The following is a 461373-nucleotide window of genomic DNA, read 5'->3' on the forward strand; positions in this document are numbered from 1 at the left end:
GAATTTAAAAAAAAGTGTCAGTCAAACAAAAAAAACATTTATCGGCAATATAAATCCAAAGGCCCTGATATCAATATTGTCCTCTTAGGAAGGCCCTACACTATTTTGGACAATAATATGAACAACAATATCCCAAAGCTTTTTGAAAATCTGGGAGTTAAAACCTTTTTTCAGGATATGCTTGATTTTGAAACTCATGATTTTTCAAACATAGACCCTTTGTTAACAGAAATTCACTGGAATTATGTTGCACAAATTCTCAAGGCTGCATATATGACGGCAAATACTGAGCATCTTTATCCTGTCTATATCAGTTCATTCAAGTGTGCCCCTGATTCTTTCGGTATCCAGTATTTCAAAAAAATCATGGAAACCCACAACAAGCCCTATCTTGTATTGGAGCTTGACGAACATGACTCAAGTGTTGGTTATGAGACAAGAGTTGAAGCAGCCGTCAATGCATTTAAAAACCACAACAATTTAACATCAAAAGCAAAAGAAAACCAAAAACAAGACCTGTCCCATCTGCATCCGAAATTTTTATCAAAAATAAACAACAAAACAATTATTTATCCCAATTGGGATTCTTATTCAGGCAGCCTGATTGTATCCATATTAAAAAACGAAGGACTTCAGGCGCTTTTAATGGAAGAGACTCCTGAAACCTTAAAAAAAAGCATGCTGACCAATACCGGTCAATGTCTTCCTTTAAATGCTTTGGCAGCGGGATTTATTCATACGGTTGAAAAAAACAATCTTGATCCGTCAAATTGTGTATTATGGTTAAATCCTTCGGAAATTGCCTGCAACATCAAAATGTACCCCTATCACATTCAAACAATTCTTAAAAAAAACGGTAATGGATTTGAAAATTCTGAAATTTATAAAGGCCAGCTATCGTTATTTGATATCTCTTTAAAAGCAGCTACAAATGCATATTTTGCCTATATGTTTGGCGGGTTGCTAAGGAGTGTTGGTTGTAAAATCAGACCCTATGAAATTCATCAGGGCCAAACAGACCAGGCGCTTGACAATGCCTTGAAAATATTGTGCAATGCCTTTGAAAGGGGCGAACCCAAGGAGGCGGTATTAAAAAATGCAATAGGGCCGTTTTCAGATATTGAAACAAAAACAAAATATAGGCCCAAAGTAGGTATTTTCGGTGATCTTTATGTGAGGGATAATGATACAATCAATCAAGATTTGGTTCGTTTTATTGAAGACAATGGGGGCGAAGTCATTACCACACCCTATTACAAATATATCAAAATCATTGCCAATTCTTATTTTAAAAAATGGTTTAAAGAAGGAAAATATTTAAGCCTTTTTTCAAACAAATCCCTTTTTATAGCCATGCAGGCAATGGAAAAAAAATATTATAAATATTTTGAACCGATTTTGAGTAAATCTGCGTTTGAGGTAAAAGGATCTTATGAGAATATCCTTTCCGAATACGGTATTCTCCAGGAACATACCGGTGAATCCATGGATAATATTTTAAAAATTCATCACATCATCAACGAACACCCTGACTTAAAACTGCTGGTTCAAACTAATCCTGCATTTTGTTGTGCAGGACTCATTACAGAGGCAATGGCTCAAAAACTTGAAGCAAAAATCAACATACCCATTGTAAGTATCACCTATGATATTTCAGGGGGCAAAAAAAACAAGGTGATACTCCCGTTTCTCAAAGATTCAGAAAAAAAGCATTCGTATGAAAATCTTCAAAAGTCCAAACATCGGCTTTCATAATTTGGTTTCTGCCCTTTAGGGTATTGTGAACAAACCGATAAAAATACCAGGTCTGCCCGTGGCAGTTATTCCCATAATCTGAAAGTATCTGTCTGACGCTCACCAGGAAGATAGGGTTTGATTTCAGGATATTTTTTTAAAATCGAGTTTTGAAAATTCATTCGTTTAACATTAAACCGGTTGTGTGAATCAACTGCCCTGCGGTATCTCAAATAATACTGATCATAATTTTTAAGATGTTGTGAGCTTTTATACTCTGTAATATTATAAAAGTTGATGTGGGTATATTTCAATAAGTCTACAAAATTATCCAGATATTTTTGAAGACTTTTATAGTGCTGGATAACGGTTCTGTTGGTATAAAATTTTTGAATATTAAACACCCATTCAAATTCTTTTCTGTTAAAAAAACTTTCATAATCAGATACATATGCCGCAAGTCGGTTTATGTCATCTTGATTTTCAATCATGATAAGTCTAAGTTGATCAATAAATTCAATTGTAGTTCGAATTTCATTTATCCTGGATTCAACCTTACTGAGATTTTCCAGTTCTCCCAAGGCATTATCAAGTGTTATGGTACTTGTTTTTAATTCTTCGCAAAGATGGAGCATTTGCTGTGTAACAGGAGGCAGATGTGAATATTTGTTTTTTTCCATATAATTTGAATAAAGAAAAAATTCAGCGCCTGCTACTGCTGAAAACGTCAATAAAAAAACCATAAAAAGAATAACACCGGATTTTTTACGGGATTTAAAAATAAAATAAGGGGTCGTGACAGGGGCAAACAAAACAATGAGCGACCACCATTTGGGTTGATTTTTATGATAACACTCATAGAGCATTAATGAGGAAATAATTGCCACATATGAAAAATAGATATAATACAATTTTTTATCTGCCTTTATAGGTTTTTATATTATGGTCTTTACCATTACTTGATATGAAGATCGCGCCGTCCTCATCAGTTCTGAAAATATCTATTTCTTGTTTTTCATATCGTTTTAAAACCATGGAATGAGGAAAACCATATTTATTTTTCCGACCGCAGGATATTATTACACTCTTGGGGTGTACTTTATCAAGGAAAATTTTACTGCTTGATGTGGAACTTCCATGATGGGGTGACAACAGGATATCTGAATGGAGATCAAGCTCATTGTTCATGCTTAACCTTTTTTCCCTTTGCAATAAAATATCGCCTGGAAACAGCATTGAAAAATTGTTGTATGCTATTTTGAAAACAAGAGAATTATTATTAAAATCATCTGAAAACCTCTCTTGAAATGACCCATAAAAAATCAACCGGGCAGTACCGAAATCCAAATATTTACCCTGTGTTAAAGGATTAAATATTCTTATATTGCGTTCTTTGCAAGTGTTGATCAAGTCTGTATATTTTTTTGAATTTCTTTTGTCTGAGTTTTTAATCAAGGTACCTACCTGAAAGTTCTGCAAGATAAAGACAAGCCCATTTAAATGGTCGGAATCAGGATGAGTTAAAATAACTGAATCTATTGAACGGATTCTTTTATGCCATAAAAAAGGCGCAATAATAAATCTTCCCGTATCAAATGAGGATATGTCGGAAAATCCGCCACCATCCACTAAAATATTTTTACCATTCAATGTTTGAATAAGGGCACTGTTGCCCTGCCCCACATCAATGATTGTAATGGTTAAATTTTCAGGGACTGCTTTTTTCAAGCTGACATTTGAAGCATTAGCCATCAACAATACAATACTTAAGGCAAACAGCACGGCCGGTGATTTTCTATGCCCTTTTAACAGGAAAAACACTGAAATAATACCCAGGTAGATTGCCGCAATTTCACTCCATTGAAAGGTGATTGTTCTTGACCATGAAAAAGGAATGCACACAAGCCATTCACACACTGTAATGGAAAAAGAAACAAGAATGCTGCACACATTAATAATAAAAACCGCAAGAGAGGGAAAACAAACAAAGCAGGCAAGAGAGATGAGTCCGAGGGGCAATACAACAAATCCTATAACCGGGATAAATATAAGATTTGATATAAGCGAAATACTTGAAACCATATTAAAATAATGGGCTGTCAAAGGCAATGTCCCCAAACCGGCAAAAAAACTCACACATGCCATTAACCCCATCTTGGCAAATAAATTTTTTTTTAAAACAAATGATTGTTTTTTAAACAATATATTGTTTTTTAACAGGGAAACACCACAGATAATAAATGTAACGGCAACAAACGATAATTGAAATGATATTGAAAAAAGGGCCGAAGAATCCATCAATAAGATGAGAATTCCTGCGACTGAAAGGCTTGAAAGAATATCTTTTTCTTTTTCACAAACAAATGAAAGCAACAAAACACTTATCATTAAGAATGCTCTTTGAGTGGATGGAGAAAATCCTGAAAAAATCGCGTACCCTATTAACGGAACAAGGGTTAATATGCCTGCAAGTTTTCTGGATCTTCCTGAAATTAAAAGAGCGGGCATGACAGATAAACATTTATAAAAACAATAAAAAAACAGAGTGCCGACAATAGACAAATGAAGCCCAGAAATGGCTAAAAGATGACTTATGCCGGCTTTTGAAAACAGGTCCCGAACTTCCGGACAAAGAACTTCTTTTTTTCCAGTAACCAGCGAAGCCAATATTTTTCCGGAGTCAGAATGCTTTGTATGATTTAATATAAAATAATAATAATTGATCCTGAGTTTTTCTATTTTCCGGATCAATTGTGAGAAAAAACCGACTTGATCCGGGCGTGTAAGGATTTTAATTTTTTCCTGGTAAGTATAGGCAGTACCATATATTGCCTTTAGTTTTAAAAATTTCTCATAATCAAACGCGCCTGGATTCATAAAATTTCGAACAGATTTAATGGAGGATTTAAACAGAAGAATATCGCCATACCCCGGAATTTTTTCATTCTGACCTTTTTTATCCAGACCTTTTTCAGCATATCCGTATATGTTCAGATTAATCTTGCCTGTGACTTTTTGCTTTATGTTATTTTTCGTCTCTATTGTCCGGCAAAGAAGGGTGACCGTATATTTTTTTTCATAATGTTTTGCAAAAGAAACAACCCGACCGGTAATAATGATTTTTTTTGAATCCAGATAATTGCAGATATGATTAGAGGGCAGATCAGGGATTAATTTGATATGAATCAAAAGATACCCGGACCAGAAAATCAACCCAAGAATGAAAAAGAAAACCAGTTTTTTATTAAAATAAAAGGCTGGAAAAATCATGACAGAGAAAGAACAAACAGCCCAGACAGCAATGACTTTATGATCAGGAAAAGTGTTTCCGGAGAAAATCCCTGCCATCAGTGAAAGAAAGACAAAAAAAACAGCTGGTTTTAAAAAATTTAAAGGTTTAAAAAATGTTTTCCCATCATTTTATCTTGATTTTTTAAATTTTTACTTGATTCGTTTTATATCCGCACCCAGCAATGAAAATTTTGTTTCAATATTTTCATATCCTCTATCTATATGATAGACCCTTGAAATCATCGTTGTTCCTTCCGCAATAAGCCCGGCAATAACAAGAGAAGCGCTGGCCCTTAAATCCGACGCCATAACGGGAGCGGCTTGGAGATTTTCAACTCCCTTGACCATGGCAATGTTACCGTTTGATATGGAAATCTTTGCCCCCATTCGAAGCAATTCATTGGCATGAACAAACCTGTTCTCAAAAATGGATTCATGAATCATACTTCTTCCGTCTGCAACAGTCATCAAAGCCATGAACTGCGCCTGCATATCGGTTGGAAATCCTGGATATGGCAAGGTTTTAATATCAACACTTTTTATGGGTTTATTCCCAATGACCCGGATGCTGTCTGAAAAGATTTCAATGCTTGTACCTGTTGCTTTTAATTTGTTGATGATCCCGCCAATGTGATCTGGATTACACCCTTTAATAAGAACATCACCGCCTGTTGCTGCTGCTGCAACCATAAAAGTACCGGTTTCAATTCTGTCTGGAATGATGCTGATATCTGCAGAAGAAAGATTTTTCACCCCTTCTATGGTAATTATAGGCGTACCAGCTCCGTTTATTTTTGCCCCCATCAGATTCAAGGCATCGGCAAGGGCTACAATCTCCGGTTCACGGGCCGCATTTCTCAGTTCTGTGGTCCCTTTTGCCAGGGTTGCCGCCATCATTAAATTTTCAGTACCCGTTACAGTAGGCATATCAAAATATATCTCATTACCGATCAGTCGGTTTGCTTTTGCTTCAATATAGCCGTGATCAATACTGATGACGGCACCCAGAGCTTCAAGCCCTGACAGATGCATATCCACAGGCCGGGCACCAATGGCACAGCCTCCGGGCAGCGATACCTTTGCATGACCGAATCTTGCCACCAAGGGCCCTAATACAAGAATGGAAGCCCTCATTTTTCGAACCAGATCATACTCGGCTTCAATTTTATTAATTAAAGACCCATCCACTTCAAGGCAATTGTTTGATGCCTTGCATGATGCACCCAAATCCTCCAAAAGTTGTCGGATACTGGTAATATCCATCAGATTGGGAACATTGGAAAAACAGGTTTTGCCATTCACCAGAATGCTTGAAGCAATCAAAGGAAGAGCTGCATTTTTAGCCCCGCTGATATTCACTTCGCCATGAAGCTGTCTGCCGCCGATAATTTGAATTTTATCCATAAAATACTTAACTTTATAATGATTTAAATAAGGGTTTCAGATGAAATCTATCTACGCTGTTTGATCGAAAAACTCAAGAAATATTTGTTCTCAAAGTATTACTATTAAAAAAGTATTACTATTAAAAGTAAAAAGGGTTTGTACCTGATTTGACCAAAATTATTTACTATTTTCCTGGTATCTGGGACGAGGATTGAACTTGTACAGAGATTATCTTCGAGAGATTTCAAATCCTTATGAGTATTATTTAACATTGTTCTTTTTTTCAAATCCTTAGATACCAGTCATTTTCATATTCTATTTTTGGTTTTGTTTGGAACCGTCTGTAAATATTTGACCTTGACGGGCACAATTTAGGCACAACATGGGTACAAACTTAACCAATCTTCCAATTCATTTTTAGCATGAATATTTAAACTTTTTAGTTTGAAAACTCAAGGTATATTTATTTCGGACACTATCTATACCGCTTGATTGATAGCCAGACAATTATCTTTGCTTTTGCAAAAAATTATCCAAAGCGTCAAGCAAGATTCCAGTCACAGTCATTTTATTGTCGTTGGCATGCCTTTCAGCTTGTTCTATAAGCTGACAAGGCAATTCAATGGTTAAACTTTGGGTAGGATCAAGGATGAAAAAATCAATTTGAAACCGTCTTGAAAACCAGTGAAAATTCAGATCCCCCGGAATGAAAACAATCTTTTTTTTCTGTGCAGAAGTCGCATTCAAGGATATTTCCCGGGCAGACATCTGAAACTTTTGGGATAAATCGGCACCTGAAAGAGGACACATGAATGCTGAAATCATACCGTCTGGAAAATATTTTCATCCGCAAAAGGTCTGCCCCCCTGCCTCCGGCATTAAAATCAAAAGGTGCTTTTGAAGAATAGTTTGCAGTTTCCTGGGTTGAAAAAAAACCTTCAAAAATTTTTTTCCGGTGTTCTTGAGTAATGCCCACTCCAAAATCCTTGACCACCAACACGACATCTTCCCCCTGTTTTTGCACTATGACATCAACCTTTCCATGATCAGGGGTATTTTCAACAGCATTTCTAACCAATCCATCAATGACTTTTTGTAACAGGTCTTTTGGCATGTGAACGGCCGGGACCGAATCCACAATGCAGTTGAGTTCCAGCTGGCGGTGAGGAAAGAGGGGTTTCAGGTGATTGATCCTTTCTTGGGTATATGCATCCAGATAGATGTATTCCGGTTCTGTTTCCCTGGTATCAAAGATATCTTTAATACGGTGTCTGACCCTTTCAATCAGGGGAGTATTCCCTATTTCATCTTCAATAACCGTTTCAAGCAGGTCTGTACATTGGTCAACAATAAATGAAAGAAAATTGTAGGTTTCAAATTTTTTCTCCTGTATGATGTCATCCACCTCGCTTTGAAGCTTCCGGATACGGTCCATGTTTCTCTGTGCCCTGGCCATGGTCGGTTCCCACGTGTTTTCAGGAAGGGCGGCCAGTTTTTTTTTCAGAATACTCAGTGTACCGCTGAAGATGGAAATGGGTGTTTTCAACTCATGGGAAAGATGATTGATGGCCTTGTCTTTTGCCCGGTCCAGGCTGGACAATTCCCGGTATGCTTTTTTGAGTTCTTCTGAAAAACGGGCGTTTTCAATGGAAAGGGCCACCGTACCGGCAATTGTTTCCAGTAATTCCACATCCGTATGTTCAAATATGCCCACGGTCTTATTATAAGCGGCCAATACACCGATTCTCCGATCATTGCTTTTGATGGGCACGATCACATAATTTTTAAAATCATGCCCAAACTTCATATCCCGACTGGGATAAATATGCAGGTCCCTGGAGGTATCATTGACTATCAGCGGCTCACCCGTCTTGATGACATTGCCGGATGCCAGGTCATGGATGGAGAAACGGATTTCCTTTATTCGCTTCAGGGTCGCGGTATCATCATAAGCCGCACCCTGGAAGAAGAATTCCTGTTTTTCTTCGTCCAATAAAATGACAAGCGCTCCCTTTGTATCTAAAAGCCGCTTGATTTCACTGCTGATATAATCCAAAAGACCCTCAAGATCAGTGTATTCCGGAAGGGCCATGCTGATTTTCAGCATGGCCTCATTGTTCTTGGCAAACCGCTTCTCATTTGCAATATCCCGGAGGATGAGCAGTTCGCCGGATAATCCCATTTCAGATTTTGAAAACACTTCCCCCCGTGTGACCACGTCAATGAGACGTCCATCTTTTGTAAGGCGTTTGGTTTCATACCGTGGTACAATCCGCTGATCAAAAAGTTCTTTGATTTTTTCTGATGTTTCCTCTTGAAGGTGTGTGGGTACAAAAGGCATTTTTTCACCTTCCATTTCTTCAAGGGTCCAGCCAAAGACATCTGTGAATGCAGGGTTTAGATATGAAACACGCCCTTTTAAAGAGAATACCGCCATGGGGTAAGGGACAAAATCCAGCAGTTTTCGGTATCTTCTGGAGGATTCCTTCAGGGAGATTTCATTCTGTCTGAGTTGAGCAATTTCAAATTCTAAAGCCTCAACCTTTTGAGCAAGTTCTTCATAGCTGATTTTTTCAGCCATTTTATTTCTCCAATTGTTTAAAAACAAAAATGTCCGTATCAGGATCACAGGATTTTTTGAAAATTAAATACGGCCAATATCTGCACATGATCGCTGTAATCCCTTAATCCAAGGCGTTGACCTCTTTTGTTATTGGTGGTGGACACTCAGAAACCGCCCAGTTAAAACTTGTATTCATAATTTCCAGATTAACAGAATTTGATCTCTGATACAACATCTTGTGGTTAGTCAAATTTTGGAGAAAACCCACAATACAAATAGTATTATGAGCAACTTTTAGCGGTTACCCGTTGGATAATTATTTTTGAGTGAAATAAACGAAATTTATTTAAGCATTTTTTGAATCGTTTTTTTTAATAGCGGAAGATGATTTTGGCAAATATCATATATGATTTCATGATCAACTTTTTCATAATGATGGGAAACGATATCACGCAATCTCATGATATTTTCCCAATTGATCTCATCGTAATTTTTTAAAAAAGAGTTGTCTGCTTTTTCAATTTTTTTTAGCAGCTCACCAACGACCTGCAACCGCATGGCAATGGAATCAAGAATAGTAACCCCGTTATCATCAAGAACAAAATCATCCGGTTTGCGGATATCTTCGAATCGGTTAAGGATCAACTCTATTGATTTAAAAATCAGAAACAGATTTTCAGAAATAATTTTATCAGGCATAAATAATTTCCTGTTCAATGCGTTTCAAAAAGCGGCTTTCTCCCATATTGCGCTTTCTGACTATCTCAATTTTCCGGCCAAATTTTTTTTCCATATATGAATTTAGACCGGCGACCCATTCAAAACGAGGTTCTGCAAATTCAACCAAAAAATCAATATCACTGTCAGGGGTTTGTTTGTTCTTGGCATAAGAACCGAATAGACCAATAGTAAGAACCCCAAAATTTTCTTGTAAAAAAGATTTTTCAGCTCTAATTATATTGATAATTTCATTTTTGGAAATAGACTTGCTCATTTGAATCCTTCTGATAACAAATATATTCTCACTATATTTGAGTGAGCCTGTACTGTCAAATTCAAACTCTCATTTTCAATCAATATTTTTAAATGGTATCCAACCAACATAATTACTGATAGAAAAGGGATCGGTTTTATACCAATCCCCCATAATTTTATCTGTAAAGATTATCAATCCAATGAATAGCTTCTGTATCACTGACTTTTCCAAGATACCGCTGAGTGGTTGATAGATTTGCATGGTGTAGAATTATTTTCGACACGATTTCAATGGGTACCCCAGATCTGCTTGCATAAGTAGCGGCATGTCGTCTAAGGTCGTGGGGGTTCAAATTCACATTTATCATTTTTCCTGCATTTTGAACTATTTCACGGGCCCGGGTGTATCCAAATGGAAACACGTTGTGATTATCTCTATAAAGTTGAAGAATGACCTGAGTAAGGAAAATTTGAGTTTTTTCGTTGATTGTTTTTTACCGTCAGTAACCTTGGTCAAAAAACTCATAACATCTTCGGATGTGATTTCTGATATTTCATATTTTCCATATTCATCTTTGAAACGTGTCAGGAAATAGAGATAATTTCGAATAGTGTTTTTTTTGAATTCACTCTTTGATAGTCAAGAAAAGTGTCGATTGCATTTGATGTTTTCATGATGCTCTCCTTTGATAAAAAATTGGATTTCGCCTGGGAAGATGCCTCTATCGAATATTTTACAGAGCATGAGCTATTTTTTCAACTGACAGACCATAGCAAGGGCAGGGATATTCAATTTGGATTAAAATACTGTGTTGGATGTGCTGCCAAAAAGCCCGGAGTGACAGGGATAGTCTGGTTTTTTTTTAAATTCTGAAGAGTTTGGATTATTGCCAATAGTCCTGGGTTTGAGATCTTTAAAATACCAATATAAATCAAAACATTTTTTCATTCATAATTTTAGGAATGATAATGCAAGTTATCTTGAGTTTTAAGTTTGTCTAAAAATGACTACTGAAAGATAAAGTAATAGACGCATTTTATAATTTTTCTATCCAACAATCATCCGTCAACTTTTTAGAAATTCGTGATTTTATATAATCCTTTATTGAGGTTGGCTTCTTTAATGATTGCTTGAATGAAATTTATATATCTATTATAAACTTTAAATCGTAAACATTGTTTCAGAAATGCCTTGTTTACAATGGATTCTTCTGATACCGACAAGATAACAATGTTTATTAATAACATGATTATAGCTCTTTGAGGAAAATTTATGTCGAAAAGCACAACAGCCGCAGAAATGGTAGATAAAATTGATCTGACAAAGTTACTGCCAAATTTTAAATCGGTGCTAAATGGATTCCCGCAAAGCGCAGAGGATTTAAGCGCATGGTTTATTTTGATACTTTTGGGTGTTTTTATTTCATTCTTAATTCCATCTATATGGAAATCATTTAAAACATTCAGGCAAATTAAATGGTTAAAAAATCTTTTAAAAGAACATACTTCAGAAACGATAGCAGAAAGTAGACAAGATTTTATAGATAAGGCCCAAAAAGTAAAACATGACGTTGGACACTTATGGTTAGAATTCAATGAGACTCTAATTGAGGGTGATCGAAATAATAAGATCCGTCTTTATAATACATATGATGCAGCATATTTTTTTAATTCAGCAACATTGGCACCAGGGATTACTGGTAGTCGGCTTATTGCTGCTGTTCCTGGTTTTCTAACCGCAATTGGTGTTGTTGGGACTTTTGTTGGACTTCAACTTGGTCTTGCTCAACTTAATATCGCGAATGATGTTTCTATAGAAGAAATGAAAGCAGGTGTGGCCGGAGTTATAAATGGAGCAAAGCTCGCTTTTATAACTTCGGTTTGGGGTGTAATACTCAGTGTTCTGTTCAATATCATTGAAAAAATTATCGAGCGGGCAACTAAAACAAAGATTACCCAGGTACAGAACCTTATTGATAAATTATTTAATCGGATTAGTCCGGAAGAGCAGCTTCAACGCATTGCAAATGACGGTAAACAATCTCGCGAGAGCCTTCAAGGTCTTGCGGAAAAGATCGGATTAAAAATGCAGGAATCTTTAATTCAAGCGACCGAGGGAATCCAATCAGGATTGGAAACAAGTTTGGAGAAGATCATGGCTCCGGCTATCAATAAGTTGGTGGATGAGACATCAGATGGTAATCAGAAAGCCTTGGAAAATCTACTGGACAAATTCATGGAGAAATTTGGTACTGAAGGAGGGCAGCAAAGACAGGCAATGGATGACGCCTCTGATAAAATGAATGCATCTTTAGCTTCTTTCGGAACATCCATGCAGGCCTTTCTTGATAAAATGGAAGTTTCTCAAAATAACGTTGCCCAAAAAGAAGAAGAGTTGGTTGAAAATATTTCATCTCAGGTAAATTGGTTGGTTGAGAATACAAGTTCTCAGAATAAAGTTCTTACAGAATTTATTGAAAATACATTTGGTGAACTTTCAGATAAACTAAATAATAGAGATGACGTTGCTGCTAATAGAGAAAGAATACGGGGTGAAGAATTCATAAATCAGACAAATGAAATGAAAAAAGGTACGTCGGATTTATTAGAGCGAATTGATCAGGGTTTAAAAACTCAATTTAAGGAAACAAGGGAACTACTAAATCAAGGACAATCTCTCCAAAGTTCAATAACGGAATCAGTCTCAGCAAATGCCAAAGCCACTAAACATATGAAGGAAACATCCTCAGAATTAAACTCAACGGTCAGCAAGTTAAAAACTTTTGGTGGGTATATTCATCAAACGGGGATGAAACTATCAGAAACAATCACAGCAGCGGTAGCAAGCACTGAGACGCTTGCAAAAGAAAACCAGGCCAGTACATCAGAGATAAAGAAAATATTCGAACGAATCCTGGTAAGCTCCAATGAATTCAATACTCTTATTCAGAAAATGAAAAACTTAGTAGATACTGCGGATACTATGTTTGAAAAGATGGATGATCAACAACACTCTTATCTCGCTCAGTTGAAACAAAATGTGGAAGAGTTAGCTGTGAAAATGAGTAATTTGCTTAAAGACTACGCAAGTCAAGCAAATGGTCAGACAGCACAACATCTTAGGGTTTGGGCTGAAGGGACTACACAATATACTACCAGTATGAATAATGCAGCTCAAGCTCTTGCATCTGTTGTAGATGATATAGAAGTAAAGTTGGGACGTTAATATGCTTAGACGATTTGTTCAAAGCCAGGCTACTGTTGATGAAGAAAATCCATACTGGCTATCCTTTTCTGATTTGATGTCGGCTCTTCTCGTGGTTTTTATCCTAGCGGCGGTTGCTTTGATTATAGAGTTGACCCAAACTCAAAAGATTATTCAACGGGATATTGAAGAATTAAGGAATGCTGAACAAGCCAGAAAACAGATATTATATGAAATTAAAGATGAGCTTGCGTCTAAAAACATAAAAGTTGAAGTTGCTGATAATGACACCGTGTTGAGAATTCCTGAAAATACGCTGACATTTGATTCCGGTCATGATGAAATCCCTGAGGCTGAAGAGGTACAAAGGGCTGTCACCGCAATTGGGCTGGCATTACATCTGGCCATTAATAAACCTTTTAGTGACACGAATAATAAAATGCGGTTCGAATATCTCGATACAGTATTTATAGAAGGGCATACAGACAGTGTGCCTTTCAAAAGGATAAAAGGGGGAAATTGGAGGCTATCAACAGATAGAGCTATTTCCTTATGGAAATTTTGGGAAAAGCACCTTGCTCTTACTCCAAGCTTCAATGAAATGGAGAATGCATACAAACAAAAATTGTTTTCGGTCAGTGGTTATGCTGCCTCCCGGCGGGTGCAAACTATTGAAAAAACACCTGAACAACGGCGGCGTAACCGTAGAATTGATTTGCGATTTACAGTTAAGCGACCATCTATTGCTGAATTAGAGGATATTGCTGATCGATGAAGCCTGCTATATTGTCAGTTCAAGGATTGAAATTTATAATACCAGATGATCCTTTTGGGCATTATCTTGCTAAGATAAAAAGGCTTGAAAACCAGTTGTCTTCTCTGGCTAAAAAGGCTGGTACTGAAAATAAAAAGTTTAATGCCGCCTTGAATTCTTTAGTAGAGAGCGTGCGCAGGAATAGAGATTTAGAAACCGAACTGGATTCTCCTATTAAAGTCAGGGCGCTGGCAGTATCTTTGACCACCAGTTGTGCAGAACACATTAGTTTAACACAAAGAATTCTAAATAAAATTGATCAGTTAAGGCCCAAGCCGAGTACGCTGCTTCTCCAGAGTATGTATCACTTCTATTTGAAACGTTATGACAAATTGCATGATCCGAGAGCTGTTGCAAAATGGTTGTTAAAATCACTGCCAAAACGAAATCTTAAAAAGTCATTTCATGATACATTGTTGAGCCCAGATGGGCCTAAATGGCTCGCAAAAGAGTCTATTCGTACCAACCGGGAATTTCAAAATATTGTGTCATATTTAGGATTGGACCGGTATGCCTCAGGTAGATTTATGACAATTGCTAAAAACATCTATTATGTAGAACAATTGAAACTGATCCCATTAAATCAACACCATAATTTATTGTTGGAAGTTCAAAAGAGTTCAGTATATGAATCTACTTACGATGAATCATACCTCGTTGGCCATAAGGTCTTGGAAATCTTAATAAGCAGAGCTGCCAATACGAAAATTGATGACAGTTGGCTTAATGTGATTATGTCTATTGCCGGTGATCCCAGAGTCCCCAAGGACCATCCTTTGTTTCAAAAATGGTGGAGCCTGTTAGATCAGCGCCTTTATAATATAGTAATAGGTTGGCTCTCTAAATTAGACCTTCGTTTGTTTTTGGAGGCACTTGAAAATTATTCTAACCTTCCAGGCAAAGAAGAGTTGCACAGAATGTTTCCATCCCGGAAGAAATTTTTAGAAGGGTTGGATGATAAAAAGTTGATTGCACATACTCGCCTATATCTTTCAAAAAGTGCAGAACGATATCTAAAGAGTAACTATAAGCCCGAACATTTGCCAGCATACTCAATGGTGAATGATGGGACCAGATCCTTAATACATGTACAGTTTGTTAACAATCAAGCACATATGGTAGAGGGGAGTCACAGTTGTTTCTTATGGTTATATAGAAAATTACATTCTTCAGCCGTTGTATATGACTATGGAGCCAATTTTGTGTTTTATAGCGAGCTGACATCTGGATTGAATCAAAAAATGATTGAGAAAAATTGTGAGGCTGTTGCTCAGATCAAACACACGCCTGTCAATTTCAGGTGGCAGAAAAATGCGATTGAAGCTTTAAGGGGACTTGGCGTATATATTTCACCCCAAGATGTCTTATCACTTGAGGATTATAGGTCGTTTAAACGAAAATTTGGGGTAATATAATATGGATGTGATAAAATGGTTCGATAAACTCCGGACGTCTTCTGAGAATGAAAAATACTCTGTTCAACCTGATTTCGAGGGTTTGAATTTCACAACAACATCAACTATCTCTGTGGCAATTACAAAAGGTCAGGCAGGGGGATGGATTACTCATCAACATATTGCCTTAACAATGTTAGCGGAAGAAGGGAACGCCGAAGTTATCCCCAACGGGTTTATAGTCCCAACAGAAGTGGCGGTTAATTTTGATAAAAGTTCATGTGATTCATTAGGTTTACCTCCAAGATGGGATGGAAAAATTGATGCAGAGATTAAAGGTAATACCGGCAATAGTAGTTTTGGTGTGGGCCTTTCTGTTGAAACACCTGATAGTCGGTTTACAAGGATCTATAAAGTAATAGGTCCTGTCCTTAAATTTTCAGAAGACAGGCAATATTTGTTGTCACCCGCCCAGCAGATCATATTCGGTGCTCATCAAACTCATGGTGAAACTGAAAAAAATGAATACGACAATTTAAAACTGTTATTTGCGTTACAAAAGGGTCAAGAACTTGGAGCGCAACTAAATCTCAAACATTTTAACAAGCTGAATATCAAAGCCCCGGAATCGATTACGATTGAAGTCGAACTGGATGAAAACGGGAATTTAATACTCACCCCCTATATGGGTCAGGAAGCGAGTTCCGAGAGAGTCAACAAAGTTTTAGGTCAGCTCCAGGCTGATAATTCAACTGCATTAAGGGTGGATGATGAAATCATTTTGTTTGATGATCAGAAACTGAAAGCGGTACATGAGATCCTTGAAAATAGAACGATTCCGAAAAGCAAAGTCCAAGAGTTTTTAAAAACTCCAACTGCTTTTATTGATGCAAGTCTGGTGGATCTTGATCTTGGTTTCTCAGCAAGGGTTAAAGGGGCGACAGTTTTTAAACATGCCTATTTTGGTGAGACTGACGGTTCCGGTATTGATTGGTTTGGACGGTCCTCCTCTGCTGGTGAAATCGTATCTTTTAATAAATTGGAAAGCCAGGTTGAAGATAAAGAGACGCTTGAACAATTAAAGGCGTTAGTTGAGGACGCTCAAAAAACAGGAGCTCATGAGATAGATTTCCAAGGGAAAATCTATGATATCTCCACTCCTGATGCAGTCCTTAAAACGCTTGAAAGAATTGATCAGAAAATTAATAAAAGTGGAGATTCCCTATATACATCTCTCTTCGATGAATATGATGAGGACCAAGAAAATCCAGATGATATAGAACCATCTGTCACAGTCGTAGATATCGATCTGAATGATGAAAATTTGGATCGATCATCACCAACAGTAGACAAAGCCATTGATGAAATCCTTTTTCCGGTTGAAAAATTGAAGTGGGATAATTATGCACGGACGCCATATCCTCATCAAATGATCGGAATTCAATGGATTGTTGGATTATCAAGAAACAGCGATGGAGGGGTACTGGCTGATGACATGGGCCTGGGTAAAACATTCATGGCTTTATCTGCAATTGATCAGATTTATAAGCTGAATTTTGAATCAAACTTAACAAAGAAACCTGCTCTCATTGTTGCACCTCTAAGTCTCTTAGAGGTCTGGAAAGATGAAGTAGATAAAACTTTCAGCTCTTCACCATTTAAATCAATCATCATTCTCCAGGCCAGTGCAGATTTAAAACAATATCGGTCTGGTGGCATTGAAATTCGTAATCAAACATCGTGCGATGGTGGTCAAGAAGGTATCAAATACTCTTTGAAGATTGGAAAACATTTTGATACTGAGCGTCTCGATATGCCCGAAAGGTTAGTTATTACCACATACCAAACGTTGCGAGATTATCAGTTTTCTCTGTGCCAGATTGACTGGGGAATGGTGGTATTTGATGAAGCACAAAACATAAAAAATCCTAATGCGCTCCAAACACGTGCCTCTAAGGGGTTGAAGGCCGATTTTAAATTGATTGCAACAGGAACACCAGTGGAAAATAGTCTGGCAGACTTTTGGTGTCTAATGGATACAGCTTGCCCTGGCCATCTCAACAACTATCAGTTTTTTAGAGAACATTACGTGACACCAATTGTCAGAGCCGCAGGGGATGAGATTGAAGAAGTCAGAGGCAGAGTCGGCCGAGAACTCAGGATCAAAGTCGGCTCACTGATGTTGCGTCGCCTAAAGGAGGATAATCTTGAAGGGCTTCCTGAAAAGAAAATTTTTGTGGGTATTGAAGATCAAGAGTGGCTGTTTCTAAATTCACTTAAAAAGATTATGACTGGGGACCAGCTTAGCGCATATAACGCAACATTAGATTCTCGGGTTAACGCAGAACGAAACGAAGTTCTTGGTGCATTGCAAAGATTAAGGGATATATCACTCCACCCACGATTGGCTGACAAAGGACAATTAGAGAGTCCAAACAAAAAAAAACAGTTACGTTCACTGTTTGATGAATCGGCCAAAATGCGAAGCCTTGTTGAAATCCTTGAACAAATTAAAAAACGAAAAGAAAAATGTATTATCTTTACGGTAAACAAAAGGCTTCAACAGTTTTTAAGCCAGGCTTTGGGAGCTTGGTTTGGTTTTGGACCTCTTTCAATTATTAACGGTGATGCTAAAGCTGTCGCCAAAAGGGCGTCAGTGCCAACCCGGAAAAGTATGATATTAGATTTTGAGGCTGTTGAAGGTTTTAATATAATTATCATGTCCCCAGTTGCTGCCGGAGTTGGCTTGACTGTTGTCGGCGCAAATAATGTTGTCCATTTTGAACGCCACTGGAATCCTGCTAAAGAAGCTCAAGCGACAGACAGGGTGTATCGAATCGGTCAGGAGAAAGACGTAAATATATATGTACCAGTCTTGCACCATCCAGAGTTTGAGTCTTTTGATGTAAATCTTCATCGTTTGTTAAGCAAGAAAACATCTCTCAAAGATGCAGTTGTCACTCCGGAACAGGTCATTCCTAACCCTTCAGGATTTGATATGAAGTCTTTTACCCCAAATCACCAAATTACATCAGATGATCTGCATAAGATTTCATGGGAACAATTTGAAGCCCTTTGTTGTCTAATTATTGCAAAAGATTCAAACCCCTATGACAAGTGGCTGACAAAATCTGGCGCAGACTATGGGGCAGACGCTGTGGTTGTCGGTGATCCAAATTATCTGATTCAGTGTAAACATAAAAATACAAAAAATGCTATTTACGATGGATACAAAGCTGTGCTGGAGGTTCAGGCCGCAAGAATAAAATATGAAAATGCCCTTGGAAGATCATTCTCACAGCTGTTATTCATGACGAACGCATTAAAGCTTTCAGGCAGAACTCGAAAAACAGCGCAAGAATATAATGTGGAGATTATGGGTCAAAAAGAATTAAAGTCGTTGCTGGAAACCCATCCCATATCCATAAGGGATGTCTATGCTTTTATGAATAAAAAAAGACTGGCTCTCTGAATTCAATTTTGCTTTGTCAAACTATACAGGTTCGAATTTCTTCCTCATTAGTGCAATGTTTTTGGAGACTCCTTTTTGAGTAAAAAATTCGAAGCTTTTGAATTAAGTATAATTATCCTATCCTTAACTTTTACCGGGCCTTTCCTTGTTAAGAATACCAGACCTATTTGTGACTTTTCAGAATGTGGAATCTTTTAATTTTTTTCAGTAATCGTATGGAGAATTCAATGGGAACGACTTGTATTCATAGGGTTGTATTTTTCTGGATAAAGTCTGCCACAAGATATAGTAGTTAAATAGAAACTGTTTCGGGAAAATATTTCCTGCATAGATCTGATTTTCCAACGAACCTGTCAGTTATAACAACTTGCATAATACCGTTCTTACCAAATATTCAACAATTTAAATGACACTATGACTCTGTTGCTGAATATTTCAAAGTTCCTCTGCATTTAGGGAATGTTGAGCATCCCCAAAACTGTGTTCCGGCATTTGGCCCTTTTTTTGCTGTTCTTAAAATCATCACATTCCCACACTTCGGACAAGTCACTGCATCCTGTTTTTCTTCAACAATCTGCTTAACATGCCTTACATGCTCACGATGCGTTTTATATGATCGTTCAAATCTTCCAAATTCAATTATCCTGATTGCTTCTTTAATTTCAGCTTTGGATAATAAGATTTTGTTCTTTGACTTTATAAAATTGATATAGCCCCTGGGATAATTTACATTTGCAGGCATGGCAGTTTTAAATTTACAGTCTCCTACAAAAACAATGACGGAAAAAATTTTCTCCGGTTCAATATTCAGCATATTTTGAAGTGTCTTGACGTGTTTATAATTCTGGTGCAGCGGATTTTGAAATTTGGTATTATATTTAAATATTTTTTGGGTCCACATCTTCTGGCGCTCACTTCCAAAAATCCACCCCTTCATATTTTTTGTTTCTACAACAAAAATACCGTATTTTGAGACGATGATATGATCAATCTGAGTTGTTCCATCCTCTGTGGGCAACGTCACGTTCTTGATCAAGTGATATTTTTTCTTATCTAAAAAAAGAGTTGAAGCTACATTAATTATAACTTCGCCAATGAATCCTTTAAAAAAAGGTGTTTTGAAAAAAAAATTGCAATTGCAATGAGAATCAAGTACCAGAATTTAAATAAAATAGTTATTAAGAATATAGGTGTCAGATCCATTCGGTCCTCGCTTAGGTTAACATTTTATTTCAGGCTTCTTATTCAATTCAAACATCGTCATGCTCTACATCTCCATCCCCATAGTCCCATGTCATATCTGAACAAATGACATTGAACCATTCTTTAAATACCTTATATGTCCTTTTTAGTGGCCAATCATCCGGATCAACCATCCAGGACTCAAGTTGCTCTTCAAAAACATGCTTGAATATTTTTTTTAGATATGTTTCATAGTCAAATTCACCGTATTTATCTGGGATTAGAATTGTAGTTGCATGAGGTTTGTCATAATCGACACCATCCTTAAAACTATTCGCCCAATCTATATATGGTTGTTTGGGAATGATTGTGATAGCGGTTCTGTTGATGGTTTGCATTTTTATATATCTCCCCGTTCTTTCTGGCTTTCTTCTGGATGAGACATGCTTAATGGAATATTCAGAAAGCCTGCAAGCGTTATCATATCAGCCTTATAATTGACATAACCTTCAAAAATATATTCGTTCCAAAAATATTTGTTTTTTCCGTATCTCATAAAGGATTCATATGCTTTGGTTTTATCTGTTTTGCTTGTCGCTTTTAGATTCCGATCAAAGAAGACTTTTCTGTCAATCTTCTTTGCTGAAAGAACCTGGTTGCCTTGTATTACGGCAAATAAATATTATCTGCTTGTTCAAGAGCATTTGTCAATTTTGACAAATCAGGTAATCTCGAATCTCAGACGGGCACAAATCCAGGCACAGTGATTAATATCAAAAACAAAAAGGGCTCAACCAAAATTGGCTAAACCCTTGATATTTCTGGTACCTGGGACGAGAATTGAACTCGTACAGAGATAATCTCCGAGGGATTTTAAGTCCCTTGCGTCTACCAGTTCCGCCACCCAGGCGTAATTCTTGATTTTTTTATACCATTTTTTTAAATTTTGCAAGCTTAAAACCATAAGATTGTCACTTTAAGCTATTTCTGATAAAAAGAGGTCTATGAAATCAATCAATACTGAAAAAATAATATTGGCATCCGGATCTCCGAGAAGAAAAGAGCTTCTTGAGCAGGTTGGAATAAATATTGAAATCTCTGTGTCAACCATTGATGAAGAAACGGTTTCAATCAAAAAACCTGAAGATTATGTAAAAGAACTCTCCTTTTTAAAAGCAGAAGACACTTCCCTTTTATATCCTGAATCCTGGGTCCTGGGAGCGGATACCATTGTTGTCGTTGACAATCAGATTCTTGGCAAACCTCAATCCAAACCAGATGCCATTGATATGCTCACCAAATTAAATAATCGTGAACACAGTGTTTATACAGGGTTTTGTCTGATTCATCAGAAAAAAAGATCCATCATTAAAAAATGTGTTGAAACAAAAGTATATTTTAAACATTTAAGTGATCAGGAAATTCAATGGTACGTCAATACAGGCGAACCGTTTGACAAGGCCGGTGCTTATGGGATACAGGCAATTGGCGCAATTCTTGTCAAGCAGATTAAAGGCTCCTATTCCAATGTTGTAGGGTTGCCTGTTTGCGAGGTCGTTGAAACATTGATGCATCTTAATATCATTCAATTTTAAGGACTTAAATCATCATGTCACCCATAAAAGATAATATAAAAAAAACCAACCAACAAATTGCTGACACCGCAATGTCCTGTGGCCGACAGCCGGATACCATTCAATTGATTGCCGTCAGCAAAAGAAAACCTGTTGAAAGCATAATGGAAGCAATCAAAGCCGGGGTAACACATCTGGGAGAAAATTATATTCAAGAAGCAATTGAAAAAATTGATGTTATTGGAAAAGACAATGCCTGCTGGCATTTTATCGGGCATCTCCAATCCAATAAAGCTAAATTTGCAGTAAATTATTTTGAGTATATTCATACGGTTGACACATTGAAACTGGCAAATCAAATCAATAAACAGGCAAAAAAAATCAACAAAATACAAAAAATTCTTTTGCAGGTCAATATTGGTGAAGAAGAAACGAAATCCGGAACCGGCATAGAAGAGGCAGTCGAACTGGCAAATCAGATCAGTGCGCTTGAAAATGTATCATTACAGGGATTGATGGGCATGCCGCCATACTTCTCAGACCCGGAACAGGCCAGGATCTATTTTAAAAAAATGGCAGCCATAAAAAAAGAGATCATGGCACATCAATTTAAAAACGTGGCCATGAACCATTTGTCCATGGGAATGAGCAATGATTTTAAAGTGGCCATTGAAGAAGGATCTACAATGGTAAGAGTCGGAACCTCCATATTCGGGAAAAGAGATTGAAACTATTGCTTCATACCTGCTGCGCCCCCTGCTCTATCTATCCTGTAAAAGTTTTACGGCAGATGGATATGGATGTAATGGGTTTTTTTTATAGGCATAATATCCATCCCTTTCAAGAGTGCCAAAAAAGGGAAGAAACCCTGAAACACTATTCCGATAGCATTGGATTGAGGGTTATTTATCAACAGGATTATAAGATGGAAGAATTTCTTCAATCCGTTGTTTTCAGGGAAAAAGACCGGTGCAGGTACTGCTACCATGACAGACTCAAAGCAACGGCGCGTGTTGCCAGAAAAGGAAAGTTTGACGCCTTTTCCACAACCCTTTTGTACAGCAAATTCCAGAACCATGAGCGCATTATAAAAACCGGAGAGTCCATTGCCAGGCAATATGATGTAAAATTTTTCTACCAGGATTTCAGAGAGGGCTGGAAATTCGGGATTGAAGAATCCAAACGGCTTGGCATGTACCGTCAGCAGTATTGTGGCTGCATATACAGCGAAAAGGACCGGTATTTTAAACAATAATCGGTCAACCAGGCTACTTGGGTTGAGGGCGTTTAATCTGCTTGAGCATCTTCACGAACCGTTTGTCGCTGCTGTCAAGCCTTGCTGCAAGAACACTGAACAGATGCTTTGCCACATCTGGATATTTTTCAATAACCTCAAACAATTTGTCTCCCGGAAACCTTTTAACCGTTGATCGCCCTTTGGATATAATGGATGCTGATCTGGGTTCGCCGGTAATTGCCGACATTTCCCCGAAATATTCGCCCGGCTGTACAATTTCAGCAATTTTCTTTCCGCCTTTAACAACATACAACCCGCCTTGAACAAGCTTAAAAAAATCAATATCAATATTATCTTCACGGATAATAACGTCCTTATCCTCATACCGTTCAACATCAGGATTAATAAGATAGGCCGGCAGCGCTTCCTTGGTAATGGTCGTCTTTTTCAGCACTTCTTCAAGAGATGTTTCAGAACTTCTGATTTTCTGAAGACCCGCATCTCTAAGGGTTACCATTCCTTCCTGAACGGCAACCTTTCTGAGCTGATCTTCGGGCACTTCAGCACTAATGGCTTTGCCTACTTCATCTGTGACCTCCATTAATTCATAAAGCCCCAGCCTGCCCTTGTATCCGGTCCCATTGCAATGGCCGCAACCTTTAGGGCCGTATATGTTCAAATTTTTAATTTCATTTTCTGAAAATCCATACAATTCAAGGTCTTGGGGATTATGACCTGTAACAATCTGTTTGCAGTGAGGACAAAGCCGCCGGGCAAGGCGCTGGGATAAAACCAGAGTAACGGCAGATGCCACCATATAAGAAGGTATGCCGATATCAATGAGACGGCCTATGGTTGAGGGACAGTCATTGGTATGAAGAGTGGCAAACACAAGATGCCCTGTCATAGCAGCTTTAATCGCTATTTCAGCCGTATCCATATCCCTGATTTCACCTACCATGATGATATCAGGATCCTGTCGCAGAAATGCTTTAAGAGCCGCAGCAAAGGTCATACCGACCTCCTCTTTCACCGCCACCTGGTTGATTCCTTTAAAGTTAAACTCAACAGGATCTTCAGCCGTCAATATTTTGATATCCTCTTTATTCAACCGGTTCAGTATGGAATAAAGGGTGGTTGTTTTTCCACTTCCTGTTGGACCTGTTACAAGCAATAGTCCATAAGGCCGTGAAATACATTTTTTCAACGTATCAAAAGTAGAGGCTTCAAAACCCATTTTGGTCAGATCAATATTCAGGGCGCTTTGATCAAGGATACGCATGACAATGCTTTCACCAAAAAGAGTCGGCAAAGTAGACACCCTGAAATCAATGGATTTTTTTTTCCCGAGTCTCAATTTTATTCTTCCGTCCTGGGGAACTCGTCTTTCTGCAATGTCAAGTTCAGCCAGAATTTTAATTCTCGAAATAACTGCATTTTTTATACTCAGGGGCAGATTCATGGCTTTATACATGGAGCCGTCCAGCCGGTATCTAACCTGAAATGATTTTTCAAAGGGTTCAATATGAATATCACTGACACCATCATTAATGGCCTTGGTAAGGATACCATTTACCAGTTTGATAATCGGTGCATCAGATGCCATGAACTGTTCCTGGTCATCCTCCATGTCAGTATATCCGACTTCCATTTCTTCTGCCGCCTCAGAGACCAGGGAGCCAAAATCATCAACAGAAGTAACTGGTTCGTCATCTTCAGAATCATCTTCAAACTGAAGAAAACTTTTATATTCTTCATCACTGATTTTATAAAAATCACGATAAGCCTGAATCACATCGTTTTCAGTTGACACAAAAACCTGAATCGTTTTTCCAAGTTTTTTCTGAAGTTCCTCAACAACAGAGGTATCTGTCGGCTCAACCATGGTAATGGATAATTCTTCACCTTTTAATGCAAGGGGAAAGACCATTGTGGATTTAGCCACTTCATAGGGCAGGATTTCCAGAACCTTTGAATCAGGTTTGATGTCGGAAAATCTAATGATATTGTAATTGTAGATTCTACCCAGGACATTGATGATGGTATCGGGATCAATATATCCTTTGTTTAAAAGAATGCTGCTAAGTCGTTCATTGGTTTTCTTGTGTACAGCTAATGCCTCATCCAGTTGCATACTGGTAATTTGACCTTCTTTTGAAAGAATCTCTCCAATCTTTGTTTTTCCCGCACCGGATTGATCTTTTATGGTTGATTGAAGGCTGGATGATTTGGCCATAATAAATCCTTAAATTACTTGTAATTCTTATAAATTCTAATAGAACCTGCTAAAACTAAAAGCCCGCCTAATATATAAAAACTTGATCTGACCAGAAAAAGCTTTTGTTTAAAAAATTCAATAGTTTCTATCTGCAGCATGACTTGAGGAATACGGTAAAAAACACCCAATCCCACTGCAACCAGAAGGATACCATAATAAAATTTAAAATTTTTTTTGTCCATCATAAATGACTACCTTTCAACTTCTTCCAACCGGTTATTAAACGATCTTTCTATTTCTTCAAACAATTCCATCTGGGTTTCAAGATCTTCAAAAAGCTTTTCATTCAAATTTTCAAGTTCTGACAGTTCTTTGGCCAAACTCTGAATTTTTCGGCCATCCTGATTTTGCGACGCTTCCAGCAGGCATTCATTAATCTTGCTGATCAAAAGTTCATTTTTTTCAATATCATTTTCCAATTTTTCAATTTTCCGTTTTACAGGTTTGAGTTCTTTCGATTTTTGAGTAATGATTTCCGATTTTTTCCGGCGAAGGTCTTTTTTCGACAAAACCAAAGGCTTTATTTTTTTTTCAACAACACAATCTTCATCCTCCCACCCCTCTTTATCTAAAAACTCCTGATAAGTCCCCTCAAACAGTTCAACAGCATTGTTTTTGAACACAACAAGCCTGTTTGCAAGAGAATGTAGAAACATTTCATTATGCGTCACAATAACCACAGCACCTTCAAAATTGTCGAGTGCGGCAATAAAAGAATCACAAGACTCTATATCCAGATGATTGCTGGGTTCATCCAGCAACAACAAATTCAAAGGTTTCATCAGCAATTTACCTAACATAACCCTTGATTTTTCTCCACCTGACAACACGGATATTTTTTTTAAAGCCGAATCTTTTTCAAACATCATGCCCCCACAGACAGTCCTGACCGCCTGTCTGTCAGCATCAGGTGAAGAATAAGCCAGTTCTTCTTCAATGGTAAAATCATCATTCAACGATTGAACATTTGTTTGTTCAAAATAGTCCAGCTGTACGCCCGGATTAATTTTAATACTGCCGGAGACAGCATTGAGATTTTTACTTATCAGCTTTAAGAGGGTTGTTTTTCCTTTACCATTTTTACCGATAACAGCAATACGGTCATCCGGATAAACGGTCAAGGAAAGATTGTTGATCAACAGATGATCTTTTTGCCACCCAAAAGACAAATCTTCTATCATCAATACCTGCTTACCTGAAAAAGGCAGATAATTAAAAGAAAATTCAAGATCTTTGAGTTTTTGGAGTTTTTCTTTTGTTTTAGATTTTTCCAGCGTTTTTATACGGGATTGTACCATGTTTGCCAGGCGGGCTTTTGCTCGGAACCGTGAGATAAACTGTTCCATCTCTTTATTTCGTTTTTCTTCATTTTGTCTTGTTTTTTCATAGACTTCTTCATCCTGGGCAACCTGCAAATAATATTTAGATGTATCTCCCTTGATTTTTTTGATTTTTTGCCTGTGAATCCCTGCAATATGCGTTACAACATTATCCATAAACCCACGGTCATGCGTAACCAGCAAAACTTCTCTGGGCCAGGAAATCAGAAATTGTGAGATCCATCGAATTGATGTGATATCAAGGTAGTTTGTCGGTTCATCAAGGATCAAAAGATCCGGCTCGGAAACCAATACTTTGGCAAGATTGAGCCTGACCTGGAAACCGCCTGAAAAGGCGGCGGGATCTTTTATAAAATCATCTTGGGAAAACCCAAGTCCGGCCAGAATTTTTTCAGCCTTCCAGGAATGATCTTTTTCATGTTCTAAAAGTCCCAGCATGGCTTCATCAATCACACGGGATCTGGAAAATAAAATTTTTTGAGATAAAAAACCTATTCTATACCCCGAAGGACAGGATATGCTTCCCTCATCAGGATGTTCACTGCCTGATATCATGTTTAAAAGTGTGGTTTTACCATGGCCGTTTCTGCCGACAAGCCCGACCCTTTCACCAGGATTAATCTGAAAACCTGTTTTATCCAACAGGATGTGATCTCCAAAACCTTTTGATATTGAATCTATATTCAGCATAATTTAGTCTGTATTTTGATGTTTTCCTTTTATTTTTATGAACAGAGTACCATATCATTGTGCCAATAAATTATAAACCATAAGAATGACTTTGAGACTGGTTTTTCAATATACAGGCGTCAAAGACTATCGTACGTCAGGATCAAAAGCCTGACCTCACTTCTATGCCTCCGTTCAAAGCTATAACCGGATGATCAATCAATATCCAGCCAATATGGAGACCATTTACATCTTTCTTTATAAGGAAATTTAATAAGTTCGGTTGCCAGAATGGAAAAATCTTTATCTCGAATGGTATAATACACCACCTGTTCCCTGTCCATAATAATTTTGAGACCGACTGCAGCATAAAGGGTCAAGTGTTTATCTCCGACAAAACATTCAATTGCACCTGTAATGATTTTCAGGTCAGATTCATTTTGAATATCAAAAAGATCTATCATGGTTATTTTGAAAGGCTTCCCATTGAAATGATCTGTTGCGTTCGTTCTGGTCAACTCGCAGGTCATAAAATTCTTAAAACTCATTTCAAACTGATTAAATTCATATTCATCTGCTATCAGCGGACTGGATAAAAAAGCAGACATAATAAATACACACAACAATGGTATGATAATTTTCACAAATCTAAACATTCTTTTTAATAATTTTTTCAATGGTTTTTTGCAGATCTCTTAAGATAACAGGTTTGAGATGAACAGATCTGAAACCTGAAAATTTTGATAAAAATTCATTGTTTACAGTTAAATTTTTATAACCTGTGTCAATAAGGATAGGAACCTTATGATTAATTTTTAATATTTGTTTAACAAATTTATCAGATGGCATCTCTTTAACAGTATATTGGGCTATAATCATTTTGAATTTATCGGGTTGTAATTTAAAAAAATCCAGGGCTTGCTTTCCTGTTTTAAAAATTATGGTTTGATATCCCATTTTTATAACAACATTCTGAATAAGATGAGTTCTTTTTTCATTGGAATCAACAATTAAAATATAATTATTCCCTTCAAGAGTATTTTGATCAAAGTCCTTTGACTCATCTTTTTTCCATTTTGTTCCATTCATTGGGTGGAGTGATGTCACATCTATTTCATAGGCCTTTGCCAGGATAAATTCATCCATACGGTCATCGGAAATTTTTGTAATAAATTTTTTATTTTTTCCAATATATTGTCGCAGCCATTTACGGTAATTGTAATCACTGCCTGTCAGGATTAAAATTTTCGGTCCTGCAATAGAGTTGACCTGAATAGAGTGATAGATCAAGGGGTCATATGAAAACGGAGCTTGGGTTTCTTTATAATTTTCTTCAATAAATTCAACTATAAAATCTTTGGCAAAACAATCTTTGACAAAAACAGGGGTGCCTAAAAAAACAAATAACAAACAAATAATAAAAGTTTTTTTCATTTACAATTCCCATGCTTACACAATCATTTCCTTTAAAGGCTATCGACAAATTCAAAAAAGATCTTTATCCTTTAAAGCAAAATCATTATAACTCCAAGCATTATAAAAAAAATAATGCCTATTATGATCAAGATTAATGAACTGCTATGATCATTTTTCCTTCTACCCCGAAAAAAATCTAATAATAAGCCGGAAAAACTTATAAAAGCAATCAATACAATCAAATCTATAAGATAATGCAAATATTGAATATCCCAATCCGTTCTTATGTCCAGCTTATAAAATCTATCAAACATGGTTTCAAATTCAGGTTGAGCAAGATGAAAAACCAATAATATCAAAACCAACAATATCCCTGCAAGGATATTAAGACAAATTAAAACTATTGCCCATGCATCAACTTTTTTTCGTCTGTCCAAAATATTCCTTATTTTTTATTTCATTTTTCTTACTATTATATTATTATCTCGCCATGGATTCTATAGTTCTATCAAAAAAAGAGTTTAATGATTTAAGAAACCTTGTGTATTCAACTTCAGGGATTAACCTTCACGAAGGCAAACTTGAACTCTTAAAATCTAAAATTGCCAAAAGAATGCGGCTGACAAAAAAATCTTTAAAGGATTATCTCAGATACTTAAATACAGATGAAAAAGAAGTGATTGAATTCATTGATACTGTTACAACAAACCATTCTTTTTTCTTCAGGGAAAATAAAAGCATTGAATATATTATAAATCAATTCAACAACCATCCACAAAAAGACAAAAAAGAATTTAAAATATGGTGCGCTGCCTGTTCAACAGGAGATGAACCCTATTCAGTTGCAGTTCAACTCAAAAATCTGGGACTTTCTTTTTCAATTATGGCGACAGATATTTCCCATACAGTTCTTGATACTGCAGCAAGGGGTATCTATAAAACAGAGAAGCTGAAAAAAGTTCCTTTACCTATTCTTCACCGTTTTTTTCAAAAAGGAACCGGAAAATATACAGGGTATATAAAAGTAAAAAAAGACATTACCCGGCATATCATGTTTAAAAAATTTAATTTAATCAAGGATCCTGCGCCACAAATGAATTTTGATGCTGTGCTATGCAGAAATGTGATGATTTATTTTGATGCACAAACCAGTGAAAAAGTAATCAACAAACTTTATCAGACTATTGTTCCAAAGGGTTTTTTTGCCATAGGAAATGCGGAAAGCCTTATGAACCTAACTCATAATTATAAATCCATAAAAAAAATTCCCAGCCTTTATATAAAATAAACTCAATCATATATCTGCTATCTATTACGCACTTTGGTTAAAAAATCCATCAGTTTGATATGCATCAACCTGATCCCCTAATTTCCCCTTACAATATTTTTTTTAAATTATTACGAATTGAATTAATTCACATTTTGATCAAGATTAATTATTTTGTGAGGAATAAAAAAAAATACAATAAAAAAAGGACTTAAGATTTAATCCTAAGTCCTTTTTTTATTATGGAGGCGGCTTCCGGATTTGAACCGGAGAATAACGGCTTTGCAGGCCGTTGCCTTACCCCTTGGCCAAGCCGCCTTATTTTATAAATTGTGTATGGAGCGGGAAACGGGATTTGAACCCGCGACTTCGACCTTGGCAAGGTCGCACTCTACCACTGAGTTATTCCCGCTCAGCAAACAGGAAAGATTTATATACCTGAATGATGAATTTGTCAATATTAATTTTGCAATTATCAAATTAAAACAAAAGAAATCTTCTATCTTTAATAAAGTAATCAAGTCCTGATCACACCCCAAAAATCAATGCACAGCAAATAAAAAACATACTGATTCCATGAAAATTAATTCCAATGTGATTATATGGTCTCAATTATCCATTCTTTTTATTCCAATCTGCCATGAACGCGTCAATTCCTTTGTCCGTCATATGATGGGCTGCAAGCTTCTTTAATACTCCATACGGAATGGTCGCAATATCGGCCCCCAGAAGAGCTGAATCCAGCACATGAAGTGGATTTCTTACACTTGCCACAATAATCTGGGTATCAAAGTCATAATTGGTAAAGATTTGAGCTATTTCCTCAACCAGCCCCATTCCTTCCTGGGCAAGATCATCCAGCCTGCCCACAAACGGGCTGACAAATGTTGCACCGGCTTTGGCAGCCATCAATGCCTGCAGTGCTGAAAAAACCAAAGTGACGTTTGTTTTTATGCCTTCATCCGAAAGGGTCTTTACAGCTTTTAACCCTTCAATTGTCATTGGAACTTTAACAGCAATATTATCAGCTATTTTTGCCAGATCTCTGGCTTCTTCTACCATGCCGTCATACTCAAGACTGATAACTTCCGCACTGACCGGACCTTTTACGATCCCGCAGATATCGGCAATAATCTGTTTAAACTCTCCGTCTTCTTTAGCAATTAAAGAAGGGTTGGTGGTTACACCGTCTACCATGCCCATATCATTGGCATCTTTGATCTGCTCAATATTGGCAGTATCAATAAAAAACTTCACTTTAAGCCTCCTAATCCAGAAGAATAACCTTCTGGGTTTCTTGTTGTTCTATTTTTTTTAACAATTCATCTGATCGACAATTCAAAACCGGATGTATTGCGTTAGCTCCTATATCACAAATGGGTATCAATACAAAACACCTTTCGTGCATTCTTGGATGGGGAATTTCAAGAAGTTCGGTTTTGAGAATCAAATCATCATAATAAATAATATCCAGATCAATGATTCTGGGACCAAACCTGAAGGGTTTCCCATCTTTATCCAGATCTTTTTCCAAAACTTTTAAAGCAGCCAGCAGATCTTCAGGATTTAATACTGTTTGTATTTTTAAGGCGGCATTTACAAACCAGTCCTGGTCTGTAAAATTTTGGGGTTCTGTTCTGTAAAAAGACGACACACCAAGCACATCAATATGAGGATGGCTGTGTAAATGTCTTATGGCTGTTTCAAGATTTTTTTTCTTATGGCCCTTATTGGAACCAATACTTAAATAAGCGGTATGCTGCTTCATTTTCATTTATACTCAAATTGAACCGTTGTTGAATGCTCACTTCTCATGCCATCATCACCAATCGCCTGAACCCTGAAATAATATTTAAATCCTTTTTGTATTCCAGTGGCAAATTCCATAAAAGGCATGAAGACAGTCCCGGCCGGCTTAAACTCAAAAGGACACCCCTCACAGGCTTCAAATGTTTTTTTGGCCATAAAAACTTCAAAGCTGTCCGGTTTTACAAAAGCTGTTTCAGCATCAATTTTATGGTTCCAGGAAAGAGTGATCTCATTGTCAACAACCTTGTATTTCAAATCAAAAGGGGCTGCAATTTTTTGCCCTTTTATTTCAGGAGGCAATGGAGGGCCTTTTTTTCCACATCCTGAAAAAGCCAGGAGAGCAATACCGGACAATACCATTAAAGCAAAAAAAATGATTCTCTTGTTTTCCATTATATCCCAAGCTCTACTGCTGCTTTACCGACAGCCTTTTTAACATTATCAAAACCGGTTCCCCCGTACGAGATTCTTCTTGAAATCATCTTGTCTATGGCGATAAATCCATAAACATCTTCATCTATCAACTCACTTAACACTTTAAGCTCTTCAATGGTCAGATCATTGAGTTCTTTTGCCTGATCCAGTGCATAAGCCACGGCTTTACCGGCTACGGCATGGGCATCCCGAAAAGGCATTCCTTTTGAAACCAGGTAATCGGCAAGGTCGGTTGCATTTAAAAATCCCGTGCAGCAGGCATCATACATTCTATCTTTATGGATCTCAATATTTTCAAACATCCGGGTATACACATCCGTACAGATCTTGAGCGTATCCACGGTGTCAAACAGCGGTTCTTTGTCTTCCTGCATATCTTTATTATAAGCCATGGGCAATGATTTCATGAGAGTAAGAATGGCAACAAGGTTGCCCACAACCCTTCCGGTTTTACCCCGCACAAGTTCTGCAACATCAGGATTCTTTTTCTGGGGCATGATGCTGGAGCCGGTTGTAAAAGCATCTGAAATGGTAATAAATGAAAACTCGGAAGAAGACCAGAGAATCAACTCTTCGGAAAGCCTTGAAAAATGTATCATACAAATGGATGCATGAGAGATAAACTCAATGACAAAATCCCGGTCAGACACGGAATCAATACTGTTGTCGGAAACTTTTGAAAAGAAAAGCAGCTCTTTGGTGAATTCCCGGTTCAACGGATAGGTTGTACCGGCAAGAGCGGCTGAACCCAGGGGCATGACATCAATTCTTTTAAAGCAATCTTCAAACCTTTCAATGTCCCGCTTGATCATTTCATAATATGCCATCAAATGATGAGAAAACAATACAGGCTGAGCCCTTTGAAGATGGGTATATCCTGGCATGATCACATCCAGGTGATTTTGAGCCATTCTGACCAGGGCTTTTTGAAACCCAACCAGAAGATCAATAATGATTCTGGTCTCTTTTTTCAAATAAATCCTGACATCCAGCGCAACCTGATCATTACGGCTTCGTCCGGTATGAAGCTTTCTTGCCACATCTCCGCTGATTTTGCCCAGAGCATCTTCAATATGCATATGAATATCTTCAAGCCCGGCTGAAAATTGAATTTCATTGTTCTCAATTTTCTCTTTTACTCGTCCAAGCCCCTTAACAAGAATATCAGCCTCATCCCGGGTAATAATGGACTCTTTGGCCATCATTTTCAAATGGGCAATACTTCCTTCAATGTCACTTTCATACAGCCGTTTATCCACATCAATGGAGGCATTGATTTTTTCAACCAGTTCATCCGTACTCTGGGAAAATCTTCCTCCCCAGAGTTTTTCACTCCCGCCGCTCTCACTCATTATACTTTAAATTCCCTTGTATTTAATTGCCCAGTATCAAATTTTCCAGAATGGCTTTGTGCATATGTCTTTTATTTTCAGCCTGATCCCAGAACACACTGTTTTTATCTTCAAGAACATCTTCTGAAATTTCTTCACCACGGTGAGCCGGCAGGCAATGCATTACCATCACATCATCCTTTGCACCAAACAGCAATTCCTTGTTGACCTGAAATCCTTCAAAATCAATAATCCGTTTGGCTAATTGAGCTTCATCTCCCATGCTGGCCCAGACATCCGTATACACGACGTCAGCATCTTTTACGGCTTCCTTGGGATCATTTGTATACACAACATTGTTGTCCCCTTTTGCCGAGACTGCCTCAATGATTTGAGGATTGATGCCATACTCATCAGGGCAGGCTACCCTCAAATCAAAGCCAAGAATACTTGCTGCATTGATCCAGGAATTGGCAACATTATTCCCATCCCCCACCCATGCTATTTTTACATCCTTGTATCCGCCCTTATGTTCAACAACTGTCATAATATCGCTCAGAATCTGACAGGGATGAAACGCATCTGTGAGTGCATTTATCACCGGTATGGTTGCGTTTTGTGCAAATTCTTCCACCAGGGACTGGTCAAAAGTTCTAATGGCAAGACAGTCAATATATCGCGACAAAACCCGTGCCGTATCTTTGGGCGGCTCGCTTCTGGCAATTTGGGTATCCTGGGCGCTCATATAGATGGGATGACCGCCAAGCTGAACCATTGCAGTTTCAAAAGCCAGCCTTGTGCGGGTGGATTTTTTGTCAAAGATTAATCCCAGGGTCTTTCCTGTCAACACGTTGTCAAAGATACCTTTTGCATATCTTTGCTTTAATTGGATCGCTCGCTTGAAAAGACGGTCAAAGTCATCTTTTTCAAGGTCCAAAAGTGATAATAAATCTTTTTTCAAAACAATATATCTCCTACATTAGAAAAGGCTGTCCAATGCCGATATCAGCCTGTCAATCTCTTTATTTTCAATAATCAAGGGTGGTACAAATCTGAGAATCCTATCCTGAATTCCATTAATTATAAAGCCTTTTTTCATTAATTGATCCACAAAATACGCTGCATCTTTATCAATTTCCAATCCCAGCAAAAGGCCTTCACCCCTGACATGCAAAACCCTTGCATGTTTTTCTTTGAGTTTCTCAAGTTTGTCCTTAAAATATTGACCTTTTTGACAAACCATATCCAAAAAAGATTCCTGGCTGATGATATTCAACACTTCCAGGGCTGCTGCCGTGGCAAGAGGCGTACCCCCAAAGGTTGTGGCATGACTGCCAAAATCAAACCCTGTTGCCGCCTCCCCGGTCGCAAGCATGGCACCTATGGGAAGACCGTTTCCAAGAGCTTTTGCAAGGGTCATAATGTCCGGCGTGATGCCATACAGTTGGTGGGCAAAAAGCTTGCCGCACCTTCCCATGCCGCATTGGATCTCATCAAAAATCAATAATATTCCTTTTTTGTCACACAGATCCCTGACAGCCTTTAAATACAGGGCATCGGCAGGGACAACTCCGCCTTCTCCCTGAACCGGTTCCAGCATAACCGCGCAAACAGTATCATCAATTTTATTTTTCAAGGCATCAATATCATTAAAGGGAACATAGGAGAATCCTTCAAGCAGGGGATAAAATCCATCTTTGATTTTATCCTGGCCCGTGGCAGACAAGGTGGCCATGGTCCGTCCATGAAAAGATTGTTCCATCGTGATAATCTTAAACCGGTTCTTTTCCCCTTTTTTTTGAAAATATCTTCTGGCAAGTTTGATGGCAGCTTCGTTGGCCTCTGCACCTGAATTTGCAAAAAACACTCTGTCTGCAAAGCTTTTTTCACACAATTTTGCCGCAAGATCTGCCTGGGGCATGGTATAAAAAAGATTGGACACATGAACCAGGGTGGAAGCTTGCTTGGCAATAGCCTCCGTGATTTTCGGATGACAATGCCCCAGGCTGCAAACCGCAATCCCGGCTAAAAAATCCGTATATTTTTTTCCATCCTCATCCCAGAGAGTGGCTCCCTCACCTTTAACAAAAGCTTTGCCTTGTCTCAGATAGGTTTTAAATACAAAATCATCTGTTTTTTTTATTGAATCCACGTTTAAACCTCTCAGCCTTACAGATTTATTTGAAAGTCATCAAAAATTAAAACCGCGACTTTCATGTTTTGGTTTCTGCCCTTTAGGTATTGTGGGCAAACCCGAATGACCAGATTGCAGTATGAAACAGTCAGGGCTGCCTGTTGCAGTTAATTCAAAAACACCTGGGTGCCGATACCGGAATCGGTAAACAGCTCAAGCAATACAGCATGGGGCAGTTTCCCATTGATAATATGGGCTTTTTTCACACTGTTTCTTAATGCATCCAAAGCACATTCAACTTTGGGAATCATGCCGCCTTTAATCCCGTCTGTTTCAATCATCTCTTTAATGTTTGCCGCATCCACGGAAGATACCAGTTTTTTATCCTTATCCAGTACGCCATCAACATCCGTCAACAGTATCAAGCGCTCTGCCTTCAGGGCTGATGCGATCTTTGAAGCAACAACATCGGCATTTATATTGTAGGTTTCACCATTTTTGCCAACCCCCACAGGGGCAATGACGGGAATAAAACCTTTGTCGGTCAGTGTATGAATAATATCAGGATTAATGCCGGACACATCGCCAACCATACCTGGATCTATGATTTCAGGCGGTTTATTTTCATCTTCCTGGTGATAGATGGTCATCTTTTTTGCAGTAATAAGCATGCCGTCCTTTCCGGTCAATCCTACGGCTTTACCACCCTGGCGGTTAATCCTTGCAACAATATCCTTGTTAACTTTTCCGCCTAAAACCATCTCGACCACATCCATGGTTTCATCATCCGTATATCTCATGCCCCGAATAAATCTTGAGGTAATCCCCATGGAATCCAAGACTTTGTTGATCTGGGGTCCGCCCCCGTGAACCACAACCGGATTTACCCCAATGTATTTTAATAAGGTGATGTCGTTGGCAAAATCTTTTTTCAGATTTTCATCCTTCATGGCATGTCCGCCGTATTTCACCACAATGGTTTTTCCAGAAAATCGTTTTATATATGGCAACGCTTCAATGAGTATGTCTGCAACATTGTTATTCATAGGATATACCTTGTCAAATCTTCATTTTCAACAATATCCGTCAATTGCTTTTTCACAAAAGAGGCATCAATGACAATATTTTTTTCTTCAATATCCGGTGCTGCAAAAAGGATATCTTCCAAAAGTTTTTCCATGATGGTATGAAGCCTTCGGGCACCTATATTTTCGGTTGATGAATTCACCTCCTCTGCAATCGAAGCAATTTTTTCAATAGCATCATTGGTAAACTCAATCTCTATGCCTTCTGTTCTCAACAAGGCAATATATTGAAGTATCAATGCATTTTTCGGCTCAGTTAAAATCCTTGTAAATTCATGGGCACCCAAAGAGGTAAGTTCAACTCTTATGGGAAACCTTCCCTGAAGTTCAGGGATCAGGTCTGACGGTTTTGACACATGGAATGCGCCGGAAGCAATAAACAGAATATGATCTGTTTTAACAGTTCCGTACTTTGTGGGCACTGAACTTCCCTCAACAATGGGCAGCAAATCTCTTTGAACCCCTTCTTTAGAAACTTCAGGCCCCTGACTTTTTTCTTTACCGGCAATCTTATCGATTTCATCAATAAAAATAATCCCGGACTGCTCAACCATGTTGACGGCTTCTGTTTTAACCTGATCCATATCAACAAGATGAGCTGCCTCTTCCTGGGTCAAAAGCTTGATGGCATCTTTAATTTTGACCTTGCGGCGCTTGGTATTCTTGGGCATCAGGTTTCCCAGCATATCTTTGACATTAATGCCCATCTCCTCGATTCCGGTATTGGAAAAAATTTCAACCATTGGAGAAGATTTGTCAGCCACCTCAAGATCAACCTGTCTTGAATCCAGCTTCCCGGATCTCAACATTTTTCTTAGCTTTTCCCGGGTAGATGCCGTGGGTTTAGGATCTTCTTCACCCTGATCGGTTGCAATAATATCCAGATCATTTGATATGCTTGCACCAGTTTGTGAGGACGGAGGCAGCAAAATATCCAGAATTCTTTCTTCGGCTATCCCGGCTGCTTTTTCCTGTACTGCTTCCTGCTGCCTGGCTCTTAAATTATTTACCGTCAGCTCAACAATATCCCGGATCATGGATTCAACATCCCTGCCCACATATCCCACCTCGGTAAATTTTGAGGCTTCCACCTTATAAAAAGGCGAATTGGCTAAATTGGCCAGTCTGCGGGCAATCTCTGTTTTTCCCACGCCTGTGGGACCGATCAATATAATATTTTTGGGAGCAATCTCTTCTTGAAGATCTTTGTCCAGCTGTCGCCTTCTCCATCTGTTTCTAAGGGCAATTGCAACGGATTTTTTGGCATCTTTCTGACCAATAATATATTTATCCAGCTCAGTAACAATCTGTCTTGGTTTTAAATCTTTCATTTGTTTTTATTTTCTCTAATTAAAGTTCTTCCACAGTGATATGATGATTTGTATAAATACACAAATCTGCTGCTATTTTCATGGCTTTTTCTACAATTTTCCTTGGTGCAAGATCGGTATTTTCAAGCAGGGCAACTGCGGCAGACTGTGCAGCCGTACTTCCGGAACCAATACTGATAACCCCGTCATCGGGTTCAATCACGTCCCCGTTGCCGGACAAAAGATAGGTGTTCTCCGTATCTGCTGCAATCATCATGGCTTCAAGACGTCTTAAATACTTATCAGTTCTCCAGTCCCGTGCAAGCTCAACACAGGCCCGTGTCAAGCTGCCATTATACCGTTCCAGCTTTTTTTCAAGCTTTTCAGACAAGGTCAAAGCGTCTGCTGTGGCCCCGGCAAAACCGGTAATAATTTTGTCATTATAAATTCTTCTGACCTTTCGGGCCTTGTGCTTTGTAACGATGTTACCCAATGTCACCTGGCCGTCTCCTGCTACAACAACACAATTTTTATGCCGTAAAGCAAGAATTGTTGTACCGTGAAATACCTCTTTATTCATTTTAATCACCCTATATTTTCAACAATGTATTTTCAGCGCCATATTTTTAACTTCTGGGATGGGCCTTATCATAGACCTGCATTAATCTGTCCATGCTCACATGAGTATAAATCTGGGTTGTTGAAAGGCTTGCATGCCCCAAAATCTCCTGAATTCCCCTTAAATCAGCACCACAATCCAGCATGTGAGTTGCAAAGGAATGCCGCAATGTATGTGGAGAAACAGGAACATTCAACTGGCACTGTTTTACAACTTTATCCAGAATACGATGGATGGACCGAGAACTTAACCGTGTAAAATTTTTATTCACAAAAACCGGAATGAACTTCTCCTTTAATAACACTCTGTACTCTTTTATAGCAGCCAAAGCCCTTTTACCCACCGGCACGACCCTTTCTTTGGAACCTTTCCCAAAGACTCTAATCATTTGACGTTTAAAGTCAATATTCTCAATATTCAGGCCTTCCATTTCCGAAACCCGCATGCCTGTAGAATAAAATGTTTCAAACATGGCAAAATTTCGTTTATCCAACCAGGTCTCTTTTTTCATGGAATCCAGAAGATAGAACACATCATCAATGCTTAAAAACCTGGGGATGGGTTTTTCAAGCTTTGGAAAGGGTATCATATCTGCAGGATTAACCAGGATCAGACCTGATGTGACCAGATAATCAAAAAAAGCTTTCAGCGACGATAATTTTCTTGCAATGGTCCGCTTGGTTTTTCCTGATTTTACAAGATGGGCAAGATAATTTCTGATGGCGGTTTTATCAAGGGTGGTAACTTGCCGCAAAAAAGATTCCTGCCGGTTGACTTCATCAGTCCCCTGGTCAGGATTATGGTTAGGAATCTGATCAAAATTTTGATCAAAAGGCTTATTGTCTGTAACAAATTGAATAAATCCTGAAATATCAGAGCGATATGCACGGCAAGTATGGACAGAATAACCTTTTTCAGCCAGGAGCGTATCAACGAACCTGTCAAGAATCATGTTTCAATCCTGCATATTCCATTACAAGTTTCATATCCTCCCATACCTGGCGTTTGAATTCAGAATGCTTTAAAAGCAGTGAAGGATGAAATGTCGGCATAACCTTAATGCCATCAATCTCATGAAATTTCCCCCGAAATTGTTCTATGGGATGTTTCGTGTTCAACAGGAACTGCCCGGCCTTTGTGCCAAGTGTAATGATAACTTTGGGAGAAATGATCTTTATCTTTTGATGCACAAATTTTATATTCTCTGCATTGCATATGAACACTGAACCAGGAGACAAGTTCATGGCATTAAGGATTTTAACAAACAACTCACCACTTTGGCCTTTAAAAAAATATCTTTCACTGTCTATGATAAAAACAGATGCATTTTCAGGGCCTTCAAACAACAAAAGTTGTTTGACCTGTTCCCGTACACCGGATTTATTTCCCCAGTTGCAGATCAGGTTTTCAGATTCTTTTGAAATTCCCAGAACTGTATTGCCCATCTGTTTTTGACAAGAAAGGTATTGAGAAAAATCATTTATCACCCGGACAAAATCCATCTTGATTGAACCAGGATCATTTTGAATATCTGTATCCATTATTAAAATCCATACCACTTTTATAATATGATTGATCAAGCATCATATCTTCTAAAACGATTTATATGAAATGTCAATTGCGTGATTCAAGCTGTCTTAATAGACTGTTGAAAAAATATTTATAACACAAAAATTTGACCATATTGACCTTGAATCAAAAACAATCATAAAAAAAACATATCATTGATAAAACCTTTGATTAAAAAGTTGCATAATATAGAGTTTTATGGTTTATCACTGTCATGAAAAAAAGATTTTATTCTTCGAAAAGGCCCTATAAAAATTCGACCGAACGACCTGAGACAAAACATATGAAACCAGGATCTGAAAAGTCCTTAAGACATGTGTTTAAAAAAATCGGGATACCGGAAGAAAGCAGATTCATACCAGACCCGTTTCAGGTTCAAGCCATTGCCGCCATAAAAAAATCCGATTGCCTGGTCACAGCCCCCACGGGCGCAGGAAAAACCTGGATTGCCGAGCAGGTGGCGCAAACTGTTTTGCAAAAAAAAGGCAAGGTCTGGTATGCCACTCCTTTAAAGGCATTGACCAATTCCATCCATGCACGGTTTTCAATGCTTTTTGGCAAAGAAAATGTCGGGATTCTCACGGGTGATATAAAAGAAAACCCTGATGCCCCCATTGTTATCGGCACAACGGAAATATTAAGAAATCAGCTTTATGATGCCATGCATACTGGTGAAGATTTAACCTGCGATCTGATTATCCTGGATGAAGCCCATTTTCTTGGAGATGAACAACGAGGTGTTGTCTGGGAAGAAATCATGATCTATCTGCCGGTTCGAATTCCTTTACTGCTGCTTTCGGCAACCATTGGCAATCCGTTTCAAATTGCACAATGGCTGGAATCCATCAGGGGTAAAAAATGTCATGTCATCAAAAACAATGACAGGCCTGTTCCTCTTTTTCCTCTTTTTTTGCACCCTTCCGGGACCCTTTTTCCATTGATGACATCCCCGGTTCCTGGGCAAAAACAAAAACTTCATAAAAAAGTATTTAAATTTAACAGCACTAAAAACAAGCCCGTTATGGCATATGGCAGAAATCTGCCCCCGTTTGGAGATATCCTGAACATTCTGGATAGATATCATTTGTTGCCGGCCATATTTTTTTTAAAATCAAGGGCTGAATGTGATCAGGCCATAAAACTTTGTGATTCAACATTATTAGACAAAGATCCGAAACGCAAAGCTGCATTGCTTGACAAGATCAATGAACTTGTATCCGGCAATGCTCACCTGGCAAACCACAATCACCGGCAATACCTTGAACAAACCGCCACGGCAGCCCACCACAGCGGTCATCTTCCCGCATGGAAGGTGGTGGTTGAAACCCTTATGGCAGAAGGACTGCTGGACGCCATGTTTGCAACCTCCACTGTGGCGGCCGGTGTCAATTTCCCGGCACGGTCTGTTGTGGTTCTTAATTCCGACCGGTTTAACGGGGTTGAATTCATGCCGTTAAACCCCAGCGAATTCCAGCAAATGTCCGGCAGGGCCGGAAGGCGCGGAATGGATAATATCGGGTTTTGTATTGTATTGCCCGGCAAATTCATGGACTTAAATTATGTCGCAAAATTACTCAGTTCTCCCTCTACAGACATAGAAAGCCAGATCACCATCAATTTTTCCATGGTGTTAAACCTGTTGCTATCCCATACACCGGATCAGATAAAAATGCTGCTTGAAAAATCCTTTGCCTCTCATTCAATCCTATCTGGGAAAAAAAGAGGAAAAAAAGCAAGAAAAAAATTTGGTACGGGTCTTGAACTTCTCTGGCTTGATTTTTTGGATCACATGGACTTTCTGGCCGACGAAAAATTTGTCACAGACAACGGAACCCTCACCGAGGATGGTCTTTGGGCATCAAAACTAAGGATTGATGCACCGCTTATGGTGGCCCAGAGTATCAGGGAAAATCTTTTACCCCAGAATGATCCTGCTTTATTGGCATCCATCATCGGCTCCTTTGTCAATGAAAAAGAATTCAGCGATGATCCGTTATACAACCAGGCCCTGCCCAAACGCCTGAAAGAAGCCTTTCTGGATATAAGACAAGAATTAAAACCCTTTGCCCTTAAATTGCTGAAAAAAGGGTTTGACGCCCCCAACCTTTTTATTCAGCCCAGCCTGATGCTCTATCTTTGGGCACATGACAAACCATGGGAAGAATTGATAACCCAGTCTGATTTTGCAGAAGGCGATTTTGCACGATTGGTTTTAAGAACCAGTGAAAACTTAAGACAGATATCCAAACTGAAAGAAACTTTTCCTCAGATTGCCAAAACGGCAAGAGAAGCGACAGACCTTATATTAAAAGAACCAGTGGTGACATTTTACAGTTAAATTTAAAACAGTTAAGCTGAAAACAAAAAATTATACGGAGTTAAAATAGATGGCGGAAGACACAAAAAAAGTAATTTATTCAATGATCAATGTAAGCAAATTTCATGGTCAAAAACAGGTACTCAAGGATATTTCCCTGTCCTATTTTTACGGGGCTAAAATCGGTGTCCTTGGATTAAACGGTTCGGGTAAAAGTTCATTATTAAAAATTCTGGCAGGGGTTGATACGCAATTTTCCGGCGAGACCATTTTGTCCAAAGGATTCAAGGTCGGCTATCTGGAACAAGAACCCCTGGTTGACAGCGAAAAAACCGTCAGAGAGATTGTTGAACAAGGCGTTAAAGAGACTGTTGACCTGTTAAATGAATATGAAAAAATTTCAGAAGAATTTGCCAATCCCATGCCTGATGATGAAATGGACAAGCTTCTTGAAAAACAGGGCAAAATCCAGGAAAAGCTGGATCATATGGATGCATGGGACCTGGATTCCAAACTGAAAATGGCCATGGATGCTTTGCGGTGTCCTCCCGAAGATACGCCGGTCAATGTAATTTCAGGTGGTGAAAAAAGGCGGGTAGCCCTTTGCAGGCTGTTATTGCAGAAACCCGACATACTCTTGCTGGATGAGCCAACCAACCATCTGGATGCCGAGTCGGTTGCATGGCTTGAAGAACATTTAAACCGTTATGAAGGAACCGTTATTGCCGTCACCCATGACCGGTATTTTTTAGATAACGTGGCCGGATGGATTCTTGAACTGGACCGTGGAGAAGGAATCCCCTGGAAAGGCAACTACTCTTCATGGCTGGATCAAAAACAAAAACGACTGGCCACTGAACAAAAATCAGAATCCAAACGCCAACAGACCCTTCAACGGGAGCTTGAGTGGATCAATATGTCACCCAAGGGCAAACGCTCCAAATCAAAGGCCAGGATAAATGCCTATGAAGACCTTTTGAAAAAAGACACCAAAGAGCAGGAACACGATTTGGAAATATTTATTCCACCCGGACCACGGCTTGGAGAAAAAGTCATTGTTGCAAAAGATGTTTCCAAAGCTTTTAAAAACAAACTGCTGGTGGAAAACATGAATTTTATCATACCTCCTGGAGGCATTGTTGGTGTTGTAGGGCCCAATGGGGCCGGTAAAACAACGCTCTTTAACATGATCACAAAAAAAGAGACACCTGACACAGGAACAATTGAGCTGGGTCAGAGTGTAAAATTAGCATATGTAGATCAGGAAAGAGACACCCTTGATCCTGAACGAACAATCTTTGAGGTGATTTCGGATGGAAATGAAAAAATGTTTATTGGCGGCAGGGAAATCAACGCAAGGGCTTATGTGTCAAAATTTAATTTTTCCGGATCAGACCAGCAAAAAAAAGTAAAAAATATCTCAGGAGGAGAAAGAAACCGTGTCCACCTGGCCACCATGCTGAAACTGGAAGCCAACCTTTTATTATTGGATGAGCCTACCAACGACCTGGATGTCAACACGCTTCGGGCATTGGAAGAAGCTTTGGAAAGCTTTGCCGGATGTGCCGTTGTTATAAGCCATGACAGATGGTTTTTAGACAGGGTTGCCACACATATTCTGGCTTTTGAAGGCGACAGCCAGACACTGTTTTTTGAAGGGTCTTATTCTGATTATGAAAAAGACAGAAAAAAACGGCTGGGCATAAAAGCGGATCAGCCAACCAGGATAAAATACCGGCAACTGACCCGATAATTGATTTCGTTTGAACGGCAGGCAACAATCTCTTTGATCTTATTCATTTAGATTGGTATGTTGTTGAGGTACGCGACTTTCAAACGTAAGATCTTACAAACCTGTTAAAAGAAGAAATGCAAAAAAGGGATATTGCTATGAAAACCATTATGTTTTTTATACTCTCTTTGCTGTTACTGGAATGTTCACCTGCCTGGGCAACGGCAGAAGATGCCCAGGCATTTTTCAAGACCAAACTGGATAACGTGCTTTTAGTACTCAAAGAGAGTAATCTGGATGACCAGGCAAAAAAAGAGAGGGTGATGCAGATCATAATACCTGTTTTTGACCTGGAGCTTATGGCCAAGCTCTCCGTGGGCAAAAAATACTGGAGCGGTTTTTCCAACACCCAGAAACAACGCTTTACCGATGCATTCCGCAAACGGCTCCAGGCCTCCTACCTGGGCAGCATCATGAAATTCACCACTGAAGAAATTTTGTACCAGACGCCCTTGAACGAACGAAAAAAGATCTACCTTCCCCTGAAACTGATTTCCGGGGACACCCGCTATGAGATGCTTTACAAACTGTATGAGTCACAAAATACCTGGAAAATTTATGATGTGGAAATAGAGGGTGTCAGTATCATCAGGTCATACCGAGCCCAGATCAATGAGATATTGGGCAAAGCCGACTTTGAAGAACTGGTGCAACGATTTGAAAAACCGTCACTCTGACAGGATGCCGTAATTTTACCGGCAATGTGTTGTTTATGAAGCTTTTGCATTTTCTTTTTATTGGATTTTATGACCGGTTTGTACTTAAAAAACCAGGCATGGTCATCCTTTTGTTGTTGATGGTGATCGGGACGCTGGGGTATCAGGCAAGACATTTCCGGCTTGATGCATCAGCAGAATCCCTGTTGCTGGAAAATGACAAGGACCTGCAGTATGCAAGAAAAATTTTTGCCCGTTACGATTTACAAGATTTTCTTTTAATCTCATTTACCCCAAAAGAAAACCTGTTTTCAGATGCCTCCCTGACCACATTGTCCCGGCTGAAGGATGATCTCATGGCATTGCCAAGGGTTACGTCGGTGGTTTCCATCCTGGATGCCCCTTTGCTGGAAAGCTCTGGTGCAACCCTCAAGGAGATGGCCCAAAACATCATGACCCTTCAATCTGCTGAAGTTGACCGCAGACTGGCAAAGCAGGAACTTTCCAAAAGCCCCCTGTATCAAAATCTCCTGGTAAGCAATGATTCACGGCACACTGCAATTCAAATCAATTTTCAAAAGAATATAGAATACCTTGACCTGCTGGATCAACGCAACAAGATAAATAAAGAACTGATAAATGAAAAGGCAACCCCTGCCCTGCAAGCAGAACAAAAAGAAATCACCAGGAAAATTCATGATCAGCAGGAACGTATAAGAAAAGCAGAACACGAAGATATCGCGGCGGTGCGGAATGTTATGAAAAAATACCAGTCCGCAGGCAAATTATTCCTGGGAGGAGTAGACATGATTGCGGACGATCTTCTCACCTTTATCCGCAATGATCTGAAAATATTCGGCACCGGCGTGTTCCTGCTTCTGGTACTTACCCTGGCCCTTATTTTCCGGCAGATTCGCTGGATCATCCTGCCGCTGACGTGCTGCGCAGGTGCCGTAATTTCCATGATGGGAATTCTGGGGATGTTCCAATGGGAAGTGACCGTGGTCTCCTCCAACTTTATCTCCCTGCAGTTGATCATAACTCTTGCCATGGTCATCCATCTGATTGTGAGCTACCGGGAACTGCTGCAGCAAAACCCGGAAGCCGGACAACAGGAACTTGTGCTGGCCACACTCCGGACAAAAGCAAAACCCTGCCTTTATGCAGCCCTGACAACCATTGCGGGATTCGGTTCCCTGCTGTTGTGTGACATCCTTCCTGTGATCACCTTTGGATGGATGATGAGCGCCGGTATTCTGGTCTCCCTTTTGATCACCTTTCTGTTCTTTCCGGTCGGTATGATGTTAATGAAAAAAAAGTCTCTTTCCAAAAATAATGAAGGCTTTGACCATTTCGCAACCCAATGGCTGGCAAAATTTACCCACAGGCACGGTAATGCCATCCTGGCTGTTACGGCAATCACCTTTATCCTGTCATTTGCGGGGATTGCACGGCTGGAGGTGGAGAACAGCTTTATCGACTATTTTAAGAAAAATACTGAAATTTATCAGGGCATGAAAATAATAGACCGGAACCTGGGGGGAACAACCCCCATGGATATTGTGATTCAATTGGAACCACCCCATACCCCGGTGCAGGTTGCACAACAAGAAAACACCTTAACAGACGCCCATAACGATAATTCTGATTTTGAAATATTTGACGAGACTGACGAGGCCGGGGATGAGGAAAAATACTGGTTTACCTCAGACAGGATGACTAAAGTTTTGTCCATCCATGACTACCTGGAAAACCTGCCGGAGATCGGCAAAGTACTTTCCCTTGGAACGCTTTTACAGATTGCCCAGCAGTTTAACAACGGCAATCCCCTGGACAATTTTCAACTGGCCCTTGTGTACAGTGAAATTTCTGATGAAATGAAAGCCAGGATACTCACCCCCTATGTTTATATTCCCAATAATGAGGTCCGTTTTTCACTGCGCGTCATGGATTCTTCAAAAACGCTGAAACGGGATGCCCTGATCAAGCAAATCAGATCCGACCTGATACATCAGCTGAAAATCCCGGCAGATCAATTCCGTATCACCGGGATGATGGTGCTGTACAACAACATGCTGCAAAGCCTTTTCCATTCCCAGATCCTGACCCTGGGCATGGTTGTGGCAGCCCTTTTCACCATGTTCATGATCTTGTTTCGTTCATGGAAAGTTTCCCTGATAGCTTTGTTTCCCAATCTTTTTGCATCCGGGTCAGTACTGGGTATAATGGGATGGTTTGCCATTCCCCTGGACATTATGACCATCACAATTGCCGCCATCAGCATAGGTATTGCCGTGGATGACACCATCCATTATATCCATCGGTTCAAGCACGAATTAGAAATAGACCATAACTATACACAAGCCATGTACAGAAGCCATGCAGGCATTGGACATGCACTCTACTATACTTCCTTGACCGTTATTATTGGATTTTCCGTCCTTACCCTGTCCAATTTCCTGCCAACAATCTATTTTGGCCTGTTCACCAGCCTTGCCATGCTGATTGCCCTGATCGCCTGCCTTACCTTACTGCCCTATTTGTTGATCCGTTTTAAACCTTTTGGGTAGGCGATAAAAAACTCTGTACATTACGTCACCAATGCATTGAATCGGCTTTTTTCCAGTGAATATTTCTTTACACTGATTCTAAATATTGATATTGAGTGGTTAAAAAAAACATTACTTGTTTCAATTTTTCACTTATTTCAGACCGGATACGTCACAAAAAGGAGAGAATCAAAATGAACACTCATGATCTTATTAAAAAATCTTATAATGGTGAATCATTATCTCAAAAGGAATTAGTACATCTGTTGAGTGTTCCGTCTGATTCTGCCGAATCTTATTCAATCATGGCAGCAGCAAACCGTATCTCAAAAGAATTATCCAATGGTCATGCGGAAATTCATGCACAATTTGCCCTCAACCTTGCTCCATGTCCATGCAATTGTATGTTTTGTTCTTTTGCAAATGCAAACAACATATTTACTGAAGAAACCACCCTCCTCCCGGAAGAAGCAATAGCATATGCCAAACAATTTGAGCAAAATGGTGCCAATGCTATTTTTGTAATGACAACAGCAAAATATGCGTTTGATCAGTTTATTGAGATGTCTCAGGAGATCCGGCGAAATTTGAATTCCGGCACAACACTCATCGCAAATGTCGGAGATCAGACACTGAAAAATGCAAAAAAAATAAAAGACGCAGGGTATACCGGCGTATACCATGCTCTTCGCCTTCGCGAAGGTTCAGACACGGGTCTTTCTCCTCAAAAAAGAAAAGACAGTATCTGCAACTTTAATGAAGCCGGCCTTGTTGTCGGCACCTGTGTCGAACCGGTCGGCCCGGAACATACCAATGAAGAGCTGGCACAAATGATTGAATTTACGGCATCATTCAATCCAGCTTACAGCGGTGCAGCCAGAAGAATTACAATTCCAGGCACACAAATGGCTCAACTGGGAATGATCACCGAGCTTCGTATGGCACAAATTGTTGCGGTAACACGCCTTGGAATGCCGCGAACCGTTATGGGAAACTGCACACACGAACCCTGCACTCTGGGTTCCGCTGCCGGAGCAAATCTGTTCTGGGCTGAACTTGGTGCCAACCCCCGTGATATAAAAGCACGAACAGAAGAAGGCAGAGGTGATACCATTGAGCAATGTGCATCTCTTTTTATGGAAAGCAACTGGGATGTTTTGAAAGGACCGTCAAAATACTATAATGGATCTTTATCATAGCATTTAACAAATCAGGTTTGAGATATCGGCTAAGGCTGCTATCCATACATTTAAGGTATCACAACATCCAGATGAATTACTTAATTAGACCAGAGATGATACAATAATTAGTATAATTTTGAAAATAATAAATTTGGCTTAAACAACACTATTTTTTTGATTGTTTAAATATGGTATTATTGTATTTATAATTATCTCCCGAAAAATTTCTAAGACTGATTTTAATTTAATCTTTTTTCAACCTTCAATCCGGAGATGTTCCAGCATAAAGACAACAAAAGTTATACCATTTTAATTTTGAAAGCTGAACATAAGGAGGAGACCGTTATGATTAAACGGATTATAAGAATCACTTCTTTGACCATGCTTATTTTTCTTGCCCAGGGATGTACAAAACTGCCTGAAAATAAAATTGACCTTTATCAAAGATCAATGGTTATTCAAAATAAAAATGCGGAAGAATCCATTCTTGCCAAGGCAGTTCTTAAACAATCCAATGATCCTGATGTGAACCACATTAAAGTTCTTCATCTCAGGGGAACGCCTTATGAAATGGGATTTCAGCATGGACGGCTGTTAAGGCAGGATGTCCGGGCCTGTATAAACCATATTATGAAAATCGCTGCTTTGTATGCATCAACCGACATCATGGATGAAATATATGATCTTATGGAACCATATATCCCTGTTGCCGAAAAAGAGGAAATGCGGGGACTTGCCCATGGGGCCAATCTCCCATTGCGGCTTGTACACTGGATGCATGCCATACCTGCCGTGTCTGAATACAAGTATAAAAAAAGATTCTTAAAAAAATTTAAAAGCACCAGTTGCAGCAATATCATGGCATTCGGCAACGCCAGTAAAAATGGTGAAATGTTTCAGATGAGGGTCCTTGACTGGAACAGGAGACTGGGTGCCCAAAACTGGCCAGTCATACTCGTTCATAAACCTGATGTCGGCAATGCCTCGGTAACATTCTCGTTTGCAGGATTTATAGGGTGTGTATCAGGGATGAACGAAAAGCAAATGGCTTTCGGCGAAATGGGATATGGAAATCCGGAAGGTGAAACCCTTGAGGGCATACCCTTTGTTTTTCTTTTCAGAAAACTGATGCGGGAGGCAAACTCCCTTGAAGATGCTGTAAAAATCATAAAAAATGCCAAAAGAACCTGTTCATATGTTTATCTTATAAGTGACGCAAAAAAAACAAAAAACCAGGTGAGCGGCCTGATATTAATAACGGACCGGCAACGGGTTATCACATTTAAGGAAAATACAATTCTTAAAGATGAAAGGGATGGTGATATCTATCCTGCACTGGATGATGTATTGTATGCAGGTGCAAAGTCCAAAGAATTGTACCAGACCCTTAAAGAAAATTATGGCAGTATTTCAACCACCATATTAATGGAAATCTCAAAAAAAGTATCGCTAAAGGGAAATATTCAAAACGTTATTTTTAAACCTCAAACACTTGAAACATGGTCCAGCTATGCTGCAAATGACAAAATGGACAAACAGGGAAAAGCATGCAATCAAAAATGGTTTTATTTTGATTTTAAATCGCATTTGGAATCTTACCGATGATGTATCATTGCTTCATACGGCAGATTTAATTTTTTTCTGAAAAAATCAAGGGATTTGTGTTTTACATAATCAATGTACAAGATTGCTGAATAGTGGCCTGCAAGCAAATAAATACTTTCAGGGTTTCCAATTTTTTTTCTCAGCTCTTTTCCCTTTTTATATGGAACAGCAGTGTCAAAAACAGCAAGAATCATCAGGCTTTTTTTTGCATCTATATATCGGGCATAATTTAACGGATCACAGGTTATAGTCTGCTTGAGTTCATTGTGGAATTCATCCAGGGTAACATGATTTTCATCCATATACCGTGATCTTTTTTTTCTAATTCCCTTTTCTTTTGAATAACTCAATATATAGGGAAGATCCCCGCCTGCCAGGGCAAAAACACTTGCTTTGATACGCTGATCAATTGCGGTTACAAGAGCGGCCTTGATACCGCCCATGCTTATGCCGAAAACACCGGTATTATTTTCATCAAGATCATTTCTTGTTTTGATCCAGTCCAGAACCTGCATGTGATCAATAATAATCTGGCGCAGAACGGGATCTATGTTATTAAGAACTTTTAATTTTTTATAAGAATTATTTCTGTGTACTATCACGGCAGCATATCCGTTTTTCACAAAAAACCTGGCAAAGCTTTTAACAATGGTATTGGGCCCGCCAAGAATGGGCAAAACCATAATAACCGGTCTTTTTATATTGCCAGGTATGCCGTAATACTCTATTTTTATCTCTCCTGCACCTTTAACACTATTCAGAGAAGAAAAAAGTTTTATCTCTTGTACAAAAAACCCTTTTTTATTTTTTTTAATATTTATTACAGGATTTTTTGAATGGGAGGTGTATTGATATTTTTCTTTGATCGCTTCGGGAAGGAGTAGCGGGCCGTTATAATTTTCATCCATGGGATAATGGGCACAGGATAAGGCAAAAAAGAACAGCGCAAAAAAACATATGACAAGCTTCATAATTAAAAATCAAACCCGAATTTTATCATGCATTGTGTTTCAGAACCTGAAACTGCAAACTCAAGGATTGTTTTTGAATTCGTATATTGCGAAATACTTTTTGTAAATTGAACTGTGAATTCATTGTTAATTGGTTTAAAAGCGGCACTGGCTCTTGTGTCATAATAAAAAGAGCTTACTTCCAATTCACAGTCAGACGGGTCTAAATTTGCATTGTTGAAAAGATGAGCATCAAAACGCAGGCCAAATATTTTTTTTTGATCATCTTTCAGATTTGAACGATGCCGTAAATAGCTTTTTTCATCGGCGTATTTAATATATTCAATTTTGGAAAAATTGCTTATTTTTGTTTCAAGCCTATTGATTTTTTTGCCTGTCCTGGTTTGACGAAAAAGATCTTCAATGGCTTGCAACGTAATTTTTTCAACCTTTTTCCGACGCAGATAACCCTCATGTTCCAATTCATCATCGCCTGGTTCAAACCCCATTTCTCCGGTTTGAAAATATGAATCATGGATTGATGAAAATTCTGTATCCTTTGACATAAGTTCTTTGTCGCCAAGCAGTTTTGCCGTCAGATAATCAAAACAAAAACCTGCTGTTACAGGTTCAGCCAACAGTGGGGGACAAATAAAAAAACAGAATAAAAAAATCAGAAGTATGGTGGTTGTAAGCTTGCTTTTTTTACAAAACTTTCTTCCCATGATAAACCTCCCTACCTAAGCGCATGGGCCAAAGTTTTTAATCAAGTTCTTTTTAATATGGCAAGAACATCAGCAAGAGACATTCTTGCGTATAGGCAGAAAATTTTATACGGATACTTACACAACAAATCAGAATATAATTCATTAATTAAACTATAATAATAATATAAAAATAATTCAACTAAAACTTGATTGTCTTGAAAAAGAATAGTACAAAGAAAGTTTTTAAGCATCCCAGATTCAAACATGAACTGCATTCAAATCAATTATATTCAAATCATTCGTGTACAAATAAGGGATGCCTGTTTTTAAAAAAGCCTTTAATATCGTCCTAAAATTCTTAGGTTTTCAGATTTCTCCCGGAGCATTTCCATTGCGGGTGCAAGTTCCGGTGTTTCAATATCCGCTTCAAGATCTGCGTAAAACATATATTCCCAAGGTTTTCCCAGCATTGGCCGAGATTCGAGTTTCACAAGATTGATCTGGTATTCTGAAAATACTTTCATAACTTCATATAAAGCACCAGGTTGATTGCCGGTGGAAAAAATAATGGATGTCTTGTTCACTTTTTTATGCCCTTTGATCTCTTTGGCAATTATGGCAAATCTTGTGTAATTTCTTGGATTATCTTCAATGGATTCTTCAAGAATATTCATATCAAAAATTTTTGCGGCCATGGTTGATCCGATTGCTGCGGTATACTTATCGTCGGAATCCTTGACATACCTCACTGCACTGGAAGTGGCTTTGACCGGAACCTGCTCGATTTCAGGATATTGATCCAGGTAGTTTTTGCATTGCGAAAATGCAGGTGGCGGCGCAAGAATCTTTTTGATTTCATTTTTTGACACATTTTTATGAGCTATCAATGCATGTTTCACTCTTATGGTGATCTCGCCGATTATTTTCAGATCATATTCCTGGAGAAGATCGAAATTCTCATGGATGGAGCCGGAAAGCGAATTTTCTAAAGGAACAACACCGTACTGGCAATGCCCGGTTTGAACCGCCTGGAAAATATCCTTAAATGTTTTCATTGGAACAGGCCGAATTTCTTCGCCGAAATAGCCAAGACTTGCCTTATGGCTGTAAGCCCCGTATTCTCCTATAAAGGCGGCTGTTTTTGAATCTTTAGCTTCCATATTGTTGATGATTTCCGATTTTTTCAAATAATCAAAATCAAGCTGTTTGCCCACAACCGGTGCAATCACATAAAGATCCCGTGTCAACTGGCCGAACTGTTCCGGGTAAAGACTCTGTGGACCGTCTGACAGCGCCTGGTCCGGATTGTTGTGAACCTCAATCATTAGGGCATCCGCCCCCGCCGCAACAGCAGCCCTTGCCATGGGACTTACTTTTTCCCTCATGCCCGTTGCATGGCTTGGATCAATAATAATGGGCAGATGAGTCAATTTTTTCAAAACCGGAATGGCCGACAGATCCAGTGTGTTTCTTGTATAAGGCTCAAAGGTTCTGATACCCCGTTCACAAAGGATCACATTGTTGTTTCCTCCCGCCATAATATATTCTGCAGACATCAGCCACTCCTGGATTGTAGCGGCCAGCCCCCGTTTCAACACAACCGGTTTGTCCATGCGGCCCACACATTTTAACAGTTCAAAATTCTGCATATTACGGGCACCGATCTGAACCACATCAACATATTTCATCATCAAATCCGCCTGGGACACAGATGTAATTTCAGTGACCACGCCAAGTCCTGTCTGTTCCCTGACATCTGCGAGAATTTTGAGTCCTTCTTCTTCCAGCCCCTGGAAGGAATATGGCGAAGATCTGGGTTTATATGCCCCGCCCCTGAACAGCACCGCACCATATTTTTTCACCTCTTTTGCAATGGTCATGGCCTGTTCATGGCTTTCCACAGCACACGGTCCTGCCACAATGACAATCCTGTCCCCCCCCACCACAACATTTCCGATTTTTACCTTGGTATCTTCTGATTTAAACTCCCGGCTGGCAAGCTTGTGTGCGGTTGTGACGCGAACGGCATCGGCAATTCCTTCCATCTGTTTAAATTCATCCAGGCTTGTTGCGGGTTTTCCGATGATGCCGATGACATTTCTGCCGGCATCCATAATTTCACGGGTAATACACTTCTCATCGGACAGCATGTTTTTAATTCTATCCTTCTGATGTTCAGTAATATTGCTTTCCAGTACAAGAATCATTTTGTTTCTCCTTTGTCAAAAAATCATTTCAATCAGGCTTAAAATAAAAAAGGCCCCGGGAAAAATATTCCCAGAGCCTTAAAAATCAAAATAAAGCCCCGGGTGGCTTGATGTCCACCCGGGGCTTTATTTAAATAAAAAATAAAACGTCACACCGGATGAACGCTCCTAAAAAAGAAACGTCCAAAATTAAATATATTTATGTGTGTCATTTTATTCATTTTTTCTCCAATGTATTGGAACAATATCTACAGATCATTTCAATTCTTGTCAACAATAAAAAAAATTTTCTCTTAACAATTATGCCATTTTGAAAAACTCGGCATCAATGATATACTAATTTGCTTATTTAAATATAAAGTGTCCCGGTTAAAACGAGAGGGTCAAGGTCAAAGATCCTATGATCTGTCCCTGTTCCTGGTTGTCAAACTGTTTGGTTCGGAAAAGATGCCGGTAGGTCAGTTTGACCATATCAACGTTGAATGAAAATCCAACGGAAAGATCTGCCACCAGCCATTTTTTATCAACGCTCGGGCTGTCTTCCCAAGTGTTGCCGTCCAGAAAAATATCACGAAAGACGGCCTTAACCTGGGAACCGGCAAAAATATGCGCGCCAAAGGTTGTCTTTCCAGGGCCCGAATGTCTATTAAAAGGAGCGCCCACCCCTGCTCCGGCGCGGATGATATCTGATCCGAAATCTTTTGGAAGATTATACCCGAAGCGAATTTCACCTCCCGTGTTGGCCGATGTTCTCACATTGCCCAGGGTCATTCCGGCATGAGAAATCAGGTCATAATCCAAGGTCTTTGACAACTCCATGCTGTGCAGACGCCATTTTCGCTGCCACGACAACCTGACTGCCGGTTCATTATGAAGCTGGTTATCCCATCCCTTTGCTGTGGGAATACCCCTCCAATCATGGACCGTATTCTGAACAAATTCCCCTTTGGCAGCAGGACCTACAACACCCAGGGCAATTTCAAGCGTATCAAGGATGGTTGCGGTTTTACTGTGCAAGGCCAGCCCACAGTAAAGAAAGCCTGCATACGGTCGGTCCATTTTAGATGGTGAAGTTGTCTGGATATCAGAAGGCGTATAAATCTGATGTCCAAGCAAAATGCCTACATTGTGGGCACTTCCCCCATCACCTGAGAAAGGAATGGCTTTGATGATCGGTATGGACCATCTTGGCAGGCGAACATCATCCCTGTATCGGTTAAGATCCTTGGAAAGCCATGTGATCTGCGTGGCATTGGTGTAATACTTATCCGTGTCTCCGAAAAGATCATTTTCATAGAAGAGTTTAACTGTTTGAAGCTGAGAGGGATCTTTGGCCCAGGCAGAGGTTGAAAAAAAGAACCAATAAAAAATAATGCCGATACACCCATATTGTCTGACTATATTTAACAAACTCAAAACACACCTCTATTGTATTAAAATAAACAGTCTTAATATATTTTAATGCATTAAAAAAGAGGGTTGTCAAAAAAAACTTACCGTCACAAATCAATTATTGCGTAACGAATTTTAAAGGTTTACTATATGAGCTTCAATATTTTTAACAAAGTGAATCACTAAAGATAAAACAACAGACACGAAACCGAAAACAATGGCATGAACTTGTAAATAAAGAAAACAAAAACTTGATCCGGTCCGGCAACCGCATTATACAGTCTCCCAGCATTAAACGCACCCTTTGTTTTATTGAGCTCCACCGCTCTGATTGCCGACAGCTGGAAAGGCGTTTTAAGGAAACATCCATGAGATTAACAAAAAAAGCTGCCCGTCATGAAATCCACACAATCCTCTGCACTTCAGGTAAGGAGACCTTTTTATGGCACGATTTTTAAAAAACCGCGAAGAAAGCAAAGGGCAAAGCCCAGGAGCCCTGATTTTCATCGGGGAAAAAAAAACAACATCTGTACAGGCACGAGTGATAGATTACGATTCCACTATCCTGACTGAACAGGAATTGTCTCATATTAAAGACGGGTCACATTTCAAACAAACAAACACCGTGACCTGGCTCAATATTAACGGGCTGCATGACATTGAAAAAATCAAGGAGGTGGGGCAAAATTTTGACCTTCACCCACTTGTAATGGAGGATATTCTAAACACGGGCCAGCGACCCAAAGTAGAAGATTTTAATGCCTATATTTTCATTGTGTTAAAAATGATCCGATTTGATACGGAAACCGAAATGATCTTCAACGAGCAATTGAGTATTGTTCTGGGCGATAACTTTCTGGTGACGTTTCAGGAACAACCCGGGGATGTTTTTGAACCGGTCCGGAAAAGAATCAGACGGCAAAAATCACGCATTCGCGGCTCCGGCACTGATTACCTTGCCTATTCTCTCCTGGATACGGTTGTGGACAATTACATTCACATTATTGAGGTGATTGGAGAAAAAATTGAAGACCTTGAGGAAGTGATACTTGAAGGCAATGACACCACGGTTATGGAAAAAATCAATGCTTTTAAGCGGGAAATAAATTATTTGAGAAAATCCATCCGACCGGCAAGAGAGGCCATTCTTCATCTGTCCCGGCTTGACAGCGATCTGTTCCAAGAATCCACAATTCCTTTTTTAAAAGATCTCCAGGACCTTATCAACCAAGCCACGGAAGCAATTGACACCTATCGGGATCTGTTGACCGACCAGTTGAACATATACAATTCCGTTATGGCAAACAAAATGAACGACATCATGAAGATTTTAACCATCTTTGCCGCCATTTTCATTCCCCTTACGTTCATAGCCGGCATCTATGGTACAAATTTTGAATATTTGCCTGAACTGCACTATAAATACAGCTATGCCGTTTTCTGGACGGCCCTGATTGTCATTGCCGGGGCACTGCTCGTTTTTTTCAAACGAAAACGCTGGCTGTAGACAATCAGGGCAAGCATCTAAGCCCCTTTCATGCTTTTAGAATAGAACTTTTCAATGTATTGTTTGACCATTCGGCGAGCCGAAAACCCGGCCGCACTGCTTTTAATGGTTTCCTTCATCAAACGTATCCATTCGTTAGGAATGCCGTTTTCAGACAGGTTGTAATAACGTGGTATAATGTCTTGTTCAAGGATGTTGTAAATTTTATCAGCATCGCTACCGTCAGGATTGCTCAAATTATCGTCATGTTCTATGCCCCAACCGTTTTTACCGTTAAACCCTTCGCCCCACCAACCATCCAGTATGCTTAAATGCGGCACACCATTTAAAGCGGCCTTCATGCCGCTTGTCCCGCAAGCCTCAAAGGGCGGCAATGGATTGTTAAGCCATATATCAACGCCATGCACCAGGTACTGGGCCAATTGCTCCCCATAATCCTCCACAAAGGCAATTCTGCCTCCAAGCTGAGGATCACGGGCCAGATTTATCAGGTTCTGCAAAAGCCTTTTACCAGGATCATCCGCAGGATGGGCTTTGCCGGCAAAGATAATCTGTATGGGACGCCAGCGGTCTTTTAAAAGTTTTTTAAGACGATCCAGATCCTGAAATATCAATAACGCCCTTTTATATGTTGCAAATCTGCGGGCAAAGCCGATGGTAAGAGCCCACGGGTCCAGAAAAGCACCGCCGGTCAGCATAATGGAGGCACTGGCATCCCCGTTGCCCCAGCGCTGACGTGTGCGCTCCCGGATGGCATCAATCAGTTTTACCTTGAGCCAATGGTGAGTTTGCAACAATTCAATATCCGGAATTTTGTCAATACCCTGCCAGATGGTCGGATCATCATGCCTGTCAAGCCAATCAGTCCCGATATGCTTATCCAGCAGAAGTTTCATTTTCGGTTCGATCCATGTGGGTGTGTGGACACCGTTGGTGACATATTCTATGGGAACCTTATCTTCCGCAACGTCAGGCCACAGGCTGTGCCACATCTTTTGGGAAACCTCGGCATGACGTTTGCTCACTGCATTTCGAGAACCGGACAACCTCAACGCAAATGCAGTCATATTAAATCCTGCCTCTGGTTTTTCCGGATGAACGCCCAACTGGAAAAATGTGTCACGATCCAGCCCCAGATCCGGCCAATAGGAATGAAAATACTTTTCAATCATTTGAAAGGGAAAAATATCATGTCCGGCCGGAACAGGGGTATGTGTTGTGAAAATAGTGGTCGTAATATTTTCCTTGGCAGCAGTTTTAAAATCCTTGCCAGAGGCTACCTTTGTCCTGATCCGTTCTAAAAGAGCAAAGGCGGCATGGCCCTCGTTCAGGTGCAAAAGATAATGATCAATGCCTAAAGCCTTGAGTACTTCCGCACCACCTATCCCCAGAACTATTTCCTGGCGAAGTCGCTGTTCAAGGTCTCCGGTATAGAGCCGGGCGGAAATGCTCCTGTTCCATGGATCGTTGATCTCGATATCCGTGTCCATGAGATACAGGGGAACCCTTCCAACGGCAACCTTCCACACTGCAACATGAATAGGGGGATCGGTCAGAGGCACCTTGACAACAAGCTGTTGTCCATCTTTGTTCATTACTTTGGAAATAGGAGCGGCTTCCCTGTTGATTGGCTCGACAAGATTTTCCTGCCACCCGTCATCCCGGATCTGCTGCCGAAAATAACCCTCCGGGTACATAAACCCAACTGCCACAAGCGGGACGCACAAGTCGCTGCATTCTTTTATGAAATCTCCCGCCAGAAAACCCAGTCCCCCGGCATACAGGGGCAGCGAACGGTGAAGGCCGTATTCTGCGGAAAAATAAGCCACAGCATACTTTTTATCCAGCAAAGCAGAATCCAGCAGATGACACTCTTTGGCCTGCATATAATCATAAAATTCAGCCATCACCTCATCATACATACGAAGATAATCGGGGTTTGCGCAGGCTTTTTCCAGACCCTCGCTGGGAAATTCCCTGAGCATCTTGTCAGGGTTGTGCCCGCTTTCTTTCCAGGCCTTGCGGTCAAGTGTTTTAAAAAGCATTCGTGCGCCCGGATTCCAACTCCACCAGAGATTTTCCGCCAGATCCTCCAAGCCTTCCAGACGTTTTGGCAAATGAGGGAACAACGGTGGCACAGCACTTGTTTTTTCCATATTTTTTTCATCTCCTATAAAATAAAATTGATATCCAAGTATGTGAAAAACTGTAAATTTTTACGGGAGGAGCGGTTGCTCTTATGTTATACATATCCGAAAACAGTATAAATCTTTTTTAACTCCTTTTTAACTCCTTCCGCAATTTGCAGACTGAACAATTCTGCCAATTAAAACGCCTTATAAAATAAAATCAGTTGCCAGAAATTTACTTTTATGATCCCTGACAATGTCGGTGATGATCTGTTTGTTCAAACCGGTTTTCTTGGCGGCAACCAGTGTCCGGATGGAAAAAACCCTCAAGGCATCTGATACGGAAAGGGTTCCTTCAGCCGAGTCTTTTCGACCAGTAAAAGGAAACGTATCCGGTCCCCGCTGGCACTGACTGTTGATATTCACCCGGCAGACCTGATTTACCAGAGGGTCAATCAATCGGGCAATCTGATCCGGATCACTTCCGAAAATGCTTACCTGCTGACCATAACTTGAATTAATCATATACTCAACCGGCTCACTGATACTGTCAAAAGACAGAACCGGGATCACGGGTCCGAATTGTTCCTCATGGTACACTCGCATTTGATGATGAACCGGATACAAGACAGCCGGGAAAAAGAAACTGCCCAAAGTTGTTGCCCCGTCGGCATTGACAACTTTCGCCCCTTTTATTATTGCATCCGATACCAGTTCCTGCAAATAATCCGTCTTGCCCTTTTCCGCGACCGGTGTCACAAAAACCCCTTCCTGCCAGGGCATGCCAAAAGGCAGAGCGTTAATGGCTTTGGCAAAACGTTCAAGAAACGCATCCGCAATGGATGCTTCCACGAACAGAATTTTAAGCGCCGTACACCTCTGCCCGTTAAACGAAAGACAGCCGAGAACACATTCCCTTACGGCCAGGTCAAGGTCAGCACCTTTAAGCACAATGGCCGGATTTTTGGCCTCAAGTCCAAGCACACAGCGAAGACGATTGGGGTTTGGGTGCTGTTTTTTCAATGCGTTTGCCGTCTTGCTCGTACCAATCAGGCCCAGCACATTAATTTTACCTGTGGCCATGAGCGGGGGAATCATTTTTTTCCCTTCACCATAGATGATATTAATAACGCCTTTAGGAAAAACATCGCAAAAAGCCGCCAACAGAGGTGCGTAAAGAAGTGCGCCATGCTTGGGAGGCTTCAGAATCACGGTGTTTCCCATAACAAGAGCGGGAATCAATGTAGTGAACGTCTCATTGAGCGGATAATTGAACGGTCCCATGCAGAGAACAACACCCATGGGAGCTCGCCGGATCTGACCTATTATGTCCTCTTCAATGGTGAAGCTCGAAGAAATCCGGTCCAGGTCTTTGAGTGCTTCAAGTGTATCATTAATATATTTAATTGTCCGGTCGAATTCCTTTTCAGAGTCCTGAAGAGATTTCCCGACCTCCCACATAAGGAATCTCACTACCCGGTCCTTTACCTCAATCATTCTAAAAATGAATCTCTCCATATGATCAATCCGTTCTGCCACGGACAGTGTGGGCCACATGCCCCGGCCATGGTCATAGGCATCCACGGCTGCGTCAAGGGCCTGGAATGCTTCTGTTTCCGTCAAAAGCGGATATTCACCAATAAAAAAAGGGGCCTGACCCGTATCGTCCGCCAACCATACCGGAGAGAACACCTCCTGGCGAGGACCGTCCCATGAGTGAATCTCACCATTCAAGAGATAGCCGGTCTGAATACAGGGAATATCCTTTAAAAGGATTTCCGGTATATCTGCGAACCGGGGAAATATTTTTTGAATTTTTTCATTTAACATCATTATCAACTTTTTTATCATCCTATTTTTTTTTGTGATTTTACAGACAAAAATTGTTTTGATCTTGCTCTCATTCTCAAATTAAGCATCTCAACGATAACAGAAAAAAGCCATGGCAAAATAAATATGTCCTTTGGGAAAATGAGTTCAAAATTTTTCAATAAACAGGGTCGCACCAATCATGATAAGAAAAGACAAAGCAAGAATTTTAATAGTTGGATGTGTTCTTTAAGCGATAGTGATTTTCTGTTCAAGGTACACATCCTGAATTGCATTAAGAAGTTCCACACCTTCTCCCATAGGCTTTTGAAAAGCTTTCCTGCCTGAAATAAGACCCATTCCGCCTGCACGTTTGTTTATCACAGCAGTCTTGACAGCCTCTTTTACATCATCAACGCCGCTGGCTCCGCCTGAATTGATCAAACCGATCCTTCCCATGTAGCAGTTGGCAACCTGATACCGGGTCAAATCAATAGGGTGATCGGTCGTCAATTCCGTATAAACCCGCTCATCTGTCTTGCCAAAATCCAATGCCGTAAAACCACCGTTGCATTCCGGCAATTTCTGTTTGATGATATCCGCAGCTATGGTTACGCCAAGATGATTTGCCTGGCCACTGAGATCGGCTGACAGGTGATAATCCGTACCATCCTTTTTAAATGCATCGTTTCTCAGGTAGCACCAGAGAATCGTAAACATTCCCAATTCATGGGCTCTCTCAAATGCCTGTGACACATCAAGTATCTGCCTCCCGGATTTCTGTGATCCATAATAAATCGTTGCTCCCACAGCGCAGGCACCCATATTGAAAGCCTGTTCAACCGAAGCAAACATCTTCTGGTCATGCGCGTTTGGATATGAAAGCAATTCGTTATGGTTGATTTTTACGATAAAAGGAATCTTATGGGCATATTTCCTGGACACAGCACCCAGCACCCCCAGCGTGGAGGCAACGGCATTGCACTGCCCTTCAACAGCCAGCTGAACAATATTTTGAGGATCAAAATATATCGGATTCGGTGCAAAAGATGCGCCTGCCGAGTGTTCGATTCCCTGATCAACCGGCAGAATGGACAGATATCCAGTGCCACCCAGCCGACCATGATTGAATACGGATTGAAGGTTCCTTAGAACATTACTATTCCTGTCTGTTGAGGTCATGACCCTGTCCACAAAATCAGGCCCCGGCAGATGCAGACTGTCTTTTTTTATGCAGGTACAATTGTGATCCATCAAAAAACCGGCATCTTCACCAAGCAGAGTTATAATTTTTTCCAGCATTTTATTTCCTTTATTTTTTAATTGTGTTTTCCCTGATCGACAATCAATATAATTGCCTTACGCACTTTTTCAGGGTATCCAGGATAATAATTTTTTATCGGTTTTAGTTCATAATCCAATTCATATGCCAGGGCAATGCCGGTTATTGTCTTTTTTTCAATTTCAGTACAATGGCTGTTCTTGTGGGAAGATACAGGCTCAACAGATTTCTTTTGCCAAATCTGTCGGAATCAAAAAGTGTAAAATGATGCTGGTCTTTTTTCAACCTGCCTTTTCCACCGAACCGTATATCATCTGAATTGAAAACCAGTTTATACTCGCCCGGTGGCGCATCAAACATATAATCTGAAAAAGAGAGGGACGGATGAAAATTAAACACAAAGACCATATTATTTCTTTCAAAGGCAATCACCTTGTCATCCTCATGAACGCATAAAAGCCTAACGTCTGAACAAGAAAACAGATCATTTGTTTTCACAAGTTTAATCATCTGCTGGTCAAATTCAGACAATGAGTAAAAATACAGATCAGGATCATATTTCAAAGACCATTGCCGCCGGGCATAATGATGGGAAAAATTATTTCTCTCACACGGAAAATCCACCCACTCAGGATGTCCGAATTCATTGCCCATGAAATTCAGGTAGCCTGAACCTGCAGTGGCAATGGTAATCAGACGGATCATCTTGTGCAAGGCCACTCCCCTGAAGGTTTCAATACTGTCATTATTCTTTTGCATGGACGTATAGATATGGCCGCCCATCAGGCGCATCATAAGGGTTTTATCCCCAACCAGTGCCTGGTCATGAGATTCGGCATAACTGATTGTCTTTTCTTCTTTTCTCTTGGTTGTCAACTCATGCCAGAGAGTAGCAAGATGCCAGTGTTCATCTTTGACCTCTTTTAACAATTTAATCCAGAAATCCGCAATACCCATGGCATAACGGTAATCAAACCCTGTTCCACCTTTTGACAGGGGCGCGGCAAGCCCTGGATACCCGCTGACATCTTCGGCAATGGTAATAAACTCCGGTTGGATATCATGAACAAGACTGTTGGCAAGCGTCAAATAAGAAAGGGCATCCACATCCACATCATCCCCATAGTAATCCGCATAACTTGTAAATGCCCGTCCCAAGCCATGATCTTCAAAAATCATGCTGGTAATCCCGTCAAAACGGAACCCGTCAATTTTATATTCTTCGATCCATAATTTTAAGTTGGATAAAAGAAACTTTAACACCTCAGGCTTACCATAATCAAAACACATGGAATCCCATTGCCGGTGATACCCTTTTGGGCCATTGTGAAAAAACTGGTAACAGGTCCCGTCAAATTTTGCAATACCTTCCACTTCATTATTAACGGCATGGGAATGAATGATGTCCATCAATACCCTTACGCCGCTTTTGTGGGCGGCATCAATCAGGCTCTTGAGTTCTTCAGGAGTGCCGAATCGGGATGAGGCCGCAAAAAAGCTGGAAACATGATATCCGAACGAGGCATAATAAGGATGCTCCTGGATAGCCATTACTTGAATCGCATTATACCCGGCATCAATGATTTTAGGCAAAATATGATGTTCAAACTCGGCATATGTGCCGATCCTGCCGTCTTCCAATGCCATCCCCACATGAGTTTCATAGATCAGCAAAGGTTCATCAGGCGGTAGAAACCGGTTGATTTTCCATTGATAGTGGGTTTCCGGGTGCCAGACCTGGGCGGTAAAAATCAAGGTGCGGGCATCCTGAACCACCCGGGTGGCAGCCGTGGGGATTCTTTCCCCCTCCCCTCCCGGCCAGACCACTTTGAGCTTAAAAAGATCTTTGTGGGAAAAAGTTTGTTTGGAAAATCGTCTTTCAAAAAGATGATTTTCTTTTCTTTCAAGCGCAAAGTCTTTACTTGTTTGCCAGGATGTTTTTTCACAAACTATATATATTTCAGTTGCATTGGGTGCCCATTCCCTGAATACCCAAGAATCATTTTCATTTTCAAAATGCAACCCGAACATCTCATGATAATTTGCAAAATAACTTAAAGATCCGTTGTTTTCTTTTTTTAACTTCTCTTCCAGCGCTTTGATGCGTAGTCGCCGGGACGATATGGTTGCTGCATAGGGAACAAGACCCGGATCATTGAAATTTTCCGTATCAGACGATAAATGGCCGTTTAAGCATTTTTTCATATAATTTTATATACTCTTCCGCACATCTGCTGTGATTAAATTCAAGGACGCTCTCAATCATAATCCGGTTAATTTGAACTTCCTTTATATCCGGGTCGAGAAAATGAAATTCCATGGCCTTGTCAACTGCCCATTTTAAACCGGCTGCATCATGAACATTGAATAAAAAACCGTTCCCGGTATTGTTTTCATGATCCAGTTGGCGGATCGTATCATGCAATCCACCTGTATCGTGAACAATAGGCAATGTCCCGTAAATTCCGCCAACCATCTGGGGAAGGCCGCAGGGTTCAAATGAAGACGGCATAAACAAAAAATCACTGGCCGCAAATGCCTGGTGAGAAAGCCCCTCATTAAATCCGCAAACGGCAATCCTGTGGTTAAGGCCGTGAAACCGGACAATATCATAAAAATGTTTCTGAAATTCTCCACTTGCCACAAAAACAATCTGAAGATTCGCCTCCCAGTATTGAGACACAATATCATAGATAGTATCGGCCAGAAGCCGGCACCCTTTCTGAACAGGATCAAGCCTTGACGGCCAGAAAAACAGTACTGCATTTTCATCCGGCTCAAGATCAACTATATTCTGAAGATATTGTTTGTTTTTGATTTTCAGTTTCCTATGATTTTTGGGCCCATAGTTATACCTGATCATCTCATCCACAGCAGGATTAAATTCCGGCTCAGGAGCATTCAAAATTCCCGTGGCACACCCTGCATGATATTTGTTGGTCAATTCTTTTTTCAAACAATCTTCCACAAAAGAATGGCGATTTTCAACAATTTCAGCTAAAAATGTCGGACTTACCGTATTCACATAATGAGCTGCGAAAACGCCCGACGTTAAAAAATCCACCCGGTTCCATTCCCGGCTTTCTTCATAATTATGGGGTGGATTTTTCAAAAACAGCCAATTCCAGAAAGATGCCGCATCTATTCCTCTGTCCTCAATTTCCGCCATAGTGGATGTCAGGGTATGAATATTATGAATCGTAAACAGACAGGGAATTCCTATCTGTCTGGCCATGGCGGGAATCAAGCCTGTCATCCAGTCATTGCAATGAATGATATCCGGTTTAACCCTTGGAATGATATTGTTGATAACTTCCCTTTGAAATGCCAGGGAAACCTTAAGGTCTTTATCAGAATAACCGGAATAGACATTATCCAGATAATAAAATGCCCGGTCTGCAGCCAGATGAATTCGTTCCTCATCCAGGCGTTTCCTGATTTTTTCAAGCTTGCTGCCCTGGTTGCTTATGGTATATCCATTAAAAATAGAACGATAATCCGGCAAAGCCACATGAACATCACAGTGGAAATCAAACAATGCACTGATCAATGCAGCAGACACATCAGCAAGGCCGCCTGCCTTGGCAGAATAGTGTGAATTCGCACCCATATCCTCGGGAAGATATGTCACTTCCGGTGTCACAATCAAAATTCGTGGTTTTTGTGCCATTTTCATTTTCCTGGATTGTGTAATGTAGTAGAACAAATTTCATTCACATCAATCCCTTTTTCCTTAATTGAACAAAATCAATTTTTAATCATCTCCATTAACCCAGGTGATAAGACCGGGTGTATTGCTCAACACCTCATCACCTTTGGGAATCACTCTGGATGTATATCCGAATCGTCCTGAATCCGAACAGGTAATCGTGCAGGCATAAATATGCCTGCCTTCGGCAATGGTTTCCTGCAGCCACATGGTTTCCGCACGAGCTCCCTCAAACTCATCCAAGGCCCTTACCTTGCCGTGATACACCTGAACTACAACTTCTTCAGGAGTCAGTTCGCCAAGAAAAACCTCCAGAGTAATCCTGAAGGTGTCACCCACCGTAAAATCCACCTCTTTGGTCAGTTCGGGGCTGGACAATCTGATATCACCCCATAAGGACACCAGCCGGAACTGAGCCAGTGCAAGTTCTTTGGCTTTCTCGGCCGAATCCTGCGTTAATTGTTTAAAATTAATTGATGCCGGAATATAAAATCTTGAGCAATAATCTCTGACCATCCGGTCACTTGAAAAATCTTTAATGGCCATTTTCATGGCTTCTTTCATCATCTTGATCCATTTTAAAGGCGGATTACCTCTTTTCCTGTCATAAAACTTAGGAATTACATCATTTTCAAGGATATTGAACAAAGCCTGGCTTTCAACCTCATCCTGGTATTCATGGTCATCATAGATATCACCGTTTCCAATAGCCCATCCCCGGTCATCCCTGAACCCTTCACACCACCATCCGTCAAGGATGGAAATATTTAATCCGCCATTGGCCGAAGCCTTCATGCCTGATGTCCCGCAAGCCTCATTGGGTCTTCTGGGCGTATTGAGCCACACATCACATCCCTGGACCATATATCGTGCAATATTAATGTCATAATTTTCAAGAAACACAACCCTGTGTCTGACATTATGGGATCTGGCAAATTCAACAATCCGTTTGATAATAGCTTTGCCCTGGTCATCATTGGGATGTGCTTTACCGGCAAACACAAACTGAACGGGTTTATCCTCGTCCGTAATGAGCCTTGTCAGCCGCTGGGCATCTTTTAATAACAGGCTGGCCCGTTTATACGTTGCAAACCGCCGGGCAAAACAAATGGTCAGCACCCGGTGGTCCAGTACTCCGGCCACTTCATCCAGTTCATGCCTGGGAGCATTTTGCCTTTCATACTGTGTCAACAAAGACTGGCGGCATCTTCTGATCAAACTGGACCTGTCCAGTTCATGAACATGCCATAAATCAGCATCTTCAATCATATCTATTCTGGAAATCAGGTTTGGATTGGACTGTCTGCTTGACCAATCCGAGGATAAATACCGTTCAAACAAGGAATTTTTATGCTGGGAAAGATAAGAACTGATATGCACCCCGTTGGTGATATGGGAAATGGGAATTTCTTCCACATGCCTTCTTGGCCATAAACTCTGCCACATACCCCTGGCAACCCGGCCGTGAAGACGGCTGACACCATTAATATAGCCTGCAAAATGAGCCCCGAAAATAAACATGGAAAATTTATCCGTATTTTTTCTTGTATGGGGTTGTCCCCAAGACAGCAATTCATCATCTGAAACGGAAAACTTTCGTGCATAGGGCTGGATATAGGGAAAAACCATCTCTTTGACAAACACATCATGCCCGGCAGCCACAGGGGTATGGGTCGTAAACACACAGCTTCGCTTGCAGATTTGAAATGCAACCTGAAAATCCACGTTATACTTGTCCATCACAATGGAAATTCGTTCCAGCCCGGCAAAAGAACAATGCCCTTCATTCATGTGACAGACGTTGGGGAAAATATCCATGGCCCGCAACACTTTAATACCGCCAATACCCAATAATATCTCCTGTGCAATTCTTATTTCACTATGGCTGGCATAAAGCCGGGATGTGATGTCCCTGATATTTTTTGAATTTTCCGGCAAATTTGTATCCAGCAAAAACAATCTGATTTTACCGACTTTTAATTGCCAGACACAGGCGTTGATAATTCCGTCAGGTCCTGGAATATCTATTTTTATTTCAAATCCTGAATGATCCTTTAATTTTTGGACCGGCAGATCAAACACGTCATTGATGGGATAAGTCTCCTGCTGCCAACCGTTATGGTCTATAAACTGCCTGAAATAACCTTCCCGGAACAAAAGGCCGATACCGATCAGCGGAATTCCCAGGGTGGACGAGGCTTTTAAATGATCGCCTGCCAGAATCCCTAATCCGCCGGCAAAAAAAGGGAGAGATTCATGAAGGCCAAATTCCATGGAGAAATAAGCAATAGTGTCTTTTGGAGTCAAATCAAATTCTTTGATTTGCGATACACGGGAAAACATTTTTTCAAATTTAGTCTTTACCCGTCCAAGATGCCCTAAGAAACTCTCATCTTTTGATAAATCATCGAATCTGCGCTGGGTTATACAGGAAAGAAACGCCACAGGGTTTTTCCCTATTTTTTCCCATTGAACGGGGTTTATTCTCCTGAACAGCTCTATGGCTTCATGGTTCCAGCACCACCACAGGTTCCTGGCCAGATAATCCAGAAATGACAATGGTTCCGGAATTGCGGGATATACTTTGTAAATCTGCATCTTTTCCATATTATTATAAACAACCTCCTGTAACAAATCAGTGTAATAATTTGTGCATGACCCTGGCAACCTCGCTTGTTCCCCAGGCCTGGGCATCACACCCCCTTGGTGTGTGAGGAAAATCTCCGTCAAGGATTTCAGGAATATATCCTGCAGAACCTTTTCTCATCAAATCAATCACGCTGCCCAGCCATGCCAGACAGGTGGAAAAACTGTTTTTACCAAATACAATTGACCAGGCTTCACAAAACACCGGAAACTGCCAGGTCCAGGCTGTTCCGTTATGATAGGCAGGCTTTCTTTGCGTATCTTCGTCCCCTTTGTATTGCCCTGCATAAGGAAAATGGGGATCATTGATCAGCTTGCCGCCATAAAAAACAGGGATTGGGATCTCAACCCTTCTGTTGGCAAGACTCCTGATGGCTCCCGGGACAAGCAGCTCCTGGCAGGCTTCAACACATCTTTGTGCAATATGTTTGTCCTGGATCACATCAAAGGTCACCAAAAAAAGCTGATTGGGCCTTAAGGCATCATCAGCCAATGCATTTTTCGCCCCCACAGGGCCATTGCAATGAAGACAATCTGAAAAATAGCCTGAAGCCTTGTTATAAAAAAGATCCTGAACAGCCTTTTTAACTGTTCCGGCCTTTTTGAGCCAGTCTGTTTTATTGGAACCATCAATGGAGGCAAGCAGGACAAGTGCATTATACCATAACGCCTGAATTTCAATTGGATAACCTTGCCTGGGAGACCCGGCAGGAAAATTGGTATCCATCCATGTAAAATGAGAGGGACTGTACAAAAGCCGGGTATCAGGATCAGCGACCACACCGGTTTGAGTCCCTTTTAACAAGGAATGGGCAATGGACAAAAGCACATCCTTAACCGTCCGGTTGTCCAGCTTTTGGGTTAAAAAATCATGGCTGTTTTCTTTTTCAATCAAATCTCTGCAACAGGCAAAAAACCATAAAGGAGCATCCGAGGTCTCTATATTTGCGGCATTATCACCGCAAATCATATTGGGAAGAGTTCCCTTGTTTTCAAACCTGCCAAACAAACGCAATATGGCTTTTGCATCAGAAAACCGTCCAAGTTCAATCAGGCTTCGACAAAAAATCAGGCTGTCTCTTCCCCAGTCGAGAAACCATGGGTATCCTGCGATCACGCTCTTGTCCGTGCCGCGATCCACGACAAACGCATCAAGACTTTTGTATACAGCCTCGGAAAACAGCATACCCTTTACAAATTTTTTGGATTCAGAATCTGTTATAATTTTATTAAAGCCTATTTCCAGATTTGGCTTTTCACCATTTGGCTTCTCACTTACGGCGGCATTGAGTTGAACCTGTTCTCCCCCAAGGCAGGACAAGGTAAAATATCCAGGACTGAAAAGATCCGATTCAGCATCAAGTCCTCTTTGGGCTTCCAGTGAGTGGTGGATCATATAATGCCATTCCGGCTCATGGACAAACTCACCTTTGGAAACGGCAAGCCTCAATATTTTCCCGTTGGCAAGAAAAAAATTAAACCCATTTTCAAGTGGAGAAACAGCTTTTGGCCATTCTATTTCCGGCCCCTTAAAAGCTTTGACGGTTTCATGAAAACTTCTGTCTTCAATATCCGGGCGGATAATCAAAGTCACTTTTTTATCATCATCAAGAAAAAAAGGATTGTTTTCAGGGGACGCAACCCTCACGATGGACAAGCAAACATGATTTTCTTCCGGATCAATGGCAAGATAGAGCTGTAAAGCATAATATTTACCTTCGGATGTGGGTACATGGAACCGCCATTTTCCGCCATGGTCATAAGAAAAGGTGAACTCTTCAAGACAATCGGGTGCAAGTTCCCTTGAATATCCCTGAAACACCCCCCAGATCCGGCACCTTGATAACACCATCCACCGGTTTTCCGGCCTGGTTGCGTCAATATTTGCCCCAAGAAGGGCATCATATCGGCTGTCAAGTCTTCCCCACCAGGCAGCCGCCCGCATCATGCCCCCTTTTTTGGTGGCGGCCAATAATTTTAAAAAGGGCGTTTTTACAATCTCCTTTCTTGTAAAAGAGGAGCGCATATACAAAGCGTCACATCGGGCAAGATATAACAATGAAGTGTTTTCAATCCGGGTTCCGGCAGGTTCAAATACACGCAGGCGCAGGATATATTTTTTGTGTTTGCGCTTTGTTTTTTTTGGAAAAAAAAGTGCGAAAAAACTTTTCCCATCATACGTTGGAATGCCTTCCTCATATCCCAGGGAGGTTTTGACTGATGTTTTTTCATCAAGAATTTCCGCCCGGAATCCGACCCTGCATTTGACCAACAAAAAAAATCCCGGCGGGATCATCAACTGCCGGTTCAAATCCTTTTCCCAATCAAATACAATCACCCGGCTCTCTTGTGAATCCTGGTTAAAAGAACGTATAAATTCAACCGGATCATTGGCAAATGACACAGCCTCATGTTCAATATGACTTTTGTTTACATTTTTGTAACCATGGAATATGGTATGAATCGCCAGCACTTTTGTCTTGAGTTTTTGCAGATAAACCCGTTCAGGGGCACGGCTTTTTATTCCACTGTACTGCTCAAGAATCTTCATATCATCCGAATCCGGTGTCAGGGCCAGCACCTCTCCGGGTGCAAGTTTCATCACACAAGAATTTTCGTCGATTTTTTCTATTTTAATTTGAGTGCCTGAAATCAGGTCATACAAGAGTGTTGTGTTCATATCGGCATCTTTTCTTAACCAGGATGCCTCATTTGAATTTTCACAATCAAGATTCACCAAAACAAGAAGTTTTTTATTCTTTTTTTCATTATACCTCAGCAACACCAGGCACTCGGATTGATTTTGCTGAATCAACTCAAGCCGTGTCTGGGCAAAACAGGTGGGATGATGTTTTAATATCAGGTTCAGCCTTGAAATATGATCGACCTGATTTGTTTGATTACCCCAGTTGAGACTGCCGGATTCATGAACATCAATTTTCTGGGTGGCAAACCATTCCACACCATTGGCAAATCCGAATCCCCCACAAACTGAGAAAAGCGCACAAAGAGAGGTTCTCATTTTTGCATATCTGATGGAAACAGATGCCAGGCGATTGTTGTCATGGGTTTCTGCAAAATGAATCATGTGGCCACAGGTGTTTGATATTTCATAGGCCCTTGGCAGATAATCCGAAATTTCCTGTCTGGTATGATTTTGAAACAGTTCGGAATAGGCAAAATTAAAATTTGCCTTGCCCAATATTTCACAAGTTGTCTTGATGGGGCCACCAAGTCCTTCCAGAAAAAAAAGGATTTCAGGATATTCACCCCTTACTTTTGCAACAATATATTCCCAGGCCTCCACAGGAATCATGTAACCGGCATCGCACCGGAACCCGTCAACTCCCCGGTGGCACCACAGCAGAAAAACATCTGCCATATATTTCCAAAGGTCACGGTTTGAATAATCCAGTTTTGTCAAATCCGACCAGACAACCCCCCAGGCACCAGGTGCCTCAATCTTTCCGTCTTTTCCCCTGACCAGCCATTCCGGATTGGTTTCATGGATGGAAGCAGCCCATCCGGTATGATTAATGGCAATATCCATGAACAAATATCCGTTATGCAAATGAACCGTATCAACCAGCTCCATGAATTGCTCCAGGGGGGTTGCAGAAGGATCAAATTCGGCCAGTGCTGGATCAACATCTGTAAAATTCAAGGCTGCATAAGGACTGCCGAACCGTCCCATCCGGGCATAGGTGGTGGGAGTGGGATGGATGGGCAGCAAGTGGAGAACCCGGCACCCGAGACGCGAAAAGATAAATTCAACTTGTTTTTTCAGATCCCTGAATTTGCCTGATTCAGGGATTACAGTATACCCGTTTGCATCCAGTGTATTAATGATGGGCGACATATCTTTTTCTTCTGCCACACCTGATTTGGATCTGCCAAACTGTCTGACAAAGGCATTGTAAATAATATTGGCACAGCAGGTACCGGCCGGCTCAACATTAAAAATACAATTATCACCCGGCGGCCACACAGGCCTGGTGCTGTTCTCCGGGGTAAAAAAACATTTTGCCTGAAAAAATCCGGTCTGGTGCAACGGAAGAACAATTTTATACATCAAACCGTTTTCCTGTTTCATTTGAATATCAACCCAGGCTTCATCAAGCTTTATTTCATCTCTTTCCACCCGGCTGATAATCTCTTTTCTTGCAACAACAGCCGAACCCAGATTGGTTCTCACCCATGCTTTGCCTTTAACCTCGGCTGACAGAGTCAAAGTAAACGTAACACAATCCCCGCAATACATAACCCTGGACTCTCCGGGAAAAGGAGACTGAGTGAGGTACAATTGTGTTTCCATCCCTGTCTTTTCCATTGTTATCTTTTCCATCCGCCAATCAGGTGAAGATGAAGATGAAATATTTCCTGGCCGCCCCCTTTTTCAACATTAAATAGCAATTTATACCCTGATTCATTGATGCCCTGATCTTTTGCCATGTCTTTGGCAATCATGAAAAGACCGGAAATAATTAGTTCGTCAGCCTTTTGCAGGTCATTAATGCTTCTGATATGCTTTTTAGGAACTATGAGCAGATGAACCGGGGCTGCGGGATTGATATCTTTGAAAACAACAAAATCATCATCTTCATATAAAAATTCACTGGGAACTTCCCGGTTGATAATTTTACAAAAAAGGCAGTCTCTTGACATTAAACACTCCTCTGACAATTATAATTTATAAATTTCTTCTATCAATTTTTCTTCTTTAATCAATTTTTTATGGCACGTTGCCTTTTCCTCAAAAAAAATATCCAAAAAAAACGATATAAGGCTATGCACCGTTTGGAGAATAAAATGAATTGTGCCGCCTTGGAATACATAAAAGATTTCTCCTTTATGATTATCATGCATGAGTAAAAAAAATCAGACCAATTCCATGACCTCAAAAGTATTGGTCCATAATTCTGCGATCAGCAGTTTATTGCGCAACAAGTCCCCACGGTCCAGGAGTATTTTTACACACTCAGATGACTGAAGGGCTGCCACAAAAAGTGCGCAATAGGCCATATTGCCGGTTCTTAATTCAACCCCTTTTGATTGTTCCCGGCTTTTTTTGCCATATATCAACTCATATCCCATATCTTCCGGAAAAATAGTTGTTATCTGGCCTGCTACCCCGGCAATAGCACCGGACACAATTGGAACAGATGCTTTTTTTGCCGCATCCTGCAACTTGAATCTGGTATCAATGGAATCCAGGCAGTCCATTACCACATCCGACTCTTTTATTGTTTCATACAGGTTGGATTCATCCACATATTCCACCCTATGAGTTACAATCACCTCGGAATTAACAGCGTTTACACGGGCTTTGGCTGCCTCGGCTTTGGGAATCCCTATCAAATGCTCTTCACTTAATAATTGACGGTTCAAATTGCTGACTTCAAACGAATCCCCGTCAATCAGTGTCAGATGCCCCACCCCCACTCTTGCAAGCATCTCGCAGACACCACCGCCAAGACCGCCTAAACCGATCACAACGACTTTTGAGTTACCCAGCTTTGTTTGTTCCTCACGGGTGAGGGTATTAAAATTTCTATCGTACCGTCCTTTAATGTTTGAACTTACCTTGTTTGAACTTACCATGGTCTATCCGCCTCCAACCGGAGGAAAAAGCCCAACCCGGTCATTATGTTTCAATTGGTAGTTAAGATCCTGCCGTTTTCCGTTAATAAAAATTAATTTCACAAAATCCAAAGGAATACCAAGGTCGAAAATTAACTTTTCCACACTTGTATTTTCAAAAATTTCAAAGCATTCACTGTTTTCAGGAAGATATTTGGACAAGGTAACAAACAAATTGAGGTGTATTTTTATCATTATAAGTATTTACACTTCTACCTTCTACTGTTATTAAGATGTAACATTTTATGACATAAGTTAAGTATTTTGTACATAAATTATAATAATAAATAAAAGAATCATGAAATTGGAAAAAAAAGAAATACTTACCATACAAAAACTGGCCCAAAACCTGGCAACATTTGCCATTGACAGAACAGATCTCAAAGAACTTTTAGCGGCCATACCTGAAAACAGCCGTTCAAACCTGACTGCAATAGAATATGAACTTCAGCTTTTAAAAATCCTGAGTGTGGGCTGGGCCATTTCCTTTTTTATGCCGGGCAACGATAAAAACAAAGGCCCTTTAACAGAACTGTTCTGGGGATATATCAGGGAAATATCCGGTAATATCTCAACCCTTACACAAACAACAACCAGCCAAAGCATTGATTATTTTGAAATCTTAAAAACTCGGCTGAATACCTATCTGAAAATGATGCAGGACAACCCTGAGGAAGCCCAGAATCCTGTCAATATAATGGGGCCTGCCTTTGCCAACGCCTGTAAATGTGACAATGATCCCATTGCCATTTTAACCGGCACTAAAATGTTTACCCTGACCCTGGGTGCAGTAAAAGAGTATTTAAACGCTGTAAAAATTGATGATATAAAATTGAACTGATGATCTTTTTAAAAATTATTTGGTACTTTTCAGTACCTTTAAAAGTGCGGAATTTGATAAAAGTGCGGAATTTGAAAATACCGTATAACATTTAACTAAAGAAAGGATATATAAAATGAGTTTCAATATCTTAAAAAACAAAACCTTAAAAACCAAATTGTTTTTTCCAAATATCCTTTATATATTTTTGGCAGGCACAATTTTATTCTTTTTTTTCAATTCCAACTCCTTGATTCAAAATCTGTCAAAAGAGCAAAAAATATCAAACCAGCTATCAGATGATATTCTCAATACGGCTTTGGATATAAAAGGTTATATAAATAAAGACATCAATTTTGATGATCTTGAAAAAGAATACAAAACCCTTTTAGGTGAAATCACAAATTCAAAAGTTGCTGAAAATTTCCAGAAAATATGGGAAAATGTAGTAACTTTCCAAAGCCTTAGAAAAACCAACCTTGAAATAGAAAAAGAGGTATTTAATCTGGCTGACAACTCCATTAAACGTTCCAATGAATTTATCGATGTCACAAGCCGTAAGCTTGCAGATAAAAATCAGCGTTCTCAGATAACAACGCTTGAAAGGCTTGTTCTCAAAGGCGCAAACACCAACACTTCGTCAAATTATCAACTCGAAGTTTTGTTTGGTCGATTAAAAGAAGATTTAAATGTCAAAGGAAGCATCCTGCAGTTTTTGGAAACATTAATAAAAAATATTGGTAATGATGTAAAAAACCTTGAAGGAACCCCTTTTGAACAGTCCGTCCGGATGGCTCAAAAAGCCGACTTCAAAATCAAAGAACTTATCTTGGCATATATCAGTAATGTAGAAAAAACCAAGCAGATTCAAACTGTTATTTTTGATGAGATTGATAAAAACATTGATGAAATAAACCAATTGGCAATGTCCTCCAATGAAAAATTTTTCAGCCAGGTAAAAACCTATTTTCGTTACATACTTATTATCATGCTGGTCACATCATTTTTAGGAATTTTTATCAGTTTTGTTACAGCCCGGTCCCTTTCCGAATGGCTTAACAGAATTGCCATCGGACTCAGTAATGTTTCAGAACAGGTTGCCTCATCTTCAAAAGAAGTTTCCACGCTCAGCCAGTTTTTAGCTGAAGCTTCTTCCGAGCAGGCGGCATCAATTGAAGAAACATCCTCGTCAATGGAAATAATGTCTTCCATGACAAAGCAAAATGCTGAAAATTCAAGCCATGCAAATGGTCTTATGAAAGATGCCAAAAAAGTGGTAACCGAAGCCAATGAATCAATGGGAAAGCTGACCGTGTCAATGGATGATATTTCAAAGGCCAGTGAAGAAACTTCTAAAATCATAAAAACCATTGATGAAATCGCTTTCCAGACCAATCTTCTGGCGCTCAATGCTGCTGTTGAAGCAGCCAGGGCAGGTGAAGCAGGCGCAGGATTTGCCGTTGTTGCCGATGAAGTAAGAAACCTTGCCATGCGAGCTGCGGATGCTGCAAAAAACACTGCCCTTTTGATTGAAAGTACTGTAAATAAAATCAATGACGGATCTGATCTTGTTTCAACAACCAATAAAGCATTCAGCAAAGTCGCCCAAAGTACGGTAAAGGTAGGAGAGCTTGTTGCAGAGATATCCGAAGCATCTCAAGAACAATCCGAAGGAATCGGACAGATAAATATCGCCATTGCTGAAATGGACAAAGTGGTACAGCAAAATTCTGAAAATTCTGAAAATTCTGCTGCTGCATCCGAAGAAACAGAAATTCAGGTTGCCAAGATGCGGTCTATAGTAAATGAACTGACTTCACTTATTTCAGGGGGGAATGGCGATGAAACCAATCGGGTGCCATCCACAGACAGTCGTTTATATAGATCGACAAATAAAAGCAAAAACACATTTATAGCACCTGAAAAAAAGATGGCCATCCCCCAAAAAAATGAAATCAGACCGAATCAGGTGATCCCATTTGATGAAAATGAGGAGGATAATTTTCAAGACTTTTAGTAACAGGGTTTTCACACCGGCACTTGTCCTGAAAACAATGATATGTGTCAATGTGATCATGTTTATAATCAGTCTGATTTATAGCGGGAAAAACATAGATCTGACCCTTAATCCGTTTTATGTTTTAACCCCGTCAATGGACGTATTAAATTTTTTAGGGGCTTCCGGCAGGCTTCCCATTGTTAAATTTGAGGCATGGTGGTCTTTGATTACGGCCAACTGGCTTCACGGCGGACTTCTCCATATTCTGTTCAACATGCTGGCACTCAAAACAGTAGCGCCCCTGGTAATGTATGAATATGGTGTGTGTCGAATGTTTACCATTTATACCCTAACAGGAATTGCAGGTTTTTTATTGTCCTATATCGGCAATGTTTACCTGACCATAGGAGCCTCATCCGGTCTTTGCGGACTTATTGGAGCTGCACTTTATTTTGGGAAATCACGGGGCGGACAATGGGGACAACTTGTGTACAAACAGACCTCTGGCTGGGTACTCAGTCTTGTTCTCATCGGTTTTCTAATGCCCAATATTAACAACTGGGGCCATGCCGGAGGATTGATCAGTGGTGTCTTTTTGGGCTGGGTGCTGGGATACAACGATAAAAGAAAAGAAAATCTGTTGGATAAGTCTCTTGCTGTTTTGTTTGTGTGTATCACGACATGGCTTTTGGCAAGATCCGTCATAAGAGGCTTTATTCTCATTTTTACCTGATAACTCAAAATCCAATCCCCCCCCCGAAACTAATCTGCCTAATACCTGTAATCAAGCATTTAATTTTTCAGGTTAAACTTTAATCAAATTCGAATTCCTCAACCCTGTCAAGACATTAAATTTCAAACTGATTCCTTAAAATCAGACATATTCTGCAAAAAATATTCATGTTGTATAATTTTTAATTAATGCATTGTGAAGCAGATAAAATTAGTATAAGAGTATATGATGAAAATTCTTCCAAAACGGATGAATCAAATGCACACAATGCATATTAACATACTGAAATAACAACAGTAATATTAACACAAAGCAGCTTTTTTTTTCATACCAGTGGGTATTTTTTTAGATGATTAATTTGTATGATCTATAATTTTTTATAAAAAAACTGTTAGACTTCAGCACATAACATCTAAAGCAGGAAAGGAGACTCAAGATGCATTTTCAGTATAAAAATCAAACCTTAAAAACCAAGCTTTTTTTCCCCAACATCCTTTACCTCATATTGATAGGCACAATTTTATTCTTTTTTTTCAATTCCAATTCCTTGATTCAAGATCTGTCAAAAGAGCAGAAAATATCAAACCGCCTGTCAAACGATATCCTAAATACCGCCTTGAATATAAAAGGGTATATAAATAAAGAAATCAATTTTAACGATCTAGAAAAAGAATACAATGCTCTTTTGGGTGAGATTAAAATTTCAACCCTTACTGAAAATTTCCAAAAAATCTGGGAGAATGTAGAAACTTTCCAGGTTTTAAGAGAAATCAATTTTAAAATCGAAGAAGAGGTTTATAGGCTGGCTGATACCTCCATTAAAAATTCCAATGCGTATATTGATACCACAAGCAAGAAGCTTGCAGATATAACAACCCGTTCTCAGATAACGACACTTGAGAGGCTTGTCATAAGAGGCGCAAACATTAATACGTCTTCAAATTATCAAATCAAGGTGCTTTTTAACCGGTTAAAAGAAAATTTAAACGTCAAGGAAAAAATTCTGTCATTTCTGGAAACTTTGATAAAAAATGTTTCCCAAGATGCTAAAAACCTTGCAGGAACTCCTTTTGAGAATATGGCTATTACGGCTAAAAACGCCAATCTCAAAACAAAAGAGCTTGTTCTGGAATACATTAATAATGTTGAAAAGACATACCAGATTCAAACAGCTATTTTTAATGAGATTGACAAGAATATTGATGAAATAAACAAACTTTCTATGTCCTCCAATGAAAAATTTTTCAGCCAGGTAAAAACTTATTTTAACTACATCCTTATTATCTTACTTGTTACAACATTTTTAGGAATATTTATCAGTGTATTTACAGCCCGTTCTCTTTCCGAATGGCTGAACAAAATAGCCGTTGGACTTGGTCATGTTTCAGAGCAGGTTGCCTCATCTTCAAACCAAGTGTCTATACTCAACCAGCTATTGGCAGAAGCGTCTTCCGAGCAGGCGGCATCAATTGAAGAGACCTCCTCATCCATGGAAATAATGTCTTCCATGACAAAGAAAAATGCTGAAAATTCAAGTCATGCAAACGGTCTTATGAAAGATACCAATGAAGTGGTAACCGAAGCCAATGAATCAATGGTAAAGCTGACCGTGTCAATGGATGATATTTCAAAGGCCAGTGAAGAAACTTCTAAAATCATAAAAACCATTGATGAAATCGCTTTCCAGACCAATCTTCTGGCGCTCAATGCTGCTGTTGAAGCAGCCAGGGCAGGTGAAGCAGGCGCAGGATTTGCCGTTGTTGCAGATGAAGTAAGAAACCTTGCCATGCGAGCTGCAGATGCTGCGAAAAACACTGCCCTGTTGATTGAAAGTACTGTAAATAAAATCAATGACGGATCGGATCTTGTTTCAATAACCAATGAAGCATTCAGCAAAGTTGCCCAAAATACTGTAAAGGTAGGAGAGCTTGTTGCAGAGATATCCGAAGCCTCTAAAGAGCAATCCGAAGGAATAGAACAGGCAAATATCGCCATTGCTGAAATGGACAAAGTGGTACAGCAAAATTCTGAAAATTCTGAAAATTCTGCTGCTGCATCTGAAGAAACAGAAACTCAGATATCCAAAATGAGGTCTATAGTAAATGAACTGGTCTTTCTGGTTTCAGGAAGGAATAGTAATGAAAACAACCGAGTTAATACGCATAGTCATCATATTCAAGCAATGGGCAAAAACAAAAAAACGGAACTCATAACTGAAAATAATCTTATTCTTCCCTCAAAAAATAAAATCATTCAAATCAAATGATCCCGTTTTATGAGGATAAGAATCTCGGACTCTCTGGGCTGGGCCGATTTGAACCGGATTAGGCAGTCTTTAAGATCGCTTTTGTGATGCCCTTATATTAACAACCTTTACATACGAAGGCCCATACAGAGTGTCAATACCTGATAAATTGATCAGCAGTATCTTTTTTGTTCTGAATACCGGAATATAATATTTTACACAAGTTTTACACTGATTCCTTGAAATCAGCTGTGTTCTGCATTATATGAGCCAATATGAAAAATCAGATAAAAAAAAAAATCAATAAAACAGCAGTTGTGGGAATGGCCGGGGTATTTCCCCAGGCACTGGATACCCGGCAGTTTCTTGACAATATCGTCCATAAAAAAAATTCAATTATCCGTGTGCCGGATCATCGATGGATAGGGTCTGTCAACGAGTTTATCTCCAACCGGACACTTGTGGACAAAGCAGTATCTGATAAAGCAGGCCTGATTGAAGATTTTCAATTTGATCCACATGGCTTTTTGATAGAAAAAGATCTGTTATCCCAACTTGACCCCTTGCACCAACTGGTATTGCATGCAGGACGAGAGGCTTTTTCACACTGTTTTCATACAAAAGAAGACAAAAAAAGAACCGGTGTTATTCTGGCTGCTATTGCACTTCCCACAGATGCATCTTCCATGGTTTCCCGGCAGATCCTGTGCAACAAAGAGGTAAAAAAGCCAGGGCCAAATGATTTTTCAAATGCAGCTGTGGTCTCTTTTCCTGCCGCAGTTCTGGCAAGGGCCATGGGATTTGAAGGCGGAAGCTTTACCCTTGATGCTGCATGCGCATCATCTTTATACTCTATTAAACTTGCCTGTGAACACCTTCATTTAAAAAAAGCGGACATCATGGTGGCCGGGGGAGTTTCCAGGCCTGATTCCCTGTACACCCAGATCGGATTTTCACAGCTTCAGGCATTGTCCCCCTCAGGCAGGTGTTCGCCCTTTGACAAAGCTGCTGACGGTCTTGTTGTAGGAGAAGGAACAGGCATTGTGGTTTTAAAACGTCTGGAAGATGCCATTGAATGCAAGGATAAGATTTATGCGGTCATCACAGGTGCCGGGGTATCCAATGATATTGAAGGAACCCTTGTGGGCCCGGCCTCGGAAGGCCAGGTTCGCGCAATGATCCAGGCATATGAACAGGCATCCTGGTCGCCTGACGACATCCAGTACATGGAATGCCATGGTTCCGGCACCCCTGTGGGGGATCAGGTGGAGCTTACCAGCATTCACTCATTGCTCAAGGCATTTGACTGCCCTGACAAACATCTTTCAATAGGATCAGTCAAATCAATGACCGGCCATCTGTTGACCGCAGCAGGCGCAACCGGATTTATCAAAACCGTTCTTTCTATGAACGAGGGGATCTTACCGCCCTCATTAAATTATTCCGGTCCTTCATCCAACAGCATTTTAAACAACAGCCATATCAAGGTTCAAACCAATGTTGAACAATGGCTTCCCAATCCCGGCAATTCAACAAGAAAAGCCGGGATCAGCGCTTTTGGTTTCGGCGGAATCAATGCCCATCTGCTGGTTGAAGAATTTATTGCTCCCTCAACCCATTCCTCAGCCCATTACGGCTCAACCCATTACAGCGCATCCAATATCAAACAAACAAAAACCTTAAAAACGATTCCCTGTGCCATCGTCGGCATGGAAACCATTGCGCGCGAATGCTCTTCCCTGTCCGAATTCAAGGATCTTATCCTGGACAGAACATGTATAAAGCCCGGACTTCCAGGGTCAAGGTGGAGAAGAACAGGGTACGGGGCACTTAAGGAAATTAAGGAAAAACCGGGATTTTATATTGATCATCTGTCAACCAGGGTGGGAGAATTCCATATCCCCCCCAATCAAATGACAGATATCCTTCCTCAGCACATTTTTCTTCTTAAAGCCGTCAAAGGAGCCCTGGAAGATGCAAAAATAACTCCAAGGCCATTGCCTGACGATGCTCCAAGACACCATATGGGTTGTGCCATTGGAATTGAATTTGATTATGGCGCCACGGATTTTCATCTTCGATGGAAAATCAATCATCTTCAGGAAGCATTGAAAGACAAAATTTCTCCTCCATTGACATTTAACCGCACACTGGGAGCCCTTGGCGGAATTGTGGCATCCCGCGTGGCAAGAGAATTCAAGCTGGGAGGTCCGTGTTTCACCCTGTCTGCCGGAGCAGCTTCCGGCATCAAGGCTATTGAAACTGCGGTTCATTCCCTGAGCGCATGGGAGACAGAACTGTTTATCTGTGGTTGTGTGGACCTTGCAGGAGATATCCGGCAATTTGCCCTCAATGCCGGGGCAAAAGAGCATTCTGAGGCTATCCTGCCGTCTGAAGGGGCTGCAGCAATTGTTTTAAAGCGACTTGACCAGGCAATTGAAGACGGTGACAGGATTTATGGAATTATAACAGGTGTGGCAGGAGCCGGCAGTGATGTCATCCCGGGCGAAAAATGCCCTGATCCGAATATTTCAGAAACCCTGTATGCCCGATCCCTTGAAACTGCACTCAAAGATGCAAAAACAAATTTTCAAGACATCGACCTGTATGAAGCATGTGCCTCCGGTATAAAAGACAATGACACAACCGAAACCCGTGTGCTAAACCGTCTTTGTTTAAAAGACACAGACCAACCCCATTGTCATGTCACTGCAACATCACCCGTCATAGGCAATACCCGGGGGGCATCCGCCTTATTCTCCGTTATCAAAACAGCATTGTGCCTCAATCACAGGATAATGCCTTCGAATAAAGCAATGCAGGCCTGTTTTGAACAACTTGAAAAAAACCGGTTTTGCTTCACAGACACGCCAATCAAATGGAACAAGCAGGACAAAAAGACACCTTTAAAGGCCTGTGCAGCATCCATGACACTGGACGGGGCCTGCGCCCATGTGATCCTTGAAGAACACATGCCAAAGAATAAAAGCTTGCAAGATATTTCTTTTTTAGATGAATCCGAAGATGAATCTGACAAGGTGACTGATAACAATATGAAACCCAAAAAAGAACTGATCCTGAAAACCAATCCAAAGCACATTTCAGAAGAAACCATTTTAAAAATCAACCAACACCTTGGGACAAATGAAAAAAAGATCACTGATAATGAAAACAAGGTTAGTGATATGAAACAGCAACAGCTCAGAACAGATGAGGCCATTTTTGATCAAACTCACCTTGATCAAACGCATTTTGACCCGATGCAACTTGATCCGGCCCTGATTGCCGACAGCACTCTTGCCACGTCCCGTGCCCATGAAAAATTCCTTGAATTTTCAAAAGAAAACATGGTGGTTCTTGAAAAACAATTTGAAACTATGACCCGACTTGCCGGCAGCGTGATACACGAGACAAAAACTCTTTTACCGCTGGAAAGGCCGGACCCAGCACCTGAAAGTTCCGAATCTGATAAGGTTTTTGAATCACCATCACCGGCAGGTGCGCCTTCCCCCTTTCTGGACAGAGATCAATGCCTTGAGTATGCCGTGGGAAAAGCCGGAAATGTGCTTGGAAAAAAATTTGAAATCATAGACACTTATCCTGTCAGGGTAAGACTGCCTGCCGAACCATTAATGCTGGTGGACAGGATCATGGATATCCAGGGAGAAATGCTTTCTTTAACATCGGGTAAAATAATTACCCAGCATGATGTAAAAGAAAACGCCTGGTATCTGGATGGCGGTAAAGCCCCTGTATCCATTTCCATTGAAGCAGGCCAGGCAGACCTGTTTTTATGCGCATGGATGGGCATTGACCATGTGGTAAAAGGCACCCGGAAATACAGGCTTTTAGATGCCAAAGTCACTTTTCACCGGACATTGCCGGAACCCGGAGAAACCATTGAGTATCACATTGAAATCGACCGTTTTTTAAAGCAAGGGGATGTATACCTGTTCTTTTTCCATTATAAGGGCTATGTTAACGACCAATTGCTCATTTCCATGAAAGACGGGTGTGCCGGATTTTTTACAGAACAAGAGGTTGAAAATTCAGGCGGTATTATTCTTAAGTCCGAAGAGTTGAAACAGATAAAATCCCATTCAAAATTTTCTTCCCTGGTTCCGGTTGAAAAAGAAAGTTTTTCCGATGAAAGAATAGAGGCTTTAAGATCCGGCAACCTTGGGGATGCATTTGGAAAAAATTTTGCCCTCAAATCTCTTGGTAAAAACTTAAAACTTCCCGGCAAACGGATGCATCTTATTGACAGGGTTCTTGAATTTGATCCTTGTGGCGGGCGGTTCGGGCTTGGCTCCATAATTGCCCAGGCCGATATCCACCCGGACAACTGGTTTTTAACCTGTCATTTTATTGATGACAGGGTCATGCCGGGCACCCTTATGTATGAATGCTGCGCCCATGCCTTGAGGATCTTTACCCAGAGAATGGGCTGGATAAGCGACCGGGATGATGTGTTTTATGATGTTATCCCAGACAATGAAAGTGATTTAAAATGCCGGGGCCCTGTGACACCGGACACCAAAAAAGCCAGGTATGAAATAGAAATAAAACAGATGGGATATGCCCCGGAACCTTATGTAATAGCTGATGCTCATATGTTTTCCGATGATTTGAGAATAGTGCTGTACAAAAACATGGGACTTAAGCTTGCCGGTCTGACAAAAAGTGAGTTAAAATCTTTTTGGAGGTAATAACGACCATAGCAGATCAGCCTGCCACAACAAAAAATGAAAGACTTTTAATTTCAACAGGTTAGAAATTATTTCATATAAACCAATAGGGTCATCCGTTAAACATTTGGATAACAGCTAAAATGGCTCATCATGTAAATAAAAAAATCTATGGCAATTTAATTGACAGGATCAATCGACTTCCGCAGGGAGCCAATCCTTCTCAATTGTTATATCAAATATTAGAAATTCTTTTCACAAAAGAAGAGGCTCAATTAATATCCTTATTGCCAATAAAACCCTTCTCAGTTCAAAAAGCCTCCCAAATCTGGAAAATGAATCTTTGTAAGACACAAATAAAATTAGATAAATTGTGTGACAAAGCCCTTCTTATTGATATCGAACAAAACGGCAAATCCGTTTATGTTTTACCCCCGCCAATGGCTGGTTTTTTTGAATTTTCAATGATGCGGATTCGAAAAGACATTGATCAGAAACTATTAAGCGAGCTGTTTTATCAATATTTGAATGTTGAAAAAGATTTTGTAAAAAATCTTTTTACTCAGGGAGAAACACAGCTGGGGCGTGTTTTTGTTCATGAACCGGCTTTGTCTTCTGAGGTATCATTACAAGTGCTGGATTATGAGCGTGCGTCAAAAGTCATAAAAAATGCAACTCACAGAGCTGTCAGTATGTGCTATTGCCGACATAAAATGCACCATATTGGAAAAGCATGCAATAACCCGATAGATATTTGCATGACTTTTAATATTTCCGCTGCATCTTTAATAAAGCACAAAAATGCACGCAGTGTTGATGTTGAAGAATGTATGGATCTGTTACAACAAGCTTATGATCACAAGCTTGTTCAATTCGGCGATAATGTAAGAGAGCAGGTGAATTTTATTTGCAATTGCTGCGGATGCTGCTGTGAGGCATTGCTTGCTGCCAAACGATTTGCCATATTCAACCCTGTTCACACAACAAATTTTATCCCTGAAATTGATGATCAAAGCTGTAATGGATGCAAAAAATGCGTAAATATCTGTCCGGTTGAAGCATTGCATTTGATTCCAAAAGATATTAGTGGAAACAAACAAAAAAATATTGCAACATTAAATGCGAATCTGTGTCTCGGATGCGGCATTTGTATCCGGTCATGCCCAAACAACGCCTTGAAATTGAGACACAGAGAGACAAAGATTCTAACCCCTTTGGATTCAATGCATAGAGTTGTAGTGATGGCAATTGAACGAGGCACATTACAAGATTTTATTTTTGACAACCGTGTGTTATTCAGCCACAGGGCAATGGCTGCTGTTTTAGGTGTTTTTTTTAAACTTCCTTTAATCAAAAGAATCCTGGCCAACCGGCAACTAAAATCCAGATACCTTGAAAAGTTAACAAAACGTATAAAATATTAATCAGTTTGGATTTAACAAACCCTTACTTAAAACTACCTTTGCCAAATTCAAAACGAATTCTCAACCCATAATCTGAGACGATTTGTGATTTTATCACAGACATCAAACACAATAGTTGCAAGCATCTGGTTTAGTATTTGGTTTTTTTTGATTCTTTATAGAAAATATTGTATGTTACCCTGATCAATTAAAATAACATTTATTTAGGCTAACAATGAAGTATTCAAAAGTATATATCAGTTCAATAGAATATGAACTCGCCCCGAATATCATCACATCCATTGATATTGAGGAACAGCTGAAACCTTTTTATGACGCTATGGGATTTAACGTTGGGCAGCTTGAGGCTCTCACAGGAATAAAAGAGAGAAGATTATGGGATAAAGAGCAAACCCTTGCACAAGCAAGTTCCAAAGCAGGACAAAAAACAATAGATGAATCCGGTATCAGCCCTGAAGATATTGAAGCGCTCGTTTTCTGCGGGGTCTGCAAAGACGGGTTTGAACCTGCAACATCCTGTGCAATAGCAGACAAATTGAAAATCAGCAAAAATGCGCAGATTTATGATGTATCAAATGCATGCTTAGGAGTTATTACAGGTATTGTTCAGGTTGCAAATCAAATAGAACTGGGACAGATTAAAGCCGGTTTAATAGTATCGGCTGAAACTTCAAGGCAAATAATAGAATCCACAATAAAAGAAATAAACAAAAAAAAAGATCTGCAATTTTACAAAGAAACCGTTGCAACCATGACCGGCGGATCAGGTGCTGTTGCTGTTCTGCTTACAGACGGATCTTTTGATAACGCAGGCTTGCGGCAACATGCGATTAAAGGCGGAATTGTCAAAAATGCCATTGAGCATCATAATCTTTGTTATTGGGGATTTTCTCAAAAAGATATGCCGACTGACGCTAAGATTATCATGAGAACTATTGGAGATGCCGTCCTTGATCATGGTCTGAAATTGGCTGTTGAAACTTTTAAAGCGTTTAATGATAAATTAAAAATTTCTCCACATGATATTGATAAGGTTATTGGTCATCAGATCACGTCTTATCATCATCAGGCATTTTATAAGGCACTTAATATTGATAGAACAAAAGACTTTGCAACCTATCCGTATCTTGGAAATATTGGCACTGTATCGCTTCCCATCACCGCTGCCATTGCAGACGAGAGAGGTTTTTTAAAAGAAGGCGATTTTGTAGCTTTTATTGGAATCGGCAGCGGTATTAACTGTTTCATATTAGGTGTTGAATGGTAAAAAAACAAATTAACAATACACTGACCTCCACCAAAGGCTTTGAAGATCTTTACCCCTTTGATTCCAATTTTATTAACATCAACGGGCATGATCTTCATTATATTGACAAGGGAAAAGGAAAGCCCGTACTGATGGTTCACGGCAATCCCACATGGTCGTTTTACTACCGGCACCTGATCAAAACCCTTTCAAAAAACTTTAGAACCATTGCACCTGATCATATCGGATGCGGATTTTCAGATAAACCTGGTAGCAAAACATATGACTACACCCTTGAATCAAGGGTAAAAGATCTTGATGCTCTGGTCAACCAATTGAACATCAATGAAAAAATCAGCCTGGTTGTTCATGACTGGGGCGGCATGATCGGCCTTGCCTGGGCCATTGATCATCCGGATAAAATTGATAAGATTGTTATTACCAACACGTCGGGATTTTTCCTGCCAAAAGAAAAACAATTTCCTTTCCTGTTATGGCTGATCAAATATATCAGAGCTTTTGCCGTTCCAGCCGTACTCGGGCTTAATGCGTTTGCAAAAGGGGCCCTGTATCTTGGCAGTGAAACAAGATTATCAGAAAAGGTTAAAAAAGGACTTGTTGAACCGTATAATTCCTGGAAAAACCGGATAGCCACCTTGAAATTTGTCCAGGACATCCCTATAACCCAAAAAGACAAAAGCTACGCCATTGTGAATCATGTGGATCAGAACCTTAAACATCTGGATGAATCCAGCCTGATGTTTTTATGGGGAGCAAAGGATTTTGTTTTTGACCTGACTTTTTTCAATGAATTCAAAACAAGGTTTCCAAAAGCGGCTTCCCATGTTTTTCATGATGCAGGTCATTACCTGTTTGAAGACAAGCCTGAAGAAACAAGTCACCTGATCAAGGCTTTTTTAAACCAATAAGCCAAACAAATAAGATAGTTATTTGTTTTGACATTTAACTGAGGCCCGGGGTAAAAAGCAAATATGCTAGGATTTAAAAAAAAGAGACAAGACCAAGACAAGCCTGAAGCTGACAGCCAAGAAACTTCAATTCAAACGCTGCCAAAAAAAAAGAACAAAGCCGGATCAAAAAAAAAGATGGTTATTATCCTGTTTTTTCTTGTTGCGCTTGGCGCTGCTTCATATACCGCATATGATCTTTATCTTGCACCCAAAGACCCCAAAGTCTATCAAAAGATCGAATTAAAGCACCTTGATCTTCCCGAAGAAATGGTCAGGTTCAGTTTTGATTATCTTCCTGATCTCTATGTCGCCATGGTATCCTTTAATAAAGAGATGGATTTATTTGATCAAAAGATTACAAAAATCAATGACATTGCCCAAAAATATCCTGAACAAAAAAAGATTGCAGACAAAGAAAAAAAAAACTGGGAAAAAGCAAAAAACACACTTCAAAAAGCCTTTATAAAAATTGAAAAACCCGTTAAAGAAACCTATGTACTGTTTTGTGTAAATAAAGAACAGGGTCTGGCCCAAATTAAAGAAAAAGACAGAGAATTAATAGAACTTGCCCGGAATGCGTTAACACCTGCAAAGGAACTGACCAAGAGCATAAAACCGGAAGAAACAGTTCCTCAGGGATTTATTAAAGCAAACATTTACAAACTAAAAAAGAAATTCTTATGACATCCTATTCAAACATTTCACTTGGTCTAAAACAAACCTGTGAAAAATATCCCTACAAACGAGCAATTGTTTATCCTTCAGGCAGAGACAGGAACGGCAGGGTTTTATACAGCCAGATGACGTTTTCCCAGCTTGACAGGCAATCGGACAAACTTGCCTTCGGCCTTGAAGAAATCGGCATTACCAGGGGAACCAGAACCATTTTAATGGTGCCGCCGGGTATGGAATTTTTTATAATCGTATTTGCCATGTTCAAAGTGGGGGCAATACCCGTTGTCGTTGATCCAGGAATGGGGATCGGCCGAATGCTTCAATGCCTTCAGCAGGGGAGACCCAAAGCCTTTATCGGCATAGAAAAAGCCCATTTGTTACGAAAACTGAAACCCGGTTTCTTTACATCTGTAAAACACTGGGTTACGGTGGGCAAACGATGGTTCTGGGGTGGATATACCCTTGACCAGCTCATGGCGCAGACCGATGATCCTTACCCCATAGCACAAACAACCCGTGATGAAGCCGCTGCCATTGTTTTTACAACAGGATCAACCGGCCCTGCCAAAGGTGTTGTCTATACCCATGGAAACTTTGAGGCCCAGATAAAACAGATACGGGAACACTTTCAGATTGAACCCGATGAAATCGATCTGCCGACGTTTCCGTTGTTTGCTCTTTTTGATCCGGTACTTGGCATGACAGCTGTTATTCCTGATATGGATCCTACCAAACCGGCTCTTGTTGACCCTGCAAAAATCATAGAAGCCGTTGAAAACCAAGGGATCACAAATATGTTTGCCTCCCCTGCTCTCTTGAACAGGGTGGGCAAATTCGGCAAGGAAAACCATATCAAACTGCCGTCTTTAAGGCGTGTGGTATCTGCAGGCGCTCCGGTGACGCCCGCCAACATAGAACAATTTTCCACCCTGCTGTTTGACCATGCGCAAATCCATACTCCCTATGGCGCAACCGAATCCGTACCAATCATATCCATCGGGTCCAATGAAATCCTTTCTGAAACCAAAAAACTTTCCGAACAGGGATTTGGCATGTGCATTGGCAGGCCCATTTGCGACACCCGGGTTGAAATAATTAAAATCAGTGACAATCCCATCACCCAATTCCATGATAATCTTAAGATGCCTGAAAACCAGGTTGGAGAAATAACGGTAACAGCAGACCTTGTAACGGAAAACTATTTTAATAATCATGAAGCAGACCTGCTGGCCAAGATCCCTGATCCGAACGGCAAGATATGGCACCGAATGGGGGATCTTGGATGGAAGGATTCAAAAGGAAGAATATGGTTTTGCGGAAGAAAAAACCACAGAGTTGTCACCAGAGATGAAACTCTGTTCACTATCCCTGTGGAAGCCATTTTCAACAACCATGAAAACGTGTTCAGAAGCGCACTTGCAGGTGCGGGTCCGAAACACATGCAGATACCGGTTATTTTTATAGAGCCCTGTACAAAACCAGAAGATAAAAACGCCTTTATCAATGAACTGCTGGAAATTGCAAAATCAAATCCTTTAACACAAATGATTGAGCATATTTTTATTGAAAAAGCCTTTCCTGTGGATATCCGGCACAACTCAAAGATATTCAGGGAGAAACTTGCCGTTAAAGCAACTAAAAAACTGAATTTATGACAGCACGCTAACCTTTGCCGGAGCGTATTCAAGATTTGATTAATAATGGCTGATTAATCCGGCAGCAGATCATAAAAATACGTCATGGCATCGGACCGGGTAATGATTCCGATCAGTTCACCCTTTTTCATAACAGGCAGACGTCCGATATCATATTTGATCATCAATTTAGCAGCTTCCATGGCGCTTTTGTCATAAGGTATGCTCACAATTTTCCTGCTCATAAAAGCTTTTATGGGCGATTGCATGTGATTTGATTTTCTGACTCTCTTAAAATCCCGCCGGGAGATAATGCCGACCATATGATTATCATTGTCCACAACAGGCATGCCCGTGCATCCCTTGTCGCGTAAAATCATGGCCACTTCTTCTACGGTTTTATCCTGGTGTACGGTCACAACCGGATAGGACATGATATCCACCAGCATGACAGTGGAATGCTGGTTCCCGGAAATAAGTTCAACAAGTATATCTTCAATTGCATCCGGGTTTGCAGCTTTCAAAAGAGCTGATCCAGCGCCCGGATGTCCGCCACCGCCGATGCTTCTCATTAACAGGCCAATATTAATTTCATCTATATTGCTTCTTCCGATAACCATGCAACGGTTTCGTTCAACGTCTTTAAAAATTCCAAATGCGGCATCCACATTGACAATTTCCCTGTACATCTGAAGCACCATGGCAAGATTCTGGATTCGGCCATCTACCTCCACCTTGGAAATACTTATGGAAAACCTGGACACCTCTTTTCTCTGAGCTTTCTGTATCATATGGAAGAGGATGTCTTTTTGCCTTTTCCCGTACGCCTGCCGTAAAAACGTGGCCAAGATATTCAAATCTGCTTTTCGGTCCAGAAGAAACCCGGCAGCATATGCATCTTCAGGCAAGGTTGACGGAAATGTCAAATTACCTGTATCTTCATACAGACCCATCAAAAAAAGCGTGGACTGAATAGGTGTAATAAGCTTTCTTTTTTTTTTAATTTCTTCCACCAGCATTGTAACAGTGGCTCCTGTTTCCCGGATATTCATCTCATTTGCTTTAATATCACCTTCAGAATGATGGTCCCATATGATAATTTCAAGATCCTTCCTGTCTTTCAATGAATTCATACCTTCCAGGCGACTCCATGAGTGAGTGTCTACAACAATCATGGTTTTTACATGCTCTAACTTGATATCCTTAGGCGAGTAGAAGGTAAACAAATCCTTATGAATTGATAGAAAACCTTTTAAATTTGCATTAATGGAAGTGGGCAAAACCGGTTTTGCATCGGGATACAGCAGGGATGCTGCCACCAGAGATGCCAATGCGTCAAAATCAGATCCTTTATGGGTAGTAATGATAACCATCCTATATTCCTCTTTTTTATTAATATCTTTTTGAGTATAATCATAGTGACTATTTATTCAATGATTTATTGAAATCCCAAGAGCTGAAATCTGTTTTTTAAAAAAATCATAATGGGACCCTCTCCAAAAGACGGTTTTACAATGAGGGCATTGAAAGAACGTATTAAAATATTGTTTTGTTTTGGGTTCAAGAAGATGCATCACATCCTTTTTTTCTATGGTTACAAGCTTAATATTACACGCGGTACATCGTGAAAAAAAAGAAATCCTATTTTCCAGTCCAAAAAAACGAATGGTTTCAGCCATCTGGTCATAGGGTAAATTTGCCCTGATCCGCCTTGCAAAAATGATTTTACTTCTTTTTAAAAGATCGGTATCACGGGTCAGAACAATTCGATTTTCCTTTTCGGCAATATCGGCAATTTCTTCATCAGAATAGAATGAAGAATAAATTACATCAAATCCCAGCAGGATCAAAAGTCGTCCCAGTTTGATCACATTCACATCTGCAACAAACCGGATACGCTTAAGCGGTTGAGGTCTCAGGAACGACGGCAGCCCGACATTAAACGGGGGGGATACAGCCTGCACATCCAGTATGCCCTGGGAAACAGGGATAAATGAGAAATCAATCTCTTGTTTGTTAAAACAGATATGCCCGACTTCAGTATGAGGAACGCCAAGCGATTCGATAATATCCTTTACACTGGCTTTCCGGTTTAAGGCATAGTTAAATTGCCTGCCGGGTTTGTCGTTTACCCGGAAAAAATCCAATTGTTTTTGAAAGTGTATACAAATGTTCATTTGCCGTTCCAGATTTTGTTAAACAAAAGGATGAACAGCTAATAGTGAGGCGGCTTTTCATCGGCAGGCGCATCACTTCCCGGCGAGAACGCTGAAAGCGCACCGATCTGCTTTGCCAGGGTATCACAGATAGCACCGAGCCTGGTGATTTCTCGTTGCTGTTCATAAAGTTCATCATTTAAATTTTTAATGGTATTTTCCTGAAAAGCAATTTTAGTTTCAATTTCCACCAGACGGTCTTCATTTATTTCCATGTTTTTCCTCCAGCCTAATGGCTCAAGATGATTACCCCTAAATCAAGGTCTTGTTCGATACTATACCCAAAACAAATGGTAGAGTACAATAAAAATCCCAAAATGAATTTTTTAAAAGGCTGTGGCAGATAAAGGTGCCACAAAAAAAGTAAAAGAGACCTTATTTCAAAATGAAGTTTGATCTGTTTTTTTAAAATGGCTTAACATTTTCAATTATGTTATATGAAAAATCATTGTTCCTTGAATTTATGAATTATCTTAAATTAATAAAAAAAAGTTGGTAGCGTGGAAAAGAATAGTTACAGTCTTGATAACAATATATTAACAATCAGAACAGAGTATGGTGATTATGGGTTTAAAATAGAAGATGGTTTGGAATTGGCCAATGCAGAACGTATTGCAGATCTTATGGTCAGTGAACTTGAAAAAATTGAAAAAAAATTCCAGGGCATTCGAGAAAACTCAAACCCATATGCGAAATTATTACTGGCAAACTTAAATATTTCGGACAAATATATTCAGCTTGAGAACGAACATATTCAGCTTGAGCATAAATATAATCGCCTTTTCAATAGAAATGAAAAGATGAAAGCTTTTTACCACGATCGGTATCAATCAGGTGATGCTGGCAGTCAAAAATTTAAAACTGATAAGACAATTCATTGCTCAAGCTCATTTGATGATTTAAAAAACAATGACGATATTTTATCGGAACAGATTCAAACAAATCAGGAAGACACAACTTCTTTGACCGAAACACAACCGGATGACAATGACAACTCTTCTTCTTTTAAGGAAGAAGACTTTTCCGAAAAACAACCCCCGGTTATTACGGCCCTGGAAAAAACAGATCGGGATTTGACAGATCATGATTTGTCTGAAGAAAGCCGAAAGAATTCTTTTATTTCATCACCATCAATGGATATTCAGACAACGACAGAGCCATTGGAAGACTTGCAGACAGAGCCATTGGAAGAGATAGAAATAGAACTCTCGGAAGACACAGAAACAGAACTCTTGGAAGACATGCAAAAACAATCACCTGCCGTGCAACAGATAGCCATGCAAAATCCAGAAACACAAACAGACACACAAAATTTAAATTCCGACTCAAATAATATAGCTGAGCCTGCACAGACTCAAGCCCCGTCATTGGCAAAGGATTTGGTTTTACCAGTGCCCCCAACAATTTCAGCATCCCCATCCGCCCAATTCAGGATTAACAAACCTGAAGAAAAACAAAACAGTTGCATTGAATCCTGCAACACAGATAGCGATGAATTCCAGTTGCCTGCCCTGGATTTTTTAAAACGCGGAAATGGAAAAATAGAAATTGACCATGAGGCCATCAGAAGAGATGCTGAACTGCTTGAGCAAAAACTTGGTTATTTCGGTATCACAGGAGAAGTCATGGAGGTTTCTCCAGGGCCGGTTATTACGACCTTTGAATACAGGCCTGCTCCGGGAATCAAAATCAGCAAGATCGTTAACCTGGCAGATGATCTGGCTCTTGCATTAAGTGCCTTCAGTATCCGTATTGTTGCTCCGATCCCTGGTAAGGATGTTATTGGAATTGAAATTCCCAATCTTAAGAAGAGCCTTGTTCCTTTTATTGATATTGTCAGATCCGATGATTTCATAAACAGCACATCCAAACTCCCCATCTGCCTTGGCAAAGATATTATCGGCAACCCTGTTGTTGTGGAGCTTGATAAAATGCCGCATCTGTTGATAGCAGGTGCCACTGGAACCGGCAAAAGCGTTGGGTTGAATGCCATGATAGCCAGTATCCTGTACAAATCACCTCCTGACAAAGTAAATTTTATCATGATTGATCCAAAACGCATTGAATTGTCATTGTTCAATGATATTCCCCATCTTCTCACACCGGTTATTACCGACATGAAAAAAGCAAATATTGCGCTTCAGTGGGTGGTAAGAGAAATGGAACGCAGGTATGAGATCCTGGCTAAATTACAGGTGAGAAACATTGAGCAGTATAATCACAAAGTAAAACAAATGGCTTGTCCTGAACGGGATAAAGATGAAGCATTTGAAGAATTTTCATATATTGTTATCATCATAGATGAGCTGGCCGATCTGATGATGACTGCGGCCAAGGATATTGAATTGTCTTTGACCCGTATTGCCCAGATGGCAAGAGCTGCGGGCATTCATCTGGTTCTTGCCACTCAGCGGCCTTCCGTTGATGTGTTGACTGGCATAATTAAAGCTAATTTTCCCACCAGGATATCGTTTCAAGTCTCGTCTAAAACCGACTCCAGGACAATCATTGATTCCAACGGAGCTGAAACACTCTTGGGCAGCGGGGATATGCTTTTTGTCCCACCCGGAACCGCACGGCTTGCCAGGGTACACGGCACCTATCTTTCAGAAGATGAACTTGTCACAATAACCGAGTTTCTAAAAGCCCAGAAAAAGCCTAATTATATTTTTGACGTGATAACGGAAAATGATACCGAACCCGCCATGGATATTGTTGGTGAGGATGAGTATGATGAAAAATACCAAGCTGCTCTGGAATTTGTTCTTGTCAGCAGACAAGCTTCAATTTCAGGTGTTCAACGTGCCCTCAGGGTTGGGTATAACAGGGCGGCAAGAATTATTGATCTTATGGAAAAAAGAGGGATTGTGGGACCTTCTGATGGCGTAAAACCCCGCCAGGTTTTGATAAATCGCATGGATTAAAGAATTGCATGAATTAAACTTCTCACAATATCCCAACCTGAATAAACGTGATTATGAACAAAAAAATCTGGTATTCTATTATAGTGTTGATAGTCTCATCTTGCACTCCCCAACTGCCCACTCTGATATATATGAAGGGATCGGAAACATTCATAGTTGATTATGACGGAAACGGCACATATGATGACGAATGGCTCAGTTTAGACCAGGCAAATCGTATGAGCTGCAATGAAGTCGTACGTCATTATATTGATCCAGGCCATTACAGATGGGCAAAATCAAATGAAATGGCATTGTTATATTCGGTATTGGGCATGCCTGGAAATTCGAAAGCCACAAGGCAGATGAGCAGCTTAGCCGGCATAAGCATAGGGCTGGGCTTTTTATACACGGTCAAACACAAAGCCACCCAGGCTGAAAAAGACTCCCCGCACATTTTCTCTGTGGAAACCCTGGGTTGGCATGGAGGATTGGCAACCCCAATGCCGACAGTGGTACACGAACCCAGATACTTTCCGGCGTTGATTAAGACTGAGCCGAAATAAGCTGAGTGAATTTTTCAAGACTTTCATACAAAATTTTTATTCCATTTTCAAAAAAAAGACGGATGCCGACAACAGCACAAAAGCGATCAACCCGATATTATGAGAGATTGCCCCGATGACAGGAGTTAACAGTCCTATTTAAACTTCAATCTCTTTTTAGATATGGACAGATCACATAAACAGCAAAGTTTTTTTTCCTACCCGTCAGAAATGACATAGTGTATAAGGACAGATTACAAACCTTTAGCTTGTACGAGTGTCAACATGACAACCTTTATCAGTATCAGTTTAATATTTTTCCTTGCCGGATGGGTTCAAGGTGTTTCAGGGTTCGGCTCCGCCCTTGTCGCAATTCCTCTGTTATCACTGCTTATCGACATCAAAACGGCGATACCGCTATGTTCACTGTTAAGCCTTATCATCACAACCTATATGAGTGTGCAGTTATGGAAATATTTTGATCGAAAAAAAATTCTACCTCTCTGCGCCGGAGCAATACCCGGTATCATATCAGGTGCAACCATTTTAAAGACCGTCCCTTCCGAAATGATCCAGAACCTTATGGGCAGTCTTTTAATCGCATATGCATTGTACAACCTGTTCTTTACCGTCAAACCCGGAAAGATTCATTATAGCTGGGGCTATGTTTCAGGATTTTTATCCGGTTCAATCGGAGCGGCATTCAGTGCGGGGGGACCGCCGGCAATCATCTACACCACCCTGAATAACTGGAGCAAAAACGAAATCAAGGCAACCCTTACAGGATTTTTTTGTTTTAACTCCTATATGGTTGTTTCAGCCCATATAATAACCGGATTAACCACGGCCACCGTGGGTAAATACTTTCTGTTTTCAGTACCCTTTGTTTTGTTGGGAACTTTTTTCGGCTCATACTGTTACCGATTTTTCAAAAAAGATATCTATTTGAGAGTTGTTTTCCTGTGTCTTGTTGTCATGGGAATAATTTTGATTCTATAAAAAAACAAAAAGGGTCTCGAAAACTTTCGAGACCCTTGTAATTTGCTTGGTAGCGGGGAAAGGATTTGAACCAATGACCTTCGGGTTATGAGCCCGACGAGCTACCAGACTGCTCCACCCCGCATCAACGAAAAGCAATATACATAATTGCATTGTTCATGTCAAGGCTTTAATTTTTTTCTAAAAATTATAATTTTCAATTTGGCATCACCTGCTTTAATTCATCAACAGAAGCCGTTGCGGTTCCAACCTTTGCAACAACAATCCCGGCAGCAGCATTGGCAAGCATGGCGCTTGACCTAAAGGTTGCACCCACTGCAAGCCCAAGTCCCAGAAGAGAAATAACCGTATCACCTGCACCGGAAACATCAAACACCTGCCGGGCTTTGGATTCAATGACATAAGGTTCCTTGTCTTTTTCAAACAATACCATGCCGTCCTTGCCGCAAGTAATGAGGAGCCTTTCCAGCTTGACCTGGTCCATTATTTTCCAACCGGCGGCAAAAAGATCCCTGTCTGATTTGATATCCATGTTGGCGGCAAGGCTTGCCTCTTTTTTGTTGGGCGTGAGTATGGAAACATGCTCATACTTTGAAAAATCAAGAGCCTTGGGATCTGCCAAAGTAAGGACATTATATTTTTTTGCCAGCTCAACAGTGTGCCGGACCAGTTCTTTTGTAACCAGGCCTTTGTTGTAATCTGAAATGATAATCAGATTAACCCCGGAAATTTTACGCTCAATAATGCTTACAAGCTTTTCAAGGGTGTTGCCATTGATATCTTTTTTTATCTCCTTGTCAATGCGCAGAACCTGCTGATTGGATGCAATCACCCTTGTTTTTCGGGTAGTCGGCCTTTCCGGCTCACTGATGATACCGTCAGTTTCAATCCCCAGTTCTTCAAGCTTCTCAAATATCATTTGACCGGCCTTGCCCGTTCCTGCCGTGCCAATGGGCAACACCTGCGCCCCCATGGAAACCAGGTTATTGATGACATTTCCCGCCCCCCCGAGGGCATGGCTTTCTTTTTCCACGCACACCACCGGAACCGGAGCTTCCGGTGAAATCCGGTCCACACTGCCCCACAGGTATTCGTCAATCATCAGATCCCCTATCACAAGGGCTTTTACGGTTTTAAAAGTATCAATATCTATAATCATATATCCACAATCACACATTCAGCAACGAACTGATCATGTTTTTCAGCTCCAGATAGTTTCTTGTCACTGGAATTTCAGGATAATCCGTGATCACTGAATCAGGCGGGCTAAAGAAAAATCCATGATCTGCCTGGGTAATCATCCCGATATCATTATAAGAATCACCAAAGGCAATCACTTCATAGTTAAGTTCTTTTAAGGCTTTAACCGCCCGCTTTTTCTGATCATCAATGCGAATATTATAATCAGTGACATTGCCCATTTTATCAATGCTCAGGTTGTGACATAAAAGAGTGGGGAAATTCAACTTTGCCATCAAAGGCTTTGCAAATTCCTCAAAAGTATCTGATAAAATGATAATCTGTGCTTGTTCCCTGATCCAGGTTAACATTTCCAAGGCGCCCTCAAGTGGCTCCAAGGTGGCAATCACCTCACTTATATCCTGAATCTTTAAATTATGCTCTTTTAATATAGTAAGCCGCTTGGTCATCAACACATCATAATCACTGATATCCCTGGTGGTCAGTTTAAGTTCTTCAATCCCGGTTTTTTGTGCAACATTAATCCATATTTCAGGCAAAAACACACCTTCCAAATCTGCAACCAATATTTTCATTTTTATTTTTACTCCTGAACAGTTTCTTCTATCCTGATAACAACAGGACTGCCAACAACTGAATCTATTTTTGAAATTTTTATCAAAGCATCTTGCACACTTGCCTCTTTGGCAATATGGGTGATCATTACAATCGGCACGTTCCCGTTAGTTTTCCGGCCTTTTTGATGAACCGATTTAATGCTGATATTGTTTTCTCCTAAAATTCCGGAAATTTTAGCCAGCACCCCGGGATGATCCTGGGCTTCAAACCTAAGATAGTATCTTGTATAAAGCTCGTCCATGGGAAGAATGGGAATCGGCTTGATATTATCTTCAGGATATCCCAAAATGGGAACCCGCCTTTTGGTTCCTGAAATAATATTTCTTGCAATATCTGCAACATCACTTAACACGGCACTGGCCGTGGGCATCATGCCTGCACCATGACCATACAGCATGGCTTGGCCTGTGGCATCTGCGTCAATGACAATGGCATTCATAGAAGAATCAACATGGGAAAGAGGGTTTGAGTCAGGGATCATGGTGGGATGCACACGGGCTTCCACATGATTTTCATGAATTTTGCCAATGGCCAGAAGTTTTATGGTGTACCCAAACTCCTTTGCAAACTCAATATCCTTTGGTGTAATAGTGCGGATACCTTCCACATGTATGTCTTTCAAATTAATCTCCATGCCGTGGGCAAGGGAATTTAAAATGGCAAGTTTATGGGCAGTATCAAACCCATCAATATCCAATGAAGGCTCAGCCTCAGCATATCCCAATTGCTGGGCATCTTTTAGCGCATCTTCAAACTCCGACCCATCCTTGGAAATTTTTGTAAGAATATAATTGCAGGTTCCGTTTAAAATCGCTGACATTGCTTTGATATCATTGGCAACAAGAGATTCCCGCAAAGACTTGATGATGGGCATACACCCGCCACAACTGGCTTCAAAGGCCAGATCGACCAAATTCTTCCGGGCTGTCTTGACAAGATCATTCCCATAACTTGCCAGCAGGGCTTTATTGGCAGTGACCACATGTTTTTTATTTTCAAGAGCCTTTAAAATAAATTCTTTGGCAATGGTCTCCCCTCCGATGGTTTCCACAATAATATCTATTTCAGGATCATCAATTATCACGGTTGCATCGGAAACCAGAGCAGTTGTTCCAAGTTCAACCCCCCTGTCTGTTGTGATATCAATATCAGCAATAGTTTTAAGATTTAAAACAGCACCGATTCTGGATTCCAGCAATTGTTTTTTCTGCTTTAACAACTTTGCAACACCAGCGCCAACAACACCATATCCTAAAATTCCAATATTGATTGTTTTCATTCGCTTCAGATTCTCCGATATTAACTTAAGTTTAAAAACAAATTAGATACAATATTCAACCGGCGTTGTCAAAAAGCTTTTGACTTTTCAGCCTATTATGTTTATCATTGCAGGGTTTTAGAAGGTTTAATCAATGTAATCAAAAAGGGTAACAGTATATGAGCGACTCCTTAACTTACGCAGATTCAGGTGTTGATATAGATAAGGCAAACAAACTGGTTGACCGGATTAAAGATATTGCAAAAACCACCCCAAGAGCAGGAGTTATGGGTGAAATAGGCGGGTTTGGGGGCCTTTTTTCCCTGAATCTTTCCAATATTTCCAACCCGGTTCTGGTCAGTTCAACCGACGGTGTCGGAACCAAGCTTAAAATAGCTTTCATGATGGACAAACATGATACCATTGGTATTGATCTTGTGGCCATGTGTGTTAACGACATCATTGTCCAGGGGGCCAAGCCCTTGTTTTTCCTTGACTATCTGGCCATGGGAGTTCTTAACAATGATGTGGCTGAAAAAATTATTTCAGGGATTGCAAAAGGATGCACTCAAGCCGGATGCGCACTCATCGGCGGTGAAACCGCAGAAATGCCGGGCATGTATCAGAATGGGGAATATGACCTTTCCGGGTTTTCCGTGGGAATCGTAGACAATGATAAGATCATAGACGGTTCATATATCAGAAACAACCACAAACTCATCGGGCTTGCATCAAACGGTGTTCACAGCAATGGTTTCTCCCTTGTCAGAAAAGTTTTTTTTGACAAATGCAAATACAGTGTCGACACAAAATCAGAAGAACTGGGCACCACCCTTGGAGAAGAGCTGTTAAAGCCCACATTCATTTATGTCCCGACAATTATCAGCCTGATAAGAGATCTGCCCATTCACGGACTGGTTCACATTACCGGCGGAGGCATTGATGAAAATATCATCCGGGTGATCCCGGAATCCTGTAAAGCCATTATTCACAAAGATGCCTGGGAAGTTCCGCCGGTCTTCAAGCTCCTTCAAAAAGAAGGCGGGGTTCCTGATGCTGAAATGCAACGGACATTTAACAACGGCATCGGCATGGTTATGGTAGTACCTGAAGCATCTGCCCAGGAAGTCATGGACAGACTCTCGGCAATGGACAAAAACGCCTATCTTATCGGTGAAATAGAAACCAGGGAAAATAATGAACCTCAAACCCAATGGGTCTGATCGTTTCAGCTTATCATGATAGTTCTCGGGATTGAATCCTCCTGTGATGAAACCGCAGCGGCAATTGTTCAGGATGGCACAAAAATTTTATCGTCTATTGTTGCCTCCCAGATTGAAGTTCACCACAAGTATGGCGGCGTTGTACCGGAACTTGCATCCCGCATGCACATCGAAGCCATTACCCCGGTTGTGGACGAGGCTGTACAAAAAGCAGCCATTAACATCGAAGATATTGACGGGGTTGCCGCAACAAGAGGGCCGGGACTCATCGGGGCTCTTCTGGTGGGATTTTGTTTTGCCAAATCATTTGCCTGGGCAAGACAACTTCCCTTTGCCGGTGTCAACCACCTGGAAGCTCACATCTATTCTTTGTTTCTGATGGACAACAAGCCAAAATTCCCCTTTATAGCCCTGGTGGTATCCGGGGGACACACCAATATCTATCATGTCACTTCATATGACAATTTTGAGCTTTTGGGGCAAACAAGGGATGACGCAGCAGGTGAAGCCTTTGACAAAGTGGCAAAAATGCTGGGAATAGGCTATCCCGGCGGCCCGATAATTGAAACTCTTGCAAAGACAAAAAATCCTGACGCCATCATGTTTCCCAGAACATTGCTTGAAAAAGGCAGTTTTGATTTCAGTTTCAGCGGCATCAAATCGTCTGTGGCCAGATATATCCATGACAAAAACATCACAACAAAAGATGAAAAAGCACAGGTTGCAGCATCGTTTCAGGAAGCCGTCATTGATGTTCTGTCTCAAAAACTGATCAATGCAGCCCAGCATAAAAAATGCCTGCGCATTGGTATTGCAGGAGGCGTGTCAGCCAACCAGACCTTTGTTAACAAATTATCCAAAAGAGCAAAAAGTAAAAACATCAAAGTTTTTTCCCCGCCGGTTGAACTGTGCGGAGACAATGCAGCCATGATTGCAGCAAGAGGGTATACCATGATTCAGCAAGGATCTTTATGTACCCTTGACCACGACGTATTCTCAAGAACAAAAACAGATTAGCGTTTGGATTATTCCCTTTCGGACAAATATTTTTTCTTTGTCCTTAATATTCTTTCTATTGATATTTTACCCATCAAACAAAGCTTCTCATTTTCATTGAGAAGCCTTACTATTTCATGATAAGCAACATCAATATCAGGGCCTTTATGACAGATCAGGGCCATATCAATTCCTGCTTTCAAAATTTGCCGGACACAGGTTTTCATATCATAGGCAATCGCTTTCATGTCCAGATCATCGGTCATCACCAGCCCCTCATATCCCATTTGACCGCGTAAAAGGTCATGGACAATCCAAGGGGACAGGCTTGCCTGCCACCTTGGATCAAGCTGCGGGTATTGAATATGGGACAGCATGATCCCGCAGACGCCTTCATTCGTTGCATCTGCAAACGGAACCAGGTCGGATTGTTTAAGGGTTTCAAGATCAATATCCAATACAGGAAGATGAAAATGGGAATCCTTAACCGTTCTGCCAATACCAGGAAAATGCTTGGCCACAGCCATGATGCCATTTTCCTGAAGAATATGGATCACGGCCATGCCAAGTTGTGATACGTTTTTTGCATCCCCTTTAAACACCCGGTTTTTCATGATACTGTCAATGCCTTCGGGTGCAATATCCAGAACCGGAGCAAAATTCATGTTGATCCCGGCATGCTTTAACTCATCGGCTGTGACAGCGGCAAAGTCCTCGGCATCACGGATGGATTCAATAAAGGGATTCCCTTTAAATTCCGTGAAAGGCGCTTTCAGCCTTGCAACCACCCCGCCTTCCTGGTCAACCGCCATAAACAGCGGCGGAACCCCGCAGGCTTTTGCATATTCCCGGCATTCACCGCAAAGAGCTGCGACCTGATCAGGGGACTCTATATTTCTTTTAAACAAGATGATACCACCGGCTTTGATATCCCGGATAATACACTTTAAATCCTCGTTGAATTCAATACCGTCAAACCCCAGCATCAAGCGCTGTCCGGCCATTTTATTTTGATCTTTAATCTTTGTATCCTTTTAACCGATATCCTGAATTTTTTTCAATGCATCCTGAATCAAAACAGTCACCTCTTCGGACAATTTGCCTGCCTTTTCAATTTTTTCTGCAACCTCGTCAAGTCCCGCCTCTTTTGCTCTCCCTGCCCAGGTAAAGAATGTGTCTTTGTGACTGTTATTGTGATCAATCCAGTGACCAAACAATTTTTCAAGCTTTTGTTCAAACGTCAATTCATGGGAATGGCCTGTGTCATGGCCATGGGAGTGTCCGTGATCATGACTGTGTGGATGTCCGTGATCATGGCTATGCGTATGCTCATGCTTATGATCATGATTGTGATCATGTGAATGATCGTGGCTGTGATTGTGATCGTGTGAATGATCATGTGAATGGCTGTGTGAATTATCTTTATCGTGTGTCATAATATTACTCCAGTTAAATATTTTTCCAGACTCACAGGTTCAGGTGTATATTGATACACCGGCCGCCAATGGCTGAAAGCATTTATTTCAATCCCATTATAAATAATGGATACCGGCCTGTCCGCCGAAACAACCACAACAATGATACGGCTGTGAGCAGCAGAGAATCTCAAGGCCGAGTTATATCGCGCACCTCTTGCCATGTTTTCCCAGTTGATGGTTTTTCCATCCAGCAAACACCCGAACCCATGGATACACAGATCTGATGTAATATGAACTGCACCATCAATCTTTAAAAAAGAACAGGCAAGTTTCATATTTTTAGGTTCCAGGAGACTTATGGACGGTTCCAGCACATGGCCGGACAAATGCACGGGCGTTTCATTCAGATCAATCACCAGTGTGCAGCCATGCCGACCTTTCCCGGCGCTATGGACAAGATGTGAGATCAATTGGAACAAAAGCGTGCTATTTTCCGTAATAAAATTTGAATCCAGCAAAAGTTCCTCCAACTCAACCATCTTTGCCTCCCTGGTGGTTGAATGAAAACTGCCGTCAAAAAAAGATGCTATTTTTTCATTGCCCAGTTTTAAAAATCCGTAATCCCCCATAAAATCAGCGGTTATGGCATAATCTGGAATATCACTGTCAGTAATGCCGATAATGGTGCAGCCGTCTGAGACCAGCTTTCTGTCTGAATTTTCAACAGCAACCAGAAGTTTCCTGATATGTTTCACATTGCTGATCACAGGGCGTTCATGCTTTTGTATCTTGGTAATATAAGATACCTCATTAATACTTTGCGGATCAGTAAAAAAAAGTGTTCCCCTTGCCCATGAGCCTTCTTCCCTGGTTTTGGAAATATTTAAAATATCATTTAAAATAGGGGGAATCAAAATTTTACTGTCAAATCCAAGATGTTTATCTCTTTCATCAACAATATAATCTGCAACAGCCTGCAACGAATAATTTTTCAGCACATAATCAGATGAATTTATGGCAGTCGTTCTTGAATTATAATCATGGGCCAACAGGCAAACCGCCTGTTCCAGCCATCGTTCCGTGGGATGAATGGAACACATGTCAGGATGATGATCAGTCAGCCACATCTGATAAAAAAAATCATTGGAGCTTCCGCCATAAGAAATCAACCCGGACAATTCCAGATCATTTTCAGGTATTATATATCCCTGTGGCTGATTTGAAATTTTTTTCTTGATTTGCCGCCGCCATTCATCACCATTGTCGAAATAGATCTCTTTGAGCTTTGGTTCATGGCCCCTTAAAACATTCTGAGGGTCAAAAATCCAAACCGGATCATTTTCATGAGCGGCAAAAATCAAAGCCACCTTGCTTGGATTTGAATATTTGGAAAGACCTTCTTCAACCCCTTTGAGAATATTTGTAATACACAATTTATGATAAAATGCCTGATTCATTTATAATTGACCCGGGGTTATTAATTAAAATACCATGGACATGATTGATACTCCGGTTATGCATCTATTTGCAAGAGTTTTTTATTGTAAAATACTGCCGGGCTTGCTATTGAAACAAAGAAACCTAATGGAGGCACAAAAAAATATGAAAAATTTTCTTTTTTCTTTGATTACATTGGTCCTGGCGGTATCGGCATTCGCGCAAACCTCTCTTGCTCAAACCGGATATGTCTCTGATATGCTGCTGTTAACTTTCAGGCAAGGCCCCGGCAATTCATACGCCGTGATAAAAACAATACAAAGCAATACCCCCGTATCTATTATAGAAGAGAAAAACGGTTTCTACAAAGTAACACTTCAATCCAATGAAACAGGGTGGGTGGATAAAAGATTCATTGTTTTCAAACAACCCAAAAGCATTGTTCTTGAACAGTTAAAACAGGAAAACAGCAGCCTTCAAAATAAAATCTCACAATTAAAGTCCTCTCCCCAGGCACTTGAAGAAACCATCAAACAACTTGAGGCATCATTAAAAACTGCCTTGGATGAAAAAACAAAGATAAGCCATTCATTTGCCGAAAACCAGAAAAAATACAATACCCTGATCAAACAATCTGGAAATATTCAGAAACTGATTAACGAAAACAAAAGCCTTCAAAAAAAGAATGTCACCCTCACAAGGGATCTTGAGACACTGAAGAAAAACCATAAAGACCGTTTTAAAACCAGCATGATCAAATGGTTTCTTGCAGGTGTAGGAGTTCTGCTGCTGGGATGGATTATCGGGAAAAACATTTCTTCACAAAAACGACGATCCGGTTCTTCCCTGCTGGGTTAATCAAAACATATACTGATTCATTACTGAGCTTTCAACCATAAGATTCTGAGCTTTTCAGCCATCACAGAGATCTTCTTGCATGGCTGATGTTATTTTTAAATCCATGGCGATTGTTGCTTGATCTATTCCTTGTTTAAGAATATTCTGGAATATGAAAATTTTTCACAAATAAAAAATCTTTAGGAGCAAACAAATGACCGATCCGAGTTTAAAACAAACCCTTATTCTGGACCAGGAGACGTTTATCGTCCATAATCTCAATTTACTTGAACAAATGGGATTGGCAACGATCAAGACCCTTCCGTTTGCTGCAAGAGTCCTGATAGAAAACCTGGCCCGAAATATGGACGCCAACATCATTCAATGGTCAGACGTGGTCAATGCTGCAAAATTCTATGAATCTCCTGCGCAAACGTCTGAACTGATTGCATTTTATCCGGCAAGGGTATTGATGCAGGATTTTACCGGAGTTCCGGCAGTGGTGGATTTTGCCGCCATGAGGGACGCTGTGGATGCAGCCGGAGCCGATCCAAAAAAAATCAATCCCCTGGTTCCTGTGGACCTGGTCATTGACCACTCCATCCAGGTGGATCATTTTAAAGAAAAAAATTCATTCTTCTTGAACGCTCAAAAAGAATATGAACGAAATAAAGAACGATACCAGCTTTTAAAATGGGCACAGAAAAGCTTTGACAATTTCAGGGTTGTGCCGCCTGAATCCGGGATCTGCCACCAGGTAAACCTTGAATACCTTGCCCCGGTCGTTTCAACCAAGCAGACCAAAGACGGTGTCCTGGCTTTTCCTGACACTCTTGTGGGAACAGATTCGCACACCACCATGATCAATGCATTAGGAGTTCTTGGCTGGGGTGTGGGAGGCATTGAAGCCGAAGCCGTGATGCTTGGCCAGCCCTATTATATGAACCTTCCCCAGATTATCGGCGTCAATTTCATCGGCAAACCCCAAACCCGGATCACATCAACAGATATTGCCCTGTATGTCACTAACCGGCTTCGGGAAGAAAATGTAGTGGAAAAAATTGTTGAATATACAGGAGAAGGATTAAAATACCTGACCCTTACCGACCGTGCAACCATTTCCAACATGGCACCGGAATATGGCGCTACAGCAGGTTTTTTCCCGGTTGACGAACACACATTGAATTATCTGAAAAAAACAAACCGCAGGAAAACCGCCTCCCTTGTGGAAGGTTATTGCAAGGCCTGCGGATTTTTCAACAATCATGACAATGAGATTACATTTTCCAAAAAAATTGACGTTGATCTTTCCTTGATTGAAACATCCATTGCAGGCCCGTCAAGGCCCCAGGATAGGATCTCCCTTGCCGGAGTCAAAGAAAAAACCACCAAAATATTTGACCTTGGAAACAGGCAACACATTCAGATCAACCCGGAAAACAAGCCTCATGCCCTGACCAACGGCAGCATCGTGATCGCGGCCATCACCTCCTGCACCAACACATCCAACCCCTATACCATGATAGGCGCAGGGCTTGCCGCCAAAAAGGCCGTGGAAAAAGGCCTGTCAATTCCCTGGCATGTTAAAACCTCCCTGTCCCCCGGTTCCAGGGTGGTGCTGGATTATCTGAAAAGCTCCGGGCTGATGGAGTATTTCCAGGATCTTGGCTTTAACAACACCGGTTTCGGGTGTATGACCTGTATTGGAAACAGCGGCCCTCTTGATCCTTTTATCGAAGAATCCATTAAAACAAACAACCTGGATGTCATGTCCGTTCTTTCCGGCAACCGGAATTTTGAAGCCAGGATTCACCAGGAGGTAAAGGGCAATTTTTTAATGTCCCCCATACTTGTGGTCATATATGCCATTGCCGGAAAAATAGATATTGATTTTGAATCAGAACCCCTTGGGGTTTCACAGGACGGGAATCCTGTATTCATGAAAGATATCTGGCCCAAAGCCGATGAAATAAACCATTTTGTCGAAACCTATGTTCATGAAAAATTCTTCAAAGACCAGTATTCTCAAATCTTTAAAGGAGACAAACTCTGGCAGGAACTCAAGGTGGATGAAAGCACCACTTTCAAATTTGATGAAACGTCCAGTTATATCCGCAACCCGCCCTTTTTTAAAAATTTTTCCCTGAACCTGCCGGATCTTGAGGATATCAAAAATGCCAGAGCCCTTCTTGTGTTAGGCGATTCTGTGACCACGGATCATATTTCGCCTGCAGGTGCCATTCCCGTGGATTACCCGGCAGGGAAATATCTGATTGACAACAATATAAAACCCTGGGATTTTAATTCCTACGGTTCCCGCCGGGGCAATCATGAAGTCATGATGCGGGGAACTTTTGCCAATATCAGGATAAAAAACAAACTGGTCTCGGATGCGGGCGGTCTTACCCTTAAATTCCCTGAAAATGAACAATGCTATGTATTTGACGCCTCCCGAAAATACCGGGATGAACAAACAGATCTGCTTGTTTTCGGCGGAAAAGAGTACGGAACAGGATCTTCACGGGACTGGGCAGCCAAAGGCACCACTCTTTTAGGCGTAAAAGCGGTCATTGCCGAATCCTTTGAACGAATCCACAGGTCCAACCTTGTGGGCATGGGCGTTCTACCCCTGATTTTCAAAGAGGGACAGTCCTTTGAAACACTGGGACTTAGCGGGGATGAAGTCTTTGAAATACGCAATGCAAACCAGATCAAACCCAATGATCTTTTAACTGTGAATGCCACAAAAAACGGCAAAAACAAAACATTCCAGGTTGTTGTCAAACTCAACACGGATATTGAGATCGACTATATTAAAAACGGAGGCATCCTTCACTATGTATTGCGCCAAATGATCAAAGCATAGCCTTTTATTATGCCTAAATGCCTGTTACATTTTTTTTGTAACAGGCCCGGGCGCTGCATTATCATCTTTTTTATCACCATAGCCACGCACGAATAAATATTTTTCAATAAATAAAATTCATTCATTTACCTTTCACCTTTATGCCTTAATTTATGATATAATATGAAGTTATATTTTTTTTGAAGATATTTTATTAAATTGTAATTTAAGGATTTTTAAAAAGCCATGGAAATTAATCATTACGAGTTTAAATATGGCGAATTTGGAGACACCACGGGAGTTCAAATCAACTTACGCGGTTTTGATGTTCTTCGCTTCAATAATATTAGCAAAGGCACAGCCTTTACCATAGAGGAAAGGTCCAGGCTTAAACTCAGCGGTTTTCTGCCTCCAAGGGTAAAAACACTTGAAGATCAGATCAGATCAAGCCTTAAAATTGTTGATGAAAAGAAAAGTGACATTGAAAAATTCATTTATATCAGAAGTCTTTATGACAGAAATGTTGTACTGGCCCATGCCGTAATTGCAGACAATGTTACCAAATTTTTACCCATTATCTACACCCCCACAGTGGGGCTTGCCTGTCAGCAGTACTCTTCAATATACCGGGGAGCAAATGGTGTGCATTTTTATCCGGGAAATATTGATTATGCGGAATATGTTTTGCGCAACTATACGGACCAGGATATCAGGATTGCAGTGGTAACGGACAACCAGGGAATTTTAGGTATTGGAGACCAGGGGGCCGGGGGTATCCCCATCTGCCTTGGGAAACTGATGCTCTACACTCAGGGTGCCGGCATCGCTCCCTGGCACGGCCTTCCCGTATCCCTTGACGTTGGAACCGACAATGAAGACCTGTTAAATGATCCCAACTACCTGGGCTGGCGTCACAAACGCCTCAAGGGAGAAGAATATGATGCGTTTATCAAAAAATTTGTAACTGCGTTTAAAAAGAACTTTCCCCATGCACTGTGCCAGTGGGAGGACTTTTCAAAACAGACGGCGTTTACGGTCCGGGATACATATCTGAACCACCTGATCTCCTTTAATGATGACATTCAGGGAACCGGTTCCATTGCTCTTGCCGGAATTATTGCAGCCATGAAAGTAAAAAAAGAAAAAATGACGGATCAGGTGTATCTGGTAAATGGTGCCGGTGCAGGCGGCATTGGTATTGCCGAACAGATCCAGGTGGAGCTTATTGCCCAGGGCATGGATGAAGCAGATGCCATTGCCCGGATTTTCACAATGGATTCAAGAGGGGTGGTCACCGCTGACAGGGATCTTGAGCCTTACAAGAAAAAATTTGCAAAAGATTCAAAAACACTTGCCTGGCTGACATCATCTGAAGACAATACACTTTTGAATGCAGTCAAGCATGAAAAAGTAACCGTATTGATCGGAACATCAGGACAACCCGGCCTGTTTACACAACAAATTGTTCAAGCAGTCGGTAAGAATACGGACAGACCCGTTATTCTGCCATTGAGCAATCCCACGAGCAAGGCCGAGGCCCTGCCCAAAGATGTCTACGAATGGACCAACGGTAAAGCGCTTATGGCAACGGGTTCTCCTTTTGATCCTGTTGATCACGACGGCAAAGAGTATAGAATCGGACAAATGAACAATTCATTTGTTTTCCCGGGTGTAGGGCTGGGGGTTGTGGCATCCGGTGCCACCGAAGTATTGCCGGTCTTTTTTTCAGCGGCAGCCCATGCGATTGCCGAGTTTGTCAGCGAACAAGACATTAACGACGGTATTTTGTGTCCTCCACTGGATCAGTTAAAAGAGGTCTCTTTGGAAGTTGCAAAACGAGTCGGCGCAGAAGCCATCAAGGCAGGCGTTACCAAAAAAGATTGTTTTTTCTCAAAATTCAAACACAAAAATGATCCGGAACGGCTGAACACCCTTGTGGATAAAATGCGCTGGAATCCCCAGTATTTTGACCAGATTTAATTTAAATTGACACCCTGCCCCTGCCCTGATCGGATCGGATCGGATCAAATAATAACCAGCCGGTCAGGGCAAATTCATGAATAAAAAAGAGAGTGCTAACCCAGAAGGGTTGCAACCCGTTGGGCATTTACATTTGCTGCCTGATTTTGTGCAAAGGATGAGGTCTTTTTGAGCAGATCCAACTGCTTCATGTTCATCACCTCTTCTGCAATATCCACATCCCTGATCTGGGACTCCGAACTTCTTGCAGAAATTTCCTGGGTTTTCAGATTGGAAATTTCACTCTCAACCTGATTCTGACTTGAACCCAAAGCCGACCGATAAGAGCTGACAGAATCAAGGGCCGAGTCAACAGCCTCCTGAGCCGATTCCGCTCCCTCAAGAGAAGAGAGATCAAGATCTGAAAGTTCGGCCAATCCCGGAGCATCTGAAAAAAGCGATTTACCGTTAAAAGTGGTACCCTGATAAAGATCATTTAATGACTCAAGCGATTTTGTCACATCCTCCTGGATGGCCATTCTGCTTTCAGGAGTCTGGGCATCGGACGCTGCCTGTACCACTTTTTCACCGATTCCCTGAATAATTTGTGTAGCCTGACCAAGAGCAGCCTCTTTGATCTGAATCATGGATATATTATCCGAAGCATTGCGGCTCAGTTGCCCTATACTATTTGCGGCACTGTTGAGGTTATTAGCCATTACCAGACCGGAAGCGTCATCTGAAGCCCGGTTAATACTTTTGCCGGATGAAATCTTTTCCAGGGATTGGTCAAAAGCATTGGAAGCCGATCGAAAGGTATTTCCGGCAGACTGACTTAAGGTATTATTATTGATGGTCAGAGACATTGCACCTCCGTTTATATTATGTTTTATCCCACGCTGTTAATGCTGAAAACTTGTCATAACATAACCCGGCTCCACCACCCATGTCAATATTGATAATTACTATTGGCTAATCCATAGATATCACCTCAAAATCAATCACATCAAAGCTGCCTGCTTCATCTGCTACTGACAATTGATAGGTGCCGGGCAGCGGCATGGGCAAAACACCGGCGCTGCCGGGGTTGATAACAGCCACCAACTTTTTGTTTAAAAACCAGTAATATTTTCCCTGGCCACCCAACGCTGTTATGGGGATGGACGGAGGGGTAGCCTGACCCGGCGGGCGGGTTAAAATGCTGTTATTGAACACTGAGGTGATCTGTACGGGGTTGCCGGGGAAGCTTGCAAGATCAGGGCATTTTTGTGATGGCGGCGCAATCAGTTTGTTCCTTCGCCATGAAGGAGGCAACCAGGGTTCAGCACCTTGCGGCCACACCCCGATGCGAATTTTTTTGATTCCCCCGCATGACGGCTGTGCCCTGTTGCCGTTTTCATCAATCCAGAATGTTTTTAAAAGAGGGTCAAACCCCCTGGTTGCAGAATTTAAGGTTAAGGGTATCTGGTTGTCCAATATCCATGCATCATGCTGAACAAAGCAATTTGTTATTGTCCGGGTTTTCGCCGACCCCAACGGCCAGCAGATTTTTATCGGTTGAACACTTGACGGCGGTTTTTTGATAAAATCAGTGAGCGGCAGGCTTTCAAAAATCCTGCGAAGCAGAGGAATGGCTGTCACGGCACCATATTGTCCCGGACAAGGAGAGCCGTCCGGTCTTCCCACCCAGACACCGGCCACATAATCTCCCATGATGCCAAGGGCCCAGGCATCCCTGAACCCGTAACTTGTGCCGGTTTTCCAGGCCATGGGAATATGTCCTGACAACCGGTTGATGCCTTCAAATCCGGGCATGGGTTGCGCCAGGATTTTACTGATAATCCAGGCCGCACCCGGTGACATCAGGTATCGTTCCTGATCCGCATCTTGATCCGCATCTTGTTTTAACAGTTTTGGTTTTCCCGTAATGCCGTCCCTGGCAAGGCCGGTATACAGCGTCACCAATGATTCCAAGTTGGTGCCCGCCCCTCCCAGTATGATACTCAGGTTGGGTTTGCCGGACAGTTTTATCCGGGCACCGGCATTGATCAGGCGGTCGTAAAATTTTTGGGGGCCATACGCCTCCAGCACCTGGACAGCCGGAACATTTAATGACAATCTCAATGCCCTGGCCACGGTGACAGGCCCTGAAAACCCTTTGGAAAAATTGCCGGGTTCGTATTCTTTTTGAAACCGAGGGGTATCCAGCAGCAGGGAGTGGGAATGGATCAGGCCTTCATCCATGGCAAGGCCGTACAAAAACGGTTTCAAAGTTGAGCCCGGCGACCGTATGGCACGGACCATATCCACATGGCCCTTTCGCTTTGTGCTAAAAAAATCAGCCGACCCCACATAAGCCTGCACTTCAAGAGTTTTATAATTTACGACCAGGGCGGCTGCCGATTGTTCGTCTGAAAGTCCTGCAACATAGTCCCTGACAATATCTTCGGTTTGGATTTGAAGATCATAGTCCAGTGTGGTCGTTTTTTTTGATGACGGGTTGTCGGTGCCAAAATACAATCGTCGTGATGCCAGGGGGGCGGTCATGGGAGGGACAAAGCGCAGCGCAGCCACGGGTTCTTTTTTGGCCGCCCTTACCTGTTCGTTGGTCCACACCTTAAAAAACGCCATTCGATCCAGCACTTTATCCCTGGCTTTTCGCGCCCGTTCCGGATGCCGGTCAGGCCTGTAAAAACTGGGTGCCTGGGGTAATACAGCCAGAAGAGCGGCTTCTGCACAAGACAATTCCATGGCCTGTTTTCCAAGCCAGGAAAAGCATGCGGTCTGCACCCCTTCAATGTTGGAGCCAAACGGTGCCAAATTCAAATAAAGCGTCATTATCTGGTCTTTGGTCAGGTGAATTTCCAGCTGAAATGCCCGAAGCATTTGTAAAATTTTCCCGGCCAGGGTTCTTTGATTGGGATGCAGCAGTCTTGCCACCTGCATGGTCAAAGTAGAACCACCGGACACAATTTTACCGGCAGCTATATTTTGAAAACAGGCCCGGATAAAAGCGAATGGGTTTACACCTGGATGGCTGTAAAACCACCGGTCTTCATAGGTCAACAACGCCTGAAGGTACAAAGGGGATACGTCTGTCAGGTCTGTCGGATACCGCCATACCCCGTTTTTATCTGCAAATGCGCGAAGGGGTGTGCCGTCTTTTGCCGTAATCAAGGTTGAACAGGTCTTTGTTTTTAAATTCAGCGGATAGATCCTGTCCAGTCCAGACAGACAAACAATAACGACCGCACTTGCTAAGCAAACGGAGACAACGCAGTATTTAACGTGTCGGCTTTTCACTATCAGGTTTTTTCATATCTTTTTTAAACTGTTTTGTGACCTGTAATGTTGACATTAAATTCCCAGGTCATCGTATAAGTTGGAAGGACTTCTATATTCATCCAGATCCTTATCTTTCATAGCAGCAACAGAAACATCATTGAGTTTTTTCTCTGGTATCTTAACAGGAAAAGGAAGACCGTTTTGAAAGGTTATCTGTTTATAAAAAACACTAATTGCTTGAGATGGGGTTAAGCCCAAAGACGCCAATATGTTTTCAGCATTACTTTTCAATTCAGCATCCATTCGAACTGATATGGTCGTAGTTTTAGCCATTATATCCTCGCTATTATTTATTGTCTATTTGTTATACTTTGAGAACACAATGAATAGACAAATTAATAAAAAAATTTTAAGCGCCCAGCACGCATCCGGATCATGATGCCCCGACCCTTCCGCTGCTGCGCCTGCTCCAGGGTACGGGCCATCCTGACCGGATGCTTTGACCGCCCTGTCCTGTTTCTACTGCCGGACTTGGGGAAGACAGAGCCGAAAACCCAGGTCACCGTTGCGGTAATCAGCAGAATCCCCGAAACGGTTCGCCGCACGAACGCTCCCGCGGTCGTTGCACCAGCCACCGCCACGGCACACGCGGGAAACTCCACCGGAAGTCACCGCAGGATTATTGCGTCCGTGTTTTGAATAAGCCTTTTTATCATACACATCTTCGCACCATTCCCATACATTGCCGCTCATGTCAAAAATGCCAAGGCCATTGGAAGCTTTCGTACCCACTTTATGAGTTTTGTATCCGCTGTTGGCATCATACCATGCCACAGCATCTGCATCATTTCCACCGGCATAGGTCTGATCCTTTCCTCCGCTTCTGGCAGCATATTCCCACTGGGCTTCCGTGGGCAGCTTGAATGTATTGCCGGACTGTTGATTAAGCTTTGTAATAAACTTTTTGCTATCATCATACATAATCTTTAAGCCTTGCCATAAAATTGTATGTGCCCGGATCAAGATCCAATGGAGAAATACCTTTAAACCTGTTATCTACAAAGATATCCGCTCCTTCAGGATCGGATATAATGCTCAATTTCCCTTTGCTGCCGCCAATAACATCAGGTGTGGTAATTGTGGTGGTGCCCTGAGCAACAAAAATAAATTCCCCGCCCATGTCTCCGGTTCCTTTGATCGGATTACACAGAGGCGATTGATCGGAATTGTTGGTAATAATCGGGGCAATGTCCGTGTAGATCTCCCGGGTGGAAATATAGGGTTTTGTATTCTTTTCAAGTTTTTTGATCAATTGATACGCAAATACTGAATGCCCGGCGCTCCCGGAATCCGAAACCGGGGTTTTATTGCCCGAGGTCATGCCCCACCGGCTCTTTTCATTATATAAATTAAGATAATATTTATCATCTATCACAGTGGGCATGGCCCTGGCCCGGCCAAACAGGGTGCCGGAATAACATGAATCCGAAATCAACAGCACATGCTTTGATTTCATGCTTTTCATTACTTTTTGCACCAGGGTATTATCCAGGTATGTGACAGGATTTCCGCCTTTGGCATCCACCGGTATCCACCAGCCGTCATTCAACGTCCTGTCAATATCACCATGACCCGCATAATAAATAAGGACACTGTCTTCGGGTTCTGCCGTATGGGTGATTTTCCTTAAAGCAGTATAAATGGCTTCTTTGGTGGCTTTTTTATCCAGCAGCAGATCTGTTTTCCTGTTTATTTTAAACCCATACCGATTTTCCAGAACGTCTGCCATTGCCTTTGCATCGTTTAAAGGGGTTTTCAGATCATTAATTTCAGGATCCTCATAATTTTGGATACCGATGATCAGGGCCCGATAAACACCTATTTTTCCGCTCTTATGATTCAGGCTTGATGTGTTTCTGATAACAGACCGGTTGTCCTGACCGAAGCAGATGCCCTGGAAAGGGAATATGAATACGATAATTATTATGGAGAGTATGGAATAAAAACATTTCATCTTGTTTATCTTCATCCTTTTTTTAAAAGACATGCCCTGTTTTGCCGCCTTCATGCCGTTGCCCCTGACTATGATTTGTTTAGACGGACATGGGGCAATTATAGTCTCTTTTTATATCTAACAGGATGGGGTGTTTCAAGTAATATTTGACTTTTATAAAATCACGGCACAAATCTCGTTTAAGATGGTTCAGACATTGATGCTACTCTTGACCTCATATATCAAAACAACGTATAAATAAACTATGAATCAGGTAGTCATCGGCAAAAAGGCCCGAAAACAACTTAAAAAGCTCCCTTTACACATTGTGGCTAAACTTCAAAGATGGGCGGAAGACATTGAAGAATTTGGAATTAAAGAAATCAGGAAAATATCTGGTTATCATGATGAACCTTTGCATGGTGACAGGAAAAACCAGCGGTCAATCCGGTTGTCCAAAGCATACAGGGCTTTGTACATTGAATATAAAAACAGTATTATCATTGAAATAATAGAGGTAAACAAACATGAATACTGAAAAATACGGCACCAAAGAAATGGAAAGAGATTTCGGTCCGATTACTTTCGGACGCGCTCTTTGGTCCTATAGGAAATGTGAAGAGATTTCACAAAAAGATTTTGCATTGATAATAGGGATATCCACACAAGCTCTTTGTGATATCGAAAAAGGACGCCGCATTCCCTCTCCAAAAAGAGCCGCCAAAATTGCGAATCAGATAGGAGAACCGGAAAAATTGTGGATCAGGCTTGCGTTTCAGGACATGTTAAGAAAAGAACAGCTTGATTATACAGTTTCGGTTGCATAATTAATGCGGATTGCTCGTATTGTATTTTTTTATATAAAAATCTTAAAAAATTCATACAGAAACTTTCAATCTTTGCTGTGAGCAAACCAGGGTGAATTCTCCAAGCCTTCACCAGATTATAACCTTCAATTCCATACACGCAGTCGGTAATCAGGTCAGTTTACAAGTTTTCTCACATTCCGGCATTTTGGAAAATATTGCAGGGTACTGACAGCGTCGTAAATTTTGTTTTGAATCTCCCGGATAAGGAGAGTGCCTGGTTCTCGCATCATGGGACATATCACGGCCTGCTCACCTGCATCAGGGCCGGGCCACTGCCAATCCCCCGGATATACGGTTTATACATATCCTCTGCCAGGGGCGGCGGCACAAGATAATCACCAGGACTGACAATGCGTACCGGATAGAAAATCCTCAAATCATCCTGGGCAGGAATATTCAATGCCGCCACAAACCGGTCATCCCGGTACTCCGTATGACGGGTATCAAATGCATTATGCCACTGAACAACGGTTTTTGTATCGACCTGTATCTCATCAATGACCATGCTGCCGGCAAGGTTGGGATCTTCAAGTTCAAGACAGGCCGGAAGCAGATCAACAATCAAACCGTTTGGCATTCTTTTATCCGCCGTAAAGGCAAGCTCAACAAGCAACCTGTCTCCGGATTTAAATTGCCCGGATTTTACGGGCATTTCAATGGGTATGCCGGCGGGTGTCAGATATCTTCGAGAAATTTTTACACCATATGCCTCGGGTCTGGGTTTCTGGGCAGGATATCCGGCCAGGGTAACAGACAGATAAAGATCCGTCCCTGCCGTGTTAAGTACCTTGAATCCATCAGCGGATTGCCCGTCAACACTGACAAATTGTTTTTGACGATCATGCACAAGATCAACAATTTTATCACCAGCACTTATTCTTGCCTGCCAGAGTTCTGTGCTGTTTTTCACGGCAATGCTGCCGGCCAGTACAAGGGCATTTCGTTCCTGTGTACTGAGCCATTGACGGTCATAAAGTTCATCCTGGAGTCCGAAAAGAAAATGAGAAGCTTTTTCAAAAGAAGGATAAAAACTGGACACAAGATAACAGGCTGCGGCAAGATCCCTTATATCACTGCCGTAATCACCATAATATATATGATTTTCGCGCGGGTGTTCGCGGCTGTTGTTCAATGCTTTTTCCAAAGCACTTGCCCCAAGGGCATCATCCCCGCTCAGATAAAGGGCAAGTCCGGCATGAACAAACCCAAGTGTTCCTGTTAAATCATTTTTTGCCGCATTATATAAAGCCCTTGCATCCCCAAGAGAGATGCCCTGAACACGGGCCAGGACAAAGGCTGCATACACACGGGTTGCCGCCCTGTAATGCCGTTTGTCCGTATAGTTCATCGGCCTTATGGTTGAGGGTCGTTTCACATACTTCTTGAGCCGGTCCAATGCTTTGGCAAGGGCTGTGGGCGGCACTTTATATCCGGCCTGTTGTGCATGAAGTAAAAAATCAGTCACATATGCGGTCAGCCAATAGCTTTCAGGACTTTTTGCAGACCAGAGGCCAAATCCGCCAGTGGTTTTTTGTTTCTCCATTAACCGTTGAATCCCCAGGACAACCTTTTTGTTTGTTTGCTCAGAAGTCTGTCCGGTCAATCCCAACTCGGCAATATCAAACGCATTTAAAATAACATGAGGATAAATCCCGCTGGTGATCTGTTCAAGGCAGCCGTATGGATAGGCATTGAGCTGCTGAATGTGATCGGAAAGATTGATGGGTGGAAAAGCGCTGATTACAGCCTGAACGCCAATTGTTTCTTTGATCAGGCTGTTCATTTGGGAAGGCTTGATGTCAAATGTTTCACCCGGCTTTAAATGGGATCTGAACACTTTGGTGGTCGCGGGATATGCCGGTCGTGTATCAATAAACCAGGTTCGATTAAGAGTTTGTTTTTTTCCATCCACAACCAAACCGTTGATAAAAAGATTTATCTTTGAACGGCCCAGCTGCTGTTCTGAAAAAACCGGGAAAACAAAGGCGTTTTTTTGATTTGGATCAAGACTCACTTTGTGTGATGTTTGTCCAAGGGCTTTGACAGGGCCTTGCACATCAAGATTCATATCAAGTTGCTGGCGTGTCAGGGTAAGATTGTGAACATCGATCACCACCTGGCTTTTATCCCCCATGGATAAAAATCTGGGCATGGTAATCTGGGTGACCAGGGCCGACGCAACCGTCACCTCCTGTTCCAGTGATCCGTAATCCTGACCTGTATACGCTGTGGCCATCACCCGGATACTGCCGTTGAACTCGGGTATGAAAAGACTAAAGTGCGCCCTGCCCTTTTCATCCACCTTAACGGCATTCCTGGAAATGGATACGATCTGCACATCTGTGGCGGGTTTGTCACCGCCCCGGGTGAGCGCTGCCACATCACCGCCAAACCGTTGTGTTGCCCATGCACCCTTGTTGGCTTCTATCAATTTCTGGTAAACATCATGAATCTGCGCGCCATATTTGCGCTTCTGAAAAAAATAATCATGAGGAGAAGGGGTTTTAAACCCGGTAAGGTTTAAAATGCCAATGTCCACTGCGGCAAGTGTAACATACGCATTTTCGGGTATAGACCCGTTGGCACGACTTACATCAACAAAGACATCCATGGTTTGACTGGGTTCTATTTTTTTGGGGACATCCATTTTAAGGGACAGCTTTCGGCCGGTTCGATCCAATGGCAGATGAATCAGGCCGACAGACCGTTTGGGAAGCGTGCCGGTCCTGCTTTGCCCTTTTCGCACAATCAGGGCGGAGATGTACAGATCATGACGGTTCCAGGACGGATCAATTTTGATGTCAAACGCTTTGCCTTCAGCCGGTACTTTTATGGGCAGGGTCAGCAGATTGGTATCTGATTCAACAAACAGATACCCGGAACCTGCCTCAGGTGCTTTGACCATTACCTTTGCCGTGTCACCCGGACCATAATGGGGTTTATCAAGGGTCAAATCCACCCTGTCGGGCCGATTGCCCCCACCGGATGACGGCATGCCATCAGGTTGCCACCCTGCCCAAAAACTCAAACTGGAAACAAGACCTGTAGACGGGTCTTTAATTTCAAGCCGGTATCCGCCCCACTTAACAGGTACGCTTACTTTGGCAGCACCGTTTTCAGGAACATCCACATTAAACTTGTCCACAGTATAAAACTGACGGGTATAATGCCACTGCCAGTTGTCATGACTGTATTCCCAATAATATTCCCTGTTTTCTTTGATCACAACAGCCTTCAAACCCTTAGACTTGATTCTTTCTCCCTGCTTATTGACCACGATGATTTCAAACTGTGCCGTACTGTCGCTTTTTATTTGACCGTCTCTGGACAAGACCCTGATACCCACAAGCTCATCAGAAGGCCATATCTGCCAGGATTTGTTCCTGACCACAGGCCTTCCGCCGGAGTCATACACGCTTGCATTGGCTGTCAGCCATAATGGAGAGGCTGTATCTTCCCATTCATTTTCAATTGTAAGTTTGCCCATTCCATTTTTATCCAGAACAATGCTGTCTGTTTGATAGGAGTGTTTGAAATTATGCGTTGCATCGCCAAACTCATACCCGGGCCATTTTTCTTTAAACAATTTTCGGGCAGGCCTGATATGGATCATGGCATCGGCTCTGACACCGGCTGCGGGCGCACCATATAAAAAATCGCCTTTCAACTCAATCACGGGGGTGTCTGATATGCCAAGGATATCTGTCTGGTTTTTGGGATTTATAACCTGCAGTTTCATTCGTTCAGGAAGAAAATCAGCCACAATAAAGCTGTATTCTTTGAGGCTGACAGCCGCCATTTTAAAGGTGATTCGCCATTTGCCAGTAACGGCATCAGCAGGCAGATGATATTCATAATGGTAATGATTGAGATGACTTGCGTTCCATTGGAATTCGTAAACCACCCGCCCGTCCGGTTGAATCACGTTTGCCGTGACGGCCTTCGCTGGTGTCATTTTCCCATCCTGATTTCTTAACAGGGCGTCAATGACAAGGGTTTCACCAGGCCGGTAAAGATCTCTGGGGCCATAAACAAACAAATCAATGGGCCTGAAAGGCTCGATGGCGGTTCTGAATTCGCTCAGATCAAGGGCGGGCATATCCATTGGAAGAAAACTGACACTTTTCCCTGACCGGGCAAGAATATAATTCAGATGTTCGGTTGCCCCATTGATGCTGGCAATCCCATTTTTATCGGTATCAACAGTAAACCGCTTTTTGCCTTTTTTATCATACCCCTCTACGGTTACATTCTTTAATGGTTTTGCAGTCTCAAGGCTCTGGACATGAAACTGCAAACGATTTTTGTATTTTTTAACATAAAGACCAAGATCACTGATGGTAAACCAGGTGCTGCTGAAGCTGTAATTATAATGGCCTGCTCCTTTTAAAACGGCAAAGTAAATACCGGGAACACCAAGTTCTTTGATATGAGTAATGGGCAGGTTGACCTGGGTTCTCAAATCCTTGTTGACCTTTAAATCCCATCGGCCCGAATAGACAAGATCTGCATAGGTATGCAATCTTTTATTGTTGTAATAGGCCATTGTATCATTATTTGCAAACCGCTGGCTGAATTCATCCAGAAAACCCGGCTTTACCCTGAAAAAATCAATGTCCGCCTTATCAATATTTAATGCATTCACCGGCAGGCCGCGGTTCAGTTTTGATGCCAGGATAAATCCTTTGCTCCCGAAACTGATCATAGGTTGAACCTCTCGGGTTTTTATCGAGTATTTTTGTGCTGTTTCCAGTGTTTGCCCGGCAACTGATTTCAACCCTTTGTGGATTTTTATGACGTAATCTGTATCTGGTTCGATATTACTGAAATAAACCACATGGAGATCTTTGGATAAAACCCATGATCCTTCCACTGCATGGTCGTCTTTTGCAAACAAGGAAAAATAAGACTCCAAATTCTGTCTGGGGTCAAGGAGATCGGAAAAGGTGACAGCCAGGGCATTGACCCCGTCAACCGTCTGCTGCCCTGCAAATCTGGCAACAAATTTATTATCCGCATGGACAATAACGGTAAAAAAAAGAGCAATCAAACAAACCAAGAGCCATTTTAAATTTTTCATTAAGCCACCTGTTCCGTTAAATTTTTATTATAAAAGTTTGATATTATAAGTCAAAAATAAAATTTCCAATATTATCAAATTAAGCGGTTACCCCTTGGTCCATCATTCTATTAATGGCAATTTTATGAGCTTTTCCAAATTCCATGATCTCTTCAGGCTTAAACTCCCCTTTTTCATAAGTGTCCAGAAAAGCCGGGGTGGAGAGCATGTAAAGAATATAGGACAAATGGCCCGAATATCCGTTAAAGTCAAGTTGTTGTAATTGCTTTATGGATTGATCCGCCGCTTCCATGACCCGGCGGTTCACCATGGGTGGATTTCGCAAGGTGCAGACATGAGTGGAATAGATCCTGCGGCAGGAAAACGGCCTGACATCATAAATCATGCAGGCATTGTTCTTCATTAAAAACGGACATGGAGCCACGACATTGTTTTCCCTTTTTTTGATCTCCTGCTGAAAAAGCTTTGTCAAAGTTTTCTGCCGGGACCTTGCAAACCCCTGCATGGCCTTTCTGATGACCAGACCTTCAAGGGTGGTAATCTCTATTTTTCCGGCTTCTTTGCAACAAAATCCGCACCCCTTTTCGCAGGCCGTATCATCTTTATACTCACGGGTTTTTGCCTCAAATGTCTGGTATATATCGTTTAACGCTTGTGTTTTTTCTTTCATCTTATGTGTATGTTCACCTTTATGATTTTATTATTTAATGGATGTTCAATCTTTGAATTTAGCAAAAAAACGCCCTATAATCCACTGTTTCTTCATTGATTTACAAAGCCCGTATTTATTTTCCTTACTTGATTTCCAAATGTTTTTTTTAAGCGCCCGGCACATATCCGGACCATCAAGAAAGTATCCACTTGTTCTATACCAGATCAGGTATAGTATAAACATTGTTGACACATAAAGGTTTGGTTGCTAAATTAAGTATAAACAATGTTTCAACAAAGGATAATCTTATGGAAATGATAATAAAAAAATGGGGCAACAGTCTCGCTGCCAGAATACCCAAGGCTATTGCTGATATGATTGGTTTACATCTAAATCAAAAAATCAATATAAAAGCTGAAAACGGCAAAATCATTATCACTCCGATTACAGAAAAAAAAGAATATACAATGGACGAACTCCTCAGCCAATGCACCGCGAAAAATCTCGAGCTTACTGATGAAGACAAGGCCTGGCTGAATGACGAACCAGTTGGAAGAGAATGGTAATGACAAAAAGATTCATCCCGAAACGTGGTGATATTGTATGGACAGATTTTAATCCTGCTGCTGGTCATGAACAGATGAGGAAAAGACCGGCTATTGTTCTTTCACCTTCAGGATTTAACAAAAAAATTTTATTAGCCTTAGTCGCCCCCATAACAAGCCGAGTTAGAGGGCATGGATTTGAGGTTTCTTTAGCGGGTAAGAAAATAAGTGGTGTTGTACTTTGCCATCAAGTTAAAACCATTGATTTTGTTGAAAGAGGACTTCAATTCGCGGAAAAAGCACCAGCAAATGTGATAAGTGAGGTTTTAGCTAAAGTGAAAGCCATTGTAAGCGAATAACATCTTTATTTTCTTTTAAAATCAAACTGATTTAACAAGCCGGATTTTATTAGGAACCAGAAACATTCATATTATTTATCCTAATACTTTGCAGTTACTGTATGGGATTCATATCCTTTCATCCGGACACAGATCCTTTGAATTGCTGCCCATTTTATAACACCCCTTGGGCACCCAGACAAATATCCGTTATAATCAAAAAAAAGGTTGAAAAAAACAATATTTTCAAAATGTGTCCGTCTAATATTTTTTAATGGTGACAAACAAAAAAAGTTGTAAAATCCAGACTAAATTGCAACTCTTGATTCTGTTTCATTTTATACTAAAAAAAAAGGAAGAAATCAGATGACAAAAAACATTTTCAGATAATACAAATTACAGGTCAACAAAAACACATTTAAACTGTTTCTGAAATAATGCAGAAACAATAAAACAATATACAAGGAGTAATGATTATGCGTTGTTATGTTCAAAATAAAATTAGATTAGGGCTTGCTGTTCTTATGGCGGCAGCAATTACATGGGCAAATGTTTCCATATCGGAAGCCATCAGTATTCGCAGCAATAACAGCTCTAACGACGATCTTTCGGTTGGGTTCGAACCGATCAAATCAGCATTCAAAGTTGGTGAACCCATTAAATTCAAAATCACCGTGAATAAAAAAGCATACCTCTATCTATTCAGTATTAACAAAGAAAACAACAAGGGAGTAATCATCCTGCCCAACAAGCTTCAAGAGTACAACATTTACAGACCCGGGAAAGAATATATTGTGCCGGAAAAAGAAATATCTTTTGTCGGTGACAGGCCGGGTACTGAAGAAATCATCATGCTGGCCAGCACCAAAAAACTGAATTTAAAAAAGGACTCTTATAAATCGGTTGGAAGTTTTTTTACCACCACGGCGGATACCATGAGTAAAGATATCAAAGCGCTGCATATCCGCAAACCCGCTAAAAAAAAGGAACAAGTGGTCCGGGAACTGACGTTGGTAATCAAAGACAACGGATGGTCGTCCGCCGGGAGGCAGATCCCACCGCCAATGATTGATGATAATCCGGTCTGTGTTTTTATTTCCAGTGACAGAACCCATTATACAATCGGCGATACAATGAAAATCACCTACGGCGCAGACAACAAAGGATTTGTATATCTGTACAGCATTGAGCCGGACAAAAAAACTGTCTTTCTGAAAAGAACAAAAGTGACCGGAAAGAACTTTTATCAGGAAAAAGGCAAGGTTACACACCCTCAAGGCCGTCATCAGCTTGTGGCTGTTTTCAGCGCCAATGGCGACTTGAATAAAGATCAAATCCCGGGTAACCATACGGTCAATAAAACCAAAGGATTCGCATTGATGGACAAAACCCGGCCGCCAATGGCTGTTTACCATGTAAACGTCCGGGAATAGGAGGAAATATGAAACAAATCCTGTATACTCTTATCGGAACCCTGTTAATTCTGCCGGTCTGGTTTTCACCAGCTTTGGCTGAAAATCGGGCACTTCTCATCGGTGTGGGCCAATATGCTGTTTCAGATGCCAATTTACCCGGCATTGAAAAAGATCTGAAAAATATGTACGAGGTTGCACAGGCAATGGGGTTTTCAAAAAATCAGATCCGTATTCTTGCAGATGAAGATGCCACATTACAGGGTATTAAAGGGGCAATTGAAGACTGGTTGATTAAAGGTCTGAAATCCAATGACAAAGGCCTTTTTTATATGAGCAGCCATGGTTCTTCAATCAAGGATGAGAATGGCGATGAAAAAGATAACCAGGATGAAGTGCTGCTGCCACATGATACCCAGGTTCAAAACAATACATTAGTCAATACGCTCGTTGACGATCAGTTAGGCAGATTGCTGGATAAAATACAATCCAATAATCTATATGTAATGATTGACGCCTGCCATAGCGGTACTGCAACCAAAGCCATATCACTTTTCAATGGGCAGAAAGAAAAATTTTTTTACTACCCCGGCATGCCCGTCCATTCCAAGGGCAGTTATAGTATTGAGGCCGCAGATCAGGGGAACTATGCTGCATTGAATGCTGCCCAGGACAACGAATCCGCCCTGGCGACTTCCAAGGGCAGTCTTTTTACCCTGGGCGTTCTTTCTGCTGTAAATTCCGCCCGGAATAATAATCGCTCCTTGAACCTGAGACAACTAAAGGAGGATGTGTCCGAATTCATTCAAAACAATACAAGTCCGGACAAGGTTCACCAACCCAACCTGGTTGGAAATGAATCGCTTATGGGGAAAAATATTTTAGTCAATCATGAATCTCAAAGGGTCTCCAGTCTGTGGCGAAAGTTGGAATACCTGATAAATAATGCGGATTACCCAGTACAACTTTCCGTCAACTCAACCCAAAACAAAATTGGAGACTGTCTCGTCTTTAAGTGTGATGTAAAACATGGCGGATACCTCAACATCATTGAAGTTGGCGAAAAAGATACCCAGCCCACTGTGCTTTTCCCCAACAAGTATCATCCGGATAATAAAATTTTCAGTGATACAACCGTCACTATTCCATCCAGAGAATTCGGTGGTTTCAAGCTTACAGCCCAACAGACAGGCAAAAGTCTTTTGGTGGCAATTCTCACAGAAGAAGAAATCAATGCACATAAGGAAGGAGATGGTGGAAAAGAATTTTTTAAAAAAATGTCGAAACGCACTCTGGAGAAAGCATCCTATGCTGTTGAAAAAAGCAGCGGCCTGGGTGCAGGATCTGTTGTTACACAGGTTTTTAATTAATTGAGAATTAATAATTGAGAATTATGGATAAAGATATGGAGAATATATAATGAAAACTAAATGTTTATTTTTGTTGTCAGTGCTTGCGGTGTTGATTGCATTCAGTGGCTGCAAAGAGTATGTTCATGTCGGCCGGAACTGGGATGCCCTGCACAAAATAAAAGCACCTGAAGACTCCTTTCAAGTAAAGGTGACAGGCACTGAAAAAGCCGGTCTGGGTGACAGTCTGAACTTCAATATAACATCTGCCCAATCCGGGCGGCTGTGGGTGGTGCAAGTTGATCCTGCCGACACTCTAAACGTATTGTTCCCCAATGATGCACAAAAAGAAAACGCCATCACAGCCGATACACCATTAACCATACCTCCCAAAGGTGCTGATTGGGAGATTGCTGCGGGTGAACCTGTCGGTGAGAGTCTTGTGGCCTTTATTGTTACAACGGGTGATACGGATTTAAGTGATGTATTGAACCGGGATAAAAGTATGTCCAAGGCCATCCGTATTGTTGCCGCCTCACCCTCCTGGGGAATGACCAGACGAATAATTGATATTCAAAAATAATTTTCACATCAAAGGAGTCAAATTATGATCAAAATACCCAGCAGGGAATACAAAATTGTCTTTTTATTATTGTTCCTGGCATGGCTGATGATACCATTTGCTGCCATTGCCAAGGACACCCCCCCCCATGGTATGTTTGCATTATACGAACAAAACAGACAGCAAGGTATTCCAAATTACATTACTGAAGATTTTATGCTCTTAAGCCATGGAATGGTTATCAATGAAACCGTTACCATGCTGGAAGAGACCTTATTACTGCCGGAATTTAAAAATTTAATTGATGAACTGACCACAAAAATTATCGGCAATAAAGAAAAAATTTCCTCTGTGGACAAGGCAAATCTTGACTATCTCGCCGTTTTAACCTGCCTTATCACCGGAGCGGAACAACCGGATAAAAAGGCTGTAGTGAATCAGAAAGCAGTTATTGCAGAATTAAAAAAAGTCCGTGCTGCCAAAGGAATTGACACCTCAACCTTGATGCAGCAGCAGATCGACTACAGCCAGTTTATCGTGCGCGGCAAGTACACCCGCAACAAAAAACTCGGGCAGTATTTTCAGGCCATGCGCTATGCCGGTACGGTATTGTTTCCAATTCTTGAAAGCAAAGCCACCGGCATTTCCACCAAACAGGCAGACACACTCTCCCAGCAGGCAATGGCGCTTGCCGCCCACGTTCATGGCAGCAAAAAACTTGCCGACCGTTATGAGTACATCCAGAAACTATTGGCTTCAATTTTTGGTCCGGCTGATGACCTGATCCTTACCGATTATGTCAAGATATTAAAAAAGCTTCCCCATGCCCAGATATCCCAACTACGCCAGGCTCTTTTCAACCTGGCGGAAAAAAATAACCGGAAACCCGCCATTATATCCGGTGCAGTGGATATTAAAAAGCTGGAAAAAGGACAAACCCCAAGTGATGTCATGACCGGATTTCGATTTATGCCCCTGCGCTTTACACCGGACAGTGCTGCCATGCAGCAGCTGGTTTTTAACAATGTAACGCGTTACCAGGGCAAAAAAACTCCCTTTTCCCGTTCCCTGATTGACGGCAACTGGGTCAAGGGGTTTCCCATGGGAATTGAGTTGATGGCTATTTTAGGCTCCAAAGATGCACAAACACGCCTGAATAAAAACGACGAATGCAATTACATGGGGTATGCTGCTGCAAAAAAGAAAGCCGGTATCCTCCTGCGGACATCATCCGGCCTGAATTCAAATCATATGCAACTCATGCGTTACTGGCTAAACACAACAGATATTCCAGAAGAAGCCATTAACCTTTCCAGGCGGCTGAACACTTGTCTTGGATTCTGGACCTATACCCGATATATCAGCACACTCTATGCCAAACAATCCTACACTACCGTGGCCAAGTCATTCAGCGCTTCGCCCCCCCGGAACCAGGCCTGGCTCTCTGGGGCACCGGAACTCTATGCGCATCTGCAACTTCAAGCCGTAATGCTGAATCAAATGCTTCCTGCCGAGGTGAATCATCCCATGAAAGAACGGCTGAAAGATTATATAGATGTGTTGGAAACCTGCCGTTCCATTGCCTTTAAAGAGTTGGGAAAGAGTGAATTAAATGCCGATGAGATCCGTTTTCTCAACCAGCTGGATACCCGTTTGGCTTACGTTGTGGTCAACCAGGATGCCCCCATTGTTACCGATGTTCACACCGAGCCCAACAGCGGCATGGTATTACAAGAGGGCCTGGGATATCCCAAAATCATTATGTATCCGCTGGAAAAGGTTCAAGCACGGGGCGCCCTGTTCAATTATTATGAATTTAAACACCCCATCAATGACAGGTTGACCGATGACAAATGGCAAAAAATGCTGGCAGATCCCAAGGCCATGGAAAAACTGGCGCTGTCACCCGGCAGCAGCTGAAAAACCGGCAGCAGCTAAAAAAAAGGAGGAACCATGCATAAATATTTTTTCTATTGTATAGCAGCAGCCATTATTTTTTCTATTGATATTTTTGGAGGGACGGTCTTTGCCCATGATTGTGAAAAAGCAAATATCCTTTACCATCAGGCAATGTCAACGGCCCAGGGCAAGGAACGCCTTGATCTGCTCAACAATTCCCTGGCAGCCTTCCCCACCTTTGCCGGATTTTATGAGTCCGGCCGTACCCTGGTTGCTATGGGTCGCCTTACCCGGGCGGAAAAAGCATATAATGAGGCAAAGACCCTGGCCGGGGATGATATATCCCAGGCCAAAGTCTATGTCAGTTTGGGAACGGTTTATGAAAAACTGGACCGCCTGGAAGATGCCTATACCTGCTATAAACTGTCCAAGGGCTATCATCAATTCCCAAAAGTGGTAAAAAAAATAATGGCCATGGATGAGGTTCGAAGCAAAGAGGGGGTTCTTTCCAAATCAATTGTTAACCGGCTCACAACGGTTTCCAAAGCCTATGGAGTTGAGCCTGCCATTGATCTTTATGTTCACTTTGAATTAAACAGTGACCAACTCAAGGAAAAAGGCCTTGTCCAGGTAAAAGAACTGGGCAAAGCCATGCGGAATCCGGTTTTTTTAAAACATCATTTTGTCATTATCGGACACACGGACAGCCAGGGAGATCAAGAGGATAATTTAAGATTGTCAAAAAGAAGAGCAAAAACAGTCAAATCCTGGCTGAAAAAAAATTACGGTTTGCCTGACCATCGCATCACAACCAAAGGCCGGGGAGAAGAAGAGCTTTTGTATGTGCAAAATAGTGAACAGGCACATGCTTTGAACCGGCGGGTGGAAGTGCGGTTGAGAATTGAGAATTGAGAATTGAGAATTGAGAATTGTGGAGGGAGGAGGGTTAGAGAGGTGTTGATATGTTTAAAATAATAATTTTTGTTTTGGTTTTTTGGAGTTCTGTTTTACTATACCTTACCCCGCCGCCGGTCATTGCGGCCAGCCATGCCCTTCTGATTGGCATCCGGGACTATGCCGAGGCAAAAGATCTGGAAGGGCCGGTAAACGATGTTGCCGCCTTAGAAGAGTTGTTGACCCGGACGTATGGTTTTTCAAATGAAAACATCGTAACCCTGACCGACCGGCAAGCTACCCGGGCCAACATTCTTTTTGAACTGAGTGATTTTTCAAACAAGACCGACAGGGGTGATTTTATTTTTATTTACTTCAGCGGTCATGGTACAAGCCCCTGGAATTCATCAGAAAAAAAATGGGGAGATGATCCTTTTACAGGCGGGCTTCTGCCATATGACTATAGCAATACCGGCACATTGAAACAGTGTCTGGACCGGCTGATTATCGGCAATCGGGATATCAGGCCCATATTAACGCAACTGGATAAAGACCGTCAGATATTTGCGGTGTTTGATGCCTGTTATTCCCAGTACAGTGTTCGGGCCATTGCAAGTCTTGACAATCAGCCGCCCATGAAAATCTCCAAACATGAAGCTATGCGACCCACAAAAGATTTTGCCGATGACCTGATGGGTAATGCAGAAGATGAACCAACAAAATTTGAGCTGTCTGCCGCATCTGCCTATCCCTACAGAAATACCCTGTACATCTCTGCATCCGGCAAAAATGAAAAAGCCATAGATATCCCATTGGGTGCGATTAATGCCAAAGTATCTGAAACGGTTGATGGAAAACCCCATGGCGCACTGACCAACAGACTGCTGCAAGGGCTGCAAAGCGGGTGTGCGGATACTGATAATAATAATGCCGTATCCTATGGAGAATTATACGCATATTTAAAACATCATGTATTTGAAGAGTTTTCACACACTCCCCAGATCTCTTCCCCGGAACAAGACAACCTTATGTTGAATGCTGCTGTTTTTGCCGATAAAAGAAGGACACCCATTGACAAATCCTGCCGGCAATATCAACCCAGCTCAAGTTTAAAAATAAAACTGCCCTCCCGCTCCGGCAGCATTTGTAAAAAACTGTCTTCCTTTGAAAATATTGAAGTCGTATCCCGGAATTTTGATATCCGGGTCGGCCGGGCAGAAAACGGGTATGTCCTGTTTCTGCCCAACGGGCAGCCGATCCTGCGCCAGCCTGTCACCGATAATGAGCAATTGGTAAAACTCATCGCAAGGCGTGGGCTTTTAAAGGATCTGGTAAACCATCAATATTCCACAAGTGATTTTAATATTTTTGCCGACCTTATCACCCCGTCCGGCGTACTGCCAGAGGGCACGGATATAGGGTTCCGTTTTCGAACCGAGGCTGACTGCTATCTTTTCATGGTGAATATTGATTCCGCAGGTGAAATAACAGTGCTGTACCCATATAAAACCCAGGAACTGGGCCGGATCAACGCCGGTAAAGAGCTTTTACTCAATGACTTCGGAGAAATCAGCGGGCCTGATTTCGGTTTGGAAATTATCAAAACTTTTGCCTTTAAAAAGTTGCCTGCCACCCTTTCTAAAATAATGGGCCAATCTTTTTACCCGAATGACCCTGTTTTTGATGAAATGATGCAGATGATCCGGCAGGCCAGGCAAGGGGCAACGGCTGTTATCCATGCCCAGACTTGTGGTTTGGATGATTTGGTTTCTAATTAATTGAGAATTGTGAATGGATAATTGAGAATGGGTGGAATGCGGGAGAATGCTGTTTTAGAAAAGAGTTTCGATTTTGCGGTAAGAATTGTAAATTTAAATAAGCATCTTGTTTCAAGAAAAAAAGAGTTTGTATTGTCAAAGCAGGTTTTACGAAGTGGTACGGCTATTGGTGCTATGGTTCGGGAAGCACAACATGCGGAAAGCAATGCGGATTTTATCCACAAATTATCCATTGCACTCAAAGAAGCCAATGAAACCGATTATTGGCTTTTATTGCTGAATAGAACTCAATATATCCAAGCAGATCAATTCATATCACTTAAAAACGACATGGAAGAATTATTAAAACTATTGATATCCATTATCAAATCAGCAAAAAAAAGGGGCAATGGTTAATTGAGAATGGATAATTGAGAATGGATAATTGAGAATTAAGGACGAAAATCCATCTTTAGTTTTTTGATGGAGAATGGAAGAATTATTAAAACTTTTGATATCCGATACTGTATCAGCAAAAAAAGACAGGAAATAAAATAAATGAAAATAAACACACCCGAATCACCCATACACAACCCCCAATTTTCCATTATAAAATGGATATCTTCCACAATTATCCATTATCAATTCTCCATTCTAAATTATAAATTGGTAAACTTCCTTAATTCTCAATTATCCATTATCAATTCTCAATTATTAATTGTATTGCTGATTTCGCTGCTAATATCAGCACCCAAAGCCTTTGCCAACGCCCCCACATCCAAGCCCATGCTCAGGCTGAACACAAACATGCACGCAGCAATGGTGAAAAGAATCAGCAGCGACGCTGCCGGTCGGGTTTTCCTGACCTGCAGTGACGATAAAACCGCCAGGCTCTGGAACGCCGATGACGGCAGACTGATAAAAACCTTTCGAGTACCCGTGGGAAAAGGACATGAAGGAAAACTGTTTGCCTGCGCCCTTTCTTCCGACGGCAGGACCGCTGCTGTCGGGGGGTGGACACGAGGCAGCGATCAGAATTCAGGGAATCATAACATCTACCTTTTCAACACTGCAACCGGAGAGATGATCCAGCGGATTGCCGGTATGGAAAATGTGATTTTAGACCTTGAATTTTACTCCAACACAATTTTTGCCGCCGCCCTTGGCAGGGATCAGGGCATACGGATCTTTAAACGATCAGGTCCTGAATTCACCCTGTACAAACAAGACACCGACTATGGATCAAATTCTTACAACCTGGCGTTTGACAACAAGGGCAGGCTTGCATCCGTATGTTTTGACGGATATATCCGCCTATATGACACCGCCTTTAACCGGATTGAAAAAGTAAAAACAACTGGCGGGAAGCAGCCGTATTCCATTGCCTTTTCCTTGGACAATGAAAAACTTGCCGTGGGATACAATGACTCTGGAACTGTGGAAGTGTTCAGCGCAAAAAACCTTGAACTTCTTTACCGCCCGGACAACAAGGATGCCGATACCAGGGATCAAAGGCTTGAGTCAGTCACCTTTGGCCAAGGCGGGTATCTTTACGGGGGCGGGGCTTATCAAAAATTCATTGACGGTGCCTGGTGGCAGTGCATCCGCAGATGGTCCAAGGACGGCAAAGGGGCTTTTATTGATTTTAAGGCGGCAGGTAACACGGTCATAGACATCAAACCCCTTGCCGACGGGTCCATTCTGGTGGCAGGCACTCAGCCGGATATGGGCAGGTATAAACCTGCGGGAGAAAAGATTTTTTATAACCGGGGAGAAGTGTCGGATTTTAGAAATAGAGACAGGGTTGAATATTTCACCATCAGCCATGATGCCGGTGAAATATCCTTCAAACCCTTGGGTGGAAAAGCCCTTACCTTCAGCATCAAAACCAGGGAACTCAAACCGTCTGATCAACGCTTTGAACACTACCGGGATCAATACAAAACCATAACTATAACAGACTGGGAAAATTCATATTCCCCCAGAATCAACGGCAAAAAAACAGATTTTCTTGATCAATACGAAATTTGCCGCAGTGTGGATATCGGGGATGACAACACCATCCTGGTGGGTGCGCAATGGTCGGTTTCTGCCCTGGATGCCGCCGGGAATCAAAAATGGCGGGCACAGGTTCCGGGTGAGGCATGGAGCGTCAACATTGCAGGAAACGGCAAAACAGCCGTGGCAGCCCATGACGGCGGACAAATCCGCTGGTATCGCATGAGCGACGGGGCAGTGCTGCTGTCTTTGTTTGTTCATGCCGACGGCAAACGCTGGATTCTTTCCACCCCGGACGGGTATTATGATGCGTCGCCCGGGGCTGATACTCTCATGGGCTGGCATATCAATAACGGCAAGGACAATGCCCCGGGCTTTTATCCGGTTTCAAAGTTTGCATCAAAGCTTTACCGGCCCGATGTGGTTGAAAATGTCATCACCTACAACGATTTTGACAAGGCACTGGCCCATGCCGATAAAAACAGGAAAAACAAACCCGTAAATCTGGATATCCGTCAGATGCTTCCCCCTGTGGTTTCAATCATGTCGCCGCAAAACAACCATGAGATCTCATCCAACACCGTGCAGGTCCGGTACAGGGTGCAAACCCCGTCCGGAGAAGCAGTCACCCATGTCAAGGTGTTGATCGACGGCAGGCCCACAGGTCAAAGAGGCATCCAGCGGAAAAAAACAAAAGGCACTGCGGAAATAACCATCACAATTCCTTCAAAGGACTGCACCCTGTCCATTATTGCGGAAAACAGGTTCTGCGCCAGTGACCCTGCAACAGTGAAGCTGCACTGGAAAGGCCAAGACGCGTTTGTCATCAAACCCAAACTCTATGTACTGGCCATGGGGGTCAGCCGATATCAGGAAAAAAACCTTGTCTTGAGATACGCAGCAAAGGATGCAAGGGATTTTACCCGGGCACTGGAGGCATTGCAAAAGCAAAAAGAGTCTTTGTACCGTGATGTCGTGGTCAAGCTGCTTGCAGATGCGGATGCCACCAAAGACAATATCCTGGACGGCCTGGACTGGATTTTAAAAGAAACAACCGATAAAGACATTGCCATGGTTTTCCTGGCCGGTCACGGGGTCAATGATGACTACGGCACCTATTATTATCTGCCCCAGAATGCAAATACGCAAAAACTCAAACGTACAGGGGTTGCCGGCAGCGAAATCCAAAGCACGGTTTCCAACATTGCCGGCAAGGCCCTGTTTTTCATGGATACCTGTTTCAGCGGCAATGTGCTGGGACGCAGAGGAGGTGCCATGGATACCACCGCCATTGTCAACGAGCTGTCCCATACGGAAAACGGGGTCATCGTGTTTGCTTCCTCCTCGGGCAGACAATACAGCCTTGAAGACAGCGGATGGGGCAATGGGGCTTTTACCAAGGCCCTGGTGGAAGGATTATCCGGCAAAGCAGCTTACAGAGGCAAAAAAATCACGGTAAACATGCTGGATCTGTATATCTCGGAACGGGTCAAAGAACTGACCAACGGCAGGCAAACCCCTACTACTGCTAAGCCTGATACTGTTCCTGATTTTCCGATTGCATTTAAGGGCAATTGAGAATTGTGAATGGATAATTGAGAATTGAGGAGGACGAAGCTCCATTTTGGTTTTTTTTAATGGAGAATGGAAGAATTATTAAAATTATTGATATCCGGTATTGAATCAGCAAAAAAAGACAGGAGATAAAATAAATGAGAATGAACACACCTGAATCACCCATACACAACCCCCAATTCTCCATTATAAAATGGATATCTTCCACAATTTTCCATTATCAATTCTCAATTATAAATTATAAAATGTCCAACTTCCTTAATTCTCAATTATCCATTATCAATTCTCAATTATTAATTGTATTGCTGATTTCGCTGCTAATAGCAGCACCCAAAGCCTTTGCCAACGCCCCCACATCCAAGCCCATGCTCAGGCTGAACACGAACATGCACTCAGCAATAGTGAGAAGAATCAGCAGCGACGCTGCCGGTCGGGTTATCCTGACCTGCAGTGACGATAAAACCGCCAGGCTCTGGAACGCCGATGACGGCAGACTGATAAAAACCTTTAGGGTACCCGTGGGAAAAGGACATGAAGGAAAACTGTTTGCCTGCGCCCTTTCTTCAGACGGCAGGACCGCTGCTGTCGGAGGGTGGACACGAGGCAGCGATCAGAATTCAGGGAATCATAACATCTACCTTTTCAACACTGCAACCGGAGAGATGATCCAGCGGATTGCCGGTATGGAAAATGTGATTAACGACCTTGAGTTTTACTCCAACACAATTTTTGCCGCCGCCCTTGGCAGGGATCAGGGCATACGGATCTTTAAACGATCAGGCCCTGAATTCACCCTGTACAAACAAGACACCGACTATGGATCAGATTCTTACAACCTGGCGTTTGACAACAAGGGCAGGCTTGCATCCGTATGTTTTGACGGATATATCCGCCTATATGACACCGCCTTTAACCGGATTAAAAAAGTAAAAACAAGTGGCGGGAAGCAGCCATATTCCATTGCCTTTTCCTTGGACAATGAAAAACTTGCCGTGGGATACAATGACTCTGGAACTGTGGAAGTGTTCAGCGCAAAAAACCTTGAACTTCTTTACCGCCCGGATAACAAGGATGCCGATACCTGGGATAAAAGGCTTTTTTCTCTCACTTTTGGCCAGGGCAGGTATCTTTACGGAGGCGGGTCTTATAAGAAAATTATTGACGGTGTCTGGTGGAATTGCATCCGCAGATGGTCCAAAGACGGCAAAGGGGCTTTTATCGATTTTAAGGCGGCAGGTAACTTGGTCATTGACATCAAACCCCTTGCCGACAAGTCCATCCTGGTAGCAGGTACTCAACCGGATATGGGCAGGTATAAACCTGCGGGAGAAAAGATTTTTTATAACCGGGGAGAAGTGTCGAATTTTAGAAATAGAGACCGGTTTGAATATTTCACCATCAGCCATGATGCCGGTGAAATCTCATTCAAACCCTTGGTTGGAAAAGCCCTTACCTTCAGCATCAAAACCAGGGAACTCAAACCGTCTGATCAACGCTTTGAACACTACCGGGATCAATACAAAACCATAACTATAACAGACTGGAAAGATTCATATTCCCCAAAAATCAACGGCAAAAAAACAAATTTTCTTGATCAATATGAAATGAGCCGCAGTGTGGATATCGGGGATGACAACACCATCCTGGTGGGTGCGAGCTTTTTTGTTTATGCCCTGGATGCCGCCGGGAATCAAAAATGGCGGGCACAGGTTCCGGGTGAGGCATGGAACGTCAACATTGCAGGAAACGGCAAAACAGCCGTGGCAGCCCATGACGGCGGACAAATCCGCTGGTATCGCATGAGCGACGGGGCAGTGCTGCTGTCTTTGTTTGTTCATACCGACGGCAAGCGCTGGATTCTTTCCACCCCGGACGGGTATTATGATGCGTCGCCCGGGGCCGATACTCTCATGGGCTGGCATATCAATAACGGCAAGGACAATGCCCCGGGCTTTTACCCGGTTTCAAAGTTTGCATCAAAGTTTTACCGGCCCGACGTGGTTGAAAACATCATCACCTACAACGACCTTGACAAGGCACTGGCCCATGCCGATAAAAACAGGAAAAACAAACCCGTAAATCTGGATATCCGTCAGATGCTTCCCCCTGTGGTTTCAATCATGTCGCCGCAAAACAACCATGAGATCTCATCCAACACCGTGCAGGTCCGGTACAGGGTGCAAACCCCGTCCGGAGAAGCAGTCACCCATGTCAAGGTGTTGATCGACGGCAGGCCCACGGGTCAAAGAGACATCCAGCGGAAAAAAACAAAAGGCACTGCGGAAATAACCATCACAATTCCTTCAAAGGACTGCACCCTGTCCATTATTGCGGAAAACAGGTTCTGCGCCAGTGACCCTGCAACAGTGAAGCTACGCTGGAAAGGCCAAGACGAATTTGTCATCAAACCCAAACTCTATGTGCTGGCCATGGGAACCTCTCAATATGACGATAAAGATCTGTGCCTGGGCTATCCATCCAAGGACGCCCGGGATATTGCCGCTGTCTTTAAAAACCAGAAAGGCGGTATCTACCGGGATGTGGTGAGTAAAGTTTTTTCCAATCCCACCCGGGACGATGTCATGGACGGCCTGGACTGGATAGAAAAAGAGACTACTGATCTGGATGTGGCGGCTGTGTTCCTGGCAGGCCACGGGTTAAACGACAGGAACGGCAATTATTATTATCTGCCGGCCAATGCCAACCTGGATCGCCTCAAACGTACCGGGGTTTCTTACTCTGCCATAAAAGATACAATCAAGGGGCTTCCGGGCAAAGTGCTTTTCTTTATCGACACCTGTCATTCCGGTAATGTAATGGGAACTAAAGCAAGCGGGGCTAAACAGCGGGGAACACCCGCCGATATTAACCAGATAGCCAATGACCTTTCCACTGCCGAAAACGGTATTGTGGTATTTACTTCATCTTCTGGAAAACAGTATTCCCTGGAAAATGACGCCTGGCAAAACGGTGCTTTTACCAAAGCCCTGGTGGAAGGTCTTTCCGGAAAAGCCGACTATCACAAGGATAAAAAAATCAGTATAAGCGAACTTACACTCTATGTGGCCGAACGGGTAAAAGAACTGACCGGGGGACGACAAACCCCCACTACTTCCAAACCTGATACTATTTCTGATTTTCCTATAGCAGTTAGGGATAATTGAGAATTGAGAATTGAGAATTGAGAATTTAGAATTTAGAATTTAGAATTTAGAATTTAGGACGAAGATCTATTTTGATTTTTTAATGGAGAATGGAAAAGTTATTACCACTATTGATATTCGATACTATATCAGCAAAAAAAGACAGGAAATAAAATAAATGGAAACAAACTCGCCCGAATCACCCATCCCAACCCCCAAATTTTCCATTATAAAATGTCCAACTTCCTTAATTATCAATTCTCCATTATCAATTATCAATTATTTTTAAATCCAAGGTCATTCAAAACCTGAAGGCCGCTATTCAGCTCAGCATCGCTGTTGTAAAGCATGACCACCTGAAACCGTCCCGGGCCAGATCGGAACCAGTCCAGATTAATGGACGATGCCCTGGCCTGGATGGTATCATAAAATCCTTTAGCCCGGTAAGGCTGGTTAAAGGCGATGATTTCCAATTTCTGTTCCGGATAACCAGGTGTAATTTTTATGGGTTTTCCCGCTGGAACGTTTTTTTTCAATATTTTTTCAAGGTGATGGTGGATATAGCCGCTGTACCATTGGGCCCCTTCTGGGATATCATCCACGGAAGGATTTTTTCCAATGGCTCCGGGACCATGGTTGTAACCTGCCAGTGCCAGGTGGATATTATCATCATACCGGTTCATTAGCAGGCGCAGATACTTTGCACCTGCAGCAATATTTTTGCATGGGTCCATAAGGTCTGTCAGTGATGTAATGCCCATATCCTTTGCCGTACCGGGCCATTGAATCTGCATAATTCCATAACAGCTTTTTTTTGACATGGCTTTGGGATTAAAAAAAGACTCGCCTCTTGCCACTGCAAGAACAAGGGAGAAAGGCAGATCATTCTCTTGAGCCGCTTTTTTAAAACAATCTTCATACTGGTAGATTCTATCCGGTTTTTTACTGCTGTCCCCGGCCAGATAATTTTTCCAGGCTTGATTATAATCCCTTTGATCAATTTCCAGACGGGCAAATGCTTTGGGCGCATGGAAAAATAAAAAAAACATGACAAAAAGAACCAGTACGCTACTTGCCTTCATAGTTCAACACTCCTTATTTTTGAATTCTTTCCAGCAGCACACCTCCGGCATCATCAATAACCATATCACCATTTTTATGATTTTCCATGATCCCTGCGATCTGCTTTCCAACAGATTCCGGAAGTGTTACACCCCATTTTACGGTATGATCGCCAAAGGCAGCGACATTTCTGGAAAACGCCATACTAAATAAGGACGGCACAGTGGAAGGCATCATTTCATAATATTTTGTGGGTATGGGAGTGAGTTTAAACACGGGGGTTCCCTTGACATACAATACTTTCCAGGCTTTTTTACCGGCAATACCGTAAAAAGTGACTTTTTTTTGCCGAACCAGACGAGTCAGTGTCTCATCGTTTTTAAAGTGGAGAGAAAATCCAACTTCTTTTGTGTCGCTTTCCACGTCAGAAACTTCATTGTCGGACGGTTTTTCATCAGACTGACTTAAACTTTGCTTTATCTTATCCAGTTCCGCCTTTATTTTATCAAGGTTTTGTTTCTCTTTGTCTGCATCCTGTTGAATCATGGATAACGCTCTTTGATTTTCCCGGATTTCCAGTTTTAGACTGTTTAAACGTGCTTCACTCTTCTTCAACTCCTGTTTTGAATCATCTATGCGCTGGATGATTTGTTTTTGTTTTGTAAGGTCTTTATGTATTGTAACAGCAATAGATGCAATGGCTTGAGTTTTTTGTTTCAAGTCCATAATCTCATTCTTCAGTGCTTTTATCTGATTGGTGAGGGTTTCAGTGCTGACAAGATCGGGCCTGGGATCAGATTTTTGAACCGGGAGAGTTTGAACCAGGGAAAAAATCACCAGAAGGCAGAAACCAAGAATCGCCATGAAACGCATGACGTCAGCCTGCAAAGCATCTGCCTCGTCTGTAGCAGGAGTGTTTAATGAAAGCAGGTATCCTTTTTTACCCTGAAGGAAAGTCATAATCCTCCGCTTTTTTCATACTGTTTTTCGTTTTTTTTGAACCGGACACTCCACCAGACTCGCCGCCTGACACGGCACCGGAAACGGCATCGGAAACGCCATGGGAAAGTATGGAGAGATGATGTTCAATTCTCTCCAGTGTTCCAAGAACGGTTTCAGATTCCACATCTGCTGCTGCATTATAAAAGCTCCGAAGCTCATAGCCCAAAACAAAAGCTTTGCCAACCCGCATGAGATATCCGCCCACCCCACCAAAAATTGTGGTGGAAAGGGCTAAAAGTATACCTCCGTTAACCAGGCGTTCCAATATGGTGAACGCTCCCTGGCTTGCTGCTGTTGCTGCATTCAGGTTTCCCAGCCCGTTCATCAGGGCACCGCGCATACCAATTGCGGTCCATATGACGCCCACCCCGAAAAAAATATTGATCCAGATATCCACGAGATGCTCTTTTTGACTGACTTGAACCAGGGGAGTGGTATTGTTTTTAAGAATCTTTTTCAACTCAAGTAAATCCTTCAGATAAAGAAGAAAAAAAAGGAGAAAAGGAATCATAGAAAGACGCAGGTTATTAAAAGCCCAGTTCAAAAATTTTTGAATATCCGGGAAAAAAGCCACTGAAATAACCACCATACCCTGCATATTCAGCAAATAAATTATGCACAAAGATAGCAGCACCGTTGCCGTAATCCCCAATATCATCCCCTGTATGAATTTTTGATTTTTTCTCATTTCAGATCACATACCTTCAGGATCACATGCCTTACATGTTGAATCAAGGAGAAAAACCATGGTTTCAAACTGTTCATGGGCTTTGTAATAAGTGTCTTTATCTCCTGCAACTTTCAACAGCCCTTTCTCTTTCATGGAAAGTTCCTTTTCCATGTCTTGAATTAATGACTCTTTGTCAGGACAGATGGAGCAGACATTATAATCTGCAGGTAATGCGGCAAACAGAGTGTTAAAATATTGATTATAATATTTTTTTGCCTGTATCTTGGTCAGCAATCCCTCATTGTTGCACCACATAAGAAAATCGCTGAATTTCTCTTTATTGGAGATGTCAGGATCACCCGCACCAATGGTTAACAGATTTTCAAAATAATTTTCAAACTTGTATGTGCAATTTTCAAACCCCAGATCTATTTTCGTCATGGCAATGGCCTGTTCAAGATTGTTCGTTTTCGGCAGGATGCACGAATGGCTGGTAACAGGTTTGGGGTCAGCGGTTTGGCATCCTGTCACCATCATGGCCGACAAAGATAGAGCCAAAAAAATAAACAGGGCTGTACAAATTGTTCCGGTATTGGTTCTTGTATTCCAGGTATTGATTTTTGTACTCATGATATTGTTATCTCCTTGCTGTATTGCATTTATATCAGGTTGCTTTTACTGTTTAGGATTAATACTCCAATGGACTTTTAAAATTTTCAGGAGAGGCAGGGTTTGATGAATCCGGCAGATGGCCTTTTGTATCAATTTCCTCACCAAAGAGTATGGCCTTTACACCGGATACCATGCCTACCATTTCCGGGGTCAATGCACCAAAGGTCTGATTGAGTTCCGTCATCAAGCGGGCTCGCCCGATCTCATCTTGTATTAAAGCAATCAGATTCACTACTTCTTCGGTATCCATATAGATCTCTGAGGCGACTACAGCCAGAGAACCGCCACCTCCAGGCCTTGAAGCCATGGAAACCAGTTCCAGATACTGTTTGAATTTTTCACTGAACCTAAGTCTTCCGGACGTTCTTCTTTTTTCCGTAAGATTTCTTTTCTTTGCATCATCACCATGGATCATCTCCTGAAGCTGTCTTGGAGACATTTTCCGGCCAAGTTCTATCTGTATTCTTTTTTTAAGACTGTTCCGAGTGCCGGCAACAGATTGTTCCATGGCCGGCAGCTGCTCTGAAATTTTATCAAGCATTTCCAGATAAGTTTCTCCCAACTGCCGGGTAAGCTCGGAACATCCCTCATCTGCTTCGGAACCCTCGCATTTGCTGCTATTGAACAATTCCATCTGGGTTTCAAGATCTCTGATAACATCCTGAAGGTTCAATTCCATTGATTTTGCCGCTGCACCAGTCTGTTTAAGGTTTTCAACCACATTGGTGGGAAAAAGCCTTAAAGCCGGTTCATTGGTAGCATATGCTGCTGACTGAAAAATCAGTACCAGTAACAGCAGTAAAAGGCTGTAGCACAAAACATTTGAAATTCTTTTTTCCTGATCATTGTTTTTCCTGGTATAATCGTGATATGGACAATTGATTGAATTAAAATCCTTGATTTTTTCTTTCATTTCATTTTCCTTTAAAATTTTTGAGTTGTGTTAAAAGATGTCACACATGTTTCTATCCGGTATTCAAAAAATTCATACGGACAAATCAGAAAGAGGGATCTCTTTTTTTTACTTTGATATATGCAATCCCCTTTTCAATACGGATTACAACTTCTTCTTCAACCTTAAAAAAAGATTTGGTCTTAAAGTACGCAGACTCCATGACCACTCCATTGAGTTCTCCCACCTCCATTCCTTTTGATTGAAGAATGGATTGAAGATTTTGAATCCTAGCAGGCGTATGCCATTTCACCTCACTGTTTTCCAGCAGCAAAGCCTTAATTTCACTGTCCAGAAGAATAGTAAAATTAAGAATATCAGGATTTCCAATTTTCCTTGAATGGTTATAGAACAAGCCCCCTCCCACGATGATCATCAAAAGAATTGATGCTGCAAGGGAATACAGCGGTTTCATACGCCCCATGTGTGTTTTTTTTATTTTGCTATTCTCAAGTTCAAGGTCTGTAAGAGTATTGTCCAGCAGGTCACTGCACTTTTGACACCGGTTAAGGTGATAAATAATCTTATCTCGATCTGCGTCATATATACGGCCGTCAATAAAAGCCGCCATCTCTTCGTCCGTAATATCACAGTCAGCAGGTGGTGATAAATTTTCCTTGTATGAAGCAAATATTTTTTTTATCCATTTATTCATTTTGACCTCTTTCTTCTTTGATCATAATATGTTTGATCATCATATATCTGATCTTATAATAACTGCCACGCACTGATCGGATATTTAACCCTGGTTTGCCCACAACAAAGCATGAAACTTAAAAATATAGTTTAAAAAAGTTTCATATAAAAACATATACGGACAGATCAAAATTTTCTAATGCCTTTTGAATGTAACGCTTGTTTATATTTTAATAAAAGTTCTTTACGCTTTGTTCTCATTTTAGCCTCTGTGATACCAAGTGTCCGTGCGATACTTTTTAAGGTCATATTGCTGCCATACACTTTATCAATGATGAAACGTTCATTTTCCGTCAGGGTTGACGTAATTTTCGATATAACGGCAAGGGCTGTCGTTCTTTGTTCCAATTCCAGTTGTTCAATTATCTGATCCAATGGATTCAAATTCATAAGATTGTTATTTTTTACAGGGTTATTATTCTTTTTGAAATTTTCATAATATTTTTCAAGCATAACAAATTGAGGATTCTCCCTGCACCTAACTTTGCCAAAGGGTTCAATTTTATGCAAATATTCTTCATAAGTACCTGAAAACAGATTATCCGCCTTGAGAAAATCAAAAGCATCATCATATGTAAATTTTTGCCAACACACATATCTGTACACGGCTTCAGCCCATTTTCCCATTTTTGACACAGCTGCAGGAAAACGTCTTTTGCCATATTTTTTTCGTTTAAAATCAATAACCAGGTTGTTGCAAATCACATTAATGTATGTTGCTGGACTGCTTTTGTTGCAAAACGACCTCAATCGTTTATAATCATTGTCTTTTAACGCATCCATAATATAGTTAAAACATTCATGGCTTTCATTTTCATCTGAAAAATTATACCGGCATTTTTTCTCAATATTTTCAATATTTTTTTTTGATAGTAACTCAGTTGCTGGCTCACTCATAATGGATTTATCCAAATTGTAGGTTCTGAAATTTTGATTACTATATTTTATTGCTGTAAAATTGATCCAATACAATTACAGTAAGTAGATTTAATTATCAAATAAAAAAAGGATATGATTTTTTCTAATGTGTCCGTATAAATTATTATAATATGTCCTTAACTATACTATGGCTGCATTTAAAATGTATCTGTATCACCTGACATTGCAACAGAGGATCATTATTATTATTAACAGGAGAAACAAGACATGAGAACACACCATCAAGCTGAATATCGGGTCATAGCATTAATGACATTCATCATGCTGTCCGGTATCGGATGTACATCCCTTACTACAGGAAACAACAGTATGGACAGAATGCAATCTTCCATACCGCTTTTCACCTGGGTGGACCGGGAACTTGCCCCATATATTGCTCAAAAAATGGGAAAACATCCCAAATTTAAAGGTGAACCTTTTTTTATTGTGGCCATGAAAGGGGATAATATAAAATCTGAAATTGATGATCTTACCCTTCAGATCCGCACCAGGGTTCTGGAGGTACTCAAATCATCTCCGGGTGTGGAAATTGTCTGGCGGCCTTCCGCCAAACCATGGGAACACCACAGAACCCTCCGTGATGTCAACTGCAGTGATATGAGAAAGATTTCTTATTACATTGGCCTTGATATCGGAATGACACCAGTAAATCAGCAGCTCACAGTAAAAGTGGGTGCCCTGAACCCAGGAGAGGAAAAATGGGAGGAAAACTTCTTTGTCTCCTGGAAAGGTAAACCATCTGAAAAAGAACTTGATGCCATGAAACGCAAAAAAACGGATCAATACCTGACAGGACTGCGGCCACAGCCATTCAGGGAGGATCAGCCAGATCTATTTGCCTCCTATCTTGCCCGCAATCTTTCCTGCCTCTTAAAAGAACGCACAATTGATCAGGTTGTCATTTATCCGGAATCAGGAACAAACCATGACATTGCTTTTTTTTCCACTGCCATACCCCTGGTATATAACTATCTTGACAAGTTTAATGAAATCAGAATCACTCAAGACCCGGAATATGCCAATATCATAATAAAAACCCAAGTGCATCAGATCAGCGATACTCTTTATCAATTCTGGGTCTCTGCAAAAGATAAAGAGGGTATTGATACCATGAGGGGGACAAGCACGGAAGCCTATGTATCAATACCTCAAGACTATCGGACAAGACAATCTTCCGGGCAATCTTCCAGTATTGATGAAAGAGAGATTGAAGCGGATATTTCAGAGCCTGCCCAGGATATTTTGCCCGGAAATGAGAGAGACCTGAATGAAAGAGATCTGATGCAAAAACCTCTTATTGAATCCTTTAAAATATTGACCCCTTTGGCTTCAGCCCTGTGCAGCACAAATACGCCCTGGCTTTCCGGGGAAAAAGAATTGACACAAGGGGATGCAATCTCCTCAAACGCTTGTGTGGCTCTGGAACTGATAACGGCCAAAGGGGGGAATATTTATTTTATCAATCAGGATTCCCAAGAAGATTTGACCCTGCTTTTTCCCAATCAATGTGAAGATTTTAAAGAATTTGACAACTACATTTCCCCTGGCAACTCTTTTCGCTTTCCACCCTTTTCCGATCAAGGGGTACAGGCACTTGATCTGTTGGGGATACCGGGTGAGGAGCGGGTATATGTAGTCATTATAAATGAGTCCGGTAAAAACAATCCTCAAATAATCAAATCATTTGAAAGCAGGATCAGGCTTTTAAAGGGGATCTGTGACGAGGATGACTCCAGGTTTTCCAGCAAAGGAGACTACACAAAAGTATCATTGGAAAAATACTTTAAGACAATGCAACAAAAGTATCAGGGACAATTTGACTGGCAGGTAAAAACAATCCGGCATGTTCCATAATAAAATTTATTTGATTTGATGAAAAAAAACAGTCACGGGCATACCTGGTTTTTCATTCAGGTTTGCCCACGACAAAGCATGAAAGTCACACGTTGGTTTTCAAAGACTTTCATATAACGGCCATGGCAGATCACTCTACCACAACAAATAATGAAAGACATTTAATTTAGCAATTTAAAAGTTCTTTCATATAAAAAAAGGAAAAATAATATGAATAGAATATCAGGTATGATCATAGGCAGTATGTTGGCGATCGTATGTATTGTGATTTTTGTTTTCTTTTTTCCAGGCATTGATACCCCCCCAAAAAAAGATATGGTTTCTCCAGGGATAGAAGACTCAGACAAGCTTGTGCAGCAATCAGGCCGACAGGAAATCAGGGCGACTGAAGCGATGGACAGCGATATTGATGGAGCTATCGGCAGTCATGACGTTGATGATTCAGTTGAAAATGATGCAGTTGCAAATATTGAAATACCCATTGACACAAAAGCCAGCATCCCGTTACTTGAATCATCTGTGCAAGATTCCGGGACATCAATTCTTTCCGGTGAAAAAGAAGAACCATTGCAAGTCATGGATGAAGTTTTACAAACCCATGAACAACACATATTTTGGGGACCTTTTCAAACCCGGACATCTGCAACAGGATTTGCCGAACAGATGGAGGAATTGACAGGCATTTCAATGGCGGTGATTGATAAAGGAGGTTATGATTTCCAGATTGCATTTCTTTACAAAAATGAGGAAGAAAAACAGAAAAATATTAAATTAATAGAAGAAAAAAGTCATTTGAGAATCAGGAAATCAGAATAGTCGGGAAACGGGAATTTTTGGTGTCTTCAACTGCTCCTTTTTTTCAGCGCCCGACCGGCATCCGGACCATGATGCCCCGACCCTTCCGCTGCTGCGCCTGCTCCAGGGTACGGGCCATCCTGGCCGGATGCCTTGACCGCTCTGACTGTTTCTACTGCCGGACTTGGGGAAGACAGAGCCGAAAACCCAGGCCACTGAGGCGGCTATCAGCAGAATCCCCGTCACGGTACGCCGCACGCACGCCCCCGGGGCTGCCGAGCCAGCCACCGCCACGGCACACGCGGGAAGACCCACCGGAAATCACCACAGGATTATTACGGCCATGCTTTGAATAGGCATTTTCATCATACACATCTTCGCACCACTCCCAGACATTGCCCAGCATGTCATAAAGGCCGAAATCATTTGGTAAAAAACTACCCACAGGAGCTGCTGCTGCAAACCCGTCATTGCAATTGTGATTCAGCCAGGTAAAATTTGAAAATTGCTTTTTTGAGGTCACATCATGGACATTAGCGTACCTGCATGCCTGGTCAGGACCATCCCCCCAGAACCGTATGGTGGTGGTCCCGCCCCTGGCTGCATACTCCCATTGGGCTTCGGTGGGCAAAACAAAGCTTTGTCCTGCTTCCCGGCCCAACCACTTTGCAAAAGCTTTAGCATAATCCCAGGATATCATCACTAAAGGCTGGTCGCTGCTGTTCAGATTAACACCTTCATACTCTTTGCTGTCATGACCTGATTTAAACCGCCGGTATTGCCCATTGGTCACCTCATATTTTCCCATCCAGAAACCGTCCACACAGACCTCATGGCGGGGAACCTCATCATTATACCATTTTCCATAATTTTCCTTGCCCACTTCTTTTATCAAATACTGCTTTTCCTCTTGGGTCTGCCCCATATTGAAACACCCGCCCGGCACCCAGACAAACTCCATACCGGTGACAGGATCTGTCCAAGTGTCACCGGGACCGGGTTCCGAAGATACCACCCGTTCTTTTTCAAGCTCAACATACAAATCCACCCCTTCTCCTTCGGCAATCCGCACGGTTTGGGTCTTAGGAGCATACCCTGTTTTTGACACCCGTACAGTATATTGCCCTGCCGCAAGTTCCATGCCCTGGACATACCCGGATTTGATGTTAAGGATTTTGATGATGCTGCCGTCGGGCCGGGTGGTGACATAGAGTCTTCCTTTGGTTTCTTTCTTTTCAAAATAAAAGGTCACCATTGCTTTCCGACTGCTGTTCACCCTCACTGTTTTGTCAATGGCATCATATCCTGCAAGCCTTGCTTTGACCCTGTAATCGCCCGGCTCAATACTGTCCATATCCAGCGGGGATCTGCCTTTGAATTTGCCACCAACAAAAATGTCCGCTCCTTCAGGATCGGATATAATGCTCAGTTTGCCTTTGCTGCCAACAATAACATCAGGTGTGGTAATCGTGGTGGTTCCCTGAGCAACAAAAATAAATTCCCCGCCCATGTCTCCGGTTCCCTTGATCGGATTACACAAAGGCGATTGATCTGAATTATTGGCTATGATCGGTGCAATGTCCGTGTAGATCTCCCGGGTGGAAATATAGGGTCTTGTATTTTTTTCCAGTTTTTTGATCAATTGATATGCAAATACGGAATGCCCCCGGCTGCCGGAATCCGAAACCGGGGTTTTATTGCCCGAAGTCATGCCCCACCGGCTTTGTTCATTGTACAGGTTAAGGTAATATTTATCATCTATCACGGTGGGCATGGCCCTGGCCCGGCCAAAAAGAGTGCCGGAATAACATGAATCCGAGATTAACAGAACATGCTTTGATTTTATGTTCTTCATTACTTTTTGAACCATGGTATTATCCAGGTATGTGAAGGGATCTCCGCCTTTGGCATCCACAGGTATCCACCAGCCGTCATTCAACGTCCTGTCAATATCCCCGTGACCGGCATAATAAATAAGGATACTGTCTTCCGGCTTTGCTGTATGGGTAATTTTCCTTAAGGCATTATAAATGGCTTTTTTGGTGGCTTTTTTATCCAGCAGCAGATCTGTTTTCCTGTTTATTTTAAACCCATATCGGTTTTCCAGAATCTCTGCCATTGCCTTTGCATCGTTTAACGGGGTTTTTAAATCATCAATTTTGGGATCATCATAATTTTGGATACCGATAATCAGCGCCCGATAAATACCTAATTTTCCACTTTTATGATTCAGGCTTGAGGTATGTCTGATAATAGACCGGTTGTCCTGACCAAAGCAGATGCTCTGGCAGGCAAGTATGAGTGCGATAATAACCATGGAGAATATGGACTGAAAAAATTTCATCTTGTTTGTCTTCATCCTTATTTTTTTAAAGATATGACCTGTTTTTTACGCCTTCAGGCCTTTGCCCCTGACTATATTCTTTTTAGACGGACATGGAGCAATTATTGTCCCTTTTTATATCTGAACGTATGGAAATTTTTCAAGGAATATTTAAGTTTTATAAAATCAGGAGCGAGAAAAATACACAATCTTGATTGGCCGCACAATAAATTTATCCTTGTTTTTCACCTTTTTTATTTTGAGAAAATTGATGCTTCAAATATCTAAAAAAACCTTCACAGCCCATGAAAAGCAGATTGAGTTGATCAAACGATGAAATGACCGCATTTGTCCGACAAAGTGATTTTGGCGGTCATACCGGAATTGAACTTAAGATAATCATTTTCAACACCATCACTGAAAATGACCCCGTTACCCGGCATTTTTGAAAGCAATATCATGGGTTCCTGCCGGGTAATTTCTCCAAACACAAGATCTGTGGACGTAGTTTTGCTTGGAAAGGGTTCTCTGACTGAAAAATACAGGTGATCAGTGTCCCAGTCACATTTGAGATCTGAATCGAAAGACAGGCTGCTTTGAGCAACTGCACTTTTGATTCCTGCGGCACTGGTGATTCCCGCAGCACCGGTGAGAATACTTTTAAGCCATCCGCTGGAACCAAGACCGGTGGAAACGATTATGCCGCTGGATGAGTGATCCTCTGTTCTGTTGTTGATCGAAATTGTGTACCTGGCGGATACATGGGTTTGTGCGCCGATAAAAAAATCATTGACGGCACATAGTGATTGCCCGTCACTGAGTGAGGCTTTGGCCATGGTGATTGTGGATATCGGTCTTTTTCCTGCAAAAACTTCTAAAACAATCTGTTCCAGATCAGATACCTGAAACGGCAGGAGTACACCGTCCCATCTTTCAGGATCTGGATTCACACCAATTACATACTGATTATCAAGATACTTCATTGTATTGGCCACCAATCCATCCTGTCCGAGAACAACGATCAAATCTTTGTTTCCGAAAATAAAATCTGGAACGAATCTGCGATGCAGAACCTGGACTCTCCCAAATCTGGTTAATATTTGCCTGGCTCTGGACACAGACGATTTATAAATTTTATCCTCAACAAGATAATCGGAAAAATCTGCGCCGAGATGCTCAATATAAAACTGTGCCTGGCCAAGGGTGTTATACCTAAGAATCAAATCGTCCAGCCTGGTTTCCCTGACGATCAAAACAATTTTGTTTTCATATTCTCTGTCCATGGTTTCTGCTCCAGTTCAAGGTTTATCCGATACTAGTTTGATCCGGTACAAGGCCTGTTTGCAATCTGGGCCCTGACCGGATGATTCGCTTACTTAACCGTTTTGTGCCGTTCTGGGGGTGATCAGCTCTGACAGAAGTTCCGGAGCAATATTCAAATTGCCAATCTTTTCTGCATTCTTTGCCAGATTTTGAAACGCAGATGCGATCAATTGAGCCGGGTCCATTCTGATATTCGCAAGAGCCTGAATCATTTCAGGATCCATTTGTCGACATACTTTCATGACAGCGTCCAGTCCGTAAGCCTGTGCATCAGCTTCCTTTTTTCTGTTTTTTACGCAAAGACATACCAGTTCTTGATTTTTTTCTTCAAGGGTAATTTTACTCTTGATATCATCTTGTTTCATCAACAGCCTTTTTTCTTGAACTGCCCGGTCAGCATCGATCTTTGCTTCTCTGATCCGGCATTTTTTATTTTCAACGGCAATTTCGGTATTCAACTCATTCTCCCTGATTGCTCTTTCCTGCTCTACTGAAGCATTTCTGCGATGATATATGGCCTCATCTGCTGCAAGAAGCAGTTTTTCTCTGGCATCTGCTTCCAATGCTTTTGACGTTTCCGGATTGGGCCGGATAGATAAAATGGATACAGAAAGGATTTCAACCCCAAGCTGCCTGATAATATCAGATTGAACAAGTCCCTTATTAACAGAATCCACAAGCTCTTCAGATGCCTGAAGTGCCTTTTTCAGAGGCAAAAGCTGTATGAGAGAACGTGTTAATACCTGAATTTGATTGATGATTTTTTTTGATAATTTTTCCGGGTCTTCACTCATATAGCTTTTGGTGTCAGGGGTCAGGCTGAAGTTGAGCAATTGAGCCAGTTTCCTGGGTTCACTGATCCTGTAGGTGACATCACCCTGAATACAAAGATCCTGAAAGTCTGAGGTGACTTCGTTGAAAATAAAAGACAGATCCATACTTGCCATAGGGATAGAAACCAGGGAAGATACCGGTGCAAAATAAAAAAACGAAATACCTGTCCCTTCTCTGATGATTTTCCCTTTTTTGTATTGTAGAAAATACGTGTTGGGCTGGGCTTTGATATATTTGATGCCAAACATAAGAACCTCCTTTTAAATTTCAAAGTTAAATCCCTGGTCTTTTAATGTGTCATATTTTTTTTTATTGAACCGGTATAATCTGGCCGCCCTGTGTGAAACATCCTTTTCAATCTCATCAAGCTCTTTGAGGATTCCCATTTTCAGGATTTTTTTTCTAAAATTTCGCTTGTCAAGTTTTCGATCCAGTATTTTTTCGTACAAGTGCTGCAATTGCCTTAAAGTAAATTTTTTGGGCAATAATTCAAAGCCGATTGGTTGATATCTGATTTTTCCCTGTAACCTTTCATAGGCGGTATTTAAAATTTTCTCATGATCAAATGCAAGCCTGGGGATATCGCTGATTTCAAACCAGGCGGCATTTCTTGCATCTGTATCAGCATGGATCTGGTGTTCAACAAGGTTAACCAGTGCGAAATAGGCCACTGTTATCACATGTTCACGGGGATCACGATCAGGATCTGAAAATGTATACAATTGCTCAAGAAAAATATCGTGCAGTCCTGTTTCCTCGGCAAGTTCTCGGCGAGCAGTATTTTCAACAGACTCTCCAACCGTAACAAATCCTCCGGGAAGTGCCCATTCCCCGGCAAATGGATACAGATCCCTTTGAATCAGCAAAACTTTAAGATCTTCATTGTCCAGACCAAAAACCACACAATCTGCTGTAAGAGCCGGTCTTGCATATTTATAGACAAATGTCATTCAACCCCCCCTCAATATAAGTGTTATTCATACACTATGAATAGTGTATGAATAACACTATGTCAAGAGGGAAAATTTATTTTTTCAATTTAGATTTGCTTATGGTAGCTGAATTTTGTTGCAGGATCATCATAATTTTGGATACCGAGAATTTTTGCATAATCTTTCCCGGTATGCTGAAAAACAGGCCTTTTAAAATGTATACCCCATGGAAAAGTGAAGACAGCCGCTGCTCTCACCAGGCAGGGGATTGATTTTCCATCCGTATACAAGCCCTACCGGCCCAATGGGTGTCATGTACCGAAGCCCCACTCCGGCAGATAAACGAAAATCATCTGAATCAACGCTGTCAAAAGTTTTTTGCACCCGCCCCACATCATAAAACAGTGTCACTTCAAACTTCAATCCCAGGTCATACCTTGCCTCAATACTTCCCAGGAAGGCTTCGCGCCCACCCACGGCAGTGCCGGTGTTGTCAAAGAGCAGCAAATTTTCATCAAACCCCCTTACCGTAGTGGTGCCGCCCAGGAAAAAAAGTTGGTCTTCAGGCACGGTCTTATTTTCCCCATAAGTCTGGATATATCCGTACCAGCCCCTGACGGCAAGGGTCAGAGGCTCAAACACTGTATAATAATAACGGGCATCCAGGCGGTATTTAATATAATCATCCAGGTTGTTTTCAATCCCCTTTGAGATATCCATGTACACGGCTGAAAAAACTCCTTTCCGGGGGCGAACATAAGAGTCAGTGGTACGGTAGGTCATTGAGGGGCTTATCTCAAAGATATGCCTGGAATCATATTCCCGGTTGTCTGTTTCAGTTTCAGACACAGAAGGTGATTGTGTCGGGTATTGTTCACGAAAATCATACTGAAATCCAACATTGGCCGTCAGTTTTTTCTCAAGAAACTGCCTGTAAAAAATCTGGGAAAGGCTATAGCTTTGTATGCCAAAATCAGTATTAAATTCTTCGCGCTTCTGAGCAGCAATCTTTGTGGTGGAAGATATCCTGGAAGAAAAAAGCCGTGGTTCTGTCAGTGAAACATTGACTTCATGGCCGATCTGGCTTAATTCAGCATCTGTTTCAACCGCAAGATTTCTGCCCAGAAAATTATGATCCCCTATAGTGGTATTGACATAAAAATGCCGTTGCGTGTCATAGCCTGTTGCAAATTCAACAAACTTGGGGACTTTCTCTTCCACCGCTATAGCAAGATTCACTTGATCCAGTTTTTCTTTCAGGCCAAGTGTATTGAACTTCACTGAGTTCAAGGCGTTCATGTCCAGCATGTTCTGCCTGCTCTCAAAAAGTTTTTTCAAAGAAAGCGGGTCTCCTTGTGATAAGGTCATCTCTTTGTTGAGAATTTCTTTTTTTGTTCTGAAATTGCCTGTATAAAAAATCTGCCCAATGGTTACAAAAGGTCCTTCATCCACATCATAAGAAAGATCAGCCAAAGAAAGATCCTCATTAAAAACCACAGTTGCCTTGACCCGGATATGGGGATACCCCATCTCGGAAATTCTTTTTTTCAAAACATTTTCATCGTTTTCAATCATATAGTTGCGATACACCTTGCGCGGCTTGAGCGAGAGCAACTGCATTGCCGCTTCAGGCTTGAGAATTGAAAGCCCCTGAAAACGAACTGTTCCGACTCTTGTCCTCGGACCTTCGTCAATAACAAGCTCTATTGCCAAAGATTTTATTTTTTTATCTTTCTGAGACAAATGATCATTGATTTTCAATGTTTTCTGGATCCGGGCACGGGTATATCCTTGTCTTAGATACAACACACGGATGGCATTAATATCCGCCTCTAAGACTTCAGGGGCATAGCCGCCATCCGTCAAAAACCCGGAAGGCTTGGTAAGAATCTGTTGTTTAATACTTTTTTCATCAACCCCATGGTTTCCTTTTATGCTGATGCTTGAAACAATGTATTGGTCGCCCTCATCCGTTTGAAAGGTCACATCCCGGAATATTTTTTTGTCTTTTTTTCTTTCAGTGATTTTTGTTTTTATTCCAGCATCAGGAAAACCGCTTTGCGAATATTTTTTTTTAATATTGCGAATACTTTTTTTTACGGCAAAATTATTCTTATTCCCGTCTTTGAAAAGGGTCATCTCTTGTTTAAGGGTATGATCCCAAAATTGACGGTTTCCATCAAACCTGATTTTATAAACCGGGCCTTCGTTTATATCAAACTTAAGATCCACGGTCTTTGACTGATCATTTTTTTGAATCCTGCCTGACACCGTCACATCGGCAAACCCCTTTTCACGATAGAACCGGATCAAATTTTTCACATCAGCATTAAACTCTTTTTCAATAAAACGGGTCGCACTGCCCAGCAAAACAGATGATTGCCATGTTTTTGTCCTCAACTTCAACCGGATACCGGAAAAACTGTGATTGCCATGAACCATGACCCTTTCAACCCTGTAAAAATCCCCCTTTTCAATATATACGGATACAATATAATGACCATCTTGAAGATCTTTTTTAGCGATCACCTTCACCTTTGGATCAATAAACCCATGGTTTTTAAACAATACGACAACTCTGGAGCTTTGTTGATCCAGAACCTCTTGTGAAAATTCATCACCAGGAGAAATTGTCATGACCTGAAGCACTTCTTTTTTAAAAACCGGAAAGGCACCTTTAACAAGAATATCTTTGACCCGAACATCTATTTTGGAGACAGTCCCGGGCAAATCCAAGCTTTCTTTTGTCTGAGCCAAGCTGTTTTGCGTCATACACACCATAAGCATCAATACAAAACTTATTTTTAAAGCAAGGCTATCTAAATTCAATGCGATATTTGAGTTCAGCCCCAAAATCACCTCCATTATCCTGAAATCCGCTCATCAAAAGATTTTCCAGAAATTTATAGTCCATGATTACCCGCTGAACGGTTTCACCGTCTCGGACATCCATTCCGTATTTAAGCATCATGCGGCGGGAAAGTTCCTTGCCCACAACAATATTGATGCCACGGCTTCCTTCAACATCATCCGGCTTGATTTCCAGATAATCCATTCCCGAAGCTTCCTTGATATTTTGCTGAAGTGTCTGTGCAACAAATCCTGCCAGAATATCTTCGGGTGAAAAGCTGGAGTCGCTTTCGCCCTGCCGCAATTCACGGGTTGTTTTGCCGAAAGCCAGCAGGGAAATGATGTCTGCATGCTGTTCTTCAGGAATTGAGCTGAACTTAAAATCAAGATTGTCCGGCGTGCCTGAAACCGTCAAAAAGACAGTCCAGTGACGTATCTCCATCTCCCCCTGGATATCAATGACAGGCTCTGTTTTGTAAGGATTGATAAAATCAACAACCCCTTTTTTAACTTCAAATTCTTTTTCTTTAAATTTAAGAATACCAGACTCAACCCGTACCTGACCGCCGACAAGAGGATGGGCTGCTGTGCCTGAAACTGTCAAATCGGAATACATGCTCAACAGTGCCAGATTATTATCAACCAAAAACGGTTCGCGCTGGGATATATCAATGTCCAGGCCAATGTTGTCCAAAAAAGCGACAGCTTGTTTTTCCGGGACAGGTTTCACCGTTCTTGTCTTTTTAACAGCGTCCACAAGATCAAGCTCAATATTTTTATAATACCGGCCCTCAAGCAGCACAATTTCTCCTTTAAGATCTGACTTGTCCGTATTTCCGGCCAAAGAAAGGCTGGTGTTCATGGTAATGTCCATCAGATCCGGAAAATCCAGGGACAAATTGTGGCTGTTAAATTTCAGATTGTATGTGTCAGGCTTTAAATTGCTCAAACCAACATTTCCTGCAATATCAAATGTCCCTTCATCCAGTTTTCCGCTGATCCTGTTTGTTTCAATCAAATCCGGCGTGATGCTGATAACACCGTCAATGTTCTGTAATTTTTGTTCCATACCGGATAATGACAAGCCCAGCCTCTCCAGTTTCACATCGGCATTAAAGACGGGTTCGGCAACTGTTCCCTTGAGTGAAGCAGACAATATAATATTTCCCGACACATTGCTTATTTCTTCAAAAAAAGGACGGATCACTTGAAAAGGCAACATCCCCTTGAGTTCAAGATCAATATCCGATTTAAGGGAACCTGCTCCCTCTATTTTGACTTCCCCTTGTTCCAAAAAGGTGATCCTTGTTTCAGGAAGAGTGAACCTGCCGTTTTCAAGTACCAGGTTCACACCGGGGATATGAGCAATTTGATTTTCTTTGAAACCCACGGTTAAATTTGTAAGATCTGCTGTGACCTGAACTCCCTGAAGATCATCAAGACTGCCACTTGACCGAATGAAACACTCCCTTACCGAGCCTGAAAATTCCGGTTGCCCTGCTGCATGCAAATAAGGAGACAGGTCAAAAAGTTCCGCCATATCAATAGATGCTGAAAACGTATGATCATCAAAATCATATTCACCTTTAAGCCGTGTCAAAGGAAAGTCTTGTGCAAACAACCCAAGCTCAAGCCGGTTGTCTGCGAAAACCGCCCTGCCCTGACTCTTGAATACGGCTGTTGGCGTCACCCGGATATCCAGATCTTTGATATTGATTTCTTGTCCTTCCAGAACTGTTTTCAGAACAAAACCGTCAATTTTCCGACCGTTCAAGTCAAGTTTTTCGCCCTCCATGTTTATGTTTCCAGACAGCGCGTCAAGAGTGCCGTTGACACTCCCGTTCACCGACAGCCGCCCTTCTGTTCCGTCCATAAAATCACCCAGAAACATGGATTCTCCTGCAAGAGAAACCAAAAATCGGGGCTTGTCCACCAGGGAAAAATCTTTTAAATCACTCTTCAACAGGTCAATCCAGCCGTTTGCACCTATTTTGGAGCCCTGATTTTCCAAAGACAATTGATCAATAAAAACCCGTCCATGACTATCCATGGAAGCAGTCACGTCTAAATTTCCCAAAAAAATATCGCCAAACCCCAGATTGTCTGATGTCAGTTCCAGTTTAACTTCAGGGGAAGTGTAAGCTCCTGTCACTTGACCTGAAAGATTGACACTCCCGGTCCCTTTCATCTGAATCAATCCCGGTGTTAAACCAAGATCAGACAGCATAAGATCCAATTTTCCAGCGATATTTCCCGACCCTGGTTCAAACTCACCTTCCCCGGAAAGATATATTCCTTTTGTAACCGCATTAAAAGAACGGACAAGCAGCTTTTGATTTTCAATTCCCACCCCGGCCTTAAATTCAGCGTCAATTGGTGAATCAAGTCCGTTTATGCTGAATTGTTTCAGGTTCAAGTCAAGAACAATATTTGCAGTTAGTTTTTCAGGATCAACTCCCCTGCCCGTCAAGTTTATATGGGAAACTATCTCGCCGGAGCATCCGGGTTCATACTGGAAAAGTTTTGATACGTCTTCAAGCTCAGCTTGCACATCAAAAAAAAAGTCCGACACAGGGGTGTGAAACAAATCCTTGATTGATCCTTGCCCCCCCATCTTGATGCCACCGGCAACCAGGTCAAAGGATAAAATATCCAGAGAGCCGTCATTAAAAACCGCATGGGTGTTAAACTCTTTCAGATCAACAGAGTCTGCCACACCCGGAAATGATCCGCCGTCTGCTCCGGCGTTTAAAACAGCTTTTTTCGCTTTTAAATCAAAGTTTTTTATCAAAAGTTTGAAACCTGAAACTGAACCGGACATTTTTTCATCATTAATGCAGAACAGACCTTGGCCATCAGTTAAAACAAAGGTATCAACTTTAATATTAAAAGGAAACAAACCAGGTGATTTTTCAGGTTTTTCCGGTTTTGCATGCAAAGGTTGAACAGCAGTAACAATTGTGAGTGAACCGTTATGATCTGTCTGAATATTCACACCTGGAGATTCAAGCAGAATCGAAGACAAGCAAATCTCTTCTTTAAAAAGTCTTAACCATTCAATATTAATGGCCAGCCGTTCACACCGAACCAATTGTTTTTTATCCGGCCCTTTCAGCTCAAAGCCCACAATCTCGACAATCCCGGAAAAAGGAGACAAATGTACTCGTTTCCAGGACATTTCTCCCCTGATCTCTGCATTGATCATATGCATAATCTTTGCCTGTCCTGAATCTGTTTCCAGGTAAAAGAGCCCGCCAAAAATCAAAATAAAACCGAACATAAAAATTATGCCGGACAAAACAACAAAATTTTTCTTTAATTGTAACAAATAATGACCTCACAGAAACTTAGGAAGATTTTTTTTTAAAGACTCACTCTTTTATTTTGGCATCAGTTATCTTCAATGATCTCTTTGTTGCCGGACGGCAGGCCGCTTAAAATATGAAGATCTCTCTGGGGAAAAGGTATCACCACATGATGCTCTTTGAAAAGCCCGTCGATTTCAAATCTCAGGTTGCTTTCAGCATCAATAAATTTATCTATATCCGACCAGAATCGTAATCGAAAATCAAGGGAACTGTCTCCGAAATTGATGAATTGAACCTTGGGTGGATGCGGATAATTATAGACCTCTGAAACCGATCCGGCAGCCTGCAGCAATAATTTTTTCACCAGGTTGGTATCCGATCCGTATGCCACTCCTACCATCAGATCCCGTCTTATATAAGGGTCTTTATGGCTCCAATTGGTAACAAGGGCACTTATGAATTCGGAATTAGGAATAATAAGTGAAGAATTTGTATATGTCTGAACCAGGGTTGATCTGACATTAATTTTTTGTACCTCCCCCCATATACCGCCCACCTCAACCACATCGCCAACCTGTATGGGGCGTTCAAACAGCAGTATCAGGCCGCTGATAAAATTATTGAAAATATTCTGCAGGCCGAATCCAAGCCCGATACTCAAAGCACCGAACACAACAGCCAGGGATGTGGTGTTCAGCCCGAAAACACTTAAACTGACAAGAATGCCTATGGACCAGATCACATACACTGAAATGGTAATCACAGACTCTGTTGCCCCTGTTGACAAACCGCTGTCTTTTAACACATAAGCGGTCATTATTTTTTTCCAGGAAAGAGTCAAAAGGTAGGTCAAAAGAATGACCACAAAGGCAAAGGCAAAACCGGCCATGCTCAATTCTATCTTCCCAATGGTATACTTTTGGTAAAACAAAGCCCAAAGCCGCACAAAAAAAACATTGCTGACACTCCAGGAGAACATCAGCCCGGCCAGGGCAACCACAATGATAAGAAAATAGAGCCCGTTGGAAAAAATCCAATAAAAAGGATATGAGATACCGTAAGAACTTCTGGATACCGGTTCAAATTTATCCTTGAATTTGCGATCAATATCTTTCATGGAATATACAAGCAGGGTACAGATGCAGATAATCATAATAGAAATACCCCAGGATTTATACCACCAGGATGCAAAATACCCGTATCCTGAAATATCGGCAAAAAGACCTGCAAGTGCAATTATCCTTGACCATCCTACCAACAGCTTGAGCCCCATGCCATTGGTCCGGCCCTCCATTTTTTTATATGCATTCCAGAATAAAAATACTCCGGCAACCATCATTGCTTCGGAAAAAATCCGGATGGATGACAAAATAACGGGATCAGGAGATAAAAATCTATAAACAAACAGATAAATAAAACAATATAATCTGATGCCCCAGACAAAAGCATTTCGCCATCCATACAGGGCGTTAAAAAGCAAGTGTGCCTTTTCTTTAACAATCAGGCGGATGGAATCAGATGCAAGACGGGTTATCAGGATAACAGTTAAAAATGTTTTGATAAATTTAATACAATCGGGAAAAACCAAATACACCTGGGTTTTTGACAATATAACCGCCAACAGTATCCATAAAACAAGAAACAGGGAATTTTCAAGAACAAGCAGGGGATACCCCGTCCGTTTGCTGATAATATTCTTATATCCGTCTTTTTGCCTCAAGAAGATAAGTCCCTTAAAGACAAAGAAACAAAACACCAGAAAACCGCAAATCATCATCACTCCACCAATGGTGATATGTTCCTTTAATTGGGATAATTTCAGTGACACCCGTTCCCTGGAAAACAATTGACCGGCTTTTGCAACTGAATTGACAATTTCTTTTATAAAATTTTTGGACAAAAAAGTTTTTACTTCGATTTCATTTCTTTGAAACAAAAGCATTCCTTTTTTATCTTTGATCTCCTTTTTCAATATTATCCGGATCTCTTCAAAAGATTTGAGCAATTCGCTGCTGTTCTTCATTTCAAGAATCCGCAGGTCAGCAATATCTACAATCAGTTTTTCTTGTTTTTGCAGAATAGTCCTGTAGGATTTGAGCGCTTTTATTCCAGGTTCCCGGATAATGTCTTTGTCCGTAAAAGAACCGAACTCTGCAATTCTCTGGTCCATTAGATTTGTTTTTTCTTTTACTGCGGAAAGATCCTGTTTGGCTTTTGCCTCTTTTTCCACCAGCCGTTGAATTTTGAGTTTAATCAAGGAGATGGATATATCCAGCTGTTCAACTCCTTTTTCAATGACGGCAATACCGATCTCGGGAACCAGCAAAAAATTTCTCATAGAATTGATCTGAGTCCTGTAAATTTGATGCTGGCTTGATTCTTCCTTTATAAGACGTTGTTCTTCAGCCAGCTCCTTTTCCAGGTCACCCAGATTTTTTTTTGCGGCTTCAACCGCCTGTTCAAACTGGATCAGAGAATCTTTATCTTCGGAAGGTGCCTGAATGACTGGTTCGGCCCACGATAATGCCGAAAGGCATACAGCCAGGATCATAAATAACAGAACACGATTTGTTTTTTTGATTGACACAGAATTTGTCTCCTTGTGAAATGACTTGTATATAAGCAGCATAAAAAGATCCAGCGTAATTGTTCCTTTTTATAAGGATATTATTAACACTAGTCAAGACACAACTTCTTACAAATAAATGTATGCACAAAGGTCATGCTATTGTCCAAAATGATCAACAGCAAAATGAATTTTATCTTCAACCGAGTTTAATTCGCGATAGTGTTGTTCGACCGCCTTTAACCGAGGCAGCAATCCGGATTGATTAGCGATTTGGATATTAAGACCGGGGCGTGCGTTGAGTTCCAGAATCATGGGACCTTTTTCTTTGTCCAATACAATATCCACACCCTGATAAGCCAGTCCGGTAAGGTCATAACACTGAGACGCAATGGTTAATAATTTTTTCCAATAAGGAATTTCAATTCCGGTTACGGAGTTCCCCGTGTCAGGATGTTCGATGATTATTTCATTTTTACATACGGCCGAAAGCGTAATGCCGGTTGCGATGTCGATTCCGGCACCAATTGCCCCCTGGTGAAGATTGGCTTTTCCATCCGACATCCGGGTTGGCAAGCGTATCATCGACATCACAGGAACACCGAAAAGCACGATGATACGGATGTCGGGAACCCCGAAAAAACTGATGGGTTCAAACACCGGATCCGATTCTACACGATACTCGATAATGGCATTATCGGATTGCCCTCCAAGACTGTATAACCCGCTTAATATATAGGAAATATGATATTTGAGTTCATCCTCCCGCATTAAAACGCCGCTTGCCTTTTTGTACATATTCCTGGTATGTCCGGCTATGACCAAAACGCCATCTCCGCCGCTTCCACAAGCAGGTTTGATTACAAAGTCCGGGTAACAACTTACAATATCATGGATATCTTGAATCTGCCGCTCGATTTCTATTACGGAATAAAGATCAGGAACCGGAATGCCTGCTTCAATGGCAAGCTGTTTGGTTTTCAGTTTATTATCTACAATCGGGTATTTACTCCTGATATTGTATTTTAACGTATAGTTTGCATTCCGGTTGTTGATACCCAAAATTCCCTGCTGTAAAAGTCGTTTAAAATATTTAAGCATTATTGCTCCTTTTTGATAAACGCCTTGAAACGGTATAGTTCAGTCAATCTGAAACCTGAATACCGGCCCAGCAACAGGGTCGCAGCAAATAAAATGAAGAGCAGTTCCGGAAAAAAAAACATGATATGTTCTATGGTGTTATTTTTAACAACAAAATAAATCATGGTAGAAACAAAAAGGGTTCCAAAACCTTGTTTTAAGGCTTCACCGTGACCTCTTTCATCCCAAATGATGGACATCCTTTCTATTGTCATTGACAAAATAACGATGGGAAAAAGGGAAATAGACAGCCCCAGTGACAGTCCCATGTTATACGTCAGGATATTTAATCCTGCAATGATAACGATGACGGAAATAAGGACGGCAGACAATCGTGGAACAACCAGCAGTTTTAAATTTTCAAGGTAAAAACGAATGCTCAGGCCGATAGCGACAACAACAGAAAACAAGAATGCGCCCCACAGCAACTGCGTTTCTCTAAATGACAGTGCAATAAGAACCGGCATGAAAGTACCGAATGTTTTGATGCCGACAACATTTCTGAAAATCACCACTAATAACGCTCCTAAAGGAATAAGGAGTATCACGCGATAAATCCCCTGGTTTTGAACCGGCAGATTCAATAAGGAAAATTTAAAAAACCGGGGAGAAATATGCTTGCTTTGCATTGTGGCACTTTGGACGGCTTCGATCTCATTTTTCTGAGCATCTATTTGAATCTGAGAATCTGTCCCGCCTCTGATTTTATACAATGGCTCAGATCCTCTCCACCAGGAGATATAACCGACCGGAAGATTGCTTTCGGAACTGTCGGGGACATAGCTTCGCCATTTTTTCTGGTAATAAACCTCCAACCAGGTCACCATGTCAATTTGCATGGTTTCTTCCTTTAAATCAAAACCATGAACCAATTGGGCCGGAAACCCTGCAAGTGACAGCAATTGCACAATGAGTTCGATTTTGCCGGTTGTTGAAGCCGCATTCTCCCCTAGCAGCAAAGCGACATCTTCATCGGCATCTGGTTGGTTCAACCGTTTAAACAAATTCCCGATGATGGTATCCAAATCCGCAGAATGTTTATAAATTTCATTCCAGAGCCGCTTTGCGGCACTTAAATACGGATCTTGAAGAGAAGGGACCGAGATCTTTGCCGGTATTAATTGTCTGTGACTGCTTTGTCCTTTCCCTCCTGTTTTCTGGATAAAAACGCGGTAATAGAGGTGCTGCCTTCCCTTTGCATTCCGAATCGACCAGATTGCTTTTCGGTTTCCGTTCTTTTTTTCCGTCACTAAACCGTATTTACCGGAAACGAAATACTCTGAATTGATAATAAAATTATCGGACTCAACAGGTAGAAATAAAGAGGCTTTTAACGGTCTGTCATCAGCATCAAAAGACAGCCTGATTTCAATATTCCATAAATTTGATGTCTTGTCAGGTTTAAGGGGAAAATTCAAGAAATGATATTTATACATAAATATTCCCGTTCCAATAAATACCATTAAAGTCGAAATTACGATTAATTGAATTTTTTTCATCTGGATTGTTTTTCCATCTTTTTAAGATTATTAATTCAGTTGTGCCGGTTTTTACAAAGCGGTTTACTGGAAAACGTGACGGAAGGATCAATTACAAAATCATTTTCCAGGTCGGTCCTGCCGATCAGAACCTGATAATTGAAATTACTCCTATCGTTCAGGCTCACTTCAATCTCCTTATGAACGTTCCCTAAGCAGATTTCAATACTCACGACCAGTCGTTCTTCCAGACCTCCGCCCCTGCGTTTGATTTTAACTGAACGGAGTACTTTTTTCTCAAGAATTATTTTTTTGGTTTCCCCCTTTTTTGTATTCGTCTTCAGTTCAAAATTAACCCATGTTTCATGACCGCGTTCAAACTTTCTCAGATTGAAAGCATTTATTGAAGAGCTTTTCGCACCGGTGTCCATTTTTGCACGAATTTTTAAAGCTCCAGGATATATTAAGATCATCTCAAGCCAGCCGATAATCTGTTTGCTTTCAACGCATACAGGGTTCATCGATAAAAAAATTGAAAAACAAACAAGTATCAGAAAGCATTTTTTCATTAGCATTTTCCTCAACATATAATCAGTTAAAACTTGCTCCTACAGCTACAAGCAAAATTATATCCTTATACATTTTTCCACCCGATTTTGCAAAAAAATAGATTTTAGCGGATGGACGTTTCGCTGTCAGCCTCTCAACTTAAAATCACCATGGCATCATCAGGCCTTGTTCTTTAGCCTTTTTTGAAATTTCGATCAGCTTGGATCTTTCTTTCAGTGCTTTTTTATTTGCCGCTCCGGATAAAGATCGGAACATTCTAATATTTGCATGCGTTGACCCTGCCTGCGTTTTTAATTGACATTGATCCGTCAAAATAATATTAATTTTAAATAGAATTTTTATCATAAACTTATACACTTTTTGTCTAAATCAAAAACTCATACAACAGCCTCTTCCGAATCCGCCAAATAAACTCTGAGTCCTGTACGGGGCATATAAAAAAAGGAGGAATTTATGAAAGCAGCGATCAAAACAATACTGCCTGCTATGTTTTTTACGATTTTTTTCGTCTTGGGGACGCAGAGCTTTGCCGGTGACATAAAAGACAGCGAATCCGCGTCCCATTCCGATGCCGCAGCCGACTATGATATCGTCGACACTTACGCTTATCCCGGTTTCAAAATCATCCAGTTCAATCTTGCCGTCCTGTCACACTATTCTTATATGCTGATCAGCGAAAAACATGCCCTGGTGGTGGATCCCGGAAGGGATATCTTTAAATACCTGGAAATCACACAAAAAGAAAATTCAAAAATCAAGGGCATCCTGCTGACCCACAGCCATGCCGATTTTGTGGCCGGTCATATGGAACTTGCAAAAATAGCAGGATGCCCGGTTTTTATCAGTACCCGTGCCGATGCCGGCTATCCTCACACCCCGTTGAAAGAAGGCTCAACCTTCACTGTGGGCAATGCTGTACTGGAGGTTCTTGAGACACCGGGGCATACTCTGGACTCCACAACATCTATTGTGTACAGCACCCGTGACGGCAAAAAAGCCGAGGCCGTTTTTACCGGGGATACACTTTTTGTTGGAAGCATCGGCAGGCCCGATCTCATGGGGGGAACAATTTCCGCTGCAACGCTGGCATCCATGGCGTTTGACACCTGGCAGCAGAAATTATCAAAAATCGACGACCATGTCGCCATCTACCCTGCTCACGGTGCCGGGTCCTTGTGCGGCGCACATTTAAGCGATGATCCGTTCTCCACAATCGGCCGCGAAAGACAGACCAATCATTATTTGAAATATTCCTCGCGCAGTGAGTTTATCGCCGCAGTGCTTGAGGGCCTGCCTGAAGCACCTCAATATTTTAAACACAACGCGGCCTTGAATAAAAAGGGGCCGGAACTGATCAACTGGCAACCCCCGGCCGGAACCATCACCCCTGACATAAAACTGACAAAACCTGCCAATACCTGTGTCGTCGATATCAGGGATGCCGATCTTTATGCGAAAGGCCATATCCCTAACTCCATCAATATTGCACTTCGCGGGCGGTTTGAAACCTGGGTCGGCATCATGGTGCCCTGGGACAGCCCTCTTGTGCTGACAGGAAGCCGAGAAGAGCTGGATGAAGCATCCTACCGGCTGAACCGAGTGGGGTATAAGGCCCGTGCGATGCTGTTTGATGCATGGGTTTCAGCCTCACTGCCGTTAAAAACAGTTGATCTGATGGAACCGGCTGCTCTTTATGACGCTATGAAAGCCGGTAATGCACCGATAATCGTGGATGTCCGCCTGCCGACCGAATGGATGGGACTGCGAATCGGCCAGGTGATCAACATGCCGCTGAACCATCTGGCCCAATTGTCATCCAAACTGGACCCTTCCGAACCTGTCGTTGCGGTCTGCAACTCAGCATACCGGTCCAGCCTGGCACTGGGAATCCTTGAGCGGGAAGGGTTTGCAAAAGTCACCAGCCTCAAGGGCGGCAGCCAGGCCTGGATCGACGCCGGATACCCTGTGTTCAGTTATGAGACCGGGAAAAACCCGGCAGTAACCGAAGCAATCGTCAAAAAAGAAATCAAGCTTCCCGGAAGGATTTCGCCGGATGAGTTAAAAAGCCTGATCATGGATCTCCCCGGAACCTTTGACCTGGTGGACATCCGCCCGGCATCTTTTTTCAGTGATTTTCACCTGCCGCAATCGGTTAATGCAGATCTTGCAGATCTTCTGTCAAACCCTGCCTATCTTGTGGGCACAGGCCCACTGATCATTGTGGACAGGGACGGAACCCTTTCCATGATGGCGGCAGGCATGCTTTTCCAGAAAACCAAACGCGAAATAAAAGCATTGCGGGGAGGCCTTGAAGCCTATTGGAGCGAATCCTATTTTCACGAAATGGGTCTGGAAAAACCCGTGTTCCCGGAACAAAAGACTGCTCCTGCGGCCTTGCCCCCTGTTATGACTCCTACCCCCCAGCCGGCTGCGCCGGTAATGCAAACGCCCGAGAAACCCAAAAAGAAAAGTGCGGGGTGCTGATAATGAAAACACCTGAAAAAAAACCAATGAATCCATACATGGCAGGTGCCTGCCTGGGACTTGTCCTGTTGGGATCTTTCCTGATCCTCGGCGCAGGACTGGGAGCCTCGTCGGGCATTGCCAGGATAGCAGCAGCCGTCGAAGCCCTTCTGCTGCCTGTACATACTGAAAATTCCGCTTATTTTGGTGCCTGGGGAAAATCCCCGCTGAACTATTACCTGGTCTATATGTTTGCCGGTACGATCATCGGCGGACTGATATCTTCGGCAGGATCAGGAAGAATGGCTTTTCAACTGGAAAAAGGAAAACTTTGCCCTTCCTGGAAAAGAATTTCTTTTGCACTGGCCGGTGGAGTGCTGGTCGGATATGCCGGACGCCTTGCCCAGGGATGCACCTCGGGCCAGGCCCTGACAGGCGGGGCCATGCTGTTGACCGGCAGCTTTATTTTTCTGATCTGTCTGTTTGCCAGCGGTTATGCGGCAGCTTATTTTGTGAGGAGGCAATGGGATGATTGAGACCTTTTTCAGCCTGGGACAGCTTGACGCAGGCAAAGCGCTTTTCATGTCCGTGGTGATTGGTATCCTGTTTGGAATCGCCTTGGAGCAGGCCGGTTTTGGAAGTTCGCGGCGGCTTTCAGGCGTATTTTATTTTAAAGACATGGCCGTCATCAAGGTTATGTTTACAGCAATGATAACTGCCATCATCGGAATCGTATTAAGCTTTCGATTCGGCCTTGTTTCAGAACAGGCCGTTTACTTGAATCCCACCCTGTACACAGCCCAGGTGATGGGCGGCATTATTTTCGGCATCGGCTTTGTCATTGGCGGATGGTGCCCGGGCACGGCTGCGGTTGGTGCGGCTTCAGGAAAAGGGGATGCCTTTGTTTTTCTGGGGGGAACCCTTGTCGGCAGCATCCTGTTCAATGAAACCTATGGTCTGGTTAAGGGACTCCATGCTGCTGAAAAACAACACATTTCATTTGTTTACGATGCACTGGGCATGCCCCGGGAGTGGTTTGTCCTTATTTTTGTTTTCGCGGGAATCCTGGTCTTCTGGTGTATGGAACTGATTGAAAAGAAAACGGTTCAAAAAAGCGAATATTTAAACTCTGATTTTTTAAAACGGTTCTCTTTCATCCTTTTAATTGCAGGATTCTTTGTTTTTCTGGTGTCACAAGATCCGTCTTCTGCACTCAAAAATGATACGGGACTGTCCCGTGATATTTCAGATGTATTGCCCAGTTCGGAACAAAAACTTTTGTCTGATATTGACAAGGCACTGGACCACATGGAACCTGAAGAGCTTGCCAGAAGAATTACATCCGGTCAGAAAAACATTATTCTGGTTGATGTAAGGTCTGAACCGGAATTTTCACACTTTCATATCAAAACCGCCCGTCGTATTCCGTTAGAAGATCTGACAGAACAGCTTGCTCCCTATAAAAACCTGGGCATGATTGTATTGTATTCCAATGGAATGACCCATCCTGCCCAGGCCAGGGACGCATTATTCAGAATGGGATTCCAAAATGCCTATATCCTGACCGACGGTCTGGACGGATTTATCAACAGATGCCTGAAACCGGTGTCATTGAGATCGGAACCGGTCCCGGAATCAATTGCCGCGGAAATCAACCAGTGGCGGCGTTTTTTCCTGGCCACACTTCCCCCGTCATCCATGAATAATTCTGCATCCGCCATAACCGAAGGCCGGACGACGCATCCCGGCATCATTGATACCCAATGGCTTTCCAGCCGCTTGGACGACCCCGGTATCCGTATCATTGATCTGCGCAGCCAGCCTGAATACAACAGCGGCCATATACCGGGTTCGTTTGCCTTGAATATTGAAAGTATGAGGGGAAACATCCAGGGGGTTCCTTCCTGCCTGCTGCCCTCCCCCCTGCTGGCCGGGCACCTGTCGCTGATGGGAATCCGCCCTGAAACCACCGTGGTTCTGGTCTACGGAGAAAAGGTTCAGGATGCAACCCTTGTGGGAATGGCGCTGGAACGGGTCGGACATGCCGATTATTCACTGCTCTCGGGAGGTTTCCCGCAATGGAAAACGTCAGGACTTTCAACGGACACCCGTCTTCCTGAAACAGCGGCTTCTGTTTACCCGGATACAAACCAAGACCGGTTTTCAGTGAATTACAAAACCGTTCTTTCCCATGTTGAAAACAATACGGCTTTGATACTTGATGTCAGGCCGGAAGCCTATTATTCCGGCGAAAAATCAGATGAAGCCCGGCCGGGACATATCCCAGGAGCCGTCAACCGCCCCTTTGACATGGATACGCAAAAAGCCGGTGACACCGTTGAATTCAAGCCGGTACAGGAGCTGAAAACCGCGTATGAAAAGATAATTCCATCAAAACATGCCCTTGTGATCGTCCATTGCAGAACCGGCCATCAGGCCAGCCAGACTTTTTTTGTGTTGAAGCACCTTCTCGGATATGATCGAATCCTGTGGTATGACGCCGGGTGGACGGAATGGGCTGCCAGAGTGGAATTGCCCGTGAAAACAGGAAAAACTCCGTGATAACAAATCTAATATGTGTGGTGCTGGGGCTTGTGCTCCTTGTCTGGAGTGCAGACTGGTTTGTGGAGGGAAGTGCGGTTTCGGCAAAGCATATGGGTATGCCGCCGCTGCTGATCGGAATGTTCATCGTTGGGTTCGGGGCGAAGAATACTTCTCGCTCAGCCGTTAACCGATAACTCTCAAAAAAAACAGGAGGGGAGATGTGTTAAAAAAATTCTTACCAAAAGAAAATCGGTTTTTTACACTGTTTAATCAGCATACGGATATTGTTTTAGAAGGCATCCAACTGTTCGAATCAATGCTGGACAAATATTCACAAAAAGACTCCATGGCAATACGTCTCAAGGAAATTGAGAATAATGCGGATAATATAGCACACCAAGTTTTTGAACTGTTAAATACGGTTTTTATAACCCCTTTTGACCGGGAGGATATTCAGATGCTTACCCAGCATCTGGACGACATTATGGATATGGTTGAAAAAGCGGGCATCCGGATGGTAATCTACAATATCCTGTCTCCCCCTGCAACAGTCAGAAAACAGACGGATATTTTAAAAAAGGCCTTTCTTGAACTTGCAACAGCCATCAAACTTCTGGCTAATTTAAAACACAAAGAGCGCATCCGCAATATTTGTATCCATGTCAACAGCATTGAAAACGAAGGGGATGCAGAACTTCGGATGGGACTGAAGGCATTGTTCAATACTCCGGGTATTGATCCGCTTGAGCTGATAAAGAAAAAAGAAATTTTTGAACTGCTGGAAGCTGCTATTGACAGATGCGAAGACCTTGCCAATGTTCTTGAAACCATATTAATCAAATATGCATGAGGAATCCATAATGGAAATCTTATTTTTTTCAGGAATCATTATTTTGGTAGCCTTGATATTTGATTTTTTAAATGGAATGAATGATGCGGCCAATTCCATTGCCACCATAGTTTCAACCCGGGTTTTATCACCCCGTACAGCCGTTGCCTGGGCTGCGTTCTTCAATTTAATTGCTGCTTTTGGATTTGGCGTCGGGGTTGCCAAAACAATCGGAAAAGGAGTGGTCAATCCGGAAATCATCTCTCTGTGGTTTGTCCTGACGGTGCTGATTGGAGCTGTTTCATGGACTCATATCTGCACAATAATGGGGCTTCCAATCAGTGTTTCTCATGCCCTTATCGGTGGTATCATCGGTGCCGGTCTCGTAAAGGGCGGAGTGAATGTCCTGATTATTCCGGGAATCACCAAAATCTGTATCTTTATTTTTCTTTCTCCCTTGATAGGAATGGGTCTGGGAATTTTTTTTTCCATCACAACAGCCTGGATTTTTAAAAACTGGCGTCCCGGAGATGTTGACCGTTTTTTTCGTGTAGGTCAACTTGTATCATCTGCTATGTTCAGCCTGGGGCACGGCGCAAATGATGCCCAGAAAACCATGGGCATTATTGTCATGGTTCTGGTTTCCGCAGGATGGCAGTCTGATTTTTCAGTGCCTGTCTGGGTTATCCTGTCATGTCACATAACTATTGCAATGGGCACCCTGATCGGTGGATGGAAAGTTGTCAAAACCATGGGAATGCGGGTGACCAAATTAAAGCCAATGGACGGCTTCTGTGCCGAAACAGCAGCAGCCGCATCCATTATCGGCAATTCCTTTGCCGGGATTCCTGTTTCAACAACCCATACCATTACCGGCGGAATCATCGGTGTCGGCACCGTTCACCGTCTTTCTGCCGTCCGATGGGGGGTGGCAAAAAATATCATCATAGCATGGATATTGACCATTCCCGGGTCAGCTGCGGTTTCAGGCGGTGTGTATCTATTGTTGAACCTTTTCGGGAAGGTATAAACAATATACACCACAAAATCAAAAGGACTTTTTTGCATTTTTCAGTATAGTTCCATAAATGAGTATTGGTCTGATGGATTTTCAATCCAGAATCGCAACTGAAGATTGACACTGCTGTCGGCAAACGCCGTAACAATAACCACAGAAAAAATATCAGGCAGTATTTTTGAATTTTTAGCAGCATTTTGGCATCTATAGATTATTTTGTTATGGGTTAATTTCTAAATAGCTTCATCTGTTATACTGTACCGAGCGTTCATGAAGTTTTTTAAGTTTGTTTTGCACAGCCTCAAACAAAGTATTTTTCGGAAAATTAAAGTTCTCATCAGGTTCACCTGCAACGATCCCGGTCAAAACTTCTATGCCCTGCTCAATAGTTGATACCTGGTAAATATGAAACATACTACGATCAATGGCATCCACGACATCCTTCCTGAGCATGAGATTTTTCACATTGGATGAGGGAATCATCACGCCCTGAACTCCTGTCAGTCCTTTTTGGGTGCAAACATCAAAAAAACCTTCAATTTTTTCATTTACTCCACCAATTGCCTGAATTTCACCTTTCTGGTTAACAGAACCGGTAACGGCAATTCCCTGACGGATAGGATAACCAGAAAGACTGGACAAAACAGCATATAGTTCAGTAGAAGAAGCGCTATCGCCGTCAATGCCACTATAGTTTTGCTCAAAGGAGACACTGATGGAAACACTCAAAGGATAATTCTGGGCAAACATCCTGCCCAAATAACCGGCAATAATCATCATCCCTTTATCATGAGTTTGCCCGGAGAGTTGGGCTTCATGTTCCACATTTACAATACCCGGCTTACCCATATAAGATTCCACAGTGATTCTAGACGGCCTTCCAAAAGCTATTTCTCCAATCTGATATACAGCCAAAGCATTAACCTGGCCTATCACAGCACCGGTGACATCCAGAAGGATAGATTGTTCATCATACCTTTCCTGTACCTTTTCCTCATAAAGGTTATGTCGAAAACGGTGTTCGTTTAACGCTCTTACCACATGACTGGCGGTCACTTCTGTTGTATTTTCCTTTCTTGCCCAGTAATTCGCCTCTTTTAAAACCCTTAACACCTGACCAAAGCGTAGAGACAGTTTTTTTTTTATCCTCCACAATACGGTTGCCGTACTCCACCACGGCAGTCACACCACAAGGAGTAAACGGCAACAATTTTTCTTTTTTACAGACACTTGAAATAAATTTTGCATAATTGATCAAATTCTCTTGATTCACTTCGACTTCATGGTCGAAATCTGCTCGAACCCCGAAAATTTTATTGAATTTCGGATCAGATCCCTGGAGTGTCCTAAAGGTTTCATAGCTTCCCAATAGAATAACTTTAAGATCTACAGAAATTGGTTTTGGCTTTAAAGGAGTAATTGGTTGGCCGCTGCTCATCGGCACCGGCTGATAGCCTTTCTCAGTTTGTACGATACTGATGTTGAGTTTACCGGCCATAACTTCAACCTGGGTAAAAAGTTGCCGGCTCTTTTCTTCATATTCTTTTTTAATCTTATCTTGTTCTTCTTGAAAAGAGCAGAACAAACCCCATAATGGTTTTAAAACCCCTTGCTCTGAAAATATCCAGGCAATTTTGAAGCAGCATGGCACCTATACCTTTGTCCTGCCAGGGATCTCCGATAAGAACAGAAAACTCTCCGTTTTTTCCATCAGGATCTCCAATCACCCTGGCAACGCCAAGGAGTCTTTCATTTCCATCTTTTTCCAGGATAGCTACCAGTGCAATCTCACGGTCATAATCAATCTGTGTAAAACGAGCCAGCATCTCCGGTTTTGGTTCTTTGATCGGTGTAAAAAACCGATAATAAATACTGGTTAGTGAGAGTATGTTGAAAAATTCCCTATCTTCCGACCGAAGATCAAGCTGGACTCCGCCAGCTTCTGTTTTATGGGTGATATCGGGTGATAAAATTTTCATAACAAGCGGATATCCTATATCCCCGGCTATTTCAACCGCCTCAGTTTCACTTTCTGCTTTCCTGGCGGACAAAACAGGCAATCCATAGGCAGCCAGGACTTCTTTACAATCCAGGTCTGACATGAATTCATTGTGCAAGGACCGGCGAATAAAATGTCGGGCCTTTTCCCGGTCAAATTCAAGGTGGTGAGCCAGTCTTGGAGGAATCTCCGTCAATGCAGCCAGGTTCTTTGCATATTTACGGAGATACAAAAATGCCTGCACTGCTCTTTCAGGGGTTTCATAGGTTGGAACACCTGACTTATTAAGAAATTCCACCGCCCCGGCAATACGCTCGCCTCCCATCCAACAGGTCACTACTGGAAATTTTCGATTTTTCATAGTTGTCACAACGATCTTTGCAATGGCCATTGGATCTGATAACGCCTGAGGTGCCAGAATCAATAATAAGCCATGAATTCCTTTGGATTCGAAACAGATATCCAGAACCTTGCAAAATCTTTCCGGAGTTGCGTCTCCCAGTATGTCTATGGGGTTGGACTTGCTCCAGAACGCCGGCAGCACACTGTTTAACTTTTCAATTGTCTCTTCTTGCAGAATGGCTGGTGTTTGTCCATAATCTGCAAGGATATCAGTGGCCATCACACCGGGGCCACCGCCGTTTGTGATTATGGCAAGTCCCGGACCAGCAGGTCTGGGCTGCTTGGCAAGCAGCTCGGCACAATCGAATAAGTCCTGGATAGTTTTTACCCGCACAATCCCTGCCCGTTTGAAAGCAGCTTCATAGACCGAATCTTCTCCTGCCAAAGCACCGGTGTGAGATGCTGCAGCTTTTGCCCCGGCATCGCTTTTACCAGCCTTTAATACAATGATCGGTTTAATCCTGGAAACAGCTCGGGCTGCGCTCATGAATTTTCGAATATTGGTCAAATTTTCAATATATAAAAGAATGCTTCTGGTTGACGGATCATTGCCAAGATAATCAATCAAATCCCCGAAATCAACATCCAGCATTGAGCCGATACTGATAAAATGACTGAACCCGAAATTTTCTCTAAAAGCAAAATCCAGAACAGCTGTACAAATGGCACCGCTTTGGGAAATAAATGCAAGGTTCCCGCTGAGCGGCATTTCTGAAGCAAAGCTAGCATTCATTTTAACCTTTGGGCATATAACGCCCAGACAATTTGGCCCTACAATCCTCAACCCGCCTTCATATGCAGTCTTTTGAATATCCTGTTCAATCTGTTTCCCTTTTTCACCAGTCTCTTTGCCCCCGGCTGAAATGATGATGGCGCTGCCGATTTTCTGCTTCACGCACGACCGGACAATATCCGGAACGGTTTGAATCGGTGTGGCGATGACAGCCAGATCAACTTCCGCTTCAATGTCCTCTATGTACCTGGAACATGGTTTCCCGTGTAAAAATTCATATTTGGGATTCACAGGTAAGATATTACTTGAAAATCCTCCGGCCATCAAATTGGTCATAACCGCGTTTCCAATAGTCTCTGGTATTTCACTAGCCCCGATAACAGCTATATTATCGGGTTTAAAAACACGGCTTAAATTATACTGCCCCATAGGTTCTCCTTTGTATAGCCTTTGTCTGGGCAACGTTCTTCAATTTAGTTGAAGTTTGATTTTCCCTTGACAATCCGGACAAACTCGTTAAACCTTATTACATTGCTTATATGCATATTGGAATTTGAAATATAGCCCAAACTGCTGCTTAATTAGGAATTGACATGCATCAAACAGTTAAAAAAATCATCCACTCAATGGATACGACAAAAGACCGGGAAACCGCTCATTTTAAAGCGGATGAAATTTATCAAATGGGACCCGAAGCCTTAAATGTACTTGTTGCTATCGGCAAGGCAATAAACGCTAACGAAACAGAGATTACAACCAGAAAAAGGTTGATCCGAGCGATCATTTTTTCTTTGTCAAAATTTGCAAAGAAAAGACTGTTCCGCAAGCCCAGGCTTCTTAATAATGCTGATGCCGTTAATCTGCTCTGTGATTTTTCCGAGCAGGGATTCAACTCCGCTAGAACCGCACTTCACAACATTGGATTTTTTGATACAAATATTATCAAAAACAGACTGATGTCTCTTCCTCTGGTTGCAGCCAGAGAGCATGATCGTGAAATAACCTTAAATGAAGCCATCGAAGAGATTAAAACTGCTGATCTGACCGCATATGTTAAAAAAATCAAGCACCAGAGTTATCTTATCGGAACAATCGACAAACATTGCCATGAAATTTGCAAAACCGGAAAAAACACCTTTGCCTACAGGATCCGGCGGATGGAATAAAACTTGAAAATGCTATGAAAGTAAAAGCCACTTGTTAAATGAAGCCCTTCGGGCGGACCCAAAAGGGCAAAGTCGCTTTACATACAATGCAAACTGTATGCCAATATACCCGATAAAGCGGGTTCACTTAACAATTAAGTTGAAGTGGACATCAACTGTAGATTTTTTTTAGCTGTGTCGCAGCCGCTTAACTTAAGTTTTAGCCTTGTTCACGGTAGCTGGGCTTAAAACACCTGACTGTTTTACAAAAATATTCAATATTATGATTGACTTTATTACAACAAACTGATTAAATATCTATGACTTTATGACAAAAATATAAATGAGAATGCGATGTTCAATCGGGATATTTTAAATAATTTATCAAGCTGGAAAGACAAAAAGGATCGAAAACCACTGGTCTTGAGAGGTGCACGGCAAGTGGGAAAAACGACAGCTATCAACCTTTTTTCAGAACAATTTAATCAATATCTGTATCTAAATCTTGAAATTAAAACCGAGCGGGATATCTTTGAGCAGAACCGTTCCATTGAAGAGTTGGTTCAGGCAATATTCTTTTATAAAAATCAGCAAAACCGTAAAGGCAGTGTTTTAATATTCATAGATGAAATTCAGAACTGCCCATCTGCTGTTTCCTATCTCAGATATTTTTATGAATCTTTTCCAGATCTGTACGTTATCGCAGCCGGATCTCTTTTAGAAACACTTATTGATACTCATATCAGTTTCCCGGTTGGCAGAGTAGAATATCTTGTGATGAGGCCATTAAGCTTTAAAGAGTTTCTAAATGCATTATCAGAAACGGCCAGCCTGGACATTCTTAATAAAACAATCCCTGTACCTGATTTCGCACATGACAAATTGATGAAATTATTCAATACATACGCAATAATCGGGGGCATGCCGGAAATCGTTCAAAAATATTCCGACCACAAAGACATCATTGCACTCAACAGCATATTTGACAGTTTAATCGTCTCTTACCTTGATGACGTCGAAAAATACGCCCGAAACAGCACAATGGCAAACGTTATTCGCCATGCTATTTCAAATGCATTCTATGAAGCAGGCAACAGGATTAAATTCCAGGGTTTTGGCAATTCCAACTACAAATCAAGAGAAATGAGTGAAGCATTAAAAGTTTTGGAAAAAGCGATGTTAATTTACCTTGTGTACCCCTCTTCCTCTGTTTCACCCCCTTTGCAGCCAAATACAAAAAAATCGCCAAGAATCCAAGTTCTTGACACCGGAATGCTAAACTTTTTTGGTGGATTTCAAAAAGATTTGTTTGGAGCCAATGGCATTGATACTGTCTATCAGGGTAAGATAGCAGAACATATTGTCGGGCAGGAACTTCTCGCTGCTGAAACATCACCTTTATTCAAACTGCAATTCTGGAACCGGGAAAAAAAGCAATCCAATGCCGAAGTCGATTTCCTGATTCAATATAAAAATCTGCTGATACCCATTGAGGTAAAATCTGCTGTAACCGGACGACTCAGGTCCCTTCATCAGTTCATAGACCGGGCACCTCACAAATATGCTGTAAGGATTTATTCCGGGAAATTGGAAACAAATCGAATTTCGACGTTGAACGGAAACGATTGCACGCTGCTAAACATTCCGTTTTATTTAACCGGATCCATTAACGATTACATCGACTGGATGATATCCAATGACAAGGCGATTCAACAATCCAAATGAAGCGGATAATACCGCTTATTTGGAGACGATATGCTTGAACCATAAATTCAACTATCATTATTCTCTCCCGAGGGAAGTCTGTCGGTTTTAACCCCTTGTTCCGTTGCGTTTTTCAAGGCTTGCTCCAGTTTTGCTTTTTCCCTGAACGCCTTTTCTCCGGCACTTGCTGCTTTTTTTCTTATTTTGATGGATTCATTTATTTTTTTGACGATCTCTTCGGTATTATCATGGGATGTCAAATCAATTGATTCCATTATGCCGGCGGCTTCCCGGGCCAGGTCCAAGGCTCTTTTTTCAGCTGCTTGCGCTCTTTTTTCAGCATGCATCAGCTGATCATAAAGATCAGCAAGCTCTTTTACCTTGCCTTCTTCCGGCTCAGCATCAAGCTGCATGGTTTTTGCAGCCATGGCCATGGCCGCAACCTTTATATCCGGCAAAATCGTTTCAAACAGATCTCCGGTGAAGCATACCGGCTGTTTTTGCTTCATGATGAAAGGAATAAAAACCAGGTGAGCATCCTTTGATTTTTCCTTGATTATCGTTGAGGTAACACCTGTGACAATAACCGGAAGAGCATTAATCCTGATTTCATCCAGCCTTTTGGATAAAGCATCCTGGTTTTCCGGAGAGTCTGAAGAATAATTCACGGCCAGCAGACGGATGCTGGCTGATTCCCATTTTTCGTTTCGAGTCACAAGATAGGCCAGAAGGAGTAGCAGGTTACTGGTATCATCCCCTCTCCACCAGACATCAATACGGATCTCATCTTCCTGGTCAGGATACTCTAAAAGTTCTTTTATTTGCCGGCCATCGAAGAAAACCACATTACAGCCGTCTCTGAGAGCCTTTTGAACCTGTTGTTTATAATCGGGAAAATACATATTCCGGAAATTTTTTTCGCTTTTTTCGTTCTTTTCGTTCCAGTTGATCAAAATGGTGTTGGCTTTGACAGGCCCGATACCATAGGACTGGATCAGGATATCAAGGCCGGTTTCAACATCCGGTGCTGAGACAAAAAGTCCAAAGGCCCTGGAGTCAACATTCAGCAAATCCTGTTGCAATTGAAGAGTCAATTCGTCTTTTACCTTGAAGGATATGATGCCTTGGCTGACAACCATATTTACGGCAGTGGTCAGGCCGCTGCCTCCTTCGACAAGAGAGGCAAACCAAAGCAGGGGCAAGCGATGGTCGCTGCTGCCGGACAAAACCAGAATAAAGGGCCGCCACTCTCTTGGATGCTCTATGTCTTCCTGGGTGGCCAGCAGGTTTTTTCGTATCTGCTGAAGGTGATAGGACCGTTGACTGTCTGCCCACCGGGACGGACCGGAAGTTCTTTTCAAATATTGATAGATGGCAAAAAGAATGGCCACTGCCGCAACCCCTGTTTTCCAGTCAATGGCCAGCATGACTCCCAGGCATATCAAAAATCCTGCCAGGCTCAGATTTCTATGATACCATCGGAAACGGGGACGAAAAGACGGACTTTGGGTGGCAGCCTCAAAATAGGTGGCATAGTTGAGCAGACCGTATGAAATCAAAAAAAACATGGAAACAACTTTTGCAATCAGATCAAGCTGTCCCATTGCAATGGTTCCAAGGGCAATGCACAAGGACAGCAAAACGCCTCGTCTGGGGTTGTCAAAAGCCCCTGCACCCAGGGCAAAGGGATTTAAAAAAGCAAAAATTTTATCCCTGGCAAGTGACTGAAGAATTCTGGGGGCACCCAAAAAGGATGCCATTGCAGACGAAAGCGTGGCTGATATGACACCTGCATCAATAAAAATTCCCCATTGGGCAGTATCTTTCATGATATTGTAATTTGATGCCAATGTCGCAAGGGGGCTGGATGCTGAATAAACAACTGCAACCGCCAGATAAATCAGAACAGACAAGGCAACCGCCAGAAATGTTCCAAGGGGCAGGCTTTTTCCTGGATCTTTAAGATCTCCTGACATGCTGACCCCCTGGGTAAAGCCGGTTACTGCCGGAAAAAAAATTGCAAACAAAATCCAGAACCCTGTGTTATCAGTTTCATTTATCCGGCTTGCCCATAAAAGGTTTGTGTCCCATTTTTGAAACCCGCCGATAAAAAATGAAATCAGTGCCAATACCAGGATAGCCATTACTGCGTATTGAAATTTCGTGGCCCAGTCCGCCCCTGTCCAGGCCAGGACAAACAGCAGCAACAGTGCGGTTGCGGCAATCATCTGGGGTAAAAACGCAATGTCGGCAAAAATCCCCATACCGGAAATGGCTTCACCAAATCCGATACAATAAAAAGCAATGGATACTGACTGCGCCAAAAACAGTACTATGCCTATGGCCCCGCCGAATTCAAGGCCCAGAGTTCGGGAAATCAGGTAATAATCACCGCCTCCCTTGACCTTCAGGTTAGTGGCAATGGCAGCCAGGGAAAAACTTGTGAGTACGGAAATGGAATTTGCAAGACACATGATGATCAAAGTCTTTGCAAGACCGGCTTCGCCAAGGACATATCCCATCCTCCTAAAGAGGATGATGCCGAGAATGGTCAGAATGCTGGGGGTGAAAACACCTGCAAATGTACCCAAAGACCCGTTTTTTTTAGGAGAAATACTGACGGACATTGCAACCTCCTGAACAAAAGACATAAAACAAAAACAACTCTGTGTAATAAAATTTTATCTATACGCTACCTTATATCAGTTTTCAAACAGAAAACCGGATGCAAAAAAATTAAAACACAGCGATGTTGCCCTTAAGATCAACACTCAGACACTCAAATTTTATATTCAGGTTTTGGAAAATAAACAGAAAAGCAAGTGCCTTCACCCTTCCGGCTTTGTACTTCAATGGTGCCGTGGTGAGCTTCAACAATGCTTTTTACAATGGCAAGCCCCAGGCCTGTTCCGTTTATATACCTTGTTTCTTTATTCTTTACACGAAAAAAACGGTCAAAAATATTCCCCAGATCCTGTTCCGGTATCCCAAGGCCGGTATCTGATACCTTGATTACCACACCGTCACTGTTCTCATCCGCCCATACCGTAATTTTTCCGCCATTGGGACTATACCGGATCGCATTGGATATGAGATTGGAAACCACCTCTTCGATATTGGTCCGGTTTCCCAGCATATGAATTTGGTTTTTGGTTTCTTTCACTGTCAATTGTGTGGATTCGGCATCTACAGTATCCTGATAGCCCGCAACCTGATCCTTTATCAATTCAACCAGGTCCAGTTCCTCTCTTTCCTGGTTGATCAGCCCTGATTCAATCTTGGAAAGATCCAGAAGTTCTGACGAAAGTTTTGTTAATGATTTGATTCGTTCCGAACTTCGTTGCAGTATCTCTTTTTGCTTGTCAGTCAAATCTCCTGCCAGCCCGTCCAGAATCACCTTTAACTGCATTAAAATTGAATTGAGAGGGCTTTTGATTTCATGGGCCACCATGGAAACAAAATTGGATTTTAGCTGATTCACCTTTTTTAACGCCGTGATATCGTGGAGAAGTGTAACAGAGCCCAGATTCCGATTAAGGCGGTCCCGGAACGGAATACATCTGGCACCAATAATGATATCATCTTTTCCTGTTGAAAACGGCATGGAGATCTCATCGGTAATTTCTGCAAATGTACCTTCCGGCTGGTTAATGGCCTGGTCTATCATTTCCAGCAACCTGGGGTCAGTTATAAATTCCGATACATTGTGACCTATAACTTTGGTCCTTCTGCAGCCGATTGCTTTTAAGAATGCCGGATTTGCCAAAGCAATCCGTTTCTGGTTATCCGTTGTCAACACCCCATCGCTCAAGGTGTTGATCATCACCCGCATCCTGGATTTTTCAGTTGCGATATCCTGAAGTGTCCTCAAAAATTCAATGGCCTTACTGATAACAGCCCGCAATTCATCGGGTGAAAATGGTTTTGATAAAAAATCAAAAGCTCCTTTTTTCATTGTCTCAATTGAATGTTCAAGTGTTGCATAACCGGTCACTACAATCACAACCGTATCAGGATGACGGGATTTGACGTCTGTTAAAACTTCCAGACCGGAGATCCCGGGCATCATCAGGTCCAGCAAAATGATATCAAAATGCTTTTTTTCAATCATTTCAAGACCTTGAACACCATCATCCGCAACTTCAACATCACATCCTTCTTCCGTCAGTAATCTTTGACAGGCTTTTTGAATACGCACTTCATCGTCCACGACCAACACCCGTGGCTGAAAAAAAATATCTTTTACGCTCTTTTTTATGGAATTTATAGCTGAATTATTCATTTGTCTTTATATTTGTCTTCATTTCTTAAGTTATAAATATTAATCGGTTTGGGGATTACACAAAGACGGACCTTTGGTTTCCGAAGGTACGCACATGGGAAATTCAATGATAAATATTGTGCCTTTTGAGCCTGTTTTTTTAACAGAAATTTTCCCCCCATGCTCCTCAATGATGCCGTAAACAATACTCAAACCAAGCCCCGTACTTTTTCCCACTTCTTTTGTCGTAAAAAAGGGGTCAAAAATTTTTGATAAATTTTCATGGGGTATCCCTTCTCCTGTATCTTTAATTTCCAGGAAAACCTTTTTAACTGCTTTCTCCTTATAAGATGTCAACGTGATGATACCAAGTCCGTCCATGGAATCAGCCGCATTGATCACAAGATTAATCAACACCTGGTTCAGCTTATTTGTATCTGCATGAATGAGCAGCATTTCATCTGACAGATCTTTTTTAATGATGATATTTCTGAACTTTTTCTGATCCCGGATCAATGTCAGGCTCTGGTTGACAATATCATTGAGGTGAACAATATTTTTTTGAGATCCAGCACGTCGACTATAAACCAGAAGGCTTTTAACGATGGACTTGCACCTGTTGGCATCTTCAAGAATATACCCCAGATCTTCACGCATACTATCATCAAGATCTCCCCGCTCCAATAAAAGGCTTGCATAAAACAACACACCGGTCAACGGATTATTGATTTCATGAGCAACACCTGCAGCCAATTGACCCAAAGATGCCATTTTTTCAGATTGAGACAACTGCTTCTGGGCCATTTTTAATTCTTTTTCAACCTTGATCTTATCTTTTAAATCATTATAAATAGCCATTGTGGCTGATTCATTGCCTTTTTCGTCATAAATAATCGCGGCTGACATCTCGACTTTAATTTCTTCGCCATGGGAATTAACAATGGTTGTCCGCGGAATCAGAAGTTTTCCTTTTCCTCCGATTTTTTCATCCCTGAGCATTCTCATGATCTCTTTGGCTTTGCCCGGAGGATATAATTGTTCGGTATGCTTGATCTTGCCTTCCTCACCGTTATAGTCACCAAACAACTCTTTTGCCACAGAATTCATCAAATTGATATTACCCTTACGGTCTGCGGCAACAATTGCGCTTGCAGACGAATAAATCACCCTGCTGATAAACTCTTTTGCCCCATGCAGCTGATTTTCAAGGGATTTTGTCTGGGTAATGTCCCGCATGTTGGCCGTCACATATGCCACATCTCCATTTTCATCAAAAATAGGTGAAAACACTCTTTCTTCCCATCTGTACTGATGCCTTAAAACAAAACTGTGACTCTTTTTGTCTTTTATAACCTTGGAGATGGTGCATTGGTCAGAGTTGCAGGGCGTATCCTTGTATAAAAAAGTATTAAAACACTTTTTACCAAAAATTTCCTCAAAAGACAGATTAAAAGTTTCATAAAACTTTTTATTGGCACCCAGCAGAGTTTTATCAGGTGAAATAATAACGCTGGGATATGACAGGGAATCAAATACCCTGATCCGCCAATACATTTCATCTGCTGACATTTCCGGATCTTTTTTCATAGCCTCTGCCTTTCACAAACCATTCAAGCTTTAAACCTTCAATTCTCGCTTATTTATCACTACACCAAATTCTATCCGAATTCGATTCATATTGTCATGGATTTTCAAACACATCCGTTAATGCCTGTTTTGCAGCCTCACCCTTACCTTGGGCCAGAATAATACCAATACTTGACCCTGTGCAGGCTGCCTGAAGAACAGGTATTGATTTTTTTGAAAGGCAATTCAATGCCCTGCTGATAATACTGTGCCTGTCACCGAAATGAGGGCCATGGAAACTGAGCAGTTCAGCCGGACAGGTTTGACCCTCAGTGAACCCCGGCGATTTTCCCGTTAATAAAAACAGGCATATATTTTCAGGGGATATCAGATGGGCGCATGTATGAAAAAACTTATCTTCACTATTTTCGCTGTCATCAATGGATTGAAGCTCTCGCCCAAACCCGGCCAGCTGATCAAAAGAAAACCGGTAAGCGTTCAGCGTCAGGTCAGTCTCCAATGTTATCCCATAAGTCTTTATTTTTTCCTCTACATAGGTTGCACGGGTTTCAGGATATTTTTTCTTCAAAAATTTTGTGAGTTCATCGTTTTCTTCCTGTTCAAACGGCACATGGGATTTGGGCAGATCGAAATTGGATGACAGCAGCTCTATAAATGCATCGCAATTTTGTTGATCAACCACAAATGTCAACATTGCTTTGGACGAAACCATGTGCCAAAAGGATATTTTTTGCTGTCCCAGAAGCGACAAAAGCCCTCCCAGCAGACGGAACCGATAGTGGTGAGGGTATATGGACAGGGTACAGATATCTCTTTTACAGGCCCAGTTGCCATCCTGATTCAGCACATTCTTTAAATGTCTTGACGCAATCGCCCCTGAAATAAAAGATCTGTCACCCAAAGTGTTCAAAGCCATAAACACAAGGTTAATGCTCTTTGATTGCAGAGCCTGATAGAGCAGCATACCGGATGTATAATGCCTGTCAAACTCTTCCTGGGTTACCTGAAGATAATTTTTATTCAGGCGAATGCCGTTAATTTTTATTTGGTTCATCATCCCAAAATCCTAGCAAATAACACGGGCAGACCAGCGATTTTCCTTTGGTTTGCACACAACAAAATATGAAAGTTTTTATGTGATTTTTTTAAGACTTTCATATAAAGTATCCCGACAAGTCAGAATCAAAATGGCGGGGAAAAGAAACTCTCCCCGCCATAATAATCTTTCAATTCAACAAAAATTATTGCAAAATTCAACTCACGACTCGCAATGTTCCTTTACGATTTCCATTAACTTATCCAAATCAATTGGTTTTGGAACATAATCATCGGCTAAAGTTGTTTTGCCATCATGATGTGTATAACTGGTTGTTTTAACGGAATCAGCGACAGCAGTTAAGAGAACAACAGAAATTTTTTTCAGATCAGGATTGTTTTTAATCTCTTCACAGACTTCCCATCCGTTCTTTCTGGGCATCATTACATCAAGGATGACAAGATCAGGTTTCTCTTCATTTATTTTTTCCATAGCTTCTTCACCGTCATAAGCCTTGGCCACCCTGTATTCCAGAGCTTCTAATTTCATAGAAACCGCTTCCACCAAATCGGGATCATCGTCTACGACTAAAACAAATTGTTTTTCACTCATTGTTATTGCTCCTTTTTGTTGTCATAAGGATTTTATATTCCTATAGCACAGGTCGAGGGAATAATCCTGCTTTTTCTACAATTTGGGGAACCTTTTCTTCCCATTCAATAGCCATAATATGAAATCCGTGTACGCCTTTGACTTCTTTTAATCTTTGAATGGATTCTACGGCTATTCTTATGCCTTCTTCGGGCTGCTCTTCCTTGGAGACACCTTCCATTCGCTTGATAACCTCATCAGGCACATCCATGCCCGGCACTTTGTTTTTCATATATTTGGCCATACCGGCTGATTTCATGGGTGTGATCCCGGCCAAAAGATGCACCTGTTCATCCAGTCCCCTGTCACACATCATTTCCATATATTTTTCAAACTTATCCAGATTAAAAATACACTGGGTCTGGATAAAATCAGCACCTGCCCTTACTTTTTTGTCCAGCCTCATAACCCTGAGTTCAAAGGGATCGGCAAATGGATTGGCAGCAGCTCCAATAAACATTTTCGGAGGAGTTTTAATATCTGCTCCACCCTGGAATTTGCCTTCATCCCTCATTTTTTTAACCGTTTGAACCAATTGAACCGAATCCAGATCAAATACGCCATTTGCCATGGGATGATCACCGAATTTCGCATGATCGCCGGACAGGCACATCATGGTGTTAATTCCAAGAGAATAAGCCCCTATAATATCGCTTTGCATGGCCAGACGATTTCTGTCTCTTGTGACCATCTGCAAAATGGGGTCCAGTCCCATCTGCTTGATAATAACGCCTGCCGCCCAACTGGACATTCGCACCATGGCGGTCTGGTTGTCTGTTACATTGACGGCATCAACATGATCTTTTATAAGATTTGCCTTTTCTCTTACTATTTCAGGAATTGCGCCCCTGGGAGGACCGACCTCAGATGTCACTGCAAGGTTTCCAGATGCCAATACTTTTTCCAGTTTGCTTTCAGTCTTCATAATGACAAATCCTCTCTGATTATTTTTCTGGGTCCGCCGCCGCCTGCAGGTCTCCAATCTTTAGCTTCCATAATTTCTTCATACCGTTTTTCCATTCCAAGTGCCTTTAATCTTTCCCAGATCAAACACCAGGCACAGTCAACATCGGGAGAAATTTCACACATGCTGTTGGAGGTTCCGCCGCATGGACCGTTGAGCAGATGTTTGGAACATCTTGAAACAGGACAGATGCCACCTGTGATGCCCAGCAGACAATCACCGCATCCCTGGCACCTTTCCGCCCAGATTCCCTGGGATTCGGATGCGCCCATAAATTTTGTATTTACCGCAGGAAACACGGGTTTATCCTTATACCGTTCGGCAATGGTCTGCACGCCACACCCGCAGGCCATGGACAAAACAGCATCGGCTCTGTCAATTTCAGATACAAGTTCTTCGACATATTCAGGATCACATTGTCTTTCCAGTGTTATTTCCTTGATATCAATCGTCTTGCCCTGCTTTAAACAATTCAGGTGAAGGGCTGATGCTAAAAGACCGACTTCTTTTCTTCCACCGGCTGCACAGACAGTCACACATTCATTACAACCAACCAGAAGAATCCGGTCATAGGGTGAAATATATTCTATAATTTCTTTTAATGGTTTTTGCTCTGCTGTTATCATATTCTTATCTCCGAAGATTTAATCATCAAATAGCTGCCTTCTGATGGTTATCTGTGTTGATATATTTAACGGGACTGGGTCCCAGTTGTTTTATTTTTTCAGTAAATTCGCTTGCGGTACGGGCAAAAAGTTCACCCATTCCAGCCGACATCCTGATCATTTCCACCCGTTCTTTTTCCCAGCCAAGTTCTTCCAGGATTTTTTGTACATGTGCGACCCTGTATCCTGCACGGGTATTTCCATTTTTAAAATGGCAGTCCCCTTCAAGGCATCCGGCAACATAAACACCGTCCGCTCCTTTTTCAAGGGCTTTCATGATATGGATGGCATCCACTTTTCCCGTGCATGGCACACGGATGATTTTTACGTTTGGCGGATAGGATATCCTTTTGCTGCCTGCCATATCAGCAGCAGTATAGGCGCAATAATGACAACAAAATGCGACAATTTCCGGTTCAAAGTTTTCCATTAGTTCACCTCCCCAAACAAACCGTCTAATTTGGCCAAAATCTGATCGTCTTCATAAGCAAGCAACTGAATGGCCTTTGCCGGGCAGTCTGCAGCGCAAATTCCACATCCCTGGCATTTGGCCGGATCAATCTGCGAATAACCGTCCTCGTTGATAAACGGAATACCGAACGGACAGGCACGAACACAAACCAGACAGGCAGCACATTTGGCTCCGTCTACTTTGGCTATTGCCGCCCCCAGATTGATTTCTTTTTTAGCCAGCAGGGTTTGTGCCCGTCCTGCTGCGGCATAAGCCTGGGTAATACTCTCCCTGATTGTTTTTGGAGAGTGAGTTGTTCCGGCTATAAAATTTCCCCTCACAGACATATCAACCGGACGAAGCTTCACATGATCCTCAAGAAAATAGTTGTCTTCTGTTCTTGACAGATGGAACATCATACCCAGATCTTCCGTGGTTTCATCATCGGCAATCATCCCGGTGCTAAGGGCAAGATAATCCGCATCAATTTGAATCTTTCTGCCAAGGATCGTATCATCCACAAGAACGGACACCTGATCGTTTTCCAACAATACTTCCGGTTTGTTGTCTAAAGAGAACCGGATGAATTTTACATCCAGATTTCTGGCTTGCCTGTAATAATCTTCCTGAAAACCATAGGTACGAATATCTCTGTATAAAACATAAATTTCCGCGTAAGGATTAATGGCTTTAATTCGCAAAGCATTTTTCATGGCCGTCTGGCAGCAAACTCTTGAACAATTTGGGTTGCCGGGTTCTCTTGATCCCACACATTGAATCATCACCACCTGGTTCATGGCTTTAATTCTTTCAGGATCATCTTCAATCAAGGCATCCAGTTCAAGCTGAGTGGCAATATTGTCATGGGTTCCAAGGCCATACTCATCCGGCCTGTTTGGCAGGGCACCTGTGGCAAAAATGGTCACCCCGTGATTGAGCTGCATATAGTTCATTCTTGCACCAGTCTGGATACCGGTTGTAAACCGCCCCGGCACACCTGAATGATCTACGACAATGGTCCGTGTCATAACCTGGATATTTTTATTGGCTGACACATCTTTTATCAATTGATCAATAAACGGAGCTACTTCGTCCCCTTCGATTGTCCGTCTGATGGATTTTGCCACGCCTCCCAGATTAGGGTTGCGTTCCAGAAGATAGACCCTAATGCCCTGACCTGCCAGTTGAAGTGCTGCCGTCATTCCGGTAACACCGCCACCCACAACCAATGCATTCTGGTTCATGGGCAAAGTCTGATCCATCAAAGGCCTGCTTTTGCAAACACCGCTGACACCGATCTGCAGCAGCTTGAACGCCTTGTCCAGAGCCTGCTCCGGCTGTCCCATATGGGTCCAGGTATTCTGATCCCTTAAATTGACTATTTCCACCAGATATTTGTTTAATCCCGCACGGCGCATCAGATCCTGAAACTTGGTTTCATGAGTCCTGGGAGAACAACCTCCGATCACCACCCGGTTTAAATTATTGTTTTTAATTGATTCTTCAATCAGGGCCATGGACTCTTTGCTGCACCCATACCCTACGGCCTGTGAAACAGCCACATTGGGAAGGGTTCCGGCAAATTGAACCATTTTGTCAACATCCACCACGCCACCGATTTCCAGTCCGCAGTCACACACAAAGACCCCTATTTTGGGTTCCTCTTCTGAAACATCTCTTTCCGGTATAAAATCAATATCTGTTTCAGGCAGATCCATGACAGCAGGCAGGTCGGATGCCGCCATGCTTGCAGCAGCACTTGCCTGAACTATTGTTTCGGGAATATCTTTGGGACTCTCGGCCACACCGCAAACATATACACCTGGTCTGGATGTCATAACCGGGTTAAAATTATTTGTCTTTGCAAAATTATGGACGTTTAAGTCAATCCCCAGGCGGGATGCAAGATCAATGTTTGTTTCACAAACCCTGAACCCGGTTGAAAGCACAACCATGTCAAAATCTTCTGTTATGCGGCGAGCTTCTTCTTCCAGGGTATAGGTGATGGAAAGATCTTGAGTTTCGCTGTCTTCATAAATGGAATGAGGCCGGCAGCGGATCATCCGGATGCCATAATCATTTTTGGCCCGGTTAAAATAAAGTTCATAATCTTTGCCATAGGTCCGCATATCCATATAGAAAATAGTAGTTTCAATACTTTCGGCAAATCTTTCTTTTGTTACAATGGCTTCTTTTAAGGCATACATGCAGCAAACCCCGGAACAATAAGGCACATCAGCCTTATTAATTCCTCTTGATCCGACACATTGTATCCATGCCACTTTTTTAGGCCGTTTTTTATCTGAAACCCTTACAAGATCGCCCTGGAAAGGCCCGGAAGCCGACATGATCCGTTCATACTCCAGACCGGTTACAACATTATCAAACCGGCCCCCGCCGAAATTATCCAGCACAGAGGGATCAAACAATTCAGCCCCGACGCTTAACACGACCGATGCCACGTCAATGGTAGTTGTCTTTTGGGTATCATCCGGAAGAATGGCATCTGCCTTGCATACCTTCTGCAAAGCCGCCACATCGGTTATTTTTTCAATATCAATGGAAAAAGCATAAGGGGTTGCCTGAGGATATCGCATACAGGTAGGCGCACGCGGATCAAGTCCGGGGGTAAATCGAACCGCATCGGGATAATGTTTGTGGCACTCTCCGCATGCCGTACATTTATCCATATCAATATATCTTGGCTCGGTAACAAGCGTGGCCTTAAAATCACCAGCCTCACCAGTCAACTCTTCAAGCCGGGTCATGGGTTGTAAATCCAGATGGATCTGTCTTGTATTTTCGGACAAATGGGGAGATACCGTACATAAATCACAATTATTGGTTGGAAACGTTCGGTCCAACTGGGTCATCAACCCGCCAATTGAATATGATTTATCAATGAGTACGACATTTCGGCGGGATTCAGCCAAATCCAATGCCGCACGGATGCCTCCGACACCACCACCGATAACAAGCACACTCTTATCATGTTGAATATTTTTAAGCTTTTGCATGGGTAACCTGTTTTTATTTATGGTATCCATCATCTGTAATGGGTTCACACAGATAATTAAAGATGGATGAGTTTATGTTAAAGCCCTGCACAGTCCAGTATTGCCGGCAAACGGTCTTCCCAGCCAGAGGCGGAAATCTTTACCCCCTGAACCTGGCTTTGAAGTTCCTTGATCATTTCTCCTGCAATATTGATACATTCTGTTTCCCGGTCCTTTGATTTGCGTATCCGGGTAATCGTTGCCTCAGACAATTTTGAAGCAGGATCATTAATTGAAATGTAGCGGGCCATACCAACATTTTTCAACATGTAAACCGTGGCAATCACCGGTACATTCAATGATTTGAATTTATTTAAAATTTGAACATAGCCGTCAATATCAAAAACAGGGGGGACCATTATATACTGGGCACCTGCCTCTACCTTTTCCCCGGCACTTTGAAATTCTATTTCAAGATGGTCATCGTTTCGGATCGGTTGGACCTGGCATCCTGTGAAGAATTCAGGTTTTCCTTTTAATTCAAAACCGGCAAGGTCCGTTCCTCTTTGAAGAGTATTGAGCATGATCAGCAATTCCAGCTCATTAAGATCATCAACCGGCTTGGCATTCTGATGATCACCATGGCTTATTGCCTCACCTTGTACAACCAGAAGGTTGTTTACCCCAAGGATATGAGCTGCAAGCATATCTCCCTGAAGGGCCATCCTGTTGCGATCCCTGCCATAGATGTGAATCATGGGCTCCATCCCCTGCTGCCGGATAATCGCACCACCGGCAAGGGCGCTCATGTGCATGACGCCGTTATCCATGCCTGGAATTACCACGGCATCTATTCTGGATTTAAGGTGTCTCACATTGGTTACAAGATCTGATATATCAACTCCTTTGGGGGTATTTATTTCGGCAAGTACAACAAAATCCCCTTGGGAAAGTTTATTTTGAAGAGTCATTTATTCATCCTTTTTATTTTCAAAAAGCTTTGGGTTTAACTCTCATCAACAATTCACATAACTTAAACAAACAAAATTGTTAAATAGCAGAAACCATGCCAAGCTCAGAGTGAACGCAATTTGTCTTTAAATACAATGATTAATATGAATCTAAATCAAGAAAATTCATTATAGTGAACAAATATTTAGAACATTTTCAAAAAAACTATTAGAAAATCCTCAATATTTTGAAATTATTCTAAACTTTTTTTACTTTGAAGATAATGAAATACACTTTTTATGGATGCATTTTCAGGAATGATAAATTCTTAAGTTTACTTTTAACACAAATTTACGCTAATATTATTATATTTGTGAGACTATTTAAGTTATTCATTAAAACTTAATAACTGCCAAGGGCAGACTTGATCTTTCACCTTGGTTTGCCCACAACAAAGATTGAAAGTAAATTTTTGAAGACTTTCATATAAAAAAAACAAAGGCTTTTTTTTAATGCAGTTTATCCTGGCCGCAGTCGTTTCAGCCATACTTTTTGGTTCCTCCACACCCATTGGCAAACTATTGCTCAAGACCCTCACCCCTTTTCAACTGGCAGGTCTTTTGTATGTTGGCGCTGCCATAGGAGTCTTGCCCTTTTCTGTGTTTGCAGGCAATCGTGTCAGTATCAAAGCTCTTGATAAAAAAAACACCTGCAGGCTTGCAGGTGCTATCGGATTTGGTGGGATTATAGGCCCTGTGCTGCTGTTGATGGGACTTCAAAAAGGATCTGGGGCTTCCGTGTCAATGTGGCTGAACCTGGAACTGATTGCCACGGCTGTCATGGGATACCTGGTGTTCCGGGATCACCTGGGACGATTCGGATGGATAGGGGTTGGCGGCACCTTGTTTGCATCTGTTTTATTGTCCTGGCACGAAGGCCCCATTGGTTTGATGGCCCTGCTGTTCGTTACAGGTGCCTGCATTTGCTGGGCTCTTGACAACCATTTGACCGCATTAATAGATACAATCACCCCTTCCCAAAGCACGTTCTGGAAAGGAGTAACAGCAGGAAGCCTGAACCTGGCCATTGCCTTTATAGCAGAGCCTTACTCAAAAAACATCCCGGTCATCCTCTTTGCCCTCATGGTCGGGATTTTTGCCTATGGATTCAGTATCAGCCTTTATATCACGGCAGCACAGAATCTGGGGGCTACCCGAAGCCAGATGATTTTTGCAGGTGCCCCGTTTTTCGGAGTGGCATTGTCTGCCCTGATTTTACATGAACGCATCTTTCCTCTCCAGATGGCGGCAGCCCTGGTTCTAATAATTTCCCTGTTCACACTTTTCCTGGACCGGCATACCCACATCCATGTCCATGGCCCCTTGAAACACAAACATTTGCACCATCATGATGATGACCATCACACCCACACTCATTCAAGCAAAAAAGAAAAAATTGCCCACCTCCACTGGCATCGCCACGAACCGGTTTTACACTCACACCCTCACTGGCCGGATATCCATCACAGGCATAAATCCGGTCATACTGATAAAACATAAGTAAAATCAGCAATGTCCGCCCCAGAAACCAGGTGCCTCATTTCTTGAACGGGTCCAGGTTGCATCAGGATAGGAATCCGGAGAATGGACATCTGATTTGTTAATCAATTCCTGACGTTCTTTTTCTCCTTCAAGAACACGATCGATATCGGTTTCCACATGCAATGCATTGATCATGGCCTGTTGTTTTTTCAAGGTCTGATCAACAAGATTTTTGCACTCTCCTTCAGTACAGATACCGGTACGGTCTCTTTCCAAAATATGTATCATCTTTTTCATGGGGACACCTCCTTATTTAATGGTGATTTAGGTTTTACTCCAATCAATAAAAAAGACTTGCTCAATATGGAAATCACAATCCCATATTGTCAGAGTGCCTGCCAACACAACAAGAATGGCAACATTCAATATATGAGCTTACAAATGGGCTTAGAAATGGTACTTCAAAAAATTGAGTTTGGTATATGGAACAGGATTTAAGAAAAGGTAATCAAAAGAATGGTAATCAAAACAAATCTTACGGCTGTCAAACACAAAACACAGAGCCGGACTTACAACTTTTCTTGCCAGGCACTCTTTAGATAATATAGTGAAAAGACTTGAAAAAGTCAATGATTGTGTCTGCTTTAAAATTAAAACGACTTCTTTCTTGTTCAACAGTTCAAAACAGTTTAAAATACATTTTTTTAAACAGTCACTCGGTAGTTCAGGCAGTATTTTAAAAATAACTGCCACGGGCAGACTTGGTCTTTCACCTTGGTTTGCCCACAACAAAGATTGAAAGTCTTTGTTTGGATTTTTGAAGGCTTTCATATAAACGGCCATGGCAGATTAAGCTGCCACAACAAAAAATGAAAGAGATTTGGTTTTAATAAGTTAGAAGTTCTTTCATATAAAAAAAAGAGGTAACTTGTGAAAAAAACAATCATTATGCTGATCATCCTGTGGATGACCGGGATATGTCCGGCAGATGAGGCATCAATCATCTCAACCGATTTTTCTTTAAGGGACACTCCAAAATATGGTCAGGGATTTACCCATTTTGACTATGTTAATCCCAATGCCCCCAAAGGCGGATCAGTAACCCTTTCCACCACAGGCACCTTTGACAGTTTCAACCGTTACGCTCAAAGGGGAGATGCCGCTGCAGGCAGTGAACAGCTGTATGACACCCTGATGACGCCTTCTGATGATGAAATTGATGTACTCTACCCCTTGATTGCAGAAAAAATAGAATATTCAAAAGACTATACATGGATTATTTTTACCATCAATAAAAACGCCCGGTTTCAGGATAAAAAACCCATTACCTCAGCAGATGTAGTGTTTACCTTTAACACTTTCATGACCCAGGGAGTGCCGCAGTTTAAAAGCTATTATAAAAATGTCTCCCATGTTGAGGCCTTAGATACACACAGGGTAAAATTCACCCTTAAAAAAAGCCGGCTGGAATTGCTGCACTCTCTTGCAGGGCTTGCCATACTGCCAAAACATTACTGGGAGACAAGAGATTTTTCAGCCCCCACCACCGATGTGCCGCTGGGCAGTTCCGGGTTTACCATTGATACCTATAAAATGGGGCAGTATGTGGTGATCAAGCGGTTAAAAGACTACTGGGCAAAGGATTTGCCGGTCAACAAGGGACGACATAATTTTGATTTGATCCGGTACGACTATTACAAGGACGAAATTGTCACCCTGGAAGCCTTTAAAGCAGGAGAGTTTGATTTCAGGATGGAAAATGTGGCCAAGCAATGGGCCACCATGTATAAAGGGGATTATTTTGATCAGCACCACATCATAAAAGAAGAAATTGCCCATGATATTCCCCAGGCCATGCAGGCGCTGATCTTTAATACCCAAAAAGAGGTGTTCAAAGATGTGAGGGTTCGAGAAGCCCTGACCTATGCCATGGATTTTGAATGGATGAACCAGCATCTTTTTTACAACCAGTATACCCGAACCCGAAGTTTTTTCCAGAATACCGAGTATCAAGCAAAGGGGCTGCCGTCCAAGGATGAGATCGCCTGCCTTGAACCTGTGAAAGACAAAATTCCGCCACGGGTTTATACCAGTGAATATCAACCGCCTGTAACCGACGGCAGCGGCAATATCAGGTCTCAGTTGAGGACGGCTCTTGGCATCCTGAAAAAAGCGGGCTGGCAAATCTCCAACCGGAAAATGACCCATCAAAAAACCGGACAACTCATGGAGTTCGAGTTGCTGCTTTACAGCCCCACCATGGAACGCATTGCCATACCGTTCCAGGACAACCTGAAAAAACTGGGCATCACCCTGAATATCCGGCGGGTGGATACCACCCAGTTTATCAACCGGATGCGGGCACGGGATTTTGACATGATTACAGGCCAGTATGCGGCCAACCCGTTTCCATCTTCCAATTTGAAAATCGTCTGGCATTCAAACTTTTTTGATTCCACATACAATACCGCAGGGGTTCAAGATCCTGCCATTGATTTTCTCACTGAAAAAATAGACCAGAACCAGACCGACAAAACCGCCCTGCTCCATTACGGCCGGGCACTTGACAGGGTTCTGCAATATAATTTTTTTGTCATCCCGGAATGGCATTTGAGCAAATTCCGGGTGGCCTATTGGAATAAATTTTCAAGACCGGCTGTGCGGCCCAGATATGCCATCGGGTTCATTGACACCTGGTGGATTGACAAGGCCAAGCAGGCGGCACTGCCCAACCGAAACATCACCCAATAACTGCCACGGGCAGACCTGGTCTTTCGCTCAGATTTGCCCGCAACAAAGATTGAAAGTCACTGTTTAAATTTTTGAAGACTTTCATATAAGAAGGATACCCGGCAAAAGACTATCCCGGTAATAAACCATCATGATTTCATACATTATTCGCAGACTGCTGTTGGTCGTTCCCACTCTGATTGCCATTGTTACCATCAATTTTTTCATCATCCAGGTGGCACCAGGCGGCCCTGTGGATCAATTGATTGCCAAGCTTCAGGGCATGGATTCCGGCGTTATGGAGCAGGTCACGGGCAGCAAAACCGAACTTACACAAACCAACATGAAAGAAAAAAGCACCTACCGGGGAGCCCAGGGCCTGGACCCGGAAGTGATTGCCGAGATTGAACGCAGGTTCGGATTTGATAAGCCCATACATGTCAGGTACTTTAAAATGCTCAAGGATTTTATCTGCTTTGATTTCGGTGACAGCCTTTTCAGGGGCAGATCCGTGATAGAGCTGATTGTGGAAAGGATTCCCGTGTCCGTGTCTCTCGGGCTCTGGAGTACTCTCATTATCCACCTGGTCTGCATCCCCTTAGGAATTAAAAAAGCCTTAAAACACTCTTCGCGCTTTGATGTCTGGACCAGCACGGTGATCATCATAGGCAATGCCATCCCTGTATTTTTATTTGCCATTCTTTTGATCATACTGTTTGCCGGCGGCACCTATTTCAACTGGTTTCCTCTGCGGGGACTGGTTTCCGTGAATTTTGACCAGCTGTCCCTGGTGGGCAAAATCCTGGATTATTTCTGGCACATGGCTCTTCCTACCCTTGCCCTGGTTATCGGAGGGTTTGCCACACTCACCTTTTTGACCAAAAACTCTTTTTTAGATGAAATAAGCAAGCAGTATGTGGTAACTGCACGGGCCAAGGGACTGACAGAAAACCGGATTTTATACGGCCATGTGTTCAGAAACGCCATGATTCTGGTAATCGCCAGTTTTCCGTCCGCCTTTATAGGCCTTTTTTTTACCGGCTCCATGCTCATTGAGGTGATCTTTTCTCTGGACGGCATGGGCCTTTTAGGCTTCCAGGCAACGCTCCAGAGAGATTTTCCACTGATGTTTTCCACGCTGTACATTTTTACGCTCATGGGTCTGATATTGTCCATTATCTCTGATATAACCTATACCATTGTTGACCCCAGAATTGATTTTGAGAAAAGAGGATGAGGATAAAAAAAAATGATACGGACAAAAAAGAAATGAAGATGACAAAAATCAACCAGGAAAGATGGAACCGGTTCCGGGCCAACCGACGCGGATACATCTCTTTATATCTTTTTTCTATTTTATTTGTTGTGACGCTTTTTTCAGAACTGATCGCCAATGACAAACCCCTTTTAATCTATTATGATTCCGGACTTTACTGTCCCCTTGTCAAAGAGTATGCAGAAACCGAGTTCGGCGGGGAATTTGAAGCCCCGGCAGACTATAAAGACCCTTTTGTCATAGACCTGATCAATAAAAAAGGATGGATGATCAACCCTGTCATCCCGTTTTCCTATAACACCATCAACTACAACCTGGACGGCCCTGCCCCGTCGCCGCCATCCCGGACCAACTGGCTGGGCACGGATGACCGTGGACGGGATGTGGTGGCCCGCCTGGTTTACGGGTTCAGGATTTCCGTATTGTTCGGCCTTACCCTGACAATCTGTTCATCCGTGATCGGGATCATGGCAGGTGCCGTGCAGGGTTACTACGGGGGAAGAATTGATATTTTCGGCCAGCGGTTTATCGAAATATGGTCCAGCCTGCCCACCCTTTTTTTGCTCATCATCCTGTCCAGTGTGGTTCAGCCCAATTTCTGGTGGCTGTTGGGCATCACCCTGATGTTCGGGTGGATGTCTCTTGTGGGGGTGGTGAGGGCGGAATTTTTACGAGGAAGAAATTTCGAATATGTGACTGCGGCAAAAGCTCTTGGCTTAAGTGATATGAAAATCATTATCCGGCATGTACTTCCCAATGCCATGGTGGCTTCCATCACCTTTATGCCCTTTATCCTGGGCGGTTCCATCACCACCCTGACATCCCTGGATTTCCTGGGGTTCGGCCTGCCCGTGGGTTCCCCTTCCTTAGGAGAACTGCTGGCCCAGGGAAAAGCCAATATGCAGGCACCCTGGCTTGGGTTGTCCGCCTTTATTATACTGTCCCTTATGTTCAGCCTGCTGGTCTTTATCGGCGAAGGCGTCAGGGATGCCTTTGACCCAAGAAAGGTGTATTAGCATATGAACAAATCCCTGCTGACCATAAAAAACCTGAGCGTATCCTTTAAACTGGGCGACAGAATCACCCGGGTGGTTGAAAATGCCGACCTTGAGCTAAAAAAAGGGGAAACCTTGGCCCTGGTGGGTGAAAGCGGGTCCGGCAAGACCGTTACAGCCATGTCCATCTTAAGACTGCTGCCGGAATCAGCCATATACCCGACCGGCACTATTGAACTTGACGGTCAAGATTGCCTTGCCATACCCGATGAAGAGATCAGGCACATCCGGGGCAACAGGGTCGGGGTCATCTTCCAGCAGCCCATGACCTCCCTTAACCCCCTTCACCGGATCGGAAAACAGGTCAAAGAATCCATTTTTCTTCACCAGCCTGCCATCTCAGCCCGAAAAGCGAATGAACGAGCCCTGTTCTGGCTGAAAAAAGTGGGGCTGAAAAATCCCGCCAACAAGCTTGTATCATTTCCCCACCAGCTGTCCGGCGGTGAACGGCAGCGGGTCATGATTGCCATGGCCTTGATCAACGAACCCGATATCCTTATCGCCGACGAACCCACCACAGCCCTGGATGTAACAATCCAGGCCCAGATCCTCGACCTTATCAGGGATCTGCAACAGGAAATGGGAATGGCCATACTCTTTATCACCCATGATCTGACCATTGTCAAAAAAATCGCCGACCGGGTGGCTGTCATGAAGAAGGGCATAATTGTGGAAACCGATCATCCTGATAAGATCTTCACCTGCCCTGCCCACCCCTACACACGGCATTTGATCAATTCAGAGCCGACAGGCGGGCCTGACCCGGCAGACGAAGACGATGCCACCCTGGTTGAAGTGGAACACTTAAAGGTCTGGTTCCCCATTCAAAAAGGCATCCTTCGAAGAACCGTGGATCATGTCAAGGCTGTGGATGATATCTGCTTTACCATTAAAAAAGGACACACATTAGGCATTGTAGGCGAGAGCGGGTCCGGCAAATCCACCACAGGGTTTGCCCTTTTAAAACTCAATACCTGCAAAGGAAAAATCCTGCTCGGGGAAAACTCTCTCAATGATATGAGTAAAAACCAGATCAGACAATTGAGAAAAAGAATGCAGATCATTTTCCAGGACCCGTTCGGCAGCCTTAACCCGAGAATGTCAGTGGCCCGGATCATCGGGGAAGGCCTTTCAATCCATCGCCCTGGTATTACCAGAAAACAAGAAGAAAACGAGATTATCCGGGTCATGAAAAAGGTAGGCCTTGATCCCTCAAGCCGGGACCGGTATCCCAATGAATTTTCCGGGGGCCAGCACCAGAGAATCGCCATTGCACGGGCCTTGATCCTGAAGCCCGAGTTCATGGTGTTAGATGAGCCCACATCCTCCCTTGATCGTTCCGTCCAGTTCCAGGTACTGAAACTGCTCAAGCAACTGCAAAAAGAGTTTCACCTGACCTATGTTTTCATCAGCCATGACCTCAAGGTTGTCAAATCTCTGTGCCATGACATTGTGGTAATGAAAGACGGCAAAATTGTAGAAACCGGCAGTTCAAAAAAAATATTTTCTTATCCGGAACAAGAGTACACCAGACTGCTTATTGCCACGGCATTTCATTAAAAAACTGATTTAATTTTTACGGTATGAAATAAATATTATGTTAATATTACTCATTTTTTAAAAAAACTAGGGGTTTTTACCTATTGCTTTTTTCATCATCCTTTTATACAAACAAACGGCATAAAAAAATTGCCTGATTACAGACATTTCAAAGATCCGTCATAGTAATCGACAGGGCGAAGCTATGCAAAATCCCCAATTTAAAGATCCAGCGGACTTTTTGATTCCTTGAGTGTCCTTGATTTTACGGTATGGGTATAGATCATTGTTGTCCGGACATCGCTGTGTCCCAGAAGTTCCTGAATGGTCCGGATATCATAGTTTGCCTGAAGCAGATGACTTGCAAAACTATGGCGAAAAGTGTGAGCAGTTGCACGTTTGGTAAGCTGCACTCTATTCACAGCCGATTTGATTGCCTTTTGGACATGACGATTATGCAGATGTGAGCGCCGATATTCATTTGTTTCCGGTACATAAGTCAGTTCTTTAGCCGGAAAAAACCATTGCCAGTTAAATTCCTTACCGGCATTTTTATATTTTCTTTCTATGGCATCAAACATAAATACTCCGGAATAATCCTCTTTCAGGTCATGCCGATGCAGTTTTTTTACCACATCAACCTGATATGTCAGATCAGACAAAATGGTTTCCGGTAAAGGCAGAGTACGATCTTTTTTCCCTTTCCCATCGTGAATGGTTAAAATACCGGTATCAAAATTAAAATTATTCATTCTTATGTTCATACATTCGGACAACCTTAGCCCGCAACCGTATAGCAGTTTTACAATAAGATCATAAGGGTATCTGAGTTTTCCTATGATAAGATCAATCTCCTGCCGGGACAAAACAACAGGAATATATGGCTTTCTTTTGGCCCTGACTACGCCATCAATTCTCCCGAATTCTTTTTTAAGGATATTTCTGAAAAAAAACAAAAGCGCATTAAAAGCCTGGTTCTGTGATGATGCAGAAATGTGCTGTTCAACAGCCAAAAATGTTAAAAAGGCTTTAACATCGTCTGTTGACAATTCTTCAAGCGATTTTGATTGAACAAAATTTTGAAACTTGCTAACCCAAATGCTGTAAGCTTTAAAAGTTTTTGGTGAATAATGTCTCACTTTGATTTCATCACTCAACCCGGTATAAACATATTTCCAATTATTATCAAAAACCACTTCATTCTTATTGTATGAAACAGTCTGTTCGCGAATACTCAGATCTTCTTTTTCAAATCTGTTTTCGGAAGATGGTTTTTCAGGCCATTTTGGATGGATACCAAACATTTTATAAAATATAAGTATAGCGTCGTAGGCCTGTTTTTGCTGTTGTTTGGATTGTCTTTTTTCCCGCAATTTGTTTATGAAATGGATTAAACTTTCGGTATTTTTTGGCCTATGGTCATATTTGCTGCAAAAATCAATATAATACCGCAACCATTTTCTGAAGAAATTATGATTTTCAGCTGGAATCCTATTGGTTATTAATTGTGCATCAAATTGCTTTAATAGTTGTTGAGATATTTTTTTCATCATGGTATCCGTATGTTAATATCACCCCGCGATGAATGATATGCGGTTAGAAACCATAAAATAGAATCCAACAATTGTCAATTAAATCTTTTGGGGATGATGGATATGCGGACAACCGCTCAACTACTTGTTATTTTTATTAATTTCAGCCAAATAGGAGGACCTAAATGACTAACACTCTTAACGGAAGTATAGTCACTAAATTAAAGTCTTTAATAGAAATACAAAAAGAACTAATAAAGAACATTGAAAACTTATCTTTCGATGAACGTTCACGCCTAAAGACTATAGAAGAACAAATAAAAATTATTCAGACCGAGATAACAAAGGTTCTATCTGAGTAATAAGTTTCTCTTCAACATCTTTAGGGAGTTCAACCAGATTATTTTCTAACGCAAATAAAGCCCAATCTGCTCCTACAGATACTTTGGAATGAGTATCATTTGTATTTGCTGGCGGTAGACATCTCAATACTTCTGTCCAATTTCCTTCATCCATTGCTTTATGTAATTCTGTATTAGTACCCCATACTTCTTTTGTTATTTTTATCAATTCAACAGGACGTTCCATAATTTTTTCTCCTTCCATAACCACAAGTTGGAGCGGACAAAGCCGCTCAACTTGGGTGTTCCAGGCGGCTGCGCCGCCTGGAACGCGGTGCTGACTTCGTCCAGCCCCTGGCCCCGGCGCCTTGCGCCGGAACCAGGGGCTGGACCGGTCACCGCACGCCGATCAATCAAACTGCGTTTGCTTGATCGGCGCACGGCGCCGGTCAGCACCGCGTTCATGACCGGACACACGGGGGCGGGCTGGCAATTCACCCGATAATATGGTACGGCTGAAGCTTTGCTTCGCCGCCGGATATCGGAGATATAACGGACAGAGCGAAGCAAAGCTTCAGCCGTAGTCAAAGGAAAAATTCCCACCCCACTACCCCGGGCCGTTGAACATACCACTACACTGGATTAGCCAGTGAGTTAACATTAAAAAAAAATCGAGTAGAAATTTTCCATTCAGACTCGTTAGAAAAACATGACAAAAAATCAAAAACTATGATTGAATCCATTAGGCTATTTATAAAATCTTAAGGAATCTAATGTTTATATCAAAAATAGAAATTAAAAATTTTAGAAATTTTGAAAATTCGGAAATTGATTTTAATGAGGGAACAAATGTTATCATTGGGCACAATAATGCGGGCAAATCAAATTTACTTAAAGCCCTTTCTCTTATTTTTAATCCTGAAAGCGGTCGAAAACTTAAAGTTGATGATTTTTACAAGAAGATAAATACAGACTCATATTTTGAACAAGATGCAAATGGTGACCTAAAGATAAAGAGCCCTCCTAAAATAGTAATATCCGCGTTTATCTCTCAATCAATAAATGATAACAGCACCAATGAAATACAGCCGGATGACAATAATACGATTTATGAATGGCGTATTCAAACATCTCCTTATTACATCGCAAGATTAACGTATGAATTTTTTCTTCCAGAGGGTGATGAAACAAAAGAGTATATTGATAGTATTACCAAATTGATTGACAAGGGGATAAAAACAAAAGATTCGTACTGGAATTTGATTCATCGAAAATTTATCCATAAATATATTTCAAGAATTTATGGTGGTATAGCCAAGCTAAAAAATAGAGCAGATAGTGACCAATTAAGAAAATTTGATTTTCAATTTCTTGATGCAATTAGAGACGTTGAAAAAGAGTTGTTTACTGGTAAGAACACTCTTTTAAAAGATGTCTTAAAATATTTTCTTGACCATAAAATAACTATAGATACCAATTTGTCCGAAGAGCAAAAACAGGAAAACAAAGAATCAAAACATGAAGAGTTTGCCACCAAGTCGTCAGAAGTGATAATGCAATTGAAACAACGGATAAATACAGACCCAATACTTGAATACTCAAAAGATGTAGGAGCCTCAATTGGAGGTGAGCCTGATTTTGAAGGAAGTATTGATGAGGTTGAATTGTTTTCGACTTTACGGCTGATTGTAGAAAAGGAAACAGGGATAAAATTACCCGCCACACACAACGGCTTAGGGTATAATAATCTTTTATTCATATCTGTATTATTAGCTAAAATGCAAATGAGTAGATCCGATTATGTCAGCCAAGATGACAAAAAAGTTTTTCCAATGTTGATTATAGAAGAACCAGAAGCACATTTGCATCCATCAATGCAGTTTAAGTTTCTTAAATTTTTAAAAGAGAATTTAAAAACCAAAAACGAGGTCAGACAAATATTCATCACAACTCATTCCACTCATATAACGTCAGCAGTTGAATTAGATGAAATTATTTGTCTGAATGTAGATGATGAAAATAATTTACAAATAGCTTACCCTGGAAAAGTTTTTGATTCAGACAAAGCTGAAGATAAAAAGTCGAAAGCATACGTAAAACGATTTTTAGATGCAACAAAATCAGATATGTTATTTGCAAAAACCGTCCTCCTTGTTGAAGGTGTTGCAGAGCAATTACTAATTCATTGCTTGGCAGATTATGAAAATAAAAGCTTAGAAGATAACCATGTTGCTGTTGTAAATGTGAACGGTCGATACTTCAACCATTTCCTGAAACTGTTTGATTTTGATAGCAACGATACATTTAAAAAACATGCTATTCAGCGGAAAGTCAGTTGTATAACAGATGCTGATCCTGTTCAGAAAGATACTTCAGGGAAGAAACCAAAGTTTAAAAAATGTTTTCCCTTCGAACTGAATATTGATACTGCGAAATTTGAATACAAAAAAATATCCGAAATACTAAGTTCATTACAGGCTAAATATGCTGGAAATTCATATATAAAAATTTCAAGCAGAGTTGATGGAAAAGGGAAAACATTTGAATATGAACTCGCTTACAATAATGCGTCTACAGATTTACTAATAACAGATGAGATAGCTAACATCCAAGAATTAAAAGATTTAATAAACGCCATTAAAGCTAATAAACCGTTCTCTGACATTTTAAGCATACTTAAAAATCAAAACATTCAGGAGAGTATTGAACTGTCTAATTGGACTGAAGAGGAAAAAAAATCAGCCATTATTGCAGCCAGATATTTACAATCAATCGAAAACAGTTCTTGGGCAGGAAAAGGCGAGCATGCCTTAAACTTAGACATGAAATTACGGGATAATTTAAAAAACGGAAATCCTGTTAATTTTAGTGTCCCTGAATATATTAAAGAAGCAATAAATCATGTATGCTCATAGGTCTCTATAAAAATGATTGAAATAAATTCGAGTACTCTAATTTCAACAGAAACGCCTTTTAAGATTTTCGCCGGACCAGGTGCAGGAAAAACTTATTGGCTGATCAACCATATCGAAAATGTATTGCACAACTCTAAACGATTAACCACAACTACTAAAATCGCTTCTATCACATACACAAATATCGCCGTTGAAGAAATTCAAAGCAGACTTGGTGACAGTGATGATAGAGTATATGTATCTACGATTCACAACTTTCTTTATAAATTTATTGTAAAACCCTACGGTTTTTTACTTAAAGATAATTCTGGCGCAAATCTTATCAATTTACGAAACCTTGACGGTCACGATGAACACATACCCAATTCCAGATTCGTCTATGATTGGAAAACTCAAAACAAGTTAAATTACATTAAAGACGACAAAAAAATATATGAATGCCTACAGGATTTAGATTGGCATCTTAATGCAGACTCAAGCATTGATCTGGGACCGAGACATACTTGGAAAAGAAAAATTGGTAGGTACTGGATTAAAAAAGAGTTATTTGTGGACTATAAAAAAAGGTACTGGAGAATTGGGACAATACATCATGAAGATGTTTTATATTTTGCATATAAAATCATATCTGAAAATCCAGAAGTCCTAGAGTACGTGAACCTCATGTTCCCTTACATGTTCATTGATGAATTTCAAGATACAAATCCAATTCAAACAGAGATCGTAAAACTCATTTCAAAAAATAATACTATTGTTGGGGTGATTGGAGATGCAGAGCAATCTATTTACAAATTTCAGGGTGCCACTCGTCAAGATTTTGTTGATTTTAAGATATCAGGGATAAACAATTACCAGATTAAGGGAAACAGAAGAAGCACAAATAAAATTATCAATGTATTAGACAACATTAGGTACGATAGAGTCAAACAAACTCCCATAAGAAATATAGAAGGCAATATGCCAACGATTTATGTTGGCGACAAAATGAAAGTTATTGAATATTTAACAAAATCATACCCTGAAATATCAATTCTAACAAGGAATAATGAAACAGTTGGCCAGATTAAAAATGATAATAATAAAAATATTGGAAATCTGTGGGATTCTTCACGAGGTTTAGATAGTAACTACGAAAGGCAGAAACTTTTATATAATTCGATTTATGCAGCAGAATTATGCTTGCTGGGGTATTACAAAGATGCTGTGAGGTTAACATCAAAGATATTCTACAAATACAAGGATGGAACTAAAATACAGAAAGTTAAGAAGCGCGAGTTGGCAATAGTTTTGATTGATTTACTTGTGTCCCAAAAACAAAATAATAGTTCAAAAACACTTTTTGATTTCTACAATTCATTATTTGAATATTTCTTGACTAATTATCAAATTAAAATTGGTTCAAAAATCACAAGAGGAAAATATAAGGAATTTTCCGAAAACAACATTTATGCTGATTTGGTTCAGGCTTTGCGAATTAAAGATGATACAAGTCGGATTAAAACTATACATAAAGCAAAGGGCGCTGAATATGAGAATGTATTAGTTGTAATGGAAAATAGCATAGAATTACAATATGTTCTCAACCCTGAAAAACATCAAAATGAAGATGATAGCAGAATTTATTATGTTGCTTTTAGTAGGGCAAAAGATAATTTATTTATTACTGTCCCAAAAGAATTTACAAAGACGGATAAAGAAAAATTCGAAATGATAGGGTTCCATATCAAGAATGAACTGTAATCGAATTACTTTTGAATATTTTACCGTTTTTCAAACAAATCAAATGCTGCGGACAAGCCGCAGATTTTGGCGAACCGCGCGGTCAGAACAAAAGTTATGTGCAATTGGAAGGTGCCTGAAGTAAAAAGATAAGAAAAACTCCGTTCAGTAACGAACAGTGGCATAACTTTATTTCTATGGCAACACCTAAAATCTATAAAAAATGAATTTTAAGCGCACTGATCCATAAAAACAGATATTTTTAAAAAAACAAGTAATATCCAGATCGTATTCCGGCTATGTGCGAAGCTCTTGAAAACTAAAAATAACACCTCCGTTTTTTATAAGCTCATTCATAAAAATGACGCCGGGTAGTTTTTCCATTGCCTGCCGTACTTTTTGCATTGAAGGATGGATGTAAATTTCGGTGCTTCTCGTTGTTGAATGTCCCATTAAGCTTTTAATCACAAGCATATCCACTTCTTGATCATTGAGATGGGAGGCAAAGGAATGGCGCAGAGTATGACAAGACACATTGAACCGGGTTTGCAGGCCTGATTTTAAAACGATCTTTTTGAAGTTGTCCTCCATGGTACGAATGGCCAGACGGTTTCCTTTTTTTGAGATAAACAGGGCATTTCGATACTCATTTTTATAAAAAAAGGTTCTTACGGCGAGATATTCCGACAGGATCTGGAACAATTCATCGCTCAAGTGAAGCGTGCGGATTCTTTTTCCTTTTCCAGTCACGGTGATTTCTTTGGTTTTTAAATCAATATTGGTGAGGTCCAGGCCGAAGACTTCTCCGATCCTGAGACCGCATAAATACATCAGGGCATATATGGCATAATCCCGGACACCAAGGCATGTACTTCGGTCGATGGTATCTAAAAATTGTTTGATCTGTTTGGCGGTCAAAGCATCCGGACGGTTTCGATATCCCTGTCGGACTTTTAGAATATTCTTAAAAGGCAAATCTTCAGATTCATCCACCTCCTGGAGTCTTAAATAATGAGAATAACTTCGCAGGGTAAACAATTTTCGGTTCAGAGACCCGCCGCAGTTTTTACGCTTAACCTTTAAATATTGCTGGAAGTCCATCACCACAGGACCGGTGATTGTTTCATGCTGGTGTTCATCCATGAAAGCTTTAAAAAGCTTAAGGTCACAACGATTACTTTTAATAGTCTGTTCACTGATGTCATACACGGTTGATCGATAATTCATATACGATTCAATATGGCTAAAAAAATTAGTTGTGTTTACTCCCATGACATCCTCCCATTAATAACCAGCTGATTTAAGGCTTCCTGTTTAAAACTGTCATCCACCTTGATGTAAATTGCGGTTTCAGCCGTATTGGAATGTCCCATCATCGCCTGGATGGCATGAAGCGGTACCCTGGCGTGATACATTTCAGTGGCAAAGGAGTGCCTGAGTACATGGGGAGTAATTCTTTCTGTGATACCGGCTTTTTTGCAATACTGCCTCAATTTTCTTTGAACCCGATCGGTTGAGATGGCCGTACCACTTTCAACCGGGAACATGGGATCTTTTTTAAATTTTAATGTCTTTGGGTGGGACAGATATGCCAAAAGATTGTCATATAATTTATCCACCACAAATAAAGCCCGCTGTTTTTTGTTTTTCCCTTTTACCCGCAAAAGCCCGATTTTAGGACCATGCCCGGGTTCAAAAGATCCAATGACAAGCCGGGTAAGCTCACTGACCCTTAAACCAAGCGCCCACAAAAAAGATAGGATAAGGTGATTTCGATTCTCCATCCAGGTGGACCGGTCGATACTGTTTAATAATTTAAAAACAATGGCTTTTGATACCGGCATAACTGTGCTGGGGCCGTTTTTCTTTAACTTGGGCAATGCTTGGGCCGGACTTTTTGCCATGATATCCAGTTTAACCAACATGGTATAAAATGTTTTTAAGGCGGATCGATGATGTTCCATCCGGCTGTAACTGAAACCTTCTTGTTTTAAATGTGCTATCCACTGACAAATGTGCGTCCCCTGGGCCTGGGTGACAGGGATGTTGTTCTGCTCTTTTAAATACCGGGCAAACTTGCCCATACAGGAAGCATAATTTTCAACGGTTTGATTGGCGTATCCACAGACATCAGACAACTGTGTTCTGTATTCATCCAACAGAGCAATCATGGACTCACCTCCGCGTTTAACCCCATATAAGGGTGGACCTGCATATATACCGCATATTGATCCGGATTAAGGTGAGTATATTTCCGGGTGCTGTTGCTTCGCACATGCCCCAGGACATGCCTGGTTATTTCTGGATCGGACACCTTGTTCAAATGGGTCGCAGCCGTATGACGAAAAAGATGGGCATGAAAATACTTATCAATATCAAGCGAATCTGCCGCCTTTTGGAAGATATCACGCAAGGTTCGTGGAGAAAGCCGTTTGTTCCTTTTAGATAAAAACAAGGGCCCTTGTTCTTCATTAAGAAAAGAAAAATACTGGTCCAGAATATGGCATAAAACCTTCGGCATGATCAGCGGTCTTTGTTTTCCCCCCTTTTCTGTGATTTGCAAAAGCCCGGTTTCAATGTCCACGTCTTCTATGTTCAGACAAAGAACAGAGGATAGTCTCAGACCAAGGAGCCCAAGCATCATAATCATGACAAGGTTTCTGTACCCTGCAGTATCGGATGCCAGGCGATAAAAAAAAGTCAAAAGGGTATTGAACTCTTCGATGGTCAAAAAATGCGGGATTGTCTTTTCAATCTTGGGATAGGGAAAGTCTGAGGCAATATTGATTTTTATCCATCCGTTCATTTTTAAAAAATGGTAAAATTGCCTCAAGCTCCAGATGCGGGCTTTTCTGACATGAATTGAAGGACTCTGATATTGGGTAATAAATTCTTTTAAATGCTTGTACGAGATAGCCTGGAGTGAGTCTACCGGCACTTTGTCAAGGAACCGGGCAAACTCATTTAGTCTTACCCTTAATGATTGAATGGATCTGGTTGCAAAATTTGACACTTTACAATAATCGAGAAAATGGTCTATCTTGATTTCCAGCATAGAGGATCTCCTTTCTTTTTGGGAGAAAAGTTAAAAATATCTGTTTGGGAGGTTCTCTATGCTTCTACTACAATTTTTACACCTTACAAATTCCTTTTTTTTTCTAACCGCGGGGTTTGGGGGTTATATTCCAAAAAACAGTTAATGAAAAATGTCAAAGAAAAATAAAAAGCGATTATTAATAGCGGGTTTAGTTGTATTAATCATGGCATCGATTCTACCACTATTACCCAGTAGCATATTGGGCATATTCCCATCATGGCTGATTAATAATTGTATGTTCGTTGCACTCAGCTTGATCCTCGTTGACCTGCTTTTTCTGATTCAAGGGATAGATGACTTATTTAACAAAAAGAAATGACTTTATTAAAAAAAAATCAATGACATGAACAAGCAAAAAGATCGGCATATAACCCATTCACTGGACGGGACCGCGAGCAGCTCAGCCGCTTTTTTCAAGCGCCTTGGCGCGGCCCGTCAGTTCAACCGTTAGATTGCCGCTAATTGAAGCAAGGAGTCAATTTTGAAAATCAAGGAAGTAAAAATAGAAAATTGGCGGTCGATTCAATCGGGCAATTTATCTTTTCAAGACTTAATGATATTTATAGGCCAGAACAATCATGGCAAATCTAACATACTTAGCGCACTACTTTTTTTCTTCGGAGAAATTAAACCTCAAGAATTAGATTTCTATAATGAATCAGAAGAGCTACATGTCGAAATAGTTTTTTCTAATTTAGATGAAAATGACAAATCAACTTTCAATAAATATCTGACGTCTGATAATGAAATTAAAGTTCGAAAAACAGCATATTTTTCAGGAAATTTTGATTATAAAGGTTATGTTCAAAATCCCACTACTGAATGGCTTCAAGAAAACAACGCTAGTGCCTACACCACAAGGGCTGTTGCTGAAGCTCTACCCCTAGCAGAATTTTTACCTGAATCAGGTAGAATCACAAATGCAAATATTGTTTTCGCCCAAACTCAATATATCTCAAGAAACTCAGATTCTATTGAGTTTAGCTATGAATTAGAAAGTACAAATTTTTTGGGTTTGAAAAACGTTGCTAAAGGTATTTTTGGGCAAATATTCCATATCCCAGCAGTACGAAATGCTACCGACGATTATATAACGAAAGACTCAAGTCCCTTTGGTTCACTTTATTCAAAATTGATAGAACAAATGTCTTCTTCGAATCCAGATTGGATTTCTGCGAAAGAAAACATTTCAGGCCTATTTGGCTTGCTTAACAAAACTGATGAGAATGGCAACCACAATGCGCAAAGACCTCAAGAACTTACTAGGTTTGAAGCTAAGCTTAGTTCACACCTCTCTTCTTGGGGTGCTGAAATCGATGTAGAAATTGTAGCCCCAAATATTGATGATGTTTTTAAAGCAAACACAAAAGTTTGGATAAATGATGGGGTTAAAACTGATATAAATCGAAAAGGCCATGGGCTACAAAGGGCATTAATATTCGCTTTAATCAAAACTATCGCTGAAACACTTCGAGAAGAACATTTAGCCGCACAGGAATCAGAACAAGGTACAAGTTCCAGGAGAGCATCAAATTCAATGTTTTTCATTTTAGAAGAACCTGAATTGTATCTACATCCACAAGCTCAGAGGGCTTTATTTGAAACCCTAACTACTTTAGCTGATAGTGGAGCTCAAGTTTCATTTAGCACCCATTCAAGCGCACTTGTAGATTTAGAGAGGTATAAGTCAATCTGTATCGTAAGAAAAGATTCTCCAACTACTGGAACGACAGTATGTCAGTGCACAGATGACATTTTTTCTGGTGACAGTAAAAAAGATTTTAACTTAAGTTATTGGGTTAACCCTGATCGAAGCGAACTGTTTTTTGCTCAAAAGGTTATCCTAGTCGAAGGTGCAACTGAAAAAACCGTAATCCCATTTCTTGCTCAAAAAATTGAATGTTTTAAACATGAATATTCTGTAATTGATTGTGGCTCAAAAAATAACATTCCCGCATATTGTGGCCTTTTGAACAAGTTCAGTATTCCTTATGTAGCTGTATATGACGTTGATCACCAAAACGGTAAATCACAACAAGCTATCGAATCTGCAGATATTGCAACTAATGCTATAACGGCTGCCATTGACTCTGATTTTGGTACTACTATCGCTTTGGTAAATGATATTGAAGAAGAACTACAAATGCCACAGGGAACTGGTAGTAAACCCTATGTCGCTCTTGAAGAAATCAACAAAGAATCGTTTGAAATTACAGGTCAAATGAAAAGTAAGATTGAAAAAATGTTTGAATAAAAATCTATCGGGATAGGACCCCCCATCACTGAGGAGCCCTCCCACACCACCGGACATACGGATCGCGTATCCGGCGGTTCGGCTGATCAGGCAGATTAGTTCCCGGGCAGAAATAATCCAAGAGAAAGGAAATATTTGTTTGGCAGAGCCATGACAACCCATTTAACCCTGCTCATGCGCCAGTGTTTCTTGCGGGAATTTCCGCAAGTGACGGCATATTGAAACGGTATGCCTCGTTTAAGCAGGTTCCGGATTTTCGTTCCGGGATTTTTCCACTGTTTCCATACAACACATCTCAAGCGGCGGATAATCCAGCCGTTCAAGGACTTGAATATGTGTCTTGCTTCGGTGAGACAGTAATAATTCCACCATCCCCTGATGTACATATTCAATTTATCAATGATCTGGGGAAGACTTAGACCACAGTTCCGGTTTGTTAATTCTCGAACCCTTTCTTTGAAGCGCTCGATTGTTTTCCGGTGTATGCGGATCTTGGTCTTGCCGCACATACTGATAAATGTGTAGCCGAGAAATTTGTCCAGCCATGGTCGGCTGACCTTGCTTTTCTCTTCATTGACCTTGAGCCTGAGCTTTACGGTTATAAACCGTGTAACACTTTTCATAACACGTTCGGCCGCTTTCTTGCTCTTGAGATATATGACAAAGTCATCAGCGTATCTGACAAATTTATGCCCTCTTTTCTCCAACTCTTTATCCAGTTCATCCAAAACGATATTTGAAATCACTGGTGAAAGAGGGCCGCCTTGAGGAGTTCCTTCAGCGGCAGATACAACCACCCCGTCGATCATGACACCGGCTGTTAAGTAACTTCGGATAAGCTTGAGAACCCGCTTATCCTTTATTCTTTCAGCCAGACGGCTCATGAGGCGGTCATGGTTCACTCTGTCGAAAAATTTGGAAAGATCCATATTAACAGAGTGTGTATATCCTGAGAGCAGATAAACTTTGCCTTGGAGTATGGCATCATGCTGGGATCTTCCAGGTCTGAATCCATGACTGGACTCAGAAAAATGCGGGTCCCATATTTGCTGCAATATCTCGCTGACGGCTTGCTGGATCAAACGATCCAAAACTGTTGGAATGCCGAGCAGTCTTACTCCGCCATCGGGTTTAGGAATTTCTTTCCTTTTCACCGGTAATGGCTTGTAGTTTCCCTGCAGCAACTTTCCCTTAACTTTGGGCCAGTGGCGTCTGAGGTAACCCGGTAGTTGATCAACGGTCATGTTGTCGATTCCAGGTGCCCCTTTGTTGCTACGGACCCTTTTTAATGCTCTGAACATGTTTCCCCTTTCAAGGATAAACTCCATGAGTCGGGAACTTTCTGTCGGACTTTCGGTGATCTGTAACGCTGTGAACATTTCCATCTGCTGTGGCAATATGTCCATAAGTATACACCTCCTATTTGTCTCTATCATTTACCCGTACCATTCGGTCCGGGCACCGTTCGGGCCTTCACCGGGGTGAGTCCTCCGTGGAATTCACGGCTCGTTTTCCTGCGGCTACTATGCCCTCTGCTGACTTCTTCCATGCGGTCGGAGCAGGTTACCCTGCCCTCAGCCAATTTCTGCCGCACGCGGCATCCCAGGGCAGCATGGAAGATCTCCCGGGGTAAAACACACGTCTTTCAATACGTGGGTGCCGAGTATACGGACATTGCCTATAATGGATAGAGGACTTTACCTTGTGTTGCAGGCTCGTCCCGCAAATGCACGCCTAACTCGATTTCTGTACGTCACCCCGTACTTTTGTGCCACTCCGCCTCGGCGAAGCCACTGCCTTCCGGAGTACCGTCACCGGGACCCCGTTGTGATAACACTATGCCCTTCGCCTCCATCTGGCTGGGCTTGGGACTTGCCTTGACTTCCATAAAGGAAGATGCAGGCTCACCCTTAAGACGTGTGCCGTGCCCGGCACACAACAAATCATTCCACTGGATTTCGCAAACAGCGCGAAACCAGTGAATTCAACGTTCCAGGCGGCTGCGCCGCCTGGAACGCGGTGCTGACTTCGTCCAGCCCCTGGCCCCGGCGCCTTGCGCCGGAACCAGGGGCTGGACCGGTCACCGCACGCCGATCAATCAAACTGCGTTTGCTTGATCGGCGCACGGTGCCGGTCAGCACCGCGTTAATTTTTTAAAATTTATATCAAAAATATGAAACGAATTCTTCTACTGAAGCCACCTTCTCCAACATTAGTTAATGGAAAAATATCAAAACTACCTCTTGAATTAATGTCTTTGGCAAGTGCTTTGAGTTCCAAGCCATTTTATAATCTATTGGTAGAGAAATACGGAAGCATAGATAAAAAAGCAAGTGAATATCAAATTGTGATTGAAGATTTGTCGTCCTTAAAATCACTTAGTCAAAAGAATATTAGTAGTTTGGAGTGCTTTGATCTTGTAGGAATTACGTCAACCACCTCACAAATAAACCAGGCTGTGAATATCTGTTCGATTCTGAAAGAAAAAAATCCGAATGCAAAATTTGTAATTGGCGGACCGCACGCTTCTCTGGCAAAAGAACAATTACTGGTGTACAATCTATTTGATGTAATTAATGTTGGAGAAGGTATTGAAAGTTTCCCACTAATTGCGAGTGACATTCTAAATGATGCTCCTTTTTATCGTGCTGAGAATATCATTTATGATGGGCATAGAAACTATAAGGACACTTCGAAATCATTAGTTTCCATAAATAATTATCCTCTCTCTTCGAATTCCATAACATTGCTTGATTTGAGTCTCTATGACACATCAGGATTTATAGCGCATGACGGTATAATCAAAACCCCTATTGCGTTAATTCAGACAAGCATAGGGTGCAATCATAACTGTTCCTTTTGTTCAATACCCCAAATATATAACTATAGAAAATTTGTTTGTCTTGAACGAATATGCGAAGAATTTATTCAATATTTTAAAAATGGGATAAGGTTATTTCATATAGTCGATGATACATTTAGCGATCCTTTTGGAAGACCATTAGAATTATCAACGCTCTTAAATAATACATTCAGGCAAGGGATGATAGAGTGGGTTTTTAATATTAGAGCAGACGATTTGGTAAACAGATATCTTGATAATCTTAGTGGAAATAATTTTAAAAATTTAGTTTGGTACTTCAATCAACTTTCTAAAAGTGGATGTCGAGGTATCAGTATTGGAGTTGAAACTGGGGATTCATCACTTTTAAAAAGGATAAATAAAAGAACAAGTCTATCTTGTGTCTCTTTATTGACTGATGCAGCAAAAGAAGCCGGATTGGGAGTTAAATGGTATTTGATGGTAGGTCTTCCTGGTCAAAATTGGAATTCCATATTTAAAACAGCAGATTTTATAACTAAAAACGTACCAACCGGGATGGCTGTTAGCTTTTTCATCCCTCATATTGGGACAGAATTCTTTAGCGATAAAAGAATTAAGTTTGAGTCAAACAATTTTAATGATTTTCTTTCATGTCCTGAGCCCAAAGATAGATACCAGAAAACATTGAAATCAATTATTAGCACTGATGTGATGAACAATGAAGAAATTACAAAAGCAAGAAATTTTTTAATTGATACTTTTTTAGAAAACAAAGGCAAAAAACAAGGAGTTGAAAAATGTGGCCTATGATTAATAACATTGGTGGAGTCGTTGTTTTAATTATTGTCGTTTTGGCATCAGTAAGGACCATTTTTGATGTGGCAGATGGATTCGGTTTTCTACCAACAAGGTTGAAGAATCTACTGAAAGTAAAAAGAATTAGAGAAGTTAATGAAATACTTCAAGAAGTTGGCTTGCTTTCAAAATATGATCAGATTTCTTCTTTTTCAGATAGATTGTTTCACGGAGAGCGACATTTAATAAACAATGAAGAAGCATATAAGGCTATAGATTTTTTTATTATCGAGTCGATCGAGAAAGGCGACTATCAGATCGATAGCAATACAGTTCAAAGAGTTGAATACTTTATAAATTTAAGGAAAACTTATTACAATAATGAAGAAAACCTAATTAAAATAGCGAAAGCATTTGCTTCGTATATTTATTATGAATCAAAAAAAGAGAATATTTATTACGATTACATAGCAACACCCTCTACTTCTGCCCTTGTTCTAAATTTTGTAGTATCTAAAATTTTAGGAAAACCTCTATTAGTTTTTGACATCAATACTGGCACAAAAAATAACAATCTTGATTGGTTTTTAGTTGGGCAAAACACATCAACTAATTTAAGCAACACCAAAGCTATCATTGTTGACGAATCTTTTGTAAACGGTGGCGAACTGAGTGATGTCTATGATTTTTTGACGAAACATAGTATAAAATCAGGGCATCTATTTGCAATATTCCGCAGATCTGAGGGGAATACTAAAAATTATCCCAACTTGTATAAAAATGTAAAATATCATGTGATGAGAGAACTTGGAAACGATGAATTGGCTAATGCGGGGAAAAAACCATGGTGATTCTAAAAAAACAATTCTATCTCCAATTTTTCAGGTGAGTCCAATGTACGAAAAAATTATAAAATTTATTAAGCCTTTTTATAAAAAAAACACTTTATCTCATGATTATTCCCATGCCATAAGTGTTTATGAGAATGTTAAACGAATATGTAAAAAAGAATCTCTTGAGGGTGAAGTAGCAAAAATTTCGGCCCTGTTTCATGACATAATCCAGTTAAAAGATAAGTCTGGAGAGGATGTTGTAGCATCTGCGGCTATCGCTAAAGATTTCTTGATCAGACAAGGAGTCGATAAAGAAACATATGACCAGGTGCATACTTCAATTATTGAATCATCGTGGGACTTTTTCGATAAATCTAAAAAATTATCATCTATGCAATCTTACCTGTTAAGGGATGCTGATTTTCTAGAATCAATTGGTACCCATGGGTTAGTAAGAGTTTTTTCATATTCAGGTGAAAATAGAATTGTTTTCGGGTTTCCCCCTTTTATTGAGAAAGAAAACACGGCGTATAATCATATCAATAATAAATTACTTAAAATGAAAGATTATTTTCATTTTAAGACTGCCCTTGCGGAGGCTGAACGTAGACATAAATACATGCGACAATTTTTAGACCAATATAGTAAAGAAACCAAATGGTAACATTTTTCCATTCAAACAAGCCAAATGAACCGGATAAACCGGTTATTTGGAAACGAACCGCGCGGTCAGAACAAAAGTTATGTGCAATTGGAAGGTGCCTGAAGTAAAAAGATAAGAAAAACTCCGTTCAGTAACGAACAGTGGCATAACTTTATTTCTATGGCAACACCTAAAATCTATAAAAAATGAATTTTAAGCGCACTGATCCATAAAAACAGATATTTTTAAAAAAACAAGTAATATCCAGATCGTATTCCGGCTATGTGCGAAGCTCTTGAAAACTAAAAATAACACCTCCGTTTTTTATAAGCTCATTCATAAAAATGACGCCGGGTAGTTTTTCCATTGCCTGCCGTACTTTTTGCATTGAAGGATGGATGTAAATTTCGGTGCTTCTCGTTGTTGAATGTCCCATTAAGCTTTTAATCACAAGCATATCCACTTCTTGATCATTGAGATGGGAGGCAAAGGAATGGCGCAGAGTATGACAAGACACATTGAACCGGGTTTGCAGGCCTGATTTTAAAACGATCTTTTTGAAGTTGTCCTCCATGGTACGAATGGCCAGACGGTTTCCTTTTTTTGAGATAAACAGGGCATTTCGATACTCATTTTTATAAAAAAAGGTTCTTACGGCGAGATATTCCGACAGGATCTGGAACAATTCATCGCTCAAGTGAAGCGTGCGGATTCTTTTTCCTTTTCCAGTCACGGTGATTTCTTTGGTTTTTAAATCAATATTGGTGAGGTCCAGGCCGAAGACTTCTCCGATCCTGAGACCGCATAAATACATCAGGGCATATATGGCATAATCCCGGACACCAAGGCATGTACTTCGGTCGATGGTATCTAAAAATTGTTTGATCTGTTTGGCGGTCAAAGCATCCGGACGGTTTCGATATCCCTGTCGGACTTTTAGAATATTCTTAAAAGGCAAATCTTCAGATTCATCCACCTCCTGGAGTCTTAAATAATGAGAATAACTTCGCAGGGTAAACAATTTTCGGTTCAGAGACCCGCCGCAGTTTTTACGCTTAACCTTTAAATATTGCTGGAAGTCCATCACCACAGGACCGGTGATTGTTTCATGCTGGTGTTCATCCATGAAAGCTTTAAAAAGCTTAAGGTCACAACGATTACTTTTAATAGTCTGTTCACTGATGTCATACACGGTTGATCGATAATTCATATACGATTCAATATGGCTAAAAAAATTAGTTGTGTTTACTCCCATGACATCCTCCCATTAATAACCAGCTGATTTAAGGCTTCCTGTTTAAAACTGTCATCCACCTTGATGTAAATTGCGGTTTCAGCCGTATTGGAATGTCCCATCATCGCCTGGATGGCATGAAGCGGTACCCTGGCGTGATACATTTCAGTGGCAAAGGAGTGCCTGAGTACATGGGGAGTAATTCTTTCTGTGATACCGGCTTTTTTGCAATACTGCCTCAATTTTCTTTGAACCCGATCGGTTGAGATGGCCGTACCACTTTCAACCGGGAACATGGGATCTTTTTTAAATTTTAATGTCTTTGGGTGGGACAGATATGCCAAAAGATTGTCATATAATTTATCCACCACAAATAAAGCCCGCTGTTTTTTGTTTTTCCCTTTTACCCGCAAAAGCCCGATTTTAGGACCATGCCCGGGTTCAAAAGATCCAATGACAAGCCGGGTAAGCTCACTGACCCTTAAACCAAGCGCCCACAAAAAAGATAGGATAAGGTGATTTCGATTCTCCATCCAGGTGGACCGGTCGATACTGTTTAATAATTTAAAAACAATGGCTTTTGATACCGGCATAACTGTGCTGGGGCCGTTTTTCTTTAACTTGGGCAATGCTTGGGCCGGACTTTTTGCCATGATATCCAGTTTAACCAACATGGTATAAAATGTTTTTAAGGCGGATCGATGATGTTCCATCCGGCTGTAACTGAAACCTTCTTGTTTTAAATGTGCTATCCACTGACAAATGTGCGTCCCCTGGGCCTGGGTGACAGGGATGTTGTTCTGCTCTTTTAAATACCGGGCAAACTTGCCCATACAGGAAGCATAATTTTCAACGGTTTGATTGGCGTATCCACAGACATCAGACAACTGTGTTCTGTATTCATCCAACAGAGCAATCATGGACTCACCTCCGCGTTTAACCCCATATAAGGGTGGACCTGCATATATACCGCATATTGATCCGGATTAAGGTGAGTATATTTCCGGGTGCTGTTGCTTCGCACATGCCCCAGGACATGCCTGGTTATTTCTGGATCGGACACCTTGTTCAAATGGGTCGCAGCCGTATGACGAAAAAGATGGGCATGAAAATACTTATCAATATCAAGCGAATCTGCCGCCTTTTGGAAGATATCACGCAAGGTTCGTGGAGAAAGCCGTTTGTTCCTTTTAGATAAAAACAAGGGCCCTTGTTCTTCATTAAGAAAAGAAAAATACTGGTCCAGAATATGGCATAAAACCTTCGGCATGATCAGCGGTCTTTGTTTTCCCCCCTTTTCTGTGATTTGCAAAAGCCCGGTTTCAATGTCCACGTCTTCTATGTTCAGACAAAGAACAGAGGATAGTCTCAGACCAAGGAGCCCAAGCATCATAATCATGACAAGGTTTCTGTACCCTGCAGTATCGGATGCCAGGCGATAAAAAAAAGTCAAAAGGGTATTGAACTCTTCGATGGTCAAAAAATGCGGGATTGTCTTTTCAATCTTGGGATAGGGAAAGTCTGAGGCAATATTGATTTTTATCCATCCGTTCATTTTTAAAAAATGGTAAAATTGCCTCAAGCTCCAGATGCGGGCTTTTCTGACATGAATTGAAGGACTCTGATATTGGGTAATAAATTCTTTTAAATGCTTGTACGAGATAGCCTGGAGTGAGTCTACCGGCACTTTGTCAAGGAACCGGGCAAACTCATTTAGTCTTACCCTTAATGATTGAATGGATCTGGTTGCAAAATTTGACACTTTACAATAATCGAGAAAATGGTCTATCTTGATTTCCAGCATAGAGGATCTCCTTTCTTTTTGGGAGAAAAGTTAAAAATATCTGTTTGGGAGGTTCTCTATGCTTCTACTACAATTTTTACACCTTACAAATTCCTTTTTTTTTCTAACCGCGGGGTTTGGGGGTTAAAAAGGATAGTTATGAGTCAAACTGAAGTGTTAGCAATATGGGGAGCAGTTACCGGGACAATTGGTACCGTTGCTGGTTTGCTTGGGCTTTGGCTAAGATTTAGACAGCACGGTTTAGATAAGACCAAACTCCTCTGCGAGTCGTCTTTTGGTTTTAACTCGCCAAATCAACCTTTGCACAAGTTGACTATCCGATCCATTGGTAGAAGGCCTGTTACAATTGACAATATCAGATACTTCATTACACCAAGAGATTGGAAGCAAAGACTTACCAAGCCTTGGCAGCATAAAAATGGGCGTTGGCTTTGGCATCAAGAACCGAAGCAAAAAGCAAAGCTTGGCGAAGGTGAAAAAACGGAAATTAGTATTTCACTTCCAGATGGAATAGCCATCACAGAAATATATAAAGTTGAAGTAATAGATCAGGCGGGCAAAGCGTGGCCTGTTAACTGGCAGGGCAGCTCAAGGCTACAAAAGCTGGCAACTCAGGATACATTGGACGAGCTTACCAAAGAAAATGACAAGCGACTAGTTAGTGCTACAGGCTACCGCTTAGGTGAAAAGTTTTTCTTGGAGACCAAATTCAATACAAAACCAGGTCGCACAGGCATTCCTTGCGGGAGAGGCTTTTGGTTTCTTGATGCACAGAAGTACCAAGAGAAGCTAAAGAGCATAAAAGATGTTCAGTTTGATAAGTTCTTAACTGGTGAAATTGAAGAGCTAACGTAGCAATTTAACGAATAATTGTTGCACTGGACCCGCAAGCAGTGTGGGCCAGTGAACGCCACGTTCAATACTTGGATTAATATAATAAAATGAAAAAAAAAGAACTCCAAGAATATCTTAATCATTATATTCATTCTGATGAACCAGCACATTTTCATCCTCATGAAACTGAAAACATTTTAGTGTCTGATATACCAGACGATATTGAAATTGAAATTTGTGAACTTGATGCAAAAGGCATTCGTCACATCGAGCTTGAGGGTACGTTCAAAAAACAAAACGGTAAATTGCATCTCAATATGACGCATGACTGGTATCGCAAGTGGTGGACCGCTCCATTAGGTATGGCACACCATATGGACCTTATAAAACGCCTCGTTGAGTTTAGACAAAAAGAAGAAAAAAATATCGAAGATATTGAATTCGATGATGAAGGTGATTGGTGTCATTTATATTATTCGATTGTCATTCCTAAAGAAATCAAAACTCTATATCAAGCATATGATTTCGGTGTCGATTTTTCAATTTGGAAAGATAGGATACTTCATAGTGTCCAGAATAGAATTGGGTCGATTGTAAATGAAATTGCGAATGAATACTCATCGTTTAAATCGCTCGAATTTCCAGAGCTAATCGAACGGGTGGGGAATGAAACGAATCCCAATATTAAGGGTAGGTTGCTTGAAGAACTGATGTGCAAATTTTTCAGCTTTGTCAAAGGATTTGAAGTTATCGAAAGATTGAAAACAGAGACTGAGGAAATTGATCTGGTGATTTTGAACAAATCAACAACCCCTATATGGCAAAAAGAATCATCGCTTATTTTGGTCGAATGTAAAAACTGGTCAGGGAAATGCGGTAAAAATGAGCTGGTTGTTTTTAGAGAAAAAATTTCCAATCGTAAGGGGCGAGCAAAAATTGGTTTTTTTATTTCTTGGAATGGGTTTGCTGAAACTCGATGATCCAGTTTTTAAAAATTGACATAGAATTGCAATGTCAGTTATTATCTCCATATTAACGACAAGCCTTATATTTGAGAGATGGTGATGGTTCATGTCTCCCCCATGGCCTTAGATTCATATGTTTGGTTGAATCGTTTGATTTGACAAAATGCTCTTTTAAAAATACCGAGATTTTTTTAAAGTAAGATTCTGGGTTGTCGCTATATATAATTTCTTCAACAAAGGATAAGATGCTGTCAATCTTGATGATTTCACATAGGCTGCCAACAGTCTTTGCGGGCAGTTTGTTGTTTATTGAGGCCATCTGGTCAGGATGAAGCAGGAGACAGTGATCAACCAGCAGGCTCAAGGTCAAACTTCTGTAAGACCCATCTTCACCCGGTTGTTTGGTCAGTTTTCCCCATCCTTCATTCGCCTTATGGTCTTGAATAAAAACCTCTACTAACCATCGGAGAGTATAGACTTCTGTTATATCAATATTTTGCCATGTTAAATCCGTAGCAACAAGATATCGATATTCCTTTTCTCCTTTATATTTCAACGCAATAACAAATCTTCTTTTGTCGTGGGCACAGACATACATTCTGGCACAGCTAATATACACTTTAACCTCCTTACCACCGCGTACACATAATGTTTGTTCAACCGGCTGACAATGTTCAAAATATTCTTTCACTGATTTTTTTTTATTTTTGATCAAGATGTTTTGATTGTTTCTTAATTGGCTGACTATTTGAGATGTCCCTGTAATTTCTGATGCCTTGTCCATAAAAATGGCATTGCCATATAGGGCATCAGCAACAACTGCTTCTATCTTTATAGCCGGATGTTTTTTTACAAATGTCTCCAGCAGTTCATTGGCAATCATCGTAATGGTAGGGTATGCTTCGGATCTTGCAGGTTCTTTGGGACGTTCTGATTTTGGGACTCCAGCTTTTTTTAGCCTTTTATCCTCTTTGGACCACTTACTTATCTCAGGATCAGGAATATGAAAAGCGTAGCCTATTGGAACCGTTATTTTGGGGGTTATCAAAGTCAAAAACACCAGACCTTGGCCCATGCAAAATCCACCTGTCGATTTGTCTTTTATTTTATGGACACCAAAGATTTTAGTCGTACATTTGCTGCGTTTTTTGTCTGAATCATCAATACTTATAACCCCTTTCGTAATGCCATAAGTTTGAAAAACAATACTGAGGCTGAAATGGAATAGATGTTCCCAAGCAATTTTAGAATTCCGAAACATCCAGGAAAGAGCATTCTTTTTATACTGTCCCACACTAATACGAGAGAAGGCCGACCAATTAATGCTGTTTGTCAAAATTATTCCGGTAATGCAGAAGCCCAGCCAAAGCTTTTGAGTTCTACTTAACGACATTCCAGGAGAATGTTGGATTAATGCAGCATTTAATAAATCGGTATAATTCTCAACAAATGGCAACATCTTTTTTATTAACATTTCCGCCTCATCATACATAATCAGTGAAGCGGTTGCATATATCAAATCATCTCTTGTGTTTAAATGATTTTTATTTTATTTTGTCCATTGAGGCTGGCCATCCGATGGGTGAGATACTTCCTGTAAGGTTGTATTATAACATCGACTTGACCAGCCTTTTCATTTTTAATCTGGATTTACCATTCCAAATAAAAAAACTGGATCATCGAGTGAAACATTTACAAAAGAAGATCTAAGAAGTTCTCAAGGTGATATTTTAATTATTCCAGTTGCAGGGGAAGATGTTGTTAATGCGCTTTCAAATTCAATAGACGAACATCTCGAAAAGTGGTGGTTGAATGCTACTTCAACATAAATCATTGATAAGTACTTTGAAACGAAGGATCAAAACCTTTTGGAAAACATCAATCATTTTAAAATATGAAAAAGAGAAAGCTTTTTAATACCAGTGAGTATAAAACAGTTTCGGAACTCAGAGAGGCTCTTGAAGGAACTGATTATTATATACATCCTGAAATGCAAATCAAAAATGTGATTGAATTAGAAATAAACGAAAAAATATCTAAAAAAGATAGACGTGCATTTAACAATGCTACCTTCGATTTTGTTGTGTATAATAATAACTCTATTCCAGAATTTGTCATAGAATTCGATGGCCCCTGTCATTCAGAGCCTAAAAAACGACAAGCCGACTATAGAAAAAATATATGGTGCTCTCTCGCAGATTTGCCAATACTTCGAATAGATGATTCTTTTATCGCTAAATATGAAAAAACTACCTTTTTAAAGTTTATTGTAGACCGTTTCGTTTCTTGGCGTACTAAAAGTGAAACTATTATTAGAGAAATAGAAGAGCGAGTATCATTTGCAGAGTCAATATCTGATGTCGATTACGGTGATCCATGGAATGATCCATCAGTAGTTTTCGATCTAACGCATCGTTTTCCAGCATCAGTTGAAATCGCCACAAGGCTATTTGAAAATCATAAAATAGTTTCAAATTATCTTGATGATAAAACATATCATTCAGCAACTAATAATTATCCCTGGGTCGAGTTCCGACGGGATAGGATGGGCGGAGGGCCTATTGGTGATTATGCCAGAAGGGTTGAACGGACTTACAAACTTGAAAGAATTTATAAGAAATCTAATGGGAAAATTGGGGTCGAGAAAATTCATGAATTGACTACTGTAGTTGATTACAAATGGGGGGCACCTACATGTGGTCGCTATGACATTAACCGCAACTTAGAAATCCCAACTGTAATTTTCCAGGGTATTCCAGGGACCAGTGTGTCTGAGCTATCAGACCACTTTTGTGACTATCTCGCGCTTGATAAGTTAGAAAAGGTGACAAAAAAGTGTCTGGCAACGATTAAAGATTAATCCAACTTTCCAAATGAACCGGGCGAGCCGGTTATTTGGGGTGTTCCAGGCGGCTGCGCCGCCTGGAACGCGGTGCTGACTTCGTCCAGCCCCTGGCCCCGGCGCCTTGCGCCGGAACCAGGGGCTGGACCGGTCACCGCACGCCGATCAATCAAACTGCGTTTGCTTGATCGGCGCACGGTGCCGGTCAGCACCGCGTTAAATTGTTAGAATTTTCTTGACAAATTTCAATTCAGCTCATAAATTACACCCAGTAAGTCCAATTTATTAGACATATTGGGTGAAATATTATGAAGAATTTAATTCAACTTCCAGCAGAATTTGATTACAATTTATTGCTTCATGTTTTAAGAGATTATAAAAAGCCAAGAGATAAAATAAGAGGTCTGATCAAGAATAAGGATATCTTAAGGGTCAAAAAAGGCCTCTATGTGTTGGGCAAGGATTATAAGAAGCCTTACAATAAGTATATCCTGGCGAATCAGATCTATGGGCCTTCCTATATCACAGGTCAAACCGCTTTGGCATTCTGGAACATGATACCGGAACGTGTTGAACTCATTATCAGCATGACAACTAAAAGAAAAAAGCTGTTTGAAACACCGGTTGGTAGATTTTCTTATTTATATTGCCACAAAAAAGTTTTCAACATTGGGATTAATCTTGAACATGCTGGTGATCAAAAGAAAATTCTAATTGCCTCCCCTGAGAAGGCGTTGAGCGATATCATTGCAACCCAGACTCATATTTCATCGGAAAAGGAAATGAAGGAATTTCTTGAATTAATGAGATTGGATTATGATGATATCAAAAAATTTGATTCATCTTTATTAGAAGAAATCAAGGCCAGATATAAAAGGCAAAGTATGAAACTGCTGCTCAATTGCTTAAAGGAATATTATGTTTGATGAAAAAATTGAACAAATGTTAGGCAGGTATGAATTACTTACGGTTCATGATCACGAGAATGCTCTCAAAGAGATCATACAAGAAATCGTGTTGCTTGGTTTATGGCGGTCAAAATTTTATGAAAAGGCTGTTTTTTATGGTGGAAGCGCATTACGAATTCTGCATAAGCTGGACCGTTTCTCTGAGGATCTGGATTTTTCACTAATTCAGCCTGAAAATACTTTTGATATTAAAAAATACTTTGGTGCAGTAAAATCAGAATTGGAATTATGGGGTTTTGAGGTTTCCACAGAAGAAAAGACCAAGAAGAATGAAAGCTCTATTGACTCAGCTTTCATTAAAGCAAATACATTGATGCATTTATTAAAAATTGATTCAAATCTAAAGACCCACAAAAATGCTGTGATGAAGATAAAATTGGAAATTGATCAGGAACCAGCTATCGGATTTACAAGTGATCTTAAATATCATCTCCACCCCATTCCGTTTACCATTAAAACCATGACATTGCCGAGTTTGTTTGCAGGCAAAATGCATGCCTTGTTATGCCGTACTGTAAGGACCAACATTAAAGGCCGAGACTGGTATGATTTAATCTGGTTTGTGAAGAATAATATTCCATGTGAGTTATATTATCTTAAGAATAAAATGGTACAAACAGGCCATTTTGATTTGTCAGAGGTGTTAGATAAAGAAAAAATTGTTGAATTGTTATCTGAAAAAATTAAGGCGATTGATTTTTCTCTGGCAAAAAAAGATGTTGAACCATTTTTGAAAAATTCAAGGCAAAAGGATGAATTGAATCTTTGGTCTGATGCATTTTTTAACGATTATTTGATTCAGGAAATTGGTGTCCAGACAAGTCATTAATTAAAAGTCGACTATATTTTCAACAAAAAAATACTGCGAATGAACCGCAGATTTTGGTGTTCCAGGCGGCTGCGCCGCCTGGAACGCGGTGCTGACTTCGTCCAGCCCCTGGCCCCGGCGCCTTGCGCCGGAACCAGGGGCTGGACCGGTCACCGCACGCCGATCAATCAAACTGCGTTTGCTTGATCGGCGCACGGTGCCGGTCAGCACCGCGTTACATAAGGACATAATGGATGGAATATATTGGGGTTGGAAATATCTTTTCACCATTCTTTGGAGATCTTAAGAAAACTATTTTATTTTTCGATAAAATTGCTGCCGTAGGTTTGGAAATGCTAATTATTTACAATCAATTCTCTGAGCATAGAGATGAGGAGTTATTAGCAACAATAAATTATTTGATGGAACAGAACCAGATAATAGATCCAATGCCGTTGGGTCAAAATAATCACCCTCCCGCTGAAAGCGAACTGGAAGAGTATGAACTTGCAAGTAAATTGTCAGGCTATATTCAAGATACTCACGTCGATGTATCAAGTTATCATGACTTTACTTTAATGGATAGGGCTCATTTAGAATCTTGCAATGAGTATTTGCAATCACGCGTGAGTGCTTCTCGTCTGAATAAGAGCAGAAACGTTATTGCTACAGCAATTAAGCCACTCGACTTGCCAGATAATATACAATTTGATCCTGAAAGCAATCAAGACCTTACAATTAAAATTGTAATACACGATTTTCCGCTAATTTCCGACAAAATACCATTTAAGGAAATAATATCCTTTAAAAAAGAGACAGATACTAGAGCGAGATATTTAAATTTAAGAAAATGGATAAGAAACATCTCAAACAAAGATTTAACGGAAAAAGAAATCACTCAGGAAATAGAGTTTATTATTAATGATTATGTAGATTACATGAATTTTCTAAAATTAAAATTTAAAAGAGGAACGTTCGAAACAATTTTAGTAAGCTCGGCACAGGCAATAGAAAATTTAGCAAAATTCAAGCTAAAAGATTTTACACAAAGCTTATTCTCACTATCTAAACAAAGAATCGCATTGATAGAAGCTGAAAAAAAAGCACCTGGTAGAGAGCTTTCATTCTTAGTAAAAGCAAAAAAAAGGCTTATTTGATTTATAAAGATAGGAATCGCCCTCTATTTATGAGTTACCCCTTATTTTGATTAGAAACGAGGGCAGGTCAGCCGCTGACACCTAATCAGAGAAACCTTTCGTCTAATTATTGAAAATATAGGAGGTAGGTATGAAGAAAATAGCATTAATCATTATGCTTTTAGTAACAACACCTTACTGCTCTTTCGCACAAGATCTCAAACTTTCTGAAGCTGACTTACGAAAATTGGCCATAAGCTTATCAGAATTGGATCAAAAAATTAACGAAATATACCAAGCTCGACAATACATTTTAACACCTCAAAACAGCTCTTCAGTTTCTGTAACAGAGGTAGAAATAAAGGATGAAAAAACGACTATTTGGAATGGCATCACTCCAGGTGCAAAGGGGATTATTACAGGAGAAAAAGGAGAGAAATATCCCGTAGTTGGTTATAATTCCAACCACTATGCCATTCTCTTAGAACAACCTTCTGGTGAGAAACGATTGGGGTGGATTGAGACAGATTCTGTAAATCCGGTAATTAAAAACGAATCAAAGGAATATCTTTTTGTGAAAGCAGGTATTCCGACACCAGCTAATTTAGCAAGTATTGAAGATCCAGAATTGTCAGAATTATTAATTCAAGCTCGAGCTGAAACAAATCTGAGTCTTAGGTCAAGCATAATTAAAACGATTTCAGACAGATTGCATCAGCAGTTAATTGATTCTGTTCAAAAAATTAAGCAAGAGTATAGCCAAAACAATTTTGCGGAAGCTACTGGTTTTGTAGTTCAACTGGGCTTATCACCTTCGATATCTGTTACTTTTACGTTTAAATAAATTTTACATCCGGTGTTGGGATGATCCAGGCAGGTGGGACCGGCAGGTGCAGGTGCTGCAGGTGGTCAGGTGGGGTCGGACCGCGGTGCGCCACGAAGCGCAATTTAGTCTAACTGGTGAAAGTCCAGTCTCAAAAGTGCTGACCCAGTACATTGAGTATCGAGCGAGTCTTGGGCGGGTGTCAGGTGACTGCACTCGTTAAGCGTAGACAGAGAGTCTGTAGACCGGAAGCCGAAAGGTTGAAGTGATTGAGTCCCGTTAAGACCCTAATTTAAGAGGGCTGATGATTTCGTGGTGTCAGGTAAAATGGGGTCGGACCAAGGATGTTTTTGTAACTATTTGTTTTCAAGAGATAAAATCTTTCGAAACCCTTAAAAATTGCTCTTAGCGGCCCCATTTTGACCCCGAAATGGGGCTTCTAAGAGAGAATATCAACAATATCATCAAATCTAACAACAAAAATGCTACGGACTTCGCCGCAGATTTTTTGTTCATTAATGATGGCAAGCCATCAGGATTAAAATCATGGGAAAAAGCAACCGATTAAAGTGACTGTGGAAAGCCGGATGCTTCCCTGGCCAAAAAACTTCTTGTCAGAATCGTTTTAGCCTGCCGACTTAAAACCAAAGAAACGGGCGAGAATATCCAGGAATTTGTCAATCATAGATTTAGACTTTGTATCCTGTGATTGCCTTGCGGAAGAATTGAGCTCCACTCCAGTGGCATCATTTTGCTCATAATGATTTGCTTTATGGACTCTATCCAAAATTCGGCCAGAAGCGATGGCTTTCTGGGACATACCTTGGGCCCACACTATCCTGTTTTTCTGAATAAAATAATGGGAACGACATAAATAACTCCAATTCCCAATGGAAGGTGATAAGGACACGCTTTCACCGTCGAATGTCAACTTCCAGTCAGTTGGTGTAAATGGCGTAACAACCTCTTGGCCACAACCACAGGCACATTTATGAGATGCGGTGGCGTATTCCATGGAAATATAGAGAACTCCTTCCTGAAGTTTTTCAGGAATATACTCTTTGAATTGCACGTTGAACTGTTTAATCCGCATAATATTTTTCGTCCGTTTCTAAAAGGGCACAATTGGTGGAATATGTTAAGTGATGCTCTCCTTCCAAATCTTGATAAAACTCGCTGAGCTGCTTCCACTTAATAACGGCTAAACTCGCGTTAAGAGCGTTGAGTTCAACAATTTGGATATTGCTTGCATACTCTTGGCCATCAATATCATCGCCCATCGAAACACGACAGGGAATGTGGTCATTTTTATTTTTGCTGCCGGTTGTTACCCGGCAAGTTCCCAAAAGCATTTGATCCACAAGCTGTACATCCATCCCTACGTCAATAACGACGGTATCAGTTGTTAAAAGAATGTCCATAATGCTCTTCTTGCAGCTGCCACCATCGACACAAAGAAATACATAATCAAAACCCTCCAATTCAGAGACAGTTTCTTTTGTGATCATATGGGAACGAGGGATGATGCCTTCACGCATACGAGAATATACTTGGAAAAAATAGCTCACCTTTCGATTTTTTTGCCGCAAATCATCAAGAGATGCAGCACCTGGAGCCCTAAAGGCATTGTGAGACTGAAAATCATCCGCATCGAAAAGATGTATTTCTCTAACAGGTGTTTTTGCCACATAGTCAAGGACATATGCACCAGTTCCACCGAGCCCAACGATGGCAATGCGCTGAGAGCCCAGCTTTTCTGAAACGGCCTGGATCCCCGCCCGGCTTGAGGCTGTGTCTATGTACTTAAAGACAGACTCATCGGGTGTTGCCTGGATAGGTTTGAATGTTCGTGGATCAACACTAGGATCTATAGCCTTAGCCGGATGGGAAATAATTTTTATATATTGCGTTATTTTTTCATAGTGATCTGCATAACCGGAGCTGGGTTTATTTGAAAAGGAATGTTCAGCAGAAATGCCATCAGCCAAAATTTTTTTAGCGCTATTATGCCGAATCTGTTGGATCTGTGTACCGTTATGAGTGCACGGATATTCGCCTTTAAAATAAATAACATGGGTTTTCGGCTTTACTGTAAGATCTCCTGACAGAGACAGCTCTGAAATGAGAGTGCCTACTTTCACCTCTCGATTCTCGTTAACGTAAGGGACCGAGTGGACCAATATATGCCCACTCCGAATCTCAATCTCGTAACCTTGGTCTCGCAACCGTTTAAGGTCTTTATTATGATTTATCAGTTTTTGTGACATTGATGATCATCCTATTTTTAAGCATGACAGACTGGCCCTCGACAAGGCTTCCTTGCGGATTCTGGTTCGGTCCATTTTTGTAAACCACCGTGAAAATTGTTTCAGGGGCTGGTTCTGCATCGGGGAAGGCGAGTTTAACGATCTCAAGAAAGGACAATGACCGCTTATTAACAACACGGGGTCGCCCATTTACGATGATTGTCAATTCGATTTGAGTTGTATAAAAACGCTCAACACCGGGCTCATCGAGACGAACGTGTTCTGTGTCGTCAATAATCTGATCCTGACCCTGGCCGTGAACATCAAGCCATACGTCAAAAACGTTGGAGTTTACTCCAGCGAATCGTTTGAGCATACGCCCGGTTATTTCTGGTGCACCCCACTCAAATCGTCTTCCATCAACGGTGAGACGATATGACTCTCCGCTTCTGAACGTCTTGAACCGTTCAAGGCCAGGCTGTGTCAGATCTACGCTTTCCTCAAGACGTATTTCTTCAAACTGCCCGTTTTTCAACCTTTGAAAAATCAAGTATTCATCCAGCGGATGCTTGCCGGTGGTGGTTAGAAGTTGAGTTCCAGTTACAATTGGATCGGTAAAAGGGAATTTTTTCCCATCGATTTTTACTTGGTAACTCTCTTTAACTTTATTCATGATTATCTCCTCAATTTTGTACTGCAGGGTTGCAAGTACGTTTATATTCTTATAGATTTATGCTCCAGGGACGGACAGCGCGGACAACGAAAATAAATAAATGTCTGAAGCTTACACTGGTGGAGCATTTATAATATAGAAGGACACATTTGATGCTTAGTAACACCAAAAAATATTTGACACCTTTGGAGATTGGAGAGTCGATAGAAAGGCTATCTGATGCGGATTGGATGCGGCTTAAAAAATTTGCGGCATGGTTTTCCAGAAAATGTGGGTTGCCTGAAGAAGACATCCTCCAAAAATCATTTGAAAAAGCATTAGATGGATCACGAAAGTGTCCTATAGATGTGAAAATCATGAGTTTTTTATGGCAGACGATGAGAAGCATTGCTTCAAGCAATGCCAAGTCGTACATGCGGAACCCGACAGTCAGCCTGCAAAATCTTAAATACGAAAACGGAAGTGATCATCAAGCGGATCTGAAGGATGACGTGAAGCCAGAAACGGAGGCTGCTATAGTTGCAAGAATGGACCTGGCTAAGGTTAAAGAAATTATTCCCCAGTTATTCGAGTCTGACCCTGAACCAGTACAGCTTCTTGTGATGGGAATTTTGGACGAAATGGATACGGATGAGCTCAAAGAATTCTCAGGCCTGAATGGTAAGAAATATTACTCAGCACGACGACTGTTCAGAAGGCGTGTCGAAAAAAAATTCCCAGGAGGGTATGGTAATGAGTAATCACAACAAAAAGCCAAATGACATGTTTGAAATAATATTAGAAGATATCCGTGAAGCTACGGATGAAGAGATCCTAAACGAGGCAATTGAAGATGGTATTGATGTAAAATCAGAAGTTCAAAAAATGAAATCCTTTTTTGAAAAATGCAGATACAACATCGCAAAAAAAATGGTTAATGAAAAAGACTCTCCTGAAAACAAGCCATCTCGCCCGGTTAGCATAGAAGACGCTCGCAAAAAAATTGAGACCGCCGTTAAAAACAATCCAGAAAAACTTGGAGAATTCACCCTGGCAGCTCGCTCTGGCAAAGACATCCCGGATGAGGATATTTTGGGACTCTATGACGATCTTTGCGACTTGGATGTTTTTGATGAAGACGAATCTTCGGATAAAAAATAATGCCTGAAACGTGTGCTGAGCAAATTATTTTACAAAGAGGTATTGCAACGCCTGAAGATATTAACCTTGAAGCCATTGCATCAACACTTGGAGCAAAGGTCAAAAGACGTTTTCTTGCCGGGTGCGAAGCACGGATCATTGGGAGTGGTAATCGCGCTGTAATTACAGTTAACCGAAGTAACAGTGAAGAGAGGCAACGATTTTCTATTGGCCACGAGCTTGGACATTGGCAGCGTCACAGAGGTCAAAATTTTCAATGTTCAAAGGACGATATTGGAAATTTTAAAAATTCGTCTAAAAAAAAAGAACGGGAGGCTGATCAGTTTTCTGCTGATCTTCTTATGCCCTGGTTTTTGTTCAAGCCTATTGCAGGAGAGTTTGAAAATGCAGATTTTAATACTGTCCTTGAATTAAAGAAACGCTTCAAGACAAGTGAGAGTGCCACTGCATTAAGACTGATTGAGAGTGGCATTTTCCCAGCAATTTTAATTTGCCATGACCAGAATAAGCGTCAATGGTTCAAACGATCAAACGATATACCTCGAAATTGGTTTCCCCAAGACAATTTGTCTCCTGACAGTGTTGCCTTTGATATAGTTTATGGAATGGCCGAAAGTGACACCAGTCAAATGCAAGTCAAGGCGGCTGCCTGGTTTGATCGCAGGGATGCTGAGCGATACGAGATCTTAGAACACTCCATCTCATACGGTGAAGGGACATCGCTTACGCTACTTGAATTTTTTGAGGCTGATATGCTTGAGGAATACGAAACAACGGAAGCACCAAGAGGGTTAGATGCCTTTAAATGGAAACGTTGACTCCTCTCGGGTGATCGGAGAAGGGGTATCGGGTGGAGGGTCAAACCTTGCTCATTGCCCTTAAAAATCAACAATCAATCTGCACCGGATTTCACCTGTGCAGATTGTCGTTCATGGCGGCTTCACCACCATGAATATGGCGCTGCCTTCGTCCAGCCCCTGATCTAGCGCCTTGCGCCAAGAACCAGGAACTGAACCGATCACCGCATTAGCCCCCTGTGTCAGGATAGATGTCGCCTCAATTAAAAATTAAATTTGGGGCATTGAGGTGATAAATATGGGATATTCTATTCAATTAAAAGAAGCTGTGTTAAAAAAGGTGTTACAGGGAAACAAACCCCACCATGAAATTGCAAAAGAATTAGGTGTTGGCCGGTCTACAATCGGTAAATGGTTAAGAGAATACAAACAAAACGGAAGCATAAAATTGAAATCAAAAGAAAAACGCCCCAAAGACTGGACAGCCGAAGAACGTATTTCAGCAATAATTAAAACAGGTTCCATGACTGCTGACGAACGCACTGCCTGGTGCCGCAAAAATGGTATTTTTATCCATAATTTGGACCAGTGGAAAAAAGATGCCATATCAGCAATAATCCCGAAGGCGAATAAAGAACAAATTGAAGAGTACAAAAATCTTAAAAAAGAAATCGCTGCTCTAAAAAAAGACCTGTCCCGTAAAGACAAAGCTCTGGCAGAAACAGCAGCCTTGCTGGTTCTTAAAAAAAAAGCCCAGGAAATCTGGGGGGAGTCAGAGGACGATTGATCAGTCAAGAAGACAAAAAAACTGTGTTGAAATTGATTTCAGAGGCCTGTAAATCAGGGGCACGAAAAAGCAAGGCAGCCCAATTATTGGGACTGACCATTCGAACCCTTCAGCGGTGGAGCAAAAATGGCCTATTGGACAGCCGAAAAGGCTCCCGAGCCGACCCTGGTAACAAATTGTCTGATGATGAAAAGACCCGGATAGTCAATGTATTAGAGTCGCCTGAATTTGCTGAGTCCAATCCAAATCAGATCGTACCAAGACTTGCTGACCAGGGAATTTATCTGGGTTCTGAATCAACCATGTACAGAATTCTTAGGGACTTAAAAATGAATAAACACCGTCAATCCAGTCTTCCCGCAAAAAGGCACAGTCCTGATCCATTGATTGCAAATGCCCCGAACCAGTTGTGGAGCTGGGACATAACGTATTTGCCGTCAACAGTAAGGGGCAGGTTCTTTTACCTATATATGGTGATGGATTTATACAGCCGAAAAGCCGTGGCATGTCAAGTTTATGAATATGAATCCGGTGATTTGGCAGCTGAACTGATAACGGATGCCTGCAATCAAGAAAAAATTTCAGAAGAACAAGTCACCTTGCATTCTGATAATGGATCTCCCATGAAATCTGCCACCATGCTGGCAAAGCTTCAGGATTTGGGAGTTATTCCCTCATTCAGCAGGCCCAGTATCAGCAATGATAATCCATACTCAGAGTCATTGTTCAGGACATTAAAATATCGACCGGAATATCCGGACAAACCATTTGAAAATCTATTTGATGCCAGAGAATGGGCAAATCGTTTTATTCATTGGTATAATAAGGAGCATCTGCATAGCGGCATTAATTATGTCACTCCGGAAGATCGACACAACGGCAGGGATATACAAATCCTTAAAAATCGTCATCATGTGTATCAGAAGGCTAAAACGAAACATCCTGAAAGATGGTCAAAAAAAACAAGGAACTGGAAACCCGTTACAGAGGTTGTTTTAAAAAGATTTAAGAAGGTAAAACAATCCACTGATACGGCAAAGAGGGCTGCATAGATGTCAGAAATGGGTATAGCATTAGCAAAAATCCCTCATGGGCGAGAATGGATCCTCAAATTATCCGTCGGAGGTCATGAGGGGATTTTGCGGGAATATTAACAAAGTGTTTTAGAAAAAGGCGACATCTTGCTTGACATCCACCGTTAGTAAAAACAACCTTTTCAATTAATCAATTAAATGACTTTCTAAAATCATAAAAAATAGGTGAAGAATGTGGAAGCTTTAATCAGTGATATATTAGAAGTAATAAAAGACTACAGAGAAGATGATCCCTTTTTCCCAACAATCGATGAAAATCATATTAATAGGTGGATTTGCCAATTTGATGAAGACGATCAAAAATTTCTTTTAACTGAATTGTTGCATATTTTACCCAAAAGCTACTTGTCAAAAAGCAAAACACTCCGAATTTTAGCTAATAATTTTGAAGTGCTGCGCAAAGATTTCGGTTATCAGTCAGTCCAAGATTTTTTGAATGAAACTGAATTTTTAGATTGTCAAGAAGAGGAAAAAAGTCAAAAAATATTGTTAGATTTTGTTGATGACATATTACAAGAAAAGTATGATTATGCGATTGAGGATTGTGGTTCAAAAAAAATAAAAAATTGGCTTTATATTGATGACGTTTTAGCTTCTGGCGGAACTTTTAGAATTGATATTGAAAATGAAATTGAGAACTATGGCGTTGAAAAATTTTTGGATTCAAATATTAGAATTATCGGTTTGTTTTTCATTTTACATAGTTGGGGGTTAAGTAACAGTAAATTTGTTCTGAGTAAAAAATTTGGAAATGAAATAAAAAAACAATTAAAGTATTATAGAGTGGCGGAGATTGATAATAATCCACACGTAAACTATTACCATCCAAATCCAAAATTTAACCATATTTATCCAATCGAAAGTGATCAGGGAAAAGAATTCCTAAAATTTATTGAGGAAGCTTTCGAAAGAAGTTATGAAATGAGGAATGAAAAATTGGCTTTTCGAAATCCTGATTTTCCAAAAATTGAAAAGTTTTATTCCAGCAAGGAAGATAGAATTCGATATGAAAATATTATTTTAGACAAAGGTATTCAGATTATAAATTCAATTGATAATTTATGTGCTCAGAGTTTAAGACCTCTGGGAATGGCACCGCCGTCATTTAAAACACTGGGCACCGGTAGCCATTTTTTTACTTGGAGAAACATTTCAAATACTTGCCCTTTAGTTTATTGGTGGGGGGCTAATAATTGGCATCCTTTATTTCCTGTCCAAAACAGAGGGCTAAAATAGAATTATGTCATTGAGTATTCGAAAATATAAAAAAAATGAGTGCATAACATTTAAAAGCACAAAAAGAAAACATGGTGGTTTGTCCAACATGGCTCCCGGATTCCCTTTGTTCATAAAAGGGGTTAAAATTAAGACTTCAGAAGCACTCTACCAAGCACTCCGGTTTCCGGATTATCCTCATATTCAGAAAAAGATCATTAGCTATTCGAGCCCCATTTCTGCAAAAAAATATGGAAGAACACAAATAGAGAGAACAAGAAGTGATTGGGATTTTCATAGGTTTAAAATTATGAAATTTTGTATTGAACTAAAACTATATCAGAATATGAATACGTTTTCAGAAGCTTTATACGATACGAATGGTTTACCAATTGTAGAGTACACTGATAAAGATAAAGTTTGGGGTGCTATACAAGAAGGTCCTTTTTATATAGGAACAAATGCCTTAGGCCGTTTACTAATGGAATTAAGAGAAAAACTCAAAGCTAATACATTTAAGCTAACAATTCCAAAGATTCCAAATTTTAAATTTCTGGGAGAACAAATTCATTTTGATCAATTTAACGTTATTCATGAGGATCGTTTATTGTAATTTAAAACATCTATTTTCCGGTTAGAATTATTCTTCCATATTCTTATCGGACCAAGTCAATATACTGAAAATATTAGATAAAGAACTAAAAAAACTTTAAGAATTGGCTTGGGATAACGTTTTTGACCCAAAAAACAGCACCTTAAGAATTTAAATACGGGGTCCCAACAATGCTCTTGCTACGGGTCGCAAACAGCCGCGACCGCAGAAGAGCAACGTTCCAGGCGGCTGCGCCGCCTGGAACGCGGTGCTGACTTCGTCCAGCCCCTGGCCCCGGCGCCTTGCGCCGGAACCAGGGGCTGGACCGGTCACCGCACACCGCACAATCAAACTTCGTTTGCTTGTACGGCGCACGGCGCCGGTCAGCACCGCGTTATGTGTAATAGAATAAATTCATTGCTCAAAATGCATAATTGGCATCGGTATTCGAGAAGTGAAACGGAAATAAAAAATACAGAAATTAAAGGCATTAAAAAACATTTAAAACCACAAAAACAATATAAAAACAAAATAACTCACATATCGGGATAGGACCCCCCATCACTGAGGAGCCCTCCCACACCACCGGACATACGGATCGCGTATCCGGCGGTTCGGCTGATCAGGCAGATTAGTTCCCGGGCAGAAATAATCCAAGAGAAAGGAAATATTTGTTTGGCAGAGCCATGACAACCCATTTAACCCTGCTCATGCGCCAGTGTTTCTTGCGGGAATTTCCGCAAGTGACGGCATATTGAAACGGTATGCCTCGTTTAAGCAGGTTCCGGATTTTCGTTCCGGGATTTTTCCACTGTTTCCATACAACACATCTCAAGCGGCGGATAATCCAGCCGTTCAAGGACTTGAATATGTGTCTTGCTTCGGTGAGACAGTAATAATTCCACCATCCCCTGATGTACATATTCAATTTATCAATGATCTGGGGAAGACTTAGACCACAGTTCCGGTTTGTTAATTCTCGAACCCTTTCTTTGAAGCGCTCGATTGTTTTCCGGTGTATGCGGATCTTGGTCTTGCCGCACATACTGATAAATGTGTAGCCGAGAAATTTGTCCAGCCATGGTCGGCTGACCTTGCTTTTCTCTTCATTGACCTTGAGCCTGAGCTTTACGGTTATAAACCGTGTAACACTTTTCATAACACGTTCGGCCGCTTTCTTGCTCTTGAGATATATGACAAAGTCATCAGCGTATCTGACAAATTTATGCCCTCTTTTCTCCAACTCTTTATCCAGTTCATCCAAAACGATATTTGAAATCACTGGTGAAAGAGGGCCGCCTTGAGGAGTTCCTTCAGCGGCAGATACAACCACCCCGTCGATCATGACACCGGCTGTTAAGTAACTTCGGATAAGCTTGAGAACCCGCTTATCCTTTATTCTTTCAGCCAGACGGCTCATGAGGCGGTCATGGTTCACTCTGTCGAAAAATTTGGAAAGATCCATATTAACAGAGTGTGTATATCCTGAGAGCAGATAAACTTTGCCTTGGAGTATGGCATCATGCTGGGATCTTCCAGGTCTGAATCCATGACTGGACTCAGAAAAATGCGGGTCCCATATTTGCTGCAATATCTCGCTGACGGCTTGCTGGATCAAACGATCCAAAACTGTTGGAATGCCGAGCAGTCTTACTCCGCCATCGGGTTTAGGAATTTCTTTCCTTTTCACCGGTAATGGCTTGTAGTTTCCCTGCAGCAACTTTCCCTTAACTTTGGGCCAGTGGCGTCTGAGGTAACCCGGTAGTTGATCAACGGTCATGTTGTCGATTCCAGGTGCCCCTTTGTTGCTACGGACCCTTTTTAATGCTCTGAACATGTTTCCCCTTTCAAGGATAAACTCCATGAGTCGGGAACTTTCTGTCGGACTTTCGGTGATCTGTAACGCTGTGAACATTTCCATCTGCTGTGGCAATATGTCCATAAGTATACACCTCCTATTTGTCTCTATCATTTACCCGTACCATTCGGTCCGGGCACCGTTCGGGCCTTCACCGGGGTGAGTCCTCCGTGGAATTCACGGCTCGTTTTCCTGCGGCTACTATGCCCTCTGCTGACTTCTTCCATGCGGTCGGAGCAGGTTACCCTGCCCTCAGCCAATTTCTGCCGCACGCGGCATCCCAGGGCAGCATGGAAGATCTCCCGGGGTAAAACACACGTCTTTCAATACGTGGGTGCCGAGTATACGGACATTGCCTATAATGGATAGAGGACTTTACCTTGTGTTGCAGGCTCGTCCCGCAAATGCACGCCTAACTCGATTTCTGTACGTCACCCCGTACTTTTGTGCCACTCCGCCTCGGCGAAGCCACTGCCTTCCGGAGTACCGTCACCGGGACCCCGTTGTGATAACACTATGCCCTTCGCCTCCATCTGGCTGGGCTTGGGACTTGCCTTGACTTCCATAAAGGAAGATGCAGGCTCACCCTTAAGACGTGTGCCGTGCCCGGCACACAACAGGCGGGTGAACCGGACAGCAAGGGTCTCCTTCTTTTTAAAGGTTGAAAAAACTTTTGAATGATGTGCTTTCAATCAATTTTTTTGGAAACCCTTGCTGCCCGTTACCCAAGCGTTGTACCCCAATTACACATGGCAGCCAGTGTGGAGATATGTCAAGATTTTTTGCTTGAAACGGTTACAAAAAAGACCTATAATAAGACCTAAATATCAACCATTATTAATGGAGGTCTTTATGGAGGCCGTATTAGCTAACTGTTCAGCAAGTATTTCTGAGTTAAAGAAAAACCCCTCAGCATTGATTGACGCATCAGGCGGAGAACCCATTGCTATCTTAAACCACAACAAACCAACCGCTTACTTGATCCCAGCCGACACCTATCAGCAAATCCTTGATAGGTTGGAGGATTATGAACTCGGACTGATCGTTAAAGAGCGTGAACATGAGAAAGCCCAGGCCATTGAGGTAGATATCAATGAGCTATAAACTAAAGTTTCTCCCAACGGCTCTGAAGGAATGGAAGAAGCTGGATAATTCTATTTTGGCGCAATTCAGGAAGAAACTGAAAGAGCGTTTGGAGGTACCTCATGTACCCTCCGGTAAGCTTTCCGGCTTTGAGAATCATTACAAAATCAAACTTAGGGCCAGTGGGTATCGACTTGTGTATGAAGTGATCGATCAAGAATTGTTCGTCCTTGTTGTTGCTGTTGGAAAAAGAGAAAAAGGTGCTGTGTATGAAAAAGCACGAGACAGATCATGAACTCAAATAAAGCCTCCCGAGAGAAGCTAATAAAAAACCTTGGTGGATACGATGGTAGCACCGGACCCTCTTAGGCTGCAAAAGCCGAAATTTTTGCAAGTTGCGTTGAAGATCTTATAAACTCTATTGACAAAAATTCCGAAAAAAGTAGTCTGCTAAGCAGTATCCTTATTTGGCTGAATGTCATTTTGGCTATTGCGACACTGGCATTGGCAATTATTGCCGGAACAGATCTGTATTTGTGCATTCAGGGGGTTGGCAGCTTTCACCAAAGCACTCAGATTTCTACAGATGTGAGCAAATAGTGGTCTATTTGCCTGATACCGTTCTGCTTCAACTTTTTGGTATTCCTCTGCAAGTCTTGGTCGATTAATGAAAAATTGAACTTAAATCAATGAGTTGTTGAATTATTTAATTTCTCCTTATGCGAGGGTACAACAAATAAAGGATTAGTAACCGTGCCGAGGCACGAGGCTCGGTACTAATCCTATGGTTCAAGAAGCCGCGGATCAATAGGGGGAAAGGTTAACGATTTGCTGGATGTGTTTATGACAAGATGTGATTAAAATATCAAAAGATGGCCTTTATCCTGATGTAAAAATCAAAATTCAGGTCGTTTTCAGCCCTTAAAACCCAGGTCAAAAATTAAAATACCGTCAATTTGGCGTACGGATACTGAAGCATGTCGATAGTCATTTATCAGGCTGTTTTTAAAGTCGAGCAACACCGGGTAGTCAGTTTTGTGAAGTTATCCGGGCCTGCCTCTTGGTTCCGGCTTTGCAAAGAAAATAAATTTCAAATCATGCCCGCAATGGCTGCATTTAATACCCGGTATTTCAAGTTCCGGGATTTTAATAAAAAGAGCAATAATGTCATGGATGAATGAGATGAGTTCACGGATTTTTTCTATGGACAATGCGCTGTTGGGATTGAGAAATCCATAATGTCTAATTTTCATAAACCCTTTGGGAAGGACATGCTGCAAGAATCGTCGGATAAACTCCATGGCATCCAATGCCATAGTTTTCCACTTCTTTTTTTCACGGTCTTTATACAAAAATTTGATGACGCCATTTTCAATGCTTTTAATACGATTATTGGAGATGGCAACCCGGAACACATATCTTGAAAGATAGCGCAGGGAATTTTTTCCCTGCCCCACGGCCTGGCTGTCAATCACCCATTGCTGTTTCCATACTGCGGAATCAATTTTATCGAGCAGCCCGGCTTTTTTTATGGCATCTTTGAATTTGGCTTTAAAAATGACCGCCAGAGGTTTTGTGTGAACAAACAGATCCTGTCTGGAAGAAAGCCATTGGTCATTATCAGATAAAGCACCTCCGGGAATTATTATATGCAAATGTGGATGATACTGAAGCATGCCGCCCCATGTGTGGAGGGCTGCCAGATATCCGATTCGATCAGATCCGATAAACCGTGTATCTTGTGCCAGTTTTTTCAGGGCTTCATTGGTGCATGAAAACAGGGTACCATAAGATAATTTTTGATGAGACCTTACAACATCCCGCAGGCCCTGGGGAAGTGTAATGGTTAACAGGAAATAATAGGTCGGCAGCAGCTTTTTCATCTGCTGATCCAGCCATTGGTCCGCTTTACTCTGCTGACAGTTGGGACAATGACGATTGCCGCAGCAGCAGTGAATAAAATGCAGATTACGGCAGTCATCACATTCATACACCATTGTTCCAAAGGAACCCTTTCTGCAGGCACTGATATCCCGTATGGTTTTTTTATGAGACTTCAGCATTCGATCTCCATAAAGTGTCAGATATTTCGGCCCATACATTTGGAAGATTTTTTGAACAGCACTCATGACAACACCCCCTGCATGACTTTGGAAACTTTGTCATTGGAATCAACTTGGGCCTGTGTGGTCACATGCAGATAAATCATGGTGCTTTTAAGGGTTTTATGGCCTAATATTTTTTGCACATGGCGTATGGGGATATTAGCTTCCAGCAAATGCGTCGCATAGGCATGGCGGAAGACATGAGGGTGAACATGTTTTTTAAACTTCAGGCGTTTCAAAGTAGATCGCAAAACGCCTTGAACCCCACTGTCACTGACATGATTTTTGGCATATTGAGCGTCCTTACCGCCATTGCGGCCCAAAGCAGGGAATATCCATTTTGAATTGCGATGGGTTTTATAGTATTTGCGCAACGTCAACAGGGTTATTTTGGGTAAAGGCACCGTCCTGTCCATGGCACCCTTTCCACCGTGAATATGCACAAGTCCCCTGTCGGAAAGAATATCTTTGACCTGAAGTGTTGTTGCCTCCCTTAAACGCAGTCCCATGGAATATAATGTCAAATAAAATGCATGACTTTGCACAGTGGGAAGGGCATAAATAATCTTTCTGACTTCCTCCAGACTCAGAATAGTCGGTAAGGTCTGCTCACGCTTCCATTTGATGTCGTTGAAAATGTTCCAGGACCGGACCAGCGTTTTGGTAAAAAAATGCTGAATACCAGAGTAACTGATCCGCAGAGTAGCAGCGCTCCAGCCGAATTCATTCTGGCAGCAAAGCCAGTATTGACGGAGCTGTTCTTCAGTGATATCTTCTAATGGTTTATTGTAAAAGCGCTGTAGTCTTAAAACCGAACTGGTATAGGATTGAATGCTCCTTTTTGCATAACCGGCAAGTTGGAGATCTTCTTTAAAACGTTTGATTAAATTGCTCATGGTATCTTCCTTTTTTCTTTAACCTTGTCGGGTGAAGATACCGACCTGCAAGCCGGTAACAAGATACCATGAGCAATGGAATTGAACAATGATGATACGGCTTAATCTGCCGCGCAGCGGCTTACTTGAACAATTAAATTCAGGGGACGCAAAAAGCCGCGCCCCTGATTTCAGCGTTCCAGGCGGCTGCGCCGCCTGGAACGCGGTGCTGACTTCGTCCAGCCCCTGGCCCCGGCGCCTTGCGCCGGAACCAGGGGCTGGACCGGTCACCGCACACCGCACAATCAAACTGCGTTTGCTTGATCGGCGCACGGTGCCGGTCAGCACCGCGTTGGGCAACAGAAGAATGATTGGGTTGATACGAAATACTGTGCGGGTTGTTGACCATAACTCAGGCTGGGCTGATCTTGCCGCTCAGGCTTGTCGACGGGTGCTGGAGGTCGGTGCCGACCTCATTGCCGATGTGCAGCACGTTGGCAGTACGGCCGTGCCTGGCCTGCCTGCAAAGCCCATTCTGGATATCGCCGCCGCGGTGGCTGCCCTTGATGTGATGCCTGAGCTGATCGAGAGACTTACGGCACTCGGCTACATCTACCGTGGTGACGGACAAAACGCAGGTGGCCACCTCTTCGTTTGGGAGAGTGAGCCGGATGTCCGGACCATCCATCTGCACGTGGTCACGCTCGCCGACGTTCAGTGGAGCCATTACCTGTGTTTCCGAGACCTCCTGCGGCAGGATGCCGGGGTACGGAAACGGTATGCGGCATTAAAGCAGGAACTTCGGCATCGATTTTCGGACGACCGGAAATTGTACACAGAGTCCAAGCATGATTTCGTTCGAGGAGTCCTGAACGCGCAGGCCCAACATATCTTCAAAAACAGCCCTTAGCGGCCCTATTGGGGCCCCAAAATGGAGCTTCTAAGTGAACTCTTGGGTTTCAACCATCAAAATGCACCAGATTCCACCGATGATTTTGGATGTAAGATAGAGTGACTATAAAAGGGAACCATAAACTGAGTCTTTTCCAATTATGAGAGTATGTGATTTTTTCCCATTATTTAGTTTATATCTATTGCTGCCGCTTATACCAATATTCTTATTTTTACAGGCATTAGATCACAATCTGACACCATTCATTCTTATCTCAAGAATTGCCGGCATATATGCATTTGTCTGGTATGCGCTGCAATTTGTTGTAACCGCTCGGAATCGGCTGATGGAATGGTTTGTTCCCCAAGACAGGCGAATGATTCTACATATGTTGTCAGCTGTGGGGCTTTTAATGATCGTCGTTGTCCACACGAGCTTTGGAAATGATAAATATGCCAGTGAAATACAGGCTGCAGCAGGCGGTACTGCCGAAACTGTATTTTTGTGGGCAACCATATTCAGCGGTCTGTTTTTCAGTAATTATTTTATCCGTTTTATACCGGTCCTCATACCGTACAGAGATAAAATTTCAGCAGTTATTAAACTCACCCACGAGCGTTGCCTGTTATTTCATTACGCCATGCCGGCTGGTATGGTCATATTGGTCTTTCATATCCTCTTGATTCCCGGGCAGGGGTTGACCCGATTTAAAACTTGCATGGTGACAATTGCCTGCAGTGCATTGTCATTTTTCCTGTACCATAAAATGATTTTACCCAGAATAATGCAAAAACATCCCTGGACTGTGGCCAAAGTAATACAGGAATCAAATTCTGTTGTGTCATTGCATTTTGACCCACCTAACGGTAGAAAATTTAATCACCATGCCGGACAGTTTTGTTATCTCCGCCTTTTGAATAGCGAGCTGTCTGACCAATCCCATCCATTTACCATTTCATCCAGGCCTGAGGACGAACGGATCTGCGTAACCGTCAAGCAGTTAGGAGATTTTACAACCAGGTTAAATAAAGTCACTGCCAAAGATCTTGTCTGCATTGATGGTGCATATGGAAAATTTACATATACCCGGGTGCCTTCCCATCACTGCCTTGTCTTTATTGCGGGTGGCATCGGCATCACCCCCATGCTCTCTATGCTGAAGAATCTTTCGATTAAAGATCCCAAACGCAAAGTAATACTGATATGGGGTGCCAGACGTGAAACAGATCTGATTCGTCTTAACGAAATCCGAAAATTATCTCATCAGATGGATAATTTTATTTTTGAACCGGTTCTCTCACGTGCACCGCAGTGGAAGGGAGCAAAAGGTCATATCGACAAAACAATTCTGTTAAACGTACTGAATGACCATAGGTGTAATATGGAACTTCCCAATCCTTTTTCTGAATATGATTTTTTTATTTGCGGCCCTCCACAAATGGCAAATGCTGTATTACAAATATTAAAAGAGAATAAAATCTCTAATCATCGGCTTCATATTGAACGGTTTGCATTCTGATAATGGAATTCAAACCATAATAATTCAGGTTGTTAAACCTGGCGGACATGGTTTCAATAAAAAAGTTTTAATATATATCAGTGCGGATTATTGCGTAATAAACGAACCGTAAAGGTAGTTATCCAATGATAAAAATTGTTGAGGTTGGCCCCAGGGATGGCCTGCAGAATGAAAATGCAACGATACCCACAGAGACCAAGATCGCCTTTGTGGATGCTTTGTCTGAATCAGGTGTGAGCGAAATTGAAGTCAGTGCATTTGTCTCCCCGAACATGGTGCCCCAGCTTAAGGATGCAGCAACCGTATTCCAAAACATAAGACGAAAAAAAGGTGTTGTTTATTCAGCCCTTGTGCCCAATGAAAAAGGAATGGAGAACTCTGTAGCAGCAGGCGTGGATAAAATATCAGTTTTCACAGCGGCCAGTGAAACGTTCAACATGAAAAATATTAATGCAACTGTGGCCGATTCCCTTAGGCGTTTTAAGCCTGTGCTTAAGCAGGCAAAGACGCTCCGTATGCCTGTACGGGGCTATATATCAACTGCTTTTTGGTGTGCGTTTGAGGGTAAAATTGCCCCCGCTACTGTTGTCGAGCTGGCAAAACAGATGATCGAAATGGGAATAGACGAATTGTCTATTTCAGATACCATCGGCAAAGCAACCCCGGACGAAGTGGGATCACTTATGGATGCGATTTTGCCCTGTGTACCGGTGGAACGCCTTGCTGTTCATTTCCACGACACCTATGGAAGAGGGATTGCCAATGTTCTTAAATCGGTCTCCTACGGCATACAGGTAGTCGATGCAAGTGTGGGGGGACTTGGCGGGTGCCCCTTTGCACCCGGTGCTACTGGCAATGTGGCAACTGAAGCTGTTGTGAAAGCCTTGACCGGTGCAGGTGAAGAAGTAACCGTAAACATTGAAAAACTTATTCACGCCTATGGAATCATAGCGTCTTATCTGCCAACAAAACAGCATCGTCGACCGGCGCCTGATTCTCTGGCATGCGCCACCTGTCCATTTTTTGATGGTAACAAGTGTTGTGGTAAATACGGTTGACGCCGGAAACTGAAAGAAATCAAGGATCAACCCTTGATTATTCCCCTTAATAATTTTAAACAAAGAAAATGCTGGCGGATGAACCGCAGATTTTCATGTTCGGTATGAGGTGATTTATGTCATATTTAAAAAAGTGCATAGGTTTTATTATTGTTTCAGTACCTCTTATTGCCTCCTTTATTGCTATATATGCATTTGTTATGGTTCCTCGAGTTCCTTACTTAGTGTATTTAGAGGATCTCACATGTAAAGATGCAAACGATCCTAAAGGCGATGATGAGTTAACCATTTCTACTTTGGGTTTTCATGCCGATGGCTCTACAGGTGAAAGGAGATTAAATCTTCCATCAAAACCCTGTGGCGCTATTACAAGCCCACCGAATTGGCACATTTGGTCAGACAAACTAAATCTATTCAGCTCAAGCTCATTCATTTTTCTTGTTTTTGAAAATGATGGTGAATCTGATGGTGAAGAAATTGCAAAAATAAGGGTTGCAGCAAAAATAAATTTATTTGGGAAATTGTCCGTCACGGCGAAAGGGCTTCCTATTCATCATGATAAGACTCATCACAAGCGTGCGAAAATTGGCGAAACTGAAATCAATATTACGGAAGATGGTTTAAAATTCACCTCCAAAGGCAAATGGAGTGATGGATCACATTATTACCACGGCAGCATAAAATGGCAATCTGAATTATAAATACCGAACAAATAAAGGATTAGTAACCGTGCCGAGGCACGAGGCTCGGTACTAATCCTATGGTTCAAGAAGCCGCGGATCAATAGGGGGAAAGGTTAACGATTTGCTGGATGTGTTTATGACAAGATGTGATTAAAATATCAAAAGATGGCCTTTATCCTGATGTAAAAATCAAAATTCAGGTCGTTTTCAGCCCTTAAAACCCAGGTCAAAAATTAAAATACCGTCAATTTGGCGTACGGATACTGAAGCATGTCGATAGTCATTTATCAGGCTGTTTTTAAAGTCGAGCAACACCGGGTAGTCAGTTTTGTGAAGTTATCCGGGCCTGCCTCTTGGTTCCGGCTTTGCAAAGAAAATAAATTTCAAATCATGCCCGCAATGGCTGCATTTAATACCCGGTATTTCAAGTTCCGGGATTTTAATAAAAAGAGCAATAATGTCATGGATGAATGAGATGAGTTCACGGATTTTTTCTATGGACAATGCGCTGTTGGGATTGAGAAATCCATAATGTCTAATTTTCATAAACCCTTTGGGAAGAACATGCTGCAAGAATCGTCGGATAAACTCCATGGCATCCCCCCTGTGTCAGGATAGATGTCGCCTCAATTAAAAATTAAATTTGGGGCATTGAAAAGACTGGACAGCCGAAGAACGTATTTCAGCAATAATTAAAACAGGTTCCATGACTGCTGACGAACGCACTGCCTGGTGCCGCAAAAATGGTATTTTTATCCATAATCTGGACCAGTGGAAAAAAGATGCCATATCAGCAATAATTCCGAAGGCGAATAAAGAACAAATTGAAGAACACAAAAATCTTAAAAAAGAAATCGCTGCTCTAAAAAAAGACCTGTCCCGTAAAGATAAAGCGCTGGCAGAAACAGCAGCCTTGCTGGTTCTTAAAAAAAAAGCCCAGGAAATCTGGGGGGGAGTCAGAGGACGATTGATCAGTCAAGAAGACAAAAAAACTGTGCTGAAATTGATTTCAGAGGCCTGTAAATCCGGGGCACGAAAAAGCAAGGCAGCCCAATTATTGGGACTGACCATTCGAACCCTTCAGCGGTGGAACAAAAATGGCCTATTGGACAGCCGAAAAGGCTCCCGAGCCGCCCCTGGCAATAAATTGCCTGATGATGAAAAGACCCGGATAGCCAATGTATTAGAGTCGCCTGAATTTGCTGAGTCCAATCCAAATCAGATCGTACCAAGACTTGCTGACCAGGGAATTTATCTGGGTTCTGAATCAACCATGTACAGAATTCTTAGGGACTTAAAAATGAATAAACACCGTCAATCCAGTCTTCCCGCAAAAAGGCACAGTCCTGATCCATTGATTTCAAATGCCCCGAACCAGTCGTGGAGCTGGGACATAACGTATTTGCCGTCAACAGTAAGGGGCAGGTTCTTTTACCTATATATGGTGATGGATTTATACAGCCGAAAAGCCGTGGCATGTCAAGTTTATGAATATGAATCCGGTGATTTGGCAGCTGAACTTATAACGGATGCCTGCAATCAAGAAAAAATTTCAGAAGAACAAGTCACCTTGCATTCTGATAATGGATCTCCCATGAAATCTGCCACCATGCTGGTAAAGCTTCAGGATTTGGGAGTTATTCCCTCATTCAGCAGACCCAGTATCAGCAATGATAATCCATACTCAGAGTCATTGTTCAGGACATTAAAATATCGACCGGAATATCCGGACAAACCATTTGAAAATCTATTTGATGCCAGAGAATGGGCAAATCGTTTTATTCATTGGTATAATAAGGAGCATCTGCATAGCGGCATTAATTATGTCACTCCGGAAGATCGACACAACGGCAGGGATATACAAATCCTTAAAAATCGTCATCATGTGTATCAGAAGGCTAAAACGAAACATCCTGAAAGATGGTCAAAAAAAACAAGGAACTGGAAACCCGTTACAGAGGTTGTTTTAAAAAGATTTAAGAAGGTAAAACAATCCACTGATACGGCAAAGAGGGCTGCATAGATGTCAGAAATGGGTATAGCATTAGCAAAAATCCCTCATGGGCGAGAATGGATCCTCAAATTATCCGTCGGAGGTCATGAGGGGATTTTGCGGGAATATTAACAAAGTGTTTTAGAAAAAGGCGACATCTTGCTTGACATCCACCGCAGTGAAAGACAAATGAAAACTTCATCAGAAAAAAGGGGCAGATTTATTTTTGAAATTTTGCAACAATCAAAATGAAGCGGTAGGTGTGTTAGCCCCATAGTAATATTAATTTTTTAAACGGTGAATAATTTGACGAAAAAGAAAAAAAATTTATTTCAGATGGATTTAATAAAAAATAAGTACCATATTTTTAATCCAGAAAATGCTAAGAAAAAAGAATATTATCCAAGAGAATTATTACAAATGATTGAGGAGTTACCCAATTTTGAGAAGGAGTTTAATATAGAGGTTGGGGAAATATATACCGTCCGAGCATTTTTTGCTATCTCGAAGCCAATCAACAATGAAGTTGGGTATCAAAGCGGATTTTTAGATGTAAAATTAATTATGAATGAAAGTGAAAATTTTATTGGCGAGGTTATTACAGAACTTCCTCCAATGTTTGTACTAAAAAAAGGATCAAAAATTAAACTTAAAAAGAGAGACCTTTTATACAAACCGAATTATAAATAAACAAAGCTGGCCTATCCGAGCCGCCCGGGTGACAGGTGATCCCCCCCCCACAAAACTGGAAACAAGGCTTAGTTTTTTTTAAAGGTCTTAAAATCGGGATAGGACTCCCCATCACTGAGGAGCCCTCCCACACCACCCGGCATACGGATCACGTACCAAGGCGGTTCGGCTGATCAGGCAGGTCAGTTCCCAGGAAGGAATAAACCCCCGATCAAGGAAATATTTATTCGGCATAGCAATGATCACCCACTTTATCCTGCTCATACGCCACATCTTCTTTCGGGCATTTCCGCATAAGAAAGCATTTTTACGGGATATCCCGAGTTTAAGCAGGTTGCGGACTCTCGTTCTGGGATTCTTCCACTGTGTCCAGAGAAGGCATCTCAATCGTCTGAGTATCCACCCGTTCAAGGATCTGAATTTAGCCCGGCCTTGAGTAAGACCGTAATAGTTCCACCATCCTTTCAGGTACAAGTTCAGATTGTAGATTACCTGTGACAGGCTTTTGCCGCTGCTACGGTGTGTCAACTCCCGGACTCTTTCTTTGAAACGGCTAATCGCTTTCTTGTGAATCCGGATTTTGGGCTGACCATCCATTTTGAAAAAGGAGAACCCTAAAAATTTGCTCCGCCAAGCATTTCCAACTGAGCTTTTCTCCTCGTTCACCTTGAGCTTTAATTTTAAAGTTATGAACCGTTTAATACTTTCCATAACCCGCTGTGCGGCTTTCTTGCTTTTAAGGTATATGACAAAATCATCTGCATACCTGACAAACCGCAGCCCTCTTCTCTCCAGCTCCTTATCCAGTTCATCAAGAACGATGTTGGAAAGCAGCGGAGAAAGTGGGCCACCCTGGGGAGTGCCCTCGGTGGAAAACACCACCAGGCCGTTGATCATTGTTCCGGCTGTCAGGTATTTACGGATTAACTTTAGAACCCGTTTATCCTTGATCCTGGTAGCCAGTCTGCTCATCAAACGGTCGTGGTTCACCCTGTCAAAGAACTTTGACAGATCCATGTCAACGGTATATCCATACCCTGAAGCCAGATGATGCCTGGCCCTGAAGATTGCTTTATGCTGGGACTTTCCAGGCCTGAATCCAAAACTTGAATTAGAAAAGGAAGGGTCCTGATCAACGACAAATATTTTTTTCCTTCAACGACAATTAAAATTCCCGTTTCTCATTCCTTTATAACCTGCTGATTTTATATTTTTTTTCATTATTGACTTGATATTTTTTGTAACATTGATAATATCCCTCACGCCGGTCTGGAGGATAGGGCAACTGCTGGGAAGCAACCCGAGCGCCGTGACTGGTGACGAAGACATGGGGGGCAGTATGCTGTCCAATGTATTCTGCCCTTCCCCCCATGTTTTTGTCCTTCATGCGTTAAATCCCCGCGCCTTAGCGCGGAACAAATACCCCGTAGGGCCGCCGGAGGCATATTGTTTTTCTTCATTTTTCTGCTTGATACTTGAAACCCGCTTTAATCAATATATCCTCCACGCATACCATCTCCTTTTTAAATAAAAAAACCCGAAAGCCTTGCCATTCAAAGATTATAGATAACCGTACAACGCTTTACAAAAAAAATATGTGATTTTCGCATAAAAAAATGGCCGTTTATTATTCATCTGTTTTTAAACAGGATTATTATAAAAACCGGTTCTGCCATGTGTTAGGCCATGTCGTGATAATATACGCCCAATAGTTCTCACAGAAGGTATTGGCTGGATATTCTCATTCTCCATTTCCTCCCTTATAACCCTGGCGCCACAGTGCAGGCCTCTATTGTATAAAGGCAGCCGTATCATTTTGACAATTTCTACGAGTTCTTCCCTGGTATATGCTGTTTCCATATCGTGTTCGAACATTATCTTGCCTCCTTTTTGGCCTGCTCCATGCGATAGCTCTCAACATTCAATTCAAAGATAATGCTGTGATGAACAAGCCTGTCGATAGCCGCAGCCGTCGTCATCGGATCTTTAAAAATCTGTTCCCACTTGGAAAAGGGAAGATTGCTGGTGATCATCAGACTGCCTTGCTCATACCGGTCTGCCAGGAAGGTGAACAGCACCTCCATCTCTTCCCGGCTCTGCTGGACATATCCGATATCATCGATAATCACGGCATCAAACCTGGAGAGGCTTTTGAGCTTTTTTGTCAACTCAAGCTCCCTTTTGGCGATCAGCAGCTCCTGAACAAGCTGGCTGCATGAGATGAAAAGGACCTGCTTTCCTTTTGCAATCAATTCATGGCCAATGGCACACAACAGATGGGTTTTCCCGCTTCCCGGATTCCCAAAGGCCAAAATATTTTCAGATCGGCTTAAAAAAGAGCCGTCGATCAGTACATTCAAATGATTAGCGACCTTTATGGGAAGGCGTTTTTTATCAAAATTTTCAAAGGTCTTTGACGGTGGCAGCTTGGATGCCCTCAGGTTCCGTGCTATCCGGTTTTGCCACCGCACTTCACATTCAAGATTCAGCAGCTGTAAAAGATACTGTTCATACCCCCATGACTCCGCCCGGGCCTGATCTGCCATTTCTTCATAGCTGCGGCGCATGGTCGGCATGTGGAGACTCTTGAGATGGTTCATGATCTGGTCATGATCACTCATCATGCTGCCACCTCCTTGAGAAGTTTGTCATAAAGGGTTAAATCAACTGCCGGAATATGGATATCATCTGGTCCGGCAACAGGGGCATTGGATTCCATAAGGCGCTGAACAGCATCTTTGCTGATTTCATGGCTTTCGTTTATTAAAACCGTCAAAGCACTGTCTACAGCCACTTCACTGTCTTTTGCGGCAAGGTATAGAATCTTCAAATATCTTGAGGCAGCGCTTTGAACAGTATAGCGTTCTTTTAAATAGTCATAGGCAATCCGGAAACGGCTGGTGGGAAACATGGCATCACGATAGCGGTAGTTTTCAAACGCCCTCGGCTTTTTGACCAGGCTGTCAATGATATGCCGGTAATTGATTTTGTGCTTCCCCTCACCCCGTAACCGTGGCAAGGTGTCGATCTTTTTCTGTCCGTACCAGATTTCCAGACATTCCATGTAAAGACGAACCTGTATTTTTTCTCCTATGAGCCTGCTGTTCACTGAGTAGACATTGTGATTGACTCGTATGGTACTGCTGGGACCGACTTTTAAATCCAGTTTTTTACATGAGTCGATCCGGCGTTTGGGGAGCCGATGCAGGAGTTCCACTTCTTCTGCAAGGCGGCCTTTTCGGCCGGCATTCAGTTGCCCAAACAACCTGGACAGAAAACTCTCATACTCTTCCCGGTCTTTAAAATCCCGGTGACCTCTCAATAACAGGGCTTGTTCAACGGCTTTTTTGAACCGGTAATTGCGCTGCTCCACATCACCATTTTCATTGGGGCTGGACGGGTTCGTTTTAGAAGGAGTCAGACCGTAATGGTCGACAAGATCCTGATATCTGCGGGTGAACTCTTCCGGGTGGGTCTCCTTGTTGACAGCGGCAGCCAAGCGATCTGTGCGGTGATGATACGGTACACCGCCCAATTCCCATAAAGCATTTTGCAGGCCCTGGCTCAGGCTTTCAAAACTCTCGGAGAAACATATGGTACCGGTTTCCCAGTTGGAATAGGTTAAAACAAAATGATAAATCATGTGATCAAAAGGAACGCCGGATATGGTGATGCCCAGCTCATCCATATGGGTGAAGTCAGACTGGCATAATTCGCCCGGCTTATGAATTTGAGCGAAGAAAATTTCTTTACCCGGTCCTTCTGTTGCCCTCCAATGTTTTATCCTCCGTTGCAAGGTCCTCAACTGCCCATCGGCAAATCGGCTTGGCTGGTTTCTTTGAAGATCCTCAAAAATGGTTTTGGCTTCCAACCCCGGATTTATTGATAACATTCCTTTGATACCATCCCATACGTCTTCAAACGGGTCCTTACGTGTTCTCCAGTTATGCTCCTGTTTAAGTTCGCTTGGCAATTTGCCCATTTTACGGTACTTTCGAGCCGTTTTTTCATCCATACCTGCTTTCATTGCTGCTATCCCGAAATTTTTTTCAGTTTGAATCAACTTGAATAACCTCCTCACTTGCTGGTCCGTTACCATCCAAATCTCTCCTTTCATAAGATTTGGCGGCTTTTACCATTTTTTTGATTTATATTTCAGGAATTTTAATTGTCGTTCGGCGGGTATTATATATGACGTTGATCAGGGTCCCATATCTCTTGCAGAACCTGACCTATTGCCTGTTGGATCAGACGATCCAGAACAGTGGGAATACCAAGCAGTCTTACGCCTCCCCCTGGTTTTGGAATTTCTTTCCTCCTGACCGGGGATGGCTTGTACCTGCCGTTTAACAGATCTTCCCTGATTTTAGGCCAGTGGCGTTTAAGGTATCCCGGCAGTTGCTCAAGAGTCATCTTGTCGATACCGGGTGCCCCTTTGTTACCACGGACCCGTGCTAATGCTTTAAACATATTTCCCCTCTCAAGGATCATTTCCATGAGCCTGGGACTTTTTGCCAGATGTTCGGTAAACAGATACGCTACAGTTATTTCAGGCGGCTGCTGCATTATAACCATAAGTAATATGCTCCTAATAATCGTTTTCATTTACCCAAACCATCTGATCCGGGCACCGTTCGGGCCTTTACCGGGGTGAGTCCTCCGTGTTGTTCACGGCTCGTTTCCACCGGCTAATATGCCCTCTGCTGACTTCTCCCATGCGGTCAGGACAGGTTACCCTGCCCTCAGCCATAAGGCACATGAGAGATCTCCCGGGGTAAGCACATGTCTTTCGGTACGTGAGTGCCGGGTTTACGGACACACCCTATAATGGATAGAGGACTTCGTCTTGTTGTGCAGACTCGTCCCGGTGTGGACGCCTTGTGCCCGATTTCTGTGCGTCACTCCGTACCTTTGCGGTACCCTGCCTCGGCAGGGCGGCTTCCTTCCGAAACACCGTCGCCGGTACCCCGTTGCCATACCGCTATACCCTTCGCCTCCACCTGGCTGGATTTGGGACTTGCCTTGACTTCCAAATACGGAAATCATAGGCTCACCCTTAAGAACATGTGCCGTGCCCAGCACACACAAAAAAAAATACTACGGACTACGCCGCATATTTTCATGTTCGTCTCCAAACACAATGCATAAAGCAATTTTTTATTGCATAATGCTACAATGTATGATATTATTGTCGCATTTAAAGTGACATTAAAGGAGGCAACTATAATGGCAACCGCAGTAAGAATAACCGACGATTTAGTCCGAGACGCTAAGATATATAGTCAAATTGATAAACGCTCTTTAACTGGCCAAATTGAACATTGGGCACGAATTGGTAAATGTTCTGAAGAAAATCCTGATTTAACATATAGCCTGGTAAAGGATATCCTTGTTGGTCTTGCAGAACTGGAACAAGGTGAATTATCAGAGTATAAATTTGGATAATTGCCAATGAAAATCTTACAGTCCCGTTCATTTGAGCGAAAAGTAAAAAAATTCAGCAAAAAAGATAAAGTAATCCTTGACGAACAAATTCAAATAATTGTCGAAAAACCTTCTATTGGTGAAGAAAACAAAGGCGATCTTCGCGGAGTACACGTTCATAAATTTAAAATAAAAACTATCCTATATTTGCTTTCATATCGTTTTATGGGCGATAATTTAGAATTAATAATGATTGGCCCACATCAAAATTACTATAGAGATTTAAAAAACTACCTAAACAAAAGCTAAAAGGCGAACCAGCGAGTGAACCGGACAGCAAGGGTCTCATCCTTTTTAAAAGTTGGAAAACTTTTAAATGATGTGCTTTCAATCAACTGTATTGGAAACCCTTGCTGCCCGTTACCCAAGCGTTAGTTGCCCTACACACGAGGAATCACTGTGATTTTTAGAGAAATTGATTTTCACATTGAAAGATATGAAAAAATTGAAAACGGACTCAATAAAAAAAACTTAACTGCTATGCATGCACAAAAAAGACAAAAAAAGTTTTCGTATCACATGATGGTTACTGCATGGCCTATGTATATTTTTTTTGCGGGGATGTGTTTTTTCTCTTGACCCGTCCTTTAATGGACGGCCCAAAGCACCGGCGAATCTCGATTTTGCCTTAAGTTAATGACATTTAAAAAGAAGCTCCTATCCTAATAGTTTAGTGGACGTCCTCGGGATATCACTATCTTATTACAGAGTCTGGTTTCTCAAAGTACCACTGCCACATGAGGCCAAAACCCATCCCGAAGGCATCATCAAAAGGTTTCTGAAAATCCTCATATTTAACCTCGCAGAAGGCATATAGTTGTTTCCAAATATTGACTCCGAGCATGCTTTGTCCTGAAACGCTGTCATGGCGGTATTCATTCAATGGGTTATCAAAGTCTATATCACACCATGTACTGGAAAAGCAGTTTACCCGCCCGATACTAAATGGAATTTTCAGGTGAGGAGAAATCATCCACCAGTTATGTCCTTGCCGACCATCCGTGCGAGCCAGAAAGATGGTCATATCAAAAGTAGCATGGATTCTATTAAGAAACTTGCTTATACCCCCAAAAGTTCTGGTACCTCGCCAACGGAAACCAAAATAACAACGATCATCCGTAAAGGTATTTATATTATATTCCATGGCCACATCAAACATATGCAGGAAAATGTTATCTTCGGCAATACCGAATGTGTTCAAAGGCTTGAATAGGTCGAAACTTCCGCAATGGTTTTTCAGATTGGTTTCATCGTGACCATGGTCACCCGTAAAATCAACAAACCCATAAAGCTCCAAGTCAAATGGCAAATCGTTGGTTTCAAATTCAGGCGTCAATGTGATGTATTCTCTTTTTGTGTCATATTGATACGAAATGTTAGACCACCAAAACTGTTTCGCTTGATCCTCAGCGCACCCAATCCCTATACTAACAAAATGCTCAAAAACGATAATGGCCAGAAACCATACAAGATACTTACTCATTTAGATTACCTCCGTGATCCCTCTATTGTGCTTAACGATTCGATGTGGATGCCACGCCCAGCGTGGCGTACTTTGTGATGGAAACCTCCACCTCACATACTGGGTGCGGGTGCCAAAAATCTTGAGGTGTGATATTTTCCACTATGTCTCTATTTGTTGGCCATCCATCATTTACTTTCATCTTTCTCTTCTTTGCGTCCCATAATTGACGGTTAATTCTAAAACAAGCCCGAAAGGAGCGCTGTTAACAGTCGATTCAAATACGGCACAGCAAGATGCATGCCATAAAATTTTTGCTGTTAATTCAAGTGGGTCAAAAAATAATTGATAATTTTTATCATATGTGATAAAAATTTTTGTCATATATGATAATTTTTCCATTTTATATCACATGCGACAGATGCCAGGGAGAGAGTTGTGACCATTAATGACAAGGAGTTCTTCCACAAAGCGTCCAAACTAATCTGCGGTAACTTGGACGCAAAAAACATGCTGACAGACATCCGCAAGTATCTTGAAAATTTCATGCCCGCTCAAACCCTGGATTTAAATACATACGAGCCGGAAAACCGGATACTTAGCAATATCGCTTCTGCAAGTTTCTATTCTGAAACGCCATCGTATTATCCAGTCAAGTTGTCCAAAGAAGCCGCACTATTCGTTGAAAAAGGTCATTATGGCCCGGTGGTTAGCATGATTAACCGATCAGAAATGCAGCCAGTGGCAAAACAGTTTGAATTGAAAGCAAAACAATCCCCCCTTTGCTTTTTGCTACTACACCTGAAAGTAGCCGGTAAAAGGCTTGGTGAACTTGTGATTTCAGCGCGGGGACAAGACTTGTTTAGCAAAGAACACGCTCATTTGCTGGAACTCCTACACGATCCTTTTGCCATTGCCATTGCAAACATCTTAAAGCACCAGGAAGTCCTGCGCCTGCAAAAGAAGCTATCCGATGACTACCGCTATCTGGCCAGCGAGTTGCGCCAGATTTCAGGGACAGAAATTATTGGTGAAGAGTATGGACTAAAACCCATCATGGAAATGGTTCGACAAGTGGCCCCATTGAATAGCCATGTGTTGCTCTTGGGGGAAACCGGCGTGGGAAAAGAGGTTATTGCCAACGCAATTCACTATTCTTCGCTACGGCACAGCGGTCCATTTATAAAGGTCAATTGTGGAGCATTACCCGAGAACCTGGTTGACAGTGAACTCTTCGGTCATGAAAAGGGGGCTTACACTGGTGCCGGAACAGCCCGTCGAGGCCGATTTGAGAGGGCTCATGGTGGCACGATTTTTCTCGATGAAATTGGTGATCTTCCCCTTTCTGCACAAACACGGCTTTTACGCGTAATGCAGGACAAAACCATCGAACGGGTGGGAGGCAGGGACCCAATCAAGGTGGATATTCGCATCATCTCCGCCACACACAGGGACCTGCAACAGATGGTCCTTGAAAAATCCTTTAGAGAAGATTTGTGGTTCCGGCTCAACGTGTTTCCAATAACGATCCCGCCGTTGCGACATCGAAAAGCTGATATCCCTGATCTGGTTAAGCACTTCGTCCAAAAGAAATGCCAAGAGATTAGAATTCCAGTCCATCCGACGATCTCGTCGATTCAAATAAAAAAGCTAATAGAACATGATTGGCCCGGGAATGTTAGGGAGTTGGAAAATTCAGTTGAGAGGGCTCTTATACACGCCTTAGCCGGCACTCCTAATGGAGGACTAATTTTTGATGGTATAGGCAGGCCGCATCGGCAATCCCATCCTCTATGCCCCAGTCTCGAACAAGACGTGTTAACCCTGGATGAGGTGATGTGGAATCATATCGAAAATGTTCTCTTGTTGTGTAACAACAGAATCAATGGCCCAAATGGAGCTGCCTGCCGTTTGGGTGTAAACCCCAGTACACTCAGGCACCGCATGCGTAAACTTGGCATCACGTTTGGAAAAAGAAAAGAAGTAACTGGAAATTAGATTGGTGCTGTTCAGGAACAAAGTGATCATTGTCAAAATTTCTGATGTGTATTCAAGACCTCAATAATAGATCACGAAAGCACAAATTAGAGTGGGTCATCAAGATTCAACCTAAGATATATTCTTCAAAAATTATGGTAATTAAGAAGGCCGGAGCAGTGGAATGTTTTCATATTCAAGGTCTTGAGCCATTTTTATACAAACCTGATCTTGGTTTTAATAAATTATTATCGGAAGGTGATAAAATAATGGCTTATAAAGATAACAACCGTGAATTTGACTTTGTACCAAAAATGATTTGCAACTAACATCTTATTTTATAGGAATAAATTGATCATGTTAAAACACAAGATCCTTTGTTGGTATGGTAAAGATCCCTTTGAAGCAGGGAAAATCCTGATGGAGTCTTCCGGGATATGGAAAAACTGGTCCTTTTTAGATCATATTGGGCTGAAGCCGAATCTGGTCGTCTCCAAAAAGGCATCCTTCGGAGCAACGACTCACCCTGAATTGTGTGCGGGAATAATCACTTTCCTTCAAAAAAAAAGGATTTCAGAATATCAGCATTCTGGAAGGTTCCTGGGTGGGGGACCGAACAGAAAAGGCTTTTAACGTTTGTGGCTATTCAGATATCTCTAAAAAGTACTCCGTTCCCCTGGTGGATCTTCAGCAGGATGCTTCTGTTTTATGTGAAGGATCCAACGGAGAATATCGCATCTGCCGATCGATTCTGGAACTGGACCGCCTCATCAACATCCCTGTACTCAAAGGCCATTGCCAGACGGCCATGACCTGTGCGCTGAAAAATCTGAAAGGCTGCATTCCCAATAGTGAAATACTGCGGACAAGCCGCAGATTTAGGTCGTTGTATTTGCCTTAAAAGTCTCAAGCTGACTCAAAAGGAGATCTCAGAGTTTAGTGATGTTGGTAGAAAGTTTATTATAGAGCTTGAAAAAGGTAAAGCAACTGCTCAACTTGGAAAAGTATTTGAATTATTAAACAGTCTTGGCCTTGAATGCCATCTCATTAAACGTGGAGATCGCTGATATTGGATGCCTTGAATGTTTTTTTTGAACAAACCAGAGTCGGTTCCCTAAGCATTAATGACAGGAGGCAGTTTCCATTTCAATATTCTAAGAAATGGTTGACATCACCTGATGCGTTTCAAATATCAATTTCTTTGCCGATGCAGGAAGAAATTTTTCCACATAACAAAGTAAAATCATTTTTTTCCAATCTGTTACCTGAAGCTGCCGTTAGAATATTAATCGCGAAACAACTTGGAATTTTCGATAAAAATGATTTTATGCTTCTCAAACGTATTGGGGGAGAGTGTGCCGGGGCACAGGAAAAACTGGCACTTTTCTACAGGGAGTCAGTTTGTATCAAAAGTTTAATTAATAAGGTATTTTCTTCCGATCAAAAGAAGATGTTTCAAAAAGGCCAGAAAAAAGGAATCAAAATAGAAGAAAGGACAATCACAATTATATTCAGCGGCAGCCCTATTTTTATGTAATCTGAAAACCGGTAACGCCCGGGGCCGTATACCAGTAAATTGGTCTGATACCCGATGGGAGTTGCAAAACAGGCACTGGCACCAAAGCAGATACCTATTATAAAAGGTCGGGGATCGACACCAAATGACGCTGCAGTCGTCACGGCAATGGGCAGCAAAAGAACGGCCGTGGCATTATTGCTCAATATATGTGTACAGAAGCTGGAAAGAAAAATCACCCCGAGAAGAACAGCATGGGGACTTTTGCCGTCAAAAAGGCTTAAAAATGCATCGGCATAAAGCTGTGTTGCACCGGTTTTCTGCATGGCAACCCCCAGGGCAATCGTGCCGACAATCAGCAGCAAAACTTCGGATTCCAGGGAACGATAGGCATCTTTCAAGCGAAGACAATTGGTGAGTGTCATTAAGAATACTCCCGCAAGAGAACAGACAAGTATATCTGCAAGGCCGGTTGATGCACAGAATACCACACCTACAAATATAAGGGCTGCCATTCGGGCTTTTTCTGTATCAATCATGGAATAGTGAATATCTTCAATGACAATAAATTCATTGGAATTTCGTATTTTGGAAAGCTTTTCCCTGGGACAGCGCACCAGTATGGTATCGCCGACTTTAAGCTTTACCGTTGTTATCTTTCGGTATGAATAATGGTGACGACGGGTCCGGATAGCGATAATCTTAATTTCCGGATCATTTTGAAGTTCAGTAGACAATAGTTTTTCCCGCAGCAATCCAGACATGGGCGGTACAATCAATTCAACAATCAGGTCGTCCTTAAGACCGTGTCCGAAGGCCATGTTTTCCTCTCCATGTGCCAGTTCCATGATCTGCTTTTTCAGGCATGAAACAATATCTTCTGCAGAGCCTTTAACAAGAAGAATATCCTCTTGTTTGACGGTAAGCGGGCTTCGGACGGGATCAAAAATATTTCCATTCCGAAACACTTCAATGACACTCAGGCCCAGTTGCTCCCGGGCATATTCAATGATGTGTTCTTCACCGATCAAGGGACTGTTTTGGGAAACAATCAGCTCGGCAATATATCGGTTTGATTTTGTTTCATCCAGTTCACAGACCGGTGCTGTTCGCCCGGGTAATATTCTCGGAGAGATAAAAATCAAAAAAACAATCCCAATAATTGCGATGGGAATGCCTACCTGGCTGAGTTCAAACATGGAAAGCGGCTCAAAGCCAAATTGTGTTGAAAGGTCACTGACAATAATGTTGGTGGAGGTGCCGATCAGGGTGCAAGTGCCGGCAAGAATCGACACATAAGATAGTGGAATCAGCAGCTTGGAAGGTGAGAAATCGCACTCACAGCTCAACCCCATAACAATGGGGATAAACAAGACAACTACCGGGGTGTTGTTGATAAAGGCAGAGGCCAGAGCGACTGTTGAGAGAATAAGAAAGACGGCGCGGGTTTTGTTCCCTTTTGAAAAATGCAAAATACGCTCGCTGATAAACCCAACCGCACCTGTCCGAATCAGGCCATGACTTAAAAGAAACATTGCCCCCACAGTTATCACAGCAGGATTTGCAAAGCCGGAAATAGTTTCACCAGGGCTTAGGATGCCAGTAATTGCAAGGGCAACCATAATGCCAATGGCAGTCTTATCAACTGCTATTTTCTCAGTTATCAGAAGGCTTAATGACGCTATCAGGATAGCCGTAACAACAATAATATCTAAATTCAGTTCAGGCATAATATATCCCGTCCTTGTCCATTTTCGATCAGACATCCTGTCAATTTCTAAGTATTTCTGAATATAAACATTCTTTTTTAATATACAAATCAACAGCAAAATTCATCGCATATTCATTGCCTCTGCCCCCATTTTTAGACACCTGTGCCTCCCTGCTCATTCCAAGCAGTACCGTAAAAAACATTGCCTTGCTATAATAAGGCCGATGCTGCGTCAGCACCGGCTTCGCCGTCAAGAGCAGAGGATACAATACCGCCTGCATACCCCGCACCTTCACCGACCGGGAATAATCCCACAACCTGGGGGTGCATTCGTGTATTCTGAATCCTTGGAATCCTGACAGGAGAACTGGTACGACTTTCCACAGCCAGTACCACAGCTTCCCGGGTGACATACCCTTTTTTTTGCCGGTTAAAAATACCAAAGCCGGATTTAAGGGCTTCTGTGATAACCGGTCCCAGGACTTTGCTTAAAGGATAACTGACTGCTCCTGGAATATAGGAGGTTTTGGGTAATTCTGCAGAAAGCTTGTCTTCCAGAAAATCCGTCAAACGCTGGGCAGGCGCTGCAAGAGTTTTGCCACCTGCTTCAAAAGCCTTCTTTTCCAACTCCTTTTGAAGCTCAATGCCTGAAAAATATTTGTGTCGGCTGTATTTTTCATGCAGGGATGCATCAATGGTTACAACCATTCCGGCATTGGCACGAGACAGATTCCTATAAGAATTCGACATCCCGTTCAACACCAGTTCTCCGGGACTTGTGGCTGCAGGGACAAGCATTCCGCCAGGACACATGCAGAAAGAATAAACCCCTGTTTTGCCAACCTGACAAGAAAACGAATAGCTGGCGGCGGGAAGATCATGGCTTTTGGCATTTTTCCCATACTGCATAAAATTGATAATCTCCTGGGGATGTTCCACTCTGACACCCATTGCAAAGGGTTTTGATTCAAGGGCAATGCCGCATCGGTCCAGCATCATATAAACATCTCTTGCAGAATGGCCTGTGGCAAGAATCACACCATCGGCAAGAAATTCGTCGTTATCGGTTCTGACACCCTTGATCCTGTCATGCTCCATGATAAGATCTTTCACTCGAGTGTTGAAATGAATCTCACCATTACAGGACAAGATCGTGTTCCTTATGGATTTTATAATCCCTGGCAGCTTGTTGGACCCGATATGCGGGTGAGCATTGACCAGAATATCATGATTTGCACCATGCTGAACAAGAATGGAAAGCATCCTTCCAACATTCCCCCGTTTTGTTGACCGGGTATAGAGCTTGCCATCGCTGTAAGTGCCTGCTCCACCTTCACCAAAACAATAATTGGAATCCTGATTGCAGATCCCGTCGGCATTGATGGTTTTCAGGTCAAATCGCCTTTGTTTAACATCCTTTCCCCTTTCCAGGACAACGGGAATAATGCCATGTTCAATCAATCTAAGTGCTGCAAAAAGACCGGCCGGCCCGCTTCCTACAACAATGATTTTTTTTGAACTGCTAACCGGTTTAAAGCTGACCGGTATCAAAAGATCCTTAACAGGCTCGCCTGAGTAGACCAATACCTGAAGCTCGAACACAGGCATTTTGCTCCTTGCATCCAGAGAACACCTCCGGGTCTGAACCGCATCAATGGCATCAATAGGAATCTTTAAAGCTTTTGCAGCAGCTTTTTTCAGTGCCTTGGAGTCATGAACAGACTCCGAAGAAACTCTCAGGGTTATCTGTTTGATCATTTTGCATCCTTAAATTAATAAAAACAGGGCTGCCATTTCTTAAATGACCCCATTTTTTTTTAGGTTTTATATTATGACAAATCACATCAAAGCCAATTGACAGTTGAGTTTGTTCTCCGTTAAGAACTCATTAAAATATTCAAAGAACTCAAACAAATTTTAAAATATTTATAATTTCAACTGATTAGAGCCGCTCGAGTTTAATCCCCATTAATGGCTGAGTCAACGACAATAAAGCTTTTATCCGAAATAAAAATTGCCGGCAGATGTATGTCATCCAGAAACCCGGGCAGTATGCATGCATATCTTTCCACAAAAATATGCTGAAGTACAAGCCGCAGATGTTCAAAATTAAAATCACAGATGATACCCAAAAAAGTGGCATCGCAATTGATTTGGTCAGGAAAAGAAAGCCAGACATAAAATCAACTCCAGATCTGATGAACCTGCAGACAGTTACTTTTATTGTATATCTATGATTTGCCTGCTATATTTACAATTCAATCACCGCTGGGTGTGATAAAAGAACACAAAAGGCCTTGCAGGCCTGTATTCAATAAAAAAAGGGGTTTATGAAAGCTTTTACCGCATTACCATTAACCAAGCCAATGATCGAAAATCTGGAGACCCTGGGATACCAGGAGATGACTCCGGTTCAGGCGGGGAGTTTGCCCCATGTGCTTAAAGGAGAAGACCTGCTGGCCCAGGCCAAGACAGGTAGTGGGAAAACCGCAGCCTTTGGCATAGGATTGCTGCACAACCTGAATGTAAAGCGCTTCAGGGTGCAAGCCCTGGTGATGTGTCCCACCCGCGAACTGGCAGAACAGGTGGCAGGCGAGCTGCGGCGCATAGCCCGGTTTAAACACAATATCAAGATTGTAACCATCTGCGGCGGAGTGCCCTTTTTACCCCAGCAGATTTCTCTGGAGCATCAGGGACATATTGTGGTGGGAACTCCAGGACGTATTGAACAGCATTTAAAACGCAAAACAATGAATCTTGATCATGTCACAACACTTGTTCTGGACGAGGCGGACAGAATGCTGGATGTTGGTTTTGCCGACAGCATTGAAATGATTATGGGTTATGTTCCAAAACATCGTCAGACCCTTCTTTTTTCCGCCACATTTCCAAAGCCGATCCTTGACTTAAGTACTCGGTTTCAGAAAAACGCGCATCAGGTGGTGGTGGATGTTGAACACGAAGAAAACGTTATTAGGCAATATTTCTTCGAAGCCGGGTGGGAATGGAAGCCCGTTGTTACGGCTCAGATTTTAGATGCATATAAACCGGCATCAGCACTGATTTTCTGCAACACCAAATTGCAGTGCAAGTCTCTTTCAAAGTTCCTTGAGGCAAAAGGATTTTCATCTCTGGCCATTCACGGAGACCTTGAACAGAAGGATCGAACCCAAATATTGGTGCGCTTTTCCAACGGCAGCACCCCCATTCTGGTAGCCACGGACGTGGCAGCCAGGGGACTTGATATCTCAGGTTTGAGTGCGGTAATCAATTTTGACCTCCCGTTTGAGCCGGAGGTGTATATCCACCGCATAGGCCGGACAGGCCGGGCCGGAAAAGAGGGAATGGCTTTTTCCCTTATGACGCCCAAAGAACAATTCAGACTCGAAGAAATAAACACCCTTATGGGCACGGCTTTTGAGGTATCCGATATCGAAGATCTTGAGCCCGCAACCAAAGAGCACGCCACCCCTGCCATGGTGACCTTCTCCATCAATGGTGGGCGAAAAGCCAAACTTCGGCCTGGAGATATCCTGGGTGCTTTGACCAAGGATGCCGGAATCGACGGAAGCTGCGTGGGCAAAATCGACTGCTTTGAGTTTTATTCCTACGTTGCCATTGAGCGCACCATGGCTGATAAAGCTCAAAAAGCGCTCTTTAGAAACAAGATCAAGGGGCGTAACTTTATTGTCCACAGACATGAGTAATGGAGATTAACATTTGAAAATCAAGCAAAATAACTCCCCGAGTCCTTCTCCTGGCCAAAAGGGTGTGATCGTTGCCCACCATGGCATTGCCGTGGATATATTGTTTGCATCGGGAGAACGGCGGAAAGTAAAGGTGAAAAGGCGCGCCGGTCATGTTGTCGGCGACAACGTGGCAGTGCAGGAGCAACGCCTTACCCGGCTGCCGCGTAAAACTCAACTTTGCAGAAGGGATTCCCGGGGCAGTGTCCGAATTATCGGAGCCAACCTGGATGTTCTCGGCGTGGTGATTTCACACCTGCCTTTGCCGACACCCGGATATATTGACCAGGCCATTGTTGCCGCAAGAGAGGCCGACCTGACGCCGATACTGGTGATCAACAAGAAAGATCTTGAAGGTTCAGAACCCTTTATTGCTAAAATTAGAAACACCTACACAGGAATCGTGGATATTTTTGCTGTAAGCTCGTCTACAGGAGAAGGGCTTGACGAGTTAACCTTGTTTTTGGGACAGGGGTTCAGAAGCTTTTTTGTGGGCATCACAGGGGTGGGCAAAAGCAGCCTGCTCAATGCCATCTGCCCGACACTGGATCTCCAGATCGGCCAGCTCTATGAAGCAGGCAAAAGAGGATGCAATACCACCACGGTTTCCACACTTCATTCACTGCCGGGCGGGGGAGAACTTGTGGACACACCTGGCTTCAACGAGTTCGGGCTGGTGGATATCTCGACAGAGGATCTTGCAGGGTATTTTCCAGGGTTTGAAGACGCTATGGAGAGCCGCTGCCGTTTCCGGGATTGCCGCCACCGCACCGAACCGGGCTGCGCCGTGTTGCAATTGGTTGAAAGCAAAAAAATTACCCGGGAACGGTATGCCACCTATCTTGCGATCTTTGATCAGCTTGAAGCCGGAGAGGCCCGGTTTAAAACCCGGAGGTAGGCATTTTCAGGTGATGCCGGCTATCATTGCAATAAAGGCCATGACAGATCACTCTGCCACAACAAACAATGAAAGAGTTTTAATTTCAGCAGGTTAAAAGTTCTTTCAGATAAACACCCAGGGAACTTCGCAGTCACCATTTTCAGCAGAGACATAAACCATGCCGTCTAAAAATGGTAACAGAAAAATCCATGGTACGTTTCACTATACCTGCCAATGCCTGAATGCTTTTCCATTGAAACTGAAAAACAGATACCTTCAAATCATTTAATTTCTCTTGTTCTTTAACCCGCCAACTATCTGATTTTAAGTTAAACGAACACACCTTAACACTTGGTGAAAGCCGGGCTGTTTTTTTTTATTCTGTCAAAGGCCGGCTCCCCTATGTCAATCCATAACGAATAAACTAATCGTGCCAAAGATGTCAAGCAAATATCCCGGACCTTGGGGCCAGGATATTTACTGACCCTGATCACATTTTATTGATGAAGTATATGTATGGTAATAATTTTCTTTCGCTTACTCAATTTACGAAACCCACAATTGGAGAATTTTTGCAATGACACTGAAAACAATAATTATTGATGATGAACCTTTTGTCCGAAAGGATATTTCCAATATGTTATTATCATATAAAAAGGTTGTTGTTACAAGCCAGGCAGGAAGTCTTGCCGAGGCCAGAAAAAAATTATCCCAAAACAGGTTTGACCTGGTTTTTCTTGATATCTGCCTGAGCGGAGGAACTGGATTTGACCTGATTCCCTTTATTAATCCATCTGCAAAAATTGTGTTTATCACCGGTCATGATGAATATGCCATACGCGCATTTGAAGTAAATGCCCTTGATTATCTGCTCAAACCGGTTTGCCCGGATCGCCTTGACAAAACCCTTATGCGGCTCGAACCCGAGATAAAAAGCCCTGTTTCAAGAAACTTTGATCATCGAGTTCTTGTCAATCTAAATTCCGGTTATCAGTTTGTTTCCCCGGATGAAATCATTGTTATTTCATCCATAGGGGGCAATTACATCTGTGTTCATTTAAAAAACAATGAACAATTGGTTTGCAGAAAAACACTTTCCGAATGGGAATCCCTTCTTCCTGAATCCTGTTTTTTCCGCATCCACAGGTCCACCATTATTAATATGAAATATATAAAAAGCATGCTCCATGAAAAAGACGGTTCCTTTCATATCTTTCTCTTTAATCGGGACAAAAGTTTTACTGTGAGCAGACGTATGGTATCCAGCCTGAAAACAAAAATAAAAAAAATGACTTCAGAACAATGAACAATAATAGATCTTTCCTGTCAGGCCAGGCTGTTCAAGCAAAGCCTCCCGTCTGTAAAACTACAATGCCGGACTTTTTATTCAACCCTGGTGGCCTTGAGTCCCGCGAAGATTACCATGTGCTGGTTGTAGATGATGATCCAGACAACCGTTACTTTGTTAAAACCGTTCTTTTACGGGAAAATATCATATGTCAAACCGTATCAAACGGTCTGAATGCCATAGAAAGGATTAAATCAGGACAAATCCCCCGGCTTATTCTCCTGGATATTGTTATGCCAGGCTTATCAGGTTATGAAGTATGCCGTATATTGAGAAATTTTTTTTCTTCCTCTGAACTGCCGATTATCATTTTGACCAAAGAAAGAAGAACGGATGAACTGTTGGAGACCCACCAATTGGGAGCCAATGATTATCTTTTAAAACCTTTTTCCAAACATGAACTTATTGCAAGAGTCCGATGTCAGCTGGAGTTACTTCAGGCCAATAAAATTGTTAAAACCAACAGAGACCTGGAAAAGGAAATACAAAGGCAAAAACAAAAAAAAGAAACCGCCCGGCTCATGGCGGAAAAAGAAAGACTGGAAAAACTTCGTTACCAGATCAACCCTCATTTTCTCTTTAATGCGCTGTCATCCATTCGAGGTGCTGTTTTCAGCGATAAAAAAGCCGCCAGCCAGATGATTTCCCATCTGGCTGAATTTTGCAGGCTTTCCCTTTCCCATGGGACACAAAATCGCCTTACAGTAGACCAAGAGATTTCTTTCATACAACACTATCTGTTTATGGAAAAAATGCGATTTGGAGATTACATAAATATTTGTGTTGAAATCGAACCGGAAGTTAAAAACGTCATCATACCTGCCTTTGTTCTTCAGCCCCTTGTTGAAAATGCGATCAAATACGGCACCCTGACCAGCCCGGATTTTCTTGAAGTAAAAATAACAATAAAAACCCATAATACCGATGAAATTTTTATCCGAATATCCAACACGGGTTTCTGGATAAGCCCTTTTAATAAAGGGGGACACACAGGCATTGGTCTCAAAAACATCAAAGAAAGATTGAATAAATTTTATTCAGGCCGGCAATGCATAAAAAAACAAACAAATGACGGACAGGTAAGCATTATCATTATCCTGCCGGATACCCTTTAATTGTTTATTTCACCTCATTATTCATTTACATGGATTGATAGACCCTTTTTTAAAACTCTTTTTAACCGTTCATCACAAGATTCCTGCCGTTTATCACATAAAGCTTGAAAGATTACCTTCATGTGAGCATATCAAGAAAACAATTTTGCGAAAAATATTGTAACCAAAAGAGCGGAGCTGTGCGCATAAGGTTTTAAGCACCCCGGCTGACCGGACTATGCCGGAAGGCCAGCCAACACCTTTATAATGGGACACCATGAAATGATCCATTCTGCAGTCAGTCACATCACCCTTGAGCTGAACCAGTATCTTGGAAGGACATTCAGTCTTAACGAGGATATTGCCCTTATGTCCAATATCACGGAACAGGACGGAAGTGTTGCTGTAAATGCAAACAACAAAATAGCGGTGTTCATTGTTAACATTGAAAAAGATGTTACCCCTTCTCATCTAAGGAGCAACGGGTTTACGGATGCAAGGGAACAAATCATTGTATACCCGCCTCTGCATTTAAATCTGTTTCTCATGTTTGCGGCAAATTTCGGGGGACCGAATTATCCGGAAGCTTTAAAATTTTTGTCCCACACCATCCGCTTTTTTCAGAACAATCCTGTCTTTACCCGCCAGAATTCTCCCGACCTTGATCCGAGAATAGATAAAATGATTCTGAATATTGAGAATCTGGATATGAAGGATCTGAGCAGTCTCTGGAACATCATAAGCGGTAAATACCTGCCTTCTGTCCTTTACCGGGTAAAGATGCTCACTTTTGAATCCGAGGATGTAAAAGCAAAAGTTTGGTCGGCATCTGATCCAACAACCTCTGTAAATACCTTATAGTGCAGGTTTATGTCAGCATATAAATTATTATTCAGAATTCTGGTAAAGCACGAATATTATTCAGGATCGCCTGCTGGTGATCTTGAATTTTTGCCCACCTCTGCTTGTGAAAAAATAATGAACAATTCTGGGACGTCTAAATCTTCCTGTTTAGTTTGCTCATAATTTGGCCCTCCATTGAACCTGCTTGAGTTGCAGGTAATCTATCCACCTGTAACTCATGCATTTCAACACGCTGATCGCACATACGTTTTCGATCAATAATGACCAGGCAAGCCATTCTCAAGCGATTACAGATCTGATTTGAGACGTGACGTCTGAATTATTTGTATTGTCTGGGATAGATTTCATGTGACCAATAAATTTTCCACAACTCGCTGTAATATCAATTATATTTTCTGTTTTTTCACCGTTTTTAGGTACCGGCAAAAGAGATAAATAGCATCTCTTTTCAGAAGAAAAAACCGCTGTCATACTTCCGGGGTTCGGTAAAATTTCCCGGCGTTGCCGGGTTAAAGACAACAGTTTTTTTTCAATTTCCTGTTGTTCCTTTACAGTCACTCTCATGACCATCTTTGCTGCGTCTTCAGGTAAGGTTCCACAAAAAGCTGGCAAGCGCAGTGCGATTCTGTTGGCGTCTTTTACTTCGCCGACGCCATGGGTTTTACCAAGGCCAAACAGGGATTCAATATTATCGGAACAAATGGGCATCCCGATATTGTTCAATCCCAATGATGATGCGACGATCAGTTGATTTTCCATCCAGGTCATAAAGCCGATAGATACCTGAGATCTCTGGGGAATAGATTGTAACATCGCTTTGCACTCTTTGTATGTCTCGAAATTCAGCCCTCGATGTTTAAGGATTTTCTGGCTTTCTAAAAGCGGACGGGCATCACGGAGGAATCGCTTGATAAACGGCCTGTGTTCAGAAAGCTTACCGATGGAATTTCTAAGCTTTGCAATGACAGATCCCTCTGATGTTCGCCCTCGTGGGGAGTGTTGAAGAATCATTTCAGCCCATTTCACCAGTCGATGAATATTCATGAATCGGGCTTTTGTCGATACTTTTGGAGGAACCAGACAGCCAAGATCCGTCTGTTTCATTTTTTTTGAGGCTTGACCGCATGCAGAGATAAAGCCATCATAAGAAGGATGCCTATTGTATTCTTTTTTCAGCAGATTGGCAACGACATGAGAGACATCATCGATGGAATGACTATACAGCCCTCTTTCCTTCAGAAGTCTGACACCTTTTTTCAAATCCAATCCACCGTCTTTTAAATATGCCGCAGGCTTTCCCGTAATATGGATCACCTGTTGTAAAAAATCCGCAATGGATTTTCCAGTCCATGAGGAAGCCACAGAAATGGCAACACAATTTATGTTTTTAAGGGCAGGCGCGCTCTCATTGGTGGCATGATGATTGATGTTAAGTTCGAGAACAGCAAGAATTTTACCGACACCCAAGGCGATAGAAGTATCTATGATCCAGATGGCACCGTTTACAAATTTGTTTTTCTCAAAAGAAACTGAAGGCAGACCACTGTAAGTCCAAATTTTTGACAATGAATAGCGAGTGAGCCAGTTGATGATCGTTTGAGGGCAAGGAACTTTGCCGTCAATTCCAAAATATGGGGCTAATACGCCAAGCACCCTGGATATGGCTCTGAATCCAATACGACCGATCAGGAATAGGCTCAATGAAATATAAATCAGCAATTCTTTCTTTTCCTTGGCAGGCAAGGTGGCTTTTTTGCGCTCTTCAACCAGCTGCTGCCTGGTCTTTCGAAATTGAAACTTGTATTTGTCTCGATCGTTTCTAATGCGTTTCAGTTCAGCTTTTTGATACTTAATCGTTTGATTTCGATCAACTGCTTTCCCTTTCCAGGCCGATCTACTTTTTTTAATTTTGAAATTTTACTCATAAAAAAACCGATTTCAGTTGAAAAAACAGAAAACATAAGGCGCAAAAGGAATTTTACAACAATCTTGAGTCATTCAGTGGGGTTTGCTATTGTGCGGTTAGATATTGGGTTAATGAAAATAGAGAAGGATCTCTAATGACACATGATAGATTGAAAGCTAAAACGATCCCAGGTGAATATTGCAGATTTTGCGGTAATGATTCGGTTCCTCTTGTGAAAACTAAATGTTGTGATCAATGGATTTGCTGCGACACTTCTTATGTTTCCATCGAAGGTGGAGGGTATTGTCAATATCACCATGAGCAATACAGCGTTTGCTATTTCCATTACAATGACGGGCATTCCGGAAAATGGCAAGAATGCGAAGAATGCAGGGATCTGCTCGGTGAAGATGATTTTAAAGCGGCTTTCCATGATCCTAACAATGTACCACGATATTAACCCGAATAAGAGGCCCAAAAACCGAGCAAAAAAAATGGGCTAATACGCGGTTTTTTAGACACCCCAGATCTAATCCTTTTGACACAATGAAGCAGATTAAAAAGATCATGAGATCATGCAATGAATTTTTTAACACTTCTTGGAGGTTATTTTTAAAAAGTGAAGGGAATTCTATTTTTTTTCTTGACTAAACTTATCATAGATGTCCCCAGATCTCATTGTTTTTTATAAAAATAAGTATTTATTATCAAAAAATATGCAAAATTCAGGGTTTACCCCAGTATATTTTACTGATTTGACATGGTATATCAGGTTACTTTTATTAAATTCCGTCAATTATTTTTTGATTCGGAAGATTATGGATAATGTGAAATTGACATCGGTTATTCACAGAAAAGGAATTGTATTATGATGGGATATGGGGTCACCTTGATTATTGTCCTTAAAAAATGTTTACCATATGAATTAGCCGATCCATAATGTCATAATCGGTGGATGTCAAGCAAGATGTCGCCTTTTTCTAAAACACTTTGTTAATATTCCCGCAAAATCCCCTCATGACCTCCGACGGATAATTTGAGGATCCATTCTCGCCCATGAGGGATTTTTGCTAATGCTATACCCATTTCTGACATCTATGCAGCCCTCTTTGCCGTATCAGTGGATTGTTTTACCTTCTTAAATCTTTTTAAAACAACCTCTGTAACGGGTTTCCAGTTCCTTGTTTTTTTTGACCATCTTTCAGGATGTTTCGTTTTAGCCTTCTGATACACATGATGACGATTTTTAAGGATTTGTATATCCCTGCCGTTGTGTCGATCTTCCGGAGTGACATAATTAATGCCGCTATGCAGATGCTCCTTATTATACCAATGAATAAAACGATTTGCCCATTCTCTGGCATCAAATAGATTTTCAAATGGTTTGTCCGGATATTCCGGTCGATATTTTAATGTCCTGAACAATGACTCTGAGTATGGATTATCATTGCTGATACTGGGTCTGCTGAATGAGGGAATAACTCCCAAATCCTGAAGCTTTGCCAGCATGGTGGCAGATTTCATGGGAGATCCATTATCAGAATGCAAGGTGACTTGTTCTTCTGAAATTTTTTCTTGATTGCAGGCATCCGTTATAAGTTCAGCTGCCAAATCACCGGATTCATATTCATAAACTTGACATGCCACGGCTTTTCGGCTGTATAAATCCATCACCATATATAGGTAAAAGAACCTGCCCCTTACTGTTGACGGCAAATACGTTATGTCCCAGCTCCACAACTGGTTCGGGGCATTTGCAATCAATGGATCAGGACTGTGCCTTTTTGCGGGAAGACTGGATTGACGGTGTTTATTCATTTTTAAGTCCCTAAGAATTCTGTACATGGTTGATTCAGAACCCAGATAAATTCCCTGGTCAGCAAGTCTTGGTACGATCTGATTTGGATTGGACTCAGCAAATTCAGGCGACTCTAATACATTGGCTATCCGGGTCTTTTCATCATCAGACAATTTGTTACCAGGGTCGGCTCGGGAGCCTTTTCGGCTGTCCAATAGGCCATTTTTGCTCCACCGCTGAAGGGTTCGAATGGTCAGTCCCAATAATTGGGCTGCCTTACTTTTTCGTGCCCCTGATTCACAGGCCTCTGAAATCAATTTCAACACAGTTTTTTTGTCTTCTTGACTGATCAATCGTCCTCTGACTCCCCCCAGATTTCCTGGGCTTTTTTTTTAAGAACCAGCAAGGCTGCTGTTTCTGCCAGAGCTTTGTCTTTACGGGACAGGTCTTTTTTTAGAGCAGCGATTTCTTTTTTAAGATTTTTGTACTCTTCAATTTGTTCTTTATTCGCCTTCGGGATTATTGCTGATATGGCATCTTTTTTCCACTGGTCCAAATTATGGATAAAAATACCATTTTTGCGGCACCAGGCAGTGCGTTCGTCAGCAGTCATAGAACCTGTTTTAATTATTGCTGAAATACGTTCTTCGGCTGTCCAGTCTTTGGGGCGTTTTTCTTTTGATTTCAATTTTATGCTTCCGTTTTGTTTGTATTCTCTTAACCATTTACCGATTGTAGACCGGCCAACACCTAATTCTTTTGCAATTTCATGATGGGGTTTGTTTCCCTGTAACACCTTTTTTAACACAGCTTCTTTTAATTGAATAGAATATCCCATATTTATCACCTCAATGCCCCAAATTTAATTTTTAATTGAGGCGACATCTATCCTGACACAGGGGGTAATTAAGGTGACCCCACTTCACATTTTAGAGGCAAAATGGGCCTTTTAAGAAAATTAAAGAAGGAAAAAATCTAAGTTGGGTCTCATTTTGGTTAGTGACTAAATTAATTTTACTCTGACCCCAATTATTTAATGTCATAATCAAGGTGACCCCACTTCTTTTTGTGGGAAACAGAAGAAACCGGATACCGTTGTCAATATTGGATATTGCTTTTTGATGGCAGTATAACTTTTTATAAGCAGGAGAAAAGATGAACAAAAAAAATGTAATATGGGGTCTTTCGATACTTCTAATCGGTGTCGGACTTAGTTTGACTCACGATATTATTATTACCAATTTTTTGGCCTGGCGGATCTGTAAAACTGAACCCAATCCAAAAACGTTTATCAAAAAAACGGTTGAATTTCCAGGCAGTGTTTATTGGGAAGACAACATCTATCCCGGGTTTGATGAAAGCGACCGAGTGTTGATGATCCGCAATTATCTGGATGGCGTGCATCTTACAACCATGGCTCTCAACAGCCCGGGCGGGAAGATATATCTGTATACTGCGACTGAGACAGACTGGCAGACCAGCAAGGACATTCATAATAAATTCAAAAAGGGCAATTATTATGACACAATGGATGAGGAAGCGAGACTGATCGTCTCCCGGGGTAAGGTTATTTCTAAACAGGAGCTTCCCCTGATCAACTACAAAGTTGTGTTCAATCCAGTAGAACTTACGCCTTTTCAACGCCGGTATCTTTACAGCGATGAGGTGATCATTATGGAAAACAGGACAAACGAAGTCATAGCTTATAACCGCAGGTTAATGCGTAAATTTTATATTTTGGTCCCTGATTTTGTGGGAGGGAGACGATACTTTCCATCAGCTATGTGTGGTGAAAGTGGAAGTGTGGATGGCTTTGATGGGATCGTCTTAACAAAATATTGTAAATTTATTTCCGCTAAACATGCTGGTAAATATATAAAATAAGGAAGGGTAAGAAATGGCAATAGATTCAAATATAATTACAGATATGGGGCAATTATCAGCATTAACTTATAAAAACTATCCATCTGAATCTTCAAACTCTTTGCTAAATAAAGGAAAGATCCTTCAAGGGACCTTTAATATTGGACAGGATAGCTTTTCATTAAACAATTCCTATACCGTCAAAGACTATGCAGATACCCCATCAGACATGCAAGCCCTGTTACTTGAAAAAAACGATAGCACAGGCAATCCAACTGGCGAATATATAATCGCATTCCGTGGAACTCAGGAAAAAATGGATATAGGTGTCGATGCGATCATCGGTCTCGCTAATTACAACCCACAGTTCAATGATGCCAAAGCGTTTGTCCAGCAGATGATGACTGACCATAATATATCTTCCTCAAACCTGACCCTGACCGGGCATTCCCTCGGTGCAATACTGACACAGAGTGTTGGAGCTGTTCTGGGAATAAAGGGATATGCCTACAATCCATATGGAACCGAAAGACTGCTGACAATGTGGGAAAGTTACACCGATTCACTTGGAGAAGCACTGATACAGGTCGGAATTTATCAAGTTCTTAATGCTTTCGGGCTTGATTCATCTTATGCGCAATTTGCCGCAGATAATATTTTGAATGTTTCTTTTAATGACTGTGGGACATTGAATGGCGGCATCCTGTCTAATTTTGCTTCCGAATTAACGTCTGATCATTTGGGTACATATCTGCCGGTATTCGGTGATAATGAAGGTTTGAGCGGGCATTCAATGGTAGTATTGAATAATGCCATCAGCTATTACAATGAAATCATTGCTCATTTTACCGATGAAACAGACTATGATGATCTGTCAACTGCCTATGCTCTTTCAGGCGAGAACGGTTTTAACCGTCTTAATAACACATTCGGCAAACTGGATATTGCTCATGCAGCGGGAAATAGTCTTCAATTCAAGTTTTTAGACAAAAGCAGCATCACCGATTTTCAAAGCCAGGCATCTGATCAGGCACACCTCTTTTCGCTGCGTGCACTGAACCCGTTTGCAATTATTGGGGCAAATTACAGTATAGTTAACGAAAACGGTGAATTGGATATTGATAATTATTCCGATAAGTACATCGAAGACCGTTCCACATTTCTGTATTACCTGGCCCACCCGGATGAGAAGCTGCCTTCTGGTGAAGATACCATTCAGTTTACAGACAAGCGCTTAGGCATTAATACAACTGCCTGGAAGTCCGGAATTGGTGTGGATTTGACGATTCGTGATTATTTTTGGGGCACGGAAGTCCGTGATGAATTTGGATCTAACGGCAACACCGGCGATGACCACCTCTACGGCATGGGCGGCAACGACACCCTCAAAGGATACGGCGGTGAAGATTACATCGAAGGTGGGGAAGGCCAAGACACCATGTACGGTGGCGGAGATAAAGACACCTTCTACATCCAGGGTGAAGATGATGATTACGACATTTTTAATGGCGGAGACCATAATGAGGACACCATCCTGGGCAGTGAAGGAAATGACACCATCCGGGTTCATGATTTCTCAGGCGAGAATACCGTAGAAATCATTGACGGCAGAGGTGGTGAGAACGTTATTGCCGGAACTGGTATGGTAGACACAATAGATATGTCCGGAACAGCCCTGATCGATATCGACCGGATTGAGGGCGGCGACGGGGCGGATACGATTAAGGGGTGTTTGGCGGATGATACGATTTACGGGGGATCCAAAGACCAGATCGAAGATAATGCTGTTGACCAGCTTGAAGGCGGTGCCGGAAACGATATCTATTATGCCGGAACCGGCGATGTCATCAATGATTTAGACGGCCGGGGCACTGTCTGGTTTGAGGGCCGGGAATTGTCAGGACTGACCTGGACAGGCCTGAGTCCGGATTCCAATATTTATAGCGACTCTGATGAAAATTATTATGCCCTTTTTGACAATACCAGCAATACCCTGATAGTGTCGCATTCATCGACAAATCATTATATCAAGATCGAAAATTTCAGTGATGGTACTTTAGGTCTGACCCTGGAAGACTATACGCCGCCAAGTGACTATGATTATACCTTAATCGGAAGTGCCGATGATGATGAATCGGATTACCATCCGGATTACGATCTGGGTACCTATAGTTATGGGTTTGGTGATAATGCAGATATTACTGCTGATATGTCCACAAGCATATCCTTGGAAATTTATGGCGGTGCCGGCAGTGATTATATCCTGGGATTGCCATGGGATGATTACCTGAACGGTGGTGGTGGCGATGACCATATTGTCAGTAACTCAAACAGCACTATGGCGCCGGATATTGTCGGTGATGTCATGGATGGCGGGGATGGCAATGATCTTATTCAAGATACGGGCAATGTTGGTTCGGTGATGCTCGGAGGGGCAGGTTTCGATATTTTGAACGGATACAGAGGCAATGACACCATGTCCGGAGGTTCACAAACCGATGTTCTGACCGGTCATGCCGGGGATGACTATCTCTCTGGAGGTGACGGTAACGACGTTTTGCTGGGGGATAACGATCTGTTCTGGACAAACTCCATAATGGGGATGTTGGGGCCGAATATGGTTGATTTTACATTTGACCAGGCAGGTTGGATCACTGATGTAAATTTTAACGGAGCTATGTCGGTGAAGGATGGCGATACCATCACTGTAACGGGCATAGGAGGGGGGGATATTTATTTTGATATTCCCGCAGGAAATGATTTTCTCGATGGGGGGAATGGAAATGATCATCTTTATGATTAGGTATAAGAACAAATAATTTAAAAAAAGATAGTAAATTTAAACGACAATTCAATAGGATTAAGTCACTAATCAAGATGTGACCCCAAGTCCCATTGTGATTTTAAGAGGACAATGCAATGTATACGACCCCAATTTTTCCTTTTTTAATGAGTTTAACATTCTTGCTGATAGCGACAGTGTTAATATATCTCTATTTTATCGCCACATACATCGTCTTGCTAATTGTTCGGCACTTGATGAGGCGGCGTGCGAGTAAAAAGAATAAAGAAATAGTCCTGTTGCCGTTGATTGGTGCCAAACAAAAAAAGACTTTTAAAACTCTGGCGGTCGTCGTGGCTCTTATGTCGGCAACGATCTACATAAACCACCGGCTTGTGTGGATCGGAAAAGAAAACGCTAATTTGGCAGCCAAAGAGTATTTTGTTGCCGGGCAGACATTGAATTCCTATAAAGCTATTCTGACGACTTTCTTGCATCCGGAGTTGCCAATAATCGTTCCATTAACGAAATTACAGTGGAAAATTTATGAAAAAGGAGTCGCCCTGCTCCCGAAAAACGAGGGTGAAGCAGGTGTTTGGCAAAATATGTGGTTTCATCACCATTTTGGTAAGAAGGATCGGCCTTACTTTGGCGTAAAAAGAAACAGACCATCTCCCAAAATGGTTAAAATTTTAGATCAATACTGGTTCTGCCTGGAGGCCATGACCACTAAACCTTTTGCAGATAAAAAGATGGAAGAAAAGTACCTTGAAGGGTTTGCCGGATTGGCGTTTAGTTACACGCTTAAAGATGGATATTATAGTGGAAAATATTTAGGTTCAGCTAAAAAAATGGCTAAATTGCCTGAGATGGTACATCGCTACAGACTTCTGGTGCAATGGTTAAACGAGTTGCGAGCAAAATGGAAAGATTCGGCAAGCATAGCTCAAACCGTTCAAAATAACCCTAAGATGGAAGTTTTGTCCCAGTTGACGCTTTTGATAAATCTTAGCGATATAATTCTTGGAGAGATACACTCCCACAATTTTGACTGTGATCTGTCTTCAATTCATCAGTACATCAAGATGAGGAAAGAATTTTATTCGCCTGATAACGGGAGCCCTGTTTATAAAAAAATTCGAAATCACAAAGAAAGAGAAGCTATCTATCATATTGCTGTGAATGCTGTCGGCGCACGAAATACCAAGTATCTTATAGAACATTATTGCGGGTATGAGGTGGCTGGGAAGATGGATATGTCTTTTGCTATTGCATTTGCAAAGGATAAAAACATTACTCTGGAACAACAGGAAGAACTTTGGCGTAGAGCAAGCCTGCGAGAAGAAATTAAAATCATAGAAGGAGAGTCCGATGTCAGAAAATAGTGTTGATCTTGTTAAAAAAAGGGCAGAAGAAGAGACAGGTGCAATAGCCTGGGCAAAAGAGGAAGCCGCGAAAACAGAGTTAAAAGACAATCCCGGTGTCTACCTGACAATAACCGATAAAGGCTATAACACATTAGTTGCTTTTGCTCTGGAATTGGCAGAAAAAGAAATGCCAAGCAGTGGTACGATGAAATTTTTCACTGTCAACGCTCCCGCAGGAATACCATTAAGTTTTGCTGTGAACATGGCCGATGGAGACAAACCTTATGAAGCACTCCTGAAAGCTATTTTTGAAAGTCTTGCAACTACTGCCGGTGCTTCAGCGTTGGCTGCAGCCGGTGCAGGGACAGTTGCCGTCAGTTTTGGGTCTGTTTTTGTCGGCTACACAGCAGTTACAGCAGCCAGCGAGCTGATTGATCGTTATATTGGAGTTGATGCTACCTCTGACATCGGCACTGACAGGTTAACATACGAATTTGAAATAGGTAGTGGCAAGTTCAGCGATTTTTTATATCCAAGGGGAGGGATCGCTCAATTCTTTGACGGCCTTTTTCTGGACACAGAAGCCAATGTTTGGGAAGAGTATGATTTGGTTAATGCTGAATCCTGGATTTTAAAACATGCCAATGCTAGTGAGGAGCCTCTAAAAATAGAATATTCCAAAGCAGCAGGTTTTACATTCACAGGAACCGTAACATCAGCACTCAGCAGTCTGTATCATAGCTCAGATGAACACAACAAGGCGATCGGCACCATCGTAACTCAATATAACCAAAATTTTGATGCAACAGTTAATGGCACCACCAGGTCAATTACCAACTATTCCGATAGAGAAATTGCGATCCTCGCCAATGCGGCCATCAATGGAAGTGTTGAAGAAATGACCGCTATAGGGAATTTAACACCTTTTTATGAAGCAGGAGTAGCATCCAAGATACCGATTTCAAACCAATCGGATCAGTTCTGGATGGATCGTGCGGAATTCACTTACTATCTGCTTCATGGCAGTACAAAAGACATATGGTTCCATGACAAAGCGCTTGACGTCACACTTGAGAAAGGCGTGGACACAGCAGAACATATTAGACATTATCAGTTCGGACACTCCGGTATCGACAATATCGGTACGGGTCATTTGCACGATTTGCTTTACAAAGGGGTCGACCATCTGTACGGCATGGGCGGTAATGACACCCTCAAAGGACACGGCGGTGAAGATCACATCGAAGGTGGAGAAGGCCAAGATACCATGTACGGCGGTGATGGCAAAGATATCTTCTACATCCAGGGTGAGGATGATGATTACGATGTCTTCAATGGCGGGGCAGAGGAAGATACCATCCGGGGCAGTGACGGAGACGATACCATCCGGGTTCATGACTTTTCAGGTGAGAATGGTGAGAATACCGTAGAAATCATTGACGGCAGAGGTGGTGAGAACATCATTGCCGGTACGGACATGGCTGATACCATTGATCTGTCCGGGACTGCTCTGATCGATATCGATCGGATTGAGGGCGGCGACGGGGCGGATACGATTAAGGGGTGTTTGGCGGATGATACGATTTACGGGGGATCAAAAGAAAAGATTGAAGATAATGCCGGTGATCGGCTTGAAGGTGGTGCCGGAAACGATACCTACTATGCCGGAACCGGTGATATCATCAATGATTTAGACGGCCGGGGTACTATCTGGTTTGAGGGACAGGACTTGTCAGAACTGACCTGGACAGGCCTGAGTCCGGATTCCAATATTTATAGCGACTCTGATGAAAATTATTATGCCCTTTTTGACGAGAACAGCAATACCCTGATAGTGTCTCATACCTCGACAAATCATTCTATCAAGATTGAAGATTTCAGTGATGGTACTTTAGGTCTGACCCTGGAAGACTATACGCCGCCAGGTGACTATGATCATACCTTAGTCGGAAGTGCCGATGATGATGAATCGGATTACCATCCGGATTACGATCTGGGTACCTATAGTTATGGGTTTGGTGATAATGCAGATATTACTGCTGATATGTCCACAAGCATATCCTTGGAAATTTATGGCGGTGCCGGCAGTGATTATATCCTGGGATTGCCATGGGATGATTACCTGAACGGTGGTGGTGGCGATGACCATATTGTCAGTAACTCAAACAGTACTATGGCGCCGGATATTGTCGGTGATGTCATGGATGGCGGGGATGGCAATGATCTTATTCAAGATACGGGTAATGTTGGTTCGGTGATGCTCGGAGGAGCAGGCTTCGATATTTTGACCGGATACAGAGGCAATGACACCATGTCCGGAGGTTCACAAACCGATGTTCTGACCGGTCATGCCGGGGATGATTATCTCTCTGGAGGTGACGGTAACGACGTTTTGCTGGGGGATAACGATCTGTTCTGGACAAACTCCATAATGGGGATGTTGGGGCCGGATATGGTCGATTTTACATTTGACCAGGCAAATGGTTGGATCACTGATGTAAATTTTAACGGCGTTGTGTCGGTGAAGGATGGCGATACCATCACTGTAACGGGCATAGGAGGGGGGGATATTTATTTTGATATTCCCGCAGGAAATGATTTTCTCGATGGGGGGGATGGCAGCGATTACCTGTATAGTGGGGGCGGCAATGATATCCTCAACGGTGGAACCGGTGCGGATACATTAGGCGGCGGTATCGGTGACGACATGCTTTATGGCGGTGCAGGCAATGATCAACTCCAGGGTGGGGATGGAAATGATCATCTTTATGGTGAGCAAGGCAATGATCTCTTGTTTGGCCAAAAAGGCAATGATGTTATGGATGGCGGTGCCGGAAAAGATCAACTCCAAGGTGGGGAAGGTGATGATATCCTGAACGGACAAGACGGAGATGACTACCTTTTAGGCGGGGATGGGAACGACACCCTTACAGGGGACAGCGGCAATGATATTATGGAGGGTGGAGAAGGCGCAGACACTTATAAATTACAGGGTGGCGGAGATGATGTCATTATTGATTCGCAAGGTGCAAGCACTGTTGAATTTATTTCGGAGTACAGTGAAATACGCTATGTTTCATACGAGGGGGGACAAATTATTAACAACCCTGACGGGAACGATCTTCTCGTTGTTTTTGATGCAAACAATTCATTGGTCGTTAAAGGCGGGCGTGATGCCGGCCTCCCGTTTACATATCTGATCGGATCACAAGAAATCAGTCATACCGAATTATTATATGACATGAGCGAAGACATAACCGGTACAAACGGCGATGATATCATCGATGGTCAGGGGGGCGATGACAACATTGATGGCGGCGCCGGATCAGATACCATTTATGGCGGGCCAGGTCACGATAATCTGCATGGCGGCAGCGGTGATGATAACCTGTACGGTGGAGACGATTGGGACGTGATCTTTGGTGGTACAGGGGATGACACAATCTTTGGCGGAACCGATGACGATTATCTCTATGGCCAAGAAGGTAATGATACATTGGATGGCGGCGACGGCAGCGATTTTTTGTATGCCGATATTGGCAACGACACCCTGATTGGCGGATCCGGGGATGACCATCTCTACGGCGATGAAGGTAGTGATACGCTTAGTGGGGGAGCAGGAAATGATTTTATTAAGGGCGGAATCGGAGATGATGTTTATCTCTTCGGAATCGGGGATGGACAAGATACCCTCTGGAATAAGGATAGTTGGCGACAGGATTCAGATATTCTCCGTTTCGGTGCAGGGATTTCCGATGATGATATCATTGCTACCAGGAGTTATAATGATTTCAATTATAATGATCTCTTTTTGACTATTCAAGGCACCGGGGACAGTATCCGTGTTGATTCCTGGTTTACCGATCCGCACGCCAGGGCGCTTGAGGTGGAACTCAGTGACGGCACACCATTGGACAGGTATCTATTGGAACAGACATCCCTTGTCGGTACGGACCAGGATGACAAATGGATAAGCATTTGGGATGATCATTCTTTGAGAGGCGGAAAACTCAATGATGTTTTTGATGGCAGAGCCGGCAACGATGAACTATATGGCGGCACAGGTGACGATGTCTATCTGTTTGGCCGTGGTGACGGTCAGGACACTATTTATGAAGTGACTGGCACAGACACCATCCGTTTTAAGAATGGTATTGATCCGGCAGATGTGGAAGTCTGGCAGGACGCCGGCAACCTTTGTCTCGGCATAAAAGGCACGGATGATAACATAACCGTAAAAGGAACATGGCCTCGTATGATTTTAGGCAACCGCATTGGCTGCCAGATTGAAAGGGTGGAGTTCAATGACGGGACAGTCTGGGGTGAAACAGCACTTTATGGTGATCCTTTCCATTTGTCGGGTACCGAAGGAAGTGATTATATGGAAGGCAGCGTTAATAGCGATCACTTTTTGGGTCTGGCCGGAAATGACTACCTATACGGCAAAGAAGGAGACGATACGCTTTATGGCGGCAGCGGTAATGACAGGTTGGGAGGCGATGATGGTAATGATGTACTTAGTGGGGGGGCAGGCAGTGATAGAATGATTGGTGATACCGGCGATGATGTGTATATCTATAATCGCGGTGATGGTCAGGATATCATCAATGATAATGATAGGGCAGATGGTTTAGATACCCTGCTGTTTGGCGCCGATATCACCGAACTCGATGTTTTAGCACTTCAGGATGGTGATAACTTGGTACTCGAAATTAAGAATAGTAATGATCAGGTTACTATCGCCGACTATTATGCAGCTGAATACTCTGTGAATAATACACGCTTCGACAACAAGATCAACCGTGTGGAATTTTCCAACGGTGCTGTCTGGGACCAGGCGATGATTCAAACCATGGTGGGGGGAGACAACCAGGCTCCGGTACTGTCGTCCCCTCTCCCTGATCAAACCACAGCCCTTGACGATATATTCACCTTCCAGATACCGGACACCACCTTCACAGACCCGGACAAAGGCGATGTGCTGAGTTACAGCGCTACCCTGTCTGATGGAAGTAAGTTGCCTTTCTGGCTCAACTTTGATTCTGAAAAAAGAATCTTCAGCGGCACACCATCTGCGGAAGAAACCATCAGTGTTACGGTAACAGCCACGGATCAAAAGGGGCTGAATGTGTCGGATACGTTTGATCTCAATGTCGAATTCCAGGATCTTGTGATTGAAGGCACATCCGGTGATGACGTCCTGGAAGGGACCGCAGGCAACGACATCTTTCAAGGTGGAAAAGGAAACGACCTGTTATCAGGTGGTGACGGGGACGATACCTATCTTTTCAATTTAGGGGACGGTACTGACCGGATCTCAGATTCCCAAGGGACAGACACCATTCGGTTCGGCGAAGGGATTACTTCAGACGACATCTCTTTAGATCTTGGCTCGCTGCTGCTGAGGGTCGGGGATCAGGGTGATGAGATCCATATCGAGGATTTCAATCCGGATGATCCGCTCACGTCCTCCGCAATAGAATCATTCCAGTTTGCTTATGGTTCTAAGCTTGATATCTCTGATTTGCTTCAGCGGGGTTTTGATATTGATGGAACGCAGAATGACGACCTTTTGGCCGGTACGGCCGTTAGTGACCGGATATCAGGTGAGGAAGGGGCTGATACGCTGGCCGGCGGGAAGGGCAATGATATCCTGACCGGGGGCAGCGGTAGTGACACCTATGTGTTCAACTTGGGTGACGGGGATGACACTATTGAAGATGTATCCAATGATACAGAAGGAAATTTAATCGAATTCGGGACAGGCATCACGGTTGAGGATCTCACTTTTGAGCAGGACGGCAATGACCTGATCATTCACGTGGGTTCACAGGGTGATGCTCTGCGGCTCAAGGATTTTGACCGGTTCGGCCATACAGGTTCGCTGGTAACCGATACATTGCAATTTACAGACGGCAGTCAGGCCGGCCTTGCCGATCTTGTCAATACTGCCCCGGCAGTGAGTGTGGCACTTCAGGATCAGACAGCAACCGAGGATTTCGCCTTTAATTACATACTTCCGCCAGACACATTTACCGATGCGGATATCGGGGACTCGTTAACCTATACGGCATCACTTGGGAATGACCAGGCTCTGCCCCTATGGCTTTTCTTTGATCCGAATACGGTTGCATTCAGTGGTACCCCGGAAGACGGTGATGCCGGTATTCTGGATGTGACAGTAACTGCCACCGACACGGCAGGTGACTACGCTGTTACCCGTTTTTCTTTGGATGTTGCCAATTATCTTGCCGGCTCCTCATGGGGTGACGTCATAACCGGTACGGACTTGCGTGATGTAATAGAGGGATTTGAAGGCAACGATACTTTGAACGGCGGAGCTGGTGACGATACCTTTATCGTTGAAGGCAGCGACCAGGGTTATAACAAGATCGGCGGCGGTGAAGGGTATGACAAGATAGTCGGTGGAACTGGAGATGATACCATCCGTCTGAACAGCTTTAAGGATGACCGGACCGTGGAAGAAATCGACGGTGGTGAAGGCACCAATATCATTGCCGGCGGTACGGCCAACTATGATTACCTGGACTTTTCTGCAACCACTCTGACCAATATAGACCGGATAGATGCCGGCAGTTATAGCGACACGGTTATCGGATCGAACGAGGCAGATGTTATTATCGGCGGAACCGGCAATGATACCCTGAACGGCGGCGGTGGTGATGACACCTTTATTGTTGAAGGCAGTGATCAGGGCTATGACAGGATCACAGGTAGTGACGGGTATGACAGGATTATCGGTGGCACGGATGATGACACGATCCGGTTGAATAATTTCCGGAATGATCAGACAGTTGAAGAAATCGACGGCGGAGAGGGAAACAACATCGTTGCCGGCGGTACAGCCAACTATGATTACCTGGACTTCAGTGCAACCAAGCTGACCAATATAGCCTGGATCAATGCGGGCAGCCATAGTGATACCGTAATCGGATCAAGTGAAGCGGATGTTATTATCGGCGGAACCGGCAATGATACCCTGAACGGCGGCGGTGGTGATGACACCTTTATTGTTGAAGGCAGTGATCATGGCTATGACAGGATCACAGGTGGTGACGGGTATGACAGGATTATCGGTGGCACGGATGATGACACGATCCGGTTGAATAATTTCCGGAATGATCAGACAGTTGAAGAGATCGACGGCGGAGAGGGAAACAACATCGTTGCCGGTGGTACAGCCAATTATGATTACCTGGACTTCAGTGCAACCAAGCTGACCAATATACACAGGATCGATGCGGGCAGCCATAGTGATACCGTAATCGGATCAAGTGAAACGGATGTTATTATCGGCGGAACCGGCAATGATACCCTGAACGGCGGCGGTGGTGATGACACCTTTATTGTTGAAGGCAGTGATCAGGGCTATGACAGGATCACAGGTGGTGACGGGTATGACAGGATTATCGGTGGCACGGATGATGACACGATCCGGTTGAATAATTTCCGGAATGATCAGACAGTTGAAGAAATCGACGGCGGAGAGGGAAACAACATCGTTGCCGGCGGTACAGCCAACTATGATTACCTGGACTTCAGTGCAACCAAGCTGACCAATATAGCCTGGATCAATGCGGGCAGCCATAGTGATACCGTAATCGGATCAAGTGAAGCGGATGTTATTATCGGCGGAACCGGCAATGATACCCTGAACGGCGGCGGTGGTGATGACACCTTTATTGTTGAAGGCAGTGATCAGGGCTATGACAGGATCACAGGTGGTGACGGGTATGACAGGATTATCGGTGGCACGGATGATGACACGATCCGGTTGAATAATTTCCGGAATGATCAGACAGTTGAAGAAATCGACGGCGGAGAGGGAAACAACATCGTTGCCGGTGGTACAGCCAACTATGATTACCTGGACTTCAGTGCAACCAAGCTGACCAATATAGCCTGGATCAATGCGGGCAGCCATAGTGATACCGTAATCGGATCAAGTGAAGCGGATGTTATTATCGGCGGAACCGGCAATGATACCCTGAACGGCGGCGGTGGTGATGACACCTTTATTGTTGAAGGCAGTGATCAGGGCTATGACAGGATCACAGGTGGTGACGGGTATGACAGGATTATCGGTGGCACGGATGATGACACGATCCGGTTGAATAATTTCCGGAATGATCAGACAGTTGAAGAAATCGACGGCGGAGAGGGAAACAACATCGTTGCCGGTGGTACAGCCAACTATGATTACCTGGACTTCAGTGCAACCAAGCTGACCAATATAGCCTGGATCAATGCGGGCAGCCATAGTGATACCGTAATCGGATCAAGTGAAGCGGATGTTATTATCGGCGGAACCGGCAATGATACCCTGGATGGCGGAGCAGGTGATGATGTTTTTCGTTTTAGTCTTGGTGATGGAAGCGACACCCTCAGTATTTCATCCGGGTTGGATTCTATTGAATTTGGTGCGGACGTGGAAAAAGACAGTATTGTTATATTTCAAAACTCGAATGGATTACAGATTGGTTACGGTGTTAGTGATCTTATCACTATTACAGACGATACCGGTCCAAACAACGAGATTCAAGTTGGAAACATATCCCTTGCCGACGGCAGCTATTTGACTGGTACTGATGTCAACCAATTGATGCAGGAAATGTCTGCTTATGCAGATTCGGAAGGACTAAACTTGAATAGTTTGGATGATGTTCAACAGGATATACAGCTTATGGGAATAATTACGGAAAGCTGGCAAGAAGTGGGAGCATTTTAGAGAAGCTTAGGGGAGGCTCAAAAATAACTTCACATAATCTGTTTCCAAAGCATTCTCTCGTCAGAAAAAGATCCTACTAAAAAAGCTTTATTTAAATCATTTCAACATCGATTAAAAATATATATAAAGCGTGAAAAACTTGTATCTATAACTATAGATGAGCCTCTTATTAACCGACATTGAGCAGTTGCTTTTTTTTAAAAAAAGAATATTCTTTGCCTTGGGTTTATAATAACAACGAGAGGCTTAGAATGCTTGATATAAAACGTTTAGATCATTTTGGTTTGTTAGCCGGGACAATAAAAGATCTCAATTTGATTGAATTGATTGATAGCCATTTTAAATATGATGATCAGGAGAGTATCTCCACGGGAGAAGCCATTACCGGAATGATAATTAACGGATTGGGATTTACTCAATTGCCGATGACATTAACTCCAAAGTTTTTTGAAACAAAACCCTTGGATATCCTTTTTCGGGATGGTGTGCAAGCTTCTCACTTTAACCGGTTCAAATTGGGAAGATCGCTTGATGAGGTGCATGGATATGGCATAGAAGCTCTGTTTTCAGAAATTGCTGTCAATGTATGTGGAAAAGAAGGGGTCAAGATGAATTACAGCCATTTAGACACATCCTCTTTTTCGCTTACCGGTGAGCATCTTCCTGATTCAGATGAGCATGAAATCCGTATTACTCGATGATCCAGTTTTTTTATCTTACGTTTTTAAAAGCACCATTTATCAATGCTTTTGGCCTCTGTAAAACTTGATCTACTGGATCATGAAGCCTGCCAAGATACCCGTGATGCTGGCATGTTTAAAAGTCAAGTGCTAAAAACTGGATCATCGAGTTTCATATACCTGATCCAAAAATCAGCCAATGGGTCAAAGAGGATAAAAGGTTAAGGAAGGCTGGGGTTCCAAAATCAGAACGTCCGTCAAAGCCGATAAGATCAGAAGAATATCCAACTATTTCGATGATTGCCAGAGGCCTTCTGAAAATTTTTGTGCGGAAACATCCAGAGATAAAGGTAGAAGCGGTTGTTGCAGATGCCCTGTATGGTAATGCTGAGTTCATGGATGAGGCTTCAAAAATCACAGGGAACTCCCAAGTCATCAGTCAAATAAGGCATAACCAAAATATTTTATTCAAGGATAAAAAAAATCAGTGAAAAAATATTTTGAAAGCCGTCAACCGATTCAAAAGACAATTCATGTACGCGGCGGAAAGAAGGTCGCCGTATACATTAAAAGTGCCAGAATACATGTATGTGCCCACAAGAAAAAAAGATTTGTCATTGCTTTAAAATACGAAGGGGAAAAGGATTATCGGTACCTTGTTGCTTCGGATTTAACCTGGCGATATACTGACATAATAGATGCCGCAATGCTCAGATGGCTCGTGGAGGTTTTTATTCAAGACCATAAGGCGAATGAAGGATGGGGAAATTTGACCAAACAACCTGATGAAGATGGGTCTTACAGAAGTTTGACCCTGAGTCTGTTGGTTGATCATTGTCTCCTGCTTCATTCAGACCAAATGGCCTCAATAAACAACAAACTGCCGGCAAAGACTGTTGGTAGCCTATGTGAAACCATCAAAATTGACAGCATCCTATCCTTTGTTGAACAAATCATTTATAGTGATGACCCAGAATCTCATTTCAAGCAGATCTCGGTATTTTTAAAAGAGCATTTTGTAAAGTCAAACGATTCACTCAAACATATGAATCTAAAGCCTTGGGGGAAATATAAATCCTCACAGTCATTAAAATACAAAGCATTTTGTTAGCTTGAAGATAATAACTGACCGTGAAGCGCTATGTCAATTTTTAAAAACTGGATCATCGAGTATTAGAATCAACGAAGACTTCCTATTTGTAAAAGACGACCCGTATGATATGTTTATGCTTTTAGATGCTGCCAGTGCATATATACTTGGTTTTGTCTTTTCAAAGGTGGTTGAGGAAGCACCTAATGAGAAAAATGTTGAAAATCTTTTTTAAAAGGCATGGGCAGCTAAGCGCCAATGGACAAAAAAACTTAGCGCTTTTATACATTTTTGTATCACAAAACATAGAGGTGAATCATGCAAGATCAACTTGACAAGTGTACTGAATGTGGAGCCTGTGATGAAGTTTGTCCTGTTTACAAAATAACAGGGGAACCAGTATTCTCTGCCATGAGCAGGCTTAAAACAGCTGAAATGATTTTTTACAACAAAGAGATAGATGATGCCAGAAAAGAAAGTATTTACAATTGCCCTAAATGCATGCAGTGCGAATCAGTTTGCCCTGAAGAAATAAAAATTACCAGACTTGTTCATGAAGCAAGAGCAAATCTTGCAAACAAGGGTATCGGTCCTCTGGAAAAACATGGAATAATAATTAAAGGAATCCAGAAAAAAGACAATTCTGTTGGAGGTGATCCTGGCAAGAGACTTGATTGGCTTGATGAAGAATTTATCCAAAAAAAATCCGATACCCTTTTATATCTTGGATGCATTCCGGCATACCTTGTAAAGGATGCTGCACATGCAACCTATCATGTATTAAAAAAACTTGATTTTAATTTTATGATGCTGGAAGAAGAGGGCTGCTGTTATACCTATCTTTATGAATCAGGAAGAACTGATCTTGCAAAACAATATTTTGAAAAAAATGTGGAAAAATTTTCCAAACTTGGAATAAAACATATTGTTGTGCCATGCAACGGCTGTCTAAAATGCTTTAAATATTTTTATCCTGATCTGCTGGGTAAAATGGACTTTAAAGTTTCCCATGCAGTTGAAATTATTTATGAGCTTTTGAAACAACGGCCTGAACTTTTAAATAAAGTTGAACAAACAATCACTTACCAGGACCCATGCCGTCTTGCAAGGGGTGAAAAAATAACAGAAGAACCCAGAGAACTTTTAAAAATGTGCGGTTCAACATTAGAAGAGGCAGAGAAAAACAGAGAAGATGCAATCTGCTGTGGAGCAGGAGCAGGTATACGGTCGGTATTTCCAAAACTCTCAATTGACATTGCGGAATCTCTTTTAAAATCAATCAGCACAAAAGCCATTGCAACCTCATGCCCGTTTTGTACTTTTAATTTGAGTTATACTTCAGAAAAAAGAAATCTTGAAAAAGAAATCATATATTTTACTCGTATAATTCTTGATTCTCTGGAGTAACAGCCATGGGCTGACCTGGCATTTCATCCGGGTTTGCCCACGACAAAGGTTGAAAGTCGCTGTTTGGATTTTTGAAGACTTTCATAAAAAAAATAAAAAGTGTTGTTCCCGTTTCACGGTTCATAACCGCCGCCTCTTCACCGGCAGGCTGATGATGAATTTCGTACCCTCGCCTGGTATGGATTCAACGCTCATTTTGCCGTTATGGTTCTCAGTTATGATGAAATAAGAAATACTCAAACCGATACCCGTGCCACTGCCGGTGGGCTTTGTAGTAAAAAAGGGCTCAAACACACGTTTTCGGGTCTTTTGATCCATACCGGGGCCGTTGTCCTCTATCTCTATTCTCACCATTCCAGCCTCAAGTTCATGAACCAGCCGCAGCACAAAGCAAGGTGTTTTTTGCTGACTGCCATTTGAATATTCCTGCATGGCCTCTGCGCCGTTGCGCAGGATATTGAACAAAACCTGCTGGATTTTGCCTGATTCGCAAGAAACAAGTGGCAGATCATTTTCATATTCGCGCACAATCTTGATCCGTCGAAAATCATACTTCTTTTTCAGATCATAGTCGGTCCCGGCCAACTCCACTATCTGGTCCAGCAGGTCTGCCAAATTGTAAGAAGGCCATGATGAATCGCTCTTTCGAGCAAAAAAAAGCATGTTTGAAACGATCTCCGCAGCACGGCTGCCCGATTCACGAATATTGCCCAACATATCGATGATCTTGCGTTTTTCCATGAATGTCTGAATCTCTTCCATGGTTATACCTGTTTCCTCAGCTGCCTTGACATTTGCAGGAAGGTCGCTCCTGGTCAAACGGTTGCTTAAGACTTCAGCTGTCTGCATCATGCCGGAAAGTGGATTGTTGATCTCGTGAGCCATGCCAGCAGCCAGCCCGCCCACAGAAAGCATCTTTTCCGACTGCACAATCATCTCTTCAATGCGCACTTGCTCGGTTACGTCGTCCACGCGGATCACAGTTCCCTCCACACCATTTGCAACAAGCGGATAAACCGACACATCCTCATAGCGCGTTTCGCCGTTCTCCTTCCTGACCTGTCTGGAATCAATTTGTACTTCCCGTGTCCTAATTGCCTCACGAACCCGCTCCATCTCCGAAACCAGACGCGGAAAGGCTTGTTCCAAAGAAAGGCCCAGTGCCGCATCAGAAGAAATGCCGGTTATACGCTGTGCCGCATTGTTCCATTGGGTCACCTTGCCGTCAAGATCTAAACCGACTATCACAGAAGGCATGGAGTCGATTATATTAGAAAGATAATTGCGCAGGCATCTGAGTTCCTCCTCAGTCCGTTTACGCTCCCAAAGCATCTTGTTGGCATCTTCGGCCATCCGGTCAAGCTCATCGAATTGAACAAGATCTCTGTTAATTAATTCATAAGAAAAAGCTGCCCTGTGAAAAAACGAGCTGAACAAATTGAAATCACCCTTAAGCCTGCGGTTAAATCGGCTGAACCAGAATAGAAACAAAATTATTATACCAATGGAAATCAAGACAAAGCAGAGAGTATCCTCCTTAATATGGCTGCTTAATTCATCTTGCATCAAGGCAATATCCTTTTCCACATCATCAAGGTACACGCCAGCGCCGACAAACCATTGCAAATCAGGAATTCCATAAATAAAAGAGACTTTAGGCGATTCCTTATCAAGTGTATTCAATTTGACAAACGAATAGTAGATATAGTCCCCTCCAGGTTTTAAAGCAATGTTGTACTCCTTATCGAAAAGGCTTTTCATCTTTTCCGGATTTTTATTGAAAACCTCCCATAATTTTTTCGTTCCGGAAAACAGATGACCTTTTGAAACCAAGACATCCCCATTCATTCTGTTAATAAATATATATCCTTGTTCGCCAAACCTTATTCTGCTGATAGCCGAGAGCAGCGTTTCTTTTATTTGCTCCTTAACGTCATCAACATAAAGACCGGCACCGACATACCAGTCATATGGCTCGATTTTTTTGACGAAAGTGATTTTCTCAAAATCATTCCCGGCTGCATTGGGTTTTGTCCAGTGATATGCATAAAATCCTTCACCTGATTTATTTATAATTTCGGTCATGTCTTTGCAGCCATATTGACCGCGCGTATCCGTCATATCCCAAAGATTCAATCCCTCAAACCCTGGTTTATCACCAGACAGTATAACCATACCATCCAGATGATGAACAAAATAATAACCGATTCCGTGTTCAAACCGGATGGGTCTTAAAGCGTCTATAATCATCTGCTGAATTTCAGGTGCGGTTTTGGTGGATTTATTCTGTTGATAAATATTTTCAGCGATGGAACATGCCTCATAAACCCTTGTCTTGATCTTTGTTCTTGTCAGCGCTGTGCTTTGTTCTTTTTCATAATTAATCATATCCACAACACGCAGAACCTCCTGCTTGATGATCTGTTTCTGACGGGCAATGTAATTTGTGCGCATTTGATCAGCGCGAAAACAGCCAACACGATACGAGCCGATAACATCAATGGCAATAATACCTGCACCAGTGCCTATCAGAAAAACAATTCCCCACAACTGAATGAATCTGGTAAAAATAGTTTTTTGTTTCATTGTCATGCTCCTGTCAAGGCCATAATACATACAAACAAATGCCTTATCGACTGGAATAAAGCACAATCCCATCAAATTTTCCAGAAAATTTAATATTGATACCAAAAACCGGGAGCTGTTTTTTTTGATGTGACCGGTAATTTTTAATGCTCTGCTTCCTTTTTTTGCTAAAATCAATTATGATATCGAGCTTTGGTATTTTTTGCACACCTGATTCAAACGGTTCGACTGCAATGGCATAATACTTGAGACAGATGATACAATAACGGTTAACAAGAATTTAGACGTAAAAGGAATTTCAGCAAGCTTCATGAGAGAACAACAAGCCAACAACCCATTACACGGCGTGGTTCTTAAGCAGATCGTAAACAGTCTGGTTGAACATTATGGGTGGGACGAGTTGGGCAAACGCATAAATATCCGATGTTTTATCAGCAACCCCTCATTAAAATCCAGTCTCAAGTTCCTGCGAAAAACGCCTTGGGCAAGAAAGAAAGTAGAAGACTTATATATCAACACACAACAGAGTGTTTGGAAATGCTCACACGTTTTTTCACAAAAGTACCATGCACCGACAACAGACAAACAAAAATCATAATCATGGCAAAAAACAAACTTCACAGATACGAACGAGTCAAACATCTGCCCAACGTTACTTTTTCCGTATTCGGCGATTCAAGATTGCCTTGCACATACCCTTGGTATGATGAGCGTTACAAAGGTATGGAAAGGATTCTCGAACTGGGTTGCGGCAAAGGAGAGCATAGTCTTGCATTCGCCGCTGCCAATCCTTTCAAACTTTGTGTGGGAATCGACAGTAAGAGTCATCGCATATGTGTCGGCGCAGAAAAAGCAGTTGCAGAGTGCCTTGAAAATGTCCTCTTCCTTCGTGTTCGTATTGAGCGTATCAAGGAATTCTTTGCTGAAAACTCGATACACGAAATATGGCTCACCTTTCCTGACCCGCACCTGAAGAATCGGGCAATCAAATCCAGGTTGTCCGCCCCTCTGTTTTTAGACCTGTATGCACATTTGCTCGTGCCCGGAGGTATCGTGCATTTAAAGACTGACAGTGACGTGTTCTACGACTACACCGGAAAATCTGTTGAACAATTTGGCGGGCGGGTGGTTGCAGCGTCAGATAATATTCATGCAACAGATTGCAACCTGCCTGGTGCCCGTGACATCGTTTCCGCTTTCGAAAATACTGCCCTGTCAAAGGGATTGAACATCAAATACATGGCATTCACACTAAACTGACAAAGTGCCAATAAAAACTTATACCGAGTATAAAAATTACCCATTAATTGTCAAACCAGAAGACAGTGCGTTTGCAAAAACCCACCAGCATCAACATGACCGGAACTTCGATCAAAACCCCCACGACTGTTGCAAGTGCCGCACCGGATGAAAGACCGAACAGCATAACAGAAGTGGCAATGGCCACTTCAAAATGGTTGGATGCTCCGATCATAGCAGCAGGAGCAGCATCTTCATATTTTAACTTTAATAGTTTGGCAGCACCATAACCAAGGGCAAAAATGAAAATGGTCTGGATAAAAAGAGGAATGGCGATCCAAATGATTGTTAAAGGATTGGATGTAATAACCTCCCCTTTAAAGCTGAACAATAATAACAGAGTTAAAAGCAAGGCGATTATGGTGACGGGAGTTAATACCTGTAAAAATCTTTCTTTAAACCATGTTTCACCTTTGGCACCAATAATCCATTTCCTGGAAAAAAAACCTGCAACAAGGGGAAGAGCAACATAAATGCCCACAGATAAAAGCAATGCCTGCCATGGAATCGGAAGCTTCCCTACGCCAAGCAGAAAACCGCCTAAAACACCGTATAAGACCAGCATGGCAAGAGAGTTGATGGCAACCATGACCAGAGTCAGGCCGTCATTCCCGCGAGAAAGGTATCCCCAGACCAGAACCATGGCAGTACACGGTGCGATTCCCAAGAGAATACATCCGGCAAAGTAACTTCGCCATAATGGAATCTGCAGCATTTTTATGCCTTCCTGCAAAACAACTACCCCGGCACCATGATGGGCGCCAACAGGAAGATCAAGGCCGAAAGGCAATCTGACCAGATCAACCGCATCCGATCCTATAAATGATTTGAATAAAAATCCGAGAAAAAATATTGAAATGGCATACATTGTAAACGGTTTGATGCACCAGTTGATAAAAAGTGTTAAAAAGACAGGTTTCCCGCTTTTACCCGCCTTGATGACCGAGGCAAAATCAATTTTTACCATTATTGGATACATCATAAAAAAAAGGCACACCGCTATGGGTATGGAAACAACCGGAGCGCCCTTAACATTAATCGACATTCCATCCAGTGTTTTGGCCAAACCAGGAGCAAACTTGCCCAACAATATGCCGCCAACTATACACAAGGCGACCCAGACTGTCAGATACCGTTCAAACATACTGGTCATTTTGCGATCATTCTCTGCAATATTTTCTTTGCCCATTTTTTATTTCTCCTTTTGTTTTCAAAAACTATCCGGAAAATCTTCAATAACGGCCTTAGGCAGACATGCTACTTCACCGTGGTTTTCCCACAACAAAACATGAAAATCTTTGTTGTGATTTTTTGAAGACTTTCATATAAAAAATATTTTGGATAAAATATTACATGCCCATTGCGAATCTAATGTGAATTATGCGGATCAAGCGCGTACCCACCTCCTGCCCACAACCATATAGACAACAACAGAACCCAGGATCAGATATCCGAACATCTGGGTATTTTTTGTTTTTAAAATAAAAGAAAGCGTAACAATAACTGTTGCACTGATCATAAAAAACAAGGGTTTAGGAATCTTCTTAAGGATAACCCGGCCAAAATGGGCAAAACGAATATGACTCACCATCAAGCCGATAGAGACACAGGTAATGCCCCACAATATGCCCGGAGTTGACACAAGAGAAGCGCCAAGAACAATCAATGCTCCCGCAGGACTGGGAAGTCCGTTGAATATACCCTCGGGCAGATCGCTCCGGTTTTTATCCGTCCGAACAAACCGTATGAGACGAAATGCAACCCCGACAACAAAAAAACCACCGACAAACCATGCTAATGAACCGCCTGTTTTTACGACCACAAAGGCCGGGGCCAGCCCAAAACTTACAAAATCGGCAATGTCATCCATTAAAGGGCCATATTTGGTTCCACCATGTTTTAGAGCCATACGCCCATCGAACAAGTCAAACAATTGTCCGACAATGATGATACAAATTGCCCAGGCAAAATAATGATGGTGGGTCAGGATAAGGCTGGTGACACCACAACAGAAATTAAGTGAAGAAAGAAGATCTGCATAGAGCCAGTTGGGAATAAATTTAAAGACCACGGAAGCGGATGAAAGGATAAGACAGGCCATGAGAACCCCATCGCCAATGTTTATGATATCAGGATTTTTATCCATCAATGCACATAAAATAACAAGACCAAAACAGATGATGGCTTTTATTTTACCAAAATTATTGGCTGCCCCTGAGAATTTGATCCAAGTCAAAATCCGCCTGGCAAGAAACTGGCCCACAAATTCAATGGCCACAAGTATCCATACCAATTCTATTGATATGATTCCTGCATAGGCAAATCCAATCAATGGCGGCAAATAAGTCAATTTGTCACACATGGGATCCAGCCATTCCCCCCAGCTGGATCCAAGATTGCATCCCCTTGCCACTACACCGTCAGCACCATCAAGGATTGCCGCAAAGGTAAATATAAAGATGGCAACAGATTGATAAGAGGTGAAAAAGTAGAGGGCAAATCCAATGACAGCCATGGCAGTCCGCCAGTAGCAAATTGAGTTTGGATGCAACAGCCACTGGTGTGCCAGTATATATTCCTGCATGGATTGTTTTTTAACAGCCTGAGAAAACCATAAGAAAAACGCTGTCCCAAAAGCTGCAGAAAAAACAATAACTAAAAATCTTTCCATTTTATCGTCTCAATCATTAAATTACTTTTTTGATGCTGAAACTATTTTTCAGCAACAGCATCTGTTTCTTAAATTTCAGTCTACTTATCATTTTAGCCGTCAATAATCCATCCAAAAAAGCCCCGAAGGCATGATCTTCACCAATCTTATGACACTCTTTGTGCTTTATAAGCACAATAACATCAAGAAAATCTGAACGATCCTTGAAATATAAATTTAACACATTGGCGGTTATTTAATTTCATGAACCCAATCGTTACTCGGCATTTGTCAAAAGCTTGACCGGCTTTGAGTTCATGACCTTGCGGGAGGCTGCAAAGCCCGCACCCATGCAGATGCAGGTGGTCAACACCAAAATCAAAAAGGAAAGGATCAGGTTGACCTTCCAGAGACTGTCAAAAAAATACCAGGAAACAGCCCATGAAAAAACATAACTCAACAGGATGGCAAATAAGGCTGCGGTAAATCCAATAAAACCGAATTCCAGCAGGGTGATGGCCTGGATGGCCTTAAAATCAGATCCCAGCACTTTTAACAGATTGATTTGATTTTCATTTTTCCGGGCCTGGTGGCGGGCAATGGAAAAAATAGAAACCAGGCCCGCAGCAATGGCCAGCCAGGCCATAAACCGGATGGACAAAGAGAGCTTGTCCGTTATATCCAGCAGGGTCGTGGCCATTTGTGTCACATCAATGACGGAAACATTGGGGAAGACATCGACAATTTTATTTTTCAGGTCTTGTCTTTTTGCCGGCGGCACTTGAGAGACAGCTGCCAGAAAAGTTTTGGGGGCAGCGTTCAAAACTCCGTCCTGGAAGAGCAGGAAAAAATTGGGCAAAAAACTGTTCCATCGAACCTTTCTTAAGTTTTTAACGCGTCCTTGAAGGGGAATTCCCTGGATTTCAAAACCCAGCAGATCCCCTATTTCAATATCATATCGCCGGGCAAAAGAGTTTTCAACAGAGACTTCAAACGGGGTTTGCGATTCAAACTCCCAGGGGATTTTTGACAAAGGAAGTCCCTGGACAATGGTTTCCGACACATCCAGATCCGGACGATAGGAGAAATTAAACTCCAGTCTCCGGCCACGCCCCCGGTATCCGGAACCCGACGGCCTGGTTTCACCATAAAAGGACTCCTGGTTTTTTGTCAGAATTCGTCCACGGACCATGGGGGATAAATTGACAAGTTTGGCATCCTGGTTCCTGATAAATTCCATAAAAGGCATTTTTTGTTCATCCTGAATATCCACCAGGAAAAAAACCGGAATTTTCAAGCCTTCCGGCCTGACAATTTCGTTTTGCAGTCCTTTTTGAACCTGGGGGATAAGGGATATTAAAAAAGCGCCCATGGCAATGGTGACAAAACAGGACAAAGAGGCCCACTTGTTTCGAAAAAGGTTCCGAAAGGCGATTTTTACCATAGGATAACGGGTGTTGGAAAGATGTTTGCAGCCTGAAAACAAAAGCCTTCCCAAGGCGGATAAAAATGCCAGGGCCAGGACAAACCCAACCACAAAAATGCTACCGTTTTTAACGGAACCGGCTGCAAAAACAGAGATCAGTAAAAACGCTGCCAGTCCGGGTAAAACACTTGCTATCCTTAGCAGCAGATTAACGGAATTTTTTGTGGCTGTCATATGGGTTCCACCAAGCAGCATCAGTGGTTTTACACCAAAGATGCGAACAAAAACCGGCAGACAGAAAATCAGGCTGCCCGTCATCCCCAGACCCAGGGCCAGAAGAATGGTGTTAAAATCCGTTGCAAGCCTCACCTTATCCGGGATCAACCCCTGGAAAATAACGGGAAATGCAGGAACCAGGAACAGGGAGACAAATATGGCCAGAACAGAGGCCAGGGTGCCCAGAACAAAGAGTTGAAAACTGATATACAGATAGATTTCCCGGTGTCTCGCACCGATGCTCATCAAAATGGCGATCTCCCGCTGCTTCAGGTTCAAATACCCCCGGAACAGATAAGCTGTGGCAATGCCTGCCAGAAAAAGAGTCACCACACTGACCAGCCCCATATACCCGGTAAAATATCCGGTTAACCGGCCAAGCCTTTGATTGATATCACGGCTGTCATGGACATTCACCATTGGTTGACCAGGATGGGCTCGGGCAAATTCCTGCCGAAGGGTTTGGGCCAATAAAGGGACATCCGCATCCCTGCCAAACCTGTAAAACCGGGAATACCTGATCCTGCTGCCGAATCGGATCAACCCGGTACCTTCCAATTGTTCAATCCCCATATAAATTTTGGGTGCCAGTTCAACAGCGGTCAAGGATTTGTCCGGGTCGGTGACAAAATAATCGTGAACCATAAACATTTTATCGCCCAGTTTAAAAGGGGTATTTTCATCAGTTTTATCCCGGATGCCAAGCGCATAGGCCGTGTCCCTGGTCATGAACACTCCGGGGGAGTTCTGGATACTTGCTTTCAGGGTTTGTTTTTCCAAAGAAAAGTCACCATACAGGGGATAGGCCGTATCAATCGCCATGACCTTTACCAGACGGGCGTTGGGTCCGGCCTTGACCATGGTATAAAAGCTGACCAGCCTGGCCAGGGTCTTGTTATTTTCAAACACCTTGTCCACCAGCGCCAGATCCTCCGGGATCAAGGCCCGGTTGGAGGAGATCACCAGATCTGCCGTTAAGATCTCCTTTAAATTTTCATCCATATGTCGGTCCAGGGATCTGCCAAAAGAATGAATGGCAATGAATCCTGCAAGCCCCAGAGACAAATTTAATATAAAAAAAAGAGCAAAACCCCTGTTTTTTATCAGCTCCCTTACCCCCATGCGTATCCAGAGCATCAGGCCAGCCTCCCCTGCTCAAGCTTCCTGATTTTTTGGCATTGGCCGGCCAGATCTGAATTGTGGGTCACCATGATCATGGTTTTATTTTCTTTTTCCACCAGGTCAAACAGGAGACCGGCAATTTTATCCCCGGTCTTGATATCCAGGTTGCCGGTGGGTTCGTCTGCCAGCAGCAGGGCGGGTTTGATAATCAAAGCCCTTGCAATGGCAACCCTCTGGCACTCTCCGCCGCTGAGCTGTCCGGGCAGATGATGTTGACGATCCTGCAAGCCTACCTTTTCCAGCATAACATCTACCCGCTCCGTAATCTGCTGCTGTTTGAGAATCTCCAACGGCAGGCTGATATTTTCACGGGCAGACAGATGGGGCATTAAATGAAACTGCTGAAAAATGATCCCTATCTTCATGGCCCGGTAACGGGAAAGCCTATCCTCCTTCATTACGCACAGATCCTCGCCTTCCAAAAGAATCCGGCCGTGATCCGGGCTGTCCAGTCCTGCGATCAGTGAGAGCAGCGTGGTTTTCCCGCTGCCGGACTCTCCGGTTACAGCGTTGGTTTCCCCGGTGCCGAGGGTGAAACTGACCTTTTTTAACACCTCAATCGCACCGGATCTGGGCTGGTGAAAGGATTTACAGATATTTTCAAGTTCCAGAATCATAATTGCTCCAAATTCATAATTGCTCAGGTATCATAATTATTTCAAACTCATAATTGCTTCAGGATGCAGTCAAATACAGTGGCTGCAATAATCTTGTGACCTTTTGCATTGGGGTGGATACCATCTGCCTGGTTCAGGGAAGCGATGCCTGCCACATCTTTTAATAAAAAAGGAATAAAGGGCAAATCGTGTTTTTGTGCAAGGGATGCAAAGACCGCTTCAAAGGCTTTGGCATATTCCGGTCCATAGTTGGGTGGAAGCTTCATGCCTGCCAGGATCACACGAAGTCTCTTTTCTTTTGCCAGGACAATGGTTTTATCCAGATTCTGGGTCATCTGCACGGTAGACAGACCCCGGAGTCCGTCATTGGCCCCCAGCGCCAGGACAAGAATATCCGGCTTTATCCTGAGAAACCATTTGAGCCGGGACACTGCCCCTGCTGTTGTGGAGCCGCTGATGCTGCCGTTTATAAGACTGACATTGTCAAATCCTTTGAGTTTTAGCCTGTCGCGGATCAAGGCGGGAAAAGCCTGTTGTGGTTCCACTCCAAGCCCTGCGCTAAGAGAATCTCCAAGGATCAGAATCTTCACACTGCCCTCCCCTGCAAACAATTGAGGCACAAATCCAGGCCATGGTAAAGACATGCCTACCGGCAAAAGCAATAATAAAAACAGAAAAACGCATTTTTTCATAAAATTTAAGGTCCTTGGCTTTCTATAATTTTAACTGTCTGTTGAATAATATGGTTCTTTAAAGCAAATGTGTAAACCCTTTGCAATAATTTTAAATGAGTTGATTGCACTTGGTTTAATTCCGGTCTATATTCCCAAGCATGTCTGATAAAAATAAAAACATATTAACCTTAAGGCTTCACACATGATCTCCTGGTACTTTTTTGCCCTGCTTGCACTGCTGCTGATGGGCATTCAGCGTTTTTTTTATAAGGTAGCGGCAGAAAAAAAATATCCCACCGAATGGGTAACCTTTTCTTTCATGGCCACGGTAACTTTGTTGAGTACGGGAGTATACTTTTTCCAGCAGCACCATGAACTCAATATCATCTGGTTGATGACCATGTCTCTGATCAACAGCGCATCTTTTCTTGTGGCAACCGTGTCCCACATTGAAGCGCTCAAATATATCCCGGCAAACATAGCTTACAGCATCATCCGGTTAAACGTGGTGGTGGTGGCCGGTTTTTCCATTTTCTATTTCAAAGAACAAATTTCCCTGTTCCAGGGTATAGGACTGCTGGTTGCCGTTGCCGCCATGATCGTGCTGACGATACAGATGAGAGAAAACACGAAAAAAACAAAACAGGGACGGCGGGGAGCCGTATTTATCTTGCTGGCACTGCTGTGCGGTGCCACGGCAAGCATTTCATCCAAATTTGCAGCCATGCATGTGGACAAACTTGCCTTTATAGCCTTGTCATATCTTATGGGAATGATCGGGTCTTTGGGAATTACCAGGGCCTTGTCCTATGACAAGGCCAAGAAAAAACGCTCGGCCGCAATGGGCCTTGGCGTTGTCATGGGCGGGTTTAATTTTGCAGGGTTTTATGCATTTTTATACGCCCTGGAATGCGGCCCCCTGTCGCTTGTTGCCGCCATTGTGGGTATGCATTTTGTTATCGCCATTGTACTGTCCGCCATCATTTATCGTGAAAATATAAAACCGGCCGGGCTTGTTGGAATTTTTTTAACTGTCATATCGATTATTTTGATTCGCATTTGATTTCATGGTATTTTAACAAATTACAACAACCGTATAAAGCAGGTATTGCCATAACATGGACCACGACATCCCGGATAATTTTAAAAAAACACATACAGCACCAAAACAAGGCAAAGAAAATATTGACACAAACGCCCTGTACAAGCAGATTCAGGAAGAGAAGGATCAGATCCTCATAAAAAAAATCAGGAAAATTATTAAAGATAAAGAGAAGAAACCGGAGGAAAAAAAGCCGGTCCGACAGTCATACAAGTTATGGTTGCCTCTTCTTTGCGCAGGGTTGATTATGGCCGGCCTGATGATTTTCAGAGAACCGCCGGCAACAATTGTGTTAAATAATCCAGAGCCAACATATAGGTCAGAACCAACATTCAGGTCAAAAAAAGTCTCAGAAAATACTTTTGTAACCAAAACCACCCCTGTTTTGAAAAAATTTACCTACCAAAATGAAATAACTGATACTGAAGTAAGTGACACTGAACAAAGCCATATAACTTCCGGCATTCAAATTCATGAAATAGTATCCTGCAGCAGCGTCAGCCAAAAGCAATATGTCTGTGCCAAAACAGTTTTTTCTCTCAAAGAAGAGTCAATACCGGTAGTTTGGATGACCGTACTGGCAGACAACCCTCCTTTCACCCTGACCCATGTCTATTATATCAACGGACGCCGGTATTGCGAAGTTCCCCTCAGCATACGCTATCACCGCATGCGCACATGGAGCAATGTCACCTTGAACCGTCCTGAGCATGTTGGGAAATGGAGGGTTGAAGTGATTACCGAAAACGGTGAAAAACTCAAACACATAGATTTTACAGTTGTAGAATAGAACCGCTGATAACCCTGTAGCAGTGCATGCCTCAATGTGGTATGATGTCAGAATAAAATACTGTTGAAATCAAAATTATCATCAAAGGAGAGATAACACCAATGTCAGACATTAAAACCGAATACGGATGGGATGCATCTATGGGGATCTCCCTGTACGATAAAATCCGCCAGGATATGAAAAAGGCCATGGTTAAAAAAGATACCGCTGTTAGGGACACCATGCGGCTCATCATGGGATCTTTTCCCAGCCTCACCGTCTCCATTACCCTGGAGAGCGGTAAAAAAACCACCCGGGTCAAGAAGCCTGAAGAGATCACCGATGACGACCTCCTTAATATTATACGCAAATTTGTCAAATCCGAAAAAACCGTACTTGAGCTTAAAAAAGAAACCACCTCAGACTACCTGGAACTGCTGAACTTATATCTTCCTCAAATGGCCACGTCCGAGGAGATCAAGCAGTGGATACTGGATAATGTCGACCTCTCCGGGTACAAGAGTCCCATGCAGGCCATGGGAAACGTTATGAAGCATTTTGGAAAACTTGCTGACGGCAACCAGGTAAAAGAGGTTCTCAAAAACATGAAGTCTTCCTGACAAACAATGTTCTATCCAAGCAAAACCCGGTTGAAAAAACGATCGGGTTTTGCTATCTGAAAACCTATAGAAAATCTGCTTAAACGTTGAGATTATAATGGAATATTACAATGCACACGGAAAAAATTGATACCATAATTATTGGAGGAGGTCTCAGCGGTATCTATGCCGCCTGTCTGCTGGCCAAAAAAAACAAATCTTTTATACTTCTTGAGGCCCGTGAGCGAGTTGGCGGCAGGATTTTAAGCACAGAACATCAAGGATTTTTTTCCGATCTCGGCCCTTCCTGGTACTGGCCCTCAATAAACCCGAAAATCGTTCACCTTATTCAAGTTCTGGGTCTCAAGAGCTATCGCCAGTTTGAAGAGGGTATGGGCAGGTTTCAAACTCCCGATGGAACCGTCAGGACAGTCAGAGGTTATGACATGTCTCCCCCCTGCCGGCGAATTTCCGGCGGCATGATGGCACTTATCACAAAACTCTGTGAAAATATTCCTGAAAATGCCATCCAGCTCAATCACCCGGTCTGTGAAATCAAAAAACATTCCTCAGGTGCCGTTGTCAGCGTTGGCGAACTGGAAAAAGAATCCAAGGCCAGGTTTAATGCCAAAAATATAATCCTCGCCCTGCCCCCACGCCTTGCCGCTGCCACCATCCTCTTTACCCCTGACCTGTCTCATGATTTGACCCAGGCAATGCTGAAAATGGGTACATGGATGGCGGGCCAGGCGAAATTCTGCGCCCTGTATGAAGAACCGTATTGGCGGCAAACCGGCTTGTCTGGCCAGGCATTCAGCCAGACAGGTCCGCTGGGCGAAATTCATGACGGGTCCAACGACAATCAGGGCCCTTATGGATTGACCGGATTTATAAGCATTCCGGCGGCACAACGCAATCATCCACAAAGCCTTACATCTGCAATTCTTTCCCAACTTGCAGCCATTTACGGCAAACCGGCAGATCAACCGATGGCAGTATACTACCAGGACTGGGCCCGCGAACGATTCACTGCCACCCAGTTCGACCAGCCGCCGATGCATGAACACCCTCTTTATCATCCCCCGGCAGGTAAAACCTCCATCTGGGACGGCATCATCCAGTTTGCCGGTACGGAAACCGACACCCGGTACGGCGGTTATCTTGAAGGCGCTCTGGCCGCTGCCGAACGGGCGGTAACGAAATTGCAACAATTCAGCTCTGCAACAAACTGTTTTGGGTTGACATGATATTCCAACTATACTAAGAAAACAGGCAATAAACATCCAGAAGGGTGTTACATCCGGAAGGGTGTTGTAAAAAAATAATTTAAAAAAACAAAAACAGGCCATGAAGGCCGGCAGAAGAAATCTGCCGTTCCTTTGTGGCCTTTTTTTATGGAGAAAAACATTATGAATTACAATGAAATAAACTGGAATGAGGCTTGGAAACATGAAATGGACCTCTGGCACAATTCGTCCGGAAAAAGCTGCAAGGATTTCTGGGCTGATAAAAAATCAGCTGCTGTTTATTCCAAAAAGCATATTGAGCATCACCAGGAACGGATTGATAAAACAATCAAGGGCCTGCCCCTTACTCCAAAATCACGTGTGCTGGATATTGGTTCAGGTCCCGGCAGCCTTGCCCTTCCCATGGCCGGGATTGTCAACTCGGTCACCACAATTGAACCCTCTGCCGGGATGAATGCGGTCATGAAAAATTTCATGGAAGAAAAAGGAATCGAAAATATCATCCCCATTGAAAAAACCTGGGAAGATGTGAACCCGGATATGGAGCTTGACCCGCCCTATGATCTGGTGATGGCTTCCATGTCCCTTGGCATGAATGATATCAAGGCTGCCATCGAAAAAATGAACCAGGTCTGCTCGGGTGTTGTGGTACTGTTCTGGCATGCCGGTATCCCTGGCTGGGAAGATATGCCAAAGGCATTGTGGCCAAGGTTGTTTGAGAAGCAATACCATGGCGGCCCCAAGAGTGACATTTTGTTCCAAGTTCTTTACCAGATGGGTATTTATCCGGAAGTTAAGGTCTTTTCCAACCATTTCCATGAATTTTTTCCTTCAATGGAAGATGCCATAGACTTTTATTGCAAACGGTTTGACCTAATCCGGACCGAACACCTCCCCCTTCTTGAATCCTATCTTGAGGAAAAATGTTTTAAAACAGAGGAAGGCTTTGTTCACGGATTTGAGCATGTTTCCATGAAGTTTTCATGGAAAATTGAAGGAATAAGCCATGAAAAAGCTGCATACCATAAAAAAGCGGTATAAAATGAAAAAGCTGCATAGACTCCTGGTAATGGCAGTTGTCCTGCTTTCATTGACAGGCACTGCCTTTTCCCAACAAAAGAATGCTGTTATGGTAACGGATTTCAGGGGCAAATCCATTGAGATCCCGTGCCGGATCAACCGGGTGGTCAACATTGATGACGGCATGATCGAAGCTGTCATGACCCGGCTGGGTGTGGTAAAAAAAATTGTGGGCATTGGATCTGCCTGTCTTCCGAAAATATGGTCCTATTCCTTTCCCACCATGGGCAGCAAGACCTATGAATACCGGGACGGAATGAATCCGGTGACCCATCTCAACCCCTGGCTCATGGACTTGCCCCTGGTGTCAAGATACGGAGCAGGCATTAATTATGAAAAAATTGCCGATCTGAATCCCGACCTGATCCTTATCCGTACCGGCTCATGCTCCCTTTCAGCTGCGGAGGATATCCTGGGAAAAAGCATCTCCCTGCTGGAATCCTTAAACATCCCCCTGGTGGTCCTGAAGGGACCCAACACCTTTGACCGACCGGACATTGTGACCATCAGCAATGAAATCAAATTATTGGGACAGGTGTTCCAAAAGCAGGAAGAGGCTGAAAAACTGGCCGATTACCTTGAAAGTTGTGTGGAGATGGTCAGGAAACGAACTGTAGACATCAAGCCCTTAAACCGGAAAAAACTGCTGTTGCTGGGACTTTCTCCCAAAGCCAGAAGTCAGGGCGGGGCAGGCCATGTCAAAGGAATCGATACCATTCAGACCTATTTTCTCAAAAATTTTATCCATGCTGAAAATGCCTATGACAGCAAAGGGGCCTGGAATATCCTTAATACGGAAAAGATTCTTTCCCTTGATCCGGATGTGATCGTACTGGTCACTTCCTGGGGATATCATCCGCCTTCAGAGCTTTATGAAGCCCCCTATTACCAGGATCTGAAAGACATGAGAGCAGTCCGTAACAGGACAGTCTGCGCCCTGCCCTGGACTCCCTGCAATTGTGAAAAAAGACTGGAATATCCCATTGATGTCATGGTCATGGCCAAGGCAGCCTACCCGGAAAAATTTAAAGACATCCGGCTTGAACAATGGCTTGTGGAATTTTATCAGAATGTTTATCAGGTTAATGTTAAAACCGCCAAAGAACTCAGGTCCTGCCAGTGGATGGACTGGACCTGTAAGGAGTGACAAATGGATACAGACGTGCAAGATATGACCAGAAAAGCCTTTTTCAATGAAAGAGCCGATACCTGGCTGGATAAATTTTACAAAGATCCTGAGACCGGAATCCATGGCCGGCATTCAGAAAAGATAGAGAAAATCATTTCAAGTCTCAATATTGAGCCGGACCATAAGGTATTGGATGTGGGATGCGGCAGCGGGGTTCTGGTTCCCTATATCCTGAGCCGACTTTCTTCAAAAGGCAGGCTTTTTGAAGTGGATTATGCCGAAAAAATGATAACTAAAAACCGGAAGGTCCATGGGGATGACAGGATCACCTTTGTCTGTTCGGATGTCATGGACCTGCCTCTTGAGATTGCCGGTTTTAATTCAATTATCTGTTTTGCCTGTTTTCCCCATTTCCGGAACCAGAAAGCAGCTTTGGGAAAACTTGCAGGAATTTTAAAGCCAAACGGTATTCTGACCATTGCCCATCTTCTGTCGGCAAAAGAGATTGCCGATCACCATGACGGGGAAAGCGCTGTGTCAAGGGACAGGCTCCCAGTGAAACATGAGATGGAAAATTTTTGTGAGCAGTGCGGCCTTGGCATCATGGAATTCACGGATGAACCCGGCCGATACCTTTTGTCGGCAAAAAAAGCGGCGCTAAAAATAAAGGTCAGCATATAAAATAATCAGATAAAGGGGGAAAACAGGTGTTGATCCTGCAAAGATACTGAACACCTGTTTTCCCGTGCCCTCCAGGGGAGGAGAATCAAGCATACCAGCAACCCTCCTTTCCTGTCAATCGGGCCTTTTAAAAACCATGGGGGATATCACCCCAAACGGAGGAGTGCCTCCAAAAAAAGGAAAGGATAAAATCTATGAATGTTTGTAAACCCTTGCACAACTTATGGGGTTGTATGATTCTGGCAGGTTTTCTGATGTGCCAGGCCATGACTGCAAATGCCGGAGAAACAGAAAATCAGGCGGTGAACCTGGGTGAAATAACGGTCATGGCAGCCCAGCCGGGTGTTGAAATCACATCGGGAAAAACCGTGATCACCATGGACAAATTTATCAAACCGGGCTCTTTAACGACCTTAAATGATGTACTCACAGAAATCGGAGGAGTGGATGTACAGCGAAGCAATGCCCTGATGGCCGGCCCCGGGGATGAGGTTTCCATCCGGGGACTGAATGAAGGACGGCTGGTAATCGAAATTGACGGCAGGCGGATCAACCAGACCGGTCACATGGGACGATATATTGTTGACTGGTCCACCCTGACTTTGGACGATGTGGACCGGATCGAAATTATCAGAGGCGGTCATTCAGTGCTTCACCCCTTTGCCATCGGCGGTGTCATCAATATTATCACCAAAAAAGGCGGGGGCGGAGAAAAGATAGCCAAAGGCAAGGTCAGGGCAGGATATGGCCGTTATGACACCTGGAATACGGCTGCATCCATTGACGGCAGTGCCGGTAAACATACGGATTTCCATTTTTCCGGGGCCAAACAGGAGAGTGACGGATACCTGAAAAATAATTTTCAAAAGACCAAATCCTTTAACGGACATCTGGACTTTCATCTGCCCAGTGAGATCGGTCTTGAGCTGGGTGTGAAATATTCCGAGGTTGACTACGGCATGCCGGTTATCAATGATCCCAATGATTTCAATTCAGGGGTGGCAGCACTTTATGATCCTGACTATCCTGTTTTCAGCAGGTCCAGGGACCAGCTGCGCCACCTGAACTGGCCCCAGCTGCCAGGTTCGGATACGCCTGAATGGGAAAAGCATACCACTTATCTGGATGCCATATTCAGAATTCCGGCAGGTCCGGGAAAGATAAAAGTTCACGGTTTCATGACTGATGGACGCCGATGGACCAGACTTTACGACAAAAGCGGAACATTTTCCCGGGACCAGTTCATGGATGACCGGACCCAGGGAATGATCCTTGAATATGGAGATGTCAGACTTTTTGACAACCATGTTTTCACCTTTGGCCTGGAATACCAGGAACTGGGTCAGCCTTCGGGCACCAGGGCCATTTATAAGGTTAAATCCGGGTATCTCCAGGATATCATCACCCTGGGGCCCAAATGGACCCTGACCCCCGGGGTCAGGTATTACCAGGTGGACAAGGCAACCTATTATTCCTGGATGGAAATGGGGTATGCGGCCATGCCACCGGGATGGCCTTTCAGTGTTCCCAACAGCGGGAAAACCGAAACTGACTCGGACTTTTTCCCCAGTCTGAAGGTGGATTATAAAGCCACACAGGATACCACCCTTTATGCTGCAGCCAGCCGGTCATACCGGCTGCCCTGCCCCTGAGATTATTATTGGTGGGCGCGGTGCGCCTCCGAAACCAATACCTCTCTGGAACCTGAAACCGCCATGGAATATGAAATCGGGGTGGTTCATAATTTTGACAAAATAAGCCTCAGGGCTGCAACCTGGTATTATGATATCAAAGATTTTATAAATGATAACGGCATTACGTCACCCGGATCAGGAGCAGGTTCCAATTGCCTGTACAATATTGACCATCTGGAACTCTCTGGTTTTGAACTGGAAGCAGCTATTGAATTTTCAAAAAAATTAAGAGCCACTGCAGCCTATGTATTCCAGGAATATAAAGTGGCACAGACCGGCAATGAACAGGACTGGACTTATTATCTGCCTGCCACCCTTCCCAAGCACAAGGTAAAGGTCATGGGGAAATATGAAATCATTCCTCAAGGATGGCTCCAGGTCAGTGCAAAATATGTCGGAGCAAGGGATGCCCAGAAAGGCGATGAACTTGAGGATTATATTGTCTGTGATGCCGGTTTTGAAAAAAAATTCAAATTTAACGGCCTGAATTATACTTTGAATCTTTTTGTCAATAATTTAACCGGAACCAATTACCAGGAGATCAGCGGATACAGCATGCCCAAACAGGTGTGGGGTTTTATGATGGGGCTTGAGTTTTAATACAATAGGGGCTTATGTTGGATTTCGGGATCTTGATATGGCAAACGTCAGTTTTGAATTTTCCAATCCATGACCGGAATCCAACAACTGCATGTAAATACAAAGGGTTTGATGGATGATGCCCAATGTTATGCATGTAAAGAGTGCGAAAAACGTTTCGATGATCTTGCAGGTACATTTTTTTTATACAACACTATATTTTTATTGACTATTTTAAAATAAATACCTAATCTTCTTTTGATGCTGAGCTGTTTTTGCTTGCAACTTAATCAATCAAAAAACTCTTTCTCAAATCTGCGAAATATCCGTTGTATCTCCGAAGTCCAATATTAAAGGAACAATGAGGCAGAGGTCATAGATGGGGAAAAAAATCCGATCTTTTAAAAGGATTATCACCTTTTTTCATCAGTTCGTAAACCGAACCCGGACATTAAGAGGAAATGTTTTTCGAAAACTAAAATATTTCGGCAGGTGTTCCCGGATAAGAGTGTTCGCTGGTGCTTCTTATATAAAGAAGTGGATGATAAAAGTTGTTTTCAATATCTGTAATACAGTCTTCAGCAAAGCTTTTCTACTGAAATCCGTTATCACCTTATGCATAGGGTTATCGATCATCGTAATTCGAATTGAACAACCGGTATTTGTATATACTGAAAACATATGAAGCCATTTGCGTGCATGGATTCGGCATAAAGAAGATTCCTTCATAGACTGGACGATGAAAATGTACGAAGGCGTCACACTTAAGGATGAAAAAAAAGAAAATGCCATTGTGTGGCTGAATATTGACAACGACACCTATGAAGATAAAAAATGGAACAACCTTTTTTTTACTCCTCGGGACCAGCTTAAAGAACTTATTAAATTTTCTGTGAAGGAAGGTGCAGACATAGTCATAGTCGATGTCAATTTTGGTTATACCGTTGGTCCTGAGAGCAGTAATGATTATAAGACAGGAGATGAGGATTTTAAAAAATTTCTTGAAACATATTCTCAAAAATCCGGCCGCAAAGCTAAAATCATTCTTGCAGGCACTTTTGATTACAATGAAACCTATAGATGTGTTGAAAAACGGGAATCTTTTCTTGATGAAGTGGTTTTTGGTGATATCTATTGGGGCGATCCCATGTTTCATGTGGAAGAAGATGGTACGATACGGCGATTCCAATTATGGGAACCAATATGTTCAACAAAAAGTGGCCAGGTTATTCCATCTATTCCATTACTCATCAAAATTTTGAAGAATACCGAGGAGTCAATAAAAAAAGGATCTAATTTACATGATTTTTCTCCAGATTGTCTTAAGATAAAGCTTACCGATAAAGAAATTCGCAAGCGTATCATCTATAGCATGCCATGGAAACCTGGAAAAAAAGATCCTGTTGAAACTTCAGAATTCTTAAAGGTTATCTCAGCTGGTAAGACTTGTGATTGCAAGGCAGAAGACATAAAGGGCAAAATCGTGATGATTGGCGGAAGTCATGATGATTGCCAAGATTTTTGTAAAACCCCTTTGGGTTGGATGCCGGGATCTTTGGTCATTATCAATGCCATACACTCATTATTACATTTTGATGAAAATAAAGAAGGCTTGTGTTGGTGGAAAAAAATAAGCATTTTTACTCTGTTTGTGATTATTATATCCTTTTTTTTTACTCGATTCGATTCTTTTAAAGCATGCATTCTCTCTAATATGGCAATTGTCGTTATTCTATTATTCTTAATGATTCTCTTTCCAACTCGCCTCTTTCTCCTTAGCCCCGACGTTTTGTACAGTTTCGTTATGCCCTGGATTATTGTTAATATTTTGAATAGCCTGCTTTGCTTTAAAGATTTTATTTTTAGATCTGGAGATTGATAAATCATGAAACTGAAAAATAAATATTCGATTTTATGGACGGCAACGATCATGTTCGCAATAATTGCGGTATCTGTCTACGCTAATTTAGCAGAAAATGAAAAAAGCAAAGAAACGGTTACACTATGGGATAATAAAGTTATTAAAAACATATCACCAAAATTGGAAAATATATGTAAATGGATAACATATTTTTTGACCGAACGTCATCAGTATGAAAAACAATGTGTTAGGAAGCACCTGTATGTAAGAAACGATGGAAATGGGATATTGTCCATTCCGCTGCTGGAAGGGCCAAAGATGTTAACATCGGGAACAAGGCCATTTTATTTAACTTGGCAAGGCGGTAAACCAGCGTATCAAATTCGGCTATATCACCAATATGAACGCAGGCCCTTTATTATTCAAAAGCTGGTCGAAAATAACCTAAAGATAGATAATATCATCCTTTCACAAGGCAATTACATTATAAAAATAGAAGATGCCGAAAATAGAAAACTAAAAAAAGAATTTACCGTGGTAAACCCGAATCTGCTGCCGTGCATGCCTGACGAAGACAGACTCAGACAAAGCGGCCTGAACAAAGCCGCAAAAATTACCCTGTATGCCGCCTGGCTGGCTGCTCAAAATGATGGGAAATGGATATTCGAAAGTTATCAACGAATTGCAGGAATCACCGGCGATTACTACCCCGCATCCCTGTTGTGCAATGCCTTGGCTGAAGGTCAACGACCTGCTCTATTCCAGGGGATGAACAATGAGTAGTCAATACGCATTCAATGTCATAAAGTTAAGGAAATAACATAATCCTTTGATTTCATTGGTCTTTATGATACTTTAATAGTGATTATGCCATGATAATGATATGTAGAAAAGGAGATAAAAATGTTAAAAAATTTTCAAGAAAAGTCTAATGCTGGCATGGAACCTGCATTTCCATATTTGTGCCAAGCTTATCGAATTTTTGAAAAATATTTTATATTCGGAAGATTTTGTTAATCGAAACAAAAAATCACCCAAAGACTTTACAAGAAAACGAATTCTAACCTTTCAAACACTTATTCTTTACTTCATAAACTTGCCAAAGGGCTCATATCAGGATGAATTGGATCACTTCTTCAAGGCTTTATTTAAATCAGAGGTTGCGGTCGCAATGGTATCCAAAATGGCATTATCCCTTGCGCGAAAAAAACTAAAATATTCTGCTTTTATTGAATTGAACCCAGTGATGTCCGGTTAGTTTTTTGCATGAAAAAAAGTTCGATTTTATAGCCAATATTGTCGTTTTTTTGTTGACAAATGTGCGCAAAAATTTTGGCGTGCCTTGAAAAAATTTAATTTTCAAGGAGACCCAACATGGCGCATATCTCAATCCCTAAACATAAAATTCAGTCCCTGACTTTTGACAAGTTCAAGTTCCCTTTGGTAAAGTTGCTCACACTTGCACCCGAACTACACTCACGAGGAGACCGTCCATTAAAAATGACCTTTGAAGATCAATTAAACGCTCTGGTATACTTCCACCTCCAAGAGCACAAATCCGCCCGACATCTGATTCAAGATCTGGATGAAAATGAATTTGCCAAACAAAACATCGCTCCCGATGGTGGAATTAGCAGAAGTAGCTTCTCTGAAATAATAAATGGACGGGGCCTTGAGCAATTACAGTTCATCTTCGAAAATCTCTATAACCAGGCAGTGGGCGTGCTACCAAAAGCTCACGCTGAATTAGGTGATTTAGTCTCTATTGATGGCAGTTTGATTGATGCTGTACTCTCAATGCACTGGGCTGACTACAGAAAAAATTCTAAAAAGGCCAAAGCGCATTGTGGATTTGATATCAATCACGGCATTCCAAATAAAATATTCCTGACTGAAGGTAACGGCGGAGAGCGCCCTTTTGTGAGCCGCATCCTTTCTAAAGGGCAAACTGGTGTCATGGACCGGGGTTATCAATCTCATAAAGATTTTGATCTCCTCCAGGAAGAGAGCAAACACTTTGTCTGCCGTATTAAAGCAAGAACAACCAGGACAATAGTTAAACAAAATGCTATCAAACCCGACAGCCATGTATTCTATGATGCCGCAACGCTGCTTGGCACACCAAATCAAAACCAGACAAAAAATCCAGTACGGGTGGTCGGCTATGAGATTTCCGGGGTTAAATATTATGTTGCAACAGACCGACATGATTTAACGGCGGAACAAGTGGCAAGTGTTTATAAACTCAGGTGGACCATTGAAAATTTTTTCAAATGGTGGAAAGAACACTTAAAAGTTTACCATCTCATAGCCCGCAGTGAGTATGGTCTCATGGTTCAGATACTCGGAGGCCTTATCACATATTTACTGATGGCCATATACTGCCAGGAACAGTTTAATGAAAAAGTATCAATCAAAAGGGTCCGGCAATTGAGGACCACAATTTTGAACGAACTGATGAATGGCCAGAATCTGGACCGGGGTAATTCCAATGGGAACAATATTGTCAAAGATCAAAAAAATTTAAAGCAAGCAAAAACCTAACCGGACATCACTGAATTGAACCAGCACCTTTTTAATTTTTTTTATAAATATTTTAAAAATTCTAAAAAATGGTGCGGACTCAATCTCCTTGCGGTAGATGGTTCAACTCTTAAACTCTTTAAATATAAAAATATAGAAGATCATTTCGGCACGATGAAGCCAACGAATGGCTCCAAGGTTCCTATGGCGCGTATATCACAGATGTTTGATGTTCTAAACAAGGTAACTGTCGATGCCATTATCACCCCGTACCAAATCGGTGAAAGAGAATTGTTGTGTCAGCACATGCTAAATTTGATGCCAAATGATTTGTTGCTTTTGGACCGTGGATACCCAGCTTATTGGCTTTTTAATCTAATTTTATCAAGGGGTGGTAATTTTTGTGCCCGGATTTCTAAACAGTGGAAAATAGTACAGAATTTTATCAATTCCGGGGCAAGCGAGACCATGATAACTCTCAATGCTTCGTATCAGTCAAAAAAAGAATGCTTGGATATAGGACTTGATGTACACCCCCTACGTTTGCGTCTCATCCGTGTCGAATTGGATTCCGGCGAAATTGAAGTTCTTATTACATCACTAACCGATGAGAAACGTTATCCTAAAAAAATATTCAAGGATTTGTACCATCTACGCTGGCCAGTAGAAGTTGACTATTTATTCATGAAAGAACGTATTCAAGTCGGGAATTTTTCGGGGGAATCAGCGCTATCTGTTTATCAAGATTTCCATTCTAAGATTTTCACTAAAAATTTAATTTGGGTTCTTGCTTCACCTACTGAAGAGGCTGTAAAGCAGGCAAGTGAAGGGAACAAGCACGAACAACAGTTAAATATGACTCAGGCCATTTCAAAATCGAAAGATACGCTTATATTGCTTTTTGAAAGACCTATTGAAATGATAGCTTCACTAATTCAGCAAATCCATTCTGTTTTCATGAATGCTACTGAACCAATTCGTCCTGGTCGAAAATTCAAACGGAAACACAAAGTCAACAAACGCGAGTATCATATGAATCTAAAACCTTGTCGTTAACTTTATGACATTGAATACGCATTGAATAATGACATAAAAACCCTTCCTCTTTTCCAGCCGAAGCTGATATTAACGCTGGTTATCGTATTCTGTCTGGGAAATCTTTTGCCCGGAGACCGGAATGTGGCATGGTCGGCTGCAGAGCCCATCATAGTAACCTCGTCGGCAGACCACCGAAGCTCTCAAAGCATGGAAGCGTTCCGGCGGGGCAATTATAAACTGGCTGCGAGCCATTGGATGAAAGCTGTCAGTCTCTACAATGCATCAGGGATGATTGACGAGAAGATCAATGCCTTGATTCAGCTGGCCAATGCCTATCAGGTTTTGGGGCTGCACTGTCGTTCTTTGGAAACTCTCCGCCGTGCAGAGGAACTGACACAGGAGATCAATGATCGGGCTCGTTTGGCCGCCATTCTGGGCAGTCAAGGCAACGCGTATTTTTCGATCGGAGCGGTGAAACAAGCCGGACGTCATTTAGAGGACAGCATTGCCATGGCTCGTGAGGCAGGCAGGCCTGATATCGAAGCCGCGACCTTGAACAACCTGGGCAATCTCCTGACCGTCCAAAAAGAATATGGCGAAGCCCTTGACGAATATGACAAGTGCATCAATCTATCCAAGAAGACCGGCAATCAACTGCTTGCCACGAAAGCATTAATCAATGCTGCGAGGGCTGCGGTTCGATGGTTGAATCCCAAAGAAATGGAAACTTACCTTGAACCGGCCTTAGAGCAGACGCGAGAACTGGAGGACTCCCATGATAAAGCTTATGGACTGGTCGCCTTGGGGCAAATTTTCCACACGATTGGCTCTGAGTTTACGCACTCTCCCAATCTATGGCGAAACCGCACTTACCAGGCACTTATTGAGGCAGTCGCCATTGCTGACACAATCGGGAATCCTCGCGTGAAATCCTATGCGTTGGGTTATCTCGGGCAACTCTACGAGGATGAGAAACGCATTGATGAAGCTTTATACCTGACACGCAGAGCCATCTTCGCTGCTCAACAGGTAAGCGCTCCGGAGATCCTTTATTTGTGGCAGAGGCAAACCGGACGTCTGTTAAGGGTCAAGGGAGATATTGATGGAGCCATTGCAACATATCGGCACGCTATGAAAAATCTTCAGACAATCCGTCAGGATCTTTCCACCACTTACCAAGGCAGTGATATTTCCTTTCGAGACAGGGGCGGACAGATCTTTCTGGAGATGGCAGACTTATTGCTCAAGCGAGCTGAAACTCGCACAAATCCGACAGCTATTCAGGATGACTTGAAAGAGGTTCGGGATACAATCGAGCATTTAAGAAAAGCCGAGTTATGCGACTACTTTCAAGATCCATGCATAACGACATTGCAAGAGAAAAAAATCCAGCTTGAGCGCCTTGAAGGTATTGCAGGTCACACGGCCGTAGTATACCCGATTTTTTTTCCTGACCGCCTGGAATTACTGCTGAATCTGCCGGATGAGACGATAAAACGATTTATAGTAACAACAAACAGAAACGAGCTGAAGAAAGGGACTATAATCTTTCGCAGGGCATTAGAAAAAAACTGGAAAGAATATAAACCGTATGCCCAAAGGCTTTATAACTGGCTCATCAGGCCCCTTGAAGGTGAACTGACAGCTCGAAGAATCGACACGTTGGTCTTTATTCCAGACGACTTCCTGCGCACCATTCCCATGGCTGCCCTCCACGACGGCAACCGTTTTCTGATCGGCAAATACGCCGTGGCGATCATGCCGGGACGACTGACTTTTATTAAACCCAATTTAGTCAAAGAGGAAAAAGCCCGGCCATTGTTGACTGGCCTGACAAAATCGGTGCAAAACAATCCGCCCCTGCCAAAGGTTGCTGAGGAACTTAAAACCATTCAGGAATTATACGGAGGCAAGAAGTTGCTTGATGAGAATTTTAATATCAAAAACCTGGAGCAAGAGCTCAAAAATATTCCTTATACGATCGTCCATATGGCAACCCATGGAAAATTTAAAGATAATATCAGTGAATCCTACTTGTGGACTTACGATGGTAAACTGACCATGAATGATCTTGAAACCCTTGTCGGACTCAGTAGGTTCCGGGAAAATCCGGTGGACTTGCTGACCTTGAGTGCCTGCGAAACCGCTGCAGGGGATGACCGGGCCGCCCTCGGGCTGGCGGGTGTGGCGGTCAAGGCAGGTGCTTGTAGCGCACTTGCCTCTTTGTGGTTTGTCGGGGACGAGGTAGCGGCGCTCCTTATTCCTGAGTTCTACCGGCAACTGAAAGCACCCGGGGTGTCGAAGGCCGAGGCATTGCGGCAGGCACAGCTAAAGATGCTGACCCATGGTGTCCTTTCGGTGAGCCTGCGTGAAATTTATTCACGGGTATGTTACCAATGGTTCTCAATACAGCATGAGGTTCAGCATGAATGCTGTGAACCATAAGCCTCTGATTAATTAAAACACAGGTGTATTCAGGCAGACTGTGCCGCAAGGGTTGCAGCTGTCTCATAGTTCCAGGGCATCCATTGGGAGGGATTTTTAAACACCCGGGCAGAATATTTTTGAAGGGCCACCAGATAATTAAAGGCGTTGACCTTCATTAAACTGCAGGTGTGAATTATGCTCATGAACATATCCCCGATATAGGCCCCATGTTCTGTCTTATAGAACATTGAGTTTTTTCTATGGAGGATAAAGCGTTTCAAGCATTGTTCGCAAATATTATTATCAAGTGGGGCTCCGGGAACTCTCAGAAATTGAGTCAGCTCATGCCAGTGTTTGATCATATAGGTGATCGCATTCCCAAGCCCGGAATTGGGTTCCACCAGTTTGTCTTTGATCTGGGTGTCGAGCCATGAACGTAAAGCGTTCATCTGTGAACCACTATGGACCTGGTGAAATGCCAGCCGCTGATCTGCTGTCATGTTTTGTTCTTTAGCTTGAGCATCCACATGATAAACTTCTGCCAACGTCTCAATGACATGGCGGCATTCGTCCGGGAAGCTGGAGATTACGTCGATAAAACCTCTGCGGGCGTGGGTAATGCAATGGCACAGGATAATTTTAAATTCACTGGACATGTTTCTTGAAAGAGAATCACACATTTGAATCGGAGGGTCTTTTTCTCCATCCCGCATTTCATAAAGGGAAGCGATGTTTTCTCCTGCATGATTACGACCGGTGTAGAAGATGGCAATCCTTTTCCCTTCTTCAAGCAGGGAAATGATACCCGATGTAAAGATGCCGGTACGCTCATCCTTATCCCGTGTTTTGTTTTCCTGGATCAGATCCAGAATTTTCATGGTGGTATCATCATTGTGAAGGACCTCACCCTGGGCTGCCTGGCGTTTTAATTCCTCAAATGCCGGGTAAATCAGATCTGCCTGGGATTCTATTTTTTCCCACTGGGTGGATGCCGGCAGGGGTATGCCCAGACTTTCCTGGAGTTTTTCCAGGCGATACCAGGGAAAACCGTAGCCATATTTTAAAACTGCCATCATGGCCTTGGCCGTTTCATCATAATGTTTTCCGGTAATGCCTTCCGGAGCCGCTGCCGTGAACACCTTCCCGCACAGGTTACAACGCAGTTTTTCAAGGTTATAAATCGTTGCATTGATGGGGGGTTGGCCCTTCAGGTAGATGGCAATGCCCGATTTTTTCATCGGGTAGAGCTTGCCGGTGAAGCATAGAGGACAGGAATCCTTGGGTTTAAACTTTTCATGGGATATGAACTTTTGATCGGCTTCAGTATATTTGGAAGCAGGTATCTTTCCATGTCCTTTTTTCTTTTTTTCAGGTTTGGTTTTGGGTGGTTTTTTATCCTTTTTTTTCGGCTCTGTTTCTTTTGAGTTTTCATCCGTTTTTTCGGGCTCGTTCTTTTTTAAAACATTATCCTTTTTTTCAGTTTTTGGGCCAAACAACATGGTAAGAAGGCGTTTTATGGACGCTGCTTTATTGTCCAGGGCCTGGGCCAGTGTCATGATGGCTTCCGTCATTGATTTGATGATCTCATAATCACCTTTATCAAGTGCATTGGCTTCCACCCTTTTCAAAAGGGCGTCAATCTCTTCCTGGGTCAACCGGATATGCTCCATGGTCTATGCGCCAATCATCCTGCTTCGAAAATCCCGGGTCAGGGGATACCCCCAGATCGCCTTGATGGATCGGGTTTTTACATGTTTTTTTTCATTCTTTCCCCGCCCGGTTGTATCGCCAAGATAGATCCAGTTGCCGGCCTTATAACAGGTACCCAAAAACCGTTCCGTGTCCACAAAGGTTTCAAGGAAATAGAGTGGATGATTATAAATCTTCTCCCAGTCCCTGGAAATATTTTTTGCCATAAGCCCCAGAAGATGAGAGGCCAGGTGGGGAACCCTGATCCAGGGCAGAATAAGAAATCGGCTGTTGTACGCTATATATTGAAGGCCTTTTACCCGATCCTCCTTGTTCCAGCCGATATATTTGTCCCTGGCACCGATATGACGGGGTGCCGACGACCATGAAAAACAAGCGATGGGCCTGTTTTGGGCATACACCATATATTTGAGCTGTTCACCCACGGGATGACAATATCCCAGGTAATGGTGGTGCTGGATCAGGCTGTTGAAAATTTTTTCCTGGTCTGTTTTTTTAACCTGCCGTATCTCCAGGGGCTTTATTCTGGACAGATCGGTCTTAACCAGGGTCTGATCCATCTCTATCTCTGGGGGCGGGGTTCTGTTTACAAACGGGTTCTTGATTTTGCACCTTGGGGGCGGAAGGGTGATATGCCCTTCCCTGTGGAGCTTAAGCATAAACCCCCTGGCCACCATGTCTCTGAGATTGCCATTGGCCTGAACCCAGTTCCATGCCTTGCACAACTCCTTTGACAGGGCGTAGCGGCTGGCATTGGGATGATTTGCCACCAGGTTATTTATAAAGGCAATATCTTCTTTTGTTACGCTCTTGCCACGGTATGTGAGTATGATGTTATTCTCCATGGCTGGTTTCTATAACACAACCGTTACTTGAACGCACGCAAAAAATAGAGCGGCAAGAAAAAATTATGCCGGAATTTTTCTCCACATGGGTGCTGCCTGGGTATGAAAAGGGTCACCGTTCCAGATCAACATTTGCAGTTCATGGGCATCCAGGGGTTTGTCAACGCCTTGGCCCTTTGTTGGCCACCAGTTAAATCTGCCTTTGGACAATCGTTTCTGGCAGAGCCAAAACCCCTGGCCATCGTAGCTTAATATTTTTATGGCAGTCCTGCGGCGGTTGAGAAAGACGAACAGACAGCCTGAAAAAGGATCTGATTTTAGAACCTTTCGGCACAATGCAGCCATTCCATCTATGCCTTTCCGAAAATCAACAGGCTCTACAGATAAAAGAATCTTCATGTGGGGAGTGATCTGAATCATGGCTGGTGTCTCCAGAATGACTTACAAATCCCAAGAATGCTCGGATCGGTTTTGCCCCGGAGGCACATCCTCATTTTTGCTCCGGTACTGTCCTCCATTTCTATTATACATTCTGAGACAGGAGATGGCGGATCCAGTTCAAATGCTATAAAAGCAGGGGAATCTTCAGGTGTTGCATCAGGCTCAACATCAATTAACGATGGAAGATGCGATTCCACATGTTGCTTAAATGCGGTATAGTTCAGGTGCAACGTTTTTGAAATCTTGTGTAGACTATGCCCCCCAATATAAAAGACTTCTGCGGCTGCCTGCCATAATGAAGCAGGGATACGTTCCCTGCCGGTTTTTGTTTTGCGCCAGAGTTGAAATTGCTGCCAGACCTCTTCCAATGCGGAAACTGCTTCTGGTGATGGTGGTGCTGATTTCATCGGTTCCTCCTATATGATCATGTTTGGAACCGATAATATCACTCTAAAAAAACTAAATCACGCAGGCTTGCCGAAGGGACACGTTGTTCTTTATATTTAATAACTTGATCAAATCCTTTACGATAGTCAACCAGAACGCTTTCAATCTCATTAATCAACGCGGCTCGTTTGGGATCCTGAATTTCCTTTTGAACCTCGGCCTGGAATCCTATCAATTTTTCCCAACGTTCATTAAATGCCTTAAGTGCTTCATCGCTGCCTGAAGTCAAATAATTTTTAACATTCATACGGGATATCAGCATATTTGTCTGCAGGCGTCCGGCAAGATTGGTATGTCTTGCCATCTCCCTATATCCCATAAAGCCGTCTGAAGAGTTCTTAAGCCCCCAATAGCCTTCAAAACCTACAATCAAAAGCAGAAAAAAGATAAGGCCAAATTCAGCTGTAATTTTTTTTCCTACTGTTATATTTTTAAACATAATTGACCCCCTTTTTATTCAGGTGTTTATTGAAATAACGGGCTTTCCAGCTTTGTTATGATTTTAGATGATTATATTTTCATGTAAACTGTTAAGATAATAAGTATTACATAAAGATCAAAAAAATGAGCATCGATTAACGAATAAGAAAACAGTACAAAAGTCCAAAATAGAAGTTAATTAGATTTTTTGAAGGTAGCAGAGATAATTGAAAAAAAAGACACAAGAGGCAAAGTGCTGGGGTGATGAATATGTTTTATCACCCCAACAACCATACCATAGTCGTTCCACCATCCCTTCAACTCTGGGTTGCAGTTTAAGCCGTAAACAGGTTCCCCCCAAGCTTACAAAAAAAAGTATAATTAAAAAGGAATGTATTTAAAAGGATAGTTACTTGTTTCCTTCAACCAATCTTTCCATTGTATCCATCTTATATTCTTAACCTCTTGCCGATTCGGTATGACATCGCCTGAAAAAAATACGACAAATTTCATTATCCCTTCTGATTACTGCATGCTCATAAGACTCTCCCGGTTCGGTATGTTCGCAGCAGGAGTTGGGCCATATAAGATTTCCTTCATCCACAAGTATAACATATTCTTCATAAACACCCTTTCAGACTCCTATAACAACCGGTTTTTGAGGATGGCGACTGGGAATTTTACCCCGGCTGCTGTTTTCTCCCCAGCGTTTGAAAAGATTATGTTGGATGCCCATGTAATCAAAAACCTTTCCAATGGTTTGATCAATGATATCATCAATAGTTTTGGGCATGTGATAAAATGATGGGACAGGGGGAAGAATGTGGGCACCTACATCAGCCGCTTGGCTCATCAATCTCAAATGCCCCTTATGTAGTGGAGTTTCTCGAACCACCAAAACAAGTTTCCGCTTTTCTTTAAGAGAAACATCCGCTGCTCTAACCAGAAGATTTTCAGTATAGGAATTGGCAATTCCGGAGAGCGTTTTTACCGTGCAAGGCACCACCACCATGCCTTCGGTCAAAAAAGAACCGCTCGCTGGTGCAGCAGCTACATTCTTGTGGTCATATGTAAAATCTGCCATGGCTGCTACATCTTCGGGTTTGTAATCTGTTTCAATCCGGATATTGAGTTTTCCAGCTTCAGAAATGATCAGATGAGTTTCGTAATCCATTTCTCTCAGATATTCAAGCATTTTTACACCATAAATAATACCACTTGCCCCTGCAAGACCTATAACAATTCTTTTTTTCATAGTGTTATCTCCATTTTATTATAAAATTAATATGTTAAAAATATTGGTACTGCCTGTTAGGCATTTCGGGTAATATGATAGTGCATAGCCTGAATACGTTTTCCTTATAAAGCAGTTTCTGAGGTGTAAATCTAAATTTTTTCAAAAGCTTTCCCAAATTTATCCAGCATGAGAAATAGGTATTAGTAAAATTGGTATTTTAGCATGTTTCAACACTTTCCTTGTAACTTGACCAGGTAAAACTTCTTTGATTAAATTTCGATAATGATAAGCCAGAACTATCATATCACAATTACCATTTTCCACTTGATCGATAATTAGCTTCGCTGTATCGCCATACTTCACTTCAATTTCAACTAGTTCCGAGGGCATAGCGGATTCGTTCTGCATGTTGGTACACAATTGTTTTAAGGTTTTTTCAATTAATCTTCTTTCTGTTTTTTTGTCAATTAAAACATCTCTAGCATCCTGGTAGCGCTTTTTCCTTAATTCTTTCCATTTTTTTTCACCAATAAGATCTACAAATTCTAATTCGTTCGGAATATTCTCAATAACATGCAGAACGGTGATTACGGCATTCAGATGAACGGCAATGTCCACTGCATGTTTGAAAGCGTAACGTGCTCCCATCGATAGATCCGTTGCAAAAATCATTTTTTTAACTTTTGAAGCCATAGTCATATCCTCAGCTTAAATAATTTGATAAACAAAATGTTTGGTTTCAGCTATTATTCTTTTGGCAGCGGATTCACTGCAGGTCCATAGTATCCTATCAAAACGGCAGTTGTTATTGTATTTGGCAGGACAGCATTTACAAAATCAAAATAATCTCCCGATTCTGGTATATCGATCTTTTCCTCTTTTAGCGCATAAAGCGTAAACACATATCTATGAGCGGAATCCGGTGGCCATGGCCCGCCGTATCCCTTATTATATCCTGGTATATTAAAGGTAAAAAAATCGCTATTCAATTCTTTTGACCCGTCAGGCAATTCTCCATCTGGACTAGTACCTTCAAGCAATCCGCTAATGGAAGAAGGAATATTATAAATAAGCCAATGGGCAAAAACTCTTGGAAATCCAATCTCTTGTGGTAGATCAGGATCAGTGACCGCCAAAGCAAAACTTTTAGTTCCCTGTGGGATGTTTTCCCAATATACTGGCGGGGAAATACTGTTCTTTTCAGCATATTTTTCTGGAATTTTACCACTGTCCCTAAATACTTTAGATTTTAATGTAAACATAGTTTTATCTCCTTTTCATTAGACATTTTCAGGAATATGTTTGGATATAGATTTTGTTTTATTTTTATAATAATTAATAAATAATATCGGAATCAATATGCCAATTCCTATAGTATCCGTTAACCAACCCGGAAAAATAAGCAAAATCCCAGTTAAAAAAAGAAATAGCTGCTCTACGAGCGTCAATCTTGTAAATACCCACTTTGATATTGCTGCAGAAAGCGCAAAAATACCTATGGTAGCAGAAATTACTGCAAATAATACGGCTTTAAAACTCCCTATCAAAAGTATGGACTGATTATAAACCATTACATACGGTATGATAAATCCTGCGATAGCATATTTAAATCCCGCAAATCCAGTTTTCAGAGGATTGCCTCCTGATATTGCAGATGCTGCATAGGACGCGACAGCTACTGGTGGTGTGAGTGCAGAGATGCATGCGAAATACACGAGAAACAGATGTGCTGCAATAATAGGAATACCAAGAGAGACTATTGCTGGACCGCACAAAACAGCAACTAGAATATAAACCACTGGCAAGGGCATACCCATACCAAGAATTAGAGCGGCCGTCATTGTCAAAATGAGAGCTAATATTAAATTCTGCTGAGATAATGCAATAACGATACTGGCAAATTTGCCACCCAACCCTGTTAACATTATTGCGCCGACGACGATGCCAGCAGATGCACAAGATGTCATAACAGCAATCGAAGTTTTTGAAGTTGCGACCATTGTGTCACAAAGTTTGGAAAAAGTTATTCGTGTTTTCTTTCGTAAGAAACTTGCCAGATATATAAAAAAAGATGCCACGATTGCCGCATATGCAGGTGGAAAGCCTCGCATTAATAAAATGATCAACAAAGCAATGGGTATTATATATTGTGTACTGATAGGAAGCGTTTTAAAGAAGCTTGGCAGATTTTCCTTTTTATACCCTTCAATGCCTTTTTTGCTTGCTTCAAAATAAATCATCAAAGTACAGGACAAGAAGTATAGGACTGCTGGGAAAATGGCCGCGACACAAATATCTGCATATGGAATCCCTGTTATTTCTGCCATAAGAAACACGGCTGTACCCATAACAGGTGGCACTAGCGCAGATCCTGTACTGGAAACGGCAGTAATCGCTCCTGAAAAAGTTGAACTGAAACCTGTCTTTTTCATCATGGGAATACTAAAGGAACCCACAGCAACCGTAGTTGCTGTGGGGCTGCCAATCATCATTCCAAACAACGCCGCAGCAACGGTACCTATATGGCCTGCGGCTCCTTTCATTCGTCCAACTAAAGACATTGAAATGTCTACGAAAAAAGTTGCTGCTCCCGAACTCTCAAGAAAGGCTCCAAAAAGTATAAATTGAATCACTAGGGTTGCCACTACGGCTATTGGCTTACCATAAATTCCATCAAGGGTGAGATACATTGATTCAACAATATCTTTGATCGTGAATCCGCTATGGCCGAACATGCCCGGGATATATTTCCCTACATAACAGTAGATAAGAGAAATTACTGCAATCCATACGAGTGACATTCCTATGGTTCTTCTTGTTGCTTCAAGCACCAGTAGAATTGCAAAAATTCCTAGAATAAATTCAATCGTTGAAACTTCTCCTATCATTGTAGGACGAATCGATATTTCATCATAGTTAATGCAAAGATAAACTCCAATCAATAAGGATAGAACCGATGGAATTATATCGAAGATTCCAATATATTTTTCCTTGCTATTTAATGGAAAATACAAAAACGTGAGGCAGAGGAATAAAGAAACTGTTACTGAATAATAAGCCAAAGGCTTTTCTATCCCGAAAAATCCAATATATATGTGATATATTGCGGTGAATATTGCGATAATATTTGCAAATTTCTTTATTCCATTGTTCATGATTATCTCCAGATTTTAAAAAAGTTTACACCGTTTCATTAAGTCTATCACAGTTAAAGATCTCAACATTAAACTGCAATAAACGGCACTGGGCTCATATCATTCTTAACCGCACAAAAACAACAAGGTATTGTGTGTTTTTAGACAGCAAAAACACAACATGTCGTATGTCGGAATAGTGTGAGCCCACTACCCAATAAACCAAAACAAAATAAATTAAACCAAATGGGGACACCCCTCTCATTGGACGGCATTAATCTATCGCTCCTATTTCCCTGTAATATTTTTTTGCACCAGGGTGTAGTTGAACGCCTCCTGTATCTGACATAAATTTCGGATTTAAATCCTTCATTGCGATATGAACAGTTTCCAAATAATTAATATTTTCATGGATCGCCTTAACAATATTGTAGACAACTGATTCATCGAGATCGGCTCTGCACATGAAAATATTTCTTGAAGCAACCGTCTTTATATCCGTATCAAGAAATTTATAGGCGCTCGATGGAATAATTGTTTTTGTAGTGCGATATTTGTTGTTTAATGAATTAATTATCTCGTCACTCAGAGGAAGTATGGTTATGTCATGAGTACTAGATAGTTCCATAAATTTTGTGGTAGGAACAGGACTGCAACCACTTAAAGAGTATAGTGTGCCTCCTCTTAACAAATTTATTGATTGACTGTAGCTGTTATAATAAATATTGCCTTTCCACTTCCTGATTTCTTGATAATCATAACCGTAAAGTTTGAACATAGCCTCGCATAAAATTTCCATAAACGACCCATTTTTATTTGGAGAATGTTTAAGAGGAAAATGTTTTACCTTGATATCTTCAAAGCTTGTTATCCCTGTTTTTTTAAGAATAACAAATTGAAAGGGCTCATCGAAGAGGCTGGTGATTGCTCTAATGTTGGGGCATATTTTTTTAAAAGGCTTTTCACCTTTAGAAGCACTCAGGACAGTGGATGATACTCCGATGGCAAAATCAGAAACCCCTTTATTTATTCGTAAGGGATTTGTTGCATCCGTACCGGTCGTTGTAGAAACTGTAGAGCCCGCCGGCAATTTTTTTCTTAGAACTTCCGCAATACCTTCTGTTACAGCTGACCATGCTCCTCCAGCAGTTCCCCCACTGATGGATAATTTTATTGGATTTTCATTTGCGAAAACATAAGTAGATTGAATTGTAACACAACATGTCATGAAAAACATAAATAAAAGGAAACTCGATGATTTAAAAAAATGTTTCAAAAGATTGACTTTCATATTTTTCTCCTTTTTATTGAATAAATTTATGTTACAGAACTTTCAAATATATCATTGAATTCAATTCAATTCATATATTCCTCAAATAATTTCAGAAGATCCTTTTTTGCTATTTTTCCTCTTTGCGTTTTTGGAATTTCAGGGATAAATAGTATGTTTTTCGGAATTTTAAAGTCGGGTAATGTTGTTTTACAGTAAGCGATAATATCAGCTTCGTCTGCCTTTGAACCGTTTTTGAGAACCACAAAGGAAAAAACCTCTTCACCATAGATTTTATCCGGGATTCCGATGGTTGCTGCTTCACTTATTTCCGGATGAGTCAGTAGGCAGGCAGTGATTTCCAAAGGAGATATATTTATACCACCTCGTATAATCAGTTCTTTTTTTCGTCCCTTGATATAAATATAACCTTCCTCATCCATGAAACCAAGATCTCCAGTAGCAAAACCTTCTTTAGAAAATTCTTCAATGCTGCCATCTCCATTAAGATAGCTTAAGCCCATCGTCTTTCCTTTTATCCTCATTTCACCAATTTCACCTGGTTCGCACCTGAGGCCATTGTTCTTTACAAAGAAGACTTCTTTGTATTTGAGAGGCAAACCGACGGAGCCTCTTTTCTTTCTCTCTGGAGGATTAAAAAGCATCCATCCTGCTTCACTCATGCCCATTCCCTGCACTATGGGGATCCCGTACATTTCTTCAAACTTGAGCTGCGTTTCCATAGGCAGCGGGGCAGAACTGGATGTGATGAATCGCAAATTAGGCACATCCTCCTTGCACAAAGACACTGGCTTGTTTACCATCATACTCAAAACTGCTGGCACGCCCGATGAAACGGTGATGTTGTTTTCTTTCAGCCAATTCGGAAAATTGCTCAGTGAGAATTTCTTCCCGAAAAATAGGGAATTGCCCTTCATCATACTTGTAAGAATGGTCAGGAGCTGTGAAGAAAGCCAATTGTATGCCCTGTATTCTAAAACACAATCTTTTTCAGTAATTCCTGTTCTTTTCGATATTTCTTCCACCATGTAAAACAATACATCCCGAGAAATAAAAATGCCTTTAGGCAGTTCTGTGGTGCCTGAAGTGTATACAATCTCAGCAATATCATTTCTATCTCCGAGATGATCGTTAAATGTAACGGATTGGTCTTTTAAATGCTCAGAAAACTCGCATTCTGCAGAATCATTTTCGAAAAATTCAGAAAAAGAAATCCATTGTACGGGGGGGCCGTTTTTCTTATCAAGATTCAAGTCACTATCGTAAAGAACGAGCTTTATCTGTGCGAGGCGTAAAATTCGGTGGAGATTATCTTGGCTCTCTTCTGAAAAAATGGGAAGGAGGATAGCTCCATATTTTAATACGCCAAAATAGATAATCATATTTTCTATCGAGTTTTTACCGATCAACGCGACTTTATCGCTTTTCAACAATTTTTGGCTTTTTAAAAAATTGGCTACTTTGTTGCAATATTCATTCATTTTATGAAAGCTTATTTTCTTATTTTGATCTAAACTTTCGATAAAAATTTTGTGACCTAAATTCTTGGCGTTATTTTCAATTATACTGTGCCAGCTTTCATATTTAGGCTCAGGCTCGTTTAATTTCATTTTTTTAGGAATCTCCTCACTCATAAGAATACACAATCTGCTGGTAAAGGCTACCCGGCAGCAGAAAGACTCCTGCTGAACCGGATAGCGATATTGTCCCTATTGTCCTGTTTTAGAAAGAATTTTTACCCATCCGCTCATAAAGGATTCACCTTTTTTGATTTGTTCATCACTAAAGAAATTTTTTATTAAAACTTTATCTACTGCATAAGTCGGACGATGGAAATCCTCTTCATATCCGAATGGAATCGTCGCATCAATAGCCATTCCACCCTCAAAACGAGTGTTGGATGCTGTCCAGTCTTTTTCCCCGGCAGTCATTCGTTCAGCAGGCATAAAGGTTTGGCCAATACCACCGGGTACAGGACTAATAATATCAGTCTTCGGATTTACTCTAGTTGTGACTGCCCACATAATATCCTCCATGCTATTAATATCCACGTCCGTATCAATGGCAATGGCTATTCGCATTCCTTGATTGCAACTCATAATGGCAGTAAGAAAATTTCTCTGCCAGCCTTCTTCTATAATACTTCGTTTCTTAACTTGAATGACGCATCCTCCCCAGTCGGTAAAACAATAAGGTATGCTAACATCCTGAACTATACCAGGTTGAAGCCGTTCACAAAGTTCATAGATTGCAGCCTCTCTGACCGTCGTATCAATATTGCTGTCATCCATAGTATGAACACCAAGGGGGAATATGATTGGTTTCGATTCTGGTTTTCGCATAGTTATTGCCGTGACATGAAACGTTGATGTTTTGTAAGCCTTCCCTTGGTATCCTGCCCACTCTGGGTGAAACCATGCCTTTCCTTGAAGGCCCTGTTTCTCTGCCTCGGTTGTTTCCCAACGCCGGTCTTTTGGTTTTAAATAACCTTCAAGGACCACTTCGGCATCTGCAAGCGCATAGGCATCAACAGTACGACATTTGACGATTCTAAGTGGTTCTCCTTGAAGTGCACCTGCAATCCCCAATTCGTCACATCCTTTTGGGAGAATGACATAATCAAACCCTGAGCCTGCCATTAAATTGGCTGCCGGTGGGATTCCAAAGCACATGGTAATAGGTATCCCTTCCGGTTTATTATAGTGTTCAACCTGCAATTGCCACATATGAGAGCCTGGAGCTGCCTGAAAAGTCCCCACATTTCCCCATCGAAAACTCATTCGATTATACCCCACATGGGATCCTTCCTTAAAATATTTCCCAACGACCACGCTTTGTCCGCTGCCAATAGTAAACTCATCTTCCAAAGGGGTATGCTTTATCGCTAACAACCATTTGTTAACATCCAAATCATCTGTTATGACGAATTCTTGTACCGGTGCCTCATCCTGATCGATTTCGATTGGAGGCAATGGATGGGTAAGAGCATATGAAATATCTTTTGTCCTCTCAGTATCGTTCTCCCACCCAAACATTTTATTCATAACGGATGTATTTCCGAAAAGATTTGTAACCGCTCTAAGATGGGGATAATTCTTAACATTATTGAAAAGCATTGGCAGACTTCCGTCGAGATGCTTTTCCAGAGCGGTAATTTCTAAATCCGGGTTCACTTCTACATCAGTTTCCAACAAAAGCCCTTCGGATTTCAACCATTCAAGTGCTCCACGCAGATCTTTACTTTGATTATTGTTTGTTTTTAGCATGACTCATCCTTTCTGATATATGGTTTTTATTAATGTTATTCATAATCTTTTATGTGGATAAAGGTCAAAGCATCTAAATTTATAGGGATATAAATAATTTTATGATCGTGTTGTTCGCTTCTTTCATGTAAATATATAGTTCCGAGACGAATCCGATTTCTAAGGAGACCCAAGGCCTCTGGAAAAAACAGAAACAGGTCATTACCAGACTCCATATCAAAACAGCAGATGCCAGGAACCATTTTTTTCAAAAGTTTTCCACGACCATGTCCTCATCTGCAAAAGGAACTATGAAAGAAAGGGTACTTGCCCAGATTCGTACGGAAATGCACGCTAAAGATTTTAAAAAAGATCTGCGTACTTCCCTATTCCGATGGCACCCCTGAAATGACCGCAGAAATACGAAGGCTTGCTTTATGTTTCAAAATGCTGACGTAAAGTGCTCACACAAAGCATTTGGTGCCCATCCTTGGGAATACAACTGCGCGTCCATAAAGCATCACAGTTTCATTCTGGAAAAGAACAAATGTAGTCCAAATTTCTACAATCCTGTCCAGCCAGTGACCATACAGATGCCCGGAAAAAATGAAGAAACGCGTTGTAACCGGCTGTATCAAGACACCAAAATCGGCAAAAAGAAGTAACACCACTCATCATAGTTGAACGTCTTGAAAAAGCCTTGCGGAAAAACATCAGAGTCTGGTAAATACACCAGACTATTTTGAATCCTTGAGGAATGAGGCGGCCGAAAAGCTTTTGTATATCTATGATATAATAAAGTTTTTTGTAAATTGCCACAATTGTTATTAATGAGAGACCGTATAATTACTCATTATGATTGTGCTTAACATAATGAGTAAAATGATAGGGAAATTTGGATTAATTTTCAAGCTGCTATACCTTTTCATCGTTACAATAATCCGGGAAGGCAGGATTTAATCAAAGAAATTGTGGCTCACGAGATTATTATTGGAATTGAGTATATTATGTTGATTTAAAAAAAGGCTCATGTTGGATTCCGGGGTCTTGATGTGGTGAAGGAAGATTTTACATTTTCCAATCCATGAAAGGAGCCCACCAAATGCAGGTAAACATAAAGAATTTGATTGATGACACACAATGTTATGACACTGTAAGAGAGTTGCGCTGGCCAGAAGGAAGAGCGTGTCCGTTTTGTGAATCCCGGCGAGTTATCAGAAGAGGTTTCGATGAAAAAGAGTCTGCCAGGCAGCGCTATGAGTGTAAAAAATGCGGAAAACGCTTTGACGACCTTACCGGCACGATCTTTTCCGGGCATCATCAACCCCTTAAAGTCTGGATTTTGTGCCTCTACTTCATGGGATTGAACCTGTCCAATGACCAAATTGCAAAAGAATTGGGGCTTAACCGCAGCGACGCCCATCAAATGACCAGCCAGCTTCGTGACGGGGTTGTCAAAAAAAACCAAAAATAATCCTCTATGATGAGGTTGAGTTTGATGAAGTCTATATTGTGGCAGGACATAAAGGCAATCCTGAAGCCGTAGCCCGGAAAGGTAGAAAGGGCCGAAGAAACAGGTTGAAGGGAGCACCTGGCCGGGGCACACAGGAAAAAGAGAAGCCACCGGTTTTCGGGATGATTCAACGATGTAGAGATGTGGTAATCCAAATGCTTGCCGATGTCCGTCAGAAAACCATTGAGCCTCTGATAAAAGCTACTGTATTGTCGGGGACTTTAGTTTATACCGATGAATATGCAATCTATAATCGGCTGAATGATTGGGGATACGAGCACGAGAGTGTGAACCATGGGAAAGGGGAGTATGCAAGGGATGACGATGGGGATGGATTCCATGAAGTCCATGTCAACACGATGGAAGGCTTCTGGTCTCTTTTGCGAAGCTGGCTTCGACCGCATCGGGGTATCTCACAGGAAAAACTCCCTTTATATTATCTTGGTTTTTTTGAATTTATTCATAATGCCAGGAAGCGCGGCAAAGCCTTGCTTCACTCTCTGATTGAACTGCTCATTGAATAAGACCCTGGAATCCATATATGGACCCCGAAAACTGGACAATGTGTTAAGATAAAATATAACAGTCCAGAAAGGGGATATTTTGAAACGGAAAAACTATAGTAAAGAATTAAAAAGCAAGGTCGCATTGGCAGCCATAAAAGGAAATCAAACTGTCAATGAGATAGCCTCTGAGTTCGGCATTCATGCCAGTCTTGTAAATCGGTGGAAAAAGGAAGCCATAGAAGCCCTGCCATTGGTTTTTGGCAATAGCAAGGCAAAACAAACCAAAGAAGCCGAAATTGAGCGAGACCGTCTTTATCAAAAGGTTGGTAAACTCCAGGTTGAACTGGATTGGTTAAAAAAAAACACCGGACACCTTTAATGAGTATTGAAGAGAAAAAACAGCGAATTCAACCCAAGCACTCTAAAATCAGTATTCAAAGGCAATGTGAGTTGTGATAGGACTGCCTCGTTCCAGTTATTACCGTGAAAGCCTGGGGGAACAGGAAACGCCTGAAAATATTGAGCTAATGAAACTCATTGACATTGAATATACTGAACATCCGTTCTATGGTACCCGCCAAATGCGCAATGTTCTGAGACGCAAAGGATATAAGATTAACCGAAAACGGGTTCAGCGATTGATGCGGAAAATGGGAATTCAATCCATTGCACCGAAGCCGAATACCAGTAAGGCTCATCCCCAAAATAAAGTGTATCCATATCTTTTGAGAAATTTTGATGTAACCAGATCAAATCAGGTGTGGTCTACGAATATAACCTATATCCCACTTTCTGGTGGTTCCATTTATCATCACACCGCTTCTCAAGATGATGCCGATTATGCGCAGAATGCGCTTATCTGACACGTGGCCCGAAAGCAGACAAATGAGTCGGTCATGATTAACTCGATCAAAAAATTTAGACAGGTCAATATCCACCACATATTCTTTTCCACTTTTAACTATCTTTTGTGCCGCTTCAACCGCCTTTTGCGGACTGTAGCCGGGACGAAAACCATAGCTGTTATCAGAAAATGTGGGATCAATTATCGGTTCCAGAAGGTGCTTCATCGTGGCATGCACAACCCTGTCCCGAATACAGGGAATCCCCAGCAAGCGAACACCGGTATTACCTGGTTTTGGTATTTCCACCCGTTTCACCGGGCTTGGTTTATAACACCAGCTTTTAAGGTCCTTACTCAGCTGGGTCAGCTCTTCATCTATTCGGCTTTCAAATTCTGCAACGGTTACACCATCAACACCTGGTGCCCCGCCGTTCCTTTTCACTGCCTCGAAACCGGTCAACAGGTCTCCCTGATCACACAATTTCTCGAAGAGACTTCTTTCATCGGCGAACAGGCTAAGTTGTCTCATTTTGCTTTTCATTGTGGGTTGCTTTGTCATCGTTCCGCGTTTCCTTTGTTATCACAGGATATATACGTCTCCCCTTCAAAGGAAACTCCTATGGCTGAACTCCTTCAACCGCTATTCTGAGATTCCTTATACCAGTTCCATGTTCCGCCCTTCGGCTCCAACATTTCTGTCACTTTCCAGCAGTTTTACCCTCTGATACGTCACCGCATCTTCATCGGCTACCGGTTTTACGCCTACTATGGCTTCATCTGAAAACCCTCTGTCCATAACGGCTACATTTCTGTTCCGCTTAGGGCTTGGCTGTCGTAGTTACAGCGGCTCGGTACAGACGGCTCTTCACCGGGTAAGGTCATACACTTTCATTGCCCACCCACCTCTCATACCCTGCGGAATTACGGAAAGGATTTCGGGCTTCGATAATCGGAGGTATCTCGCCCATTCCGCCTGGCCTACCGGAGGTTCACACCAAGTTTGGGTGACAAATTTGACGCAGGCTTCCTTCAGATCCCTCATTGGCTTTCCATCACCGGTTGTTCCCTCTTCGGGCAGATCCGGAAAGTTTCTTCGGGCACCCTTGCCGTTGTCTATACATTCCCTCCTTTCAGGGCTGTAGCTGGACTTTCACCAACAAGTTTATGACCATGCCGGTCACACTCCGACGGGCAGATTTTGGGGTGCCCATTCTCAGGGCCTGGCTTCCACTTCCGCTAGTCACCGAAGCAAATCGGAGAGCTGAGCCATGACACAGAATTATGAACACTCCCAAAAATGGAAAATGACGCTTAAATTGAATGAAAAACTGTCTTGACATTGGGGTCCACTATACTATTGTCCTCAAGCCATGGCTGAATGTATTCATCAATGTGCTCTAAAAATATTTTTGAAGCCTGTGGAAGTTCGTAATTTCGCAGGTAAACGATATAAATATCTAACAAAAATTTGTGATTTTTAATGGGAATAACTATTAATGAACCCTCGTCAATTTCCTTTTTAACTGAGGCTTTTACAACAAATGAGATTATTTGTCCATTTTTTACATGTTCCTTTATAAAGTCCATGTTACTTGTTTTAGCAAAGATATTTAAGTTTAAACCATTTTTGGAAATACTCTTCATTACAATTTTATATGTACCCGAACCGGATTCTTTCATTATGATTGGCCAATTTTCAATTTCTTTTAAAAGAATTCCTGTTTTTTTGGATAAAGGATGGGTAGGAGATGCTATTAAAACAACCTTTTCAAACATAAGTGGTCTGAAGATCAGATCGGAATTTTCCTCAACTTTGCTTATAATGGTCAGTGAATTTCTAAAATTTATCAAGCTGTTGCTTATATTTAATGAACTTCCTTCATCTAAATCTATTGTTACTTCAGGAAAGGCGTCTAAAAATGGTTTTAATATAATGGGCATCAGAAATCGTGCATATGTTTTTGTAGTGCCTATGCGAAGGGAAATCTTCTTAAATTTATGGATCCCGTTAATTTTATTTTCTAATTGTCGCTCCAGTTCAAATATTCTTGAAGCATATGTGAATATTTTTTCTCCCTCTTCAGTAAGGTGGATCTCTCCTTTGACTCTGCTGAAAACCTTTAGATTAAAAGATTCCTCAAAAAGTTTTATTTGCGCTGAAACAGCTGGCTGGCTTATAAACAAATTATCTGCTGCACGAGAAAAATTAAGATTTTTAGCAACTTCATAAAAGCATCTTAGTTGATGTAAGTTAAGCATTTTGTAAATTCCTCCTGGCTGATTTGGTGAAAAATAATTAATCTCAACACAATTATTGAGATATTGCTGGATAATGCAGCCATTTAATTCACCCCATCGTAATTTTCATTATCCTTATTAATCTTTCCAACTTGTCAAACAGCTTTTTGTATACTCTCCTTTTATCAGAAAAAAATTATCCCATGAGGTTATGGCCCTTACCACGACATAAGATTCTTACCGCAAAATAGTAATTATTATTACAACCAAGCTGCTTTAGTCAACTGATACCGTTTTCCCAAATCCACCGCCTGATTTTGTAAATACCCGTCCAAAGGAAATTCGGGAAGATTTTTTTCTTGGCGGGAGCTGATTTCGGTGGGGCTCATCCGTTTTTGGATTCAGGCCCTTGTATGCCCCTGGCTCGGGCCTTTTTTAGGCGCACCTATCCCATGGGTAGCCGGAAGAAACCAATTTTAAGGGGTATCTCTACCATAAATTTTATCCTGAAGGCTCCCAAACACCGTTGAGCATTGCAATCCGTTTGCGTGCCTCGACTAGAACCACATATGATGGGTGGCCTTTGGATAAACGCAAAAACAGATTGCGGGAACGTTTGATTATCCTGCCCGGGATATTTATGATCGAGAACCGGATCCGTTTCATCCGTGTAGCTTCCATGGACGGATCCAATGCTAATTTTTTCATCATCACATTTAGATTCAGGGCCAATATCATGATCCACCACCACGCTGCATTCTCTCCAAAATCTGCAGACGGCAGTTTTCCTCCGGCCAAGTCGTCTTTCATCACCGCATGAACCTCTTCACTTTTGCCGCATCGTTCATGAAGCCAATGAATCAGGTCTTCTCCGTTCATTTCCTCATAGCCTATATTGGTCACAACGCCAAAGACCTTATATCTTTTTTCCACCATTTGCATGGTGGGAAAAGGAAGGGGAAGCTTTGGATCTTCCATGCCGGGTAAAGGCGATTGTTCCTCAAGAAGTTGCCGTTTGGCAAGATACCTGTATTCAGGTGCATTTTTACTGTGGCACAGCTCATTGGGAACAAAACAAACTTCCGCCCACTCACTGCCGGTCTTCATCCGTTTGCCATTCTTATCTTTATAAATTGGTTGCCACTCAGAATCAGGGACTTGAGCCACAGCAATTTTGAATGATCGGGTTACGTCGCACCCTATTGCAAATTCAATTCTGCCGAAACGCTCACTTTCGCCTGTCTCACAGTATTTTAAAAGGTCGTGCTGGTATCCTGCCGTATCTGATCTAAGTTTTATTTTTTCCACATTTTCCGGAAGGCAGTCCAAGGATTTTTTGAAAACCCTTAATTGCTCAAAGCCGGCGGGAACATTACCGTCACGAAATTCTGTATGCAGGATGACACCCTGCTCATACCACCAGGTATTCAACGGCTGATAGGATTTGAATCCTTTATAGCAATAACGGGCATTCTGTTTGCTGGATTCAATCAGGGTGGCATCCATATCCAATGTGGCCGTTTTTTTCGGATTCACCGTGTTAAGGCCGGCACACATATCTTTGTTTATTTGTACCAGACCCTTTAAATGATCATTGGGTCTGGGAATGAATGCCTTTATCTTTGTCTGGTCACGGGTTTTTTCCTGTTCAGTGTCATGGAATTCGGATAGATATCTGAAAGCCGCAGATGGTGATGGAACAGAACGTTTTTTCTCTTTGCGCCACCTCCGTTCCAGGGCTCTGCGTACTTTACGTTTTAGACCTTGCATTTCAGATTTACGCAGTATTTCGCAAAAGCCCTCATCCGCCTCCAGTATTTTTAAATCTTCAACGCAATCACCGCCGGCAAGATTGAGTAGCACCAGCGACAAAACCATTTGGGGATCGGTCCAGCCCTGGGAATTCTCTCTTATCTTTAAATGCTTTTGAATGGACTTGGATAATCCGATTACCTTGGCCAGGTCAAGATAGACCGGCAAGCTTGCCAAAGCTGTAATGCCGGTTTGAGATTTTTCTTCTTCATACTTGAATGGTAGCACGCCTTGTGTCATAGTTTGTTTCACCCCGTTGATGATAGTTTTTTGGTCGCACAAATACACTATCTGCTTGATCCATCAAGCGCAACGGGGTTTTTTATTTTTTTGGTGGTGGATTGGGGATGGATCATTAAAACACAGGACACCAATGGAAATATTTGAATCATTTAAAAAATTGAAGGCAAGTCAAGTATATTAAGGCAATAACCATTACGAGCTAAAAATCTCCAGAAAAAAGGGGTTGACCCGGTTTTGGCACTTTCTTTTTTAAAAAGGCTCAGGAGTTGAAGTCTCTCACTTAGTTTCAGTATTCGATCGTTTGCCTGAATCAGATTTTCGTTGGTGAAATACCAGTTCACGGTATTCTCGAGTTCGTTCTGATTGATGTTGCGGGAAATTCTGGCAATTTTGCGGATACCGAGATTACAGCCGTAACCCATAACGCCTGCAAAGAAGGTCTTTTCTTCGGGCTTTTCCCGGTTATGCTTGATTTGCCAGTGCTCGAAACAGTCCGAAAAGTTCGAGAGCCGGTTGACCGTCGTCAGTACTTCAAAAAGGGAAATAAACCGGTTTTTGGGAAACAGATCGGTTACCGTATATGACACATCTTTTTCCACCTTCGGTGTTGAAACCTTCAGCTTTCCCTTGTCGTCAACTTTTGCGTATGGGTTTTTTCCGGAATCGATGTTTTTATTGGTTGTCCGGTACTGGGCTTTAAGCGCTTTTTTCAATTCAGGTTCCAGTTCCTGGAAACTTTCAAAGCCCTCAAGTCCTGCTCGCTGAAGCAGCTCTTTTTTTCTTACTTTCCAGACACTCTGCGGAATCAAATAATCATCAAATATAGTGGACCCCAATGTCAAGACAGTTTTTCATTCAATTTAAGCGTCATTTTCCATTTTGAAAATGTTCGTAATTCTGTGTCACGGTTCGGCGTTCAGATTTGCTTCGGCGACTAGCGGAAGTGGAAACCAGGCCCTGAGAATGGGCACCCCAAAATCTGCCCGTCGGAAGGGGTTGGTTTCCGCTGGAGCGGGTTTTTCGGTACATCGTTTTCATCATCCCACCAACCTCAACTGATTTTTACCATAATATATTTCGGCTGGCGTTTGCCCGTTAAAACTCTGGTGAGGTCGTTCATGGTTGTAAAAATTGAAATATTTTTTCAAGGACTTGCGCAGCTGCTCAACGGATTGAAATTCGTTTACATAAATTTCTTCATATTTCACGCTGCGCCATAGCCGTTCTATGAAAATATTGTCCATACACCGGCCTTTCCCATCCATACTGATTTTAATGTCCTTATCTTTCAATACTTTTGTAAACTCGTGACTTGTGTATTGAGATCCTTGATCCGTGTTGAATATATAGGGGGTTCCATGACATCGCAGTGCCCTTTCCAGAGAGGATATACAAAATTCCTTGTCCATGGTTATAGAAAGTTCCCAAGAGAGGACATAACGACTATGCCAGTCCATGACCGCCGTCAAATAAACGAAACCACCAGAAAGTGGGATATAGGTTATATCCGTAGACCACACCTGATTTGATCTGGTTACATCAAAAGTTCTCAAAAGATATGGATACACTTTATTTTGGGGATGAGCCTTACTGGTATTCGGCTTCGGTGCAATGGATTGAATTCCCATTTTCCGCATCAATCGCTGAACCCGTTTTCGGTTAATCTTATATCCTTTGCGTCTCATAATATTGCGCATTTGGCGGGTACCATAGAACGGATGATCAGTATATTCAATGTCAATGAGTTTCATTAGCTCAAGATTTTCAGGCGTTTCCTGTTCCCCCCGGCTTTCACGGTAATAGCTGGAACGAGGCAGTCCTATCAACTCACATTGCCTTTGAATACTGATTTTAGAGTGCTTGGATTGAATTCGCTGTTTTTTTTCTTCAATACTCATTAAAGGTGTCCGGTGTTTTTTTTTAACCAATCCAGTTCAACCTGGAGTTTACCAACCTTTTGATAAAGACGGTCTCGCTCAATTTCGGCTTCTTTGGTTTGTTTTGCCTTGCTATTGCCAAAAACCAATGGCAGGGCTTCTATGGCTTCCTTTTTCCACCGATTTACAAGACTAGCATGAATGCCGAACTCAGAGGCTATCTCATTGACAGTTTGATTTCCTTTTATGGCTGCCAATGCGACCTTGCTTTTTAATTCTTTACTGTAGTTTTTTCGTTTCAAAATATCCCCTTTCTGGACTGTTATATTTTATCTTAACACATTGTCCAGTTTTCGGGGTCCACTATAAAATGACCTATATTTATAGGAATGGTGCAAATTTAGAGCACCTGATTTGATAGCGGAGGCCATTGTTTTGAATAGCAAAACCTTATAAAGGGATATTCTGATTTTGCCCTTTTCATCAAACACAATCGTCTGCTCCTCGGCTTTGGTAAATAAAAAAATCGTTTTCTTTCATCTCCGTTAAATTCCGGTGGTAACTCGAAAGACTTGATGTCGTATTGAGATAGAATTTTGAGATGTGTTGCCATTTATGAGCCCTCTATTTTGTTACAATTTTACTGGGAATATACTCAAAAAATGCAAAACATATCACCTATGTTCGGGTTTCTACAGACGAACAAGACTACTGAAATCAAAATTTTGAAATCCTGAATTATTGTGACAGGGAAGGTTGGCAGATAAATTGGTGGCTGAATTTGGAAATGTCCCGTCGCAGCTCTGCTAAAGAAAGTAAAATGCACCCAACATTCGTTGACATTGCCGACTTCTATGGGGATTTTCCCCTATTTGTTTAATTTTACCCAACGACCAAAAAGAATCCATTGAAGCCATGATGCCGGTTTCTTCAATACACCAGGGAGAATACCGGTGGGGAAAGCGCCTTGTTTCATCAACCCATGCTTCCCAGTCGATCCATTTTACGGATTCCACTTCCTCCTGGTTAGGCTGAACGTCGCCGTCATAATATCCGCTGAAAATGGGGCAGATTTCATTTTCAACAATGCCGTTTTTTGAAAAACAATATCGGTAGTCGCTGATTTTGTGCAGTTTTTGCACATTTATCCCAAGTTCAAAACGTGCCCTTCTGATTACTGCATGCTCATAAGACTCTCCAGGTTCGGGATGTCCGCAGCAGGAGTTGGACCACACCAGAGGCCAGGTTTTTTTAATGCGGGCCCGCTGTTGTAAAAGAAGGCGATTCTCCGGATTGAACAAAAACAGTGAAAATGCCCTGTGCAGGGGGGTGTTGTGGGAATGGACATCCTGTTTGGCCTGGATGCCGATCTGCCGGTCCTGTTCATCGACCAGAACGACAAATTCCTGAACGGTTTCCATAAAAATACCTCCTTTCAACTGTGATGATAAAATTTTAAAACTGCAATAAAACCAAATTTGACAACCCTCTCATTGGACGGCATTAATCCATCGCTCCTATTTTCCTGTAATATTTTTTTGCACCAGGGTGTAGTTGAACGCCTCCTGTATCTGACATAAATTTCGGATTTAAATCCTTCATTGCGACATGAACAGTTTTTAAATAATTAATATTTTCATGGATCGCCTTAACAATATTGTAGACAACTGATTCATCGAGATCGGCTCTGCACATGAAAATATTTCTTGAAGCAACCGTCTTTATATCCGTATCAAGAAATTTATAGGCACTCGATGGAATAATTGTTTTTGTAGTGTGATATTTGTTGTTTAATGAATTAATTATCGCGTCACTCAGAGGAAGTATGGTTATGTCATGAGTACTAGATAGTTCCATAAATTTTGTGGTAGGAACAGGACTGCAACCACTTAAAGAGTATAGTGTGCCTCCTCTTAACAAATTTATTGATTGACTGTAGCTGTTATAATAAATATTGCCTTTCCACTTCCTGATTTCTTGATAATCATAACCGTAAAGTTTGAACATAGCCTCGCATAAAATTTCCATAAACGACCCATTTTTATTTGGAGAATGTTTAAGAGGAAAATGTTTTACCTTGATATCTTCAAAGCTTGTTATCCCTGTTTTTTTAAGAATAACAAATTGAAAGGGCTCATCGAAGAGGCTGGTGATTGCTCTAATGTTGGGGCATGTTTCTTTAAAAGGCTTTTCACCTTTAGAAGCACTCAGGACAGTGGATGCTACTCCGATGGCAAAATCAGAAATTCCCTTATTTATTCGTAAGGGATTTGTTGCATCAGTACCAGTAATTGTAGAAACTGTAGAGCCCGCCGGCAATTTTTTTCTTACAACTTCCGCAATATCTTCTGTTACAGCTGACCATGCTCCCCCAGCAGTTCCTCCACTTATAGATAATTTTATTGGGTATTTATTATGCTGGTCATTTTTGCCATTCACCATTGAGGTCAGTTCATCAACATAAACCTTGAGCTGCTCGGCCTGGGCATTCATTTCCTCTGAGGCAGAGGCTGACTCTTCTGCATTAGCTGCATTCTGCTGCACCACTTTATCCATTTCAATAATAACTGTGTTAACCTGATCAATACCACTGGATTGTTCTTTAGAAGCTTCTGAAATTTCAGAAACCATGACACCGACCTTGTCACTGCTTTCAGATACTTTAAAAAATGCATCGTGAGTAGCTGAGACGATTTCTGTTCCATCATTAATTTTTTTCACAGTACTTTCAATCAGTTCAGCTGTATCTTTTGCAGCGTCTGCAGCTCTCATGGCAAGCTTCCTGACTTCATCGGCTACAACAGCAAATCCAGCACCAGCTTCTCCAGCACGTGCTGCTTCAACAGCAGCATTCAATGCAAGAAGATTGGTCTGAAATGCTATCTCATCAATTCTTTTTATAATTTTAGATGTTTCCTCACTGGCTTTAGAAATTTCATCCATTGAAACAATAAGCTCTCCCATGGATTTATTGGCGGTTTTCACGACCTGATTTGCATCTTGCATCAAATTATCTGCCTTACCAGCATTTTTAGCATTTTTAGTTGTCATAGAGGCCATCTCTTCCATGAATGGTGATGTTTCTTCAATGGATGTAGCTTGTTGAGATGAGCCTTCAGCAAGGAATTGGCTGGAAGAAGCTACCTGGCCTGCAGCAGATGCCACCTGGTGTGTTGCCTCATTAAGTCCGTCAACTATAAATTTCAATGGTTTCGTCACTGAACGTGTTATGAAAAAAGCCAATAAGCAGCCAATAAGCAGCGCAGCACCTGCTACAATGCTGATCACCTTTATGGATCTGGAATTTGATTTGATGAGTTGAAAGCCTAATATGTCCTGAGTCTTTTTAATATCAAGTTTTACTTCTTCAGCATTACTTGAAACCTCTGGGCCAATTCGGTCAAGTGTATTGTCTATGATATCGTTTCTTTTGAAAATCGTATCGACCAGTGAGTCGAATGCTGTCAAATATATTCCTTTCATTTCTTTGACAGCTGACAAAAGCTCCCTTCGCTTGGGATCATCAATTTCATTATCCAGAACCTTTATGTTTTTATCCATATCCTGAAATTTTTTATGGACCCTGTCGACAGAACCATGATCATTAGTGTCCAAAAATTTTGCCATGTAAAGCCTTGCCAACAGCAGACTTTTCATGGTCATGCCTGCATAGAAAGCTGCAATTATATGACCATCATCCCTGGCTGAGATCATGATTTTTGTCAAAGATTTTTCCATCAAAGGCCCTTTTACATTCAAAACATCATTGACCAGTTGATTGCGTTGTTCTTTATATTTAATAACTTGATCAAATCCTTTACGATAGTCAACCAGAACGCTTTCAATCTCATTAATCAACGCGGCTCGTTTGGGATCCTGAATTTCCTTTTGAACCTCGGCCTGGAATCCTATCAATTTTTCCCAACGTTCATTAAATGCCTTAAGTGCTTCATCGCTGCCTGAAGTCAAATAATTTTTAACATTCATACGGGATATCAGCATATTTGTCTGCAGGCGTCCGGCAAGATTGGTATGTCTTGCCATCTCCCTATATCCCATAAAGCCGTCTGAAGAGTTCTTAAGCCCCCAATAGCCTTCAAAACCTACAATCAAAAGCAGAAAAAAGATAAGGCCAAATTCAGCTGTAATTTTTTTTCCTACTGTTATATTTTTAAACATAATTGACCCCCTTTTTATTCAGGTGTTTATTGAAATAACGGGCTTTCCAGCTTTGTTATGATTTTAGATGATTATATTTTCATGTAAACTGTTAAGATAATAAGTATTACATAAAGATCAAAAAAATGAGCATCGATTAACGAATAAGAAAACAGTACAAAAGTCCAAAATAGAAGTTAATTAGATTTTTTGAAGGTAGCAGAGATAATTGAAAAAAAAGACACAAGAGGCAAAGTGCTGGGGTGATGAATATGTTTTATCACCCCAACAACCATACCATAGTCGTTCCACCATCCCTTCAACTCTGGGTTGCAGTTTAAGCCGTAAACAGGTTCCCCCCAAGCTTACAAAAAAAAGTATAATTAAAAAGGAATGTATTTAAAAGGATAGTTACTTGTTTCCTTCAACCAATCTTTCCATTGTATCCATCTTATATTCTTAACCTCTTGCCGATTCGGTATGACATCGCCTGAAAAAAATACGACAAATTTCATTATCCCTTCTGATTACTGCATGCTCATAAGACTCTCCCGGTTCGGTATGTTCGCAGCAGGAGTTGGGCCATATAAGATTTCCTTCATCCACAAGTATAACATATTCTTCATAAACACCCTTTCAGACTCCTATAACAACCGGTTTTTGAGGATGGCGACTGGGAATTTTACCCCGGCTGCTGTTTTCTCCCCAGCGTTTGAAAAGATTATGTTGGATGCCCATGTAATCAAAAACCTTTCCAATGGTTTGATCAATGATATCATCAATAGTTTTGGGCATGTGATAAAATGATGGGACAGGGGGAAGAATGTGGGCACCTACATCAGCCGCTTGGCTCATCAATCTCAAATGCCCCTTATGTAGTGGAGTTTCTCGAACCACCAAAACAAGTTTCCGCTTTTCTTTAAGAGAAACATCCGCTGCTCTAACCAGAAGATTTTCAGTATAGGAATTGGCAATTCCGGAGAGCGTTTTTACCGTGCAAGGCACCACCACCATGCCTTCGGTCAAAAAAGAACCGCTCGCTGGTGCAGCAGCTACATTCTTGTGGTCATATGTAAAATCTGCCATGGCTGCTACATCTTCGGGTTTGTAATCTGTTTCAATCCGGATATTGAGTTTTCCAGCTTCAGAAATGATCAGATGAGTTTCGTAATCCATTTCTCTCAGATATTCAAGCATTTTTACACCATAAATAATACCACTTGCCCCTGCAAGACCTATAACAATTCTTTTTTTCATAGTGTTATCTCCATTTTATTATAAAATTAATATGTTAAAAATATTGGTACTGCCTGTTAGGCATTTCGGGTAATATGATAGTGCATAGCCTGAATACGTTTTCCTTATAAAGCAGTTTCTGAGGTGTAAATCTAAATTTTTTCAAAAGCTTTCCCAAATTTATCCAGCATGAGAAATAGGTATTAGTAAAATTGGTATTTTAGCATGTTTCAACACTTTCCTTGTAACTTGACCAGGTAAAACTTCTTTGATTAAATTTCGATAATGATAAGCCAGAACTATCATATCACAATTACCATTTTCCACTTGATCGATAATTAGCTTCGCTGTATCGCCATACTTCACTTCAATTTCAACTAGTTCCGAGGGCATAGCGGATTCGTTCTGCATGTTGGTACACAATTGTTTTAAGGTTTTTTCAATTAATCTTCTTTCTGTTTTTTTGTCAATTAAAACATCTCTAGCATCCTGGTAGCGCTTTTTCCTTAATTCTTTCCATTTTTTTTCACCAATAAGATCTACAAATTCTAATTCGTTCGGAATATTCTCAATAACATGCAGAACGGTGATTACGGCATTCAGATGAACGGCAATGTCCACTGCATGTTTGAAAGCGTAACGTGCTCCCATCGATAGATCCGTTGCAAAAATCATTTTTTTAACTTTTGAAGCCATAGTCATATCCTCAGCTTAAATAATTTGATAAACAAAATGTTTGGTTTCAGCTATTATTCTTTTGGCAGCGGATTCACTGCAGGTCCATAGTATCCTATCAAAACGGCAGTTGTTATTGTATTTGGCAGGACAGCATTTACAAAATCAAAATAATCTCCCGATTCTGGTATATCGATCTTTTCCTCTTTTAGCGCATAAAGCGTAAACACATATCTATGAGCGGAATCCGGTGGCCATGGCCCGCCGTATCCCTTATTATATCCTGGTATATTAAAGGTAAAAAAATCGCTATTCAATTCTTTTGACCCGTCAGGCAATTCTCCATCTGGACTAGTACCTTCAAGCAATCCGCTAATGGAAGAAGGAATATTATAAATAAGCCAATGGGCAAAAACTCTTGGAAATCCAATCTCTTGTGGTAGATCAGGATCAGTGACCGCCAAAGCAAAACTTTTAGTTCCCTGTGGGATGTTTTCCCAATATACTGGCGGGGAAATACTGTTCTTTTCAGCATATTTTTCTGGAATTTTACCACTGTCCCTAAATACTTTAGATTTTAATGTAAACATAGTTTTATCTCCTTTTCATTAGACATTTTCAGGAATATGTTTGGATATAGATTTTGTTTTATTTTTATAATAATTAATAAATAATATCGGAATCAATATGCCAATTCCTATAGTATCCGTTAACCAACCCGGAAAAATAAGCAAAATCCCAGTTAAAAAAAGAAATAGCTGCTCTACGAGCGTCAATCTTGTAAATACCCACTTTGATATTGCTGCAGAAAGCGCAAAAATACCTATGGTAGCAGAAATTACTGCAAATAATACGGCTTTAAAACTCCCTATCAAAAGTATGGACTGATTATAAACCATTACATACGGTATGATAAATCCTGCGATAGCATATTTAAATCCCGCAAATCCAGTTTTCAGAGGATTGCCTCCTGATATTGCAGATGCTGCATAGGACGCGACAGCTACTGGTGGTGTGAGTGCAGAGATGCATGCGAAATACACGAGAAACAGATGTGCTGCAATAATAGGAATACCAAGAGAGACTATTGCTGGACCGCACAAAACAGCAACTAGAATATAAACCACTGGCAAGGGCATACCCATACCAAGAATTAGAGCGGCCGTCATTGTCAAAATGAGAGCTAATATTAAATTCTGCTGAGATAATGCAATAACGATACTGGCAAATTTGCCACCCAACCCTGTTAACATTATTGCGCCGACGACGATGCCAGCAGATGCACAAGATGTCATAACAGCAATCGAAGTTTTTGAAGTTGCGACCATTGTGTCACAAAGTTTGGAAAAAGTTATTCGTGTTTTCTTTCGTAAGAAACTTGCCAGATATATAAAAAAAGATGCCACGATTGCCGCATATGCAGGTGGAAAGCCTCGCATTAATAAAATGATCAACAAAGCAATGGGTATTATATATTGTGTACTGATAGGAAGCGTTTTAAAGAAGCTTGGCAGATTTTCCTTTTTATACCCTTCAATGCCTTTTTTGCTTGCTTCAAAATAAATCATCAAAGTACAGGACAAGAAGTATAGGACTGCTGGGAAAATGGCCGCGACACAAATATCTGCATATGGAATCCCTGTTATTTCTGCCATAAGAAACACGGCTGTACCCATAACAGGTGGCACTAGCGCAGATCCTGTACTGGAAACGGCAGTAATCGCTCCTGAAAAAGTTGAACTGAAACCTGTCTTTTTCATCATGGGAATACTAAAGGAACCCACAGCAACCGTAGTTGCTGTGGGGCTGCCAATCATCATTCCAAACAACGCCGCAGCAACGGTACCTATATGGCCTGCGGCTCCTTTCATTCGTCCAACTAAAGACATTGAAATGTCTACGAAAAAAGTTGCTGCTCCCGAACTCTCAAGAAAGGCTCCAAAAAGTATAAATTGAATCACTAGGGTTGCCACTACGGCTATTGGCTTACCATAAATTCCATCAAGGGTGAGATACATTGATTCAACAATATCTTTGATCGTGAATCCGCTATGGCCGAACATGCCCGGGATATATTTCCCTACATAACAGTAGATAAGAGAAATTACTGCAATCCATACGAGTGACATTCCTATGGTTCTTCTTGTTGCTTCAAGCACCAGTAGAATTGCAAAAATTCCTAGAATAAATTCAATCGTTGAAACTTCTCCTATCATTGTAGGACGAATCGATATTTCATCATAGTTAATGCAAAGATAAACTCCAATCAATAAGGATAGAACCGATGGAATTATATCGAAGATTCCAATATATTTTTCCTTGCTATTTAATGGAAAATACAAAAACGTGAGGCAGAGGAATAAAGAAACTGTTACTGAATAATAAGCCAAAGGCTTTTCTATCCCGAAAAATCCAATATATATGTGATATATTGCGGTGAATATTGCGATAATATTTGCAAATTTCTTTATTCCATTGTTCATGATTATCTCCAGATTTTAAAAAAGTTTACACCGTTTCATTAAGTCTATCACAGTTAAAGATCTCAACATTAAACTGCAATAAACGGCACTGGGCTCATATCATTCTTAACCGCACAAAAACAACAAGGTATTGTGTGTTTTTAGACAGCAAAAACACAACATGTCGTATGTCGGAATAGTGTGAGCCCACTACCCAATAAACCAAAACAAAATAAATTAAACCAAATGGGGACACCCCTCTCATTGGACGGCATTAATCTATCGCTCCTATTTCCCTGTAATATTTTTTTGCACCAGGGTGTAGTTGAACGCCTCCTGTATCTGACATAAATTTCGGATTTAAATCCTTCATTGCGATATGAACAGTTTCCAAATAATTAATATTTTCATGGATCGCCTTAACAATATTGTAGACAACTGATTCATCGAGATCGGCTCTGCACATGAAAATATTTCTTGAAGCAACCGTCTTTATATCCGTATCAAGAAATTTATAGGCGCTCGATGGAATAATTGTTTTTGTAGTGCGATATTTGTTGTTTAATGAATTAATTATCTCGTCACTCAGAGGAAGTATGGTTATGTCATGAGTACTAGATAGTTCCATAAATTTTGTGGTAGGAACAGGACTGCAACCACTTAAAGAGTATAGTGTGCCTCCTCTTAACAAATTTATTGATTGACTGTAGCTGTTATAATAAATATTGCCTTTCCACTTCCTGATTTCTTGATAATCATAACCGTAAAGTTTGAACATAGCCTCGCATAAAATTTCCATAAACGACCCATTTTTATTTGGAGAATGTTTAAGAGGAAAATGTTTTACCTTGATATCTTCAAAGCTTGTTATCCCTGTTTTTTTAAGAATAACAAATTGAAAGGGCTCATCGAAGAGGCTGGTGATTGCTCTAATGTTGGGGCATATTTTTTTAAAAGGCTTTTCACCTTTAGAAGCACTCAGGACAGTGGATGATACTCCGATGGCAAAATCAGAAACCCCTTTATTTATTCGTAAGGGATTTGTTGCATCCGTACCGGTCGTTGTAGAAACTGTAGAGCCCGCCGGCAATTTTTTTCTTAGAACTTCCGCAATACCTTCTGTTACAGCTGACCATGCTCCTCCAGCAGTTCCCCCACTGATGGATAATTTTATTGGATTTTCATTTGCGAAAACATAAGTAGATTGAATTGTAACACAACATGTCATGAAAAACATAAATAAAAGGAAACTCGATGATTTAAAAAAATGTTTCAAAAGATTGACTTTCATATTTTTCTCCTTTTTATTGAATAAATTTATGTTACAGAACTTTCAAATATATCATTGAATTCAATTCAATTCATATATTCCTCAAATAATTTCAGAAGATCCTTTTTTGCTATTTTTCCTCTTTGCGTTTTTGGAATTTCAGGGATAAATAGTATGTTTTTCGGAATTTTAAAGTCGGGTAATGTTGTTTTACAGTAAGCGATAATATCAGCTTCGTCTGCCTTTGAACCGTTTTTGAGAACCACAAAGGAAAAAACCTCTTCACCATAGATTTTATCCGGGATTCCGATGGTTGCTGCTTCACTTATTTCCGGATGAGTCAGTAGGCAGGCAGTGATTTCCAAAGGAGATATATTTATACCACCTCGTATAATCAGTTCTTTTTTTCGTCCCTTGATATAAATATAACCTTCCTCATCCATGAAACCAAGATCTCCAGTAGCAAAACCTTCTTTAGAAAATTCTTCAATGCTGCCATCTCCATTAAGATAGCTTAAGCCCATCGTCTTTCCTTTTATCCTCATTTCACCAATTTCACCTGGTTCGCACCTGAGGCCATTGTTCTTTACAAAGAAGACTTCTTTGTATTTGAGAGGCAAACCGACGGAGCCTCTTTTCTTTCTCTCTGGAGGATTAAAAAGCATCCATCCTGCTTCACTCATGCCCATTCCCTGCACTATGGGGATCCCGTACATTTCTTCAAACTTGAGCTGCGTTTCCATAGGCAGCGGGGCAGAACTGGATGTGATGAATCGCAAATTAGGCACATCCTCCTTGCACAAAGACACTGGCTTGTTTACCATCATACTCAAAACTGCTGGCACGCCCGATGAAACGGTGATGTTGTTTTCTTTCAGCCAATTCGGAAAATTGCTCAGTGAGAATTTCTTCCCGAAAAATAGGGAATTGCCCTTCATCATACTTGTAAGAATGGTCAGGAGCTGTGAAGAAAGCCAATTGTATGCCCTGTATTCTAAAACACAATCTTTTTCAGTAATTCCTGTTCTTTTCGATATTTCTTCCACCATGTAAAACAATACATCCCGAGAAATAAAAATGCCTTTAGGCAGTTCTGTGGTGCCTGAAGTGTATACAATCTCAGCAATATCATTTCTATCTCCGAGATGATCGTTAAATGTAACGGATTGGTCTTTTAAATGCTCAGAAAACTCGCATTCTGCAGAATCATTTTCGAAAAATTCAGAAAAAGAAATCCATTGTACGGGGGGGCCGTTTTTCTTATCAAGATTCAAGTCACTATCGTAAAGAACGAGCTTTATCTGTGCGAGGCGTAAAATTCGGTGGAGATTATCTTGGCTCTCTTCTGAAAAAATGGGAAGGAGGATAGCTCCATATTTTAATACGCCAAAATAGATAATCATATTTTCTATCGAGTTTTTACCGATCAACGCGACTTTATCGCTTTTCAACAATTTTTGGCTTTTTAAAAAATTGGCTACTTTGTTGCAATATTCATTCATTTTATGAAAGCTTATTTTCTTATTTTGATCTAAACTTTCGATAAAAATTTTGTGACCTAAATTCTTGGCGTTATTTTCAATTATACTGTGCCAGCTTTCATATTTAGGCTCAGGCTCGTTTAATTTCATTTTTTTAGGAATCTCCTCACTCATAAGAATACACAATCTGCTGGTAAAGGCTACCCGGCAGCAGAAAGACTCCTGCTGAACCGGATAGCGATATTGTCCCTATTGTCCTGTTTTAGAAAGAATTTTTACCCATCCGCTCATAAAGGATTCACCTTTTTTGATTTGTTCATCACTAAAGAAATTTTTTATTAAAACTTTATCTACTGCATAAGTCGGACGATGGAAATCCTCTTCATATCCGAATGGAATCGTCGCATCAATAGCCATTCCACCCTCAAAACGAGTGTTGGATGCTGTCCAGTCTTTTTCCCCGGCAGTCATTCGTTCAGCAGGCATAAAGGTTTGGCCAATACCACCGGGTACAGGACTAATAATATCAGTCTTCGGATTTACTCTAGTTGTGACTGCCCACATAATATCCTCCATGCTATTAATATCCACGTCCGTATCAATGGCAATGGCTATTCGCATTCCTTGATTGCAACTCATAATGGCAGTAAGAAAATTTCTCTGCCAGCCTTCTTCTATAATACTTCGTTTCTTAACTTGAATGACGCATCCTCCCCAGTCGGTAAAACAATAAGGTATGCTAACATCCTGAACTATACCAGGTTGAAGCCGTTCACAAAGTTCATAGATTGCAGCCTCTCTGACCGTCGTATCAATATTGCTGTCATCCATAGTATGAACACCAAGGGGGAATATGATTGGTTTCGATTCTGGTTTTCGCATAGTTATTGCCGTGACATGAAACGTTGATGTTTTGTAAGCCTTCCCTTGGTATCCTGCCCACTCTGGGTGAAACCATGCCTTTCCTTGAAGGCCCTGTTTCTCTGCCTCGGTTGTTTCCCAACGCCGGTCTTTTGGTTTTAAATAACCTTCAAGGACCACTTCGGCATCTGCAAGCGCATAGGCATCAACAGTACGACATTTGACGATTCTAAGTGGTTCTCCTTGAAGTGCACCTGCAATCCCCAATTCGTCACATCCTTTTGGGAGAATGACATAATCAAACCCTGAGCCTGCCATTAAATTGGCTGCCGGTGGGATTCCAAAGCACATGGTAATAGGTATCCCTTCCGGTTTATTATAGTGTTCAACCTGCAATTGCCACATATGAGAGCCTGGAGCTGCCTGAAAAGTCCCCACATTTCCCCATCGAAAACTCATTCGATTATACCCCACATGGGATCCTTCCTTAAAATATTTCCCAACGACCACGCTTTGTCCGCTGCCAATAGTAAACTCATCTTCCAAAGGGGTATGCTTTATCGCTAACAACCATTTGTTAACATCCAAATCATCTGTTATGACGAATTCTTGTACCGGTGCCTCATCCTGATCGATTTCGATTGGAGGCAATGGATGGGTAAGAGCATATGAAATATCTTTTGTCCTCTCAGTATCGTTCTCCCACCCAAACATTTTATTCATAACGGATGTATTTCCGAAAAGATTTGTAACCGCTCTAAGATGGGGATAATTCTTAACATTATTGAAAAGCATTGGCAGACTTCCGTCGAGATGCTTTTCCAGAGCGGTAATTTCTAAATCCGGGTTCACTTCTACATCAGTTTCCAACAAAAGCCCTTCGGATTTCAACCATTCAAGTGCTCCACGCAGATCTTTACTTTGATTATTGTTTGTTTTTAGCATGACTCATCCTTTCTGATATATGGTTTTTATTAATGTTATTCATAATCTTTTATGTGGATAAAGGTCAAAGCATCTAAATTTATAGGGATATAAATAATTTTATGATCGTGTTGTTCGCTTCTTTCATGTAAATATATAGTTCCGAGACGAATCCGATTTCTAAGGAGACCCAAGGCCTCTGGAAAAAACAGAAACAGGTCATTACCAGACTCCATATCAAAACAGCAGATGCCAGGAACCATTTTTTTCAAAAGTTTTCCACGACCATGTCCTCATCTGCAAAAGGAACTATGAAAGAAAGGGTACTTGCCCAGATTCGTACGGAAATGCACGCTAAAGATTTTAAAAAAGATCTGCGTACTTCCCTATTCCGATGGCACCCCTGAAATGACCGCAGAAATACGAAGGCTTGCTTTATGTTTCAAAATGCTGACGTAAAGTGCTCACACAAAGCATTTGGTGCCCATCCTTGGGAATACAACTGCGCGTCCATAAAGCATCACAGTTTCATTCTGGAAAAGAACAAATGTAGTCCAAATTTCTACAATCCTGTCCAGCCAGTGACCATACAGATGCCCGGAAAAAATGAAGAAACGCGTTGTAACCGGCTGTATCAAGACACCAAAATCGGCAAAAAGAAGTAACACCACTCATCATAGTTGAACGTCTTGAAAAAGCCTTGCGGAAAAACATCAGAGTCTGGTAAATACACCAGACTATTTTGAATCCTTGAGGAATGAGGCGGCCGAAAAGCTTTTGTATATCTATGATATAATAAAGTTTTTTGTAAATTGCCACAATTGTTATTAATGAGAGACCGTATAATTACTCATTATGATTGTGCTTAACATAATGAGTAAAATGATAGGGAAATTTGGATTAATTTTCAAGCTGCTATACCTTTTCATCGTTACAATAATCCGGGAAGGCAGGATTTAATCAAAGAAATTGTGGCTCACGAGATTATTATTGGAATTGAGTATATTATGTTGATTTAAAAAAAGGCTCATGTTGGATTCCGGGGTCTTGATGTGGTGAAGGAAGATTTTACATTTTCCAATCCATGAAAGGAGCCCACCAAATGCAGGTAAACATAAAGAATTTGATTGATGACACACAATGTTATGACACTGTAAGAGAGTTGCGCTGGCCAGAAGGAAGAGCGTGTCCGTTTTGTGAATCCCGGCGAGTTATCAGAAGAGGTTTCGATGAAAAAGAGTCTGCCAGGCAGCGCTATGAGTGTAAAAAATGCGGAAAACGCTTTGACGACCTTACCGGCACGATCTTTTCCGGGCATCATCAACCCCTTAAAGTCTGGATTTTGTGCCTCTACTTCATGGGATTGAACCTGTCCAATGACCAAATTGCAAAAGAATTGGGGCTTAACCGCAGCGACGCCCATCAAATGACCAGCCAGCTTCGTGACGGGGTTGTCAAAAAAAACCAAAAATAATCCTCTATGATGAGGTTGAGTTTGATGAAGTCTATATTGTGGCAGGACATAAAGGCAATCCTGAAGCCGTAGCCCGGAAAGGTAGAAAGGGCCGAAGAAACAGGTTGAAGGGAGCACCTGGCCGGGGCACACAGGAAAAAGAGAAGCCACCGGTTTTCGGGATGATTCAACGATGTAGAGATGTGGTAATCCAAATGCTTGCCGATGTCCGTCAGAAAACCATTGAGCCTCTGATAAAAGCTACTGTATTGTCGGGGACTTTAGTTTATACCGATGAATATGCAATCTATAATCGGCTGAATGATTGGGGATACGAGCACGAGAGTGTGAACCATGGGAAAGGGGAGTATGCAAGGGATGACGATGGGGATGGATTCCATGAAGTCCATGTCAACACGATGGAAGGCTTCTGGTCTCTTTTGCGAAGCTGGCTTCGACCGCATCGGGGTATCTCACAGGAAAAACTCCCTTTATATTATCTTGGTTTTTTTGAATTTATTCATAATGCCAGGAAGCGCGGCAAAGCCTTGCTTCACTCTCTGATTGAACTGCTCATTGAATAAGACCCTGGAATCCATATATGGACCCCGAAAACTGGACAATGTGTTAAGATAAAATATAACAGTCCAGAAAGGGGATATTTTGAAACGGAAAAACTATAGTAAAGAATTAAAAAGCAAGGTCGCATTGGCAGCCATAAAAGGAAATCAAACTGTCAATGAGATAGCCTCTGAGTTCGGCATTCATGCCAGTCTTGTAAATCGGTGGAAAAAGGAAGCCATAGAAGCCCTGCCATTGGTTTTTGGCAATAGCAAGGCAAAACAAACCAAAGAAGCCGAAATTGAGCGAGACCGTCTTTATCAAAAGGTTGGTAAACTCCAGGTTGAACTGGATTGGTTAAAAAAAAACACCGGACACCTTTAATGAGTATTGAAGAGAAAAAACAGCGAATTCAACCCAAGCACTCTAAAATCAGTATTCAAAGGCAATGTGAGTTGTGATAGGACTGCCTCGTTCCAGTTATTACCGTGAAAGCCTGGGGGAACAGGAAACGCCTGAAAATATTGAGCTAATGAAACTCATTGACATTGAATATACTGAACATCCGTTCTATGGTACCCGCCAAATGCGCAATGTTCTGAGACGCAAAGGATATAAGATTAACCGAAAACGGGTTCAGCGATTGATGCGGAAAATGGGAATTCAATCCATTGCACCGAAGCCGAATACCAGTAAGGCTCATCCCCAAAATAAAGTGTATCCATATCTTTTGAGAAATTTTGATGTAACCAGATCAAATCAGGTGTGGTCTACGAATATAACCTATATCCCACTTTCTGGTGGTTCCATTTATCATCACACCGCTTCTCAAGATGATGCCGATTATGCGCAGAATGCGCTTATCTGACACGTGGCCCGAAAGCAGACAAATGAGTCGGTCATGATTAACTCGATCAAAAAATTTAGACAGGTCAATATCCACCACATATTCTTTTCCACTTTTAACTATCTTTTGTGCCGCTTCAACCGCCTTTTGCGGACTGTAGCCGGGACGAAAACCATAGCTGTTATCAGAAAATGTGGGATCAATTATCGGTTCCAGAAGGTGCTTCATCGTGGCATGCACAACCCTGTCCCGAATACAGGGAATCCCCAGCAAGCGAACACCGGTATTACCTGGTTTTGGTATTTCCACCCGTTTCACCGGGCTTGGTTTATAACACCAGCTTTTAAGGTCCTTACTCAGCTGGGTCAGCTCTTCATCTATTCGGCTTTCAAATTCTGCAACGGTTACACCATCAACACCTGGTGCCCCGCCGTTCCTTTTCACTGCCTCGAAACCGGTCAACAGGTCTCCCTGATCACACAATTTCTCGAAGAGACTTCTTTCATCGGCGAACAGGCTAAGTTGTCTCATTTTGCTTTTCATTGTGGGTTGCTTTGTCATCGTTCCGCGTTTCCTTTGTTATCACAGGATATATACGTCTCCCCTTCAAAGGAAACTCCTATGGCTGAACTCCTTCAACCGCTATTCTGAGATTCCTTATACCAGTTCCATGTTCCGCCCTTCGGCTCCAACATTTCTGTCACTTTCCAGCAGTTTTACCCTCTGATACGTCACCGCATCTTCATCGGCTACCGGTTTTACGCCTACTATGGCTTCATCTGAAAACCCTCTGTCCATAACGGCTACATTTCTGTTCCGCTTAGGGCTTGGCTGTCGTAGTTACAGCGGCTCGGTACAGACGGCTCTTCACCGGGTAAGGTCATACACTTTCATTGCCCACCCACCTCTCATACCCTGCGGAATTACGGAAAGGATTTCGGGCTTCGATAATCGGAGGTATCTCGCCCATTCCGCCTGGCCTACCGGAGGTTCACACCAAGTTTGGGTGACAAATTTGACGCAGGCTTCCTTCAGATCCCTCATTGGCTTTCCATCACCGGTTGTTCCCTCTTCGGGCAGATCCGGAAAGTTTCTTCGGGCACCCTTGCCGTTGTCTATACATTCCCTCCTTTCAGGGCTGTAGCTGGACTTTCACCAACAAGTTTATGACCATGCCGGTCACACTCCGACGGGCAGATTTTGGGGTGCCCATTCTCAGGGCCTGGCTTCCACTTCCGCTAGTCACCGAAGCAAATCGGAGAGCTGAGCCATGACACAGAATTATGAACACTCCCAAAAATGGAAAATGACGCTTAAATTGAATGAAAAACTGTCTTGACATTGGGGTCCACTATACTATTGTCCTCAAGCCATGGCTGAATGTATTCATCAATGTGCTCTAAAAATATTTTTGAAGCCTGTGGAAGTTCGTAATTTCGCAGGTAAACGATATAAATATCTAACAAAAATTTGTGATTTTTAATGGGAATAACTATTAATGAACCCTCGTCAATTTCCTTTTTAACTGAGGCTTTTACAACAAATGAGATTATTTGTCCATTTTTTACATGTTCCTTTATAAAGTCCATGTTACTTGTTTTAGCAAAGATATTTAAGTTTAAACCATTTTTGGAAATACTCTTCATTACAATTTTATATGTACCCGAACCGGATTCTTTCATTATGATTGGCCAATTTTCAATTTCTTTTAAAAGAATTCCTGTTTTTTTGGATAAAGGATGGGTAGGAGATGCTATTAAAACAACCTTTTCAAACATAAGTGGTCTGAAGATCAGATCGGAATTTTCCTCAACTTTGCTTATAATGGTCAGTGAATTTCTAAAATTTATCAAGCTGTTGCTTATATTTAATGAACTTCCTTCATCTAAATCTATTGTTACTTCAGGAAAGGCGTCTAAAAATGGTTTTAATATAATGGGCATCAGAAATCGTGCATATGTTTTTGTAGTGCCTATGCGAAGGGAAATCTTCTTAAATTTATGGATCCCGTTAATTTTATTTTCTAATTGTCGCTCCAGTTCAAATATTCTTGAAGCATATGTGAATATTTTTTCTCCCTCTTCAGTAAGGTGGATCTCTCCTTTGACTCTGCTGAAAACCTTTAGATTAAAAGATTCCTCAAAAAGTTTTATTTGCGCTGAAACAGCTGGCTGGCTTATAAACAAATTATCTGCTGCACGAGAAAAATTAAGATTTTTAGCAACTTCATAAAAGCATCTTAGTTGATGTAAGTTAAGCATTTTGTAAATTCCTCCTGGCTGATTTGGTGAAAAATAATTAATCTCAACACAATTATTGAGATATTGCTGTATAGTGGACCCCAATGTCAAGACAGTTTTTCATTCAATTTAAGCGTCATTTTCCATTTTGAAAATGTTCGTAATTCTGTGTCACGGTTCGGCGTTCAGATTTGCTTCGGCGACTAGCGGAAGTGGAAACCAGGCCCTGAGAATGGGCACCCCAAAATCTGCCCGTCGGAAGGGGTTGGTTTCCGCTGGAGCGGGTTTTTCGGTACATCGTTTTCATCATCCCACCAACCTCAACTGATTTTTACCATAATATATTTCGGCTGGCGTTTGCCCGTTAAAACTCTGGTGAGGTCGTTCATGGTTGTAAAAATTGAAATATTTTTTCAAGGACTTGCGCAGCTGCTCAACGGATTGAAATTCGTTTACATAAATTTCTTCATATTTCACGCTGCGCCATAGCCGTTCTATGAAAATATTGTCCATACACCGGCCTTTCCCATCCATACTGATTTTAATGTCCTTATCTTTCAATACTTTTGTAAACTCGTGACTTGTGTATTGAGATCCTTGATCCGTGTTGAATATATAGGGGGTTCCATGACATCGCAGTGCCCTTTCCAGAGAGGATATACAAAATTCCTTGTCCATGGTTATAGAAAGTTCCCAAGAGAGGACATAACGACTATGCCAGTCCATGACCGCCGTCAAATAAACGAAACCACCAGAAAGTGGGATATAGGTTATATCCGTAGACCACACCTGATTTGATCTGGTTACATCAAAAGTTCTCAAAAGATATGGATACACTTTATTTTGGGGATGAGCCTTACTGGTATTCGGCTTCGGTGCAATGGATTGAATTCCCATTTTCCGCATCAATCGCTGAACCCGTTTTCGGTTAATCTTATATCCTTTGCGTCTCATAATATTGCGCATTTGGCGGGTACCATAGAACGGATGATCAGTATATTCAATGTCAATGAGTTTCATTAGCTCAAGATTTTCAGGCGTTTCCTGTTCCCCCCGGCTTTCACGGTAATAGCTGGAACGAGGCAGTCCTATCAACTCACATTGCCTTTGAATACTGATTTTAGAGTGCTTGGATTGAATTCGCTGTTTTTTTTCTTCAATACTCATTAAAGGTGTCCGGTGTTTTTTTTTAACCAATCCAGTTCAACCTGGAGTTTACCAACCTTTTGATAAAGACGGTCTCGCTCAATTTCGGCTTCTTTGGTTTGTTTTGCCTTGCTATTGCCAAAAACCAATGGCAGGGCTTCTATGGCTTCCTTTTTCCACCGATTTACAAGACTAGCATGAATGCCGAACTCAGAGGCTATCTCATTGACAGTTTGATTTCCTTTTATGGCTGCCAATGCGACCTTGCTTTTTAATTCTTTACTGTAGTTTTTTCGTTTCAAAATATCCCCTTTCTGGACTGTTATATTTTATCTTAACACATTGTCCAGTTTTCGGGGTCCACTATAAAATGACCTATATTTATAGGAATGGTGCAAATTTAGAGCACCTGATTTGATAGCGGAGGCCATTGTTTTGAATAGCAAAACCTTATAAAGGGATATTCTGATTTTGCCCTTTTCATCAAACACAATCGTCTGCTCCTCGGCTTTGGTAAATAAAAAAATCGTTTTCTTTCATCTCCGTTAAATTCCGGTGGTAACTCGAAAGACTTGATGTCGTATTGAGATAGAATTTTGAGATGTGTTGCCATTTATGAGCCCTCTATTTTGTTACAATTTTACTGGGAATATACTCAAAAAATGCAAAACATATCACCTATGTTCGGGTTTCTACAGACGAACAAGACTACTGAAATCAAAATTTTGAAATCCTGAATTATTGTGACAGGGAAGGTTGGCAGATAAATTGGTGGCTGAATTTGGAAATGTCCCGTCGCAGCTCTGCTAAAGAAAGTAAAATGCACCCAACATTCGTTGACATTGCCGACTTCTATGGGGATTTTCCCCTATTTGTTTAATTTTACCCAACGACCAAAAAGAATCCATTGAAGCCATGATGCCGGTTTCTTCAATACACCAGGGAGAATACCGGTGGGGAAAGCGCCTTGTTTCATCAACCCATGCTTCCCAGTCGATCCATTTTACGGATTCCACTTCCTCCTGGTTAGGCTGAACGTCGCCGTCATAATATCCGCTGAAAATGGGGCAGATTTCATTTTCAACAATGCCGTTTTTTGAAAAACAATATCGGTAGTCGCTGATTTTGTGCAGTTTTTGCACATTTATCCCAAGTTCAAAACGTGCCCTTCTGATTACTGCATGCTCATAAGACTCTCCAGGTTCGGGATGTCCGCAGCAGGAGTTGGACCACACCAGAGGCCAGGTTTTTTTAATGCGGGCCCGCTGTTGTAAAAGAAGGCGATTCTCCGGATTGAACAAAAACAGTGAAAATGCCCTGTGCAGGGGGGTGTTGTGGGAATGGACATCCTGTTTGGCCTGGATGCCGATCTGCCGGTCCTGTTCATCGACCAGAACGACAAATTCCTGAACGGTTTCCATAAAAATACCTCCTTTCAACTGTGATGATAAAATTTTAAAACTGCAATAAAACCAAATTTGACAACCCTCTCATTGGACGGCATTAATCCATCGCTCCTATTTTCCTGTAATATTTTTTTGCACCAGGGTGTAGTTGAACGCCTCCTGTATCTGACATAAATTTCGGATTTAAATCCTTCATTGCGACATGAACAGTTTTTAAATAATTAATATTTTCATGGATCGCCTTAACAATATTGTAGACAACTGATTCATCGAGATCGGCTCTGCACATGAAAATATTTCTTGAAGCAACCGTCTTTATATCCGTATCAAGAAATTTATAGGCACTCGATGGAATAATTGTTTTTGTAGTGTGATATTTGTTGTTTAATGAATTAATTATCGCGTCACTCAGAGGAAGTATGGTTATGTCATGAGTACTAGATAGTTCCATAAATTTTGTGGTAGGAACAGGACTGCAACCACTTAAAGAGTATAGTGTGCCTCCTCTTAACAAATTTATTGATTGACTGTAGCTGTTATAATAAATATTGCCTTTCCACTTCCTGATTTCTTGATAATCATAACCGTAAAGTTTGAACATAGCCTCGCATAAAATTTCCATAAACGACCCATTTTTATTTGGAGAATGTTTAAGAGGAAAATGTTTTACCTTGATATCTTCAAAGCTTGTTATCCCTGTTTTTTTAAGAATAACAAATTGAAAGGGCTCATCGAAGAGGCTGGTGATTGCTCTAATGTTGGGGCATGTTTCTTTAAAAGGCTTTTCACCTTTAGAAGCACTCAGGACAGTGGATGCTACTCCGATGGCAAAATCAGAAATTCCCTTATTTATTCGTAAGGGATTTGTTGCATCAGTACCAGTAATTGTAGAAACTGTAGAGCCCGCCGGCAATTTTTTTCTTACAACTTCCGCAATATCTTCTGTTACAGCTGACCATGCTCCCCCAGCAGTTCCTCCACTTATAGATAATTTTATTGGGTATTTATTATGCTGGTCATTTTTGCCATTCACCATTGAGGTCAGTTCATCAACATAAACCTTGAGCTGCTCGGCCTGGGCATTCATTTCCTCTGAGGCAGAGGCTGACTCTTCTGCATTAGCTGCATTCTGCTGCACCACTTTATCCATTTCAATAATAACTGTGTTAACCTGATCAATACCACTGGATTGTTCTTTAGAAGCTTCTGAAATTTCAGAAACCATGACACCGACCTTGTCACTGCTTTCAGATACTTTAAAAAATGCATCGTGAGTAGCTGAGACGATTTCTGTTCCATCATTAATTTTTTTCACAGTACTTTCAATCAGTTCAGCTGTATCTTTTGCAGCGTCTGCAGCTCTCATGGCAAGCTTCCTGACTTCATCGGCTACAACAGCAAATCCAGCACCAGCTTCTCCAGCACGTGCTGCTTCAACAGCAGCATTCAATGCAAGAAGATTGGTCTGAAATGCTATCTCATCAATTCTTTTTATAATTTTAGATGTTTCCTCACTGGCTTTAGAAATTTCATCCATTGAAACAATAAGCTCTCCCATGGATTTATTGGCGGTTTTCACGACCTGATTTGCATCTTGCATCAAATTATCTGCCTTACCAGCATTTTTAGCATTTTTAGTTGTCATAGAGGCCATCTCTTCCATGAATGGTGATGTTTCTTCAATGGATGTAGCTTGTTGAGATGAGCCTTCAGCAAGGAATTGGCTGGAAGAAGCTACCTGGCCTGCAGCAGATGCCACCTGGTGTGTTGCCTCATTAAGTCCGTCAACTATAAATTTCAATGGTTTCGTCACTGAACGTGTTATGAAAAAAGCCAATAAGCAGCCAATAAGCAGCGCAGCACCTGCTACAATGCTGATCACCTTTATGGATCTGGAATTTGATTTGATGAGTTGAAAGCCTAATATGTCCTGAGTCTTTTTAATATCAAGTTTTACTTCTTCAGCATTACTTGAAACCTCTGGGCCAATTCGGTCAAGTGTATTGTCTATGATATCGTTTCTTTTGAAAATCGTATCGACCAGTGAGTCGAATGCTGTCAAATATATTCCTTTCATTTCTTTGACAGCTGACAAAAGCTCCCTTCGCTTGGGATCATCAATTTCATTATCCAGAACCTTTATGTTTTTATCCATATCCTGAAATTTTTTATGGACCCTGTCGACAGAACCATGATCATTAGTGTCCAAAAATTTTGCCATGTAAAGCCTTGCCAACAGCAGACTTTTCATGGTCATGCCTGCATAGAAAGCTGCAATTATATGACCATCATCCCTGGCTGAGATCATGATTTTTGTCAAAGATTTTTCCATCAAAGGCCCTTTTACATTCAAAACATCATTGACCAGTTGATTGCGTTGTTCTTTATATTTAATAACTTGATCAAATCCTTTACGATAGTCAACCAGAACGCTTTCAATCTCATTAATCAACGCGGCTCGTTTGGGATCCTGAATTTCCTTTTGAACCTCGGCCTGGAATCCTATCAATTTTTCCCAACGTTCATTAAATGCCTTAAGTGCTTCATCGCTGCCTGAAGTCAAATAATTTTTAACATTCATACGGGATATCAGCATATTTGTCTGCAGGCGTCCGGCAAGATTGGTATGTCTTGCCATCTCCCTATATCCCATAAAGCCGTCTGAAGAGTTCTTAAGCCCCCAATAGCCTTCAAAACCTACAATCAAAAGCAGAAAAAAGATAAGGCCAAATTCAGCTGTAATTTTTTTTCCTACTGTTATATTTTTAAACATAATTGACCCCCTTTTTATTCAGGTGTTTATTGAAATAACGGGCTTTCCAGCTTTGTTATGATTTTAGATGATTATATTTTCATGTAAACTGTTAAGATAATAAGTATTACATAAAGATCAAAAAAATGAGCATCGATTAACGAATAAGAAAACAGTACAAAAGTCCAAAATAGAAGTTAATTAGATTTTTTGAAGGTAGCAGAGATAATTGAAAAAAAAGACACAAGAGGCAAAGTGCTGGGGTGATGAATATGTTTTATCACCCCAACAACCATACCATAGTCGTTCCACCATCCCTTCAACTCTGGGTTGCAGTTTAAGCCGTAAACAGGTTCCCCCCAAGCTTACAAAAAAAAGTATAATTAAAAAGGAATGTATTTAAAAGGATAGTTACTTGTTTCCTTCAACCAATCTTTCCATTGTATCCATCTTATATTCTTAACCTCTTGCCGATTCGGTATGACATCGCCTGAAAAAAATACGACAAATTTCATTATCCCTTCTGATTACTGCATGCTCATAAGACTCTCCCGGTTCGGTATGTTCGCAGCAGGAGTTGGGCCATATAAGATTTCCTTCATCCACAAGTATAACATATTCTTCATAAACACCCTTTCAGACTCCTATAACAACCGGTTTTTGAGGATGGCGACTGGGAATTTTACCCCGGCTGCTGTTTTCTCCCCAGCGTTTGAAAAGATTATGTTGGATGCCCATGTAATCAAAAACCTTTCCAATGGTTTGATCAATGATATCATCAATAGTTTTGGGCATGTGATAAAATGATGGGACAGGGGGAAGAATGTGGGCACCTACATCAGCCGCTTGGCTCATCAATCTCAAATGCCCCTTATGTAGTGGAGTTTCTCGAACCACCAAAACAAGTTTCCGCTTTTCTTTAAGAGAAACATCCGCTGCTCTAACCAGAAGATTTTCAGTATAGGAATTGGCAATTCCGGAGAGCGTTTTTACCGTGCAAGGCACCACCACCATGCCTTCGGTCAAAAAAGAACCGCTCGCTGGTGCAGCAGCTACATTCTTGTGGTCATATGTAAAATCTGCCATGGCTGCTACATCTTCGGGTTTGTAATCTGTTTCAATCCGGATATTGAGTTTTCCAGCTTCAGAAATGATCAGATGAGTTTCGTAATCCATTTCTCTCAGATATTCAAGCATTTTTACACCATAAATAATACCACTTGCCCCTGCAAGACCTATAACAATTCTTTTTTTCATAGTGTTATCTCCATTTTATTATAAAATTAATATGTTAAAAATATTGGTACTGCCTGTTAGGCATTTCGGGTAATATGATAGTGCATAGCCTGAATACGTTTTCCTTATAAAGCAGTTTCTGAGGTGTAAATCTAAATTTTTTCAAAAGCTTTCCCAAATTTATCCAGCATGAGAAATAGGTATTAGTAAAATTGGTATTTTAGCATGTTTCAACACTTTCCTTGTAACTTGACCAGGTAAAACTTCTTTGATTAAATTTCGATAATGATAAGCCAGAACTATCATATCACAATTACCATTTTCCACTTGATCGATAATTAGCTTCGCTGTATCGCCATACTTCACTTCAATTTCAACTAGTTCCGAGGGCATAGCGGATTCGTTCTGCATGTTGGTACACAATTGTTTTAAGGTTTTTTCAATTAATCTTCTTTCTGTTTTTTTGTCAATTAAAACATCTCTAGCATCCTGGTAGCGCTTTTTCCTTAATTCTTTCCATTTTTTTTCACCAATAAGATCTACAAATTCTAATTCGTTCGGAATATTCTCAATAACATGCAGAACGGTGATTACGGCATTCAGATGAACGGCAATGTCCACTGCATGTTTGAAAGCGTAACGTGCTCCCATCGATAGATCCGTTGCAAAAATCATTTTTTTAACTTTTGAAGCCATAGTCATATCCTCAGCTTAAATAATTTGATAAACAAAATGTTTGGTTTCAGCTATTATTCTTTTGGCAGCGGATTCACTGCAGGTCCATAGTATCCTATCAAAACGGCAGTTGTTATTGTATTTGGCAGGACAGCATTTACAAAATCAAAATAATCTCCCGATTCTGGTATATCGATCTTTTCCTCTTTTAGCGCATAAAGCGTAAACACATATCTATGAGCGGAATCCGGTGGCCATGGCCCGCCGTATCCCTTATTATATCCTGGTATATTAAAGGTAAAAAAATCGCTATTCAATTCTTTTGACCCGTCAGGCAATTCTCCATCTGGACTAGTACCTTCAAGCAATCCGCTAATGGAAGAAGGAATATTATAAATAAGCCAATGGGCAAAAACTCTTGGAAATCCAATCTCTTGTGGTAGATCAGGATCAGTGACCGCCAAAGCAAAACTTTTAGTTCCCTGTGGGATGTTTTCCCAATATACTGGCGGGGAAATACTGTTCTTTTCAGCATATTTTTCTGGAATTTTACCACTGTCCCTAAATACTTTAGATTTTAATGTAAACATAGTTTTATCTCCTTTTCATTAGACATTTTCAGGAATATGTTTGGATATAGATTTTGTTTTATTTTTATAATAATTAATAAATAATATCGGAATCAATATGCCAATTCCTATAGTATCCGTTAACCAACCCGGAAAAATAAGCAAAATCCCAGTTAAAAAAAGAAATAGCTGCTCTACGAGCGTCAATCTTGTAAATACCCACTTTGATATTGCTGCAGAAAGCGCAAAAATACCTATGGTAGCAGAAATTACTGCAAATAATACGGCTTTAAAACTCCCTATCAAAAGTATGGACTGATTATAAACCATTACATACGGTATGATAAATCCTGCGATAGCATATTTAAATCCCGCAAATCCAGTTTTCAGAGGATTGCCTCCTGATATTGCAGATGCTGCATAGGACGCGACAGCTACTGGTGGTGTGAGTGCAGAGATGCATGCGAAATACACGAGAAACAGATGTGCTGCAATAATAGGAATACCAAGAGAGACTATTGCTGGACCGCACAAAACAGCAACTAGAATATAAACCACTGGCAAGGGCATACCCATACCAAGAATTAGAGCGGCCGTCATTGTCAAAATGAGAGCTAATATTAAATTCTGCTGAGATAATGCAATAACGATACTGGCAAATTTGCCACCCAACCCTGTTAACATTATTGCGCCGACGACGATGCCAGCAGATGCACAAGATGTCATAACAGCAATCGAAGTTTTTGAAGTTGCGACCATTGTGTCACAAAGTTTGGAAAAAGTTATTCGTGTTTTCTTTCGTAAGAAACTTGCCAGATATATAAAAAAAGATGCCACGATTGCCGCATATGCAGGTGGAAAGCCTCGCATTAATAAAATGATCAACAAAGCAATGGGTATTATATATTGTGTACTGATAGGAAGCGTTTTAAAGAAGCTTGGCAGATTTTCCTTTTTATACCCTTCAATGCCTTTTTTGCTTGCTTCAAAATAAATCATCAAAGTACAGGACAAGAAGTATAGGACTGCTGGGAAAATGGCCGCGACACAAATATCTGCATATGGAATCCCTGTTATTTCTGCCATAAGAAACACGGCTGTACCCATAACAGGTGGCACTAGCGCAGATCCTGTACTGGAAACGGCAGTAATCGCTCCTGAAAAAGTTGAACTGAAACCTGTCTTTTTCATCATGGGAATACTAAAGGAACCCACAGCAACCGTAGTTGCTGTGGGGCTGCCAATCATCATTCCAAACAACGCCGCAGCAACGGTACCTATATGGCCTGCGGCTCCTTTCATTCGTCCAACTAAAGACATTGAAATGTCTACGAAAAAAGTTGCTGCTCCCGAACTCTCAAGAAAGGCTCCAAAAAGTATAAATTGAATCACTAGGGTTGCCACTACGGCTATTGGCTTACCATAAATTCCATCAAGGGTGAGATACATTGATTCAACAATATCTTTGATCGTGAATCCGCTATGGCCGAACATGCCCGGGATATATTTCCCTACATAACAGTAGATAAGAGAAATTACTGCAATCCATACGAGTGACATTCCTATGGTTCTTCTTGTTGCTTCAAGCACCAGTAGAATTGCAAAAATTCCTAGAATAAATTCAATCGTTGAAACTTCTCCTATCATTGTAGGACGAATCGATATTTCATCATAGTTAATGCAAAGATAAACTCCAATCAATAAGGATAGAACCGATGGAATTATATCGAAGATTCCAATATATTTTTCCTTGCTATTTAATGGAAAATACAAAAACGTGAGGCAGAGGAATAAAGAAACTGTTACTGAATAATAAGCCAAAGGCTTTTCTATCCCGAAAAATCCAATATATATGTGATATATTGCGGTGAATATTGCGATAATATTTGCAAATTTCTTTATTCCATTGTTCATGATTATCTCCAGATTTTAAAAAAGTTTACACCGTTTCATTAAGTCTATCACAGTTAAAGATCTCAACATTAAACTGCAATAAACGGCACTGGGCTCATATCATTCTTAACCGCACAAAAACAACAAGGTATTGTGTGTTTTTAGACAGCAAAAACACAACATGTCGTATGTCGGAATAGTGTGAGCCCACTACCCAATAAACCAAAACAAAATAAATTAAACCAAATGGGGACACCCCTCTCATTGGACGGCATTAATCTATCGCTCCTATTTCCCTGTAATATTTTTTTGCACCAGGGTGTAGTTGAACGCCTCCTGTATCTGACATAAATTTCGGATTTAAATCCTTCATTGCGATATGAACAGTTTCCAAATAATTAATATTTTCATGGATCGCCTTAACAATATTGTAGACAACTGATTCATCGAGATCGGCTCTGCACATGAAAATATTTCTTGAAGCAACCGTCTTTATATCCGTATCAAGAAATTTATAGGCGCTCGATGGAATAATTGTTTTTGTAGTGCGATATTTGTTGTTTAATGAATTAATTATCTCGTCACTCAGAGGAAGTATGGTTATGTCATGAGTACTAGATAGTTCCATAAATTTTGTGGTAGGAACAGGACTGCAACCACTTAAAGAGTATAGTGTGCCTCCTCTTAACAAATTTATTGATTGACTGTAGCTGTTATAATAAATATTGCCTTTCCACTTCCTGATTTCTTGATAATCATAACCGTAAAGTTTGAACATAGCCTCGCATAAAATTTCCATAAACGACCCATTTTTATTTGGAGAATGTTTAAGAGGAAAATGTTTTACCTTGATATCTTCAAAGCTTGTTATCCCTGTTTTTTTAAGAATAACAAATTGAAAGGGCTCATCGAAGAGGCTGGTGATTGCTCTAATGTTGGGGCATATTTTTTTAAAAGGCTTTTCACCTTTAGAAGCACTCAGGACAGTGGATGATACTCCGATGGCAAAATCAGAAACCCCTTTATTTATTCGTAAGGGATTTGTTGCATCCGTACCGGTCGTTGTAGAAACTGTAGAGCCCGCCGGCAATTTTTTTCTTAGAACTTCCGCAATACCTTCTGTTACAGCTGACCATGCTCCTCCAGCAGTTCCCCCACTGATGGATAATTTTATTGGATTTTCATTTGCGAAAACATAAGTAGATTGAATTGTAACACAACATGTCATGAAAAACATAAATAAAAGGAAACTCGATGATTTAAAAAAATGTTTCAAAAGATTGACTTTCATATTTTTCTCCTTTTTATTGAATAAATTTATGTTACAGAACTTTCAAATATATCATTGAATTCAATTCAATTCATATATTCCTCAAATAATTTCAGAAGATCCTTTTTTGCTATTTTTCCTCTTTGCGTTTTTGGAATTTCAGGGATAAATAGTATGTTTTTCGGAATTTTAAAGTCGGGTAATGTTGTTTTACAGTAAGCGATAATATCAGCTTCGTCTGCCTTTGAACCGTTTTTGAGAACCACAAAGGAAAAAACCTCTTCACCATAGATTTTATCCGGGATTCCGATGGTTGCTGCTTCACTTATTTCCGGATGAGTCAGTAGGCAGGCAGTGATTTCCAAAGGAGATATATTTATACCACCTCGTATAATCAGTTCTTTTTTTCGTCCCTTGATATAAATATAACCTTCCTCATCCATGAAACCAAGATCTCCAGTAGCAAAACCTTCTTTAGAAAATTCTTCAATGCTGCCATCTCCATTAAGATAGCTTAAGCCCATCGTCTTTCCTTTTATCCTCATTTCACCAATTTCACCTGGTTCGCACCTGAGGCCATTGTTCTTTACAAAGAAGACTTCTTTGTATTTGAGAGGCAAACCGACGGAGCCTCTTTTCTTTCTCTCTGGAGGATTAAAAAGCATCCATCCTGCTTCACTCATGCCCATTCCCTGCACTATGGGGATCCCGTACATTTCTTCAAACTTGAGCTGCGTTTCCATAGGCAGCGGGGCAGAACTGGATGTGATGAATCGCAAATTAGGCACATCCTCCTTGCACAAAGACACTGGCTTGTTTACCATCATACTCAAAACTGCTGGCACGCCCGATGAAACGGTGATGTTGTTTTCTTTCAGCCAATTCGGAAAATTGCTCAGTGAGAATTTCTTCCCGAAAAATAGGGAATTGCCCTTCATCATACTTGTAAGAATGGTCAGGAGCTGTGAAGAAAGCCAATTGTATGCCCTGTATTCTAAAACACAATCTTTTTCAGTAATTCCTGTTCTTTTCGATATTTCTTCCACCATGTAAAACAATACATCCCGAGAAATAAAAATGCCTTTAGGCAGTTCTGTGGTGCCTGAAGTGTATACAATCTCAGCAATATCATTTCTATCTCCGAGATGATCGTTAAATGTAACGGATTGGTCTTTTAAATGCTCAGAAAACTCGCATTCTGCAGAATCATTTTCGAAAAATTCAGAAAAAGAAATCCATTGTACGGGGGGGCCGTTTTTCTTATCAAGATTCAAGTCACTATCGTAAAGAACGAGCTTTATCTGTGCGAGGCGTAAAATTCGGTGGAGATTATCTTGGCTCTCTTCTGAAAAAATGGGAAGGAGGATAGCTCCATATTTTAATACGCCAAAATAGATAATCATATTTTCTATCGAGTTTTTACCGATCAACGCGACTTTATCGCTTTTCAACAATTTTTGGCTTTTTAAAAAATTGGCTACTTTGTTGCAATATTCATTCATTTTATGAAAGCTTATTTTCTTATTTTGATCTAAACTTTCGATAAAAATTTTGTGACCTAAATTCTTGGCGTTATTTTCAATTATACTGTGCCAGCTTTCATATTTAGGCTCAGGCTCGTTTAATTTCATTTTTTTAGGAATCTCCTCACTCATAAGAATACACAATCTGCTGGTAAAGGCTACCCGGCAGCAGAAAGACTCCTGCTGAACCGGATAGCGATATTGTCCCTATTGTCCTGTTTTAGAAAGAATTTTTACCCATCCGCTCATAAAGGATTCACCTTTTTTGATTTGTTCATCACTAAAGAAATTTTTTATTAAAACTTTATCTACTGCATAAGTCGGACGATGGAAATCCTCTTCATATCCGAATGGAATCGTCGCATCAATAGCCATTCCACCCTCAAAACGAGTGTTGGATGCTGTCCAGTCTTTTTCCCCGGCAGTCATTCGTTCAGCAGGCATAAAGGTTTGGCCAATACCACCGGGTACAGGACTAATAATATCAGTCTTCGGATTTACTCTAGTTGTGACTGCCCACATAATATCCTCCATGCTATTAATATCCACGTCCGTATCAATGGCAATGGCTATTCGCATTCCTTGATTGCAACTCATAATGGCAGTAAGAAAATTTCTCTGCCAGCCTTCTTCTATAATACTTCGTTTCTTAACTTGAATGACGCATCCTCCCCAGTCGGTAAAACAATAAGGTATGCTAACATCCTGAACTATACCAGGTTGAAGCCGTTCACAAAGTTCATAGATTGCAGCCTCTCTGACCGTCGTATCAATATTGCTGTCATCCATAGTATGAACACCAAGGGGGAATATGATTGGTTTCGATTCTGGTTTTCGCATAGTTATTGCCGTGACATGAAACGTTGATGTTTTGTAAGCCTTCCCTTGGTATCCTGCCCACTCTGGGTGAAACCATGCCTTTCCTTGAAGGCCCTGTTTCTCTGCCTCGGTTGTTTCCCAACGCCGGTCTTTTGGTTTTAAATAACCTTCAAGGACCACTTCGGCATCTGCAAGCGCATAGGCATCAACAGTACGACATTTGACGATTCTAAGTGGTTCTCCTTGAAGTGCACCTGCAATCCCCAATTCGTCACATCCTTTTGGGAGAATGACATAATCAAACCCTGAGCCTGCCATTAAATTGGCTGCCGGTGGGATTCCAAAGCACATGGTAATAGGTATCCCTTCCGGTTTATTATAGTGTTCAACCTGCAATTGCCACATATGAGAGCCTGGAGCTGCCTGAAAAGTCCCCACATTTCCCCATCGAAAACTCATTCGATTATACCCCACATGGGATCCTTCCTTAAAATATTTCCCAACGACCACGCTTTGTCCGCTGCCAATAGTAAACTCATCTTCCAAAGGGGTATGCTTTATCGCTAACAACCATTTGTTAACATCCAAATCATCTGTTATGACGAATTCTTGTACCGGTGCCTCATCCTGATCGATTTCGATTGGAGGCAATGGATGGGTAAGAGCATATGAAATATCTTTTGTCCTCTCAGTATCGTTCTCCCACCCAAACATTTTATTCATAACGGATGTATTTCCGAAAAGATTTGTAACCGCTCTAAGATGGGGATAATTCTTAACATTATTGAAAAGCATTGGCAGACTTCCGTCGAGATGCTTTTCCAGAGCGGTAATTTCTAAATCCGGGTTCACTTCTACATCAGTTTCCAACAAAAGCCCTTCGGATTTCAACCATTCAAGTGCTCCACGCAGATCTTTACTTTGATTATTGTTTGTTTTTAGCATGACTCATCCTTTCTGATATATGGTTTTTATTAATGTTATTCATAATCTTTTATGTGGATAAAGGTCAAAGCATCTAAATTTATAGGGATATAAATAATTTTATGATCGTGTTGTTCGCTTCTTTCATGTAAATATATAGTTCCGAGACGAATCCGATTTCTAAGGAGACCCAAGGCCTCTGGAAAAAACAGAAACAGGTCATTACCAGACTCCATATCAAAACAGCAGATGCCAGGAACCATTTTTTTCAAAAGTTTTCCACGACCATGTCCTCATCTGCAAAAGGAACTATGAAAGAAAGGGTACTTGCCCAGATTCGTACGGAAATGCACGCTAAAGATTTTAAAAAAGATCTGCGTACTTCCCTATTCCGATGGCACCCCTGAAATGACCGCAGAAATACGAAGGCTTGCTTTATGTTTCAAAATGCTGACGTAAAGTGCTCACACAAAGCATTTGGTGCCCATCCTTGGGAATACAACTGCGCGTCCATAAAGCATCACAGTTTCATTCTGGAAAAGAACAAATGTAGTCCAAATTTCTACAATCCTGTCCAGCCAGTGACCATACAGATGCCCGGAAAAAATGAAGAAACGCGTTGTAACCGGCTGTATCAAGACACCAAAATCGGCAAAAAGAAGTAACACCACTCATCATAGTTGAACGTCTTGAAAAAGCCTTGCGGAAAAACATCAGAGTCTGGTAAATACACCAGACTATTTTGAATCCTTGAGGAATGAGGCGGCCGAAAAGCTTTTGTATATCTATGATATAATAAAGTTTTTTGTAAATTGCCACAATTGTTATTAATGAGAGACCGTATAATTACTCATTATGATTGTGCTTAACATAATGAGTAAAATGATAGGGAAATTTGGATTAATTTTCAAGCTGCTATACCTTTTCATCGTTACAATAATCCGGGAAGGCAGGATTTAATCAAAGAAATTGTGGCTCACGAGATTATTATTGGAATTGAGTATATTATGTTGATTTAAAAAAAGGCTCATGTTGGATTCCGGGGTCTTGATGTGGTGAAGGAAGATTTTACATTTTCCAATCCATGAAAGGAGCCCACCAAATGCAGGTAAACATAAAGAATTTGATTGATGACACACAATGTTATGACACTGTAAGAGAGTTGCGCTGGCCAGAAGGAAGAGCGTGTCCGTTTTGTGAATCCCGGCGAGTTATCAGAAGAGGTTTCGATGAAAAAGAGTCTGCCAGGCAGCGCTATGAGTGTAAAAAATGCGGAAAACGCTTTGACGACCTTACCGGCACGATCTTTTCCGGGCATCATCAACCCCTTAAAGTCTGGATTTTGTGCCTCTACTTCATGGGATTGAACCTGTCCAATGACCAAATTGCAAAAGAATTGGGGCTTAACCGCAGCGACGCCCATCAAATGACCAGCCAGCTTCGTGACGGGGTTGTCAAAAAAAACCAAAAATAATCCTCTATGATGAGGTTGAGTTTGATGAAGTCTATATTGTGGCAGGACATAAAGGCAATCCTGAAGCCGTAGCCCGGAAAGGTAGAAAGGGCCGAAGAAACAGGTTGAAGGGAGCACCTGGCCGGGGCACACAGGAAAAAGAGAAGCCACCGGTTTTCGGGATGATTCAACGATGTAGAGATGTGGTAATCCAAATGCTTGCCGATGTCCGTCAGAAAACCATTGAGCCTCTGATAAAAGCTACTGTATTGTCGGGGACTTTAGTTTATACCGATGAATATGCAATCTATAATCGGCTGAATGATTGGGGATACGAGCACGAGAGTGTGAACCATGGGAAAGGGGAGTATGCAAGGGATGACGATGGGGATGGATTCCATGAAGTCCATGTCAACACGATGGAAGGCTTCTGGTCTCTTTTGCGAAGCTGGCTTCGACCGCATCGGGGTATCTCACAGGAAAAACTCCCTTTATATTATCTTGGTTTTTTTGAATTTATTCATAATGCCAGGAAGCGCGGCAAAGCCTTGCTTCACTCTCTGATTGAACTGCTCATTGAATAAGACCCTGGAATCCATATATGGACCCCGAAAACTGGACAATGTGTTAAGATAAAATATAACAGTCCAGAAAGGGGATATTTTGAAACGGAAAAACTATAGTAAAGAATTAAAAAGCAAGGTCGCATTGGCAGCCATAAAAGGAAATCAAACTGTCAATGAGATAGCCTCTGAGTTCGGCATTCATGCCAGTCTTGTAAATCGGTGGAAAAAGGAAGCCATAGAAGCCCTGCCATTGGTTTTTGGCAATAGCAAGGCAAAACAAACCAAAGAAGCCGAAATTGAGCGAGACCGTCTTTATCAAAAGGTTGGTAAACTCCAGGTTGAACTGGATTGGTTAAAAAAAAACACCGGACACCTTTAATGAGTATTGAAGAGAAAAAACAGCGAATTCAACCCAAGCACTCTAAAATCAGTATTCAAAGGCAATGTGAGTTGTGATAGGACTGCCTCGTTCCAGTTATTACCGTGAAAGCCTGGGGGAACAGGAAACGCCTGAAAATATTGAGCTAATGAAACTCATTGACATTGAATATACTGAACATCCGTTCTATGGTACCCGCCAAATGCGCAATGTTCTGAGACGCAAAGGATATAAGATTAACCGAAAACGGGTTCAGCGATTGATGCGGAAAATGGGAATTCAATCCATTGCACCGAAGCCGAATACCAGTAAGGCTCATCCCCAAAATAAAGTGTATCCATATCTTTTGAGAAATTTTGATGTAACCAGATCAAATCAGGTGTGGTCTACGAATATAACCTATATCCCACTTTCTGGTGGTTCCATTTATCATCACACCGCTTCTCAAGATGATGCCGATTATGCGCAGAATGCGCTTATCTGACACGTGGCCCGAAAGCAGACAAATGAGTCGGTCATGATTAACTCGATCAAAAAATTTAGACAGGTCAATATCCACCACATATTCTTTTCCACTTTTAACTATCTTTTGTGCCGCTTCAACCGCCTTTTGCGGACTGTAGCCGGGACGAAAACCATAGCTGTTATCAGAAAATGTGGGATCAATTATCGGTTCCAGAAGGTGCTTCATCGTGGCATGCACAACCCTGTCCCGAATACAGGGAATCCCCAGCAAGCGAACACCGGTATTACCTGGTTTTGGTATTTCCACCCGTTTCACCGGGCTTGGTTTATAACACCAGCTTTTAAGGTCCTTACTCAGCTGGGTCAGCTCTTCATCTATTCGGCTTTCAAATTCTGCAACGGTTACACCATCAACACCTGGTGCCCCGCCGTTCCTTTTCACTGCCTCGAAACCGGTCAACAGGTCTCCCTGATCACACAATTTCTCGAAGAGACTTCTTTCATCGGGCGAACAGGCTAAGTTGTCTCATTTTGCTTTTCATTGTGGGTTGCTTTGTCATCGTTCCGCGTTTCCTTTGTTATCACAGGATATATACGTCTCCCCTTCAAAGGAAACTCCTATGGCTGAACTCCTTCAACCGCTATTCTGAGATTCCTTATACCAGTTCCATGTTCCGCCCTTCGGCTCCAACATTTCTGTCACTTTCCAGCAGTTTTACCCTCTGATACGTCACCGCATCTTCATCGGCTACCGGTTTTACGCCTACTATGGCTTCATCTGAAAACCCTCTGTCCATAACGGCTACATTTCTGTTCCGCTTAGGGCTTGGCTGTCGTAGTTACAGCGGCTCGGTACAGACGGCTCTTCACCGGGTAAGGTCATACACTTTCATTGCCCACCCACCTCTCATACCCTGCGGAATTACGGAAAGGATTTCGGGCTTCGATAATCGGAGGTATCTCGCCCATTCCGCCTGGCCTACCGGAGGTTCACACCAAGTTTGGGTGACAAATTTGACGCAGGCTTCCTTCAGATCCCTCATTGGCTTTCCATCACCGGTTGTTCCCTCTTCGGGCAGATCCGGAAAGTTTCTTCGGGCACCCTTGCCGTTGTCTATACATTCCCTCCTTTCAGGGCTGTAGCTGGACTTTCACCAACAAGTTTATGACCATGCCGGTCACACTCCGACGGGCAGATTTTGGGGTGCCCATTCTCAGGGCCTGGCTTCCACTTCCGCTAGTCACCGAAGCAAATCGGAGAGCTGAGCCATGACACAGAATTATGAACACTCCCAAAAATGGAAAATGACGCTTAAATTGAATGAAAAACTGTCTTGACATTGGGGTCCACTATACTATTGTCCTCAAGCCATGGCTGAATGTATTCATCAATGTGCTCTAAAAATATTTTTGAAGCCTGTGGAAGTTCGTAATTTCGCAGGTAAACGATATAAATATCTAACAAAAATTTGTGATTTTTAATGGGAATAACTATTAATGAACCCTCGTCAATTTCCTTTTTAACTGAGGCTTTTACAACAAATGAGATTATTTGTCCATTTTTTACATGTTCCTTTATAAAGTCCATGTTACTTGTTTTAGCAAAGATATTTAAGTTTAAACCATTTTTGGAAATACTCTTCATTACAATTTTATATGTACCCGAACCGGATTCTTTCATTATGATTGGCCAATTTTCAATTTCTTTTAAAAGAATTCCTGTTTTTTTGGATAAAGGATGGGTAGGAGATGCTATTAAAACAACCTTTTCAAACATAAGTGGTCTGAAGATCAGATCGGAATTTTCCTCAACTTTGCTTATAATGGTCAGTGAATTTCTAAAATTTATCAAGCTGTTGCTTATATTTAATGAACTTCCTTCATCTAAATCTATTGTTACTTCAGGAAAGGCGTCTAAAAATGGTTTTAATATAATGGGCATCAGAAATCGTGCATATGTTTTTGTAGTGCCTATGCGAAGGGAAATCTTCTTAAATTTATGGATCCCGTTAATTTTATTTTCTAATTGTCGCTCCAGTTCAAATATTCTTGAAGCATATGTGAATATTTTTTCTCCCTCTTCAGTAAGGTGGATCTCTCCTTTGACTCTGCTGAAAACCTTTAGATTAAAAGATTCCTCAAAAAGTTTTATTTGCGCTGAAACAGCTGGCTGGCTTATAAACAAATTATCTGCTGCACGAGAAAAATTAAGATTTTTAGCAACTTCATAAAAGCATCTTAGTTGATGTAAGTTAAGCATTTTGTAAATTCCTCCTGGCTGATTTGGTGAAAAATAATTAATCTCAACACAATTATTGAGATATTGCTGTATAGTGGACCCCAATGTCAAGACAGTTTTTCATTCAATTTAAGCGTCATTTTCCATTTTGAAAATGTTCGTAATTCTGTGTCACGGTTCGGCGTTCAGATTTGCTTCGGCGACTAGCGGAAGTGGAAACCAGGCCCTGAGAATGGGCACCCCAAAATCTGCCCGTCGGAAGGGGTTGGTTTCCGCTGGAGCGGGTTTTTCGGTACATCGTTTTCATCATCCCACCAACCTCAACTGATTTTTACCATAATATATTTCGGCTGGCGTTTGCCCGTTAAAACTCTGGTGAGGTCGTTCATGGTTGTAAAAATTGAAATATTTTTTCAAGGACTTGCGCAGCTGCTCAACGGATTGAAATTCGTTTACATAAATTTCTTCATATTTCACGCTGCGCCATAGCCGTTCTATGAAAATATTGTCCATACACCGGCCTTTCCCATCCATACTGATTTTAATGTCCTTATCTTTCAATACTTTTGTAAACTCGTGACTTGTGTATTGAGATCCTTGATCCGTGTTGAATATATAGGGGGTTCCATGACATCGCAGTGCCCTTTCCAGAGAGGATATACAAAATTCCTTGTCCATGGTTATAGAAAGTTCCCAAGAGAGGACATAACGACTATGCCAGTCCATGACCGCCGTCAAATAAACGAAACCACCAGAAAGTGGGATATAGGTTATATCCGTAGACCACACCTGATTTGATCTGGTTACATCAAAAGTTCTCAAAAGATATGGATACACTTTATTTTGGGGATGAGCCTTACTGGTATTCGGCTTCGGTGCAATGGATTGAATTCCCATTTTCCGCATCAATCGCTGAACCCGTTTTCGGTTAATCTTATATCCTTTGCGTCTCATAATATTGCGCATTTGGCGGGTACCATAGAACGGATGATCAGTATATTCAATGTCAATGAGTTTCATTAGCTCAAGATTTTCAGGCGTTTCCTGTTCCCCCCGGCTTTCACGGTAATAGCTGGAACGAGGCAGTCCTATCAACTCACATTGCCTTTGAATACTGATTTTAGAGTGCTTGGATTGAATTCGCTGTTTTTTTTCTTCAATACTCATTAAAGGTGTCCGGTGTTTTTTTTTAACCAATCCAGTTCAACCTGGAGTTTACCAACCTTTTGATAAAGACGGTCTCGCTCAATTTCGGCTTCTTTGGTTTGTTTTGCCTTGCTATTGCCAAAAACCAATGGCAGGGCTTCTATGGCTTCCTTTTTCCACCGATTTACAAGACTAGCATGAATGCCGAACTCAGAGGCTATCTCATTGACAGTTTGATTTCCTTTTATGGCTGCCAATGCGACCTTGCTTTTTAATTCTTTACTGTAGTTTTTTCGTTTCAAAATATCCCCTTTCTGGACTGTTATATTTTATCTTAACACATTGTCCAGTTTTCGGGGTCCACTATACTGGATAATGCAGCCATTTAATTCACCCCATCGTAATTTTCATTATCCTTATTAATCTTTCCAACTTGTCAAACAGCTTTTTGTATACTCTCCTTTTATCAGAAAAAAATTATCCCATGAGGTTATGGCCCTTACCACGACATAAGATTCTTACCGCAAAATAGTAATTATTATTACAACCAAGCTGCTTTAGTCAACTGATACCGTTTTCCCAAATCCACCGCCTGATTTTGTAAATACCCGTCCAAAGGAAATTCGGGAAGATTTTTTTCTTGGCGGGAGCTGATTTCGGTGGGGCTCATCCGTTTTTGGATTCAGGCCCTTGTATGCCCCTGGCTCGGGCCTTTTTTAGGCGCACCTATCCCATGGGTAGCCGGAAGAAACCAATTTTAAGGGGTATCTCTACCATAAATTTTATCCTGAAGGCTCCCAAACACCGTTGAGCATTGCAATCCGTTTGCGTGCCTCGACTAGAACCACATATGATGGGTGGCCTTTGGATAAACGCAAAAACAGATTGCGGGAACGTTTGATTATCCTGCCCGGGATATTTATGATCGAGAACCGGATCCGTTTCATCCGTGTAGCTTCCATGGACGGATCCAATGCTAATTTTTTCATCATCACATTTAGATTCAGGGCCAATATCATGATCCACCACCACGCTGCATTCTCTCCAAAATCTGCAGACGGCAGTTTTCCTCCGGCCAAGTCGTCTTTCATCACCGCATGAACCTCTTCACTTTTGCCGCATCGTTCATGAAGCCAATGAATCAGGTCTTCTCCGTTCATTTCCTCATAGCCTATATTGGTCACAACGCCAAAGACCTTATATCTTTTTTCCACCATTTGCATGGTGGGAAAAGGAAGGGGAAGCTTTGGATCTTCCATGCCGGGTAAAGGCGATTGTTCCTCAAGAAGTTGCCGTTTGGCAAGATACCTGTATTCAGGTGCATTTTTACTGTGGCACAGCTCATTGGGAACAAAACAAACTTCCGCCCACTCACTGCCGGTCTTCATCCGTTTGCCATTCTTATCTTTATAAATTGGTTGCCACTCAGAATCAGGGACTTGAGCCACAGCAATTTTGAATGATCGGGTTACGTCGCACCCTATTGCAAATTCAATTCTGCCGAAACGCTCACTTTCGCCTGTCTCACAGTATTTTAAAAGGTCGTGCTGGTATCCTGCCGTATCTGATCTAAGTTTTATTTTTTCCACATTTTCCGGAAGGCAGTCCAAGGATTTTTTGAAAACCCTTAATTGCTCAAAGCCGGCGGGAACATTACCGTCACGAAATTCTGTATGCAGGATGACACCCTGCTCATACCACCAGGTATTCAACGGCTGATAGGATTTGAATCCTTTATAGCAATAACGGGCATTCTGTTTGCTGGATTCAATCAGGGTGGCATCCATATCCAATGTGGCCGTTTTTTTCGGATTCACCGTGTTAAGGCCGGCACACATATCTTTGTTTATTTGTACCAGACCCTTTAAATGATCATTGGGTCTGGGAATGAATGCCTTTATCTTTGTCTGGTCACGGGTTTTTTCCTGTTCAGTGTCATGGAATTCGGATAGATATCTGAAAGCCGCAGATGGTGATGGAACAGAACGTTTTTTCTCTTTGCGCCACCTCCGTTCCAGGGCTCTGCGTACTTTACGTTTTAGACCTTGCATTTCAGATTTACGCAGTATTTCGCAAAAGCCCTCATCCGCCTCCAGTATTTTTAAATCTTCAACGCAATCACCGCCGGCAAGATTGAGTAGCACCAGCGACAAAACCATTTGGGGATCGGTCCAGCCCTGGGAATTCTCTCTTATCTTTAAATGCTTTTGAATGGACTTGGATAATCCGATTACCTTGGCCAGGTCAAGATAGACCGGCAAGCTTGCCAAAGCTGTAATGCCGGTTTGAGATTTTTCTTCTTCATACTTGAATGGTAGCACGCCTTGTGTCATAGTTTGTTTCACCCCGTTGATGATAGTTTTTTGGTCGCACAAATACACTATCTGCTTGATCCATCAAGCGCAACGGGGTTTTTTATTTTTTTGGTGGTGGATTGGGGATGGATCATTAAAACACAGGACACCAATGGAAATATTTGAATCATTTAAAAAATTGAAGGCAAGTCAAGTATATTAAGGCAATAACCATTACGAGCTAAAAATCTCCAGAAAAAAGGGGTTGACCCGGTTTTGGCACTTTCTTTTTTAAAAAGGCTCAGGAGTTGAAGTCTCTCACTTAGTTTCAGTATTCGATCGTTTGCCTGAATCAGATTTTCGTTGGTGAAATACCAGTTCACGGTATTCTCGAGTTCGTTCTGATTGATGTTGCGGGAAATTCTGGCAATTTTGCGGATACCGAGATTACAGCCGTAACCCATAACGCCTGCAAAGAAGGTCTTTTCTTCGGGCTTTTCCCGGTTATGCTTGATTTGCCAGTGCTCGAAACAGTCCGAAAAGTTCGAGAGCCGGTTGACCGTCGTCAGTACTTCAAAAAGGGAAATAAACCGGTTTTTGGGAAACAGATCGGTTACCGTATATGACACATCTTTTTCCACCTTCGGTGTTGAAACCTTCAGCTTTCCCTTGTCGTCAACTTTTGCGTATGGGTTTTTTCCGGAATCGATGTTTTTATTGGTTGTCCGGTACTGGGCTTTAAGCGCTTTTTTCAATTCAGGTTCCAGTTCCTGGAAACTTTCAAAGCCCTCAAGTCCTGCTCGCTGAAGCAGCTCTTTTTTTCTTACTTTCCAGACACTCTGCGGAATCAAATAATCATCAAATATAGTGGACCCCAATGTCAAGACAGTTTTTCATTCAATTTAAGCGTCATTTTCCATTTTGAAAATGTTCGTAATTCTGTGTCACGGTTCGGCGTTCAGATTTGCTTCGGCGACTAGCGGAAGTGGAAACCAGGCCCTGAGAATGGGCACCCCAAAATCTGCCCGTCGGAAGGGGTTGGTTTCCGCTGGAGCGGGTTTTTCGGTACATCGTTTTCATCATCCCACCAACCTCAACTGATTTTTACCATAATATATTTCGGCTGGCGTTTGCCCGTTAAAACTCTGGTGAGGTCGTTCATGGTTGTAAAAATTGAAATATTTTTTCAAGGACTTGCGCAGCTGCTCAACGGATTGAAATTCGTTTACATAAATTTCTTCATATTTCACGCTGCGCCATAGCCGTTCTATGAAAATATTGTCCATACACCGGCCTTTCCCATCCATACTGATTTTAATGTCCTTATCTTTCAATACTTTTGTAAACTCGTGACTTGTGTATTGAGATCCTTGATCCGTGTTGAATATATAGGGGGTTCCATGACATCGCAGTGCCCTTTCCAGAGAGGATATACAAAATTCCTTGTCCATGGTTATAGAAAGTTCCCAAGAGAGGACATAACGACTATGCCAGTCCATGACCGCCGTCAAATAAACGAAACCACCAGAAAGTGGGATATAGGTTATATCCGTAGACCACACCTGATTTGATCTGGTTACATCAAAAGTTCTCAAAAGATATGGATACACTTTATTTTGGGGATGAGCCTTACTGGTATTCGGCTTCGGTGCAATGGATTGAATTCCCATTTTCCGCATCAATCGCTGAACCCGTTTTCGGTTAATCTTATATCCTTTGCGTCTCATAATATTGCGCATTTGGCGGGTACCATAGAACGGATGATCAGTATATTCAATGTCAATGAGTTTCATTAGCTCAAGATTTTCAGGCGTTTCCTGTTCCCCCCGGCTTTCACGGTAATAGCTGGAACGAGGCAGTCCTATCAACTCACATTGCCTTTGAATACTGATTTTAGAGTGCTTGGATTGAATTCGCTGTTTTTTTTCTTCAATACTCATTAAAGGTGTCCGGTGTTTTTTTTTAACCAATCCAGTTCAACCTGGAGTTTACCAACCTTTTGATAAAGACGGTCTCGCTCAATTTCGGCTTCTTTGGTTTGTTTTGCCTTGCTATTGCCAAAAACCAATGGCAGGGCTTCTATGGCTTCCTTTTTCCACCGATTTACAAGACTAGCATGAATGCCGAACTCAGAGGCTATCTCATTGACAGTTTGATTTCCTTTTATGGCTGCCAATGCGACCTTGCTTTTTAATTCTTTACTGTAGTTTTTTCGTTTCAAAATATCCCCTTTCTGGACTGTTATATTTTATCTTAACACATTGTCCAGTTTTCGGGGTCCACTATAAAATGACCTATATTTATAGGAATGGTGCAAATTTAGAGCACCTGATTTGATAGCGGAGGCCATTGTTTTGAATAGCAAAACCTTATAAAGGGATATTCTGATTTTGCCCTTTTCATCAAACACAATCGTCTGCTCCTCGGCTTTGGTAAATAAAAAAATCGTTTTCTTTCATCTCCGTTAAATTCCGGTGGTAACTCGAAAGACTTGATGTCGTATTGAGATAGAATTTTGAGATGTGTTGCCATTTATGAGCCCTCTATTTTGTTACAATTTTACTGGGAATATACTCAAAAAATGCAAAACATATCACCTATGTTCGGGTTTCTACAGACGAACAAGACTACTGAAATCAAAATTTTGAAATCCTGAATTATTGTGACAGGGAAGGTTGGCAGATAAATTGGTGGCTGAATTTGGAAATGTCCCGTCGCAGCTCTGCTAAAGAAAGTAAAATGCACCCAACATTCGTTGACATTGCCGACTTCTATGGGGATTTTCCCCTATTTGTTTAATTTTACCCAACGACCAAAAAGAATCCATTGAAGCCATGATGCCGGTTTCTTCAATACACCAGGGAGAATACCGGTGGGGAAAGCGCCTTGTTTCATCAACCCATGCTTCCCAGTCGATCCATTTTACGGATTCCACTTCCTCCTGGTTAGGCTGAACGTCGCCGTCATAATATCCGCTGAAAATGGGGCAGATTTCATTTTCAACAATGCCGTTTTTTGAAAAACAATATCGGTAGTCGCTGATTTTGTGCAGTTTTTGCACATTTATCCCAAGTTCAAAACGTGCCCTTCTGATTACTGCATGCTCATAAGACTCTCCAGGTTCGGGATGTCCGCAGCAGGAGTTGGACCACACCAGAGGCCAGGTTTTTTTAATGCGGGCCCGCTGTTGTAAAAGAAGGCGATTCTCCGGATTGAACAAAAACAGTGAAAATGCCCTGTGCAGGGGGGTGTTGTGGGAATGGACATCCTGTTTGGCCTGGATGCCGATCTGCCGGTCCTGTTCATCGACCAGAACGACAAATTCCTGAACGGTTTCCATAAAAATACCTCCTTTCAACTGTGATGATAAAATTTTAAAACTGCAATAAAACCAAATTTGACAACCCTCTCATTGGACGGCATTAATCCATCGCTCCTATTTTCCTGTAATATTTTTTTGCACCAGGGTGTAGTTGAACGCCTCCTGTATCTGACATAAATTTCGGATTTAAATCCTTCATTGCGACATGAACAGTTTTTAAATAATTAATATTTTCATGGATCGCCTTAACAATATTGTAGACAACTGATTCATCGAGATCGGCTCTGCACATGAAAATATTTCTTGAAGCAACCGTCTTTATATCCGTATCAAGAAATTTATAGGCACTCGATGGAATAATTGTTTTTGTAGTGTGATATTTGTTGTTTAATGAATTAATTATCGCGTCACTCAGAGGAAGTATGGTTATGTCATGAGTACTAGATAGTTCCATAAATTTTGTGGTAGGAACAGGACTGCAACCACTTAAAGAGTATAGTGTGCCTCCTCTTAACAAATTTATTGATTGACTGTAGCTGTTATAATAAATATTGCCTTTCCACTTCCTGATTTCTTGATAATCATAACCGTAAAGTTTGAACATAGCCTCGCATAAAATTTCCATAAACGACCCATTTTTATTTGGAGAATGTTTAAGAGGAAAATGTTTTACCTTGATATCTTCAAAGCTTGTTATCCCTGTTTTTTTAAGAATAACAAATTGAAAGGGCTCATCGAAGAGGCTGGTGATTGCTCTAATGTTGGGGCATGTTTCTTTAAAAGGCTTTTCACCTTTAGAAGCACTCAGGACAGTGGATGCTACTCCGATGGCAAAATCAGAAATTCCCTTATTTATTCGTAAGGGATTTGTTGCATCAGTACCAGTAATTGTAGAAACTGTAGAGCCCGCCGGCAATTTTTTTCTTACAACTTCCGCAATATCTTCTGTTACAGCTGACCATGCTCCCCCAGCAGTTCCTCCACTTATAGATAATTTTATTGGGTATTTATTATGCTGGTCATTTTTGCCATTCACCATTGAGGTCAGTTCATCAACATAAACCTTGAGCTGCTCGGCCTGGGCATTCATTTCCTCTGAGGCAGAGGCTGACTCTTCTGCATTAGCTGCATTCTGCTGCACCACTTTATCCATTTCAATAATAACTGTGTTAACCTGATCAATACCACTGGATTGTTCTTTAGAAGCTTCTGAAATTTCAGAAACCATGACACCGACCTTGTCACTGCTTTCAGATACTTTAAAAAATGCATCGTGAGTAGCTGAGACGATTTCTGTTCCATCATTAATTTTTTTCACAGTACTTTCAATCAGTTCAGCTGTATCTTTTGCAGCGTCTGCAGCTCTCATGGCAAGCTTCCTGACTTCATCGGCTACAACAGCAAATCCAGCACCAGCTTCTCCAGCACGTGCTGCTTCAACAGCAGCATTCAATGCAAGAAGATTGGTCTGAAATGCTATCTCATCAATTCTTTTTATAATTTTAGATGTTTCCTCACTGGCTTTAGAAATTTCATCCATTGAAACAATAAGCTCTCCCATGGATTTATTGGCGGTTTTCACGACCTGATTTGCATCTTGCATCAAATTATCTGCCTTACCAGCATTTTTAGCATTTTTAGTTGTCATAGAGGCCATCTCTTCCATGAATGGTGATGTTTCTTCAATGGATGTAGCTTGTTGAGATGAGCCTTCAGCAAGGAATTGGCTGGAAGAAGCTACCTGGCCTGCAGCAGATGCCACCTGGTGTGTTGCCTCATTAAGTCCGTCAACTATAAATTTCAATGGTTTCGTCACTGAACGTGTTATGAAAAAAGCCAATAAGCAGCCAATAAGCAGCGCAGCACCTGCTACAATGCTGATCACCTTTATGGATCTGGAATTTGATTTGATGAGTTGAAAGCCTAATATGTCCTGAGTCTTTTTAATATCAAGTTTTACTTCTTCAGCATTACTTGAAACCTCTGGGCCAATTCGGTCAAGTGTATTGTCTATGATATCGTTTCTTTTGAAAATCGTATCGACCAGTGAGTCGAATGCTGTCAAATATATTCCTTTCATTTCTTTGACAGCTGACAAAAGCTCCCTTCGCTTGGGATCATCAATTTCATTATCCAGAACCTTTATGTTTTTATCCATATCCTGAAATTTTTTATGGACCCTGTCGACAGAACCATGATCATTAGTGTCCAAAAATTTTGCCATGTAAAGCCTTGCCAACAGCAGACTTTTCATGGTCATGCCTGCATAGAAAGCTGCAATTATATGACCATCATCCCTGGCTGAGATCATGATTTTTGTCAAAGATTTTTCCATCAAAGGCCCTTTTACATTCAAAACATCATTGACCAGTTGATTGCGTTGTTCTTTATATTTAATAACTTGATCAAATCCTTTACGATAGTCAACCAGAACGCTTTCAATCTCATTAATCAACGCGGCTCGTTTGGGATCCTGAATTTCCTTTTGAACCTCGGCCTGGAATCCTATCAATTTTTCCCAACGTTCATTAAATGCCTTAAGTGCTTCATCGCTGCCTGAAGTCAAATAATTTTTAACATTCATACGGGATATCAGCATATTTGTCTGCAGGCGTCCGGCAAGATTGGTATGTCTTGCCATCTCCCTATATCCCATAAAGCCGTCTGAAGAGTTCTTAAGCCCCCAATAGCCTTCAAAACCTACAATCAAAAGCAGAAAAAAGATAAGGCCAAATTCAGCTGTAATTTTTTTTCCTACTGTTATATTTTTAAACATAATTGACCCCCTTTTTATTCAGGTGTTTATTGAAATAACGGGCTTTCCAGCTTTGTTATGATTTTAGATGATTATATTTTCATGTAAACTGTTAAGATAATAAGTATTACATAAAGATCAAAAAAATGAGCATCGATTAACGAATAAGAAAACAGTACAAAAGTCCAAAATAGAAGTTAATTAGATTTTTTGAAGGTAGCAGAGATAATTGAAAAAAAAGACACAAGAGGCAAAGTGCTGGGGTGATGAATATGTTTTATCACCCCAACAACCATACCATAGTCGTTCCACCATCCCTTCAACTCTGGGTTGCAGTTTAAGCCGTAAACAGGTTCCCCCCAAGCTTACAAAAAAAAGTATAATTAAAAAGGAATGTATTTAAAAGGATAGTTACTTGTTTCCTTCAACCAATCTTTCCATTGTATCCATCTTATATTCTTAACCTCTTGCCGATTCGGTATGACATCGCCTGAAAAAAATACGACAAATTTCATTATCCCTTCTGATTACTGCATGCTCATAAGACTCTCCCGGTTCGGTATGTTCGCAGCAGGAGTTGGGCCATATAAGATTTCCTTCATCCACAAGTATAACATATTCTTCATAAACACCCTTTCAGACTCCTATAACAACCGGTTTTTGAGGATGGCGACTGGGAATTTTACCCCGGCTGCTGTTTTCTCCCCAGCGTTTGAAAAGATTATGTTGGATGCCCATGTAATCAAAAACCTTTCCAATGGTTTGATCAATGATATCATCAATAGTTTTGGGCATGTGATAAAATGATGGGACAGGGGGAAGAATGTGGGCACCTACATCAGCCGCTTGGCTCATCAATCTCAAATGCCCCTTATGTAGTGGAGTTTCTCGAACCACCAAAACAAGTTTCCGCTTTTCTTTAAGAGAAACATCCGCTGCTCTAACCAGAAGATTTTCAGTATAGGAATTGGCAATTCCGGAGAGCGTTTTTACCGTGCAAGGCACCACCACCATGCCTTCGGTCAAAAAAGAACCGCTCGCTGGTGCAGCAGCTACATTCTTGTGGTCATATGTAAAATCTGCCATGGCTGCTACATCTTCGGGTTTGTAATCTGTTTCAATCCGGATATTGAGTTTTCCAGCTTCAGAAATGATCAGATGAGTTTCGTAATCCATTTCTCTCAGATATTCAAGCATTTTTACACCATAAATAATACCACTTGCCCCTGCAAGACCTATAACAATTCTTTTTTTCATAGTGTTATCTCCATTTTATTATAAAATTAATATGTTAAAAATATTGGTACTGCCTGTTAGGCATTTCGGGTAATATGATAGTGCATAGCCTGAATACGTTTTCCTTATAAAGCAGTTTCTGAGGTGTAAATCTAAATTTTTTCAAAAGCTTTCCCAAATTTATCCAGCATGAGAAATAGGTATTAGTAAAATTGGTATTTTAGCATGTTTCAACACTTTCCTTGTAACTTGACCAGGTAAAACTTCTTTGATTAAATTTCGATAATGATAAGCCAGAACTATCATATCACAATTACCATTTTCCACTTGATCGATAATTAGCTTCGCTGTATCGCCATACTTCACTTCAATTTCAACTAGTTCCGAGGGCATAGCGGATTCGTTCTGCATGTTGGTACACAATTGTTTTAAGGTTTTTTCAATTAATCTTCTTTCTGTTTTTTTGTCAATTAAAACATCTCTAGCATCCTGGTAGCGCTTTTTCCTTAATTCTTTCCATTTTTTTTCACCAATAAGATCTACAAATTCTAATTCGTTCGGAATATTCTCAATAACATGCAGAACGGTGATTACGGCATTCAGATGAACGGCAATGTCCACTGCATGTTTGAAAGCGTAACGTGCTCCCATCGATAGATCCGTTGCAAAAATCATTTTTTTAACTTTTGAAGCCATAGTCATATCCTCAGCTTAAATAATTTGATAAACAAAATGTTTGGTTTCAGCTATTATTCTTTTGGCAGCGGATTCACTGCAGGTCCATAGTATCCTATCAAAACGGCAGTTGTTATTGTATTTGGCAGGACAGCATTTACAAAATCAAAATAATCTCCCGATTCTGGTATATCGATCTTTTCCTCTTTTAGCGCATAAAGCGTAAACACATATCTATGAGCGGAATCCGGTGGCCATGGCCCGCCGTATCCCTTATTATATCCTGGTATATTAAAGGTAAAAAAATCGCTATTCAATTCTTTTGACCCGTCAGGCAATTCTCCATCTGGACTAGTACCTTCAAGCAATCCGCTAATGGAAGAAGGAATATTATAAATAAGCCAATGGGCAAAAACTCTTGGAAATCCAATCTCTTGTGGTAGATCAGGATCAGTGACCGCCAAAGCAAAACTTTTAGTTCCCTGTGGGATGTTTTCCCAATATACTGGCGGGGAAATACTGTTCTTTTCAGCATATTTTTCTGGAATTTTACCACTGTCCCTAAATACTTTAGATTTTAATGTAAACATAGTTTTATCTCCTTTTCATTAGACATTTTCAGGAATATGTTTGGATATAGATTTTGTTTTATTTTTATAATAATTAATAAATAATATCGGAATCAATATGCCAATTCCTATAGTATCCGTTAACCAACCCGGAAAAATAAGCAAAATCCCAGTTAAAAAAAGAAATAGCTGCTCTACGAGCGTCAATCTTGTAAATACCCACTTTGATATTGCTGCAGAAAGCGCAAAAATACCTATGGTAGCAGAAATTACTGCAAATAATACGGCTTTAAAACTCCCTATCAAAAGTATGGACTGATTATAAACCATTACATACGGTATGATAAATCCTGCGATAGCATATTTAAATCCCGCAAATCCAGTTTTCAGAGGATTGCCTCCTGATATTGCAGATGCTGCATAGGACGCGACAGCTACTGGTGGTGTGAGTGCAGAGATGCATGCGAAATACACGAGAAACAGATGTGCTGCAATAATAGGAATACCAAGAGAGACTATTGCTGGACCGCACAAAACAGCAACTAGAATATAAACCACTGGCAAGGGCATACCCATACCAAGAATTAGAGCGGCCGTCATTGTCAAAATGAGAGCTAATATTAAATTCTGCTGAGATAATGCAATAACGATACTGGCAAATTTGCCACCCAACCCTGTTAACATTATTGCGCCGACGACGATGCCAGCAGATGCACAAGATGTCATAACAGCAATCGAAGTTTTTGAAGTTGCGACCATTGTGTCACAAAGTTTGGAAAAAGTTATTCGTGTTTTCTTTCGTAAGAAACTTGCCAGATATATAAAAAAAGATGCCACGATTGCCGCATATGCAGGTGGAAAGCCTCGCATTAATAAAATGATCAACAAAGCAATGGGTATTATATATTGTGTACTGATAGGAAGCGTTTTAAAGAAGCTTGGCAGATTTTCCTTTTTATACCCTTCAATGCCTTTTTTGCTTGCTTCAAAATAAATCATCAAAGTACAGGACAAGAAGTATAGGACTGCTGGGAAAATGGCCGCGACACAAATATCTGCATATGGAATCCCTGTTATTTCTGCCATAAGAAACACGGCTGTACCCATAACAGGTGGCACTAGCGCAGATCCTGTACTGGAAACGGCAGTAATCGCTCCTGAAAAAGTTGAACTGAAACCTGTCTTTTTCATCATGGGAATACTAAAGGAACCCACAGCAACCGTAGTTGCTGTGGGGCTGCCAATCATCATTCCAAACAACGCCGCAGCAACGGTACCTATATGGCCTGCGGCTCCTTTCATTCGTCCAACTAAAGACATTGAAATGTCTACGAAAAAAGTTGCTGCTCCCGAACTCTCAAGAAAGGCTCCAAAAAGTATAAATTGAATCACTAGGGTTGCCACTACGGCTATTGGCTTACCATAAATTCCATCAAGGGTGAGATACATTGATTCAACAATATCTTTGATCGTGAATCCGCTATGGCCGAACATGCCCGGGATATATTTCCCTACATAACAGTAGATAAGAGAAATTACTGCAATCCATACGAGTGACATTCCTATGGTTCTTCTTGTTGCTTCAAGCACCAGTAGAATTGCAAAAATTCCTAGAATAAATTCAATCGTTGAAACTTCTCCTATCATTGTAGGACGAATCGATATTTCATCATAGTTAATGCAAAGATAAACTCCAATCAATAAGGATAGAACCGATGGAATTATATCGAAGATTCCAATATATTTTTCCTTGCTATTTAATGGAAAATACAAAAACGTGAGGCAGAGGAATAAAGAAACTGTTACTGAATAATAAGCCAAAGGCTTTTCTATCCCGAAAAATCCAATATATATGTGATATATTGCGGTGAATATTGCGATAATATTTGCAAATTTCTTTATTCCATTGTTCATGATTATCTCCAGATTTTAAAAAAGTTTACACCGTTTCATTAAGTCTATCACAGTTAAAGATCTCAACATTAAACTGCAATAAACGGCACTGGGCTCATATCATTCTTAACCGCACAAAAACAACAAGGTATTGTGTGTTTTTAGACAGCAAAAACACAACATGTCGTATGTCGGAATAGTGTGAGCCCACTACCCAATAAACCAAAACAAAATAAATTAAACCAAATGGGGACACCCCTCTCATTGGACGGCATTAATCTATCGCTCCTATTTCCCTGTAATATTTTTTTGCACCAGGGTGTAGTTGAACGCCTCCTGTATCTGACATAAATTTCGGATTTAAATCCTTCATTGCGATATGAACAGTTTCCAAATAATTAATATTTTCATGGATCGCCTTAACAATATTGTAGACAACTGATTCATCGAGATCGGCTCTGCACATGAAAATATTTCTTGAAGCAACCGTCTTTATATCCGTATCAAGAAATTTATAGGCGCTCGATGGAATAATTGTTTTTGTAGTGCGATATTTGTTGTTTAATGAATTAATTATCTCGTCACTCAGAGGAAGTATGGTTATGTCATGAGTACTAGATAGTTCCATAAATTTTGTGGTAGGAACAGGACTGCAACCACTTAAAGAGTATAGTGTGCCTCCTCTTAACAAATTTATTGATTGACTGTAGCTGTTATAATAAATATTGCCTTTCCACTTCCTGATTTCTTGATAATCATAACCGTAAAGTTTGAACATAGCCTCGCATAAAATTTCCATAAACGACCCATTTTTATTTGGAGAATGTTTAAGAGGAAAATGTTTTACCTTGATATCTTCAAAGCTTGTTATCCCTGTTTTTTTAAGAATAACAAATTGAAAGGGCTCATCGAAGAGGCTGGTGATTGCTCTAATGTTGGGGCATATTTTTTTAAAAGGCTTTTCACCTTTAGAAGCACTCAGGACAGTGGATGATACTCCGATGGCAAAATCAGAAACCCCTTTATTTATTCGTAAGGGATTTGTTGCATCCGTACCGGTCGTTGTAGAAACTGTAGAGCCCGCCGGCAATTTTTTTCTTAGAACTTCCGCAATACCTTCTGTTACAGCTGACCATGCTCCTCCAGCAGTTCCCCCACTGATGGATAATTTTATTGGATTTTCATTTGCGAAAACATAAGTAGATTGAATTGTAACACAACATGTCATGAAAAACATAAATAAAAGGAAACTCGATGATTTAAAAAAATGTTTCAAAAGATTGACTTTCATATTTTTCTCCTTTTTATTGAATAAATTTATGTTACAGAACTTTCAAATATATCATTGAATTCAATTCAATTCATATATTCCTCAAATAATTTCAGAAGATCCTTTTTTGCTATTTTTCCTCTTTGCGTTTTTGGAATTTCAGGGATAAATAGTATGTTTTTCGGAATTTTAAAGTCGGGTAATGTTGTTTTACAGTAAGCGATAATATCAGCTTCGTCTGCCTTTGAACCGTTTTTGAGAACCACAAAGGAAAAAACCTCTTCACCATAGATTTTATCCGGGATTCCGATGGTTGCTGCTTCACTTATTTCCGGATGAGTCAGTAGGCAGGCAGTGATTTCCAAAGGAGATATATTTATACCACCTCGTATAATCAGTTCTTTTTTTCGTCCCTTGATATAAATATAACCTTCCTCATCCATGAAACCAAGATCTCCAGTAGCAAAACCTTCTTTAGAAAATTCTTCAATGCTGCCATCTCCATTAAGATAGCTTAAGCCCATCGTCTTTCCTTTTATCCTCATTTCACCAATTTCACCTGGTTCGCACCTGAGGCCATTGTTCTTTACAAAGAAGACTTCTTTGTATTTGAGAGGCAAACCGACGGAGCCTCTTTTCTTTCTCTCTGGAGGATTAAAAAGCATCCATCCTGCTTCACTCATGCCCATTCCCTGCACTATGGGGATCCCGTACATTTCTTCAAACTTGAGCTGCGTTTCCATAGGCAGCGGGGCAGAACTGGATGTGATGAATCGCAAATTAGGCACATCCTCCTTGCACAAAGACACTGGCTTGTTTACCATCATACTCAAAACTGCTGGCACGCCCGATGAAACGGTGATGTTGTTTTCTTTCAGCCAATTCGGAAAATTGCTCAGTGAGAATTTCTTCCCGAAAAATAGGGAATTGCCCTTCATCATACTTGTAAGAATGGTCAGGAGCTGTGAAGAAAGCCAATTGTATGCCCTGTATTCTAAAACACAATCTTTTTCAGTAATTCCTGTTCTTTTCGATATTTCTTCCACCATGTAAAACAATACATCCCGAGAAATAAAAATGCCTTTAGGCAGTTCTGTGGTGCCTGAAGTGTATACAATCTCAGCAATATCATTTCTATCTCCGAGATGATCGTTAAATGTAACGGATTGGTCTTTTAAATGCTCAGAAAACTCGCATTCTGCAGAATCATTTTCGAAAAATTCAGAAAAAGAAATCCATTGTACGGGGGGGCCGTTTTTCTTATCAAGATTCAAGTCACTATCGTAAAGAACGAGCTTTATCTGTGCGAGGCGTAAAATTCGGTGGAGATTATCTTGGCTCTCTTCTGAAAAAATGGGAAGGAGGATAGCTCCATATTTTAATACGCCAAAATAGATAATCATATTTTCTATCGAGTTTTTACCGATCAACGCGACTTTATCGCTTTTCAACAATTTTTGGCTTTTTAAAAAATTGGCTACTTTGTTGCAATATTCATTCATTTTATGAAAGCTTATTTTCTTATTTTGATCTAAACTTTCGATAAAAATTTTGTGACCTAAATTCTTGGCGTTATTTTCAATTATACTGTGCCAGCTTTCATATTTAGGCTCAGGCTCGTTTAATTTCATTTTTTTAGGAATCTCCTCACTCATAAGAATACACAATCTGCTGGTAAAGGCTACCCGGCAGCAGAAAGACTCCTGCTGAACCGGATAGCGATATTGTCCCTATTGTCCTGTTTTAGAAAGAATTTTTACCCATCCGCTCATAAAGGATTCACCTTTTTTGATTTGTTCATCACTAAAGAAATTTTTTATTAAAACTTTATCTACTGCATAAGTCGGACGATGGAAATCCTCTTCATATCCGAATGGAATCGTCGCATCAATAGCCATTCCACCCTCAAAACGAGTGTTGGATGCTGTCCAGTCTTTTTCCCCGGCAGTCATTCGTTCAGCAGGCATAAAGGTTTGGCCAATACCACCGGGTACAGGACTAATAATATCAGTCTTCGGATTTACTCTAGTTGTGACTGCCCACATAATATCCTCCATGCTATTAATATCCACGTCCGTATCAATGGCAATGGCTATTCGCATTCCTTGATTGCAACTCATAATGGCAGTAAGAAAATTTCTCTGCCAGCCTTCTTCTATAATACTTCGTTTCTTAACTTGAATGACGCATCCTCCCCAGTCGGTAAAACAATAAGGTATGCTAACATCCTGAACTATACCAGGTTGAAGCCGTTCACAAAGTTCATAGATTGCAGCCTCTCTGACCGTCGTATCAATATTGCTGTCATCCATAGTATGAACACCAAGGGGGAATATGATTGGTTTCGATTCTGGTTTTCGCATAGTTATTGCCGTGACATGAAACGTTGATGTTTTGTAAGCCTTCCCTTGGTATCCTGCCCACTCTGGGTGAAACCATGCCTTTCCTTGAAGGCCCTGTTTCTCTGCCTCGGTTGTTTCCCAACGCCGGTCTTTTGGTTTTAAATAACCTTCAAGGACCACTTCGGCATCTGCAAGCGCATAGGCATCAACAGTACGACATTTGACGATTCTAAGTGGTTCTCCTTGAAGTGCACCTGCAATCCCCAATTCGTCACATCCTTTTGGGAGAATGACATAATCAAACCCTGAGCCTGCCATTAAATTGGCTGCCGGTGGGATTCCAAAGCACATGGTAATAGGTATCCCTTCCGGTTTATTATAGTGTTCAACCTGCAATTGCCACATATGAGAGCCTGGAGCTGCCTGAAAAGTCCCCACATTTCCCCATCGAAAACTCATTCGATTATACCCCACATGGGATCCTTCCTTAAAATATTTCCCAACGACCACGCTTTGTCCGCTGCCAATAGTAAACTCATCTTCCAAAGGGGTATGCTTTATCGCTAACAACCATTTGTTAACATCCAAATCATCTGTTATGACGAATTCTTGTACCGGTGCCTCATCCTGATCGATTTCGATTGGAGGCAATGGATGGGTAAGAGCATATGAAATATCTTTTGTCCTCTCAGTATCGTTCTCCCACCCAAACATTTTATTCATAACGGATGTATTTCCGAAAAGATTTGTAACCGCTCTAAGATGGGGATAATTCTTAACATTATTGAAAAGCATTGGCAGACTTCCGTCGAGATGCTTTTCCAGAGCGGTAATTTCTAAATCCGGGTTCACTTCTACATCAGTTTCCAACAAAAGCCCTTCGGATTTCAACCATTCAAGTGCTCCACGCAGATCTTTACTTTGATTATTGTTTGTTTTTAGCATGACTCATCCTTTCTGATATATGGTTTTTATTAATGTTATTCATAATCTTTTATGTGGATAAAGGTCAAAGCATCTAAATTTATAGGGATATAAATAATTTTATGATCGTGTTGTTCGCTTCTTTCATGTAAATATATAGTTCCGAGACGAATCCGATTTCTAAGGAGACCCAAGGCCTCTGGAAAAAACAGAAACAGGTCATTACCAGACTCCATATCAAAACAGCAGATGCCAGGAACCATTTTTTTCAAAAGTTTTCCACGACCATGTCCTCATCTGCAAAAGGAACTATGAAAGAAAGGGTACTTGCCCAGATTCGTACGGAAATGCACGCTAAAGATTTTAAAAAAGATCTGCGTACTTCCCTATTCCGATGGCACCCCTGAAATGACCGCAGAAATACGAAGGCTTGCTTTATGTTTCAAAATGCTGACGTAAAGTGCTCACACAAAGCATTTGGTGCCCATCCTTGGGAATACAACTGCGCGTCCATAAAGCATCACAGTTTCATTCTGGAAAAGAACAAATGTAGTCCAAATTTCTACAATCCTGTCCAGCCAGTGACCATACAGATGCCCGGAAAAAATGAAGAAACGCGTTGTAACCGGCTGTATCAAGACACCAAAATCGGCAAAAAGAAGTAACACCACTCATCATAGTTGAACGTCTTGAAAAAGCCTTGCGGAAAAACATCAGAGTCTGGTAAATACACCAGACTATTTTGAATCCTTGAGGAATGAGGCGGCCGAAAAGCTTTTGTATATCTATGATATAATAAAGTTTTTTGTAAATTGCCACAATTGTTATTAATGAGAGACCGTATAATTACTCATTATGATTGTGCTTAACATAATGAGTAAAATGATAGGGAAATTTGGATTAATTTTCAAGCTGCTATACCTTTTCATCGTTACAATAATCCGGGAAGGCAGGATTTAATCAAAGAAATTGTGGCTCACGAGATTATTATTGGAATTGAGTATATTATGTTGATTTAAAAAAAGGCTCATGTTGGATTCCGGGGTCTTGATGTGGTGAAGGAAGATTTTACATTTTCCAATCCATGAAAGGAGCCCACCAAATGCAGGTAAACATAAAGAATTTGATTGATGACACACAATGTTATGACACTGTAAGAGAGTTGCGCTGGCCAGAAGGAAGAGCGTGTCCGTTTTGTGAATCCCGGCGAGTTATCAGAAGAGGTTTCGATGAAAAAGAGTCTGCCAGGCAGCGCTATGAGTGTAAAAAATGCGGAAAACGCTTTGACGACCTTACCGGCACGATCTTTTCCGGGCATCATCAACCCCTTAAAGTCTGGATTTTGTGCCTCTACTTCATGGGATTGAACCTGTCCAATGACCAAATTGCAAAAGAATTGGGGCTTAACCGCAGCGACGCCCATCAAATGACCAGCCAGCTTCGTGACGGGGTTGTCAAAAAAAACCAAAAATAATCCTCTATGATGAGGTTGAGTTTGATGAAGTCTATATTGTGGCAGGACATAAAGGCAATCCTGAAGCCGTAGCCCGGAAAGGTAGAAAGGGCCGAAGAAACAGGTTGAAGGGAGCACCTGGCCGGGGCACACAGGAAAAAGAGAAGCCACCGGTTTTCGGGATGATTCAACGATGTAGAGATGTGGTAATCCAAATGCTTGCCGATGTCCGTCAGAAAACCATTGAGCCTCTGATAAAAGCTACTGTATTGTCGGGGACTTTAGTTTATACCGATGAATATGCAATCTATAATCGGCTGAATGATTGGGGATACGAGCACGAGAGTGTGAACCATGGGAAAGGGGAGTATGCAAGGGATGACGATGGGGATGGATTCCATGAAGTCCATGTCAACACGATGGAAGGCTTCTGGTCTCTTTTGCGAAGCTGGCTTCGACCGCATCGGGGTATCTCACAGGAAAAACTCCCTTTATATTATCTTGGTTTTTTTGAATTTATTCATAATGCCAGGAAGCGCGGCAAAGCCTTGCTTCACTCTCTGATTGAACTGCTCATTGAATAAGACCCTGGAATCCATATATGGACCCCGAAAACTGGACAATGTGTTAAGATAAAATATAACAGTCCAGAAAGGGGATATTTTGAAACGGAAAAACTATAGTAAAGAATTAAAAAGCAAGGTCGCATTGGCAGCCATAAAAGGAAATCAAACTGTCAATGAGATAGCCTCTGAGTTCGGCATTCATGCCAGTCTTGTAAATCGGTGGAAAAAGGAAGCCATAGAAGCCCTGCCATTGGTTTTTGGCAATAGCAAGGCAAAACAAACCAAAGAAGCCGAAATTGAGCGAGACCGTCTTTATCAAAAGGTTGGTAAACTCCAGGTTGAACTGGATTGGTTAAAAAAAAACACCGGACACCTTTAATGAGTATTGAAGAGAAAAAACAGCGAATTCAACCCAAGCACTCTAAAATCAGTATTCAAAGGCAATGTGAGTTGTGATAGGACTGCCTCGTTCCAGTTATTACCGTGAAAGCCTGGGGGAACAGGAAACGCCTGAAAATATTGAGCTAATGAAACTCATTGACATTGAATATACTGAACATCCGTTCTATGGTACCCGCCAAATGCGCAATGTTCTGAGACGCAAAGGATATAAGATTAACCGAAAACGGGTTCAGCGATTGATGCGGAAAATGGGAATTCAATCCATTGCACCGAAGCCGAATACCAGTAAGGCTCATCCCCAAAATAAAGTGTATCCATATCTTTTGAGAAATTTTGATGTAACCAGATCAAATCAGGTGTGGTCTACGAATATAACCTATATCCCACTTTCTGGTGGTTCCATTTATCATCACACCGCTTCTCAAGATGATGCCGATTATGCGCAGAATGCGCTTATCTGACACGTGGCCCGAAAGCAGACAAATGAGTCGGTCATGATTAACTCGATCAAAAAATTTAGACAGGTCAATATCCACCACATATTCTTTTCCACTTTTAACTATCTTTTGTGCCGCTTCAACCGCCTTTTGCGGACTGTAGCCGGGACGAAAACCATAGCTGTTATCAGAAAATGTGGGATCAATTATCGGTTCCAGAAGGTGCTTCATCGTGGCATGCACAACCCTGTCCCGAATACAGGGAATCCCCAGCAAGCGAACACCGGTATTACCTGGTTTTGGTATTTCCACCCGTTTCACCGGGCTTGGTTTATAACACCAGCTTTTAAGGTCCTTACTCAGCTGGGTCAGCTCTTCATCTATTCGGCTTTCAAATTCTGCAACGGTTACACCATCAACACCTGGTGCCCCGCCGTTCCTTTTCACTGCCTCGAAACCGGTCAACAGGTCTCCCTGATCACACAATTTCTCGAAGAGACTTCTTTCATCGGCGAACAGGCTAAGTTGTCTCATTTTGCTTTTCATTGTGGGTTGCTTTGTCATCGTTCCGCGTTTCCTTTGTTATCACAGGATATATACGTCTCCCCTTCAAAGGAAACTCCTATGGCTGAACTCCTTCAACCGCTATTCTGAGATTCCTTATACCAGTTCCATGTTCCGCCCTTCGGCTCCAACATTTCTGTCACTTTCCAGCAGTTTTACCCTCTGATACGTCACCGCATCTTCATCGGCTACCGGTTTTACGCCTACTATGGCTTCATCTGAAAACCCTCTGTCCATAACGGCTACATTTCTGTTCCGCTTAGGGCTTGGCTGTCGTAGTTACAGCGGCTCGGTACAGACGGCTCTTCACCGGGTAAGGTCATACACTTTCATTGCCCACCCACCTCTCATACCCTGCGGAATTACGGAAAGGATTTCGGGCTTCGATAATCGGAGGTATCTCGCCCATTCCGCCTGGCCTACCGGAGGTTCACACCAAGTTTGGGTGACAAATTTGACGCAGGCTTCCTTCAGATCCCTCATTGGCTTTCCATCACCGGTTGTTCCCTCTTCGGGCAGATCCGGAAAGTTTCTTCGGGCACCCTTGCCGTTGTCTATACATTCCCTCCTTTCAGGGCTGTAGCTGGACTTTCACCAACAAGTTTATGACCATGCCGGTCACACTCCGACGGGCAGATTTTGGGGTGCCCATTCTCAGGGCCTGGCTTCCACTTCCGCTAGTCACCGAAGCAAATCGGAGAGCTGAGCCATGACACAGAATTATGAACACTCCCAAAAATGGAAAATGACGCTTAAATTGAATGAAAAACTGTCTTGACATTGGGGTCCACTATACTATTGTCCTCAAGCCATGGCTGAATGTATTCATCAATGTGCTCTAAAAATATTTTTGAAGCCTGTGGAAGTTCGTAATTTCGCAGGTAAACGATATAAATATCTAACAAAAATTTGTGATTTTTAATGGGAATAACTATTAATGAACCCTCGTCAATTTCCTTTTTAACTGAGGCTTTTACAACAAATGAGATTATTTGTCCATTTTTTACATGTTCCTTTATAAAGTCCATGTTACTTGTTTTAGCAAAGATATTTAAGTTTAAACCATTTTTGGAAATACTCTTCATTACAATTTTATATGTACCCGAACCGGATTCTTTCATTATGATTGGCCAATTTTCAATTTCTTTTAAAAGAATTCCTGTTTTTTTGGATAAAGGATGGGTAGGAGATGCTATTAAAACAACCTTTTCAAACATAAGTGGTCTGAAGATCAGATCGGAATTTTCCTCAACTTTGCTTATAATGGTCAGTGAATTTCTAAAATTTATCAAGCTGTTGCTTATATTTAATGAACTTCCTTCATCTAAATCTATTGTTACTTCAGGAAAGGCGTCTAAAAATGGTTTTAATATAATGGGCATCAGAAATCGTGCATATGTTTTTGTAGTGCCTATGCGAAGGGAAATCTTCTTAAATTTATGGATCCCGTTAATTTTATTTTCTAATTGTCGCTCCAGTTCAAATATTCTTGAAGCATATGTGAATATTTTTTCTCCCTCTTCAGTAAGGTGGATCTCTCCTTTGACTCTGCTGAAAACCTTTAGATTAAAAGATTCCTCAAAAAGTTTTATTTGCGCTGAAACAGCTGGCTGGCTTATAAACAAATTATCTGCTGCACGAGAAAAATTAAGATTTTTAGCAACTTCATAAAAGCATCTTAGTTGATGTAAGTTAAGCATTTTGTAAATTCCTCCTGGCTGATTTGGTGAAAAATAATTAATCTCAACACAATTATTGAGATATTGCTGGATAATGCAGCCATTTAATTCACCCCATCGTAATTTTCATTATCCTTATTAATCTTTCCAACTTGTCAAACAGCTTTTTGTATACTCTCCTTTTATCAGAAAAAAATTATCCCATGAGGTTATGGCCCTTACCACGACATAAGATTCTTACCGCAAAATAGTAATTATTATTACAACCAAGCTGCTTTAGTCAACTGATACCGTTTTCCCAAATCCACCGCCTGATTTTGTAAATACCCGTCCAAAGGAAATTCGGGAAGATTTTTTTCTTGGCGGGAGCTGATTTCGGTGGGGCTCATCCGTTTTTGGATTCAGGCCCTTGTATGCCCCTGGCTCGGGCCTTTTTTAGGCGCACCTATCCCATGGGTAGCCGGAAGAAACCAATTTTAAGGGGTATCTCTACCATAAATTTTATCCTGAAGGCTCCCAAACACCGTTGAGCATTGCAATCCGTTTGCGTGCCTCGACTAGAACCACATATGATGGGTGGCCTTTGGATAAACGCAAAAACAGATTGCGGGAACGTTTGATTATCCTGCCCGGGATATTTATGATCGAGAACCGGATCCGTTTCATCCGTGTAGCTTCCATGGACGGATCCAATGCTAATTTTTTCATCATCACATTTAGATTCAGGGCCAATATCATGATCCACCACCACGCTGCATTCTCTCCAAAATCTGCAGACGGCAGTTTTCCTCCGGCCAAGTCGTCTTTCATCACCGCATGAACCTCTTCACTTTTGCCGCATCGTTCATGAAGCCAATGAATCAGGTCTTCTCCGTTCATTTCCTCATAGCCTATATTGGTCACAACGCCAAAGACCTTATATCTTTTTTCCACCATTTGCATGGTGGGAAAAGGAAGGGGAAGCTTTGGATCTTCCATGCCGGGTAAAGGCGATTGTTCCTCAAGAAGTTGCCGTTTGGCAAGATACCTGTATTCAGGTGCATTTTTACTGTGGCACAGCTCATTGGGAACAAAACAAACTTCCGCCCACTCACTGCCGGTCTTCATCCGTTTGCCATTCTTATCTTTATAAATTGGTTGCCACTCAGAATCAGGGACTTGAGCCACAGCAATTTTGAATGATCGGGTTACGTCGCACCCTATTGCAAATTCAATTCTGCCGAAACGCTCACTTTCGCCTGTCTCACAGTATTTTAAAAGGTCGTGCTGGTATCCTGCCGTATCTGATCTAAGTTTTATTTTTTCCACATTTTCCGGAAGGCAGTCCAAGGATTTTTTGAAAACCCTTAATTGCTCAAAGCCGGCGGGAACATTACCGTCACGAAATTCTGTATGCAGGATGACACCCTGCTCATACCACCAGGTATTCAACGGCTGATAGGATTTGAATCCTTTATAGCAATAACGGGCATTCTGTTTGCTGGATTCAATCAGGGTGGCATCCATATCCAATGTGGCCGTTTTTTTCGGATTCACCGTGTTAAGGCCGGCACACATATCTTTGTTTATTTGTACCAGACCCTTTAAATGATCATTGGGTCTGGGAATGAATGCCTTTATCTTTGTCTGGTCACGGGTTTTTTCCTGTTCAGTGTCATGGAATTCGGATAGATATCTGAAAGCCGCAGATGGTGATGGAACAGAACGTTTTTTCTCTTTGCGCCACCTCCGTTCCAGGGCTCTGCGTACTTTACGTTTTAGACCTTGCATTTCAGATTTACGCAGTATTTCGCAAAAGCCCTCATCCGCCTCCAGTATTTTTAAATCTTCAACGCAATCACCGCCGGCAAGATTGAGTAGCACCAGCGACAAAACCATTTGGGGATCGGTCCAGCCCTGGGAATTCTCTCTTATCTTTAAATGCTTTTGAATGGACTTGGATAATCCGATTACCTTGGCCAGGTCAAGATAGACCGGCAAGCTTGCCAAAGCTGTAATGCCGGTTTGAGATTTTTCTTCTTCATACTTGAATGGTAGCACGCCTTGTGTCATAGTTTGTTTCACCCCGTTGATGATAGTTTTTTGGTCGCACAAATACACTATCTGCTTGATCCATCAAGCGCAACGGGGTTTTTTATTTTTTTGGTGGTGGATTGGGGATGGATCATTAAAACACAGGACACCAATGGAAATATTTGAATCATTTAAAAAATTGAAGGCAAGTCAAGTATATTAAGGCAATAACCATTACGAGCTAAAAATCTCCAGAAAAAAGGGGTTGACCCGGTTTTGGCACTTTCTTTTTTAAAAAGGCTCAGGAGTTGAAGTCTCTCACTTAGTTTCAGTATTCGATCGTTTGCCTGAATCAGATTTTCGTTGGTGAAATACCAGTTCACGGTATTCTCGAGTTCGTTCTGATTGATGTTGCGGGAAATTCTGGCAATTTTGCGGATACCGAGATTACAGCCGTAACCCATAACGCCTGCAAAGAAGGTCTTTTCTTCGGGCTTTTCCCGGTTATGCTTGATTTGCCAGTGCTCGAAACAGTCCGAAAAGTTCGAGAGCCGGTTGACCGTCGTCAGTACTTCAAAAAGGGAAATAAACCGGTTTTTGGGAAACAGATCGGTTACCGTATATGACACATCTTTTTCCACCTTCGGTGTTGAAACCTTCAGCTTTCCCTTGTCGTCAACTTTTGCGTATGGGTTTTTTCCGGAATCGATGTTTTTATTGGTTGTCCGGTACTGGGCTTTAAGCGCTTTTTTCAATTCAGGTTCCAGTTCCTGGAAACTTTCAAAGCCCTCAAGTCCTGCTCGCTGAAGCAGCTCTTTTTTTCTTACTTTCCAGACACTCTGCGGAATCAAATAATCATCAAATATAGTGGACCCCAATGTCAAGACAGTTTTTCATTCAATTTAAGCGTCATTTTCCATTTTGAAAATGTTCGTAATTCTGTGTCACGGTTCGGCGTTCAGATTTGCTTCGGCGACTAGCGGAAGTGGAAACCAGGCCCTGAGAATGGGCACCCCAAAATCTGCCCGTCGGAAGGGGTTGGTTTCCGCTGGAGCGGGTTTTTCGGTACATCGTTTTCATCATCCCACCAACCTCAACTGATTTTTACCATAATATATTTCGGCTGGCGTTTGCCCGTTAAAACTCTGGTGAGGTCGTTCATGGTTGTAAAAATTGAAATATTTTTTCAAGGACTTGCGCAGCTGCTCAACGGATTGAAATTCGTTTACATAAATTTCTTCATATTTCACGCTGCGCCATAGCCGTTCTATGAAAATATTGTCCATACACCGGCCTTTCCCATCCATACTGATTTTAATGTCCTTATCTTTCAATACTTTTGTAAACTCGTGACTTGTGTATTGAGATCCTTGATCCGTGTTGAATATATAGGGGGTTCCATGACATCGCAGTGCCCTTTCCAGAGAGGATATACAAAATTCCTTGTCCATGGTTATAGAAAGTTCCCAAGAGAGGACATAACGACTATGCCAGTCCATGACCGCCGTCAAATAAACGAAACCACCAGAAAGTGGGATATAGGTTATATCCGTAGACCACACCTGATTTGATCTGGTTACATCAAAAGTTCTCAAAAGATATGGATACACTTTATTTTGGGGATGAGCCTTACTGGTATTCGGCTTCGGTGCAATGGATTGAATTCCCATTTTCCGCATCAATCGCTGAACCCGTTTTCGGTTAATCTTATATCCTTTGCGTCTCATAATATTGCGCATTTGGCGGGTACCATAGAACGGATGATCAGTATATTCAATGTCAATGAGTTTCATTAGCTCAAGATTTTCAGGCGTTTCCTGTTCCCCCCGGCTTTCACGGTAATAGCTGGAACGAGGCAGTCCTATCAACTCACATTGCCTTTGAATACTGATTTTAGAGTGCTTGGATTGAATTCGCTGTTTTTTTTCTTCAATACTCATTAAAGGTGTCCGGTGTTTTTTTTTAACCAATCCAGTTCAACCTGGAGTTTACCAACCTTTTGATAAAGACGGTCTCGCTCAATTTCGGCTTCTTTGGTTTGTTTTGCCTTGCTATTGCCAAAAACCAATGGCAGGGCTTCTATGGCTTCCTTTTTCCACCGATTTACAAGACTAGCATGAATGCCGAACTCAGAGGCTATCTCATTGACAGTTTGATTTCCTTTTATGGCTGCCAATGCGACCTTGCTTTTTAATTCTTTACTGTAGTTTTTTCGTTTCAAAATATCCCCTTTCTGGACTGTTATATTTTATCTTAACACATTGTCCAGTTTTCGGGGTCCACTATAAAATGACCTATATTTATAGGAATGGTGCAAATTTAGAGCACCTGATTTGATAGCGGAGGCCATTGTTTTGAATAGCAAAACCTTATAAAGGGATATTCTGATTTTGCCCTTTTCATCAAACACAATCGTCTGCTCCTCGGCTTTGGTAAATAAAAAAATCGTTTTCTTTCATCTCCGTTAAATTCCGGTGGTAACTCGAAAGACTTGATGTCGTATTGAGATAGAATTTTGAGATGTGTTGCCATTTATGAGCCCTCTATTTTGTTACAATTTTACTGGGAATATACTCAAAAAATGCAAAACATATCACCTATGTTCGGGTTTCTACAGACGAACAAGACTACTGAAATCAAAATTTTGAAATCCTGAATTATTGTGACAGGGAAGGTTGGCAGATAAATTGGTGGCTGAATTTGGAAATGTCCCGTCGCAGCTCTGCTAAAGAAAGTAAAATGCACCCAACATTCGTTGACATTGCCGACTTCTATGGGGATTTTCCCCTATTTGTTTAATTTTACCCAACGACCAAAAAGAATCCATTGAAGCCATGATGCCGGTTTCTTCAATACACCAGGGAGAATACCGGTGGGGAAAGCGCCTTGTTTCATCAACCCATGCTTCCCAGTCGATCCATTTTACGGATTCCACTTCCTCCTGGTTAGGCTGAACGTCGCCGTCATAATATCCGCTGAAAATGGGGCAGATTTCATTTTCAACAATGCCGTTTTTTGAAAAACAATATCGGTAGTCGCTGATTTTGTGCAGTTTTTGCACATTTATCCCAAGTTCAAAACGTGCCCTTCTGATTACTGCATGCTCATAAGACTCTCCAGGTTCGGGATGTCCGCAGCAGGAGTTGGACCACACCAGAGGCCAGGTTTTTTTAATGCGGGCCCGCTGTTGTAAAAGAAGGCGATTCTCCGGATTGAACAAAAACAGTGAAAATGCCCTGTGCAGGGGGGTGTTGTGGGAATGGACATCCTGTTTGGCCTGGATGCCGATCTGCCGGTCCTGTTCATCGACCAGAACGACAAATTCCTGAACGGTTTCCATAAAAATACCTCCTTTCAACTGTGATGATAAAATTTTAAAACTGCAATAAAACCAAATTTGACAACCCTCTCATTGGACGGCATTAATCCATCGCTCCTATTTTCCTGTAATATTTTTTTGCACCAGGGTGTAGTTGAACGCCTCCTGTATCTGACATAAATTTCGGATTTAAATCCTTCATTGCGACATGAACAGTTTTTAAATAATTAATATTTTCATGGATCGCCTTAACAATATTGTAGACAACTGATTCATCGAGATCGGCTCTGCACATGAAAATATTTCTTGAAGCAACCGTCTTTATATCCGTATCAAGAAATTTATAGGCACTCGATGGAATAATTGTTTTTGTAGTGTGATATTTGTTGTTTAATGAATTAATTATCGCGTCACTCAGAGGAAGTATGGTTATGTCATGAGTACTAGATAGTTCCATAAATTTTGTGGTAGGAACAGGACTGCAACCACTTAAAGAGTATAGTGTGCCTCCTCTTAACAAATTTATTGATTGACTGTAGCTGTTATAATAAATATTGCCTTTCCACTTCCTGATTTCTTGATAATCATAACCGTAAAGTTTGAACATAGCCTCGCATAAAATTTCCATAAACGACCCATTTTTATTTGGAGAATGTTTAAGAGGAAAATGTTTTACCTTGATATCTTCAAAGCTTGTTATCCCTGTTTTTTTAAGAATAACAAATTGAAAGGGCTCATCGAAGAGGCTGGTGATTGCTCTAATGTTGGGGCATGTTTCTTTAAAAGGCTTTTCACCTTTAGAAGCACTCAGGACAGTGGATGCTACTCCGATGGCAAAATCAGAAATTCCCTTATTTATTCGTAAGGGATTTGTTGCATCAGTACCAGTAATTGTAGAAACTGTAGAGCCCGCCGGCAATTTTTTTCTTACAACTTCCGCAATATCTTCTGTTACAGCTGACCATGCTCCCCCAGCAGTTCCTCCACTTATAGATAATTTTATTGGGTATTTATTATGCTGGTCATTTTTGCCATTCACCATTGAGGTCAGTTCATCAACATAAACCTTGAGCTGCTCGGCCTGGGCATTCATTTCCTCTGAGGCAGAGGCTGACTCTTCTGCATTAGCTGCATTCTGCTGCACCACTTTATCCATTTCAATAATAACTGTGTTAACCTGATCAATACCACTGGATTGTTCTTTAGAAGCTTCTGAAATTTCAGAAACCATGACACCGACCTTGTCACTGCTTTCAGATACTTTAAAAAATGCATCGTGAGTAGCTGAGACGATTTCTGTTCCATCATTAATTTTTTTCACAGTACTTTCAATCAGTTCAGCTGTATCTTTTGCAGCGTCTGCAGCTCTCATGGCAAGCTTCCTGACTTCATCGGCTACAACAGCAAATCCAGCACCAGCTTCTCCAGCACGTGCTGCTTCAACAGCAGCATTCAATGCAAGAAGATTGGTCTGAAATGCTATCTCATCAATTCTTTTTATAATTTTAGATGTTTCCTCACTGGCTTTAGAAATTTCATCCATTGAAACAATAAGCTCTCCCATGGATTTATTGGCGGTTTTCACGACCTGATTTGCATCTTGCATCAAATTATCTGCCTTACCAGCATTTTTAGCATTTTTAGTTGTCATAGAGGCCATCTCTTCCATGAATGGTGATGTTTCTTCAATGGATGTAGCTTGTTGAGATGAGCCTTCAGCAAGGAATTGGCTGGAAGAAGCTACCTGGCCTGCAGCAGATGCCACCTGGTGTGTTGCCTCATTAAGTCCGTCAACTATAAATTTCAATGGTTTCGTCACTGAACGTGTTATGAAAAAAGCCAATAAGCAGCCAATAAGCAGCGCAGCACCTGCTACAATGCTGATCACCTTTATGGATCTGGAATTTGATTTGATGAGTTGAAAGCCTAATATGTCCTGAGTCTTTTTAATATCAAGTTTTACTTCTTCAGCATTACTTGAAACCTCTGGGCCAATTCGGTCAAGTGTATTGTCTATGATATCGTTTCTTTTGAAAATCGTATCGACCAGTGAGTCGAATGCTGTCAAATATATTCCTTTCATTTCTTTGACAGCTGACAAAAGCTCCCTTCGCTTGGGATCATCAATTTCATTATCCAGAACCTTTATGTTTTTATCCATATCCTGAAATTTTTTATGGACCCTGTCGACAGAACCATGATCATTAGTGTCCAAAAATTTTGCCATGTAAAGCCTTGCCAACAGCAGACTTTTCATGGTCATGCCTGCATAGAAAGCTGCAATTATATGACCATCATCCCTGGCTGAGATCATGATTTTTGTCAAAGATTTTTCCATCAAAGGCCCTTTTACATTCAAAACATCATTGACCAGTTGATTGCGTTGTTCTTTATATTTAATAACTTGATCAAATCCTTTACGATAGTCAACCAGAACGCTTTCAATCTCATTAATCAACGCGGCTCGTTTGGGATCCTGAATTTCCTTTTGAACCTCGGCCTGGAATCCTATCAATTTTTCCCAACGTTCATTAAATGCCTTAAGTGCTTCATCGCTGCCTGAAGTCAAATAATTTTTAACATTCATACGGGATATCAGCATATTTGTCTGCAGGCGTCCGGCAAGATTGGTATGTCTTGCCATCTCCCTATATCCCATAAAGCCGTCTGAAGAGTTCTTAAGCCCCCAATAGCCTTCAAAACCTACAATCAAAAGCAGAAAAAAGATAAGGCCAAATTCAGCTGTAATTTTTTTTCCTACTGTTATATTTTTAAACATAATTGACCCCCTTTTTATTCAGGTGTTTATTGAAATAACGGGCTTTCCAGCTTTGTTATGATTTTAGATGATTATATTTTCATGTAAACTGTTAAGATAATAAGTATTACATAAAGATCAAAAAAATGAGCATCGATTAACGAATAAGAAAACAGTACAAAAGTCCAAAATAGAAGTTAATTAGATTTTTTGAAGGTAGCAGAGATAATTGAAAAAAAAGACACAAGAGGCAAAGTGCTGGGGTGATGAATATGTTTTATCACCCCAACAACCATACCATAGTCGTTCCACCATCCCTTCAACTCTGGGTTGCAGTTTAAGCCGTAAACAGGTTCCCCCCAAGCTTACAAAAAAAAGTATAATTAAAAAGGAATGTATTTAAAAGGATAGTTACTTGTTTCCTTCAACCAATCTTTCCATTGTATCCATCTTATATTCTTAACCTCTTGCCGATTCGGTATGACATCGCCTGAAAAAAATACGACAAATTTCATTATCCCTTCTGATTACTGCATGCTCATAAGACTCTCCCGGTTCGGTATGTTCGCAGCAGGAGTTGGGCCATATAAGATTTCCTTCATCCACAAGTATAACATATTCTTCATAAACACCCTTTCAGACTCCTATAACAACCGGTTTTTGAGGATGGCGACTGGGAATTTTACCCCGGCTGCTGTTTTCTCCCCAGCGTTTGAAAAGATTATGTTGGATGCCCATGTAATCAAAAACCTTTCCAATGGTTTGATCAATGATATCATCAATAGTTTTGGGCATGTGATAAAATGATGGGACAGGGGGAAGAATGTGGGCACCTACATCAGCCGCTTGGCTCATCAATCTCAAATGCCCCTTATGTAGTGGAGTTTCTCGAACCACCAAAACAAGTTTCCGCTTTTCTTTAAGAGAAACATCCGCTGCTCTAACCAGAAGATTTTCAGTATAGGAATTGGCAATTCCGGAGAGCGTTTTTACCGTGCAAGGCACCACCACCATGCCTTCGGTCAAAAAAGAACCGCTCGCTGGTGCAGCAGCTACATTCTTGTGGTCATATGTAAAATCTGCCATGGCTGCTACATCTTCGGGTTTGTAATCTGTTTCAATCCGGATATTGAGTTTTCCAGCTTCAGAAATGATCAGATGAGTTTCGTAATCCATTTCTCTCAGATATTCAAGCATTTTTACACCATAAATAATACCACTTGCCCCTGCAAGACCTATAACAATTCTTTTTTTCATAGTGTTATCTCCATTTTATTATAAAATTAATATGTTAAAAATATTGGTACTGCCTGTTAGGCATTTCGGGTAATATGATAGTGCATAGCCTGAATACGTTTTCCTTATAAAGCAGTTTCTGAGGTGTAAATCTAAATTTTTTCAAAAGCTTTCCCAAATTTATCCAGCATGAGAAATAGGTATTAGTAAAATTGGTATTTTAGCATGTTTCAACACTTTCCTTGTAACTTGACCAGGTAAAACTTCTTTGATTAAATTTCGATAATGATAAGCCAGAACTATCATATCACAATTACCATTTTCCACTTGATCGATAATTAGCTTCGCTGTATCGCCATACTTCACTTCAATTTCAACTAGTTCCGAGGGCATAGCGGATTCGTTCTGCATGTTGGTACACAATTGTTTTAAGGTTTTTTCAATTAATCTTCTTTCTGTTTTTTTGTCAATTAAAACATCTCTAGCATCCTGGTAGCGCTTTTTCCTTAATTCTTTCCATTTTTTTTCACCAATAAGATCTACAAATTCTAATTCGTTCGGAATATTCTCAATAACATGCAGAACGGTGATTACGGCATTCAGATGAACGGCAATGTCCACTGCATGTTTGAAAGCGTAACGTGCTCCCATCGATAGATCCGTTGCAAAAATCATTTTTTTAACTTTTGAAGCCATAGTCATATCCTCAGCTTAAATAATTTGATAAACAAAATGTTTGGTTTCAGCTATTATTCTTTTGGCAGCGGATTCACTGCAGGTCCATAGTATCCTATCAAAACGGCAGTTGTTATTGTATTTGGCAGGACAGCATTTACAAAATCAAAATAATCTCCCGATTCTGGTATATCGATCTTTTCCTCTTTTAGCGCATAAAGCGTAAACACATATCTATGAGCGGAATCCGGTGGCCATGGCCCGCCGTATCCCTTATTATATCCTGGTATATTAAAGGTAAAAAAATCGCTATTCAATTCTTTTGACCCGTCAGGCAATTCTCCATCTGGACTAGTACCTTCAAGCAATCCGCTAATGGAAGAAGGAATATTATAAATAAGCCAATGGGCAAAAACTCTTGGAAATCCAATCTCTTGTGGTAGATCAGGATCAGTGACCGCCAAAGCAAAACTTTTAGTTCCCTGTGGGATGTTTTCCCAATATACTGGCGGGGAAATACTGTTCTTTTCAGCATATTTTTCTGGAATTTTACCACTGTCCCTAAATACTTTAGATTTTAATGTAAACATAGTTTTATCTCCTTTTCATTAGACATTTTCAGGAATATGTTTGGATATAGATTTTGTTTTATTTTTATAATAATTAATAAATAATATCGGAATCAATATGCCAATTCCTATAGTATCCGTTAACCAACCCGGAAAAATAAGCAAAATCCCAGTTAAAAAAAGAAATAGCTGCTCTACGAGCGTCAATCTTGTAAATACCCACTTTGATATTGCTGCAGAAAGCGCAAAAATACCTATGGTAGCAGAAATTACTGCAAATAATACGGCTTTAAAACTCCCTATCAAAAGTATGGACTGATTATAAACCATTACATACGGTATGATAAATCCTGCGATAGCATATTTAAATCCCGCAAATCCAGTTTTCAGAGGATTGCCTCCTGATATTGCAGATGCTGCATAGGACGCGACAGCTACTGGTGGTGTGAGTGCAGAGATGCATGCGAAATACACGAGAAACAGATGTGCTGCAATAATAGGAATACCAAGAGAGACTATTGCTGGACCGCACAAAACAGCAACTAGAATATAAACCACTGGCAAGGGCATACCCATACCAAGAATTAGAGCGGCCGTCATTGTCAAAATGAGAGCTAATATTAAATTCTGCTGAGATAATGCAATAACGATACTGGCAAATTTGCCACCCAACCCTGTTAACATTATTGCGCCGACGACGATGCCAGCAGATGCACAAGATGTCATAACAGCAATCGAAGTTTTTGAAGTTGCGACCATTGTGTCACAAAGTTTGGAAAAAGTTATTCGTGTTTTCTTTCGTAAGAAACTTGCCAGATATATAAAAAAAGATGCCACGATTGCCGCATATGCAGGTGGAAAGCCTCGCATTAATAAAATGATCAACAAAGCAATGGGTATTATATATTGTGTACTGATAGGAAGCGTTTTAAAGAAGCTTGGCAGATTTTCCTTTTTATACCCTTCAATGCCTTTTTTGCTTGCTTCAAAATAAATCATCAAAGTACAGGACAAGAAGTATAGGACTGCTGGGAAAATGGCCGCGACACAAATATCTGCATATGGAATCCCTGTTATTTCTGCCATAAGAAACACGGCTGTACCCATAACAGGTGGCACTAGCGCAGATCCTGTACTGGAAACGGCAGTAATCGCTCCTGAAAAAGTTGAACTGAAACCTGTCTTTTTCATCATGGGAATACTAAAGGAACCCACAGCAACCGTAGTTGCTGTGGGGCTGCCAATCATCATTCCAAACAACGCCGCAGCAACGGTACCTATATGGCCTGCGGCTCCTTTCATTCGTCCAACTAAAGACATTGAAATGTCTACGAAAAAAGTTGCTGCTCCCGAACTCTCAAGAAAGGCTCCAAAAAGTATAAATTGAATCACTAGGGTTGCCACTACGGCTATTGGCTTACCATAAATTCCATCAAGGGTGAGATACATTGATTCAACAATATCTTTGATCGTGAATCCGCTATGGCCGAACATGCCCGGGATATATTTCCCTACATAACAGTAGATAAGAGAAATTACTGCAATCCATACGAGTGACATTCCTATGGTTCTTCTTGTTGCTTCAAGCACCAGTAGAATTGCAAAAATTCCTAGAATAAATTCAATCGTTGAAACTTCTCCTATCATTGTAGGACGAATCGATATTTCATCATAGTTAATGCAAAGATAAACTCCAATCAATAAGGATAGAACCGATGGAATTATATCGAAGATTCCAATATATTTTTCCTTGCTATTTAATGGAAAATACAAAAACGTGAGGCAGAGGAATAAAGAAACTGTTACTGAATAATAAGCCAAAGGCTTTTCTATCCCGAAAAATCCAATATATATGTGATATATTGCGGTGAATATTGCGATAATATTTGCAAATTTCTTTATTCCATTGTTCATGATTATCTCCAGATTTTAAAAAAGTTTACACCGTTTCATTAAGTCTATCACAGTTAAAGATCTCAACATTAAACTGCAATAAACGGCACTGGGCTCATATCATTCTTAACCGCACAAAAACAACAAGGTATTGTGTGTTTTTAGACAGCAAAAACACAACATGTCGTATGTCGGAATAGTGTGAGCCCACTACCCAATAAACCAAAACAAAATAAATTAAACCAAATGGGGACACCCCTCTCATTGGACGGCATTAATCTATCGCTCCTATTTCCCTGTAATATTTTTTTGCACCAGGGTGTAGTTGAACGCCTCCTGTATCTGACATAAATTTCGGATTTAAATCCTTCATTGCGATATGAACAGTTTCCAAATAATTAATATTTTCATGGATCGCCTTAACAATATTGTAGACAACTGATTCATCGAGATCGGCTCTGCACATGAAAATATTTCTTGAAGCAACCGTCTTTATATCCGTATCAAGAAATTTATAGGCGCTCGATGGAATAATTGTTTTTGTAGTGCGATATTTGTTGTTTAATGAATTAATTATCTCGTCACTCAGAGGAAGTATGGTTATGTCATGAGTACTAGATAGTTCCATAAATTTTGTGGTAGGAACAGGACTGCAACCACTTAAAGAGTATAGTGTGCCTCCTCTTAACAAATTTATTGATTGACTGTAGCTGTTATAATAAATATTGCCTTTCCACTTCCTGATTTCTTGATAATCATAACCGTAAAGTTTGAACATAGCCTCGCATAAAATTTCCATAAACGACCCATTTTTATTTGGAGAATGTTTAAGAGGAAAATGTTTTACCTTGATATCTTCAAAGCTTGTTATCCCTGTTTTTTTAAGAATAACAAATTGAAAGGGCTCATCGAAGAGGCTGGTGATTGCTCTAATGTTGGGGCATATTTTTTTAAAAGGCTTTTCACCTTTAGAAGCACTCAGGACAGTGGATGATACTCCGATGGCAAAATCAGAAACCCCTTTATTTATTCGTAAGGGATTTGTTGCATCCGTACCGGTCGTTGTAGAAACTGTAGAGCCCGCCGGCAATTTTTTTCTTAGAACTTCCGCAATACCTTCTGTTACAGCTGACCATGCTCCTCCAGCAGTTCCCCCACTGATGGATAATTTTATTGGATTTTCATTTGCGAAAACATAAGTAGATTGAATTGTAACACAACATGTCATGAAAAACATAAATAAAAGGAAACTCGATGATTTAAAAAAATGTTTCAAAAGATTGACTTTCATATTTTTCTCCTTTTTATTGAATAAATTTATGTTACAGAACTTTCAAATATATCATTGAATTCAATTCAATTCATATATTCCTCAAATAATTTCAGAAGATCCTTTTTTGCTATTTTTCCTCTTTGCGTTTTTGGAATTTCAGGGATAAATAGTATGTTTTTCGGAATTTTAAAGTCGGGTAATGTTGTTTTACAGTAAGCGATAATATCAGCTTCGTCTGCCTTTGAACCGTTTTTGAGAACCACAAAGGAAAAAACCTCTTCACCATAGATTTTATCCGGGATTCCGATGGTTGCTGCTTCACTTATTTCCGGATGAGTCAGTAGGCAGGCAGTGATTTCCAAAGGAGATATATTTATACCACCTCGTATAATCAGTTCTTTTTTTCGTCCCTTGATATAAATATAACCTTCCTCATCCATGAAACCAAGATCTCCAGTAGCAAAACCTTCTTTAGAAAATTCTTCAATGCTGCCATCTCCATTAAGATAGCTTAAGCCCATCGTCTTTCCTTTTATCCTCATTTCACCAATTTCACCTGGTTCGCACCTGAGGCCATTGTTCTTTACAAAGAAGACTTCTTTGTATTTGAGAGGCAAACCGACGGAGCCTCTTTTCTTTCTCTCTGGAGGATTAAAAAGCATCCATCCTGCTTCACTCATGCCCATTCCCTGCACTATGGGGATCCCGTACATTTCTTCAAACTTGAGCTGCGTTTCCATAGGCAGCGGGGCAGAACTGGATGTGATGAATCGCAAATTAGGCACATCCTCCTTGCACAAAGACACTGGCTTGTTTACCATCATACTCAAAACTGCTGGCACGCCCGATGAAACGGTGATGTTGTTTTCTTTCAGCCAATTCGGAAAATTGCTCAGTGAGAATTTCTTCCCGAAAAATAGGGAATTGCCCTTCATCATACTTGTAAGAATGGTCAGGAGCTGTGAAGAAAGCCAATTGTATGCCCTGTATTCTAAAACACAATCTTTTTCAGTAATTCCTGTTCTTTTCGATATTTCTTCCACCATGTAAAACAATACATCCCGAGAAATAAAAATGCCTTTAGGCAGTTCTGTGGTGCCTGAAGTGTATACAATCTCAGCAATATCATTTCTATCTCCGAGATGATCGTTAAATGTAACGGATTGGTCTTTTAAATGCTCAGAAAACTCGCATTCTGCAGAATCATTTTCGAAAAATTCAGAAAAAGAAATCCATTGTACGGGGGGGCCGTTTTTCTTATCAAGATTCAAGTCACTATCGTAAAGAACGAGCTTTATCTGTGCGAGGCGTAAAATTCGGTGGAGATTATCTTGGCTCTCTTCTGAAAAAATGGGAAGGAGGATAGCTCCATATTTTAATACGCCAAAATAGATAATCATATTTTCTATCGAGTTTTTACCGATCAACGCGACTTTATCGCTTTTCAACAATTTTTGGCTTTTTAAAAAATTGGCTACTTTGTTGCAATATTCATTCATTTTATGAAAGCTTATTTTCTTATTTTGATCTAAACTTTCGATAAAAATTTTGTGACCTAAATTCTTGGCGTTATTTTCAATTATACTGTGCCAGCTTTCATATTTAGGCTCAGGCTCGTTTAATTTCATTTTTTTAGGAATCTCCTCACTCATAAGAATACACAATCTGCTGGTAAAGGCTACCCGGCAGCAGAAAGACTCCTGCTGAACCGGATAGCGATATTGTCCCTATTGTCCTGTTTTAGAAAGAATTTTTACCCATCCGCTCATAAAGGATTCACCTTTTTTGATTTGTTCATCACTAAAGAAATTTTTTATTAAAACTTTATCTACTGCATAAGTCGGACGATGGAAATCCTCTTCATATCCGAATGGAATCGTCGCATCAATAGCCATTCCACCCTCAAAACGAGTGTTGGATGCTGTCCAGTCTTTTTCCCCGGCAGTCATTCGTTCAGCAGGCATAAAGGTTTGGCCAATACCACCGGGTACAGGACTAATAATATCAGTCTTCGGATTTACTCTAGTTGTGACTGCCCACATAATATCCTCCATGCTATTAATATCCACGTCCGTATCAATGGCAATGGCTATTCGCATTCCTTGATTGCAACTCATAATGGCAGTAAGAAAATTTCTCTGCCAGCCTTCTTCTATAATACTTCGTTTCTTAACTTGAATGACGCATCCTCCCCAGTCGGTAAAACAATAAGGTATGCTAACATCCTGAACTATACCAGGTTGAAGCCGTTCACAAAGTTCATAGATTGCAGCCTCTCTGACCGTCGTATCAATATTGCTGTCATCCATAGTATGAACACCAAGGGGGAATATGATTGGTTTCGATTCTGGTTTTCGCATAGTTATTGCCGTGACATGAAACGTTGATGTTTTGTAAGCCTTCCCTTGGTATCCTGCCCACTCTGGGTGAAACCATGCCTTTCCTTGAAGGCCCTGTTTCTCTGCCTCGGTTGTTTCCCAACGCCGGTCTTTTGGTTTTAAATAACCTTCAAGGACCACTTCGGCATCTGCAAGCGCATAGGCATCAACAGTACGACATTTGACGATTCTAAGTGGTTCTCCTTGAAGTGCACCTGCAATCCCCAATTCGTCACATCCTTTTGGGAGAATGACATAATCAAACCCTGAGCCTGCCATTAAATTGGCTGCCGGTGGGATTCCAAAGCACATGGTAATAGGTATCCCTTCCGGTTTATTATAGTGTTCAACCTGCAATTGCCACATATGAGAGCCTGGAGCTGCCTGAAAAGTCCCCACATTTCCCCATCGAAAACTCATTCGATTATACCCCACATGGGATCCTTCCTTAAAATATTTCCCAACGACCACGCTTTGTCCGCTGCCAATAGTAAACTCATCTTCCAAAGGGGTATGCTTTATCGCTAACAACCATTTGTTAACATCCAAATCATCTGTTATGACGAATTCTTGTACCGGTGCCTCATCCTGATCGATTTCGATTGGAGGCAATGGATGGGTAAGAGCATATGAAATATCTTTTGTCCTCTCAGTATCGTTCTCCCACCCAAACATTTTATTCATAACGGATGTATTTCCGAAAAGATTTGTAACCGCTCTAAGATGGGGATAATTCTTAACATTATTGAAAAGCATTGGCAGACTTCCGTCGAGATGCTTTTCCAGAGCGGTAATTTCTAAATCCGGGTTCACTTCTACATCAGTTTCCAACAAAAGCCCTTCGGATTTCAACCATTCAAGTGCTCCACGCAGATCTTTACTTTGATTATTGTTTGTTTTTAGCATGACTCATCCTTTCTGATATATGGTTTTTATTAATGTTATTCATAATCTTTTATGTGGATAAAGGTCAAAGCATCTAAATTTATAGGGATATAAATAATTTTATGATCGTGTTGTTCGCTTCTTTCATGTAAATATATAGTTCCGAGACGAATCCGATTTCTAAGGAGACCCAAGGCCTCTGGAAAAAACAGAAACAGGTCATTACCAGACTCCATATCAAAACAGCAGATGCCAGGAACCATTTTTTTCAAAAGTTTTCCACGACCATGTCCTCATCTGCAAAAGGAACTATGAAAGAAAGGGTACTTGCCCAGATTCGTACGGAAATGCACGCTAAAGATTTTAAAAAAGATCTGCGTACTTCCCTATTCCGATGGCACCCCTGAAATGACCGCAGAAATACGAAGGCTTGCTTTATGTTTCAAAATGCTGACGTAAAGTGCTCACACAAAGCATTTGGTGCCCATCCTTGGGAATACAACTGCGCGTCCATAAAGCATCACAGTTTCATTCTGGAAAAGAACAAATGTAGTCCAAATTTCTACAATCCTGTCCAGCCAGTGACCATACAGATGCCCGGAAAAAATGAAGAAACGCGTTGTAACCGGCTGTATCAAGACACCAAAATCGGCAAAAAGAAGTAACACCACTCATCATAGTTGAACGTCTTGAAAAAGCCTTGCGGAAAAACATCAGAGTCTGGTAAATACACCAGACTATTTTGAATCCTTGAGGAATGAGGCGGCCGAAAAGCTTTTGTATATCTATGATATAATAAAGTTTTTTGTAAATTGCCACAATTGTTATTAATGAGAGACCGTATAATTACTCATTATGATTGTGCTTAACATAATGAGTAAAATGATAGGGAAATTTGGATTAATTTTCAAGCTGCTATACCTTTTCATCGTTACAATAATCCGGGAAGGCAGGATTTAATCAAAGAAATTGTGGCTCACGAGATTATTATTGGAATTGAGTATATTATGTTGATTTAAAAAAAGGCTCATGTTGGATTCCGGGGTCTTGATGTGGTGAAGGAAGATTTTACATTTTCCAATCCATGAAAGGAGCCCACCAAATGCAGGTAAACATAAAGAATTTGATTGATGACACACAATGTTATGACACTGTAAGAGAGTTGCGCTGGCCAGAAGGAAGAGCGTGTCCGTTTTGTGAATCCCGGCGAGTTATCAGAAGAGGTTTCGATGAAAAAGAGTCTGCCAGGCAGCGCTATGAGTGTAAAAAATGCGGAAAACGCTTTGACGACCTTACCGGCACGATCTTTTCCGGGCATCATCAACCCCTTAAAGTCTGGATTTTGTGCCTCTACTTCATGGGATTGAACCTGTCCAATGACCAAATTGCAAAAGAATTGGGGCTTAACCGCAGCGACGCCCATCAAATGACCAGCCAGCTTCGTGACGGGGTTGTCAAAAAAAACCAAAAATAATCCTCTATGATGAGGTTGAGTTTGATGAAGTCTATATTGTGGCAGGACATAAAGGCAATCCTGAAGCCGTAGCCCGGAAAGGTAGAAAGGGCCGAAGAAACAGGTTGAAGGGAGCACCTGGCCGGGGCACACAGGAAAAAGAGAAGCCACCGGTTTTCGGGATGATTCAACGATGTAGAGATGTGGTAATCCAAATGCTTGCCGATGTCCGTCAGAAAACCATTGAGCCTCTGATAAAAGCTACTGTATTGTCGGGGACTTTAGTTTATACCGATGAATATGCAATCTATAATCGGCTGAATGATTGGGGATACGAGCACGAGAGTGTGAACCATGGGAAAGGGGAGTATGCAAGGGATGACGATGGGGATGGATTCCATGAAGTCCATGTCAACACGATGGAAGGCTTCTGGTCTCTTTTGCGAAGCTGGCTTCGACCGCATCGGGGTATCTCACAGGAAAAACTCCCTTTATATTATCTTGGTTTTTTTGAATTTATTCATAATGCCAGGAAGCGCGGCAAAGCCTTGCTTCACTCTCTGATTGAACTGCTCATTGAATAAGACCCTGGAATCCATATATGGACCCCGAAAACTGGACAATGTGTTAAGATAAAATATAACAGTCCAGAAAGGGGATATTTTGAAACGGAAAAACTATAGTAAAGAATTAAAAAGCAAGGTCGCATTGGCAGCCATAAAAGGAAATCAAACTGTCAATGAGATAGCCTCTGAGTTCGGCATTCATGCCAGTCTTGTAAATCGGTGGAAAAAGGAAGCCATAGAAGCCCTGCCATTGGTTTTTGGCAATAGCAAGGCAAAACAAACCAAAGAAGCCGAAATTGAGCGAGACCGTCTTTATCAAAAGGTTGGTAAACTCCAGGTTGAACTGGATTGGTTAAAAAAAAACACCGGACACCTTTAATGAGTATTGAAGAGAAAAAACAGCGAATTCAACCCAAGCACTCTAAAATCAGTATTCAAAGGCAATGTGAGTTGTGATAGGACTGCCTCGTTCCAGTTATTACCGTGAAAGCCTGGGGGAACAGGAAACGCCTGAAAATATTGAGCTAATGAAACTCATTGACATTGAATATACTGAACATCCGTTCTATGGTACCCGCCAAATGCGCAATGTTCTGAGACGCAAAGGATATAAGATTAACCGAAAACGGGTTCAGCGATTGATGCGGAAAATGGGAATTCAATCCATTGCACCGAAGCCGAATACCAGTAAGGCTCATCCCCAAAATAAAGTGTATCCATATCTTTTGAGAAATTTTGATGTAACCAGATCAAATCAGGTGTGGTCTACGAATATAACCTATATCCCACTTTCTGGTGGTTCCATTTATCATCACACCGCTTCTCAAGATGATGCCGATTATGCGCAGAATGCGCTTATCTGACACGTGGCCCGAAAGCAGACAAATGAGTCGGTCATGATTAACTCGATCAAAAAATTTAGACAGGTCAATATCCACCACATATTCTTTTCCACTTTTAACTATCTTTTGTGCCGCTTCAACCGCCTTTTGCGGACTGTAGCCGGGACGAAAACCATAGCTGTTATCAGAAAATGTGGGATCAATTATCGGTTCCAGAAGGTGCTTCATCGTGGCATGCACAACCCTGTCCCGAATACAGGGAATCCCCAGCAAGCGAACACCGGTATTACCTGGTTTTGGTATTTCCACCCGTTTCACCGGGCTTGGTTTATAACACCAGCTTTTAAGGTCCTTACTCAGCTGGGTCAGCTCTTCATCTATTCGGCTTTCAAATTCTGCAACGGTTACACCATCAACACCTGGTGCCCCGCCGTTCCTTTTCACTGCCTCGAAACCGGTCAACAGGTCTCCCTGATCACACAATTTCTCGAAGAGACTTCTTTCATCGGCGAACAGGCTAAGTTGTCTCATTTTGCTTTTCATTGTGGGTTGCTTTGTCATCGTTCCGCGTTTCCTTTGTTATCACAGGATATATACGTCTCCCCTTCAAAGGAAACTCCTATGGCTGAACTCCTTCAACCGCTATTCTGAGATTCCTTATACCAGTTCCATGTTCCGCCCTTCGGCTCCAACATTTCTGTCACTTTCCAGCAGTTTTACCCTCTGATACGTCACCGCATCTTCATCGGCTACCGGTTTTACGCCTACTATGGCTTCATCTGAAAACCCTCTGTCCATAACGGCTACATTTCTGTTCCGCTTAGGGCTTGGCTGTCGTAGTTACAGCGGCTCGGTACAGACGGCTCTTCACCGGGTAAGGTCATACACTTTCATTGCCCACCCACCTCTCATACCCTGCGGAATTACGGAAAGGATTTCGGGCTTCGATAATCGGAGGTATCTCGCCCATTCCGCCTGGCCTACCGGAGGTTCACACCAAGTTTGGGTGACAAATTTGACGCAGGCTTCCTTCAGATCCCTCATTGGCTTTCCATCACCGGTTGTTCCCTCTTCGGGCAGATCCGGAAAGTTTCTTCGGGCACCCTTGCCGTTGTCTATACATTCCCTCCTTTCAGGGCTGTAGCTGGACTTTCACCAACAAGTTTATGACCATGCCGGTCACACTCCGACGGGCAGATTTTGGGGTGCCCATTCTCAGGGCCTGGCTTCCACTTCCGCTAGTCACCGAAGCAAATCGGAGAGCTGAGCCATGACACAGAATTATGAACACTCCCAAAAATGGAAAATGACGCTTAAATTGAATGAAAAACTGTCTTGACATTGGGGTCCACTATACTATTGTCCTCAAGCCATGGCTGAATGTATTCATCAATGTGCTCTAAAAATATTTTTGAAGCCTGTGGAAGTTCGTAATTTCGCAGGTAAACGATATAAATATCTAACAAAAATTTGTGATTTTTAATGGGAATAACTATTAATGAACCCTCGTCAATTTCCTTTTTAACTGAGGCTTTTACAACAAATGAGATTATTTGTCCATTTTTTACATGTTCCTTTATAAAGTCCATGTTACTTGTTTTAGCAAAGATATTTAAGTTTAAACCATTTTTGGAAATACTCTTCATTACAATTTTATATGTACCCGAACCGGATTCTTTCATTATGATTGGCCAATTTTCAATTTCTTTTAAAAGAATTCCTGTTTTTTTGGATAAAGGATGGGTAGGAGATGCTATTAAAACAACCTTTTCAAACATAAGTGGTCTGAAGATCAGATCGGAATTTTCCTCAACTTTGCTTATAATGGTCAGTGAATTTCTAAAATTTATCAAGCTGTTGCTTATATTTAATGAACTTCCTTCATCTAAATCTATTGTTACTTCAGGAAAGGCGTCTAAAAATGGTTTTAATATAATGGGCATCAGAAATCGTGCATATGTTTTTGTAGTGCCTATGCGAAGGGAAATCTTCTTAAATTTATGGATCCCGTTAATTTTATTTTCTAATTGTCGCTCCAGTTCAAATATTCTTGAAGCATATGTGAATATTTTTTCTCCCTCTTCAGTAAGGTGGATCTCTCCTTTGACTCTGCTGAAAACCTTTAGATTAAAAGATTCCTCAAAAAGTTTTATTTGCGCTGAAACAGCTGGCTGGCTTATAAACAAATTATCTGCTGCACGAGAAAAATTAAGATTTTTAGCAACTTCATAAAAGCATCTTAGTTGATGTAAGTTAAGCATTTTGTAAATTCCTCCTGGCTGATTTGGTGAAAAATAATTAATCTCAACACAATTATTGAGATATTGCTGTATAGTGGACCCCAATGTCAAGACAGTTTTTCATTCAATTTAAGCGTCATTTTCCATTTTGAAAATGTTCGTAATTCTGTGTCACGGTTCGGCGTTCAGATTTGCTTCGGCGACTAGCGGAAGTGGAAACCAGGCCCTGAGAATGGGCACCCCAAAATCTGCCCGTCGGAAGGGGTTGGTTTCCGCTGGAGCGGGTTTTTCGGTACATCGTTTTCATCATCCCACCAACCTCAACTGATTTTTACCATAATATATTTCGGCTGGCGTTTGCCCGTTAAAACTCTGGTGAGGTCGTTCATGGTTGTAAAAATTGAAATATTTTTTCAAGGACTTGCGCAGCTGCTCAACGGATTGAAATTCGTTTACATAAATTTCTTCATATTTCACGCTGCGCCATAGCCGTTCTATGAAAATATTGTCCATACACCGGCCTTTCCCATCCATACTGATTTTAATGTCCTTATCTTTCAATACTTTTGTAAACTCGTGACTTGTGTATTGAGATCCTTGATCCGTGTTGAATATATAGGGGGTTCCATGACATCGCAGTGCCCTTTCCAGAGAGGATATACAAAATTCCTTGTCCATGGTTATAGAAAGTTCCCAAGAGAGGACATAACGACTATGCCAGTCCATGACCGCCGTCAAATAAACGAAACCACCAGAAAGTGGGATATAGGTTATATCCGTAGACCACACCTGATTTGATCTGGTTACATCAAAAGTTCTCAAAAGATATGGATACACTTTATTTTGGGGATGAGCCTTACTGGTATTCGGCTTCGGTGCAATGGATTGAATTCCCATTTTCCGCATCAATCGCTGAACCCGTTTTCGGTTAATCTTATATCCTTTGCGTCTCATAATATTGCGCATTTGGCGGGTACCATAGAACGGATGATCAGTATATTCAATGTCAATGAGTTTCATTAGCTCAAGATTTTCAGGCGTTTCCTGTTCCCCCCGGCTTTCACGGTAATAGCTGGAACGAGGCAGTCCTATCAACTCACATTGCCTTTGAATACTGATTTTAGAGTGCTTGGATTGAATTCGCTGTTTTTTTTCTTCAATACTCATTAAAGGTGTCCGGTGTTTTTTTTTAACCAATCCAGTTCAACCTGGAGTTTACCAACCTTTTGATAAAGACGGTCTCGCTCAATTTCGGCTTCTTTGGTTTGTTTTGCCTTGCTATTGCCAAAAACCAATGGCAGGGCTTCTATGGCTTCCTTTTTCCACCGATTTACAAGACTAGCATGAATGCCGAACTCAGAGGCTATCTCATTGACAGTTTGATTTCCTTTTATGGCTGCCAATGCGACCTTGCTTTTTAATTCTTTACTGTAGTTTTTTCGTTTCAAAATATCCCCTTTCTGGACTGTTATATTTTATCTTAACACATTGTCCAGTTTTCGGGGTCCACTATACTGGATAATGCAGCCATTTAATTCACCCCATCGTAATTTTCATTATCCTTATTAATCTTTCCAACTTGTCAAACAGCTTTTTGTATACTCTCCTTTTATCAGAAAAAAATTATCCCATGAGGTTATGGCCCTTACCACGACATAAGATTCTTACCGCAAAATAGTAATTATTATTACAACCAAGCTGCTTTAGTCAACTGATACCGTTTTCCCAAATCCACCGCCTGATTTTGTAAATACCCGTCCAAAGGAAATTCGGGAAGATTTTTTTCTTGGCGGGAGCTGATTTCGGTGGGGCTCATCCGTTTTTGGATTCAGGCCCTTGTATGCCCCTGGCTCGGGCCTTTTTTAGGCGCACCTATCCCATGGGTAGCCGGAAGAAACCAATTTTAAGGGGTATCTCTACCATAAATTTTATCCTGAAGGCTCCCAAACACCGTTGAGCATTGCAATCCGTTTGCGTGCCTCGACTAGAACCACATATGATGGGTGGCCTTTGGATAAACGCAAAAACAGATTGCGGGAACGTTTGATTATCCTGCCCGGGATATTTATGATCGAGAACCGGATCCGTTTCATCCGTGTAGCTTCCATGGACGGATCCAATGCTAATTTTTTCATCATCACATTTAGATTCAGGGCCAATATCATGATCCACCACCACGCTGCATTCTCTCCAAAATCTGCAGACGGCAGTTTTCCTCCGGCCAAGTCGTCTTTCATCACCGCATGAACCTCTTCACTTTTGCCGCATCGTTCATGAAGCCAATGAATCAGGTCTTCTCCGTTCATTTCCTCATAGCCTATATTGGTCACAACGCCAAAGACCTTATATCTTTTTTCCACCATTTGCATGGTGGGAAAAGGAAGGGGAAGCTTTGGATCTTCCATGCCGGGTAAAGGCGATTGTTCCTCAAGAAGTTGCCGTTTGGCAAGATACCTGTATTCAGGTGCATTTTTACTGTGGCACAGCTCATTGGGAACAAAACAAACTTCCGCCCACTCACTGCCGGTCTTCATCCGTTTGCCATTCTTATCTTTATAAATTGGTTGCCACTCAGAATCAGGGACTTGAGCCACAGCAATTTTGAATGATCGGGTTACGTCGCACCCTATTGCAAATTCAATTCTGCCGAAACGCTCACTTTCGCCTGTCTCACAGTATTTTAAAAGGTCGTGCTGGTATCCTGCCGTATCTGATCTAAGTTTTATTTTTTCCACATTTTCCGGAAGGCAGTCCAAGGATTTTTTGAAAACCCTTAATTGCTCAAAGCCGGCGGGAACATTACCGTCACGAAATTCTGTATGCAGGATGACACCCTGCTCATACCACCAGGTATTCAACGGCTGATAGGATTTGAATCCTTTATAGCAATAACGGGCATTCTGTTTGCTGGATTCAATCAGGGTGGCATCCATATCCAATGTGGCCGTTTTTTTCGGATTCACCGTGTTAAGGCCGGCACACATATCTTTGTTTATTTGTACCAGACCCTTTAAATGATCATTGGGTCTGGGAATGAATGCCTTTATCTTTGTCTGGTCACGGGTTTTTTCCTGTTCAGTGTCATGGAATTCGGATAGATATCTGAAAGCCGCAGATGGTGATGGAACAGAACGTTTTTTCTCTTTGCGCCACCTCCGTTCCAGGGCTCTGCGTACTTTACGTTTTAGACCTTGCATTTCAGATTTACGCAGTATTTCGCAAAAGCCCTCATCCGCCTCCAGTATTTTTAAATCTTCAACGCAATCACCGCCGGCAAGATTGAGTAGCACCAGCGACAAAACCATTTGGGGATCGGTCCAGCCCTGGGAATTCTCTCTTATCTTTAAATGCTTTTGAATGGACTTGGATAATCCGATTACCTTGGCCAGGTCAAGATAGACCGGCAAGCTTGCCAAAGCTGTAATGCCGGTTTGAGATTTTTCTTCTTCATACTTGAATGGTAGCACGCCTTGTGTCATAGTTTGTTTCACCCCGTTGATGATAGTTTTTTGGTCGCACAAATACACTATCTGCTTGATCCATCAAGCGCAACGGGGTTTTTTATTTTTTTGGTGGTGGATTGGGGATGGATCATTAAAACACAGGACACCAATGGAAATATTTGAATCATTTAAAAAATTGAAGGCAAGTCAAGTATATTAAGGCAATAACCATTACGAGCTAAAAATCTCCAGAAAAAAGGGGTTGACCCGGTTTTGGCACTTTCTTTTTTAAAAAGGCTCAGGAGTTGAAGTCTCTCACTTAGTTTCAGTATTCGATCGTTTGCCTGAATCAGATTTTCGTTGGTGAAATACCAGTTCACGGTATTCTCGAGTTCGTTCTGATTGATGTTGCGGGAAATTCTGGCAATTTTGCGGATACCGAGATTACAGCCGTAACCCATAACGCCTGCAAAGAAGGTCTTTTCTTCGGGCTTTTCCCGGTTATGCTTGATTTGCCAGTGCTCGAAACAGTCCGAAAAGTTCGAGAGCCGGTTGACCGTCGTCAGTACTTCAAAAAGGGAAATAAACCGGTTTTTGGGAAACAGATCGGTTACCGTATATGACACATCTTTTTCCACCTTCGGTGTTGAAACCTTCAGCTTTCCCTTGTCGTCAACTTTTGCGTATGGGTTTTTTCCGGAATCGATGTTTTTATTGGTTGTCCGGTACTGGGCTTTAAGCGCTTTTTTCAATTCAGGTTCCAGTTCCTGGAAACTTTCAAAGCCCTCAAGTCCTGCTCGCTGAAGCAGCTCTTTTTTTCTTACTTTCCAGACACTCTGCGGAATCAAATAATCATCAAATATAGTGGACCCCAATGTCAAGACAGTTTTTCATTCAATTTAAGCGTCATTTTCCATTTTGAAAATGTTCGTAATTCTGTGTCACGGTTCGGCGTTCAGATTTGCTTCGGCGACTAGCGGAAGTGGAAACCAGGCCCTGAGAATGGGCACCCCAAAATCTGCCCGTCGGAAGGGGTTGGTTTCCGCTGGAGCGGGTTTTTCGGTACATCGTTTTCATCATCCCACCAACCTCAACTGATTTTTACCATAATATATTTCGGCTGGCGTTTGCCCGTTAAAACTCTGGTGAGGTCGTTCATGGTTGTAAAAATTGAAATATTTTTTCAAGGACTTGCGCAGCTGCTCAACGGATTGAAATTCGTTTACATAAATTTCTTCATATTTCACGCTGCGCCATAGCCGTTCTATGAAAATATTGTCCATACACCGGCCTTTCCCATCCATACTGATTTTAATGTCCTTATCTTTCAATACTTTTGTAAACTCGTGACTTGTGTATTGAGATCCTTGATCCGTGTTGAATATATAGGGGGTTCCATGACATCGCAGTGCCCTTTCCAGAGAGGATATACAAAATTCCTTGTCCATGGTTATAGAAAGTTCCCAAGAGAGGACATAACGACTATGCCAGTCCATGACCGCCGTCAAATAAACGAAACCACCAGAAAGTGGGATATAGGTTATATCCGTAGACCACACCTGATTTGATCTGGTTACATCAAAAGTTCTCAAAAGATATGGATACACTTTATTTTGGGGATGAGCCTTACTGGTATTCGGCTTCGGTGCAATGGATTGAATTCCCATTTTCCGCATCAATCGCTGAACCCGTTTTCGGTTAATCTTATATCCTTTGCGTCTCATAATATTGCGCATTTGGCGGGTACCATAGAACGGATGATCAGTATATTCAATGTCAATGAGTTTCATTAGCTCAAGATTTTCAGGCGTTTCCTGTTCCCCCCGGCTTTCACGGTAATAGCTGGAACGAGGCAGTCCTATCAACTCACATTGCCTTTGAATACTGATTTTAGAGTGCTTGGATTGAATTCGCTGTTTTTTTTCTTCAATACTCATTAAAGGTGTCCGGTGTTTTTTTTTAACCAATCCAGTTCAACCTGGAGTTTACCAACCTTTTGATAAAGACGGTCTCGCTCAATTTCGGCTTCTTTGGTTTGTTTTGCCTTGCTATTGCCAAAAACCAATGGCAGGGCTTCTATGGCTTCCTTTTTCCACCGATTTACAAGACTAGCATGAATGCCGAACTCAGAGGCTATCTCATTGACAGTTTGATTTCCTTTTATGGCTGCCAATGCGACCTTGCTTTTTAATTCTTTACTGTAGTTTTTTCGTTTCAAAATATCCCCTTTCTGGACTGTTATATTTTATCTTAACACATTGTCCAGTTTTCGGGGTCCACTATAAAATGACCTATATTTATAGGAATGGTGCAAATTTAGAGCACCTGATTTGATAGCGGAGGCCATTGTTTTGAATAGCAAAACCTTATAAAGGGATATTCTGATTTTGCCCTTTTCATCAAACACAATCGTCTGCTCCTCGGCTTTGGTAAATAAAAAAATCGTTTTCTTTCATCTCCGTTAAATTCCGGTGGTAACTCGAAAGACTTGATGTCGTATTGAGATAGAATTTTGAGATGTGTTGCCATTTATGAGCCCTCTATTTTGTTACAATTTTACTGGGAATATACTCAAAAAATGCAAAACATATCACCTATGTTCGGGTTTCTACAGACGAACAAGACTACTGAAATCAAAATTTTGAAATCCTGAATTATTGTGACAGGGAAGGTTGGCAGATAAATTGGTGGCTGAATTTGGAAATGTCCCGTCGCAGCTCTGCTAAAGAAAGTAAAATGCACCCAACATTCGTTGACATTGCCGACTTCTATGGGGATTTTCCCCTATTTGTTTAATTTTACCCAACGACCAAAAAGAATCCATTGAAGCCATGATGCCGGTTTCTTCAATACACCAGGGAGAATACCGGTGGGGAAAGCGCCTTGTTTCATCAACCCATGCTTCCCAGTCGATCCATTTTACGGATTCCACTTCCTCCTGGTTAGGCTGAACGTCGCCGTCATAATATCCGCTGAAAATGGGGCAGATTTCATTTTCAACAATGCCGTTTTTTGAAAAACAATATCGGTAGTCGCTGATTTTGTGCAGTTTTTGCACATTTATCCCAAGTTCAAAACGTGCCCTTCTGATTACTGCATGCTCATAAGACTCTCCAGGTTCGGGATGTCCGCAGCAGGAGTTGGACCACACCAGAGGCCAGGTTTTTTTAATGCGGGCCCGCTGTTGTAAAAGAAGGCGATTCTCCGGATTGAACAAAAACAGTGAAAATGCCCTGTGCAGGGGGGTGTTGTGGGAATGGACATCCTGTTTGGCCTGGATGCCGATCTGCCGGTCCTGTTCATCGACCAGAACGACAAATTCCTGAACGGTTTCCATAAAAATACCTCCTTTCAACTGTGATGATAAAATTTTAAAACTGCAATAAAACCAAATTTGACAACCCTCTCATTGGACGGCATTAATCCATCGCTCCTATTTTCCTGTAATATTTTTTTGCACCAGGGTGTAGTTGAACGCCTCCTGTATCTGACATAAATTTCGGATTTAAATCCTTCATTGCGACATGAACAGTTTTTAAATAATTAATATTTTCATGGATCGCCTTAACAATATTGTAGACAACTGATTCATCGAGATCGGCTCTGCACATGAAAATATTTCTTGAAGCAACCGTCTTTATATCCGTATCAAGAAATTTATAGGCACTCGATGGAATAATTGTTTTTGTAGTGTGATATTTGTTGTTTAATGAATTAATTATCGCGTCACTCAGAGGAAGTATGGTTATGTCATGAGTACTAGATAGTTCCATAAATTTTGTGGTAGGAACAGGACTGCAACCACTTAAAGAGTATAGTGTGCCTCCTCTTAACAAATTTATTGATTGACTGTAGCTGTTATAATAAATATTGCCTTTCCACTTCCTGATTTCTTGATAATCATAACCGTAAAGTTTGAACATAGCCTCGCATAAAATTTCCATAAACGACCCATTTTTATTTGGAGAATGTTTAAGAGGAAAATGTTTTACCTTGATATCTTCAAAGCTTGTTATCCCTGTTTTTTTAAGAATAACAAATTGAAAGGGCTCATCGAAGAGGCTGGTGATTGCTCTAATGTTGGGGCATGTTTCTTTAAAAGGCTTTTCACCTTTAGAAGCACTCAGGACAGTGGATGCTACTCCGATGGCAAAATCAGAAATTCCCTTATTTATTCGTAAGGGATTTGTTGCATCAGTACCAGTAATTGTAGAAACTGTAGAGCCCGCCGGCAATTTTTTTCTTACAACTTCCGCAATATCTTCTGTTACAGCTGACCATGCTCCCCCAGCAGTTCCTCCACTTATAGATAATTTTATTGGGTATTTATTATGCTGGTCATTTTTGCCATTCACCATTGAGGTCAGTTCATCAACATAAACCTTGAGCTGCTCGGCCTGGGCATTCATTTCCTCTGAGGCAGAGGCTGACTCTTCTGCATTAGCTGCATTCTGCTGCACCACTTTATCCATTTCAATAATAACTGTGTTAACCTGATCAATACCACTGGATTGTTCTTTAGAAGCTTCTGAAATTTCAGAAACCATGACACCGACCTTGTCACTGCTTTCAGATACTTTAAAAAATGCATCGTGAGTAGCTGAGACGATTTCTGTTCCATCATTAATTTTTTTCACAGTACTTTCAATCAGTTCAGCTGTATCTTTTGCAGCGTCTGCAGCTCTCATGGCAAGCTTCCTGACTTCATCGGCTACAACAGCAAATCCAGCACCAGCTTCTCCAGCACGTGCTGCTTCAACAGCAGCATTCAATGCAAGAAGATTGGTCTGAAATGCTATCTCATCAATTCTTTTTATAATTTTAGATGTTTCCTCACTGGCTTTAGAAATTTCATCCATTGAAACAATAAGCTCTCCCATGGATTTATTGGCGGTTTTCACGACCTGATTTGCATCTTGCATCAAATTATCTGCCTTACCAGCATTTTTAGCATTTTTAGTTGTCATAGAGGCCATCTCTTCCATGAATGGTGATGTTTCTTCAATGGATGTAGCTTGTTGAGATGAGCCTTCAGCAAGGAATTGGCTGGAAGAAGCTACCTGGCCTGCAGCAGATGCCACCTGGTGTGTTGCCTCATTAAGTCCGTCAACTATAAATTTCAATGGTTTCGTCACTGAACGTGTTATGAAAAAAGCCAATAAGCAGCCAATAAGCAGCGCAGCACCTGCTACAATGCTGATCACCTTTATGGATCTGGAATTTGATTTGATGAGTTGAAAGCCTAATATGTCCTGAGTCTTTTTAATATCAAGTTTTACTTCTTCAGCATTACTTGAAACCTCTGGGCCAATTCGGTCAAGTGTATTGTCTATGATATCGTTTCTTTTGAAAATCGTATCGACCAGTGAGTCGAATGCTGTCAAATATATTCCTTTCATTTCTTTGACAGCTGACAAAAGCTCCCTTCGCTTGGGATCATCAATTTCATTATCCAGAACCTTTATGTTTTTATCCATATCCTGAAATTTTTTATGGACCCTGTCGACAGAACCATGATCATTAGTGTCCAAAAATTTTGCCATGTAAAGCCTTGCCAACAGCAGACTTTTCATGGTCATGCCTGCATAGAAAGCTGCAATTATATGACCATCATCCCTGGCTGAGATCATGATTTTTGTCAAAGATTTTTCCATCAAAGGCCCTTTTACATTCAAAACATCATTGACCAGTTGATTGCGTTGTTCTGTGTCCCTTCGGCAAGGTTGCGTGAATTCCTCAAAACGGCATGATATCATACACTCAAGGACACTATGATAAGAGTATGCGGTTCCCTTTGGTCTGGCAAAACAATGCGACAAATAGGGGTGTACCAATATATGTATGTGAAGATGCTTTCATTTGGCGGATCTGGCAATATTGCCAAATCCGCCAAATGCTAAGACTAAAGCTGCCTTTTAGGTAAAAATGGGAAAAAGGTTGTACTGTCTACGGCTCTATGCCCATGGCTGTCTCATAATTCCAAGGCATCCAGGATGAGGGGTTTTTAAACACCTGGGCAGAGTGTTTTTGCAGCGATATGAGATAATTCAACGCATTGACTTTCATCAGGTTGCAGGTGTGAATTATGCTCATGAACATATCCCCGATATAGGCCCCATGTTCTGTCTTATAGAACATTGAGTTTTTTCTATGGAGGATAGAGCGTTTCAAGCATTGTTCGCAAATATTATTATCAAGTGGGGCTCCGGGAACTCTCAGAAATTGAGTCAGCTCATGCCAGTGCTTGATCATATAGGTGATCGCATTCCCAAGCCCGGAATTGGGTTCCACCAACTTGTCTTTGATCTGGGTGTCGAGCCAGGAACGTAAAGTGTTCATCAGTGAACCACTATGGACCTGGTGAAATGCCAGCCGCTGATCTGCTGTCATGTTTTGTTCTTTAGCTTGAGCATCCACATGATAAACTTCTGCCAACGTCTCAATGACATGGCGGCATTCGTCCGGGAAGCTGGAGATTACGTCGATAAAACCTCTGCGGGCGTGGGTAATGCAATGGCACAGGATAATTTTAAATTCACTGGACATGTTTCTTGAAAGAGAATCACACATTTGAATCGGAGGGTCTTTTTCTCCATCCCGCATTTCATAAAGGGAAGCGATGTTTTCTCCTGCATGATTACGACCGGTGTAGAAGATGGCAATCCTTTTCCCTTCTTCAAGCAGGGAAATGATACCCGATGTAAAGATGCCGGTACGCTCATCCTTATCCCGTGTTTTGTTTTCCTGGATCAGATCCAGAATTTTCATGGTGGTATCATCATTGTGAAGGACCTCACCCTGGGCTGCCTGGCGTTTTAATTCCTCAAATGCCGGGTAAATCAGATCTGCCTGGGATTCTATTTTTTCCCACTGGGTGGATGCCGGCAGGGGTATGCCCAGACTTTCCTGGAGTTTTTCCAGGCGATACCAGGGAAAACCGTAGCCATATTTTAAAACTGCCATCATGGCCTTGGCCGTTTCATCATAATGTTTTCCGGTAATGCCTTCCGGAGCCGCTGCCGTGAACACCTTCCCGCACAGGTTACAACGCAGTTTTTCAAGGTTATAAATCGTTGCATTGATGGGGGGTTGGCCCTTCAGGTAGATGGCAATGCCCGATTTTTTCATCGGGTAGAGCTTGCCGGTGAAGCATAGAGGACAGGAATCCTTGGGTTTAAACTTTTCATGGGATATGAACTTTTGATCGGCTTCAGTATATTTGGAAGCAGGTATCTTTCCATGTCCTTTTTTCTTTTTTTCAGGTTTGGTTTTGGGTGGTTTTTTATCCTTTTTTTTCGGCTCTGTTTCTTTTGAGTTTTCATCCGTTTTTTCGGGCTCGTTCTTTTTTAAAACATTATCCTTTTTTTCAGTTTTTGGGCCAAACAACATGGTAAGAAGGCGTTTTATGGACGCTGCTTTATTGTCCAGGGCCTGGGCCAGTGTCATGATGGCTTCCGTCATTGATTTGATGATCTCATAATCACCTTTATCAAGTGCATTGGCTTCCACCCTTTTCAAAAGGGCGTCAATCTCTTCCTGGGTCAACCGGATATGCTCCATGGTCTATGCGCCAATCATCCTGCTTCGAAAATCCCGGGTCAGGGGATACCCCCAGATCGCCTTGATGGATCGGGTTTTTACATGTTTTTTTTCATTCTTTCCCCGCCCGGTTGTATCGCCAAGATAGATCCAGTTGCCGGCCTTATAACAGGTACCCAAAAACCGTTCCGTGTCCACAAAGGTTTCAAGGAAATAGAGTGGATGATTATAAATCTTCTCCCAGTCCCTGGAAATATTTTTTGCCATAAGCCCCAGAAGATGAGAGGCCAGGTGGGGAACCCTGATCCAGGGCAGAATAAGAAATCGGCTGTTGTACGCTATATATTGAAGGCCTTTTACCCGATCCTCCTTGTTCCAGCCGATATATTTGTCCCTGGCACCGATATGACGGGGTGCCGACGACCATGAAAAACAAGCGATGGGCCTGTTTTGGGCATACACCATATATTTGAGCTGTTCACCCACGGGATGACAATATCCCAGGTAATGGTGGTGCTGGATCAGGCTGTTGAAAATTTTTTCTTGGTCTGTTTTTTTAACCTGCCGTATCTCCAGGGGCTTTATTCTGGACAGATTGGTCTTAACCAGGGTCTGATCCATCTCTATCTCTGGGGGCGGGGTTCTGTTTACAAACGGGTTCTTGATTTTGCACCTTGGGGGCGGAAGGGTGATATGCCCTTCCCTGTGGAGCTTAAGCATAAACCCCCTGGCCACCATGTCTCTGAGATTGCCATTGGCCTGAACCCAGTTCCATGCCTTGCACAACTCCTTTGACAGGGCGTAGCGGCTGACATTGGGATGATTTGCCACCAGGTCATTTATAAAAGCAATATCTTCTTTTGTTACGCTCTTGCCACGGTATGTGAGTATGATGTTATTCTCCATGGCTGGTTTCTATAACACAGCCGTTACTTGAACGCACGCAAAAAATAGAGCGATAAGAAAAAATTATGCCGGAATTTTTCTCCACATGGGTGCTGCCTGGGTATGAAAAGGGTCACCGTTCCAGATCAACATTTGCAGTTCATGGGCATCCAGGGGTTTGTCAACGCCTTGGCCCTTTGTTGGCCACCAGTTAAATCTGCCTTTGGACAATCGTTTCTGGCAGAGCCAAAACCCCTGGCCATCGTAGCTTAATATTTTTATGGCAGTCCTGCGGCGGTTGAGAAAGACGAACAGACAGCCTGAAAAAGGATCTGATTTTAGAACCTTTCGGCACAATGCAGCCATTCCATCTATGCCTTTCCGAAAATCAACAGGCTCTACAGATAAAAGAATCTTCATGTGGGGAGTGATCTGAATCATGGCTGGTGTCTCCAGAATGACTTACAAATCCCAAGAATGCTCGGATCGGTTTTGCCCCGGAGGCACATCCTCATTTTTGCTCCGGTACTGTCCTCCATTTCTATTATACATTCTGAGACAGGAGATGGCGGATCCAGTTCAAATGCTATAAAAGCAGGGGAATCTTCAGGTGTTGCATCAGGCTCAACATCAATTAACGATGGAAGATGCGATTCCACATGTTGCTTAAATGCGGTATAGTTCAGGTGCAACGTTTTTGAAATCTTGTGTAGACTATGCCCCCCAATATAAAAGACTTCTGCGGCTGCCTGCCATAATGAATCAGGGATACGTTCCCTGCCGGTTTTTGTTTTACGCCAGAGTTGAAATTGCTGCCGGACCTCTTCCAATGCGGAAACTGCCTCTGGTGATGGTGGTGCTGATTTCATCGGTTCCTCCTATATGATCATGTTTGGAACCGATAATATCACTCTAAAAAAACTAAATCACGCAGGCTTGCCGAAGGGGCACGACCCATGAGCGCTACCATCACCCAGGGTTTTGGTCCGCTTTCCTGTTGACCGGCAGTTGGCTCTGAGCCCTTCAAGAGGCAAAGACTATAAGAAAGACTGTTTTATAATTGTAAACAATACCATAGCCGGAGAGGACATCCATGAAAAATAATCGATCCTTACATAGCCTTGTTCTTTTGGTCATGGCCTTATTCATTCACGGCTCTTTGGCCTCCTTGGGCCATGCGGAAATCACCCTGGATGGGACCTTGGGGCCCAGTGGCCCGCTCTCCGGTCCAGACTTTATGATCCCGGTCGAGGTAGGCCGGCAAGTGGGCGGTAATCTATTCCACAGCTTCGGTGTCTTTAACGTTAATACAGGAGAAAGCGCGACCTTTAGCGGACCCAATTCCGTCGAGAATGTCCTCGGGAGAGTTACAGGGGGATCAAGTTCCACCATTGATGGCCTGTTGCGATCCGAGATTCCGGGCGCGAATTTATATCTCATTAATCCGGCCGGAATTATGTTTGGGCCGAATGCGCAATTGGACGTGCAGGGCTCTTTTCACGCCAGCACAGCGGATTTCATTCGTTTGGGAGAAAATGGGCGCTTTGACGCTGTTGAGCCGGATAACAGCCTGCTGACAGTGGCACCACCTTCGGCATTTGGGTTTTTGAGTGAAAATCCGGCATCCATTTCTGTGCAAGGGAGTTCGCTTAATATTCCACAAGAAGAAACTCTTTCCATCGTGGGAGGTGACATTCAAATTATGGGCGGGATTCTCTCGGCGCTGGACGGAAGGATTAATCTTGCCAGCGTTGCTTCCACCGGAGAAATCAATATTGAAAATATCCATCTTAATGCCTTTGAACGATTAGGAGATATTGAGATTACCGAGTCTTCGTCCCTCTTTACCACTGGTTTACAAGGAGGCAATATATACGTAAGCGATCAGTTAACCGCACCTTTTCGATAACGCAAAAACAGGGTATTATTTAGCCGGAGGACCTTCAAGCAGGGTTTTATCAACATTCTGGGGCATCAAGGCAATAAATTCATCAGCCGTCATGGCTTCAGGTAAATTTTCAAACAGGTATTTAAGATACCAGTAAGGTTCAAGACCGTTTGCCTTGGCGGTTTCGATCAGGCTGTAGATGCAGGCGCTAGCGCTTGCACCTTCAGGGGTGCAATTGAACAACCAGTTTTTTCGACCCACAACAAAGGGTCTGATGGCATTTTCAACCACATTATTATCAGGTCCGACCCGACCGTCTTTGGTATACTGGATCAGACGATGCCATTGGTTAAGGGTATAGCCGATTGCTTTGCCAAGAAGACTTTTAGGCGGAATTTTCTCAACTTTTGCATCCAACCATTTTTTAAATTCATCGAGGATGGGCACTGCTTCTTCCTGCCTTTTTTTGTAAAGGTCTTCAGCAGACAACTCCAGCTCTCGTGCTTCTTTTTCAATCTTGTAGAGCTTGCTGATATACTTCAAAGCAGTGCCAGCATTACCGGTGGGAGGATCACCTTTTTTGATACCGGCGGCTTTGGTCACCGACACGAATTTTCTTCGAGAATGAATCCAGCAACCAACATGAATAATGCCGGAAGCCTTGTCAAGGAAGTCATATCCTCCATAGCCGTCGGTCTGAACAATACCCTGGTATCCATTCAAAAAGTCTGATGCAACATCTCCGGATCGTGTGGGGTGATACTGGAACAGGATAATCGGCTTATCCGGTGTCCCTCCCTTGAACACCCACATATAGCATTTTGACCGATTCGTCACTTTCAACACTTGAACCGTGGTCTCATCAATATTAATCACAGGACTCTTGAGAATTTGGGCCTGCATAAATTCCATTAGAATTTCACACTGTTGGGCCACCTTCATTGCCCAGCTGCACATGGTTGACCGAGGAAGTTCAACGCCTATCCTGTTGAATTGTTTTTCCTGCCGGTAAAACGGCAGGGCATCTGCAAATTTGGCTGTCAGAATATGAGCAAGCAGCCCCGGTGTTGCCATGCTTTTGGGAATCATCTGCTCTGGCATTCTGGCAATGGATATTGTGGGACCGTCATCTTCAACCCCCTCACAATTTTTACAGACGTATTTATAGCGGATATTTTTAATGACCTTCATTTGTGCAGGGATAATCTCAAGTTGTTCCGATATTTCCTGACCACAACGGGATTTGATGCACCCGCATCCGCACAGTTTTTCTTCTTCTGTAAGGTCATGGATAACTTCAACCTGCGGCAGGTTTTCAGGCAGCGGCTTACGCCCCTTTTTTTTCCGGTTGTGGGACGGAACCGTTATTTCCTCGGGTTCTTCCGATACTGAACATTCAGGCTCGGGAATCTCAAAAAGAGAAATCTGGTCGTCATCCCAATGAATTTTTTCTGTTTTTTTACCAAAAAGTCTATCCTGAAGGCTTTTGATCTGCTCATTGAGAATTTTGATTTCCGCTTTATAATTCTGCTCTTTGTTGGAAAAATCTTTGGCAAAAGAAAAGATTTTCTCTTTTAATTTTTCAACATCATTTATGTCTGCAAAAACCTCGATATTCATGCACTGTACATAGCATAACCACTCGGTTTTTCATATCTTTTTCCATCAAAAAACACTATAAAATCTTAATGGTTTATGAGCTTTTTTCTGATGAATTGAAAGGCCGTCGATCAGCCAGGCAAGTTCATGAGCCCCTATGGTCATTACCGCATCTTTTGACCGGGGCCATTGGAAACGATCCTTTTCCAATCGCTTGTGCCAAAGGCAAAATCCATTGCGATCCCAATACAGGATTTTCAATATGGTCTGCTTCCGGTTGCAGAAGACAAACAGGTGCCCTGAAAAAGGGTCCAGATTGAATTTTTCACTGACCAGAATGGACAGTCCGTCAATGGATTTACGCATATCCGTGTTTCCAAGGGCAATATGGATTTTTAAATTCTGCTTAGGAGAAAACATCATTCTATCCTTAATACCTGGAGTACCTGCGCCAATGTTATCTGGGAAAAACCGTCCGGTATTTCAATCTGATATCCTGAGTCGATATTCAGCAAAAGTCTTTCTTTACGGGAATTGAGCAGCTCAGCAATTTGCACCGGCGACACCTGGGCAAACTCTGCCGGGAGATTTTGGCGCTTGAATTTATTTTTCCAATAGGTGAGCTGGTTGGGTTTTAAACCATTTTCTCGACAATAAGCATTCTGGGATAATCCTGATTTGGACCATTCTTCTATATGGTGTTTCCAGAATTGGGAACGCTTCCGGTTGGCTTCTTTGGACCTGTCCGACATTTTATAACCCTCCTTGGATTTGGGTTATCTTCTCATGTGCTGAATCAAATTAAAAGATGGGGTTTACTGATCGCTTACATATATACATCCGCAGCAACCGGTTTGTCTTGGACAATTCATCCGTATGGTCAGATACGCTTGGTGAAGGCAAAAACGCAAATATTGCGATCGATATCGGTTCTCTCAGCCTCACCAATGGGGCCGATATTGGCTCAAAATCCTGGGGTTCTGGAAACGGCGGAACAATTACGATTACCGCCAATGATGCGATCACCGTCTCTGGAAAAAGCCATATTAATCTTTCATCAGAGGGCACCGGGGACGGTGGGAGTCTCTTCATCACCGTACCGAATTTAAGCCTTGATGACAGCAGGATTGATGCCGCAACAGACGGTGAAGGCAAAGGGGGTAATATTGACATCAATGTCGGTTCTCTCAGTCTCACCAAAGAGACCTATATCGGCTCAAAATCCTGGGGTGCCGGAAATGGTGGGGAGATTACTCTTACCGCCAGTGAGGTGATCACCGTTTCTGAGCATAGCTTGGTTACCGTTTCGACATGGCGAGGGAGCAGCGGAAACGGCGGGAGCCTCTTAATCACTGCACCAGCTTTGAGCCTTGATAAGAGCTGGATTGATGGTGAAACATTAGGTGAAGGCAAAGGCGGAGATATTACCGTCGATGTCGGTTCCCTCACCCTCAACAATGGGGCCGATATTAGCTCAGACGCCTGGGATATTGGAAATGGAGGAACGATTACAATTGCCGCCAGTGAGGCGATCAACGTCTCTGGAAAAAGCCGTATTAATATTTCATCAGAGGGCACCGGGGACGGTGGGAGTCTCTTCATCACCGTACCGAATTTAAGCCTTAATGACAGTTGGATTGATGGCGCAACGGATGGTGAAGGCAAAGGCGGAGATATTACTATCGATGTCGGTTCTCTCGACATCACCAATGGAGGCGACATTTTCTCAGACGCATGGGATATTGGAAATGGGGGAACAATTACCATTGCCGCCAATGAGGTGATCACCATCTCTGGAGAAGAAAGTGAAATTTCTGTTTTTACATACGACAGGGGTGACGGCGGAAATATTTTAATCACCACACCGGATTTGGACCTCGATGGCTGCTGGATTTGGGGTACTACAGCCGGTGAAGGCAAAGGCGGAAATATTACCATTGATGTCGGTTCTCTCAACCTCACCAGCGGGGCCAACATAGCATCCAACGCCTTTAATGTCGGCAACGCCGGGAAGATTACCATGAGCGCAAGTGATACGATTACTTTCTCCGGGAATAGTTCGGTTTCCGTTTCGACAGTTGGCAGCGGGGACGGTGGGCAAATTTTAATCACCACACCAGCATTGGACCTTGATAAGAGTTCGATTAAAGGTGCAACATTGGCGGAAGGCAAAGGCGGTAGTGTTCAAGTTAGAGCAAGAAAAATCAAACTGATCAATGGAAGTACCATTTCGGCAGAGAGTTCTAGTGCCGGTTTAAATATAACCAAAGATCCAGAAGCAGGTAAGTCTGGAAATATTGTTATCTTGGTCGATGATACACTCCAACTTGATAATAGCAGCAGTATAACTGTGGAGACTGCCCAAGCAAACGCGGGGGATATTATGGTCAACGCAGGATTTTTAGTTCATTTGCGAGATGAGAGTGCGATTACCACCTCTGTTGCAGGTGGCGAAGGTGATGGTGGTAACATCATCATTGATGCCATATTCGTTGTAATGGATGGGGAAAGCAAAGTTGTTGCCAATGCCAAGGAAGGCAGTGGAGGTAACATCCATATCGGAATTGATGGTGATGGTGCCTTCCTCAAGTCCACGGACAGTGTTGTGGATGCCTCATCAAAGTTCGGTGTCAGTGGTTCGGTCACAATCGACGCGCCGGATACCGATATCAGCGGCAGCATTTCGACCTTACCGGTCTCATTCCTTGATGCATCCTCCTTATTGAGCGAGCGCTGTGTGACTCGAACAGCCGGAGAATTGAGCACTTTCATCATCGTTGGTCATGGCGGCATGCCCCTCTCCCCTGATGCCCCTTTGCCGGCGTACTATTTGCTTGATAAGCCAAAGGATCAACAAGACAATTCATCATTCAACAAACAAGAAGAACCTCTGCCTAAGCAAACAACCAGCAAAGAGGTATTTGTCCCATTTGACATCAACTGCTGTCAATAATTGGAGTTTTTATCTATGAATTTTGGATTTTGGTTCAATCACTTTATTTGTATTGGATTGGTATTGACGATAAACCTGAATTCTCCAGGAGTCTTTGCCCAAATGCCGATTTTCCCTCAGACGCAACGGCCAAGCCAGGAAAGACCACCTCTGCCTGAATATGAAAAACCTGGTTCGCCCCCCTTGGAGCTACCTCCGGTTATACCGTCCCCGGAGGCCGCAGACCGACTTTCGGCAAGGCCCTTGGTATTTGTACGCAAATTCGAAGTGACGGGCAATACGGTCTTTTCCGATGAGGAATTGGCAACAATCACCAAGGCGTATGAGGGACGGGTGATCACTTCCGAGGAATTACAGGAAATACGGCGCAAACTCACTCTTTATTATGTGAATGAGGGTTATCTCAATTCCGGAGCGGTTATTCCAGACCAAAAAGTAGAGAAAGATATCATTCATATACAAATCATTGAGGGCGAACTTACCAGGATAGAGGTGGAGAACAATAAATGGCTAAGTTCCAATTACATAAAAAAACGGCTGGCCCTGGGGGCAGAACCAGTACTCAACATCAATCAGTTACGCCGGCACCTGAAACTCCTGCAACAAAACCCGACAATTCAACAGTTACATACGGAACTCGGTCCCGGCATCAAACCTGGAGAAGGTATTTTAAAAGTACGGGTAAAAGAAAAACCTCCTATTGAGTCAGGCCTGATATTTGCCAATGATTGTGCTCCCAGCGTCGGTGCAGAACGAGCCCGAATTTACGCAACACATCACAGTCTGACAGGATATAGCGATACTCTGGCTGTTCAATATGGACTTACTGAAGGTATGGATGAGGTTTCCATCTCCTATACCAGACCGATCAATGTTTATGATACCATGTTGCGCCTGAGCTACAATAGAAGTGATTGCTCGGTGATTGAGGAGCCGTTCGATGATCTGGATATAGAGAGTGACCTAAAAACCTACAGCATCTCATTAACCCATCCCTTTTACAGAACTCCTCAACGAGTGTTTTCCATGGGATTGGCCTTTGAACAGCGCCATAGCGGCACCTCTCTTCTGGGAAGGCCTTTCTCTTTTTCTCCTGGTGTGCAGGATGGAGAAAGCGATGTAACGGTATTGCGCTTCTCCCAGGAGTGGTTGGACCGCAGCTTCAATAATGTGATTGCCGTACGTTCCATTTTCAGTATAGGTATCGATGCCATGGGTGCAACGTGTGGAGAAGAACCAAACGGACAATATTTGGCTTGGTTAGGACAATTTCAGTGGGCAGGCCGTTTCAGCAATCGGGGAGACCAAATCCTTTTCAGAACTGACCTGCAATTGACCGAGGATTCACTTTTGCCGATGGAAAAGATCGCTGTTGGAGGTGCCAGGACAGTGCGGGGATATCGTGAAAATCAGATGGTCAGGGACAATGCACTGGTGACATCTTTGGAGTTTCGGATCCCTGTATTTCGTTTGCCGATTCCCAGGATAAGCCGGGGACCCGAGGAGGGTATTGTACAAGTTGCCCCGTTCGCAGATTTCGGATGGGCATGGAACACTGATTTACCAACACCTGCCCCTGATACCATTTCCAGTGTAGGTATCGGTGTGAGATGGGGCCCCAGCCCCAAGATACACACCGAACTTTATTGGGGCGTTGCCTTACGAGATATCGATACCCCCGACACGAACTTGCAAGATTCAGGAATTCATTTTCTGCTGAGCTGCTCCTTTTCCCTTCCCTAAAAAGAGTTTCTTGCATAAGATTTTTAGATCGACCCCTCCAGCCCTTTCGACTTTCAGGCCACAAACTCGGTGCCTGCCTTTCCGGCCACGGCCTGTTCTATCTCTTCTAAAAACGCGATCACGGCTCTTTTTCCTGGAATCCCTACAAACTGCATGGCTGCTTCCACCTTGGGCTTCATGGAACCTTCTGGGAAATGCCCTGCCCTCATATGTTTTCGGGCATCCGCAAGAGTGAGGGTGCGCAAAATTTTCTGATTCTTTTGACCGAAGTTGGTGGCAACCCCTTTGACATCCGTGGCAATGACAAAAAGATCTGCTCCCACCTCCACAGCCAAGCGCGCACTGGCAAGGTCTTTATCGATGACCGCCTCTATCCCGCTGAAGGCTCGTCCTTCACGAATAACCGGAATACCGCCTCCGCCGCAGCAGATCACGATAAAATCCATGTCGATCAATTGTTTTATTTCATGCTTTTCAACAATGGTGACCGGTTTGGGAGAAAAAGTTACCCGCCGGTAACCTTTGGCGGTTTTGTGAAAAGGCCAGGACGCTGCTTCCGCCTGGGTCTTTGTGTAAACAGGCCCAATGGGTTTTGTAGGGGTCTTGAATGCCGGATCATGCTCATCCACCACCACATAACTGATCAGGCTGACCAGGGGGCTTGCATTCAGGTTCTGGGCCATCAGCTCAGAATCCAGGCAGGATTCGATCATGTAACCGATCTGTCCCTGGGTCTGGGCCACAAGAATCTCCAACGGCATTTTGGGCACTGCATCACAGCACTCCTGCTGCAGCAACAGATTCCCCACCTGAGGGCCATTGCCATGGGTAATGATGATGCGATGGGTTTGTGAAAGACGGGCAATTTGCCTGACAGTCACTTTCAGATTATCTCGCTGCTGGACGGCAGTACCCTCCTGGCCTTTTTTGATCATGGCATTGCCCCCCAGGGCCACAAGGAGGATTGGTTTTCTATTGTCAGAATCAATCATGAGTCCTTTTTACCACTGATTCATGTGCCGGGAGATTTCCATCTCCAGCGTGGGAACCCCATGGTCCATATACTCGTACCGGATACGTATTGCGGGTTTATTAATGGAAATGATCCGGGTCAGATCACTTGTGGTTCCAAGGATCACAAGATCACAATCCACTTTATTGATGATCTGTTCCATATCGGATATCTGCTGCTTGCTGTATCCCGCAGCCGGAAGCAAAGGGCCGATGTCCGGGTAGGTCTTGAAAAGCTCTTTAAAAGTTCCTAAAAGCCAGGGGGCCGGGTCCACGATCACTGCCGCGCCAAACCGCTGTGCAGCAATGATACCGGCACCGAACCGCATCCCGCCATGGGTCAGTGTGGGGCCGTCCTCCACAACCAGCACGCGTTTATCCCTGATCCGGCCCGGATCTTGGGCAGTAATCACGGAATCCGCATGGAGAATGACGGCATTGGGGTTGCGCGTTTCAATGGTGTTTTGAACCGCCCGGATATTTTCCGGGTCGGCGCTGTCCACTTTGTTGATCACGGCAATATCGGCCATAAGCATGTTGGTCTCTCCGGGATGATAGGATATTTCATGCCCCGGACGATGAGGATCGAAAAGCACGATGTTCAGGTCAGGATGAAAAAAAGGCGTATCATTGTTTCCGCCGTCCCAGATAATTATATCCGCCTCTTTTTCCGCTTCCCGCAAAATCTTTTCATAGTCGATACCGGCATAAATCACCGCCCCCATCTCAACCACCGGCTCAAACTCTTCGCGCTCTTCAATGGTGCAGTTGTATGTATCAAAATCGGCAAAGGAAGAAAAACGCTGGACTGCATTACGTTCCAAGTCTCCGTACGGCATGGGGTGACGTACTATGATCGCTTTTTTTCCCATCTTTGTCAAAATCCGGTAAACCTCCCGGCTGACCTGGGATTTTCCGCACCCGGTCCTGACGGCGGAAACGGAGATGACTTTTTTACTTGATTTCAGCATAGTATAAGGAGCTGCAATCATTACAAAATCAGCCCCAGCCGCATTAACCATGGAGCCCTTGTGCATCACTTCAGAGTGAAGGATATCGCTGTAAGAAAAAGAAACCAGATCGACCTTGTATTTTTTGATCAGAAAAACAAGGTCTGTTTCCGGATGAATGGGAATTCCATCCGGATAAAGGCTGCCTGCAAGATTCGGGGGATAACTCCGGTTTTCGATATTGGGGATCTGGGTCGCGGTAAAAGCAATGACGTTATATCTTTTATTATCTCTGAAATAAACATTAAAATTATGAAAATCGCGCCCGGCGGCGCCCATGATAATTACATTTTCAACCATAACTGTTCCTCCTGTATGTCCGTGCAATGCAAGCTATCACTGCCGGATGTGTCGGGTTCAGGCAAACACAAAAATAGTAAATAATCCGGGGATTTTTGAAATATTTCAGGCTCGGCAATCTGCATGAAAAACTCCTTTTTCTGTTAAGATACCATCTCTTTACATAAAAAATCAATGATCTTGTTTTTTGCAGGCTTTCATCCCTGTCAATCCTATCATTCATTAAAAAAACTAGGGGTTTTTACCTATTGATTTTTCCATTTTTCCTTTATATAAACCAATCTGCACAAAAAATTATTTACCAACAAAGATCTCGAATGTAGATATAGTAATCGACAGGGCGAAGCTATGCGAAAAATTAGCTGCCTACAGACCCCAAATATAATTTATAACAGCATGAAAATTATGAATTTGCCTTCGACGATAGCACAACCATCTTATGAAAAATTCTGATTCTCAGATGGAATCCTAATTGTTTATTAATTGTGCATCAAATTGCTTTAGCAGTTGTTGAAGTATTTTTTTCATCACAGTATTATCCGTGTGTTAATATCACCCCGTGACTAATGATATGCGGACAACCGCTCAACTACTTATTCGGTCACACAATATGGAAACATACAATTCCTATGAAATTGTCATTAAAATGGTCAAGTTGGATTTTTGCCCTTGTATTGTCACTGGTATTAGCGTTTTCGGCTGATGTCTTTGGCTTAAAAGATTCTTACGAAAGAAGCATTGAATATATGAGTGCTGATGGTTTGCTGTTAATAATTTATGTGCTAATTGCATTAATTATTTCATTTCTCTGTTCAGTAGCGGAATCGGTACTCTTAAGCATCACGCCTTCATATATAGAGGGGCAGAAAAAAAGGCGACCTAAGCATGCTGCACTTTTGAAACGCCTGAGACGAGATAATGTGGATCAATCACTTGCGGCAATTTTAACACTAAATACTATTGCTCATACGGTTGGTGCGATCGGTGCAGGGGCCAAAGCGACAATTGTATTTGGAAGCACGTGGTTTGGCCTGTTTTCAGTTATTATGACACTTTTGATTCTTTTTTTTTCTGAAATCGTGCCCAAAACTTTAGGCACCATCTACTGGTCAAAACTTGCAAGTCCAATTTTATATTTTGTAAACACTCTGATTGTGATTCTTTATCCAATCGTATGGATTTCGGAGAGACTGACAAATTTTATTTCACACGGAAAGGATATTAACATTTTCAGTAGAGAAGAGTTCATCGCCATGGCTCAGGTCGGTGTAGAGACGGGGCATATTCTTGATAAGGAATCAAAGATTATCCGGAACATATTCCGATTCGAGTCGCTGAAAACGAACGATATCATGACGCCACGTGTTGTAATTTCCGCATTGCCCGAGGATATGAAAATTATTGATTCGTTGAAAGAAGTTATCCAAACCCCTTTTTCACGTCTGCCGCTTTACTCGACGAATATTGATGACATAACCGGTTTTGTTCTTAAAGAGGATATTTTAATTAACGCCGCCCAGAAGCGAGGCAATGAAAAAATCAAAGCATTGAAGCGTGAAATAATTGCTGTTCCAAAATCAGTATCGTTGATCGCATTGTTAGAAAGGTTTCTTAAGGATCGCCAGCACATTGCTATAGTCGTCAATGAATATGGAGGGACTGATGGAGTGGTGACATTAGAGGATTTAATCGAAACACTTACTGGCATGGAAATTATGGATGAAACAGATGATGTTGAAGACATGCGCGCTCTGGCCAGGAAACAATGGAAGGAACGTACCAAGGCAATGGGGCTTGATGCTGATATCTTTGACCAAAGCAAGGCCGAAAAAATGAAGGATTAGTAACCGTGCCGAGGCACGAAGCTTGGTGCCAATCCTATGGTTCATGAAGCCGCGGATCTATAGGGGAAAGGTTAGCGGATCATCAGTTTCGTGCAGTTATCCGGGCTTGCCTCGTGGTTCAGGCTTTACAAAAAAGATGGATTTTAAATCATGGCCGCAATGGCTGCATTTAATACCGGGTATTGCAGGTTCCGGAATCTCAGTGAAAAGAGAGATAATGTCATGGATGAATGAAATAAGTTCCCGAATTTTCTCTATGGGCAGCGCACTGCTGGGGTTAAGAAATCCATAATGCCTTATTTTCATAAACCCTTTGGGAAGAACATGCTGCAAAAATCTTCGGATAAACTCCATGGCATCCAGTGACATGGTTTTCCATTTTTTCTTTTCACGGTCTTTGTACGAAAATTTGATGACACCATTTTGGGATTGCGATGCGTTTTATAGTATTTGCGTAAAGTCAACAGGGTAATTTTAGGCAAGGGTACCGTCCTGTCCAGGGCACCCTTTCCGCCGTGAATATGCACAAGCCCCATGTCGGAAAGGATATCTTTAACCTGAAGGGTTGTGGCTTCCCTCAAACGCAGTCCCATGGAATATAATGTCAAATAAAATGTATGACTTTGCACAGTGGTAAGGGCATAAATAATCTTCCTGACTTCCTCCAGACTCAAAATAGTCGGTAAGGTCTGTTCTCGCTTCCATTTGATGTCGTTGAAAATATTCCAGGACCGGACCAGCGTTCTGGTAAAGAAATGCTGAATACCGGAATAACTGATGCGCAGAGTAGCGGCGCTCCAGCCGAGTTCATTCTGGCAGCAAAGCCAGTATTGACGCAGCTGCTCTTCGCTGATATCTTCTAATGGTTTATTATAAAATCGTTGGAGTTTTAAAACCGCGCTGGTATAGGATTGAATACTCCTTTTTTGCATAACCGGCAAGTTGGAGATCTTCTTTAAAACGTTTGATTAAATTGCTCATGGTATCTTCCTTTCTTCTTTAACCTTGTCGGGTGAAGATACCGACCTGCAAGCCGGTAAGAAGATACCATGAGCAATAGAATGAAACAACGGCGGTACTGCTTAATCTGCCGCGCAGCGGCTTACTTGAACCAGCGAGTGAACCGGACAGCAAGGGTCTGCTTCTTTTTAAAGATTGAAAAACTTTTAAATGATGTGCTTTCAATCAACTTTTTTGGAAACCCTTGCTGCCCATTACCCAAGCGTTATAGTGCCAAGAAAATAGGAATTCATTTTGAACTTGAACAATATTTTGAAGAGAGTGGACATGAACCAGATGCCGAAAAGATTCCCCACAAAATCAGCTGACCGGGCACTTGCCGGAATGCTGGGTCCGGTTACCTGTGTTATTCAACTTGAGATGGGTTTTGATTATAAGTTGGATGAAAAACGACTTAAGAGAGCGGTTTCCCTTCTAACGGAAAAAGTACCGTTGCTTGGGTGCTGTTTTGTTCCTAAATTATTTCGCCCCTATTTCAAAAGACTTGAAATCGAAGAGTTTAAGCTCTTCCACATGACATCGGACAAGACTGAATTCGAAGATTTTAAAAATGAGCGAATGGATTTTTTTAACGGCCCTCAGATTGAGACATGTCTTTATCGATTTGATTCTAAAGACCGGTTCTTGATAAAGGTCTCTCACCTTGTTTGTGATGCAGCGGGAGTAAAAGAAATTGCTAGTGAGTTATCAAAAATTTTTAACCGGCTTAAAGATGATCCGAATTTCAAACCTGAACCAGATATTGAAGATTACCGGGGATTTTGGCAGATTGTCCGGCAAGTCCCTTGGTATGCCATTCCTAGGATTATTTATAATTATATGTGTGAGATTTATAGAGCAAAATTCCCTGGTCATAGTCATGTCGTTCCGATACAGAAGGTATTTGGTGACAAGATACAATTGTTTACGAAGCATATTAATGAAACTCAATTTGCCTGTTTAAACACATATGCAAAAGAGAAGCATACCACCATAAATGATGTATTGGTTACAGCTATTATCCGTGCGTTATCAAAGACCGGGACTCTCAAACCCGGGAAAGCCTTGCGGTTGGGAATGGCGATTGATTTGCGGAGATACCTGCCGGAGAAAAAGGCCAGATCAATTGCCAATTTTTCATCCCTTGAACTTTTTAATTATGGGAAAAATGTTGAAAAAGATTTTGAATCAACCCTGATCCGGGTGGCCCAAAAGACAAACAAAAGGAAATCATCATGGCTCGGCCTTAGTGCTTTCGTTTCAACTTACCCCATGCTTTGGAGTCTTCCTTTTTTTGTCCTGAAAGTTGCTGGGAGTAAGGGATGGGAAATGAAAAGCAGCAGCCCGAATTCCTTTGACTGGCTAACCAATATGGGTGTAATCCAGAAAGAAAGAGTGAATTTCGACGGTGAACCATCAACAGCATGGTTGCTGGTTCCGGGTTGTGTTTTGCCGATGCTCTTTTTTGGATGCAGCGGCTACAATGAGACGCTGACTTTAAGCTGGAGTATTGGACCAGATGATATGAATGAACGAGTAACCCAGTCATTTTTTGATCTTGTGGTCTCAGAACTGCCATTATCTGGGGAAAACGAATAAAAAACAATCATTCAAAGTGAACCTGAACATTGTTGACAAAGTACACAAACTATAACAAATGAAGGGTTAGTAACCGTGCCGAGGCACGAGGCTCGGTGCTAATCCTATGGTTCATGAAGCCGCGGATCTATAGGGGAAAGGTTAGCGAGTTTCTGGATGCGGTGGATGTCAAGCAAGATGTCGCCTTTTTCTAAGAGCCTGTTTGAAAATTAGTTATTAATAATAATCAATCGTAATGAGCTGTTATTACAATGTCTTGGATTTCCTTCTCATGTTATAGATAACCTTTCTATAAACATAATTTACACATGAGGAAACCATGATATCATTACCAGTTAAAATTTATGAGAGTGATTTGACCCCGGAACAATGTCGATATATCGAATTTTTGATGATGCCAAAAAGCCCCTCAAAAGCTGGACGTCCAAAATAATGGCTTGTCTCTTTAATAATAAACGCCATTATGTATGTTGTCAGATCGGGATGTCAATGGCGAATGTTGCCTATTGGTTTTCCTCCGTGGCAGACCGTATATTATCATTACAACAAGTGGTGTAAAAATCGTACATGGCAAAAAATTAATGATGCTCTGGTCCAAAAAGATCGCATGCGGTGCAAGCGCAAATCAACACCAAGTGCTTCTATTATTGATAGTCAGTCGGTAAAAACCACTGAAGCGGGCGGTTCAAAAGGTATGATGCCGGTAAAAAGATCAATGACCGAAAACGTCATATCCTCGTTGATGTTGATGGTCGAATCATCGGTGCCACAGTTCATGAAGGTAATATCCAAGACCGGGATGGTGCAAAGCTCCTTTTGGAAAAGTTGGAGGATAAATATCCAAGCCTGAAACTTATCTGGGCTGATGGTGCCTATAAGGATAGTAACTTCTGGCACCCTTTTTGACTTTGTTGAATCCAACGGCAGACCCTTCAGCATGCCCTTTGGTAGATAAAACCGAACCATCAAAATCCAAGGTAAGCCTCCCAAAGCTTTCCCGCTGGAGCCCATTGATTACAAATGATCTGGACAGTCGACGAAGGTTTGCAATGCTTTGAGTATCCATCTGGGATAGACTTCTTGAAATGGTTGAAACATCTGGAAGCTTTTTAAATCCCATTAAGCGAAGAACAAGAGGATCATCCCGATAATAATCAATTTCTCTCAACCTCCGGAACCCCAATATCAAGTGAACAATCAGCAGCAACACAACCAAATGATGACCGAAAATGGGAGATACTTTTAAATTGGAAAAACATTTTTTTAGTTTATCTTTCAATCTTATCCGTTTAAAAAACAGTTGGAAAATCAACAAACCTGAAAAGGAAGTAAGTTGCTGATCTTCGAATTTAATCTCAGGAATTTTATGGAATTTAGTATGAATTTGTGCTTTACTGGACTCCACTTGGGGTGGCCTCCTGAATAAGTTTTTTTTGTTTCGCAAACTCATTATAACCTTTATTCATGGGCTACCTCAAGTTTTTTTACTACTATTTTACTCGTTTTTTATACAACTGTCGGGTTCATTGGAAACATACATACTGAAGCAAAACCACTATCAAATTGAGCTCCTGAAGAATTTGGATGAGGTGCCGGAAATAGGTGCCCTGGTTGTGGTGGCTTTTCCGAAGCCGAAGGGTGGGTCTGGCTTCCCTGCCAGGGCATTTGCCATCTTACCGTAAGAGGGTCTGCTAACTATGCATCCAGCGGCCACCTAACCACGCCGGGCACATTTTGTGGTTACATCCGAAAACTCATAGGTGGCGTGGTCAGGTCCGCTGATGCCGCAGTTGGAAGCCTAAAGATTCTGAATCGGACTTTTAATCAAATTGTATGGAGAAAATAATGAAATCAGAAATAGTAAAAGAAAGCCTGAAGAAATTTTCAGAAGTATTATCTTTTAATTATCCTGCTGTTGGCTGGTACTTTTCTTCTGAGGAAATGGAAGATTCATTTGTTTTTAGAAAGGATAAATGGGTATGTATGTTCATGTATCTGAAGATGATGATGAAAAAAAATAATAAAATCCGTTTCTCGGATGATAATAATAGAGCCTGCACAGGTCCTGCAGAATACTTTGGTTTTACTGAACTTGAGGATGATGGAGGTATTTTTCTCGCTGAAACAGAAAGATTTTGCAAAAATATTGAAATTTCAAAAGAATATACCAGGTGGTCGGCAACCCTTATTCACCCGCCAAAAGGCAAATATCTATACATGGAAAAACTTGAGAATATTGATGATAGCAGACAGATTGAGGTTGTTAATCTTTTCCCGGCAAATATGACCAGCCTGGCAAAGCTTGCAACCCTTTCAAGTTACGACAGGATGGCGAATGTGGATAATGTTTTGATACCTGATGCTTCAGGTTGTCAGTCTGTCTTTACAACTCCCTATCATGAAAATTTTCAAGAAAATCCAAAATGTATTATTGGGCTAATGGATCCGATGGCCAGAAATTTTGTCCCTGAAGATATGATTTTATTTTCAATGCCCACCAACAGATTTGTGGAAATGGCGAATAATATTAAAGGCAGCTTTCTTGATAAAGATTTTAAAAACCCGACAGGTTTTTGATCTTGATTATAGCGTGTTGAAAAGTACGGACAGTAATCATGGAAGCAAATAGCAAAAGAATAATTGCAGGCTATTTCGAATCGGCTGAAGGAAAAGAGGGGATGCTTCCAACAAATGAAGGATTAGTAACCGTACTGAGGCACGCAGCTCGGCACTAAGCCTTGGTTCATGAAGCGCGGTAGAACTTGGCATAATAATTGCTATTATTAAGAAAAAGGTTCGAAATTGTAACTTCAGATAGATAGGTTGATGTGGCAATTAGCCGTATATATTGGCACTTTAAAAAAAATAATACTTTCTTTATGAAAGAATATGTTGCTGGTGTCAATACTTAATCTGCTGGTAGAGCCTGCGCGTAGCGCTTACTTGAACAAAATGCCGGAGAGGGACCAGGCTTACTGCTCAGCCTTTTCGGAAGTTCCTGGTTCAGGAAAATTTAACTTTTTATTGGAGCTTTTTGGGTTAAAAAGCCTGGCCCCTCAGCTCCCCGTTCCATGCGGCTGCGCCGCGTTGTATTTGCCTTAAAAGTTTTAGATCGGTTACTTTTCGAGTTGATTCAATCAAAAAAAAGCAAAAAGTCCCTGATCGGAAACTTTTTGTTGCTTTTCGCTTATAAAGCCGCTAAAAGTATCCTATCGGAAACATTTATATGGGAGGCCAATTGAAACCTTCAACAAAAATTAATAATCCTAAAGAATTAGGGCAGCATCTCCTTAAAGAACGTAAAAGTCTCAAGCTGACTCAAAAGGAGATCTCAGAGTTTAGTGATGTTGGTAGAAAGTTTATTATAGAGCTTGAAAAAGGTAAGGCAACTGCTCAACTTGGAAAAGTATTTGAATTATTAAACAGTCTTGGTCTTGAACTCCATCTCATTAAACGTGGAGATCGCTGATATTGGATACCTTGAATGTTTTTTTTGAAAAAACCAGAGTCGGTTCCCTAAGCATTAATGACAGGAGGCAGTTTTCATTTCAATATTCTAAGAAATGGTTGACATCACCTGATGCGTTTCAAATATCAATTTCTTTGCCGATGCAGGAAGAAATTTTTCCACATAACAAAGTAAAATCATTTTTTTCCAATCTGTTACCTGAAGCTGCCGTTAGAATATTAATCGCGAAACAACTTGGAATTTCCGATAAAAATGATTTTATGCTTCTCAAACGTATTGGGGGAGAGTGTGCCGGGGCAATAACAATCCTACCTGATGCAGGAATACCTGAATCACCGGATCAATACACATATCGTCTTTTATCAGACGAACAATTGGCAGACCTGATAAAGGATATCCCCGCAAGACCTTTACTTGCAGGTCAGGAAGGTATCCGAATATCGCTTGCCGGGGCACAGGAAAAGCTGGCACTTTTCTACAATGATCCTTCATTTTATATCCCGGAAAATGGTGCGCCAAGTAACTTTATTTTAAAACCGAATATGGCGCATTTTCAGTTTTCCATTGAAAATGAATGCTTTTGTATGATGCTTGCCAACGCTGTTGGTTTGGCTGTCCCGCCTGTTATGATTGCTCGAAAACAAGATCAAAAGGTTCTGTTAATCAAAAGATATGACAGGATATTGGATAATAATATTCTCAAGCGTCTTCACCAGGAAGATTTTTGTCAGGCCATGGGGCTTTCACATGAACTGAAGTATCAGGCTGATGGTGGTCCTGGGCTTAAAGCATGCTTTGATCTCGTTCGATCATACTCTGCAAATCCGATTAAAGATTTTCAGCAGCTGATGCAATGGGTATTTTTTAATTATCTGATCGGGAATATGGATGGGCATGCAAAAAACTTGTCTTTTATATATCAGGCTAAACAAATTCGATTGGCACCTTTTTATGACATGTTGTGTACGGACATATATGATACCCTGTCACAAAAACTTGCTATGAAAATAGGTGGGGAGAACAGACCCGAATGGATAATGGAAAGACACTGGAAAGATTTTGCAGAAGAGATAAAAATAAGTCATCCGATTTTCAAGAAAAAATTATTGGATTTTTGTCTTAAAGTGACCAGTAAAATTGACAGTACATATGCGGACTTTATAAACAGATATCAGCAGAACAGCCTGTTAGAGGATATCACAGTTGTTATAAAGAAAAGATCGAATAGAACGCTTAAGCAATTCAATTCAACAAAAAAATAAACCGGGTATAACCGGTTTATTTTTGGTTTCCAGGCGGCTGCGACGCCTGGAATGCGTTGCTGACTTCGTCCAGCCCGGTCACCACACACCGATCAGTACCGCGTTAAGTGTAAACATTTTGAAGTAAAGTGTAGGTACAATGAATATTCGAAAATATGGTTCAGATCCATATAAATGCGTTGTAGTACATGGAGGTCCAGGTGCGCCAGGGAGTGCTTCATCACTTGCGCGTCAATTATCAACATATTGCGGCGTATTGGAACCATTTCAAACAGAAAAAACTGTTTTTGGGCAAGTAAATGAACTTTATAACCTGATTATTCATAATACTCGGCATCAAGTCTCCTTGTTTGGTCATTCTTGGGGTGCATGGATTGTTTTTTTGTTAGCATATAAACATCCTGAAATCATAAAGAAAGTCTTCTTAATTGGATCAGGGGTATTCGATATTTCTTATCTTCCCGAATTAGAAAGACGAAGATTAAGAGCAATGAATGAAAATGAGCAGATGGAATACAAACGGATCATATCATTATTATCTGAAGAGAATGAAAATAATAATAAAAACCTTAAACGTTTGGGTGAGCTATCGGAACAACTCCAATTGAGGGAGTGGTTGATCCAATAAAAGATAATATTAAAGATATCAAATGGTACGAAATACAAAAATGTGGTCACTCCCCCTGGAAAGAAAAATATGGGAAGGACGATTTTTTTAAAATTGTAAAAAATGAGCTCAATACATAAAAATAACTCCGGGTAGTTTTTCCATTGCCAGTCTTACTTTTTGCATTGAAGGATAAATATAGATTTCTGTTTTTGATTGAGCGACCCGCCACTCAGTGGCAAAGGAGTGCCGAAGCACATGGGGAGTTATCCTTTCTGTGATACCCGCTTTTTTGCAATACTGGCGCAGCTTTATTTGAACCCGGTCGGTTGATATGGCAGTTCCTTTTTCAATTGGGAACATAGGATCTTTTTTAAACTTTAATGTCTTGGGATGGGCCAGATATGCCACAAGGTTATCGTACAATTTATACACCACAAATAAGGCCCGCTGTTTCTTGTTTTTTCCTTTTTCCCTTAAAAGACCGATTTTAGACCCATGCCCAGGTTCAAAAGATCCAATGACAAGCCGGGTAAGTTCACTGACCCTCAAACCAAGCGCCCACAGTAACGATAGAATAAAGTCATTGCGGCTTTCCATTCTTTTTGGGAGAAAAGTTAAAAATTTCTGTTTGGGAGGTTCTCTATGCTTTTACTACAATTTTTACACCTTACAAATCCTTATTTTTTGCTAACCGCAGGGTTTGGGGGTTATACAGTAGAAAAAATGACCGGAAGAGCAATGAAAAAGAAATTTATAGTTGGCACAGTAAGCCTAATATTATTAACGGGGTGTACGGGGAGTATGCCAGATCTGGGGATAAATAATGGAGAGTTGACGCCGTGCCCGAAAACACCAAACTGTGTAAACAGTCAGGCGATTAGTGAAAAAAATTATATCCGGCCAATCCGTTACGCAGGAACACAACAGGAGGCGCGAGCCCGTCTCTTGCAGATATTAGAGTCTGAAAAGCGAACAAAGATTCTGACAGCCAAGAAGAATTATATTCGAGCAGAGTTCAAGTCGGCTTTGTTTCGATTTATTGATGATGTGGAGTTTTATTTCCCAAAAAAACAAACCGGCGAGGTGATCATTCATATCCGATCCGCTTCCCGCATCGGATATTCTGATCTTGGCGCCAACAGAAAACGAATCGAGCGGATTCGAAGTAAATTTTAAGATCGGGGGAAAAATGGTATTGATTCTTAACATTCTCTGGTTCATCTTTGGCGGCGGTTTTTTAGCTTGGCTGCTTTGGGTCCTTCTGGGCGGACTTCTTTTTATTACCGTGATTGGGATTCCTTTTGGCTATGCTGCATTCAGAATTGCCGGATTTGCGGCATTCCCGTTCGGCAAAGAGCTGGTGGATGCACGGCTTATAGATGAAAAAAGGATTGTCGGCACCTCACTTGCCAACTTCTTGTGGATTATTCTGGCCGGGATCTGGCTTGCCGTTTCCCATATCATTGCCGGAATAAGCCTTTGCCTTACCATTATCGGCATCCCCTTTGGATTTGCACACTTCAGGCTGGCCGGAGTCTGCTTTGCACCCTTAGGCAAAAAAGCTGTTCCCAGATAGCTGATTCCAGGAGGTATCCACACATAGTTCCAACAAACCAAATGAACCGCGCGAGCCGGTTATTTGGAAATGTTGTTTACAAATTGATCGGGTATGGAAGTGCTGACTTTTTAATAAAAATATTCCCGGATTTTATTAGCATACCAAACAAAAATTTCTGGTTTAACCCGTCAAGAGCTGAACTTACTATCAGAAAAGTATCAGGACAGACCTACTGAATATTATTTTTAACAAATATTCTCATAGGAATCATTTTTTTTTGCAATATATAAAGCAAGTATTTGTCATAACAAAATGCTGAATTCAAATGGACAGATGGACAGACAAGACTGAATTTGTGATGATCAGAAATGAAATCAAAATCATGACATACTCGACTTAATATAAAAATGATAACGGAAGGTGCTTACCACAGCCCCTCCAAAACACGAGAAAGGAGGTTAATACCAGTCTGAAACTTTTCATAATCCCCGTACTTGAGGATAGGCAATATATCAAAAATAAATTATAATAAACAGAAAGGAATTGAGTAAAAAATGAACAAAAAAATATCAATTATTATTCTATCCTTAATGTTGATAGTAGGATTTTCAGCATTAAGTTTTGCAGCCAAAGTACCCGCGCCTGCAAAAGGTGGAGAAGGATTCTCAGCCGTAAGCCTGGAACAAGCAAAGAAACTTCATGCAGACGGTGCAACAGTAGTTGCATGCCACAGTCATACAACTGATTTTATGAAGGGTCATCCTTCCGGAACAATTCACATCACTTGTCTGGTTCCAAAAGATCACAAACGCACGGACATGCCCTTGGATAAAGTTGATTTTGATCTGGCGCAACTGCCAAAGGACAAAAACACAGCAATTATAACCTATTGCGCCTCCAGCAATTGATGGAAATCATATCACGCTGCCAGGTTGGCAGTTGAAAATGGTTACAAAAATGTATACTGGATGAGAGATGGTATTAATGGTTGGAAAAAAGCAGGATTCCCGATTGTGGGAGATCAAAAGCTCCTTGAAGATCTTATTTCCTTAAACAAGACTGATTTTGCCCAATTGGTCATTGCCGAAAAAGAGGCAAGAAATCTGAAGAACTGCACCTTTGTCGATTTTCGGGATAAAACTAAATTTGACAAACATCATGTCAAGGATGCAAACCATGTTGATTACAGCGACATGTTCTCCAAACCCATGATGGAAGAACTGAACAAAAGCAACAGCCTTGTAATTATTCACGATGTCCCTGAAGTCGCAGGTGTCATTGCAGCAACGCTGAAACTTATGGATTACCCTGATATATATATCCTCCAATAAATGCCACGGGCAGACCTGGCCATTTTTTATAACAATCTGGCCACCTTGGTTTGCCCGCGACAAAACATGAAAGTATTGGTTTAAATTTTTTAAAACTTTCATATAAAAAAAAACAGGGATATTAATAAGTCGTTCTCAAAGTACGGGGATTATGATCATATCAACTTAATAGTCAGAACAGAAGCTGCATAAGACTATTACAATTTCCCAAAAAAATTATCCAACGGAAAGAATTCAGCAGACACAAAAAACCCACAATTAAAACAAAATCGCAAACAGGAGTTTTCAATGACAAAAGTAGCTATTATACGATGTGAAAAAAACCTGGACAGATGTCCTTTGACCAATTGTTTTAAATGCCTGGCAGAAAAAAAGGAGGGATTTTCAATTTACGATGATTGCACCCTGACAGGTGTTTTTAACTGCCAGTGCCCGGGTGATGTCTCGGTCAATTTATCCAAAATACTCAAATCCAAAGGAACTGAAGTTATTCACTTTTGCACCTGCACTTTTGCCAAAAAGACAGATGAGGGGTGGGTTGACAAAAACGGCGGATTTTGTGAAACTATCGATAACCTTATTGAACAGGTACATAACAAAACAGGCATTCACTGCGTGAAAGGCACGGCCCACCTTCCCAAAGATTATTCAATAAAGACATGGGGGGAGGTGTCTGCTTAAAAGCAATAACAACAAGGAATAACAATGGGGATCTTGAAATTTTCCGTACCGGAAATTTTTTTTGGGCGGGGCAGCTTGAAATATACAGGTATGTGCGCCCTGCGTCTTGGTGCGGAAAAAATATTTTTTGTCTCTGATCCTGGACTGGAAAAATCAGGATGGGTTGACCATGTTTTTAAAATTATCGACAAAGAACGCCTCAAGTGGGTTTACTATTCCGACATATCCTCCAACCCCCGGGACTGGCAGATAGAAAAAGGCGCTCTTTTATATAAAAAGCACGGCTGTGACGTGGTTATTGCCCTGGGTGGCGGAAGCCCCATGGATGCTGCCAAGGGCATCGCACTTGTTGCAAGCAACGGTGGCCGTGTCAATGATTACGAAGGGGCAAACCGCATAAAACACCCTCTTGCTCCAATGATTTTCATTCCTTCCACCGCCAGCAGCGGATCTGACATTTCACAATTTACCATTATCACGGACATGGAACGGCAGATCAAAATGTCGATCATCAGCCGGACTCTGGTGCCCAATATTTCCATTATCGATCCCACGCTTCTGACCACAAAATCCCGTGAACTGATCATTGCCGCTGCTGTGGATGCACTCTCCCATGCAATTGAGGCCCACGTCTCAAAGATTGCCTCACCCATGACGGAAGTCCACTCGCTTAAAGCCATTGAGCTTATTATCAAATATCTTCCCCTGGCCCTGGAAAGCCGTTCCATCGATCACCTGGAACAACTGAGCATGGCGGGGACATCCGCAGCCATAGCATTCAGCAATGCAAGCCTGGGACTTGACCATGCCCTTGCCCATACCCTTGGCGGTATGCTGGATACGGTACACGGTACGATCCACCCCATACTGCTTCCCCAGGTCATGCGGTATAATCTTTGTGAATGTACGGATAAAATCGCCCAGATCGGCAAGGTAGTGCTGGGCAAATCCCTGGCATCACCCGAAGCAACCGCCCTGGCAGGTATTGAAAAACTTGAAGCTTATTTCCAAAGCCTTAAAGTGTCCACACGATTGCGTGATATTGTGCCGGACCGATCAACATTACCCCAGATCTGCAAAATGGCCACATATGATTCATGTCTTTTGAGCAACCCGAGAACGGCAACGGTTGAAGATATGATGCAAATCTGCAATGGAGTTTGGTAATGACTACGCCCACAACCCTTGAGGATATCGTCGGTCTTGAATATACCAAACTGGGATTTTTCGGAGAGGTTAAAAACAAAGTGGCTGAACTCCAGGCAGCCAACCTCAAACTTGAGCGAAAACAGCGAAAACTCCAGGCTATTTTAGACGGCATCTCCGATGTCATGGCAATCATGTCATCGAATTTCACTATCATCTCCGTAAATGGTCTGTTCTCTGAAATTTTCAAATGTGAAAATCCGGAAGGACAATTGTGCTATGAAATCTTAAAAAACCGAAAAACTCCCTGTCCGGAATGTCCCATCATGACTGCCAAGAAGACAGGTAAAGTTTGCCGTCAACTGCTTGTTTATCCGATAAAAAACAAAAAACATCAATTTGAAGTTTCCGTATCTCCCATGGAGGACTCCAACAAAAAAATATTTCGGTTCCTTTTTCTCATGCGGGATGTGACCCGTGAGAAAGAGTTTCAGGAAAAATATTATTATTCAAAAAAAATGGCCACTGTGGGAGTCCTTGCAGCAGGGGTTGCCCATGAAATAAACAACCCGTTGACCTCCATCAGCGGATTTTCAGAAGGACTCAAGCGCCGACTGCCAAAACTTGCGCGCTGCATGGAAGATGACCCGGAAAGTCAGGAACTTATGGAGGATTTCAATGAATATATTGGAACCATTATTAACGAGTGCAACCGGTGCCGTGATATCGTAAAAAACCTGCTGACATTCAGCCCCAGGAAAAGAATAGATTTTACCCCGGTGAATTTGAAAAACCTGGTCACTGATGTTCTCAAACTGTTGTGCTACCGATTGAAGCAAAATCATTTGCTGAAAATCGAACTTAAATTTGACCCCGGCATTCAAATGGTTCGGGGCAATGCTGCCGAACTCAAACAGGTCCTGCTCAACATCATATGCAATGCCATTGACGCCGTTGAAAACGAGGGAAGACTTCAGATTTACACGGCAACGGAAAGCCGTTGGGTAACCCTTTCGGTCAAAGACAACGGCTGCGGCATTGCACAGGAAAACATGGACAGGCTGTTTGATCCCTTTTTCACCACAAAACCTGTGGACAAGGGAACCGGCATAGGACTGTCCACCTGTTATAATATTATCAAGCAGCATAAAGGGGAGATCTCCGTAACCAGCAAAGAATCAATGGGAAGCATTTTTAAAATCAAATTTCCTAACCCGGAATATGTGAAAAATGACTGACCAAACCAGCACAATGAATATTCTTGTGGTAGACGATGAAAAATCCATTCGAAGACTGCTGGAAAAAGAATTAACCTCTTCGCGCCGCAGCATAACAACAGCCGGTAATGCAAAAGAAGCACTTTTAGCTGTCAAAAAAAAGGTGTTTGACATCATCATTCTGGATATAATGCTGCCAGATGCCAACGGCATTGAGTTGATGGCCGGATTTCAGGAACAGGTGCTGGCGGTTCAGATCATTTTAATTACCGGGTATGGCGATGTTGACGATGCTGTTGAAGCCATGAAAACCGGTGCCTGCGACTATATCACCAAACCCTTTGACCTGGAACGGCTGGAGCAGGTTGTTGAAAAGGCCTATCAGCGGGGACTTCTTCGCAAAAAAGAGATTTTAAAGCAACAGGGCCGCCAGGAAAAAATACAATACCCGGAACAGATCGTGGGCCACTCCAGTTCAATGGAAGAGGTTCGCTTCCTCATTGGCAAGGTGGCACCAACAAGTGTTCCCGTACTGATAACCGGTGAAAGCGGCACAGGTAAAAATGTCGCGGCAAGGCAGTTGCACGGCCTTAGCCTGCGCAGTGCCAGCCCCCTGATCACAAAAAACTG

368 protein-coding genes, 4 tRNA genes and 23 pseudogenes (2 of these 395 running past the window's edge) are annotated in these 461373 nt (G+C 41.6%); 166 read left to right on the top strand and 229 right to left on the bottom strand.

Going from position 1 to position 461373, the window contains the following annotated elements; all coding sequences use genetic code 11:
* Positions 1–1755: the end of an acyl-CoA dehydratase activase gene (locus TOL2_RS13040; RefSeq protein ID WP_014957894.1), read on the top strand. The gene continues 2484 nt to the left of window position 1, outside the view; only the last 1755 of its 4239 coding nucleotides appear in the window; its start codon lies off the left edge, out of view; it ends in the stop codon at positions 1753–1755.
* A gap of 65 nt (positions 1756–1820) precedes the next feature.
* Here TOL2_RS13040 and TOL2_RS13045 read toward each other — a convergent pair whose 3' ends face one another.
* From TOL2_RS13045 to TOL2_RS26015, 8 genes and pseudogenes are all read right to left on the bottom strand, one after another.
* The gene (locus TOL2_RS13045) at positions 1821–2645 is read right to left on the bottom strand and encodes a hypothetical protein (RefSeq protein ID WP_014957895.1); all 825 of its coding nucleotides are present in this window, start codon (positions 2643–2645) and stop codon (positions 1821–1823) included.
* A gap of 4 nt (positions 2646–2649) precedes the next feature.
* Positions 2650–5082 (bottom strand): DNA internalization-related competence protein ComEC/Rec2, encoded by a 2433-nt coding sequence (locus tag TOL2_RS13050; protein ID WP_014957896.1) that lies wholly within the window; start codon positions 5080–5082, stop codon positions 2650–2652.
* A 93-nt stretch (positions 5083–5175) separates the two neighbouring features.
* On the bottom strand, positions 5176–6429 hold the full coding sequence (murA, locus tag TOL2_RS13055; protein WP_014957897.1) for a UDP-N-acetylglucosamine 1-carboxyvinyltransferase: 1254 nt from the start codon (positions 6427–6429) through the stop codon (positions 5176–5178).
* A 640-nt stretch (positions 6430–7069) separates the two neighbouring features.
* On the bottom strand, positions 7070–8992 hold the full coding sequence (locus tag TOL2_RS13060) for a GAF domain-containing sensor histidine kinase (protein ID WP_014957898.1): 1923 nt from the start codon (positions 8990–8992) through the stop codon (positions 7070–7072).
* Positions 8993–9316: 324 nt separating this feature from the next.
* Positions 9317–9673 (bottom strand): HepT-like ribonuclease domain-containing protein, encoded by a 357-nt coding sequence (locus tag TOL2_RS13065; RefSeq protein WP_014957899.1) that lies wholly within the window; start codon positions 9671–9673, stop codon positions 9317–9319.
* Positions 9666–9968, bottom strand: a complete 303-nt coding sequence (locus tag TOL2_RS13070; RefSeq protein ID WP_014957900.1) for a nucleotidyltransferase family protein — start codon at positions 9966–9968, stop codon at positions 9666–9668. The genes TOL2_RS13065 and TOL2_RS13070 overlap by 8 nt, the downstream gene beginning before the upstream one ends.
* A gap of 157 nt (positions 9969–10125) precedes the next feature.
* Positions 10126–10371: a site-specific integrase gene (locus tag TOL2_RS24490; protein WP_269764177.1), complete on the bottom strand. Its 246-nt coding sequence runs from the start codon at positions 10369–10371 to the stop codon at positions 10126–10128.
* Positions 10335–10565: pseudogene (locus tag TOL2_RS26015) on the bottom strand (phage integrase N-terminal SAM-like domain-containing protein); the annotation flags it as partial. The pseudogene TOL2_RS26015 and the gene TOL2_RS24490, both read right to left, overlap by 37 nt.
* A 657-nt stretch (positions 10566–11222) precedes the next feature.
* Between TOL2_RS26015 and zorA the strand changes: the two are divergent.
* From zorA to TOL2_RS13095, 4 genes are read left to right on the top strand one after another with little or no spacing between them, the layout of a single operon-like run.
* Positions 11223–13175, top strand: coding sequence for an anti-phage ZorAB system protein ZorA (zorA, locus tag TOL2_RS13080; protein ID WP_198408331.1), 1953 nt, complete (start codon positions 11223–11225; stop codon positions 13173–13175).
* Position 13176: 1 nt separating this feature from the next.
* Positions 13177–13929, top strand: coding sequence for an OmpA/MotB family protein (locus TOL2_RS13085; RefSeq protein ID WP_014957903.1), 753 nt, complete (start codon positions 13177–13179; stop codon positions 13927–13929).
* Positions 13926–15383 carry an EH signature domain-containing protein gene (locus TOL2_RS13090; protein ID WP_014957904.1) on the top strand — a complete coding sequence of 486 codons (1458 nt, stop codon included), beginning with the start codon at positions 13926–13928 and terminating at the stop codon, positions 15381–15383. The genes TOL2_RS13085 and TOL2_RS13090 overlap by 4 nt, the downstream gene beginning before the upstream one ends.
* A gap of 1 nt (position 15384) precedes the next feature.
* Positions 15385–18834, top strand: coding sequence for an SNF2-related protein (locus TOL2_RS13095; protein ID WP_014957905.1), 3450 nt, complete (start codon positions 15385–15387; stop codon positions 18832–18834).
* A gap of 412 nt (positions 18835–19246) precedes the next feature.
* Here TOL2_RS13095 and TOL2_RS25515 read toward each other — a convergent pair whose 3' ends face one another.
* The 4 genes and pseudogenes from TOL2_RS25515 to TOL2_RS13110 form a co-directional block, all read right to left on the bottom strand.
* Entirely contained in the window at positions 19247–19576 is a 330-nt protein-coding gene (locus TOL2_RS25515) for a topoisomerase DNA-binding C4 zinc finger domain-containing protein (RefSeq protein ID WP_232507936.1), read from the bottom strand.
* An 84-nt stretch (positions 19577–19660) separates the two neighbouring features.
* Positions 19661–19996 (bottom strand): annotated as a pseudogene (locus tag TOL2_RS25520) (nuclease-related domain-containing protein); the annotation flags it as partial.
* Positions 19997–20084: 88 nt separating this feature from the next.
* Complete coding sequence (locus TOL2_RS13105) at positions 20085–20414, bottom strand: hypothetical protein (RefSeq protein WP_014957907.1); 330 nt, start codon at positions 20412–20414, stop codon at positions 20085–20087.
* A gap of 424 nt (positions 20415–20838) precedes the next feature.
* Positions 20839–20926: transfer RNA gene (locus TOL2_RS13110), tRNA-Leu, on the bottom strand.
* Positions 20927–21020: 94 nt separating this feature from the next.
* Here TOL2_RS13110 and TOL2_RS13115 point away from each other — a divergent pair.
* From TOL2_RS13115 to TOL2_RS13125, 3 genes are read left to right on the top strand one after another with little or no spacing between them, the layout of a single operon-like run.
* Positions 21021–21611: a Maf family protein gene (locus tag TOL2_RS13115; RefSeq protein WP_014957909.1), complete on the top strand. Its 591-nt coding sequence runs from the start codon at positions 21021–21023 to the stop codon at positions 21609–21611.
* 14 nt (positions 21612–21625) lie between these two features.
* Positions 21626–22318 (top strand): YggS family pyridoxal phosphate-dependent enzyme, encoded by a 693-nt coding sequence (locus tag TOL2_RS13120; RefSeq protein WP_014957910.1) that lies wholly within the window; start codon positions 21626–21628, stop codon positions 22316–22318.
* A complete protein-coding gene (locus TOL2_RS13125; protein WP_014957911.1) occupies positions 22315–22845 on the top strand; it encodes an epoxyqueuosine reductase QueH in 531 nt (176 codons plus the stop codon). Before TOL2_RS13120 ends, TOL2_RS13125 begins: the two co-directional genes overlap by 4 nt.
* A 13-nt stretch (positions 22846–22858) precedes the next feature.
* Here the strand turns inward: TOL2_RS13125 and pilB are convergent, their stop codons facing one another.
* The 6 genes from pilB to TOL2_RS13155 form a co-directional block, all read right to left on the bottom strand.
* Entirely contained in the window at positions 22859–25063 is a 2205-nt protein-coding gene (pilB, locus tag TOL2_RS13130; protein ID WP_014957912.1) for a type IV-A pilus assembly ATPase PilB, read from the bottom strand.
* Positions 25064–25077: 14 nt separating this feature from the next.
* Entirely contained in the window at positions 25078–25290 is a 213-nt protein-coding gene (locus TOL2_RS13135) for a hypothetical protein (protein WP_014957913.1), read from the bottom strand.
* Between the two features lie 6 nt (positions 25291–25296).
* Positions 25297–27135, bottom strand: a complete 1839-nt coding sequence (locus TOL2_RS13140) for an ABC-F family ATP-binding cassette domain-containing protein (RefSeq protein WP_014957914.1) — start codon at positions 27133–27135, stop codon at positions 25297–25299.
* Positions 27136–27329: 194 nt separating this feature from the next.
* Positions 27330–27722 carry a hypothetical protein gene (locus tag TOL2_RS13145; RefSeq protein ID WP_014957915.1) on the bottom strand — a complete coding sequence of 131 codons (393 nt, stop codon included), beginning with the start codon at positions 27720–27722 and terminating at the stop codon, positions 27330–27332.
* 40 nt (positions 27723–27762) lie between these two features.
* Positions 27763–28548, bottom strand: a complete 786-nt coding sequence (locus tag TOL2_RS13150) for a DNA-binding transcriptional response regulator (protein ID WP_014957916.1) — start codon at positions 28546–28548, stop codon at positions 27763–27765.
* 71 nt (positions 28549–28619) lie between these two features.
* A complete protein-coding gene (locus TOL2_RS13155) occupies positions 28620–28967 on the bottom strand; it encodes a hypothetical protein (RefSeq protein ID WP_014957917.1) in 348 nt (115 codons plus the stop codon).
* Positions 28968–29020: 53 nt separating this feature from the next.
* On the opposite strand from TOL2_RS13155, the gene TOL2_RS13160 reads away from it, so the two are divergent.
* On the top strand, positions 29021–29818 hold the full coding sequence (locus tag TOL2_RS13160) for a CheR family methyltransferase (protein ID WP_014957918.1): 798 nt from the start codon (positions 29021–29023) through the stop codon (positions 29816–29818).
* Positions 29819–30040: 222 nt separating this feature from the next.
* Here TOL2_RS13160 and TOL2_RS13165 read toward each other — a convergent pair.
* The 13 genes from TOL2_RS13165 to TOL2_RS23660 all read right to left on the bottom strand — a co-directional run bounded on the left by TOL2_RS13165 (position 30041) and on the right by TOL2_RS23660 (position 40061).
* Positions 30041–30115: transfer RNA gene (locus TOL2_RS13165), tRNA-Cys, on the bottom strand.
* A 19-nt stretch (positions 30116–30134) separates the two neighbouring features.
* Positions 30135–30209: transfer RNA gene (locus tag TOL2_RS13170), tRNA-Gly, on the bottom strand.
* Positions 30210–30409: 200 nt separating this feature from the next.
* The gene (gene fsa, locus TOL2_RS13175; RefSeq protein ID WP_014957919.1) at positions 30410–31054 is read right to left on the bottom strand and encodes a fructose-6-phosphate aldolase; all 645 of its coding nucleotides are present in this window, start codon (positions 31052–31054) and stop codon (positions 30410–30412) included.
* Between the two features lie 10 nt (positions 31055–31064).
* Complete coding sequence (folK, locus tag TOL2_RS13180) at positions 31065–31571, bottom strand: 2-amino-4-hydroxy-6-hydroxymethyldihydropteridine diphosphokinase (protein WP_014957920.1); 507 nt, start codon at positions 31569–31571, stop codon at positions 31065–31067.
* The gene (locus TOL2_RS13185; protein ID WP_014957921.1) at positions 31568–31999 is read right to left on the bottom strand and encodes a fibronectin type III domain-containing protein; all 432 of its coding nucleotides are present in this window, start codon (positions 31997–31999) and stop codon (positions 31568–31570) included. Before TOL2_RS13185 ends, folK begins: the two co-directional genes overlap by 4 nt.
* Entirely contained in the window at positions 31999–33393 is a 1395-nt protein-coding gene (gene argH / locus TOL2_RS13190) for an argininosuccinate lyase (RefSeq protein WP_014957922.1), read from the bottom strand. Before argH ends, TOL2_RS13185 begins: the two co-directional genes overlap by 1 nt.
* A gap of 22 nt (positions 33394–33415) precedes the next feature.
* Positions 33416–34333 carry an ornithine carbamoyltransferase gene (gene argF / locus TOL2_RS13195; RefSeq protein ID WP_014957923.1) on the bottom strand — a complete coding sequence of 306 codons (918 nt, stop codon included), beginning with the start codon at positions 34331–34333 and terminating at the stop codon, positions 33416–33418.
* Between the two features lie 18 nt (positions 34334–34351).
* Positions 34352–35524 (bottom strand): acetylornithine transaminase, encoded by a 1173-nt coding sequence (locus TOL2_RS13200; RefSeq protein ID WP_014957924.1) that lies wholly within the window; start codon positions 35522–35524, stop codon positions 34352–34354.
* A gap of 149 nt (positions 35525–35673) precedes the next feature.
* Positions 35674–36552, bottom strand: coding sequence for an acetylglutamate kinase (gene argB, locus TOL2_RS13205; protein ID WP_014957925.1), 879 nt, complete (start codon positions 36550–36552; stop codon positions 35674–35676).
* Positions 36549–37922, bottom strand: a complete 1374-nt coding sequence (gene hslU, locus TOL2_RS13210) for an ATP-dependent protease ATPase subunit HslU (protein WP_014957926.1) — start codon at positions 37920–37922, stop codon at positions 36549–36551. The genes argB and hslU overlap by 4 nt, the downstream gene beginning before the upstream one ends.
* 19 nt (positions 37923–37941) lie before the next feature.
* Positions 37942–38481 carry an ATP-dependent protease subunit HslV gene (gene hslV / locus TOL2_RS13215; protein WP_014957927.1) on the bottom strand — a complete coding sequence of 180 codons (540 nt, stop codon included), beginning with the start codon at positions 38479–38481 and terminating at the stop codon, positions 37942–37944.
* Between the two features lie 46 nt (positions 38482–38527).
* On the bottom strand, positions 38528–39472 hold the full coding sequence (gene xerA, locus TOL2_RS13220; RefSeq protein WP_014957928.1) for a site-specific tyrosine recombinase/integron integrase: 945 nt from the start codon (positions 39470–39472) through the stop codon (positions 38528–38530).
* Entirely contained in the window at positions 39462–40061 is a 600-nt protein-coding gene (locus tag TOL2_RS23660) for a uracil-DNA glycosylase (RefSeq protein WP_014957929.1), read from the bottom strand. The genes xerA and TOL2_RS23660 overlap by 11 nt, the downstream gene beginning before the upstream one ends.
* A 242-nt stretch (positions 40062–40303) precedes the next feature.
* On the opposite strand from TOL2_RS23660, the gene TOL2_RS13230 reads away from it, so the two are divergent.
* The 6 genes from TOL2_RS13230 to TOL2_RS13255 all read left to right on the top strand — a co-directional run bounded on the left by TOL2_RS13230 (position 40304) and on the right by TOL2_RS13255 (position 50189).
* Positions 40304–42427 carry a DEAD/DEAH box helicase gene (locus TOL2_RS13230; protein WP_014957930.1) on the top strand — a complete coding sequence of 708 codons (2124 nt, stop codon included), beginning with the start codon at positions 40304–40306 and terminating at the stop codon, positions 42425–42427.
* Between the two features lie 49 nt (positions 42428–42476).
* A complete protein-coding gene (ettA, locus tag TOL2_RS13235; protein WP_014957931.1) occupies positions 42477–44159 on the top strand; it encodes an energy-dependent translational throttle protein EttA in 1683 nt (560 codons plus the stop codon).
* Positions 44160–44296: 137 nt separating this feature from the next.
* Positions 44297–44875, top strand: coding sequence for a Tgt2/MlaC family protein (locus TOL2_RS13240; protein ID WP_014957932.1), 579 nt, complete (start codon positions 44297–44299; stop codon positions 44873–44875).
* Positions 44876–44910: 35 nt separating this feature from the next.
* Positions 44911–47424: an efflux RND transporter permease subunit gene (locus TOL2_RS13245; protein WP_014957933.1), complete on the top strand. Its 2514-nt coding sequence runs from the start codon at positions 44911–44913 to the stop codon at positions 47422–47424.
* Between the two features lie 173 nt (positions 47425–47597).
* Positions 47598–48602: a biotin synthase BioB gene (locus TOL2_RS13250; protein ID WP_014957934.1), complete on the top strand. Its 1005-nt coding sequence runs from the start codon at positions 47598–47600 to the stop codon at positions 48600–48602.
* Between the two features lie 327 nt (positions 48603–48929).
* The gene (locus tag TOL2_RS13255) at positions 48930–50189 is read left to right on the top strand and encodes a C45 family autoproteolytic acyltransferase/hydolase (protein ID WP_014957935.1); all 1260 of its coding nucleotides are present in this window, start codon (positions 48930–48932) and stop codon (positions 50187–50189) included.
* Here the strand turns inward: TOL2_RS13255 and TOL2_RS13260 are convergent.
* The 4 genes from TOL2_RS13260 to TOL2_RS13275 form a co-directional block, all read right to left on the bottom strand.
* Positions 50180–51160, bottom strand: coding sequence for an alpha/beta hydrolase (locus tag TOL2_RS13260; RefSeq protein WP_014957936.1), 981 nt, complete (start codon positions 51158–51160; stop codon positions 50180–50182). The genes TOL2_RS13255 and TOL2_RS13260 overlap by 10 nt on opposite strands.
* A 2-nt stretch (positions 51161–51162) precedes the next feature.
* Complete coding sequence (locus TOL2_RS13265) at positions 51163–51864, bottom strand: hypothetical protein (protein WP_014957937.1); 702 nt, start codon at positions 51862–51864, stop codon at positions 51163–51165.
* Positions 51865–52184: 320 nt separating this feature from the next.
* Complete coding sequence (gene aroF / locus TOL2_RS13270; protein WP_014957939.1) at positions 52185–54053, bottom strand: 3-deoxy-7-phosphoheptulonate synthase; 1869 nt, start codon at positions 54051–54053, stop codon at positions 52185–52187.
* 369 nt (positions 54054–54422) lie between these two features.
* Positions 54423–55469 carry a lipid A deacylase LpxR family protein gene (locus tag TOL2_RS13275; RefSeq protein WP_148278114.1) on the bottom strand — a complete coding sequence of 349 codons (1047 nt, stop codon included), beginning with the start codon at positions 55467–55469 and terminating at the stop codon, positions 54423–54425.
* Between the two features lie 418 nt (positions 55470–55887).
* On the opposite strand from TOL2_RS13275, the gene corA reads away from it, so the two are divergent.
* A complete protein-coding gene (corA, locus tag TOL2_RS13285) occupies positions 55888–56952 on the top strand; it encodes a magnesium/cobalt transporter CorA (protein WP_014957941.1) in 1065 nt (354 codons plus the stop codon).
* A gap of 17 nt (positions 56953–56969) precedes the next feature.
* On the opposite strand, the gene glgP (TOL2_RS13290) is transcribed toward corA, so the two are convergent.
* From glgP (TOL2_RS13290) to TOL2_RS13340, 10 genes are all read right to left on the bottom strand, one after another.
* On the bottom strand, positions 56970–59108 hold the full coding sequence (glgP, locus tag TOL2_RS13290; RefSeq protein ID WP_014957942.1) for an alpha-glucan family phosphorylase: 2139 nt from the start codon (positions 59106–59108) through the stop codon (positions 56970–56972).
* Positions 59109–59288: 180 nt separating this feature from the next.
* Positions 59289–60914, bottom strand: coding sequence for an NADP-dependent glyceraldehyde-3-phosphate dehydrogenase (locus TOL2_RS13295; protein ID WP_014957943.1), 1626 nt, complete (start codon positions 60912–60914; stop codon positions 59289–59291).
* Between the two features lie 225 nt (positions 60915–61139).
* Positions 61140–62192 (bottom strand): class I fructose-bisphosphate aldolase, encoded by a 1053-nt coding sequence (locus tag TOL2_RS13300; protein ID WP_014957944.1) that lies wholly within the window; start codon positions 62190–62192, stop codon positions 61140–61142.
* 142 nt (positions 62193–62334) lie between these two features.
* Positions 62335–64377 (bottom strand): alpha amylase C-terminal domain-containing protein, encoded by a 2043-nt coding sequence (locus TOL2_RS13305; RefSeq protein ID WP_014957945.1) that lies wholly within the window; start codon positions 64375–64377, stop codon positions 62335–62337.
* Positions 64343–65842 carry a glycogen synthase gene (locus TOL2_RS13310; RefSeq protein WP_041279500.1) on the bottom strand — a complete coding sequence of 500 codons (1500 nt, stop codon included), beginning with the start codon at positions 65840–65842 and terminating at the stop codon, positions 64343–64345. The genes TOL2_RS13305 and TOL2_RS13310 overlap by 35 nt, the downstream gene beginning before the upstream one ends.
* Positions 65843–65926: 84 nt before the next feature.
* A complete protein-coding gene (glgP, locus tag TOL2_RS13315) occupies positions 65927–68488 on the bottom strand; it encodes an alpha-glucan family phosphorylase (RefSeq protein ID WP_014957947.1) in 2562 nt (853 codons plus the stop codon).
* A gap of 28 nt (positions 68489–68516) precedes the next feature.
* Positions 68517–72857, bottom strand: a complete 4341-nt coding sequence (locus TOL2_RS13320; RefSeq protein ID WP_014957948.1) for an amylo-alpha-1,6-glucosidase — start codon at positions 72855–72857, stop codon at positions 68517–68519.
* A 2-nt stretch (positions 72858–72859) separates the two neighbouring features.
* Positions 72860–73192 (bottom strand): histidine triad nucleotide-binding protein, encoded by a 333-nt coding sequence (locus TOL2_RS13325; protein ID WP_014957949.1) that lies wholly within the window; start codon positions 73190–73192, stop codon positions 72860–72862.
* A gap of 213 nt (positions 73193–73405) precedes the next feature.
* Positions 73406–74128 carry a HesA/MoeB/ThiF family protein gene (locus tag TOL2_RS13335; RefSeq protein WP_014957950.1) on the bottom strand — a complete coding sequence of 241 codons (723 nt, stop codon included), beginning with the start codon at positions 74126–74128 and terminating at the stop codon, positions 73406–73408.
* A gap of 3 nt (positions 74129–74131) precedes the next feature.
* On the bottom strand, positions 74132–74362 hold the full coding sequence (locus TOL2_RS13340) for a MoaD/ThiS family protein (protein ID WP_014957951.1): 231 nt from the start codon (positions 74360–74362) through the stop codon (positions 74132–74134).
* A gap of 103 nt (positions 74363–74465) precedes the next feature.
* Between TOL2_RS13340 and TOL2_RS13345 the strand changes: the two genes are divergently transcribed.
* The 10 genes from TOL2_RS13345 to TOL2_RS13390 all read left to right on the top strand — a co-directional run bounded on the left by TOL2_RS13345 (position 74466) and on the right by TOL2_RS13390 (position 90623).
* On the top strand, positions 74466–75008 hold the full coding sequence (locus TOL2_RS13345) for a hypothetical protein (RefSeq protein ID WP_014957952.1): 543 nt from the start codon (positions 74466–74468) through the stop codon (positions 75006–75008).
* Positions 75009–75123: 115 nt separating this feature from the next.
* Positions 75124–77004, top strand: a complete 1881-nt coding sequence (locus TOL2_RS13350) for a methyl-accepting chemotaxis protein (protein WP_014957953.1) — start codon at positions 75124–75126, stop codon at positions 77002–77004.
* Positions 77005–77062: 58 nt separating this feature from the next.
* Positions 77063–77719 (top strand): rhomboid family intramembrane serine protease, encoded by a 657-nt coding sequence (locus tag TOL2_RS13355; RefSeq protein WP_232507939.1) that lies wholly within the window; start codon positions 77063–77065, stop codon positions 77717–77719.
* 436 nt (positions 77720–78155) lie between these two features.
* The gene (locus TOL2_RS13360; RefSeq protein ID WP_014957955.1) at positions 78156–79985 is read left to right on the top strand and encodes a methyl-accepting chemotaxis protein; all 1830 of its coding nucleotides are present in this window, start codon (positions 78156–78158) and stop codon (positions 79983–79985) included.
* A gap of 254 nt (positions 79986–80239) precedes the next feature.
* The gene (locus tag TOL2_RS13365; protein ID WP_014957956.1) at positions 80240–84673 is read left to right on the top strand and encodes a beta-ketoacyl synthase N-terminal-like domain-containing protein; all 4434 of its coding nucleotides are present in this window, start codon (positions 80240–80242) and stop codon (positions 84671–84673) included.
* A 122-nt stretch (positions 84674–84795) separates the two neighbouring features.
* Positions 84796–86076: a 4Fe-4S dicluster domain-containing protein gene (locus TOL2_RS13370; protein WP_014957957.1), complete on the top strand. Its 1281-nt coding sequence runs from the start codon at positions 84796–84798 to the stop codon at positions 86074–86076.
* Between the two features lie 214 nt (positions 86077–86290).
* Positions 86291–87343 carry a 3-oxoacyl-ACP synthase III gene (locus TOL2_RS13375; RefSeq protein ID WP_014957958.1) on the top strand — a complete coding sequence of 351 codons (1053 nt, stop codon included), beginning with the start codon at positions 86291–86293 and terminating at the stop codon, positions 87341–87343.
* Positions 87337–88251 (top strand): alpha/beta fold hydrolase, encoded by a 915-nt coding sequence (locus tag TOL2_RS13380; RefSeq protein WP_014957959.1) that lies wholly within the window; start codon positions 87337–87339, stop codon positions 88249–88251. Before TOL2_RS13375 ends, TOL2_RS13380 begins: the two co-directional genes overlap by 7 nt.
* A gap of 63 nt (positions 88252–88314) precedes the next feature.
* Entirely contained in the window at positions 88315–88977 is a 663-nt protein-coding gene (locus TOL2_RS13385) for a hypothetical protein (protein WP_014957960.1), read from the top strand.
* Positions 88974–90623 carry a fatty acid CoA ligase family protein gene (locus TOL2_RS13390; protein ID WP_014957961.1) on the top strand — a complete coding sequence of 550 codons (1650 nt, stop codon included), beginning with the start codon at positions 88974–88976 and terminating at the stop codon, positions 90621–90623. The genes TOL2_RS13385 and TOL2_RS13390 overlap by 4 nt, the downstream gene beginning before the upstream one ends.
* A gap of 53 nt (positions 90624–90676) precedes the next feature.
* On the opposite strand, the gene TOL2_RS13395 is transcribed toward TOL2_RS13390, so the two are convergent.
* Genes TOL2_RS13395 through TOL2_RS13405 form a run of 3 tightly spaced genes read right to left on the bottom strand, consistent with a single transcriptional unit; the run spans position 90677 to position 93033 of the window.
* Positions 90677–91975 (bottom strand): CBS domain-containing protein, encoded by a 1299-nt coding sequence (locus tag TOL2_RS13395; protein ID WP_014957962.1) that lies wholly within the window; start codon positions 91973–91975, stop codon positions 90677–90679.
* A 57-nt stretch (positions 91976–92032) separates the two neighbouring features.
* Positions 92033–92779: a Mut7-C RNAse domain-containing protein gene (locus tag TOL2_RS13400; protein WP_014957963.1), complete on the bottom strand. Its 747-nt coding sequence runs from the start codon at positions 92777–92779 to the stop codon at positions 92033–92035.
* 38 nt (positions 92780–92817) lie between these two features.
* Positions 92818–93033, bottom strand: coding sequence for a SlyX family protein (locus tag TOL2_RS13405; RefSeq protein ID WP_014957964.1), 216 nt, complete (start codon positions 93031–93033; stop codon positions 92818–92820).
* Between the two features lie 285 nt (positions 93034–93318).
* Between TOL2_RS13405 and TOL2_RS13410 the strand changes: the two genes are divergently transcribed.
* The 3 genes from TOL2_RS13410 (at position 93319) to TOL2_RS13420 (ending at position 97265) form a co-directional block, all read left to right on the top strand.
* Complete coding sequence (locus TOL2_RS13410) at positions 93319–95742, top strand: DNA translocase FtsK (protein WP_014957965.1); 2424 nt, start codon at positions 93319–93321, stop codon at positions 95740–95742.
* Positions 95743–95873: 131 nt separating this feature from the next.
* The gene (locus tag TOL2_RS13415) at positions 95874–96287 is read left to right on the top strand and encodes a hypothetical protein (RefSeq protein ID WP_041279503.1); all 414 of its coding nucleotides are present in this window, start codon (positions 95874–95876) and stop codon (positions 96285–96287) included.
* A gap of 264 nt (positions 96288–96551) precedes the next feature.
* Positions 96552–97265 carry a sulfite exporter TauE/SafE family protein gene (locus tag TOL2_RS13420; RefSeq protein WP_014957966.1) on the top strand — a complete coding sequence of 238 codons (714 nt, stop codon included), beginning with the start codon at positions 96552–96554 and terminating at the stop codon, positions 97263–97265.
* A 47-nt stretch (positions 97266–97312) separates the two neighbouring features.
* Here the strand turns inward: TOL2_RS13420 and TOL2_RS13425 are convergent.
* From TOL2_RS13425 to TOL2_RS13440, 4 genes are all read right to left on the bottom strand, one after another.
* A tRNA-Met gene (locus TOL2_RS13425) sits at positions 97313–97389 on the bottom strand.
* A 72-nt stretch (positions 97390–97461) separates the two neighbouring features.
* Positions 97462–98424: a D-glycero-beta-D-manno-heptose-7-phosphate kinase gene (gene rfaE1, locus TOL2_RS13430; RefSeq protein WP_014957967.1), complete on the bottom strand. Its 963-nt coding sequence runs from the start codon at positions 98422–98424 to the stop codon at positions 97462–97464.
* A 10-nt stretch (positions 98425–98434) separates the two neighbouring features.
* On the bottom strand, positions 98435–99040 hold the full coding sequence (thrH, locus tag TOL2_RS13435) for a bifunctional phosphoserine phosphatase/homoserine phosphotransferase ThrH (RefSeq protein ID WP_014957968.1): 606 nt from the start codon (positions 99038–99040) through the stop codon (positions 98435–98437).
* Between the two features lie 8 nt (positions 99041–99048).
* The gene (locus TOL2_RS13440; protein ID WP_014957969.1) at positions 99049–100362 is read right to left on the bottom strand and encodes a homoserine dehydrogenase; all 1314 of its coding nucleotides are present in this window, start codon (positions 100360–100362) and stop codon (positions 99049–99051) included.
* Positions 100363–100520: 158 nt separating this feature from the next.
* Here TOL2_RS13440 and purM point away from each other — a divergent pair, with 158 nt between their 5' ends.
* Both purM and tsaD read left to right on the top strand, forming a co-directional pair.
* On the top strand, positions 100521–101564 hold the full coding sequence (gene purM / locus TOL2_RS13445; protein WP_014957970.1) for a phosphoribosylformylglycinamidine cyclo-ligase: 1044 nt from the start codon (positions 100521–100523) through the stop codon (positions 101562–101564).
* Between the two features lie 15 nt (positions 101565–101579).
* Positions 101580–102581: a tRNA (adenosine(37)-N6)-threonylcarbamoyltransferase complex transferase subunit TsaD gene (gene tsaD / locus TOL2_RS13450; RefSeq protein ID WP_014957971.1), complete on the top strand. Its 1002-nt coding sequence runs from the start codon at positions 101580–101582 to the stop codon at positions 102579–102581.
* A gap of 8 nt (positions 102582–102589) precedes the next feature.
* Here tsaD and nagZ read toward each other — a convergent pair whose 3' ends face one another.
* From nagZ to TOL2_RS13465, 3 genes are read right to left on the bottom strand one after another with little or no spacing between them, the layout of a single operon-like run.
* Positions 102590–103564: a beta-N-acetylhexosaminidase gene (gene nagZ / locus TOL2_RS13455; RefSeq protein WP_014957972.1), complete on the bottom strand. Its 975-nt coding sequence runs from the start codon at positions 103562–103564 to the stop codon at positions 102590–102592.
* A 30-nt stretch (positions 103565–103594) separates the two neighbouring features.
* Positions 103595–103996 carry a hypothetical protein gene (locus TOL2_RS13460; RefSeq protein ID WP_041279505.1) on the bottom strand — a complete coding sequence of 134 codons (402 nt, stop codon included), beginning with the start codon at positions 103994–103996 and terminating at the stop codon, positions 103595–103597.
* Positions 103993–105435: a DNA integrity scanning protein DisA nucleotide-binding domain protein gene (locus TOL2_RS13465; RefSeq protein WP_014957974.1), complete on the bottom strand. Its 1443-nt coding sequence runs from the start codon at positions 105433–105435 to the stop codon at positions 103993–103995. The genes TOL2_RS13460 and TOL2_RS13465 overlap by 4 nt, the downstream gene beginning before the upstream one ends.
* Before the next feature lie 145 nt (positions 105436–105580).
* Between TOL2_RS13465 and TOL2_RS13470 the strand changes: the two genes are divergently transcribed.
* The 3 genes from TOL2_RS13470 to TOL2_RS13480 all read left to right on the top strand — a co-directional run bounded on the left by TOL2_RS13470 (position 105581) and on the right by TOL2_RS13480 (position 111077).
* On the top strand, positions 105581–106273 hold the full coding sequence (locus tag TOL2_RS13470) for a TIGR04211 family SH3 domain-containing protein (RefSeq protein WP_158406116.1): 693 nt from the start codon (positions 105581–105583) through the stop codon (positions 106271–106273).
* Between the two features lie 193 nt (positions 106274–106466).
* Positions 106467–109118 carry an aconitate hydratase AcnA gene (acnA, locus tag TOL2_RS13475; RefSeq protein WP_014957976.1) on the top strand — a complete coding sequence of 884 codons (2652 nt, stop codon included), beginning with the start codon at positions 106467–106469 and terminating at the stop codon, positions 109116–109118.
* Positions 109119–109343: 225 nt separating this feature from the next.
* Positions 109344–111077 carry an NAD-dependent malic enzyme gene (locus tag TOL2_RS13480; protein WP_014957977.1) on the top strand — a complete coding sequence of 578 codons (1734 nt, stop codon included), beginning with the start codon at positions 109344–109346 and terminating at the stop codon, positions 111075–111077.
* A 95-nt stretch (positions 111078–111172) separates the two neighbouring features.
* Here TOL2_RS13480 and TOL2_RS13485 read toward each other — a convergent pair whose 3' ends face one another.
* From TOL2_RS13485 to TOL2_RS13505, 5 genes are all read right to left on the bottom strand, one after another.
* Positions 111173–111922: a flagellin gene (locus TOL2_RS13485; RefSeq protein ID WP_014957978.1), complete on the bottom strand. Its 750-nt coding sequence runs from the start codon at positions 111920–111922 to the stop codon at positions 111173–111175.
* Positions 111923–112028: 106 nt separating this feature from the next.
* Positions 112029–114359, bottom strand: coding sequence for a penicillin-binding protein 1C (gene pbpC, locus TOL2_RS13490; protein WP_014957979.1), 2331 nt, complete (start codon positions 114357–114359; stop codon positions 112029–112031).
* A 54-nt stretch (positions 114360–114413) separates the two neighbouring features.
* Positions 114414–114674 (bottom strand): type II toxin-antitoxin system RelB/DinJ family antitoxin, encoded by a 261-nt coding sequence (locus tag TOL2_RS13495; RefSeq protein WP_051012384.1) that lies wholly within the window; start codon positions 114672–114674, stop codon positions 114414–114416.
* A gap of 186 nt (positions 114675–114860) precedes the next feature.
* The gene (locus TOL2_RS13500) at positions 114861–115322 is read right to left on the bottom strand and encodes a formylglycine-generating enzyme family protein (RefSeq protein WP_014957981.1); all 462 of its coding nucleotides are present in this window, start codon (positions 115320–115322) and stop codon (positions 114861–114863) included.
* On the bottom strand, positions 115315–116409 hold the full coding sequence (locus TOL2_RS13505) for a caspase family protein (protein WP_014957982.1): 1095 nt from the start codon (positions 116407–116409) through the stop codon (positions 115315–115317). The genes TOL2_RS13500 and TOL2_RS13505 overlap by 8 nt, the downstream gene beginning before the upstream one ends.
* A 190-nt stretch (positions 116410–116599) precedes the next feature.
* Here TOL2_RS13505 and TOL2_RS13510 point away from each other — a divergent pair, with 190 nt between their 5' ends.
* Together TOL2_RS13510 and TOL2_RS13515 are read left to right on the top strand one after the other, a co-directional pair.
* Entirely contained in the window at positions 116600–116872 is a 273-nt protein-coding gene (locus TOL2_RS13510; RefSeq protein WP_014957983.1) for a type II toxin-antitoxin system RelE family toxin, read from the top strand.
* A complete protein-coding gene (locus TOL2_RS13515; RefSeq protein WP_014957984.1) occupies positions 116862–117161 on the top strand; it encodes a helix-turn-helix transcriptional regulator in 300 nt (99 codons plus the stop codon). The genes TOL2_RS13510 and TOL2_RS13515 overlap by 11 nt, the downstream gene beginning before the upstream one ends.
* A 280-nt stretch (positions 117162–117441) precedes the next feature.
* On the opposite strand, the gene TOL2_RS13520 is transcribed toward TOL2_RS13515, so the two are convergent.
* Together TOL2_RS13520 and TOL2_RS13525 are read right to left on the bottom strand one after the other, a co-directional pair.
* Positions 117442–122283 carry an alpha-2-macroglobulin family protein gene (locus TOL2_RS13520; RefSeq protein WP_014957985.1) on the bottom strand — a complete coding sequence of 1614 codons (4842 nt, stop codon included), beginning with the start codon at positions 122281–122283 and terminating at the stop codon, positions 117442–117444.
* 79 nt (positions 122284–122362) lie between these two features.
* On the bottom strand, positions 122363–122953 hold the full coding sequence (locus TOL2_RS13525) for a YkgJ family cysteine cluster protein (RefSeq protein WP_014957986.1): 591 nt from the start codon (positions 122951–122953) through the stop codon (positions 122363–122365).
* A gap of 290 nt (positions 122954–123243) precedes the next feature.
* On the opposite strand from TOL2_RS13525, the gene TOL2_RS13535 reads away from it, so the two are divergent.
* From TOL2_RS13535 to TOL2_RS13590, 11 genes are all read left to right on the top strand, one after another.
* On the top strand, positions 123244–123501 hold the full coding sequence (locus TOL2_RS13535; protein WP_014957987.1) for an AbrB/MazE/SpoVT family DNA-binding domain-containing protein: 258 nt from the start codon (positions 123244–123246) through the stop codon (positions 123499–123501).
* Positions 123501–123839 carry a type II toxin-antitoxin system PemK/MazF family toxin gene (locus tag TOL2_RS13540; protein ID WP_014957988.1) on the top strand — a complete coding sequence of 113 codons (339 nt, stop codon included), beginning with the start codon at positions 123501–123503 and terminating at the stop codon, positions 123837–123839. Before TOL2_RS13535 ends, TOL2_RS13540 begins: the two co-directional genes overlap by 1 nt.
* Before the next feature lie 455 nt (positions 123840–124294).
* Positions 124295–125251 (top strand): DUF4384 domain-containing protein, encoded by a 957-nt coding sequence (locus TOL2_RS13550; protein ID WP_014957990.1) that lies wholly within the window; start codon positions 124295–124297, stop codon positions 125249–125251.
* Between the two features lie 8 nt (positions 125252–125259).
* Positions 125260–126600 (top strand): caspase family protein, encoded by a 1341-nt coding sequence (locus tag TOL2_RS13555; protein WP_014957991.1) that lies wholly within the window; start codon positions 125260–125262, stop codon positions 126598–126600.
* A 49-nt stretch (positions 126601–126649) separates the two neighbouring features.
* Positions 126650–127162: a DUF4384 domain-containing protein gene (locus TOL2_RS13560; RefSeq protein WP_014957992.1), complete on the top strand. Its 513-nt coding sequence runs from the start codon at positions 126650–126652 to the stop codon at positions 127160–127162.
* A gap of 24 nt (positions 127163–127186) precedes the next feature.
* The gene (locus tag TOL2_RS13565; protein ID WP_014957993.1) at positions 127187–129061 is read left to right on the top strand and encodes a DUF3160 domain-containing protein; all 1875 of its coding nucleotides are present in this window, start codon (positions 127187–127189) and stop codon (positions 129059–129061) included.
* A 33-nt stretch (positions 129062–129094) separates the two neighbouring features.
* The gene (locus tag TOL2_RS13570; protein WP_014957994.1) at positions 129095–129952 is read left to right on the top strand and encodes an OmpA family protein; all 858 of its coding nucleotides are present in this window, start codon (positions 129095–129097) and stop codon (positions 129950–129952) included.
* A gap of 50 nt (positions 129953–130002) precedes the next feature.
* The gene (locus TOL2_RS13575; RefSeq protein WP_014957995.1) at positions 130003–131712 is read left to right on the top strand and encodes a caspase family protein; all 1710 of its coding nucleotides are present in this window, start codon (positions 130003–130005) and stop codon (positions 131710–131712) included.
* Between the two features lie 27 nt (positions 131713–131739).
* Positions 131740–132108 (top strand): four helix bundle protein, encoded by a 369-nt coding sequence (locus tag TOL2_RS13580; RefSeq protein WP_014957996.1) that lies wholly within the window; start codon positions 131740–131742, stop codon positions 132106–132108.
* A gap of 141 nt (positions 132109–132249) precedes the next feature.
* Positions 132250–135267, top strand: coding sequence for a caspase family protein (locus TOL2_RS13585; RefSeq protein ID WP_014957997.1), 3018 nt, complete (start codon positions 132250–132252; stop codon positions 135265–135267).
* A gap of 134 nt (positions 135268–135401) precedes the next feature.
* Positions 135402–138428 carry a caspase family protein gene (locus TOL2_RS13590; protein ID WP_014957998.1) on the top strand — a complete coding sequence of 1009 codons (3027 nt, stop codon included), beginning with the start codon at positions 135402–135404 and terminating at the stop codon, positions 138426–138428.
* Positions 138429–138682: 254 nt separating this feature from the next.
* Here the strand turns inward: TOL2_RS13590 and TOL2_RS13595 are convergent, their stop codons facing one another.
* From TOL2_RS13595 to TOL2_RS13625, 7 genes are all read right to left on the bottom strand, one after another.
* A complete protein-coding gene (locus TOL2_RS13595; protein WP_014957999.1) occupies positions 138683–139489 on the bottom strand; it encodes a lytic transglycosylase domain-containing protein in 807 nt (268 codons plus the stop codon).
* Positions 139490–139502: 13 nt separating this feature from the next.
* On the bottom strand, positions 139503–140429 hold the full coding sequence (locus TOL2_RS13600) for a hypothetical protein (protein WP_014958000.1): 927 nt from the start codon (positions 140427–140429) through the stop codon (positions 139503–139505).
* Positions 140410–141159, bottom strand: coding sequence for a hypothetical protein (locus TOL2_RS13605; RefSeq protein ID WP_014958001.1), 750 nt, complete (start codon positions 141157–141159; stop codon positions 140410–140412). Before TOL2_RS13605 ends, TOL2_RS13600 begins: the two co-directional genes overlap by 20 nt.
* A gap of 6 nt (positions 141160–141165) precedes the next feature.
* Complete coding sequence (locus TOL2_RS13610; RefSeq protein ID WP_014958002.1) at positions 141166–141771, bottom strand: hypothetical protein; 606 nt, start codon at positions 141769–141771, stop codon at positions 141166–141168.
* Positions 141772–141829: 58 nt separating this feature from the next.
* Positions 141830–142726: a hypothetical protein gene (locus tag TOL2_RS13615; RefSeq protein ID WP_014958003.1), complete on the bottom strand. Its 897-nt coding sequence runs from the start codon at positions 142724–142726 to the stop codon at positions 141830–141832.
* A gap of 85 nt (positions 142727–142811) precedes the next feature.
* Positions 142812–143420 carry an anti-sigma factor gene (locus TOL2_RS13620; protein ID WP_014958004.1) on the bottom strand — a complete coding sequence of 203 codons (609 nt, stop codon included), beginning with the start codon at positions 143418–143420 and terminating at the stop codon, positions 142812–142814.
* Between the two features lie 167 nt (positions 143421–143587).
* Positions 143588–144358 (bottom strand): sigma-70 family RNA polymerase sigma factor, encoded by a 771-nt coding sequence (locus tag TOL2_RS13625; protein ID WP_014958005.1) that lies wholly within the window; start codon positions 144356–144358, stop codon positions 143588–143590.
* A 249-nt stretch (positions 144359–144607) separates the two neighbouring features.
* On the opposite strand from TOL2_RS13625, the gene TOL2_RS13630 reads away from it, so the two are divergent.
* Both TOL2_RS13630 and TOL2_RS13635 read left to right on the top strand, forming a co-directional pair.
* Positions 144608–146254, top strand: coding sequence for a hypothetical protein (locus tag TOL2_RS13630; RefSeq protein WP_014958006.1), 1647 nt, complete (start codon positions 144608–144610; stop codon positions 146252–146254).
* 210 nt (positions 146255–146464) lie between these two features.
* Positions 146465–147070: a hypothetical protein gene (locus tag TOL2_RS13635; protein WP_014958007.1), complete on the top strand. Its 606-nt coding sequence runs from the start codon at positions 146465–146467 to the stop codon at positions 147068–147070.
* 151 nt (positions 147071–147221) lie between these two features.
* Here the strand turns inward: TOL2_RS13635 and TOL2_RS13640 are convergent, their stop codons facing one another.
* The 11 genes from TOL2_RS13640 to TOL2_RS13695 all read right to left on the bottom strand — a co-directional run bounded on the left by TOL2_RS13640 (position 147222) and on the right by TOL2_RS13695 (position 164718).
* Positions 147222–149393 (bottom strand): SUMF1/EgtB/PvdO family nonheme iron enzyme, encoded by a 2172-nt coding sequence (locus TOL2_RS13640; protein ID WP_232507943.1) that lies wholly within the window; start codon positions 149391–149393, stop codon positions 147222–147224.
* A 305-nt stretch (positions 149394–149698) separates the two neighbouring features.
* A complete protein-coding gene (locus TOL2_RS13650) occupies positions 149699–150655 on the bottom strand; it encodes a diacylglycerol kinase catalytic domain-containing protein (protein WP_014958010.1) in 957 nt (318 codons plus the stop codon).
* A 93-nt stretch (positions 150656–150748) separates the two neighbouring features.
* Positions 150749–151777, bottom strand: a complete 1029-nt coding sequence (locus TOL2_RS13655; protein WP_014958011.1) for an SPFH domain-containing protein — start codon at positions 151775–151777, stop codon at positions 150749–150751.
* A gap of 12 nt (positions 151778–151789) precedes the next feature.
* Positions 151790–152479 (bottom strand): NUDIX hydrolase, encoded by a 690-nt coding sequence (locus tag TOL2_RS13660; RefSeq protein ID WP_014958012.1) that lies wholly within the window; start codon positions 152477–152479, stop codon positions 151790–151792.
* A gap of 192 nt (positions 152480–152671) precedes the next feature.
* On the bottom strand, positions 152672–155314 hold the full coding sequence (gene bamA / locus TOL2_RS13665) for an outer membrane protein assembly factor BamA (RefSeq protein ID WP_158406118.1): 2643 nt from the start codon (positions 155312–155314) through the stop codon (positions 152672–152674).
* On the bottom strand, positions 155277–158591 hold the full coding sequence (locus TOL2_RS13670) for a translocation/assembly module TamB domain-containing protein (protein ID WP_148278115.1): 3315 nt from the start codon (positions 158589–158591) through the stop codon (positions 155277–155279). The genes bamA and TOL2_RS13670 overlap by 38 nt, the downstream gene beginning before the upstream one ends.
* 110 nt (positions 158592–158701) lie before the next feature.
* The gene (locus TOL2_RS25525; RefSeq protein WP_014958015.1) at positions 158702–161206 is read right to left on the bottom strand and encodes a mechanosensitive ion channel domain-containing protein; all 2505 of its coding nucleotides are present in this window, start codon (positions 161204–161206) and stop codon (positions 158702–158704) included.
* Between the two features lie 138 nt (positions 161207–161344).
* Positions 161345–162286, bottom strand: a complete 942-nt coding sequence (locus tag TOL2_RS13680) for an alpha-L-glutamate ligase-like protein (RefSeq protein WP_014958016.1) — start codon at positions 162284–162286, stop codon at positions 161345–161347.
* Positions 162286–163761, bottom strand: coding sequence for an inactive transglutaminase family protein (locus tag TOL2_RS13685; protein ID WP_158406119.1), 1476 nt, complete (start codon positions 163759–163761; stop codon positions 162286–162288). The genes TOL2_RS13680 and TOL2_RS13685 overlap by 1 nt, the downstream gene beginning before the upstream one ends.
* 98 nt (positions 163762–163859) lie before the next feature.
* A complete protein-coding gene (locus tag TOL2_RS13690) occupies positions 163860–164372 on the bottom strand; it encodes an ATP-dependent zinc protease family protein (protein ID WP_014958018.1) in 513 nt (170 codons plus the stop codon).
* A 145-nt stretch (positions 164373–164517) separates the two neighbouring features.
* On the bottom strand, positions 164518–164718 hold the full coding sequence (locus tag TOL2_RS13695) for a hypothetical protein (protein ID WP_014958019.1): 201 nt from the start codon (positions 164716–164718) through the stop codon (positions 164518–164520).
* 108 nt (positions 164719–164826) lie between these two features.
* Here TOL2_RS13695 and TOL2_RS13700 point away from each other — a divergent pair, with 108 nt between their 5' ends.
* From TOL2_RS13700 to TOL2_RS13725, 6 genes are read left to right on the top strand one after another with little or no spacing between them, the layout of a single operon-like run.
* Positions 164827–166857, top strand: a complete 2031-nt coding sequence (locus TOL2_RS13700; RefSeq protein WP_198408334.1) for an MBL fold metallo-hydrolase — start codon at positions 164827–164829, stop codon at positions 166855–166857.
* 2 nt (positions 166858–166859) lie between these two features.
* A complete protein-coding gene (locus TOL2_RS13705) occupies positions 166860–167372 on the top strand; it encodes a YeeE/YedE thiosulfate transporter family protein (RefSeq protein ID WP_014958021.1) in 513 nt (170 codons plus the stop codon).
* On the top strand, positions 167365–169398 hold the full coding sequence (locus tag TOL2_RS13710; protein WP_148278116.1) for a DUF6691 family protein: 2034 nt from the start codon (positions 167365–167367) through the stop codon (positions 169396–169398). The genes TOL2_RS13705 and TOL2_RS13710 overlap by 8 nt, the downstream gene beginning before the upstream one ends.
* Positions 169350–169574, top strand: a complete 225-nt coding sequence (locus TOL2_RS25890) for a hypothetical protein (RefSeq protein ID WP_332370612.1) — start codon at positions 169350–169352, stop codon at positions 169572–169574. Before TOL2_RS13710 ends, TOL2_RS25890 begins: the two co-directional genes overlap by 49 nt.
* A 26-nt stretch (positions 169575–169600) precedes the next feature.
* Positions 169601–170230, top strand: coding sequence for a DUF47 domain-containing protein (locus TOL2_RS13720; RefSeq protein WP_014958023.1), 630 nt, complete (start codon positions 169601–169603; stop codon positions 170228–170230).
* Positions 170231–170240: 10 nt separating this feature from the next.
* On the top strand, positions 170241–171239 hold the full coding sequence (locus tag TOL2_RS13725; protein ID WP_014958024.1) for an inorganic phosphate transporter: 999 nt from the start codon (positions 170241–170243) through the stop codon (positions 171237–171239).
* A 41-nt stretch (positions 171240–171280) separates the two neighbouring features.
* Here the strand turns inward: TOL2_RS13725 and TOL2_RS26020 are convergent, their stop codons facing one another.
* From TOL2_RS26020 to TOL2_RS13735, 4 genes are read right to left on the bottom strand one after another with little or no spacing between them, the layout of a single operon-like run.
* Complete coding sequence (locus tag TOL2_RS26020) at positions 171281–171442, bottom strand: hypothetical protein (RefSeq protein WP_408605419.1); 162 nt, start codon at positions 171440–171442, stop codon at positions 171281–171283.
* 28 nt (positions 171443–171470) lie between these two features.
* Positions 171471–172340: a S16 family serine protease gene (locus TOL2_RS13730; RefSeq protein ID WP_232507944.1), complete on the bottom strand. Its 870-nt coding sequence runs from the start codon at positions 172338–172340 to the stop codon at positions 171471–171473.
* A complete protein-coding gene (locus TOL2_RS23670; RefSeq protein WP_014958026.1) occupies positions 172231–172725 on the bottom strand; it encodes an AAA family ATPase in 495 nt (164 codons plus the stop codon). Before TOL2_RS23670 ends, TOL2_RS13730 begins: the two co-directional genes overlap by 110 nt.
* Positions 172726–172780: 55 nt before the next feature.
* Positions 172781–174790 (bottom strand): bifunctional acetate--CoA ligase family protein/GNAT family N-acetyltransferase, encoded by a 2010-nt coding sequence (locus TOL2_RS13735; RefSeq protein WP_014958027.1) that lies wholly within the window; start codon positions 174788–174790, stop codon positions 172781–172783.
* A gap of 164 nt (positions 174791–174954) precedes the next feature.
* On the opposite strand from TOL2_RS13735, the gene TOL2_RS13740 reads away from it, so the two are divergent.
* Positions 174955–175527 carry a hypothetical protein gene (locus TOL2_RS13740; RefSeq protein WP_014958028.1) on the top strand — a complete coding sequence of 191 codons (573 nt, stop codon included), beginning with the start codon at positions 174955–174957 and terminating at the stop codon, positions 175525–175527.
* A 333-nt stretch (positions 175528–175860) separates the two neighbouring features.
* Positions 175861–177231 (top strand): ATP-binding protein, encoded by a 1371-nt coding sequence (locus TOL2_RS13745; protein ID WP_014958029.1) that lies wholly within the window; start codon positions 175861–175863, stop codon positions 177229–177231.
* 47 nt (positions 177232–177278) lie between these two features.
* Here the strand turns inward: TOL2_RS13745 and TOL2_RS13750 are convergent, their stop codons facing one another.
* From TOL2_RS13750 to TOL2_RS13795, 10 genes are all read right to left on the bottom strand, one after another.
* On the bottom strand, positions 177279–179837 hold the full coding sequence (locus tag TOL2_RS13750; RefSeq protein ID WP_014958030.1) for an amino acid permease: 2559 nt from the start codon (positions 179835–179837) through the stop codon (positions 177279–177281).
* 152 nt (positions 179838–179989) lie between these two features.
* Entirely contained in the window at positions 179990–181492 is a 1503-nt protein-coding gene (locus TOL2_RS13755; protein WP_014958031.1) for an ATP-binding response regulator, read from the bottom strand.
* Positions 181493–181531: 39 nt separating this feature from the next.
* On the bottom strand, positions 181532–183058 hold the full coding sequence (locus tag TOL2_RS13760; protein ID WP_014958032.1) for a PAS domain-containing sensor histidine kinase: 1527 nt from the start codon (positions 183056–183058) through the stop codon (positions 181532–181534).
* A gap of 94 nt (positions 183059–183152) precedes the next feature.
* A complete protein-coding gene (locus tag TOL2_RS13765; RefSeq protein WP_014958033.1) occupies positions 183153–184115 on the bottom strand; it encodes a hypothetical protein in 963 nt (320 codons plus the stop codon).
* A 201-nt stretch (positions 184116–184316) separates the two neighbouring features.
* Complete coding sequence (locus TOL2_RS13770) at positions 184317–184706, bottom strand: response regulator (protein WP_014958034.1); 390 nt, start codon at positions 184704–184706, stop codon at positions 184317–184319.
* Positions 184707–184746: 40 nt separating this feature from the next.
* The gene (locus TOL2_RS13775) at positions 184747–185670 is read right to left on the bottom strand and encodes a methylenetetrahydrofolate reductase (RefSeq protein WP_014958035.1); all 924 of its coding nucleotides are present in this window, start codon (positions 185668–185670) and stop codon (positions 184747–184749) included.
* On the bottom strand, positions 185667–186335 hold the full coding sequence (locus tag TOL2_RS13780; RefSeq protein ID WP_014958036.1) for a methylenetetrahydrofolate reductase C-terminal domain-containing protein: 669 nt from the start codon (positions 186333–186335) through the stop codon (positions 185667–185669). Before TOL2_RS13780 ends, TOL2_RS13775 begins: the two co-directional genes overlap by 4 nt.
* A 25-nt stretch (positions 186336–186360) precedes the next feature.
* Positions 186361–186804: a hydrogenase iron-sulfur subunit gene (locus TOL2_RS13785; protein ID WP_014958037.1), complete on the bottom strand. Its 444-nt coding sequence runs from the start codon at positions 186802–186804 to the stop codon at positions 186361–186363.
* Positions 186804–189842, bottom strand: coding sequence for an FAD-dependent oxidoreductase (locus TOL2_RS13790; RefSeq protein WP_041279521.1), 3039 nt, complete (start codon positions 189840–189842; stop codon positions 186804–186806). Before TOL2_RS13790 ends, TOL2_RS13785 begins: the two co-directional genes overlap by 1 nt.
* A 77-nt stretch (positions 189843–189919) precedes the next feature.
* Positions 189920–190792: a methylenetetrahydrofolate reductase gene (locus tag TOL2_RS13795; RefSeq protein ID WP_014958039.1), complete on the bottom strand. Its 873-nt coding sequence runs from the start codon at positions 190790–190792 to the stop codon at positions 189920–189922.
* 492 nt (positions 190793–191284) lie between these two features.
* Between TOL2_RS13795 and TOL2_RS13800 the strand changes: the two genes are divergently transcribed.
* Positions 191285–192331 (top strand): DMT family transporter, encoded by a 1047-nt coding sequence (locus tag TOL2_RS13800; protein ID WP_014958040.1) that lies wholly within the window; start codon positions 191285–191287, stop codon positions 192329–192331.
* 6 nt (positions 192332–192337) lie between these two features.
* On the opposite strand, the gene TOL2_RS13805 is transcribed toward TOL2_RS13800, so the two are convergent.
* The gene (locus TOL2_RS13805) at positions 192338–192610 is read right to left on the bottom strand and encodes a hypothetical protein (protein WP_014958041.1); all 273 of its coding nucleotides are present in this window, start codon (positions 192608–192610) and stop codon (positions 192338–192340) included.
* A 633-nt stretch (positions 192611–193243) separates the two neighbouring features.
* Between TOL2_RS13805 and TOL2_RS13815 the strand changes: the two genes are divergently transcribed.
* From TOL2_RS13815 to TOL2_RS13830, 4 genes are all read left to right on the top strand, one after another.
* Complete coding sequence (locus TOL2_RS13815) at positions 193244–195064, top strand: extracellular solute-binding protein (RefSeq protein WP_014958043.1); 1821 nt, start codon at positions 193244–193246, stop codon at positions 195062–195064.
* Positions 195065–195194: 130 nt separating this feature from the next.
* Entirely contained in the window at positions 195195–196280 is a 1086-nt protein-coding gene (locus tag TOL2_RS13820) for a microcin C ABC transporter permease YejB (RefSeq protein WP_014958044.1), read from the top strand.
* Positions 196277–197335: an ABC transporter permease gene (locus tag TOL2_RS13825; protein ID WP_041279522.1), complete on the top strand. Its 1059-nt coding sequence runs from the start codon at positions 196277–196279 to the stop codon at positions 197333–197335. Before TOL2_RS13820 ends, TOL2_RS13825 begins: the two co-directional genes overlap by 4 nt.
* Before the next feature lie 3 nt (positions 197336–197338).
* Positions 197339–198934 carry an ABC transporter ATP-binding protein gene (locus TOL2_RS13830; RefSeq protein ID WP_014958046.1) on the top strand — a complete coding sequence of 532 codons (1596 nt, stop codon included), beginning with the start codon at positions 197339–197341 and terminating at the stop codon, positions 198932–198934.
* A 200-nt stretch (positions 198935–199134) separates the two neighbouring features.
* On the opposite strand, the gene TOL2_RS13835 is transcribed toward TOL2_RS13830, so the two are convergent.
* Both TOL2_RS13835 and TOL2_RS13840 read right to left on the bottom strand, forming a co-directional pair.
* Positions 199135–200466 carry an integron integrase gene (locus tag TOL2_RS13835; RefSeq protein ID WP_269764178.1) on the bottom strand — a complete coding sequence of 444 codons (1332 nt, stop codon included), beginning with the start codon at positions 200464–200466 and terminating at the stop codon, positions 199135–199137.
* A gap of 303 nt (positions 200467–200769) precedes the next feature.
* On the bottom strand, positions 200770–201033 hold the full coding sequence (locus TOL2_RS13840; RefSeq protein WP_014958048.1) for a hypothetical protein: 264 nt from the start codon (positions 201031–201033) through the stop codon (positions 200770–200772).
* 526 nt (positions 201034–201559) lie between these two features.
* On the opposite strand from TOL2_RS13840, the gene TOL2_RS13850 reads away from it, so the two are divergent.
* Positions 201560–203701, top strand: coding sequence for an ATP-dependent nuclease (locus tag TOL2_RS13850; protein WP_014958050.1), 2142 nt, complete (start codon positions 201560–201562; stop codon positions 203699–203701).
* A 12-nt stretch (positions 203702–203713) separates the two neighbouring features.
* Positions 203714–205441 (top strand): UvrD-helicase domain-containing protein, encoded by a 1728-nt coding sequence (locus TOL2_RS13855; RefSeq protein ID WP_014958051.1) that lies wholly within the window; start codon positions 203714–203716, stop codon positions 205439–205441.
* A gap of 276 nt (positions 205442–205717) precedes the next feature.
* Here TOL2_RS13855 and TOL2_RS13860 read toward each other — a convergent pair whose 3' ends face one another.
* From TOL2_RS13860 to TOL2_RS13870, 3 genes are read right to left on the bottom strand one after another with little or no spacing between them, the layout of a single operon-like run.
* Entirely contained in the window at positions 205718–206692 is a 975-nt protein-coding gene (locus TOL2_RS13860; RefSeq protein ID WP_014958052.1) for a tyrosine-type recombinase/integrase, read from the bottom strand.
* Positions 206683–207591 (bottom strand): tyrosine-type recombinase/integrase, encoded by a 909-nt coding sequence (locus TOL2_RS13865; protein ID WP_014958053.1) that lies wholly within the window; start codon positions 207589–207591, stop codon positions 206683–206685. The genes TOL2_RS13860 and TOL2_RS13865 overlap by 10 nt, the downstream gene beginning before the upstream one ends.
* Positions 207588–208475: a tyrosine-type recombinase/integrase gene (locus TOL2_RS13870; protein ID WP_014958054.1), complete on the bottom strand. Its 888-nt coding sequence runs from the start codon at positions 208473–208475 to the stop codon at positions 207588–207590. The genes TOL2_RS13865 and TOL2_RS13870 overlap by 4 nt, the downstream gene beginning before the upstream one ends.
* Positions 208476–208998: 523 nt before the next feature.
* Here TOL2_RS13870 and TOL2_RS23675 point away from each other — a divergent pair.
* On the top strand, positions 208999–210771 hold the full coding sequence (locus TOL2_RS23675) for an AAA family ATPase (protein WP_014958055.1): 1773 nt from the start codon (positions 208999–209001) through the stop codon (positions 210769–210771).
* A gap of 95 nt (positions 210772–210866) precedes the next feature.
* Here the strand turns inward: TOL2_RS23675 and ltrA (TOL2_RS13885) are convergent, their stop codons facing one another.
* The gene (gene ltrA, locus TOL2_RS13885; RefSeq protein WP_014957509.1) at positions 210867–212207 is read right to left on the bottom strand and encodes a group II intron reverse transcriptase/maturase; all 1341 of its coding nucleotides are present in this window, start codon (positions 212205–212207) and stop codon (positions 210867–210869) included.
* Positions 212208–212609: 402 nt separating this feature from the next.
* On the opposite strand from ltrA (TOL2_RS13885), the gene TOL2_RS25165 reads away from it, so the two are divergent.
* From TOL2_RS25165 to TOL2_RS13905, 4 genes are all read left to right on the top strand, one after another.
* Positions 212610–212753 carry a hypothetical protein gene (locus TOL2_RS25165; protein ID WP_173391127.1) on the top strand — a complete coding sequence of 48 codons (144 nt, stop codon included), beginning with the start codon at positions 212610–212612 and terminating at the stop codon, positions 212751–212753.
* Between the two features lie 191 nt (positions 212754–212944).
* Positions 212945–214405 (top strand): B12-binding domain-containing radical SAM protein, encoded by a 1461-nt coding sequence (locus TOL2_RS13895; RefSeq protein ID WP_014958057.1) that lies wholly within the window; start codon positions 212945–212947, stop codon positions 214403–214405.
* On the top strand, positions 214393–215241 hold the full coding sequence (locus TOL2_RS13900) for a hypothetical protein (protein WP_051012390.1): 849 nt from the start codon (positions 214393–214395) through the stop codon (positions 215239–215241). Before TOL2_RS13895 ends, TOL2_RS13900 begins: the two co-directional genes overlap by 13 nt.
* A gap of 43 nt (positions 215242–215284) precedes the next feature.
* The gene (locus TOL2_RS13905; RefSeq protein ID WP_014958059.1) at positions 215285–215887 is read left to right on the top strand and encodes an HD domain-containing protein; all 603 of its coding nucleotides are present in this window, start codon (positions 215285–215287) and stop codon (positions 215885–215887) included.
* Positions 215888–216146: 259 nt separating this feature from the next.
* Here TOL2_RS13905 and TOL2_RS13910 read toward each other — a convergent pair whose 3' ends face one another.
* The 3 genes from TOL2_RS13910 to TOL2_RS13920 are packed head-to-tail and all read right to left on the bottom strand — an operon-like array spanning position 216147 to position 218904.
* A complete protein-coding gene (locus TOL2_RS13910) occupies positions 216147–217121 on the bottom strand; it encodes a tyrosine-type recombinase/integrase (RefSeq protein WP_014958052.1) in 975 nt (324 codons plus the stop codon).
* Positions 217112–218020, bottom strand: coding sequence for a tyrosine-type recombinase/integrase (locus TOL2_RS13915; protein ID WP_014958053.1), 909 nt, complete (start codon positions 218018–218020; stop codon positions 217112–217114). The genes TOL2_RS13910 and TOL2_RS13915 overlap by 10 nt, the downstream gene beginning before the upstream one ends.
* Entirely contained in the window at positions 218017–218904 is an 888-nt protein-coding gene (locus TOL2_RS13920; RefSeq protein WP_014958054.1) for a tyrosine-type recombinase/integrase, read from the bottom strand. The genes TOL2_RS13915 and TOL2_RS13920 overlap by 4 nt, the downstream gene beginning before the upstream one ends.
* An 18-nt stretch (positions 218905–218922) precedes the next feature.
* Here TOL2_RS13920 and TOL2_RS13925 point away from each other — a divergent pair, with 18 nt between their 5' ends.
* The gene (locus tag TOL2_RS13925) at positions 218923–219759 is read left to right on the top strand and encodes a hypothetical protein (RefSeq protein ID WP_014958060.1); all 837 of its coding nucleotides are present in this window, start codon (positions 218923–218925) and stop codon (positions 219757–219759) included.
* Positions 219760–219845: 86 nt separating this feature from the next.
* Positions 219846–220718, top strand: coding sequence for a restriction endonuclease (locus tag TOL2_RS13930; protein ID WP_014958061.1), 873 nt, complete (start codon positions 219846–219848; stop codon positions 220716–220718).
* Between the two features lie 52 nt (positions 220719–220770).
* Here TOL2_RS13930 and TOL2_RS13935 read toward each other — a convergent pair whose 3' ends face one another.
* Positions 220771–222222, bottom strand: coding sequence for a transposase (locus TOL2_RS13935; RefSeq protein ID WP_148278077.1), 1452 nt, complete (start codon positions 222220–222222; stop codon positions 220771–220773).
* A gap of 375 nt (positions 222223–222597) precedes the next feature.
* Here TOL2_RS13935 and TOL2_RS13940 point away from each other — a divergent pair, with 375 nt between their 5' ends.
* The 5 genes from TOL2_RS13940 (at position 222598) to TOL2_RS13970 (ending at position 227301) form a co-directional block, all read left to right on the top strand.
* Positions 222598–223563, top strand: coding sequence for a DUF2726 domain-containing protein (locus TOL2_RS13940; protein WP_014958062.1), 966 nt, complete (start codon positions 222598–222600; stop codon positions 223561–223563).
* A 290-nt stretch (positions 223564–223853) separates the two neighbouring features.
* The gene (locus TOL2_RS13950; protein ID WP_014958063.1) at positions 223854–224471 is read left to right on the top strand and encodes a type IV toxin-antitoxin system AbiEi family antitoxin domain-containing protein; all 618 of its coding nucleotides are present in this window, start codon (positions 223854–223856) and stop codon (positions 224469–224471) included.
* Entirely contained in the window at positions 224464–225342 is an 879-nt protein-coding gene (locus TOL2_RS13955) for a nucleotidyl transferase AbiEii/AbiGii toxin family protein (RefSeq protein WP_014958064.1), read from the top strand. Before TOL2_RS13950 ends, TOL2_RS13955 begins: the two co-directional genes overlap by 8 nt.
* 233 nt (positions 225343–225575) lie before the next feature.
* Positions 225576–226478, top strand: coding sequence for a hypothetical protein (locus tag TOL2_RS13965; RefSeq protein ID WP_014958065.1), 903 nt, complete (start codon positions 225576–225578; stop codon positions 226476–226478).
* 130 nt (positions 226479–226608) lie between these two features.
* Positions 226609–227301 (top strand): hypothetical protein, encoded by a 693-nt coding sequence (locus TOL2_RS13970; protein WP_014958066.1) that lies wholly within the window; start codon positions 226609–226611, stop codon positions 227299–227301.
* A 604-nt stretch (positions 227302–227905) separates the two neighbouring features.
* Here TOL2_RS13970 and TOL2_RS13975 read toward each other — a convergent pair.
* Genes TOL2_RS13975 through TOL2_RS23680 form a run of 3 tightly spaced genes read right to left on the bottom strand, consistent with a single transcriptional unit; the run spans position 227906 to position 230199 of the window.
* Positions 227906–228373, bottom strand: a complete 468-nt coding sequence (locus TOL2_RS13975) for a DUF6527 family protein (RefSeq protein ID WP_041279531.1) — start codon at positions 228371–228373, stop codon at positions 227906–227908.
* Positions 228363–229547 carry a ThiF family adenylyltransferase gene (locus TOL2_RS13980; RefSeq protein ID WP_014958067.1) on the bottom strand — a complete coding sequence of 395 codons (1185 nt, stop codon included), beginning with the start codon at positions 229545–229547 and terminating at the stop codon, positions 228363–228365. Before TOL2_RS13980 ends, TOL2_RS13975 begins: the two co-directional genes overlap by 11 nt.
* Positions 229522–230199: a multiubiquitin domain-containing protein gene (locus TOL2_RS23680; RefSeq protein WP_014958068.1), complete on the bottom strand. Its 678-nt coding sequence runs from the start codon at positions 230197–230199 to the stop codon at positions 229522–229524. The genes TOL2_RS13980 and TOL2_RS23680 overlap by 26 nt, the downstream gene beginning before the upstream one ends.
* 152 nt (positions 230200–230351) lie before the next feature.
* On the opposite strand from TOL2_RS23680, the gene TOL2_RS13990 reads away from it, so the two are divergent.
* The 6 genes from TOL2_RS13990 (at position 230352) to TOL2_RS14020 (ending at position 235845) form a co-directional block, all read left to right on the top strand.
* Positions 230352–230939: a hypothetical protein gene (locus tag TOL2_RS13990; protein WP_014958069.1), complete on the top strand. Its 588-nt coding sequence runs from the start codon at positions 230352–230354 to the stop codon at positions 230937–230939.
* Positions 230932–231339 (top strand): hypothetical protein, encoded by a 408-nt coding sequence (locus TOL2_RS13995; protein ID WP_014958070.1) that lies wholly within the window; start codon positions 230932–230934, stop codon positions 231337–231339. Before TOL2_RS13990 ends, TOL2_RS13995 begins: the two co-directional genes overlap by 8 nt.
* On the top strand, positions 231339–232157 hold the full coding sequence (locus tag TOL2_RS14000; RefSeq protein ID WP_014958071.1) for an ImmA/IrrE family metallo-endopeptidase: 819 nt from the start codon (positions 231339–231341) through the stop codon (positions 232155–232157). Before TOL2_RS13995 ends, TOL2_RS14000 begins: the two co-directional genes overlap by 1 nt.
* A 277-nt stretch (positions 232158–232434) precedes the next feature.
* Positions 232435–233975, top strand: a protein-coding gene (locus TOL2_RS14010; protein ID WP_408605375.1) for an IS3 family transposase whose coding sequence is annotated in 2 segments (ribosomal slippage) — positions 232435–232894 and positions 232894–233975 — 1542 coding nt in all. Because the reading frame shifts where the segments join, the coding sequence is not laid out codon by codon here.
* Positions 233976–234191: 216 nt separating this feature from the next.
* The gene (locus tag TOL2_RS14015; RefSeq protein WP_014958073.1) at positions 234192–235253 is read left to right on the top strand and encodes a phosphoribosyltransferase-like protein; all 1062 of its coding nucleotides are present in this window, start codon (positions 234192–234194) and stop codon (positions 235251–235253) included.
* Between the two features lie 4 nt (positions 235254–235257).
* Positions 235258–235845 carry an NADAR family protein gene (locus tag TOL2_RS14020; RefSeq protein WP_014958074.1) on the top strand — a complete coding sequence of 196 codons (588 nt, stop codon included), beginning with the start codon at positions 235258–235260 and terminating at the stop codon, positions 235843–235845.
* A 610-nt stretch (positions 235846–236455) separates the two neighbouring features.
* On the opposite strand, the gene ltrA (TOL2_RS14025) is transcribed toward TOL2_RS14020, so the two are convergent.
* Positions 236456–237796: a group II intron reverse transcriptase/maturase gene (gene ltrA / locus TOL2_RS14025; RefSeq protein WP_014957509.1), complete on the bottom strand. Its 1341-nt coding sequence runs from the start codon at positions 237794–237796 to the stop codon at positions 236456–236458.
* 402 nt (positions 237797–238198) lie between these two features.
* Between ltrA (TOL2_RS14025) and TOL2_RS24915 the strand changes: the two genes are divergently transcribed.
* The 3 genes from TOL2_RS24915 to TOL2_RS14035 all read left to right on the top strand — a co-directional run bounded on the left by TOL2_RS24915 (position 238199) and on the right by TOL2_RS14035 (position 239060).
* Complete coding sequence (locus TOL2_RS24915) at positions 238199–238363, top strand: hypothetical protein (protein WP_158406100.1); 165 nt, start codon at positions 238199–238201, stop codon at positions 238361–238363.
* Between the two features lie 171 nt (positions 238364–238534).
* Positions 238535–238786 carry a type II toxin-antitoxin system Phd/YefM family antitoxin gene (locus TOL2_RS14030; protein ID WP_014957534.1) on the top strand — a complete coding sequence of 84 codons (252 nt, stop codon included), beginning with the start codon at positions 238535–238537 and terminating at the stop codon, positions 238784–238786.
* Entirely contained in the window at positions 238776–239060 is a 285-nt protein-coding gene (locus TOL2_RS14035) for a type II toxin-antitoxin system RelE family toxin (protein ID WP_014958075.1), read from the top strand. The genes TOL2_RS14030 and TOL2_RS14035 overlap by 11 nt, the downstream gene beginning before the upstream one ends.
* A gap of 748 nt (positions 239061–239808) precedes the next feature.
* Here TOL2_RS14035 and TOL2_RS14040 read toward each other — a convergent pair.
* Both TOL2_RS14040 and TOL2_RS14045 read right to left on the bottom strand, forming a co-directional pair.
* On the bottom strand, positions 239809–240894 hold the full coding sequence (locus TOL2_RS14040; protein WP_014958076.1) for an IS91 family transposase: 1086 nt from the start codon (positions 240892–240894) through the stop codon (positions 239809–239811).
* Positions 240891–241766 carry a tyrosine-type recombinase/integrase gene (locus tag TOL2_RS14045; protein ID WP_014957515.1) on the bottom strand — a complete coding sequence of 292 codons (876 nt, stop codon included), beginning with the start codon at positions 241764–241766 and terminating at the stop codon, positions 240891–240893. The genes TOL2_RS14040 and TOL2_RS14045 overlap by 4 nt, the downstream gene beginning before the upstream one ends.
* Positions 241767–241854: 88 nt before the next feature.
* On the opposite strand from TOL2_RS14045, the gene TOL2_RS23685 reads away from it, so the two are divergent.
* The 4 genes from TOL2_RS23685 to TOL2_RS14065 all read left to right on the top strand — a co-directional run bounded on the left by TOL2_RS23685 (position 241855) and on the right by TOL2_RS14065 (position 245915).
* Complete coding sequence (locus tag TOL2_RS23685) at positions 241855–242655, top strand: GrpB family protein (RefSeq protein ID WP_051012398.1); 801 nt, start codon at positions 241855–241857, stop codon at positions 242653–242655.
* 328 nt (positions 242656–242983) lie between these two features.
* On the top strand, positions 242984–244156 hold the full coding sequence (locus TOL2_RS14055; RefSeq protein WP_041279533.1) for a ferredoxin reductase family protein: 1173 nt from the start codon (positions 242984–242986) through the stop codon (positions 244154–244156).
* 125 nt (positions 244157–244281) lie between these two features.
* Positions 244282–245214: a hydroxymethylglutaryl-CoA lyase gene (locus TOL2_RS14060; protein ID WP_014958079.1), complete on the top strand. Its 933-nt coding sequence runs from the start codon at positions 244282–244284 to the stop codon at positions 245212–245214.
* Between the two features lie 116 nt (positions 245215–245330).
* Positions 245331–245915, top strand: coding sequence for a hypothetical protein (locus tag TOL2_RS14065; protein WP_014958080.1), 585 nt, complete (start codon positions 245331–245333; stop codon positions 245913–245915).
* A gap of 318 nt (positions 245916–246233) precedes the next feature.
* Here TOL2_RS14065 and TOL2_RS14070 read toward each other — a convergent pair.
* A pseudogene (locus TOL2_RS14070) lies at positions 246234–246497 on the bottom strand (transposase); the annotation flags it as partial.
* 106 nt (positions 246498–246603) lie between these two features.
* Between TOL2_RS14070 and TOL2_RS14075 the strand changes: the two are divergent.
* Positions 246604–247920 carry an IS3 family transposase gene (locus TOL2_RS14075; RefSeq protein WP_083863663.1) on the top strand — a complete coding sequence of 439 codons (1317 nt, stop codon included), beginning with the start codon at positions 246604–246606 and terminating at the stop codon, positions 247918–247920.
* Between the two features lie 276 nt (positions 247921–248196).
* The gene (locus tag TOL2_RS14080; RefSeq protein WP_041279534.1) at positions 248197–248580 is read left to right on the top strand and encodes a hypothetical protein; all 384 of its coding nucleotides are present in this window, start codon (positions 248197–248199) and stop codon (positions 248578–248580) included.
* A 111-nt stretch (positions 248581–248691) separates the two neighbouring features.
* Here the strand turns inward: TOL2_RS14080 and TOL2_RS14085 are convergent, their stop codons facing one another.
* From TOL2_RS14085 to TOL2_RS14110, 6 genes are all read right to left on the bottom strand, one after another.
* A complete protein-coding gene (locus TOL2_RS14085; RefSeq protein WP_332370623.1) occupies positions 248692–249726 on the bottom strand; it encodes a group II intron reverse transcriptase/maturase in 1035 nt (344 codons plus the stop codon).
* Between the two features lie 43 nt (positions 249727–249769).
* Positions 249770–249967, bottom strand: coding sequence for a hypothetical protein (locus tag TOL2_RS25530; protein ID WP_041279360.1), 198 nt, complete (start codon positions 249965–249967; stop codon positions 249770–249772).
* Between the two features lie 254 nt (positions 249968–250221).
* Positions 250222–250455 carry a hypothetical protein gene (locus tag TOL2_RS14095; protein WP_041279535.1) on the bottom strand — a complete coding sequence of 78 codons (234 nt, stop codon included), beginning with the start codon at positions 250453–250455 and terminating at the stop codon, positions 250222–250224.
* Positions 250455–251204, bottom strand: coding sequence for an IS21-like element helper ATPase IstB (gene istB, locus TOL2_RS14100; RefSeq protein ID WP_014956934.1), 750 nt, complete (start codon positions 251202–251204; stop codon positions 250455–250457). The genes TOL2_RS14095 and istB overlap by 1 nt, the downstream gene beginning before the upstream one ends.
* Positions 251201–252640 carry an IS21 family transposase gene (gene istA, locus TOL2_RS14105; protein WP_083863884.1) on the bottom strand — a complete coding sequence of 480 codons (1440 nt, stop codon included), beginning with the start codon at positions 252638–252640 and terminating at the stop codon, positions 251201–251203. The genes istB and istA overlap by 4 nt, the downstream gene beginning before the upstream one ends.
* Before the next feature lie 125 nt (positions 252641–252765).
* Positions 252766–253155, bottom strand: coding sequence for a reverse transcriptase family protein (locus tag TOL2_RS14110; RefSeq protein ID WP_014958084.1), 390 nt, complete (start codon positions 253153–253155; stop codon positions 252766–252768).
* A gap of 651 nt (positions 253156–253806) precedes the next feature.
* Here TOL2_RS14110 and TOL2_RS14115 point away from each other — a divergent pair.
* Together TOL2_RS14115 and TOL2_RS14120 are read left to right on the top strand one after the other, a co-directional pair.
* Positions 253807–254025, top strand: coding sequence for a TA system antitoxin ParD family protein (locus TOL2_RS14115; RefSeq protein ID WP_041279536.1), 219 nt, complete (start codon positions 253807–253809; stop codon positions 254023–254025).
* A 6-nt stretch (positions 254026–254031) separates the two neighbouring features.
* Complete coding sequence (locus TOL2_RS14120) at positions 254032–254313, top strand: type II toxin-antitoxin system RelE/ParE family toxin (protein ID WP_014958085.1); 282 nt, start codon at positions 254032–254034, stop codon at positions 254311–254313.
* Positions 254314–254758: 445 nt separating this feature from the next.
* On the opposite strand, the gene TOL2_RS14130 is transcribed toward TOL2_RS14120, so the two are convergent.
* Together TOL2_RS14130 and TOL2_RS14135 are read right to left on the bottom strand one after the other, a co-directional pair.
* On the bottom strand, positions 254759–255547 hold the full coding sequence (locus tag TOL2_RS14130; RefSeq protein WP_014958086.1) for a hypothetical protein: 789 nt from the start codon (positions 255545–255547) through the stop codon (positions 254759–254761).
* 177 nt (positions 255548–255724) lie between these two features.
* Positions 255725–255928, bottom strand: a complete 204-nt coding sequence (locus tag TOL2_RS14135; protein WP_014958087.1) for a hypothetical protein — start codon at positions 255926–255928, stop codon at positions 255725–255727.
* A 36-nt stretch (positions 255929–255964) separates the two neighbouring features.
* On the opposite strand from TOL2_RS14135, the gene TOL2_RS14140 reads away from it, so the two are divergent.
* From TOL2_RS14140 to TOL2_RS26030, 4 genes and pseudogenes are all read left to right on the top strand, one after another.
* Positions 255965–257524, top strand: a complete 1560-nt coding sequence (locus TOL2_RS14140) for a sigma-54 interaction domain-containing protein (RefSeq protein ID WP_014958088.1) — start codon at positions 255965–255967, stop codon at positions 257522–257524.
* 550 nt (positions 257525–258074) lie between these two features.
* A pseudogene (locus tag TOL2_RS23695) lies at positions 258075–258404 on the top strand (DUF362 domain-containing protein); the annotation flags it as partial.
* Entirely contained in the window at positions 258355–258570 is a 216-nt protein-coding gene (locus TOL2_RS26025; protein ID WP_198408339.1) for a helix-turn-helix domain-containing protein, read from the top strand. The pseudogene TOL2_RS23695 and the gene TOL2_RS26025, both read left to right, overlap by 50 nt.
* Before the next feature lie 11 nt (positions 258571–258581).
* The gene (locus TOL2_RS26030) at positions 258582–259040 is read left to right on the top strand and encodes a HipA N-terminal domain-containing protein (protein WP_408605420.1); all 459 of its coding nucleotides are present in this window, start codon (positions 258582–258584) and stop codon (positions 259038–259040) included.
* Here TOL2_RS26030 and TOL2_RS14160 read toward each other — a convergent pair.
* Complete coding sequence (locus TOL2_RS14160) at positions 258959–260749, bottom strand: SLC13 family permease (RefSeq protein ID WP_014958091.1); 1791 nt, start codon at positions 260747–260749, stop codon at positions 258959–258961. The genes TOL2_RS26030 and TOL2_RS14160 overlap by 82 nt on opposite strands.
* Before the next feature lie 191 nt (positions 260750–260940).
* The gene (locus tag TOL2_RS14165) at positions 260941–262488 is read right to left on the bottom strand and encodes an NAD(P)/FAD-dependent oxidoreductase (protein WP_014958092.1); all 1548 of its coding nucleotides are present in this window, start codon (positions 262486–262488) and stop codon (positions 260941–260943) included.
* Positions 262489–263060: 572 nt separating this feature from the next.
* On the opposite strand from TOL2_RS14165, the gene dbpA reads away from it, so the two are divergent.
* Positions 263061–264437, top strand: coding sequence for an ATP-dependent RNA helicase DbpA (gene dbpA, locus TOL2_RS14170; protein WP_014958093.1), 1377 nt, complete (start codon positions 263061–263063; stop codon positions 264435–264437).
* A 13-nt stretch (positions 264438–264450) separates the two neighbouring features.
* A complete protein-coding gene (gene rsgA, locus TOL2_RS14175) occupies positions 264451–265374 on the top strand; it encodes a ribosome small subunit-dependent GTPase A (RefSeq protein ID WP_014958094.1) in 924 nt (307 codons plus the stop codon).
* Between the two features lie 142 nt (positions 265375–265516).
* Here rsgA and TOL2_RS26035 read toward each other — a convergent pair whose 3' ends face one another.
* On the bottom strand, positions 265517–265699 hold the full coding sequence (locus tag TOL2_RS26035) for a YaeQ family protein (RefSeq protein WP_083863673.1): 183 nt from the start codon (positions 265697–265699) through the stop codon (positions 265517–265519).
* A gap of 234 nt (positions 265700–265933) precedes the next feature.
* On the opposite strand from TOL2_RS26035, the gene TOL2_RS14180 reads away from it, so the two are divergent.
* The 3 genes from TOL2_RS14180 to TOL2_RS14190 all read left to right on the top strand — a co-directional run bounded on the left by TOL2_RS14180 (position 265934) and on the right by TOL2_RS14190 (position 268659).
* Positions 265934–266662, top strand: coding sequence for a LytR/AlgR family response regulator transcription factor (locus TOL2_RS14180; protein WP_014958095.1), 729 nt, complete (start codon positions 265934–265936; stop codon positions 266660–266662).
* Positions 266659–267819, top strand: a complete 1161-nt coding sequence (locus TOL2_RS14185) for a response regulator (RefSeq protein ID WP_014958096.1) — start codon at positions 266659–266661, stop codon at positions 267817–267819. The genes TOL2_RS14180 and TOL2_RS14185 overlap by 4 nt, the downstream gene beginning before the upstream one ends.
* Before the next feature lie 261 nt (positions 267820–268080).
* A complete protein-coding gene (locus tag TOL2_RS14190; protein WP_014958097.1) occupies positions 268081–268659 on the top strand; it encodes a DUF4255 domain-containing protein in 579 nt (192 codons plus the stop codon).
* Between the two features lie 282 nt (positions 268660–268941).
* Here the strand turns inward: TOL2_RS14190 and TOL2_RS14195 are convergent, their stop codons facing one another.
* Positions 268942–270381 carry a hypothetical protein gene (locus TOL2_RS14195; RefSeq protein WP_193787649.1) on the bottom strand — a complete coding sequence of 480 codons (1440 nt, stop codon included), beginning with the start codon at positions 270379–270381 and terminating at the stop codon, positions 268942–268944.
* 341 nt (positions 270382–270722) lie between these two features.
* Here TOL2_RS14195 and TOL2_RS24215 point away from each other — a divergent pair, with 341 nt between their 5' ends.
* The gene (locus tag TOL2_RS24215) at positions 270723–271028 is read left to right on the top strand and encodes a hypothetical protein (RefSeq protein WP_014955645.1); all 306 of its coding nucleotides are present in this window, start codon (positions 270723–270725) and stop codon (positions 271026–271028) included.
* Positions 271029–271663: 635 nt separating this feature from the next.
* Here TOL2_RS24215 and TOL2_RS14210 read toward each other — a convergent pair.
* Positions 271664–273204, bottom strand: a protein-coding gene (locus tag TOL2_RS14210; RefSeq protein ID WP_408605376.1) for an IS3 family transposase whose coding sequence is annotated in 2 segments (ribosomal slippage) — positions 271664–272745 and positions 272745–273204 — 1542 coding nt in all. Because the reading frame shifts where the segments join, the coding sequence is not laid out codon by codon here.
* Between the two features lie 317 nt (positions 273205–273521).
* Between TOL2_RS14210 and TOL2_RS14220 the strand changes: the two genes are divergently transcribed.
* From TOL2_RS14220 to TOL2_RS14250, 8 genes and pseudogenes are all read left to right on the top strand, one after another.
* Entirely contained in the window at positions 273522–274250 is a 729-nt protein-coding gene (locus TOL2_RS14220) for a hypothetical protein (RefSeq protein WP_014958101.1), read from the top strand.
* Positions 274251–274263: 13 nt separating this feature from the next.
* On the top strand, positions 274264–277032 hold the full coding sequence (locus TOL2_RS14225) for a hemolysin-type lysine-binding protein (RefSeq protein ID WP_014958102.1): 2769 nt from the start codon (positions 274264–274266) through the stop codon (positions 277030–277032).
* Between the two features lie 116 nt (positions 277033–277148).
* Entirely contained in the window at positions 277149–278396 is a 1248-nt protein-coding gene (locus tag TOL2_RS14230) for a hypothetical protein (RefSeq protein WP_041279540.1), read from the top strand.
* Entirely contained in the window at positions 278383–287127 is an 8745-nt protein-coding gene (locus TOL2_RS14235) for a putative Ig domain-containing protein (RefSeq protein WP_041279541.1), read from the top strand. The genes TOL2_RS14230 and TOL2_RS14235 overlap by 14 nt, the downstream gene beginning before the upstream one ends.
* 251 nt (positions 287128–287378) lie before the next feature.
* Positions 287379–287822 (top strand): annotated as a pseudogene (locus TOL2_RS14240) (DUF4277 domain-containing protein); the annotation flags it as partial.
* Between the two features lie 472 nt (positions 287823–288294).
* On the top strand, positions 288295–288918 hold the full coding sequence (locus tag TOL2_RS24650; RefSeq protein WP_014958107.1) for a hypothetical protein: 624 nt from the start codon (positions 288295–288297) through the stop codon (positions 288916–288918).
* 1 nt (position 288919) lies between these two features.
* Positions 288920–289132, top strand: a complete 213-nt coding sequence (locus tag TOL2_RS24655) for a hypothetical protein (RefSeq protein ID WP_014958108.1) — start codon at positions 288920–288922, stop codon at positions 289130–289132.
* A gap of 83 nt (positions 289133–289215) precedes the next feature.
* Positions 289216–290304: a (Fe-S)-binding protein gene (locus tag TOL2_RS14250; protein WP_014958109.1), complete on the top strand. Its 1089-nt coding sequence runs from the start codon at positions 289216–289218 to the stop codon at positions 290302–290304.
* A gap of 120 nt (positions 290305–290424) precedes the next feature.
* On the opposite strand, the gene TOL2_RS24935 is transcribed toward TOL2_RS14250, so the two are convergent.
* Entirely contained in the window at positions 290425–292890 is a 2466-nt protein-coding gene (locus TOL2_RS24935; protein WP_014958110.1) for a cache domain-containing protein, read from the bottom strand.
* Between the two features lie 310 nt (positions 292891–293200).
* Between TOL2_RS24935 and TOL2_RS25205 the strand changes: the two genes are divergently transcribed.
* Positions 293201–293488, top strand: a complete 288-nt coding sequence (locus TOL2_RS25205) for a VF530 family protein (protein WP_083863676.1) — start codon at positions 293201–293203, stop codon at positions 293486–293488.
* A complete protein-coding gene (gene trmB, locus TOL2_RS14260; protein ID WP_083863679.1) occupies positions 293428–294150 on the top strand; it encodes a tRNA (guanosine(46)-N7)-methyltransferase TrmB in 723 nt (240 codons plus the stop codon). The genes TOL2_RS25205 and trmB overlap by 61 nt, the downstream gene beginning before the upstream one ends.
* A gap of 43 nt (positions 294151–294193) precedes the next feature.
* On the opposite strand, the gene arsB is transcribed toward trmB, so the two are convergent.
* The 5 genes from arsB to TOL2_RS14290 all read right to left on the bottom strand — a co-directional run bounded on the left by arsB (position 294194) and on the right by TOL2_RS14290 (position 301032).
* The gene (gene arsB / locus TOL2_RS14265) at positions 294194–295378 is read right to left on the bottom strand and encodes an ACR3 family arsenite efflux transporter (protein ID WP_014958112.1); all 1185 of its coding nucleotides are present in this window, start codon (positions 295376–295378) and stop codon (positions 294194–294196) included.
* A gap of 198 nt (positions 295379–295576) precedes the next feature.
* The gene (locus tag TOL2_RS14270; RefSeq protein WP_014958113.1) at positions 295577–296860 is read right to left on the bottom strand and encodes a CDP-alcohol phosphatidyltransferase family protein; all 1284 of its coding nucleotides are present in this window, start codon (positions 296858–296860) and stop codon (positions 295577–295579) included.
* A gap of 256 nt (positions 296861–297116) precedes the next feature.
* The gene (locus tag TOL2_RS14280) at positions 297117–299678 is read right to left on the bottom strand and encodes an ABC transporter permease (protein ID WP_014958114.1); all 2562 of its coding nucleotides are present in this window, start codon (positions 299676–299678) and stop codon (positions 297117–297119) included.
* The gene (locus TOL2_RS14285) at positions 299678–300340 is read right to left on the bottom strand and encodes an ABC transporter ATP-binding protein (RefSeq protein WP_014958115.1); all 663 of its coding nucleotides are present in this window, start codon (positions 300338–300340) and stop codon (positions 299678–299680) included. Before TOL2_RS14285 ends, TOL2_RS14280 begins: the two co-directional genes overlap by 1 nt.
* 47 nt (positions 300341–300387) lie before the next feature.
* Complete coding sequence (locus tag TOL2_RS14290; protein WP_014958116.1) at positions 300388–301032, bottom strand: arylesterase; 645 nt, start codon at positions 301030–301032, stop codon at positions 300388–300390.
* Positions 301033–301216: 184 nt separating this feature from the next.
* Between TOL2_RS14290 and TOL2_RS14295 the strand changes: the two genes are divergently transcribed.
* The 13 genes from TOL2_RS14295 (at position 301217) to TOL2_RS14365 (ending at position 317761) form a co-directional block, all read left to right on the top strand.
* Positions 301217–302077 (top strand): DMT family transporter, encoded by an 861-nt coding sequence (locus tag TOL2_RS14295; protein WP_014958117.1) that lies wholly within the window; start codon positions 301217–301219, stop codon positions 302075–302077.
* A gap of 55 nt (positions 302078–302132) precedes the next feature.
* Positions 302133–302906 carry a DUF2914 domain-containing protein gene (locus TOL2_RS14300; protein WP_014958118.1) on the top strand — a complete coding sequence of 258 codons (774 nt, stop codon included), beginning with the start codon at positions 302133–302135 and terminating at the stop codon, positions 302904–302906.
* 101 nt (positions 302907–303007) lie between these two features.
* Complete coding sequence (locus TOL2_RS14305) at positions 303008–303505, top strand: GatB/YqeY domain-containing protein (RefSeq protein WP_014958119.1); 498 nt, start codon at positions 303008–303010, stop codon at positions 303503–303505.
* Between the two features lie 110 nt (positions 303506–303615).
* A complete protein-coding gene (locus TOL2_RS14310) occupies positions 303616–304731 on the top strand; it encodes a flavin monoamine oxidase family protein (RefSeq protein ID WP_014958120.1) in 1116 nt (371 codons plus the stop codon).
* Positions 304732–304893: 162 nt separating this feature from the next.
* Positions 304894–305772, top strand: coding sequence for a class I SAM-dependent methyltransferase (locus TOL2_RS14315; protein WP_014958121.1), 879 nt, complete (start codon positions 304894–304896; stop codon positions 305770–305772).
* Positions 305738–306958, top strand: a complete 1221-nt coding sequence (locus tag TOL2_RS14320) for an ABC transporter substrate-binding protein (RefSeq protein ID WP_198408340.1) — start codon at positions 305738–305740, stop codon at positions 306956–306958. Before TOL2_RS14315 ends, TOL2_RS14320 begins: the two co-directional genes overlap by 35 nt.
* A 3-nt stretch (positions 306959–306961) precedes the next feature.
* On the top strand, positions 306962–307621 hold the full coding sequence (locus TOL2_RS14325) for a class I SAM-dependent methyltransferase (RefSeq protein ID WP_014958123.1): 660 nt from the start codon (positions 306962–306964) through the stop codon (positions 307619–307621).
* A 233-nt stretch (positions 307622–307854) separates the two neighbouring features.
* Positions 307855–309915, top strand: a complete 2061-nt coding sequence (locus TOL2_RS25535; RefSeq protein ID WP_456297558.1) for a TonB-dependent receptor, PCPU motif-type — start codon at positions 307855–307857, stop codon at positions 309913–309915.
* Positions 309916–310585: 670 nt separating this feature from the next.
* Positions 310586–311773, top strand: coding sequence for a CHASE2 domain-containing protein (locus TOL2_RS14340; protein ID WP_269764179.1), 1188 nt, complete (start codon positions 310586–310588; stop codon positions 311771–311773).
* A gap of 6 nt (positions 311774–311779) precedes the next feature.
* The gene (locus tag TOL2_RS14345) at positions 311780–312538 is read left to right on the top strand and encodes a hypothetical protein (protein ID WP_014958126.1); all 759 of its coding nucleotides are present in this window, start codon (positions 311780–311782) and stop codon (positions 312536–312538) included.
* A gap of 591 nt (positions 312539–313129) precedes the next feature.
* Positions 313130–314299 carry an IS4 family transposase gene (locus TOL2_RS14355; RefSeq protein ID WP_014955937.1) on the top strand — a complete coding sequence of 390 codons (1170 nt, stop codon included), beginning with the start codon at positions 313130–313132 and terminating at the stop codon, positions 314297–314299.
* 15 nt (positions 314300–314314) lie between these two features.
* Complete coding sequence (locus tag TOL2_RS14360) at positions 314315–315334, top strand: IS4 family transposase (protein ID WP_014958128.1); 1020 nt, start codon at positions 314315–314317, stop codon at positions 315332–315334.
* Between the two features lie 21 nt (positions 315335–315355).
* Complete coding sequence (locus TOL2_RS14365) at positions 315356–317761, top strand: CHAT domain-containing protein (protein ID WP_014958129.1); 2406 nt, start codon at positions 315356–315358, stop codon at positions 317759–317761.
* 29 nt (positions 317762–317790) lie between these two features.
* On the opposite strand, the gene tnpC (TOL2_RS14370) is transcribed toward TOL2_RS14365, so the two are convergent.
* From tnpC (TOL2_RS14370) to TOL2_RS14425, 12 genes are all read right to left on the bottom strand, one after another.
* On the bottom strand, positions 317791–319413 hold the full coding sequence (gene tnpC / locus TOL2_RS14370) for an IS66 family transposase (protein WP_014958130.1): 1623 nt from the start codon (positions 319411–319413) through the stop codon (positions 317791–317793).
* Positions 319414–319416: 3 nt separating this feature from the next.
* A complete protein-coding gene (locus tag TOL2_RS14375; RefSeq protein ID WP_014958131.1) occupies positions 319417–320298 on the bottom strand; it encodes a DUF4338 domain-containing protein in 882 nt (293 codons plus the stop codon).
* Positions 320299–320361: 63 nt separating this feature from the next.
* A complete protein-coding gene (gene tnpB / locus TOL2_RS14380; RefSeq protein WP_014958132.1) occupies positions 320362–320718 on the bottom strand; it encodes an IS66 family insertion sequence element accessory protein TnpB in 357 nt (118 codons plus the stop codon).
* The gene (locus TOL2_RS14385) at positions 320715–321146 is read right to left on the bottom strand and encodes a hypothetical protein (RefSeq protein WP_041279544.1); all 432 of its coding nucleotides are present in this window, start codon (positions 321144–321146) and stop codon (positions 320715–320717) included. The genes tnpB (TOL2_RS14380) and TOL2_RS14385 overlap by 4 nt, the downstream gene beginning before the upstream one ends.
* A gap of 38 nt (positions 321147–321184) precedes the next feature.
* Complete coding sequence (locus tag TOL2_RS14390; protein ID WP_014958133.1) at positions 321185–321625, bottom strand: CHASE3 domain-containing protein; 441 nt, start codon at positions 321623–321625, stop codon at positions 321185–321187.
* A 615-nt stretch (positions 321626–322240) separates the two neighbouring features.
* Positions 322241–322861, bottom strand: a complete 621-nt coding sequence (locus TOL2_RS14395; protein WP_014958134.1) for a UbiX family flavin prenyltransferase — start codon at positions 322859–322861, stop codon at positions 322241–322243.
* Positions 322862–323020: 159 nt separating this feature from the next.
* Positions 323021–323536, bottom strand: coding sequence for a universal stress protein (locus TOL2_RS14400; protein ID WP_014958135.1), 516 nt, complete (start codon positions 323534–323536; stop codon positions 323021–323023).
* 53 nt (positions 323537–323589) lie between these two features.
* Positions 323590–324105 carry a YbhB/YbcL family Raf kinase inhibitor-like protein gene (locus TOL2_RS14405; RefSeq protein ID WP_014958136.1) on the bottom strand — a complete coding sequence of 172 codons (516 nt, stop codon included), beginning with the start codon at positions 324103–324105 and terminating at the stop codon, positions 323590–323592.
* A gap of 18 nt (positions 324106–324123) precedes the next feature.
* A complete protein-coding gene (locus tag TOL2_RS14410) occupies positions 324124–325998 on the bottom strand; it encodes a TRAP transporter permease (protein WP_014958137.1) in 1875 nt (624 codons plus the stop codon).
* Positions 325999–326251: 253 nt separating this feature from the next.
* The gene (locus TOL2_RS14415) at positions 326252–327268 is read right to left on the bottom strand and encodes a TAXI family TRAP transporter solute-binding subunit (protein WP_014958138.1); all 1017 of its coding nucleotides are present in this window, start codon (positions 327266–327268) and stop codon (positions 326252–326254) included.
* Between the two features lie 65 nt (positions 327269–327333).
* Complete coding sequence (locus TOL2_RS14420) at positions 327334–328902, bottom strand: class I adenylate-forming enzyme family protein (RefSeq protein WP_014958139.1); 1569 nt, start codon at positions 328900–328902, stop codon at positions 327334–327336.
* 75 nt (positions 328903–328977) lie between these two features.
* Positions 328978–330534 carry a UbiD family decarboxylase gene (locus TOL2_RS14425; RefSeq protein ID WP_014958140.1) on the bottom strand — a complete coding sequence of 519 codons (1557 nt, stop codon included), beginning with the start codon at positions 330532–330534 and terminating at the stop codon, positions 328978–328980.
* Positions 330535–331615: 1081 nt separating this feature from the next.
* On the opposite strand from TOL2_RS14425, the gene TOL2_RS25255 reads away from it, so the two are divergent.
* The 4 genes from TOL2_RS25255 to TOL2_RS26040 all read left to right on the top strand — a co-directional run bounded on the left by TOL2_RS25255 (position 331616) and on the right by TOL2_RS26040 (position 333395).
* The gene (locus TOL2_RS25255) at positions 331616–331987 is read left to right on the top strand and encodes a transposase (protein ID WP_041280036.1); all 372 of its coding nucleotides are present in this window, start codon (positions 331616–331618) and stop codon (positions 331985–331987) included.
* Positions 331988–332025: 38 nt separating this feature from the next.
* Positions 332026–332550: an IS1595 family transposase gene (locus TOL2_RS25260; protein ID WP_014958142.1), complete on the top strand. Its 525-nt coding sequence runs from the start codon at positions 332026–332028 to the stop codon at positions 332548–332550.
* 79 nt (positions 332551–332629) lie between these two features.
* Positions 332630–332911, top strand: coding sequence for an IS3 family transposase (locus TOL2_RS14450; protein WP_014958143.1), 282 nt, complete (start codon positions 332630–332632; stop codon positions 332909–332911).
* 148 nt (positions 332912–333059) lie between these two features.
* A complete protein-coding gene (locus tag TOL2_RS26040; RefSeq protein ID WP_408605421.1) occupies positions 333060–333395 on the top strand; it encodes an IS3 family transposase in 336 nt (111 codons plus the stop codon).
* Here TOL2_RS26040 and TOL2_RS14455 read toward each other — a convergent pair.
* The 16 genes and pseudogenes from TOL2_RS14455 to TOL2_RS14525 all read right to left on the bottom strand — a co-directional run bounded on the left by TOL2_RS14455 (position 333282) and on the right by TOL2_RS14525 (position 352634).
* Complete coding sequence (locus tag TOL2_RS14455; protein ID WP_083863918.1) at positions 333282–333905, bottom strand: reverse transcriptase domain-containing protein; 624 nt, start codon at positions 333903–333905, stop codon at positions 333282–333284. The two genes, TOL2_RS26040 and TOL2_RS14455, sit on opposite strands and share 114 nt — an antisense overlap.
* Positions 333906–334031: 126 nt before the next feature.
* The gene (locus tag TOL2_RS24940; protein ID WP_158406123.1) at positions 334032–334172 is read right to left on the bottom strand and encodes a hypothetical protein; all 141 of its coding nucleotides are present in this window, start codon (positions 334170–334172) and stop codon (positions 334032–334034) included.
* Between the two features lie 515 nt (positions 334173–334687).
* Positions 334688–335635 (bottom strand): LysR family transcriptional regulator, encoded by a 948-nt coding sequence (locus TOL2_RS14460; protein WP_014958146.1) that lies wholly within the window; start codon positions 335633–335635, stop codon positions 334688–334690.
* A 480-nt stretch (positions 335636–336115) separates the two neighbouring features.
* Entirely contained in the window at positions 336116–337666 is a 1551-nt protein-coding gene (locus TOL2_RS14465) for an IS1380 family transposase (protein ID WP_041279548.1), read from the bottom strand.
* Between the two features lie 152 nt (positions 337667–337818).
* Positions 337819–338478 carry a Tn3 family transposase gene (locus TOL2_RS14470; protein WP_232507946.1) on the bottom strand — a complete coding sequence of 220 codons (660 nt, stop codon included), beginning with the start codon at positions 338476–338478 and terminating at the stop codon, positions 337819–337821.
* Between the two features lie 228 nt (positions 338479–338706).
* Positions 338707–339872 (bottom strand): annotated as a pseudogene (locus tag TOL2_RS14475) (IS3 family transposase).
* Positions 339873–340352: 480 nt separating this feature from the next.
* The gene (gene idi / locus TOL2_RS14485; protein WP_014958149.1) at positions 340353–340967 is read right to left on the bottom strand and encodes an isopentenyl-diphosphate Delta-isomerase; all 615 of its coding nucleotides are present in this window, start codon (positions 340965–340967) and stop codon (positions 340353–340355) included.
* Positions 340968–341049: 82 nt separating this feature from the next.
* Positions 341050–342837: pseudogene (locus TOL2_RS25785) on the bottom strand (TAXI family TRAP transporter solute-binding subunit); the annotation flags it as partial.
* A 465-nt stretch (positions 342838–343302) separates the two neighbouring features.
* Positions 343303–343725: pseudogene (locus TOL2_RS26045) on the bottom strand (CHASE3 domain-containing protein); the annotation flags it as partial.
* A gap of 615 nt (positions 343726–344340) precedes the next feature.
* The gene (locus TOL2_RS14495; RefSeq protein WP_014958134.1) at positions 344341–344961 is read right to left on the bottom strand and encodes a UbiX family flavin prenyltransferase; all 621 of its coding nucleotides are present in this window, start codon (positions 344959–344961) and stop codon (positions 344341–344343) included.
* A 159-nt stretch (positions 344962–345120) separates the two neighbouring features.
* Entirely contained in the window at positions 345121–345636 is a 516-nt protein-coding gene (locus tag TOL2_RS14500) for a universal stress protein (protein WP_014958135.1), read from the bottom strand.
* Positions 345637–345689: 53 nt separating this feature from the next.
* Positions 345690–346205: a YbhB/YbcL family Raf kinase inhibitor-like protein gene (locus TOL2_RS14505; protein ID WP_014958136.1), complete on the bottom strand. Its 516-nt coding sequence runs from the start codon at positions 346203–346205 to the stop codon at positions 345690–345692.
* An 18-nt stretch (positions 346206–346223) separates the two neighbouring features.
* Positions 346224–348098, bottom strand: coding sequence for a TRAP transporter permease (locus TOL2_RS14510; protein WP_014958137.1), 1875 nt, complete (start codon positions 348096–348098; stop codon positions 346224–346226).
* Positions 348099–348351: 253 nt separating this feature from the next.
* Positions 348352–349368 (bottom strand): TAXI family TRAP transporter solute-binding subunit, encoded by a 1017-nt coding sequence (locus TOL2_RS14515; protein WP_014958138.1) that lies wholly within the window; start codon positions 349366–349368, stop codon positions 348352–348354.
* Between the two features lie 65 nt (positions 349369–349433).
* On the bottom strand, positions 349434–351002 hold the full coding sequence (locus TOL2_RS14520; RefSeq protein WP_014958139.1) for a class I adenylate-forming enzyme family protein: 1569 nt from the start codon (positions 351000–351002) through the stop codon (positions 349434–349436).
* 75 nt (positions 351003–351077) lie between these two features.
* The gene (locus TOL2_RS14525; RefSeq protein ID WP_014958140.1) at positions 351078–352634 is read right to left on the bottom strand and encodes a UbiD family decarboxylase; all 1557 of its coding nucleotides are present in this window, start codon (positions 352632–352634) and stop codon (positions 351078–351080) included.
* Between the two features lie 1081 nt (positions 352635–353715).
* Here TOL2_RS14525 and TOL2_RS25265 point away from each other — a divergent pair.
* From TOL2_RS25265 to TOL2_RS26050, 4 genes are all read left to right on the top strand, one after another.
* Positions 353716–354087 (top strand): transposase, encoded by a 372-nt coding sequence (locus tag TOL2_RS25265; RefSeq protein ID WP_041280036.1) that lies wholly within the window; start codon positions 353716–353718, stop codon positions 354085–354087.
* 38 nt (positions 354088–354125) lie between these two features.
* Positions 354126–354650, top strand: a complete 525-nt coding sequence (locus TOL2_RS25270; protein ID WP_014958142.1) for an IS1595 family transposase — start codon at positions 354126–354128, stop codon at positions 354648–354650.
* Positions 354651–354729: 79 nt separating this feature from the next.
* A complete protein-coding gene (locus TOL2_RS14550; protein ID WP_014958143.1) occupies positions 354730–355011 on the top strand; it encodes an IS3 family transposase in 282 nt (93 codons plus the stop codon).
* A 148-nt stretch (positions 355012–355159) separates the two neighbouring features.
* The gene (locus TOL2_RS26050; protein ID WP_408605421.1) at positions 355160–355495 is read left to right on the top strand and encodes an IS3 family transposase; all 336 of its coding nucleotides are present in this window, start codon (positions 355160–355162) and stop codon (positions 355493–355495) included.
* Here the strand turns inward: TOL2_RS26050 and TOL2_RS14555 are convergent.
* From TOL2_RS14555 to TOL2_RS14615, 14 genes and pseudogenes are all read right to left on the bottom strand, one after another.
* On the bottom strand, positions 355382–356005 hold the full coding sequence (locus TOL2_RS14555; RefSeq protein WP_083863918.1) for a reverse transcriptase domain-containing protein: 624 nt from the start codon (positions 356003–356005) through the stop codon (positions 355382–355384). The two genes, TOL2_RS26050 and TOL2_RS14555, sit on opposite strands and share 114 nt — an antisense overlap.
* Positions 356006–356131: 126 nt before the next feature.
* Positions 356132–356272 (bottom strand): hypothetical protein, encoded by a 141-nt coding sequence (locus TOL2_RS24945; protein WP_158406123.1) that lies wholly within the window; start codon positions 356270–356272, stop codon positions 356132–356134.
* Positions 356273–356787: 515 nt separating this feature from the next.
* Positions 356788–357735 (bottom strand): LysR family transcriptional regulator, encoded by a 948-nt coding sequence (locus TOL2_RS14560; RefSeq protein ID WP_014958146.1) that lies wholly within the window; start codon positions 357733–357735, stop codon positions 356788–356790.
* A gap of 285 nt (positions 357736–358020) precedes the next feature.
* Positions 358021–359186 (bottom strand): annotated as a pseudogene (locus TOL2_RS14565) (IS3 family transposase).
* A 480-nt stretch (positions 359187–359666) separates the two neighbouring features.
* Positions 359667–360281, bottom strand: coding sequence for an isopentenyl-diphosphate Delta-isomerase (gene idi / locus TOL2_RS14575; RefSeq protein WP_014958149.1), 615 nt, complete (start codon positions 360279–360281; stop codon positions 359667–359669).
* A gap of 82 nt (positions 360282–360363) precedes the next feature.
* Positions 360364–362166: pseudogene (locus tag TOL2_RS25790) on the bottom strand (TAXI family TRAP transporter solute-binding subunit); the annotation flags it as partial.
* A gap of 450 nt (positions 362167–362616) precedes the next feature.
* Positions 362617–363039 (bottom strand): annotated as a pseudogene (locus TOL2_RS26055) (CHASE3 domain-containing protein); the annotation flags it as partial.
* Between the two features lie 615 nt (positions 363040–363654).
* Positions 363655–364275 carry a UbiX family flavin prenyltransferase gene (locus tag TOL2_RS14585; RefSeq protein WP_014958134.1) on the bottom strand — a complete coding sequence of 207 codons (621 nt, stop codon included), beginning with the start codon at positions 364273–364275 and terminating at the stop codon, positions 363655–363657.
* Positions 364276–364434: 159 nt separating this feature from the next.
* Complete coding sequence (locus tag TOL2_RS14590; protein WP_014958135.1) at positions 364435–364950, bottom strand: universal stress protein; 516 nt, start codon at positions 364948–364950, stop codon at positions 364435–364437.
* A gap of 53 nt (positions 364951–365003) precedes the next feature.
* Entirely contained in the window at positions 365004–365519 is a 516-nt protein-coding gene (locus TOL2_RS14595) for a YbhB/YbcL family Raf kinase inhibitor-like protein (RefSeq protein WP_014958136.1), read from the bottom strand.
* Positions 365520–365537: 18 nt separating this feature from the next.
* Positions 365538–367412: a TRAP transporter permease gene (locus tag TOL2_RS14600; RefSeq protein ID WP_014958137.1), complete on the bottom strand. Its 1875-nt coding sequence runs from the start codon at positions 367410–367412 to the stop codon at positions 365538–365540.
* Positions 367413–367665: 253 nt separating this feature from the next.
* On the bottom strand, positions 367666–368682 hold the full coding sequence (locus TOL2_RS14605; protein WP_014958138.1) for a TAXI family TRAP transporter solute-binding subunit: 1017 nt from the start codon (positions 368680–368682) through the stop codon (positions 367666–367668).
* 65 nt (positions 368683–368747) lie between these two features.
* A complete protein-coding gene (locus tag TOL2_RS14610) occupies positions 368748–370316 on the bottom strand; it encodes a class I adenylate-forming enzyme family protein (protein WP_014958139.1) in 1569 nt (522 codons plus the stop codon).
* Between the two features lie 75 nt (positions 370317–370391).
* Entirely contained in the window at positions 370392–371948 is a 1557-nt protein-coding gene (locus TOL2_RS14615) for a UbiD family decarboxylase (protein ID WP_014958140.1), read from the bottom strand.
* 1081 nt (positions 371949–373029) lie between these two features.
* Here TOL2_RS14615 and TOL2_RS25275 point away from each other — a divergent pair.
* The 4 genes from TOL2_RS25275 to TOL2_RS26060 all read left to right on the top strand — a co-directional run bounded on the left by TOL2_RS25275 (position 373030) and on the right by TOL2_RS26060 (position 374809).
* On the top strand, positions 373030–373401 hold the full coding sequence (locus tag TOL2_RS25275; RefSeq protein ID WP_041280036.1) for a transposase: 372 nt from the start codon (positions 373030–373032) through the stop codon (positions 373399–373401).
* A 38-nt stretch (positions 373402–373439) separates the two neighbouring features.
* A complete protein-coding gene (locus TOL2_RS25280; protein WP_014958142.1) occupies positions 373440–373964 on the top strand; it encodes an IS1595 family transposase in 525 nt (174 codons plus the stop codon).
* A 79-nt stretch (positions 373965–374043) separates the two neighbouring features.
* Positions 374044–374325, top strand: coding sequence for an IS3 family transposase (locus TOL2_RS14640; protein ID WP_014958143.1), 282 nt, complete (start codon positions 374044–374046; stop codon positions 374323–374325).
* A gap of 148 nt (positions 374326–374473) precedes the next feature.
* Positions 374474–374809, top strand: coding sequence for an IS3 family transposase (locus TOL2_RS26060; protein WP_408605421.1), 336 nt, complete (start codon positions 374474–374476; stop codon positions 374807–374809).
* Here TOL2_RS26060 and TOL2_RS14645 read toward each other — a convergent pair.
* The 17 genes and pseudogenes from TOL2_RS14645 to TOL2_RS14725 form a co-directional block, all read right to left on the bottom strand.
* Positions 374696–375250 carry a reverse transcriptase domain-containing protein gene (locus TOL2_RS14645; protein ID WP_051012416.1) on the bottom strand — a complete coding sequence of 185 codons (555 nt, stop codon included), beginning with the start codon at positions 375248–375250 and terminating at the stop codon, positions 374696–374698. The two genes, TOL2_RS26060 and TOL2_RS14645, sit on opposite strands and share 114 nt — an antisense overlap.
* Positions 375251–375446: 196 nt before the next feature.
* Positions 375447–375587: a hypothetical protein gene (locus tag TOL2_RS24950; RefSeq protein WP_158406123.1), complete on the bottom strand. Its 141-nt coding sequence runs from the start codon at positions 375585–375587 to the stop codon at positions 375447–375449.
* 515 nt (positions 375588–376102) lie between these two features.
* Positions 376103–377050 carry a LysR family transcriptional regulator gene (locus tag TOL2_RS14650; protein ID WP_014958146.1) on the bottom strand — a complete coding sequence of 316 codons (948 nt, stop codon included), beginning with the start codon at positions 377048–377050 and terminating at the stop codon, positions 376103–376105.
* Positions 377051–377335: 285 nt separating this feature from the next.
* Positions 377336–378501, bottom strand: a pseudogene (locus TOL2_RS14655) (IS3 family transposase).
* Between the two features lie 456 nt (positions 378502–378957).
* Complete coding sequence (locus TOL2_RS14665; RefSeq protein WP_041279548.1) at positions 378958–380508, bottom strand: IS1380 family transposase; 1551 nt, start codon at positions 380506–380508, stop codon at positions 378958–378960.
* Positions 380509–380660: 152 nt separating this feature from the next.
* Positions 380661–381320, bottom strand: a complete 660-nt coding sequence (locus tag TOL2_RS14670) for a Tn3 family transposase (protein ID WP_232507946.1) — start codon at positions 381318–381320, stop codon at positions 380661–380663.
* Between the two features lie 228 nt (positions 381321–381548).
* Positions 381549–382714, bottom strand: a pseudogene (locus tag TOL2_RS14675) (IS3 family transposase).
* 480 nt (positions 382715–383194) lie between these two features.
* Positions 383195–383809: an isopentenyl-diphosphate Delta-isomerase gene (gene idi / locus TOL2_RS14685; RefSeq protein WP_014958149.1), complete on the bottom strand. Its 615-nt coding sequence runs from the start codon at positions 383807–383809 to the stop codon at positions 383195–383197.
* Positions 383810–383891: 82 nt separating this feature from the next.
* A pseudogene (locus TOL2_RS25795) lies at positions 383892–385694 on the bottom strand (TAXI family TRAP transporter solute-binding subunit); the annotation flags it as partial.
* A gap of 450 nt (positions 385695–386144) precedes the next feature.
* Positions 386145–386567, bottom strand: a pseudogene (locus TOL2_RS26065) (CHASE3 domain-containing protein); the annotation flags it as partial.
* Positions 386568–387182: 615 nt separating this feature from the next.
* Positions 387183–387803: a UbiX family flavin prenyltransferase gene (locus TOL2_RS14695; protein ID WP_014958134.1), complete on the bottom strand. Its 621-nt coding sequence runs from the start codon at positions 387801–387803 to the stop codon at positions 387183–387185.
* 159 nt (positions 387804–387962) lie between these two features.
* A complete protein-coding gene (locus tag TOL2_RS14700) occupies positions 387963–388478 on the bottom strand; it encodes a universal stress protein (RefSeq protein WP_014958135.1) in 516 nt (171 codons plus the stop codon).
* Positions 388479–388531: 53 nt separating this feature from the next.
* Positions 388532–389047 carry a YbhB/YbcL family Raf kinase inhibitor-like protein gene (locus tag TOL2_RS14705; protein ID WP_014958136.1) on the bottom strand — a complete coding sequence of 172 codons (516 nt, stop codon included), beginning with the start codon at positions 389045–389047 and terminating at the stop codon, positions 388532–388534.
* Positions 389048–389065: 18 nt separating this feature from the next.
* Entirely contained in the window at positions 389066–390940 is a 1875-nt protein-coding gene (locus TOL2_RS14710) for a TRAP transporter permease (protein ID WP_014958137.1), read from the bottom strand.
* 253 nt (positions 390941–391193) lie between these two features.
* A complete protein-coding gene (locus TOL2_RS14715) occupies positions 391194–392210 on the bottom strand; it encodes a TAXI family TRAP transporter solute-binding subunit (RefSeq protein WP_014958138.1) in 1017 nt (338 codons plus the stop codon).
* Between the two features lie 65 nt (positions 392211–392275).
* On the bottom strand, positions 392276–393844 hold the full coding sequence (locus tag TOL2_RS14720) for a class I adenylate-forming enzyme family protein (RefSeq protein WP_014958139.1): 1569 nt from the start codon (positions 393842–393844) through the stop codon (positions 392276–392278).
* Between the two features lie 75 nt (positions 393845–393919).
* Positions 393920–395476, bottom strand: a complete 1557-nt coding sequence (locus TOL2_RS14725; protein ID WP_014958140.1) for a UbiD family decarboxylase — start codon at positions 395474–395476, stop codon at positions 393920–393922.
* A gap of 1081 nt (positions 395477–396557) precedes the next feature.
* Here TOL2_RS14725 and TOL2_RS25285 point away from each other — a divergent pair.
* The 4 genes from TOL2_RS25285 (at position 396558) to TOL2_RS26070 (ending at position 398337) form a co-directional block, all read left to right on the top strand.
* On the top strand, positions 396558–396929 hold the full coding sequence (locus TOL2_RS25285; RefSeq protein ID WP_041280036.1) for a transposase: 372 nt from the start codon (positions 396558–396560) through the stop codon (positions 396927–396929).
* Between the two features lie 38 nt (positions 396930–396967).
* Positions 396968–397492 (top strand): IS1595 family transposase, encoded by a 525-nt coding sequence (locus tag TOL2_RS25290; RefSeq protein ID WP_014958142.1) that lies wholly within the window; start codon positions 396968–396970, stop codon positions 397490–397492.
* A 79-nt stretch (positions 397493–397571) separates the two neighbouring features.
* Complete coding sequence (locus TOL2_RS14750; RefSeq protein WP_014958143.1) at positions 397572–397853, top strand: IS3 family transposase; 282 nt, start codon at positions 397572–397574, stop codon at positions 397851–397853.
* Between the two features lie 148 nt (positions 397854–398001).
* Positions 398002–398337: an IS3 family transposase gene (locus TOL2_RS26070; protein ID WP_408605421.1), complete on the top strand. Its 336-nt coding sequence runs from the start codon at positions 398002–398004 to the stop codon at positions 398335–398337.
* Here TOL2_RS26070 and TOL2_RS14755 read toward each other — a convergent pair.
* The 16 genes and pseudogenes from TOL2_RS14755 to TOL2_RS14825 form a co-directional block, all read right to left on the bottom strand.
* The gene (locus TOL2_RS14755) at positions 398224–398847 is read right to left on the bottom strand and encodes a reverse transcriptase domain-containing protein (RefSeq protein ID WP_083863918.1); all 624 of its coding nucleotides are present in this window, start codon (positions 398845–398847) and stop codon (positions 398224–398226) included. The two genes, TOL2_RS26070 and TOL2_RS14755, sit on opposite strands and share 114 nt — an antisense overlap.
* 126 nt (positions 398848–398973) lie before the next feature.
* Positions 398974–399114 (bottom strand): hypothetical protein, encoded by a 141-nt coding sequence (locus TOL2_RS24955; protein ID WP_158406123.1) that lies wholly within the window; start codon positions 399112–399114, stop codon positions 398974–398976.
* Between the two features lie 515 nt (positions 399115–399629).
* Positions 399630–400577: a LysR family transcriptional regulator gene (locus TOL2_RS14760; RefSeq protein ID WP_014958146.1), complete on the bottom strand. Its 948-nt coding sequence runs from the start codon at positions 400575–400577 to the stop codon at positions 399630–399632.
* Between the two features lie 480 nt (positions 400578–401057).
* Positions 401058–402608, bottom strand: coding sequence for an IS1380 family transposase (locus tag TOL2_RS14765; protein ID WP_041279548.1), 1551 nt, complete (start codon positions 402606–402608; stop codon positions 401058–401060).
* 152 nt (positions 402609–402760) lie between these two features.
* Positions 402761–403420 carry a Tn3 family transposase gene (locus TOL2_RS14770; RefSeq protein WP_232507946.1) on the bottom strand — a complete coding sequence of 220 codons (660 nt, stop codon included), beginning with the start codon at positions 403418–403420 and terminating at the stop codon, positions 402761–402763.
* Between the two features lie 228 nt (positions 403421–403648).
* Positions 403649–404814: pseudogene (locus TOL2_RS14775) on the bottom strand (IS3 family transposase).
* A gap of 480 nt (positions 404815–405294) precedes the next feature.
* Complete coding sequence (gene idi / locus TOL2_RS14785; protein ID WP_014958149.1) at positions 405295–405909, bottom strand: isopentenyl-diphosphate Delta-isomerase; 615 nt, start codon at positions 405907–405909, stop codon at positions 405295–405297.
* Positions 405910–405991: 82 nt separating this feature from the next.
* A pseudogene (locus TOL2_RS25800) lies at positions 405992–407779 on the bottom strand (TAXI family TRAP transporter solute-binding subunit); the annotation flags it as partial.
* 465 nt (positions 407780–408244) lie between these two features.
* Positions 408245–408667 (bottom strand): annotated as a pseudogene (locus tag TOL2_RS26075) (CHASE3 domain-containing protein); the annotation flags it as partial.
* A gap of 615 nt (positions 408668–409282) precedes the next feature.
* Positions 409283–409903 (bottom strand): UbiX family flavin prenyltransferase, encoded by a 621-nt coding sequence (locus TOL2_RS14795; RefSeq protein WP_014958134.1) that lies wholly within the window; start codon positions 409901–409903, stop codon positions 409283–409285.
* A gap of 159 nt (positions 409904–410062) precedes the next feature.
* Positions 410063–410578 carry a universal stress protein gene (locus tag TOL2_RS14800; RefSeq protein WP_014958135.1) on the bottom strand — a complete coding sequence of 172 codons (516 nt, stop codon included), beginning with the start codon at positions 410576–410578 and terminating at the stop codon, positions 410063–410065.
* A gap of 53 nt (positions 410579–410631) precedes the next feature.
* The gene (locus TOL2_RS14805) at positions 410632–411147 is read right to left on the bottom strand and encodes a YbhB/YbcL family Raf kinase inhibitor-like protein (protein WP_014958136.1); all 516 of its coding nucleotides are present in this window, start codon (positions 411145–411147) and stop codon (positions 410632–410634) included.
* Positions 411148–411165: 18 nt separating this feature from the next.
* On the bottom strand, positions 411166–413040 hold the full coding sequence (locus TOL2_RS14810; protein ID WP_014958137.1) for a TRAP transporter permease: 1875 nt from the start codon (positions 413038–413040) through the stop codon (positions 411166–411168).
* 253 nt (positions 413041–413293) lie between these two features.
* On the bottom strand, positions 413294–414310 hold the full coding sequence (locus TOL2_RS14815; RefSeq protein WP_014958138.1) for a TAXI family TRAP transporter solute-binding subunit: 1017 nt from the start codon (positions 414308–414310) through the stop codon (positions 413294–413296).
* A 65-nt stretch (positions 414311–414375) separates the two neighbouring features.
* Positions 414376–415944 carry a class I adenylate-forming enzyme family protein gene (locus tag TOL2_RS14820; protein ID WP_014958139.1) on the bottom strand — a complete coding sequence of 523 codons (1569 nt, stop codon included), beginning with the start codon at positions 415942–415944 and terminating at the stop codon, positions 414376–414378.
* Between the two features lie 75 nt (positions 415945–416019).
* The gene (locus tag TOL2_RS14825) at positions 416020–417576 is read right to left on the bottom strand and encodes a UbiD family decarboxylase (protein ID WP_014958140.1); all 1557 of its coding nucleotides are present in this window, start codon (positions 417574–417576) and stop codon (positions 416020–416022) included.
* A 1081-nt stretch (positions 417577–418657) separates the two neighbouring features.
* Here TOL2_RS14825 and TOL2_RS25295 point away from each other — a divergent pair.
* The 4 genes from TOL2_RS25295 to TOL2_RS26080 all read left to right on the top strand — a co-directional run bounded on the left by TOL2_RS25295 (position 418658) and on the right by TOL2_RS26080 (position 420437).
* Entirely contained in the window at positions 418658–419029 is a 372-nt protein-coding gene (locus tag TOL2_RS25295) for a transposase (RefSeq protein ID WP_041280036.1), read from the top strand.
* 38 nt (positions 419030–419067) lie between these two features.
* Positions 419068–419592: an IS1595 family transposase gene (locus TOL2_RS25300; RefSeq protein ID WP_014958142.1), complete on the top strand. Its 525-nt coding sequence runs from the start codon at positions 419068–419070 to the stop codon at positions 419590–419592.
* Positions 419593–419671: 79 nt separating this feature from the next.
* Positions 419672–419953: an IS3 family transposase gene (locus tag TOL2_RS14850; protein WP_014958143.1), complete on the top strand. Its 282-nt coding sequence runs from the start codon at positions 419672–419674 to the stop codon at positions 419951–419953.
* A 148-nt stretch (positions 419954–420101) separates the two neighbouring features.
* Complete coding sequence (locus TOL2_RS26080) at positions 420102–420437, top strand: IS3 family transposase (protein ID WP_408605421.1); 336 nt, start codon at positions 420102–420104, stop codon at positions 420435–420437.
* Here the strand turns inward: TOL2_RS26080 and TOL2_RS14855 are convergent.
* From TOL2_RS14855 to TOL2_RS14920, 13 genes and pseudogenes are all read right to left on the bottom strand, one after another.
* The gene (locus TOL2_RS14855) at positions 420324–420947 is read right to left on the bottom strand and encodes a reverse transcriptase domain-containing protein (protein WP_083863918.1); all 624 of its coding nucleotides are present in this window, start codon (positions 420945–420947) and stop codon (positions 420324–420326) included. The two genes, TOL2_RS26080 and TOL2_RS14855, sit on opposite strands and share 114 nt — an antisense overlap.
* A 126-nt stretch (positions 420948–421073) precedes the next feature.
* A complete protein-coding gene (locus tag TOL2_RS24960) occupies positions 421074–421214 on the bottom strand; it encodes a hypothetical protein (protein WP_158406123.1) in 141 nt (46 codons plus the stop codon).
* Positions 421215–421729: 515 nt separating this feature from the next.
* Positions 421730–422677 (bottom strand): LysR family transcriptional regulator, encoded by a 948-nt coding sequence (locus TOL2_RS14860; RefSeq protein WP_014958146.1) that lies wholly within the window; start codon positions 422675–422677, stop codon positions 421730–421732.
* 285 nt (positions 422678–422962) lie between these two features.
* A pseudogene (locus TOL2_RS14865) lies at positions 422963–424128 on the bottom strand (IS3 family transposase).
* A gap of 456 nt (positions 424129–424584) precedes the next feature.
* Positions 424585–426135, bottom strand: a complete 1551-nt coding sequence (locus TOL2_RS14875; protein WP_041279548.1) for an IS1380 family transposase — start codon at positions 426133–426135, stop codon at positions 424585–424587.
* Between the two features lie 152 nt (positions 426136–426287).
* Complete coding sequence (locus tag TOL2_RS14880) at positions 426288–426947, bottom strand: Tn3 family transposase (protein ID WP_232507946.1); 660 nt, start codon at positions 426945–426947, stop codon at positions 426288–426290.
* A gap of 228 nt (positions 426948–427175) precedes the next feature.
* A pseudogene (locus TOL2_RS14885) lies at positions 427176–428341 on the bottom strand (IS3 family transposase).
* Between the two features lie 480 nt (positions 428342–428821).
* Positions 428822–429436 (bottom strand): isopentenyl-diphosphate Delta-isomerase, encoded by a 615-nt coding sequence (idi, locus tag TOL2_RS14895; RefSeq protein WP_014958149.1) that lies wholly within the window; start codon positions 429434–429436, stop codon positions 428822–428824.
* An 82-nt stretch (positions 429437–429518) separates the two neighbouring features.
* Positions 429519–431309: pseudogene (locus TOL2_RS24300) on the bottom strand (TAXI family TRAP transporter solute-binding subunit); the annotation flags it as partial.
* 736 nt (positions 431310–432045) lie between these two features.
* Positions 432046–433659 carry an IS66 family transposase gene (tnpC, locus tag TOL2_RS14905; RefSeq protein ID WP_014958153.1) on the bottom strand — a complete coding sequence of 538 codons (1614 nt, stop codon included), beginning with the start codon at positions 433657–433659 and terminating at the stop codon, positions 432046–432048.
* Positions 433660–433662: 3 nt separating this feature from the next.
* A complete protein-coding gene (locus TOL2_RS14910; protein ID WP_014958154.1) occupies positions 433663–434544 on the bottom strand; it encodes a DUF4338 domain-containing protein in 882 nt (293 codons plus the stop codon).
* Between the two features lie 63 nt (positions 434545–434607).
* On the bottom strand, positions 434608–434964 hold the full coding sequence (tnpB, locus tag TOL2_RS14915; protein ID WP_014958132.1) for an IS66 family insertion sequence element accessory protein TnpB: 357 nt from the start codon (positions 434962–434964) through the stop codon (positions 434608–434610).
* On the bottom strand, positions 434961–435392 hold the full coding sequence (locus tag TOL2_RS14920) for a hypothetical protein (protein WP_041279549.1): 432 nt from the start codon (positions 435390–435392) through the stop codon (positions 434961–434963). The genes tnpB (TOL2_RS14915) and TOL2_RS14920 overlap by 4 nt, the downstream gene beginning before the upstream one ends.
* 224 nt (positions 435393–435616) lie before the next feature.
* Here TOL2_RS14920 and TOL2_RS14925 point away from each other — a divergent pair, with 224 nt between their 5' ends.
* The gene (locus tag TOL2_RS14925) at positions 435617–436432 is read left to right on the top strand and encodes a filamentous hemagglutinin N-terminal domain-containing protein (RefSeq protein ID WP_014958156.1); all 816 of its coding nucleotides are present in this window, start codon (positions 435617–435619) and stop codon (positions 436430–436432) included.
* A gap of 15 nt (positions 436433–436447) precedes the next feature.
* Here TOL2_RS14925 and tnpC (TOL2_RS14930) read toward each other — a convergent pair whose 3' ends face one another.
* Genes tnpC (TOL2_RS14930) through tnpA form a run of 3 tightly spaced genes read right to left on the bottom strand, consistent with a single transcriptional unit; the run spans position 436448 to position 438762 of the window.
* Entirely contained in the window at positions 436448–438031 is a 1584-nt protein-coding gene (gene tnpC / locus TOL2_RS14930) for an IS66 family transposase (RefSeq protein WP_014958157.1), read from the bottom strand.
* A 45-nt stretch (positions 438032–438076) separates the two neighbouring features.
* Positions 438077–438433: an IS66 family insertion sequence element accessory protein TnpB gene (gene tnpB, locus TOL2_RS14935; RefSeq protein ID WP_083863693.1), complete on the bottom strand. Its 357-nt coding sequence runs from the start codon at positions 438431–438433 to the stop codon at positions 438077–438079.
* Positions 438430–438762 carry an IS66 family insertion sequence element accessory protein TnpA gene (gene tnpA / locus TOL2_RS14940; RefSeq protein ID WP_014958159.1) on the bottom strand — a complete coding sequence of 111 codons (333 nt, stop codon included), beginning with the start codon at positions 438760–438762 and terminating at the stop codon, positions 438430–438432. The genes tnpB (TOL2_RS14935) and tnpA overlap by 4 nt, the downstream gene beginning before the upstream one ends.
* A 107-nt stretch (positions 438763–438869) precedes the next feature.
* Between tnpA and TOL2_RS14945 the strand changes: the two genes are divergently transcribed.
* Both TOL2_RS14945 and TOL2_RS14950 read left to right on the top strand, forming a co-directional pair.
* On the top strand, positions 438870–440963 hold the full coding sequence (locus TOL2_RS14945) for an S-layer family protein (protein WP_148278122.1): 2094 nt from the start codon (positions 438870–438872) through the stop codon (positions 440961–440963).
* Between the two features lie 15 nt (positions 440964–440978).
* Complete coding sequence (locus TOL2_RS14950; protein WP_014958161.1) at positions 440979–442706, top strand: ShlB/FhaC/HecB family hemolysin secretion/activation protein; 1728 nt, start codon at positions 440979–440981, stop codon at positions 442704–442706.
* A 53-nt stretch (positions 442707–442759) separates the two neighbouring features.
* Here the strand turns inward: TOL2_RS14950 and arcC are convergent, their stop codons facing one another.
* Together arcC and TOL2_RS14960 are read right to left on the bottom strand one after the other, a co-directional pair.
* Entirely contained in the window at positions 442760–443698 is a 939-nt protein-coding gene (arcC, locus tag TOL2_RS14955) for a carbamate kinase (RefSeq protein ID WP_014958162.1), read from the bottom strand.
* Positions 443699–443707: 9 nt separating this feature from the next.
* Entirely contained in the window at positions 443708–445027 is a 1320-nt protein-coding gene (locus TOL2_RS14960; RefSeq protein ID WP_014958163.1) for a cyclic 2,3-diphosphoglycerate synthase, read from the bottom strand.
* Positions 445028–445656: 629 nt separating this feature from the next.
* On the opposite strand from TOL2_RS14960, the gene TOL2_RS14965 reads away from it, so the two are divergent.
* On the top strand, positions 445657–446871 hold the full coding sequence (locus TOL2_RS14965; RefSeq protein ID WP_014958164.1) for a hemolysin family protein: 1215 nt from the start codon (positions 445657–445659) through the stop codon (positions 446869–446871).
* Between the two features lie 96 nt (positions 446872–446967).
* Here the strand turns inward: TOL2_RS14965 and TOL2_RS14970 are convergent.
* Both TOL2_RS14970 and TOL2_RS24305 read right to left on the bottom strand, forming a co-directional pair.
* Positions 446968–447285, bottom strand: a pseudogene (locus tag TOL2_RS14970) (transposase); the annotation flags it as partial.
* Positions 447174–447803 (bottom strand): phage integrase N-terminal SAM-like domain-containing protein, encoded by a 630-nt coding sequence (locus TOL2_RS24305; RefSeq protein ID WP_148278123.1) that lies wholly within the window; start codon positions 447801–447803, stop codon positions 447174–447176. The gene TOL2_RS24305 and the pseudogene TOL2_RS14970, both read right to left, overlap by 112 nt.
* A gap of 117 nt (positions 447804–447920) precedes the next feature.
* Between TOL2_RS24305 and TOL2_RS14980 the strand changes: the two genes are divergently transcribed.
* The 3 genes and pseudogenes from TOL2_RS14980 to TOL2_RS26085 form a co-directional block, all read left to right on the top strand.
* Positions 447921–448199 (top strand): hypothetical protein, encoded by a 279-nt coding sequence (locus tag TOL2_RS14980; protein ID WP_148278124.1) that lies wholly within the window; start codon positions 447921–447923, stop codon positions 448197–448199.
* Complete coding sequence (locus TOL2_RS14985) at positions 448159–449469, top strand: hypothetical protein (protein WP_014958167.1); 1311 nt, start codon at positions 448159–448161, stop codon at positions 449467–449469. Before TOL2_RS14980 ends, TOL2_RS14985 begins: the two co-directional genes overlap by 41 nt.
* 460 nt (positions 449470–449929) lie before the next feature.
* Positions 449930–450037, top strand: a pseudogene (locus TOL2_RS26085) (transposase); the annotation flags it as partial.
* A gap of 86 nt (positions 450038–450123) precedes the next feature.
* Here TOL2_RS26085 and TOL2_RS25805 read toward each other — a convergent pair.
* Positions 450124–450246: a hypothetical protein gene (locus TOL2_RS25805; RefSeq protein ID WP_269764180.1), complete on the bottom strand. Its 123-nt coding sequence runs from the start codon at positions 450244–450246 to the stop codon at positions 450124–450126.
* Here TOL2_RS25805 and TOL2_RS26090 point away from each other — a divergent pair.
* Positions 450202–450375, top strand: coding sequence for a transposase (locus TOL2_RS26090; protein ID WP_408605422.1), 174 nt, complete (start codon positions 450202–450204; stop codon positions 450373–450375). The two genes, TOL2_RS25805 and TOL2_RS26090, sit on opposite strands and share 45 nt — an antisense overlap.
* Here TOL2_RS26090 and TOL2_RS14990 read toward each other — a convergent pair.
* Positions 450323–450919 (bottom strand): transposase, encoded by a 597-nt coding sequence (locus TOL2_RS14990; protein ID WP_083863698.1) that lies wholly within the window; start codon positions 450917–450919, stop codon positions 450323–450325. The two genes, TOL2_RS26090 and TOL2_RS14990, sit on opposite strands and share 53 nt — an antisense overlap.
* A gap of 395 nt (positions 450920–451314) precedes the next feature.
* Here TOL2_RS14990 and TOL2_RS15000 point away from each other — a divergent pair, with 395 nt between their 5' ends.
* From TOL2_RS15000 to TOL2_RS15020, 4 genes are all read left to right on the top strand, one after another.
* Positions 451315–452046, top strand: coding sequence for a DUF169 domain-containing protein (locus TOL2_RS15000; protein ID WP_014958169.1), 732 nt, complete (start codon positions 451315–451317; stop codon positions 452044–452046).
* Positions 452047–452707: 661 nt separating this feature from the next.
* Complete coding sequence (locus TOL2_RS15010) at positions 452708–452938, top strand: helix-turn-helix domain-containing protein (protein WP_014958170.1); 231 nt, start codon at positions 452708–452710, stop codon at positions 452936–452938.
* A gap of 2 nt (positions 452939–452940) precedes the next feature.
* Complete coding sequence (locus TOL2_RS15015) at positions 452941–454200, top strand: type II toxin-antitoxin system HipA family toxin (RefSeq protein ID WP_014958171.1); 1260 nt, start codon at positions 452941–452943, stop codon at positions 454198–454200.
* Positions 454201–454339: 139 nt separating this feature from the next.
* A complete protein-coding gene (locus tag TOL2_RS15020) occupies positions 454340–454828 on the top strand; it encodes an alpha/beta fold hydrolase (protein ID WP_014958172.1) in 489 nt (162 codons plus the stop codon).
* Between the two features lie 108 nt (positions 454829–454936).
* On the opposite strand, the gene TOL2_RS15025 is transcribed toward TOL2_RS15020, so the two are convergent.
* Complete coding sequence (locus TOL2_RS15025; RefSeq protein WP_014958173.1) at positions 454937–455359, bottom strand: tyrosine-type recombinase/integrase; 423 nt, start codon at positions 455357–455359, stop codon at positions 454937–454939.
* Positions 455360–455452: 93 nt separating this feature from the next.
* Here TOL2_RS15025 and TOL2_RS15030 point away from each other — a divergent pair, with 93 nt between their 5' ends.
* The 8 genes from TOL2_RS15030 to TOL2_RS15065 all read left to right on the top strand — a co-directional run.
* A complete protein-coding gene (locus TOL2_RS15030) occupies positions 455453–455986 on the top strand; it encodes a DUF1499 domain-containing protein (protein ID WP_232507949.1) in 534 nt (177 codons plus the stop codon).
* 13 nt (positions 455987–455999) lie between these two features.
* Positions 456000–456386 carry a YccF domain-containing protein gene (locus TOL2_RS15035; RefSeq protein WP_014958175.1) on the top strand — a complete coding sequence of 129 codons (387 nt, stop codon included), beginning with the start codon at positions 456000–456002 and terminating at the stop codon, positions 456384–456386.
* Positions 456387–456922: 536 nt separating this feature from the next.
* Positions 456923–457276, top strand: coding sequence for a rhodanese-like domain-containing protein (locus TOL2_RS15040; protein ID WP_014958176.1), 354 nt, complete (start codon positions 456923–456925; stop codon positions 457274–457276).
* Between the two features lie 60 nt (positions 457277–457336).
* Positions 457337–457699 (top strand): rhodanese-like domain-containing protein, encoded by a 363-nt coding sequence (locus TOL2_RS15045; RefSeq protein WP_148278125.1) that lies wholly within the window; start codon positions 457337–457339, stop codon positions 457697–457699.
* Positions 457700–457987: 288 nt separating this feature from the next.
* On the top strand, positions 457988–458380 hold the full coding sequence (locus TOL2_RS15050; RefSeq protein ID WP_014958178.1) for a CGGC domain-containing protein: 393 nt from the start codon (positions 457988–457990) through the stop codon (positions 458378–458380).
* A 24-nt stretch (positions 458381–458404) separates the two neighbouring features.
* Complete coding sequence (locus TOL2_RS15055) at positions 458405–459547, top strand: iron-containing alcohol dehydrogenase (protein ID WP_014958179.1); 1143 nt, start codon at positions 458405–458407, stop codon at positions 459545–459547.
* Positions 459547–460764, top strand: a complete 1218-nt coding sequence (locus tag TOL2_RS15060) for a two-component system sensor histidine kinase NtrB (RefSeq protein WP_014958180.1) — start codon at positions 459547–459549, stop codon at positions 460762–460764. Before TOL2_RS15055 ends, TOL2_RS15060 begins: the two co-directional genes overlap by 1 nt.
* A protein-coding gene (locus TOL2_RS15065; protein WP_014958181.1) for a sigma-54-dependent transcriptional regulator crosses the window boundary here: on the top strand, positions 460757–461373 show its 5' end (the start). Its footprint extends 745 nt past the window's final position; 617 of the gene's 1362 nt are visible here — the first part of the coding sequence; it begins with the start codon at positions 460757–460759; its stop codon lies beyond the right edge, outside the window. The genes TOL2_RS15060 and TOL2_RS15065 overlap by 8 nt, the downstream gene beginning before the upstream one ends.

It is taken from the genome of Desulfobacula toluolica Tol2, assembly GCF_000307105.1.
GTDB lineage: Bacteria > Desulfobacterota > Desulfobacteria > Desulfobacterales > Desulfobacteraceae > Desulfobacula > Desulfobacula toluolica.

Bases quoted from the DNA above. Each gene is read 5' to 3' on its own strand.
- TOL2_RS13050 (WP_014957896.1), bottom strand. From the start codon at position 5,082: ATGGCAGGGATTTTCTCCGGAAACACTTTTCCTGATCATAAAGTCATT.
- murA (WP_014957897.1), bottom strand. From the start codon at position 6,429: ATGGATAAAATTCAAATTATCGGCGGCAGACAGCTTCATGGCGAAGTG.
- TOL2_RS13060 (WP_014957898.1), bottom strand. From the start codon at position 8,992: ATGGCTGAAAAAATCAGCTATGAAGAACTTGCTCAAAAGGTTGAGGCT.
- TOL2_RS13065 (WP_014957899.1), bottom strand. From the start codon at position 9,673: ATGCCTGATAAAATTATTTCTGAAAATCTGTTTCTGATTTTTAAATCA.
- TOL2_RS13070 (WP_014957900.1), bottom strand. From the start codon at position 9,968: ATGAGCAAGTCTATTTCCAAAAATGAAATTATCAATATAATTAGAGCT.
- zorA (WP_198408331.1), top strand. From the start codon at position 11,223: ATGTCGAAAAGCACAACAGCCGCAGAAATGGTAGATAAAATTGATCTG.
- TOL2_RS13085 (WP_014957903.1), top strand. From the start codon at position 13,177: ATGCTTAGACGATTTGTTCAAAGCCAGGCTACTGTTGATGAAGAAAAT.
- TOL2_RS13090 (WP_014957904.1), top strand. From the start codon at position 13,926: ATGAAGCCTGCTATATTGTCAGTTCAAGGATTGAAATTTATAATACCA.
- TOL2_RS13095 (WP_014957905.1), top strand. From the start codon at position 15,385: ATGGATGTGATAAAATGGTTCGATAAACTCCGGACGTCTTCTGAGAAT.
- TOL2_RS25515 (WP_232507936.1), bottom strand. From the start codon at position 19,576: ATGCCTGCAAATGTAAATTATCCCAGGGGCTATATCAATTTTATAAAG.
- TOL2_RS13105 (WP_014957907.1), bottom strand. From the start codon at position 20,414: ATGCAAACCATCAACAGAACCGCTATCACAATCATTCCCAAACAACCA.
- TOL2_RS13115 (WP_014957909.1), top strand. From the start codon at position 21,021: ATGAAATCAATCAATACTGAAAAAATAATATTGGCATCCGGATCTCCG.
- TOL2_RS13120 (WP_014957910.1), top strand. From the start codon at position 21,626: ATGTCACCCATAAAAGATAATATAAAAAAAACCAACCAACAAATTGCT.
- pilB (WP_014957912.1), bottom strand. From the start codon at position 25,063: ATGGCCAAATCATCCAGCCTTCAATCAACCATAAAAGATCAATCCGGT.
- TOL2_RS13135 (WP_014957913.1), bottom strand. From the start codon at position 25,290: ATGATGGACAAAAAAAATTTTAAATTTTATTATGGTATCCTTCTGGTT.
- TOL2_RS13140 (WP_014957914.1), bottom strand. From the start codon at position 27,135: ATGCTGAATATAGATTCAATATCAAAAGGTTTTGGAGATCACATCCTG.
- TOL2_RS13145 (WP_014957915.1), bottom strand. From the start codon at position 27,722: ATGTCTGCTTTTTTATCCAGTCCGCTGATAGCAGATGAATATGAATTT.
- TOL2_RS13150 (WP_014957916.1), bottom strand. From the start codon at position 28,548: ATGAAAAAAACTTTTATTATTTGTTTGTTATTTGTTTTTTTAGGCACC.
- TOL2_RS13160 (WP_014957918.1), top strand. From the start codon at position 29,021: ATGGATTCTATAGTTCTATCAAAAAAAGAGTTTAATGATTTAAGAAAC.
- folK (WP_014957920.1), bottom strand. From the start codon at position 31,571: ATGAAAATGAAGCAGCATACCGCTTATTTAAGTATTGGTTCCAATAAG.
- TOL2_RS13185 (WP_014957921.1), bottom strand. From the start codon at position 31,999: ATGGAAAACAAGAGAATCATTTTTTTTGCTTTAATGGTATTGTCCGGT.
- argH (WP_014957922.1), bottom strand. From the start codon at position 33,393: ATGAGTGAGAGCGGCGGGAGTGAAAAACTCTGGGGAGGAAGATTTTCC.
- argB (WP_014957925.1), bottom strand. From the start codon at position 36,552: ATGAATAACAATGTTGCAGACATACTCATTGAAGCGTTGCCATATATA.
- hslU (WP_014957926.1), bottom strand. From the start codon at position 37,922: ATGAAAGATTTAAAACCAAGACAGATTGTTACTGAGCTGGATAAATAT.
- hslV (WP_014957927.1), bottom strand. From the start codon at position 38,481: ATGAATAAAGAGGTATTTCACGGTACAACAATTCTTGCTTTACGGCAT.
- xerA (WP_014957928.1), bottom strand. From the start codon at position 39,472: ATGATTCTTGACAGGTTCGTTGATACGCTCCTGGCTGAAAAAGGTTAT.
- TOL2_RS23660 (WP_014957929.1), bottom strand. From the start codon at position 40,061: ATGGATACAGATATTCAAAATGATCCTGGTTCAATCAAGATGGATTTT.
- TOL2_RS13230 (WP_014957930.1), top strand. From the start codon at position 40,304: ATGAAAAAAAGATTTTATTCTTCGAAAAGGCCCTATAAAAATTCGACC.
- ettA (WP_014957931.1), top strand. From the start codon at position 42,477: ATGGCGGAAGACACAAAAAAAGTAATTTATTCAATGATCAATGTAAGC.
- TOL2_RS13240 (WP_014957932.1), top strand. From the start codon at position 44,297: ATGAAAACCATTATGTTTTTTATACTCTCTTTGCTGTTACTGGAATGT.
- TOL2_RS13245 (WP_014957933.1), top strand. From the start codon at position 44,911: ATGAAGCTTTTGCATTTTCTTTTTATTGGATTTTATGACCGGTTTGTA.
- TOL2_RS13250 (WP_014957934.1), top strand. From the start codon at position 47,598: ATGAACACTCATGATCTTATTAAAAAATCTTATAATGGTGAATCATTA.
- TOL2_RS13255 (WP_014957935.1), top strand. From the start codon at position 48,930: ATGATTAAACGGATTATAAGAATCACTTCTTTGACCATGCTTATTTTT.
- TOL2_RS13260 (WP_014957936.1), bottom strand. From the start codon at position 51,160: ATGAAGCTTGTCATATGTTTTTTTGCGCTGTTCTTTTTTGCCTTATCC.
- TOL2_RS13265 (WP_014957937.1), bottom strand. From the start codon at position 51,864: ATGGGAAGAAAGTTTTGTAAAAAAAGCAAGCTTACAACCACCATACTT.
- aroF (WP_014957939.1), bottom strand. From the start codon at position 54,053: ATGATTCTTGTACTGGAAAGCAATATTACTGAACATCAGAAGGATAGA.
- corA (WP_014957941.1), top strand. From the start codon at position 55,888: ATGGCACGATTTTTAAAAAACCGCGAAGAAAGCAAAGGGCAAAGCCCA.
- glgP (WP_014957942.1), bottom strand. From the start codon at position 59,108: ATGGAAAAAACAAGTGCTGTGCCACCGTTGTTCCCTCATTTGCCAAAA.
- TOL2_RS13295 (WP_014957943.1), bottom strand. From the start codon at position 60,914: ATGATGTTAAATGAAAAAATTCAAAAAATATTTCCCCGGTTCGCAGAT.
- TOL2_RS13300 (WP_014957944.1), bottom strand. From the start codon at position 62,192: ATGCTGGAAAAAATTATAACTCTGCTTGGTGAAGATGCCGGTTTTTTG.
- TOL2_RS13305 (WP_014957945.1), bottom strand. From the start codon at position 64,377: ATGAAAAAATGCTTAAACGGCCATTTATCGTCTGATACGGAAAATTTC.
- TOL2_RS13310 (WP_041279500.1), bottom strand. From the start codon at position 65,842: ATGGCACAAAAACCACGAATTTTGATTGTGACACCGGAAGTGACATAT.
- glgP (WP_014957947.1), bottom strand. From the start codon at position 68,488: ATGGAAAAGATGCAGATTTACAAAGTATATCCCGCAATTCCGGAACCA.
- TOL2_RS13320 (WP_014957948.1), bottom strand. From the start codon at position 72,857: ATGGAAAAGACAGGGATGGAAACACAATTGTACCTCACTCAGTCTCCT.
- TOL2_RS13325 (WP_014957949.1), bottom strand. From the start codon at position 73,192: ATGTCAAGAGACTGCCTTTTTTGTAAAATTATCAACCGGGAAGTTCCC.
- TOL2_RS13335 (WP_014957950.1), bottom strand. From the start codon at position 74,128: ATGGTAAGTTCAAACAAGGTAAGTTCAAACATTAAAGGACGGTACGAT.
- TOL2_RS13340 (WP_014957951.1), bottom strand. From the start codon at position 74,362: ATGATAAAAATACACCTCAATTTGTTTGTTACCTTGTCCAAATATCTT.
- TOL2_RS13345 (WP_014957952.1), top strand. From the start codon at position 74,466: ATGAAATTGGAAAAAAAAGAAATACTTACCATACAAAAACTGGCCCAA.
- TOL2_RS13350 (WP_014957953.1), top strand. From the start codon at position 75,124: ATGAGTTTCAATATCTTAAAAAACAAAACCTTAAAAACCAAATTGTTT.
- TOL2_RS13355 (WP_232507939.1), top strand. From the start codon at position 77,063: ATGTTTATAATCAGTCTGATTTATAGCGGGAAAAACATAGATCTGACC.
- TOL2_RS13360 (WP_014957955.1), top strand. From the start codon at position 78,156: ATGCATTTTCAGTATAAAAATCAAACCTTAAAAACCAAGCTTTTTTTC.
- TOL2_RS13365 (WP_014957956.1), top strand. From the start codon at position 80,240: ATGAAAAATCAGATAAAAAAAAAAATCAATAAAACAGCAGTTGTGGGA.
- TOL2_RS13370 (WP_014957957.1), top strand. From the start codon at position 84,796: ATGGCTCATCATGTAAATAAAAAAATCTATGGCAATTTAATTGACAGG.
- TOL2_RS13375 (WP_014957958.1), top strand. From the start codon at position 86,291: ATGAAGTATTCAAAAGTATATATCAGTTCAATAGAATATGAACTCGCC.
- TOL2_RS13380 (WP_014957959.1), top strand. From the start codon at position 87,337: ATGGTAAAAAAACAAATTAACAATACACTGACCTCCACCAAAGGCTTT.
- TOL2_RS13385 (WP_014957960.1), top strand. From the start codon at position 88,315: ATGCTAGGATTTAAAAAAAAGAGACAAGACCAAGACAAGCCTGAAGCT.
- TOL2_RS13390 (WP_014957961.1), top strand. From the start codon at position 88,974: ATGACATCCTATTCAAACATTTCACTTGGTCTAAAACAAACCTGTGAA.
- TOL2_RS13395 (WP_014957962.1), bottom strand. From the start codon at position 91,975: ATGGTTATCATTACTACCCATAAAGGATCTGATTTTGACGCATTGGCA.
- TOL2_RS13400 (WP_014957963.1), bottom strand. From the start codon at position 92,779: ATGAACATTTGTATACACTTTCAAAAACAATTGGATTTTTTCCGGGTA.
- TOL2_RS13405 (WP_014957964.1), bottom strand. From the start codon at position 93,033: ATGGAAATAAATGAAGACCGTCTGGTGGAAATTGAAACTAAAATTGCT.
- TOL2_RS13415 (WP_041279503.1), top strand. From the start codon at position 95,874: ATGAAGGGATCGGAAACATTCATAGTTGATTATGACGGAAACGGCACA.
- TOL2_RS13420 (WP_014957966.1), top strand. From the start codon at position 96,552: ATGACAACCTTTATCAGTATCAGTTTAATATTTTTCCTTGCCGGATGG.
- rfaE1 (WP_014957967.1), bottom strand. From the start codon at position 98,424: ATGATTATAGATATTGATACTTTTAAAACCGTAAAAGCCCTTGTGATA.
- thrH (WP_014957968.1), bottom strand. From the start codon at position 99,040: ATGAAAATATTGGTTGCAGATTTGGAAGGTGTGTTTTTGCCTGAAATA.
- TOL2_RS13440 (WP_014957969.1), bottom strand. From the start codon at position 100,362: ATGAAAACAATCAATATTGGAATTTTAGGATATGGTGTTGTTGGCGCT.
- purM (WP_014957970.1), top strand. From the start codon at position 100,521: ATGAGCGACTCCTTAACTTACGCAGATTCAGGTGTTGATATAGATAAG.
- tsaD (WP_014957971.1), top strand. From the start codon at position 101,580: ATGATAGTTCTCGGGATTGAATCCTCCTGTGATGAAACCGCAGCGGCA.
- nagZ (WP_014957972.1), bottom strand. From the start codon at position 103,564: ATGGCCGGACAGCGCTTGATGCTGGGGTTTGACGGTATTGAATTCAAC.
- TOL2_RS13460 (WP_041279505.1), bottom strand. From the start codon at position 103,996: ATGACACACGATAAAGATAATTCACACAGCCATTCACATGATCATTCA.
- TOL2_RS13465 (WP_014957974.1), bottom strand. From the start codon at position 105,435: ATGAATCAGGCATTTTATCATAAATTGTGTATTACAAATATTCTCAAA.
- TOL2_RS13470 (WP_158406116.1), top strand. From the start codon at position 105,581: ATGAAAAATTTTCTTTTTTCTTTGATTACATTGGTCCTGGCGGTATCG.
- acnA (WP_014957976.1), top strand. From the start codon at position 106,467: ATGACCGATCCGAGTTTAAAACAAACCCTTATTCTGGACCAGGAGACG.
- TOL2_RS13480 (WP_014957977.1), top strand. From the start codon at position 109,344: ATGGAAATTAATCATTACGAGTTTAAATATGGCGAATTTGGAGACACC.
- TOL2_RS13485 (WP_014957978.1), bottom strand. From the start codon at position 111,922: ATGTCTCTGACCATCAATAATAATACCTTAAGTCAGTCTGCCGGAAAT.
- TOL2_RS13495 (WP_051012384.1), bottom strand. From the start codon at position 114,674: ATGGCTAAAACTACGACCATATCAGTTCGAATGGATGCTGAATTGAAA.
- TOL2_RS13500 (WP_014957981.1), bottom strand. From the start codon at position 115,322: ATGTATGATGATAGCAAAAAGTTTATTACAAAGCTTAATCAACAGTCC.
- TOL2_RS13505 (WP_014957982.1), bottom strand. From the start codon at position 116,409: ATGAAGGCGGCAAAACAGGGCATGTCTTTTAAAAAAAGGATGAAGATA.
- TOL2_RS13510 (WP_014957983.1), top strand. From the start codon at position 116,600: ATGAATCAGGTAGTCATCGGCAAAAAGGCCCGAAAACAACTTAAAAAG.
- TOL2_RS13515 (WP_014957984.1), top strand. From the start codon at position 116,862: ATGAATACTGAAAAATACGGCACCAAAGAAATGGAAAGAGATTTCGGT.
- TOL2_RS13520 (WP_014957985.1), bottom strand. From the start codon at position 122,283: ATGAAAAATTTAAAATGGCTCTTGGTTTGTTTGATTGCTCTTTTTTTT.
- TOL2_RS13525 (WP_014957986.1), bottom strand. From the start codon at position 122,953: ATGAAAGAAAAAACACAAGCGTTAAACGATATATACCAGACATTTGAG.
- TOL2_RS13535 (WP_014957987.1), top strand. From the start codon at position 123,244: ATGGAAATGATAATAAAAAAATGGGGCAACAGTCTCGCTGCCAGAATA.
- TOL2_RS13540 (WP_014957988.1), top strand. From the start codon at position 123,501: ATGACAAAAAGATTCATCCCGAAACGTGGTGATATTGTATGGACAGAT.
- TOL2_RS13550 (WP_014957990.1), top strand. From the start codon at position 124,295: ATGCGTTGTTATGTTCAAAATAAAATTAGATTAGGGCTTGCTGTTCTT.
- TOL2_RS13555 (WP_014957991.1), top strand. From the start codon at position 125,260: ATGAAACAAATCCTGTATACTCTTATCGGAACCCTGTTAATTCTGCCG.
- TOL2_RS13560 (WP_014957992.1), top strand. From the start codon at position 126,650: ATGAAAACTAAATGTTTATTTTTGTTGTCAGTGCTTGCGGTGTTGATT.
- TOL2_RS13565 (WP_014957993.1), top strand. From the start codon at position 127,187: ATGATCAAAATACCCAGCAGGGAATACAAAATTGTCTTTTTATTATTG.
- TOL2_RS13570 (WP_014957994.1), top strand. From the start codon at position 129,095: ATGCATAAATATTTTTTCTATTGTATAGCAGCAGCCATTATTTTTTCT.
- TOL2_RS13575 (WP_014957995.1), top strand. From the start codon at position 130,003: ATGTTTAAAATAATAATTTTTGTTTTGGTTTTTTGGAGTTCTGTTTTA.
- TOL2_RS13580 (WP_014957996.1), top strand. From the start codon at position 131,740: ATGGGTGGAATGCGGGAGAATGCTGTTTTAGAAAAGAGTTTCGATTTT.
- TOL2_RS13585 (WP_014957997.1), top strand. From the start codon at position 132,250: ATGAAAATAAACACACCCGAATCACCCATACACAACCCCCAATTTTCC.
- TOL2_RS13590 (WP_014957998.1), top strand. From the start codon at position 135,402: ATGAGAATGAACACACCTGAATCACCCATACACAACCCCCAATTCTCC.
- TOL2_RS13595 (WP_014957999.1), bottom strand. From the start codon at position 139,489: ATGAAGGCAAGTAGCGTACTGGTTCTTTTTGTCATGTTTTTTTTATTT.
- TOL2_RS13600 (WP_014958000.1), bottom strand. From the start codon at position 140,429: ATGACTTTCCTTCAGGGTAAAAAAGGATACCTGCTTTCATTAAACACT.
- TOL2_RS13605 (WP_014958001.1), bottom strand. From the start codon at position 141,159: ATGAGAAAAAATCAAAAATTCATACAGGGGATGATATTGGGGATTACG.
- TOL2_RS13610 (WP_014958002.1), bottom strand. From the start codon at position 141,771: ATGAGTACAAAAATCAATACCTGGAATACAAGAACCAATACCGGAACA.
- TOL2_RS13615 (WP_014958003.1), bottom strand. From the start codon at position 142,726: ATGAAAGAAAAAATCAAGGATTTTAATTCAATCAATTGTCCATATCAC.
- TOL2_RS13620 (WP_014958004.1), bottom strand. From the start codon at position 143,420: ATGAATAAATGGATAAAAAAAATATTTGCTTCATACAAGGAAAATTTA.
- TOL2_RS13625 (WP_014958005.1), bottom strand. From the start codon at position 144,358: ATGAGTGAGCCAGCAACTGAGTTACTATCAAAAAAAAATATTGAAAAT.
- TOL2_RS13630 (WP_014958006.1), top strand. From the start codon at position 144,608: ATGAGAACACACCATCAAGCTGAATATCGGGTCATAGCATTAATGACA.
- TOL2_RS13635 (WP_014958007.1), top strand. From the start codon at position 146,465: ATGAATAGAATATCAGGTATGATCATAGGCAGTATGTTGGCGATCGTA.
- TOL2_RS13640 (WP_232507943.1), bottom strand. From the start codon at position 149,393: ATGAAATTTTTTCAGTCCATATTCTCCATGGTTATTATCGCACTCATA.
- TOL2_RS13650 (WP_014958010.1), bottom strand. From the start codon at position 150,655: ATGGACAGAGAATATGAAAACAAAATTGTTTTGATCGTCAGGGAAACC.
- TOL2_RS13655 (WP_014958011.1), bottom strand. From the start codon at position 151,777: ATGTTTGGCATCAAATATATCAAAGCCCAGCCCAACACGTATTTTCTA.
- TOL2_RS13660 (WP_014958012.1), bottom strand. From the start codon at position 152,479: ATGACATTTGTCTATAAATATGCAAGACCGGCTCTTACAGCAGATTGT.
- TOL2_RS13670 (WP_148278115.1), bottom strand. From the start codon at position 158,591: ATGTTCGGTTTTATTTTGATTTTTGGCGGGCTCTTTTACCTGGAAACA.
- TOL2_RS13680 (WP_014958016.1), bottom strand. From the start codon at position 162,286: ATGCTTAAATATTTTAAACGACTTTTACAGCAGGGAATTTTGGGTATC.
- TOL2_RS13685 (WP_158406119.1), bottom strand. From the start codon at position 163,761: ATGTATAAATATCATTTCTTGAATTTTCCCCTTAAACCTGACAAGACA.
- TOL2_RS13690 (WP_014958018.1), bottom strand. From the start codon at position 164,372: ATGAAAAAATGCTTTCTGATACTTGTTTGTTTTTCAATTTTTTTATCG.
- TOL2_RS13695 (WP_014958019.1), bottom strand. From the start codon at position 164,718: ATGATAAAAATTCTATTTAAAATTAATATTATTTTGACGGATCAATGT.
- TOL2_RS13700 (WP_198408334.1), top strand. From the start codon at position 164,827: ATGAAAGCAGCGATCAAAACAATACTGCCTGCTATGTTTTTTACGATT.
- TOL2_RS13705 (WP_014958021.1), top strand. From the start codon at position 166,860: ATGAAAACACCTGAAAAAAAACCAATGAATCCATACATGGCAGGTGCC.
- TOL2_RS13710 (WP_148278116.1), top strand. From the start codon at position 167,365: ATGATTGAGACCTTTTTCAGCCTGGGACAGCTTGACGCAGGCAAAGCG.
- TOL2_RS25890 (WP_332370612.1), top strand. From the start codon at position 169,350: ATGGGCTGCCAGAGTGGAATTGCCCGTGAAAACAGGAAAAACTCCGTG.
- TOL2_RS13725 (WP_014958024.1), top strand. From the start codon at position 170,241: ATGGAAATCTTATTTTTTTCAGGAATCATTATTTTGGTAGCCTTGATA.
- TOL2_RS23670 (WP_014958026.1), bottom strand. From the start codon at position 172,725: ATGGCCGGTAAACTCAACATCAGTATCGTACAAACTGAGAAAGGCTAT.
- TOL2_RS13735 (WP_014958027.1), bottom strand. From the start codon at position 174,790: ATGGGGCAGTATAATTTAAGCCGTGTTTTTAAACCCGATAATATAGCT.
- TOL2_RS13740 (WP_014958028.1), top strand. From the start codon at position 174,955: ATGCATCAAACAGTTAAAAAAATCATCCACTCAATGGATACGACAAAA.
- TOL2_RS13745 (WP_014958029.1), top strand. From the start codon at position 175,861: ATGTTCAATCGGGATATTTTAAATAATTTATCAAGCTGGAAAGACAAA.
- TOL2_RS13750 (WP_014958030.1), bottom strand. From the start codon at position 179,837: ATGTCCGTCAGTATTTCTCCTAAAAAAAACGGGTCTTTGGGTACATTT.
- TOL2_RS13755 (WP_014958031.1), bottom strand. From the start codon at position 181,492: ATGAATAATTCAGCTATAAATTCCATAAAAAAGAGCGTAAAAGATATT.
- TOL2_RS13760 (WP_014958032.1), bottom strand. From the start codon at position 183,058: ATGAAAAAAGATCCGGAAATGTCAGCAGATGAAATGTATTGGCGGATC.
- TOL2_RS13765 (WP_014958033.1), bottom strand. From the start codon at position 184,115: ATGATGAACCAAATAAAAATTAACGGCATTCGCCTGAATAAAAATTAT.
- TOL2_RS13770 (WP_014958034.1), bottom strand. From the start codon at position 184,706: ATGAGTGAAAAACAATTTGTTTTAGTCGTAGACGATGATCCCGATTTG.
- TOL2_RS13775 (WP_014958035.1), bottom strand. From the start codon at position 185,670: ATGAAGACTGAAAGCAAACTGGAAAAAGTATTGGCATCTGGAAACCTT.
- TOL2_RS13780 (WP_014958036.1), bottom strand. From the start codon at position 186,335: ATGATAACAGCAGAGCAAAAACCATTAAAAGAAATTATAGAATATATT.
- TOL2_RS13785 (WP_014958037.1), bottom strand. From the start codon at position 186,804: ATGGAAAACTTTGAACCGGAAATTGTCGCATTTTGTTGTCATTATTGC.
- TOL2_RS13790 (WP_041279521.1), bottom strand. From the start codon at position 189,842: ATGCAAAAGCTTAAAAATATTCAACATGATAAGAGTGTGCTTGTTATC.
- TOL2_RS13795 (WP_014958039.1), bottom strand. From the start codon at position 190,792: ATGACTCTTCAAAATAAACTTTCCCAAGGGGATTTTGTTGTACTTGCC.
- TOL2_RS13800 (WP_014958040.1), top strand. From the start codon at position 191,285: ATGCAGTTTATCCTGGCCGCAGTCGTTTCAGCCATACTTTTTGGTTCC.
- TOL2_RS13805 (WP_014958041.1), bottom strand. From the start codon at position 192,610: ATGAAAAAGATGATACATATTTTGGAAAGAGACCGTACCGGTATCTGT.
- TOL2_RS13820 (WP_014958044.1), top strand. From the start codon at position 195,195: ATGATTTCATACATTATTCGCAGACTGCTGTTGGTCGTTCCCACTCTG.
- TOL2_RS13825 (WP_041279522.1), top strand. From the start codon at position 196,277: ATGAGGATAAAAAAAAATGATACGGACAAAAAAGAAATGAAGATGACA.
- TOL2_RS13830 (WP_014958046.1), top strand. From the start codon at position 197,339: ATGAACAAATCCCTGCTGACCATAAAAAACCTGAGCGTATCCTTTAAA.
- TOL2_RS13835 (WP_269764178.1), bottom strand. From the start codon at position 200,466: ATGATGAAAAAAATATCTCAACAACTATTAAAGCAATTTGATGCACAA.
- TOL2_RS13840 (WP_014958048.1), bottom strand. From the start codon at position 201,033: ATGGAACGTCCTGTTGAATTGATAAAAATAACAAAAGAAGTATGGGGT.
- TOL2_RS13850 (WP_014958050.1), top strand. From the start codon at position 201,560: ATGTTTATATCAAAAATAGAAATTAAAAATTTTAGAAATTTTGAAAAT.
- TOL2_RS13855 (WP_014958051.1), top strand. From the start codon at position 203,714: ATGATTGAAATAAATTCGAGTACTCTAATTTCAACAGAAACGCCTTTT.
- TOL2_RS13860 (WP_014958052.1), bottom strand. From the start codon at position 206,692: ATGGGAGTAAACACAACTAATTTTTTTAGCCATATTGAATCGTATATG.
- TOL2_RS13865 (WP_014958053.1), bottom strand. From the start codon at position 207,591: ATGATTGCTCTGTTGGATGAATACAGAACACAGTTGTCTGATGTCTGT.
- TOL2_RS13870 (WP_014958054.1), bottom strand. From the start codon at position 208,475: ATGCTGGAAATCAAGATAGACCATTTTCTCGATTATTGTAAAGTGTCA.
- ltrA (WP_014957509.1), bottom strand. From the start codon at position 212,207: ATGATAGAGACAAATAGGAGGTGTATACTTATGGACATATTGCCACAG.
- TOL2_RS25165 (WP_173391127.1), top strand. From the start codon at position 212,610: ATGCCCTTCGCCTCCATCTGGCTGGGCTTGGGACTTGCCTTGACTTCC.
- TOL2_RS13895 (WP_014958057.1), top strand. From the start codon at position 212,945: ATGAAACGAATTCTTCTACTGAAGCCACCTTCTCCAACATTAGTTAAT.
- TOL2_RS13900 (WP_051012390.1), top strand. From the start codon at position 214,393: ATGTGGCCTATGATTAATAACATTGGTGGAGTCGTTGTTTTAATTATT.
- TOL2_RS13905 (WP_014958059.1), top strand. From the start codon at position 215,285: ATGTACGAAAAAATTATAAAATTTATTAAGCCTTTTTATAAAAAAAAC.
- TOL2_RS13910 (WP_014958052.1), bottom strand. From the start codon at position 217,121: ATGGGAGTAAACACAACTAATTTTTTTAGCCATATTGAATCGTATATG.
- TOL2_RS13915 (WP_014958053.1), bottom strand. From the start codon at position 218,020: ATGATTGCTCTGTTGGATGAATACAGAACACAGTTGTCTGATGTCTGT.
- TOL2_RS13920 (WP_014958054.1), bottom strand. From the start codon at position 218,904: ATGCTGGAAATCAAGATAGACCATTTTCTCGATTATTGTAAAGTGTCA.
- TOL2_RS13930 (WP_014958061.1), top strand. From the start codon at position 219,846: ATGAAAAAAAAAGAACTCCAAGAATATCTTAATCATTATATTCATTCT.
- TOL2_RS13940 (WP_014958062.1), top strand. From the start codon at position 222,598: ATGAAAAAGAGAAAGCTTTTTAATACCAGTGAGTATAAAACAGTTTCG.
- TOL2_RS13950 (WP_014958063.1), top strand. From the start codon at position 223,854: ATGAAGAATTTAATTCAACTTCCAGCAGAATTTGATTACAATTTATTG.
- TOL2_RS13955 (WP_014958064.1), top strand. From the start codon at position 224,464: ATGTTTGATGAAAAAATTGAACAAATGTTAGGCAGGTATGAATTACTT.
- TOL2_RS13965 (WP_014958065.1), top strand. From the start codon at position 225,576: ATGGAATATATTGGGGTTGGAAATATCTTTTCACCATTCTTTGGAGAT.
- TOL2_RS13970 (WP_014958066.1), top strand. From the start codon at position 226,609: ATGAAGAAAATAGCATTAATCATTATGCTTTTAGTAACAACACCTTAC.
- TOL2_RS13975 (WP_041279531.1), bottom strand. From the start codon at position 228,373: ATGCGGATTAAACAGTTCAACGTGCAATTCAAAGAGTATATTCCTGAA.
- TOL2_RS13980 (WP_014958067.1), bottom strand. From the start codon at position 229,547: ATGTCACAAAAACTGATAAATCATAATAAAGACCTTAAACGGTTGCGA.
- TOL2_RS23680 (WP_014958068.1), bottom strand. From the start codon at position 230,199: ATGAATAAAGTTAAAGAGAGTTACCAAGTAAAAATCGATGGGAAAAAA.
- TOL2_RS13990 (WP_014958069.1), top strand. From the start codon at position 230,352: ATGCTTAGTAACACCAAAAAATATTTGACACCTTTGGAGATTGGAGAG.
- TOL2_RS13995 (WP_014958070.1), top strand. From the start codon at position 230,932: ATGAGTAATCACAACAAAAAGCCAAATGACATGTTTGAAATAATATTA.
- TOL2_RS14000 (WP_014958071.1), top strand. From the start codon at position 231,339: ATGCCTGAAACGTGTGCTGAGCAAATTATTTTACAAAGAGGTATTGCA.
- TOL2_RS14020 (WP_014958074.1), top strand. From the start codon at position 235,258: ATGTCATTGAGTATTCGAAAATATAAAAAAAATGAGTGCATAACATTT.
- ltrA (WP_014957509.1), bottom strand. From the start codon at position 237,796: ATGATAGAGACAAATAGGAGGTGTATACTTATGGACATATTGCCACAG.
- TOL2_RS24915 (WP_158406100.1), top strand. From the start codon at position 238,199: ATGCCCTTCGCCTCCATCTGGCTGGGCTTGGGACTTGCCTTGACTTCC.
- TOL2_RS14030 (WP_014957534.1), top strand. From the start codon at position 238,535: ATGGAGGCCGTATTAGCTAACTGTTCAGCAAGTATTTCTGAGTTAAAG.
- TOL2_RS14035 (WP_014958075.1), top strand. From the start codon at position 238,776: ATGAGCTATAAACTAAAGTTTCTCCCAACGGCTCTGAAGGAATGGAAG.
- TOL2_RS14040 (WP_014958076.1), bottom strand. From the start codon at position 240,894: ATGAGTGCTGTTCAAAAAATCTTCCAAATGTATGGGCCGAAATATCTG.
- TOL2_RS14045 (WP_014957515.1), bottom strand. From the start codon at position 241,766: ATGAGCAATTTAATCAAACGTTTTAAAGAAGATCTCCAACTTGCCGGT.
- TOL2_RS23685 (WP_051012398.1), top strand. From the start codon at position 241,855: ATGATGATACGGCTTAATCTGCCGCGCAGCGGCTTACTTGAACAATTA.
- TOL2_RS14055 (WP_041279533.1), top strand. From the start codon at position 242,984: ATGGAATGGTTTGTTCCCCAAGACAGGCGAATGATTCTACATATGTTG.
- TOL2_RS14060 (WP_014958079.1), top strand. From the start codon at position 244,282: ATGATAAAAATTGTTGAGGTTGGCCCCAGGGATGGCCTGCAGAATGAA.
- TOL2_RS14065 (WP_014958080.1), top strand. From the start codon at position 245,331: ATGTCATATTTAAAAAAGTGCATAGGTTTTATTATTGTTTCAGTACCT.
- TOL2_RS14075 (WP_083863663.1), top strand. From the start codon at position 246,604: ATGACTGCTGACGAACGCACTGCCTGGTGCCGCAAAAATGGTATTTTT.
- TOL2_RS25530 (WP_041279360.1), bottom strand. From the start codon at position 249,967: ATGAAGGACAAAAACATGGGGGGAAGGGCAGAATACATTGGACAGCAT.
- TOL2_RS14095 (WP_041279535.1), bottom strand. From the start codon at position 250,455: ATGTTCGAACACGATATGGAAACAGCATATACCAGGGAAGAACTCGTA.
- istB (WP_014956934.1), bottom strand. From the start codon at position 251,204: ATGATGAGTGATCATGACCAGATCATGAACCATCTCAAGAGTCTCCAC.
- TOL2_RS14110 (WP_014958084.1), bottom strand. From the start codon at position 253,155: ATGGTTATAATGCAGCAGCCGCCTGAAATAACTGTAGCGTATCTGTTT.
- TOL2_RS14115 (WP_041279536.1), top strand. From the start codon at position 253,807: ATGGCAACCGCAGTAAGAATAACCGACGATTTAGTCCGAGACGCTAAG.
- TOL2_RS14120 (WP_014958085.1), top strand. From the start codon at position 254,032: ATGAAAATCTTACAGTCCCGTTCATTTGAGCGAAAAGTAAAAAAATTC.
- TOL2_RS14130 (WP_014958086.1), bottom strand. From the start codon at position 255,547: ATGAGTAAGTATCTTGTATGGTTTCTGGCCATTATCGTTTTTGAGCAT.
- TOL2_RS14135 (WP_014958087.1), bottom strand. From the start codon at position 255,928: ATGGAAAAATTATCATATATGACAAAAATTTTTATCACATATGATAAA.
- TOL2_RS14160 (WP_014958091.1), bottom strand. From the start codon at position 260,749: ATGCCTGAACTGAATTTAGATATTATTGTTGTTACGGCTATCCTGATA.
- TOL2_RS14165 (WP_014958092.1), bottom strand. From the start codon at position 262,488: ATGATCAAACAGATAACCCTGAGAGTTTCTTCGGAGTCTGTTCATGAC.
- dbpA (WP_014958093.1), top strand. From the start codon at position 263,061: ATGAAAGCTTTTACCGCATTACCATTAACCAAGCCAATGATCGAAAAT.
- TOL2_RS14180 (WP_014958095.1), top strand. From the start codon at position 265,934: ATGACACTGAAAACAATAATTATTGATGATGAACCTTTTGTCCGAAAG.
- TOL2_RS14185 (WP_014958096.1), top strand. From the start codon at position 266,659: ATGAACAATAATAGATCTTTCCTGTCAGGCCAGGCTGTTCAAGCAAAG.
- TOL2_RS14190 (WP_014958097.1), top strand. From the start codon at position 268,081: ATGATCCATTCTGCAGTCAGTCACATCACCCTTGAGCTGAACCAGTAT.
- TOL2_RS24215 (WP_014955645.1), top strand. From the start codon at position 270,723: ATGACACATGATAGATTGAAAGCTAAAACGATCCCAGGTGAATATTGC.
- TOL2_RS14220 (WP_014958101.1), top strand. From the start codon at position 273,522: ATGAACAAAAAAAATGTAATATGGGGTCTTTCGATACTTCTAATCGGT.
- TOL2_RS14225 (WP_014958102.1), top strand. From the start codon at position 274,264: ATGGCAATAGATTCAAATATAATTACAGATATGGGGCAATTATCAGCA.
- TOL2_RS14230 (WP_041279540.1), top strand. From the start codon at position 277,149: ATGTATACGACCCCAATTTTTCCTTTTTTAATGAGTTTAACATTCTTG.
- TOL2_RS14235 (WP_041279541.1), top strand. From the start codon at position 278,383: ATGTCAGAAAATAGTGTTGATCTTGTTAAAAAAAGGGCAGAAGAAGAG.
- TOL2_RS14250 (WP_014958109.1), top strand. From the start codon at position 289,216: ATGCAAGATCAACTTGACAAGTGTACTGAATGTGGAGCCTGTGATGAA.
- TOL2_RS24935 (WP_014958110.1), bottom strand. From the start codon at position 292,890: ATGAAACAAAAAACTATTTTTACCAGATTCATTCAGTTGTGGGGAATT.
- TOL2_RS25205 (WP_083863676.1), top strand. From the start codon at position 293,201: ATGAGAGAACAACAAGCCAACAACCCATTACACGGCGTGGTTCTTAAG.
- trmB (WP_083863679.1), top strand. From the start codon at position 293,428: ATGCTCACACGTTTTTTCACAAAAGTACCATGCACCGACAACAGACAA.
- arsB (WP_014958112.1), bottom strand. From the start codon at position 295,378: ATGGGCAAAGAAAATATTGCAGAGAATGATCGCAAAATGACCAGTATG.
- TOL2_RS14270 (WP_014958113.1), bottom strand. From the start codon at position 296,860: ATGGAAAGATTTTTAGTTATTGTTTTTTCTGCAGCTTTTGGGACAGCG.
- TOL2_RS14280 (WP_014958114.1), bottom strand. From the start codon at position 299,678: ATGCTCTGGATACGCATGGGGGTAAGGGAGCTGATAAAAAACAGGGGT.
- TOL2_RS14285 (WP_014958115.1), bottom strand. From the start codon at position 300,340: ATGATTCTGGAACTTGAAAATATCTGTAAATCCTTTCACCAGCCCAGA.
- TOL2_RS14290 (WP_014958116.1), bottom strand. From the start codon at position 301,032: ATGAAAAAATGCGTTTTTCTGTTTTTATTATTGCTTTTGCCGGTAGGC.
- TOL2_RS14295 (WP_014958117.1), top strand. From the start codon at position 301,217: ATGATCTCCTGGTACTTTTTTGCCCTGCTTGCACTGCTGCTGATGGGC.
- TOL2_RS14300 (WP_014958118.1), top strand. From the start codon at position 302,133: ATGGACCACGACATCCCGGATAATTTTAAAAAAACACATACAGCACCA.
- TOL2_RS14305 (WP_014958119.1), top strand. From the start codon at position 303,008: ATGTCAGACATTAAAACCGAATACGGATGGGATGCATCTATGGGGATC.
- TOL2_RS14310 (WP_014958120.1), top strand. From the start codon at position 303,616: ATGCACACGGAAAAAATTGATACCATAATTATTGGAGGAGGTCTCAGC.
- TOL2_RS14315 (WP_014958121.1), top strand. From the start codon at position 304,894: ATGAATTACAATGAAATAAACTGGAATGAGGCTTGGAAACATGAAATG.
- TOL2_RS14320 (WP_198408340.1), top strand. From the start codon at position 305,738: ATGAAAAAGCTGCATACCATAAAAAAGCGGTATAAAATGAAAAAGCTG.
- TOL2_RS14325 (WP_014958123.1), top strand. From the start codon at position 306,962: ATGGATACAGACGTGCAAGATATGACCAGAAAAGCCTTTTTCAATGAA.
- TOL2_RS14345 (WP_014958126.1), top strand. From the start codon at position 311,780: ATGAAACTGAAAAATAAATATTCGATTTTATGGACGGCAACGATCATG.
- TOL2_RS14355 (WP_014955937.1), top strand. From the start codon at position 313,130: ATGGCGCATATCTCAATCCCTAAACATAAAATTCAGTCCCTGACTTTT.
- tnpC (WP_014958130.1), bottom strand. From the start codon at position 319,413: ATGGAGCATATCCGGTTGACCCAGGAAGAGATTGACGCCCTTTTGAAA.
- TOL2_RS14375 (WP_014958131.1), bottom strand. From the start codon at position 320,298: ATGGAGAATAACATCATACTCACATACCGTGGCAAGAGCGTAACAAAA.
- tnpB (WP_014958132.1), bottom strand. From the start codon at position 320,718: ATGATTCAGATCACTCCCCACATGAAGATTCTTTTATCTGTAGAGCCT.
- TOL2_RS14385 (WP_041279544.1), bottom strand. From the start codon at position 321,146: ATGAAATCAGCACCACCATCACCAGAAGCAGTTTCCGCATTGGAAGAG.
- TOL2_RS14390 (WP_014958133.1), bottom strand. From the start codon at position 321,625: ATGTTTAAAAATATAACAGTAGGAAAAAAAATTACAGCTGAATTTGGC.
- TOL2_RS14395 (WP_014958134.1), bottom strand. From the start codon at position 322,861: ATGAAAAAAAGAATTGTTATAGGTCTTGCAGGGGCAAGTGGTATTATT.
- TOL2_RS14400 (WP_014958135.1), bottom strand. From the start codon at position 323,536: ATGGCTTCAAAAGTTAAAAAAATGATTTTTGCAACGGATCTATCGATG.
- TOL2_RS14405 (WP_014958136.1), bottom strand. From the start codon at position 324,105: ATGTTTACATTAAAATCTAAAGTATTTAGGGACAGTGGTAAAATTCCA.
- TOL2_RS14410 (WP_014958137.1), bottom strand. From the start codon at position 325,998: ATGAACAATGGAATAAAGAAATTTGCAAATATTATCGCAATATTCACC.
- TOL2_RS14415 (WP_014958138.1), bottom strand. From the start codon at position 327,268: ATGAAAGTCAATCTTTTGAAACATTTTTTTAAATCATCGAGTTTCCTT.
- TOL2_RS14420 (WP_014958139.1), bottom strand. From the start codon at position 328,902: ATGAGTGAGGAGATTCCTAAAAAAATGAAATTAAACGAGCCTGAGCCT.
- TOL2_RS14425 (WP_014958140.1), bottom strand. From the start codon at position 330,534: ATGCTAAAAACAAACAATAATCAAAGTAAAGATCTGCGTGGAGCACTT.
- TOL2_RS25255 (WP_041280036.1), top strand. From the start codon at position 331,616: ATGCAGGTAAACATAAAGAATTTGATTGATGACACACAATGTTATGAC.
- TOL2_RS26040 (WP_408605421.1), top strand. From the start codon at position 333,060: ATGAAACTCATTGACATTGAATATACTGAACATCCGTTCTATGGTACC.
- TOL2_RS14455 (WP_083863918.1), bottom strand. From the start codon at position 333,905: ATGAGACAACTTAGCCTGTTCGCCGATGAAAGAAGTCTCTTCGAGAAA.
- TOL2_RS24940 (WP_158406123.1), bottom strand. From the start codon at position 334,172: ATGGACAGAGGGTTTTCAGATGAAGCCATAGTAGGCGTAAAACCGGTA.
- TOL2_RS14460 (WP_014958146.1), bottom strand. From the start codon at position 335,635: ATGCTTAACTTACATCAACTAAGATGCTTTTATGAAGTTGCTAAAAAT.
- TOL2_RS14465 (WP_041279548.1), bottom strand. From the start codon at position 337,666: ATGACACAAGGCGTGCTACCATTCAAGTATGAAGAAGAAAAATCTCAA.
- idi (WP_014958149.1), bottom strand. From the start codon at position 340,967: ATGGAAACCGTTCAGGAATTTGTCGTTCTGGTCGATGAACAGGACCGG.
- TOL2_RS14495 (WP_014958134.1), bottom strand. From the start codon at position 344,961: ATGAAAAAAAGAATTGTTATAGGTCTTGCAGGGGCAAGTGGTATTATT.
- TOL2_RS14500 (WP_014958135.1), bottom strand. From the start codon at position 345,636: ATGGCTTCAAAAGTTAAAAAAATGATTTTTGCAACGGATCTATCGATG.
- TOL2_RS14505 (WP_014958136.1), bottom strand. From the start codon at position 346,205: ATGTTTACATTAAAATCTAAAGTATTTAGGGACAGTGGTAAAATTCCA.
- TOL2_RS14510 (WP_014958137.1), bottom strand. From the start codon at position 348,098: ATGAACAATGGAATAAAGAAATTTGCAAATATTATCGCAATATTCACC.
- TOL2_RS14515 (WP_014958138.1), bottom strand. From the start codon at position 349,368: ATGAAAGTCAATCTTTTGAAACATTTTTTTAAATCATCGAGTTTCCTT.
- TOL2_RS14520 (WP_014958139.1), bottom strand. From the start codon at position 351,002: ATGAGTGAGGAGATTCCTAAAAAAATGAAATTAAACGAGCCTGAGCCT.
- TOL2_RS14525 (WP_014958140.1), bottom strand. From the start codon at position 352,634: ATGCTAAAAACAAACAATAATCAAAGTAAAGATCTGCGTGGAGCACTT.
- TOL2_RS25265 (WP_041280036.1), top strand. From the start codon at position 353,716: ATGCAGGTAAACATAAAGAATTTGATTGATGACACACAATGTTATGAC.
- TOL2_RS26050 (WP_408605421.1), top strand. From the start codon at position 355,160: ATGAAACTCATTGACATTGAATATACTGAACATCCGTTCTATGGTACC.
- TOL2_RS14555 (WP_083863918.1), bottom strand. From the start codon at position 356,005: ATGAGACAACTTAGCCTGTTCGCCGATGAAAGAAGTCTCTTCGAGAAA.
- TOL2_RS24945 (WP_158406123.1), bottom strand. From the start codon at position 356,272: ATGGACAGAGGGTTTTCAGATGAAGCCATAGTAGGCGTAAAACCGGTA.
- TOL2_RS14560 (WP_014958146.1), bottom strand. From the start codon at position 357,735: ATGCTTAACTTACATCAACTAAGATGCTTTTATGAAGTTGCTAAAAAT.
- idi (WP_014958149.1), bottom strand. From the start codon at position 360,281: ATGGAAACCGTTCAGGAATTTGTCGTTCTGGTCGATGAACAGGACCGG.
- TOL2_RS14585 (WP_014958134.1), bottom strand. From the start codon at position 364,275: ATGAAAAAAAGAATTGTTATAGGTCTTGCAGGGGCAAGTGGTATTATT.
- TOL2_RS14590 (WP_014958135.1), bottom strand. From the start codon at position 364,950: ATGGCTTCAAAAGTTAAAAAAATGATTTTTGCAACGGATCTATCGATG.
- TOL2_RS14595 (WP_014958136.1), bottom strand. From the start codon at position 365,519: ATGTTTACATTAAAATCTAAAGTATTTAGGGACAGTGGTAAAATTCCA.
- TOL2_RS14600 (WP_014958137.1), bottom strand. From the start codon at position 367,412: ATGAACAATGGAATAAAGAAATTTGCAAATATTATCGCAATATTCACC.
- TOL2_RS14605 (WP_014958138.1), bottom strand. From the start codon at position 368,682: ATGAAAGTCAATCTTTTGAAACATTTTTTTAAATCATCGAGTTTCCTT.
- TOL2_RS14610 (WP_014958139.1), bottom strand. From the start codon at position 370,316: ATGAGTGAGGAGATTCCTAAAAAAATGAAATTAAACGAGCCTGAGCCT.
- TOL2_RS14615 (WP_014958140.1), bottom strand. From the start codon at position 371,948: ATGCTAAAAACAAACAATAATCAAAGTAAAGATCTGCGTGGAGCACTT.
- TOL2_RS25275 (WP_041280036.1), top strand. From the start codon at position 373,030: ATGCAGGTAAACATAAAGAATTTGATTGATGACACACAATGTTATGAC.
- TOL2_RS26060 (WP_408605421.1), top strand. From the start codon at position 374,474: ATGAAACTCATTGACATTGAATATACTGAACATCCGTTCTATGGTACC.
- TOL2_RS24950 (WP_158406123.1), bottom strand. From the start codon at position 375,587: ATGGACAGAGGGTTTTCAGATGAAGCCATAGTAGGCGTAAAACCGGTA.
- TOL2_RS14650 (WP_014958146.1), bottom strand. From the start codon at position 377,050: ATGCTTAACTTACATCAACTAAGATGCTTTTATGAAGTTGCTAAAAAT.
- TOL2_RS14665 (WP_041279548.1), bottom strand. From the start codon at position 380,508: ATGACACAAGGCGTGCTACCATTCAAGTATGAAGAAGAAAAATCTCAA.
- idi (WP_014958149.1), bottom strand. From the start codon at position 383,809: ATGGAAACCGTTCAGGAATTTGTCGTTCTGGTCGATGAACAGGACCGG.
- TOL2_RS14695 (WP_014958134.1), bottom strand. From the start codon at position 387,803: ATGAAAAAAAGAATTGTTATAGGTCTTGCAGGGGCAAGTGGTATTATT.
- TOL2_RS14700 (WP_014958135.1), bottom strand. From the start codon at position 388,478: ATGGCTTCAAAAGTTAAAAAAATGATTTTTGCAACGGATCTATCGATG.
- TOL2_RS14705 (WP_014958136.1), bottom strand. From the start codon at position 389,047: ATGTTTACATTAAAATCTAAAGTATTTAGGGACAGTGGTAAAATTCCA.
- TOL2_RS14710 (WP_014958137.1), bottom strand. From the start codon at position 390,940: ATGAACAATGGAATAAAGAAATTTGCAAATATTATCGCAATATTCACC.
- TOL2_RS14715 (WP_014958138.1), bottom strand. From the start codon at position 392,210: ATGAAAGTCAATCTTTTGAAACATTTTTTTAAATCATCGAGTTTCCTT.
- TOL2_RS14720 (WP_014958139.1), bottom strand. From the start codon at position 393,844: ATGAGTGAGGAGATTCCTAAAAAAATGAAATTAAACGAGCCTGAGCCT.
- TOL2_RS14725 (WP_014958140.1), bottom strand. From the start codon at position 395,476: ATGCTAAAAACAAACAATAATCAAAGTAAAGATCTGCGTGGAGCACTT.
- TOL2_RS25285 (WP_041280036.1), top strand. From the start codon at position 396,558: ATGCAGGTAAACATAAAGAATTTGATTGATGACACACAATGTTATGAC.
- TOL2_RS26070 (WP_408605421.1), top strand. From the start codon at position 398,002: ATGAAACTCATTGACATTGAATATACTGAACATCCGTTCTATGGTACC.
- TOL2_RS14755 (WP_083863918.1), bottom strand. From the start codon at position 398,847: ATGAGACAACTTAGCCTGTTCGCCGATGAAAGAAGTCTCTTCGAGAAA.
- TOL2_RS24955 (WP_158406123.1), bottom strand. From the start codon at position 399,114: ATGGACAGAGGGTTTTCAGATGAAGCCATAGTAGGCGTAAAACCGGTA.
- TOL2_RS14760 (WP_014958146.1), bottom strand. From the start codon at position 400,577: ATGCTTAACTTACATCAACTAAGATGCTTTTATGAAGTTGCTAAAAAT.
- TOL2_RS14765 (WP_041279548.1), bottom strand. From the start codon at position 402,608: ATGACACAAGGCGTGCTACCATTCAAGTATGAAGAAGAAAAATCTCAA.
- idi (WP_014958149.1), bottom strand. From the start codon at position 405,909: ATGGAAACCGTTCAGGAATTTGTCGTTCTGGTCGATGAACAGGACCGG.
- TOL2_RS14795 (WP_014958134.1), bottom strand. From the start codon at position 409,903: ATGAAAAAAAGAATTGTTATAGGTCTTGCAGGGGCAAGTGGTATTATT.
- TOL2_RS14800 (WP_014958135.1), bottom strand. From the start codon at position 410,578: ATGGCTTCAAAAGTTAAAAAAATGATTTTTGCAACGGATCTATCGATG.
- TOL2_RS14805 (WP_014958136.1), bottom strand. From the start codon at position 411,147: ATGTTTACATTAAAATCTAAAGTATTTAGGGACAGTGGTAAAATTCCA.
- TOL2_RS14810 (WP_014958137.1), bottom strand. From the start codon at position 413,040: ATGAACAATGGAATAAAGAAATTTGCAAATATTATCGCAATATTCACC.
- TOL2_RS14815 (WP_014958138.1), bottom strand. From the start codon at position 414,310: ATGAAAGTCAATCTTTTGAAACATTTTTTTAAATCATCGAGTTTCCTT.
- TOL2_RS14820 (WP_014958139.1), bottom strand. From the start codon at position 415,944: ATGAGTGAGGAGATTCCTAAAAAAATGAAATTAAACGAGCCTGAGCCT.
- TOL2_RS14825 (WP_014958140.1), bottom strand. From the start codon at position 417,576: ATGCTAAAAACAAACAATAATCAAAGTAAAGATCTGCGTGGAGCACTT.
- TOL2_RS25295 (WP_041280036.1), top strand. From the start codon at position 418,658: ATGCAGGTAAACATAAAGAATTTGATTGATGACACACAATGTTATGAC.
- TOL2_RS26080 (WP_408605421.1), top strand. From the start codon at position 420,102: ATGAAACTCATTGACATTGAATATACTGAACATCCGTTCTATGGTACC.
- TOL2_RS14855 (WP_083863918.1), bottom strand. From the start codon at position 420,947: ATGAGACAACTTAGCCTGTTCGCCGATGAAAGAAGTCTCTTCGAGAAA.
- TOL2_RS24960 (WP_158406123.1), bottom strand. From the start codon at position 421,214: ATGGACAGAGGGTTTTCAGATGAAGCCATAGTAGGCGTAAAACCGGTA.
- TOL2_RS14860 (WP_014958146.1), bottom strand. From the start codon at position 422,677: ATGCTTAACTTACATCAACTAAGATGCTTTTATGAAGTTGCTAAAAAT.
- TOL2_RS14875 (WP_041279548.1), bottom strand. From the start codon at position 426,135: ATGACACAAGGCGTGCTACCATTCAAGTATGAAGAAGAAAAATCTCAA.
- idi (WP_014958149.1), bottom strand. From the start codon at position 429,436: ATGGAAACCGTTCAGGAATTTGTCGTTCTGGTCGATGAACAGGACCGG.
- tnpC (WP_014958153.1), bottom strand. From the start codon at position 433,659: ATGGAGCATATCCGGTTGACCCAGGAAGAGATTGACGCCCTTTTGAAA.
- TOL2_RS14910 (WP_014958154.1), bottom strand. From the start codon at position 434,544: ATGGAGAATAACATCATACTCACATACCGTGGCAAGAGCGTAACAAAA.
- tnpB (WP_014958132.1), bottom strand. From the start codon at position 434,964: ATGATTCAGATCACTCCCCACATGAAGATTCTTTTATCTGTAGAGCCT.
- TOL2_RS14920 (WP_041279549.1), bottom strand. From the start codon at position 435,392: ATGAAATCAGCACCACCATCACCAGAGGCAGTTTCCGCATTGGAAGAG.
- TOL2_RS14925 (WP_014958156.1), top strand. From the start codon at position 435,617: ATGAAAAATAATCGATCCTTACATAGCCTTGTTCTTTTGGTCATGGCC.
- tnpC (WP_014958157.1), bottom strand. From the start codon at position 438,031: ATGAATATCGAGGTTTTTGCAGACATAAATGATGTTGAAAAATTAAAA.
- tnpB (WP_083863693.1), bottom strand. From the start codon at position 438,433: ATGATGTTTTCTCCTAAGCAGAATTTAAAAATCCATATTGCCCTTGGA.
- tnpA (WP_014958159.1), bottom strand. From the start codon at position 438,762: ATGTCGGACAGGTCCAAAGAAGCCAACCGGAAGCGTTCCCAATTCTGG.
- TOL2_RS14950 (WP_014958161.1), top strand. From the start codon at position 440,979: ATGAATTTTGGATTTTGGTTCAATCACTTTATTTGTATTGGATTGGTA.
- arcC (WP_014958162.1), bottom strand. From the start codon at position 443,698: ATGATTGATTCTGACAATAGAAAACCAATCCTCCTTGTGGCCCTGGGG.
- TOL2_RS14960 (WP_014958163.1), bottom strand. From the start codon at position 445,027: ATGGTTGAAAATGTAATTATCATGGGCGCCGCCGGGCGCGATTTTCAT.
- TOL2_RS14965 (WP_014958164.1), top strand. From the start codon at position 445,657: ATGAAATTGTCATTAAAATGGTCAAGTTGGATTTTTGCCCTTGTATTG.
- TOL2_RS24305 (WP_148278123.1), bottom strand. From the start codon at position 447,803: ATGCAAAAAAGGAGTATTCAATCCTATACCAGCGCGGTTTTAAAACTC.
- TOL2_RS14980 (WP_148278124.1), top strand. From the start codon at position 447,921: ATGAGCAATAGAATGAAACAACGGCGGTACTGCTTAATCTGCCGCGCA.
- TOL2_RS14985 (WP_014958167.1), top strand. From the start codon at position 448,159: ATGAACCAGATGCCGAAAAGATTCCCCACAAAATCAGCTGACCGGGCA.
- TOL2_RS25805 (WP_269764180.1), bottom strand. From the start codon at position 450,246: ATGAACTGTGGCACCGATGATTCGACCATCAACATCAACGAGGATATG.
- TOL2_RS14990 (WP_083863698.1), bottom strand. From the start codon at position 450,919: ATGAGTTTGCGAAACAAAAAAAACTTATTCAGGAGGCCACCCCAAGTG.
- TOL2_RS15000 (WP_014958169.1), top strand. From the start codon at position 451,315: ATGAAATCAGAAATAGTAAAAGAAAGCCTGAAGAAATTTTCAGAAGTA.
- TOL2_RS15020 (WP_014958172.1), top strand. From the start codon at position 454,340: ATGAATATTCGAAAATATGGTTCAGATCCATATAAATGCGTTGTAGTA.
- TOL2_RS15030 (WP_232507949.1), top strand. From the start codon at position 455,453: ATGCTTTTACTACAATTTTTACACCTTACAAATCCTTATTTTTTGCTA.
- TOL2_RS15035 (WP_014958175.1), top strand. From the start codon at position 456,000: ATGGTATTGATTCTTAACATTCTCTGGTTCATCTTTGGCGGCGGTTTT.
- TOL2_RS15040 (WP_014958176.1), top strand. From the start codon at position 456,923: ATGAACAAAAAAATATCAATTATTATTCTATCCTTAATGTTGATAGTA.
- TOL2_RS15045 (WP_148278125.1), top strand. From the start codon at position 457,337: ATGAGAGATGGTATTAATGGTTGGAAAAAAGCAGGATTCCCGATTGTG.
- TOL2_RS15050 (WP_014958178.1), top strand. From the start codon at position 457,988: ATGACAAAAGTAGCTATTATACGATGTGAAAAAAACCTGGACAGATGT.
- TOL2_RS15055 (WP_014958179.1), top strand. From the start codon at position 458,405: ATGGGGATCTTGAAATTTTCCGTACCGGAAATTTTTTTTGGGCGGGGC.
- TOL2_RS15060 (WP_014958180.1), top strand. From the start codon at position 459,547: ATGACTACGCCCACAACCCTTGAGGATATCGTCGGTCTTGAATATACC.